This window comes from Collimonas humicola (assembly GCF_018304945.1).
Lineage (GTDB): Bacteria > Pseudomonadota > Gammaproteobacteria > Burkholderiales > Burkholderiaceae_D > Collimonas > Collimonas humicola.
In genome coordinates, this window is record NZ_JAGQEE010000003.1 from 1 (window position 1) to 461,373 (window position 461,373).

Genomic DNA, 461,373 nt, shown 5'->3' on the forward strand with positions numbered 1-461,373 from the left:
TTGCCCCTCACCCGGCTGGCGCGCGCCGGATTTGGGGACCCGACCGAAGGGAGGGCAACGGCTTTGCGGTCGCCTTTTCTTTGCTTACTTTCTTTTGGCCGGGCCGCGCAGGCAAGCAAAAGAAAGTAAGTAGCTGCCGGGCTACCCCCGGCTAGTATCCACGGAGCAGCAACAGTTTTAGCAACCTGCAGGCCGTTCTCAGCATGCCAAGACATGTACTCCGTAGAACGTCAAATGGGGTCAGAGTAATTTTCGCAAAGAACCGCGAAAAAAAACTCTGACCCCATTTGACTGCAATGGCGGATCAGCGACCAGATGTGCTAGGCCGGTTGGTTAGCCGCTCGAGCAACTGCGGTCCGCAACGGACGGCAGAACCAGGCCCCCGCGGCCAGTTGCACCACCAGCCCAATCATCCACGACGCACGATGCGCCACCACCGCATATCCCCCGCCATCATGCGGCCACGCATTCAGCAACAAGCCGAATCCATACTGCACCACAAACGCCCCCGCAAAAATCGCCAAGGTCAAACCGGTACTCACCCGCCCAGCAAGATGCGACGGAAACTCCCGCACCAGCGCCGCATACGACAACACCCCAGACGTCCCGAACACCCCATACATCCCCCACAACAACCAGCCCGGCGCCGGCGCATCAAGCAAGATCAGCAACTGCGCCAGCATGAACAAGAACATCCCCGCCCCCGCAGTGACATGCAAGGAAATCCCCCGCTGCTGCAAACACCGCGCCAGCCAGCCCGAGCCCACCGCCCCCAGCACCATCGCCAAGCCCGCCAGCGCCACGATATTCGCCGCAGCAACCGGCGCCAAACCGCTCACATCCCGCAGATAAGGCCCCGCCCACAAACCCTGCACCCCAAGAAACACCCCCTGGCTCGCCATGACAAACGGTGCAGTACGCCAGAACACCGCACTGCGAAAAATCGCGCCGATATCGCGCAGCTGCGTCCCCAGCGAACTTTCAGGATGCTGCTCATCCTTCTCCGGCACCAGCGTGAACAAGCCCAGCACGATCAGCAAGATCAATCCAGCCACCACCACAAACAGCACGCGCCAGGTAGTCACTCCAAGAGCCCAGGCAATCGGGGTGCCGGTAGCCACCGCCCCCAGGCCGCCAATCGCATAAATGGCGCCGTTCATCAAGGGCAGGTGATCGTGCGGAAACCAGGCCACGATCGCCTTCAGGCCGGCCATCAGGCATGCCGATGTACCAATCCCCAGCAGCAGGCGGCCGACCAGCAGGCTGCCGAAGCCATGCGCATTGGCCGACACCAGCGCGCCGGTCGCCGCCACCAGCAGCAGGCAGGCCAGCACCCGGCGCGGACCGAAGCGGTCCAGCAGCAGCCCTAAGGGCAGCTGGCAGGCTGCAAAGGCAAAGAAGTACAAGCTGGTCAGCAAGCCCAGCTGCGCCGGCGACAGGCCGAGTTCGCTGCTGAGCAGCGGCGCCAGCGGCAAATTGATGCCGCGCGCCAGATAGGAGATGAAATAGCCCGAAGAAAATATCAGGAACACACGGGTAGCGAGTTTCATGGCAGATCACTCATAAGAACAGAATATGTCGATAGTAGAGAGCAAGCCGTGTGAAGGCCAACGAAGTGTTTTATCCTTATATGTGAATGGAATTAACCGATCAACCGAAAACCGCCGCCCAAGCCCCCGCCGCCATGTTTGAACGCCTGCCGCCCACCCAGACCCTGCGCGCCTTTGAAGCCGCAGCCCGCCTCGGCAACTACACCCGCGCCGGCGAGGAACTGAACCTGACCCATAGCGCCATCAGCCACCAGATCCGCGCTCTGGAGCAGCGCACCGGGCGCAAGCTGTTCCAGCGCGAGGGCCGCCAGATGGCGCTGACCGACAGCGGCCGTCTGCTGGCGGGAGAAATACGGCAAGCGCTGACGACGCTTGACCGTGCCCTGCACATAGGCCGCGCTGAAACCGGGCGCGCAGCGCAAGTCTTGCGCGTCAGCGCGCCGCCCTCGTTCGCCAGCGCCTGGCTGGTGCCGCGCCTGGCGGCATTCCACCGGCAGCACCCGCATATCAACATCAGCTTGCGCAGCGCCCACGAACTGAGCGAACTCGATTTCAGCAATGCCGACGTCGCCATCTGGTATGGCCGCGCCGGCCACAAGAATCATCGCTACGAGCGCCTGCTCAAGGAAGTGATTTTTCCGGTCTGCAGCCCAGCCTTCGTCGCCAGCCATCCAGACCTCAGGCCGCAAGACCTGCCGCGCCATCCCTTGCTGCGCTTTGCCCACCATGGCGGCTGGGAACCGTGGTTTGCCGCGGCCGGCATCCAGCACGGCGAACCACAAAGCGGCCCGGTCTACGACGACCCCATGCATCTGCTGGACGCCGCCGCGGCCGATCAAGGCATCGCCCTGGCGCGCAGCTGCCTGGTGCACAACCATCTCGCCAGCGGCCGCCTGGTGCGCCTGTTCGACATCACGGCGCCGGCGCGCGGCAGTTATTTTTCAGTCTCGCCCTTCGATACTACAAAGACAACTACAATTACGGATTTCCAGGACTGGCTAAGCGCCATCCTGATTGAATCAAGCATAAAGGAATAACAAGCGATGCCGACCATTACCACGCTGACGCTATACCCGATAAAATCCTGCGCCGGCATTGCCCTGCAGGCGGCGACGATTACCGCTGCCGGCCTTTGCCATCAGCAAGTGCACGACCGCGAATGGATGGTGGTCGACGGCGCCGGGCAATTCCTGTCGCAACGCAGCCATCCGCGCATGGCGCTGATCGTGCCAGCCTTGCAGGCCGGCAGCATGACCCTGCAAGCGCCAGGCATGGCGCCGCTGGAAATCCCGACCGCGCCGCTGCCAACCGGCTTGGCCCCTGTCATCGCGGTCACCATCTGGGACGACCATCTCAGCGCCCACGACTGCGGCGGCGAGGCCGGCCGCTGGCTTTCGCAATTGCTCGGCCAGCCTTGCCGGCTGGTGCGTTTCGACCCTGCCGTCAAACGGCTGGCGAGCAAGAAATGGACGGACGATGCGGACGTTCCGACCCGCTTCCCCGACGGTTTTCCGATGCTGGTGATTTCACAGGGCTCGCTGGATGACTTGAACCAGAAGCTGCAGGCCCAGGGCCGCGCCGCGGTGCCGATGAACCGCTACCGTCCGAACCTCGTGATCGATGGCGTGGACGCGTTTGAAGAAGATTTTGCCGCGACAATCGAAGCCGGGCCGCTGCGTCTGCAGCTAGTCAAGCCGTGCACGCGCTGCCCGATGCCCGCGGTCGACCAGGCTACCGGCGAGTTCGGCCCCGATCCCATGGATATCCTGCAGACCTATCGCGGCAATCCGCGCGTCGACGGCGCGCCCACCTTTGGCGTCAATGCCATCGTGCAGGACGGCGCCGGTGAAACCCTGCATGTCGGCCAGGAGATCGCGCTTGAACTGGATTTCTGACGCTTATTTTGCCAACCGGCCGTCGCGCCGCTGCCAGATGGCCAGCGGATTGGCATCCTGCACGGCAGCGGGCAACAAGTCTTGCGGCAGGTTCTGGTAGGACACCGGACGCAGGAAACGGTAGATCGCCGCACTGCCGACCGAAGTGCTGCGGCTGTCCGAAGTCGCCGGGAAGGGGCCGCCGTGCACCATTGCATGCGACACTTCAACCCCGGTCGGAAAGCCATTGACCAGGATGCGGCCGGCCTTGCGCTCCAGCAGCGGCAGCAGGCGGCGCGCCAACGCCGCGTCGCCGTTCTCCATTTGCAGGGTGGCAGTGAGTTGCCCTTCCAGCTGCTCGCTGACTTGCAGTAGTTCCGCCTCATCGGCGCATGCCACCAGCAAGGAGACCGGCCCGAATACTTCCGCGCTCAACACCGGATTAGAGAGGAAGGCTGCCGCGCTGGCAGCAAACAAGGCCGGCACCGCCTGGCAGCCCTCCGCAGCGGCTCCCCGCCCGAATTGCCTGACATCGGCCTGCGCCGCCAGCGTCGCTACGCCTTGCTCATAGGCTGCATGAATACCTGTAGTCAGCATGACCGCCGCGCTGCGCTGCGCCAGTTCCTCGCCGGCACGTTGCGCAAAGCGCTCGAAATCGGCGCCAGCCAGGCCGAGCACCAATCCAGGATTGGTGCAAAATTGACCCGCTCCCAGCGTCACCGAATCGGCGAAACCTTTGGCGATGGCTTCGCCGCACGCTGCCAGCGCCGCCGGCAGCAGATAAACCGGATTGATGCTGCTCATTTCGGCATACACCGGGATCGGCTGCGGCCGCGCCGCCGCCACCTGCATCAGGGCCAGCCCGCCCTGGCGCGAGCCGGTGAATCCCACCGCCTGTATGTGCCGATTCTGCACCAGCGCAGTTCCCAACGCATTGCCGCTGCCGGTCAGCAGCGAAAACACGCCTTCCGGCAAATTGCAGATGGCAACCGCCTGTTGCACGGCGCGTCCGACCAGTTCCGAGGTGCCAGGATGCGCCGGATGCGCCTTGACCACCACCGGACAGCCTGCCGCCAGCGCGGCAGCGGTATCGCCGCCCGCCACTGAAAACGCCAAGGGAAAATTGCTGGCGCCGAACACCGCCACCGGACCGACGGCGATATTGCGCAAGCGCAGATCGACGCGCGGCTGCGGCAAGCGCTCAGGCAGGGCTGGATCGATGCGGGCATCGTTCCACGAGCCTTCGCGCAGCACTGCGGCAAACAGCATCAGCTGTCCCACCGTACGGCCGCGTTCGCCTTCCAGGCGGGCGCGCGGCAAGCCGCTTTCCGCCATAGCGCGCAGGATCAGTTCATCGCCGATGCCGAGGATCTGCTGCGCGATCGTTTCCAGAAACCGGGCGCGCGCTTCCTGGCCGGTTTCTCGATAGGCATCGAAAGCGGCTTGCGCCAACGCGCAAGCGCGCTCGACATCCTGCGGCCCGGCGCTATGGAAATCCGGCCCTATCTGTTTGCCCTGGACCGTATCGAAGGCCTGGAATACAGCACCCTGGCTATGGCTCTGGCTGCTGCCGATGATGGATTGTCCGCTGATGGGCATGATTCCTCTTGCGTGATATTTCTTAGTTGTCTATGACTTTGCGCGCAAACAGTTCCAGGTAGTCGATCAGGGCGCTGGCGCCTTTGACCGCTTCCTGCGGATCGCCGTCAGCCACCGAAACCGCCATCTGCATATGGCATTTGGCGCCTTCGACGATGTCGCCTTCGTGCTGGAAGGCATACCAGAAACGCCGGCACTTGATGATCAGCGGCGTCACCGCCGCCACTGCCGACGGATTGCGGCAAGCCGCGTGCACCACGTGATCCAGTTCCTGGTCGGCTTGCATGTAGGCGCCCAGGTCGTCCTTCTTGGCCGCCGCCACCATCCGCTTGGCGCAAGCCAGCAAATCCTTGCGCTGCTGCGGCGTCGCCTTGCGCGCGGCGCTTTGCGCGATCAGCTGGTCCAGCACGCGCCGGGTCTCGATCAGGGTCAGGTGCCCGGCCGCTTCAATATCGCTGACGATCAGGCCGCGCCGCGGCATCTGCTCGATCAGGCCGTTCGAGGTCATGCGCATCAAGGCTTCGCGCAAGGGCGTGCGGCCATGCCCCGTCATCTCCACCAGATCGGCTTCGACGATGGGCGCGCCGGGCGCAATCTGCAAGGTGACGATCAGGTTTTCCAGCGTGTCGTAGGCGATATCCGCCGCCCGCAATTTGGGCGGCGGCAGGCTGCGTTCATTTTTTTTACTGCTGACCATGATGTTTTAGCTATCCCTATTCTGCTTACCCCGTACCGTTTCCCTGCACGGGCAAGATCAAATGATAGCAGTCCAGCCGCCGCCCGCTGCAGATTGAACGCGTAATGAAGGCTTAATGAAGACTTACTGGTCAAGCTTGAACTGGCTCAGGTCGGGACGGGTATCGATGGCATGCTGGATGACGGCGGCGACGCGCGCGCGCTCGGCTCCTGCCAGCGGCTGGCGCGGACGGCGCACGATTTCATTGCCGACGCCGGCCATCGCCTCAATCAGCTTGAGGTTTTGCACCAGCTTGGTCGAGACGTCCAGATGCAGCAGCGGCGTCATCCATTGATACAGCTTGAGCGCTTCTTCATAGCGCTTGGCTTTCATCAGCGTGTACAACGCCACCGTTTCTTTCGGGAAGGCCACTACCACGCCGGCCAGCAAGCCGTCCGCGCCGATAGCCAGCGCTTCGAAGGCCAGGTCGTCGACGCCCATGAACAATTGATAGCGGTTGCCCAGCGCATTGCGCAAGTCCGTGATGCGGCGGATGTTGTCGGTCGATTCCTTGATCGCCACCAGCCATTTGCAATCCGCCAGCTCGACGAAATCCTGCGGTGTCAGGTCGACCCGGTAGGCCACCGGATTGTTGTAGACCATGATCGGCAGCTGCGCGGCGTCGGCGATGGTGCGCAGGTTGTCCTTGGCTTCGCGAGCGTCGGCCACATACAGCACCGACGGCATCACCATCAAGCCCTGCACGCCCAGCTTGGCGGCTTGCTCAGCGAAATGCACCGCATCGCGGGTGCGCAGCTCGGAGACATTGGCTAGCACCGGCACGCGGCCGTTGGCCACCGACAATGCGATTTTCGTGACTTCGAGTTTTTCATCCAGCGACAGCGTGCTGGCTTCGCCCAGCGAGCCGCAGGTGACCAGGCCATGTACCCCGCTGTCGATCTGGAAGGCGTAATGCTTTTCCATCTCGGCGTGGTCGAGATCTTCGTTTTCCTTGAACTTGGTGGTGACGGCGGGGAATACGCCTTCCCATTTTGCTGACGACATGTGCGGCTCCTTGAAAAAAAAGAAACTGGCTGGTGCGGCGGCCAGTGCTGGAAAAGATCGATGAAAGCGATACTAATATCTTGCAAATATATTTGCAATATATTTAAATGAAGCCTCCGCACATGAAAAAGGAAGCAAAAACACGACTCGCAAAAGCCGGCCCGCCGGGGCTGCCAATACTGTGCAGAACTCTGCATGGATCTTGCACAGATCAGTACAAATCCAAGAAAACTATTCAGGAGCGAAGAAAATGAGCTTTACCGTCAAAGCAATTTGCCTGGCCTGCAGTGTGGTATTGAGCGCAGCATCCGCGGCGCAGGAAGTCGTCAAGATCGGTCTGACGAGTCCGCTGACCGGACCACAGGCGCCGGCTGGCAAAGATAATGAAAGCGGCGCCAAAATGGCGGTCGAACAACTCAACAGGAACAAGTTCACGGTCGCCGGCAAAGTGTTGAGCTTCCAGCTGCTGACCGAAGACGACCAGGGCGATCCGAAAGCCGGCGTTGCGGCGGCGCAGAAACTGGTGGACAGCAAGGTCAAGGCGGTGCTCGGTCCCTACAATTCGGGCGTGGCGATCCCGGCCTCCAAGGTGTATAACGATGCCGGCGTGGTGATGGCCACCGTCGGCACCAATCCGCGCATTACGCAGCAGGGTTACGAGCATGTGTTCCGGCTCGATCCCAACGATAGCCAGCTGGGCGGCAACATGGCGGTCTATGCGGCCAGGCAGCTGAAACTGAAAAAGGTGGCGGTCATCGATGACCGCACCGCTTACGGCCAAGGCGTCGCCGATGCCTTCCTGAAAGCGGCCAAAGCCAGCCAGATCGAGATCGTCAGCCGTGAATTCACCAACGACAAGGCGAGCGAATTCAGCGCCATCCTGACCTCGATCAAAGGCAAGCAGGTCGACGCCATCTTCTACGGCGGCTACTTCGCCCAGGCCGCCGCCATGAAGCGCCAGATGAAGCAGCTCGGCCTCGATGTGGTGCTGATGGGCGGCGACGCCATCTGCAATGCGGAAACCGGCAAGCTCGGCGGCGATGCCGTCAACGACAAGGTCTATTGCGTGCAAGGCGGCACCGTATTGGGCGACAAGGCCGATGAGAAGGTCTTCCTGAGCGACTTCCAGAAAACCTACGGCAAGGCGCCGCTGACTTATGCGCCCTATTTCTACGACGGCATGCTGATGATTGCCGAAGCCATGAAAAAGGCCGGCTCCACCGAGCCCGCCAGATTCGGCCCGGTGCTGGCGGCCATGAAGTATTCGGGGGTGGTCGGCGAGTATGAGTTCGACGCCAGCCACGACTTGAAGAACGCACCGGTCACCATCTATCAGTTCAAGGGTGGCGAGCCGGTAGCCGTTCCTGCGCACTGATGTTTTTACGGAATGGCGGGCAGCGCGACTCCGCTGTCCGCCACAAGGGTATGATGCAAGCAACTTCCACCGCCGCGCCGCCAGCATGAGCCACTCCGCCGCCCCGACCGAGACCGCCGCCGACCGCAACCTGCTGGCGGCAGCGCTGGGCAATGTATTTTTCGCCGAAGCGCTGTTCGACGCCTTGCCGGACGTAGTGTTTTTCGTCAAAGGGATGCAGGCCGAATACCTGGTGGTCAATCACACGCTGGTGGCGCGCTGCGGCTTGGCCGACAAGGCCGCCTTGCTGGGACGCACGGCGGGCGACATCTTTCCGCCGGAATTTGCTGCCAGCTACAAGGCACAGGACCAGCGCGTGCTCAGCACCGGGATAGACATCCACGACCAGCTGGAGCTGCATCTCTATCCGAACCGTGCGCCGGGCTGGTGCGTCACGCATAAGATCGTGCTGCGCGACCGCGCAGGCGGCATCGCCGGCATGGCCGGCATTTCACGCGACCTGGCGATGCCCGACAAGAATCATCCGGTGTATAAGCGCGTCGCCGCGGCTGCGCATTTCATCCATGACCACTACGACCAGCCCTTGCAGATCGCCGAACTGGCCAGGCTCGCTGCGCTGTCGGTAGCTCAGCTGGAGCGTTATTTCCAAAGGATTTTTTCCCTGAATCCACGGCAGATGATTATCAAGACCCGGCTGGATGCGGCCTCGGCGCTGCTAGCGGGATCGCAGAGCATCACCGAGATCGCTGCCGCCTGCGGCTATCACGACCACAGCGCATTTACGCGCCAGTTCAAGGCGACGGTGGGGATTACGCCGCGCGCCTACAGGCAGTTGCTGCAAGCGGGATAAGCTATTCCGGGCCGGGATTTTCTTCAACGGCGGCGTTCGCTAAAGTGATCAGGCTGGAAACGCGCGCCGGCGATATCGGCAAGCGCACCGCATCCGGCTGCCAGCCAAACAGGAAGTCGGTGGCGCCGCCGCAGACCCGGCCCTGGCACGGCCCCATGCCGCAGCGCGTATGCAGTTTCGCGCTGCGCCAGCTGGCGTGTCCTTGCAAAGCCCCATAAGCGACATCTTCGCAGCGGCACACCAGGGTTTCCGGCGCACACAGACGGCGCAATTCGGGACGCAAGGAAAATGCGCCCTCCAGGCGCCTGGCGAAAGCCTGCTGACTGCGGCGCTGCGCCAGCCAGCGCCCCTCGGCGGCGCCTGAACCGCCGGCATGGAGGCCGGCGATATGTCCTTCGGCCAGCGCCAGATCGACGCCGCCGACCCCGCTGCCTTCGCCGGCGCAGTACAGGTCTTGCACGCTGGTGCGCTGCTGCGCATCCACCTGCACCGCACCGTCCGCGATGCAGCAACCGAGCGCCTGCGCCAGCTCGGTATTGGGCAACAGGCCGTAGCCGCAAGCCAGGTAGTCGCACTCCACGCTCAGGGTTTTCCCGGCCACCATCATCTGCACCGCGCGCAGCTGTCCTTCGCCCTGCGCTTGCAGCACATAGCTGTCAGCGTGATACGGCACGCCAGCCAGCTGGCTGCGCAATTGCCAGGCCTGGCGCAATTTGGCAGGCGTGCGCGCCAGCTGCAGGGCAAACCCGGCCAGCTTGCGCCGGCTGCTTTGTTCCAGTATGTTCAGCACCTGCGCGCCGTGCTGCCGCAAGGTCGCCGCCACCGCCAGCAGCAGGGGTCCGGAACCGGCCACGACGACGCGCTTGCCATGCACCGGATAAGCGCCTTTGACCAAAGCCTGCAAGCCGCCGGCGCCGGTCACGCCGGGCAGCGTCCAGCCGGGAAACGGCAGCAGCCGTTCACGCGCGCCGGTTGCCAGTATCAGCTTGCGGTAACTCAGCTTGCAAGTCTGCTGCGGGCTTTCCAGCAGCAATTGCATCGCTCCTGCCGCAGCAAGCACGCGGCTGTGCATGTACCACTGCACGTTCGCCATCTGCTGCAATTGATCCCATAATTCTTTAGCTTGCGGATGCGCGCTGTGCTGTGGGCCGCCGCGCCAGATCTGCCCGCCGGCGCGCGGGTTGTCGTCGACCAGCGCCACGGCGGCGCCGCTTTGCGCAGCGCTCCTGGCGGCAGCCAGTCCGGCCGGCCCGGCGCCGACGATCACGATGTCCGACTTCGCGTGCATCATGCGACAGCCTGCGCAGTTTCTATCCGCATGCCGGCGGCGCACTCAGTCTGGCAAGCCAGGCGATGCGCGCGGCCGTCTATGCTGACCCGGCATTCCTGGCAGATGCCCATGCCGCACAGCGGCGCCCGCGGCATGCCGCTGACCGAACGCCGCGTGATGCCTGGCGCAGCGGCCACAGCCAGCGCTGCCGCTACGCTGCAACCGGTGGCGACCTTGACGCTGCTGCCGTTGATGAATATCTCGATGTCGTTTTCAGGCATGTTGCATTCCCAGTTGCCGGAAGCGCGCCGGCAGATAAGGTGTGACCGGAATCTGCGCCGGCCTGCCGGCCATCTGCGCTGCCAGCAGCTGGGCGCTGGCCAGCGAGGTGGTAATCCCCAGGCCCTCATGGCCGGTGGCCAGCCAGACATTCGGCCGCGACGGATGCGGCCCGAGCAGCGGCAAGCCGTCGCTGCTGGCAGCGCGCATGCCGGTCCAGCAGCGCAAGGCATTCAAGCCAGCCAGCGCGGGAACAAAGCTGGCTGCGTGCGCCAGCATGCGCCCCAGGATCGCCGGCTCCACCGCCTTGTCGGCGGCATCGAACTGGCGAGAAGAGCCGATCAGCAATTGCCCGGTCGGGCGCGGCTGCAGATTGAAGGCCACCGAATCGCCGCTGGCTGCGTGCGCGCTTTTGATATAGCCGAGCTCAACCAGCTGGTGGCGGATCAGGCCCGGATAGCGGTCGGTGATGACGATATGGCCTTTTTTCGGCCAGATCGGCAATTCCGGCAGCAGCTGCACCGATGCGCTGCCGTTCGCCACCAGCACCCGGTCGGCATGCAGCTCGCTGCCGTCGGCCAGCAGTACGCCGTGGCTGGTGATTGCCTGCACCTGTCCTTCGCGCACTTGCGCGCCGCGGCGCTGCGCCCGCGCCAGCAGCAGTGCAGCGCTTTTCGGCGGATAGACGATGGCATCGCCGCTGACGCGCAAGCCGCCGCGCAAGCCAGGCCGCAACTGCCGTTCATGCGCGTACAGGGCGGCCGCATCCAGCATCTCGCAGGGGATGCCGTGTGCTCGCAAGATGGTTTGCTTGGTGCGTGCCGCCGCCATTTCTTCATCATCGGCGGCAATCCATAGCGTGCCGCAACCGCTGTATTCATGCGCGGCGGGATCGGCGCCGGCAAGCTGCCGCCACAGCGCCAGCGAATAAGAGGTCAACGCCAGTTCCGCCGGATTGTCGTCCATGACTACCAGGTGCCCCATGCCGGCCGCCGTGGCGCCGCTGCCGATCGCTTCGCGCTCCACCACCGTCACCGCCAGGCCCTCGGCCGCCAGCGCATCGGCGCAGGCGGCGCCGATGATGCCGGCGCCGACGATCAAGACATCGATGCTCAAATAATGCCCCAGGCGAAGGGATCGTCCTGCTGGAAAATGAAACTGCTCTCGGCGTTCACATAGGCCGTGCCGCGGATGGCGGGCAGGATCTGTTCGCCGTGGCGCCGGTAGGATGCTTCGAAGACGCTGCCGATGATGCTTTCCTGGCGCCAGACGTCGCCCTCGGCCAGCTTGCCGTCGGCCGCCAGGCAAGCCAGCTTGGCGCTGGTGCCGGTGCCGCAGGGAGAGCGATCGTAGGCGTTGCCGGGGCAAAGCACGAAATTGCGGCTGTGGTTGCCGGCCTGCCGGGCCGGGCCGAACAGCTCGACGTGATCGATCGCTGCCCCGGCTGCGCCCGTGATACCGGCCAGTTCGAGCGCGGCGCGCACTGCCTGGGCAAAGGCGCTGAGGGCGGCAATGTTCTCCTGCTGCACATCCAGCCCGTGTTCACCGACCAGGAAAAACCAGTTGCCGCCCCAGGCGATGTCGCCGACCACGCGGCCATAGCCGGGCACTTGCAAGACGACATCCTTGCACAAGCGATAGGCGGGGATATTGTGCACGGTGACGCTGGCGTCGGCATGCAGCTCAGTCTCGACCACGCCGACCGGCGTTTCGATCCGATGGCGGCCTGTGCCCAGGCGGCCCAGGTAGGCCAGCGACGCGATCAAGCCGATGGTGCCGTGGCCGCACATGCCGAGATAACCGACATTATTGAAAAAGATGACGCCGGCGGCGCAGGCCGGATCTTGTGGCTGGCACAGCAGCGCGCCGACCAGCACATCGGAGCCGCGCGGCTCGCACACGGTGGCGATACGCAAGCGGTCGTGCTGCGCACGCAGCAGCTGCAGCCGTTCGGACAAAGGCCCGTTGCCAAGATCGGGGCCGCCAGCCAGCACCAGGCGGGTAGGTTCACCGCCGGTGTGGGAATCGAGAATCGAGATTTTTTCCATACCGACAGCGTAGTCGGCGCAGACTGCGCTGTCTTGCTGCCAAGCCTTGGAATAGATGACGAAATCGGCATAGTGCCGATTTCGCGCCTGCTGCGCGCGGCAGCAGGTTCAATGGCGATTAAGGTTGCTTGGCGGCGACCGGAGCGGCCAGCTCAGCCTGCAGGCGCTCGTACTTGGCTTGCAGCTGTTCTTTGGATTCGTGCCAGGCGGGGTCCAGCGGGATGCAGCTGACCGGACAAACCTGCTGGCATTGCGGCTCATTGAAATGGCCGACGCACTCGGTGCACTTGTGCGGGTCGATTTCGTAAATCAGCGGCCCCATGTAGATCGCGCCGTTCGGGCACTCGGGCTCGCAAACGTCGCAATTGATGCAGTCATCAGTGATCAATAAAGCCATTGCACTACTCTTTTAAATCATAAATACGGCGGGGCCGGAAGCTAAGCGGGCGATCCCGTCCTGCTTCGGCCATTTTATTCTCTTTAAGCCCAGGCCGCTCAGGGCTGCTGGGCGTCGAGCTTTTCCTTCAGCCATTTTTCAACGGAAGGAAAGACAAACTTGGAGACATCGCCGCCCAGGGTGGCGATTTCGCGCACGATGGTGCCGGAGATGAACTGGTACTGATCGGACGGCGTCAGGAACAGGGTTTCGACGTCCGGCAGCAGATAGCGGTTCATGCCGGCCATCTGGAACTCGAATTCAAAGTCGGACACCGCGCGCAAGCCGCGCACGATCACATTGGCGTCGTGCTGGCGGACGAAATCCTTGAGCAGGCCGGAAAAGCTTTCCACCTGCACATTGGGGTAGTGGCCAAGCACCTCGTTGGCAATCGACAAACGCTCTTCCAGAGAGAAAAACGGCTTTTTGTTCTTGCTGTCGGCGACGCCGACCACCAGCTTGTCGAACAGCCCGGACGCGCGCCGCACCAAATCTTCATGACCACGCGTGAGCGGATCGAACGTTCCTGGATAAACTGCTGTGACCATCTTGTTCCCCCTCCCAATCAGATCGCGCATTATGCCTGAATTTGCCTCAGGCCAAACTAACTTGCCTTTTTAGCAAATGATAGAACACCATGCCTGCCTTGTCGGCCCGCAACAGCTGCCAGCCGCTTAGCCAGTCAGGCAAGGCATCCTCCGCCAGCACAAACTCCGCTTCCAGGTACAGCAAACCATGCTCGGCCAGCAAACCCTGGCACAGCGGCAGCACCCTTTCCAGCCAGCCCTGCTGGTAGGGCGGGTCCAGGAAAATCAGGTCGTAGCGCCCGGCCTCGGCGCCAGCCTTGCCTAACCATGTCGCCGCATCGCTGCGCAGGACCCGTACCTGGCCCGCGTCCAGCTTGGCCTTGGTCGCCTCCAGCTGGCGCGCTGCCGGGGTGTTGTGCTCGATCATGGTCACTTCCAGCGCGCCGCGGCTGGCCGCCTCGAAACCGAGGGCGCCGGTGCCTGCGAACAGGTCGAGGCAGCGCACCGTAGCCCAGTTACCGTCCAACAGGTGATTCAGCCAGTTGAACAAGGTCTCGCGCACCCGGTCCGGCGTCGGCCGCAAGCCTTCGCATTCCAGCACCGCCAGCGGCGTGCGTTTCCAGGCGCCGCCGATGATCCTGACCTGGCGCGCCAAAGGCGGCTTGATGGCGTGTACCGGCGTTTTCGGCGGTTTTTTGCTGCTTGGTTTTTTCATTAAGTTTAATAAAGATGGGGAAAATTTCCCGGATTTCGTCGATTCTGCGTCGATTTGGCCTCGATTTTGGCGCCTACGGCAGTCAAATTAGAGGCCGGCGGGCAAGACTATCCGTAAATCGATAGCCGACGCTCTGATAGAATGCCGGTGATTGTACCTCTTGTGCGGCAGGCTCCGACAGCCCGCCGCCGCACCCTTTTTCACCGCCCGACAGACCAGGCCTCAGATGTTTAGTTTCTTCAAGAAAAAACCAAAACCCGAAGTTGCGCCTTCGCCGGCAGCAGAACTGCCGCAGGTAAAAGCATCAGAAATTGCTCCGGCCGCGACGGCCGGGATCGCACCGGCGCTTGCGCCAGCCCCTGCCGCCGTAGTTGATGCCGCTGTTGCTTCTGCTGTTGCACCGAGCGAGCCGCCGGCCGCCTCGGCCGCCGAAGCGGAAACCGAGATCGTCTCGGCGCCGGTCGCCGCGGAGCAAAAGCGTTCCTGGCTGTCGCGCCTGAAAAGCGGGCTGTCCAAGACGTCCTCCAACCTGAGCGTCCTGTTCGTCGGCGCCAAGATCGACGACGACTTGTACGAGGAACTGGAATCGGCCCTGCTGGTGTCCGATGCCGGCGTCGACGCCACCCATTTCCTGCTCAATGCCCTGAAAAAGAAGGTCAAGGAAGACAAGCTGACGGAAGCGGCCCAGGTCAAGGCGGCGCTGCGCGCCTTGCTGATCGATTTGCTGTCGCCCTTGCAAAAGCCGCTGGTGCTGGACCAGCATCAGCCGCTGGTGATGATGATCGCCGGCGTCAACGGCGCCGGCAAGACCACCACCATCGGCAAACTGGCCAAGCACCTGCAAGCCCACAAGCAATCGGTGCTGCTGGCGGCCGGCGATACTTTCCGTGCCGCCGCGCGCGAACAGCTGACGATCTGGGGCGAGCGCAACAACGTCACCGTGATCGCCCAGGAATCCGGCGATCCTGCGGCGGTGGCTTTCGACGCCGTGCATTCGGCGCAGGCGCGCGGCACCAATGTGGTCATGGTGGACACTGCCGGTCGCCTGCCGACCCAGTTGCACCTGATGGACGAACTGAAAAAAATCAAGCGCGTCATCGGCAAAGGCATGGCCACCGCGCCGCATGAAATCCTGCTGGTCATCGACGGCAACACCGGCCAGAATGCGCTGGCGCAGGTCAAGGCTTTCGACGATGCGCTAGGCCTGACCGGGCTGGTGATCACCAAGCTGGACGGCACCGCCAAGGGCGGCGTGCTGGCGGCCATCGCCACCACCCGCGCCATCCCGGTGTATTTCATCGGCGTCGGCGAACAGATCGAAGACTTGCAGCCCTTCAATGCCGCCGATTTCGTGGATGCATTGCTTAGTTAGAGAAGTTGTCCCGGTTTTCCATTCAAGCTGTATTGCCATCGCCACTAGCCAACATTTGCAATGATTGAATTCAACCAGGTATCCAAGAAATATGCGCGCGACGTGTTCGCGCTGCGCGATATCACGCTGACGGTCAACAAGGGCGACCTGATTTTCCTGGCCGGCCCGTCCGGCGCCGGCAAAACCACCTTGCTCAACCTGATTGCGGCAATCGAACGTCCCAGCAGCGGCGCCCTGACGGTCAGCGGCGCCAATGTCGGCAAGCTGAAGTCTTCCGGCCTGCCCTACCTGCGGCGCAATCTCGGGCTGATCCTGCAGCAGCAGAAACTGCTGCAGGACCGCAGCGTGCTGGCCAATGTCATGCTGCCCTTGCTGGTCACCGGCGCCACCCGGGCCGAAGCCGAGAAGCGCGCGCAAGCGGCGCTGGACCGGGTCGGCCTGCTGGACAAGGCGGCCGCCGATCCGCTCGCTCTCTCGGGCGGCGAACAGCAGCGGGTATCGATCGCCCGCGCCATCGTCAACCGGCCGCAGATCATCCTGGCTGACGAACCGACCGCCAATCTCGACCGCGACAACGCCAACAAGGTGCTCGATGCGCTCAAGTCCTTCCATGCGGTCGGCGTGACCTGCCTGATTTCCACCCATGACGAGCAGTTCCTCAACAGCGCCAATCGCGTGGTGTTCCTGGACCAGGGCCAGATCGTCGACCACTGGCAAAACTCTGCCGTGCGCAACACTGGAGGTGCGGCATGAAGAGCTGGCTGCGACAACATGTGTTCGCCATCAGCGACGCCTTCATCCATATGTTCAAGGCCCCCGGCGGCTTTGCCCTCAATGTGCTGGTGGTGGCGATTGCGCTGGCCTTGCCGTTCGGCGGCCTGACCCTGATCGAAAACATCCGGCCGGTATCGGAGCAACTGGCGGTGGAGCCGGAAATCAGCATTTTCATGGCGCTGGATGCGGCGCGCGACAAGACCACGGCGCTGGCCAAGCCTATCGACGCCATCCTGCTGCAGCACCACAGCGCGGCCAAGGTGCTGTTCATTCCGCGCGAAGACGCCCTGGTCAGCCTGAAAAACAAGACCGGCATGGACGACGCCCTGACCACCCTGGGCCAGAATCCTCTGCCGGACGCGTATGTGCTGAAGCTGACCGGTTTCCATGATGCCCCCGACGCCGCCCGCATCGATGTCATCGCAGCCGACCTCAAGGCGCTGCCCGGCGTCGATACCGTGCAGGTCGATTCGGAATGGGTCAAGCGGCTGGCCGCCTTGCTCGGCATCCTGCGCCTGGTGCTGCTGTTCCTGGCGGCGACGCTGGCGGTCGTGGTGGTGGCAGTCGTGTTCAATACCGTGCGCCTGCAGGTGCTGACGCAACGCGAGGAAATCGCCGTGGCCAAGCTGGTCGGCGCTACCGACAGCTTTATCCACCGGCCCTTCTATTACACCGGCGCCCTGCTCGGCCTGTGCGCCGGCGGCCTGGCGCTGGCGGCGGTGGCGCTAGGCCTGCAGCCATTGAACCAGGCGATTGCCGAATTCGCCCGCCTGTACGCCTCCGAATTCCGCCTGCTGCCGCTGAACTGGCTGGCCAGCATCGTCCTGCTGGCGCTCAGCGCCGGGCTCGGCCTGACCGGCGCGGTGCTGTCGGTAAGGCGCCACCTGGCGCGGCTCGCCTGAGCAACCATCGTGTTCCATCATCCCTCCGAATTCGTCACCTTCAAGACCAGCCCGCACCTGCCGGGCGTGGAATTGTATTCGGCGCGGCTGGTGGACCACGAATTCGCTCCGCATGTGCACGACGCCTATTCGCTGGGCGCGATCGAAAGCGGGGTCGAGCGTTTCCGCTACAAGGGCGGCCAGCACCTGGCGCCGGCCGGCACGCTGGTGCTGCTCAACCCGGATGAGTTGCATGACGGCCACGCGGAAGTCGCGGCCGGCTGGACTTACCAGATGCTGTATATCGAGCCGCAGATCTTGCACGCAATGACCGGCAGCGAAGCCTATTTCAGCGGCGCCACCGAACACGATCCGGCGCTGGCTGACAGCTTTCGCCTGCTCTTCCGGCGCATGTGGCAGGCGCCGGACGACATCGCCTTCGTCTCGCATTTCACCCAGCTGATCGACGCCGTGACGCAACGCTACGGCAAGAACCTCCGTCCACTGGCGACCGCCACGGCGCATCATCCGCAGCGCATGCTTGCCATGCGGCGCGTGCTCGACTGCATCGAAGCCAATCTCGACCAGACGCTGCACATCGATACCCTGGCGGCGGAAGCCGGCATGTCGGTGTTTCATTTCGTGCGCACTTTCGCCGCCGAATTCCACGCCACCCCGCACCAGTACCTGCAGGCGCGCCGCGCCGCCCGCGCCAAGAGCCTGCTGGCCCTGCGCAGCACGCCGACCGACGCCGCCGCCGCGGTCGGCCTGACCGACCAGAGCCACCTGACGCGCTGGTTCAAGCGTGCCTATGGCGTCACGCCGGCGCAGTACCAACAGCAAATTGGTACAAGACCACTGGCCTGAAGCTTGGCATGATGGGTGCCATCGCTACTCATCCCTCAATTCCCTATGGCCTCACCTCGTTTTACCGTTGCAACCCGCTTGCGCCGTTCGCCATGCTGACCGGACTCTTGTGCGCGCTCGGCGCCGGCCTGATGTGGGGCCTCGTCTTCATTGCACCGCTGCTGCTGCCTGACTACCCCGGGCTGATGCTCTCGTTCGGCCGCTATGTGGCGTTCGGCCTGATCGCGCTGGTGCCGGCCATGCTGCACCGCAAGCGGATCGCCGCCTTGAGCAAGGCTGACTGGCGCGCCGCGCTGAAACTCTCGCTGGTCGGCAACCTGCTGTATTACGCCGCCCTGGCGACGGCGATCCAGCTGGCCGACGCACCGCTGCCGACCATGCTGATCGGCACCTTGCCGGTGGTGATTTCGGTATTTTCCAACTGGTCGCCGGGCCATGCGGCCGAAAGCGTGGCCTGGCGCCGGCTGGCGCCTTCGCTGGTGATCATCTTCATCGGCATCCTGTGCGTGAACGCCGCCGAACTGACGCATATGCAGCAAGCCGGCAGCAGCAACACGCGCTCGATGAGCGACTATCTGCTGGGCTGCCTGATTGCGCTCGGCGGCGTCGCCGCCTGGACCTGGTACCCGATCGTCAATGCCCGCTACCTGCGCGCCAATCCGCACATCAGCCCGTCCACCTGGGCCACCGCCCAAGGCCTGGCGGTGTTGCCGCTGGCATTGACCGGGATGTTCGCCTACGGCGCTTACCAGAAGCTGAGCGGCGGCACGTATGCCTTCCCGTTCGGCCCGCGGCCGCTGCAGTTTGTCGGCTTGATGCTGGTTATCGGCCTGTCGGCTTCCTGGATCGGCACCCTGCTCTGGAACAAGGCCAGCCAGCACCTGCCGACAGCGCTGCTGGCGCAGCTGATCGTCTTCGAAACCTTGTCGGCCCTGCTGTACGCCTTCATTTTCCGTGGCGCGGTGCCTGGCGTGCAAGTGATGGCGGGGATCGTCTTGTTGTGCATAGGCATCGTTTTTGGTGTGCGTACCTTCCAGCATCAGATACCATAGAGGCGGTTTCCTCTTTGCAGCCTGCTGCATAATCTGTTGAAAATTCGCTCTTGAAAATTCGCTCTTGAAAATTCGCTCGTGAAAACTGCCTCTCATCCAGCCGTCCGCGCATTGCTGCTGTGCGCCGGCGCAACGATCTTGCTGTCGGCCTGTTCGCCCAAGTTCAACTGGCGCGAAGTGCGCAGCAAGGATGCGCCTTACAGCGTCTTGCTGCCGACCAAACCCTCGACCTTTGCACGCCCGGTCGACCTCGACGGCACCGTGCTCACCATGACCATGACCGCCTCCAAGGTCGACGACACGGTGTTCGCCGTGGGCAGCGCCAGCGTGCCCGATGCCGCCAAGGCGCAGGCCGCCCTGCTCGCAATGAAAACCGCGCTGGTGAAAAATATCAGCGGCACGGTCCGTTCGGAGAAATCGACCGCCGCCAGCGGCGCGCAAGGGCTGTCGTCCAGCATCGACATCGAAGCAGTCGGCAAGACCCCCGCCGGCAAGGAAGAAATACTGTTCGGGCATTTTGTCAGCAAGGACAAGGAAATCTACCAGGTCATCGTGATGGGTCCGGAAAAACAGGTTTCCCGGGAAAATGTTGATACTTTCATCAGTTCGTTCAAACATAATTAATTTTGCAGTCACTTGCCGGCTCTGTAACCGGTAGTGACAAGCCTGGCGTCCACCGGGACAAACAACTATTCTGTACAATGTCTTTTTTATCAAAAACATTTTTTGAGGTTTTATGTTAGTTACGTTCAAATCCAAGGCATCGTCCGACGTCATCATGTTCGAACACGACGCCAAGCGCATCCTCGATCTGCTGCATAAAGATGTAAAGATCGGCGTGATCACGGCTGCGGAAGGCGCGGCAGCGATTGCCAAGCTGGAAGCGGAAACCTCGGAAAGCCGTGCCCATCCCGCATCCGACAGCGTGCAGCACGACATCGCGGCCCATCACAACGACCAGGGCGACGACAGCGGCCATGAGCCGGTGCAGACGGTAAATTTCGCCAGCCGCATCCATCCTTTGCTGGAAATGCTGCGCGAAGCCCACAAGCACAACAACGACATCATCTGGGGCGTCTGATGCCGCAGGAGCGGCAGCTTACGGCCGACGACGGCACCTCGCTGTTCGTTACCGACTGGCCGCTGGCTCCCGGCGAGCCGGTCGCCGGCAGTATCCTGCTGATGCACGGGCTGGGCGAGCATTCCGGACGCTATGCCCATGTCATACGTTTTTTCAATCGCTGCGGCTTGCTGGTGCGCAGCTACGATCATCGCGGCCACGGCCGTTCCGGCGGCCGCAAGGGCGATGTCGCCGACGACAGCACGCTGCTGCGCGACGCCAAGCTGGTGCTGAACGATTTCAGCCGGCAGCAAGGGCTGATCCATCCCGAGCTGGAAAACACCACCCCTATATTATTCGGCCACAGCATGGGCGGCCTGTTCGCCGCGCGCTTTGCGGTGGCGCAGATGGCTTCCTTGCGCGGCCTGATCCTGTCGTCGCCGGCGCTGGCGCTGCGCATGAGCGGCTTCCAGCACGGCCTGCTCAAGCTGATGTCGGCGATTGCCCCGGGCCTGGCGGCGCCCAACGGCCTGGACGTCAACCATCTGTCGCACGACCTCACGGTGGCCAGGGCCTACCGCCTCGATCCGCTGGTGCATAACAAGATCAGCCCGCGCCTGCTCAACAGCATGCTGCATGCCGGCGCCTTCGCCATCAGCCAGGCGCCGACGCTGGCGCTGCCGACCCTGATGGTGATCGGCGGCGACGACCGCATCATCGACCCGGCAGGCAGCCGCCGCTTTTTCGCCGCTCTGCGCCCTGAGATCGGCACCATGCGCGACTACGAAGGCATGTATCACGAGATTTTCAACGAAATCGGCGCCGAGCGCGTATTCGCCGATGTGCGCCGCTGGCTGGACACACAGCACATGTTGCAGCCGCTGCCTGTCGCCAGTGCGGCGTTGGCAAGCTAATATTTCCTGGCAAGAAAATTATTGCAATGACATTGACGCTGCCGGCTTGCCTCTCCGGTAAGGCAAGCCGCGGCTGCTGTCAAGCCATCCGGTAATTTCAGCATTTTTCCTGCCACAATCGCGACCTAACCGTAGGTTCACGAGCATATCCCCGCTACAATCGCATTGTTACCATCCTGTCTAGCGCCGCCATGATTTCGTTCGGCATTACCGATTTTGGCCTGTTCCTGATGGCCGTCCTGTTACTGAACGCCACTCCCGGCCCGGATACCGCCTATATAGTCGGCCGCAGCCTGGCGCAAGGACGCCGCGCCGGCTTGCTGTCGGCGCTGGGCATCACCGCCGGCTGCTGCATCCACGCCACCTTGTCGGCTTTCGGCCTGACCGCGCTGCTGGCGGCTTCGGCCACAGCGTTCATGGCGGTCAAGCTGGCGGGCGGGGCTTACCTGGTGTATCTCGGGCTGAAGATGCTTTTCAGCAAAAAGCAGGCCGCCAGCGCCAGCCGGCCGCAGCCGGACCTGCGCTCGCACAAGACGATTTTCGTGCAAGCCTTGATCACCAATGTGCTCAATCCCAAGGTGATCTTGTTTTTCCTGTCGTTTTTCCCGCAATTCGTGCAGCACGATTCGCCGCACAAGATCGCCGCTTTTTTATTGCTGGGCGCGGTGTTTTCCGTAGTGACGCTATGCTGGAACAGCGGCACAGCGATGCTGGCCGGGACGCTCAGCCGCCATGCCGGCAGCAATCCCCACGTTAAGCATTGGCTGGAGCGCAGCGTCGGCGCCGCCTTTGTCGCGCTGGGCATGAAACTGGCGCTGAGCCGGAATTAAGCCAACTAGGTGAGCCCCTTGATCTTGCCAGACTGAATTTTTGAAAACCATAACCGTAGCGTAGCCTTGAACAACTTGTGACTTATTCAACCCTCAAAAAAGACTCTCTCGCGTTTAGCCTGCTTGGCGCCGCCCAGGCGATCGCACTGGTGCGCGACGGTGCGGCGCTGCCACAGGCATTGACCCAGGTATTTGCGCAATCGGCAGCGCCGGCGCCGACCCGCGGCGCCATCCAGGATATCGCCTACCGCACCATGCGCGGCATCGGCCGCGCGGAAACCTTGCTGGGCAACCTGGCCAGCCGGCCGCCGGAACCGACCCTGCTGCACTGCCTGCTGTGCGCAGCCCTGTGCCTGCTGGCCGATGTCGACGATCCTGCCTATGAAAATTTCACCGTGGTTAACCAGGCCGTCACCGCAGTTGCCTCGGACCCGCAGATGGCGCACGCCAAAGGCATGGCGAATGCGGTGCTGCGCCGCTTCCTGCGCGAGCGCGAAGCCTTGGTGGCGATCGCCGTCAAGACGCCCTTCGGCTTGTGGAATTATCCGGTGTGGTGGATAGACCGCATGAAAGCCGCCTATCCGGAACAATGGCAAGCCATCCTGACCGCCGGCAACACGGCGCCGCCGCTGACCTTGCGCGTCAACCGCCGCAAGACCTCGGTAGCGGCCTATCTGGAAACCCTGGCCAGCCACGATATCGGCGCGCGCCAGATCGGCGACTACGCCATCCGCCTGGACATGGCCATGCCGGTGGCGCAGATTCCCGGTTTTGAAGACGGCCTGGCGTCAGTGCAGGACGCGGCGGCGCAACTGGCGGCGCCGTTGCTGGATGTGCAAGACGGCATGCGGGTGCTGGACGCCTGCGCCGCTCCCGGCGGCAAAACCTGTCACATCCTGGAAACCGCCGAGGTCGAGCTGACCGCGCTGGACAACAATCCCAAGCGCTTGCAGCGCATCACCCAGAACCTGCAGCGGCTGCAACTGCAGGCCGGCCTGCAGCTGGGCGACGCCAGCCTCGGCAGCGACGGCAAGGACTGGTGGGACGGCAAGCTGTTCGACCGCATCCTGGCCGACGTGCCCTGCACCGCCTCCGGCATCGTGCGGCGCCATCCGGATATCCGCTGGCTGCGGCGCAAGACCGATACCGAGCAGCTGGCAACACTTTCGGCAAAGATTCTGGACAATCTGTGGCAGATGCTGCGGCCGGATGGTAAATTGCTGCTGGTAACATGTTCCGTCTGGCCGCAGGAATCCGAGGCCCAGGCAGCAGCGTTCGCCCAGCGTCACAATGCCCGCAGGCTGCCGGCGCCAGGCCAGCTGTTGCCGCGTGCCGATCATGAACAGGACCATGACGGGCTGTTTTATGCCTTGTTCCAAAAATGATGAAATAGAAAAGCTGTCTGACAGCCGCAACCAGAGCGGCTCAGCTGTGTCCCCTTGTTAATGCACTATTTTTTAGCGGATTTGCTCCGTAACAGATACCAGTGACACGACCATTGCCTCAATTCATAAAATACTGGCTGCTGGCCCTGATGCTAGCTCTGTCTTTTAGCCACGCCTCCAGCTTTGCATCTGAAGGCGTTGAATTGAGCCAGGCCCATATCGAAGCGGACGACAACGGCTACCGGCTCTCAGCGACTTTTTCCTTCGATCTCAACCGTGGCCTTGAAGATGTGATCAATCGCGGCGTCGCCCTGTATTTCACGACCGATGTCGAACTGACCCGGCCGCGCTGGTACTGGTTCGACGAAAAGGCGATCACGGCCACCCAGACCATCCGCCTGCAATACAACGTCATCACGCGCCGCTATAACGTCGCTACCAACGGCAGCCTGCAGCAAAGCTTCAATACACTCGATGACGCCCTGTCCCTGATCCGCCGTCCCAGCCGCTGGCTGATCGCCGACAAAACCGCGCTCAAGAGCGGCGAGGTGTACCGGGTCGCAGTGCGCATGGGGCTGGACCTGGGGCTATTGTCGAAGCCGTTCCAGGTCAATGCGCTGAACAATAGCGACTGGCGTTTTTCTTCCGACTGGAAGAGTTTCAACTACAAGGCAGAATAGCCGTGTCGCGCGCGCTACGTTATTTGCTGGTGGTCGGCGGCGCCATCGTCAGCATCCTGCTGTTCCTGCTGTCCTCCGCTTCTTCCAATTCCGATTTCTTCGACAAGCACTACTCCTGGCTGCTGGGCTTGAACGCGTTGATGGCGGTGGCGCTGTTCGTGCTGGTGTGCCTGCTGCTGGGCCGCCTCTACAGCCGCTACAAGCACGGCAAGTTCGGCTCCCGCCTGACCGCCAAACTGGTCTTCATGTTCGCACTGATCGGCATCTTGCCGGGCGTGGTGATCTATCTGGTGTCGGTGCAGTTTGTTTCGCGCTCGATCGAATCCTGGTTTGACGTGCACGTGGAGTCGGCCTTGCAGTCGGGCCTGAACCTCAGCCATGCCGCGCTGGAGTCGTCGCTCAGCGATCTCAGTTCCAGGGCCCGCATCCTGGCGGCGGACTGGTCGGAGCTGTCGAATTCGGCGCAGGCCACCCAGCTGGGCCGCCTCAACGAAAAGAATCTGGAGGCTTCCATCGTCACCGCCAACGGCCAGGTGATCGCGTCGGTCGGCGGCCATCTGGGAGCCCTGAGGCCGACTCAGCCGACGCCCGCCATGCTGCAGCAGGCCCGCCTGCCGCACGGCTATGCCGCTACCGAGAGCGCTCAGGACAATCCCGACGGCGGCGCCGCGGATGGCGGCGACAACGACCTGCGCCAGCACGTGGTGGTGGCGATCCCGCCGCCGCTACACAGCTCATCCTTGCAGGACGATACTCATTTCCTGCAGATGATCCAGCCGGTGCCGGCCTATCTGGCGACCAACGCCGAGGCGCTCGGCTCGGCCTACAGCGAATACCAGGAGCGTTCGCTTGGCCGTTCCGGGCTGCGCAAGATCTATCTGGTGACCCTGACCCTGACCCTGCTGCTGGCGGTGTTCGGCGCCATCGCCAGCGCCTTCCTGATCGCCACCGACCTGGCCAAGCCCTTGCTGCTGCTGGCGGAAGGCACCAAGGCGGTGGCCGAGGGCAACCTGTCGCCGCGGCCGATCGTCGCTACCTCGGACGAGCTGGGCACCCTGACCCAGTCGTTCAACCTGATGACGCGCCAGCTGTTCGATGCCCGCGCCGCGGTCGAGAAAAACCGCAGCGAGCTGGAAAATGCCAAGGCCTACCTGGAATCGGTGCTGGCCAACATGTCGGCCGGCGTGATGGTGCTGGACGGCGATTTCCGCCTGGTCACCAGCAACCAGTCGGTGGCACGCATCCTGCAGTACGACTTTTCTCCGCACATCGGCCAGCCGCTCAACATCATCGACGGCCTGGCGCACTTTGCGGAAGTCATCACCAATGCCTTTTCCGAACAGAACGCGCAATTCGCCACCGGCAAGATCGGCCCCGAGCTGCTGCACTGGCAGCAGCAGATCGAGATTCCGCGGCGGGTAGACAGCGGCGCGGACAACGACAGCGACGACATCACCCTGCTGGCGCGCGGCTCGCGCCTGCCGGTCGAGAACCGCACCGGCTATGTGGTGGTGTTCGACGATATTTCCGACGTCATCTCCGGCCAGCGCTCGATTGCCTGGGGCGAAGTAGCGCGCCGCCTGGCGCATGAAATCAAGAATCCGCTGACGCCGATCCAGCTGTCGGCGGAACGGCTGCAGATGAAACTGGAAGACAAGCTGATGACCCAGGACGCGGCGATCCTGAAAAAAAGCACCGACACCATCGTCAACCAGGTAGCGGCAATGAAGCGCATGGTGGACGATTTCCGCGACTACGCCAAGACGCCGCCTGCTGTCTTGGGCGAGCTCGACCTGAACGTGCTGGTGGCGGAAATCCTGCACCTGTATCTGGCGGGCGACGAACGCGACATGATCCACGCCTCGCTGGCGCCGGACCTGCCGCTGATCATGGGCGACGCCACCCAGCTGCGGCAAGTGATACACAACCTGCTGCAGAATGCCCAGGACGCCGTCATGGACCGCAGCGGCGATCCGCAGCCGCCGCGCATCGACCTGGTCACCGAGCGCGTCAGCTATCAAAGTTCGGACGGCCTCTCGCGCACCGCGGTGCGGCTCTCGATCACCGATAACGGCGCCGGATTCTCGCCTAAAATACTGGCCAGGGCGTTTGAACCCTACGTCACGTCGAAGCCGCGCGGCACCGGCCTGGGCCTGCCGATGGTGAAAAAAATCATCGACGAACACGGCGGCCGCATCGATCTGCAGAACCGAAGCGATACAAAGGGCGCAAAAATCCTGATTTTGCTGTTAAAGTTAGCCTCAAGTCATGATTCAGCCATAATTTGATATGCAACACCTGCAAATTGGCAGTTGAGTGATATAGCATGTATCCGGACGCGGAAATAAAACAACGAGACATCAACAATTTAACTGGGCTATCTGAACGGTCCATACAGTGGGATTTGATGCAACAGGAAATGGGAAGGCAACCGCATGGCTAATATCCTAGTCGTTGACGACGAAATGGGAATTCGGGAATTGCTCTCGGAAATTTTAGGTGACGAGGGGCATGTAGTAACCGCCGCGGAAAATGCACAACAGGCTCGCGAGTTTCGTCAGGGCGGCGTGCCCGATCTGGTGCTGCTCGATATCTGGATGCCGGACACCGACGGCGTGACGCTGCTCAAGGAATGGCAGCGCGACGGCTTGCTGACCATGCCGGTCATCATGATGTCCGGCCACGCCACCATCGACACAGCGGTAGAAGCGACGCGCATCGGCGCCCTGAATTTCCTGGAAAAACCGATTGCCTTGCAAAAACTGCTGAAAGCGGTCCAGCAGGGGCTGTCGCAAGGCCCGAAGACTGCCCGCGCGCCAACCCTCTATCCGCAGCCGGTCGCCGCCACCAGCGAACTGGGCGACGTGGTCGCCGCTGTGGGCGCCTTTAACAATCCGATCGCGTCCGAAAGCGGACACGCCGCGGCCATGCCATCGGTGGCGGCAGCCTCGGAAAGCCTGTTCTCGACATCGTTCGGCCTGCCCTTGCGCGAAGCGCGCGATGCTTTCGAGCGCGCCTATTTCGAATACCACCTGATTCGCGAAAGCGGCAGCATGACCAGGGTGGCTGAAAAAACCGGACTGGAGCGCACCCACCTGTACCGGAAACTGAAACAACTCGGCGTCGATCCGGGAAAGCTGTCGAAAAAGGGCGGATGACGCTCACCACCCTGGTCAGCGGCAGACCGGCCAGCGCGCGTGAAGCCGCGATCTGGTCTGCCCTGCAGCAAGAACTGGCGCACCACGGCGTTTATCAGAGTACCGCACTGATCCTGGAAGGCCTGGCCGACGGCAAACTGGCGACGGCTCCCTTGCCGCCTGAACTGGAAATCAAACGGATCGCCCCCGGCTGCTTTTGCTGCATTGGCAACCTGACGCTGCGCGTCACTTTGAACCGCCTGCTGCGCAAAACGCCGGCGCGATTGTTCATCAGCATTGCCGACGACACGCACCTGCAGCAAATCCGCGATTTTCTCAGCCAACCGCCTTACGACGCTTATCTTTCCCTGACCCCGGACCTGGTGGTCTGAGCAAAGTCAGCCATGCAACTTGCCCTGCGGCTATACAGCATTTCCTGCCGCCGGCACGCAACTTTCCTCGGGTTTCCTCCTCTAAGTTGTTGCGTATGGCAATCATAAGAATAATTCCAATAGCAGCACGCTATGTACATTCTCTAACAAATCCTATTAGCACTCTGAATTAGAGAGTGCTAATATATTCCCGTCATACGTCTGATCGTTGATCAACCGGCAGCCTGAGCTGGCCGGACAGCAAGGAGAAAGAATGAAGAATCCATCAGTCAGCACCGCATTAATGCCTACCGAGAGCAACGCCCTGGCGCTCGGCTTTTCCGGCACGCTGGGGAACATCGACGCTTATATCTCGGCCGTGAACCGCCTGCCGATGTTGACACATGATGAAGAAATTTCCCTGGCACAACAACTGCGCAACAAAAACGACCTTGGCGCCGCACAAAAGCTGGTGCTTTCACATTTGCGCCTGGTGGTCTCGATCGCCCGCGGCTACCTCGGGTATGGCCTGCCGCACGCCGACCTGATCCAGGAAGGCAATATCGGCCTGATGAAAGCAGTCAAGCGCTTCGACCCGGACCAGGGCGTACGACTGGTGTCGTATGCCATGCACTGGATCAAGGCGGAAATGCATGAATACATCCTGAAAAACTGGCGCCTGGTGAAAGTAGCCACCACCAAGGCGCAGCGCAAGCTGTTTTTCAATCTGCGCAGCCACAAGGAAGGCCTGGACGCGATGACGCCGTCGCAGGTCGAGGCCCTGGCCAAGACCCTCAACGTCAAGCGCGAAGAAGTGATCGAGATGGAAACGCGCCTGACCGGCCGCGATATCGCGCTGGATGCGCCGACCGATGACGACGATGACAAATTTGCACCGATCGCCTATCTGTCGTCGGAATCGCAGGAACCGACCAAGGTGCTGGAAGCGCAGCGCTACGACCGCCTGCAATCGGAAGGCCTCGAATCTGCCCTGGGCAAGCTGGATGAACGCTCGCGGCGCATCGTTGAAGCCCGCTGGCTAGCCAACGACGACGGTTCCGGCGCCACCTTGCATGAGCTGGCCGACGAATTCGGCGTCTCAGCGGAACGCATACGGCAGATTGAAGCAGTGGCCTTGAAGAAAATGAAAGGTTCGCTGGCCGCGTTTACCTGATCCGACCATCGATCTTTCCCCTATGAAGCCCCCTGCACCTTATGGTTCAGGGGGTTTTGTTTTGTATCCCGGTGTTATAATGTTGCCTTTACGCAAACACGACCGGGACTCAAGACGCATGAATTCTCCCGACTCTCTCTACCGTCAGGTCATGGCGGACAATTTCAACGCGCTGGCGCCGGAACTGCAGCAATTCCATAGCTTGACCGGGCGCGTCGAGCTGCCGGGAAGATGCACGGTCAAAGGGCCGCATACCCTGATCGGCCGCTGCTTCGGCCTGCTGTTCTCGCTGCCCAAAGCGACCAGGGAAACCACCTTCCTGTTTGAACTGGACGCCGACAGCCGGCAGGAAACCTGGCGCCGTCATTTCCCCGGCAGGACCATGGCCTCGCGCATGCAAGTCAGCGCCGGCACGCTAGTGGAACGCCTGGGGCCGGTGGACTTGCACTTTACGCTCAACGCCGCCGACGGACGCCTGAACATGACGCTGCTGCGTATCACCTGCTGCGGAATCGCCTGTCCAAAATTTCTGATTCCTGCCGTGCTGGCGGAGGAAACCGGCGCCGGCGGCAGGCTGCATTTCAACGTCGCCGCGAGATTACCGCTGGTAGGCGTGCTGGCGCAATATCACGGCTATCTGGACCTGGCGCAAGCGAGGATCGCGGCGTGAAATCGTACTCGATGCCGAACATCCGATGCCCACGCCTTTAGCAACACCGCCATACAAAAAGAGCAGGACCTCAGCAAAGTGGTCCTGCTCTTTTTACATGCACTGGCGACCAGGTCGCCGTGGATCATTTCAGCAATAATTTCAAATCATGCGCGATCGGCTCCGGCCCCTGGCCATGGCGTATGAACAGACGGATGTGGCCTTCCGGATCGAACACATAGCTGCCGGCGGTGTGGTCCATGCTATAGCTGCCCGGGGTCTTGCCGGGTACTTTCTGATAGAACACGCGGAATTCCTTGGCCACCTTTTCGGTCGCCGCCGCATCGCCGTACAGGCCGACGAAGCTCGGATCGAAGGCCGGCACATACTTCGACAGCAACTCTTGCGTATCGCGCTCCGGATCGACCGTGACAAACAATACCTGCACCCTGCTCGCCAGCGGGCCCATTTGCTTCAGCACATTGGCCATTTCCACCATGGTGGTCGGACAGACGTCGGGGCATTGGGTGTAGCCGAAAAACACCACCACGGCCTTGCCCTTGTAGTCGGCCAGCGTGCGCGGCTTGCCGGTATGGTCGGTGAGGGCGAAATCGCGGGCGTAGCCGAGACCGGTGACGTCGGTATTGTTGAACGCGGTCTTGGCTGGCGACAAGGTCATTTCCTGGCTGTTGCCGGCCGATTTGTCGCCGCAGGCCGCCAGCGACAAAGCCATCAGCAAGCCGGCAAACAGGGAAATGACAGGGGTAATGCGCTTCATGATTGCTTTCAGAATTTGAGGTAGTGATCGACCAGCAGCGCGGCGAACAGCAGCGACAGGTAGATGATCGAATAGGCGAATGTCTTGCGCGCGATCAGATCGGTGTAGCGCCGGTAGATCTGCCATGCGTACCACAAGAAAACCAGCCCGAGCAGCGCCGCGCTGGCCAGATAGATCAGGCCGCTCATGCCGACTGCGAACGGCAGCATGGTGGTGGCGACCAGCGCGATCGTATACAGCCAGATCTGCAGCTGGGTGAATTTCATGCCATGCGTGATGGGCAGCATCGGCAGGCCGGATTTGGCGTAGTCGTCGCGGCGGTACATCGCCAGCGCCCAGAAATGCGGCGGGGTCCAGACAAAGATGATCAGCACCAGGATCCAGGCCTGCATCGGCACGTCGTTGGCGATCGCGGCCCAGCCCAGAGCCGGCGGCATGGCGCCGGCGAGGCCGCCGATGACGATATTCTGCGGCGTCGCCGGTTTCAGGACGATGGTGTAGATGATGGCATAACCGACAAACGTGGCGAAAGTCAGCCACATGGTCAGCGGATTGACGAAGTTGTACAGCACCCACATGCCGCTGCCGCCGATGACTCCGGAAAACACCAGGGTCTGGTTGACCGTGATCTCGCCGCGCGCCATCGGCCGCCGGGCGGTGCGCGCCATGCGTGAATCGATCTCGCGCTCGACCAGGCAGTTGACGGCAAAGGCAGCGCCGGCCAGCAGCCAGATGCCGATCGTGGCCGCCACCAGCCGTTGCCAGTCAGGCAAGCCGGGCGTCGCCAGGAACATGCCTATCACTGCGCAAAACACCGCCAGCTGCGTCACCCGCGGCTTGGTCAGCGCCCAGTACTGGGCAATTCGATTAGGAGGTACGGTCAATGCGGTCATGGATGCGGGTTGAGGCTGTCAACAATTGCTGAATGGCTACCTGCCGCCGAAACGGCATGCCGGCCGGGAGCGAGTCTAGCCTTGTAGTTTAACATGACCAGCAACACCAGCAGCGCCGCCGCCCCGCCGTTGTGCACGACAGCTATCGCCAGCGGCCAGTTAAAGTAAATGGTAGACAAGCCGGTCAACAATTGCAATCCAATAACAATCAGCAGCCAGCGCCCGGTATTTCGCAAGCCGGCGGTGCGCAGCGCTTTCCAGGCCAGCCAGGCGATCACGGCGATCACCACGAAGGCAAAGCTGCGGTGGGTCCAGTGGATCGCCGTCAGCGCCTGGAACGTCAGGAAATCGCCGTCGGCAGTCATGCCCAGGTGGCGCCACAGCGTAAAACCGTTGGCGAAATCCATCTGCGGCACCAACGCGCCGTGGCACAGAGGGAAGTCGGTGCAGGCCAGGGCGGCATAGTTAGTACTCACCCAGCCGCCGAGAGCGATCTGGATCACCAGCAGGACAAGCGCAATCGCGGCCGGCCGGACCAGGCCGGCGCCGCTGGCCGCCACCGGCGCATGGTCGTTCTGGCGCGCGCCCATCCAGGCCATCATCGCCAGCAAGCTCAAGCCGAGCAAGAGATGGGTGGTGACGATCACAGGCTGCAGTTTCTGGGTCACGGTCCAGGCGCCGAAAGCCCCTTGCAGGCAGACGCAGAAAAACAGCAAGGTCGGATACCAGGGCGAAAACTTGGCCAGCCTTTGCGCCGGTTGCCGGCGCGACTTCAGCCAGCGCAGCCAGCTGATCGCCATCAGGGCGATGATCAGCACACCGACGCCCATGGCGAAATAGCGGTGGATCATTTCGATCCAGGCCTTCTTCACCGTCACCGGACCGAACGGCATGGCTTCCTGCGCGGCGCTGATATGCGCGTGCGCCAGCAGCGGGTTGGAATGGCCGTAGCAGCCTGGCCAGTCGGGGCAGCCGAGACCGGAATCGGTCAGCCGGGTAAAGGCGCCGAACATGATCAGGTCGAAAGTCAGGAACAGCGTGACCCACACCAGCTTGCGGTATTTATTGGTGTCGCTGGAAACCCAGACGACGCAGAACGCCAGCACGGCGACCAGCACTCCCATGCTGCCGAGCTGAACTAACATTGGCGCTGTCATTGAAAACCCGTCATGGCTGAATCATCCTATCGCCGAAGCGCGCAGCAGCTTGGACAGATCCTTCTTCACCTTGTTCGGATCGGCATCCTTGGGGAAGCGCATCATCAGGTGACCGAGCGGATCGATCAGGTAGATATGGTCGGCGGCGTTGGTGCCCTCCTCGGCCGGCAGCCAGGCTTTCAGCAGTTCCGGCTTAACCCGCAGCAATCTGGTGCCGTCATATTCGCGCATCACCATCGTCTCCAGAGGCTGCGCATCGGTAATCAGCCAGACCCGTTCGATGCGGTCCATTTCCTTGCCCTGCATCAGGCGCAACTGGCGCATTTCAAACAGCTTGTCCTGGCAAGCCTTCCCACAATCGCTGCCATCGACCTGCACCATCAGCCATTTGCCTTTGTACGATGCCAGCGATTCCGCTGTGCCGTCGAGCGCGGTGCTGCCCAGTTCGGGAATCGGATATGCCCGCGGATCGATCAGCGTGCCGTAATTGGTGCGGCTTTGCGGCTTGATCACGTAATACGTGAAGTAAGAGGCCAGCATCGGCGCCGCGCATACCGCGATCACCGCGAACAGTTTCCAGCGGCCGCTCTGGCGCTGCCTGTCCTGCGCCGGCGGATTAGCCGGACTGTTGAGCGGCTGGCTTGTTGGTATTTTCTGGTCCACGTCTAAATCCTGTCACAACAAAAAAAATGAATGCCATCACCGCCAGCGCATACCATTGGAAGGCGTAGCCGCGGTGCTTTTCTATCCCTAGCGACGGCCTTGGCCAGGTCCGCTGCAAATGATCGCCAACGTCGCTGGTCTGCTCCACCACGAACGGTTGCAGCTTGAATTTGCTGGCCGCGGCGAATTCGCCGATAGTCAGGTTCTGCACAATGGCCCTGGGCTGCAGCGGGCCGGCGTCGCCCAGCTGCATCACATGGCCGAAATCGCGCCTGACCAGCCCTTCTATCTCGATCGTGCCGGCCGGCGTCGGGTAGGACGGCAGCTTGCTGCGGTCGGACGGGTCGCGCGGCAGCCAGCCGCGCGCCACTAGCACGTAATTACCCAACCCCGTACCCAACCCCGCATCCCCCCCCCTGCCCGGGCCGGCCAGCTTGAATGGCATCAGCACGTAGAAGCCGGCCACGCCGTTCAGCGGACGGTTGTCGAGATAGACAGGCCAGGCGCCAATAAATTCACCGCGCAGCGCCAGGCGCCGGTATTCGAGCCGATCGAGGTCCGCCGGGCCGGCGCCAAACTGGAGTACCGGATCGGCCTGTCGTTGCAAGAGCTTGCTTTCAATCAGCTGCTTCTGGTCGCCGCGCCGCGTTTGCCATTGCGCCAGGGCGATGCCGAGCACTACCAGGACGACGGTTGCGATAAAGGGTATCAGGCGGAAACGGAACCTGGGCCTGTAGTCGGGTTTAGAGCCGATTAGCATTACAATATTGCCTTAGTCAACATTTCCCCTGGCAAAAAATGAAAATCGTCGTCGCCATTGCCTTCATCCTGATCATCGGCAGCCTCGCCTCCGCATTGATATTCCTGATGCGCGACAAGGGCAAGAGCAACCGCACTGTGCAGGCACTGACCTGGCGCGTCGGCCTGTCGGTGTGCTTGTTCCTCATGATACTGCTCTTGTACAAGCTGGGTTATATCCAGCCGACCGGCCTGCACTAGGCAACACGCCAAGCCCGTCGTAAAAAAGGCCGCACCGAGGTGTGGCCTTTTTTTATGCATCGCGGGCCGGCGCTGTCCTGCGCGCTGGCCTGGCGCCGGCCTTACAGCCAGTACACCACCACATACAAGCCGAGCCAGACGACGTCGACAAAGTGCCAGTACCAGGCCGCGCCTTCAAACGCGAAGTGGTGATCCGGAGTGAAATGGCCCTTCAGCACGCGGTACAGCACCACCGACAGCATGATCGCGCCGATGGTGACGTGGAAACCGTGGAAACCGGTCAGCAGGAAGAAGGTCGAACCGTAGACGCCGGACGTCAGCTTCAGGTTGAAATCGGTATAGGCCTCGATGTATTCGGCAGCCTGGAAGCCCATGAAGGTGGCGCCCAGCACGATGGTGGCGAACAGCCAGGCCGCGGTCTTGGCGCGATGGCCGGCGCGCAGCGCATGGTGGGAAATCGTCAGCGTCACGCCGGAAGTGAGCAGCAGGAAGGTGTTGATGGTCGGGATCGGAAACGGACCCATGGTGCTGAACGGCTCGATCGTGCCGGCCGGGCCGGCATTGCCCCAGTGCGCGGCGAAATCAGGCCACAGCACCTTGTTGTCCAGGTCGCCCAGCCACGGCATCGAGATGCTGCGGGCATAGAACAGGGCGCCGAAGAAGGCAGCGAAAAACATGACTTCGGAGAAAATGAACCAGCTCATGCTCCAGCGGTAAGAGGTATCGATGCGCGCACTGTACATGCCGCCTTCGGATTCGCGGATGGAATCGCCGAACCATTTGTAGAGCACGACCAGGAACGACAGCAGGCCAAGGCCGCACAGCTCCGGCCCCCAGACAACGCCGTTGACCCATGCCGCGGCGCCGGCCATGGTCGCCAGCAACGCCGTGCCGCCCAGCACCGGCCACTTGGACGGACCGGGAACGAAATAGTAAGGTGCACTGCCTTGTCGAGAACTCATTGCCATCTCCAGATACAAATTTAATTAGTAATTTCAATATTTGCGGTCTTGTGCTGCACTTACTTGGCGACCACCAGCTTGACGATCGTGATCAGTATTCCAATAAAAATCAACACCCCGAGGATAGCGGCGATAACAACATGCACCGGATTCAGCTGCGCCGCATCGCTTTCATAATCTTTCCTCTTGCGCACACCGAAGAACGACCAGAATATCGCTTTCATGGCAGCGCCAAACGAGGCTTTACGGCGACTTGCTTCTTTCAGATCCGACATTCGACACTCCTGCCCGGCCCCGCTGGTTTAACTTGCCGGCTTGTCCGGCTGGCCCGCAATTTCAAAAAACGTGTACGACAGCGTAATCAGCTTCACATCCTTAGGTATAGCAGGATCTATGTAAAACACCACCGGCATTTCCTTCGCCTCGTTCGGGCCCAGGGTCTGCTGGGTGAAGCAGAAACATTCGACTTTCTTGAAGAAAGCCGCCGCCTGCATCGGCGCATAGCTCGGAATCGCCTGGGCATCCATCTTGCGCGCCTGCTTGTTCACCACTTCGTACACCACCGTGGTCATTTCTCCAGGATGCACCTGCAAACTGCTGACAGTCGGCCGGAAGCGCCAAGGCCCCTGCGAATTGCCGTCAAACTCCACCGTAATGGTGCGGCTCTTGTCGACCTGGGTGTTGGCCGGCGCTGCCACCGTGCCATCCTTGGGCGTCAGGTAATTGACGCCGGTGATTTCGCAAATCTTCTTGTACACCGGCACCAGGCCGTAGCCGAAGCCGAACATCATGACGGCAATCACCAGCAGCTTGCCCAGCATCTGCCAGTTCAGTTTCCGCGACTCTTCCTTGGCGCCGCCGTCTTCAGGATTGCTCATCTATTTGAACCACATCATCTTGACGAAGATCGCGATGAAGAAACTCAGGGCAAGCAAGCCCACCAGCAAGCCGGTGCGCAGGTTATTCGGTTTTTTCTGCTGATTCATGTTGGATATCCATGCAGAGCCGGCGGGTGGCATGCGCCCCCGCCGTTTCCATTATTTAAAGACTGGCGGCGTTTCGAAGGTGTGGAAAGGAGCAGGACTTGGAACAGTCCATTCCAGACCTTCAGCGCCTTCCCATGGCTTGTCGGCTGCCTTCTTGCCGCCCTTGATCGATGGAATGATCACGAAGAACAGGAAGTAGACCTGGGTCAGGCCGAAGCCCAGCGCGCCGATCGAAGCCACCATGTTGAAATCGGTGAACTGCGCCGGATAGTCGGCATAGCGACGCGGCATGCCGGCCAGGCCCAGGAAGTGCATAGGGAAGAAAGTGACGTTGAACCAGACCAGCGAATTCCAGAAATGGATCTTGCCGCGGGTTTCGTTGTACATGAAACCGGTCCATTTCGGACCCCAGTAGTAGTAACCGGCGAACAGCGCGAACAGGGAGCCGGCCACCAGCACGTAGTGGAAGTGCGCCACCACGTAGTAGGTGTCCTGCATCTGGATGTCGATCGGCGTCACCGCCAGGATCAGGCCGGTGAAACCGCCCATGGTGAACACGAAGATGAAACCGATCGCGAACAGCATCGGGGTTTCGAAAGTCATCGAACCGCGCCACATGGTGGCGATCCAGTTGAAGATCTTGACGCCGGTAGGGACCGCGATCAGCATGGTTGCATACATGAAGAACAGCTGCGCAGTCACCGGCATGCCGGTGGTGAACATGTGGTGCGCCCAGACGATGAACGAGAGGATCGCGATCGATGCGGTTGCATACACCATCGAGGCATAGCCGAACAGCTGCTTGCGGGCGAAGGCCGGGATGATCTGCGAGACGATGCCGAAGGCCGGCAGAATCATGATGTACACCTCGGGGTGGCCGAAGAACCAGAAGATGTGCTGGTACATCACCGGATCGCCGCCGCCGGCCGCGTTAAAGAAGGAAGTGCCGAAATGGCGGTCGGTCAGGGTCATGGTGATGGCGCCGGCCAGCACAGGCATCACGGCGATCAGCAGGTAGGCGGTGATCAGCCAGGTCCAGCAGAACATCGGCATCTTCATCAGGGTCATGCCAGGCGCGCGCATGTTGAGGATGGTGGTGATGATGTTGATCGAACCCATGATCGACGAAGCGCCCATGATGTGGATCGCGAAAATCGCCATGTCCATGCCAGGGCCCATCTGGGTCGACAGCGGAGCGTACAGGGTCCAGCCGGCCGCGGTGGCGCCGCCAGGCACCAGGAACGAGGTCGCCAGCAGCAGCGCAGCAGGCGGCATCAGCCAGAACGAGAAGTTGTTCATCCGCGCAAACGCCATGTCGGAGGCGCCGATCTGCAGCGGGATCATCCAGTTGGCGAAGCCGACGAAGGCCGGCATGATGGCGCCGAACACCATGATCAGGCCGTGCATGGTGGTCAGCTGGTTGAAGAATTCCGGCTTGAAGAACTGCAGGCCGGGCTGGAACAGCTCGGCGCGGATCAGCAGCGCCAATACCCCGCCCGACAGCAGCATGGTGAACGAGAACCACAGGTACAAGGTGCCGATGTCCTTGTGGTTGGTGGCGAACAGCCAGCGGCGCCAACCGTGCGGGTGGTCGTGCGCGTGGTCGTCGTGAGAATGATCGTGTGCGTGATCGACTGCGGTAGTGCTGCTCATCTCAATCTCCTGTATTTCAGTGGAGGACAGAGTTATTCGTCTCAAGCTTCGCTTGCTGACTCATCAACTCTGCCCCCAAAAGTTTATTTTCGCGCAGCCAGCACTTCTGCCGGTTGGACAATATTTTCTTGTGCCTTGTTGGACCAGTTGTTGCGGGTGTAGGTGATCACCGCGGCAATTTCGGTATCCGACAATACGGCTTTCCAGGCCGGCATCTGCATGGCGCCGTCGACCTTGCCGTTCAACACGACATTGATCTGCGCCGCGCGCGGGCCGTTCACGACCGGGTCGCCGTCGAGCGGCGGGAAGGCGCCAGGGACACCCTTGCCGCTAGCCTGGTGGCAGGCCGCGCAATTGGCGGTGTAGACTTTTTCGCCGCGCTGTTTCAATTCATCGATAGTCCAGGTCTTGCTCGGATCGTCCGCCTGCGCAGCCATTTCCTTTTTCTTGCCGTCGACCCAGGCCTTGTAATCGGCGTCGCTCAGGACGTTGACCACGATAGGCATGAAGGCGTGGTCCTTGCCGCACAGCTCAACGCACTGGCCGCGGTAGACGCCGACCTTCTCGGCCTTGAACCAGGTGTCGCGCACGAAGCCGGGAATCGCATCCTGCTTGACGCCGAACGCCTGGATAGTCCAGGAGTGGATGACGTCGTTGGCGGTGGTGATGATGCGGACCTTCTTGTTGACCGGCACCACCATCGGATTGTCGACTTCGATCAGGTAGTTGTCGTTCTTGACCTTGGTCGAGTCGACTACTTGTTCGTGGGGAGTGGAGAGGTTGGAGAGGAAGGAAATGCCGGCGCCTTCGCCGTTGAGATAGTCATAGCCCCATTTCCATTGCATGCCGGTGACCTTGATGGTGAGGTCGGCGTTGGAGGTATCCTTCATCGCCACCACCGTCTTGGTGGCCGGCAGCGCCATGCCGATGACGATCAGGAAAGGAATCACGGTCCAGGCGATTTCGACGCCGGTGCTTTCATGGAAACTGGCCGACTTGGCGCCCAGCGACTTGCGGTGTTTCAGGATGGAATAGAACATCACCCCGAAAACCGCCAGGAAAATCACCAGGCAGATGATCAGCATCAAATTATGCAGATCGTAGATTTGCTGTGCAATTTCGGTGACTGGCGGTTGAAAGTTCATCCCAAGTACTTTGGGACCACCCGGGCTATCGACCACCGCCCATGAAGGCATTGCTGCCGCCAGGAGCGACGCACCGAGCGTCAACGATGTAAGGCGCTTCGCATATTCCATGATTTCCTCAAAAGCCCAAAATTATAATTTTATCAAGCACCAGGCAATGATCTGCGCTGTATCTCCTGCCTTAACTCTCGCACAAACTCACGCCGCTTCCATTCCGTCAAAAACTGACCTACTTCTACTCGGGTGCCTAGTGCTTCCAGGCCGATGAGGCCCTTCTTTGTCTCCTGCACTGCAATCCGGATGGAACGCAAATCCAGTTTAAATTGTCGAATTTCCTGCGCCTGTATCAGTTCTACAAGCAGATAGCCGTCGTCCAGCATCGCGATATGCTCGCGGTCCGTAGCGTGCCGCGCATAAATCAGGAATGCGACAGCCACCGCCGACATTTCCAGCACCGCGAACAGCAATACGAACCAGGCGCCGCGCAAAGTAAAAGCTATCGCCACGGCCATCGAGGTCGCACAGAGGATTACGTAGAAAAAACCAAGCTGGCGCGGCGCGATAGCGCAATTACGCCTCAAGTCCCATTCTCGCTTAATCATGATGCACCATCGACATCAAGCATGTTGCCTGTACGCACAAGCTAAAACCTTTGAAGTATAAGGGCTAATCGAACTTGTTATCAAGGAGAATCAAATCCTCGGAACCAGCCCCGCAAACACCCCCAAAACCTCGTTTTCAAGCCGCCCGGCCAGCCCCAGACTCACACCCCGCAAGGCCCGCAATAACCGGTTTCAGATAGTCGCTATATGCGAAAACCAGTATATCTGCCAGGGCCGGAACAAGACTCGCGAGGCAAATTGACAACACTTTCCTTTAGACCTTAGCCCCTTGCTGCAACCGCAAAACAATTAGGGTCGGAGTCGATTTTCTGCCGGCCGGCGGCATGACTATCGATTCCATCAAGAAAGGGAGCAGCCTCAAGGCCGCAAGTAGGCGTAACCCTGCGATTGCAGGTCTGCCAGCATCACCACCGCGCCCTTGTCGGCCACGCCGAAACCCGGCAACAGGTCTTTCAGCTCGACTTTCTGCGCTTTCATGGTGTTGATGCAGGCGTTCATTTCCAGGCCGGTTTTTGCCAGCTCGGCGACTTGCGCAATGAAATCCGGGCTGGCTTGGGCGGCATGGAAGGCCCTGAGCGCGGCGCCGTGTATCACCAGCACGATCTTCACCTTGTCCGGGCCGCCCATGCCTTCGAAATGGCTCTGGATATTGCCGAGCACGAAGGCGACCCTGGCCTGCTCGCTCAAGTGATAGACGACCTTGGCTTTATCCACGGCGGCGGCATGCGCCGGCCTTGCGCTCGCCGCCAGCACGGAAGCCGCGCCAATTGATGAAAACATGGTCCACAGGATGCTGCGTCGTTGCATCGTCACTCCCGGTCGGAAAAATGAAACAGGATAAGCCGGCCTTGTCCAAGGCCGGCCAGGCGGTCAACCTTAACTCAAATCCGCCAGCGGGTGATCGTTCTCTGGCCACGGATCGTCGAAAAAGCCGTTGCCCCATTCCCCGCTGACTTCCGCGAGGATGGCCGGCTGCCATTTCGGCTGGCGGTCCTTGTCGATGATCAGGGCCCGTATGCCTTCGGCAAAATCGGTGCGGGCGGCGCAATGCAGCGACACCACATATTCCAGCCGGAACACTTCGGCCAGCGACATGTGCAGCGCGCGCTTTTGCAGTGCATGCGACAGCCAGGCCGAAGCCGGGCTGCCGGCGACCAGGGTGGCGATGCCTTTTTGCAGCCAGCCGTCGTCGGTTTGCAGGCCGACGATGTTTTGCACGACTTCATCCAGCGTCGGCGCGCCGCATAGCTGATGTATCAATTCAAAATGCTGGCGCAACGGTGTCGGCGCGGCGGCGAATGCCGGCTTGGCCTGCTGTTCCGCGGCCAGCAAAACCCGCGTCAGCAGCACATCGTCCTGTTTGCCATCCCACGGCTGGCTCAACAAGCTTGCCAGCAACGCCGGCTTCTGGCCGTGTTCGATCTGATAGTCGGCCAGGCGCGCGAAAACGGCGTCTGCGGCGCCGAAGGAAGCCCCGGTCAAGGCCAGGAACAGGCCGAGCTGGCCCGGCATGCGGTTCAGGAACCAGGTGCCGCCGACATCCGGGTACAAGCCGATCGTGATTTCCGGCATGGCCAGCCGCGATTTCTCGGTCACCACGCGGTGGCTGGCGCCGGCCATCAGGCCGATGCCGCCGCCCATCACGATGCCGTGCGCCCAGGCCAGCATCGGCTTGGGATAAGTATGGATCAGGTAGTCAAGGCGATATTCGCGCTCGAAGAAATCGCAAGCGTAAGTGTTGCTCTTGATGTCCGCGCTCTGGCCGGACGCATGCTGGTCCAGCATGGTGCGGTACAAATCCTGCAAGTCGCCGCCGGCGCAGAACGCCTTCTCGCCGGCCGCCTGCAGCAGCACCATGGCAATCTGCGGATCACCGGCCCAAGCGCGCAATTGCGCATCGAGCAGATCGACCATTTCCAGCGAGATCGCATTCAGGGTCTTTTCAACATTCAGGGTGGCGACGCCGATGCGCTTGCCGTTGGCGGCGACCAGTTCTTCAAACAGCGCCGGCGCGGCAACCTTCACTACATCTTCCATTATTCATTACTCCAGACTGGCGGACGTTTTTGCAGGAAGGCGTTGACGCCTTCCTTTTGATCCTTGGTATCGAACAGATCGAGGAACAGCTCGCGCTCCACCGGCAGCAAGGTGGCCAGCGGATTGGCGCGCGCGCCCTGGATCAATTTCTTGCACGCGCTGACGCTCGACGGACTTTGCCGGGCGACCTGCTCTGCCAGCGCCAGTGCGCGCTGGCGGGCTTCGCCTTTTTTAACCAGCTCTTCCACCAGGCCGATGCGCAATGCGGTGTCGGCGTTGACGCGCTCGCCGCACAGGATCATGCGCTTGGCCCAGCCTTCGCCCACCAGCCAGGGCAGGTTCTGGGTGCCGCCGGCGCAAGGCAGCAAGCCGACCGCCGCTTCCGGTAAGGCCATCTGCGCATGCTCTTCGGCGATGCGCAGATCGCAGGCCAGCGCGCATTCCAGACCGCCGCCCATGGCGTAGCCGTTGATGGCGGCGATCGAGACGCCGCGAAAGGCCGACAAGGTTTCGAATGCTTCGCCGAAGCGGCGCGCCATCTCGCGCGCCATCACTTTGTCGCCATCGGCAAACAGTTTCAGGTCGGCGCCGGCGCAAAAGAATTTCTCGCCTTCGCCGGTCAGCACCAGGCTGTAGATATTGTTGTCGACGTTGAGCGCCTGCACCAGCCGGGTCAGGTCGCGCAAGGCCTCGCCGGTCCAGGTGTTGGCCGGTGGATTGGCCATGGTCACCACGGCCGTGTGGCCGACAATTTCCAGGCGCAGGTTGATGTAGCGATCTTCAGTGTAGGAGCTGCTCATCGGATGTCCTCGTTGGATGCATTGCCCAGCAACTGGCGGGCGATAATCACGCGCATGATTTCGTTGGTGCCTTCCAGGATCTGGTGCACGCGGACGTCGCGGAAATGGCGCTCCAGCGGATACTCGCGGATATAACCATAGCCGCCATGGATCTGCAGCGCTTCATTGCAGATCCGGAAGCCGATATCGGTGGCGAAGCGTTTCGCCATCGCGCAGTAGGTGGTGGCGTTAGGGTCCTTGGCATCCAGCTTGCAGGCGGCCAGGCGCACCATCTGGCGCGCTGCGACCAGCTCGGTCTGCATGTCGGCCAGCTTGAATTGCAGCGCCTGGAAATCCGACAGCGGCCGGTTGAACTGGCGGCGCTCGCTCATGTAGGCATGCGCCGCATCGAGTGCGGCCTGGGCGGTGCCTACCGAACAGGTAGCGATGTTGATGCGGCCGCCATCCAGGCCGCGCATCGCCAGCCGGAAGCCTTCGCCTTCCTGTCCCAGCAGGTGGTCGGCCGGAATCCGCACATTGTCGAAACTGATGGTGCGGGTAGGCTGGCTGTTCCAGCCCATTTTTTCTTCCTTACGGCCGTAGCTGATGCCTGGCGCATCGGCCGGCACCACGAAGGCCGACACCCCATGCGCGCCGCCGGCGCCGGTGCGTGCCATCAGCACCAGCACATCGGTGGAGCCCGCGCCAGAGATAAACGCTTTGGAACCGTTGATGACGTAATGGCCATCGGCCAGCACCGCGCTGGTCTTCAGCGAAGCCGCATCAGAGCCCGAACCCGGTTCGGTCAGGCAGTAGGAGCCAAGCTTCTGCCCGCTCGCCAGCTTGCCGCACCAGGTCTCTTTTACCGCCGGGGTCGCCCAGTTGGCGATCATCCAGCTCACCATGTTGTGGATCGTCAGGTAGGCCGTGGTGGAAGTGCAGCCGCGCGCCAGTTCCTCGAACACGATGGTGGCGTCGAGCCGCGACAAGCCCAGGCCGCCGACTTCTTCCGGCGTATACAAGCCGCAAAAGCCCAGCTCGCCGGCCTTGGCGATGACGTCGACCGGGAAAATCGCCTCGGCGTCCCATTTGGCCGCGTGCGGCGCCAGTTCTCCTGCTGCGAAATCACGCGCGGTTTGCTGGAATGCGCGTTGATCTTCTGATAATTCAAAGTCCATGGTGGTCTGTCTCCAAAACGAATAAGGGGCGATGATTGCTGCTGACGGCAATTTATATCCCAGCAGAATAACAATAATTGACGTTAACGTAAACGTCACCCAAACCGTTCAGGCGAAAAAATGGCGACGGGGAGAATGCCGTCGCCCAACTCACTGCCACTGAAACGCTTGAATCCGGCCTATCCGCCTTGCTTATTTAGGCAGCAGCACGGTATCGATGACGTTGATCACGCCGTTCGACTGATTCACGTCATAGGTGCTGATATTGGCAGCATGGCCGCCATCGTCCACGACGTAGATGTTACGCGGACCGTTCTGCATGAACGTCAGCTTGCCGCCGCTGGCGGTGGCCAGTTCAGCCTTGCCGCCGCCCTTCTTGATTTCGCTTTCCAGCTTGGCGTAACCGTAGCGGCCAGGAACCACGTGGTAAGTCAGGATCTTGGTCAGGGTGGCCTTGTTCTCAGGCTTGACCAGGGTTTCCACCGTACCGGCCGGGAGCTTGGCGAAGGCGGCGTTGGTGGGCGCGAAGACGGTGAACGGCCCCTTGCCCTTGAGCGTATCGACCAGGCCCGCAGCTTTTACTGCCGCCACCAGGGTGGTGTGATCGGCTGAATTGACGGCGTTATCGACGATGTCCTTGCTGGGGTACATGTTTTGCCCGCCCACCATCACGGTGTCTTCTGCATTAGCCGCACCGGCGGCGATCAAAGCGGCGGACAAAGTCAAAGCATAAGTAAGTTTGCGCATGATGATTCCTTCGAATGAGAGTCAGATTTCGGAGCCTGCACAGTCATATACGCAACCGTGCCGAAACTGGATTCGCCGGATTCAAAAAAACATGCAAGATGTGGGGCAACCACCAGATGATGCTGCGCTTGCTGCAGCAATCGAAAGAAAATGAAGTAAGCCGATAGGCCGGATTCTGTTACGACGTCCAGGCTTGCACCCTCGCGTTATGACAGCCATTCCTCTAGGCGCTGGATTGCTCCAGCGCTCCAGCTCTCTACCCGCACGCTCCGCGAGCAACATCAACGCGTGCCTATTTGAGATTGCTCCGAGTGGAGGTTACCGCGTTTCACCGTAACTTAATACGCTCGTCTCTGTGGCCCTATTCCTCGCCTCGCGGCGGACGGCCGTTAACCGTCACCCTGCTCTATGGAGTCCGGACCTTCCTCCCGCCGGCGCCTTGCAGCGCCAGCCAGCGGCTGTCTGGCTTACTTCAGGCGGCATTCTACCGCAATGCGCCGCCAGGCTCGCCGATACTATGCTGATATTTCGCTATTATTTGACTGGAGGCAGCGATTTGCAGCGCACGGCTCAGTCCGGCGATGCCAAATTGGCATGAGACAGGCGCCCCGCGCCTACGTATAGTATCCAGGAATTATTGCAGTGCAAAACCGCAAGCGCAAACGGATAACCGGCGCAGCGGCTTGCCGCGACGTCATTCAAACCTTGCGCAACAGGATAGAACACATGCACATCTGCGTACTCGGCGCCGGCATCATCGGCGTGACCTCCGCCTACCGCCTGCTGGAAGCCGGCCATGAGGTGACCCTGGTCGATGCGGCAGCGCAGCCCGGCAGCCAGACCAGCCTGGGCAACGGCGCGCAGCTAAGCTACTCGTACGTGGCGCCGCTGGCCGATCCCTCGGTGTGGATGCACTGGCCGGAATATCTGTTCAGCGCCGATTCGCCGCTGACCCTGCGGCCGAAAATGGATACGGCGCAGTGGCGCTGGCTGCTCAAATTCCTCGGCGCCTGCAACAGCAAGCGCGTGCGCCAGACCACGATCGACCTGCTGCACCTGTCTTCCTTCAGCCGCGACCAATTGCGGCAGCTGACCACGACCGTCCCGCTGGATTTCCAGCATCGCACCGCCGGCAAGCTGGTGCTGTACAGCGACGCCAAAGGCCTGGAAGGCGCGCGCAGGCAGATCGACTTCCAGGCGCAGCATGGATGCCAGCAAGAGATCATCGACGCCGCGCGCTGCCTGCAGATCGAGCCGGCGCTGGCCAACGCCAGACGCGACTGGGCTGGCGGCGTGTATACCCCGAGCGAAGAAGCCGGCGATTGCGCCACGTTCTGCCAGCAGCTGGTGGCGGCGATGTTGCGGCAGCCCGGCTTCCGCTTCGCCCACTCACAGCGCATCGGCAAACCGGAAATGCGTGCCGCTGCACTGACCGCGGTGCATGCCGGCGCGGAAAGAATCGAGGCTGACGCTTTCGTGCTGGCGCTCGGCGCCGACAGCGCCGGCTTTGCGCGCCAGGCAGGATTTTCGCTGCCGCTGTATCCGCTCAAGGGCTACAGCATCACCGTTCCGCTGAACGACGCCAGCCACCAGGCTGCGGCGCCGCAAGTGTCGATCACCGACCTGTCCAGGAAAATCGTCTACGCGCGGCTCGGCAACCGCCTGCGCGTCGCCGGACGGGTGGAACTGGTCGGCATGGATCGCAGCGTACCCGCCGCCGCCATCGATGAACTGAAGCGCGGCGTCGGCGAACTGTTTCCCGGCTGCGCCGACCTGTCGGATAGTGCGAGCCTGTCGCCATGGACCGGATTCCGGCCGGCGACGCCGAGCGGCGTGCCTATCGTCGGCGCCTCGCCGCTGAAGAACCTGTACCTGAACGTCGGCCACGGCAGCCTCGGCTGGACCCTGGCGCACGGCAGCGCAAGCCTGCTGGCGCAGCTGATCGCCGGCAAGGCTACTGCCATCGACGCCAGTCCCTTTGCATTCAAACCCTAACCCGCGGCCGAGGACAATCATGAAACTCATCACCAACCAGCAAGTCGCCGAACTGATCAACACCAACGATGCAATCGACGCCATGCGCCAGGCCTTCAAGGGCATAGGCCAAGGCGCGCAGCAAGCGCGCATGCGCACCAGCGCCGGTCCCGTCATGATGTCCAGCATGGGCGCCCTGCTGCCCGCCGCCGGCATCGCCGGCTACAAGGTCTACACCACCATCAATGGCAAGTTCCATTTCGTCACCGTGCTGTTCTCCACCGAGGACGGCCGGCCCCTGGCAACGATTGAATCCGACACCATGACGGGCTTGCGTACCGCTGCCGCCACCGCCGTTGCCGCCGACCATCTGGCCAACCAGGATGCCGCCACGCTGGCGGTGATCGGCACCGGCGTCCAAGGCCACTCGCATGTGCCGGCCTTGCTGGCAGTGCGCAAGTTCAAGGAAATCCTGATCGCCGGCCGCAGCGGCCAGCAACAGTTTTCCGAGCAGATCACGTACCAGACCGGCGTGCCGGCGCGTGCTGTCAGCATCGACGAAGCGGCGCAAGCGGGCGATGTGGTGGTGACCGTCACGCGTTCGGCCCAGCCGCTGTTTGCCGGCGATCTGCTGAAGCCCGGCGCTTTCGTGGCCGCCGTCGGCGCCAGCAAAGGCAACCTGCGCGAACTCGACGACCGCGCGATTGCGCGCGCCAACGCGCTGGTAGTGGAATGGAAGCCGCAGGCACAGCAGGAAGCCGGCGACCTGCTGCTATGCCAGCCAGGCACTTTCGCCTGGGAGAACGTATGGGAACTGGGACAGATTGTCGACGGCAGCAGCGGCTACCAACGCCGGCCCGACGACCTGGTGATCTACAAGGCGATCGGCGTCGGCGTCGAAGACATCGCCCTGTCCGGCCTGGTCTACCGGCGCGCATGCGAGCGCTACGGCTGGTAACAAGGCTTATCCTTGCGCGCCTGACGGCATCACTTGCCGCCGCCAGGCCGGCGGTCTAGAATCGGGCTCTCACTGCCGGCGGCGCTGCAAATCGCCGCCGGCAGTCAATGCACGATTACCGACGACCGGCACACATGGAATTCCACTTACTCAGCTTCATGAAGACGGTGCTCTTTGTGCTGGCGGCGCTGTTGCCGATCATGAACCCGCCTGGCGGCGCACCGATTTTCCACTCGCTGACCATCGCCGCCTCCGACGCCACCCGCAATTCGCTGGCGCGGCGGGTCGCCATCAACTCCTTCCTGCTGCTGATAGGCGGCATGTTCATCGGTACCCACGTGCTGGCCTTCTTCGGCTTGTCGCTGCCGGTAGTCAAGGTAGCAGGCGGCCTGCTGGTGGTGGCCACCTCCTGGAAAATGCTGAACTCCGACGAAATGCCGAAAGGCGAAGCCGTGCCGGAATCGCTCTGGACCGAGGAGCTGGCGTCAAAGAAAGCGTTCTACCCGCTGGCTTTTCCGCTGACCGTGGGACCTGGCTCGATCTCAGTCGCCATCACCCTCGGCGCCGGCGTACGCGTACCCAATGTGCCGCTGCCGCTGTCGCTGGTGGCCGCCGTAGTCGGCCTGGCGCTGGCGGCGCTGGCGGTCTACCTGAGCAACCGCTTTGCTGGCGTACTGATCCGGCTGCTGGGCGATACCGGCACCACCGTCATGCAGCGCATGACCTCGTTCATCCTGCTGTGCATCGGCGTGCAGATCCTGTGGGATGGCGTCAGCGGTCTCTTGATGATATGGCAAGCGCATTGATTTAAGCGTGGACAAAGCGGGGGCTGATGATAAGATTATTGCCTCACCAACCCACACGGAGAACACAATGCTCAAGAAAATCATGGTCATTGCAGCAATGTTTGGCATGTTTGGCGCGATATCCGCTTGCAACACGGTAGCGGGCATGGGTAAGGATGTGCAGACCGGCGGTGAAAAGGTGCAGGACGCTGCGCAGGATGCGCAGAAGAAAATGTAATTCCGGGCGGATAGGCATGGGGCGGGCAGTGTTATCAGCCGCTCCTTGCCGGTCCCCATGTCAACAATATCTGCTTGATTAGAGTCGCTCCGTAAGCCCGACTCAGACAAAAAACTTCATCCTGCATTTGGCTACGCCAATCAGCGTCAGACAGACACATCCAATTTTAGAATCGTGCAAGCTAAAGTGCGAGGCCTAAGCCAAGTCCGAACCAGTGAGAATCGAAGCGGCAATGGAATCATTCCCTGGCGCTGCTGGGGAAATAAAGCGCCGATCCACACACTTCAGGAGAATTCATGTTTGACCACGTTAAATTCGGCGTCAGCGACTATGCAGCGAGCAAAGCGTTCTTCCTCAAGGCACTTGAACCGCTCGGCGTAGCTGTTGCCTCGGAGGGACCACCGACCTACGGTGTCGAGCTTATTGCCCCAACGAGTAAGGCTTCATTGTGCCTCTGCCAAACCGAAGAGAAGCCGGCGCGTCTTCACTTGGCGTTCACGGCCGAGAATCGCCAGCAAGTCGAAGCCTTCTATCGCGCGGCCCTGGAGGCGGGTGGCAAAGACAATGGTGCGCCTGGTCTGCGCCCGCACTACCACGCGAACTACTATGCAGCTTTTGTCATTGGTCCGGACGGGCACAACATCGAGGTGGTTTGCCACGAATCCAAAACCTAACTCTTACTTCACGCAATACAAGCAACTTCGGGTACAAAATACGCCTGTAAAAATGCGCCTATTCCGAGCGCCCATAAAAAAACCCGACTTGTCGTCGGGCTCCTTATGCGTGCAAAGAAAACGCTACTCAGCAAAACTTGCTGAAGTCAGGCTTGCGCCGCTCAAAAAATGCCATAAATGCTTCCGCCGCCTCAGGTGCTTTCAGCATGGCGCCGAAATGTTCGATCTCCTGCGCCATCCGCGCTTCCACTTCAGCAGTCTGCGCGCCCTTCATCAAACGCTTGGTGATGCGGATAGACGCTGCCGGCAACGCCACCAGCTTAGCCGCCTGCGCCTGCGCAAACGCCAGCAGTTCTTCCGCCGGCAAGACCTTGTTGACCAGGCCCATGGATGCGGCCTCTTCTGCCGTGAAGGCTTCGCCCAGCAGCAGCTTTTCGGCTGCGCGCTGATAACCTGCAATCTGCGGCAAGATCAGGCTGGAGGCGGCTTCCGGGCACAAACCCAGCTGCGTGAACGGCATCGAGAAACGGGCGTCGTCGGCTGCGTAGACCAGGTCGCAATGCATCAGCAGGGTGGTGCCGATACCGACTGCGGCGCCGGCGACTGCGGCTACCATCGGCTTGCTGGCATGGCTGATCTGCCACAGGAACTGGAACACCGGGCTGTCGGTGCCGGTGGGACGGTTCTTCATGAAATCTTCGAGGTCGTTGCCGGCGCTGAAGATCTGCGGCTTGCCTAAGAACAGGATGGCGCGCACTGCGTTATCTGTCTCTGCGTCTTTCAAGGCGTCGACCATGGTCTGGTACATGGCGGCGGTGATGGCATTCTTCTTTTCGAGACGGTTGAATTCAATCGTCAGGATGCCGTTTTCCTTGCTGGTCAAAATATCCATCTGGTACTCCATTTATCACTACAACACGTTCGATAGAATAGATCGTAAATCGCGGTCTTCCAGTTCGCCACAGACGCGAGAACAAGGCGCATGGCGCGCAGACAGTACGCTAGTACGGCAAGCGCCATGCAACGCGGTCCGCCGCTGACAAACAAACTATTGCGCCTGTGGCGGACTGGAAGACAAAAAAGCCGTGCGAAGGATGGCTGCACGGCTTTTTTGTTTTTTACGATTGCTTGTGACAATCTGCTAATTCAAACGATTACATGCGTTCGAAAATACCCGCAGCGCCCATGCCCGCACCAACGCACATGGTGACCATGCCGTATTTCTGGTTGCGGCGGCGGATGCCGTGGATCGCAGTTGCGGCACGGATGGCGCCGGTTGCGCCCAGCGGATGGCCCAGCGCAATGGCGCCGCCCAGCGGGTTGACCTTGGATGGATCCAGGCCGAGGTCCTGAATCACTGCCAGCGCTTGCGCTGCAAATGCTTCGTTCAGTTCGATCCAGTCCAGCTGGTCCTGGGTCAGGCCGGCCGCGCGCAGCGCTGCCGGGATCGCTTCCTTAGGACCGATGCCCATGATTTCCGGCGGTACGCCGCGTACTGCGAACGAGACGAAACGCGCCAGCGGGGTCAGGTTGTGTTCCTTGAGGATTTTTTCACTGACCAGGATCAGGGCGCCGGCGCCATCCGACATTTGCGAGCTGTTGCCTGCAGTGACCGTGCCTTTGGCGGCAAACACCGCCTTCAGCTTGCCCAGCGTTTCCATGCTCGACTCGGCGCGTGCGCCTTCGTCGCGGTCGACGGTGCGGTTCTTGATGTCGATCTGGCCGGTGGCCAGGTTCGGGAAGCGCTCGATGATGTCGAAGGAAGTAGTTTCATCCTTGAACTCACCAGCCTGCTGGCCGGCGATGGCGCGGCGGTGCGATTCCACCGAAAACGCGTCTTGCGCTTCGCGCGAAACTTTCCATTGCTGAGCGACTTTTTCCGCAGTCAAACCCATGCCGTAGGCCATGCCGACGTTTTCATCCGAGAACGCGTTCATGTTGACCGAAGGATGGAAACCCATCATCGGCACCATCGACATCGATTCGGCGCCGCCGGCGATCATGACATCAGCCTCGCCGACGCGGATGCGGTCGGCAGCCATGGCGATCGCGGTAATGCCGGATGCGCAGTAACGGTTGACAGTAACGCCGCCGATGGTGTTCGGCAGGCCGGCCAGCAGCACGGCGTTACGCGCCATGTTCAGACCTTGCGCGCCCTCAGGGAAGGAACAGCCGATGATGGCGTCCTGCACCAGCTTGGGATCCAGGCCTGGCACTTGCGCCATGGCGGACTGCATGACGCGCACCAGCAGGTCGTCCGGACGGGTGTTCTTGAACATGCCGCGCGGCGCCTTGCCGATTGGCGTACGGGTTGCGGAAACGATATACGCTTCTTGAAGTTGTTTGCTCATTTTAATCTTCCTCGTTAGTTGCGCACTGGTTTTCCGGTCTGCATCATGCCCATGATCCGCTCTTGCGTCTTAGGGTTGTTCAGCAGTTCGACGAACGCTTTGCGCTCCAGGTCCAGCAACCATTGTTCATTCACGATGCTGCCTTCGTTGACTTCGCCGCCGCAAACGATGTTGGCAATCATGTGGCCCAGTTTGTAGTCATGTGCCGAGATGAAGCCGCCGTCGCGCATGTTGACCAGCTGCGCCAGGATGGTGGCGATGCCGTCGCGGCCTACGACTGCGATCTGCGCCTTCAGCGGTGGGCGGTAGCCGGCGTCGAACATGGCGCGTGCCTCAACCTTGGCTACGTGCAGCAGCTCGTAGGCGTTGAACACGATCACGTCATCGGCTTTCAGGTAGCCCATGCTCTTCGCTTGCAGCGCCGATTTCGAGACGTTCGCTGTGGCGGCATTCATGAAGGAAGTCTTCAGGAATTGCAGGATGTCGTTGCCCTTGGCGTCGTTGGCGGCACGTACTGCAGCTTCCTTCAAACCGCCGCCGGCAGGAATCAGGCCAACGCCGACTTCGACCAGGCCGATGTACGATTCGATCGATGCGACACGCTTGGCTGTGTGCAGCGCCAATTCGCAGCCGCCGCCCAGCGCCAGGCCAGCCACTGCGGCAACCACTGGTACGCTGGCGTACTTGAGGCCCATGAAGGCTTGCTGCAACTCGGCGACCATCGGTTCGATCGCCTTGGCGCCGCCCGACATGAACAATGGCAGCATCGATTGCAGGTCGGCGCCGGCAGAGAATGCGCCGCCTTCAGCTGCATCCGCGTGCCACAGCACCAGTCCCTTGTAATTCTTTTCTGCCTCGGCAACCGCTTTGTTCAGACCGGCGATGACGCCAGGTCCGATGACGTGCATCTTGGTCTTGAAGGACAGGACCAGGACGTCGTCGTTCTGATGCCATGCGCGTACCGAGTCGTCCTCGAATACGGTGGTGCCGGCAGTCTTGCCGTCGGCTACGCCCTCGCCCAGCAACGGTGCGCGGAACACCTGGCGCTCGTAGACTGGCAGAGTGGAACGGGCAACGTTGGCTTTCTTCGCCGGCGAGTAGGAACCGTCGGCAGCGTGCACGCCAGTGCGGCCGTCGAATACCCAGGCTGGCAACGGTGCATTGCACAGCGCCTTGCCGGCGTCGATATCTTCCTTGACCCAGCCGGCGATCTGCTTCCAGTCGGCGGCTTGCCAGATTTCGAAAGGACCTACGCTCCAGCCGAAGCCCCAGCGCATGGCGAAATCGATGTCGCGTGCGTTGTCGGCAATCGATTCCATGTGGACGGCGATGTAGTGGAAGCCGTCGCGGAAGATGGACCACAGGAATTGCGCTTGCGGATTGGTCGATTCGCGCAGGGTTTTCATGCGCTTGACCGGATCCTTGTCTTTCAGGATGCGCGCCACCAGTTCGTCGGCCTTGCCGCCGCCGGTCACGTACTCGCCCTTGGCGGCGTCGATGCGCAGGATGTCCTTGCCGACCTTCTTGTAGAAGCCGGCGCCGGCCTTCTGGCCGAGCGCGCCCTGCTCGACCAGCTTGGCCAGCAGCGGCGGCGTTGCGTACACGCCGTAGAAAGGATCGTCCTTCAGGTTGTCCTGCATGGTCTTGATCACATGGCCCATGGTGTCCAGGCCAACCACGTCGGCGGTACGGAAAGTACCGGACTTGGCGCGGCCCAGCTTGGCGCCGGTCAGATCATCCACCACGTCGACTGAGAGGCCGAATTTTTCAGCTTGATGAACCGTCGAGAGGATGCCGAACACGCCCACGCGGTTGGCGATGAAGTTCGGGGTATCTTTAGCGCGGACCACGCCCTTGCCCAGCGTCGTCGCCAGGAAGCCTTCCAGCTGATCGAGGATCTCTGGCTTGGTGGTGGCGGTCGGGATCAGTTCCACCAGGTGCATGTAGCGCGGCGGGTTGAAGAAGTGGACGCCGCAGAAGCGTGCTTTCAATTCAGCGTCGAACCCTTCCGACAATGCGGTGATCGACAGGCCGGAAGTGTTGGATGCGAAAATCGCGTTCGGCGCAATGTGCGGCGCAACCTTCTTGTACAGGTCGTGCTTCCAGTCCATGCGCTCAGCGATGGCTTCGATGATCAGGTCGCAACCGGCCAGCACATCCAGGTTGTCTTCGTAGTTGGCGACTTCGATCAGGGATGCGTCATCCTTGTTGCCCAAAGGCGCAGGGCTGAGCTTCTTCAGGTTTTCGATGGCGCGCAGGACGATACCGTTTTTCGGGCCTTCCTTGGCCGGCAGATCGAACAGCACCACCGGTACCTTGGCGTTCAGGCAATGGGCCGCGATTTGCGCGCCCATCACGCCGGCGCCGAGGACGGCGACTTTTTTAACGATGAAATTCGACACTTGTTTCTCCTTGGTCAGTCTGTTGGGAGTGCAGGCCTGCGCTGAGCGCGCCAGGCCCACCCTACGGCTTATTTAGAACAAATCCGCATCCAGCGCCATCAGGCTGCCCGAACCGGAGCGTGCCTGACGAATCAGCATTGCAGTTTCCGGCAGCAGGCGGGCGAAATAGAAGCGTGCGGTCGCCAGCTTGGAAACGTAGAACTTGTCGCCTGAATCTTGCTTGGCCAAAGCGATCTTTGCCATTTGCGCAAAGAAGTAGGCGTACACCAGGTGGCCAACCACGCGCAGGTAAGGTACTGCTGCTGCGCCGGCTTCGTCCGGATTCTGGAAAGCCTTCATGCCGATTTCCATGGTCAGCTTGCTGACCTTGTCGCCCAGGTCGGCCAGCGGCGTGATGAATTCCGACAGCGCTTCATCGGCGCCGTTTTCTTCGATGAATGCCTGCACCTTGGCGCCGAATTTCTTCAGCTTGGCGCCGTTGTCCATCAACACCTTGCGGCCCAGCAAATCGAGCGACTGGATGGTGTTGGTGCCTTCATAGATCATGTTGATGCGGGCATCGCGCACATACTGCTCCATGCCCCACTCGGCGATGAAGCCGTGGCCGCCGTATACCTGCATGCATTCCGATGTCGCGGTCCAGGCGTTGTCGGTGATGAAAGCCTTGATCACCGGCGTCAGCAGGGCGACTTCATCGGCGCAGTCCTTGCGCACTTGCTCGTCCGGGTGGTTCAGTTCCTTGTCCAGCTGCAGCGCGACGTAAGAACAGAAAGCGCGCGCGCCTTCAGCATATGCTTTTGCGGTCAGCAGCATGCGGCGTACGTCGGGATGGACGATGATCGGATCGGCTGGCCGGTCCGGCGCCTTGATGCCGGACAGGCTGCGCATCTGGATGCGGTCCTTGGCGTACACCAATGCGTTCTGGTAAGCCACTTCCGTCAAACCCAGGCCTTGCATGCCGACGCCAAGGCGGGCAGCGTTCATGAACACGAACATCGCGTTCAAGCCCTTGTGCGGGCTGCCGATGAGCCAGCCGGTAGCGCCGTCCAGGTTCATCTGGCAGGTCGAGTTGCCGTGGATGCCCATCTTTTCTTCGATCGCGCCGCAAGTGATTGGATTGCGCGCGCCCAGCGAACCGTCTGCGTTCGGCAGGAATTTCGGCACCAGGAACAGGGAGATTCCCTTGGAACCTTCCGGTGCGCCTGGCAGGCGCGCCAGCACCAGATGGATGATGTTTTGCGACATGTCGTGCTCGCCGGCCGAGATGAAAATCTTGCTGCCGGTGATGCTGTAGGAACCGTCGGCCTGCGGCTCGGCTTTCGAGCGCAGCATGCCAAGGTCGGTGCCGCAATGCGATTCGGTCAGGCACATGGTGCCGGTCCATTCGCCGGACACCAGCTTAGGCAGGTACAGCGCTTGCTGCTCCGGCGTGCCGTGTGCGTGCAGGCACTCGTAGGCGCCGTGCGACAAGCCCGGGTACATGGTCCAGGCCTGATTGGCCGAATTCATCATTTCGTAGAACGAATTGTTGATCACCAGCGGCAGGCCCTGGCCGCCGAATTCAGGATCGCAGGACAGCGATGGCCAGCCGGCTTCCACATACTGCTTGTAGGCTTCCTTGAAACCCTTTGGCGCGGTAACGGTGTGGGTAGCCTTGTCGTGGTGGCAGCCTTCGCGGTCGCCGGAATGGTTCAGCGGGAACAGTACCTGGGAGGTAAATTTACCGCCCTCTTCCAGCACTTGATTGATGATGTCGGCATCAATCTCGGCATGCTTCGGCAATTGTTTCAGTTCATCTTCTACATGCAGCAACTCGTGCATGACGAATTGCATATCCCGCAGTGGCGCGACGTATTGACCCATGGTGCTCTCCTGATGATTGACTTTATTGGATTGGTCTGGCTGCCGGTTTGGCAGCGATTTTTTGATTCGTTTTTTGATTCTGCGATACCGCCTTGCCGACAGTTGCCGACGGCTGCGCGTTGCGGTAGCTGTCGATCAGGCGGTCAAAGCCTTTTTGCGCGCGCTCCACGCTGCCGGCCTTCTTGAGGAAGCGGGCGTCGTGGTGCAAGCCCAGGATCAGGCCGTACATTTCATACACCAGCTGGTCGGCGTCGGTATCAGCCCGCAGATGGCCGGCCTCGACCGCCTGCAAGGCGCAGCGGTGCAAAGCCAGCTGCCAGGTGCGCACCATGGTCACCAGCTGTTCGCGGATTTCGCCAGGCCGGTCGTCGTACTCGACCGCGCCGCTGATATAGATGCAGCCAGAGGCGATTTCAATCGTCACCTGGCGGATCCAGCGCGCAAACATGCATTCCAGGCGCGGCAAGCCACGTGCTTCCTTGATGCTGGGATAGAACACTTCTTGTTCGAACTGGCGGTGGTACAGCTTCACCACTTCGATCTGCAGGTCTTCACGCGAGCCGAAATGCGCGAACACGCCGGACTTGCTCATGTTCATTTTTTCAGCCAGCAAACCGATGGTCAAGCCTTCGAGGCCGTCGCGGCTGGCCAGCGTGATGGCGACATCCAGAATCGCTGCGCGCGTCATTTCGCCTTTACGCATGAATTTTGGCGGCGTGTCGGTGTGTGCCACGATAGTCCTGTCTCTGCCTGGTTGGCTCTGGTTAGCTTTGGTGTTGAGCGGCGCCTGCTCGCTTTGGCATGATGGTTTTACTCATGCCCGCAAGAATGCGAACGCTCGTACTATTATGCACCAGAATCGAAATGTCAAACAGCGACTTAGAGGGGCGATTCTACCGAGAGCTCCTTCGACTTTGATCGGGAGTTCGTTTGCGCTGCTTGAGTCCGACGCCTGGCGTGTGCCGCAACGCCGCCAGTACGGGGGAAACGCTCCGGGCAGTCCCACGCTACCGGGAAAACTGCACGAAAGCGATGTCAGATCGGCATTGGAAAATCGCCTCAGGATTGTGCTTTATCCAACAAACGGCGGTCGCGCTTGGTGGGCCGGCCCTTGATCGCCATGGTGGGTTCCTTGAAGAATTTCCGATCCTCGGCCACCACGCTGCGTCTAGCCATGCTTTGCTCGGTTTCCCGGTACAGCGTTTGCGCGATCGCAGCCGAGCCGCGGACATCGGCCAGCAGCAATACCTCGACCTCCCAGACGCTGGCGCCGTTGTCGATCGCCAGGGTATCGCCTGCCTTGAGGTTGCGCGCCGGTTTGGTGCGCTCATCGTTCAGCTTCACCTTGCCGTTATCGACCGCATCGCTGGCCAGGGTACGCGTCTTGAAAAACCGCGCCGCCCACAGCCATTTGTCGATCCTGACGATTTCTACTGTTTTGCTCATGCCGTCATGCCTATATCCTGCTTGCGCTCAAACCGGATTGTCGATATCGATGAACTGATGCTGCAGGCCGAAGCGTTCCGCCAGGTGCCGCCCCAGCGCCTGCACGCCGTAGCGCTCGGTGGCGTGGTGCCCCGCCGCCAGGTAGGCCACGCCGCTTTCGCGCGCCAGATGCACGGTCGGCTCGGAAATCTCGCCGCTGATGTAGGCGCTGGCGCCGGCCGCGATAGCATCGCCCAGCATGCCTTGCGCGCCGCCGGTGCACCAAGCCACGCTAGCCAACGGCTGCGCCGGGTCGCCGATCAGCAGCGGCGCGCGCTGCAGGCGGCGTTCGATGACAGCGGCGAGGTCGCCCACGGTCTGCATCTGCGGCGCGGCGGCATGGCCCAGCCAGCCCAGCTGATCGTCGCCGAAGCGGCCATCCGGCACCAGGTCCAGCTGCTGCGCCAACTGCACGTTGTTGCCGAACTGCGGATGGGAATCCAGCGGCAGGTGATAGGCGAACAGGTTGATATCATGTGTTAACAACAACTTCAGCCGTTTATGCTTGCTGCCGATGACGCGCGCATCCTCGCCGCGCCAGAAATAGCCATGGTGCACCAGGATCGCATCGGCGCCTGCCTCCACTGCAGCCTCCAGCAAAGCCTGGCTGGCGGTAACGCCGCTCACCAGGCGCTGAATTTGCCCCCGGCCTTCAACCTGCAAGCCATTGGGACAATAGTCACGGAACTGTATAATGTTTAATGCTTCGGCAAGATACTTTGCCATGTCGATGCGGCTGACTGAATGTTGACTCACGATTTTTGACCCTCTGCTTTTTGACCCTCTACCAAGACTCCACTATGCGACGTTTCTGGCTGTTATTTGCACAAACCGTGACCGTCGGTTTAGCGATCCTGTTCATTGTAACGACCTTGAAGCCGGATTGGCTAACCGGGTCACTGACCAGTTCGCGCCTGCATATCGCCGCCTCCAAGGTACCGCTGCAGGAAGCGGCGCCGGGGACGCTCGCGCCGAGCTCGTACCGCCAGGCCTCGCAGCGGGCGATGCCGTCGGTGGTGAATATCTTCACCAGCAAGGAAGCCAAGGCCGCCAGTCCGGAAGTGCTGGAAGACCCGCTGCTGCGCAAATTCTTCGGCGACCGCGGCGACGATTCGGAGGACAAGCAATCCAGCCTGGGTTCCGGCGTCATCGTCAGTGCGCAAGGCTATATCCTGACCAATAACCACGTGGTCGAATCGGCCGATGAAATCGAAGTGGCGCTGGCCGATGGCCGCACGACTACCGCCAAGGTAGTCGGCACCGATCCGGAAACCGACCTGGCGGTGATCAAGATCGAGCTGCCCAACCTGCCGGCCATCACGCTGGGCCGGGCGGACGAAGCCAGTGTCGGCGATGTCGTGCTGGCGATCGGCAATCCGTTCGGCGTCGGCCAGACCGTGACCATGGGGATTATCTCGGCGCTGGGCCGCAGCCATCTCGGCATCAACCAGTTTGAAAACTTCATCCAGACCGATGCCGCCATCAATCCCGGCAATTCGGGCGGCGCCCTGATCGACACCAACGGCAACCTGCTGGGCATCAACACCGCCATCTATTCGCGCACCGGCGGTTCGCTCGGGATCGGTTTTGCGGTGCCCATGACGACCGCCAAGACCGTGATGGAATCGATCATCAACACCGGCCACATGGTGCGCGGCTATATCGGCGTCGAACCGCAGGACATCACGCCGGAACTGGCGGAAAGCTTCGGCCTGACGCGCAAGACCGGCGCCATCATCGCCGGCGTCATCAAGAGCGGCCCGGCCGACAAGGCCGGCCTGAAGCCGGGCGATATCCTGGTGGCGATCGAAGGCAAGCCGATCACCGACAGCACCGACATGACCAACCTGATCGCCCAGCTGCAGCCGGGCAGCAAGGCGAAACTGACCGTGCTGCGCAAGGCCCAGGAAAGCACGGTGGAAGCCATCATCGGCAAGCGACCGCCGATGAAGCGCGAGGCCGAGTAACCGGGTCGCACTGGCCCGGGCCACGCGCCCAGGCCAAGCAGCATGCCGGCGCACAACGGATAGACAGCGATCCCGATCGGCAGGTTGATCAGCGCTTGCGGTCATCACTGCAAAATGCTGGCTAGGCGATCGAATCGCTGATCTGGTGCGATAATTACCAACTGCCAATTAGCCATATCCATACCCGCGACCACGCCACCCAATAGGCTTCGATAAAAGCAATCGCATAAAGGAAAACTGCAATGCATGTCCGCGACCTGACCCAATACCTTGCCGAACTTTCTGAAAACAACAACCGGGCCTGGTTCGTCATGAACAAGCCGCGCTACGATATCCTGCGCGCGGAATTCCTGGAGCTGGTGACGCGCCTGATCGGCGAGGTCAGCAAATTCGACCCCTCGATTGCCGGCTGCAATCCGAAGAAGGCCTTGTTCCGCATCAACCGGGACATGCGTTTTTCGCATGACAAGAGTCCGTACAAGACCTACTTCTCGGCGTCCATCATCGCCAGCGGCTTGAAGAAACCGAGCCAGGGCGGCGGTCCCTCCTACTATTTCCACATCGATGCCAGCGGCACGCTGCTGGTGGCCGGCGGCGAATACATGCCGCCCGCCGACCGCTTGCGCGCGATCCGCAACCAGGTGGTGGCGGATGCCGGCGGTTTTGGCAAGCTGCTGAAGAACAAGAAGCTGGTGGCGACCTACGGTACCTTGCAATCCGAGGGCAAACTGATCCGCCCGCCGAAGGGATTCGATGCCGATGCGCCGCATATCGAATATATCAAGCTGAAGAATTTCATCGTCTGGAAGGAACAGCCGATCAAGAAGATGCTGTCAGACGCATTGGAGAAAGAACTGCTGAACGGCTTCAAGGATGCCTATCCGCTGGTCAGCTGGCTGCGCCAGATCAAGACGCCGGTTGCCGCTGAATGACGGCCGGAGAGCGGCTGCATGGCCGCTCGCTTGATGGCGATATTGCTTAGACCGTTTCCTCGGCGTCGACCGGCGCCTGGGTCGCCTTGACGAACAAAGGCGCCACCAGCAGGCCGATTTCGTACAGCAGGCACAGGGGCACCGCCAGCAGCATCTGGCTCATGATGTCCGGCGGCGTCACGATGGCGGCCACCACGAAAGCGCCCACGATCACGTAGGGGCGGATGGATTTCAGCTTTTCCAGCGACACCAGGCCCATGCGCACCAGTACGATCACCACGATCGGCACCTCAAACGTCATGCCGAAGGCGATGAACATGGTCATCACGAAATCGAAGTAGTTGTCGATGTCCGGCGTCACCGAAATCGAAGTCGGGGCCACTTTGTTGATGAAGTGGAAAATCACCCCGAACACCAGGTAATAACAGAAGGCCACGCCAGTGATGAACAGGATCGAAGACGACACCACCAGCGGCGCAATCAATTTCTTTTCATGGGCGTACAAACCCGGCGCGATGAAGGCCCACAGCTGGTACAGCACCCATGGCAGGGCGATGACGAAGGCCACCAGCAAGGTCACCTTGACCGGAATCAGGAATGGCGTGATGACGCCGGTGGCAATCATCTTGCTGCCGTGCGGCAGCGCGCTCAGCATAGGCGCCGCCAGGAAGTCGTAGATATTCGCCGACCACGGCATCAGACACAGGAAGATCACGATGATCGCGATCGAGGCCTTCATGATGCGATTGCGCAATTCCACCAGGTGCGAAATGAACGTCTCTTCGACGCCGCTGGTTTTCTGTTCTTCAGTCATGGGGGCGGGTATTTTGCGAACAAGCTATTGTGCGGATATCAGGCGTCGACCGGCGGTTCATATGGTTGACGCATGAGATCATGAAAAAAATGAGCCGGAAGACTTGCCCTGGCTGGCCGGCCGGTATTTCGCCACGCGGGCGGCGCCGGACAGCACGCGCGATTTCTGGCCGCTTTGCTGCTTGTACCAGGCTGGAACAGCGCTGCTGCGCGCCAGCTTTTTCTTGCGAAAACTCTTGGCCTTGATCGCCAGCTGTTCAACCTTGTAGGTTTCCGGCGTCATGCTGGCGCTATCGTCCCAGGCGGCATGGACGTATTTGTTGGCGTCGGAGATGCTGCTGGCAATGCTCTGTTCGATATCGCTGGCGGCTTCCTGCACGTCCTGCTGCATCTTGCGCAGCTCTTCCAGCTCGATTTCGCGGCTGACTTCCGATTTCACTTCGTTGATATAGCGCTGCGCGCGGCCGAACAGCGAACCGGCCATGCGCGCGACGGTCGGCAGCTTTTCAGGGCCGACCACGACCAGAGCGACAACGCCGATCAGAGCAAGTTTAGTGAGGCCAATATCAATCATGGGGAGGAGCGGCAAGCATCAGGCCGGGCCGGCAGCATGGATTTGCGCCGGCGACGGTCATCGCTCAGTTGCCGGACTTGTCCTTTTCTTTGGCCGCCACATCAATCGTTTGTTTGTCAGCGGCGGCTTTTTCTTCCTCGCCCTTGACGCCATCCTTGAAGCCCTTGACGGCCTTGCCGAGGTCGGAGCCCATATTGCCGATTTTTTTGGTGCCAAATACCAACATCACGATAACCAGCACGATCAACCAATGCCAAATACTGAACGAACCCATTTTTTTCTCCTTGCCGGACATCCTGTGCCCGGACCTGCTAAGTCAACACACCGTTAATTACTTACAATCCCGGCAGCATTTTTCGCCGGCGCAAAACCGGTTCAACGCTGCCCGCGCCACGGCTTAGGTCCGCCGATGACGTGCATATGCAAATGGTACACCTCTTGGCCGCCCTCCGGTCCGACGTTGAACAAGGTCTTGAAGCCGCCGCTGGCGTGGCCTTGCGCGTCGAGCTGATAGCCGCAACCTTGCTCTTTTGCAAGGCGCGGCGCCAGGAGCGCCATTTTACCCAGCAAAGCGGTGTGCTGCTCGCCGCAATCGGCAAGCGTTGCGATATGTTGTTTCGGCACAATAAGGAAATGGATAGGCGCCGCCGGATTGATGTCGTTGAAGACGACCAGGTCGTCGTCTTCATAGATCAGCTTGGACGGAATCTGCTTGGCCGCGATTTTGCAAAAAATACAATTTTCCAAATTATCTCCAGATATCAAACAGCCGAAAGGAATCAGGATGCTATAACAAAGTGGCTCGGTGCGGGCCTCAATTCTTGCCTGTATCGGTTTCCTGCGCTTCGTGCTCGCTCAACTTGCGGCTGGCCTTTTCTTCGATCCCCGACAAACCCTCGCGCCGCGCCAGTTCCTGCAGCACATCCTGCGGCGTCAGGTTGAATTGCGCCAGCATGATCATCGAATGGAACCACAGGTCGGCGCATTCATACAAGACATGCGAAACGTCGCCGTCGACGCGCGCATCCTTGGCAGCCATCACGGTTTCGGTGGCTTCCTCGCCGATCTTCTTCAGGATCGCATCGTCGCCCTTGGCAAACAGGCGCGCCACATAGGAGGTAGCCGGATCGCCGCCGTTGGCCGGCTTGCGCGACTCGATGACGGCGGCCAGGCGCTCTAAAGTATCACTCATGATGGCAACCGCCGTCCGTTGTGCTCAATGCTCATTTGTAGATCTCATCCGGTTCTTTCAACACCGGCTCGACCGCTTCCCAGCTCTTGCTGTCGCTTTCATACTTCTGGAAGAAGCAGGAATGGCGGCCGGTGTGGCAAGCGATGTCGCCGGCCTGGGTCACTTTCAGCAACACGACGTCTTCGTCGCAATCGAGACGGATTTCATGCACTTTCTGCACGTGGCCGGACTCCTCGCCCTTGTGCCAGAGTTTCTTGCGCGAGCGGCTCCAGTAGACTGCCTCGCCCAGCGCCACCGTCTTCGCCAGGGCGTCGCGGTTCATCCAGGCGAACATCAGGACATCGTTCGAACCGAGCTCCTGGGCAATCACCGGCACCAGGCCGTGCTCATCCCATCTGACCTTGTTTAACCAACTCACGCTGCTCATGCTAGCCTCATCGGAATCTGCTGTGCCGCCATGAACTGCTTGGCTTCCTGCACAGTATGTTGACCATAGTGGAAAATGCTCGCTGCCAGCACCGCATCGGCACGGCCGATCTTGATGCCGTCGGCAAGGTCCTGCAAGCCGCCGACGCCGCCGGAGGCAATCACCGGTATCGTCACGGCATTGGACACGCTGCTGGTCAAGGCCAGGTCGAAACCAACCTTGGTGCCGTCGCGGTCCATGCTGGTCAGCAGGATTTCGCCCGCGCCCAGCTGTTCCATCTTTTGCGCCCATTCGATCGCATCGAGGCCGGTGGCCTTGCGGCCGCCATGGGTGAACACCTCCCACTTGCCGGGCGCGACCTGCTTGGCGTCGATGGCGACCACGATGCATTGCGAACCGTACTTGGCGGCGGCGTCCGCCACCAGCTGCGGATTGGTCACCGCGGAAGTGTTGATGCCGACCTTGTCGGCGCCGGCGTTCAGCAGACGGCGCACATCTTCCACCACGCGCACGCCGCCGCCTACCGTCAGCGGGATGAAGACCTGCGACGCCACCGCTTCGATGATCGGCAGGATCAGGTCGCGGTTGTCCGAAGATGCCGTGATATCGAGGAAGGTCAGTTCATCGGCGCCCTGCTCATCGTAGCGGCGGGCGATCTCCACCGGATCGCCGGCGTCGCGCAGCTCCAGGAAATTGACGCCCTTGACGACGCGGCCATTGGTCACGTCGAGGCACGGGATGATGCGTTTGGCAAGAGTCATGACTTGTCAGCTGCGGGCTGCTCCGATAAATCTTCGTCCCCGGCATAGTCGCCAAGGTCGTCGCTCAGTTCGTCGGCGCGCTCCTGCGCCGAACGCAGGTCGAGCGTGCCTTCGTAGATCGAACGGCCGCAGATCACCGCCTCGATGCCTTCGTCCTGCACCGCGCACAATGCTTCCACATCGTGGACGTTGTGGACGCCGCCGGAGGCGATCACCGGGATCGTCATGCTTTGCGCCAGCTTGACGGTGGCCTCGATGTTGACGCCGCCCATCATGCCGTCGCGGCCGATGTCGGTGTAGACGATGGAAGCGCAGCCGTAGTCTTCGAATTTCTTGGCGAGGTCAATCACTTCGTGGCCGGACAGCTTGCTCCAGCCGTCGGTCGCGACCTTGCCGTCCTTGGCGTCCAGGCCGACGATGATCTGGCCCGGAAACGCGCTGCAGGCATCATGCAGGAAACCGGGGTTCTTGACCGCGGCGGTGCCGATGATGATGTAGCTCAGGCCGTCGTCGAGATAGCGTTCGATGGTGTCGAGGTCGCGGATGCCCCCGCCCAGCTGCACCGGGATTTCTTCGACGCCGTTGAGCAGGGCGAATTCGCGCACCGCCTTGATGATGGCTTTGACCGCAGGTTCGTTCTTCGGCTTGCCGGCAAAGGCGCCATTCAAGTCCACCAGGTGCAGACGACGGGCGCCCTGCATCAGCCAATGCCGGGCCATCTCGCCCGGATCGTCGGAAAACACAGTGGCTTGGTCCATATCGCCTTGTTTCAGGCGTACGCAGTGACCGTCTTTGAGGTCGATGGCAGGTATCAGCAGCATGGCTACGTTAATTGGTTGAGTTCAGTTAAAAATCAGATCGGATCAGTTGCGGACAGGTTCTTGCAAGGTGTCCCGCAATCGTTTAAACACGCCATTCCACAAAGTTCTTATACAACTGCAAACCGGCGGCGGCGCTCTTCTCCGGATGGAACTGTGTAGCGAAAATATTATCACGGCCGACGGCGCAGCTGAATGCGGCGCCATAAACGGTCTCGCCGAAAGTATGTTCTGCCAGCGCCGGCGCAGCGTAGTAACTATGCACGAAATAAAAATAGTCGTCGTCGGCAATGCCGTTCCAGAGCGGATGAGACTGCGACTGGCGCACCCGGTTCCAGCCCATCTGCGGCACTTTGAAACGCGAGCCGTCATCTTGCAGCTGGCCGTCAAGCTGGAAGCGCACTACCTTCCCCGGCAGCAGGCCGAGGCCGTTGGTCGGGCCTTCCTCGCTGCTGTCGAACAGCATCTGCTCGCCCACGCACACGCCCAGCAAAGGCTTGTTGCGCGAAGCTTCCAGCACGGCTTCCTGGACGCCCGACTCGCGCAGGCAGCGCATGCAGTCCGGCATCGCGCCCTGGCCCGGCAACACCAGCCGGTCGGCAGCCTGGATATCGGCGATGGCGCCGGAGATACGGACATCAGCTTCCGGCGCTACCTGGCGCAGGGCTTGCGCCACCGAGCGCAGGTTGCCCATGCCATAGTCAACCACAACGATTTTGTTCATGATAAAAATTCAAGTCTTGATAAACAAACCTGGTGCGCATCCGCGTTGCGACATCTGCCGGCGTGAAGCCAAGGCCGGCGCAACGATTTGCAAGAACGGCCGCACAGGACGAAAGCGGTGCTTAAGTGATTACATTAGTCGTCAAACAACTACTGATCGCTACAGACTACCCTTGGTCGAAGGAATCGTCCCGGCGGAACGCGCATCCAGCTCAGCGGCCATGCGCAGCGCCCGGCCAAACGCCTTGAAGACGGTTTCGCATTGATGGTGGGCATTCTCGCCGCGCAGGTTGTCGATATGCAAAGACACCAGGGCGTGGTTGACGAAGCCCTGGAAAAATTCGTGGGTCAGGTCGACGTCGAAGCCGCCTATCATCGCGCGCTTGAACGGCACGTGGAATTCGAGTCCGGGACGGCCGGAGAAATCGATGACAACGCGCGACAAGGCTTCATCCAGCGGCACATAGGCATGGCCGTAGCGGCGAATGCCCTTCTTGTCGCCGATCGCCTTGGCGAACGCTTGCCCCAAGGTAATGCCGACGTCCTCCACGGTGTGGTGGGCGTCGATATGCAAGTCGCCGTTGGCTTCGATATCCAGGTCGATCAGGCCATGCCGCGCAATCTGGTCCAGCATATGGTCCAGAAAGGGCACGCCGGTATTCAGTTTTTGCTGGCCGCTGCCATCCAGATTGATGGAGACGCGGATTTGCGTCTCGTTGGTGTTGCGGGTGATCGATGCTGTTCGAGGCGTAGACATGTTGAGCTTGAGACCAATTTACGATGTGGTGACGCACACGGCGCCATGGAGGTAATGCTAAATAGTACAGCTTCTCCGTTATTGAAGCATGGTAGGCGCAGCCTTTTGAGTCGCATCGCCATTTTACCGGCTTTTTCCGGCTTTCCTGTCGAGAGCCGCCTTGATAATCTGTATCAGCGTTGCTTTTCTCGGAATTTCAGGCGCGCGCCCGCTCATCCGGTTTCTTGCCGTCAAGTTGCGCCAGGCGCCGCTCTATCAGTGCGCAGTACTCTGGATTCAGTTCGAACCCGACGAAATTGCGGCCGCAGCGGCGCGCCGCCACCGCCGTGGTGCCGCTGCCCATGAAGGGATCCAGCACCACCCCGCCCGGCGGACAGGACGCCTTGACCATGCGCTCAACGATTTCCAGCGGCTTCTGGGTCGGATGGTCGGCACGCTCGCGGTGTTCGCGGTGCAGGCGCGACACGCTCCAGACATCTTTCGGGTTGTAGCCCAGCTCCAGCCATTTGGCGCCGACAAAGATCGAGCGCGAACGGGCTTTCTTGGTTTCAGCATCGTAGGGGATGCGGATGGCGTCGAGGTCGAAGTGATAATCCTTGGCGCGGGCAAAGAAACCTATCGTGTCGTGCACCGAAGAAAAACGCCGCGTGCCGCCGCCCATCGAAGGCACCCGCCGGTCCCAGACGATTTCATTGATCATGGTCATGCGCTGCTTCAGCATGACGAATATCTCCGGCGAAAAGCGCCAGGTCAGGAAAATGTACAGGCTGCCGTTCGGCTTCAGCTTGGGCAATGCGGCATCGATCCATTCTTCGGTCCAGCGCAGGTAGGCGGCAGTGTCGAGCTTGTCGGAATCGTTGCCGTAATCCTTGCCCAGGCCATACGGCGGATCGGCCAGCAGCAGGTCGACCGAACCGTCGGGGATGCGCTGCAGGCCTTGCATCGCATCTTCGCCGAAGACGCGGTTGAGCCAGTCGCCGCCGGCAATCGTCACGCTGGACACACTGAGCGCGCCGCAGCGAGCCTCATCATTGCTTGCCATCTTCCAGGCGGTATTCCGCCGAGCGCGCATGCGCCTGCAAGCCTTCGCCGTAAGCCAGCTCCGCAGCCACTTTGCCCAGGGCCTGGGCGCCGGCTTCGCTGATGTTGATCATGCTGGAGCGTTTCTGGAAATCGTAGACGCCGAGCGGCGACGAGAAGCGCGCAGTGCGCGAAGTCGGCAGCACGTGGTTCGGTCCGGCGCAATAGTCGCCCAGGGCTTCCGAAGAAAAACGGCCCAGGAACATGGCGCCGGCATGGCGGATGCGGTCGGCCCAGTGCTGCGGATTCTCGGTCGAGATTTCCAGATGCTCGGCGGCGATATGGTTGGCGATTTCGCAGGCTTGTTCCAGGTCGCGCACCTGGATCAGCGCGCCGCGGTCTGTCAGCGATGTGCGGATCACTTCATGCCGCGGCATCAGCGCCAGCTGGCGGTTGATGCTCGCTTCCACCGCGGCGATATAGCCGGCGTCCGGGCACAGCAGGATCGACTGCGCCAGTTCATCATGCTCCGCCTGCGAAAACAGGTCCATCGCAATCCAGTCGGGATCGGTAGTGCCGTCGCAGATCACCAGGATTTCAGAGGGTCCGGCGATCATATCGATGCCGACCGTGCCGAACACGCGGCGCTTGGCGGCCGCCACATAGGCGTTGCCGGGGCCGACGATCTTGTCGACTTGCGGGATGGAGCCGGTGCCGTAGGCCAGCGCCGCCACCGCTTGCGCGCCGCCGATGGTGAAGACGCGGTCGACGCCGGCGATGGCCGCGGCAGCCAGCACCAGCGGATTCTTGACGCCGTCCGGAGTCGGCACCACCATGATGATTTCCTGCACGCCGGCGACCTTGGCTGGGATCGCATTCATCAGCACCGAAGAAGGATAGGCGGCCTTGCCGCCAGGGACGTAGATGCCGACGCGGTCCAGCGGCGTTACTTTTTGCCCGAGCACGGTGCCGTCGGCTTCGGTATAACTGAAGCCATCCGAACCGCATTCACTCTTTTGCCGCAGATGATAGGCGCGCACGCGGTCGGCGGCGGTCTGCAAGGCGCTGCGGCGTTCCGGCGACAGCTGCGCCAGCGCATCCTGCAATTCCTGCTGGCCGATTTCCAGGGCGCTCACGCTGCCGGCGCTGAGGCGGTCGAAACGATTGGTGTATTCCAGCACAGCGGCGTCGCCGCGCGCCTTGACGTCGGCCAGGATGCGCGCCGCGGCCTGGTCGATGGCTTCGTCCTCGCCAGCCTCGAAGGCCAGCACGGCAGTCAGTCGTGCCTGGAAATCCGGCTGCGCCGCGTCGAGTTTTCTGATTGCTATGCTCATGTTGCTGCTTCCGGTTTGCCGCTTACGGGCTTTAATTGGGCTTTATTTGATTGAAGCCTGTTCGAATGCATCCAGGATAGGCTGCAGCCGTTCGCGCTTCAGTTTCAGCGCCGCCTGGTTGACCACCAGGCGCGACGAAATGTCCATGATGTGTTCGACTTCGACCAGATTGTTGGCGCGCAGAGTGCCGCCGGTGCTGACCAGGTCGACGATGGCGTCGGCCAGTCCGACCAGCGGCGCCAGTTCCATCGAACCGTACAGCTTGATGAGGTCGACGTGCATGCCCTTGGCGGCAAAGTGCTCGCGCGCGGTCAGAAGGTATTTGGTGGCCACGCGCAGGCGCGCGCCCTGGCGGATCGCGCTGGCGTAGTCGAAACCGGCCGAGACCGCGACCGACATGCGGCACTTGGCGATTTCCAGGTCGATCGGCTGGTACAGGCCTTCGCCGCCATGCTCCAGCAGCACGTCCTTGCCTGCTACGCCGAAATCGGCGGCGCCGTATTGCACGTAGGTCGGCACGTCGGAAGCGCGCACGATGATCACATTGACCAGCGGATCGTTGGTCGGCAGGATCAGCTTGCGCGAGGTTTCCGGATCTTCAGTGACCTCGATGCCGGCCGCCTTCAGCAGCGGCAGAGTCTCTTCAAAGATGCGGCCCTTGGACAGGGCCAGAGTCAGCTTCTGGCTCATTTGATTCTTTCGATATTGGCGCCGACGGCCGACAGCTTGCGCTCCATCTGGTCGTAGCCGCGATCGAGGTGATACACGCGCTCGATCATGGTCTGGCCCTGCGCCACCAGGCCGGAGATCACCAGCGAAGCAGAAGCGCGCAGGTCGGTCGCCATGACCGGCGCCCCGACCAGATGATCGACGCCCTTGATGATGGCGGTATTGCCTTGCACATCGATGGCGGCGCCGAGGCGGTTCATTTCCTGCACGTGCATGAAACGGTTTTCAAAAATCGTTTCAGTGACGTGGCTAGTGCCGTCGGCGATGCTGTTCAGGGACATGAACTGGGCTTGCATGTCGGTCGGGAAACCCGGGTATTCGGTGGTGCGGAAGCTGACCGCCTTTGGCCGCGCCGCCATCTGCACGCGGATCCAGTCTTCGCCGGAAGTGAGGATCACGCCGGCTTCGCGCAGCTTGTCGAGCACTGCGTCGAGGATGTGGCTGCGGGTGTTTTTCAGCATGACGTCGCCACCGGTGGCCGCCACCGCGCACAGGAAAGTGCCGGTTTCGATGCGGTCGGCAATCACCGAATGCTCGGCGCCGTGCAGCTTGTCGACGCCCTGGATCACCAGGCGGTCGGTGCCGATGCCCTCGATCTTCGCGCCCATCGCCACCAGCAGGTTGGCCAGGTCGCTGACTTCCGGTTCGCGCGCTGCGTTTTCCAGCACGGTTTCGCCATCGGCCAGGGTCGCAGCCATCAGCAGGTTCTCGGTGCCGGTGACGGTGATCATGTCGGTCACGACGCGGGTGCCCTTCAGTTTCTTGGCCTTGGCGTGGATGTAGCCGGCTTCGATGGAAATCTCGGCGCCCATCGCCTGCAAGCCCTTGATGTGCTGGTCGACCGGACGCGAGCCGATGCCGCAGCCGCCCGGCAGCGATACCCGCGCTTCGCCGAAGCGCGCCAGCAGCGGGCCCAGCACCAGGATCGATGCGCGCATGGTTTTCACCATTTCGTAGGGCGCTTCCAGCTTGCTGATGGCGTCGCCCTGCAAGGTCACGAAATGGCCATCCTGCGTTGCTTTCAGGCCCATCTGGCGCAGCAGCTTGAGGATGGTCGAGACGTCGTGCAGGTTCGGCACGTTGCTGAGTTGCAGCTGGTCGGAAGTCAGCAGACCGGCGCACAAGATAGGCAGCGCCGCATTTTTTGCGCCGGAAATAGTGATTTCGCCGGAAAGGCGGTTGCCGCCTTGTATCAATAATTTATCCATTATTACTTCTCTCTCTGCTACACGTTATGCCTGGCCATCCGGACCAGAAATGTTCATCGGGCTGCACCGGCGATGACAAGCCGGCACACAATTAGTCGGTAAATTAAGCGGTGAATCAAGCGGCAAACTCTTCGGGCGTCAGGGTCTTCATCGACAGCGCATGGATCTCTTCGCGCATGCGGTCGCCCAGCGCCGCGTAGACGATCTGGTGGCGCTGTATCGGGCGCTTGCCGGCAAACGCTGCCGATACGATCACTGCCTTGAAATGCTGGCCGTCGCCCTCGACTTCGAGGTGCGAGCACTCAAGGCCGGCGGCGATGTAACTTTTAACGAGATCGGGTGTAGGGAACATGATATTTTCTTACCGGTTAACTGTACGAACTGAATGTAATGAGTTGGCAATGATCTGGTTTAGTGGCGCAGCTTGTAGCCGCGCCTCAGCATCTGCACCGCCACGGTCGACAGCAGCGCCAGCGAGATGCAGATGATCGCCAGGCTGATCAGCGGATTGACGTCGGACTGGCCGAAGAAGCCGTAGCGGAAGCCGTCGATCATGTAGAAGAACGGATTCAGGTGCGACACCGCTTGCCAGAACGGCGGCAACGACTTGATCGAATAAAACACGCCGGCCAGGAAGGTCAGCGGCATGATCAGGAAGTTCTGGAACACCGCCAGCTGATCGAACTTGTCGGCCCAGATGCCGGCGATCAAACCCATGGTGCCCAGGAGCGCCGCGCCGAGGAAGGCGAAAATCACGATCCACCACGGCGCCACGAAAGACAGGTTGCCGAACCAGGCAGTGATCACGAACACGCCGAAACCGACCGCCAGGCCGCGCACCACGGCCGCCAGCACATAGCCGCCATACAACTCCCAGTGCGACAGCGGCGGCAGCAGGACAAACACCAGATTGCCGGTCATTTTCGACTGTGTCAACGATGACGAGGTATTGGCGAAGGCATTTTGCAACACGCTCATCATCACCAGGCCGGGAATCAGGAAAGCGGTGTACTGCACGCCCGGATAGACTTCGACATGGTCTTTCAGCGTGTGGCCGAAAATGAGCAGGTACAGCATGGCGGTCAGGATGGGCGCGCCTATGGTTTGCGTCGCGACTTTCCAGAAGCGCAGCACTTCCTTGTAAAACAGCGTTTGAAAACCGACCATCATTTGCCACCGCCTGCACTATATTCGTCAGCATAGACATTGAAGCCGTTGGCGCTGACCTTGCTATCCATGATCTGCAGGAACAAGTCCTCCAGATCGGCTTGTTGCAGCTGCATGTCTTCGATCACCGCGCCGGACTGCCGCAAAGAGGCCAGGATCGGTTCGACGTCGGCATAGTGGTTGACGCGCAGGGCGAACTTGCCGCCGTCCGCATGCAGCACCAGATGCTGCAAGGGCGCCGGCAGGCTGCCGCTGGCGAGCTGCACGATCAGCTGGGAGCCGGCGATGCGCTTGATCAGCGCCGAGGTAGTGTCGAGCGCGACCACCTGCCCCAGCTTGAGCATGGCGATGCGGTTGCACTGTTCCTGCGCCTCTTCCAGGTAATGCGTGGTCAGGACCACGGTATGGCCTTCGCGGTTCAGGCGCGAAATGAAGCGCCACAAGGTCTGGCGCAGTTCGACGTCGACGCCTGCGGTCGGCTCATCGAGCACGATCACGGGCGGCTTGTGCACCAGCGCCTGCGCCACCAGCACGCGCCGCTTCATGCCGCCGGAGAGCGCGCGCATATTGGTGTCGGCCTTATTGGTGAGGTCGAGGTTTTCCATCACCTCGTCGATCCACTTGTCGTTGTTCTTCAAGCCGTAGTAGCCGGACTGCATGCGCAGGGTTTCGCGCACCGTGAAGAACGGATCGAACACCAGCTCCTGCGGCACCACGCCGAGATTGCGGCGCGCGGCGCGGTAGTCGCTGACGACATCGTGGCCGTGGATGGTGACATTGCCGGAATCGGGACGGTTCAAGCCGGCAATGATGGAAATCAAGGTGGTCTTGCCGGCGCCGTTAGGGCCCAGCAAGCCGAAGAACTCGCCTTCTTCGATGGTCAGTGAAACGCCGCCCAGAGCCTGCAAGGACTGGTAACGCTTCTTGACGTTAGTAATCTGAATCGCCGCCATGGATGCCTGGATACTCTGTGTGGGTGCCGCCGCGTCGCTGCCGCTTGCGTGCCTGGAAACCATGCTTCCAGCCGCTCTGGCGCTCTGCCTGATGGCGTAACCCTTGATTATATTGGATTTTTGCTGCCGAGGCCGGGCAACGACGACAAAGCCGGCGGACTAAGGCCCCGTCAGGGAATAAGGGGAGAGAAAGGATGAAGGATGAGGTCAGTGATGTCGTGTACTGGCAGCAACAACTACTGCCCCAGGCGCCAGCAATTCGGTCACGCCGTACAGGTCGATCAGGCTTTCCAGGTTGGCTGGCAAACTGGAAAAATGCAGGGTAAGGCCTTGATTCAATGCCGCGACTTGCCAGGCCAGCAAGGTTGCGACAGCGGCCGAGTCGACCGCCACCACTTCGCTCAGGTCGATCTCAGTCTCGCCACCGGCGATCGCGCGCAAGCCCTCTTCCAGAGTGACTTTGGCGTTACCGACAGTAAGCGAGTGAGATGGCCTGAACATGGTAATCAATCAATAAAATCTATTTCTATTTACAACTTGGAATTACTTGCCCTGAGCAGCACGGGTTTTGTTCTTGTCCGTCAACACCTTGATCAAGCCGTCGATGCCGGATTTGCCGATTTCCGAGGCAAATGTACCCTTATATGACTCAACGAGCCAGGCGCCCAATACGTTGACATCATAAATCTTCCAGCTGGTGCCGGCCTTTTCCATGCGGTAATTCAGCTGGATAGGCTCGCCGCGCGGCTGGATCACCTGCGAACGGACTTCGACGTCGCTATCGGCCGGATCGTTGCGCATAGGCTTGAAATCGATCTTCTGGTCGCGCACCTGGCGCAGGGCGCCGGAATAGGTATAGATCAGCAGGCTGCGGAACTGCGTGATCAGCTGCTTCTTCTGGTCATCGGTGGCATCGCGCCAGTAACGGCCGGCTGCCAGCGAAGTCATGCGCTCGAAGTCGACGTAAGGAATGATCTTTTCTTCCACCAGCGCCAGGATGTGTTTTTGATCACCCCCCTGGATGCTTTTGTCCGCCTTGGCGGAATCGATCACGTCCTGGCTGATGCGCTTGACCAGGGCGTCAGGCGCTTCTTGTGCTTGCGCCGCTGCGGTGAACAACAGGCTGCCGACAGTCAGCGACAGCGCCAGGTATTTTTTCAGAATTTTCATATTTTCAACAATCTTGGTGGTTGTTAGAGGACGCCTCAAACAGCTGGAAGGTGGGGACTAAGACGCCGAATTCAAGCGCCGGTTCCAGCTGTCGGCAAATCACTCGTCCGATGACTTGGTTTTGGCTGGCTTGTCGCCCTTGTCGCCGCCCTTGTCGCTATTATCATCGTCGTTGCCGCGAATCTGGCTTTGACGACGTTGCGTGTAGGCATCACGCACAAATTCATATTTATCCAATGCAGCATCTTCCAACAGATCGCCGGCATCCAGCAGATTGGCGCGCTTGTCGATCAGACGCACCACTGAGCCGGTATTGCGCCAGCGCACCGGATACTTGTAGGACCAGATGTCGCCATACATATCCACCGGCAAGGCAGCGGTATCGCGAATGTTCGATGGGCCGAACAAAGGCAGCACCAGGTAAGGACCGGATCCTACGCCCCATTTGCCCAGGGTCTGGCCGAAATCCTTGTTGTGTTTCTGCAAACCGGCTTCCGAGCCGATATCCAGCAAACCGCCCAGGCCAAGAGTGGAGTTGACGGCAACCCGCATCACGTCCGACGTACCATCAGCAACGTTTCCCTGCAAGAAACCGTTGACCGAGCTCCAGACGTCGCCCAGGTTGCCGAAGAAATTGTTGACGCCGGTCTGGACAAAGCTTGGCAGCCAGTTCCGGTAAGCGGTTGCGACCGGCTTCAGGGCGACTTTATCGAGCGTGTCGTTGAAGCTGAACATGGCGCGGTTAAAGCCTTCCAGCGGGTCTTGCGGATTGCTGGTGGTGGCGCAGCCGCTCAATGCGGCGATCAGGGCCAGCGAGCCGAAGCGAGTCATTGTTTTCATTGTTCAGTGTCCTTTACATCCGCGGCCTTGCTGTACAGGAACTGACTGATCAGGTTTTCCAGCACAATCGCGGATTGCGTTAATTTAATACGATCGCCGGCAGCCAGGTTCTTGGTGTCGCCACCCGCCTCGATGCCGATATATTGTTCGCCCAGCAAGCCTGCGGTCAGGATCTTGGCCGAACTGTCTTGTGGAAACAGATAGCGCTGATCCATGTTCAGGGTCACTACGGCCTGGAAATTCTTGTCGTCGAAATTGATCGCCGCCACCCGTCCGACCACCACGCCGGCGCTTCTTACAGAAGCGCGCACCTTCAACCCGCCGATATTGTCGAACCGTGTAACTACCGGGTAAGTCTTGTTGAAAGTCGAAGTACTGAGGTTGCCGGCTTTCAGCGCCAGAAACGCCAAAGCCAGGACGCCGACCAGGACAAATATGCCAACCCATACGTCTACTGTTTTTTGTTGCATGATTCATCACCTTAAAAATACCACCTGAGGCGAATAATTCCTCAAGAGAATAGTAACGAGAAGTAAAGCGCCCTGCTGCCCGCTGCAGCAAATGTGACTGCGGCCGAAACCGGCAATCCGGTCGCAAAAAAAACTAATTAAACATCAATGCCGTCAGCAGGAAATCCAGTCCCAGCACCGCCAGCGAAGCGATCACGACAGTGCGCGTGGTTGCCCGTGAAACACCTTCCGGCGTCGGCTTTGCTTCGTATCCCTGCCAGACCGCAACAAACGTCACGGCAATGCCGAACACGATGCTTTTCACCACGCCGTTCGCCACATCCAGCCAGACGTCGACGCCGCCCTGCATCTGCGACCAGAACGCGCCTTCGTCGACGCCGATCAGCTTGACGCCGACCAGGTAGCCGCCATAAATGCCGAGGGCGCTGAACAGCGCCGCCAGCATCGGCATCGCCACCACGCCAGCCCAGAATCGCGGCGCCACTACCCGTTGCAGCGGGTCTACCGCCATCATTTCCATGGCCGACAACTGCTCGCCGGCTTTCATCAAGCCGATTTCAGCGGTCAGCGACGTGCCGGCGCGGCCGGCAAACAGCAGCGCGGTCACCACCGGCCCCAGTTCGCGCACCAGCGACAAGGCCACCAGCAAACCCAGCGCCTGCTCGGAGCCATATTTATTCAGAGTGTAATACCCTTGCAGGCCCAGCACGAAACCGACGAACAAACCGGAAACGCCGATGATCACCAGCGAATAATTGCCGATGAAATGAATCTGGTCGGTAATCAGCCGCGGCCTGCGCCACAAACCCAGCGAAGCCCGCAGGATCGCCAGGAACATGCGGGTGGCGACACCCAGTCCGGTAATCGATTCGCGCACCGTGCGACCGATTGCCGCAAGGGAATTGCTTACAAATTTAATGATGGAAGCCATCAGCCGCGCCCCTTCACGCCCAGATCCTCGGCCAGCGACTTGCCTGGATAGTGGAACGGTACCGGCCCGTCGGGTTCGGCATTGACGAATTGCTTCACATACGGATGCTCCGATGCCTGCATCTCTGCCGGCGTGCCCTGCGCCACGATCTGCCCTTGCGACAGGAAATACACGTAGTCGGCAATCCCGAACGATTCGTGGACGTCATGCGACACCAGGATGCTGGTGGAACCGAGCGCATCGTTGAGCTTGCGGATCAGGTTGGCGGTGACGCCCATCGAAATCGGGTCGAGGCCGGCGAAAGGTTCATCGTACATGATCAGGGAAGGATCCAGCGCAATCGCGCGCGCCAGCGCCACGCGCCGCGCCATGCCGCCGGAAATCTCGGACGGCTTGAGCTGGGCGGCATTGCGCAAACCGACCGCGTTCAGCTTCAGCAGCACCAGCTTGCCCAGCAGGTCTTCCGGCAAATCAGTGTGCTCGCGCAGCGGGAAAGCGACATTGTCAAATGCGGTCAGGTCGGTAAACAAGGCGCCGCTCTGGAACAGCATGCCCATCTTGCGCCGCAGCGCATACAGCCCCGCGGTCGACAAATCGTGCACGGTTTCGCCGTCGACCTTGACGCTGCCGGCCTGCGGGCGCAACTGCCCGCCGATCAGGCGCAGGATAGTGGTCTTGCCGGAGCCCGAGCCGCCCATGACGGCAATCACCTTGCCGCGTGCAAAGTCCATGTTGAGACCCGATAAAATCGACCTCTCACCATAGCCAAACTGCAGATCACGAATTTCGACGATATTTGCCACACTGCTCACCGGATAAATCAAAGGGGCTATTGTAGTGCAAATGCGACAATCGTTCAGGGCCTGGCAATAGTGGCCAGAGCGACATGTGCCTCTATTACAACAGTTTGACTATTGCCTGAATGCATGAACAAAATGCTGCACACAGAAAAAAGAGTATGCCGGTGTTACCCCGGACATACTCTTTTTTTGGTCCCTACTGCAGGGATTAAGCTGCAGTGCATCAAAAATCAGCGCGGCAAGACCGACGCGCCCATAAGGAACTCATCCACTGCGCGCGCGCACTGGCGGCCTTCGCGGATCGCCCACACCACCAGCGACTGGCCGCGGCGCATGTCGCCGGCAGCGAAGACCTTGTCGACCGAGGTCTTGTAGCAGGCATCGCCTTCGGTAGTGGCCTTGGCGTTGCCGCGCGCATCCTTGTCGACGCCGAATGCTTCCAGCACCTGCGCCACCGGCGAGACAAAACCCATCGCCAGGAACACCAGGTCGGCCTTCATCTCGAATTCCGAATTCGGCACTTCCTGCATCTTGCCGTCCTTCCACTCGACACGGGCGGCGATCAGTTTTTCGACCTTGCCGTTCTTGCCTTCCAGGCGCTTGGTCGCCACTGCCCAGTCGCGCTCGCAGCCTTCGTCGTGCGAGGACGAGGTGCGCAGCTTGGTCGGCCAGTAAGGCCAGACCAGCGGCTTGTTTTCCTGTTCCGGCGGTTGCGGCATCAGTTCGAACTGCTGGATCGATGCGGCGCCCTGGCGGTTGGAAGTGCCGACGCAGTCGGAACCGGTATCGCCGCCGCCGATCACCACCACGTGCTTGCCGCCGGCCAGGATCTGGTCCTTGACCTTGTCGCCGGCATTGACCTTGTTTTGCTGGGGCAGGAAATCCATGGCGAAATGCACGCCCTTCAGTTCACGGCCGGGAACCGGCAGGTCGCGCGGCTGCTCGGCGCCGCCGGCAATCACCACCGCATCGAATTCCGCTTTCAGCTCTTCGGGCGAGACGGTCTTCTTGGCCCAGTTGTTAACGTTGGCGGGGAAATCCTTGCCCACCAGCACGCCGGTACGGAAAATCACGCCTTCCGCCTCCATCTGCTCGACCCGGCGGTCGATATGCGATTTCTCCATCTTGAAATCGGGAATGCCGTAACGCAGCAGGCCGCCGACCCGGTCGCTCTTTTCAAACACGGTGACGTCATGGCCGATGCGCGCCAGCTGCTGCGCCGCCGCCAGGCCGGCAGGGCCGGAACCGACCACCGCCACCTTCTTGCCGGTTTTCACCAGCGCCGGCTGCGGCACGATCCAGCCGTTTTCCCAGCCCTTGTCGACGATGAAATGCTCGATCGACTTGATGCCGACCGGGTCGCTGTTGATGCCCAGGGTGCAGGCGCTTTCGCATGGCGCCGGGCAGATGCGGCCGGTGAATTCCGGGAAGTTGTTGGTCGAATGCAGCGTTTCCAGCGCTTCGCTGTAGGCGCCGCGATACACCAGGTCATTCCAGTCCGGGATGATGTTGTTGACCGGGCAGCCGTTGTTGCAGAATGGAATGCCGCAATCCATGCAACGCGCGCCCTGCGTCTTGGCCTCGCTGTCGCTCAGGCTGAGGATGAATTCCTTGTAGTGTTTCTTGCGTGCCTGCGGCGCTTCATAGGTTTCGCCGACCCGCTGAAATTCCATAAATCCTGTTACTTTTCCCATTTTCTTCCGCTTTCTGGCTGCAGGATGCGCCGCGGCAAAATCGGCCGCGGCGTTCCTTATCTTTACTTGGCTAAGTGACGTGTAAGCTGACGATTACGCGGCGACTTTTTCTTTGGCTGGCGTCGCGCTCACGACCGCATTCAACTCGCCCAGCGCCCGCTTGTACTCAGTCGGGAACACCTTGACGAATTTACTGCGCGAAGCAACCCAGTTATCCAGCAAGTTGCGCGCGCGCGTGCTGCCGGTGTACTTGAAGTGGCGTTCGATCAGCCCCTTCAGGATCGCTTCGTCGGCCTGTACTTCGCCGCCGCGCGTGATGCTGTGCCAGATCGCCTTGTCTATCGTCGCTTCCTGCTCGCCCTGGCTCAGCACCGGTTCCAATGTCACCATCGCCATATTGCATTGCGCCGCGAAAGCGCCGTCCGGATCGTAGACATAGGCCAGGCCGCCGGACATGCCGGCGCCGAAGTTACGGCCAGTCTCGCCCAGCACCACCACCGTGCCGCCGGTCATGTATTCGCAGCCATGGTCGCCGGTGCCTTCGACCACCGCGACCGCACCCGAGTTACGCACCGCGAAGCGCTCGCCGGCGACGCCGTTGAGGAAAGCCTCGCCGGCGATCGCACCGTACAGCACCGTGTTGCCGGCGATGATGTTGTCGACCGCGCGGCCGCGGAATTCGGTGTTCGGACGGACGATGATGCGGCCGCCCGACAAGCCCTTGCCGACGTAGTCATTGCCCTCGCCAACCAGGTCCAGCGTCACGCCTTGCGCCAGGAACGCGCCGGCCGACTGGCCTGCGGTGCCTTGCAGCTGGATGTGGATGGTGTCGTCGGGCAGACCCTCGTGGCCGTATTTCTTCGCCACTTCACCGGACAGCATGGCGCCGACGGTACGGTTCAGGTTCTTGATCGGCGAGATGAACGATACCCGCTCGCCCTTGTCCAGCGCCGCCTTCGCTTGCGCGATCAGCTTGTGGTCAAGCGCCTTGGCCAGGCCGTGGTCCTGCTCTTCGGTGTGGTAATACACGCCGCCTTCAGGCAATGCCGGCTGGTAGAAAATCCGGCTGAAATCCAGGCCCTGCGCCTTCCAGTGGGTCAGTGCACGCGATTTGTCGAGCAGGTCGGCGCGGCCGATCAGTTCGTTGAAATCGCGCAGGCCGAGTTGCGCCATGATCTGGCGCACTTCTTCGGCGATGAAGAAGAAGAAGTTGACCACGTGCTCAGGCTTGCCGGAGAACTTGGCGCGCAGCACCGGGTCTTGCGTAGCAACGCCGACCGGGCAAGTGTTCAGGTGGCATTTGCGCATCATGATGCAACCTTCCACCACCAGCGGCGCGGTAGCGAAACCGAACTCATCCGCACCCAGCAAGGCGCCGATGACGACATCGCGGCCGGTCTTCATCTGGCCGTCGGCCTGCACCCGGATACGGTTGCGCAAGCCGTTCAGCACCAGCGTCTGCTGGGTTTCGGCCAGGCCCAGTTCCCAAGGCGTACCGGCATGCTTGATCGAGGACAGCGGCGAAGCGCCGGTGCCGCCGTCATGGCCGGCGATCACGACGTGGTCCGACTTGGCCTTGGCCACGCCTGCGGCCACCGTGCCGACGCCCACTTCCGACACCAGCTTGACCGAAATCGAAGCGCGCGGATTGACGTTCTTCAGATCGTGGATCAGCTGCGCCAGGTCTTCGATCGAATAGATGTCATGATGCGGCGGCGGCGAAATCAAGCCGACGCCCGGCACCGAAAAACGCAGCTTGGCGATGTATTCGGACACCTTGTGGCCCGGCAGCTGGCCGCCCTCGCCCGGCTTCGCGCCTTGCGCCATCTTGATCTGGATCTGGTCGGCGGAAATCAGGTATTCGGCGGTGACGCCGAAACGTCCGGACGCCACCTGCTTGATCCTGGAACGCAGCGAATCGCCGGCCTGCAGCGGGATATCGACTTCAATGCGGTCCTTGCCGATCACCGACGCCAGCGTCTCGCCCTGCTTGATCGGGATGCCCTTGAGTTCCTGGCGATAGCGGTTCTCGTCCTCGCCGCCTTCGCCGGTATTGGACTTGCCGCCGATGCGGTTCATCGCTACCGCCAGCGTGGCATGCGCTTCGGTCGAGATGGAACCGAGCGACATCGCGCCGGTGGCGAAACGCTTGACGATTTCCTTGGCCGGTTCGACTTCATCGAGCGGAATCGCCTTGCTTGGATCGATCTTGAATTCAAACAGGCCGCGCAAGGTCATGTGGCGCTTGGACTGATCGTTGATCAGCTGGGCGTATTCTTTATAGCTGTTGAAGTTGTTGGCGCGGGTCGAATGCTGCAGCTTGGCGATCGCGTCCGGCGTCCACATGTGTTCTTCGCCGCGGATACGGAAGGCATATTCGCCGCCGGCGTCGAGCGCGTTGGCCAGCACCGGATCGTCGCTGAATGCCGCGCGATGCAGGCGCAAGGCTTCTTCCGCCACTTCGAACACGCCGATGCCTTCGACATTCGATGCGGTGCCCTTGAAGTATTTCTGGGTCATCGCCTTGTTGAGGCCGATGGCTTCGAAAATCTGCGCGCCGCAGTACGACATGTACGTCGAAATACCCATCTTCGACATGACTTTCAGCAAGCCCTTGCCGACCGCCTTCTGGAAGTTGTAGATGGCTTTTTCCGGCGACAGCGCGCCCGGCAGGCCATGCGCCAGTTCAGTCAGCGTATCCATCGCCAGGTAGGGATGGATGGCTTCCGCGCCGTAGCCGGCCAGCAGCGCGAAGTGATGCGTCTCGCGCGCCGAACCGGTTTCCACCACCAGCCCGGTCGAGGTGCGCAGGCCCTTGCTCACCAGATGCTGGTGGATTGCCGAAGTGGCCAGCAGGGCCGGAATCGCCACCTGCTCGGCATCGACCTTGCGGTCCGACACGATCAGGATGTTGTGGCCGGACTTGACCGCATCGACCGCCTTGGCGCACAGCGAGGCCAGGCGGGCTTCAATGCCTTCCTTGCCCCACGCAACCGGATAGCAGATATTCAATTCGTACGATTTAAATTTACCCCCGGTGTGCGCGCTGATGTTGCGCAGCTTGGCGATATCGTCGTAGTTGAGGATAGGCTGCGACACTTCCAGCCGCATCGGCGGATTGATGTTGTTGGTGTCCAGCATGTTCGGCTTCGGTCCGATGAAGGACACCAGCGACATCACCATCGCTTCGCGGATCGGATCGATAGGCGGGTTGGTGACTTGCGCGAACAATTGCTTGAAGTAGTGGTACAGGGTCTTGTTCTTGTTGGACATGACCGCCAGCGGCGAGTCGTTGCCCATCGAGCCGATTGCTTCCTCGGCCGCGGCGGCCATCGGCGACATCAGGAACTTGATGTCCTCCTGGGTGTAGCCGAACAGCTGCTGGCGGTCCAGCAACGGGATGGTGGAACCGGATTCGGAAGGCTCCGACTTCAGTTCGTCCAGCTTGACCCGCACCGATTCAATCCATTGCTTGTACGGCTTGGCGTTGGCGAAGGTATCCTTCAATTCCTTGTCGTCGATGATGCGGCCGGCGTCGAGGTCGATCAGGAACATCTTGCCCGGCTGCAGGCGCCATTTCTGGATGATCTTGGATTCCGGGATCGGCAGCACGCCGGATTCGGACGCCATCACCACGAAGTCGTCGTCGGTGACGATGTAGCGCGCCGGACGCAAGCCGTTGCGGTCCAGGGTGCCGCCGATATGGCGGCCGTCGGTGAAGGCCATCGCTGCCGGGCCATCCCATGGCTCCATCATGGCGGCGTGATACTCATAGAAGGCGCGGCGGTTGTCATCCATCGTCGTGTGGTTTTCCCATGCTTCCGGGATCATCATCATCATCGCCTGGGCGATCGGATAGCCGGACATCAGCAACAGTTCGAGCGCGTTGTCGAAGCAGGCGGTGTCGGACTGGCCTTCATAGATCAGCGGGAACAGCTTCTTCAGGTCGTCGCCCAGCACGTGCGATTTCATCACGCCTTCGCGCGCGCGCATCCAGTTGAAGTTGCCCTTGACGGTGTTGATCTCGCCGTTGTGCGCCAGCAGGCGATACGGGTGGGCCAGCGGCCATTCCGGGAAAGTATTGGTGGAAAAGCGCTGGTGCACCAGCGCCAGCGCCGACAGGCAGCGCGGATCCTGCAGGTCCTTGTAATAGACGCCGACCTGGTCGGCCAGCAGCAAGCCCTTGTAGACCACCGTGCGGGCCGACATCGACGGCACGAAGAATTCCTTGCCGTGCAACAGGTTCAAGGCCTGGATCGCATGGCCGGAGGATTTGCGGATCACATACAGCTTGCGCTCCAGCGCATCGGTCACCATGATGTCCGGCCCGCGGCCGATAAAGATCTGGCGGATCACCGGTTCCTTGTCGCGCACGGTGGGCGACATCGGCATCTCGATATCCACCGGCACATCGCGCCAGCCCAGCACGACCTGGCCCTCGGCCAGCACCGCGCGTTCGATTTCCTGTTCGCAGGCGATGCGCGACGCATTCTCTTTCGGCAGGAACACCATGCCGACGCCGAATTCGCCTGGCGGCGGCAAGATCACGCCCAGCTTCGCCATCTCTTCCCGATAGAACTGGTCCGGCACCTGAATCAGGATCCCCGCGCCGTCGCCCATCAGCTTATCCGCCCCGACCGCACCCCGGTGATCGAGATTCTTCAGGATCAGCAAACCCTGCTCAATGACCGAGTGGCTCTTGTTGCCTTTGATGTGTGCAATAAAACCGACGCCGCAGGCATCGTGCTCATTAGCCGGATCGTATAAACCTTGCGCTTGCATAACGTTGCTCCACCACTTTGAGAGTAAGGACATTAAGAATAGTGCAGACGGTTGCAGACTTCAATCACAATAAATGGGGTCAGAGTCAAATTAACTTCATCAATTTTTGCACCAAAATTAAATAGGGACAGAGTCAATTTAGTGCGCTTGATGGCTTCTTGCTCATTTCCGTTATTTTTTTGCTTCCGGAACCGCCGACTCCTCGGGCGACTCAGGCCGCGCCTTGAACGGCCTCCCGCGCCGGGCCGGACGCACTCTCACGGCTCCCTGCTTTTCCAGCTTGGCCTTGAAGATTTCCGACCCCAGCGGCCAGCCCTTATTGGTAGCATCCATCAATTGCTTAGCCTGTTCGGATGTGAGCGCTTGCTCAGCCATTTCCTTATACGCAGCTTCACGATCGAAGGGCGTATTACCCAGGGCCCAATACAGCGCATGATCCGTCACCAACGGATCCGGCTTGATCCCAACATGGTGCAAATAACTCGACCAGGGATACTCGCCGGGCGTAGACGCAATGCCGGCGCGCACCGGATTCTGGTCGATGTAGCAGCTGCACAACATGAAATACCGCTCTGAGTCGATCACGGTAGCCCTGTAGCGTCCTTGCCACAGCGTGCCCATCCGCGCATATTTCTGGTTGAAATAAGGCACGTAATATCGCCCCACCCACTGCATCATCCGCGCCAAGCCCTCCACATCGCTGGGCGTCGCCAGCAAATGGATATGGTTGGTCATCAGCACATAACCGTGGATGGCCACCTTGAACTGCCTGGCCGCATCGCGCAAACGGCCAAGAAAATTCACATAATCTTCGGTTTCGCGAAAAATTGCCTGCCTGTCAACACCCCGTTGTATCAGGTGATGCGGCTGGTTGGGAATGACGAGACGAGGTAAGCGAGCCATGGCAAAAATGAGCAGTTTGAGATGCCTTCATTCTATCCATTAATTCGACTCTGACCCCATTAGTGATTTCTTAATTCGACTCTGACCCCAATTGTTTTCAATTAATTGGGGTCAGAGTCGAATTGTTTGGCTTCGGATTGGAGGATCTGGCTGAAGGCGTCGAAGGCGGGGGAGCTGTAGTCGTGGCGGCGGATCAGGTAGGTTGGGATCTGGCCGGCGGGGCCGATGGGGTAGATGGCGAGGCTTTCGCTGCAATTGTGGAGTTCGAGCACGGAGCGCGGGGCCAGGGCGATGCCGGCGCCAGCGGCGACGCAGGCTAGCATGGCGTGGTAGGAACCGAGTTCGAGGATGCGGTCGGGGCGGCGGCCGGGGATGCTGCCTGAGGCCAGCCAGTTTTCGGCGTGGCGGCGGTAGGCGCAGCCGTTTTCGAAGGCGATCAGGGTGTGGGTCTGCAGGTCGTCCGGGCCGCTGATCGGCGGGTGGCTGCGCGGGGCCAGCAGCACCAGTTCTTCGGCATACAAGAGCAAGGCAGCCAGCAGCGGATCGTCCAATGGTCCGGCGACGAGCGCCGCATCGAGGGTGAAGGCGCGCACGCGGTCGATCAGCTGCTGGGTCGGGCCGGTGCAGAGTTCGAGCTGCACCGCCGGCCATTGCTGGTGGAAGCGCGCCAGCGGCAGCGGCAAGCGGCTGGCGGCGGTGCTTTCCATGGAGCCGATGCGCAAGCGCCCTTGCGGCACGGCCGGCTGCACGGCCTCGCGCGCTTCAACGGCCAGGTTCAGCAGGCGCTCGGCGTAGCCCAGCAGGGTTTCGCCGGCCGGCGTCAGCACCAGACGCTTGTTGTTGCGGGAGAACAGGCTGACACCCAGCGATTGCTCCAGCTGGCGGATGCGGGTGGTGACATTCGATTGCACCCGGTGCAGCTGTTCCGCGGCGCGGGTAATGCCGCCTTCGCGCACCACGGTGCGGAAAATTTCCAGAGACAGGAGATCCATAGATCATCTCATTTAAAGATGGATAACATTTTAATTATTCATTTTTCAGGATGATTATGTCAAGGTAGGATGGATCCACCTGCCGCTGTGCAACATTTCCCTCTAATACATCCGCGCCACGGCAGCCTTTCCCCGGGAGCTTCAGCATGTCCAGCATCAACCTGCATTCCGGCGCGCAGCGCACATCGTTTGCCGCCCAACTCGATATCCGCTATCCGATCGTGCAAGGCCCCATGAATGGCGGCTCGCCGATTGAACTGGTCACGCAAGTCTGCAACGCCGGCGGCCTGGGTTCATTTGCGGCCGCACTGCTGTCGCCGGCGGCGATCATCGAAGCCATCCAGAAAATCCGCACACAGACGGCGCGCCCATTTAACGTCAATTTATTCATCCTGGAACCCAGCCGGCCCGCGGAGGCGGAAATCGCGCTGGCGGAAAAACTGTTGCTGCCGTTCCGGGACGCGCTTGGCCTCGGCCCGGCAGCCAGGCCGCAGAAATTCAGCGAGAACTTCAATGAGCAGCTGGCTGCCCTGCTGGAAGCCGCGCCGCCGGTAGTCAGTTTCACCTTCGGCATTCTTCCCGCAGATGTGGTGGCGCAGTTCAAGGCCAAAGGCTGCAAAGTGATCGGCACCGCCACCACGGTGGCCGAAGCCATCGCCTGGGAGCAGGCCGGCGCCGATTTCGTCTGCCTGCAGGGCGCGGAAGCCGGCGGCCACCGCGCCACTTTCCTCGGCGATATCGAACAATCCAGCGTCGGCTTGATGACTCTGATCCCGCAAGCAGCGGCGGCGGTAAAGCTGCCGCTCATCGCCGCCGGCGGCATCATGGACGGCCGCGGCATCGCCGCCGCCTTGCTGCTCGGCGCCCAGGCGGCGCAGCTCGGCACCGCCTTCCTGGCTTGCCCGGAATCCGGCATCGCGCCGGCCTGGCGTGCCCAGCTGGCCGGCGCGCGCGACGACAGCACGCGCCTGGTCCGCAGCTTTTCGGGACGCCATGCACGCGGCATCGTCAATGCGTATGTGGAGCAGATGGCGTCCCATGAAAGCGCGCTGCCGGCGTATCCTGTACAAAATGCGTTGACCGCCGAAATCCGCCAGGCCGCCGCCAAGCTCAACCGTCCCGAATTCATGTCGCTCTGGGCCGGCCAAGGGGTGGCCATGGCGCGGCCGATGCCGGCGGCGCAACTGGTCGCCGCGCTGGCGGCCGAACTGCAGGCGCCGCACGCCATCAATTACTAGCGCAGGCTGAACTTGAAGCAAGCGCAAATCACTGCAACGGCAGACATCGCGATGAAGATGGAACAGAATCAGGAAGCGTGGCGCGTGGCCCTGGCCGGCGCGCTGGCACTGGCGGTAGCGATGGGCATAGGCCGCTTCGCCTTCACCCCGCTGCTGCCGATGATGCTGCACGATGGCGTGATCGATCTGAGCGCGGGCGGCTGGCTGGCGACTGCAAATTACCTGGGTTATTTTATCGGCGCCCTGCTGTGCATGGCATTGCGCGGCAGCGCCACCCGCTTCATACGGATCGGCCTGGCCGCCACGGTTGTGCTGACCTTGGGCATGGGGCTATTGCAATCGCCTGGCCTGTGGCTGGCGCTGCGCACGCTGGCAGGCATCGCCAGCGCCTGCACCTTTGTGTTCGCCTCCGGCTGGTGTTTGCAGCGCCTGGCGCAACTGCATGCGCCGGCGCTGGGCGGCATTATCTATTGCGGGCCCGGCCTCGGCATCCTGCTGACCGGACTGGCGACCAGCGCGATGGTTTCGCATCACTGGAAGGCTTCCTACGGCTGGCTCAGCTACGCTCTGCTGGCCTTGCTGCTGACGGCAACAGTCTGGCGCACCTTCGCCGGATCTTCATCGACGTTGCACGCGCCTGCAGCGCCCTCCCATGCACTCCCCCCAGCGCAAATCGTGCGGCAGACACGCGGCCTGACGATTGCCTACGCATTGGCGGGATTCGGCTACATCATCACGGCCACTTTCCTGCCGGTGATTGCGCGCCAGGCGTTGCCGGGCTCGCGCTGGCCGGACCTGTTCTGGCCTTTGTTCGGGATCTGCGTTTCGCTGGGCGCCTGGCTGGCGACGCGGCTGCCGATCCATTGGGACAATCGCCTGCTGCTTGCCGCCTGCTATCTGCTGCAGGCATGCGGCATCCTGGCCGGCGTGGCCTCGCCCAGCGTATTTGGCTTTGCGCTCGGCAGCATCCTGCTGGGCATGCCGTTTACCGCGATTACCTTGTTTGCCATGCGCGATGCGCGCCGCCTGCGCGGCGACCAGGCGCGCAGCTTGATGGGCTTGCTGACGGCCACCTACGGCATCGGCCAGATCGTCGGACCGCCGCTGGCGACGCGCCTGGTCCAGGGCAGCGGCAGTTTCACTTCGTCGCTGTGCGTAGCGGCCTTCGCGCTGGTGGCGGGCGCCTGCCTGCTGGGCCAGATGTACCGGGAAAGCCGGCAGCGCGCCTGAGCTATTCGGCGGCGAACTCGGCGGCGGCCTTGGCGGTCCACAGTGCCTTGTTATAAGAGGGGAACGGCGCATCGTAGCTGTCGATCGCGCCATTTTCGCCGACAAAATGCGTCCACCAGCCGGTGGCATCCTGCACCAGCGCGATATCGCCGCTGCGGCAATGCTCCAGGATCTCTTCGCCTTCCGCCAGGGTAACGATGTTGACGCGACGGTGCTTGATGACGGCAACCATGGACGCCTAGCGGAACGCCGGTTCGCTGAAGCTGCGCAGCTTGCGGCTGTGCAGCTGCTCGACGCCCTGGTTGCGCAGCAGTTCCAGCGCCTTGATGCCGATCTTCAAATGCTGGTTGACGCGCTGCTCGTAAAAGCGGTTGGCCATGCCGGGCAACTTGATTTCACCGTGCAGCGGCTTGTCCGAAACACATAGCAAGGTGCCGTAAGGAACACGGAAACGGAAACCGTTGGCGGCCACCGTGGCGCTTTCCATATCCAGCGCAATCGCGCGGCTCTGGTTAAAGCGCAGCAAGGGCTTGCGATGGTCGCGCAACTCCCAGTTGCGGTCGTCGATCGAAGCCACCGTGCCGGTGCGCATGATGCGCTTGAGTTCATAGCCTTCCAGCTGGGTGATGGCGGCCACTGCATCCTGCAGGGCCAGCTGCACCTCGGCCAGCGCCGGCACCGGCACCCACAGCGGCAGGTCGTCGTCCAGCACATGGTCGTCGCGCACGTAAGCATGCGCCAGCACGTAATCGCCCATGCGCTGCGAAGTCGACAAACCGGCGCAGTGGCCGAGCATGATCCAGCCGTGCGGACGCAGGACCGCGACGTGGTCGGTGATGGTCTTGGCGTTCGACGGCCCTACCCCGATATTGATCAGCGTAATGCCGGAGCCGTCCGCGCGCTGCAGATGGTAGGCCGGCATCTGCGGCTGGCGCGCCGGCGCCACGCCGGTCAGCGAGCGGTCGGACGGCAGGTCATCCAGGTTGGCGTTCCAGGTGGTGAGGTCGCCCGGCTCGACAAAAGCCGAGTATTGCTGACGGTAGGCGCGCTGCTCGGGATCGCTGGTAGCTTGCATCAGCTCGCGTCCCATGCGGATGAATTCGTCGATATAGAAGGCGTAATTGGTGAACAGCACATAGCGCTGGAAACGGTCGGGCGAGGTGGCCGTGTAGTGCTTCAGCCGGTGCAGCGAATAGTCGACCCGCGGCGCCGTGAACAGCGCCAGCGGATGCGGATCGCCGGGCAACTCTTCAAAGGTGCCGTTGACGATGCGGTCGTCCATGGTCGCCAGGTTGGGCAGATCGAACACATCGGGCAGCGTGCGCAGGTGATCGGGATCGAGCGTGCCCTCGACGTGGATGCCTTCGGGGAAGGCGAAATGCACCGGGATCGGCATCTCGCTGACGCCGACTTCCAGCGGCACGTCGTGATTGTCGCGCAGCAGCTTGAACTGGCTGACCAGGTAATTGGTGTAGAGCGCAGGCCGGGTCAGCGTGGTTTCATAGACGCCGGGGCCGGAGACGAAACCGAAGGAATGGCGGGTATCGGCGCGGGTGTTGAATTCGGTGGTAACCCGTACAAAGGGATAGCAGGCGCGCACCCGTTCCGGCATCACCTCGCCACTGGCAAAGCGTTTGAAAGCCTGGCGCAGCAAGGCGGTATTGTGTTCGTAGATTTCGCGCGCACGCTCGACGGCGGCGTGGGGATCGGTGAATTGCTCAGTGGGGAACATTGACTCTCCGTTGCAGTAGCTTGGCGTTCAGGCCAGGATATTCTTAACCGGGCCGTACAACCCAATTCTACTGTGATTGGAGAGGAAATGCGCTGAGAGAATGCGCACACAGGATGCGCAGCGGCCTGCCCTATTTCAGCAGATCGTACTTGCCGCCTCTGGCGATGGCGCGCTGATATGCCGGCCGCGCATGGATCCGCTGAAGGAAATCCAGCAGGCGCGGCCGGCTGGCGTCCAGGCCTCCGCGCGACTGCGATGCTTCCAGCGGGAAGCTCATCTGGATATCGGCGGCGCTGAATTCTTCGCCGGCAAACCAGGTTGATTTTCCCAGTTCGCCTTCCAGGAAATCCAGATGCGACTTCAGTTGCGGATCGATGTAGCTGCGCTGCACGCCGTTGGCAATCATGCGCGCCAGCGGCCGCAGCAAGGCTGGCATCGGCGGCTTGCCGAGGCGGCCGAAGATCAGTTTCATCAGCAAGGGCGGCATGGCCGAGCCTTCGGCGTAATGCAGCCAGTAGGTGTAGCGCAGGCGGTCCTTGCTGTCGGCGGCGGGAATCAGGCGTCCGTAACTGTATTTTTGCATCAGGTATTCGATGATCGCGCCCGACTCGGCGATCGTATTGTCGCCATCGGTGATCACCGGCGACTTGCCCAGCGGATGGACGGCCCGCAGTTCGGGCGGCGCCAGCATGGTGTTCGGGTCGCGCTGGTAAGGCTTGATTTCATAGGCCAGCCCCAGCTCTTCGAGCAGCCACAGCACGCGCTGCGAACGGGAGTTGTTGAGATGGTGAACAAGAATCATGGTCGGCAAGTCCGGTCAGGTGAATGGGGCCGCGGCGGCGCATATCGGGAAATAATTGCCGCTAGCGTACCCCATTTGCCGGGAAATATCCCGTCTTCGCGGCTTTTCCCTGCCTGCCCCGCCTGCCGCTATACCCGCGTCGGACTCAGCAAACCCTGGCAGGCCGCGCGCTGGTCATCCGCCGTCGGCAGCTTGGCGCAGACGCCATCGAGCTGGCCGCGCAAGCGCCCCACCGCCGCCTGATGGCTGCCGCCGTTATTCCAGGCCGTGAGCTTTTGCCCGAGACGTTCCAGCACCGAACGATTGCGTTCATAAAACGCATTCTGGGTCCCGCCCAGTTCCTGGAACACGCCGTGCGCCACCTTCTCGATGCGCGCTTCGTCTTGCGGCGCCAGTTCCAGCAGGCCGGACAGATAAGCAACGCCCCATTGCAGGCGTGTGGCCGGGCCCTGGGCCGCCTGATAGGCTTGCTCATACCAATTGATGGCAGCCGCTTTGTCGCCGCGTTTCTTGGCGTTCGAGGCCAGGCTGAGCATGAAATAGTAAGGCGCATGCGAGCGCTTCAGCTCGGCCTTCAGCAAGCTGTCCGAATCGTCCAGCAGGCCGGCATCGCTCAAGGCATGCGCCGCGGTATTGATCACGGATTGACGCTCGAAGGCGTCGGTAGTGGCGCGGTCGGCTTGCGCTACTTTTTGCTTCACCTGTTTCAGCAGCGCCGGCGGCAAGGCGCCGTCAGGATTGTCTATGCGCGCCAGCGATACCTGCGCAGCCAGCGCCGACAGCCGGTCGGTTTTCGACAAGCTTGCATCTGCCGACAGGCGCTGCATGGCCAGGTTGGCTGCCGCCAGCAGCTTGCTGCGCGCCGCCGATTTCGGGTCGCTCGCCAGTTGCACCAGCTCGGCCGGATAGTTGGTCAGGATATCCATGTTCTCGCGGGAGCTGCGCGCATCCGCCAGCGTCTTGTTCAACTGCGCCGCCGCTGCCGTCTTGTCGACCGCCCCCGCCGCGTCCGGTTTTGCCTCTGCCACCAGCGCGCTCAGCGCCAGGCGGTTGGCGATATCGCCGGCCGGGCTGGCCGCCGCCAGCCGCTTCAGGGTCGCCGGCAAGTCTTTGCCATTGACCAGCTGCTGTTCATCGGTGTCCCACGAGTAGTAAGCCAGCAGACGCCATTCATCGGCGCTCAGCTTGCCGCCGGCCAGCGCCGCCTGCAAGGTTTGCCGCACCGGACGGTTGGCGCTGATGCCTAGCGTCAGCGTCTGCAGATAACGGTCCGCATCGACCTCGCCCGGCAGGCGCGTGATTTCGCTGCCGTCCGGCTTGAACAGGATCATGGTCGGATAACCGCGCACCTTGAAACGCTCGCCCAGCTTTTGCGCGCCGGCGCTGTCGCCGTCGATATGCACCGGCACGAAGAAGCGCGAGCGTTCGATAAAGCCCTGGCGGTTAAATATGGTTGCCTTGACCTGGTTGCAGGGCGGACACCAGGTCGCACCCCAGTACAGGAACAAAGGCTTGTTATTGGCCTTGGCGAAGGCGAAAGCGGCGTCGACATCGCCTTCATACCAGTTGATGCCTTCGGCCGCAGCAGCAGCAGCAGCAGCAGTAGCAGAGGCCGCAGGCTTTTGGCCGGCGGCGGGCAGCGCGGACGCCGGCCCGGCTGCGCATATCAGGGTAGCGACAATGGCAGCGGTAGCAGATTGGATGTTCATCGTGTATTTGTATAAATTATTGACACCGAAATTAAGCCGGCCGCGTCTGGCCCTAAGAACCAAAGTGATAATTAAATTCCAGCCATCCCATGCGGCCGTAGGGATTGTAGTTACCGGTAGGATAATACGGCCAGCCGCCGGTATTGTCTTGCTTCACCGAGTTGAACACATTGTTGACGATCAGCGCAATCGAAGCCTGCCGGCTGATCTGGTAGCTGGCGCTCAGGTTGACCAGCGCGAACGGCGAGATGCGGCGGGTCTGGTCGGCGCTCGGCAAGCTGCCGTAGCGCGTCACTTGCACCGTGCTGGTCCACGGACCGCGCAGCCAGGCGACGCTGGCGTTGACCTTGGAACCCCAGTCCGGATTGGTCAGCGAGTTCAGCAGATCCTGGTCGGGATCGCTGGCAAACTGGCGGTAGTGATGGCTCAGCACCTTGGTGTAGTTCGCCTTCAGCAGGAAATCGCCGGCGCCGCCGCCCTTGATGCGCCACTTGCCGCTGAAATCGAGGCCGCTGGTGCGTTCCTGCGCCGCGTTGATCGGATTGACCAGGATGTTCTGGATCGCATTCGGCTGGTAGATCGCCGTGGGCGGATTGCGCACCACCCGCGCCAGCGCATCGACGCAGGTGGGCGAAGTGATGTCCAGCTGGCCGGCGCGGCAATTGGCTTCATTGCGCAGGATGATGTCGGAATCGAGATTGGTCACCAGGTTATCGATCTGGATGCGCCAGAAATCGGCCGAGACATCGAAGTCGGAGCTTGGCGACCACACCACGCCGTAGCTCCATGACTTGCCGTTTTCCGGCTTCAGGTCCTTGCTGCCGGTCTGGATGTAGTTGGCGCCGGGCGAGTAATTATTGTAGTCGCAACCTGCCAGCGGCTGTCCCGCCAGTGCGCAGCGGTAGTAATCGGTGGTGGACGAGTAGTAGCCGCGCGTGGTCGACGAATAGATGTAGTTCATATCCGGCGCGCGAAAGCTGGTAGCGTAGTTGCCGCGGAATAGCAGGGTTTTGGCGGGACGGAACTCCAGCCCGGTGTTATAGGTGAACTTGCCGTCGCTGCGCCCGGCGAAGTCGTACTCGTCGTAGCGTCCGGCGACGGTAGCCACCAGTTGCTTGAGCAGCGGGATATTCAGCTCCGTACCCAGCGCATAGCGCTTGCGCGAACCGCTGGCGCCGGCGGCGTTCGACTGGTTGTAGAAGACGCCCTGGTTGATTTGCGGATCCGGCGTATTGCTGAAGCCCTGGCTGCCGAATTCGGTGACGGCGGCCAGGCGCACCGGTCCGGCCGGCAGATTGAACAGCTCGCCGTTGGCGCTCAGGCTCAAGGTCTGGGTCCAGGATTTATTGCGGCTGATGGATTCGCCGGCAATCGAGTTGAACTCGTCAGGCGTCAGCGGCTGGCTAAGCCGCTTGGGATCGGGCGCGTAGATGGCCACGCCGTCGCTGTCGTAGCCCAGGCGCGGACCGAGGAAAAAGCTATCCACTTTGCTCAGCAGCACCGGCGCGGTCTGGCGGCTGGTGTAGGCGGAAATATTGTAGGCCGCCTCGTAGTTCCAGCTGCTGGTGGCAGGAATATCGCCGCGCACCCCGACAGTCCAGTTGCCGGCGACGTCGTTCCACTTGCGGTTGTAGCGCGTCGCGCCGCCGATCTCTTCCGGCGAAATGCGGCGCGACCAGCTCTCGTTGGCGCCGCTGTTCTGGTTGTAGAAATAGCCGTTGCCGCCGCCTTCCGAAGTCCAGTTCGGGCCGCGCGTATTGTTCTGGGTAGCGTTAAATCCCAGCATCAGGTCGCTAAACACCTCGGTCTTGGGCGTCAGCTGATAAGTCAGGCTGCCGAACAGGTTCTCGCTTTCATTCTGCGTCATGGTGGTCCAGAACGCCGGCTGCGCCTTGCCGCTGCCGCAATACGGGCCTTTTTTCGACTGCACCGGCACCACGCTGTCGTAGAAGAGATTGCCTATCTGGGCGCAGTTATTGGCGCCCGGATCGACATACTTCCCGCTATCGACATTCTGGCGCGACAATATGCGTGTCGGCGCCGTGCCGTCGGAAGAGGCCGACGACATGAAATCGCGCTGCCGGCTCCAGATCGGCTGGGTGCGGCTTAGTTCCACGCCGAAGACGCCGCTCAGGTTGCCGCTGCTGCCGCCGCCGGTGAATTGGATGCGCTGGCTGGAGCCGCCGCCGTGCTGGGCGCCGCCAGCCTTGACGTTGAGGTCGAAGCCCTCGGCGCGCTTTTTGAGGATGACGTTGACCACGCCGGCAATCGCATCGGAACCATATACCGCGGAAGCGCCGCCGTTCAGTATCTCGATGCGGTCGACCAGGGCCGAAGGGATATTCGCCAGGTTGACGAAGTTGACCGCGCCTTCGTACGCCACCGGGTAATCGGCGACGCGCCGGCCGTTGACCAGGATCAGGGTGTGGTTCGGACCGAGGCCGCGCAGGCTGATGGTGTTCGCCGCCGGCGTAAAGGTATTGCCGAAATCGGCGCCCTGCGTCATGCCGGTATTTTGCGTCTGCGCGCTGAGAGCATCGAACACATTGCGATAACCCTGCTTCTCGATATCTTCACCGGTGATCACGGTGACGCTGGTCGGCCCCTCTTTGCTGGCGCGCGGAATGCGCGAACCGGTGACCAATACTTGCTTGCCGTCGCTGCCTGCAGCATCGTCCGCCGCCGGGCCGGGTTGTGTGGTTTGTGCTTGTGCTGACTGATAGGCGTACGGAACGCCATAAGCGATCAATAGCGACAGTGCGGAGCGCACCGGCCAGGTGTTGAATCTGTGCATGCGTATCTATTCCTTCCCCATGTTTTCTTTTGTAAAGAACTGTTGCGTTCTTTAATGGGAAAAGAGAATATAGTATCCACAGAGAAATAAAAACTGATGTATTTACATATCCTTATGCATTACGCAAACAGCGGCGGCGGCAGCCAGGCCGCTAGGCCGAAGGCATTTTCCGGCACAGGAAAAACGCTCATTTCAGGATTTTCCGCGCCGCCGAAATAATCTGCCGCGACAGGTTTTCCATGCGCGGCGACTGCACTTTCCAGGTATGCCAGTACAGCGCCAGTTCCAGCGGCCGGGTCGGCGCCAGATGGACCATGTCATCCTTCTTGCCGGCAGCCTTGAGCAGCAGTTCCGGCACCATGCCGTAGCCCAGGCCGTAGCGGATGGCGTTGAAATGCGAGGCGGCGCCCGGCACATAATGGCAAGGATAGGCGCCCGCCGGCAGCCCCAGTTTGCTGAGCAGGAAGGAAGACTGCAAAGTATCCTTGTGGGTATAGGCCACCACCGGCGCCGTGCGCGCAGCCTTGCGCGTCAGGCCGTCCGGGAACCAGTGGTCGCGAAAGCCAGCCGACGCCACCAGCCAGTAGCGCATCACGCCCAATAGCTCGGCCGAGCAGCCGCGCATCGGTTTCGGTTCGGTGCTGATGCAGCCGATCGCCAGCCCGGTCTCCAGCAGCGAATAGGTATGGTCCTGGTCTTCCACGGTCAGGTCCAGCAGCACGCGCTCGCGTATCAGCACCTCCGACAATGCCGGAAAAAACCAGGTGCCGATGGAATCGGCGTTGAGCGCCAGCACCAGGGTCAGCGGCGCATCCTGCTGCACCGCCAGTTCCGCCGCCAGGTCGGTTTCCAGCAGTTCCGCCCGCTTCAGGTACTGCATCAGGCGCTGCCCCATACGGGTAGCGCGCGCCGGCCGGCTGCGTACGATCAGGGCATTGCCAAGCTGGCTTTCGAGCGCACGCACGCGCTGGGATATGGCTGGCGATGTCAGGTGCAGGCGCAAGGCAGCCTGCTCGAAACTGCCGCTCTCGATCACCGCGCGAAACGCCTCGGTGTGTTTGGGATTGAGGTTCATGCGCGCCATCCTTGCATAAGAAATATTTATGACTACTTAATAATACTTAATTCTGCTAAGTATATCGCCTGCTGCCTTCACAATGACCGCTCTCAAAGTCATTCATCCGCGTTCGCTTTCGATTCGTGCGCCATTTCAACAGGAGCGACCATGCGGCCAGCAGCCGAGCAAGCAACATCGCGACTTCCCCGTCGTCTCAAATTCATCCTCGGTTTCAGCATCGGCCTGATGCTGGCAGCCGGCCTCGCCGGCGGCTACTGGCTGCGCCAGGCCTGGCAGCAGCTGCCTTCGGTTGACCACCTGGCTCGATACAATCCGGCGCTGCCGTTGCGGATCTATTCCAGCGAAGGCATCCTGCTGGCGGAATACGGCGAGGAGCGCCGCGAATTCCTCCCCATTGAAAAAATTCCGCTGGTGATGCGCCAGGCCCTGCTGGCCATCGAGGATGCGCGCTTCTATGAGCACGGCGCAGTCGATTTCACCGGCCTGCTGCGCGCAACGCTGGCCAACCTGAGCAGCGGCCAGCACGGACAGGGCGCCAGCACCATTACCATGCAGGTGGCCCGCGGCTTCTTCCTGACGCGCGAAAAAACGCTGCAGCGCAAGCTGATGGAAATCCTGCTGTCCTATAAGCTGGAACAGCAGTACAGCAAGGACAAGCTGCTGGAGCTGTACATGAACCAGATCTATCTCGGCGAGCGTTCGTACGGCTTCGCGGCGGCGTCCAACATCTATTTCGACAAGCCGCTGGATCAGATCAGCGCGGCCGAAGCGGCGATGCTGGCGGGCTTGCCGAAAGCGCCGTCGGCCTATAACCCGGTCGCCAATCCGCAGCGCGCGGAGACGCGCCAGCACTATATCCTGCAGCGCATGCTGGAACTCGGCTATCTCAAGCCGGATGCATTCCAGCAGGCTATGGAAGAAAAGCTTGCGCTCAACCCCAGCCGCAATCCGTCGGTGCGGGAAGCCGCCTACGCAGTGGAGGAAGCAAGGCAGATGGTGATCCAGCTGTATCAGGAGCGCGCCTACACCATGGGGCTGGATGTCACCACCACCATCCAGATGGAGCCGCAGCTGGCAGCCGACAAGCAGCTGCGCTCGGGCCTGCTGGATGCGCAGGGACGCAGAGGCTATCGCGGTCCGGAGGCGCAGCTGGCCGCAATCGCCAGCGCTGACGTGGTTCGCACAATACACAAACTGCTGCTGCCCTATCCGGACAGCAGCGAAATCCTCGCGGCGCTGGTCACCGCAGTCTCGCCGAAGCTGATCAAGGTCGTCTTGCGCAATGGCGAAGCGCTGCAGATCAGCGCCATCGATCCGCGCATCGCCGGCGGCTGGGCCAAATTGCCGGCCAGCGACAAGCGCAGCATCGTCCCGGGCTCGGTCATCCGCACCTATCGCGACAGCTCCGATCGCTGGCTGCTGAGCCAGACGCCGGAAATGGAAGGAGCGCTGATTTCGGTCGACGCCAGGAACGGCGATATCCTGGCGCTGGCCGGCGGCTTCGACTTTTTCCGCAATCCTTTCGATCACGCCTTGCAAGCGTTCCGCCAGCCCGGCTCCAGCTTCAAGCCTTTTGTCTATTCCGCCGCCCTGGAAAAGGGATATTTCCCGGGCACCATGGTCGACGATACGCAGCGCGTCCTGCTGCCGCAGGAAACCGGCGCCCGCGCCTGGCGGCCGCGCAATTTCGGCAACAACTACGAAGGCTTCATCACCGTCAGGCGCGGCCTGATGCGTTCCAAGAACCTGGTGGCCGTAAGCCTGATGCAAGCCTCGGGCGCCGGCTACGTGCAAGAGTTTGCGACGCAGTTCGGCTTCCTGGCCGAACGCAATCCGGTCTCGCTGCCGCTGGCGCTCGGCGCCGGCGCCGTGACGCCGCTGCAGCTGGCGCAATCCTATGCGGTGTTCGCCAACGGCGGCTATTCGCAGGCGCCGCGGCTGATCAAGGAAATCCGCGACCGCTCCGGCCAGATTCTGTTTGCCGACAGCGCCCGCAAGAATCCGGGCAAAAAAGTCGTCTCCGCGCGCAATGCCTACATCATGGACAGCATGCTGCAGGACGTCGTGAAAGCCGGCACCGGCCGCGGCGCCAAGGTGCTGGCGCGCGGCGATGCCGCCGGCAAGACCGGCACTTCGAACAACGCCTATGACGCCTGGTTCGCCGGTTATTCGTCGGGCGTGGTGTCGGTGGTGTGGCTGGGCTATGATCAGCCTAAATCGCTGGGCAACACCACCGGCGGCGTAGCGGCGCTGCCGATCTGGAGCCGCTACATGCAAGTCGCGGTGAAGGACCGCAGCGAACAGGTACGGGACGAGCCGGCAGGGCTCAGCGTCTACGACGGCGACTATGTCTATTCGGAGTACCTGAAGGGCAGCTGCCTGGCGGACAGCAATCCCTTCATCCACAGCAAGTTCAAGTGCCAGGCTGACGGCAGCGCCGGCCCGGCGCTTGAAAAAGAAGCCTTGAACGCGGCACAGGAACGCGAGCAGATCCTGAAACTGTTTTCTTCCGGAGACTAAGCCATGCTTCTGCATACCATCTATCTGATTGCGATCGTGGCCGAAGCCATGTCCGGCGCCATCATGGGCATGCGGCGCGACATGGACCTGTTCGGCATCTGCGTGGTCGGCACCATCACCGCGCTTGGCGGCGGCACCATCCGCGACGTCTTGCTGGGCAACTATCCGCTGGGCTGGATCGCCCATCCGCAATACCTGCTGTTCACCGTCGGCGCCGCCCTCGTCACCGCCCTGGTGGCGCGCTTCCTGCACCATCTGCGCAACGTGTTCCTGGTGGTCGACGGCCTCGGCCTGGTGGCGTTCAGCGTGATCGGCTGCGACATCGCCCGCGCCAACGGCATGGCGCCAGGCATCGTGATCCTGGCCGGCATGATTACCGGCGTCTTCGGCGGCCTGCTGCGCGATGTCTTGTGCAACCAGATTCCGCTGGTGCTGCAGCGCGAGCTGTACGCCACCATCGCCTTGCTTACCGGCGCCTTGTATGTCGGCCTGCTGTGGCTCGATGTCGATCCGGCGGTTGCGCCGCTGGCCGCCATCGGCAGCGGCTTCCTGTGCCGCCTGCTGGCCATGCGCTTCCACTGGAAGCTGCCGAGTTTCAACGGCAGCGGCATCCGGGGATTCGAGTAGCGCTCCGCTAGTTTCAAGGGATGCGGGACCGCCGCGCGGGCGGCCCCTGTTCCGCGGTTTCCGTCTTAGAACGAATGATGCATGCCGACTGTCGTCACCAGCTGGCTGGCGCTGCCGGAGACACCGGTTGAACCGCCGGCGCCGGTGCCATTCATCACGGCATATCTGGCGTCGCCGCCGGCCCGTTGATAGGCTGCCTGCAGATACAGCTCAGTGCGCTTGGAGAGCGCATGCACATTGCTCAGGCTGAACGTGTTCCAGCGCGCGCCTTCCAGCTTGGACAAGCCGTATCCGAGATTCAAGGTATCGGCCGTCGCATAGTGCCATGCCGCGCCCAGGTCCAGGTTTTTCTGTTTCGGAGAAATTTCTGTCGGCAAGGCGATCTTGGTCTGCGTGTAGATGCCGTTCAGCCGCACGCTGCCCAACGTGTATCCAAGCCCTGCCGCCACCGTGGTCAAGCTGTTGAAGACGGTCGCTGCGCTGCCCAGCTTCAGGCTGCCGAGGAAAGCGCCGGCATAGCCGGCCGGGCGGTCGTTCAGCTTGGAATAAGCCAGGACAGCCCGCAAAGGACCATTCACATAGCTGGCGCCGGCGCTCACGTTGCGGCCCTTGCTGTTATCGCCTGCGACCTCGCCGAAGCCGACCATGCCGCTCATCTGCAGACCGGCGAAGGTCGGCGATGTGTAGCGCACGGCGTTGTCGAACTGGTAGGTGTTGGCCAGGCTGTCCAGATTCCCCGGATGGAACAGATACCAGTTGGTCAGCTGATAGCCGTTGCTGAGCTTGCCGGCGTAATCGAACACGATATCCGGCATATGGCCCATGGTCACGGCGCCGAAATCGCCGGACAGGCCAACCGTGCTCATGCGGTTGAACAGCTTCCCGGCCGATGGCTGGGCCCCGGTGTCGGTATAAAATCCGCTTTCCAGCTGAAAAGTAGCTTTCAGGCCGCCGCCCAGGTCTTCGCTGCCGCGAAAGCCGATGCGGTCGGGCTGCATGGTGCCTTGGTCCAGTCGCACCACAGAACTTCCGCCTAAATTATTGACATAGGCAACGCCGGCGTCCAGGCTGCCGTAAATCGTCACATTGCTTTGCGCAGATGCGCTCGCCGCCAGGCCGCTTGCCGCCAAGGCGATCAATATTTTCTTCATGCTTGTCTCCCCCTTCATCGAATTACCACGGCGTAGCCGTGTCCACCGTCCCCATATGCCCCGCGCTTACGAGATGTGAGCTTGCCGGATCGCCGATATTCGTTTCATATATAAATCAGCGTTCCATAAAAAAGATTGCGCAAAAAAATGCCCGAAGCATACTCGGGCATTCTTTTGCGACTACAGGTCGAGCACCAGGCGCTTTCCTTTGCAGCCGGATACGCACACCATCATCACCTTGTTCGAGGCGCGCTCGCTCTTGCTGAGCACGCCGTCGCGATGCTCGGGCTCGCCTTCCAGCACCCGGGTTTCGCACGAGCCGCAAACGCCTTCGCGGCAGCTGTGCTCAACTTCCAGGCCGGCATCCAGCAAGGCGTCCAGCAGCGATTTCCCGGCCGGCACCGCGACCGTCTTCTTGCTGCGCGCGAGTTCTGCCACGTATTCCCCGCTTTGCACCGCGGCGACATTGTCGGCGGCAGCGAAGCGCTCGATATGCACATTCGGCAAATCCAGCTCGGCGCATATGGATTCGAACGCATTGAGCATCGGCGTCGGTCCGCAGCAATAGAAATGCGCATCCTTCGGCTTGGTTGCCAGATAGGCGCGCAGATCGGACGGTGCGCCTTGTTCGTCGTCGAAATGCGCGTTCACGCCATCCTGCCGCAGCAGCGCCGTGCTGAACGCCGCTTCGCCGCGCGATCTCGCGCAGTACAGCAGTTCGCACGACTTGCCCTCGCTGCGCAGCTGGTTCAGCATGCAAGAGATCGGCGTGATGCCTATGCCGCCGGCAATCAGCACCGAGTGCGCGGCGGACGCGTCCAGAGGAAAATTATTGCGCGGCGCTGAAATCTTCATGTCGGCGCCGACCCGCAGCTGTTCATGCACGTAGCGCGAACCGCCGCGGCTGTTGCGATCGTTGAGCACGCCGACCACATAGCGATGGCGCTCGGCCGCCGCGTTCAGCAGGGAATAGCTGCGCACAATGCCGTTAGCCAGATGCAGGTCGATGTGCGCGCCGGCTTCGAAAGGCGGCAGCGCATTGCCGTCGGCCGCCACCAGCTCCATGCTGAGGATGCCTTTGGCCTCGTAGCGCATCTGCTGCACGCGCACTGTAATCAGTGAGTTGCTCATGCTGTCTGGCTCTCAGCTTTGGCCAGCTGCTCCTTGGCCAGGTTGCGCATATGGCGGCGCAGGCGGACGATGCCCATATCGTGCTGGTACAGCATTTCGTGCTGGTTGGCGTCCGGCTCCATCACTTCCAGCACGACGCGATCCTGCTCCAGCACCGCCCAATGGCGCGCCTCCAGGCGGTTGCGATAGAGGAAACGCCAGGTATCGCGCTGCCATCCGCTCACCTTGCGGCAGCGCCAGTGGAACACCGCGGCGACGTTATCGCTGATTGGGGCATAGCTGCCGATGATGTAGAAGCTGCCGCCGGGTCCGCCGGTTTTCGGATAGGGAATCGCCAGGCGCATCCAGTGAAGATCTGTATCGGCCCATTCCGTCCAGTCGAAATTGACGCCGGTCTGGCCTTCTTTTTCAAATACAAAGCCGATGTCGGTTTCGCGCACGCGGAAGGTTGCCGTGCTGTCGCCCTCTGCCATCGAGTGCGACTGCTTGTGCAAGAAAGTGCCGTGCATCGGATCCATCACGTTGTCGAGCACGTAGCGGTAGCCGCCCTTCCATTCGGTGTAGCACAGGAAGTGGGAATATTCATCACTGGTCAGTTCTTCCGGGAGCTGCAACGGCGGCGGCTGCTCGACATCGGCGCTGGAGTTGTACAGGAAGATCGCACCGCAGGCTTCCTGCACGTGGAAGGAACGGGTCGCTTTCGCGCCTTCGAGCTTGCAGCCAGGACTGCCAGGCACGCTGGTGACAACCCCGTCGAAACGCACTTGCACGCCGTGATAACCGCAAGCGATACGGTCGCCCAGGGCGATCCCCATCGACAATGGCGCGCCGCGATGCGGGCAATGGTCTTCCAGCGCATGCAATTTACCGGACGCTTCGCGCCAGATGACGAATTTCCGCCCCAGGCGGCGCAGCGACACGGGACGCTCGGCGACGAAATCGGAAGGGCAAATCGGATACCACAAATCTTTCAATCCGGCGCTCAGCACCGCTTCAACCGGATCATTGGCTGTCGTTCTCATCACTATTCTCCTGAATGACTCGGTCGGCTTACGCCGCCAGTCTGGCGATTTCTTCTTGATACAAAGTCTCGGTCCAGATGCCGCCGTTGAGCGGGCAACCCGGTCCGGTGCGGTTCAGATGGGCTACCAGCCCCGGCAAGTCGTGGATGCCGGCTGCAAATGCGCGTTCGATGGAATCGCCCAGCAAGTCTTCAAACTGGGTCGGCTGGCGCCGCCGCGCCTGGTGCGGATTGAGATAGACATCCTGTTTTGCATCGTTCATTACTGACCTCCATTTTTTACGCGTTCGCGGATACGCTCACGCACAGGTACAAAATCGCAAGCGGGATAACATTCGGTACGATAGGCGTCCCAAACGCTGCGCTCGAATTCGACATTCGCCAGCAGCATGGTTTCTGGCCGCCCGCTCTCGGTTTTCAATGCTGACATGTGATTGCCTCGCCTCAGGACTTGCCGCGGTCGGTCAGGAATTTGCCGCTTGGTCCTTCGGCATTTTTCTGGCGGCGGGTATTGCCGTCGATGCCGCCGTCGATCGCCCATTCGGCGAACACGGTAGGACCGGGCTCAAAGTCGCGAGCCTGCCAATCCTGGTTGAGCTGGTCTTCGTCGGCGTAGTATTCGATCAGGCCGCCGGCGGGATTGCGGAAATACCAGAAGTAGGCCGATGAGATCGGATGTCGGCCTGGCCCCAGCTGCGTATCCCAGCCCTGGCGCGACATATGCATGCCGCCGCCGAACACTTCGTGGATGTCGCGCACGGTAAACGCGACATGGTTCAGGCCGGCGCGCGCCTCGGGCGGCTGCAGCAGGAAAATATCGTGATGGCCGCCCTCGGCGGCGCAGCGCAGGAAGGCGCCGCGCCCGGGGTAATGATCGGATGGCACGAAGCCGAAATTGTCACAGTAAAAATTTTCGCAAGCCTGCACGTCCTTGACGAAAAACACCACATGACCGACTTCGATAGGCGCGGCGCGTTCGTAGGCCGGGCTGCGCTGGTTGATGCGATGCTTGTGGGACCAGGTATTCATTTCAGCGCACTCGACTTCTATCTCGCGCTTGCGCGTGACCTGGAAGCGTACCGCCAGGCCGTTCGGATCGGTACAGCCGATGCGCTGGCCCTGGTTCACATAGCCGGGCAAGCCGGCAATGCGGCCGGCGAAACGCTCCAGCACTTCAACCGACGATACGCCCCAGACCACTTCGCGCAAGGTCGGGCCGGCTTCTATCGCCGGCGGCAACCCGGGATCGCCGCTATGCTTGACGATCACCCGGCAACCGTTCTGCGTTTCAAACACCAGCGCGCTCTCGCTCTCCAGGACCTGCACCATGCCCCAGTCGGAAAAAAATTTCTTGCACAACGGCAGGTCGTCCGCGCCGTAGGTGATTTCATCTATGCCTAATACATCCATTACCGTGTCTCCTCGCTTTACCTCTTTATTACTGCCGTTCAGCTCGCCCAAGGCAAAGGCTGCTCATTCAGGCCCCAATACATGCTCTTCTGCTCCATGTATTGCAAAATGCCGAGCCGGCCTTTTTCGCGACCCAGGCCGCTGTCGCGCCAGCCGCCGAACGGCGTTGAAATCGACAACTGCTTGTAGGTATTGATCCAGACGTTGCCGGCCTGTACCGCGCGACCGAAGCGCCAGGCTTTCTTGTAGTCGCGAGTCCAGATGCCGGCCGCCAGCGCATACACGCTGTCGTTGGCTTGCTCGATCAAATCCTGTTCGTCATCGAAAGGCATGGCCACCAGCACCGGTCCGAAAATCTCTTCCTGGCAGATGCGCTGCCGATTGCTCAGGCCCTCGATGAGGGTCGGCGAATAATAATTTCCGCGTTCGTACAGCGCCCCTTGCGGCCGGCTGCCGCCGGTGCGGATGCGGCCGCCGTCGGCCACGCCCATCGCCACATACGATTCGATCGAATCGCGATGGCGCGGCGTGATCAGAGGCCCCAGCTGGGTACGTTCGTCGGCCGGATCGCCGACGCGCAGGGCTGCCGCGCCGGCTGCCAGGCGTTCGATGAAAACGTCGTATATGCCGCGGGCGACGAACAGGCGCGAGCCCGCAATGCAAGACTCGCCGGAGGAGCTGAATATCCCGTACAGCACGCCGGCCACCGCATGGGCAAGATCGGCGTCCTCGAACACCATGGTCGGCGACTTGCCTCCCAGTTCCAGCGAAACCGGCATCATCTTGTCGGCGGCGATATGGGCGATGTGCTTGCCGGTGGCGGTGCCGCCGGTGAAGGAGACGCGCCGCACCAGCGGATGCAGGGTGATGGCGTCGCCGATCACCGAGCCCTTGCCCGGCAAGACGCTGATCAATCCCTTCGGCACGCCGGCTTCGTCGCAGATGCGCGCCAGCTCCAGCGCCATCAGCGGCGTCACTTCCGCCGGCTTGACCACCACGGCGTTGCCGGCGGCGAGCGCCGGCGCCATCTTTTGCGCTTCGCTGGCGATCGGCGAGTTCCATGGCGTGATGGCGGCGACCACGCCCATCGGCTCGTACACGCTCATGGTCAGGTTATCGCCGCGCATCGGCGTGATGGTGTCCTCCATGGTTTCGCAGGCTGCGGCAAAAAACTGGAAGGTGCCGGCGGCGCTGGCTACCAGCGCCCGCGTTTCGCTGATCGGCTTGCCGTTGTCCAGGCGCTGGCGCTGCGCCAGGTATTCCGCCTGCTCGCGTATCAGCTGCGCTACGCGATGCAGCACCGCGGCGCGCTCATGCGGCTTGCGCTGGGCCCAGCCGCTGGTGCGGAAAGCATGGTCGGCGCCGCTGATGGCTTCTTCGACGTCGGTCAGGCTGGCGGCACGCAGCCAGGCCACTGCTTCGCCCGTGGCCGGATACAGGCTGGCGTAGCGATCGCCCTGCCCCTGCCGCCAGTTGCCGGCGATGCAGATCGGCAGTGTGTCTGTAGAATTCATGTCACTCCTCAGATTGATAAGGCGTGGGCGCGATTGCCGAGCGCGCGCACCACGCTGAACACCGTCAGGGCCGATGTTTTCGGATTGGCGGCCAGCGGCTTGCCGCGCATGGTCAGCTCGAAGCCGCCGAAGGCGCCCTTGGCTTCCACGTGATGGACGTTTTCCGTGACGCCGGGGTCGGCCAGCAGCCGCACCTGGGTGTGGTCCAGGCCCAGGCCGGCCAGCGACAGGGTAGCGGCGACGTTGGCGTTTTTGGGATACAGGCGCGCAGCTTCGCGCGCCGTGCCTTCAAAGATGACAGTTGCGGTTTGCAGCTTGTCGAGGTCGAACAGACCGTCGGCCGGCGTATCTTTCCAGGCGCCGGGCGGCTTGCGGCCGGTGTAGACCACGGAATCGAGGCCGCCGACCCGCGCCGCCGACAAGGCGTCGATGGCGCCGATCGCGCCGGACAGCAGTTGCACCTGGGTCTTGCCCTCGCGCGCCGCCGCTTCCAGCCGTTCCACCAGGCCCAGTTCGGACAGCGCGCCGATCGACACCACCATGCAGGGAATGCCGCGTTTCAATGCCGGAATGATGTGCTCTTCGATCGCCTTGTGGCCGGCGCATTCGATCAGCAAGTCGGGCCGCTGGCCCTGCTCTTCCAGGCGATTGGCGACCCGCGCGTGCGGCGCCAGCGAAAACACCAGCGGCCGCGCCGTCTCCATGTGCGCCTCGGGCACGATGACGGCATCGAAGGCGACTTCCGGATCGCTCTTCAGCAATTCCATCACGCCCAGGCCGATGGCGCCGCAACCTATCATCGAAACATGCAGCATGTGCTTCTCCTCAGGCTAGCGTTGCAACGGATTGTTCCGCCGCTTTTTCTTCCGGCTTTTCATCATTCACCGGCGGCCCGGCGAATGCCGTCTTGAATTTGCCGATCGACAGCATGTCGATTTCCAGCAGGAACGGTCCTGTTTCAGAGAGCGCCGCGCGCAAGCCGCTTTCAAGGTCGCTCAGCTTGCTGATGCGGACATGGCGCAGCTGCAGCGATTGCGACAGCAGCGCGTAGTCCGGCGTATGCAGCTCGACGTAATGGCGGCGGCCGCCGTATTGCGCATCCTGGATATTCTTGATGACGCCGTAGCTCTGGTCGTTCATCAGCACGATCACCATGTCGGCGCGCTCCTGCACCGCGGTCGCCAGTTCGCCCAGGTTAAGGATGAAGCCGCCGTCTCCCGCCAGGCAGAAAGTCTTCTTGCCGGATGCCGTCACCGCCGCGCCGACCGCGGCGCCTATGCCCATCGCCAGACCCTGGCCGATGCCCCCGCCCAGCGCATGCACGCCTGCCAGCGGATCGAAAATGCGCAGGTAGCGGTTGCCCCAGGTGCTGTTGGAAACGGTGACGTCGCGCACCCAGTTGAAATTGCGCCCGGCCGCTGCTTGCAGCTGCTCGACCAGGGCGCTGTATGGGCCGAGCCCGTCCACCAGGCTGTGCACTGCGCTTTCGCGCGCCTTCTGCAGATCGCCGATCAGACCAGGATCGATCTGCATCGCCTGCAGGCGGTCGGCCAGGCCGTCCAGCGCCAGCGCGGCGTCGCCGCAGACAAAGTAGTCGCTGTTATAGCAGCGCCCTTCCGCAGCCGGATCGGCATCGATGCGATAGCGTGCCTGCGGCAGTTTCAGTTCGTATTTCAGGGTCTCGTTGCCGCGCAGGCGCGAACCGACCACCAGCACCGCGTCGCAAGTCTGGTAGAAATTCTCCACCGGCTTGTGCAGGTTGAAGGCGCCCAGCGAACGCGGATCGTCTTCCGGCACGATGCCGCGGCCCTGGGTCGTGCTGACGATGCCGAAACCGAGATCGAGCAAGCGCTTCACCTGCTTGCTGGCGTGGCGCGCGCCGCCGCCCAGCCACAGCATCGGCCGCGTGGCCTTGAGCAGGCGCGCCGCCAGTTCGTCCAGCGCATGCGCCGATGGCGCGTTGCCCGGTATCGGCAGGGGCCGCAGATCGGACGGCATGGCGATCATGGCGGCCTGGATATCGATGGGAATTTCGACGCTGACCGGCCCCATGGGCGGCGTCAGCGCAGTTTGCACCGCCAGCTTGACAGTGCTGATGGCGGTATCGACGCTGCGCACGCGGAATGCCGCCTTGGAGATCGCCTTGAGCATGCTGAGCTGATCCGGCGCTTCATGGATGTAGGACAGGCTCTGGTCCAGGTAAGGCGTCTCGATCTGGCCGGTCAGGTGCAGCAGAGGAGTACCCGCGGTGAGCGCCTCGACCATGGCGCCGGCGGCGTTGCCGGCAGCGGTGCCGGTGCTGGTCAGGCAGACGCCCAGGCCGCCGGTGGTGCGGGCATAGGCATCGGCCATGTTGGCGCCGCCTGCTTCGCCGCGCGCCATGACGAAGCGGATCTTGCCGCGTTCGCCGAAGGCATCCAGGATAGGCATGTTGTGAATCGAGATCACGCCGAAGGCCGCCTTGACGCTGCACTGTTCAAGGAAAGCTGCGATGGCGCAGCCGACCGTCACTTGTTCTAGGGGTTGAGTCTTTTTAGGCATGGCGGGAAAGTCCTCCTGAAACGTCGATATGACTGCCAGTTGTGTACGAAGAAAGCGGTGTCGCCAGAAACATGATGGCGCGCGCGGCTTCCTGGGGATGGCCGAGACGACCGAGTTGGATATTTTTTTTCTGCGCCAGCGCCTGGGTCCATTGTTCCCACGACATCTCGCGTTCAAGGCGCGCTTCGTAGCGGCGCCGCCACTGGCCGGATTCCACCAGTCCGATCAGGATGCCGTTGACGCGAATGCCGAGCGGGCTGAATTCTGTCGCCAGCGAACGCACCAGGTTATGCACGCCGGCGCGCGCGGCGGAAGTCGCTACCATGTGCGGTTCGGGCTGAAGCGCCAGCAGCGAGTTGACGCAGACCACGGCGGCAGCGCCGTCGGCGCCTGCGCTGCGCTGCAATTGCGGCTGGAAGGCCCGGGTCGGATAGATCACGGAGAAAAACTTGAGACGCAATTCTTCCATCCAGGCTTCGTCGCCGGTATCGGCAAAGGTCGAGACGCGGCCCTGGCCGGCGTTATTGACCAGCATCGATACCGCGCCGAGATTCTTCTCGACAGCGGCGGCGAAGGCTTGCACTTGCTCTTGCGACAGCACGTCGCATACGCCGCAGTATATTTTTGCCTGCGGGAAGCGCAGGCGCAGCATGGCTTCGACCTGCGTCAGGCGCTCCTGGTTGCGGCCGCAGAATGCCACCGCGGCCCCTGCTTCCAGCAGCAGCTCAACGGTCGCCAGGCCGATCCCTGAGGAGCCGCCGGTAACCGCAGCCACCTTGCCTTCAAGTCTCACCATGCTCATGCTGCTCACTCCCGCCACATGTTGACGACCTTGCTGCCCGATTTCTCAGGAGCGTGATCGAGCAAAGCCGACAGCTCGCCGGCGGCGGCGCGCACGCTGCGCACGATTTCACCGAGCTGGTCCGGCTGGATGTGCGGCAGAGGCAGCGTCGCCCCCATCGCGGCGACCACCTTGCCGGAATGATCGCGCACCGGCGCCGCGATGGTCGAGATGCCGGCTTCGAAGAAACCTTCCTGCAGCACATAGCCACGCGCCTTGTCCTGCTGCACCATGTCGAACAGTTCGACCACGGTTTTCGGGGTGTTGCTGGAGAAGCTTTCCAGATGTTCTTCCGGATACAGCTCGCGCAGTTCCGCCAGCGACAGGTCCTCCAGCAGGACACGGCCCAGCACTGTGGCATGGGCCGGCAGGCGGGTGCCGACATTGACTGTACTGACGAATGCGGTCGGCGTCACCGACTTGGCGACATAGACGATGGAGCGGCCGTCGCGCACCACCAGGTTGCAGGGATGGGAAATCTGGTCGCGCAGGCGATCCAGCAGCGGCCGGCCGATCTCCGTCAGTTCCAGCGAAGCCAGGTATTCAAATCCCAGGCGCAGCACAGCCATGCCGAGGCGATAGTCGCGCCCGCCTTCATTGCGTTCGACGAAGCCCATGCGCTCCAGCGTGGTCAGCAGGCGGAACACCGTCGAGCGCGGCACGCTCAGCCGGCGCGCCAATTCCGGCGCCGACAGGCTCTTGTCCTGGCGGCTGAATTCGCACAGCAGGCGCAACCCCCGCTCCAGGCCTGGAACCTGGTATTTATCTTGCATTTCTTCTTCTGGCAGCTCGATTTTATTCATGATGTTTTCTTAAAAGAGTTGATCAAGATGACAACGTATCACTGCGGCTACCGCTTGCGGCTGCTCGACATAGCAGGCGTGGCCGGCGGCCTCTATCAATTGAAACGGCAACTGGAAAGCCTCTGCCAGCGCCCTGCTGTCTTGCGGCGTGGTGACAATGTCGTCGGCGCCGCAATAGACTGCCATAACCGGCACAGCGGCCGGCCCGGCTGTCATGGAAAGATAACGCTGGATATCGTCGCCGCACAGCATGCGCACCGCTTGGGCATAGCCTGCCGGATTCAGCGTTAGCGCATTCCAGCGCACCCAGGCCCGCGCCAGGTCGCCAGCCTGCGGCGACAGCATGCGCTCCGGGCTTTTCTGCGCCATGCCTTGGATACCCGGATCTTCCAGCGCAGCCAGGCGTTGCTGCGCAACCTGCCGGCCGCGGGCACGCTTGTCATCGCTGCCGTAACCTTGCGCCGGGCTGATCAGCAATAATTGCGAGACGCGCCCCGGCTCCTGCGCCACATAGGCTGACGCCATCATTGCACCCAGCGAATGTCCTGCCAGAATGCAGTCGGCGATGCCCATGGCCTGCAAGAACTGCTGCAGGCGGATCGCATAGTCCGCCGCGCTCGGGCTTGCCATCGGCAAAGGCGAGGAAGCGCCGTAGCCCGGCGCATTCCAGGCAATCACCCGCGCATCGCCCGCCAGTTCCAGCGCGCATTGCAGCCATGACGCGGCGCCCGAACCTATGCCGTGCAGCAGCACCACGGTTTTCGCAGCCGTTTCCGCCCCGCAGCTGCGGTAGGAAATCGCGCTGCCGCCGACATCGACGCTGCGCTCCGCAAAGCGCGCATGCAGCAAATCGATGGCGTCCTGCAGGTGGCTGCAGGTGGACGGGATGGCGGTCATGTCAGTCACGCTTGATCTTTGCCAGTGGGTGGTCTGCAGGATAGGTCGGGCGGACCGGCGTTTTGGCGCCCAGCATCACGCACATCAGCGCATCTTCTTCACCGATATTGATTTCTTCGCGATACACGCCGGGCGGAATCGACACCACATCGCGCTCGGTCAGGACGGTTTCATAGCGCTCGCCGTCTTTCTCCAGCACCAGCTTGAGCTTGCCCCGGAGGACGAAAAATACTTCCTCGACGTCCACGTGCAGGTGCGGCGGCCCCTCATGGCCGGCCGGAATGATCATGGTGGAAAAAGTAAAATGCTCGGATGGAATCACGCTGCTGTCGCTGGCCACGCCGGTGCCGCCGGTGCCGATGTAGCGCATTTGCGCGCGGCGGTATTTGGGATCGTGGTCGGCCTGGAATTTCAAGGCGTTCCAGTCGTACTTGCGGCTGGAAAAGCGCGCCACCCGGCTATCCATCCACTGGCCGAAACTGCTGCCCTCGGCCCGGTCCCAGCTGCGCTCGATATTCTGTTGTCCGGATAAATCTGTCATTGGTTTCTCCTTGCGTTAGTGCGTTCTGGTGAGTACTGACTTAGTTCATGACAAAGCCGCCGTTGACGGCCATGACCTGCCCGGTATAGAAGCGGGACAAATCTGACAGGGCAAAAACGACCGCGCCGCAGACGTCTTCCGGCAGCTGCTCGCGCTGGATGGCGCGATGGTCGTGGTACATCTGATGACGCGCCTGCGGCACATATTCAGTCGCTTCCACCAGCGTCAGGCCCGGCGCTATCGCGTTGACGGTGATGTTGTCGGCGCCCAGCTCGCGCGCCAGCGAACGCGTCATGCCGATCACCGCGCTCTTGCTCGCCACGTAAGCCAGCAGGTTGGGCGCGCCCCACAACGGCGTGTCGGAAGCCAGGTTGACGATGCTGCCGCGGCCGCACTGGCGCAGCGCCGCCAGGCAGGCATTGGTCATGAGCCAGGTGCCGCGCACGTTGACGTCCATGACCCTGTCCCACATCGCGATTTCCAGCTGCTCGGTGGTGCGCCCGCCGGAATTGGTCACGGCGGCGTTATTGACCAGGCCGTCGAGTCCGCCAAGCCAGGCTATTGCCTGCCCGCTGCATTGCTCGATGGATTGCGGATCGGCCAGGTCGAGCTTGAATCCAGCCACTTTCAGGCCGCGCTGCTGCAGGCCGGCGAGCGCTTGCTGCAAGCTGTCTTCCAGAATGTCCGCCAGCGCCACGCTGGCGCCGGCTTCCGCTGCGGCGGCCGCAAACGCCAATCCCAGGCCGCGTGCCGCGCCGGTAATCAGAATCCGCCGCCCTGCCAGTAGTTGAATGCTCTGCGTCATATGTGGCCCGTTGTCGTGATATTTATTTGTTTCATATATGAACCAATGATTTATATATGAGTCGTTAAATTGAAATATATCAGATATTTCGCAAAAAGCTAGGGTTTTTCCTTCCTTTTGTCTCTTTTTGATTCTTATATAAGTCGATGATTTATATATGAAATGTTACAAATAGCGCGTCCTGTTCAGGCGCCGGCCTCGGCAGCTGTCCCGAGACAGCCGGAAGCGCTCGACTTTGCCGAGGGGCGCCCATGGATCGCTATGCGCCGATGCCAGACGCAGCAGCGGCGGTCATTTGGAGGTCGCTTCGCTGGCGCAGCCAAAGAATCAGGCCGCATGCGAACACCACCAGCTGGGTGCCGATCAGCAATGCAAATCCGGCAAAAAAACCCGATCCGGCGGTGGCCGACGCTCCCGAGCCCGCGGCGACGGCGCTGATCACGCCTCCCATCAGGGCCGGCATGAATCCCGCTACCAGGCTGCCGGTGCCGTTGACCACGCCGAAGGCGCTGGCGATATGCTCCGGGCGCGAATAATATTGCACGGTGCTGGGTATCGCCGGACTGAGCAGCCCCCAGAAGAAATTGGCGGCAATCAGGCTGTAGGCGGCCCAGTAGGGGCTCGCCACATTGATGGCAAACAGCACCGACAAAGCCACGCCCAGGCTGGCCGCCATGAAGATGAAAGGCACGCGCTTGCGCTCGATCTTGTCGATGATGACGCCGCCCAGCAGCACGGCCAGCACCAGTGCGTACTGCGGCAAGGAGGCAAGCCAGCCCATTTCCTTGATCGAGAAGCCGCGCGCCTCTTTCAGGTAGGCCGGCAGCCAGTTGCTGCTGCCCCACAAATACGCCAGCGCGGCCGACGTCAGGATCGTGACCAGCATCAGGTTACGTGTCTTCAGCGCGCCTTTGATGATCTCGCCCGCCCGCGCCATGGCATCGCCCAGCGAACTCGGCCGCTCCGCATACACCGCCATTTTCGGCATGCGGACAAAAGCCAGCACCAGCGGGATGCCCAGCACGATATTCAGCAGGCCGATCAGGTAGAACGACATTTCCCAATGAAAGCTGAGCAGCATGTAGCCGACGATCGGATAGCCGAGCGCCAGGCCAAGGCCGGTTCCCATGTTGACGAAAGAATTGGGCTTGCCGTTTTCGCGACTTTCAAAATGCGCCTTGATGTAAGACGACGCCAGGGAAAACAAGGGCCCTTCCGCCACCCCGAGCAAGACGCGCGACGCCACCAGGATGCCGTAGCCATGGAAATGCGGCGTCATGAAAGTAACCACGCCCCACATGGCCAGGCCGTAGATGAGGCTGCGGCGGACGCCGAACAAGGCGGCGCAGAACGGCGTCAGGATAAAAGCGGAAATTCCGTAGCCCAGCATGAACGCCGTGGCCAGGAACCCCTGGCTGGCGCGGTCGCCCTTGGCGATGTCTATATGATTCAGAAATGCCGGATCGGTGATCAGCACCGAAATGTTGATCCTGTCCACATACGAGATGGCGACGACGATAAACAAGGTAATCACGCCATACCAGCGGCCGCTATTCGACTTCATAAAATCTCCAATGTTATTGAATTATTTTTTAGTAGCGTCCGCTTGCCTGCACAAGTTAGTCGTCTTTTGTTTCATATATAAAACAATGACTCATATATGGAGCTATTGCCTCAAAATATAGCAGAGAATTTGGGAAATGGAAGGATTTTTTGTTTTGCATGCGATTTACTGTTTTATATGCAAGACAAGTTGATATGCCGGATTGTTCGACGGATCGCCGCCGGACGAGCGGCCCGCAATGCAAAAGGGGATGGGATTGCGCTGCTACGCGTAGCGGGAATTGGAGAGGCGCCGGCAAAGAGAGGAAGACTTGCAAAAACGCAGGCAAACAAAACCCCCGGGAGCCGTGGCTGGCCGGGGGTGTTGCTGATTGTCCCGATTGAACCCTTACAGGATGGATTCCATCAAGGCTTGATTCTGATGATTTCGCTGATGTGGGCTTTGCCGTTCAGCGGCTTGAACACGTGAACCAACGCTGGGAAGCGCGGAGCGTTTGGCGCGACAACCTCCCCGGTGCACAGGAAGCAGTAATTCGTGCCGGCGACGATTTGCGTGGCGAAAGCCGAGGGCACGTAGTTCACCCCGACAAAGCCATCCAGCGCTTCTTTCAGCACTGCTCTTGCTACGCCCGTGATTTCATAGTCAAAGGAGCTCCAGCCACCCGGAAATTCTGTTGTCATGATGTTCACCCTTATGATGACCGCATGTTCGGATGCCCGTCACTGTCGCGGCCTTCCAGCGACAGGCTACAAAAAATCCAGAAACCATGCTGCGCCGCAGCGGCGCCCATCCCGAGAATCCAGCAGCTTGAAAATATTTCCAAAAGGAAATTAGAAGGCTATCCTAGTCGCATGCCCTGAGAAAAAATACTGTTGAAAGTGACAGGTATCGCCGGCGGACCGGGGCGGCAATGCGGGCGACTGAAAAGCTGCCCGGATCAGCGTGCGCTCACACCCATTAACGCAAGCCACAGGCTTATCGCTGCGGCAAATCTCAAATAACGGTTGCAGCAAGCGCCGTCAGCACAACCACCAGCCAGGACGGCCATTTCCAGGCCAGCAGCAGGAAAAACGCCAGCGCCGCAAGGCAGAAATCGGCCGGCCTCAGGATAGCGCCGCTCCAGACCGGGTTGTAGAACGCCGCCAGCAGCAGCCCGACCACCGCCGCGTTGATGCCCGTCAAAGCCCTTCTGGCGCCGGCATGCTGCCGCAGCGCTTCCAGGAACGGCAGCGCGCCGCAGACCAGCAGGAACGATGGAAGAAAAATCGCCGCGACGGCAAGCAGCCCGCCCAGCCAACCGTTGGGCATCCGGGACGATACGCTGCCAAGATAGGCGGCGAAGGTGAATAAAGGCCCGGGCACGGCCTGCACCGCGCCATATCCCGCCAGGAACAGCTCGTTCGAAACCCAGCCCCTGGGCACCACTTCCGCCTGCAGCAGCGGCAGCACCACGTGGCCGCCGCCGAACACCAGCGCCCCCACCCGGAAGAACACATCGACAAGTTCGGCGACATAGCGTCCGGAAGCCTCTGCCAGCAAGGGCAGCGTCGCCAGCAACGCCAGGCAGAGCGCGATGGCCGCAACGCCGGCGCGGCGGCTGATGCGCGAGGCAGGCAGTTTCTCCAGGGAGACCGGCGCCGCCTTCAGAAACAGCACGCCGGCCACGCCTCCCGCCAGGATGACGCCGATCTGGCCGACGGCGTTGGGCAAGGCCACAGCGATGCACGCCGCGACCAGTGCGATAGCGGCCCGTTTCGCATCCGGCGTCAGGCTCCGCGCCATCCCCCACAGCGCCTGCGCCACCACTGCCACGGCGACCACCTTCAATCCATGCAGCCAGCCGCCGGCCAAGGCAGCGTCCCTATGCGCGACAAAGAGACCGAACAGGATGAGCATCAGCGCCGACGGCGCAGTAAATCCCAGCCACGCGGCGAATCCTCCCGCATAGCCGGCCCGGGTCAGGCCCAGCGCAATGCCGACCTGGCTGCTGGCAGGCCCGGGCAGCAGCTGGCACAGCGCCACCAGGTCGGCATAGGCCGACTCGGCCAGCCATTGGCGCCGCTCCACGAACTCCGTCCGGAAATAACCGAGATGCGCGACCGGTCCGCCAAACGATGTCAGGCCCAGCCGCAGAAAGACGAGGAATACCGTTAAGGGGGAATCGGGGGAATCGCGCATTTTCGGAGGGATTGTGATTTTTCTGTCCGCCTGCATCTTAGGCCAAACGCTGCCGCTCAAAGCCGGCGGTCGAGAAGCCTGTTAATCTTCCGGTCTGACATTCCGGCGCCGCCGAATTTTCAAACAGATCAATATCAGCCAACAAGGAATTTTCATGAGCGATCTTTCGATTTTCCCTATCACCAGGAAATGGCCTGCACTGCAACCAGACCGCATCCAGCTGTACTCCCTGCCGACGCCCAACGGCGTCAAGATCTCGATCATGCTGGAAGAAACCGGCCTGCCTTACGAGCCGCATCTGGTCAGCTTCGAAAGCAACGACCAGGCCTCGCCGGAATTCCTGTCGCTCAACCCGAACAACAAGATCCCCGCCATCATCGATCCCGACGGCCCCGGCGGCAAGCCGCTGCCGCTGTTTGAATCGGGCGCGATCCTGCTGTACCTGGCGGACAAGAGCGGCAAGTTCATGCCGGCCGATCCCGCCGGCCGCTACGAAACGATACAGTGGCTGATGTTCCAGATGGGCGGCATCGGACCGATGTTCGGCCAGCTTGGATTTTTCAACAAGTTCGCCGGCAAGGATTACGAAGACAAGCGTCCGCGCGACCGCTACGCGGCGGAATCGAAACGCCTGCTGGCAGTGCTCAACCAGCGCCTGGCGGAACGCAGCTGGATCATGGGCGATGCCTACACCATCGCCGACATCGCTACGTTCCCGTGGATACGCAACCTGATCGGCTTCTACGAAGCCGGCGACCTGGTCGGCATTGCCGATTTTCCGCACGTCACGCGAGCCCTCAACGCTTTCCTCGCACGTCCGGCGGTGATAGCCGGCCTGACGATTCCGAAACGCTCCTGAACGACCGACAAAGGACTGCCGCCGGAACTGCCGTCCGACAGTTCCGGCAGCCACCAGCGTCAGAGACGCTCGATGATCAGGGCGATGCCCTGGCCGCCGCCGATGCACATGGTGATCAGGCCATAGCGCTTGCCGGTGCGGATCAGCTCATACAGGCATTTGACGGCGATGATGGTGCCGCTCGCGCCCAGCGGATGGCCGAGGGCGATGGCGCCGCCGTTGACGTTGGTCAGCGCCGGATCGAGCCCCAATCCTTTGCACACGCCCAGCGACTGCGCGGCGAACGCCTCATTCGATTCGATCACCGCCATGTCGGCCAGGCTCAGGCCGGCGCGTTTCAGGGCCAGCTGGACTGCCGGAATCGGACCGGTGCCCATGATCGTAGGATCGACCCCCGCCACACCGTAGGAAACCACGCGCGCCAGCGGCTTCAGGCCGGCCTGCGCGGCAGCGTCGGCCGCCATCAGGACGCAGGCCGCCGCGCCGTCGTTGATGCCTGAAGCATTGCCGGCGGTGACTGTGCCGCCCTCTTTCTTGAACGCCGGCTTGAGCTTGGCCAGCGATTCCATGCTGGCGTCGGCCTTCGGATATTCGTCGGTATCGAACAGCGCGACGCCCTTGCGCGTCTTGATTTCCACCGGCACGATCTGCGACTTGAAATGGCCGGCCGCGATCGCCGCCGTTGCGCGCTGCTGGCTTTCCAGCGCGAACGCGTCCTGCTCTTCGCGCGAGATGCTGTATTTCTCGGCAACGTTTTCAGCGGTGATGCCCATATGGCCGCCGCCGAAAGGATCGGACAAGGCGCCCACCATCATGTCGATCATCTTGATGTCGCCCATGCGCGCGCCGAAGCGTGCCGCCTGGGTCGCATACAGCGAACGGCTCATGCTTTCCACGCCGCCGCCGACCGCGACATCGGTCTCGCCCAGCTGGATGGCGTTGGCGGCAGTGATGATGGCTTGCAAACCCGAGCCGCACAGGCGGTTCAGCGTCAGCGCCGTCGATTCCTTGCCCATGCCGGCATTCAGGCCGACCACGCGCGATACATACATGTCGCGCGCTTCGGTATGGATGACGTTGCCGAAAATGATCTGGCCGGCCTGCTTCGGATCGACGCCGGCGCGCGCAAACGCTTCCTTGACCGCGACCGCCCCCAGTTCGCCCGGCGCGATATCCTTCAATGCGCCGCCGAATGCCCCGATCGCCGTACGGGCTGCGCCGACGATAACGACTTCTTTTGCCATGCTTATCTCCTTGCTTTAGTAATCTGATGACAAGACCTGCTTGCCGCCTTGCCGGAACGCATATTGATTGGTGACAAATGCATTCCAGGCGCCTTCGGCACTACTTTAGCAGGCATCCGCTTTCCAGTCCTGCCCGGCATGCGGCTTTCCCGGAATGGCTTGAGATATTGGTTGAATTGGCCAGAGAGCGGGTGCGCCCTCCCCGCCGCTGTCAGTCGCTTACAATTTCCACCAATCCGCGCTGCCGCAGCCAGCTCAGCAAACGCCAGGCTTTTTGAAGGTTCATGGATTGGCCGAGCAAGTCGAGCACAGAAGATAGCGCGGCCTTTTGCGACAAGATTTCCAGGCGCGGCAGTATCGCTTCGTTTTCCCAAAACGCCAGCGGCCGCTCCAGGTGCGGGTGCCGCATGGCAGGCCGCAATTCGACTTTGTCGCCCGTGACGCAGGGAAGCGAAACTATCTGCACCAGGTGATGAAAGCGAATCATCTGACTGGTTTGCATATCCAGGCCGGCTTGAATGACCGGTTCGCGGTAGCTGGCCAGCTGATCAATTTCCTGTTGCAGCGCCTCGCTCATGAGCAGGGCTTCGCGATTGCCGGGCGCCGCTGCCATCCCCGGCGTCGAACGCTCCTGCCAGAATGGCTGCTCGCTACACCAGGCCTGCCGGTAATAGGCCGCCGTCCAGAAATGATGGCGGGCACAGGTTTCAATCAAACGCTGCCGGTAAAAATCATGCGCCAGGGTTCGCTGCGCCTCGTTGCCGGCCTGCAGCACAGTGTGAATCGCAATCGCCGCCTGCAATGAAAACCGCATCGCCTTTTCTACTCCGGACGATGATATCGGGTCCAGCGCGAATGCCGCATCGCCAAGTTTCAGACGGCCGTCCTGCCAGCTGTCGACCGCCACATACGGCGTCGCCGCACACATTTGCAGCGGACTGCAAAACGGCTGCCGGGCCGCGCCGGCAAACAAGCTGCTTGCGCCGCAATGATGGCGCAGCCGCGATTCGGGCCGGCCTGGACCGAGCTGGCGTGAAACAAGCGGATCGGATAGCAGCATGATGCGATAACGCCGGTCCGGCAGGCGGGTGCCCCACAGCCAGCCTTGCTCCAGCGCCTCCACCTGGGTGACATGCGCCAATTCGGAAGGGATGTCGCTTTCTGCAATTTCTGCCCACATGGCAGATAAGCGCGGCGCACAGAGCATTTGCCGGGGCTGGCTGTTCCGGCGTCCCTGGGCATCCAGGATCATCCGGGCCTGCACTTGATGGGTGGCGTTTGGCGTTGAGAAAGCCAGCTGCCAGTCTCCCGCGCGGCCGCCGACGCTGTCCAGGCTGGCTGGCTGATGCACTTCGATTCCGCGCGCAATTGCCAGCCGCAGCAAGGCCGCATCGAAGGCCGAACGGTCGACTACCGCGGCGTCGGCATGGGCTACCGTTTCGGCAGTCCTGCTGCGCCAGCTCAGGCGCGTCGGCAAACGGGTCAGGTGGGGCACGTTTTCCAGGGCCTGGTTGGCGTCCAGAAAATCGATGATGTTTTTCACGCCGGGGGTCAGGGCTTCGCCAATCTGGGGGCGCGGCCAGGCAGCGCTGCGTTCGATCAGTACAACGCGATAGCCGAGCTGCTGCAAGCGCAGCGCCGCACACAAGCCGGCCGGGCCGGCGCCGATGATGAACATATCGGCCCGCTGGCTCATGTCACTCCGTGTTTGCGCTGTCGCCGCCGGCAAACCAGGCCGGCGCCAGCTGGCCGAGGCGGCCGTGCGCGCCGATGGTGTAATGCAGCCAGCCGCGGATGTAATCGCAGGCGCTGCGGCCGCGCGCCAGCACTTCATGATGGCAGCCGCCGCCGCACATATAGCGCGCCCAGCAGGAATTGCAGGGCTGCTGCCGGTGTACGTGGCGTTGCTCCAGCCAGACGGTCTGGCGGCCGGCGTCGACGCCGGCGGCAAGATCGCCCATCCTGCCGGCCGCATCGCCGACAAAGCGATGGCAGGCCGAAAGTTCACCTTCGGCGGAAACGCCGAAATAGCCGGCGCCGGCGCCGCAGGGATAAGGACGATGCGTGCCGCGCTGAATTTCACGCAGGGCGTTTTGCATGTTCATGAAAGGGTAACGCTGCCCCAGCATGACATGCTGTTCAAACGCCAGGCCGCAGGCGATCATTCCCTGCAACATGTCTTCCATATCCTCCGGTCCCATTTCCGCCTGTCCGTTGGAGGCGCGCAATAGCGGCGAAAAGCCGACGCTATGGAAATCCATGCCGATAAATAAATCGAGCGTGCGCGGCAGGTTCAGATTGAAGGGCGTGACGGTCACCCGCGCCGATACCTGCATCCGGCGCTGCCGTTCCAGCAGCGGCGCGACACGTTCGATGATCTGGTCGAAAGAGCCTTTGCCGCCTTTGAACGGCCGCAAGCGGTTGTGCTGCTCGGCCGGGCCATCCAGGCTGACGGTCACGGCAAAACCGTGCTCCTCGAAAAAATCGGCATCGTCCGCTTGCAAGAGACTGCCATTGGTCGTGATCGAAAAGCGGCAATCGACTGCGCGTTGCCCGGCCTGTTCCTGCGCGTAGCGGGTGACGGCGCGCAGCGCCTGGCGATTCGCCAGCGGCTCGCCGCCCATGAAGGCCAGGTTGACCTTGGCGCCGGGCGCGGCCTTGGCCAGCAGCAGGTCGACGGCTTGCCTGGCCGTCTCCAGTTCCATGTTCTTTGCTTTGCCGCCAAACTCGCCCTGCTGCGCGTAACAGTAGGTGCATCCCAGATTGCATTTTTGTGCAATCGCCAGAGACAAGGCGTGCACCGGCGGCGCGGCCAGCGGCGTATCGTCAATCAAGGGCGCCAGCTGCAAGCCGCTGCTCGCGATCAAGCCTTGCACGACGGCGTCGTCCATGCCATCCAGCGCGGTCCTGAATTCGGCCGCCAGTGCGGGCGGCAAATGGAATAGACGACTGCCGTTCACCACCAGCAGCTGTGCGCCGTGCGCATCTTCGATCAGATGGGCGTCGCGTTGCCGCGGCCGTGAAGCCTCGACGATACACGCTGCCAGCGCCGGGGCCATGCCGGCCCCCGACGCAGCAGCGGCCAATGCCGCGGGAATCCGGCCGGCATCCTGCAGCGCCGCCTGGTCAAGCTTCATCGGCATCTTTCCCGCGGATGACGAACTGCAGATCCTCTTGCCAGGATTTGAACAAGTCATCGTAGGACCACAGACGGGTATCGACCCGATTATCCGGAATGTAAGTACCGGTGCGTTTCTTTGCAAACCACATATCGCCCTTGGAAAGACCGTCCTGGCCCGGCTCCACGTTCACATAGTCCGGACGCGACGCAGCCCAGTAATAGCAGGCGCATTCGCGATAGTCGTTTTGCCAGGGCGCGCACAAGCCTTGGGTCAGCTCCCCCGGTTGCAGCATGTCGGTATTGATGGCGGCGGTTTCGTCCTCAAAGAAGCGGCGCATGGTCAGGTTGACCTTCAGCGTTTCGGTTTGCGACGTCACCAGCACTTCATCGGTGGCATTGGCGTAGGTGGTGAACTCGCACTCGACCACCTGTCCCTGCAGGTGCATGATGCGGGCAAATGAATTCGACCATTCCATGAACGAGACCGCATTCGGGTTGGCGGCGCTGGCCAGTGTGCCGGACGAGCCGTTCGGCATGACCGGGCCGCTGGTGGCAACCATGGTGCCAACATCCAGGCCGGCAAAACGCAGCAGCCGGCGTGTCGCCAGGTGCTGGAATTTCGGCTCGGCTTCGACCACATAGTTGTTGTTCTCGACCAAGGTAATGCCTTCGAAAGCGCGCCGCCACAGATTCCGGAAATCGAATTCCAGCCCCGGGAAGCAGTTGGAGATCGCGCTGCGCGGCAGCACCGAGGCGGGATTTCCGGCGCCGCGATGATGGATTTGCGCCGTCAGGTTGTTGGCGCGTATCGTCATGTTTTTACCGGACATTTTTGCCTCCGTCTGGATTGGTTTGGCCGAACATCGCATTGCGGGCGGCCTTGATCACCATGTTGATGTGGCGCCGGGTCAGGGTCAGGCTGCGGCCGTCGGCGCCGCGCATCAGGGCCGGCATCTTGCGCAGCCCTTCCGACGTCAGGTCGCCGATTTCCTCAGGCTGGCGCAAAACCTTGGCGAACCATGGCGCGCCGCCGGCGCTCAAGGTGCTGAATACCCGCTCATGCAAGGCGCGCAAGGCGAGATTGTCGACGATGGATGGAGCTGCAATCGGTTCGTAGTACCGTTCGAAATCGGCGCTGTTTTGCCGCACCATGGTGCTGGCCACGTTCAATTGCCCATTGAATGGATTGCCGTTCATCACGGCTGAATTCATCAGGCGCACGGTCTCCAGGGCGCGTAGCACGATTTCGGTTGCGGCGTCGAGCGAAACGCTTTCTTCCGCCACTTCCGGTCCGTACAGGATTTGCTCCATTTCGTCCGACACCACCCGGATCGGCAGCGTGTCGGGAGCGAACGCCGGCGGCCCGGCGCCGATATAGCCGTGCGCCCATAGCTGGCTGCCATCCTTGCGCGTCAAGCCGATGCGCGCCACGCCGTCGCATTCGTCGTCAAGGTAGCCCCAGCTGACCTGGTTGCCGTCCTTGTCGGCGTAGCCGGCGTAGATGCCGGCCGGGTTGGTCAGGGTCGGGCCTGTGCTTTCTGTGTAGTTCAGCCAGTCGCCTTTCTTTTCGTCGTACAGCACCAGGTGTTCGTGATCGATCACCGGATCGTCGTGCAGCTTCAGGTCGTGGTACGATTCGCGCCGTTTCATCCTGGTGCCGTACACAATCCCGGCTGCCGGCGTGTAGCGCAGCCGGATTTCCGGGAATTGCGCGCTCGGCTTGATGAACTGGATATAGCCAAGCGGCAGCTTCTTGCGCGGATGGAAATTTGGGCAGTGGCCTTCCATCGCATGGCGCTGATGGTCTTTCAGGGTATGCAGGCTGGCGTGGATCTTGTCGTCCTTGTTATTGGTGCGGCGGTAGATCTTGATGTTGCCCAGCTCGATATCCCAATGCAGCGCGGTCAGGTCCAGGTTTTCCGCTTGCAGCAGGGCCAGCGTCAGTGGCTGCAGTTCTTCCGGCGATTCGCTGGTGCGCGCATAGACTTCCAGGAAAGGCGCGACCGGGCGGATTTTTTTATTTTCGTCCTTGAAGCGGATGGTTTCCGGCACATAGCAGCGCAGGATTTCGCCGCTCGCCGGATCGACGTCAAAGCTCGGGCGCGGTACGATGCGGCGGTAGTCAAACGGCTGATCGGGATTGACTTCCAGGTCAAACGCTTCCAGCGGCGTCGCTGCGGCCCCCAAGCGTCCGATGGCGATGGGCGGCAGGATGCGGAGTTCTAAGATCGGCATGACGGGCTCCTAAAGTAAGGCGGGATCGATGCTGCCGGACAGGATGCGCTTCGCAATCGCGATCATGCTTTTATCCGCTTCGCGCAAGCTGTGCAGGTAGGCATGCCTGGCCGGGCTGCTGGTCGCCAGCAGGGCTGCAATCAGGCCCTCGGAAGCGGTGAGCAGGTCGAGATGGCCGATCCAGCGGTCGGCTTCCCCGAACGGGCTGTTCAGCGTGTAGGGCATCTGGAATGGCGGACCGGCGAATCCCGCATCGGGATCCGTCGCCGAAACCGGCGACTGCATCAGGATTTCCGAGATGGCGCGCAGGTTGTACATTTCTCCGAACGTGGCATTCACGATCGTGCCGCGCGGCGTGATCAATCCCGCGGCATTCAAGCCGCCGTACAGCGTAAAGCTGTGGATCAGATAGGTCAGCAGCATGCGATAGCGCACATTGTGCAGGGTCGCCCACAGCGCCGATTCCGGATCGGTGATCGCCGTGGCCGGCGTGCCCCCTTGTTCCGGCTCTTCGTCGGTATCGAGCGACACATAGGGGTTGATCGCCACGGGACGCGACGCACTCCATGCCCCGTGGCCGGCCTTGAGCGCAGCGCCGATGTCAGGGTAGGAGCTCGCCCATGCATCAGCCAGGAAATCGTCCGGGCGCGCATCGTTCCACGCTTCCAGGCTGCAGGGTTGATTGTTCTGCGCCGCGCGCATTTCAACGTACACGCGCAAGAACCGCACAAAATGCGATGGTTCCGATCCGTGCGGAGCTTCCCCTTGCTTGGCGATTGCCTTCAAGGCGTTCACCGCATCGTCGCGGCAAGTCACCGGGACCACCAGCACGTCGGGCGTCTTGCCCACGCTCCTGCCTTCGCTGTTGCCGCGGTTGCCGCCCTGGTAGCCACGTCCCCATTCGGCGAAATTGGCCTGGCATGAAAAAGTATCGGGCTGGAATACGTAATCGGGCAAATACAGCGGATCTTCCACCAGCGGAATCAGCGTGTCGAATAATTCCGCGACCTGGTGCGGGTTCGAAGTCTGGGTGGCGACCCGCGCCCTGATTTCATCGCCCAGGGCGCCGCCATTCCAGCCCACGGCCGCTTCCGTGTACACATACTTGGCCAGCGAATCCAGGGTCAGCGGCTGCAGCATGAACGGAAACGGGTAAAACGGCACATCCCACGGGTAATCTTCACGCTCGAAGTGCAGCGGCGCGCCAATCAGCCGCAGCACATTCTGCACCGAGATCAAATGCCCCATCTCTTCCTTGGCGATGCCGAGAATCACCTCTTGCCAGTTGCGCACCATGTCGCGAAACACCGGCGGCACCTGAGGCCCGCCCAGGGAATAGGCCGCGTACAGGTACTGCACCATCAGGCAGTGTTCTATTTCCGCATCGATTGAAAGCAGGTAGGCGACATAGTCGCGTGGCGAGAATTCAAGATTGAGCAAGAATTCGCTGGATCCGTCTTGCGCGGTCAGGGCCCGTGGCGCGGTACGGGGCAACGCCGTCGCTCCGGCGCCAAGATGACGCCGTATTTGTGAAGCTCGCATTGTTTCTCCTCGCATCAACTTCGTTAAGAAAGATAAGGCTTGTGAAGACAAAGGAATACACGTTACTGCCTGGAGTTCCGGCAATGCTGAGACGGCGATACAGTCCGCGACCGCAACGGCGGCGGCTTGCCAAGATGCTTATACGACAGCCAGGCTTGTTCTGAAACATCAAGGTGAAGCAGGATTCAAGCGGGAAGACGGGGCGAGATATTTATTTTTTTCCAACGTTCGCTATGCATATCTGCTGCTCCGCAAACATGAAGTCCGCAGCAAGATTGTTCCTCAATTCATATTTGAACAACTGTCAAAATTGATAGGATTTACGCAAAGCGGTGAGAACAGTCCCGCGGCGCGAAACAGATCGCTGCCGATCCACGCGCGCCGGGCTTTGCGGAATCGTGCCAGCCGGTTGCTGCCTGAGCGCGGCAGCAACGGCTGGATCAACGGGATACGGTCAACTACGCAGGCAAAGGCACTTCACCTCATTGCCGGACGACTTTGACCTGGAAGACGCCAAGCAGGCCGGCGAGCGGCACTTCAGCCGTTGTTTGCCGCGGACTGACGGCAAGGCCGTCGTTGCGCAGGATATCGAGCAGCCTTTCGGCCAGGGGCATCACCATATGCTGTCCCCAGCAGCGTTCGGAGGTGTGGCCGAAAGGAAGGTAGCCGGGCTGCTCGCCGGGGTTGATGCTATCCCATCGTTCGGGACGGAACTCATCGGCGTCGTCCCAGAGTGCAGGGTCGCGGTGGCTGAGAAGCGGCAGGATCAGGACATCGTCGTTGGGACCGATCCGGGAATCGAGGGCGGCGTACTCGGGAGATGCGTTCCTCAAGATGTTCCAGGACGGCGGCAGCAGCCGCAGGGCCTCATACAGGATGTTGCGGTTCGAGGTTTCTTTGTCGAATGGCGATCCGAGCCAGAGCGCGTTGGCGACGAGCGTGGAGATGGTGAAGCAGACTGGGGCGGCTGTGCGGCGATACATTCCCATGGCATAGCGACGGTCGTTGTAGGTCGAGGCGCCGGCGGTGAGTTTCGCGATGGCGGATGCTTCCGGCTGCAGCCTGACCGATGGCGCCGCACCAGCGGCGATGAGCGCCCAAGTCAGCTTGGGCGTCAGCTCCAATATGCGGTCCATGAGAATGCGCAGCCGGTAGGGGTCGCCGCCGAGAACAAGATCGCGCAAGTAAACGTGCCCGACGTGCGGCCATTCTCCGGAAAGATCGACCGTTTCGGATACGGGCTTTTTCAATGCAGCCCGTACATCGCTGCCGATCGCTTGCATCAGTTTTAGAGCGTCGGCGCGGGGAATGGAGCGCCCGTGAAGGGGCTTGAATGTCGGACGCTCGAATTCGGTGGCCGGCCTGGCGCTGAGGATCTGGTGGGTCAATGCGGTCCCGGCGACGCCGACGGTGTTCTCATCCAGCCGGAATACGTCCTCGCCGCGATGATCGCGCAGGAGCGCTTGGAGCCTCGGTGTAAAAACGGTGGCTCGGATGTGTTTGCCAGTACTTGGCATCGATGCTCTCCATGGGACGGAGGCCCGCGTCCGGCGGGCCGTTCAGGGCTTCACCGAACGCGGTTGGAAGCTCCAACCGCATCCCTATGAATCAGGTGATGGCTTGCAGGATCAATACCAGATGTACCAAGCGTATGCCTTCAGGCTTTTTGGGCGGGTCAGCATATTTTTAAGAGTGAAAAGAATTTTCATGAGTAGCACCTTCCTTTGATTGTGGACTGCCTTGTGGGCAGCATGGAATGCTCAAGTAGCATGGGTTTTGCCATCGACGGCATGAGGGACATGTTGCAATCCGGATCATTTCCGCCGTGTGGATGCTATCCCACAATCAAGTCAAATGGATAGTGCAGGCGCTTCAATTATCCCTGACCTGTCACAAAAAACAGACAGGTCTGTTCTTTTAAAAATATTGCCGCATATCATATGTTAAATTATTGCGCCTGCAAGCAAGAGCAATCGCCCTTTTGCGAAAATGACCGCGTAATGCGCGATCAGGCATCGTTGCGAAGCAGTGCATTACGATCCGCGCTCCCTCTGTCACGCGGGCAATGCGATCGCCGAAGCGGCGGTGAGGCGCGAAACTGAACTCCGGGACGACTGTGAGAATGTCAGTTTCTGCGCCGGGAAGATGCGCGGCTGTCAGGCTTGCTGCCCCGACGGCGCCAAGGCTTGCCTGCCCGATGCGCTGTCGAGACTGACCGGGCCGGCGCCGAAGTAGGCGATATTGAGCAAGCCGCCCACCAGCATGATGTTCTTGAGGAAGTGGATCATCTGGTTCTGGTCCGCAAAGTTGTGGTGGAAGAAAATCGCTGTCGCCAACGTGAACAAGGCCATCAGCGGCGCAACCAGGCGCGTGCGGTATCCCAGCAGCAGCAAGGCGCCGCCGCCGGCTTCCATCAGCACCGCGATGGCAAAGCCCAATCCGGCCAACGGCAAGCCGACGCTGGCGATGTAGCCGACGGTAGCATCATAGGAAGCCAGTTTTCCAAGGCCGCTCATGATGAAGGGAGCGCCGATGAGGATACGGCCGATCAAAGGCAGGTATTTGTTGGGTGCGGACATGATGTGCTCCTTAATAAAAATAAAAGCGAAAAATAAAAGCGAAAAATAAAAGCGAAAAATAAAAAATAAAAAATGGAAAAATCAAGCTGCATCGACAAGAACAACTTCGGCATCGTCGATTGCTGCGACGACGATCTTTGAAACATCCTTGGCCGCGATGCCGTCGCGCGCACCGAGACGCATGCCGTTGACCGAAACCGCGCCGCGCGCGACCACCAGGTAGCCGTAGCGGGAAGCGCCGATTTCATACCCGATGGACTGGCCGCGCGTGAGCGTCGCGCCAAGCACGCGTGCGTCCGCTTCGATAGCAATCGCCTCCTTGTCGCCAGGCAGGCCGCTCGCCAGCACTACCCAGCGATTGGCCCGTTCGGCCTTGGGAAAAGGCTTGGTCGCCCAGCGCGGCGCGATGCCGAGGCGACGCGGACGCAGCCAGATCTGGAAAAGCTTCAGCGGCCCGCTGCCTGGATTGGTTTCCGAATGGCGGATGCCGCTGCCCGCGGAAAATGCCTGGACGTTGCCCGCGGCAATCTGTCCGCGTCCGCCGGTCGTGTCCGTGTGTTCGAGCAGACCTTCCCTGACATAGGTCACGATTTCCATGTCGCGGTGACCATGCATAGGAAACCCTGTACCGGGCGCCACTTCGTCGTCGTTCAAGACCACCAGGCTCCCCAACGGCTCGTGGGCCGCATTGTCATGCCCGTGCAGCGCGAAATGGTGCTTGGCCTTCAGCCATGGCAAGTCGCTGCCGGCGAGTGAATCCAGATTTCGAATCTGCAGCATGTCGTTCTCCATGAATCTTCAAGTACGTGCGTTCTAAATTGCTCGGCGCCCATTGCGCCCTGTCGATGAAGGCATCATAGTCCAGCAACAAACCAAGATTAATGGGTTGAAATAGAATGGATATTTGTCGGAAATAGAAAAATAAATGAACATCAGCCAATGGAGGCCGGCATGACACCGATCAATGACCTGAACAATCTTGTCTTTTTTGCCAGGGTCGTCGATGCCGGCAGCTATTCCGCTGCAGCCGAGGCGCTCGGCATGCAGACCTCCAAGCTGAGCCGGCGCGTCAGCGCGCTGGAAGCGGAACTGGGGGTGCGCTTGCTCAACCGCACCACGCGCAAGCTTTCCCTGACCGAGATAGGCAAGACCTTTTATGGCCATTGCGTGGCCTTGATTGCGGAAGCGCAATCGGCAAAGGACGCCGTGCATCAAACGCTATCGTCGCCGCAGGGATTAATACGCATGAGCTGCCCGGTCGGCCTTCTCCAGGGCGGCCTGGCCGACATCCTCGCCAGGTTCCTGGCCGCCGAGCCGCAAGTACGCATCGCGCTCGACGCGACCAATCGCCGCGTCGATGTCGTCGATGAAGGAATAGACATCGCCATCCGTGTTCGGGTGCCGCCGCTGGACGATTCGAACCTCGCCATGCGTGCCTTCGGCCCATCGAAAATGATCCTGGTCGCCAGCCCCAAGCTTGTGCTCCGGCATGGCATGCCTGCGCAACTGGCGGACCTGGCAAAAATGCCTATCGTCGCCATGGGCTACGCCGGCGACAAGGTCATCTGGCGTACTCAAGACAAGGATGGCAATTCCCAAGAACTCGTGCACACGCCGCGCCTGCACACGGACGACCTGCTCACGCTGCGCGCCGCCGCATTGCAAGGCATAGGCGTCGCCTATATGCCCGCGCTGGCGGTAGTGGAAGAAATGGAAGCCGGCACGCTGGTCAGGCTGCTGCCGCAATTGAGCGCGCGCTCGGGCATCATCCACGCCGTATTTCCGTCACGGCGCGGGATGATTCCCGCTGTCAGGGCCCTGCTCGATTTCCTTGCTGCGGAACTGGCAGAGGATTCCTGGCATCCTTTGGCGCTGGAGAGCAGGGAAAAGTAGGCGAGCGGCTCGCGATTGTCCCTCTGGCGGAAACCGGATATGATCGATTCCTCCATCGACTGCGGCGATATTCATTTCCCATGATTCCCCATGCTTGACGGCGTATCGTTTGATCAATTGCGGACCTTCATCACCGCCGTCGACGAGGGCAGTTTCTCCGCTGCCTCGCGCAAACTGTATAGAGCGCAGTCGGTCATCAGCCAAACCATCGGCAATCTTGAAGAACAGATCGGCGTCGAGCTGTTTGACAGGTCCGGCCGCTATCCAAAACTGACGCCCGCTGGCGTCGTCCTGCTTGCCGATGCGCGAAATATCGTGACAAGCGTCGATCTCCTGAAGGCCCGCGCGAAGGGCATAGCGACCGGACTGGAGCCGGAGCTGTCCGTCGTCGTGGATGTCATGTATCCGATTGCCGCGGTGACGCAGGTCGCAAAAGAGTTCAGGCAGCAATACCCCGGCGTCGCGCTGCGCGTCTATGTTGAAGCTTTGGGAGGGGCAGTGCAGCCCGTCCTGGATGAGCGCTGCAGCGTTGGGATCGTAGGTTCGCTGCCGCACATTCCGCCGAACATGGCTTATGAGCGGCTTGCCGGCGTGACTTTTCTCATGGTCTGCGCGAGCGACCATCCCCTGGCTGCATGCAAAGGGAAGATTCCCAAGGATGTATTGGCGAGGCACACGCAAATTGTTTTGACGGACCGCTCTGACCTGTCAACGGGCCGCGAGTTCGGCGTGATGTCGCCTTTGACCTGGCGGCTCGCCGATCTCTTCGCCAAGCACCATTTCCTCTTGAACGGCCTGGGGTGGGGCGGCATGCCGCTGCATATCGTGCGCGACGATATCGAAAATGGCCGCTTGTCCGTATTGCGGATCGAAGATGTGCCTCCCGAGGGATTGATCTTGCAGATGTCCGCCATCTGGCAAACATCCTCGCCTCCCGGTCCTGCCGGGCGCTGGTTCATCGAGCGCTTGAAGCAGATACCTTCCCCGGCAAGCGCAATTCCCGCAAGAAAAGCGCCAGGCAAAAGCCCTTCCAGGCCAAAGCGCTAGCCATCCGCTCTGCATCCATCGCGGACGCCGATGGGCAGTATCGAAAAGCTCTGGCGACAACGATGCACCGTCATTCGGGAAGCCGGATTGTCAATCCCCCACACCTTGTTCCGGCCTGGGATTGACGAGGATCGCCACTGCTCACGATCCATCTGTCCTGCAGATGGATTGCATCTAAATATTCTGTCTATTCAGATGGATTGCCCGGATATATTCTTTCATCAACGCTTCACCTTCAATACGACACGCGGGCGCATCAACGCGATGCACACGAGCTTGTCGAGCTGGCGAGAGGCGCAGCAAATCCGATCATGATGCTGATAGCATGGAGAAGAAGATGACCATTCACACACAGCCCGCGCGATCCGAGCGCGAGGAGCTGCAACAGCAACAACATCAACAACAGCGCAAGGTGGCATTGCGTACGCGCGGACATGCGCACGGCGCCATTACCCGGTTGGCCAGTCCGGGCGATGTCGGCGAACTGATCAAGCCGTTCATATTTCTTGACCATTTCGAAGCCGATGCCGCAGACGCGCCCAAGTTTGGATTCCACCCTCACTCCGGCATCGCGACACTGACGCTGATCTTGTCCGGCCAGGCCTTCTACAAGGAAACGACCGGGCGCGAAGGCATTATCGACACCGGCGGCGTCGAATGGATGCGCGCAAGCAGCGGCGTCTGGCATACCGGCGGACTGCACGGCAAGGAGCGCGGCAAAGGATTTCAGCTGTGGGTGGCGATGCCGCCGGAACTCGAACTGGCCGAACCGCACAGCCAGTATCTCGACGCTTCCGCCTTTGAGACAGTTGGCCCCGCCCGGATCATCATGGGCGAATACGAAGGGCGCAAAAGCATTGTCGCAGCACCGGCAGGTATGACCTACCTCGATGTGCGGCTGAAGGCCGGCGAACGCTGGAGCTTCATTCCTCCCAAAGGCCACAACGTGGCATGGATCGCCGTGCATGAAGGCGGCGTGTCGGCAGCTGAATACATGAGCTCAGGCGAGCTGGCGGTTTTTGAGGAGTCCGAAGGCGGGATCCATTTTGAAGCCGCTTCCGACACCGGCTTCGTTCTCGGCTCCGCCATCAAGCACCCTTACGATCTGGTCACCGGTTACTACTCCGTTCACACCAATGCCGCGGCGCTCTCGCAAGGCGAACGCAATATCGCGCAGATTGGCAGCCGCTTGCACAGCCAGGGCATCCTCAAACAGACAAGATAAGAGTGCGTTGAACGAGCCGCTGACGTCCACACGCTCGCTGCATTTGCGGCGAGCGGCGGCGAACCGTTACGTTCAGAAGACTTGGCCGATTCGGTGAATACCGGGCCCGTAGCCGTCCGGAGCTCGCTGTCGCGGCTCGCATTCTTTTGCGTGAAATTGGACCTTGCATCACAAGCGATTCACCACCTCGATCGCAGGGCCGCAATGGCCACGGCGGCACAGGCTCGCCATTGGGAATATGCAGTCTCTCATCGAGCGGTCGGTGGGGCAATGGCTTTGAGCACTAAGCTATCAAGCGCTGGGCGCACGTGTCGCCCAATGAATTCAAGAAGCGGCCGTAGACTGCCGACATCGGAAACGTCCGGCGCAATATCGAAAACAATGGCGCCGGCTCGTCGGGGCGGCACTTCCTCGCTGGCCGTCAAGGTTTGACCTGCGGGGGCCTCACGCGTCTTCACGTCGACTCGGCACGCCATTCTGCATCGGTGAGTTTCGAGATGAAAAAATCCGCAAGCGCCCTGACCTTTGCCGTTCGAGCCTTGTTGGAGGGGGTAACAAAATACAAGCCGCCTTCCGGCAATCGCCAATCGGTCAAGATGGCCTCGAGCTGACTCTCTCTCAGGAACGGTGCGGCTGCAAACTCAGGCAGTTCGGTGACGGCAATCCCAGCCAGAACCACAGGCAAAAGGGCTTCCAGGCTTGTTCCTCGCAACATCCCGGTTGGGGTGAGCGCGCATTCCTCACCGGTTTTCATGTTGGCGAAGCGCCAGACATCTTGCTTGCCCCGGCTCGTGTACGAAAGGCATTGGTGCGCACCGAGTTCGTGGGGATGCCGGGGATAGCCGTAACGAGACAGATAAGCTGGAGAAGCGACGACAAATCGGCGAACGGGTGCGATCAGTCGTGCCACCAGCGACGAATCTTCCATGATCGCGATGCGCAGAGCCGCGTCAAACCCTTCGCCAATCAAATCGGCATGGGAATCGCCGAGATGCAGCTCGACAGAAATATCCGGATAGAGCTGGAAAAACTCCGGCAGCAGCGGTGCGACCCAGCGAGATCCGAACGACAAGGGAGCCGCCAGCTTGACGAGGCCTCGGGGCCGGCTCGATGCCTCTCGTGCAAAGTCTTCCGCCTCCGACGCGACAGCGAACATTGTTTCCGCTCGTTCTGCCAGCGAATGGCCGTAGTCCGTCAGCGAAAGACGCCGCGAAGTGCGATTGAAAAGTCGTCCCCCCAAGCGTTCCTCAAGGCGTGCAACAGCCCGCGACACCGTGGCGACTGAAACCCCCATTGCAGCCGCTGCCGCGGCGAAGGAGCCTTCCTCGGCGACTTTGGCAAACATGGCAAGACCTTCAAAATCCGGTAGTTTTGACATCTACAAATCTGCAATGATGGTTTTCAATTATTGCTATTTTTAAAAACTCCATGATGCCATAAATTGCTTACGTAGCACCACACCACCCCAATCAAGGAGAAATTCATGTCACGCAAGCTGGAAGGAAAAATTGCCGTTGTCACCGGCGGCACCTCAGGAATCGGTTTGGCCACGGCCAAGCGTTTCGCAATGGAAGGCGCACAGGTCTTCATTACCGGCCGCCGCAAAACGGAACTCGACAAGGCGGTTGCGGCGATCGGGCCGAAGGCCACTGGCATCCAGGCCGATTCCGGCAATTTGAACGATCTCAATCGCCTCTACGAGAGCGTCAAGGGTCAAGCCGGTCACATCGACGTGCTGTTCGTCAACGCCGGCGGCGGCTCCATGCTGCCCCTGGGTTCGATTACCGAAGAACAATACGACGACACGTTCAACCGCAACGTGAAGGGTGTGCTGTTCACTGTTCAGAAGGCACTGCCGCTGCTCGTCGATGGCGCATCGGTGATTCTCACCAGCTCCAACGTGAGCATCAAGGGCACGCCGGCATTCAGCGTCTACGGCGCCTCGAAGGCGGCGGTGCGCAATCTGGCCCGCAGCTGGACACTCGATCTAAAGTCGCGCGGCATCCGCGTCAACGTCGTCAGCCCCGGCCCGATCAAGACGCCTGGCTTGGTTGAACTTGCCGGCCCCGATGCGGAGCAACAACAAGGCTTGCTCGACTACATGGCGACGACAGTTCCGCTCGGACGTGTAGGCGACCCCGAAGAAGTGGCAAGCGTCGCGGCCTTCCTTGCCTCGTCCGAATCGAGCTACATCGCCGGTACGGAGATCTTCGTCGACGGCGGACAAGCACAGGTTTAACGAGACCCCAGGTGGCCGGCGTCATGTTCCTGTTCACGCTTGCGACAGCCGCGTTCTTCCATAGTCATCTCGCCGACCAGAGCCAATTCATCCATTTGGCCGTCGGCCGTAAAGCATTTGCAATCGGCGCGCCATACCTGCCATTGCCCCCCAATTTAAGGAAATTATCATGATTGAAGTTTTTGCATTCACAACGCCAAACAGCGTCAAAGTCCCCATCGCGCTGGAAGAGATGGGGCTCGACTATCGGCTGGTTCCGGTCAATCTGCGCCAAGGCGAGCAGAAAACCGCTGCGTTCAAGGAAATGAATCTCAACGCGAAGGTCCCCGTACTGGTGGACCGCGCCCCCATGTCCGGGGATGGCACGGTGGTGCTCAGCGAATCCGCCGCGATCCTCGTCTACCTCGCGGAGAAGAGCGGGCAACTTTTGCCGGCCGAAGGAGCCCGCCGCGGAAAGGTATTCGAACAGCTTTTCTTTCACGCTTCCGGCTTGAGCCCGGCTTTCCTGCAGGCCTTCCTGGTCTCCATCCAGTCGGCGCCCCAGCCTGAAGCCAAGGAACGCGCCCTTGCAGAAGTCGACCGGGTGCTCAGTGTGCTTGATCGCGTACTGGAACATCACAAGTACATTGCCGGCAACGAATACACCATCGCGGACATCGCCCACTTCGGTTGGATTTGGCGCCACCAGGCAATCGGCGCCTCGCTCGAAAAATTCCCGAGCGTGAAGCGTTGGTATAGCCACGTGTCGACGCGCTCCGCCGTGGTCGCCGCTATTGCCAAGACCCTCGCGCTTGCCCAGTAACACTGGTGACGTGATTCACATCGTCCAGACACACCCGTGCCAGGACATGAGCAGAAAAGAAATTTTCACACTCTGCGGCCAGAAGTGGTCCACAACTTAATTTGAAGGAGAAGTATCATGACAGACCGCATCAGCGAACTGCTGTTTCGCAACCTCCAGGAAGTCTTCGGCGAAGGCGACGCAACGCGCCGTCGCGCAGCGATCGAAGAGCTTTACACCGAAGACTGCATGGTCTACACCCCGATGGGCGCCATTGCCGGGCAAGACGCGCTCGACAAGTTCTCGGGCGACCTGCGCGCGACCCATCCGCATTTCGTATATACACCGCACAGCAAGCCGCAAATTGTCGAAAACGCCGCACGCATCACCTGGGGTTCCGGCCCGCGCGGCGAAGCCCCTGACTACACGGGCTGGGATGTCGTCATCGTTCGCGATGGAAAAATCGCTGCGCTCTACGTCTTTCTCGATACCGCGCCTACGTAATTTTCTGCGGGCGGTGCGCGCGTTGGTCATTAATGAGCAAGGTATCTTCGCGTCTGTCACCACGCGAAGTAACGTGATAGACACCGCCAGCGAGTTCTAATCTGAGAGGCCTGGACGTAATTCATTCAGATTAAAACTTGACATGTGTCATTGCAAGACCTGACCATGGCTTCTCTCTGGCTTCTCTCGAATAGGCTATGAAGCTACCCATTTATTGGGGATTTTCATTTACAAATCAAGTACTTCCACGAGATCGCATCCGATATTAAATTTTGAATACATTCGACATAACCCATTGATTTAGTTGAACTTGGCATTTTGCAATATCGCAGTTTTACCGGATCAAAGGTCCTCGATGCGGTGTATTTTTTGCGGAATACGACGCTCGGGAAAATTTTCCACTCAATATGATTTGGCCGGAGGTGATTGTTTAGCTTGCCCAAGGATTAAACAACCATGACTCAATTTCCGTACGCCCTTCTTCTGTTTTCACCTTCTCATTAATTTGTTCGATTGGAATTTTAATTTCTTCAATTTTTAAAAAATCCTTAAATCTTTGAAGCTATATCAAAGAGTCTTTTTCAAGACTCCCATCAAGCATTTTGAGAGAATCATTTCCGTATTGGTCCCAAATCATAATTGCAATGTCTTCATCAAACAAATTAAGTAATTTGTGGGTTATCCCGTTGTCCTCCCAGCGGTTTTCTTTTGACCACGCTACACGTTCCGCCCAGCCAGGAATCATTTTTTCGCTCCAGTTGGTGACGGTAATTGGTAGGAAAAATTATTCTTCTGGTACATACTTATTTATCATCGCCACGACACCTGTATATAAACTCCCAGATACAAGTCCAAAACACGAAAAAAATATCAATTTGCGCCATGGGTAATGACGCAAGAAATTACCATCAATCCATCTGTGCCAATCATTCGGAAAGATTGGCATATCAAGAAGAAACCAAATAATAGTTGAACACGCCAGACCGCCAATGATATAGCGCCATCTATAGTTTGAAAATTTCCAATGAATTAGAGCCAGTAATGGCCATCCGACAACGGCACTTATAAATGCAACAAAAAAGAATATGGTAAAAATTCCTAACACCTCTGAATAATCCGATGTGTATAGAAAATATGGCAACATTAATCCAAGTGCCACAATTAAACCTCCACACGCTGGCAAGGCAAAAATACGCAATATTAAATTCTTAGTTATCTTCATTGACATACCTGCATGGTCTTTCCGTCAGGACCAGTTGTTTGCATACATTTTGGTTGTACCGGCAACGGCGTTGTTGGCCATTTGTTTGTCGTCACTTCGCTACCAATGGTACTGGTATTTCCTCCCCACACAACGCCAGCCATCCAAACATTCGAATTATTAATAGGGCTACTCCCAGTGCCCCATCCTCGCGTATCTACCGAGAAACCTCCATTACCATCCGGGATGATTTGGCGCACCACAAATCCTGGCTCAAGTGCATGCTCGCCCGGCACCGTCATATTAATGAGGCTGCTTGTACTTGGATCTATGAGATGCGTAACATACCCTAGCTTAAGTTTTCCAATGAAGAGTTCGCTTACGACCCCATTCCCCGCCTCCAGTGACCTAGAATTCGAGCAGCATCCCGATGCGTCGCAAAAAATCTTCGCCGAGCAACTGCGGATGATAGGTATCGTTACCTACCATGTCGTCAGGGTGAATGAATGAGGCGCGACCTATCAAATCCGGTACATTCTTGACTATCGCATACGTTGTAGCGAATGTGACATCGATGATTTCTTTACTCGGTAACGTCAGCCACGCATGCAAGTTGAGTGCTCTCGACGCTGGCCGACCTGCGTCTAGCATTCTTTTCAGCTCATCTATCGGAGTATGAAAAACCGGTTTGTTATTCATCTTCACAAAACCGAGCGTATAGGTTAATGGAACACCGAGCGCTTCTTCCAACGGTTCTCGCAGAAACTCACTAAAAGCGAAACACTGGACGGCGACCGTTTCGGCCTGTAGGTGGCCCATCGCCTTTTGTAGGCATGCCTCAACTTTGCGCATGGACGCCGGTGTCACATAGCGCTTGTCGGTATGATCGACATGCTTATGACGTAGGTTCCAGGCTGTGGTTCTTTGTGCTGCATGGTCAAACTCGGTCCGATATATCATATATTCCTATTGTGGCTAAATTTGCCCATCCCCCAAAAATGTAAAATTAGCCAGTTTAGAAAATTCTACTTTTAAACGCTATCATTTGGTAGGTGGATTACCCCGTCATCAGTTATCGAGACGCAGCCATTACGGTATTCCTTGGTCCCACAAAATTTGCATTGATAAAGTATCCACTGTTGATAACGATTGGATCAAAACCCCCGAGCACAGCCTGCGATTTAATCGTATAACCCTTTTTTACTTTACCTACATATACTTGGGCATATTGATAAGTAGTAGAACCAACATCGCATCGCACCAAATCTTCCACATACTCTATCGGCTGACCTGTATTCGCGGTTTGCGCCTTATTGGCGACTTCGCACTTGCTCAGCACATAACGTTGCGTTTCGCCGTTGTCGAATGTCACAGTCGCCATACCGCGCTTATCGGCTAGCTCCAAATTTACATTCGTATATTTTAGATTGTTCCACCTTGAGTCAATTACACGATAACTGCCACTTAGTCCTGAAAACATCGCAAGACGCTCTTCGTTAGATTGCATTTTCAGCGGTTCAAAGGACGCGCAGCCATTCAACAATGTGAATGATAAAATTCCGGCGATTTTATTCTTCCAGCTCATATTCAAATCCTTTTTAATTAAAACTATTTTCCCTTATCGAATCGGCGCCGCGCCGACCATCTCAGTGATTACGCTAGCTCGTGGCTGGCACCTTCATCGAATTGATCGATGCATGATGCTGAATTGAGGAATTCAGAATGACATGCAAAAAACCGTAGGTAAACAGCGCCGACAACAATATCGCAAAAATGGCTATGCGAATTGTGCGACGCGAACCGGATCTGCTGTTTCGGTCTTGTTCTTCTTTTCGTCGAAGTGCACCATATGAAAATGCATTGACGCCGCGCAGGCCAGTGGGATCGGGTGTATTCATAATGGCAATGTAGACGCTATTTGGGGCTATCGATTTTCATTTTTCGACTTATTTGGATGGGCCGAATGCGTCGGATTTAGCCAACACGCGGCTTGAAGTGTTCAGCGCTGATCCGAAATTTTTGGCGACGGTCCCCCATCAATCCACGCAATTCGCTGATAGCTAGGTCGCTGATTTCATGCATCCGTATAAGCAAGGATGCTCCGACCGGCAAACGACGATGCCGGATTTTACTAATTAATGGTGGAGCAACTTCGAGTGCACGTGATAATGCAGCATCGTTCTTCAGCTTTAATTTTTCAATCAAAGCGTCAAGCAGATGATTTGGATCATATGTGATCTGTTCAGAGAGCTTGTTGCTGTTCGATGCCTGTAGAGTAGCGTTGGTCGTCATTCCGTTTGATTCCTTTGCCTGTTGTTTGATGAGCGCAGAGAATTGAAAAACAACCGCTCTATTTGTTAATCCGCCAAATCCGAAACGATTGCTTTGCCAAACTCCAGAATTCCTTGTGCATTTTTTCCTTGAAAATAGAATGAATTCCGGCCAAGAAAAATAAGGCAAAAAACGAACCATTAAAAATGAAAAACATTCTTACATCACTGCGATGTATTTCCTGATTTTTATAAAAAACCTTATAGAAGGTGATAGCGATCCAACTCAAATCAAGAGCACCTATCGTCCCCAAAAAACGTCCAAGTGCGGTCCCATCACCCCAGCTTTTCGAAGTAACTAACTTCAACCAAAACATTTTCCATTCCCATCTCATTTCTTGCCTACTAGCGGAGGTTGCACCGGACTAACTCCCTATTACCAGCGCCACATACGAGGCGCTGGCATTGATGACACTTAGCCACCGACTAATGAAAAAACTATCGCGGTCGATTCGCATCCTCTTCGTTATGCAAATTATAAACATTGCCTTTTCCATATTGCACTTCTAACTTTACCCGCGCCTCAGCTAGATCTTTTGCAATTACCGTAACGCGTTGACCAGGCACATCCGGATCAGGTAACCAAATTATGGCGTGGTAAAGTTTCTCTTGTGCTTGCATAACCGCTCACCTCATTTGCACGGTGCTAAGCAGATTCCGCTATTGCAGAATTCACCAATCGGACAAGTAACGACCACCACGCTCGACAGCAATAGCCAACAAGTCAATTTTACTTTCATGGGTTTTTAGGTACCCCAGACATGTTGTTGAATATTGCATTGCAATCCAGATCAAAGAATACCTTACCAGTCGTCGGGTTCTGGTAAAAATGCACTTGAAAATTACCAGCAGGACTTTGAAATGTATCGGTTGTATATTTTCCAAAATTAGATTGGATAGCAGGATTAATTAATTGACCAGGACCAAGATTCGGAACTGGTGTCGCACCGTTGATCGCATCTCCCGTCAACTTCCTAGAGGGTATAAATGGCGAATTTGCGGATTCCAGCGTTAATTGATTATCAACTTTCAGGATTTTTATCTTTTTGAACGGATAAAGGCAACAATCGCAAAAACAGAAAAAACAAATGCCATTAATGTTCCATTTAAAAATATGCTCCTCGCATCATTCCACCCAAAAACATAAACACTACGATAGAGAAACACGACCATGTAAGTAATCATTATTTGTATAGCTGCACAACATGTTATCGAAATAAAATATATCGACACAAGGAGTAATAATAGGCGCTTCATTTTTTTATTTGTTTGAGCGAATATAGGCAACAATCGCAAAAATAGAAAAAACAAATGCCATTACAGATCCATATATAAATACTGACCTTACATCTAAAATTGACCATGGATAGTGTCCATCGTAAAAAAATTCTGCTGCTAATGTAATTACCACCTTAATCACAGCACAACACAATATAGACATGATGTATATTTTTATTAGAAAAAAAAGAAGGCGAGCCATCACTTTTTCCCTTCCATATTATTTTTGATGCCATTAATGGCAGCGTTACCAACTTCAGAACCAAATCCTCCAGCCGCAGCGCTTCCAATTGCCGGAAAATTGTTTGATCCGAATAAATTCCATCCAGAAGAGCCTAACCAAGTTCCAGTCGCAGCCCAATTGGATCCATTAATAGTTGGTTTCAAGGAGGAGGTTACGACACCACTAAACCAGTATCCAAGGCCATATCCTGCGGCGGCAGCCGTGCCATTTGCAAAAGCTCCAAAGGCAACACTTTTGTTCTCTCCATTGAAGAAATTATTCATCGCCGTCCCTGCCGCTCCACCAACCGCATTCACCCCAACGTTCCACAAAAGCTTGCCATATGTCCCGGTAAATCCAGTAAGGAAACTTACCCCTACATCTATTGGATTAATCGCCCCACTAGGACTCTGAATATACTGCGCAGTAGCATTGATTCCCGCAGTAATTGCCCCTGCGCCTAACGGCGAAGCCCACGTCCCAGAGCCAAGCGCACCACCTGCGCTAAAAATCGGTACGCCAGAAATATCAAGCAATAAAGAAGGCGCTGCCACCCCCATCCGAAGCAATATTCCGGCTGTAATTGGATCCATCGTTGGTGTGGTTGCGCCGCTACCCCAACCCGGCAAACCATATCGCGCAGTTGTGTTTTCTTGGGCGCTCGGCTGATATAGTCCCAAGCAATTATATGGCGGGGCACATGAAGCAACCTCCTGTTGAGCAAGTTTATTGCGTTGATCAATCATTTGCGTGCCCTGAGTGCAAGCAGCAGCGTTACCCTTTCCACCGTCGCAGGATGCTACTAGTTGATCGAGCTTGTCTTTGTTGGTCTGGTCAAGAACATTCAAGGCAATCACTAGATTGCAAGCCTTGGCGTCGCCCGTATCACACACACTTTGCGCTTGGCTTCTAAGAAGATTCTGTTTTGGTGATAACCAATTGTTCGTCGCCGCGTTCTGCGCAATACTTGCTCCCACGTTGGCATTGAGCGCTGAACCTCCCGTGGCGCCTGCCACCAGCGCACCCACTGCTGTCGACAAGCCAATCACCGTTTGCATCTGACCAGCGTCCAATTTTTCAGGATGAAAGGTCCCGTTCGCGTCATAAGCGCCCGGATACAATTGACGAGTAATTTCTTGCGCAGCGTATTCACCTGCCGCGCCAGCGCCAGCACCTCCCAAGGCACTAGTGCCATTGGCGGCGGCAAGGATACCACCTAGCACGGCATGGGTAAGAACTTGCAGCGTCTGGTTGTCATGGCCAGGTTGCGCGAAATATTCGCCAATTGCCTGTGCCGCATACGGCGCGCTGGCATTGGCTGCAAGCTGACCAATTCCTTCGCCAGCCACGCCGCCAACCAACAATCCCGTTACGACTTTTAAAGCACGGGCGTTATCGCCCGTTGGTCCCCAGCTAGTCGCTGTTGCCTTTGCATCGTTGAATGCCCGTTGCGCGTTGTCACGGTTTTGGGTGGCGAGATCGAGCGCTTGCTGGGCGTTGTCCTTTTGATCTGGCGTACTGTTGTCGAGAGCAGCCTGCGCCTGCGCTAATTTTTCATTGGCGATGTCGAGAGCACCATTCGCTAGATTAGCTTGCTTGGTTGCTACGACAGCCTGATCGTTGGCGATTTGCGCACTGGTCGCAATCACAGTATTAGCGGCGGCCGCCATGGCCTGCTGATTGTTCATCACGTTTTTCAGATCAGGCAAGGGAACAATGGCGGTATTCGCCGTCGCCAGATCGGTATGCGCCCCCAGCCCGGCAGCAGTCGTCATGCTCTGTCCGCCGATCTTGATGTTGCCATCGGTCAGCGTGCCGTACGTAGTGGAGCTGCCACTGCTGCTCTCGAACAACGGGATGCCAGGAGTGACATTCGGATTGCTAGCGCCAGAGCCGGTTTGTGCCGGTGCTTTACCTGAGCTGCTGCCGTCGAGGCTTCCGCTGACGCCACCCGACATGCTCACCGTATCCGCCGAGTAATCCATCTTGTTGGCGATGTTTTCTACCGTGAGGGAATTGGCTGTCAGATCAGACTTGCCGGCATTGGTACTGGCAATCGCGCCGCCCTTCAGGGCCACCGTATCGGCTGTCACATGATAGCCGCCGTTCCCAGCAAACAATCCAGACTGTTGGTTGACCGCATTGCTGCTGCCGTTGGCGGTCGATTGCCCCACGTTGCCCGATGCATCCCACGCCGTGCCGAAGGAAATCTGTACGCGCCCGCCTACGCTGCTTTGTTCATTGTGCTGGGTGGCAGTATCTTGCACCGATGTGATCGCCAGTGCGCCGCCGACATCTGCATTGATCGTATCGGCCTTGACGGTGGCGCCTGTCAACGTTGTATCCCCCTTGGACTTCAAGGTGACGGTGTTGCCGCTCAACTGCGTATTGCTGTTCGTCGTTGCAGTATTGTTGTAGTTGCCGTTTGCCACATTCGCCGTGGCATACGCATACGCGCCGGTGCGCGCACCGACTTCATAACCCACGCCGATTTCTACGCCGGCACTGTGGTTGCTGCCGCTACTGGTAGTCGTACTCTGCCCGGCATCGAGCAGGATATTTCTGGCTGAATCGAGCGTCAATGTCTTACCCGCAGCATCGCCGGCAGCAATATGCGCACCGGTCGCATGGATGTCGCCTTCCGTGCTGGTCAGAGTGACGTTGCCGCCGCCCTGAATGCTGCTGCCCTGGGCCTGACTGTAATTGCTGCGGTCCTGGCTATTGGCCGTCGCAAAACCGACGCCCACTTCAGCTTTGAACAATTCACCGCTCCCGGCTCCGCCCACGGCGGCACTGGCAGCGCTGGCGACTTGATATCCGTTCGATGCCGCTGCCAGGCCTTGCATGGCTTGCAGGCGGCCGTCCGATTTCTTCGCATTCTCCAGATTGTTGCCAAGATCGATCAGCGGCGAGGTGACTCGGGCGAATGCGCCTATTTTCAGGTCGGAGCTGCTCTGGTCGCTATTGCCGGTATTGACGGCTGTGTTGATGTCAATCGATTTGCCGACGATGTTGACGTCCTGAGCTGCCAGCACATTACTGGCTGTTTGCGTGTATTTTTCTCCGGCGCTGAGGCTGACGTTGCCTTGCAAACTGCCGACATTGGAAGCAACCTGGGTGATACTGGTATTGTTGTTTTGGCTCTTGTCGTTACTGTAACCCGCAAAGCGCTCCGTATCCGAAATCACGACCTTGCCGATGGCCTGGCTATTACTCTGGTTCGCGTTCGTCAGCGTATTCTGCCCGCTTTGGATAGTCAGGTTTTTTGCCGCATTGATGCTCAGATCGCTGGTGGCCACCAGATTGGCTGCGGTCAGATTGATGTCGCCGTCTGTCGTCGCCAGCATGGCCTTGCCGCCTGCCGAGAGCGTGGTGCCCGTGACGGTGTCGGTGCTGCCGTTGCCATTGCCTTTGCTGTTAAATACCCCAACCGGCATATTGCCGCGGTTATCCGTGCTCCAGCCCTTGGCGGCATTGGTTTGTCCTTGCGTCTCGAAGCTGTGCGCCACATCCAGGTTGATATTGTCTTTGGCAATCAGCGTGGCATCGCCGCCGGAGCTCATCGCTGCGCCCTGACTCGTGATGCTGCCGCCGGTGGCCAATACCGTCAGGTTCTTACCCGCCGTGAGCGAGCTGACCTGGGCGATGCTGGTCGCATGATCCTGTGTGCCACTGCTACTGTTCGATCCGGCCTGAAACACCACCGGCGTACTCGCTGCCAGCGTGCCGTCGCCTATCGCATCGCCATATTTAGTGCTCTTGCCCAAAAAGCTGGTGCTCGGATTGCCGCTGGCGCTTTGCTGATAGGCGCTCTTGAAGGCCGCGACAGGGTTGAGCGTCAATCCTACCGATAGGCCGCTGGAGCTCGATTGCTGGCTGCTGTGCTCCACGCTGGTGTTCTGCGCGGCGGAGAGATCCACATTCTTACCGATCAATGTGAGATTTTGGCCGGCGCTGATATCCGAGGCCACCACGCTCAAGTCCTGTCCCGCCTGAATCCGCGTATTGCCATTGATCGAGGTAATGCTCGAACCTTGTTGCATGACCGTCGCTACACTCTCCTCGCTACTACCACTGGATTTACCATAGCCGACGCTGGCAACACCAGCCGAGAATCCCGCCGTGAAACCGGATTTTTTCTGCTCGTGGCTGACATCCGTCTGACTGGTATCTTGTACCGACACGATGGCGACCTTGCCGTTGGTGGCCGCCAGCGACACATCGTTGATACCGATGACATTGCTGCCGCGCACCGTCAGATCATTGGCTGCCGTGATGCTCACCTGATTCCCTGCCACGGTGCTGCCCTGGGCCACGTCGCCCGTCATGGTGCGCACGTCATGGCTGCTGCTGCTCGACATAAAGCCTTTGTGGCTGCTCTTGTCCTCCTGGCTGAAATCGTTGTGCAGCATGGCCTCGCCCACGGTCACGTTGCCGGTCGACCCCAGGATGGCATTGCCCTTGCCGTCGGCATTGTTGCCGCCACTGATGGCGCTGGCCGTCACCGTGAGATCTTTCGCCGGTGCGCCTTTGACCAATACCGCATTGCCGAAGGCATCTTGCTGTGCGCCAGCCAGCACCGTCGCGTTGCCGCCGGCCGTTAAAGTACTGCCAACTGCCGCCTGGTTATGCTGGTCAATGACTTGCGAGCCATCCTTGCTGCTGCCGTCGGTATGGTAGCTGCTGCTGTCGGTGGCGTTTTTAATGGTCAGATTCCCACCTGCTGCGACCAGCATGTCCTTGCCTGAGGACAGGTTACTGCCGGTGACAGTAAGATCGCCCCCACTCATCACGCCAAGACTGCCGCCTGCGGCCACTGTGCTACCGACTGCATGGGTGGACTGCATATCGGTATGGGTGTTACCGGCCGGCGTCACATAATGCGATCCCGTCGACACCGTTTCCACATTGATGGCGTTACCGGCGATCAGCGCCGCATTGCCGCCGGCACTGACTTGCGCGCCCTGCAAGGTCAGGTTCTGCCCGGCAGACATGATCAGATTATTCGTCGCAGCAATCGTCCCCACAGCACCGACAGCGGTGATGGCGGACATGTTGTTGCCGAAGTTGGTGATCGCGGTATTCGTCGTCGACTGATCGAGAATATTATTGCCGGCAAACAGACCAACATTGCCACCGGAGATCGTGCCGCCAATATTGCTGATGTCATGATCGGCGGCCAGTGCCAGCTGCTTCGTCGCCGAGTAAGTACCGCCATTGTTGGTAATATCCGTGCCCTTGATACTCACCGAGTCGCCGGCAATCAATGCGCCCGTCGGCGATAAATCCATGTTCTTGGCCAGATACACCTGCGGCACCAGGACCGTTTGCTGGCTGCCGTCCGGCAGGGTCACGATTTGACTGACCAGCCAGACGATGTCGGTGGTCAGCGCCGCCATCTGCGCGTCACTGAGCGCCATACCGGGGACCATATTGAATTGCTTGGCGTACTGCACGCCGCTGGTCATCAACGATTTATATTCATCTTCCGCACTGGCGTAACCATGCAGATAGCGCATGCCGGTCAGGTTGGTGACCTGGTCCGTGACCAGTTTTTCTTCATAGAAGCCGTCACCTAATCTCTTTTGCGTCGCTGCCGGATTGATGTCCAAAAGGTTCAGCATGTAGTCGCTGGAAATGAAATTTCCGTATTGCGTAAAGCGTGGATCGGTTTCGACCAGATATGGCTGATTCGCCTTCGGCTTGATCTGGTACAAGCCATTCGTCGGCAGCACCGTATTGACTGCACCAGCGCGCGCACCGTCCACGACACGCGCAGCACCTGGCGTGGAGGTACTGCCACCGTTGGCGACCGTCGACACGCCACCCACCGCTGCCTGGCTTCCTGCCGGTACACCGCTGATGGTGTTATTGGTGGCCAGGGCCAACGGTGCAATACCGTCACCCAAGCCCAGCGAGGCGGCGCTCTGGCCTACCGGCCGGTTCGATACGCCCACGCTGGTATTGCTGATTTGACCGCCTGTGATCGACACGGCCTGATTACTGGTGATCGTGCCGCCGGCGACGCCGATGTTTTGCGTGATTGGCGTGTTGCTCCAGGATGTCCATTGCACCGGCGTCGAGCCATCCATATTGGCGCTACCGAATCCGCTCTGATTGTTCGAGGTATAGGTGCGCGTCAACTGGGTGGCGGTATTGACGATTTTACTGTTGTTGCTGCCGTCTGCTGAGGCGACGCCGTCAATCGTCAGGTTGCCGCCGGCGGCGATTTGTCCATTGTTATTGTTGAGCTGCGTGCCAACGGCGATATGCATGTCGCCGCCGGAGGTAATCTTGGCCGGCGCACCGGAAGTCGATGCCAGTTGCGTTTCGGTGACGACTTGATGCGCAATGCGCTGCACCTCAACCGGATAGCTGCCGGGGTAATCGGCCTGACTGCGGAAGGTGCCACTCCAGATCGTCGTGTTCGGCGTGGTGTAGTCCTTATCGGTTTCCAGGCGCACGCAATTGGTCGTGCAACCGCCATATTGATTCGAGTAGGTGATCGAGCTGACCGTATTCTGAATCACGTCATTGCTGTGTTCCGACCAGGCATTGCCGTTGGCGACCTTATCCGGATTGGTTTGATTATCCAGACGTGCCGTGACATAAATGGTCTGGGTACCCGCAGTCGGCGCGACACGCGACTGGCCACCGTACAGGATATTAGCTCCACCATTGGGCAAGGGATACGTCAAATCGCTTTGCAGCCATTCAAAGGCGGAATCGGTCGGCGCCAGTTTCACGACCACCTTATAGATCAGGTAGCCATCGGGCGTGACGACCGGTGTGCTGGAGATGATCTGCGACGGATCCAGATAATAGGCATCCTGAATCCGTGTATTGGCATTCTTTAAAGGATTGCCGCCGCCAAACGACGGCGATGGACGCATGGAAGACCACCAGGACGGCATGGTCATGGTCGTGTTGGTATCCGAGATGGTCACCGTGTTGGTCGTCACATTCTGCCGCACGTTGTTGATCTGGTTCGCGGCGACATTCAAGGTGCCATCGGCTTCGATGGTCGACGACATATTATTGATGGTGCCGGTCTGGTTGAACAAGTAGCCATTGGCATCTTTGGCCCCGTTAGCGGCCATGTTCAAATCGCCCAGACTATAGAGCGTCGCGCCATTCTGATTGTTGACCGTGCCCGTCACCCACAGATTGACCTGGTTGACGCCGGCGATGATCGCCGCGGCGCCGTCATTGGTCAACGTCGCGGCATTGGCGGTGACGGTATTGCCGATCAGCGTCCCGGTGTTGGTCAACAGGTTGCTGGTGGTATTGACATTATTGCCCTCGATACGACCCGCGTTCGTGATGTTGCCGGATCCGGCATTGACGGTGGTGGTGCCAGTCGTGGTATCACCCGGATTGCCGGAGGCGATGTCCGCACCGGCCTGGTTGACCACATTGGCGGCGTTGACGGTGATATTTCCCGCTGCGGCCAGCGTTGCCGTGTTGGTTAATGTGCCGGTGGTCGAGAAGGTCAGATTGCGGTTCGCCGTGATCTGGTTGCCAGCATCGTAGGTATAGTTACCCTGCAGGCTGACATTACCGTCGCGGCCGGCGACGATCTTGCCGTCACCGACCAAGGCATTGGCGGTCAGGCTCAAATCGACATCGCTGCCCACCGACCCATTGGTATTCGTCAACGTGCCGGTGGCAATGGTAACCCCGCCGCCACTACCGGCCGGATTCGCAATGGAGCCGCTGCTATTGTCGATACTGGAAGTCGTTAGGGCGACGCTGCCGCCGCTGATGCCGCCGCCGACGTTGGTCAGCGTTGCGCCCGGCTGATTCATTGTCAGCGCGCCGGTTGCGAGCAATTGGCCGGCGGTGTTGTCGACACTGCTTGTTGTATTCAGATTTAACGCGCCGCCGGCGACGATATGACCGCCTTGTGTGTTAGACAGCGTCGGCGTCGCAATCGTAACGTCACCGGCGCCGCCTATCAGGCCAGCGCCGGTCACGCCGGACGGGTCAGCATTGGTAATGCTGCTCGTGCCGGAAATCGTCGTCAGGCCGGTGCCGACATTGATGATCTTGCCGTTCGTGTTGTCGACCGTACTACCCGACACCTGCAGCTGATTCGCGCTGCCCAGCGATTCGATCTTGCCGCCGATGTTGGTCAATGCGCCTTGGGCCGTGGTGAACACGTTGACCATACCCTCCATCGCACCGTTCGTATTGTCCAACGTGCTACCCGATGACACTGATAAATTACCGAGCGCTCCGATGGCGCCAGCGACATTGCTGATGCTGCCGGCGGCTGCCGAAACCGCACCCTTGCCGCTGATGCTACCCGCGTCGTTGGCTAACGCCTGGGCGACATTCACCGCAATCGCGCCTGTGCCGAGATTTTGGATTTTACCGGCAGCGTTGTTGAGCGATTGCGCGTTGACGGTCGCCCCAGCCGTCGCACCTTCGATGGTGCCACCCTGGTTATTGACTTGCCCGGCGGTTGCATTGACGGCCACCGCCGCACCGCCGATATAGCCGCCCTGGCTGTTGTCGATAGTGGACGTACTGGTGACGGACTCGTTGCCCACCGCCGTCAGCTTGCCGCCCTGGTTCACGATGGAACTGGCCGTGATTGTTCCCGCGCCATTGGTGCCCAGCACACCGCCGTTGTTGGACAGCGCCCCGGTTTGGATGGTCAGCGCACCTGTTCCCATATGAGCAACAGAACCGCCGTTGTTATTCAAGGTGGCCGGCGCCAGTGTCAAGTTGCGAGCCAATACGCCGATCATGCCGTTGCTGTTGTCGAGCAGCTGCGACACATTGATCGTGGCCGTGCCGTTGGCATTGTTCTGGATGATTTGACCGCCAGCGTTTTTAAGGTTGCTGGCCTCCAGGTCAATGGTGCCCGCCCCCAGCACGCCGCCGCTGTTGTCGAGGGTGGTCGCCGTCACCGTTGCGCTACTTGGGTTCGTCGTGGATCCGGCCTGGATCTTGCCGCCGCTATTGGTCAGCTGCGAGCCGGCATTGACCGTTAAGGCGCCATTCGATGCCAGGTTGCCGCCGTTGTTATTCAAAGATGCCGCTGTCAAATTGAGCGTCTGTTGCGCGGTGATGCTGCCGCTATTGGTCGCCGCACCAGCTGTGATGCTGGCAGCACCGTTGGTTGCTATTGCCCCCAGCTGATTCGACAGCGCCCCTGTGTGGATATTCAACGTACCGGCGGCGGCCTGGTTGATCGTGCCGCTGTCATTCGTCAGCGAACCGGAGGTGACCGTCAGGTCATTGGCGTTGCTCTGTATCTTGCCTTGCGCGTTATTGAGCAACCCTGTGGCTTGCACCGTCATCGCCGCTGTGCCGCTCTGCGAAATCAAGCCGGATTGGTTGACGATGTCGTGCGCCTGCAGATTGACCTGGCTCGCCGCAATCGTGCCGCCGTTGTCGGTCAGCGTCGATCCCGCAGAGCCGGTGAGAAGGCCGCCGGCCGCCAGGGTGCCGGAGGAATTGTCCAGCGCCTGCGCAGTGGTGACGGAGAGGTTTTGTGCAGCAGAAATCGCGCTGCTGTTGGTCAGCGATCCCGCCGACACATTCACGTTGCCGTTGCCGCCGATGACGCCAGCCGCCGCGTTGGTGAGCTGGCCGCCAGTCGTGATCGTCAAACCGTCGGCATTCAGAGATTTGACGCTGCCCGATGTGTTGTCGATATTGGCGCCGGCCAGAGAGAGGGCGCCGCCGGATTGCAGCGTGCCCTGGTTGTTGGACACATTGCCCGAGGCGTTGATATTTTCTGCGCCTACCGCCGTGATCTTGCCGCCTTGATTGTTCAAGCTCGATGCGGAAATAGCCAGCTGTCCGTTACTGCCGATCACGCCTTGCGCATTGCTGATCGCACCGCTTTGAATGAAGGCGCTGCCCGATCCTGCATGATCGATTTGCCCGCTATTATTGTTGATGCTGCCCGACTGGGTTATCAGATTCTGGGCATTCGTGGTCAGCGATCCTGCGCCATTATTGAACAGGCCGCTGGTCACGATGCGCGTATCGCCCGTACCTGACTGGATCAGCTTGCCGCCGACGTTCGACAGGCTGGCGGAATTGCTGGTCAATTGCGCCGCATTGATGCTGCCTTGATCGTTCGTGATCGCACCAGTGGCGCTGAGAGCGGCACCGCCGCCCGCTTGCAAGCTGCCGCCAGTCTGATCGATGTCCCCGGCGCGGGCAGTGAGCACGATATTACCGACAGCGCTGGTCTGCGCATGGGCCAGGTTCAGACTCGCCCCGTTGATCGCAATATTCGATCCCGCCATATTCTGACCGGTCGCGCTCACGCCGCCGGACGCGATCAGGTTCAAATTGCCGGCTTGTGTGGCGTGGCTGGAAGCGTCGATGCCGGCCCCCAGCACGCCGGTTGAATTGATGCTGCCGGAGAAGAGCGTTAAATCATTTTGTGCGGAGAGGACGCCGCTGTTGCTGATCTGCCCGTCGGAGGACAGCTGTGCAGAAGTCTGTGCGTAGAGCGTGCCGCTGTTGATCAATCCGTCGGTGGCGTTGATGTTGACGTGACCGGTTGCCGTTGTACGGCCTCCCAACGTGACCACGCCTTTGCTGTCGACGTCGATGTCGCCGGCCGTCGCGCTGATGCCGGCATAACTCCTGACGCCAACGCCTGCCTCGGTGCTGATCAGGTGGATACGATTGGCAAACATACCGCCGAGCGCCGAACTGTCAATCGCCACTGCGGGCACGCCGCCCTCGCCAGCGATGACCTGAACGCCCCGATCAGCATAGCCAATCAGATTTGCACCAGCGATCACGTTTAGGCTGGAATTTCCCAGCAGTTGGCCGTTCACCGCCACCGAGCGCGCAAACAGATCCAGCGCATCGAGGTTACTGCCGTTGAGGCCGCCAGGACCGATCTGGATGTCGCCGCGTGTGACCCGGAGCGATTGCAGGCCGCCATCGGGGCCAATCACCGGGGTGCCGGTCGTCAGCGTCGCTCTGCTGGTGTTCAGGAAGGAGGCGGCGCCGCCAGCGCCGCCGACATAGATGCCGTTGGGATTGGCAATCACCACTTCCGCACGCTGGCCAGCGACTTCAATCGTGCCGCTCAGGGTGCTGCGCCCGATTCCGGTCACCTCATTCAAAATAATGTTCGCCGCATGGCCTGGCGTGATATTGGCGTTTCCTGGTACCCAGCCGCCGGTCTGGCTCAGGACGCTCACGGGAGAATTATTAAGTATCACACCGTTGGTCACATTGAACGTCGAAAATTGATTGTGGCTCAGGCCAGTGCTGGAGGGAGTCGCGATATTGACCAGCGGCACGCCATTCGGCGCGCTGGTAACAGTCGGTTTCCGGTTACTTGCCGCATTGGGGTCCGCCGCGATTTGCGCCGACACGAAGGTCACGCCGCCGAACAACGCCGCCACTGCGACGGCCAAATGCGCGAAACGCAGTAGCGGCGAACGGCTCGTCGTGGCTACGTTCCCCAGTTGGCTGCCGCTGCCCTTGGTTTGATTGGAAATATTCTCGGCCACAACGACCAGGGCGTTACGTGTCTTGCTGAAAATGACGCGGAAATTTTGCTTGTTCATCTTACTTTTCCAATGCAGATAATTTGAATCCGTCGCATTTAATATTGATAGGCTAGGCTGAAGCCGACAGCAGGCATGGCGGTATTGAAGCCTTGCGGCTTATAAAGCGCCCAGCTGGAAAACACGTCGTAGGTCAAACCATAAAAACCGCCGCGCAGGCCAAGGGCAGCGCCGGCCAGCTTATTGCCGAGCAAACCAGAATTGCCCGCTCTATCGGCTGTCTGCGGCCAGCCGGCTACGCTAGGACCGTAGACTTGTCCATAGTCGAGGCCGACATAGGCCGATTGGCCGCTATTGGCAATCGGCAGATTCAGTTCGTTGCGCAAGTAAAATCCGCGTTCAGCGGCCAGGGTCAGCTCCCCATCGAAACCGCGCACCGTGTAGCGGTTGCCGATGCTGAATTGATCCGCCAGGATCAGCTGCGAACGCGATGCTTGGCCGTGCAGCGTGCCGATGTAGGTCACCGGCTGTTCGGCGATCTTGAACGGTACGCTCAAGGTGGCATCGATAGTCTGCAGGGTGTAGTGCAGGTTGTTCGTAGTGGGATCTTCCTGGCCATTTCTCCGCAGATAGGTTTGACCATGAAACCAATTGACGCCCCACCTGTTTGCAACAGACAGATCCAGTTGCGCGCTGCCGAAGTAGTGGGTGTGCACCCAGGCCAGCTCAGCGTAAGTGGTATCGCGGTTTTGCAACTGGATTTCGGCGTCATCCACATAGGAATGGCTCCAGCGCTTGCCGACTTTGAATTGCCAGCTGTTCTTTTGCTCCTGGTCACGCTGGAACAGTTGCGAAATTTTGAGTTCCAGGTTGCGTGACTTGCCATGCGAAATAGATGAGTTACTCGCTTGCGCCACCGCTTGATGATAATCGTAGGTGCTGCCAGAGACCGCGAAATTCCAGTATCCGAAAGGGATAGCGTAGTAAATATTATTGCCGGTGGTGCCGCGCTGGCCGGCCTTGCGGTCGGCATCGGTGCTCAGGCCAATGTTGAACATGTCGTTCAAGCCGAGCGGGTTATCCATGGCGAAATTCAATCCGGCTTGCAGCTTGCCGGTTCCCTTGGCGCCGCTGTCGTCCAGCGTGCCGGTCAGCTTCCACAGCTTGCTGCGTTTCACAGAGATCACCACATCGCTTTCGCCAGGTGTGTCTCCAGGCACGATCTGCATGTCCACGTCCTGGCTGGGAACGCGTTTCATCTGTTCCAGCCCTTGCTCCAGGTCGCGCAGATTGAGCAGCTTGCCGGGGCCGGTCGGAAAAGCGGTTTTCCAGGTGCCGTAGAGGCTCGGGTCGCTGAAGCGAATCGCATGGATCACACCGGGGATCAGCGTCAATGTGAGGGTGCCGGCAGCAATGTCTTGTCCAGGAATGCCGACACGCGTGGTGCTGTAGCCGCGCTCTAAAATCCGGTTGGTCAGGCGCTTGACGATCAGGTTCAGGCCGTTTTTTCCAATGCAGGCGCCATCGTAACGACGCAAGTAATCTTGCGCGAATCGGAAATGATCAAACGGCAGATCGCTGGTGCCGACTGCGCGCACCGCGGGCGAGAGTTGCGCAGGCACGTCCAGGACGAATTGATGAATCGTGAAACAAGGAGATTCAGCCGGCAACGCCAGGCTGTCTATTTCTTCCGCTGGCGCAGCACCCTGCAAATTGACGTTCGGCGCCTGCAGCTGGCGCTGCCGCTCTTGCGCTTCGGCCTGGCTGCGGCGACGCTGTTCTTCGCTGTCCGACGTTTGCACAGATTGCGCATGCGCGACGGACATGGCGCCAGCCAATAGCAAAACCGGGCTCATGCTTTTGACATAGCCCAGCAGATTCCCTTTACGAAAGCGTTTCCCCATTTTCACTGCTGCCTTATTTTTCTTGCTATCAGGGAAGCAGTGTAATCAGATACCTAATTGTTAAGGTTTGTCATATTGTTAAATTCATACTGGATTTTGCAATGGTTCACATACCGTAGTTAATCAGCATCGAAAATCCAGGTGCCAACACATGCGATCTGGTATTTATGGAGAGGAGAATTTAGTTGGCGCCATGCCAATGACAAGCTCTCAAACGAGAACTGGCAAAACCGTCGATCGCTTTGCGTTACTTTATGGTTGCCCGCAACAAATTAAGCCTATATGACCTGCAGAAAAATTCCAGCAATAACGCTACTTTAGCAAGCATCCGCGCAATCATCTCAGATAACCCGTTGCGAATGCCCCCCATACATCTGTCGTTTTCGAAAATCGTCTTTACCCCGCATGTCCGCTCCAGAGCAACCAAGGCTCGAATTTCACCGCGCGCACTTTACATTTCTTGCCTTCACTCATGCACCGTCATCCTTTCATAGACAACATCTTAAATTGCCCCGCATTCACGGTCTAAAAAACGAGGCGTCCCTATAATGAGCTCGTGGCAAACCGGCCCAGCGGCCAAGAAAATCTCTGCTTATCTTAAGGAAAACGAATATGAAAATTTTGAAATTTTTTCTGATTTGTATATTGGCCCACATTCAGATGGCTTCCGCGCAGCATAGCAATGATCCTCAAACCAACAACGAATGGAGCTTTGACGAACAAGACGCCGTCCCCGATAACATCCCTCCGCCCGAGGGAATAGCGGATGCAAATCGCCCTGTCGTGGGCGTTAAAAAAGTTCTGGTGGCGGTAGTCAATTGGGAGGGCGAAAATACGTTGGACAAATCGCTCATTGAACGACACACCCTTTCCACGGATCCCGACTCCTTGCGTTCCTACATACTTGCCGCTTCAAAGGGAAAACTGACCCTGGACGGCAGTGTCATTGCCTTCACATCAGGCCCTCGCCCAGAACTATGCAAGAGCGGCAGTCCTATGCCACTCTCGCTAGCAACACAAGAGGGAGCGAAAGCGGCCGCGGCGCAAGGACTTGATCCGGCAAACTTCGATTTTCTGATCAACATAATTAGTTGTGGTGGATACGGCAGCGCGTACGTGCCAGGAAGAATTATCGGGGTGTATGGTCCGACGAAAAGCCCGCATGTGTATAAACATGAGTTCGGCCACAATCTGGGATATCAGCATGGAAAGACTTATGTCCGATGCCAGAAAAGTGGTGATACGGTGACGGCACCGGCCGGATGCACCACAGTCCAATACGGCGATACCGGCGACACCCTATCCGGTGGGGGAACACTCTATCCAGCCTTCAACAGATGGTACTCCGGCTGGCTTGATCCATCTCAAGCCAAGACCATAAACGTCTCCGGACTTTATCATCTCGGCGTACTGGGCGGATCCGAAACCCAGCTTTACCTGATTGAACGTCCCGGTAGTCCGTCCGGAGCATTAAATTACATGTCACTTGAGTATCGTCAACCAACCATCTTTGATAATTTCCCTCCTACCGATAATAGAGTTACCGGCATATGGGTCAGATTTAGCACAAAGGCTTCGAGCAATAGCAACATTATCAACACACAACTCGACAGCACGCCGGAAACATCCTCGGGAGCCGATCCAACATTGCAGCCAGGTCGGACTCTGATCGATGACGAAGCAGGAATCAAAGTCAAAGTGTGCACAACAAATCACACAGGCGCGACATTTGCCGTCGCAGTTCGCGGTGAGACATTGCCCAGTTGCACCCCGACCACCGATCCCGCCAGTACCGCATTACCCTTTTGAACCAACCGAGGTGATGCTGACATCACCCCGGAGCGGGGATAACTTCTGACGGCATTTCTGGAGATGCCCAAACACCTGTTTTGCTTGTGCGAATCCACATCATTACAATTTCTCTGGACGAAAAAAAACCTCCCGGTCCTTTACGGAACCGGGAGGCGTCACTTGAACATTTTTCCTTGATAATCAATCGATTAAAAAAAGAAGAGTTCGATTTATTTTTCAAAAAATCATTGTCCGATTTAGAACGGAATATCGTCATCCATATCCGAGAAATTCGGCGCCGGACGCGAAGCAGGCGCCGGACGGGACGCCGCCGCTGCCGGTGCGCTGCCGGTGTTCTGGCGTGCCGGCGGCGCGCTGTTGTAGCCGCCGTCATCCATGGGCGCGCTGCCGCCCTGGCCTTGGCGGCTGCCGAGCATCTGCATGGTGTCGGCGATGATTTCAGTGGTGTAGCGCTCGGCGCCGTCCTTGTCTTGCCATTTGCGGGTCTGCAGACGGCCTTCGACGTAGATCTGCGAGCCCTTCTTCAGGTACTGGCCGGCGATTTCCGCCAGCTTGCGGTAGAAGGTGATGCGGTGCCACTCGGTTAATTCTTTTTTCTCGCCGCTGTTCTTGTCTTTCCAGCTTTCCGTGGTGGCAACGGCAATGTTGGTGACTGCTTCACCGTTTGGCATGTAGCGCGTTTCCGGGTCGCGGCCGAGATTGCCGACGATGATGACTTTATTGACCGATGCCATGTTTCTCTCCTGATTACGAATATCTTGATAAATGCGTTGAACAATGCCTTGAAATCTATGCTGCCGCTGAAACGGCCGCCTGGCTGCGGCGTGGCAAATTTTTCATGCTGGATGCGATTATAAGCCAGCACAGGGTCGCGACCCCTCCTAAAATGAAGATAGAAGGCGCTCCGGCATGCTGTTTAAGCAAACCGCCAATGGCGCCGCCGGCGAACAGGCCCAGCGCCTGCATGGTGTTATAGACGCCGAGAGCGGCGCCTTTGGCGGCCGGCGGCGCTATGCGCGACACCAGCGACGGCTGGCTGGCCTCCAGTACGTTGAAGGCAATGAAAAAGCCCAGCAGCAGCACAACCAGCCACTGCCAGCGAATAGTTTCCATCGAGAATGTTGCCAGCAAGCCGAGTTGCACTATGAACAACAGGGCCACCGCCGCCACCATCACCTGCTTCATCTTGCCCTGCTTCTCGCCGGCAAACACCGGCGGCAGCATCAGGACGAACGACGCCAGCACCACCGGCAGATAAATCTTCCAGTGCGCAGCCACCGGCAGGTCGGCGTATTTGACCAGCGCCGCCGGCATCACCACGAACATGGCCATCTGCGTCATGTGCAGGGCAAATACGCCATAGTTGAGACGCATCAGTTCGCCGTTGCGCAGGATTTCCGTCCAGGCCACGCGCCTGGCCTTGACCAGCGGCACGCTCGGCACCAGCCACAGCACCACGCCTATGGCCGCCAGCGACAGCACGCCGGTCATGGCGAAGATGCCGCCCATGCCTATCCATTCATACAGCAGCGGCGAAATGATCAGCGACAAGGCGAAGGTCAGGCCGATCGACCCGCCCACCAGGGCCATGGCCTTGGTGCGGTGCTCTTCACGGGTGGAATCGGCGATGAAGGCGGTCACCGCCGCCGAGATCGCACCGGCGCCCTGTATCGCGCGGCCGATGATGACCCAGTAGATATTGCCGGCGGCGGCGGCAATGAAAGATCCCAGCGCAAACAAGATCAGGCCGATGACGATGATTTTCTTGCGGCCGTATTTATCCGAGGCGACGCCGAACGGGATTTGTCCGAACGACTGCGCCAAGCCGTAGATCCCCATCGCCAGGCCGACCAGCGCCGCGCTGTCGCCGCCGGGCAGAGTCTTGGCGTGCACCGAAAAGACCGGCAGGATCAGGAACAGGCCGAGCATGCGCAAGGCAAAGATCGAGGCCAGCGAAGCGCTCGCCTTGACTTCGGCGCGGCTCATGCCGCTGCTGACGTCGCTGTCGGGAAGGGAGGACGGATTATTCATGTTGAGCAATTACCAGAGGACGGCGCTGAGGCGGCGCCAGGACGAAGATCCAAACCCAATATAGTAGCAGGGAATGGAATGGCCACGACCCGTCGGGATTGCCGGATCGCTGATTGCGCCGTGCTGCTTGATGTTTTGCTACGACCTTGCGGGCGGCAAAACACGGCCTCCGCCAGCAATAAACCCGGCGCTAACATTTGCTTACAAATATTAGACAGATCTGTTCAAATATTTCCCAAAAGCATGACCCCTTTTCCCATCTCGATTGGCATAACAAGTAGGACTCCATAAGAGCCAGTACGGTGTTGTTCATCCTCAAGAGGGAAATCCCATGATTTTCACGCAACGATGCATCTCCCTATGCCCTCCATCGCCATCAGCGCGCGGCCAGCTTCGCCCTGCGGCAGCACTCCCCCCTTTCCGGCACAGGCAGCGTTGACGCTGCCGCCGACCCCTTAACGGGCTGACGTCCGTTATCTCCTGCTTCGCCGCCGGCGATGCAGGCTCCAGCGCCGGATCAACCTGTGCAGGGCGGATTGCCTTGCAGGGCTGCGGCATCATTTATAGGTTCGACTCAAGAGGAATAAGCGTATGAATACGAAAAAAACAGCGGAAACAGCAGCGAAAACAGCAGCAAGCTTTGCGATTCCCCGTGCTTCGGCATTGTCGTTAGCGCTGTCACTGGCGTTTGCGTCCTTGTCCGGCCTTGCCCACGCCGCGCCCGAGGATGCCTGGGTCGCCACCAAGACCAAGGCATTCCTGCCGCAAGTACAGGCGAAACAGAAAAGCACGGCAGTCGACGCCGGCAAACAGACACCGGCAGAAGCCGCGGTGCAAATGGCGCAAGGCGAACCGGTGCATGTCACCCTGAGCCTGAACCTGCGTAACGAAGCCAAGCTCGATCAATTCCTGAAGGACCTGCATACGCCAGGCAGCGCGGCCCATCGCAAATTCCTGACGCCGGCCCAGTTCAAGGCTGAATATGCGCCTACGGAAAAAGATGTGGCGACAGTAGTGGCGCACTTGCGCAAGGCCGGCTTTGTGAATATCAAAGTCTCGCCGAATCGCCAACTGGTGTCAGCCTCGGGCACAGCAGCGACCGTACAAGCCGGTTTCCATACTTCGCTGAAACGCTTCCAGCAAGACGGCCGCCCGGTGTTCGCCAATACCGACGCCGCCCAGGTGCCGGCAGCCCTGGGCCATATCGTCGGCTCTGTGCTCGGCCTGCAGAACGTCGAGCTGGCCCATACCAACTTTGTCAGGCAGTCGCAGACACAAGCCGGCGTTGCAATGCAAGCCAAAGCCCGCACCAACGCCACGCCAGTGGCGACTTCGCACAGCCCGGCGGAATTCCCTGGCATCTATAGCGCCGGCAGCACGCCAACCGCGTCGAACACCACCGTCGCCATCATTTCCGAAGGCGACCTGACACAAACCATTGCTGACTTGAACACCTTCACCGACAGCAATAGTTTCGCCACCGTCAACACCAGCGTAGTGCAAACCGGCCCGTCCGGCAGCGATTACAGCGACACTTCCGGCATCGGCGAGTGGAACCTGGACAGCCAGACCATCACCGGCACCAGCGGCGGCGCGGTACAGCAAATGATCTTCTACACATCGCCGGACATGCAGTTCAGCAGCATCACCGCGTCCTACAACCAGGCCGTGTCCGACAACCTGGCCAAGGTCATCAACGTCTCACTGGGCGCTTGCGAAGCTGCGGCCAACAGCGACGGCACGCAGGCGGCGGACGACAACATCTTCAAGCAGGCTGTTGCACAAGGCCAGACCTTCTCCGTATCGACCGGCGATGCAGGCGCCTACAATTGCCAGGTCAGCTCGATTTCCGGCTCGCCTGGCGTGCCGACAAACAAGTCGACCTATGACGTCAGCGAACCGGCCAGCTCGCCCTACGTGATCGCCGTCGGCGGCACCACCCTCTACACCAACGCCGGCGCCTACAGCAGCGAAACCGTGTGGAATGAAGGCTTGCGGACGATCGGCCAGTACGATGCAGCCGGCGACGTCGACAACACCAAGCGCATCTGGGCCACCGGCGGCGGCTACAGCAAATACGAAGCGGCGCCGAGCTATCAGTCCGGCGTGATTGCAGCAGGCAAGACGACCCGCGGCTTGCCGGACATCGCCTTCGACGCTGCCAGCGCCAGCGGCGCCAACCTGGTCATCAACGGCAGCACCACCGACCAGAACGGCTACCTCAACACTGTTGGCGGCACCAGCCTGGCGGCGCCGATCTTCACCGGCGTCTGGGCTCGCCTGCAATCGGCCAATGCCAACGGCCTGGGCTTCCCTGCCGCCAGCTTCTACAAGTACTTCCCGCTGGCAGCCAACGCCTCGCTGCTGCATGACGTGACTTCCGGCACCAACGGCTACAGCAGCTCCTATGGCTACAAGGCCGGCAAGGGCTGGGATGCGGTGACCGGTTTCGGCAGCCTGAACATCGGCAACCTGAATGCCTTCGTTGCCAACACTGCTGATTTTGCGCGTTAATCGTCCGTCGTTTTAGCTAGCGTGTTGTGCAGCGCCGCCACGGCTCCATGTGAGCCGTGGCGGCGACAAGCAGCATCCGCGCCTTCAGCCGGAAGAGGGTTGAATTGATGCTATCGAATCGTCAATCGCTTGGCGTACGTTCGGCATAGACGATATTCATAATTACCCTCCTTTTTCATGTCGACCCTGAGCACGGGAGGGACCGTATCACGGTCGAAGTCATCGCCGGTTTCGACGGGAATGAAAAGATCAAAATAAGCCTGAAATTTTCGCAATACCCGCTTTGACAAGCCATGTGCGGCAAAGAAACTAGCATCTTAAACAGTGGACAGTCCACGCACTCCCCTGCAAAACTTAACAGTTTTCGCAGCCGGAAAACTTCCTTATATTGGCCACTGGAATTTCGCTCGTCGCGGACATCGATGCATTGATCGAGCCTATATCGTTCGCCTGCGCTGCTCAAAACACTAGCCGCGATTTGTCTTGAGTTTTGTTCGGTCCGCCCTATACTTTTTAGCGCGTTGCGCTTTTCGGGCATCCCATCTATCAGATGCATGGCGGGGTGATCACCGCTGCCTGGAATGCAGAGCCACGACATGGGGATCACATGCCAGCCGCAAGCGCGTCCTCCCGAATCTCCCGCTCAAACGGCTGAGGACAGATCGCTTTGGAAGCGCCTATCAATGACTGTTCCAATGGGATTCAGAACCAGACTGTATTGATGCGCCCAGATCCTGGCGATGGCCGCCGAGCGCTTTTTTTGTCCGAGAAATCTTGCAAAGACTCGTCTCTCATCTGGAATTTTCACCGCCATTCGGGCGGCGTTCCTTGCGCCAGGGTTGTACATTGCATTTATTCATTGAGGAGAAGTCCATGTCCTATTTTTCAGAAGAACTTGCTTCCGTCATCAAGGGCAACCTGGAAGCCCAGCTTGCGATCACGGCAGAATTCAAAGGCAAGATCATCAAGCACATCGAAGAATTTTCAAAACTGAATACCGATGCAGCCAAGGCGGCTCTATTGGAATCCGCCACCAACACGAAGGATATATTGCAGACCAGCAACCCTCGGGATTTCTTTCTGATGAATGCGATGCACCTGAAGCACGACATCCAAAACGTCGTCTACTATGGTGCAGAGGCAGCCCGGATTGCCGCCGCAATGCAAATCGAATTCAACAAGGTTGCCGGAGCGAAGGCCGCCGAAGCCAGCCAGAACGGCATCATGCTGCTGACAGAATTGACCAGGAATATGCCCGCCGGCGCCGAAAAATTTTTCGCCGTCCTGACATCTCCAATGGATGCATTCGAAGCGGCAAATGCATTTGCAAAACAGATGAGCAACTGGCCGACGGAAGATGAGCCCGCAGTGGCTTCCGCCCACCAGGCATCCCGGAAAAGGAATGGTCGTCAAGCGGCTGGCACTACCCATTGAACAGGGCAAAACAAGATTCAAAAAAAGCCCGCTGACCTTGTGGCGGCGGGCCAATATTTCCTGGAAAAAAAATTGCTTGCTGCTAGTCTCCCAACTCCTTCTCATCGTTCCAATCGCCGGTGAAAGTCTTTGGATTCATAAGCAATATTGATGGTCAGGACTGGCTGACAGCCAAAGTCGGGCATGGCATCAGCGGCGCCGGCCTTAGCAGCGGCATCGAACTGGAGACGCGCACCGCGCAATTTGACTTCAAAGAAACGCAGCGGCATCGACCATAAAGTGTGCGATAACATTCAACCAAAGATTTCTTTTCCAGAGATACAGAACGGTGAATGCAATACCGCCGAACCCCGCAACCAGAATATGCGACCAGCCCCATGAACCTACGTGGGCCAAGGTAAAAACGACACAAGTAATGATCGCTGCCGCCACCTTGCTTTTTGAAAATTCCTGAATGCGTTCAATTGCGTAGCCGCGAAACAGGATTTCCTCGGAAGCCGCCGCCCTGACAACAGAAATGGCCCGCCACCAGAATGGAGTATTGCCTATTTGCGACACGTTCTCTCCATTCAGCTGCAACCCGAACGCAGGTAAGCCGATATTAATGATAGCGATCAATCCTGCCAGCGTAACCATCCCAAAAACGATAGCAATCGGCAAATCTGTCCATTTTGGCCTGAACAATCCGATCGAAGCGAGCGGCCTCTTCTCGACAAAATGTACATATGCCCAAACCAGAAAAACAATTCCCCACCAGATCAACTCGTGAAAAACCAAATGGGACACGCTTTGAAATTCGTCCATCCATTTTCCGTAGGGCAGGCTTCCGGCAATCAGGACGAACAGTATTCCTGCGGCAAGAACGGCTGCACGCCGCGATTCCAAAATGTTCATCGCCAGTTCCCCTGTATTTGGCAACCATGTTTGTCGATTTCATGGACTCTCAATTAGTCCGCAGTACGCCTTTTCGATGACTTCGCAGCCGACTTGGCGGGCTTCCCTGCAGACTGGGCAGTCTTCTTTTTCACGGGGTTTTCTTTGACATGCCCCCATTCATGGCGAAGCATTTCAATGAAGTGGTCCAGGGCTTTTGTGGTGCGATCGATGTCTTCAGTGCTCAACAGCTCGATGACAAGGCCTTCAAATACGGCTCCACATAATGTGGCGACTGTTTTCGATCGCATCTCGACCGGCAAATAGCCCTCAATAATTTCCAGCCAGCTAAAGCTGGTGTGATCAAGGAATCGCTGATAGACCGCGCGATTCTGGATCGCGATGAAATGCATTTCGTATAACAATCTCAAATACGGAAAATTCGATTTTTTTATCGCCCAGTTCCAAAACAGCTTCATTGGAGAAATCTGCCTGGCGGCAGCGTCTGCGAGCGAGATGCTGGTGAGCGAATTGCGTAACCTTGCCTGGACCGCGATCATCACTTCCATGAGCAAATCTTCCTTCGATTTGAAATGAAAAATAATGAGCCTTGCGCTGGTTCCAATGGCAGCCGAAAGCGGGCGCAATGTGAGATCGGCTACGCCATGTTGAGCGAGATAGTCGATTGTGGCATTGAGTAGTTCGTCTTTTCTGGCATTCATGAAACGGACGTTACATGAAACAGTCGTTTCAGTCAACATTCGATTGAACCTAGCTCAGTCCAGAACATTACTGCTGCACGGGAAAGGGCGTTCGAGCAAAAGCGCTCACGGATGCGGTCAAAAAGGAATATGACTTTCAAGAGTTGAGCGCGGCAACCGCACGGCACAGGCCGCATAAACTTAAAAATCCCGACCCTGATATAGTGTCGCGATGAAATATGGCTGTAATCCGCATGGATATTAGGTCTGCGAGGGATTTTCCTAATATCCATGCGGAATGCATTGATTTAATTACGGGGCATAGTGTTTTGTCATCGAACGAATATGAGATATTTTTTCATCAAATTTTCGTTTCGGCAGCGACCGTGAAGAGCCTCGGCGTCACAACTGCGACCAGGACGCAACATTAGCCTCTTTAAAACTGACGAAGTCGGAAACGACATTTTACAAAGATGATTAGTCGTATGTTGAAAGCGGGATTGGTATATGCATCACAAAGTCTCGCGTAGAAGCTACTGGATCGTTGCTTCAAGCGTCCTCCTGGTAGGATTGGTGGTCATTATCAGCATTGCCGCTGCGTTGGCGCCAAGCCTGTTTCCGACCGATAGCACGGCTATCGCAGATGGGCGCGGTATTGCCGCCGCCGTGATATTTATCGGGAGCTACCTGGCCCTTGCCATAGGCCGGATTCCTGGCCTTACCATCGACCGGGCCGGCATCGCCCTTGTCGGCGCCGGTCTTATGGTTGCATCAGGCGCACTGCCGCTGGAGGATGCCTACAAGGCGGTGGATCTCGATACCATTACGCTGCTGCTCGGCATGATGATTATTGTCACCAGCCTGCGCCTTTCTGGATTTTTTGCAATCGTCAACGGCTGGGGCCGACGACATGCCAGGCGGCCTCTGATACTGCTGGGTGTGATTGTTGCGATCTCCGGCGTTTTTTCCTCATTCCTGGTGAACGACGCGATCTGCCTGGTGTTGACGCCGCTTGTGCTGGAACTGACTGCCGCACTGGGACGCCGGCCAATTCCTTACCTGCTAGCTGTAGCGATGGCGTCGAACGTTGGATCGACCGCGACAATCACGGGTAATCCCCAGAACATCATGATCGGCAGTTTTTCCCATATCCCATACAGCAGTTTCGCCCTTGCACTAGGACCGATTGCGGTGATTGGACTGGTAGCTACTGTGGCGCTGATTGCGCTCTTTCATCGGGATGAGTTCGGCGATGCCGCCAAGCTGGAAGCACCACAGCAAAAGATCCGGGTCAATCGTGTGCTGGTCGTCCGCGCTCTGCTGGCGACGCTGGTCATGATCGCGTTGTTTTTCGCCGGAGTCGTGCCAGCCAAGGCGGCGATCATCATTGGCGGCCTGCTACTTTTGTCCGGGCGGGTGAAGACTCATCGGATCTACGCCGAAATCGACTGGTCATTGCTATTGATGTTTGCCGGATTATTCATCATCGTCGCCGGCGCGCAGCACACGCTTCTCAGTCCAGAAGTAATTGCCGCGGTAGGCCGCTTGCATCTGGATCAGGTTCCCGTACTGAGCGCCCTCACGGCCTTGCTATCCAATTTGGTCAGCAATGTGCCAGCCGTATTGGTGCTGAAACCGTTTGTCGAAGCGCTGAAGGATCACGACAAGGCATGGCTGGTGATCGCGATGGCCTCGACTCTCGCAGGCAATTTCACCGTTCTGGGATCAATAGCAAACCTGATCGTCGTTCAGAAAGCGGCTGCTTCTGGGGTAATAATCACGTTTTGGGATTATTTCAGAATTGGCGCGCCGTTGACGATCGTCACTCTCGCTATCGGGACTCTGTGGTTGTGGTAAGAACCTTGCGGAAACAGAAACGCGGCATGACAACTGGCAAGTTGAATAAAGCCCGCGAATTTTTCAGCGACGGCAGGTTCGATTCCCGCCGTCTCCACCATTGAGTGCCTGACCGCGGCGCTGCCAGCGGCAGTCCGCGGCTTCCGATCGCTACCGCAGAGCGGCGCCACCTTGCGCCAGATACTGCCCCAGGAGGCGGGCAAATTGTCCACCATCAGTACTGATCGAGGTCTGGAAGGTCCCCCCTGCACTGAAGACGATGGCGAAGGTGTGTATGTCGCCGTATTCTTGCGTGTTGCGGAGCATGTAGTCGACACGATTGTCGCGATAGTGCTGATTAGTGCCGCCAGGCGTAGCAGAAGGGATACCCATTGGCGTCTGCCACCACAAGATTGGGAGTCCATTGCTCAAAGCGGTGCGATAGTCCGAGATCCCGCTCTGCGATTGATGGAAGTTCGGTGTGGCGATATTGTTCTCGTCCCAATAGAACGGGCCGCTCCGTCCTGCACATTCCGCTGGAGGCGTTGCGACTTCCATGCAGCCGGCGTCTCGATCGCTGGTCTGGGCAACGATAAAATCGGCCAGGTGCGCTCCGACCACCTGCATTTCAGCGCCCATCGCCGCCGGGGTTGCAGCCCAGAACGAAGGCGGAAATCCGATCAAGGCATTGGGCGCGATCTTCCTGCCCATCTGCACCAGGCACTGGCCGATGCCGGCAGCTGTATTCGGTAGCCCGCTGCATTCGGCCTGGCTGTTTACGACTGCGGGCAACTGCGTCGGATCATGCCCCGGCGCTTGCGCCCATACATATCCCCAGAAATCCGGCTCCAGATTGATCAATGCAGGCGCATTGAGCGCAGCAATGCGTTGATACATCAGCCGGACCTGCCCCCAGTAGTTGTTCATGAACGTCGCATTGGCGATTCCGCTCAAGTTGCCATCGCCGTTCTGCGCCATCTGATAGAGCGTGAACATCGGGGTCGCGCCATAGGCTTGAATGGCCTGCGCGGTATATGTGATGTACGCGCCATCGGGACTGTTCCAAGTAGGCCACGCGCCAGCACCGACGCCCACCAGATAAGTGTCGACAATATCCGGGCGAACGCTCTGGCTTTTCATATCCGCCAATGAATTGCCCGCCCCAAGTCCCACCAGCACCCTGGAAGGTTTGCCGAGCTTGGCCACTAAAGCGGTAGTCGCTGCGGCGACTGGTGTGCCGCCACCTGTGCCGACTGGCGTGCTGCCGCCTGTACCGACTGGCGTACTGCCGCCTGTGCCGACCGGCGTGCTGCCGCCTGTACCGACTGGGGTGCCGCCGCCTGTGCCGACTGGGGTGCCGCCGCCTGTGCCGACTGGGGTGCCGCCGCCTGTGCCGACTGGGGTGCTGCCGCCTGTGCCAACTGGGGTGCTGCCGCCTGTGCCAACTGGGGTGCCGCCGCCTGTGCCGACTGGGGTGCTGCCGCCTGTGCCGATTGGCGTGCTGCCGCCGGTACCACCTGACGTGCTGCCGCCTTGATTGCCATCGCTTCCGCCACCGCAGCCAAAAAGGAAGAATATGAGCAATGGCGCAGCAACATGTCGAAGGGAAAATCTAATCATCTAAAACTCCGTGAAATTGAAGGGAAACCAATCGCCGCACGCGCCGCTTAAGCTGATGCCCGAGACCTGGCGGCGATCCGGATCAAGTTTCGACATGACACGCATCGTGATGCCGCAACCGATAAAACAGCTTTGCCGAGGGCTTCGCCGCTGGCATTGATAGCTAAAAACGTGTCATCGTATTGCTTGACATGATCGTCATTAGCTTCCACGCACACTGCAGGAACCATGCCTGCATTTACGGCAAAGTCAGATCCCCGAGTAACTTCATTTGTCTTTGACATCGCCCGCGCTACCTTCCTGCATAGAAAACTCAGCAGATAACGCCGGCGTGGAAATCAAATCATTTAATCCAGCCTGTTCTACCGCAGAAATCATTGCTCGATAATCTTCTCTACTGTCCCGGTACAGCAATACAACTGAAAACCCCGTATCCGTTGGATCGTTCGACGCAAGGACGATAGCTTCGGCTCCAGCCGCACAGAGTCGCGAAGCAATTGCCTGTGCGCGTTGCTCGAACGCGAATACAGCGCCTACATATCGATGCCTGCCGACCGGCGCTTCCAGGCTGCAAGCGGATTTTGCCAATGCGACCAGTGTCTTCGCCGATTCAGACGTGACAATTTCTGGTGTGCGTGGAGTCGCGGCCTGATTGCTTACTGCACTTGAATTTGTCGTCTCTATTCGATATTCATTGCCATCAAGGCGTACCAATCTCAGCCCTCGTTCCCGAAGTGCCTTTTGGAACTGAAAAAAAATCTCATCTGGTGAAAGCGGATCGGTTGAAGCAAGATTAACTGTTCCTCGCACTTCCGGAGCCAAACGAATCGAACGGCCTGAATATTGACTGACTAGACGCGCGGCATCAGACAATCCGAAATCCCGCCAGATAACATAAAACCGATTTTCACAACGCACCGCAGTTGCATGCGAAAACAGCAGAAGCCAGAACAGACACGCGACGATCTTTTTAATTCTTGATATCTGAAACATATTCCCTGGCAATCATCGCGGTTTTCTCATATGTGCTTTCTACGGAAAAAATTCCAATAGGCAGTTGACTGTCGCCAGATATCAGCAAACTACGTAACGACAATCGGAACCTCACATCAAAGCAGCGATCTGCGCTGCGCTCAAAGCCCCGCGATAGATACGGAACTCGTCCACCAAGCCGTTTAAGTATGGGTCGCTGGCATACTGAGAGCGCCCGATCCAGTTCTGGCTCGTGCTGCCCAGGCGGAACGGCGCCAGGACCATCGCGGGATTGCTGCCTACCGGGTTGCCGTCCATGTACAAGGTTCCTGTTTTGCCCGACAGCGTAACGGCGACGTGGACCCATTGCCCGACCGGCAATGCCGTGTTGCTGTCGATGCCTTGCTCGCCGCTGCCGCCGTTGACGGTCATCGCAAACCGCGGGAAGCCGCTGTTGCTGCGGGCCGCAAGCATCATGTAATGTCCGGTGCCGGAACCGAAATCGAACACGCGCGCCCACGTGCCGGCGGCATTCAAGAACACCCATGCCGCGACCGTGAAATCGGCCACATCGCTCACAATATCGGCAGGCAGGCTGACGTAGCCGTTACTGCCGTTCAGCGACACCGCGCCACCCTTCTTGCCGCTAGCCCAGCTGGCGCCGTTAGCCAGCGTCCCGGCATGCCCCTTGCCGCTGGAATCAGCGGCTGTGGTGCCGCTGCCGTCATCGAACGCCAGGTGGGCCAGCAATTGCAACGCCGTGATCGCGATGATCTCGTTCGAGGCGGCGCTGGTTCCAGATGGCGTCTGCGCGGTGACGACATAGTAATAAGTGCCTGCAGCGAGTCCGCTATCTGTGTAAGTCAGCAAATCGCTGATGCCGGTGGCGATGGTTGTGTAAGGTCCTCCGGCGACCGTGCTGCGTTTGACGCTGTAGCTGCTTGCATACGCGCTGCCCCACCACGACAGCTGCACCTGTCCCTGGCTCGCAATGGCAGTCAGGCCGCTCGGCGCCGCGCCGCTTGCAATCGGGTCGCGCGTGCAGGTCAGCGTGCCGTAGCCCAGCTGATCGTAGCCACCGCTGTTCGGCCCGTAATTGCCGCCGCCGCCCTCCGGCTGAACCTGAGCTGCGAATTTCCGGGAATAGGGCGCAGCCAATCCCTTGCGGTTGACGTAATGGTTATAGACCAGCGCCCATCCAGGCCGCGCGGCGCCTTGGCTGCCGGTCGACAAGGCAGTCTGGTTGACGTGGTCGACGTTGTTGTAAGTGACGTACGGCACCGTATAAAACGTGCTGCCGGATTCGATCAGGTTGGCTTTGGCGACGTATTCAGCGCCGGCAAGAAAGCGGTTATTGTCGTAACCGTACAGGTCAACTCCCTGGTTCCAGGCCATCTCGCAGATCGGCCCCATCAATGCGATGCCCAAGGTGTTGTGTCCCTGGTCGCGGCCGGTTTCCTGCCACTGCCCCAGATAACCGGGATGCATGTAGTAGACAGCCTGCGAAACGGCGCCATTGCCCGCGCCGCTCTTGAAATAATCGACCGCTTCGTTAAACATGGCGCGGTCGTCGCACAACACGCCGATAGCCATGATCGAAGCCATATTGCATAAATCCCAGTTGGCCCAGTAGTGAGTCACTTCGGTGCCGTTATGGCGAATCAGGAAATCATGGTTGATGGGGTAAAAGACGGTCCGCATCATCTTCTGGAAACTGGCAAGATCGGCGGCTGCCCAGCCGCTGTAGGAACGCATGATTTCGGCCGCATTGGCAAATTCGTAGCCGTAGATGCCGGCGGCCAGGTCGACATTCGAATTGCCGCCCAATAGCGTCAACGTCGACGACCAGGCATTCAGGATTGCCACTGCCTTCTTCGCATAGAGATCATCGCCAGCAATTTTCCAGCGTAGTGCGCAAGCATAGGCGGCAGCAATGTCGTTATAAAGAAGCGGGTAGTTCTCGGCATGCACGCCGTCGCTGCCGCGATAAATCGCCGCCTGCGGACGAGGTGTGTAGTTCAGGCTGGCATGGCTGTTAGCGACCAGGACATTCCAACCATCGATCCACGGCGACGCCTTTGTTTTCACCTTTTGGCTCATGCGGTCAAAATCAGCTTGCGTATGCAGCAAGCCAGGATGCACAAACGTGTTGTTCGCGGGAGGAGGCGTCGTTTCCGGTGGTGTGGTTTCCGGTGGTGTGGTTTCCGGCGGTGTTGATGCTGGCGGTGTTGATGCCGGCGTCGATGCTGGTGTTGGAGTCGACGTTGAAGTCGGTGTCGACGCAGGTGTCGGCGTCAGCGCCGGAGTGACAGCCGTGGCAGGCGAACCAGCACTGGTGCTCGCGGACGCCATATCGCCGCTGCCGCAGCCGGCCAGGAACAAAGCGCCAAGACTGGACATGAAATTGCGACGCGTCATGCCATTGGCATGACGCTCATCGCTAATGATGTTGCTTGCATCAAGAAGTGTTGGTGGAAATTTGTCGCTATCATCGATCCCTGGCTTACTCACGCTCTGACCTTTTCATATATCTTGGAAATCACATTGGAAGTTGAATGTCTATCTGGCCGCGATATGTAATCTGTTGAAGTTTCGCGGCTCGTTTTCCGTCATATCCAGGCGGTTATGCAGGTACGACAAAACAGACGTTCTGTTTTGATTTCAATGACGTCGACATATTGTTCGACGCGACACTCAATCATGCGATCTCTTTTTCGCAAATACTGTGCCAACGACGAATAGCGCATTCAAAGGCAGCAACTGGTGTTAGCGCTACCAAAATTTGTCAGTATTTTCGATTTTTGTCAAAATTTGTTCGCCCAAAATTGGCCGCCAGGCCTCATGAAATATCACTTGGCGAGTTTTTAGAGAATCGTATCTACGAATCCGATAACCAATTTTCTATCCGCGATATCCACTTCGATATTGTTCTTTTTTTTGATCGCTTACACGGTAATGGACGTCCGAGAAAAGGCACTGACGGATGCGGATAAGAAGGGCTAGCGGAGTCGCCGACCATCGACAACGCCTTTAATTTTTTATTACAGCTCGTCACATCGTTGACTATGTAAAAAAGGGAAGCCCGATTGAGCAGGCGTTAATAAACGAATTTGAGCGTGATCCCGACCTTAAAGCGTTATGCGACATAGGAGATAAAGGAAAACATTACTGTCAAAACTACCAGCTAGACATCTGGCAACAAAAATCTACAATCACATTCGCGCACCACACAATGCGCCATTTCAATCAATGGCCCTCTGCAACCAACGACTAGTCTGTAGCTACCTTTCGTCATCCTACTGATGTCGTCTGTTTTTACAACAACGACTCCTTGGAGAAGCCATGCCTACCGTCGCAGAACAATTTTCAGCCGCTGCCAAAGCCAATTTCGAAGCTAATCTGGCCCTGTTCTCCGATTTCACGACCAAGGCAATTGCTGGTGTGGAAAAACTGATCGCCCTCAACCTGAACACCACCAAAGCCTCATTGGAAGATTCGACCGCCATTACTCAGAAGTTGTTTGCGGCGAAAGATCCACATGAATTTTTCTCGCTAAGCGCAGCCCTGGCCCAGCCGAACACTGAAAAAGCTTTCGCTTACGGTCGTCATTTCGCTAGCATCGCCTCCAGTACACAGGCTGAACTGACCAAGTCGGCAGAAGCGCAAGTTGCAGAAACCAAACGTAAAGTCATTGAATTCGTTGACCAGGCAGCGAAAAATGTGCCGTCAGGCGCAGAAGGCGCAGTTGCGCTCGTCAAATCCGCGATCGGCAGCGCAAACGCCGGTTAGAACAGTTGGCCCAGAACACCAAGCAAGCAGTTGAAACCATCGAGAGCGATGTCAACAACGCCGTCGATCAACTGTCGCAAGCCGCCACTAAGAGTAGCACCGCTCATTCGAGCAAGAAGTAAACCACCAAATCACAAGGAGGAAATGGACAATGACTAATCAAAGCAAAAACTGGCACGCATGGTTGAACACTATGCCACCGGGCCCACACGAATTGCATGTCGCCGGCGATGTTTTGGTCGGTAACCCAGGGATAAAAGCTGTGGTAACCATGAAGGAACCGCAAGGGATCAATCCTGCGATCCTCCTGCTGGATCTTCACCTCGTTCAAGAACCCGGAATGTGGCCGCAAGTATTGACATGGGTGCCCGCCAAATACAACCGTGTCATGCCGCCAAACTCAAAAAATATTGAGGCGGTTGAGATCTACGAGAAGGGTGAGAAGATCGCCTCCATAGATCACGTTTCCATCATTTCGTAAGCAAGGGACAGTCGTTCGTTCAACCAGACCTTCAAATGCAGGGTACGCTTTTAGCTTACCCTGCTGTTTCAGGCAAATTGGTCAAGCCTCATAGTTCACGGCGTGGAATGAGACTGAAGACCCGCACCAACTCTACTTCTCATCAAAAAAAATCCTATGTAACCGCACCATGAATAAATTCACGACTTAAACGGCAGCATGCGTCGCAACGTCGTATCGCGCACGAAATAGTGATGAAACAGGCCCGCCACAGCGTGCAAGCCTATCAGGTAGTAGCCTATGGCTGCACAAGTTTCATGCACGTCTTTTATTTGTGACGCCAATTCTTTGTCTTGACTGAGTAGCGCGGGCAGATGCGCGCCGAAAAAGGGAATCGGCTTACCGGCAGCGCTCAGCGTCAGCCAACCGAGTATAGGCATACCTATCATCAAAGCGTACAGTGCCACATGCATGGCTCCGGCAAATAACATTTGCCAACGCGGTGGCGGCGGTTGAATCGGCGGCGTCGCACTGGAAAATCGCACCACCAACCGTAATGTGGCAACGGCCAGAACCGTCAGGCCAAGCATGTAATGCCACATCATCATGCCATTACGGCCATCGCTACCTTTGGGGAAAATGCCGCGCAACTCCATGGTTGCGTATACAGCAACAAGCAGTAGCAAGGTCATCCAGTGAAGTCCTATGGCGAGCGAACTATATTTTTCGGCACCGCTATTGTGTTTTACGTACATGGCAGGACGACTCCATTCCAGTTAAATGCATGCTGTTCAATATGATCTGGGAAACGGCAGAATTTATTCGCTTCCCCAGACCATATACCAGCCCAAAATTAGGGTTGACTTAGGCGCGTAGGTCGGTGCGCGTCCAAGGTTGTGTTATCGCTTATTTCGGAAAAATCAATCTATTTACCTGTTGATTTGCATCCAAAACTGCCCCCCTGCGGGTCAGATTTCAGTGCAATCCAACAGGATTGACCGACAAGGTTGCAAAAAAGGGGCGGAGTATCACTATCCGGCCCCGCCTTTACTTGGTTTTAATTCAACCGATCCAGCGTTGATTCGTGATGCGCTGATGCGACACGTACGATGAGCTAAGGTGCAACTTGCAACAACTCGGAATTCACAGCGCCGGGCCTTGTCCCCGTCAATGTTGACAGGTGTTGCTCCCTACTCATTGTGCTTTAATTCATTAGCGGGGCCGGTTGCGCATCTTCAAGCTGTTAAAGGAGGAGATCATCTACGGCAAAAGGATAACGATCCCGTTGTACGTCTATGCATATACCCAATATGTTTAACCACCATCGGAGGTAAATCATGGCTTGGACCGGCACAGTAGCTGCTAATGCACAAAATGGACAACCAACAAACGTAACCTACAATCCTGGGGATGTAATTACGATTGTTGCATCGGGATGGGCCGGCTACGGTCCGCAACCCAACTGGGGACCACAAGGAGACAAGACTCACCCGAATCAAGGCTTGATCTGTGGAGACGCATACTGTGGCGCGCTGGTGATGAAAATAGGATCGAGTGGTTACATTCCGGTGAACACAGGATTGTTCCGCTGGACCGCACCGGCGAATACCCAAGGCTTGATTACATTCGTCTATAACGATGTCCCGAATACCTACGGTAACAACTCCGGTTCGTTTACCGTCAGTGTCGGCAAAGATGAATCCTGACACAGCCCTCTAGCTGCGGTGCGATAAGCAGGCCCTCATTGCTGAGGGCCTTTACGTCAACAAGAACAAATTAATCACGACTCATCAAGAAAGTGGTTCGCACTGCCCGACCACACGACATCCGGAATGCCAGCAACCTAGGTAGAGGCCGACCTGTTTGACACACCTTATAGATATACATAGCAATATTTTGTAATCTCTATTTCCTATTCTTTCATTTCTATTGGTGTATTGAGCGCAGCGAGCCTGGTGTTGGCCACATCCCTATAGTACGGCGACAATTTGCAGCCGTGCACACCTCCACGCAAACGACCGCAATTTATCTGAAGCGCAAGAAAATGCCAGTCTCAAATATTGCGTTGGATATGCCTGAAATATTAGACACGCTTGAACTATTTCCCCTCCGCCACCGACAACAGCCGCGCAAACATTGGCCATGCAAGACAGGCCCAATAAACTTAAAAATCCCGACCCTGATATAGTGTCAGGTTGATCCGTTTGATATGGCATCGCCGCACAGGGCTGACGCCGGGCTATTCGCCCCGCCAGCGAGACGAGCAAGCCTTTCAGGCGTGGAAATTGCAATTCCAATAAGCCAACACGGCCTTAAACTTACGCTGAAAGCTGTAGATGGATAAAAATCGGGAAGAGATCCGCATTCGGGGTGCACGTACGCACAACCTCAAGAACATCAATCTGGACTTACCACGCAACAAACTGATCGTGATCACCGGCTTGTCGGGTTCCGGCAAGTCGTCGCTGGCGTTCGACACCTTGTACGCTGAAGGCCAGCGCCGCTATGTCGAATCGCTGTCGTCTTATGCGCGCCAGTTCCTGCAGCTGATGGAAAAGCCGGATGTCGACCTGATCGAAGGCTTGTCGCCGGCGATTTCCATCGAGCAGAAAGCCACCTCGCACAATCCGCGCTCCACTGTCGGCACCGTGACCGAGATCCACGATTACCTGCGCCTGCTGTATGCGCGCGTCGGCACGCCGTATTGCCCGGACCACCCGGAAAAGCCGCTGGCGGCGCAATCGGTGTCGCAAATGGTGGATGCGGTGCTGGCCATGCCGGAAGACACCAAGCTGATGATCCTGGCGCCGGTGGTGGCCAACCGCAAGGGCGAGCATGCCGACCTGTTTGAGCAGATGCAGGCGCAGGGCTTTGTGCGCTTCCGCATCCAGAGCGGCACCGGTGCCGCCAAGATTTATGAAGTCGACGACCTGCCCAAGCTGAAGAAGACCGAGAAGCACACCATCGACGTCGTGATCGACCGCCTGAAAGTCAAGGCCGACGTCAAGCAGCGCCTGGCGGAAAGTTTCGAGACCGCGCTGCGGCTGGCGGAAGGCCGCGCGATCGCGCTGGAAATGGATAGCGGCGCCGAGCACGTGTACTCCAACAAGTTCGCCTGCCCGATCTGCGGCTATTCGCTGCAGGAACTGGAACCGCGCCTGTTCTCCTTCAACAATCCGATGGGCGCCTGCCCGGAATGCGACGGCCTGGGCCATATCGAATTTTTCGATCCCAAGCGCATCGTCGCCTTCCCTAACCTGTCGCTGGCCAGCGGCGCGGTCAAGGGCTGGGACCGGCGCAACCAGTTCTATTTCCAGATGCTGACCAGCATCGCGGCGCACTACGAATTCGATATCGACATGCCGTTTGAAAAACTGCCGGAAAAAGCCCAGCAGGCGGTGCTGTACGGCTCCGGCAAGGAAACCATTCCGTTCAGCTATGTCAACGAGCGCGGCCGCACGGTGATCAAGGAACACACCTTTGAAGGCGTGGTCAACAACCTGCAGCGGCGCTACCGTGAAACCGATTCGATGGCGGTCAAGGAAGAGCTGGCCAAGTTCATCAACGAAAAAGAATGCCCGTCCTGCCATGGCGCGCGGCTGCGCGTCGAAGCGCGCTTCGTCAAGGTCGGCAGCGGCAAGCAGGAACGCGCCATTTATGAAATCGCGGCGACGCCGCTGCGCGAAACCTTGTCGTTCTTTGAAAAGCTGAAGCTGACCGGCGCCAAGAAGGAAATCGCCGACCGCATCATCAAGGAAATCGTTTCGCGCCTGACCTTCCTCAACAATGTCGGCCTCGATTACCTGTCGCTGGAACGCAGCGCCGACACCTTGTCCGGCGGCGAAGCCCAGCGTATCCGCCTGGCTTCGCAGATCGGTTCCGGCCTGACCGGCGTCATGTATGTGCTCGACGAGCCGTCGATCGGCTTGCACCAGCGCGACAACGACCGCCTGATCGAAACCTTGCGCCACCTGCGCGACATCGGCAACAGCGTGCTGGTGGTCGAGCATGACGAAGATGCGATCCGCACTGCCGACTATGTGGTCGACATGGGCCTGGGCGCCGGTGTGCATGGCGGCGAAGTGATCGCCGAAGGCACGCTGGAGCAGATCCTCAAGAACAAGAAATCGTTGACCGCCAAATACCTGAACGGCACCTTGAAAATCGCCGTGCCGGAAAAACGCACCCCGGCCGATCCCGACCGCCAGTTCATCATTACCGGCGCTACCGGCAACAACCTGAAGAACGTCACGATGAACTTGCCGGTCGGCCTGCTGACCTGCGTCACCGGCGTTTCCGGTTCCGGCAAGTCGACGCTGGTCAACGATACCCTGTACCACGCCGCCGCGCGCCACCTTTACGGCTCGCAAGCGGAACCGGCGGCGCATGAATCGATCGGCGGGCTGGAGCATTTCGACAAGGTGATCTCGGTCGACCAGGCGCCTATCGGCCGTACGCCGCGCTCCAATCCGGCGACCTATACCGGCTTGTTCACGCCGATCCGCGACCTGTTCTCGACCGTGCCGATGGCCAAGGAACGCGGCTACAATGCCGGCCGTTTCTCGTTCAACGTCAAGGGCGGCCGCTGCGAAGCTTGCCAGGGCGACGGCGTGATCAAGGTGGAAATGCACTTCCTGCCGGATGTCTACGTGCCGTGCGACGTCTGCCACGGCAAGCGCTACAACCGCGAGACGCTCGAAGTGCATTACAAGGGCAAGAGCATCACCGAAGTGCTGGGCATGACGGTGGAAGAAGCCTATGAATTCTTCAAGCCGGTGCCGGTGATCGCGCGCAAGCTGCATACGCTGCTGGATGTCGGCCTGGGCTACATCCGCCTCGGCCAGAGCGCCACCACGCTGTCGGGCGGCGAGGCGCAGCGCGTCAAGCTGTCGCTGGAACTGTCCAAGCGCGATACCGGCCGCACCCTGTATATCCTGGATGAGCCGACCACCGGCTTGCACTTCCACGACATCGACCTACTATTAAAAGTGATCCACCGCCTGCGCAACCAGGGCAATACCGTGGTCATCATCGAGCACAACCTGGATGTGATCAAGACCGCGGACTGGCTGATCGACCTCGGCCCGGAAGGCGGCGCCGGCGGCGGCCGCATCATCGCTACCGGTACGCCGGAGCAAGTGGCGGCGAATCCGGCCAGCGTCACCGGCAAATACCTGGGACCGTTGCTGGAAAAACCAAAGAAAAAATAAAACAAGTACTTCCGGCCCGTGAAGCCGGGAGTGCAATAACGAGATAACGATGTCTACCAACACCACCCCGGCGCTGTCCGCAGCGCAGATAGTCGCTTTCGAAAAAGATGGTTTCTTGATTTTGCCGCGCCTGGTCGCGGCCGCCGATTGCGAACTGATGGCGGCCACCACCAACGCCCACCTGGCGCAGGCAGTGGCGCCGCTGGAATACGAATCGGAGGTCGGCTATGCCGGCGCGCCGAAGTCGCTCGACAGCGTCGGCGGCCGCACCGCGCGCCGCCTGCGCAATGCTTACCAGCGCGACGACAGCTATCGGGCCTGGGCCCGCAATCCGCAGCTGGTGGCGATGCTGGAACTGCTGCTGGGCGAAGCGGTCTGCCTGACCTTGTCGCACCACAATTGCGTGATGACCAAGCATCCGCACTTCGGCACCGCGACCGGCTGGCATCGCGATATCCGCTACTGGTCGTTCCCGCGCAACGAGCTGATTTCAGTATGGCTGGCGCTGGATAGCGAGAATGCGAACAATGGCGGACTGCGCTTCATTCCAGGCTCCCACCGGCTCGACATCAAACCCGAGCAGATGGACGAGCTCGATTTCCTGCGCCCGGAAGTGGCCGCGAACCAGGCCCTGTTCACGCAGGGGAAATCGGTTGAACTGCAGCAGGGCGACGTGGTGTTTTTCCACAGCGGCCTGTTCCACGCCGCCGGCCGCAACAATACTGAAACCGTCAAGGAATCGGTGGTGTTCGCCTATCACGGCAAAAGCAATCCGCCCGTACCCGGCAGCCGTTCCGCCGCCTCGGAAGATATCCTGCTAAGAAGCTAATCACACTTCGGGATATATCAGCATGCAGCGTATAGCCATCATAGGCGGCGGCACCGCGGGCGCCGCCAGCGCGCTGTTCCTGGCGCGCGCCGGCCACCAGGTCACGCTGTTCGAGCGTGTGGCGCAACCGAGCGCAGTCGGCGCCGGCATCCTGCTGCAGCCGACCGGCATGCATGTGCTGGACAGGCTCGGCCTGCTGGAGCCTATCCTGGCGCACGGCGCCCGCAACGACCGCCTGTTCGGCACCACGGCCGGCGGCCGCACCGTGCTGGACGTGCGCTATCGTCATCACGATGCGCAGTCGTTCGGCCTCGGCCTGCATCGCGGCGCTTTGTTCTCCGTATTGTGGGAAGCGCTGAAGACGGTCGCCATCAAGGTCTGCAGCGGCATCAACATCTCCCGCATAGAGCAGCGCGGCGGCCGGGCCCTGCTGTTTTCACGCGATGCGGCGCCTGGCAGCGCCGAGACCGCGGCCGGTGAATTCGACTGCGCCGTGATTGCCGACGGCACCCGCTCGGATTTGCGGGCGGCGCTGGCGATTCCGCAAAAAGTGACGCCCTATCCCTGGGGCGCATTGTGGGCGCTGGTGCCGGACGACGGCCTGACCCAGGGCGGCTTGCGCCAGTGGTTCCGCCATGCGCAGCAAATGCTGGGATTGATGCCGACCGGATTTGCCTACCAGGAAATGACGCAGCCTATCCTCAGCATGTTCTGGAGCCTGCGCGCGGATCGCTTGCCGCACTGGCAGGAAGAGGGCCTGGCGGCATGGAAGAAAACCGTGCTGGCGCTGGCGCCGGTAGCATCGGTCCTGGAACATATACAAAAGCCGGATCAACTCACCTTTGCGCGCTACGCCGATGTGCAGATGCGCCATTGGCACGACGGCCGGGTGGTTTGCATCGGCGACTGCGCCCATGCCACCAGTCCGCAACTGGGACAAGGCGCCAACCTGGCGCTGGTCGATGCCATGACGCTGGCGCAGTGTTTTGCCGAGCGTTCCGCGGTAGAGCCGGCGCTGGCGCTGTACTCGCAGCGGCGGCGCCCCCATCTGCGCTACTACCAGGGCGCCAGCAAGCTGCTGACGCCGTTCTTCCAGTCCGACTCGCGCATCGCCAGCACCTTGCGCGATATCGCTCTCGGCCCGGTCTGCCGCCTGCCGATTGCGCGCCAGCAGATGGCGCTGACGCTCAGCGGCAGCAAGACCGGCTGGCTCTATGGCCGGCTGCGGCAAAAAAAATAGTTCGGCGCTGCTCAGGCCTTGTGCAGATGGCGGGCCCGCACAATCGTCTCCGATTTGCGTTTTTTCAGCCAGATGGCGATGCCGGTAATCGTAAACAACAGCGGCAGCAAGCCCAGGAAAGCGACCAGTATCTTGCCCGGCAAACCCAGCAGCTGGCCCGTGTGCAAACCGTACTGGACGCCGATGAAAGCGTCGCCGGCCGAGCCTTTGAGCGGATCGAGCGAACGCAGCGCCTGGCCGTCGACGGCGTCGACAAAGACCCGCACGCTGCCGCCGTCCTGGATGTCGTCCTGCCTGAGCATGCGGATCTGATACAGGCCGTGCTTATCGTCGCGCGCAATGCGCACCGGGGTCGCCAGCGGCATGCTGGCCTGGGCCGAGGCCAGCGCCTGCTGCCAGCTGATCTGCGGCTTGCCTTCATGCGCCGAGGACTGCGGCGGCTTGGTCAGGGGCGACAAGCTGGAAACCATGGGCCGCGCCACATCCGGCAGATTCATCACGGCGCCGGTAAACGCGGTTATCACCAGCAGTACGCCGGCCACCAGGCCGACCGAGCGGTGCAAGTCGTACATCAGGCGGAAAGCGCCGGCGCCGCGCTTGACCGACAGCGCCTTGCGCCAGCCGCTGCGGTGCTTGGGCCAGGCAAGCGCGAAACCGATCAGCAGCGTCGCCAGCCACAGCAGGCCGAGGCTGCCGGAGATGATGGCGCCAGGCTTGTCCAGCAGCAGGTAGCGATGCAGGCGGAACAAGAAGGGCATCAGGTTGTGGGGCGCCAGGCTGACTGCCTTGGTATTGCGCTCGCCAACCACCGAGGCAGTGACAGGATCGATGAACACGGTGTCGACTGCCAGCGCCTCACCCTCATGGCGCGCGCGCAGCCTTGCCTGCAGCGGCGCGTCGGCATCCGCCTCCATCGCGAAGAAAGCTAAGCGTGCCTGCGGATAATCATGTGCGACCTTGGCCGCCAGCGCATCGATGGGCTGGTGCGGGCCGCTTGCGGCGAGGTGGTAGAACTGCGGATTGAGCCAGGCGTCGATTTCATCGTTGAACGCCAGCGCGGCGCCGGTCAGGCCCGCCATGACGATGAACAGGGACAGCAGCAAGCCGCTGTAGCGGTGCAGTTTGACCAACCAGTGACGTAGCGCCTTTTTCACAATCCCACACCTGCTCTTAAAAGATGGGTATTGTAAAGGTCGATTGAATGAGAATGGGTATTATTTAATATTTTTTACAAAGGCGATCAACAAGCTGACGCCTTCGTTGTCACGCAGGAAATATCGACTCTTGAGCTCCGCCCTTAGAGCCGCACGGGATTGTTTCAAAGATCTTCATCGCTGTGCTGGCTGGCGCTGGTCCACGCTTGCAGCAAACGCCCCTCGGCACGCGAAATCGCCTCGGCGGCGCCGCGCAAGACAACAATGTCTCCTGCCTGCAGCACCGCCTCTGGCGTAATGGCGATGCCGCTGCGGCCGCGCCGCAAGGCGGTGATCTCCGCCCCCATTTCCGGCAGCCCCAGCCAGGCCAGGCTGCGGCCGATGGCCCTGGCGCCCTCCGGCAGCGCCACTGTATGCAGGCGCACCTGCAAATGATCCTCGGCATCGGGAGCGTCGTCGACGCCATGGAAGAACCCGCGCAGGGCGGCATAGCGCTCGTCGCGCGAGGCCTGCACCCGGTGCACGACGCGCCGCAGCGGCACGCCCAGCATGACCAGCGCATGCGAAGCCAGCATCAGGCTGCCTTCCATGGCTTCCGGCACCACTTCGGTGGCGCCGGCGGCGCGCAGCTTGTCGAGATCGGTGTCGTCATAGCTGCGTACGATCACCGGCAGGCTCGGCGCCAGTTCGCTGACGTGGTGCAATACTTTCAAGGCTGAGGGCGTGCTGGCATAGGTGATGACCAGGGCGGCGGCGCGGTGTACCCCGGCCGCCACCAGGCTTTCGCGGCGCGAAGCATCGCCGTAGGAAACGTGGGCGCCGGCGGCGCGCGCATCGCGCACCCGGTCCGGATCCAGGTCGAGGGCGTGATAGCCGATGCCTTCCTCTTCCAGCAACTTGGCCAGGCTCTGGCCGCTGCGGCCAAAGCCGGCGATGATCACATGCTTCTTGGTCGACATGGTGCGGGTGGCGATCTGCGTCAGCGCCAGCGACTGCATCATCCATTCATTGGCCGACAGCTTCATGACGATGGCGTCCGACTTGGCCAGGATGAAAGGCGCAGCCAGCATCGACAGCACCATCGACGCCAGGATCAGTTGCACCAGCAAGGGATCGACCAGCTGCAGGCCGCCAGCCTGGTTCAGCAGCACGAAGCCGAATTCGCCGGCCTGCGCCAACGCCAGCCCGGTGCGCAGGGCCACTCCGGTGGAGGAGCGGAAGATCTTGGCGAGGCCGGCGATCAGGGCGAACTTGAGGAACACCGGGCCGGCCAGCAGCAGCAACACCAGCCACCAGTGCTCGAACACCAGGCGCAGGTTGAGCAGCATGCCGATAGTGATAAAGAACAAACCCAGCAAGACGTCGCGGAAGGATTTGATGTCTTCTTCCACCTGGTGCTTGTATTCGGTTTCCGAGATCAACATGCCGGCGATGAAGGCGCCCAGCGCCAGCGACAGGCCGGCGCGCTCGGTAATCCAGGCCGCGGCCAGGGTGATCAGCAGCAGGTTCAGCATGAACAGTTCCTGCGAGCGGCGCCGCACCACGATCTGGAACCAGCGCCGCATCAGCTTCTGGCCGAAGAACAGTAGCAGGGCCAGCACCAGCACCGCCTTGCCGCTGGCCCAGGCCAGCGTCGCCAGCAGGTTGCCGCTGTGCTCGGCCAGCGCCGGCACCACGATCAGCAGGGGCACCAGCGCCAGGTCCTGGAACAGCAGGATGCCGATGATGCGGCGTCCATGCTCGCTCTCCAGCTCCATCCGTTCCGTCAGCAGCTTGGAGACGATGGCGGTGGACGACATGGTCAGCGCGCCGCCCAGGGCGAACGCCGCCTGCCAGCTGATATTGGTGTATTGCGGCAGGATCAGCGCCATCATCGAGCTGAACAGCATGGTGGCGGCTATGGTCAGCAGCACCTGCGCCATGCCGAGGCCAAACACGATGTGGCGCATCGCCGTCAGTTTCGGCAGGGAAAATTCGAGGCCGATCGAAAACATCAGGAACACCACGCCGAATTCCGCCAGTGCGTGGGTGGTGGCGTTGTCTTCGGCAAAACCGAGCGCATGCGGGCCGATCAAGATCCCCACCATCAGATAGCCCAGCATGGGCGGCAGGTGGAAACTGCGGAACGCCACCACACCCAATACCGCCGAGCCCAGCAGCAAAATTGTCAGTTCAAGTCCGGAAAGCATGCGCGCCTAAAAATTAGATTAACTCAATACCAACATTATGTTGCAGCAACGCCAAATGCGGATAGGCTGAACACAGATTAATTGAAGCGGATCGGGACTGGCAAGTTTTTTGCTTTGGGATTTCGTTTATACTTTCGGGATGACTCTACCCGATGCCCCAAATTCGCCCAAAACCTTGTCCGCATCCTTCGATGCCGGACGTGCGCTGAAACTTGCCCGCAGCACCCTGCAAATCGAAGCCGATGCCATCAATGCATTGAAAAACCGGATTTCCGACTCCTCCGACGACCCCTTCGCCAAGGCGATCGCCTTGCTGCTCGGCTGCAGCGGCCGGGTGGTGGTCTCCGGCATAGGAAAATCCGGCCATATCGCGCGCAAGATCGCCGCCACGTTGTCGTCCACCGGCACGCCTGCCCTGTTCATCCATCCGGCCGAAGCGGCCCATGGCGACCTCGGCATGGTGACCGAACACGATGCCTTCATCGCCATCTCCAATTCCGGCGAAACCGCCGAGCTGATGGCGATCGTCCCCATCATCAAACGCATGGGCGCGACCCTGATCGCCATGACAGGCAAGCCGGAGTCGGCGCTGGCGCAACTCGCCAATGTGCACCTGGACGTTGCAGTAGCCCAGGAAGCCTGTCCCTTGAACCTGGCGCCGACCGCCAGCACGACCGCCACCCTGGCCATGGGCGACGCCCTGGCGGTGGCGCTGCTGGACGCGCGCGGCTTCCGCGAAGAAGATTTTGCCCGCTCGCATCCTGGCGGCGCGCTGGGACGGCGCCTGCTGACCCACGTGCGCGACGTCATGCGCAGCGGCGAGGCGATTCCGGCGGTGACGGCGGATGTCTCGCTGTCGGTGGCGCTGCTGGAAATCACGCGCAAGGGCATTGCCATGACAGCCGTGGTGGATGAGAATTTCCATGCGGTCGGCGTGTTTACCGACGGCGACCTGCGGCGCCTGATCGAGCAGGTGCAGGATTTCACCAAGCTCACGATTGCCGACGTCATGCACGCCAATCCGCACACCATCAGCGCCGATCAGCTGGCGGTCGACGCGGTGCAGATGATGGAGCAGTACCGCATCAACCAGCTGCTGGTGACCGACGCCGGCGGCAAGCTGGTCGGCGCATTGCATATCCATGACCTGACCCGCGCCAAGGTGATCTGATGACGGCCACAGTAGGGCGCAGCGGCGCCGACGTCACTGCCGATACGCCGGGCGTCGCTACGCCGGGCGTCGCTGCGCTGAGCGCTGATGCGAGAGCACGCGCTGCGCGGGTACGCCTGATGATTTTCGATGTCGACGGCATCCTGACCGATGGCGGCCTGCTGTACGGCGCCGACGGCGAACAGCTGAAGCGCTTCAATGCGCTGGACGGCCACGGCATCAAGCAATTGCAGCAAAGCGGCGTCGCCACCGCCATCATCAGCGCACGGCAGTCGGCCATCGTCAGCCGCCGCGCCGGCGACCTCGGCATCGCCCATGTGCAGCAAGGCGTGCACGACAAGTACGCGGCGTTCATCAAGCTGCTGGAACAGTTGCAGCTGAGCGCCGCCGATTGCGGCTTCATCGGCGACGATGTGATCGACCTGCCTATCCTGTCGCAGGCCGGTTTTGCAGTCAGCGTGCCGAACGGCCATCGCGATGTCCGCTCACGCGTGCATTACGTGACGCAAGCAAGCGGCGGCCACGGCGCCGCCCGCGAAATCTGCGACCTGATCATGCAAGTGCAGAATACCTATGACGCCACGCTGGCGGCCTATCTGCGCAGCAACCCGCCAGGCACGACTCAGGCATGAAAAATCTCCGCACCACTTACCGCTTTCGCTTCATGCTGCTGCTGGTATTGTTCATCCTGCTGGCCTTGGGCAGCTTCTGGCTGCAGCAGGTCATGCACAAGAATACCGAAGACCTGCTGCCGAAGCCGGCGCGCACCCAGCCGGATTACTATGTCGAGCATTTCAACTATGTGCAGATGGCGCCGAACGGCCAGCCGCGCTACAACATCTCGGGCGACCTGCTGACCCACAATCCGGTCAACGATTCCTTCGATGTGCGAAAGCCGGTGATCCACAGCCTGGACAAGGAAAAGCCGCCGATGAACCTGGTCGCCAACCGCGCCGTGATCGAAGACAACAACAGCAAGGTGCATCTGTACGAGAATGTCAACGCCGACCGGCCAAAGACGCCGCTGGCCGACAACTTCCATCTGAAATCCGAATACCTGCTGCTGCTACCCGACGACGACATCATGGAGTCCGACAAGCCGGTGGAAATCACCCTGGGATTGTCGACCTTGAACGGCACCGGCATGCATTTCAATAACTCCACACGCGAACTGAAGATGTTCAGCAAGGTGCACGGCGTCTTGCGCAACGCGCCGCGTGCGGCAGCGAAATAAGCGGATCAGCAAGACAAATTATGTGTAGGCCTCTATCCATTACCCAGGATTTTTCATGAAACGAATATTTTTTCTCTCTCTGCTGCTGCTTGGCGCCATCGGCGTCGCTCGCGCGGAAAAAGCCGATTCCGAGAAGCCGACCCTGATCGACTCCGACACCCTCACCTATGACGACGTCAAGCAGGTCAACGTCGCGACCGGCAATGTAGTCCTGACACGCGGCACGCTGATCATGAAAGCCGACCGCGTGGTGGTGACCACCGATCCGTCCGGCTACCAGTTCGCCACCTTGTATGCGGACCCGGGCAAGCTGGCCACTTTCAAGCAGAAGCGCGACGGCGGCCCGGACCTGTGGATCGACGGCCACGCCGAACGCATCGAATACGACGGCAAGACCGAGATCACCAAGCTGTTTTCCAAGGCCCAGATGCGCCGCCTGCAAGGCGACAAGCCGACCGATGAAGTGAACGGCGAGTTCATTTCCTACGACAGCCGCACTGAATTCTATTCCGTCAACAACACTGTCAACGGCGTCAGCCAGCCTGGCGCCGGCCGCATCCGCGCCGTCATCCAGCCGCGGCCAAAGGCGGCGCCATGAGCGCCCCTAGCACGCTGATCGCCAAGGGCCTGCAAAAAAGCTATGGCGCGCGCCAGGTGGTGCATGACGTCTCGCTCGAAGTGCGCTGCGGCGAAGTGGTCGGCTTGCTGGGTCCGAACGGCGCCGGCAAGACCACCTCGTTCTACATGATCGTCGGCCTGGTGCCTTCGGACGGCGGCGAGATCGATCTGGACGGCGTCGATATTTCACGCCTGCCTATCCATCGCCGCGCGGTCCTGGGCCTGTCCTACCTGCCGCAGGAAGCATCGGTATTCCGCAAGCTGACAGTGGAAGACAATATCCGCGCCGTGCTGGAACTGCAGCGTCCCAACGGCAAGGCGCTCGGCAAGGCCGAAATCGATGAGCAGCTGCACAAGCTGCTGCACGAGCTGCAAATTGAAAAGCTGCGCGAGAGCCAGGCCCTGTCGCTTTCGGGCGGCGAACGGCGGCGCGTCGAGATCGCCCGCGCGCTCGCCACCAATCCGCGCTTCGTGCTGCTGGATGAACCGTTCGCCGGGATCGACCCGATCGCCGTGATCGAGATCCAGCGCATCGTCCGCTTCCTCAAGGAACGCGGCATCGGCGTCCTGATCACCGATCACAATGTGCGCGAAACGCTGGGCATCTGCGACCGCGCCTACATCATCAACCAGGGCAGCGTGCTGGCCAGCGGCAGTCCGGACGACATCATCGCCGACGAGTCGGTACGGCGGGTCTACCTGGGTGAGCATTTCCGCATGTAGTTTCGCTGATGCGGGAACGATGTAATTGCAGACAGATTAATCCGCCGCGCCAGCGCGGCACTTAGACTCCGTACAACAAATAACAGAAGTGAATTGTCCGCACGGAAGCCATGAAACAATCACTCCAGCTACGCACCTCTCAACATCTTGCGCTGACTCCTCAGCTGCAGCAGTCGATCCGACTGCTGCAGCTTTCCACGCTTGAGTTGCATCAGGAACTGGAACAGATCCTGTCGGACAACCCGATGCTGGAACGGGTCGACGATCCGCTTGATAATTCAGTGCGGCTGCTGGCGGACGGCGCCATCAGCGGCACTGCGTCGACCATGGAGGCGCCGGCCGGCGACAGCGAGGTCAGCAGTTCGCCGACCGAGAGCGAAGCCAGTGCCGAAGCCCCGGCACCTGAAAGCAGCACCGACAACGCCGAAAGCGAATGGAGTTTCGACGACATCTCGCGCAGCGCGAAAACCTCGGACGATGAAGATGCCCGGCCGCAGCTGGAGGCGCATGAAACGACGCTGCGCGAACATCTGCTGCAGCAGATGCGCGAAGCCATGCACGACTTGCGCGACCGCGCGCTGGTCGAGCTGATGATCGATGCGCTGGACGATAACGGCTACCTGGAAGAGTCGCTGGAAGAAATCCTCGAGCGCCTGCCGGCCGAGCTGGAGATCGCCGTCGAAGAATTGTCGATGGCGCTGAAAATGGTGCAAAGCTTCGATCCGGCCGGCGTCGGCGCGCGCAACGCGCCGGAATGCCTGGCCTTGCAGATCAAGCGCTTTGTCAAAGTGCCATTCGTCACGCGCCGCCTGGCATTGGCGATTGTGCAAGATCACCTGGCGCTGTTTGCGCAGCGCGATTTCAATAAAATCAAGAAAGCCCTGGATTGCGACGACGAGGACCTGCGCGAAGCGCAAGCCGTCATCAAGCAGTGCAACCCCCACCCCGGCGCGCCGTTCGCCGCCAACGCTTCCGACTATGTGGTGCCGGACGTGATCGTCAGGCGCAGCAAGCAAGGCTGGCAGGTGATGCTGAACAATGACGTCATGCCAAGACTCAGGGTCAATGTCCTGTATGCCAACATCCTGAAGCAGAGCAAGGGCGATGGCGCACTCACTTCGCAGCTGCAGGAAGCCAAGTGGCTGATCAAGAATATGCGGCAGCGCTTCGACACCATTTTGCGCGTCGCACAAGCGATCGTCGAACGCCAGCGGAACTTCTTCTCCCATGGCGCGGTCGCCATGCGCCCGCTTGTGTTGCGCGAAATAGCTGATACACTGGGTCTACACGAGAGTACTATTTCACGTGTGACCACTCAGAAATACATGCTCACTCCCCACGGGATGTTTGAACTGAAGTATTTCTTCGGCAGCCATGTTGCTACTGAGGCAGGTGGAGAGGCTTCCTCAACAGCAATCAGGGCACTCATTAAGCAACTCATAGGAGCGGAAGATTCAAGAAACCCTTTCTCTGACAGCAAGATTGCCGATATGCTTGCGGAACAAGGTATGGTGGTAGCCCGCCGCACCGTCGCAAAATATCGCGAAGCACTAAAAATTCCGTCTGTTAATCTGCGCAAGGCCTTGTAGTTTTTTCTGGTTTGATTGTTAAGCTTACCCTTGCTATGTTCGGACATTACGGCTGTTTGTTATTTAGCGACTCTTGCCAGAACAGTCCCAGTCTCTTGTAGATTGTTCGCCTAAAGATTCAACGCAGTCTGTTCAGAACCGCCAGCAATATTCTTGATAGGAGCGCTGTATGAACTTCACCATCAGTGGGCATCACCTCGAGGTAACCCCTGCCATTCGCGAATATGTACAAAGCAAACTAGAGCGTATCAAACGCCACTTCGACCAGGTCATCGATATCAACGTGATCCTGAGCATCGACAAACTCACTGAAAAAGAAAAACGCCAGAAAGCGGACATCACGCTGCGCGTAAAGGGAAAAGATCTGCATGCCGAAAGCATTGCCCACGATCTTTATGCCGCCATTGATACACTGATCGACAAGCTCGATCGCCAGGTCATCAAGTATAAGGACAAGATGCAGGATCACCAGCACGATGCAATCAAGCATCTGCCGGAAGAACTCCCCGCCACGACCTGAACGGCCGCCAATCCGGGCGCTGCAGCTGACTAGCTGGCGCCGATAGAATGAACAAGGGCGCAGTTAATGCGCCCTTTGTTATTTTCAGACCGTTTTAGAAGTAAATCGTATTGTTATTTTTGCATCGCGCCTATTTGAGAGCGCCGAACACCTTGCCGATGATCGCGCTGCCGGCGCCGACCGGATCCTGGCGTATCGCTTTCTCTTCTTCACCGATGACGGTGTACAAGCCGTCCAGTGCACGTTGCGTGACATAGCCTTCCACCGTCGACTGCTGCGCCGGCACCATGCCGGTCTTGCCGACCTGCCCCATGATCGCGTTATATTGCGCCGACAAGCCGTTGCGGTCGGTCACGCCTTTGACGATGGGCAGGAATTTCTGGCCCAGCTGCGCCGATGTCTTTTGCTTGAAGAAATCGGTCACGGAGGTGTCGCCGCCGGTCAGGATATTCTTGGCATCGGTCACCGACATCGACTTGACCGCATTCAGCAGCAAAGGCTTGGCCATCGGCACAGCCGCTTCGGCAGCGTGGTTCATCGACACCACCAGATCGTCCAGCTTCTGGCCCTGGTCGGTCATGCGCAGGAGAGGCATGGCTTTATCGAGCACGCTGGGCAAGCCGATCTTGACCTTGTCGTTGTTCAGGAAACCATTTTCGACGCCTAGCTTGGCCACCGCCACATCCGCGCCTTTTTGCAGGGCGGCTTTGAGGCCGCTGCTGGCATCCTGGTTGCTGAGGTCGCCCAGCGACAGGGCAAGCGCCGCGGACGCTGTTGCCGCCAGGCTCAGTGTGATTGCTGTTTGAAATAGAGGCCGCATGATGATCCTTGAAGAAGTTAAATGGATAAGCCAAAGTCTAACCTAATTTATTGCAAACAAATCAAGAAAGAAAAATGTCTGCCGGGCAGCGCCTACAGATGCCCTTCATCCACCAGGAACAGGCGCCGGTGCTCGCGGATTGCATACCGGTCGGTCATGCCGGCGATATAGTCGGCAATCGCGCGCGCCTGCTGCTGTTCCGATTCCCGCTGATCGAGCTGATAGTCGGGCGGCAGCAAGGATGGCTCGGCGCTGAAGCAGGCATACAGCTCGGCGACGATGCGGCGGGCCTTGGCCGTCATGCGGTTAACCAGGTAGTGGCGATACAGGTTTTCGCGCAGGAAGCGTTTCAGCAAAGCAGCCTGCTGCGCCATGCCGTCGGAGAAGGTAATCAGCGGCGGCGCATTGCGGACATCGTCAACGGTCTGCAGCCTGGCATCCAGGATGCGCTGCTGCGAGGTCTGGATCAGGTCGGTGATCAAGGCATTGATCATGCGCCGGATGGTCTCGTTGATCGCCCTGCGCCCGCCCAGGCCCGGGAACAACTGCTCGACCTGGCGGCTGTGCTGCGCATAGAAATCGATCTGGTTCATCTGCTCCAGGGTCAGCAGGCCGGAGCGCAAGCCATCGTCGATATCGTGATTGTTGTAGGCGATCTCATCGGCCAGGTTGGCCACCTGCGCTTCCAGCGTCGGCTGCTTGCGCTGGATGAAACGCTGGCCGATATCGCCCAGTTTCCTGGCGTTGGCCAGCGAACAATGCTTGAGGATGCCCTCGCGCGTCTCGAACATCAGGTTCAAGCCGTCAAACGCGCCGTAGCGCTGCTCCAGCTTGTCGACCACCCGCAGGCTCTGCAGATTGTGTTCGAAGCCGCCATGGGCCTCCATGCAGTCATTCAAGGCATCCTGGCCGGCATGGCCGAACGGCGTATGGCCGAGATCGTGGGCCAGCGAGATGGCTTCCACCAGATCTTCGTTCAATTGCAGGCTGCGGGCGATCGAGCGGGCGATTTGCGCCACCTCGATGCTGTGTGTCAGGCGCGTGCGGAACAGGTCGCCTTCGTGGTTGACGAACACCTGGGTCTTGTATTCCAGCCGGCGGAAGGCGGTGCAATGGATGATGCGGTCGCGGTCGCGCTGGAATTCAGTGCGCGAACCGGGCGACTCCTCTTCAAACAAACGTCCTCGCGATTGCGCAGAATGTGCGGCATAGGGAGCGAGAGACGTTTCGTGGCTCATTGCGGCAGGTCTCCGGAGGCAAGCTGCTGAAGCGTCGCCAGCAGCGCCTCTTGCGGCGCGGTGGCGATCAGGTGGCTGCCGAGCGGTTTCATCAGGATGAACTTGATCTGGCCATCTTCGTTTTTCTTGTCGATCTGCATCAGCTCCAGCCAGCGCTGGGCGCCGAGGTTGGGCGCCTCGGTCGGCAGGCCGGCGGCGCGCACCAGCGCGCACACGCGTTCCTTGTCGATGGCTGTGACATGGCCAAGCCGATGCGACAAGTCAGCCGCCATCACCATGCCGCAGCCGACCGCTTCGCCGTGCAGCCACTTGCCGTAGCCGAGGCCCGACTCGATCGCGTGGCCGAAGGTATGGCCGAAATTCAGGATGGCGCGCAAGCCGCCTTCGCGTTCATCCTGTCGCACCACGTCGGCTTTCAGCTCGCAGGAACGGCGGATCGCGTAGGCCAGCGCAGCGTTATCGCGCGCCATCAGCTTATCGATATTGTTTTCTATCCATTTGAAAAATTCGGCGTCGATCACGGCGCCGTACTTGATCACCTCGGCGAGACCGGCGGACAACTCGCGCTCCGGCAAGGTATGCAAGGTCATGGTATCGGCGATCACCGCCTGCGGCTGGTAAAAGGCGCCGATCATGTTCTTGCCGAGCGGATGGTTGATGCCGGTCTTGCCGCCAACGGAGGAATCGACCTGCGCCAGCAAGGTGGTCGGAATCTGCACGAAGGGCACGCCGCGCATGTAGGCGGAAGCCGCAAAACCGGTGAGATCGCCGATCACGCCGCCGCCGAGGGCGATCAGGGTGGTCTTGCGGTCGCATTTTGCGCTCAGCAGGCGATCGAAGATCTGCATCAGGCTGGCCCAGTTCTTTTCTTCCTCGCCGTCCGGCAGCACGATTTCCAGCACGCTCTTGCCGGCGTCGCGCAGCGTCTGGCTGACGCGCTCGAGATACAGCGGCGCGACGACGGTGTTGGTCACAACGACCGCCTGCTTGCCGGCAATCAGGCGAGCGATGCGCTCGCGGTCAGCCAGCAGGGATGGCCCGATCTCGATCGGATAGCTGCGCTCGCCCAGTTCTACCTGGAGCGTGATGGCCGGCGCGGGCGCCGAAGGTGTGGACTGCTGGTTCATAAAAAGACTTGGTGATTGAAAAGGTAGATTGCTATTTTGGCCGGGATTGCCGTCGCCTGCTGGCGGCGCCTGTCCGGACTCTTGCACAAGGTCGTCAGCCTGCACATCGAGCTGGCTCAAAATGCTGTGTACCAGGAATTGTACGTTAGGTCGGCCGGTATCGATGACTATGTCGGCAACTTCACGGTAATACGGCTCGCGCTGGCGCGACAGCTCTTCCAGCCGGCGGCGCGGATCCGCGGTTTGCAGCAGGGGGCGGTTCTTGTCGCGGCTGGTGCGCTGGAGGATGTTGTGGATGCTGGCACGCAGGTAGATAACAGTGCCGCGGGTTTTCAGGTATTCGCGATTTTCGGCACGCATGATGGCGCCGCCGCCGGTCGCCAGCACGATGCCGCTGCGGGCGCTCAGGTCACGGATTACTTCGGTCTCGCGCTGACGGAAGCTCTCTTCCCCTTCGATTTCGAAAATCAAAGGAATCGAGACGCCGGTGCGTGCCTCGATTTCGTGGTCGGAATCAATGAAAAGCTTGTTGAGTTTTCTTGCCAGGGCGCGGCCAACCGTAGTCTTGCCCGCGCCCATCAGGCCTACCAGAAAGATATTGCCTGTGTACCTTACCATTTCACTGCTCGACCTTTTGCTCATGTGCGGACACCGGCATCAAGCCGGTGTCCCTGCGCAATTGGATCAGTGCGCAGCGATGCGGTCGATGACAACTTTCGGTGTCAGGAAAATCAATAATTCAGTTCGTTTGTTAGTAACTGCGGAGTTCTTGAAAAGATAACCCAGAACCGGAATATCTCCAAGTAGTGGTATTTTACTAACGGCATTGCTCACTGTTTGCGTATATATGCCGCCAATTACGACCGTTCCGCCATTTTCAACCTGGACCTGGGTCTGGACATGCTTGGTATTAATGGCTACGCCGCCAGGAACAATATCACCAACGCTATCGTTGGTGACATCCACCGTCAGTATAACGTTGCCGTCCGGCGTAATTTGCGGTGTAACTTCCAGCTTCAAGTTGGCTTTCTTGAATTCAACCGAAGTGGCGCCGCTGCTGGTAGCATTTTGATAAGGGATTTCGACCCCTTGCTCAATCAATGCTTTTTGCTGGTCAGCGGTAACTACACGCGGGCTGGAAATGATCTTTCCCTGGCCATCGGCTTCCAATGCCGACAATTCTAGGCTGATGAATTTCGATGCCGCGGAATTGAACAAGGTCAATGCAACTGAGCCTGCAGTGCCGGTCGCGGGAGCCGCAGGCAAATTCACCGAATTGCCGCTTGAGCCAGGAACGATGCCATTAATCGGAGCGACCTGGCTGCCGCCGGAATTCACATTGCGGCTGTTAAAGCCAAAACCAAGCTTGACGCCCAGATTGCGGCTGAAGCCGTCATTCGCTTCAACCATGCGCGCTTCGATCAAAACCTGCCTCGATGCGATATCCACTTTTTGCACCAGATTGCGGATGTTTTGCAATATCGTCGGCGTATCGGTCACGAACAACTGGTTGGTGCGCGGATCGATCACGGCGCTGCCGCGCGACGACAAAATGCTGTTTTTCTTACCGCCGCCACCGCCACCGCCGCCGCCGGCGTCGTCAATACCAAAGATCTTCTTGAAGGCATCGGCTTTTTGATAGTTCAACTGGAACGACTCGGTGCGCAACGGCTCCAGCTCGGCAATCTGCGAGCGCTGTTCGAGTTCCAGCTTCTCTTTCGTCAGCAGCTCGTCCTTCGGCGCGATCCAGATGACCGTGCCGTTCTTGCGCATGTCCAGGCCCTTGGCCTGCATCACGATATCCAAAGCCTGGTCCCAAGGTACGTCTTTCAGTCGCAGGGTGAGATTGCCGCCGACGGTATCGCTGGTAATGATATTCAAACCGGTAAAATCGGCAATCACTTGCAGCACCGAACGTACTTCGACGTTCTGGAAATTCAGGGACAGCTTGTCGCCGCGATAGCCCTGGGTGCCTTGCGCCAGCTTGTTCGGGTCTTCCTTGAGCGGCTTGACTTCAATCACCAGCTGGCTATCGCTTTGATAGGCGCTTTGCTCCCACAGCCCTTTCGGCTCGATGATCATGCGCACATTCTCACCCTGGGTCACAGTGCTGATAGTCTTGACCGGCGTGCCGAAATCGCCCACATCCAGCTTGCGGCGCAGGACATCGGGCAAGCTGGTCTTGAGGAAATCAACCACAATCGTCTGACCTTGCTGACGGACATCGACGCCGACCTGCGCGTTCGGCAAGTCGATCACAACCCGGCCTTCACCGGCAGTGCCGCGGCGGAAATCGATATCGCGCAGCGCAGGTTTGCCATTCAACAAAGGCGCGGCGGCGGCAGGCCCGGCGACGCTTGCCGTCCTGGCTGCCGGCTGCACCGGCATGCCGGCGGCATTCACCGGAGACGCCAGGCTGCCGGAACCGTCGATCGTGACGATCAGCGCATTGCCGTCCATCGCCGTGGCATAGGACAATGTCCGCTTCAGGTTGAACACCAGGCGCGAGCGGTCGTCAGCTTGCGCCAGCAAGACGTTGCGGACATCGCCCAGGCTGATGTCTTGCGAGGTCTTGCCGGTGGCGTTGCCGACGCCGACAAAGTCGAAGGCGATCCGTGCCGGGCTGAGGATGGAAAACGCCGTCGGCTGGCTGCTCAGCGGCCGCTTGAAACTGATCTTGACGATCACGTTGGCGCCTTGCTGGTTGGCGCTAATCGACGTGATGGCGTTGTCTTCGGCCGCCGTCGCTGCGGCGCTGAACCCGACCATGCAGATCAACGCTCCCAGCAGCAATGCCTTCTGTCGAATCCTGCTCAGCCGACTCACGCCCAGGCTAACTAATTTTTTTCCTGCTGCAATCATTTTGTGCTCTCCTGCAACGCTAACTTGGCTTCGCGCTCGACCCATTCGCCGGACGCATCTTGTACGATTTCTTTCAGATTTACTTCGGATTCAGTGATGCTGGTGACCATGCCGAAATTCTGCCCGATGTAGTTGCCCACCTTGGCTTGAAACACGGTTTTGTCGACTTGCAGCAAGACATAGCTCAATCCCACCTTCTGCAAGATCCCAACCATCTTGATGGTATCCAGAGGATAGTTTTCCAGCGTTTCACGGCGGCGGTCCATATTCGGCTTCAGGCCGTTTGACTTGCCCTGCAGCTTGGCCAGCGCCACCAGCAGCTTGTTAGGATTGTAGGGATCGATGCTGCTTGCGCCGCCATATACGAAGGGAATGAATTTCTTAGGTTCAGTCAGCTTCGGAATCCCCACCTTGGTGTGACTCTTGACGTCGGCCATCCAGTCCTTCAGTTCCTGCACGCCGCTATCGCCGCAACCTGACAATGTTGAGATGAATACGACAAAAAATGTCACTCGGGTCAGACGCCCAATGCGAAAAAACGTCATTTTTGACCTTTCTGTTTAGCTGAATCGGCGGCCTTGCGCTGCTCCGCCACCTCGTCCTTATCCAGATAACGGAAGGTCTTGGCAATCGCATCCAGGCTCAACGTACCGTCCTTGCCGGTCACCAGATTCATGTTGTTCAAGGTCACGATGCGCGGCAGGTTGGCGATATCGCTGGCGAATGAACCGACGTCATGGTAGTTGCCGGCAACCTTGATGTTGATCGGCAGTTCAGCGTAGTAATCTTTCACCACCACCTGGCCAGGCTTGAACAGCTCGAACTGCAAGCCGCGTCCCAGGCCAGCCTGGTTGATATCGGACAGCAGCGCATCCATTTCCGCCTTGCTCGGCAGTTGCTTCTCCAGGGTCGCCACGTATTCAGCCACTTGCAGTTTCTGTTTCTGCAAGGCTTCCAGGTTGATGGCTTGCTGGATCTTCGACTTGTATTGCTCTTTCAGCTGGACTTCCTGTTGCTCGCCGGCGTTGAGTGCGTCCTGCTGATCGCTCCAGTAAAAAAACCAGCCGACCACCAGCACCACCAGAAATACGCCCACGCCCGACAAAATGCGCGGCACGATCGGCCACTGGCCGGGGTGGCGGCCATTCAATCCGCGAAACTGCGCACTTAGCGAGGCGCTCAAATTATTCATATCCGTCATTGCGCGTCTCTCATTTCAAGGTTGCGGCTGGAGCGCCGGTGCCGGCCACCGCAGCAACTGCATTTTTCGGGGTCGCTGCGCCATCTTTCGCATCCTTGTCAGACGGCCGTTTGATCCCGACATTGACCGTAAACGCGAAGACATGCTTGCTGTCGCGCCCGCTTCCGCCAATATTTGTTGCCCGGATTTCAACCAGGTCAGGACGCTCCAGCCAGGCTGAGTTATTGCTCAAATTACGCAACAGCTCCGACACCCGTTCGTTCGACTGCGCATAGCCATTCAATGCCACCCGCTGGCCTTCCTGCTTGAGGGAGTTCAGATAAACCCCTTCCGGCACCTGCTTGACCAGTTCGTCCATCAGATAGACAGGCTGGTTGCGGTCGCTCTGCAAGTCTTCAACGGCTTGCTGGCGTGCCTTCAAGGCATCGATTTCCTGCTTAAGCGTGGCGACTTCCTTGATTTCACCGTCTAGCCGGGTGTTTTCGGCAGTGATGAAGCGGTTGCGTTCGGTCTGGTTAGCGATCTGGTTGGCGAAAAAAGCGCCGACCAGCAGCACCGTAATCAAGCCGATCACGGCGGACAGCGCCAGCAAGGCGAAATAAGCGTTCTTGCGCTGCTTACGCTTGGCTTCGCGGTGCGGTAATAAATTAATTTTGATCATCAGCCAAATCTCCGCATGGCCAGGCCGCAAGCAACCAGATAGGACGGCGCATCCATGCGCAATTGTTTTTCACGTACGTTAGGCCCCAGTTGCATGCCGGTAAACGGGCTCACCACCGAGGTGGAAATCTTGGCGCGCCCTGCCACCACCTCGACCAGGCCGGGGATAGTGGCGCAACCGCCAGCCAGGAACAGCTGGTCGAGCCGGGTATACGGTGTCGAAGTAAAGAAGAACTGGATCGCACGCGTGACTTCCAGCGCAGCGCTTTCCAGGAAGGGATTGAGGACTTCCTGCTCGTAACCCTCAGGCAGGTCGCCATTGCGTTTCTTGGTATCAGCCTCCTCGTACGACAGGCCGTAAGCGCGCACGATGTCCTGGGTCAGCTGATTGCCGCCAAACGGCTGTTCACGCTCGTAGATCAGCTGGCCGTCCAGCAGCGCCGAGACATGCGTGGTCTGGGTGCCGATCTGGAACAGGCCGACGATCTGGCCCTGTCCGGCTTTCGGCAACTGCCCGATGATACGGTTGATGGCCGCGCGCGCCGCATACGATTCGATATCCATCACGGTCGGCTTGAGGCCTGCGGCTTCCGCCACCGCTACCCGATCCTCGACCTTTTCCTTGCGGGTCGCCGCCAGCAGGACTTCGACATCGTCCGGCGAATGCTGGGCCGGCCCGATCACGTCGAAATCGAGACTGACTTCGTCCAGTGCAAACGGAATATATTGGCTCGCCTCGGATTCAACCTGCATCTCCAGCTCTTCTTCCAGCATGCCGCTGGCTAGAATGATTTTCTTGGTGATGACAGATGCCGGCGGCATGCCCAGGGCTACCAGCTTGGTGCTGGAGCCGCTTTTCTTCCACAGCCGGCGGATGACTTCCGTGACTTGCTCGATATTTTCAATATTGCCATCCACCACCGCTCCCCGCGGCAGTGGTTCAGAGGCGTAGCGGTCAAGACGCAGTTGATCCTTGCCGGTTTCCGACAATTCGACCAATCTGACACCTGACGTGCTGATATCGATCCCCACCAGCGGCGGGTTCTTTTTACCGATCAGCGATCCTAGATCTAATGCCAAGAGCATTTCTCCCGAGTATGTATTATTTGGGGAACATTCTGCCTGCAAGGCGGTCGCATTAGCGGAATACCGTCTCGAAGTTAGGAAAAACCTGTAAAACAGGGCTTACAGCAATGTTAAATTTTATAAGGTGAAATCGTAGCAATAAGAGGGCACTGCTGTAAAGAAATTTTCCTGAGGGCAATTGTTTAACTGTTACGGAATATTGCTTCACAGCGACTCCATTCATACTATTTTGGTTTTGTCCGACAATTTCTGTCTGAATTTCGCAACGTAATTTGCGCTCAAGCAAGAACGCATGATGCAGAGCAAGTTTTGAGCCATGGGCGTGTTGTCACTCTCGCCAGCGGATGAATTGACTCAGCACAACTTGACATTCCCTTATCAGACGCATGCGCTGTGCCGCTATAATGCGTGGCATCATCTTTCATAAAAACGCATCGCATGACGCCTCCAGATACAGCCAGCGACACCCCTCAAAATCCTCCTGCGCGCCGCCGCATGCCGCTCGTGCTGCGCCTGGTGCTTGGTGTTTTCGGGCTGATTGCCGGCCTGGTCGCGATCGGCTGCCTGACTTTTTTCCTGATGCTGGCGATGGCCTATCCGAATCTGCCGGAACTGGATTCGCTGACTGATTACAAACCCAAGATTCCATTGCGTATTTTTTCAGCGGACGGCGTGCTGATCGGCGAATTCGGAGAAGAACGGCGCAGCCTGGTGCACATCAACGAAATTCCGGACGTCATGAAGAAGGCCGTGCTGGCGATCGAGGACGACCGCTTCTACCAGCATGGCGGCGTCGATTACCAGGGCATCCTGCGCGCCAGCTTTTCCAACATGACTGGCGGCGGCGGCGGCGCCAGCACCATCACCCAGCAGGTCGCCCGGAATTTTTTCCTGACCAGCAACGAGCCGACCTTCTTCCAGAAGGCCTCGCGCAAATTCCTGTATGAAATTCCGCTGGCCTGGAAAATTGAACGCAACCTGACCAAAGACCAGATCCTCGAGGTGTACATGAACCAGATTTATCTGGGGCAGCGCGCCTACGGCTTCGCCTCGGCGGCGCAAATCTATTTCGGCAAGCGGCTGCAGGACATCACCACCGCCGAGGCGGCGATGCTGGCCGGCCTGCCCAAGGCGCCGTCGGCCAACAATCCGGTTGTCAATCCGAAGCGGGCAACGGTGCGCCAGCAATACATCCTGCTGCGCATGCTGCAGCTCGGCTACATCACGGAAGCACAGTACGAACAGGCCAAGAACGAAACCCTGCATATCAAGACCGGCGCCAGCGAATTCGGCATCCATGCCGAATTCGTGTCGGAAATGGCGCGCCAGCTGGTCTATGAGCAGTTCAAGGAAAACACCTACACGCGCGGCCTCAACGTCTTCACCACCATCACCAAGGCCGACCAGGATGCGGCCTATATCGCCCTGCGGCGTGGCGTCATGGATTACGAGAAGCGGCGCGGCTATCGCGGCCCCGAGGGTTTCATGGAAATCCCGGACACCACCAAGGAAGCCGCCGAAGATGCGATCGAAGTGGAACTGGCCGACCATCCGGACAGCGATGAAATCGTCGCCGCCGTGGTGCTGGAGGCAACACCCAAGCTGGTGCGCGCGGTGCTGTCTTCCGGCCAGGAAATCAGCATCAGCGGCGCCGGCCTCAGCATCGCCACCAACCTGCTGAGCGACAAGGCGCCGCCGCAGCGCAAGGTCAAGCGCGGCGCCATTATCCGCGTCATGCTGGAAGGGAAAAACTGGAGCATCACCCAGATGCCTGCGGTGGAATCGGCCTTCATCGCCGCCGACACCAAGGATGGCGCCATCCGCGCCCTGATCGGCGGCTTCGATTTCAACCGCAACAAATTCAATCACGTGACCCAGGCCTGGCGCCAGCCGGGATCGTCCTTCAAGCCCTTCATCTATTCAGCCTCGCTGGAAAAAGGCCTGTCGCCGGCCACCGTCATCAACGACGCGCCGCTGACCTATGGCGGCGGCCAGACCGGCGGCCAGATCTGGCAACCCAAGAACTACGGCAACAAGTATGAAGGGCCGATGAGCATGCGCAAGGCCCTGACCAAGTCGAAAAACGTGGTCTCGGTACGCATTCTTGACAAGATCGGTGCCAAGTATGGGCAGGAGTATGTGACGCGTTTTGGCTTTGATGCTGACAAAAATCCGCCATACCTGACCCTGGCCCTGGGTGCCGGCGCGGTGACGCCGCTGCAAATGGTCGGCGGCTACGCCGTCTTTGCCAACGGCGGCTACAAAGTCAGCCCTTATATCATCAGCAAGATCACTGACGCCAACGGCAATGTGTTGTCGCAAGTGCACCCCGACACTGCCGGCAACGAAGCCAATCGCATCATCGATCCGCGCAATGCCTATCTGATGGACAGCATGATGCGCGACGTGGTCCGCTACGGTACCGCCGCCAAGGCGATGTCGCTCAACCGCACCGACCTGGCCGGCAAGACCGGCACCACCAATGACTCGCTGGATGCCTGGTTTGCCGGTTACCAGCCGTCGCTGGTAGCAGTCGGCTGGATGGGCTACGACCAGCCGCGCAGCCTGGGCGACAAGGAAACCGGCGGCGGCCTGGCGCTGCCGATCTGGATCAGTTTCATGCAGCAGGCCTTGAAAGGCGTACCGACGGAAGACCGCGTAGTGCCGGATGGCCTGATCCATTCCGGCGGCGAATACTATTACGCGGAATACCCGCCGGGAGTCGCCACCCAAAATCTGGGCGGCGGCACCACCGCGCCGACGGAAGAAGAAAAAGCCCGGGACGAGGTCAAGAACGAGTTGTTCTGACAGAAAGCGTCAGGCGGGCGCGATTGCCCGCCTTGGCAGCTTTAATTTGAATACAGGTCCAGCAAGCGCCGGGTGTAGATCTCTATATTCTCCGGCGAGCTGGCATCCAGCGCGCGCAACAAGGTCTGCGCATTGCGCCGGTAATCCTCCAGCTGCGCATCATGCGTGGCAAACGCCCGCAATACTGCCTGCCCGCCTTGGTAGGAATCGAATTCCGGATAGTAATAGCCGTAATCCTTGATGAATTCCGAGTTGTGGATCAGCGGATAGCCGCCGTACAGGGCTTCGTAGTACAGGTAATTCTGGCCGTTTTCCCAATGATGGGAAATGATGCAGTCGCCAAAATTGGCCATGAATTCATACACCGCAAAGCGTCCTTCAAATGAAGCCAGGCCATGGTTAACCACATCCAGCGAGCGGGCGAAATGCGAAAACTTGAGATGTTCTTTCAGGTGCAAGGTATTGCAAACCCGCAGATATTCCAGGAAGCCCGGTTGCGCGCGGTACGCTTCCTCGCAGGCCAGCATCGGCAGCAGCGAGGTTTTCACCATGCAGACATTCGGCTCGAAACTGCAGACCCGCCAGCGCGGCTTGCCCGGCTGGTAGCCATAGCTGAGATGCGCCGGCAGTGTGGCGATGCCCTTGGCGAAAAACAGCGGCGTCCACAGATGCGGCACGATATGCACCGGCGCACGCGCCATCAGGCCGAAATAATCCTTGCAGCTGCGCTCGTACTCCGGCAGGGTCCACACGGCGTCGTAGGGCTTGTCGCTGCACAGGCCGCCGTGCGGCTTGTTGAACATGGCGCGCTCGATATCGATCACATAGTCGTTGCCGACCCGCATCCAGGCGTAACGGCCGCCGCGCTCGCGGAACTGGCGCACCCACTCTTCGCTCAGCTGGGCGCTCATTTCCACAACCACATCCAGGGTATTCATGGCCTCTTCCAGGCCGATCATCGCTATCCCCAGGTCGCCCAGCATCATGGCGTCGCTGACCTGTTCGGTGGAGCCATCCAGCACCAGCACCGCCTGCTCGACCGCGGGCGACTGATTGAATAGCTGCACCAGGAAGGCGCAGTTCTGGAAAATCCCGTTTTCCCATATCGATTGCTGCCCCGATCGCACATACAGGGTGACGCCTACGCGTAGTTTACGTTGCGGAAGAGGAGCGCTCATGGCTTGCCCTCCACGCTGAATTGAAGTCTTTTCACAAATGCATCCACGTTATCAGGGTGTGCGGGGTCGAGCTTGCGCAGATAGGCTGCGCCGGCTTTCTTATAGTCGTCCCAGAATTCCGGCTCCTGGCGCCAGGCGTCTAGCATGGCCTGGCCGCCGATGCTGGCTTCGAAATGCGGATAGTAGATGCCGATGCCGTCGGCCGCCAGATACTCCGAATTGTGGATCAGCGGATAGCCGCCGTACAAGGCGTCGTAGTAGAGATAATTCAAGCCGCATTCCCACTGGTGCGACACCACCGCATTCATCTTGTGCTGCGCCATGCATTCGACAAACGCCACGCGCGGCTCGTAAGAAGCCTTGTGGTCGCGGGTCAGGTCGAGATTGATGGCGAAGCGGTTAAAAGTTGGATGCTCTTTCATCTGCACCGTATTCATCACCATCATCATGCTCACCGAGCGCTGGTCCAGGCGGTAGGCCTGTTCGCATACCAGCATCGGAATGAAACCGCTTTTGACGACGGAAATATTCGGCTCGAAAATAGCCGCGCGCCAGCCCGGCCGGTCGGCGCCGCTGCTGGGCTGATAGCCGAACTGATGGCCATCCTTTTCAACTGCGTCGATCTGCTTCTGGATAAACAGCGGCGACCAGATGTGCGGCACCGCAATCACCGGCACCCGCGACACCGTGCGCAGCAGCGGTCCGCTGGCCTTCATGTGATGCGGCAGGGTCCAGATTTCATGCCACGGCGTACCGTTGAAAATCTGGCCGCTGGGACCGTCGAACATCGGCGCCTCGGCATTGTCGGCATAAGTATGGCCGACGAAAAACGTGATGATCTTGACGCCCAGGGCACGCACATGGTGCAGCCATGGCAGCGGCAGCTGCGCGCCCATCTCGATGACCACGTCCAGCTCGTGGGTGACATCGGCTGGCCTCACCAGCGGAGCGTTAAGACCTTCCAGTCCCATATCCGCCGGCATGTGGTCAAGGTCGCCGCCGTTCAGCAGGAACACCTTGCCGACCTGTGGACTCTGCTGCAGCAGCATCACCAGGAACGCCAGGTTCTGATTGAGGCCATTCGACCAGAGCTGCGCTCCCTGGACGACGAAGACGGAAACGCCTACATTGATTTTTTTCATGGATGGGGAAAAATTAAGAACCGTTTCAGATCACGCGATCGGCTGTTCAAGCAATGCTGTCAACAGCCGTTCATATTCTGCTGTCACCTCAGGGCAGCCCGGCAGGTAACGTCCAAGCAGCTGCCGCTGGCGCGCCTGATACTCCTGCCAGCCCTGGTCGTGCGCAGTCAACACGTCGAGCAGCTGGCGGCAGCCGTTCTGCACGCTGTTGCCCTCATAGTAGTAGCCGAGATCGCTGCACATGTAAGCGTTATGCACCAGCGGATAACCTTGCCAGCAAACGTCGAAGTAAAAATAATTCAGGGCGTTTTCGATCTGGTGGGAAATCACCACATCGGTCATCTCGCTCAGGAATTGCGGGGTGTCGTAACGCCCAAGGAACACCGCCTTGTGCTGGCGCACGATATCCAGCTGGTTCATCACCGCGATGAATTCCTTGCTTTCGCGCGCCAGCCGCTCGGCATTGGTTACCTGCAGGATCTCGATATCTTGCGGCCGCTGCCGATAGGCTTCTTCCGCGATGAAAGCCGGATACATGCAGAATTTCACGATATCGTTATTCGGCTCCATCACGGTTAAGCGCTTGGCGCCGGCGGCACGCGGGCGGTATTCGCCGTGGTTTTCAAATCCCTGGCTGCGCTGGTCGACGAAGATCGGATCCCAGACGAACGGCGCCACCTGCGCCGGCCGGCGGCGCAAAGTTTCGAAGTAGGACTGGCTGTTGGTGGCGACCTGCGGCACCATCCAGATGGCATCGTAGCGCTGGTTGACGAACAGGTCGTAGCCCCATAGCGGCCGGTTGAACAGGATCGATTGCATCACGTGCACGTATTCGAAACCGCAACAGTAAGATATCAGGCGGCATCCTTGCGTCTTCAGGTAAGCAGTCTGGTCGGCGCTGACCTGACCGCCGAGTTCAATCAGCACATCCAGGTTATCCTTGGCCTGCTCGAAGGCCACCGTCGGCCAGCGCGCCTGGTCCCAAGGCAAGGCCGCAGTGATGGCGATCGCCGTCGTGTTCACCAGGTGCACCGAGGTCACGCTGGGGCAATGCTTTAATGCTTCGGCCAGATACACGGCATTCTGCTTGATGCCGTTGTTCCACAGGGATTCGTTTTCCTGGTGCAAGCCGATGGTGATGCCGATCCGCACAGTGCGAGGTGAATGGTTCATAGCGTTGATTCAAATAAAAAATCGTACGAAGTAAGCAAGGGCGTCACTCAGGGGCGTCACTTACGCGCCGGCACCGACATTTTTGTCTGCTCGGTCCAGTTGTACTGCACGTAGCGCCGGATGATCAGGCAGCCCGGCGGCGAATCCACCAGCGATACAGAACCGCCTGGTTCGGTAGGCGACACATACACCGTGAAGGTCGGCAGCAATGGCGTGGCGCTGTACCCTTTCAGTTCTGTCTCGGCAATGCTCTTGCATGAGTAGGGCGCAATCGAAATACGTTCGGCAGAGACAGAACAGGCACCGCCATCCTGCGGTACCGCCGTGATCGACACTGCCGCCGAAGCACCGGCATATTCGATGCCGGTAAGCGAAAAGAACGGCCCCTTGTCAGGATGGGCGCGATCCCAGTCGACCAGCACATCATGGGCGCCGGTGCCTGTGATGGCCAATGCCGACAGGCGGTTGATCGCCGGCTGGCACTGTTTGACGCCGACGCTGCGGGCGGCTTCCGCCAGCAGGTTTTTCGGTCCGGCGGCAGCGGCCTTGTTGCCCGGCAGGTCGGCGCGCATTTGCCCATGTGCGGCTGGCGTCATCCCCAGAACGATGCAAAGCAACGCCAGCCAGGGCTGCCGGCATACGGTGTTTAAACGTGTTGAATTACTTAATCTGCTTGTTGCAAAAATATCTGGTGCATGCGTCATCAGCTAAATCCATTTGTAATGAGTCGGGCGCCGAATCCGGCATCCGAAGTGACAGGCGCGGCGGTCTCCGGCTCGACAGCGGGCTTGGCATCAGGAACAGCCGGCACCGCAGGGTCGCTGGCGGGATCGGCAACCGGGGTTGCCGGCGCTTCCATGGCCGGCTGCTCTGGCGCCGGCACGGTTGCCGCCGGTACTACCACAGGCCCAAGGTCAGGAGCGCCAGCGGCAGGCGCCGGTTCAACGACTGCCGCCGCGGGGGCTGCCGGCTCAGGCAACACCTGCGGCACGGCTGGCTGTTCTGGTATCGGTGCAATTGCCGCCGGCACCGCTGCAGGCTCGACGTCAGGCGCGCCGGGCGGAGGCACCGGTTCCGTGGCGGGGGCCGCAGGGGCTGCCGGTGCCGGCAATATCGGCGGCATGGGCGGCTCCATGGCAGGCAGCACAGGCGCCGGCGCCGGTGTTATAGCAGCTGGCTCGACCGCCGGAGTGGAAATTGCCGGCATCGGCTGTACCGGCGTTGCGGCCGAATCTGCCGCCGGGGCGGCCGGCGCAACAGGAGTCGGCGGCGGTGTTGCAGGAGTGCCGGCCTTGGCGGCCGCGGCAGCTTGCTCACGCGTCGTCATGGCGACCACGGCCTTCTCGCACTCCTCTTCGCTGTCGCACGGGATGATGAAGGTTTTCCCTTCCCACCAGCCGCGCAACACGTAGGTGCCGTTTTCAGTTCTCCTGCCTTTGCCGTCGCGCAGCATCTCCTGGTATTGCGGGTGCGCCGGCGGAAACGTCATGATCCCGTAGCCCAGCTGGCGGCCGCGATGCCATTCTCCGTTATAAGTTGAGCCGTCGGCGAAACTGGCCTTGCCTTCGCCCTCCGGCAGGGACTCAATGAACATGCCGTCAAAACGGTTGCCCGGTTCTTCAACGCCGGTCGTATGGCCGCGCAGCTTTCCCCGCACCATGGTGCCGGTCAGTTCCGCCACCTGCTTGGTGTTGTTCAGCCAGCGCACGGTTCCCGGACCTTGCGCCAGATCGTTTTCGCAAGGCCCGCTCCAGCGCACCGTGATCTCGCCGCCAATCGGTTCCGGGCTCCATACCTTGCATCCATTGCTGGTGTCGGCGGCCCAGTGCCTGGTGGCTTCAGGCTGGACACCATTTATCCGCTCGCCCTGGCTGGCGGCGCCAGCTACGGCGGGCGGAGTGGCTGCCTGCGCCGGTCCGATCGCGGCCAGCCATACGCCCGTCAAAAAGACAACAGCCGCCCCTTGCTTCATGAAAGACGGCGATCGATGAACGCCCGTCCCGCCGCAGGCAAAGCTACAATCGCTTGGTTGTTGCGAATCCCGGGTTATTGTCGTGTTCATAGGTGGCTATCGATAGTTGAGCAGCGTTAAACAACTCTCCTTGACCCAGTTCTTCCAGCCCCTGAGCAAGCCATGGCACAGCCGGCAAACGAGCGTAACAAAACAACATGGTATTGTCCGTATCTTACGACAAATGCCCCCTGAGAAATCCCTTGCCCGGCCCCGCCGGCAAGAAAAAATTTACAGCACTATCGGCACCCCTCCCTGGGAGCTGATCATAGTCGACAATGCGGCAAAAAACTCAGAACCGTCGCGCGTATTGAGCCAGACGCCGCCTTTCTGCCTGTAGTGGAAACCGCCGGATTTGGCGGCTATCCACATTTCTTGCATCGGCGCCTGGCTGTTGACGATAATCTTGCTGCCATTATCGATAAATTCGATCTCCAACACATTGCCGCTGCGTTTGCACTCTACATCGAGGTCAGTATCGTCGGCGGCCCGCTCCAGCGCCATTTCGATCTTGCCTAGAGCCGACTCTGCCGCCGCCAGGAATTCTGATTCTGTCATGCTACACTCCAATCCGTTTCGTTAAACTGTGATTCTAATCCGTGAAGCCCATTTTCGATTTGTCGCGTACTACCATGATGGCGCTGATCGCCATTCCGCTTACCTTGACGGCATGCGGCCAAAAAGGCCCGCTGTTCATGCCGGCAGCGCTGCCGCCGCCGATCGTCAGAACGGCGCCGGCACAACCAAACGTTACTCCAAAGACAACTCCTGCGCCTGACGCTCCTGCACCGCAGGAAACGCCGGATACGCCAACCGCGCCGGCCGCCAAATAAACAGTCTCCATGTCGTATTTTTCATATAAAAATGACATCCTGCACGCTGAAAACGTCGCCCTGGACGCTATTGCGCAGCAATTTGGCTCCCCGACCTATGTCTACTCCAAGGCTGCGCTGACGGCGAATTTCTCCGCCTACGCGGATGCCTGCAGACAGCATAGCCCGGCGCCGGACAGCAGCCTGATCTGCTATTCAGTGAAATCCAACTCCAACCTGGCGGTGCTGCAGCTGCTGAGTCGCCTCGGTTCCGGTTTCGATATCGTCTCGGGTGGCGAATTATTGCGCGTAATTGCGGCTGGCGGTGATCCTCGCAAAGTAATTTTCTCCGGCGTCGGCAAGTCGCGCGAAGAAATGCGCCTGGCGCTGTCGCATGACATCCTGTGTTTCAACGTCGAGTCGATTCCGGAACTGCACCGCCTGAATGAAGCGGCAGCGGCCATGGGCAAGCGCGCCGCCATTTCGCTGCGCGTCAATCCCAACGTCGATGCCAAGACCCATCCCTACATTTCCACCGGCCTCAAGGAAAACAAGTTCGGCGTGGCCTACGAGGACGCGCTCGCCTGCTACCGTACTGCCGCCGTCCTGCCGCATATCGAAGTGGCCGGGATCGACTGCCATATCGGCTCGCAGCTGCTGGACGATGCACCGTTGCTGGAAGCGCTCGACAAGCTGATCGACCTGGTCGACCAACTGGCCAGCGAAGGCATCCACCTGCATCACCTGGATATCGGCGGCGGCATAGGCATCACTTACGACGATGAAAAGCCGGTCGCCATCGGCAGCTATCTGGGGCGCCTGTTTGCCCGCATCGATGCCTGGCGCCAGGACAAATACCAGGGCGCGCCGATCAAGGTGCTGTTTGAGCCGGGCCGCTCGATTGTCGGCAACGCCGGCATCCTGCTGACCGAAATCCAGTACCTGAAGCATTCCGAGGCCAAGAATTTCGCCATCGTCGACGCCGCCATGAACGACCTGATGCGGCCGGCCATGTACGAAGCCTGGCACGGCGTGCAGACCGTGGCCCGGCGCAACAGCGCGGAGCAGGTGTATGACGTGGTCGGGCCGGTATGCGAATCGGGCGACTGGCTGGCGCGCTCGCGGCCGCTGGCGGTTGAAGCCGGCGACTTGCTGGCGCTGATGTCGGCCGGCGCCTACGGCATGACCATGTCCTCCAACTACAATACGCGCGGCCGTGCGGCGGAAGTGATGGTCGACGGCGAGCAAGTGCATCTGATACGGCAGCGCGAAAATCCGGCCGATCTGTTTGCGCTGGAATCGTTGCTGGCCTGACCGTGCGTACCGCCAACGACGGGACGGCGTTGCGCAGGCTGGCGCTTGCCGTCATCGCCTCCTGCTTTCTGCTGCCGCCGGCCCACGCCAACCATCCGCTGGTGACCGACGACACCAATACCCAGGACAAGGGCCACCAGCAGCTTGAGCTGAACACCGACTGGCTGCGCCAGAACGACGTGCACACGCATGTCGCCAACTTTACCTACAGCTATGGCTTGCTGAAAAACCTCGACATCTATGTCAATCCACCGGCAACGCTGTCGCAGCCGTCGGGCATCAATGACATTGCCGTGGGGGTGAAATGGCGGCTGCTGGAGCGCGGCGACTTCAGCCTTGGGGTAAAGCCGGAAATAACGTTTCCAAGCGGCGATCCCAACCGTGGCCTGGGGCGCGGCGCCGCCAGCATGTCGCTGACGCTGATCAGCAGCTATCAAAGCGGCGACTGGGCTTTCAGCGGCAACCTGGCCGCGTATTACAACCGCTTTCGCCTGGCCAGCGACCAGCAGGCCAACCGCACCATGCAGTGGCGCTTGTCAGGCTATGCCTTATATGAACTCAATCCCAAGTGGAGCCTGGTGCTCGATGGCGGCATCCTCAGCAATACCGAACGCGCCAGCGATACCAGCGGCGACCAGCATGCAAGCAGCAATCCAGGCTATATCCTGACCGGGACCGTGTATTCGCCGACGCCGAATCTCGACCTCGACCTGGGACTGAAATTCGGCATCGGCTGCGGCCCTTGCGCGGCCCAGACCCATCGTCAGGTTGGCGTCGGCGTTACCTGGCGTTTCTGAACCGCCGCTGGCGATTTGGCGGCGCCGGCGCTGCGATTGCGCCAGGCAAAATACACACGCACCAGCAGCAGCGCGGCGACGATAGCGCCGAACAGGATCGGCTTTTCAAAATTGTGCTTGCCGGCGCGCATCCACCAGAAATGCAGGATCCCCAGCATCGCAATCGCATACAGGCTGCGATGCAGCCACTGCCAGCGCTTGCCGCCGAGGCGGCGGATCATGCCGTTGGTGCTGGTCAGCGCCAGCGGCAGCAGCAGCACGAAGGCGATGAAGCCGACCGTGATGAACGGCCGCTTGACGACATCCTTGAGCATCTCGCCAAGGTCGAAGAAATGATCGAACCAGAGGAAGGTCGTGAAGTGCAGGCTGGCGTAGAAAAAGGCAAACAAACCCAGCATGCGGCGCAGCTTGATCAGCCAGTTCCAGCCGCTGAAGCGCCGCAATGGCGTCACCGCCAGCGTGATGCAAAGAAAATAGAGCGTCCAGTCGCCGCTGCTGCGGGTGATGAATTCGATCGGATTGGCGCCTAGCCCGCCGGTGAAGCCGGACACCAGCAAGCGCAGCGCGGGCAGCAAAGCCAGCACGAACAGCAAGGCCTTGATGAATGTGAATTGCCTGGGAGCGGGATTGAACATAAGCAGCGTCCCGGCCTTAAAAGTACTTCTTCAGGTCCATGCCCGAATACAGCGAAGCGACCTCGTTATAGCCGTTGAACATCAGCGTCTTGCGCTTCTTCGCGAAGAAACCGTCTTCGCCGATGCGGCGCTCGGAGGCTTGCGACCAGCGCGGATGATCGACGTCCGGATTCACGTTCGAATAAAATCCATACTCGCGCGCCGCGGCGATATTCCATGCGGTCCTCGGCTGGTCTTTGAGGAAGCGGATCTTGACGATGGACTTGGCCGACTTGAAACCGTATTTCCACGGCAGCGCCATGCGTACCGGCGCCCCGCTCTGGTTCGGCAAGACCTGGCCGTACATGCCGAAGGTGAGCAAGGCCAGCGGATGCATGGCTTCATCCATGCGCAAACCTTCCACATAGGGCCACTCCAGCACAGGAGCACGCAAACCCGGCATCTGGCGGTTATCGGCCAGCGTCGTGAATTCAACATATCTGGCGTTGGCGGTCGGCTCGACTTTCCTGATCAACGCCGACAGGGAATAACCGATCCATGGGATCACCATCGACCAGCCTTCGACGCAACGCAGCCGGTAGACGCGCTCTTCCAGCGGCGCCAGCTTCAGCAGGCTGTCGATATCCAGCGTCAACGGCTTCTTGACCTCGCCTTCTATCGCGATCGTCCAGGGCCGTATTTTCAGGCTGCCGGCGTTTTGGGCCGGATCGGATTTGTCGGTGCCGAATTCGTAGAAATTATTGTAGGTGGTGGCATCTTTGTAAGACGTTGCCTTGTCCATGACGACATACGCCGGATTCGGTTTCGCCGCCAGCTTCTGGCCGTCGCCGGTCTGCGCCCAGGCTTCGCCGCCGCTCAACTGCAGCAGCGACCCCGCGCCGGCGGCGCCTACGGCAATCTGCTTGATAAAGCTGCGGCGCGATTCGAATATTTCCCGCGGCGTGATTTCGGAAGCAAACGGCAGGTCGATTCCATTGGGGCGGCGATATAGCGGCATGTGATGCTCCTGCAAGGTAAAGATTTAGCTTAGTCAGATAAGTTGACGATTCCTTACAGAGGCGCAGGAAAAACGCTTATCCGGTAATTTGGATGTGGTCGTGCAGCTCCGCCAGCCGGGAAATGATTGTCGCCTGCCGGGGCAGTTGCGCTTCCACCTGCTCCGGCTGCAAGGCGAATACCTGCATGCCGGCAGCAACGCCGGCTTGCACGCCCGGCAGGCTATCTTCGACTACGGCACAGCGGGAAGGGTCGACACCCATGATCCTGGCGGCATGCAGGAACAAGTCCGGCGCCGGCTTCCAGGAGCCGACCTCGTATGCGCTGAAGATACGGCCTTCGAAATAAGACCACAGGCCGGTGACGCTGAGCGACACCTTGATCTGGTGCAAAGGACCGTTGGAGGCCATGCAGAACGGCACTTTCAGCGATTGCACCAGTTCCAGCGCGCCTTCGATCGGCTGCAGGCGCTGGTGCAGCACCGGAGCGATGCGATCGCGCAAGACCATGGTGAAATCGGCCGGCAGGGAACGGCCGAACATCTGTTCCAGCTCGGCCACGCAATCGGCCATGCGGCCGCCCTTGAAGCGCGCCAGCGCCACCTCGGCCGACAGCTGCATGCCGAGTTCGGCCAGATAGTCCACCATCACATCGGTTGCCACAGTTTCACTGTCGACCAGGGTGCCGTCGCAATCGAAAATCACCAGCTCTACCGGCGCATTGCTTGAATCTGTTGCTGGCTTCGTCATCCGATCACAGCTCTCCGTAAGAATGCAGTCCGGACAGGAACATGTTCACGCCGAGGAAAGCAAAAGTGGTCACCAGCAGACCGATCAGCGCCCACCAGGCTGCAATGTGGCCGCGCAGCCCCTTCATCAGGCGCATGTGCAGCCAGGCGGCGTAATTCAGCCAGACGATCAGCGCCCAGGTTTCTTTCGGATCCCAGGACCAGTAGCCGCCCCATGCTTCCGCCGCCCACAGGGCGCCGAGGATGGTGGCGATGGTGAAGAAGGTGAAGCCGACAGCAATCGCCTTGTACATGACATCGTCGAGCACTTCCAGCGCCGGCAGGCGGTCTACCAGGTAGCCATGCGATTTCAGCAGGTAAGCCACCGCCACCATCGCCGACAGCGCGAAAGTGCCGTAGCCGATGAAATTGGCCGGCACATGGATTTTCATCCACCAGCTTTGCAGCGCCGGCACCAGCGGCTGGATCTCCGCCGCATCGCGCGACACCATGTACCATAGCAGGAAGCCGACGGCGGCCGAGATCACCAGCAAGACAAAGGCGCCCAGCTGGCGGGTGCGGTAATGCTGTTCGTAGTAGAGGTAGAACAGGGCCGTGATCAGGCTGAACAGGATGAACACTTCGTACAGGTTGGAAATCGGGATGTGGCCGATATCGGCGCCGATCAGGTAAGACTCATACCAGCGCACCAGCATGCCGGTAAAGCCCATCACCACCGCCGCCCAGCACAGCTTGGAGCCGATCGACGCGCCGAAGTCGGAACGCGTGACCAGGCCGCCCCAGAAGAACAGGGTCGAGAGGAAAAACAGGGTGCTCATCCACAGGATCGCCGATTGGCTGGAGAGCATGTATTTGAGGAAGAACTTCTGGTTGGCCATGTCGAGCACGCCGCCGTACATGGCGATGGCCGACAGCGCCAGCACCGCCAGCAGGGTCATCAGCCAGCGCACCGATTTCCAGTGCCAGCCGAGCCAGGAAAAAGTCGGGCCGGCCAGCAGCAGCACGCCCTTCTCGTAGTAATCCATATGGCTGCCGTAGCGGTTCAGGGCGAACAGCGAGGCAGCCACCAGCGCGACGGCAAACAGCCAGTCGACCACAGACAGGCGCTTGAAAAAGCTGCCAGGCGGGGAATAAGTTTGCGTCAGTTCCATCATTTTCTCCATATCGTCCCGCTCTTGCGTGGAAAATCCCAAAATCGCAGCGGAACGTCCATCTTTTTATCTGCAGTGCAGCGCCATCATCGGCAAGGCAGCTAGGCCTTCGGCTGCGCTTCCGCCTGCATCAGTTGTGTTTTCAACACTTCAAATTCTTTTTCAAAATCCAGCGTCTTGCGCTGCGAACTCAGGGCCATCAGCGCGTGCGACCGGCCTTCTGCATCCTTGTCCGGACGTATCCACACCCACAGCCTGCGCTCGCGCACGTACAGCATCGAGAATACGCCCAGCACCAGCAGCAGACAGCCGAAATAGACAACTTTCTTACCTGGCGAGCGGGTGACCTGGAATACCGATGCCTTGATTTCGTCAAAGCCGGTCATCTGCAGATACACAGGTGCATTATAGAAGCTTGCATCCGACAGCGCATTGGTGCTCAGCTGCAGGAAACGCGCATGCTTGTCATCGGCCGTCATTTCCTTCAAGCCGTCTTTCTCGCGCGCAACCTGCCACAGATCCCACATGCTGCCGTTGAGGATCTTCATGAAGATATCCGCGGCCTTTTCCTGCTCCTGCTGCGGCACCTGCTCCAGGAACCTGGAAATGGCCATGTAGCCGGCTTCCTTGCCGTCGCCGGCGAACAAGGACAAGCCGCGCAATGCCGACTGCTCCAGCTGCACGCGCAGGGTGGCGATGCCGTCACGGCTCTCCGGGATCGCACGCTGCGCATAGCGATGGGCGGCAGCCGCGCGCAGCTCCGGACTCATCAGGGCGGCGCGCAAGCGCATCCACTCCTGCAGGCTGTCTTCGTCATCGGCCGGCATCCGCAGGTAGCGGAACGGTTCGTCCGGCGCGTCGCGTACGCCAGCCAGGAAGACATAGGCATCATCGACCTTGATCGACTGCATGTAGTTGCTGAATTCACGCGCCTGGCCAGTCTTGTCGCGCAGCTTGTATTGCACGCTCGGGCCGACATTCCGCAAATCCTTCTTGACAGCGCTTTTTGCCGCATTGCCAAGATGACTGCTCAGATCGTCGCTCAAGCGCTGGTTGAGGCTCTTGGACTTGGTCACGGCGCGCAGGTCGTCACCCGACTGAGCCATATTCTCCACGTTAAACGGGCGGAAACCAGACCATTCAATCGTATAGTCGTTATTACCGTGGTTCTCTAACGCAGGGTTGGCCAGGGCTGTAGTGCCGTTGACCTCGCCGCTGACCGGGAAAGTGGCCGCGGCCGCCCCCGTCATCGGATAAGCCGTCAGCCTGAGCTTGCTGCCGCCGTCTTCGAAGCTGGACTGGTACACCGCGATGCCTTTGTAGATCAGGGGCTGGTTGACCCTGATGGTGGCCGGGAAAGTATGGCCGTCGGCATTGTCCTTGATCACCACTTCGCTGGCGAACAGCTTGGGCATGCCGGTGCTGTAGAAATCGATGATGAACTTCTTCAGCTGGATGGTGAACGGCAGGTCCTGGATCATCACGCCATCCTTTTGCGGGATGATCGCGGTGCTGCTGGCGGAACCTTCCGGTATCAGGGTATTGCCGCGGAAAGTCGGATTGCCCAATCCGAGCCGGTGTTCCGCCGGGATTTCCGCGATGACGCCATTGCCGTTGAACGGCGTCTTGCCGTAGATCCATTGCTGCGCGCGGATCGGCAGGTCCGAATCGAGCAAACCGCCGATGCAGATAATCACGATGGCGCTGTGGGCAAAGATATAGCCCCATTTATTGGCGGCGCCTTGCTTGGCTGTGATCAGGGTAGCGTTGTCCTTGGCCACCAGCTTGGTCTTGTAGCCCTTGGCGGCGATGCGCGCCGCCAGTTGCTGGGTCAGCAGCGCCGGTGCGGTCGCCGAAGTCCACTCGGCCTTGTGATGGAAGTTGCGCAGTGATTGCTCACGCACGTTTTCACGCCAGCTACGCATGTCTTTCAGCATTTTCGGCGCATTGCGGGCGATACACAGCGAGGTCGAGATCACCAGGAAAGTCATGATCAGCAGGAACCACCAAGACGAATACACCGCGTACAAACCCAGCTTGCCGAACACTTCGAACCAAAAGGGGCCAAACTGATTGACGTAGTTCGGCATCGGCTCGTTTTGCTTGAGCACTGTGCCGATCACCGAAGCGACGGCAATAATTGTCAGCAAGCTGATGGCAAAGCGCATCGATGACAATAATTCAACTGCGTCCGCCAGCCAGCGGCGGCTGGTCTTCAGCTGTATCCCGGCGGTGCTGATATCGTTACTTGCGTTCTCGTTGTTGCTTGTGCTCATAGCCTGTTTGTCTTTTTGAAAAGAAAAAGGGGTGGCCTAGGCCACCCCTGAATGCATTTTTATTATTATTTTATTACTTCAGGCCGGCGATATAATCGGCAACCGCTTTGATTTCATCGTCAGACATGCGCTTGGCGATGGTCGTCATCATCGGTCCGTTCTTGCGCGCGCCGCTGCGGAAATTGGTCAGCTCGGCCACTGTATAATCCTGGTGCTGGCCGCCGATGCGCGGGAACTGGGCCGGAATGCCGGCGCCGTTCGGGCTGTGGCAGCCTGCGCAGGCCGGCACGCTCTTTTCAGCGATGCCGCCGCGATAGATCTTTTTGCCCAAGGCCAGCGTATCCTTGTCCTTGGCAGCGCCCGGCTTGGCCGGTTGCGCATTCAGGTAGGCGGCGATGTTTTTCATTTCATCGTCGGTCAGCAGCTTGGCCAGCGGCGACATGATCGGATTATTGCGGTCGGCGCCCTGGAAATTGGTCAGTTGCTTATGGATGTATGCATCATGCTGGCCGCCCAGTTTCGGGTTGGCGCTGATGGTCGATGCGCCGGCGGCGCCGTGGCATGAAATACAAGCGGTGATGTTGCGGGCCGGGTCGCCATTCGTATAGAGTGCTTCGCCTTTGGCTGGATCGGCTTTGGCAGGCGCCGCTTTTGGTTCGTCCGCTGCATGGGCGGCGGTAGAAAGCGCGACAACTGCAATGAAGAAAGCTTTCACTACTGAAAAAAACGCACGGTTCATTCTTTACGCCCTGACTTGATTTTAGAATTCCGCCCTGATGGGTACCTTGCTGGGACAACCCCAGCCAACTCAATCGATTGCCCGACTCCCAAAAACCACCTTCACGTACATCAATCACGCTAAGCGAAACAGCAGTACATAACCCCTTATTGTACAATAGCTTTCCGGCATTTTTGCCTCCCCTTACCGCATTTTCTGCTCATTCCATGTCCCTACTTTGGCAAGCCCGCTTCTTTACCACGGTCAATCATCTTCGTGACTTGCCAACCTTGCAAGTCCCCGAGATCGCTTTTGCCGGCCGTTCCAACGCCGGCAAGTCGACCGCCATCAATCTTTTATGCAACCAGAAGAAGCTGGCTTTTGCGTCCAAGACGCCCGGCCGCACCCAGCACATCAATTATTTTTCCATAGGCGGCGCCCACGTCGGCCAGCACCGCAAGGATGAAACCAAGATCGACGAGATCCGCGCCCTGCTGGTCGACTTGCCCGGTTACGGCTATGCCGAGGTGTCCGGTTCCGCCAAGCTGCACTGGCAGCAATTGCTGGGCGACTATGTGCGCCGCCGCGAGCAGCTGGCCGCGCTGGTGCTGATCGTCGACTCGCGCCGCCCCTTCACCGAACTCGACGTCCAGATGGTTGAATGGTTTGCGCCTACCGGCAAGCCCATCCATTGCATCTTGAGCAAGTCGGATAAACTTAACCGCAACGACGCCACCAACGCCTTGCGTCAGGCGCGCACCTTCCTGGCAAGCTATGTTAACGAGAACAATGAACAGCTGCCGTTCACCGTGCAATTGTTTTCAGCGCTGAACCGCAATGGCCTGGAAGAAGCGAACGACAAGATCGTAGAACTGGCCGGCCTGAATAACCTGGCCGAAGACGGGAATGATTCTGATGATGCAGCGGGCGAGGCAGACAGCTCTGTTTAGTCTGCGCGCTAAACATAAAAAAGCCCTGGAGAAAGGGGAATATCTCCAGGGCACAATGCCTTATCACCAAAAGCGATACGGCCCCGCTCAGGGAGGGAAGCGGGAGGCGAATGATGCACCTATTGCTAGGAGCTGGCAGGGGCCGAAAAAGTTCACGATTTTTTTTAATTTCGACGAAAATATTAGCGATGCCTCTATGCAAGGGCCCAACTTATTCCCCAACGGGACCTAGGCTCGCTTCCCACTCACTCGATATGTCAGAAACCGCTATGTCACATACTCATAAAACCGCCCAGTTCCCCGCCATCCGCATGCGCCGCATGCGTAAAGATGCGTTTTCGCGCGCCATGATGCGGGAAAACGTCATCACCACCGCGGACCTGATTTATCCGGTCTTCATTCTGGACGGCAAAAATCAGCGCGAGAAAATCAATTCAATGCCGGGTGTTGAACGGCTGTCAATTGACTTGCTGTTAAATGTGGCGGAAGAGTGCGTAGCGCTGGGCATACCGGTCATGGCTTTGTTCCCGGTGATCAATCCGTCCCTGAAAACACCGGACGGCATCGAAGCCACCAATCCGCAAGGGCTGATCCCGCGCGCGGTGCGCGAGCTGAAACAGCGCTTTCCTGAACTCGGCATCCTCACCGACGTCGCGCTGGATCCCTACACCAGCCACGGCCAGGACGGCGTGCTGAATGCGGACGGCTATGTCTTGAACGACGAAACCTGCGCGATCCTGGTCAAGCAGGCGCTGACCCAGGCCGAAGCCGGCGTCGACATCGTGGCACCGTCCGACATGATGGACGGCCGCATCGGCGCAGTGCGCAATGCGCTGGAAGCACACCATCATATCTACACCCGCATCATGGCTTATTCGGCCAAGTATGCATCAGCCTTCTACGGTCCGTTCCGCGATGCCGTCGGCTCATCCGCAACGCTGGGCAAGAGCAACAAGAACACCTACCAGATGGATCCGGCCAACAGCAACGAAGCCTTGCATGAAGTCGCGCTGGACCTGGCGGAAGGCGCCGACATGGTGATGGTCAAGCCTGGCATGCCTTACCTGGATATCGTGCGCCGCGTGAAAGATGAATTCAAGGTGCCGACCTTTGCCTACCAGGTCAGCGGCGAATACGCGATGATCAAGGCCGCCGCGCAGAATGGCTGGCTGGATCACGACAAAACCATGATGGAAGCCATGCTGGCGTTCAAGCGCGCTGGCGCGGATGGGGTGCTGACTTACTTCGCACTGGATATTGCGCGCCACCTGAAAAAAGGCTGAGCGCAAGCGCACGTGATCGTCAGGCTGCTCAGCTGGCGATCGTGCGCATTGCTGGCGGCGCACGCCATGCCTTCAAATAATAAGCAGCGCCGGCAGGGCGACGAGGAGAGCGGCATGCAAGAGAAAGTAATCACCCTGGCGACGCCAGTGTTCTTTCTGCTGATCTTCATCGAGCTGCTTGTCGGCCTGTGGCGCGGACGCAATACCTATCGCCTCAACGACGCCATCAACAGCATCAGCCTCGGCGTCCTCAGCCAGGTTTCGGGCGTCTTCATGCAGGTGCTGCGGATAGGCATCTACGCCTGGCTAGCCAGCCATATCGCATTGTTCAAGCTGCCGGCCGACAGTCTCTGGGTCTGGCTCTCCGGCCTGCTGCTGTACGATCTCTGTTACTACTGGCGGCACCGCTGCGGCCACGAAGTCAACGTCTTGTGGGCCGCGCACGTGGTGCATCATCAGAGCGAGGACTACAATCTTTCCACCGCATTGCGCCAGACCAGCAGCGGACCGATCCTGGGCTGGATTTTCTATGCGCCGATGGCGCTGCTGGGCTATCCGGCGGAAGTATTTGCGGCGCTGGCGCTGATCGATCTGCTGTACCAGTTCTGGGTCCATACGCAGCAGATCGGCAAGCTGGGCTGGCTGGACCGGGTATTTGTGACACCGTCGAATCACCGTGTGCATCATGGCGTCAACGACATCTATCTGGACAAGAATTACGGCGGCATCCTGATCCTGTGGGACCGCTTGTTCGGCAGCTTCATTGAGGAACGCGAACAGGAGCTGGTGGTGTATGGGACACGCAGTCCGCTGCGCAGCTGGAATCCCTTGTGGGCTAACGTTGAAGTGTATAAGACGCTGTGGCTGGATGCCTGGCGCACGCGGCTCTGGCGCGACAAGCTGCACATCTGGCTCGCCGCGCCGGGCTGGCGTCCCGCCGATGTCGCCGCAAACTGGCCCAGTGTGCCGTTCGATATCGCCCGGCCGCTGTATCATCCGCAACTAAGTCGCGCCGCGCAGGTCTATTGCCTGCTGCAGTTCGCCATCCTGCTGCTGGTGACCACCCATTTCCTGGCGGCGCAGGTAGCCATGCCATGGCTTGCCGGACTGGGCTATGCCGCCTGGCTGACGGCGGGACTGTGGATAGTCGGCGGCCTGATGGAAATGCGGCCGCGCTACATCGCGCTGGAAGCAGTGCGCCTGGGCGCCACCAGCCTCGGCGTGTGGCTTGCCAGGGCATGGTTCGGCGCGGTATCCCTGACACCGCTTATGCTGAGCGCCATCATCCTGTTATCGCTAGCTTCGATGATTGCGCTCTGGCCCATATTTAAACGCTCATCGACAATGCATGGACATCTTTCTCATCAGTGACAGCCAGGTCAGCCAAAGCCAGGAAATCCCGGACGCCGTACCGCTCAAGGGTTTTCTCTGGATCGACGCCACCCACGAAGAAGTAGCCGCCGATCCCGAAGCCTGGCGCAGCGCCATCGAGCGCGCCACGGGTGTGCAGATCTACGATCCGCACATGACCGACACGCTCAATCCGAATCATCCTTCGTATTTCGATTCAACCCAGGATTACGGCATGGTGGTGTTCCGCAAACTGATGCTGAACGGCGCGGCAGGCAACGGCAATTCCCAGGCGCAGGCAGGCAGCGGGGACAAGCTTGCGGCAGCACCGGCAGCACCGGCAGCAGCAATCGACGAAGGCAGCAAACGCAAGATTCCAGCAGCCCTGAGCAAGCTGGCTACCCAGCCGGTAACCTTCCTGATCATGGATCATGCCCTGGTCACCGTCCACGAACGCTACAGCCGCACCATCGACGCCACGCGCACGCGCCTGCTGGAGCTGTGCAGCAAGACCGAGAAAACGCCGCATGCGATACGCCTGCCGGCCTCGCCGGAGGATTTGCTGCTGCGCCTGATCAACGCCATGGTCGACCAGTACCTGGACCTGCGTCAGCCGCTGACCACGCAGCTGGACCGCTGGCAGCGCGCCCTGCGGGATCCGCGCCGGCCATTCAAGGACTGGATGGCGCTGCTGGACGCGCGCATCGAATTGCGCAAGCTGGAAAACCTGTGCGAAGAACAGCACGACGCCATGCAAGAGCTGCGCGACTACTTCGTCGACATCGACGACGGCATCGAAATCAGCCGCGCCAAGGACTTGCTGCTGGTACGCATCAACGACGTCATGGAACATATTACGCGGGTCTTGAATCACGCGCGCCGGCTGGAATCGTCGATCGAATCGGCGGTGCAAATCCATTTTTCCGCGGTCGCCCATCGCACCAACGAAATCATGCGCACGCTGACTGTGATCACCGCATTGTTCATGCCGCTGACCTTGATCACAGGGATCTTCGGCATGAATTTCGAAGTAATGCCCTTGCTGAAAAACGCGGTCGGATTCTGGTTGACGATGGGCAGCATGGCCTTGGTCGTGGTGGCCATGCTGGTGTTCTTCCAGCGCCGGCGCTACCTGGAAAGCCAGGCGCTGGACCGCCGCTGAACAGGCATCAGCCGAGCCCCCAATGAAAAACCCCGCCTGAACTTAGGCGGGGCTTTTTTTCCATCTCGCCGTTCACGCCGGCGACCGCGAAATCAATCGCGATTAGGTTGCGGCGTCAGGCGCAGATAAGGACGAATCGCCTTGAAGCCCTTGGGGAATTTCTGCTTGAGCACCTCGGGATCCTGCAGCGATGGAACGATCACCACATCCTCGCCATCTTTCCAGTTGCCGGGCGTGGCCACCGAATAATTGTCGGTCAGCTGCAAGGAGTCGATGACACGCAGGATTTCGTCGAAATTGCGGCCGGTACTGGCGGGATAGGTGATGGTCAAGCGCACTTTCTTGTCCGGATCGATCACAAACAATGAACGCACGGTAGCAGTTGCGCTGGCATTCGGATGGATCAGGTCGTACAGTTCCGAGACCTTGCGGTCAGCGTCCGCAATGATCGGAAAACCCACCACGGTGTTTTGCGTTTCGTTGATATCCTTGATCCATTCCTGATGCTTGTCGACAGGGTCGACAGACAGCGCGATCACTTTGACGCCGCGCTCTTCAAACTGGGATTTCAGTTTGGAAGTCAGGCCGAGTTCGGTAGTGCAGACCGGCGTGAAGTCGGCCGGATGTGAAAACAGCACTACCCATGAAGCGCCGGCCCAATCATAGAAATTGATCTTGCCGAGCGAAGAATCTTGTTCAAAATCCGGGGCGGCGTCGCCAAGGCGTAAAGTCATTTCGGTCTCCTTTAAATTGCGCGGGTTTAGCAGCTTGCGTAGAACTAAAACTATAGCGTTGCGAATGCCATAGCCTAAAGAATTTTATCGACTAACTACATAACCATGGGTTGGAAGCAAACCGTCAGGGCATGCCGGCGGAAGCCGCCGTGACCATTGTACTCTTCCAGGATGAACGTATTTTTAATGAGGCTTCTTAAGTTGGTCGCCTTGGGAGATCATTTTTACGTATTCAAAACTGCCAGCGATTGCAGGAATTTATCGGCATTCTGATAGCCGATCACGCGGCCGTGCGGCGCCTCCTGGCCCTTGCCGTCAAACAAGATGATGCCCGGCGGCCCGAACAGATTGAAGCGCTTGAGCATCGCCTTGTCGTCCGCATTGTTGGCCGTGACGTCGATCTGCAGCAAAACCATCTGGCCAAATTGCGTTTGCACGCGTGGATCGGTGAACGTAAATTTTTCCATCTCCTTGCACGACACGCACCAGTCGGCGTAGAAATCCAGCAAGGCCGCCTTGCCGTTGGTCTGCGCCAGCGCCGCGTCCAGTTCCGCCACCGATTTCACTCGGACGAACTGGATGTAGCTACTTTCCTGTTTTCCCCCGAGCTGCGCCAGCGGCGCCAGAGGATCGCGCCCGCCGCTGAGACCGCCCACCATTTGCATCACGCCGCAGACCATGAAGAGCACGCCGAAGGCTTTGGCGAACCAGGCTGTGGATGATTTATCCCACAGCAGATAAGCGCCGTAGCCGATGCCCAGGGCTGCCCAGCACAGCATCTGCGCCAATGCCGGAATGACTGGTGACACCATCCACACTGCGGTCCCCAGCATCAGTACGCCAAAGAAACGCTTGATCGATTCCATCCACGCACCGGCGCGTGGCAACAACGAGCCTGCAGAAATTCCGATTAACAGCAAAGGTACGCCCATGCCGATTGCCATCACGAATAATGTGCTCCCGCCAAGCACAATATCGCGGGTCTGGCTTATGTATACCAGAGCTCCTGCCAATGGCGGGGCGACACATGGACCTACAATTAACGCGGAGAGCGCACCCATAATGAATACGCCGATTAACTTGCCGGCAGATTGCTGGCCGGATGCCTGTGAAAATTTTGTCTGAAGTGCTGCCGGCAACTGCAACTCATAAAATCCAAACATTGACAACGACATGACGATCATCAACAGGGCAAATACCGACAACACCCAGGGATTTTGCAGTGCGGCGGCCAGTCCATGACCTGCCAAGCCAGCGGCGACACCGAGGGCAGCGTAGACCAATGCCATACCAAATACATAAGTTGCCGAAAGCAAGAACCCACGTCGACGACTTACCTGAGCTCCTTCCCCAAGGATGATGGTGGACAGAATGGGCATCATTGGATAAGAACACGGTGCCAAGGAAAGACCAAGACCCAAGACAAAGAAGAGGGGCAGGATCAATAGAAATTTTCCACTTTTGAGTGACGATTCTATGCGGCCGTTTTCCGAGTCAGGCGCAGCCGATTGCGCAGCACTGGCCGTCGCCTGAGTAGCGTTGACAGCCGGACTGGCATTGCTGGCCGCCGGCGCTTGCGGCGTATCCATCGCCGCATTGGCGCCTTTGGCGATGCCGATGGCGCTCAGCAAGCCACCGCCGCTGCTGCCGCCGGTGGTCGACAGGCTGATGCGAGAATCCATGGGAGGATAGCAAAGGCCCTTGTCAGCGCAGCCCTGACCTGTGGAAATCAGCGTGAAGCTGCCGTTGGCGTCGACCGGCAGGCGGATCGTGACACTGTGGTGATAGGTTTCGACATTCTTGTTGAAGGTCTGGTCGAACTTGACCTTGCCGGCGGGAATCTGCGGTTCGCCTAGGGTGGCGCCCTCAGCCTTGAAGTGGAAGCGCTCGCGGTACATATAATAGCCGTCGGCGATGGCGTAGGTCACCTCGGCGGTCTTGGCGTCGGCCATGCGGGCGGAAAACTTGAACGCCACTTCCGGCGCCAGGTAATCGTCTTCGTCGGCATGCGCCAGGGTAAAGGCGAATAGCATGGCGAACAGCACTGACAATTGCTTGAGAGACTTAAACATTCACGTCCTTTTGGGTTTCTGCGGTAATCCAGTCCAGGTAAGCCGGCAAGCCGGCCACAATCGGTAAGGCAATCATTTCCGGCACGGCATACGGATGCACAGCCCTGATCGCGCTTTCCAGCTCCGCGTAACGATGCGCCACGGTCTTGATCAGCAAGGTCGTTTCGACTGCTTGTTCGACCTGGCCTTGCCAGCGATACACGGATTGCACCGCCGGCAGGATATTGACACAGGCCGCCAGCTTGCGTTCCACCAGCTGCTGCGCCAAGGCTTGCGCGCTGGCAAGATCGGGCAAGCTGGTGAGTATAAGCAAGGCTTCTGACATAGTCGAACTCTTTGATCTATCCTTACAGCACACGCCATGCGCGCCACATGATTGCGCAGCAAGCGCGCAGAATGCAAAAAAGCCAGGCTAGGCCTGGCTTTTGATTTTAACGCAGCTTGGATACTTAAGCTTAGTCAGCTGTCGGTACTTCAGCGTCGTCGCTGATTTCCGGACGGTCCATCAGTTCGATGTAAGCCATAGGCGCGTTATCGCCAACGCGGAAACCCATTTTCAGGATGCGCAGGTAGCCGCCGTTACGGTTAGCGTAGCGTGGGCCCAATTCAGCGAACAGCTTCAGGACCATTTCACGGTCGCGCAGGCGAGCAAATGCCAGGCGCTTGTTAGCCAGGGTGTCGGTTTTGCCCAGTGTCAGGATCGGTTCGATCACGCGACGCAGTTCTTTTGCCTTTGGCAATGTGGTCTTGATTGCTTCGTGACGCAGCAGCGAAACAGTCATGTTGCGCAACATAGCCAGACGGTGGGAAGAAGTACGATTTAATTTACGGAGGCCGTGACGGTGACGCATGGTAATTCCTTTCAGTTTTTGAGTTTACATCCAGCTCTTCGATCGACTTCGGCATTGCCTGGTCGCGGGCCGGTTGAGATTAATGCAACAATGGATACTTCGGGCTTAAAACAAGCCCAGGGGCGTGATTCTATCCCACCCCCGGGCTAACAACAAATATTACTTTTCCAGGCCGGCAGGCGGCCAGTTTTCCAGCTTCATGCCCAGTGTCAAACCACGGGATGCCAGGACTTCCTTGATTTCATTCAAGGACTTGCGGCCCAGGTTTGGCGTCTTCAGCAGTTCATTTTCGCTACGCTGGATCAGATCGCCAATGTAGTAGATGTTTTCTGCTTTCAGGCAGTTGGCCGAACGTACTGTCAGTTCCAGGTCATCGACCGGACGCAACAGGATAGGATCAACTTGCGGTGCGCGGGATGGTGCTTCAGCAGCAGCTTCAGTGCCTTCCAGTGCCGCGAACACGTTCAGCTGGTCGACCAGCACGCGTGCCGATTGGCGGATCGCTTCTTCCGGAGTGATCACGCCATTGGTTTCAATGTTGATGACCAGCTTGTCCAGATCGGTACGCTGTTCCACACGCGCCGATTCAACAGCGTAGGAAACGCGGCGCACTGGCGAGAACGATGCGTCCAAGATGATGCGGCCGATGGTCTTGTTGGCATCTTCAGTCAGGCGGCGAACGTTGCCCGGCACATAGCCACGGCCTTTTTCAACCTTGATCTGCATGTCGAGCGCGCCACCGGCAGTCAGGTGGGCAATCACGTGCTCTGGATTGACCAGTTCAACGTCATGCGGCAGATCGATGTCGGAAGCCAGCACAGCGCCTTCGCCATCTTTTTTCAATGTCAGTGTTACTTCGTCGCGGTTATGCAGCTTGAACACGACGCCCTTCAGGTTCAACAGGATATCGACTACGTCTTCCTGCACGCCGTCGAGTGACGAATATTCATGAACCACGCCGGCGATGGTCACTTCAGTCGGCGCATAGCCAACCATCGATGACAGCAGGACGCGGCGCAGTGCGTTGCCCAGCGTGTGGCCGTAGCCGCGTTCAAACGGTTCCATCACGACCTTAGCGTGGCCGGCACCCAGTGCTTCTACTTCGATAATACGTGGCTTCAACAAGCTGTTTTGCATGAAATGTCCTCTTCAATACCCTCGGCTCGTTACACCGATAAGGCTGATGGCATTAAGGGCGCCGCCAACAATCACTAGGATAGTCAGAGGCACCCTGATGAAACGACCGCGCCTGGAACCAGGCACAGTCGAAAAACTAAAATTAACGCGAATACAGTTCGACGATCAGCGATTCGTTGACGTCGTTAGCAATTTCGTTGCGGTCTGGCAGGGACTTGAAAGTACCTTCCATTTTCTTCGCATCTACCGAAACCCACGATGGCATGCCGCCTTGTTCGGCCAGTTGCAGCGCTTCAACGATACGCACTTGCTTCTTGGCTTTTTCACGAACAGCGATCACGTCGCCGGTCTTGACTTGGTACGAAGCGATATTGACAACGTTGCCGTTGACGGTGAATGCTTTGTGCGAAACCAGCTGACGGCTTTCAGCGCGGGTCGAACCGAAACCCATGCGATAGACGACGTTGTCCAGACGCGCTTCCAGCAAACGCAGCAGTGTTTCGCCGGTGTTGCCCTTGCGACGGTCAGCTTCAGCGAAATAACGACGGAACTGACGTTCCAGAATGCCGTACATACGCTTGACCTTTTGCTTTTCGCGCAATTGGTTACCGTAGTCGGAGGTACGTGCACCAGATGTGCGGCCATGTTGACCTGGCTTGGAATCCAGCTTGCACTTGGAATCCAGCGAGCGGCGTGCGCTCTTCAGGAACAGGTCCGTACCTTCACGGCGGGAAAGTTTTGCTTTAGGTCCGATATAACGTGCCACGATGCTTCCTTTTAAAAATATGACGCCGGGGCATTACTGCCTTTTGCGGCCAGAATCTGAGTGAACAACCGCCGGCCTGGCGCTAGTCTGATTTACCTTCAACCAGACAGTGGGCTTAAGAACAAAACCCGCCAAGGTCATTGGCGGGTCACTTGCATACGCTATTGCCAGGCAATAACGAAAATCTGTACAGATTAGATACGACGACGCTTTGGTGGGCGGCAACCGTTATGCGGTACTGGAGTAACGTCTTGAATCTGGGTGATCTTGATACCCAGGTTGTTCAACGCACGAACAGCGGACTCACGACCAGGACCTGGGCCCTTGATACGCACTTCCAGGTTCTTTACGCCACATTCCACAGCCACTTTACCAGCGGCTTCGGCTGCAACCTGCGCTGCAAATGGAGTCGACTTGCGGGAGCCTTTAAAGCCAGCGCCACCAGATGTCGCCCACGACAACGCGTTACCTTGACGATCGGTAATCGTGATGATGGTGTTGTTGAAAGACGCGTGGATGTGCGCGATGCCTTCAGCAACGTTCTTTTTAACTTTTTTACGCACACGTGCTGCTGCGGCGTTATTTGGGGACTTTGCCATAATAATTTCCTAGAATCCGACTACCTAAAAACAATCAGTTGCCACGAAACCGTGGCAGCTTAATTATTTCTTCAGCGATTGAGCGGCTTTGCGCGGGCCCTTGCGGGTACGTGCATTGGTACGAGTACGTTGGCCACGGCAAGGCAAGCCCTTGCGATGACGCATACCACGATAGCAACCCAGATCCATCAAACGCTTGATGTTCATCGACAGTTCACGACGCAGGTCACCTTCGACGACGAATTTTGCAATTTCGTCGCGCAGCTTTTCCAGCTCGTTATCGTCGAGATCTTTGATCTTCTTCGTAGTCAAAATACCCGTGCTTTCGCAAATTTCTTTTGCGCGTGGGCGGCCAACACCGTAGATGGCTGTCAAGCCGATAACGGTGTGCTGATGATTGGGGATGTTTACCCCTGCAATACGTGCCATTCGTTATTCCTCGATCAATAACGTTAATTAACCTTGGCGCTGTTTATGGCGCGGCTCTGTACAAATGACGCGAACCACGCCTTTGCGCTTAATGATCTTACAGTTGCGGCAGATGCGCTTGACTGATGCGAGCACTTTCATTTTCGTCTTCTTTCTATACTAAAAGTTACTTGGTACGGAACACAATCCGTGCCCGGCTTAAATCATAAGGTGTCAATTCTACTGTCACCTTATCTCCTGGGAGGATGCGAATATAGTTCATGCGCATCTTGCCAGAAATATGACCGAGGACGATATGTCCGTTTTCCAACTTGACTCTAAATGTTGCATTGGGGAGATTCTCAAGAATCTCGCCTTGCATCTGGATAACGTCGTCTTTTGCCATTCGGTCTACTGGTTCCTTTGGTCGTTCGCTGCAACACTTAGCGTGTCGAAACGCCGCCCTTGAAATTTGCCTTACGAAGCAGCGAATCATATTGCTGCGACATCACGTAATTCTGTACTTGCGCCATGAAATCCATGGTGACCACTACGATAATCAACAGCGATGTACCACCAAAATAAAACGGTACTTTCCAGCGGGCGATCAGAAATTCCGGAACCAAACACACAACCGTAATATAAACCGCGCCAACCAGTGTCAAACGCATCAGGATCTTGTCGATATAACGTGCTGTCTGCTCGCCCGGACGAATCCCTGGTACAAACGCTCCGCTCTTCTTCAGGTTGTCAGCTGTTTCTTTGCTGTTAAATACCAACGCCGTATAGAAAAAGCAGAAGAACACAATCGCTATCGCATACAGCAGAGCATGAATCGGCTCGCCTGGCGCCAGTGAAGCCGCCATATCCTTGAGGAAATTGACTACCGGATTGGTTGAATCACCCGAAGTAAACCAACTCGTGATTGTCGCAGGAAACAAGATGATCGAGGAAGCGAAGATTGGAGGAATTACACCAGCCATGTTCAGCTTCAGCGGCAAATGACTGCTTTGACCGCCATAAATCTTGTTGCCCACTTGGCGTTTCGCATAATTCACCAGAATCTTGCGTTGGCCACGTTCGATAAATACCACCAGATATGTTACGCCGGCCGCGATCAAACAAATCAAAATCGCCGACACGGGACTCATCGAACCGGTACTTACCTGACCGAACAAACCACCGATCGCATTTGGCAAGCCAGCTGCAATACCCGCAAAGATGATGATCGAGATGCCGTTACCGAGACCACGCTCAGTAATCTGCTCGCCCAACCACATCAAAAACATCGTTCCTGTTACCAGCGTCACAACCGTAGTGAAGCGGAAAGCCAGGCCGGCATCCAGCACCAGGCCAGGTTGCGATTCCAGCGCTACGGCAATCCCCAGAGCCTGAAACGTCGCCAGCAACAGCGTACCGTAACGGGTGTACTGGGTAATCTTGCGACGACCGGATTCGCCCTCTTTCTTCAACGCTTCCAGCTGAGGCGACACAATCGACATCAATTGCATCACGATCGATGCCGAGATATACGGCATGATGCCCAGCGCGAACACGGTGAACCGCGACAACGCACCACCAGAGAACATGTTGAACATGCCCAGAATACCGCCCTGGTGCTGCTTGAACAATTGCGCCAACTGCGATGGATCAATTCCTGGTACAGGAATGTGAGCACCAATACGATATACAACCAATGCAGCAAGCAAGAACCACAGACGGCCCCATGGGAAGCCGCTCGCAGCACTCTTTGCAAGTTGGGGTGAAGTCGCCACTTATTGCTCCATTGCTACGAGTTAGAACGACAAATTAAGCAACCGATCCGCCGGCCGCTTCAATCGCAGCTTTTGCACCCTTGGTAGCGATCAAGCCCTTGAGCGTAACTTTCTTGGTGACTTCGCCCGACAGGATGACGCGTACCACGCGTGCCAGCTCGCCGATCACGCCAGCTTGCTTCAACACCAGGATATCTACTTCAGTTACTGGCAGGTTTTCCAGGTCCGACAAGCGAACTTCTGCTTTGTACGGCGTTGCCATCGACTTGAAGCCGCGTTTTGGCAAACGACGTTGCAAAGGCATCTGACCACCTTCGAAACCTACTTTGTGGAAACCGCCCGAACGCGATTTTTGACCCTTGTGACCGCGGCCGGCTGTCTTACCCAGGCCCGAGCCGATACCACGACCAACGCGACGCTTGTAGTGCTTGGCGCCATCTGCAGGTTGAATAGTATTCAATTCCATAATTTGCTCCGTTCGCAAGCCTAAGCTTACGACACCACTTTCACAAGATAGGACACTTTATTGATCATGCCGCGCACAGCTGGCGTGTCTTGTAATTCGGAAATCGAATTGACACGACGCAGGCCCAGGCCGCGAACTGTTGCGCGATGAGTTTCGCGCGTGCCGATCAAACCCTTGACCAGTTGTACTTTTACAGTCTTTGTCATTTTGATCACCTTAGCCCAGAATTTCTTCAACGGACTTACCACGCTTGGCGGCGATTTCCGATGGAGTGTTCATTTTTGACAAGCCGTTCAAAGTAGCACGAACCATGTTGTACGGATTGGTGGAACCTGTGGACTTGGCCACAACGTTCGTCACACCCAGTACTTCAAAAATTGCGCGCATTGGACCGCCGGCAATAACACCAGTACCGTCTTTCGCTGGCAGCATCAAAACCGATGACGCGCCGTGCTTGCCGGAAATAGCGTGTTGCAGAGTACCGTTCTTGAGCGTTACCTTGATCATCTTGCGACGGGCTTCTTCCATAGCCTTCTGCACAGCAACCGGCACTTCTTTCGATTTGCCCTTGCCCATGCCGATACGGCCATCGCCATCACCAACAACAGCCAATGCTGCGAAACCCATGATACGACCACCCTTGACCACTTTGGTCACACGGTTGACCGCGATCATTTTTTCGCGCATGCCATCATCCGGCTTATCGCTTTGCATTTTTGATTGCATTTTTGCCATGACGATTCTTCCTTAGAACTTCAGACCAGCTTCACGGGCGGCATCTGCCAGCACCTTGACGCGGCCGTGGTAACGGAAACCGGAGCGATCAAACGCAACTTCGGTAACTCCAGCTTTCAGTGCCTTCTCGGCAACGCGCTTGCCAACCAGAGATGCAGCTGCTGCATTGCCGCCTGCACCGGACTTACCGGCCAGTTCTGCACGTACTTCAGCTTCCAGTGTGGAGGCCGAAGCCAGCACTTTAGCGTCAGGGCCGATGATGCTGGCGTAAATGTGCAAGTTGGTACGATGCACTGCCAGGCGGTTCACCTTTAACTCTGCGATCTTGGCACGCGTTTGGCGTGAACGGCGCAGACGTGATTGTTTCTTATCCATCGTCAACCCCTATTACTTCTTCTTGGTTTCTTTAAGGACTACCACTTCGTCCGAGTAACGAACGCCCTTGCCCTTATAAGGCTCAGGTTCGCGGTAAGCACGAACTTCTGCAGCAACCTGGCCAACACGTTGCTTGTCGATACCCTTGATCAGGATTTCGGTCTGCGTCGGTGTTGCCACGGTGACGCCTTCTGGCATCTGATGAACAACAGGATGCGAAAAACCGAGCGACAGGTTCAACTTGTCACCTTGAGCTTGCGCACGAAAACCCACGCCAACCAGGTTCAGCTTCTTTTCGAAGCCCTTGGTTACGCCGTTGACCATGTTGTTGACCAGAGCACGCAGTGTGCCGGACATCGCATTGGCTTCGCGGCTGTCGTCAGCGGCCGCGAAATTCAGCGTGCCGTTGTTGTTTTCGATTTTTACCAGGCCATTCAAAGCCTGGGAAAGCGAGCCCAATGGGCCCTTGACTGTGATCTGCGCTGCTGTAATGGTCGCTTCCGCGCCAGTCGGCAGTGCAATCGGCATTTTACCTACACGTGACATATTGCACTCCTTAGGCGACGTAGCAAATAACTTCGCCACCGACACCGGTTGCGCGCGCTTTGCGGTCCGTCATGACACCAGCAGGTGTCGAAATAATTGCCACACCTAAGCCGTTCATCACGTTAGGGATGTCATCTTTGCCCTTGTAGATCCGCAGCCCTGGACGGGATACGCGATCAAGACGTTCGATAACAGGACGGCCGGCGTAATACTTCAAACCGATTTTGAGTTCCGCTTTGCCGCCTTCTTCTGCGACAGCGAAATCTTCAATGTAACCCTCGTCCTTGAGGACGTTGGCAATCGCAATCTTGACCTTCGACGATGGCATTGCCACGGTTGTCTTGTGAACTACTTGCGCATTGCGGATACGGGTCAGCATATCGGCGATAGGATCGCTCATACTCATTGCATATTCTCCTATTACCAGCTTGCTTTAGTCATACCCGGAATTTCGCCACGCATGGCGATTTCACGGAGCTTAATACGGCCCAGACCGAACTTGCGGAAAGTGCCACGTGGACGACCAGTCAGGGAGCAACGATTACGTTGACGGGTCGGAGCCGAGTTACGTGGCAGCGCTTGCAATTTCAAGCGAGCTTCGTAGCGCTCTTCTTCCGACTTCGATTGGTCATCAATGATTGCCTTTAACTCGGCACGCTTACCGGCGTATTTCTTTACCAGGTCAGCGCGCTTTTGTTCACGGTTAATCAGTGCCAGTTTTGCCATGGCAACCTCAGTTTCTGAACGGAAATTTAAATGCGGCGAGAAGCGATTTTGCTTCGTCGTCGGTCTTTGCAGTCGTCGTGATACTGATATTCATACCACGCAACACATCAATCTTGTCGTATTCAATTTCGGGGAAAATGATCTGCTCTTTCACGCCGATATTGTAGTTACCACGACCGTCAAATGCACGACCGGAGACGCCACGGAAGTCACGAACGCGCGGCAGCGCGACTGTGATCAGGCGATCCAGAAACTCGTACATATGAGCGCCACGCAATGTAACCATGCAACCGATTGGATAGCCTTCGCGGATCTTGAAGCCCGCGATAGCTTTCCGTGCCTTGGTCACGACTGGCTTCTGACCTGCAATCTTGGTCAAATCGCCAACAGCGTGTTCAATGATTTTCTTGTCCGCAATCGCTTCCGACAGACCCATGTTCAGGGTGATCTTCAGGATGCGCGGCACTTCCATTACGGACTTGTAAGCGTATTTCGCTGTCAGGTCGGTAACGACTTTATCTTTATAGAATTCTTGGAGACGGGCCATGATCTCTTAAACCTTAACAACTTCGCCGCTGGACTTGAAAACGCGGACTTTCTTGCCGTCCACATCTTTAAAACCAACGCGATCTGCCTTGCCAGTTGCAGCGTTGAACAACGCAACATTTGACACGTGAATTGGCATCAGCTTGTCAATGATGCCACCAGTTACACCAGTCATCGGGTTTGGCTTGGTCGCTTTTTTAGCGACGTTGACACCCTCTACGACGACGTGATTAGCATCAACGCGTTGCTTTACAACACCGCGCTTGCCCTTGTCTTTACCAGTCAGGACGATTACTTCGTCGCTTTTCCGAATCTTATCCATCTCGACTCCTTACAGCACTTCAGGCGCGAGCGACACAATCTTCATGAAGCGCTCAGTGCGCAGTTCACGAGTGACTGGTCCAAAAATACGCGTACCAATTGGCTCAAGCTTCGCGTTCAGCAACACTGCTGCATTGCCATCGAACTTGACCAACGAACCATCTTGACGGCGAACACCCTTAGCGGTCCGCACGACAACGGCGTTATAGATCTCGCCCTTTTTGACGCGACCACGTGGCGCTGCCACTTTGACGGTAACCTTGATCACATCACCAATGCTGGCATAGCGACGCTTGGAACCACCCAGAACTTTGATACACATGACTTCGCGTGCACCAGTGTTGTCGGCTACTTCGAGCCGGCTTTCCGTTTGAATCATAATATTTTCTTTCCCAACTTAACTCGCTGCCGCACGATGCGGATTTACGGTCAGTCTTGGTCCTGTCAGGGCAACTCTGCTGAGCGCACTGCTTAGGTGGACGACTTCCAAAACTTCTTGCTAGAACAAAAATGTACTGCGGGGTGGTGCTATTTTTTCTTGCCCGCTCTTGTTGGAAGCCAACAGGAGCGAAGCCAAGCATTATTACATCAAAATGCTTGGCTCGCAACCATTACTTACAGGACTTGTGCCACTTGTACCACACGTGTCACGCTCCAAGCTTTAGTCTTGGAGATTGGACGTCCTTCTTGGATCTCGACAACGTCGCCTTCCTTGGCCTGGTTGGTTTCGTCATGTGCATGGTACTTGTTGGTACGCACGATGATTTTGCCATACAGAGGATGCTTGACGTGGCGTTCGATCAGGACGGTAACAGTCTTGTCCATTTTATCGGACACTACTTTACCAACCAGCGTGCGCTTGAGCGCTTGTTTCACTTGATCGTTCATTACAGGGCGCCCTTCGAATTGATCACGGTCTTGACCCGTGCTATATCGCGACGAACTTTCTTCAATTGCGACGTATTGCTCAATTGCTGAGTTGCGATTTGCATGCGGAGGCTAAATTGTGCCTTCAGCAATTCGTTCAGCTCTTTCGTCAAGGCCGCTTGATCTTTGTCGCGGAGTTCAGATGCTTTCATGTTTAACTCCAATTATTGGCCAATTTGACGCACGACGAACGTGGTCAACAGTGGCAATTTAGCTGCAGCCAAACGGAATGCCTCGCGCGCCAGTGTTTCATCGACGCCATCCATCTCGTACAGCATTTTACCTGGCTGGATTTCAGCCACGTAGTACTCGGGATTACCCTTACCGTTACCCATACGGACTTCGGCAGGCTTTTGCGAAATTGGCTTATCCGGGAAAATACGAATCCAGATACGACCACCCCGTTTGATATGACGGGTCATTGCGCGACGAGCTGCTTCAATCTGACGCGCGGTGATACGACCGCGGCCAACCGCTTTCAAGCCAAATTCGCCGAACGACACGGCAGTGCCGCGCGAATGCGAAATGCCTTTGTTGCGGCCTTTTTGCTCTTTACGATATTTTCTGCGTGCTGGTTGCAGCATGATTATTCTCCTGCTTTCTCAGCCGGTGCAGCAACAGCAGCAACACCTTCAGCAGCACCATCCGGCTTCTTGGCACGGGCCGGACGCGCAGCTGGCGCACCTGGACCTGCCGTTGTAGTTTTAGCACGTGGACGACCGGCTGGCTTGCCATCATCGCGACGTGGACCACGGCGTTTCTTGTCATCGTCGTTAGGGACGTCGATTACCGGCGCATCGCCGTTAGCCAGACGATCGCCCTTGTAAACCCAGACTTTGATGCCGATAATGCCGTACGTGGTTTCAGCTTCGCCGAAACCGTAGTCGATGTCAGCGCGCAGTGTGTGAAGCGGTACGCGACCTTCGCGGTACCATTCGGTACGTGCGATTTCGATACCGTTCAGACGACCGGACGACATGATCTTGATCCCTTGCGCGCCCAGACGCATTGCGTTCTGCATCGCACGTTTCATCGCGCGGCGGAACATGATGCGTTTTTCGAGCTGTTGCGCGATCGAGTCAGCGATCAGTTGTGCGTCGATTTCAGGCTTACGAATTTCTTCGATATTAACGTGAACCGGCACACCCATCAGCTTAGTCAGCGCGGACTTCAGTACTTCGATGTCCTCGCCTTTTTTACCAATAACAACACCAGGGCGCGAGCTGTAAATCGTGATGCGTGCATTCTTTGCAGGACGCTCGATAACAACGCGGCCGACCGATGCGTTCTTCAGTTTTTTCTTGAGGAAAGCGCGAACTTTCAGATCTTCGCCGAGCATTTGGGCAAAATTGCTATTGCCTGCATACCAGCGGGATCCCCAGTTACGTGTAACCGCAAGGCGAAAACCGGTTGGATGAATCTTCTGTCCCATCGTGACTCCTTAGTTTCCGACAGTCACGTAAATGTGACAGGATTGCTTCGAGATACGATCGCCACGGCCTTTAGCACGCGCTGTGAAGCGCTTGAGGACCGAACCTTTTTCCACGTAAATCGTCGTAACTTTCAGCTCGTCGATGTCGGCACCGTCATTGTGTTCTGCGTTCGCAATTGCGGACTCCAGAACACGCTTGATGATGGCTGCACCTTTCTTAGGGCTGAAAGTCAGGATGTTTAGCGCGTGATCAATTTTTTTGCCGCGAATCAGGTCGGCGACCAGACGGCCCTTTTGGGCCGACAGGCGCACGCCGCGGAGGGTAGCTTTAGTTTCCATCATCGGACCTTATTTCTTAGCCTTCTTATCAGCAGCATGACCCTTGAACGTACGGGTCAGCGCGAATTCGCCGAGCTTGTGACCAACCATGTTCTCGGACACATATACCGGGACGTGTTGCTTGCCGTTATGCACGGCAATCGTCAGACCGATAAAATCCGGCATGATGGTCGAGCGACGGGACCAAGTCTTGATTGGCTTCTTGTCTTTGACTGCTTGCGCAGTTTCAACTTTTTTCACCAGGTGGGCGTCGCAGAACGGCCCTTTTTTCAATGAACGTGTCATGTTTTATCCCTTATTTCTTGCCGCGGCGCGAGACGATCATGGAAGTAGTACGCTTGTTGCTGCGTGTCTTCTTACCCTTAGTCTGTTGACCCCATGGCGAAACTGGATGACGACCAGCTGCAGTCTTACCTTCACCACCACCGTGAGGATGGTCGACCGGGTTCATGACCACACCGCGAACGGTAGGACGAACACCGCGCCAACGCATCGCACCCGCTTTACCGATCTTGCGCAGGCTGTGTTCGGCATTGCCGACTTCACCTACGGTAGCACGGCATTCGATGTGCACGCGGCGAACTTCACCGGAGCGCAAACGAATCTGAGCGTAAGTACCTTCACGAGCCATCAGCACGACGCCGGCGCCGGCGGTACGGGCCATTTGGGCACCCTTACCTGGCAGCATTTCGACGCAATGCAGAATCGTACCAACCGGAATGTTACGGATTGGCAGGCAGTTGCCGGATTTGATCGGTGCTTCCGAGCCGCTCATTACCTGGTCGCCTACAGCCATGCCTTTAGTGGCGATGATGTAGTGACGCTCGCCGTCGGCGTAGCACAACAGGGCGATATTCGCGGTGCGGTTTGGATCGTATTCGATACGTTCCACTTTCGCAGGAATGCCATCCTTGGTGCGCTTGAAGTCGATCAGGCGGTAATGCTGCTTATGACCACCGCCGATGTGGCGAGTAGTGATATGGCCGTTGTTGTTACGGCCGGCTGTTTTCGATTTCTTCTCAACCAGGGCTGCGAATGGACGGCCTTTATACAGGTCGGGATTAACGACCTTGACCATGCCACGGCGGCCCGGCGAGGTTGGTTTAACTTTAACGAGTGCCATTATTTAGCCTCCTCGGTGAAGTTGATCTCTTGACCCGGCTTCAAGCATACGAATGCACGACGGGTGTGGTTGCGGCGACCCATGGTCTTGCCGCTACGCTTTTGCTTACCCTGGCGATTGGCAACTTGTACCGATTCAACCTGAACTTTGAAGAGCAGCTCGACAGCAGCCTTGACTTCCAGCTTGGTAGCGTCTGGTGCGATACGGAAAACGACTTGCTCGTTCTTCTCCGCAACCATCGTTGCCTTTTCGGAAATCACTGGCGCCAGCAACACTTTCATCAAGCGTTCTTCGCTATGTTTAATTGCGTTCATGCCAGCATCTCCTCAATCTTCGCCAAAGCCAGCTTGGTGATCAGGATCTTCTTGTAGAACACAAGCGATACTGGATCAGCGTGACGTGGCTCACATACCAGGAAGCCTGGCAGGTTGCGCGACGCCAACAACAGGTTTTCTTCCAGGTTGTCGGTAATCACCAACACGGAATCCAGACCCATGGTCTTCAGCTTTTGTGACAGCAGCTTGGTCTTTGGCGCTTCGACCGAGAAATTCTCGACGACCGACAGGCGACCTTCGCGTGCCAACTGCGACAGAATCGAGCAGAGACCTGCGCGATACATCTTCTTGTTTACTTTGTGGGTGAAGTTCTCATCCGGCGAGTTCGGGAAAATCCGACCACCGCCGCGCCACAGTGGCGAGGACGACATACCGGCACGAGCGCGGCCAGTACCCTTTTGGCGCCATGGCTTCTTAGTCGTGTGATGCACTTCTTCACGGTCTTTTTGCTTACGGTTACCGCTACGAGCGTTAGCCTGGTAAGCAACTACGACCTGGTGAATCAGAGCTTCGTTGTAGTCGCGGCCGAAAATGGTATCCGGAGCAGCAACGTTCGAAGCAGCTTGACCTTGGTCATTCAGGAGCTTGAGTTCCATGAATTAGGCTCCCTTCTTAGCTTTGATTTTGATCGCAGGGCTGACCACGACTTGGCCGTTCTTTGCACCTGGAACCGCGCCCTTGACCAGCAGCAGTTGGCGCTCAGCGTCAACACGTGCGATCTCGAGGTTTTGCGTGGTTACAGTAACGTCACCCATGTGACCGGTCATGCGCTTACCAGGGAAAACGCGACCTGGATCCTGCGCCATACCGATGGAACCTGGAACATTATGCGAACGGGAGTTACCGTGGGTAGCACGACCGGACGAGAAGTTGTGACGCTTGATGGTACCAGCGTAACCCTTACCGATCGAGACACCTTGAACGTCAACCTTTTGACCGACTTCGAACAGGCTAGCAGCGATAACTTCGCCGGCCTTCAGCTCGGAAGCCTTGGTTGAATCAATGCGGAATTCTCTGAGGATGGTACCAGCCTCGACGCCAGCTTTGGCGTAGTGACCGGCGGCGGCTTTAGTCACGCGTGAAGCGCGACGCGAACCGAATGCAACTTGAACAGCGGTATAACCGTCTGTTTCAGGCGTTTTGATTTGGGTCACGCGGTTGTTCGACACGTCCAACACGGTTACTGGGATTGAATCCCCATCTTCCGTGAAGATGCGCATCATGCCAACCTTGCGACCAACAAGGCCTAAGCTCATTGTTTTTCTCCATTCCCGCCTACGATTGGGCAGGGCTGATGTTTGTACAACTAAAATAAGCACGACTGCAAAGACGAAATCCGCCGGCAATCGCACCGAAGCCGATCAGTATAACCGCGTAAATTTTTATTTGCAAGACCATCTTTGTCGTGGTATGTCAAACATTCAGCGGTTAAGGCTGATTTACAACACCCGAAAAAACTGGGGGCAGACCATTCGCCACGCTGCCGCGGCTCCTGAAGTCTGCCCCACAATTATTGCGAATTTATTACTGCAGCTTGATTTCCACGTCCACGCCGGCTGGCAGGTCCAGCTTCATCAACGCATCGACAGTCTTGTCGGTTGGGTCAACGATGTCCATCAGACGCTGGTGGGTACGGATTTCGAACTGATCGCGCGAAGTCTTGTTGACGTGCGGCGAACGCAATACGTCAAAACGCTGGATACGTGTCGGCAGTGGTACTGGACCCTTGACGACGGCGCCGGTGCGCTTGGCTGTATCAACGATTTCCTGAGCCGACTGGTCGATCAGTTTGTAGTCGAAAGCCTTCAGGCGGATGCGGATTTTTTGGTTAGGAGCTGACATGATTTTCCTTAAAAGAACGAACCGTGGATGACAGCCACCCACGGTATATGAGTACATTGACAAGCCGCCGGAGCGGCCTGCCTATTGCCTTGCAACTTTGCTATTACGCGTCAGGCAGGATCTTGGCAACAACGCCTGCACCAACAGTACGGCCACCTTCGCGGATCGCGAAACGCAGACCTTCTTCCATCGCGATCGGGTTGATCAGCATCACTGTGATCGACACGTTATCGCCTGGCATGACCATTTCTTTGTCTTTCGGCAACTCGATCGAACCAGTCACGTCCGTCGTACGGAAGTAGAACTGTGGACGGTAGTTGTTGAAGAACGGCGTGTGACGGCCGCCTTCGTCTTTCGACAGAACATAGATCTCGCCTGTGAAATGCTTGTGTGGCTTGATCGAACCTGGCTTGGCCAACACTTGGCCCCGCTCCACGTCTTCACGCTTGGTGCCGCGCAGCAGCACGCCTACGTTGTCGCCGGCTTGACCTTGGTCCAGCAGCTTGCGGAACATTTCAACGCCAGTACATGTGGTGTCTTGTGTATCGCGGATACCCACGATTTGCAGCGCTTCGCCAACCTTGACGATACCGCGCTCAACACGACCGGTCACAACCGTACCGCGGCCGGAGATCGAGAACACGTCTTCCACTGGCAGCAGGAAGGCGCCATCAACAGCACGTTCCGGTGTCGGGATGTAAGTGTCCAGTGCTTCCGCCAGAGCCATGATGGCTTGCTCGCCCAATGGGCCAGTGTCGCCTTCCAGGGCCAGCTTCGCCGAACCCTTGATGATCGGCAGGTCGTCGCCTGGGAATTCGTACTTGGTCAACAGCTCGCGCACTTCCATTTCGACCAGCTCGAGCAACTCTTCGTCGTCGACCATGTCGGCCTTGTTCAGGAACACGATGATGTATGGCACACCAACTTGACGCGACAGCAGGATGTGTTCGCGAGTCTGTGGCATCGGGCCGTCAGCTGCGGAGCACACCAGGATCGCGCCGTCCATCTGAGCCGCGCCAGTGATCATGTTCTTCACATAGTCAGCATGGCCTGGGCAGTCAACGTGAGCGTAGTGGCGGTTTGCAGTTTCGTATTCAACGTGAGCAGTGTTGATCGTGATGCCGCGCGCTTTTTCTTCCGGCGCTGCGTCAATCTGATCGTACGCTTTGGCTTCGCCGCCAAACTTCTTCGACAATACTGTCGCGATCGCTGCTGTCAGCGTGGTCTTGCCGTGGTCGACGTGGCCGATAGTGCCGACGTTGACGTGCGGCTTGGTCCGCTCGAATTTACCTTTTGCCATTTTATTCTTCCTTCAAAAAGAACGATGTCGTTAAACAATGAGTGAAACATTTCAGCCCTTGCCCGCTCGTGGCGGACAAGGGTTACTTGCTTGATTACTTGGCTTTGGACGTTACGATTGCATCGATAACGTTCTTCGGCGCTTCGGAGTAATGCTTGAATTCCATCGAGTAGGTTGCACGGCCTTGTGTAGCCGAACGCAACGAAGTCGAGTAACCGAACATTTCCGACAGAGGTACTTCGGCCTTGATGATCTTGCCGCCACCGCCGGCGATTTCATCCATGCCTTGCACCATGCCGCGACGCGACGACAGATCGCCCATCACGGTACCAGCGTAGTCTTCCGGAGTTTCGACTTCAACAGCCATCATTGGCTCCAGAATAACCGGGCTGGCTTTACGGCAGCCGTCCTTGAACGCCATCGAAGCGGCCATGCGGAACGCATTTTCGTTCGAGTCAACGTCATGGTAAGAACCGAAGAACAGGGTTACCTTGACGTCTACCACTGGGTAGCCGGCCAGGACACCGGTGTTCAATGTTTCGCGGACACCCTTTTCAACTGCAGGGATGTATTCGCGTGGAACGGTACCGCCCTTGATCGCGTCGACGAACTCAAAGCCCTTGCCTGGTTCTTGCGGTTCGATCTTCAGAACCACGTGACCGTATTGACCACGACCACCGGATTGCTTGACGAATTTGCCTTCGATTTCTTCGCAAGTCTTGCGGATGGTTTCGCGATACGCAACCTGTGGCTTACCGACAGTCGCTTCAACGTTGAATTCACGCTTCATGCGATCGACGATAATATCCAGATGCAACTCGCCCATACCGGCGATGATGGTCTGGCCCGACTCTTCGTCTGTGCGGACACGGAACGAAGGATCTTCTTGCGCCAGACGGTTCAGCGCCAGGCCCATTTTTTCCTGGTCAGCCTTGGTCTTAGGCTCGACTGCCTGCGAAATCACCGGCTCCGGGAACACCATGCGTTCCAGGATGATGAATGCGCTGGTGTCGCACAATGTATCGCCAGTAGTCGTATCTTTCATCCCGATCAGCGCAGCGATGTCGCCAGCCAGGATTTCCTTGATTTCTTCGCGCTGGTTGGCGTGCATCTGCACGATACGGCCGATACGCTCTTTCTTGCCCTTGATCGAGTTCAACACGGTGTCGCCCGAGTTCAAAGTACCCGAGTAGCAGCGCATGAAGCAGATCTGACCAACGAACGGATCGGTTGCGATCTTGAACGCCAAGCCGGAGAACTTTTCAGTGTCTTCCGCTTTACGCGAGATCGGCGCATCATCTTCGTCCAGGCCAGGAACCGGCGGCACGTCCAGCGGCGACGGCAGGTAGTCGACCACGCCGTCCAGCATGGCTTGCACGCCCTTGTTCTTGAACGCCGTGCCGCACATCATCGGCACTATTTCGCTGGCGAGGGTACGCTGACGGATCGCAGCCTTGATTTCGGCTTCAGTCAAGTCACCTTCTTCCAGGTACTTGTTCATCAGATCTTCCGATGCTTCAGCAGCGGCTTCGACCATGTTTTCGCGCCACTTGGCAGCATCCGCAGCCAGTTCGGCCGGAATGTCGCGGTAGTCGAAAGTCATGCCCTGGGTATCGTCGTGCCAGTAGATCGCCTTCATCTTGACCAGGTCGATCACGCCTTCGAACTTGTCTTCAGCGCCGATAGGTACTTGCATAGGTACAGGGTTAGCCTTCAGGCGAGCGCGCATCTGCTCGAAAACCTTGAAGAAGTTCGCGCCGGTACGGTCCATCTTGTTGACGAATGCCAGACGTGGAACCTTGTACTTGTTAGCTTGACGCCACACTGTTTCCGACTGCGGCTGCACGCCGCCGACTGCACAGTAAACCATGCAGGCGCCGTCCAGAACACGCATCGAGCGTTCAACTTCAATCGTGAAGTCAACGTGGCCCGGTGTGTCGATGATGTTGATGTGGTGAGGCTGGAAATTACCCGCCATGCCCTTCCAGAAACAGGTGGTCGCAGCGGAAGTGATCGTGATGCCACGCTCTTGTTCCTGCTCCATCCAGTCCATGGTGGCCGCGCCATCATGCACTTCACCGATTTTGTGATTCACACCGGTATAAAACAGAACGCGTTCTGTAGTCGTGGTTTTACCTGCATCGATGTGAGCGGAGATACCGATATTGCGATAGCGCTCAATGGGGGTCTTGCGAGCCATGATTTAATCCTAAGTCTTTTAATGCACGAAACCGAGCGCCATTTTTGATAAAAATATGCGCTCGGCTCGAACAAATTTCAGATGCGGACAGCGGCTCGAATCAGGGAGCCGGCTGCCCAGTCTATTAGAAGCGGAAGTGCGAGAACGCCTTGTTCGCTTCTGCCATACGGTGAACTTCGTCACGCTTTTTCATTGCGCCGCCGCGGCCTTCTGCGGCTTCCATCAATTCGCCGCCCAGGCGTTGCGGCATCGATTTTTCGCTGCGCTTGTTGGCTGCTTCACGCAACCAGCGCATCGACAACGCCATACGACGGACAGGACGGACTTCAACTGGCACCTGGTAGTTTGCACCACCAACGCGACGCGACTTGACTTCAACCAATGGTTTGGCGTTGCTGATAGCAAGGGCAAACACTTCCAGCGGATCTTTGCCGGATTTGGCTTGAATGTGCTCGAAGGCACCGTAAATGATGTTTTCTGCGACCGATTTCTTACCGGACAACATCAGGACGTTGACGAACTTCGCAACATCAACATTACCGAATTTCGGATCCGGCAGAATCTCCCGCTTGGGAACTTCACGACGACGTGGCATTTCGATTCCTTTCAATCTTCAGTTGAGCGACAGATCTTTTGTATCTGCACACTCGCGGACAGCCATCATAGCTACCCACTTACTCGGCCCATTGGGGACCGACACTTATTCGTTCGGCTTACGCCTGGCGAAAACTATTATTTCTTTGCAGCCTTGGCACGCTTTGCACCGTACTTCGAACGTGCTTGCTTACGATCCTTGACGCCCTGGGTATCCAGTGCACCGCGAACCATGTGGTAACGCACACCCGGCAAGTCTTTTACACGGCCGCCGCGCAACAGCACGACACTATGTTCTTGCAGGTTATGGCCTTCACCGCCGATGTACGAAATGACTTCGAAACCGTTGGTCAGGCGAACTTTGGCAACTTTACGCAAAGCCGAGTTAGGCTTCTTTGGAGTTGTCGTATAAACGCGGGTGCAAACGCCGCGTTTTTGCGGGCTGTTTTCCAGCGCTGGTGATTTGCTCTTTACGACCGCAGAAACGCGCGGCTGGCGAATCAATTGATTGATGGTTGGCATCGTTATATATCCAACAAAATTACGACGTTAATAACAACAATCCCGAAATCGGTTGTCCGGGATTGGACAGATACTTGCGCAAGGAATCGTGCGAATCGCACAACACCTGCGCACAATTCGATTCAGCAGTAGAGGAGGAACGCGCTATAAGAAAGCGGAAGCAGACCAAAGAACGTTCGGCCCATAGAGCCTACAATCGAGAACCCGCGAGTATATCCCTATGATGCCTCGCAGTCAACCGCTGTCTGTGATGGCCGCTCCGTAAACGCAACAGTCCGGCGAGCAGGATTGTTGCCATATCGACCATTTCACCAACGCCGCGCCCGGCTATATCTCATATGGCGCGATACCCGGCGCCAGCTTTGCGGGATAATGGGATTCGACTATCCTCTGCCGCCATGATGCTTGCCTTGTTTCGCCGCAAAAACCTGTTCGTGCTGGTTACTTACCTGGCCTTGTCCCTAGTCCCCTTCGTACCCTTGCTGTTCGGGCAGACGGTAGATCATCCTGCCCGCATCGTTGCCACCGAAATGGCGCTGTGGCTGGTGATCTGGTCGATTTTCAAGCGCCCCGCCCGGTTTCACTGGCTGTTGATCCCGGCCTTTCTTGCGCTGCCGACCGAACTCTACCTGCGCAAGTTCTACGGCCAGGGAATCTCCACCCATCATCTGGGCATCATTGCCGAAACCAGTCCCGGCGAAGCGCTGGAGTTCCTGGGCGACAAAATCTGGTGGCTAGCGCTGATCCTTGCGCTGGTCGTGTTGTGGTGGGCACTCAGCTGGCTGGCGGCCAGCCGTACCCGCGACCTGGATCTGGAAGGGCCTTCGCGCTGGTTCGGTTGGTTAGTACTTGCTGTCGGCCTATGCCTCTGGTTATATGGACAAGAGATTGGAGTTCAGCCAGCACCCGGCAGTGCCGAACGAAGCAGCCTGGCGGCCAGCCCAGGCCTGCACTTCGGCAAGCTGCCGAGCTGGGCGGCGACGCCGCTGGAAGCGGAGCCGGTCAGCCGCACCTGGCCCTTCGGCCTGGCGGTGCGCGGCTACGATTTCTGGAAAGAACGGGAATACCTGGACGACCTCGAACACAAGAACAGCCAGTTCCATTTCGGCGCGCATCAGGCCAGCCATCAGGACACGCCGCAAATCATGGTCATGGTGATCGGCGAATCGTCGCGCTACGACCGCTGGGGCCTGAACGGCTATCAGCGCGACACCAATCCCCTGCTCGGCAAGGAAAGCAACCTGGTCAGTTTTTCAGATGTGATTACGTCGGTGTCGGCTACCCGGCTGTCAGTGCCGGTGATGGTCTCGCGCAAGCCGGCCACCGAGAGCCTGAAGGCCGGCTTTGCCGAAAAATCGTTCATCACCGGCTATAAGGAAGCCGGTTTCAAAACCTACTGGATCTCGAATCAGATGTCCTACGGCAAGTTCGATACGCCGGTGTCGGTCTTCGCCAACGAGGCGGACGTGGTGCAGTTTCTGAATCTGGGCGGCTTTACCGACGCATCGAATCTGGATGCGATCCTATTGCCGCAACTGCAAAAAGCCATGGCCGACCCGGCGCCGAAAAAACTGATTGTACTGCACACGCTCGGCAATCATTGGAATTACAGCCACCGCTATCCGCAAGAATTCGATAAATGGCGGCCTTCCTTGTTCGGCATCGAGCATCCGGCCTATACCAACCTGGCTAACAAGCCGGCGCTGAGCAATAGCTACGACAACTCGATCCGCTATGTCGACTGGTTCCTGGCCCAGGTCATCGGCCAGCTGCGGGATTCCAGGCAATTGAGCGCAATGATGTATTTTTCAGACCACGGCCAGACCTTGTACGACGGCAGCTGCAAGATCGCCTTCCACGGCCACAATACTCAGTTCGAATTCCATATCCCCGCGCTGATGTGGTATTCCGACATTTATAAGCAATCCTATCCCGACAAGGTCGACCAGCTGCAACGTCACAAGCGCGCACGCATGACGACTGAAAACGTCTTCCATTCGCTGCTCGACCTGGCCGACATCCGATATCCGGACGAGCATCTGGATTGGAGTTTCCTGAGCAGCAAGCTGCGTCCGCACAAGCGCTACGTCGACAGCTACGGCTGGACCGATTACGACAACTCCACTTTCAAAGGCGATTGCCGGGAAGTGATCGACAACGGCAAGCCCATGCGCCAGCAAAAGGATTGAAGGCATCGCCGGCCGGCGTTACGGCTGGCTGATCTTGCAGGCATAAAAAAACGGCAGCGGATTTTCATCCACTGCCGTTTTGTCTTGCAGATTCGCTGCAGCGTATTACGCTTCGCCGCTCTCTTGCGCACCCAGCTCTTCAGCTGCGCGTGCTTCCGCAGCCGCCAGGCGTGCTGCCTGTTCGGATTGCAGCAGCGCGGTGCGCTCTTCCGCTTCCCAGCTGTCTTTTTCCTTGCGTGCACGATGGAACGCGAGACCGGTGCCGGCTGGAATCAGACGACCGACGATAACGTTTTCCTTCAGGCCGCGCAGCGTGTCTTTCTTGCCCATGATTGCGGCTTCGGTCAACACGCGGGTGGTTTCCTGGAACGATGCGGCCGAAATAAACGAATCGGTCGACAGCGATGCCTTGGTAATACCCAGCAGTACGTTTTCGTAGGTTGCAGGAATCTTGCCCGCTGCAATCACGCGATCGTTTTCGTCCAGCAGTTCCGAACGCTCGACCTGCTCGCCGGTGATGTAAGACGCATCGCCGGCATCAACGATCTGAACGCGGCGCAACATCTGGCGCACGATCACTTCGATGTGCTTGTCGTTGATCTTCACGCCTTGCAAGCGATACACGTCCTGGACTTCGTCGACGATGTAACGCGCCAGCGCTTCGATACCCAACAGGCGCAGGATGTCTTGCGGATCGGCTGGGCCGTCGACAATCATTTCACCCTTGTTCACGACCTGGCCGTCATGCACCAGCACTTGCTTGTCCTTGGTAATCAGGAACTCGTGCTTGTTGCCGTCCATGTCCGTGATTTCCAGACGCTGCTTACCCTTGGTTTCCTTACCGAACGCCACAGTACCCGTGACTTCAGCCAGCATACCTGCATCCTTCGGCGAACGTGCTTCGAACAGCTCGGCAACGCGCGGCAGACCCCCGGTAATATCGCGTGTCTTTTGCGATTCAGTCGGGATACGCGCCAGCACTTCACCAACGTGCACTTGCTGACCGTCTTTCACGGTAATCAGCGCGCCCACCTGGAAGCCGATCGTCACTGCGTGTTCAGTACCGGCGATCTTGACTTCTTCGCCTTGCTCGTTCAACAGCTTGACCTGCGGACGAACAGTCTTGGTAACCGAACCGCGACGCTTCGCATCGATAACCACCAGAGTCGACAGGCCGGTGACTTCATCGATCTGACGGGCCACGGTCGAACCTTCTTCGACGTTCTCGAAGCGGACGGTACCGGTGTACTCGGTAATGATCGGACGGGTCAGCGGATCCCATGTCGCCAGTGCTGTACCAGCCTTGATGGTCAAGCCATCCTTGACGATCAGGGTTGCACCGTAAGGTACTTTATGACGCTCACGCTCACGGCCATGGTCGTCGGTGATCAGGACTTCGCCGGAACGGGAAATCACGATCAGCTCGCCCTTGCCGTTAGTCACGTAACGCATGGTCGCCGTGAAGCGGACCGTGCCGTTGGACTTGGCTTCAACACTGGATGCCACTGCCGAACGCGACGCCGCACCACCGATGTGGAAGGTACGCATGGTCAGCTGTGTACCAGGCTCACCGATCGACTGCGCAGCAACCACACCGACTGCTTCACCGTTGTTGACCAGCGTGCCGCGGCCCAGGTCGCGACCGTAACATTGCGCGCACAGGCCGTAGCGCGTGTCGCAAGTCAGCGGCGTGCGGACCTTGACTTCATCGATGCCGAGGCGTTCGATTTCTTCGACTGCATCTTCGTCCAGCAAAGTACCGGATTCATACAGGGTGCCCTGGGTTTCCGGATTGACGATATCGTTGGCCGCAACACGGCCGAGGATACGGTCGCGCAGCGCTTCGATCACTTCACCGCCTTCAACCATTGCCTTCATCGAGGCGCCGTTGGAGGTGCCGCAATCATCTTCGATCACGACCAGATCCTGGGTCACGTCAACCAGACGACGCGTCAGGTAACCCGAGTTCGCTGTCTTCAGCGCGGTATCGGCCAGACCTTTACGTGCACCGTGGGTCGAAATGAAGTACTGCAAAACGTTCAGACCTTCGCGGAAGTTCGCGGTGATCGGCGTTTCGATAATCGAACCATCCGGTTTCGCCATCAGGCCGCGCATACCGGCCAGCTGACGGATCTGTGCTGCGGAACCGCGTGCACCGGAGTCGGCCATCATGTAAATCGCGTTGAACGATTCCTGGGTGCCCTTGGTGCCGTCGCGGCGGACCACGTCTTCTACCTTGAGCTGCTCCATCATGGCCTTGCCGACGTCGTCGCCGGCCTTGCCCCAGATATCCACAACCTTGTTGTAGCGTTCGCCGGCAGTCACCAGACCGGACGAATACTGCTGTTCGATCTGCTTCACTTCTTGTTCCGCGGTCGCGATGATGGTTGCCTTTTGCGGCGGTACCAGCATGTCGTCCACGCAGATCGAGATACCGGCGCGAGTCGCCAGGCGGAAACCGGACTGCATCAGCTGGTCGGCAAACACCACCGTCGCGCGCAGGCCGCACTTACGGAACGATGTGTTGATCAGCTTCGAGATTTCCTTCTTCTTCAACGCGCGGTTCAGCACGGTGAACGGCAGGCCCTTAGGCAGGATTTCCGACAGGATCGCACGGCCGACAGTCGTTTCGTAACGCTTGATGGTCTTGACGAATTCGCCAGTCACCGCATCCTTCGGATACTCGGTGATACGCACGGTAATGCGGGTTGTCAGCTCGACTTCCTTGTTGTCGTAGGCACGGATGGCTTCCGACACGTCAGGGAACATCATGCCTTCGCCCTTGCCGTTGATTTGCTCACGGGTGGCGTAGTACAGACCCAGCACGATATCCTGCGACGGTACGATCGACGGCTCGCCGTTCGATGGGAACAGGATGTTGTTGGAAGCCAGCATCAAAGTGCGCGCTTCCATCTGTGCTTCGATCGACAGTGGAACGTGGACCGCCATCTGGTCGCCGTCAAAGTCGGCGTTGAATGCGGCGCAGACCAGCGGGTGCAATTGGATTGCCTTGCCTTCGATCAGGACCGGCTCGAACGCCTGGATGCCCAGACGGTGCAAGGTAGGCGCACGGTTCAGCATGACCGGATGTTCACGGATCACGTCTTCCAGGATGTCCCACACCACGGAAGTCTGGTTTTCAACTTCCTTCTTGGCTGCCTTGATCGTGCTGGCGATGCCCATCACTTCCAGCTTGTGGAAAATGAATGGCTTGAACAGTTCCAGGGCCATCAGTTTCGGCAAGCCGCACTGATGCAGTTTCAGTTGTGGACCCACCACGATCACCGAACGGCCGGAATAGTCGACGCGCTTACCCAGCAAGTTCTGACGGAAACGGCCGCCCTTACCCTTGATCATTTCTGCCAGGGATTTCAGCGGACGCTTGTTGGCGCCAGTCATTGCCTTGCCGCGACGGCCGTTGTCCAGCAGCGAGTCAACCGCTTCCTGCAGCATCCGCTTTTCGTTGCGGGTGATGATTTCCGGCGCGCGCAATTCCATCAGGCGCTTCAGACGGTTGTTACGGTTGATGACGCGGCGATACAGGTCGTTCAGGTCGGAGGTCGCGAAACGGCCGCCATCCAGCGGCACCAGCGGACGCAGCTCAGGCGGCAGCACTGGCAACACTTCCATGATCATCCAGTCAGGCTTGATGCCCGAACGCTGGAACGCTTCCAGCACCTTCAGGCGCTTGGCGTATTTCTTGATCTTGGCTTCGGACTTCGACTCTTTCAACTCCTGACGCAGAGTCTCTGCATCGCGGTCGATATCGATCGCGCGCAGCAGCTCACGGATGCCTTCGGCGCCCATGAATGCGGTGAAATCGTCGCCGTACTCTTCGTACTTGGCGGCGTAGTCGTCTTCCGACATGATCTGGCACCGCTTCAGCGGCGTCATGCCTGGATCGGTGATGACGTAGGCTTCAAAATACAATACGCGTTCGATATCCCGCAGGGTCATGTCAAGGACCATGCCCAGACGCGACGGCAGCGATTTCAGGAACCAGATATGCGCAGTCGGCGAGGCCAGCTCAATGTGGCCCATGCGCTCGCGACGCACTTTTGCCAATGTGACTTCAACGCCGCACTTTTCGCAGATCACACCGCGATGCTTCAGACGCTTGTACTTGCCGCAGAGGCATTCGTAGTCTTTAATCGGGCCAAAAATCTTGGCGCAGAACAGACCGTCGCGCTCTGGCTTGAAGGTACGGTAGTTGATGGTTTCAGGCTTTTTTACTTCGCCATAAGACCACGAACGAATTTTTTCGGGCGACGCCAGACCAATCTTGATCGAGTCGAACTGTTCATTTTGCTGAACTTGCTTGAATAAATCGAGCAGTGCTTTCATGTATCACTCCAGTTGGCGTGAAGAAACTAAGATTCTTTACTATTGCTGCGTAGGGCGGGCAACGCTGCCCGCCCTACTGCTCTGTACTGCACCAGTACGACGGATTACTCGCGGTCGAGGTCCATGTCGATACCCAGCGAGCGGATTTCTTTCAACAACACGTTGAAGGATTCCGGCATGCCTGCATCGATCACATGGTCACCCTTGACCAGGTTTTCATACACCTTGGTACGACCGTTCACGTCATCCGACTTCACTGTCAGCATTTCCTGCAGCACGTACGATGCACCGTAAGCTTCCAATGCCCAAACTTCCATCTCACCGAAACGCTGGCCGCCGAACTGTGCTTTACCGCCCAGTGGCTGCTGTGTAACCAGCGAGTAAGGACCGGTGGAACGTGCATGCATCTTGTCGTCGACCAGATGGTGCAGTTTCAGGTAATGCATGTAGCCGACCGTGACGTTACGCTCGAAGGCTTCGCCGGTACGGCCGTCATACATCGTGACCTGGTTCTTCGAAGGCGTCATGCCTAGCTGCTTGGCGATGGCGTCCGGATAAGCCAGGTCCAGCATGCGACGAATTTCTTCTTCGTGCGCACCGTCGAACACTGGTGTCGCGAACGGCACACCTTGCTTCAGGTTGTCTGCCAGATGGAAGATTTCCTCGTCGCTCATCGCGTCCAGATCTTCTGTCTTGCCCGATTCGTTGTAGATCGTGTTCAGGAACTTGCGCAGCTCGGCAATCTTGGCTTGCGCCTTCAGCATTTCGCCGATACGCAGGCCCAGACCCTTGGCAGCCCAGCCCAGATGGACTTCCAGAACCTGACCGATGTTCATACGCGATGGCACGCCCAGCGGGTTCAGCACGATGTCTGCCGGCGTACCGTCGGCCATGTGCGGCATGTCTTCAATCGGCAGGATGCGAGAAACCACACCCTTGTTACCGTGGCGGCCCGCCATCTTGTCGCCTGGTTGCAGGCGGCGTTTGACAGCCAGGTAAACCTTGACCATCTTTTGTACGCCAGGCTGCAGCTCGTCGCCCTGAGTCAGCTTCTTGCGCTTTTCTTCAAATGCCAGATCGAACTGGTGACGCTTCTCGGCGATCGACTCCTTGATCGCTTCCAACGCTACCGCTGCATCGTCGTCCGCCGGGCGGATATCGAACCAGTGGTATTTGTCCAGGTCTGCCAGGTATTCCTTGGTCAGCTTGCTGCCCTTGGCCAGCTTCTTAGGACCGCCGTTGACAACCTTGCCGATCAACATGCGTTCCAGACGCTCGAAGGCATCGCCTTCAACAATCCGCAACTGGTCGTTCAAGTCCAGGCGATAGCGCTGCAGTTCATCGTCGATGATCTGCTGTGCGCGCTTGTCGCGCTGGATGCCTTCGCGGGTAAACACTTGCACATCGATCACGGTGCCGACCATGCCTGAAGGCACGCGCAGCGATGTATCTTTAACGTCAGAAGCTTTTTCACCGAAGATCGCGCGCAGCAGCTTTTCTTCCGGTGTCAGCTGGGTTTCGCCCTTAGGCGTCACCTTACCGACCAGCGTATCGCCGGCTTCAACTTCAGCGCCGATGTAGACGATGCCGGATTCATCCAGACGCGCCAGCTGGTTTTCAGCCAGGTTGGAGATGTCGCGGGTGATTTCTTCAGCGCCCAGCTTGGTGTCGCGTGCAACGACCGACAACTCTTCGATATGGATCGAGGTGTAGCGGTCGTCAGCCACGACTTTTTCGGAGATCAGGATCGAATCTTCGAAGTTGTAGCCGTTCCATGGCATAAACGCCACCAGCATGTTCTGACCCAGGGCCAGTTCGCCCAGATCGGTCGATGCGCCATCGGCGATCACGTCGTGCTTGGCGACGCGGTCGCCAACCTGCACGATTGGCCGCTGGTTGATGTTGGTGTTCTGGTTCGAACGTGTGTACTTGATCAGGTTGTAGATATCGACACCGACTTCGCCGGCAGTCGCTTCTTCGTCATTCACGCGAATCACGACACGACCTGCATCGACGTAATCAACGATACCGCCACGCAGTGCCTGCACGGTGGTACCCGAGTCAACTGCCACGGTACGTTCAATGCCGGTACCGACCAATGCCTTCTCTGGACGCAGGCAAGGAACTGCCTGACGCTGCATGTTGGCGCCCATCAATGCACGGTTCGCGTCATCGTGTTCGAGGAACGGGATCAGCGAAGCAGCAACCGAAACCACCTGGCCTGGCGCCACGTCCATGTACTGGACGCGTTCTGGCGACACCAGGATGGTTTCGCCGGCTTCACGCGCAGAAACCAGCTCATCCGACAACTTCATCGACTTGTCGATGGTCGCATTCGCCTGGGCGATGATGTAGCGGCCTTCTTCAATCGCCGACAGATAGTCGATCTGGTCGGTCACCTTGCTGTCTTCAACCTTGCGGTACGGTGTCTCGAGGAAACCGTATTCGTTCAGGCGAGCATACAAAGCCAGCGAGTTGATCAGACCAATGTTCGGGCCTTCCGGTGTTTCGATCGGGCAGACGCGGCCATAGTGGGTCGGATGCACGTCGCGGACTTCAAAGCCAGCGCGCTCACGGGTCAGACCGCCCGGTCCAAGTGCCGATACGCGGCGCTTGTGGGTGATTTCCGACAGCGGATTGGTCTGGTCCATAAACTGCGACAACTGCGACGAACCGAAGAATTCACGGATAGCAGCCGAGATCGGCTTGGAATTGATCAGGTCATGCGGCATCAGGTTGTCCGCTTCGGCTTGGCCGAGGCGTTCCTTGACAGCGCGCTCGACACGCACCAGGCCGGCGCGGAACTGGTTCTCAGCCAGTTCGCCGACGCAACGCACGCGACGGTTGCCCAAGTGATCGATATCGTCCACTTCGCCGCGGCCGTTACGCAATTCCACCAGGATTTTGATCACGGCCAGCACGTCGTCGTTCGACAGCGTCATGGCGCCGGTCAGTTCATCGCGGCCGATGCGGCGGTTGAACTTCATGCGGCCGACAGCCGACAGATCGTAACGATCAGCGTTGTAGAACAGACCGTTGAACAGCGCCTCGACCGAGTCTTCGGTTGGCGGTTCGCCTGGACGCATCATGCGATAGATCGCGACGCGGGCAGCCATCTGGTCGTTGGTATCATCGCTGCGCAGAGTTTGCGAGATGTAGCTACCTTGGTCCAGGTCGTTGGTGTACAGGGTCTGGATGTCGCCGATGTCAGCTTCACGCAGCTTGGCCAGCAATTCTTCGGTCAACTCGTCGTTGGCGTTGGCGACAACTTCGCCAGTGTCGCCGTCAACGATGTTGCGCGCCAGGACGCGGCCCAGCAGGTAGTCTTCCGGTACCGAGATATGCTTGATGCCCGCAGCTTCCACGTCGCGCACGTGCTTGGAATTGATGCGCTTGTCTTTCGCGACCAGGACCTTGCCCGCTTTATCGGTGATGTCGAAACGCGCAACTTCACCACGCAGGCGTTCCGCCACGAATTCCATCTCGGCGCCTTCGTTACGCAACGCGAAGTTGTCGAATACGAAGAAGTTGGCCAGGATCTGCTCGACCGACATGCCGATCGCTTTCAGCAGGATCGTGACAGGCATCTTGCGGCGGCGGTCGACGCGGAAGAACAGGATGTCTTTCGGGTCAAACTCAAAGTCCAGCCATGAACCGCGGTAAGGAATGATACGGGCCGAGAACAGCAGTTTGCCGGACGAGTGCGTCTTGCCGCGGTCATGTTCAAAGAACACGCCTGGCGAACGATGCAGCTGCGATACGATAACGCGTTCAGTCCCGTTGATGACGAACGAACCGGTAGTCGTCATGAGCGGCAATTCGCCCATGTAGACTTCCTGTTCTTTCATTTCCTTGACGACCGGCTTGGTCGGCGATTCCTTGTCCAGGATCACCAGACGCACCTTGGCGCGCAATGGCGACGCGAAGGTCAGGCCACGCTGTTGGCATTCCTTGACGTCGAACGGCGGATCGCCGAGCACGTACGACAGGAATTCGAGACGCGCAAAACCATTGTGCGAAACGATAGGGAAAATAGAGGTGAAAGCCGATTGCAGGCCCTCATTCTTACGTTGAGACGGTACTTTGTCTTGTTGCAGGAAGCCAAGATACGACTCGAGCTGGGTCGCCAGCAGGAACGGAACGTGGTGAACGTTAGCGCGTTTCGCAAAAGATTTACGAATACGCTTCTTCTCAGTAAATGAGTAGTGCATTGAACACTCCGTGAGTGACAGGAAGGATAGAGAATTCAGGATTCGCTGGATATTTTGGTGAAACTAGACAAAACTAATGGACTAGCTACACTGTCTTAACCAACAATTCCTCAAGTCTCAGCCCTTCGAGCTTGATGGCAACGGACGCTTAATAAAACAACAAGCGCTAAACAAAATCAAAAACGACAAAGGAGCCAAAGCCGAACCCTCCTTTTCGAGAGTTCTGCACTTTGACTCCAGCGCAATAAATGCGCTCTAAAAAGCTGAAATTACTTGATTTCAGCTTCTGCGCCGGCCTCAACCAATTTCTTGGCTGCTGCATCAGCGTCGGCTTTCGAAACGCCTTCTTTAACTGCCTTCGGTGCGCCGTCAACCAGGTCTTTAGCTTCTTTCAAGCCCAGACCGGTGATTTCGCGGACAGCCTTAATCACGCCAACCTTGTTCGCGCCGATGCCCTTGAGCATGACGGTGAACTCGGTTTGCTCTTCAGCAGCAGCAGCAGCGCCGCCGCCGGAGCCGCCAGCAACTGCAACAGCAGCTGCGGAAACGCCGAACTTCTCTTCGAATGCCTTAACCAGGTCATTCAATTCCATAACAGTCAGACCATCGATCTGGGTCAGGAATGCATCTTTATCAAAAGCCATGTGAAACTCCTAATTTTTTACAGTAATAACATCTGATTGGTTTTAACGCCAAGAAAGCGCCATGAAACGGCAATTAAGCAGCTTCGGCTTCTTTCTTTGCTGCCAGAGCAGCCAAACCACGCACAAATCCAGCGATCGGCATCTGCATCATGCCCACAACTTGGGCCAGCAGAACTTCGCGACTTGGAATGTTTGCCAACGCTTGCACAGCTGCTTTATCAAGCGGCTTGCCAGCGAAGTTACCTGCCTTGACAACCAGTTTGTCGTTGGTTTTTGCAAAGTCGTTGATGACTTTTGCAGCAGCAACGGCATCCTCGGAGATCGAATAGATCAACGGGCCGGTCATTTGCGAGGCGAGGTCGGCAAACGCGGTACCTTCAACGGCGCGACGTGCCAGTGTATTTTTCAATACACGCAGGTACACACCCTGGGTACGCGCATTAGCGCGCAGTTGGGTCAAGTGACCAACCTGGATGCCACGATATTCGGCCACAACGATAGTCTGTGCATTTGCAACTTTTGCAGAGACTTCGGCGACTACGGCCTTTTTGTCATTCAGATTGAGACTCAAGATCAACCTCCAAAAATGATGCTCGGACAATACACAGCCGCAGATGGCTGCTTACCTTACATCGGTTCGAACACGGCGTCCGAAGTTAGGAGTTCAGAACTTGCGCATGACTCGGAGTGAACCAACACGCAGCGATGAGACTACAAAACTTGTTCGGGTACACCATCTGCGTTGGGTTGCTTGCGCGATTTAACTTTGTGCCGCAATTTAAAAGCAGTTGCGACACGCCGCCCAACGGTCTTTGATTGCCTGGACCTGCATCGTTACCGCCAATACAGGTCCAGCCCAAAGATTCGCCCGCCGGCTTTCGCCAACAGGACTTAATTCAATGCAGCTTAAGCAGCCAGAGTCGATTGATCGACACGGACGCCAGCGCCCATGGTCGAAGACATCGAGATCTTGCGCAGGTATACACCCTTGCTGGTGGCTGGCTTTGCTTTGCTCAATGCGTCGATCAGTGCCAACAAGTTGGACTTCAGTTCTGCATCGCTAAACGATTTACGGCCGATGGTTGCGTGAACGATACCGGCTTTGTCGGTACGGTATTGCACTTGACCGGCTTTTGCGTTCTTGACGGCAGTAGCGACGTCAGGCGTGACAGTACCGACCTTCGGATTAGGCATCAAACCGCGTGGGCCCAGGATTTGACCCAGGGTACCAACGATACGCATGGTGTCTGGCGAAGCGATCACGATATCGAAAGGCATGTTGCCGGCTTTGATTTGCTCAGCCAGGTCTTCCATGCCAACGATGTCGGCGCCGGCAGCTTTAGCTTGCTCGGCTTTTTCGCCGGAAGCAAATACTGCAACGCGAACGGTCTTGCCGGTGCCGGCTGGCAGCACGACGGAACCGCGAACCACTTGGTCCGATTTCTTTGCATCAACGCCCAATTGGACGGATACGTCGATCGATTCGTTGAATTTTGCAGTTGCGCATTCCTTGATCAGTGCAACAGCGCTGTCGAATGGATATGCCTTGGTGCGATCAACTTTAGCTTTGATCGCTTTTGCGCGTTTAGTTAACTTAGCCATTACAGACCCTCCACCGTGATGCCCATCGAACGAGCAGAACCAGCGATAGTACGAACGCCGGCTTCCAGATCAGCACCAGTCAAATCGGGCTTCTTCAAGGTAGCGATTTCTTCTGCTTGCTTACGGGTGATCGAACCGACTTTGTCGGTATGCGGCTTAGCCGAACCCTTGGTGATGCCAGCAGCCTTCTTGATCAGGATCGTTGCCGGAGGCGTCTTCATCACGAATGTGAAGGACTTGTCAGCGAACGCGGTGATCACGACTGGAATTGGCAGGCCCGGCTCAACACCCTGGGTCTGGGCATTGAATGCCTTACAGAATTCCATGATGTTCAGACCGCGCTGACCCAGTGCTGGACCAATCGGTGGGGATGGGTTTGCTTTACCAGCTGGGACTTGCAGCTTGATAAAACCAATGATTTTCTTTGCCATGATGGCTCCTACGTTAAGTGAGTATTAGCGCCTTTTTGATCCGCCGGTTGAACCGGAGAATTTAATAGGGCTCCTCTTACTGCATCGGATTTCGTGGACTTTCGCCCATGACGCTCCGAACGGCGTTTATTCTTAGACTCGCTTGAACCAGCTTAGACTTTTTCGACCTTGTCGAATTCCAGTTCAACCGGCGTAGCGCGGCCGAAAATGGTGACGGTCACGCGTACGCGCGATTTCTCGTAATTCACTTCTTCGACGTTGCCGTTGAAGTCGGTGAAAGCACCTTCCTTGATACGCACCAGCTCGCCGACTTCGTACAGAACCTTAGGCCGTGGCTTCTCGATGCCGTCTTGCATCTGCTGCATGATCTTGTCGACTTCATGCTGCGGAATCGGGGTAGGCTTGTTCGACTTGCCGCCGATGAAACCTGTCACTTTGTTGGTGTTCTTTACCAGATGCCAGGTTTCGTCCGTCATTTCCATCTCGACCAGGACATAGCCCGGGAAGAAACGACGTTCGGTAACGGCTTTCTGGCCATTCTTGACTTCAATTACTTCTTCAGTCGGCACCAGGATCTGGCCGAACTGCTCTTGCATTCCAGCGCGGTCAATGCGCTCGGTAAGCGCGCGTTGCACGCTCTTTTCCATACCGGAATAAGCATGCACCACATACCAGCGCTTTTTGCCCGCTGGCGCCGAAGGCGTTACAGCAGGCGGCGTTGCTTGCGCATCGTTTTGTGTGCTATCGCTCATTATTGTTTCCAACCCAATATCACGTCGTACAACAAGACTTCGAGGATCTTATCGATGCCCCACAGGAAAATCGCCATCACCAGCACAAATGCGAAAACAATGGCAGTAATCTGCATCGCTTCCTTGCGGGTCGGCCAGACCACCTTTTTTGTCTCACGCACTGCTTCTTTGGCGAAACCAAGGAATTCACGGCCCTGGGTCGAAGTCCATGCCAGCGCGACTGCCGCCACCAAACCGGCAACCAGTGCACCAGCGCGCACCAGACCAGACTGGCCCGACAAAAAATAAAAGCCGACAACGCCGGCGACGACAGCCAAAACTGCCAGTATTACTTTGAGCTTGCTGCCGGATTCGCCGACAGTTTGCACAGGGTGGTTAGACATACGCGGTTTACTTTCAGTACCCTACACCTGAATCGGTGGCAGGGGCGGAGGGCATCGAACCCCCAACCTCCGGTTTTGGAGACCGGCGCTCTGCCAATTGAGCTACACCCCTACGCTTAAAACACTTCGCTGACCAGCCGCTTGGCAACTTCTTGTACTGATCAGACATCAACGCCGCGAGACGGGCCTTCCCGGGTCGCGGCGATTACTGCTATTTCAATTACGCGTCAGGCAGGATCTTGGCAACAACGCCTGCACCAACAGTACGGCCACCTTCGCGGATCGCGAAACGCAGACCTTCTTCCATCGCGATCGGATTGATCAGCATCACTGTGATCGACACGTTATCGCCTGGCATGACCATTTCTTTGTCTTTCGGCAATTCGATCGAACCAGTCACGTCCGTCGTACGGAAGTAGAACTGTGGACGATAGTTGTTGAAGAAAGGCGTGTGACGGCCGCCTTCGTCTTTCGACAGAACATAGATCTCGCCTGTGAAATGCTTGTGTGGCTTGATCGAACCTGGCTTGGCCAACACTTGGCCCCGCTCCACGTCTTCACGCTTGGTGCCGCGCAGCAGCACGCCTACGTTGTCGCCGGCTTGACCTTGGTCCAGCAGCTTGCGGAACATTTCAACGCCAGTACATGTGGTGTCTTGCGTATCGCGGATACCCACGATTTGCAGCGCTTCGCCAACCTTGACGATACCGCGCTCAACACGACCGGTCACAACCGTACCGCGGCCGGAGATCGAGAACACGTCTTCCACTGGCAGCAGGAAGGCGCCGTCAACAGCACGTTCCGGTGTCGGGATGTAAGTGTCCAGTGCTTCCGCCAGAGCCATGATGGCTTGCTCGCCCAATGGGCCAGTGTCGCCTTCCAGGGCCAGCTTCGCCGAACCCTTGATGATCGGCAGGTCGTCGCCTGGGAATTCGTACTTGGTCAACAGCTCGCGCACTTCCATTTCGACCAGCTCGAGCAACTCTTCGTCGTCGACCATGTCGGCCTTGTTCAGGAACACGATGATGTATGGCACGCCAACCTGACGCGACAACAGGATGTGTTCGCGTGTCTGTGGCATCGGGCCGTCAGCTGCGGAGCACACCAGGATCGCGCCGTCCATCTGGGCCGCGCCAGTGATCATGTTCTTCACATAGTCAGCATGGCCTGGGCAGTCAACGTGAGCGTAGTGGCGGTTTGCAGTTTCGTATTCAACGTGAGCGGTGTTGATCGTGATGCCGCGCGCTTTTTCTTCCGGCGCTGCGTCAATCTGATCGTACGCTTTGGCTTCGCCGCCAAACTTCTTCGACAATACTGTCGCGATCGCTGCTGTCAGCGTGGTCTTGCCGTGGTCGACGTGGCCGATAGTGCCGACGTTGACGTGCGGCTTGGTCCGCTCAAACTTGCCTTTTGCCATCTTAGACTCCTAAAGATTTGATGAGAATGTTCAGGCCAGCGCCCGACCGTCTTACAGATTGAAAACTCGAATTGAAAACCCGAATCAATAGTGACATCCAACTTTTACGGCGCCAGTGCCGGCGCCGCAAATAAAACCGAGATACTAAATCTGGTGCCCTTGACGTGGATCGAACACGTGGCCTCTCCCTTACCAAGGGAGTGCTCTACCACTGAGCTACAAGGGCTATGCTGTATGCGTGCTTCGATTATTAACAACACGCCCAACTTAATGTTCTTGCTTTTTTTGCTGCTTTTGCAAAATCTACTGGAGCGGGTGAAGGGAATCGAACCCTCGTCATAAGCTTGGAAGGCTTCAGCTCTACCATTGAGCTACACCCGCGAGATCATTTCAATTCAGCTCACTTCACTTCTACCGCCGCAATATCTTTACAGCTGCTGCTTTTACTTCTTCCCAAAATGGTGGAGAGGGCTGGATTCGAACCAGCGTACTCGTAAGAGGGCAGATTTACAGTCTGCTGCCATTAACCACTCGGCCACCTCTCCGCAGGGAACCCCAGATTATAGTAAAGCACCCTCTGAGTGTCAACTGTGGAAATCGATTTCTTCTAAATATTTCTTAGTTTTTTCAATTTCCCCGTCGCAATGCCATCGGGCCTGGCCGGAATCGGGAAAAAGCGTAAAAACACTTCACCGGCCAAGGCGCGAGATAATATCAGAAACGCGTCTCGCGTGCAGCTCTTAAAAATCCATCGAGGATTGGGGTGCAATCAAGCAACTGCGGACCGCCGGCCCGGTGGAACTCCGGATGCCATTGCAAACCCATGACAAAAGCTGCCTTGCGGTAACGAATTGCTTCGACGATATTGTCGCTGCCGGAAATCGCTTCCACCGTCAGGTCGCGCCCCAGATCGCGCACCGCCTGGTGATGGATGGAATTGACCACCCATTCGTTCTGCTCGCTGCCGTGCGTATTGAACAAGGTTGCCAGAGAGGAACCCGGCGGAAACTGGATCGCATGGTGCAGCCGGTCGTACTCATCGTTCACATGCTTGATCGAGGTCGGCACATCGGTGGCAATGTCCTGATACAGGGTGCCGCCAAAGGCTACATTGATTAATTGACAACCGCGGCAAATCCCCAGCACCGGCTTGCCCGCTTCGATGAATTCATGCAGCAGCTCCAGCTCGTACATGTCGCGCACGCGGTCGCCGCCCCATTCCGGCCGGGTGGCCGCCTGGGCGTAGCTTTGCGGCGAAACGTCGGCGCCGCCCTGCAGCACCAGGCCGTCCAGGTGCTTGGCGTAATCGCGCAAGCGGATCGAGCTGGGATGGACCAGACCGTTGGTGTTGACGGTAGGAATCATGAACACCAGCACATTGCGCGACATGACCCACTGCGCGATCGACTCTTCCAGGTATTGCAGGGTGCGCCCGCGCAGGCCCTTGGCGCCCTCTTCCGGATGGAAGATGCGCGCCGAGATGCCGATCTTCAGGGTCCGCTGCATCATGCGGCGGCCAGCCTTGTCCGACAGCGCGCGGAAACGCGCGGCGATCAGCTTCCAGGTTTGCGGCCAGGGAGGGGAGTCGTCACCGCCCGGGCCGGCAGCCCTGAAAACGGCGCCAGGATGCGGCTGGGCTGCAGCCGGTTCTGGCTGAGCAGCGGCAGGTTGCGGCTGAGGAGACTCCTTTGCGGCTGGCGCGACAGGCGCGGCCGGGCTCGTTTGAGACGCTGCAGCTGGCAGGGGTTCGAACGTTCCCTCTGGAACGGAATTGGCTGGATCGCTGGGCGGATCGCTCGGTTTGGTGTCGGACATATTTATTAGGAATTGTCAGAAGTAAAAATGTTTGCGAAAGTACTGCTAGCATGTGGCTGCGAATAAAACCGTGCAGCACTTTGTCACGCCGATCAAAAAACTATTTGCCAAAGTATAGGCTCGATTAGCCTGTGAGCATGGTTTTCATGATCGGTTCAGCCAGAATCGGCGGTTTGCCGAATATTTCCCTTTTTGATTTGCTTAAATACCCAGCCTTGCCGACATGTCCAAACCACCGCAAATCCTGATCCTGTACGCGCATCCGACGCCGCACCATTCACGCGTCAACCGCCGCCTGGCGCAGGCCGCCGCCAAGATGCCGAACGTCAAAGTACACGACCTCTACGAGCTCTTTCCCGATTTCCATATCCCGGTACGGCGCGAGCAGGCGCTGCTGCACGAAGCGGACCTGATCGTGTTCCAGCATCCGGTGCAGTGGTACAGCATGCCGGCACTGCTGAAACAATGGCTCGATTCGGTCTTCACCCCCGGCTGGGCTTACGGCCCCGGCGGCACCGCCTTGCACGGCAAGGATTTCTGGCTGGTCGCCACCCTGGGCGGCTCGGAGCGCTCCTATCAGCCGGAGGGCCACAACCAGCGGCCGTTCTCCGCCTTCCTGCCGCCCTTCCAGCAGACCGCCGAGCTGTGCGGCATGCGCTGGCTCCCGCCGCATCTGCTGTTCGGCGCCCACCAGGTCAACCAGCAAACCCTGGCGGCCTACATAGATACCTACAAGAAGCGCCTGTCGCACTATCCCAACTGGCCCGAACTGCTGGCAGCCAGCACAACCGAGCCATTAACCAGTATCTAAGCGGTACCTGAACCTCATGGAACAAAGTCTCTTATTCAATGCCTTGATCTACCTGGCGGCAGCGGTCGCTGCAGTGCCGATCGCCAAGCGCCTCGGCCTGGGCGCGGTGCTGGGCTACCTGCTGGCCGGCATGGCGATCGGCCCCTGGGGCCTGCGCCTGATCGACAATGTCGAAGACATCCTGCACTTCTCCGAATTCGGCGTGGTGCTGCTGCTATTCATGATCGGCCTGGAGCTCGAACCGAAACGCCTGTGGTCGCTGCGGCGCTCGATTTTCGGCTGGGGCACGGCGCAAGTGATGGCGGTGTCGCTGGCGCTGTTCAGCGCTGCGGCAGCGGTCGGCGTCGACTGGAAAACCGCTCTGATCGCCGCGCTCGGCATGTCGCTCTCGTCCACCGCGATCGCGCTTGCTACCATCAACGAACGCAAGCTGACCGGCACGCCGGCCGGCCGCGCCGGCTTTGCCATCCTGCTGTTCCAGGATATCGCAGCGATCCCCATGATCGCCATCGTGCCGCTGCTCGGCGTCGCTGCCGCACATGGCAGCGGCGAAGGCTGGATCGGCGGCCTGAAAGTGCTGGCGGTGATCGCCACCTTGATCGTCGGCGGCCGCTACCTGGTGCGGCCGCTGATGCGCATGATCGCCCGCACCGGGCTGCGCGAAATCTTTACCGCCTTCGCACTATTGCTGGTGATCGCCATCGGCCTGCTGATGGAGTCGGTCGGCATGTCGATGGCCCTGGGCAGCTTCCTGGCCGGCGTCCTGCTGGCGGATTCGGAATACCGGCATGCGCTGGAAACCGACCTGGAGCCGTTCAAGGGTCTGCTGCTGGGACTATTCTTCATCGCCGTCGGCATGTCGGTCGACTTCGGCCTGCTGCTGAGCCATCCCTGGCTGATCCTGGGCCTGGTGGCCGGCTTCCTGGCGATCAAGCTGGCGGTGCTGTACCTGCTCAGCAAAGTATTCCAGATCGCCCGCGCCCAGCAATTCCTGTTTGCCGCACTGCTGTCGCAAGGCGGCGAATTCGCCTTCGTGGTGTTTGGCGCAGCCGCCACCGCCCGCGTCTTTTCCGAGGAAACCTCCTCCATCCTGGTGGTGGTGGTGGCCTTGTCGATGGTGACCACGCCGCTGTTGCTGGTGCTGTACGACAAAGTCATCGCCCCCTATTTCCTGAAGGCGCAAAAACGGCCGGACGACGACATCGACGACAACGAAAACCCGGTCATCATCGCCGGCTTCGGCCGCTTCGGCCAGATCATCGGCCGCCTGCTGCACGCCAACAAGATAGGCTTGACCGTGCTCGATCACGACCCGGACCAGATCGACCTGCTGCGCAAATTCGGCTTCAAGGTGTTCTACGGCGACGCCACCCGCATCGACCTGATGCATGCCGCCGGCATCGCCAAGGCGCGCCTGCTGGTGGTGGCGCTGGACGATATCGAAGGCAGCCTGAAGCTGGTGGCGGCGGTGCGCCATGAATTTCCCGACCTGCAGATCATCGCCCGCGCCCGCAACGTCACCCATTATTTCGACCTGATGGACCTGGGCGTGACCGTGATCGAGCGCGAAACCTTCGAATCGGCGCTGCTGCTGGGCCGCGAAGCCTTGCGCAGGCTCGGCTTCGGCGCCTACCGGGCGCGCCAGGCGGCGATGAAATTCCGCGCCCACAACCTGCAAACCCTGCACGATATGTATCCGCACCAGAAAGACCAGCAGCAGATCGTCTCGATTGCCAAGCAGGCGCGCGAAGAACTGGAAGAAATGTTTGCGCATGACCGCATCCTGCGCGAGGATATGCCCGCCAGCGGCTGGGACGATGAAGTCGTGCCGCTAGATGAGACTACACAGGAATCTAAATAAATGATCACGATCTATCACAATCCGCGCTGCTCGAAATCGCGCGAAGCCTTGGCCATAGCTGAGCAGTTCAGCAATGAACACAAACTCAAGCTGGAAATCGTCGACTACCAGAAGACGCCGCTAACGCTAGCGCAGCTGAAGGATCTGCACTGGACCCTGGGCGGCCCGGTCAGCGCCATGCTGCGCGACAATGAACCGGAATACGCAGCGCTCGGCCTGGCGCAAGCCGACGATGCCGCCTTGCTGGAGGCACTGGCGGCGCATCCGAAACTGCTGCAGCGGCCTATCGTGGTTTACCGCAAGCGTGCCGTGATTGCACGGCCGCCGCAGCTGCTCAACGAATTTTTCGGGAATTGAACCTAGGGTGGGCACGGATGCGCGCCCTACAGTATCCGCACCAGCAGGAAGATCACGGTCGACAGCAGGACGGTCGAGGCGAACGGCAGTGAGAAATTCTTGCCGAACAAGGTGAAGCGCACATCACCGGGCAGGCGGCCGAGGCCGAGTTTTTCCAGCCAGGGCAAGGCGCTGGAAAACACAATCACGGCAACGAAAATCACCAGCATCCAGCGGATCATGTTGCGCTTTCAAGGAACAAAGTCATGGGGCTACAGGCGATGGCTGCGGTCATGGCGGCTGAAACGCTCGGGCAATTCAGCGCCGACGCCTACCGCCAGCACCTTGAACAGCTCGCCCATTTCGGCCGGCGACACCAGTTTCTGCAAGGCGTTGGCCTGCGGCAGATACTGTAAGGCATTCTCGGGCGGCGTGCGCAGCAGCAGCTGGCCGATGCCCGCCTCCAGCAAAAAGGAAGCCTGGCTGGTGTAACCCAGCAGATCCAGGCCGGAATCCAGCGCAGCCCTTGCCATGGCGGTGAAATCGACGTGAGCGGTCACATCCTGCAAACCCGGCAGATAAAAAGGGTCGGGATGGGCGTGATGGCGGTAATGGCACATCAGCGTGCCCTGGTCGCGCTGCTGCAGATAGTATTCCGCCGCCGGGAAGCCGTAGTCGAAGAACAGGGCGACCGCGCCCTGCCCGGCTTTCAGCATGGCTGCCAGCGAATGCATGAAGCCGATGGCGACCGGGTGCACTTCAGTCAGGTGGCCGGGAGCCAGCGTATCGGCATCGGGAATCTGCGCGATCAGCGCCGGATCGGCCGGGCGGTCGATGTAGACAAATTGTTCATTTTCGTCGCTCAGGCCGACGCCGCGCTGCTGCCAGCCCTGCCCGCGTTCGCCCAGCACCACCAGTTCGACCGGCATCGCATCAAGCACCTCGTTGCCGAGCACCACGCCGGAAAATGCCTCCGGCAAGCGATCCAGCCACTGCACTTGCGAGAAATCGCGCAGCTTCAGCTGCTGGCGGGCACGCAGTTCGGCCGACAGTTCGACGATGTAATAGGCTTGCAGCGGCCGCTCTGCGTCGCCGTGGGCGGCGAGTTCCGTCAGGATATCGAAAGCCAGCTGGCCGCTGCCGGCGCCGAATTCGAGGATTTGCGGCTGCAGCGCCGGGGAAGCAGCGCGCAACTCTGTTGCCAATTGCGCCAAAGTTGCGCCAAAAAGCGGCGTAATCTCGGGCGCGGTTGTAAAATCACCGTCTTTGCCCAATTTTTCTGCACCGCCGCTGTAATAACCGAGGTCCGGCGCATACAGCAGCAGTTCCATGTAACGTGCGAACGAAATCCAGCCCTGCTGCAGGCGGATTTCGGTGGCGATCAGATTGTGTAACAGGCGCGATGCGCGCTGTGCTTCGACCGAAGCTTCAGGTAATTGCAGTTGCATGGCGCTATTGTAGGAGATAACGCGCGCGCTCAGCGCAAAACCAGTCCGGTTCGACCAAAAGTAGTCCATTAGTAAATCACCAAGCCAGTTTGCCATTATGCCAACCAGAAACGCTCCAGACCACGCCGTAGCCCTGATCACCGACGCCGCCAGCGCGGTCGGCCGCGCCATTGCGCTGGCGCTGGCGCGGCAGGGCTGGCGGCTGGCGCTGCATCATCAGAAAGAGCAGGCGCCGGCGGCGCTCACGGCGCTGCTGCAGGAGTGCGAGGCGCTGGGCGTCAAGGCGGCGGCCGTGCGCTGCCGCCTTGATGATGAAAAAGACATCGCCGCCTTGCTGCCGGCAGTCGCCGCGGCGCTGGGCGCGGTCCGTTGCCTGGTCAACAACGCCAGCCATATCGAGCACGATACCGCGGCGGCGTTTTCGCCGGCCGGCCTGGCGCGCCACATGCAAGCCAACCTGGCGGCGCCGCTGCAGCTGGCGCAGGAACTGCATGCAGCCACACTCAAACGCCCGGGTGCGCAGGCGGTGGTGATCAACCTGCTGGACCAGAAGCTGTTCAATCCGCAGCCGGATTTTTTATCCTATACTTTGTCCAAAGCCGCGCTGCACAGCGCCACCACCTTGCTGGCGCAGGCCTTTGCGCCGCAAGTGCGGGTGGCCGGCATCGCACCGGCGCTGCCGGCGGCCGGCTCTGCCATCGACTCTGCCGCTTTAGAAGATATCGCGGCGACAGTCTGTTTTGTCGCCGCTTCCTCCGCCATTACCGGCAGCACGCTGCTGGTCGATGGCGGCCGACATTTGCATCCTCACTCACGGGACAAGAGCGCCGCCACGGGCCCGCTGTTCCAACCTCACTGAAAAAGCCATGCTCTCCGCACTCATCCATCCCGACCTTAGCGATTGCCGTCGCCTGTTTCTGCGCGACTACGAAGTGCAGATCAATATCGGCGTCTACGAATCTGAAAAACAAGGCACGCAGCGCGCGCTGATCAACGTCGACCTGTTCGTGCCGCTGGCTTTGTCGACGCCGACCAAAGACCATGTGGATGACGTGCTGGACTACAATTTCATGCGCAATACCGTGGCCAAGCGCATGGCCCAGGGCCATATCCATCTGCAGGAAACCCTGTGCGACGACCTGGTCAACGCACTGCTGCTGCATCCGCGCGTGCGCGCAGTGCGGGTATCCTCGGAAAAACCGGACGCCTATCCCGACTGCCGTTCAGTCGGCGTCGAAGTATTCCGCATCAAGCCGAAAGCCTGAGCCCCGCAGCGCAAAGCAACGCAGAACCGCCATGAATCATCTATTGAAGCAGGAAGTCCTTATGCAAGACCAAACATCCGCAGCAAGCCAGCCGTCCTTGCCGGCGCACGACGCCGCCAGCGCGCCCAGCCACAAGAGCGCTGAAAAGATCGCTCACGAAAACAACAAGCTGCACAAGCGCCTGTGCCGCCAGGTCGGCCAGGCGATAGGCGATTTCAACATGATCGAAGACGGCGACAAGGTGATGGTCTGCCTCTCCGGCGGCAAGGATAGCTACGCCCTGCTGGACATCCTGATGACGCTGCGCGAACGGGCGCCGATCAATTTTGAAATCGTTGCCGTCAACCTCGACCAGAAGCAGCCGAACTTCCCCGACCATATCCTGCCGGCCTACCTCGACAAGCTGGGGGTCGCCTATCACATCGAAAACCAGGATACCTACAGCATCGTCAAGCGCCTGATCCCGGAAGGCAAAACCACCTGCTCGCTGTGCTCGCGCCTGCGGCGCGGCATCCTGTACCGCGTCGCCAGCGAGCTGGGCGCGACCAAGGTCGCTCTCGGCCATCACCGCGACGACATCATGGAAACCTTTTTCCTCAACATGTTCTTCGGCGGCAAACTGAAGAGCATGCCGGCCAAGCTGCAGTCGGACGACGGCAAGCAGATCGTGATCCGGCCGCTGGCCTACGTCAAGGAAGCCGACCTGATCCGCTACGCCGAGGTCAAGCAGTTTCCGATCATTCCTTGCGACCTGTGCGGCAGCCAGGAAAACCTGCAGCGCAAGCAGATCAAGGGCATGCTGCGCGAATGGGAAAAGAAATTTCCTGGCCGGGTCGACAATGTTTTTGCTTCATTGTCGACGGTGGCCCCGTCGCACCTGATGGACCGCAACCTGTTCGGCTTCACCGGCCTGAAAGCCAGCGGCATCGCCGACCCCAACGGCGACATCGCGTTCGACGACGATCCTTGTTCGACGCCCACCGGCGCCACGGTCTCCAGCATCATTCCGCTGCAGGCAGTCGTGCAGTCAGGTGCACAGTTGGGCGCACGGTTGGACGCGCAGTTGGACGCGCAGTTGGACGCGGGGTTGGACGCGCAGTTGGACGCGGGGTTGGACGATTAAGCAACAGTATTGCATTCACCGCCAGAGCTATATAATCAAAGCGGACGAGCGGCGCAGGCAGCTATTTCGTCGCCGCTTCGTCTGCAACCCATCAGGAGAAGCTCAATGGCAGGGTCCTACGTACTCAAGAAGTCTGTGGATGGACAGTTTTATTTCCTGCTCTACTCCGACAACGGCGAAGTCGTGCTCAACAGCGAGATGTATGTCGCCAAGGCATCCGCCGAAAACGGCATCGCCTCGGTACAGATCAACAGCACCCAGGACGATCGCTATAGCCGCAACCAGGCTTCCAACGGCCGGTTCTATTTCAACCTGAAGGCCGCCAATCACCAGGTCATCGGCAGCAGCCAGATGTACAGCACCACCAGCGCGCGCGACGCCGGTATCCACGCCGTCAAGAAAAACGGCCCCAACACCAATATCAAAGACGAAGCCTGAAGCTGTAGCCAGCGGCGCCAGAAACGTTCCGGAACGCCTTGCCGGGCCAGCCTGGCCGGCCTGCGCGCGGGTAAATTGCAAGCATTTGTAATGCCTGTATTCATTCCACACGGCAAAACGTTCTAATACGCGGGATCTTTATTTTGGAGACATAAATGAACCGCCGTCGTTTTCAACGTTATCTGGTATTGTCCGCCGTCGCAGCCGCAACGGCGTCGCTGGCCGGCTGCGTGGTCGAACCGCCGCGCACCCGCGTCGAATACCGCGAAATCAAGGTAGTACAGGCGCCGCCGGCGCCGCTGGTGGAAGTGGTGCCGCCTGCGCCCTACCCCGATTCCTACTGGATCGGCGGCCACTGGAAGTGGGAGGGCAACCGCTACGTCTGGAACAACGGCCATTGGGAGCAGTCGCGCCCGAACATGGTTTTCCAGCACGCTTACTGGAGCAATGACGGCGGCCAATGGAATTTCCATCCTGGCCGCTGGGTGCAGATCAACAATACCTACAGTACCGCTCCGATCGTGATCAACGTCGCGCCGCCGCCGCCGCGGGTGGAAATCATGACGCCGGCGCCTAGCCCCGACCACGTCTGGATCGGCGGATACTGGCGCTGGAACAATGGCCGCCACGACTGGGTCAACGGCCACTGGGAAGCGCGCCGCGACGGTTATTTCTGGGCGCCCGGCCACTGGGTCCGCAACGGCAACGGCTGGGCCTTCTCGGGCGGTTTCTGGCAGCACTATTAATCCGCCTCGCCAGTAAAAGCGCAAACCCCGCATCGCCCCAATGCCCTCCGGTCCTGGGGCGATGTGGTTTCCAGCCAACCGTCCGTCCCGGCTTCAGCGGATTGCCATGCAATCCGCACCTGCGCTGATTCCGGCAGCATCGGCCGTGCTAAAATTTCCCACCTTTTCTTTCTATATTGACTATGAACGTTGTCATTCTCGCTGCCGGCATGGGCAAGCGCATGCAGTCCGCACTCCCCAAGGTACTGCATCCCCTGGCGGGCCAGCCGTTGCTGTCGCATGTGATTGCCGCGGCGCGCGCCTTGTCGCCAACCACTCTGTGCGTCATCTACGGTCATGGCGGCGATGCCGTGCCGCGCTCGCTGGCGGCTGCCGACCTGGTTTTTGCCAAGCAGGAGCCGCAGCTCGGCACCGGCCATGCGGTGGCGCAAGCAGCCGCACACCTGGATGACAAGGTGCCGACGCTGGTGCTGTATGGCGATGTACCGCTGATCGCCAGCGCTACGCTGCAACGGCTGATCGACAGCGCCGGCGCCGACAAGCTGGCCGTGCTGACCGTCGATATGGAAGATCCCACCGGCTACGGCCGCATCGTCCGCGCGCAAGGCAAGATTGTCAGCATCGTCGAGCAAAAGGACGCCACGCCGGAACAGCGCGCCATCCGCGAATGCAACACCGGCATCATGGTGGCGCCGACCGTGCAGCTGAAAAAATGGCTGGCCGGCCTCTCCAACAATAACGCCCAGGGCGAATACTATCTGACCGACATCGTCGCCAGCGCCGTCGCCGACGGCACCACGGTGGTTTCGGCGCAGCCCGATGCGGTCGCGGAAACTCTGGGTGTGAACAGCAAAGTGCAGCTGGCCGAACTGGAGCGCATCCACCAGCGCAATATCGCCAACCGCCTGCTGGAACAGGGCGTTACCCTGCTCGATCCGGCGCGGCTGGATGTGCGCGGCGCACTCAGCTGCGGCCGCGACGTCAGCATCGATATCGGCTGCATCTTCGAGGGCGATGTCGTCATCGAAGACGGCGCCGTGATCGGCGCCCATTGCGTCATCAAGAATGCCCGCATCGGCCGCGACGCCAACATCAAGCCGTTCTGCCATATCGAAGACGCCGTGGTCGGCGCCGCTTCGCAGATCGGCCCGTATGCGCGCCTGCGTCCGGGCACGGAATTGGGCGAAGACGTCCACATCGGCAATTTCGTCGAAGTCAAGAACAGCCAAGTCGCCGCGCACAGCAAGGCCAATCACCTGGCCTATGTCGGCGATGCCACGGTGGGCTCGCGCGTCAACATCGGCGCCGGCACCATCACCTGCAACTACGACGGCGCCAACAAATTCCGCACCATCATCGAAGACGACGCCTTCATCGGCAGCGACAGCCAGCTGGTGGCGCCGGTGCGCGTCGGCAAGGGCGCCACGCTCGGCGCCGGCACCACGCTGACCAAGGATGCGCCGGAAGGCAAGCTGACCGTTTCGCGTTCGCGCCAGGTCACCATCGACAGCTGGCAGCGGCCGGTGAAGATCAAGAAGTAAAACAAAAACCGCAGTAGACCGGCAATCCATGGATAGTCCCGGCTACGGCCGGCGCTATCCATTTTTTTACACCGACAGCCGGGTCTCGAACTTGCTGCGGTGGATAGAGAAATAAGTGCGCACGTTGCGCACATTCTTTTGCGCGGCAAACAGCTGGTGCGCCAGCGCATGGTAGGCCGCCATGTCCGCCACTTGCACCACCAGCACGAAATCCGGCCCGGGCGAGACCCGGTAGCATTGCAGCAGCATCGGCTCGGCCGCCACCAGCGCTTCAAATTCCACCAGCCGCTCATCGGCCTGGTTGTCGAGCGTAACTTCGACGATCGCGGTCAGCCCGGCGCCGACCTTGTCCGGCGCCACGATCGCCACCTGCCGCAGGATGATGCCGGCATCGGTCAGGCGCTTGACGCGCCGCAAGCACGTCGGCGCCGAGGCGTGCACCAGCTGCGCCAACTGATGATTGGTTTGCGCGGCATCGGCCTGCAAGGCATTCAGAATCCGCTTGTCCAGCTCGTCGAGGGTGATTTCCATATCGCAATATGCAATTTATAAGATAAATACAAATATATATGAAATATTATTTCATTGTTTTTATACGATGAAATAATTCATGAAATTATCAATCATATAGATACATTATTTCATAAGAGCTCGCCTAAGATACCCATATTCTTGAATTTCACCTTCAATGAGGAAAAGACCATGTGCGGTATCGTCGCAGCAGTTGCTCAAATTAATGTCACCCCCATCCTGCTGGAAGGGCTGAAACGGCTCGAGTACCGCGGCTACGATTCCTGCGGCGTCGCCTTGCATATCGATGGCAAACTGCAGCGTTCGCGCAGCACATCGCGCGTGGCCGACCTCGAAAGCCAGATGGAAAAGGCCCAGTTGTCCGGCTTTACCGGCATCGCCCACACCCGCTGGGCCACCCACGGCGCGCCGGCAACCCACAACGCCCATCCGCATTTTTCGCGCGACCGCATCGCCCTGGTCCACAACGGCATCATCGAAAACCACGACGAACTGCGCGCCGAACTGCAAGCGGCCGGTTACCAGTTTGAAAGCCAGACCGACACCGAAGTCATCGCCCACCTGGTCGACCACATGTACAGCGGCGACCTGTTCGCCACCGTGCAGCAAGCAGTAAAGCGCCTGACCGGCGCCTATGCGATTGCCGTGTTCTGCGTCGATGAACCGCACCGTGTGGTCGCCGCGCGCCAGGGTTCGCCGCTGATCGTCGGCGTCGGCCAGGGCCAGAACTTCGTCGCCTCCGACGCCATGGCGCTGGCCGGCACCACCGACCAGATCATCTACCTGGAAGAAGGCGACGTGGTCGACCTGCAACTGCAGCGCGTCTGGATCGTCGACGCCGCCGGCAAGGCGGTCGAGCGCGAAGTGAAAACCGTGCATGCCTACAGCAGCGCAGTCGAGCTCGGCCCCTACCAGCACTACATGCAAAAGGAAATTTTCGAACAGCCGCGGGCGATCGCCGACACCCTCGAAGGCGTCACCGGCATCATGCCGGAACTGTTCGGCGACGGCGCCTTCAATGTCTTCAAGCAGATCGACTCGGTCCTGATCCTGGCCTGCGGCACCAGCTACTACGCCGGCCTGACAGCAAAATACTGGATCGAATCGGTCGCCAAGATCCCGGTCAACGTCGAGATCGCCAGCGAATACCGCTACCGCGACAGCGTGCCGAATCCGAACTCGCTGGTAGTGACCATCTCGCAAAGCGGTGAAACCGCCGACACCCTGGCCGCGCTCAAGCACGCGCGTTCACTCGGCATGCTGCACACGCTGACCATCTGCAACGTCGCCACCAGCGCCATGGTGCGCGAATGCGCGCTGGCCTACATCACCCGCGCCGGCGTCGAAGTCGGCGTCGCCTCGACCAAAGCCTTCACCACCCAGCTGGCCGCGCTGTTCCTGCTGACCCTGGCGCTGGCGCAAAGCAAGGGCCGCCTCAGCGACGAAGAAGAGGCCGCCCACCTGAAAGCCATGCGCCACCTGCCTGCCGCGCTGCAAAGCGTGCTGGCGCTGGAACCGCATATCGTGGCCTGGGCCGAAGCCTTCGCCCGCAAGGAAAACGCCCTGTTCCTGGGCCGCGGCATCCACTACCCGATTGCCCTGGAAGGCGCCTTGAAACTCAAGGAAATCACCTACATCCACGCCGAAGCCTACGCCGCCGGCGAACTCAAGCACGGCCCGCTGGCGCTGGTGACGGAGGAGATGCCGGTGGTGACCGTGGCGCCTAACGATGCGCTGATCGAAAAGCTGAAATCGAACATGCAGGAAGTACGCGCGCGCGGCGGCCAGCTCTATGTGTTCGCCGATGCCGATTCGCACATCAAGTCGAGCGAAGGCGTGCATGTGATCCGGCTGCCGGAGAACTATGGCTTGCTGTCACCGATTCTGCATGTGGTGCCGTTGCAGCTGCTGTCATATCACACGGCGCTGGCGCGCGGGACGGACGTGGATAAGCCGCGGAATTTGGCTAAGTCGGTGACTGTTGAATAGGCTATCTTCACTGACGTAATCTTTGATAATGACTAATAAAGTCTGTCACGCGACAATAAAGTCTGTCACGAGGGGCTACAAATCCGTGACAGACCAAAATGACTGAAATTGTCCGTAAATTGGGAGGACAGATATTAGTGGAATGGATAACTGCGCAGGTATGCGTTGCGCACGAGCGGAAATTCCCTCCGCAATTAACTCCTCCGGCGCCCAATGTCCCCACTGTTTGAAGTGAAACGGCACATTGGCCTCATGGCATTGGTCCCTGAGACTTTCCGGCTAGGCTGGATTCATGGATCTGGAATCGGGTCCGCTTTCCCCGCCAGCAATGACCCAATTAATCCCTGCCACAGACGACCCCGGCGTTTGCAAATACGGCTGCAGATTCATATGCCCCAAAAGCGGTTCCGCTGACACAAAGCGTACCACCACATCGTGCTCTAGCAAATGGTCAATTCGCTTGTCGAGCCAAAGTTGATTTTCTGTGCTGGTGCCGAGCCAAATATTGTGCGGCCACTTGCCGCTCCACGGCACCAGCTTTCGAACGTGGCGGATCCGCTTTGTGAGGAGCAACCAATCCAGATTGGGCGTAGCCTCAATAAGCGCCCAAAGCCGCTCTCGCGCGTCGTTGAGGTCAGTGCGATCCTCAAATACGTCAGCCATAGAGGCGCAAAACACGCGTCGCCGCTCGCCGGCCAGCGCCGCCTCTTTGTCCCACTTTAACGGCTCGCGCCAATGGGCGTCCGTGAAGAAGCGCCTCGGTGCCTCTTTACCCCACAGGTCGTTCATGCCCACGCGTTTGGCCCAGGTTTCGGCATAACAGTGCTTGCATGCCGGCGATATGCGTACGCATCCCCACCACGGATTGAAAGTGTGATGAGTCCATTCGATTTTGCTGTTGGCGCCCATTTTCTATTCCCCACGTTCACGAATGCTGTATAAGCACACAGTATATCGACTGTGGATTAGTTCGCAATTCTATTCATCGAGATTGACATCCTGCCTACCGATGGCCTGCATGCATTGCAGAAAAAAAACGAATGAAAAACTGCCACGGCTGAGTTTGTTGGCGATCCCAGCGTATGTCTCGATCACTCCAATTTCCTTCAACTTCGAAACGAGGTCGCCATACGACAAGCCAGAGCGGGTCAGCTCCGACCTGAGGATGTTTGCTGCCTTGTCGTTCCAATGATTAGGTTGCACAGTGATGCCGATTGCCCAAATATTGTAATTATCATATATGATAACAATGTATCGATCCAAGGTGGTGCGCATTTTATTCGATCCCTGTTTCGTGACCGCAAGCACTGGCATGAAGGGCCTTGTGACCATATTGGAGCTTTCGGGCGGCAATGGCAGTCCGTCACCAGCTTGATTTCCAGGACCATTGAGTTCAAATCCGCTCTATCACATATCACTACTAAATATTCAGATGTTCTATTCGAGAAAACTCAACCGAGAAACTGGCCAGGTCGAAGTGTGGGAATGTGAGTGGTCCAATCCTGGTACAGGAATGGCGAAGAAGGAATTCCTCCACAAGTTGGGCAATGAGGATGACCTGTCGCCTGAAGCTGGCCAAGAGAAGTACTCCGCGGCGTCTGCTATCTGCTGGGCTCCCGGCAGAACCATTGGAAACATTGCTGTTAGCTCGGAAGAGGTATTTGGACATTTCGAGGGAAAAGCCGGCGCCGATGCGCTCTTGCCCTGCCATATAGTTCCTTGCGGAAAATTTCGCAACGGTGCCAAGCGCTGGTATTGCAAAACCCACCAAATTCATTGGGGCACCAATGCTGATATTGCGGCACTCCCCGAAACTGGAGAAGTGCTTTGTAGCAATCACGCTATGCAAATGAGTTATGTCGTTGATCCTCTTCAGGTGGAGTTCAACGACTATGAGGAAATTGGGGTCTGGTGTTCTCTGCCGCCGGCCCTATCAAGCCGTCCCATCGTCAAGCGCCCGCCTAAGATACACGTGCATAAACGCTTTACCGGCAAGGAAAGAAAGGAGCTCGATCAAGACTATGATGCCATCGTGTGTTCCTATAATCAGGATGCCGGCTTATTCGCTAACACCGACATTACATTGATCCAGGTTACTCCACCTGCCGCTTTTGAATTTGTTCGATCCCTCGAATCTGGAGCCCACACTGATTGCGTCACGTGCAAAAAGTGCGGCTACCCGCACCTAGATTTAGGGAGTTTTGCTCGACATCCTCATTCCAAACATTTCTGTGGAAATTGCGGAAACGATAGCGTCATCAGTTCAGGCAAGATCGTCTCAACCCCTCTTAAGCCGCTGCACGATCAGTTCAACAACAGTAATACGTATGTAACGCCTGACCGGGCTCTCAACCTTGACGAGTTTGAAGGTAAGCATTTCGAACTGTGGCCAACTACTCCAGCCGTTTTATGGACGGCCAACCGACCGCAAGAACAAGGGATACACGTTCATGTATTCGAAGGTGACGGCATTCGCCGAATCGTCGATGATACATTCGGAGAAGTTATATATCGAAGAAATAAGTTAAATCGTAAAATTCTTTGGCAAAACATGACGGACAACACGATCTATTGATCGTCTCCTTCCAAAAGGCTACGCGCCAACCCAATCTGGATCAGATAGAGTCGAATTCAGTCCATTGTGTTGGCGATCATCTGAGCCAGAAGCAGCTGTCGGTTGAGCTCCTGTCCGTGATAAATCACCGTGCCAAACGTATCATCGATCATTCGCCTGCCATTAACACTCAGATGGACATGGATGCCCCTCTCTTGTGGGCGTTGAGCCGTCCATACTATTGCCGGAGTTGAGGCCCAAAGCGCAAAAGTCGCTCCGGGGTGTTCGTCAATGTTGAGCACCTTGGCGACGTCAACGTATTGCCACGCTGCGCTAAATGCATCGTGAAGCGGTTTCAGTGGTGTAGATGTCATCGGCACAGGCGTCCACGTGTGATCTCGCCCGCAATTCCCACACAGATGTTTGCGATGCGATCTACGAGCAAAGTCACCGAGGTCCAGATGAGGAAACCGGCAGTGGGTGCACTGCACACATCCCATAGGTGTTCCGTTTTCTAGGGATAGTACAAACTCTTTTGCAGCTGGTGGCGTCACATGCACAGTATCGATACCAGTGTTTGGGAACAATGCCATCGGGGGGGCAAATTGAAGTGCCAGAGCATCAAAGTCTTGATCAACGATCTTTGGTCCATTAGGGACGTCACGTAGGTGCACATGAATTTTGGGTCGCCGCTGAGGCGGCTCGCCATTGCTAGTGAATGCAGCAGGAAGAGAGCACCAGATACCTACTTCGGCATAGTCGTGCAGGTAAATACGCGGTGGATTAACCACATAGGACATAGGCGAACCGTGTTGCGCGCAACGCATAGCTCCATCACGATCAGATGCTGCCCTGTCTGCGACGCGCCCCCAGTGAGATTGGTGTGTACGGCACCACCAACGGTCAGTGCCATTCTGCCAGCGCCCGGCAGGTACTATTTCGCAGTTGAGAAGAGCATCGTCACCTTTAAGCCCGGGAAAGGCACCAATCACGTCGTGATTAAATACGGCGATGTTGCCCAAGGTTCTACCGTAGGACCAGCAAATTGCTTCCATAGTGTTCATCGGGCCAACCATAACTGGTTGCTCAATAGTCAGGAATCGTCGATTGCGCTTCATTGGAGGATTACTGGTTAGATCCCAGTCATATCCCCAGAGTTGGATTGTTCCATCGTCAGCTTCTACTCGCTCGACTTCCATGCCTCCCCCCGACTCTTCATTATTATTTGTCTAGTTATCGTACTTGAAGCCGATATTCTTCGCACGACATACAGAAATCGCGTTCAGCGGTAGCAGCGCTCCAATTTCTTCTGCCGTGAGTGTATTACGTTCCATGCCGCCGCAAATATTGTATGGAATTCGGGAGCCATGAGTTTCAACTTGCTTAGAGAAATGCTCTTCTTCGGCACAGTTACTGCAAAGTGCGCAAGACATCGCTTCCCCGTCTTAGTCCGACGTGGTTAAAATTTGGGGCAGTACATTTACAGGCCATTTTGGGCTGTCGCTTGTCATAGATCTAAGCATTCCTTCAGCGATGCAGAAGGCAGTGTCATGTCGCCCTTGGTCGGGTTAAAAATTCCTCTGACACTTAGTTCGCGAAGCAATTTTGTCTTCCGAGCATTCCATAGACCCGGATTCGATTGGAGTGCCCTAGCAATTAACCAATCTTCCAAGAAATCCACCGCTGGCATTTTGCCACCTTTCTGAACGGGCGATCTACCCCGTCCTTGTAGCGTAACCGCCGGCACAAAGTATAGTGCGGGACGTCCTCGCTTATATTCATCCAATATTTCATTGTAAAGCTGTAAGTGGGATCCGTTTGTCGACTCCTTTAAGACGGATTGTCTCTCAGCCTTACCTACATACCAAGGCACCACCCGTGCGGAGCCGGAGGATTTGACACCGAACACGTAACATCCTGGCCCACTTAGCAGGCTTGCTCCGAAGGGATCCTCCAGCGCGGTGGCCTTAAGTTTTTTTATATGGTCAGCCTTTATGATGGTTCGTGTTGGGAAGTAATACGGACCAAGAACCTCAAATTTCATGTTATCTCCCTCAATCTTATTATTATGGCGACGTTCGGCGGAATTATGTCATCGCTCGGCAGTGCTGCAAAATTCAGCTCCAGAAAGTCTGCAGTAGACTGTTGGGATGCGTTTTAATGTGCTGGTAGTGGCCAATTTTCAATCCCTTGATCCGACTCGACTCTTTCAATTCAGCACTGAGCATGACTTTTGGCGACACGAAGAAAGTAATTTAGATCTTGGCGAGGCCAGTGTCAGGGGGTGGGCTATCAGCCCGATCTTATTGTTGGTCGAAATGAAAGACAATTCCATCTGAAAGCCTTCGCGCACGGCAACTTCTTGCAGATGGTGCCATTTATGCATTGTGATTGACAATATAGCTCGCTCGTTCATAGAGTTCGTCGAATGTAATGATTTCGGGCCAGGCGGTGTTGCGACGATACAGTTCGAACGAGCGATATTGCTCGGCGTTCACCCCATGCTCCCCCATAAACTCGCCCAGGCTGCCAATTACCAAAAATGAGCGGGGCTGGAAGTTGAGCGCCTCCTCGCCCGTCGGAGCCCCGTTTTCATCCTTGCCGATGAATTTATTGCCAATTTGCTCGACAGCTCCCTGCACGGTCCCTTGTACCTGCGCCACTGCTCCCACGAGCTCCGACGACGGAGCCCAGCACCCTGCCCGATACGGTTTGTTCGACAGCAGTTTGGTGGTATGGATTTTGATCTCCACAAAGCAGAGACTCGAAATCAAGCCGCGCGTCTTCATCAACGCATCCGCCCGTTTCCCGTGCGAGGTTACCGAGTGTCCTTGGACGACGTTTTCCAATTTTTTGTCATCGAGCGAGGACAGGAAAAGATAGCCGAGCCCGTAGCCGAAAAACCAGGTGTTCTTTTCAAAGAATTTCTGCCACAAAGCTTCGCCAGTACGTTCCTTTATTTCTTCAGCATGGGCGAAGTATTCAGGTTCATTCAACAGGCGTGCATACGCCGCCAGCTGCTCTCGGCGATAGGCTATGGCGACAATGTCTTCCTTAGTGATTTTCGTGCGAAGCACCTCAGCAAGAATGTCCGGATTGTCAGTGAGCAGCTTGGCGGCTTGGCGTTCCGAGAGGATGAATTTCCGAAGCTCCTCGTCTGTTATGTTGACCTCATGATCATGATGAAAAACGTATTCCTGAATGTGCTTGGCAAACTCCAGGAATTTGGCGATCTCATCGCCGATCAAAGCGAAATTTGATTTGTGTGGCACCCCGGAGGCTTCTGTATAAGCCTGGAGATTCAGCACACTGACAGAGCGCGAATCCTCAAAGAACGTCGCCTTGACTATGCGCTTTCCTCCCTCCTTTTGCCGCAGCACGAGTTCGTCCTTGACTGTCGCAAAAATCAATTCATTCGACGCATTGAAGGCCTTCGTCGCGATTCTGACCTTTCGTTCCTTGTCGAAAAATCCCGGCAAACTCTTGCTCATGTAGGTCTTATCAGGGCGTTTGTTGAAATCGTAATCTGAGTCTTCCATCGATTTTCCTGTATGTCGATGCGTTTCCACCGCCTTGGGCCGCATTGTCAGCACATTTGTAATAAAAAGCGGCAGGCGGGCGTCTTATCCAGAGCCGTGCTTCAATCAACGTATTTGTACCATGAGCAGCAAACACGCAGACATCGCTCCAGCAACTTCGACGCTTTTCTCGATAAAGCCTTCGACCACGTTCAAGCAGCGTATACACCTATGCGGTAGTTCTGCCTTTCTTCGTTATGGTTGCCATGCCGTGATTGTGCCATCGCAAAATTAGATTAGTTGCCTTTATGTACTAGTTGCTTTTATGTATATACTCTCAATATACATAGGAGGCCTAATGTCATTGTGCCGGTCGAAACGTGCGAATCCCACCTCCAGCGGTTATTGCGTACTGGGTGTGCATTGCCTTGGGGTTCGTTTATGAGCGACGAAGCCTTTGGTTCCCCTCTGTCCGTTTCCCTTACGAAATCAGCCAATTCGCCCCTCCTGGATCTGTCCAGACAACAACGTAACCTCCTACTGTTGCGGCCCGTGTTCCAGCTCGAGCGTGACAAAATGCGACTCGGGGACGAAGGGAGTACTGAGCACACTCTCTTCCAAGGAGTAGATACTCATTATCTGGCACTTTCGGCGCTGGACCTGATGATGGAAGCGACTACCATTTCCAGTGGAAGCACGTCGACTGAGGTGCTCATGCAGTTAGCTGAGGTGGCCATGCAGATGAAGCCGTCGCTGTCCGCTTCCCAAAGCCGGCGTGTCGCGGAGGTAGTACTCGATGCATTAGACAACAAAGCCAACAATCACCGCGAGTTCAGTTTCGACTACTTTGATGCACCGACTTGCAGCACCAAGAGCGTCCGCTTTCGCTTGGTGAGATTCGAACCAGACTCGGAAGACGTGTACCGATACCGGCCCACGGCAGAAGGCTACCTCGTATATCTCGGCATGCTAGACCTGTCGCCAGAGGATTCCCAAGAGCTGATGGAGAAGATGCTGGACCTCCTGGTTCAGCGCGGCCGCTTCGAGGCGGCTCTGGAAATCGCCCGACGAGCCCGCAAGCTCTCCATCGAATATCGTCAGCTCATCCGGGACAGGCTCTATCAGGCCTATCGCGCTCCTGGGAGCGTCAACTGGAGCCGAGACATGTCAGGCCGCCTCGACGCGGCGAGGGTGCACGTACGCCAGCGTCAAGCGGAGGACACGCGGATGGAGGAGGCTGTCGGCGAAGCGCTGATCGAAGCTGACGAGGTACGCACCCGCCAGAGCCTCATTCAACTAAGGGAAACGCTGCAGAGCGCCAGCCTGCTTCGTTTGCAACTCGTCACTGACATTACCGAGTCAAACGAGCGATTTATCGCAGCCCAGCGAGCAGTTTTCCGCGCTCGGAAACCTACAGGACTGCCAGACCTCGAGCCGCAGCTCCTGCCACAGTTAGTGAATCTACTCATCCAGACCCTGGCCACCGAAGGCGACACCTTCGTCAGCGCACTGTATCCCCCGGTGTGGCCGAAGGTATATGACCTCAACTCAGTGTTTACAGTGCTCCTAGAGCAGCGCGCAGAAGATGCTGTGCCGGAAGAGGACGATGGCGAATTGACGGAGTTCGTACCAATGACGGACCAGTTCCCCAAGGAGCTTGTTCAACAAGCCAACGAATGGCTCGGATCGAAGTTCGCGATGGGAGTGCCCCTACGGGTTGACCAAATTCTGGAAGCCGCCGAAGACGCGGGATTGAATCGCCCGCTGCGTCGATGTCTATTGCTCATTCTGTTCCGTAGCTTTGCACAGTCGGAAAACGAATTCAAGGATGTACTTGCTCAACTGACCGGTACAGAGTTCATGCTGGACATCGCACAAGGGGATAACTTGGAATTCGTCCAACAGGGAGAAAAACAATGAACACGCCTGAACCAACAGTTCGCAATGCCGCGCGCCTGACGTACAAGGCGCTCCACACTTCGCTATCTCCCATCAACGATAGCGAGTACCGGGAACTGCTGGCCCTGTATCGTGCGGACCCAATGTTCTACCGGCACGTCCAAGACGTCGCGCTAGGCATGGAACTCAATATTCTGGACGCGAGTGAGCAACGTGGCCTCATCGTTGTTCCTGCGTCGCGCGAAAGCAAGTTTGCCGTTCGGTTGACCGACATTCGTAGCGGTATGAACCTGGACCAGAAGGCCTCTCTGGTTTTGGCACACGTGGCAGTCGCGGCGGTCTTCTTCCCGACCACCGATGGCCTGGACGACGACAACTACTCCCCGCCCCCAGCCTCGGTTGGGACGTGCCGCGACACTCTCTATGCCCTGTCGCGGCGACTCAAAGAGACCTCCGACTTGCCCTCGGACATCCCGCCGGAGCTGACGCCGGGCTGGGAGGCCATCTCGGCGATGCCGGTCGCCATTCCCGCCGGTCAGCGCGCTTCGGTGGCGTCAGTGGTCGGCGTGGTCAAGCTGGCCTTGAACCAGATGGCCCAAAACGGGTTAGTCAGGCTGGACCGGGAGGCCGATGAAGATACCGCGGTCACCTACACGGCGACGCACCGACTTCGCGTGCAGCTGCGCGAACTTGCGCTGCGACGACTCTACGAGATGGCGCAGCTGGCTGTGACGCTGCGTAAGGTGGGCTGACATGCAGAAGATTTCACGCATCCATTTGGCCAACTGCGGCTTCCGAACAGCATGGTACGAGGCGGTTACCTTCAATCTCACTGAACCTGGCACGGGCCTTCCGACCGATACCATCATCAATCTCGAAAACGGCGGCGGCAAGACAACGCTGATTGGCCTGGTATTCTCGTGCTTCGAAACATCGCAGGAGCGGTTTCTCAAGCACATTCAGAGCAAGCACAGCAGCTTCTCCCAATATTTTACCCACGACGGTGTACCTGGGTTCATCGTCATCGAATGGCTGATGCCCGCTCGGTCCGTAGGTGGGCATCCGTACAAGCTGGTTACAGGCCAGGTCGTCTCCGTGCGAAACACGACGGAGACGGAGGTCGACCGAATGTTCTTCAGCTTCGAGGAGCGTGCCGACCTTCGATTGGAAGATATCCCAGCGCCTGGACTGTCAGGCGCATCGGCCACCTCGATGAACGAATTTTCTCGCTGGATTCATGACAACCAGAAGAAGCACTCCGGCAACGTCTTCATAAGTCACAACCGCCAGGCCGAATGGCAGCGGCACCTGAAGGATGAGCGACTCATTGACCTCGACATGCTGCGCATGCAGGTCAATTTCTCGGCTCAGGAGGGTGGCTTCGACACCGGCTTCCTTGATTTCAAGACCGAGAGCGAGTTCCTGCGTAAATTCCTTTTCCTGACCAGTGACACTGGCAAGGCTGAAGAAGCCCGAAGGTCCGTGGTGTCCGTCTGTGAACTCCACCGCCGCAAACCGCAGTTGCAGCGGCGCCGCGACCATCTCAAGAAGTTCCGCATCTCGTTGACTACATTCGCCGATGCTGCCCGCCATTACATGGAGGCAGTGAGCACACAGCGGACCATGCTTATTCATGGTGCTCAGCTTGTTCAATCACTACAGGCTCGTGCCGTCAACCATCGAAAGACGCAAGCGGTGGAGGCGACCTTCGAGAAGGAGCAGCGCAACCAGGCTAGCGTTGCCGCTAAGAACGCGGCGCTGTTCGCAATCGAGTGGATAACTGGAACCTGGGTCTGGCACCAGAAGCGCGTCGCCCAGACGAAGAAACTTAAAGACGATACCGACACGTTAGTATTAGGCCTGGAGACGCGGTCGAAGCTGCTGAAGGCGGCGCGACTGCAGCAAGAAATCCTGAGCATGGACGAGCGCATCAAGGAACTTGATGCGCTCGCTGAAGCCGAAAGGGCTGAGCTGAAACCGGCCCGGGACCATGTGGAAATCCAGGGTGCTCTGCTCCGGCGAGCACTGTTCATCGAGGAAAGTCGCCTGAAGGATGCGCTGGCCACGCTGGATGATAGATCGAAGCAGCGCGAGCAACGTAAAACGGCGCTTCGCAGCCAGAAAGTGAAGGCGGATGCCGACGAACTTCGCCTGACGCGCGAGCAAACTGGATTGCAGACGACAGAGAATCTGCGAAATGCTCGACGTCTGGTGCTGGAGCGGGATGGGGTGTTCGTCAACACCGATGAATCAGCAGATGGGGCTATCGTGCGACACGAAGCTGCGTCCAGATCCCACCACCACGAACGAGATCTTCATCTAGCGACAAGGGATGCTGCTCGTACTCAGGCAAGGCAACATCGGATCGACGCGAACGAAGAGCGCGTCAAAGGAGCCAGCATAGGTCAACAGGCCAAAGGGCTGCAGACCTACATTGCGAAAGGGGAAGCGGAGCTGGAGCGGCTTGGTCAGCTTCCTGCCCTTTTGGGAGCTGTTGAGACCGACCGTGTTGATCCTCAGTCGCCAGCCCTGCTGCCGCGCCTTCAGGATGTCATCGCTGACTCCAACTGGCAGAAGTCGTTGTCCGACGTGCGACTGGCCGAATTACGTGCTACGCGTCAGGCCATTGAAGACACCGGCGTCGCCGGCTACAGCCACGATGTCGCACTCGTTGTGCAGGGGCTTCACGCTGTCGGCGTACGCTCGGCAATACCCTTTAACGAATACATTGCCCGCGCGGTCGATGACGCCACTAAGGCGCAAGCGCTCATACTGAGCGACCCGGCGCGGTACTCCGGTGTATGCGTCGCGCAGGCTGAATTCGCCAAGGTCGCTGAGATGTCGTGGATTGCCCGCAAACCGAGTCGCCCTGTAATGGTCTCCGTCGCGGCACTCGATACGGCTACGGTACCCGAGGACCGTCTGGTCGTCCCGCCGGAAGATGCATCAGCATTCAATATTGTGGCTGCAACCCGCTTAGCCGAGAGTTTGGATAGTCGGCTGCAAGAAGAAGATCAGCGGCGCGCCGCCTACGAGCTGCGATATACGCAGGCGATCAAGGCGGTTCAAGAACTCGAAACCTTCACAGGCGCCTACGGCAATGGGCAACTGGCCGAAGCTGCGGTGAAACAGGCAACGCTAGAGGGAGATGCCTCCGCTGCACGGAGCCGCGCAGCAAATCTCGAGGCTGAAGCTGCATCTCTCGATACTCAGGCTGAACAACATGACAAGACCGCGGCAGAGGCAGAATCGCGGCGCTCAGAGTCTGTTCAAGCGACGCAGGCGGCCCGCCAGTTCCAGACTGAACACGAATCCGGCCGTGAGGGGTGTCTGGCGCGCCTCGCTGAAATAAGCCTTGAGTTAACGGAGACGCAAGAGCGCAAGGTCGAGATCGACTCCGCGTCAGAAAAGCTTCAAGAGGTACATGATGCCGACCAAACACAACGGGCCGACGCTAACGCGGAGCTGCGCCAGGTTGGTGAAGAGCGCGGGCGCATCGCTTACTACAACAGGGAGTACCCGGCGCAAGAGCGGCTCCAGCAACATCCGCGTCCCTTGACGACGCTGCGCCAGCTCTACGAGGACGCCCAGGCGAATTACCTGACGGAAGAAAAGGCCCGTCTGGGCTCCTTAAGTGAGCGTATTCAAGGCGTGAAGGAACAGCGACTCGGCAAGACCAAGGAGTTCACACGCGACTTCAGTGGGGTGAACATGGCTGACCTAAAGCCTTATCTTTCCCTGAACCATGAAGCGGAACTGTCTAAAACGGAGTGGCAGCTTGTCGAAGCTCGCAAGGAACAGGTGGAGGCATCCGGGAAGCATCAATCCCTCAGTACCGAATCCCGCACGTGGCATGCCTCGAACAAGCAAAGCATCGGCACGGCCACCTCTGAGTTCGAGCGATATACTGCTGAAGAGCTTGGCCTACTTCTCGAGGACTTGAAACAAAAGATTGACAAGGAAAACGACCGCATGCGTGTCGCTACCGAGGAGGCCAATCGTGCATCCAGTCGTGCCCAGGAAAAACTTCGTGAGGCCGAGTCAGACGAACAGAATGAATCCATCCTTCGTAGCGGAATGGGGCTTCCAGACCAGCCCGACCCGGCTCTCATCGCGGCCGAGATTGGCGCATTGATGGGAGAGACTCCCGAGGTCCCGGATCCGACATCTGTGCTCCTGGAGCTCAACTCAGGCAAGCAGGTGAGTGCGCTGCTCGCCGAGTATAACGGTAAGAATGCTGGAGTTTCCAAGCTGCAGACGGGTGCGCGTACTTCGTTCGATGAGCTTAAGAGTGCTGCAGGCGACCCTACTTTCCGGGAGGTAGACCCCGATGTCGCGTTGCAAATGCTGCAGAACGACTTCACGGCAGCGTGCACAGACGCGTCGCGGTTGCTTGAGCATCTCGATGACCGCATCTCCACAACCGAGTCAACGCTGACGGGTATGCAGGCTGACTTTGATACCTGCGTGGAAGAGGTTCTGGGCGTGGTGCGGGGAGCCATTAACACGTTGAACAAGGCTTGCAGTCAAGAAAAATGCATTCCGGTAACCGCTCCATACGTTGGTGGCAAGCAAGTATTGAAGATGCGAGCAAACTTTGCCGCGGTTACGCTGGACATGCGCCGCGCGGCTATGCGTAACTACCTCGACGTGCTGGCGGACACTCTCGCAATCCCTGCCAAGGGCACGGACCTCATTGCGGACGCTGTTGCTCGTATCTATGGCAAGCCGCTCGGACTGCACGTGCTGAAGATGTCGATAGAAGAGTCCGAGCAGTACGTTCCCGTTGAGAAGATTTCCAACTCCGGTGGCGAAGGCGTAGTGATGGCCATGTTCCTCTATCTGGTCATCAATCAGTTGCGTGCTGAGAACCACGCCCAGGTGCAGAGGAACGCAGGCGGACCGCTCATCCTTGACAACCCGTTCGCCAAAGCCACGACCGCCGCGCTGTGGCGCGCGCAGAGGTTGCTGGCCTCTGCTATGAACGTACAACTCATCTTCGCGACTGCACTTCAGGATTTCAACTCCATCGGGGAGTTCCAGCGTTTCATTCGTCTGCGCAAGGCCGGTCAGAATACGAAAACCAAGCGATGGCACCTCGAGGTGGCCAATCTGCAATTAAACGAAGCCGCCGATGAGGCAGCTGCGTGAAGGAGTTTCTCGAAATGCTGCGGCGAGGAACGCGTAAGCGAGTAATGCTGACGGAGCTTCGCCAGCACTTCTTCTCCTTATACCCAGACGTCCAGAACAGCCCTGACCGGGGCGCCCTCCTACTGGAAGCCCTGCGTCAGCTAGAGGCTGCAGGCGCGCTGTCGCTCCCGGCGGCGGCAAGCTGGGAGAAGATCGGCGTTCCTCCACTTCCGCAATGGGTGCTATTGACGCGCGAACCCAAGGCAGTTTCGAGCAGAGATCTTCGCGGCGTCACCTGGGCACCTGAACTCGGGTTCTGGCCAGACTTGCGGCCGGGTCAACTTGAGGCAATGCTACCCATCAACGAGTTTCTGCTCCGCCGCCGCGGTAGTCTCATGGTCGTTCCCATCAAGGAGCGATCGCTCGAAATCTACGGTGACGAGAAACGGCTCGATGGCATGTGCACTGGTGACAGCCTGTTCGGCGGGCGTCTGCAGTTGAGCACTCTCGGATGCTTCCGAGTGCCGCAGCCTCTTCCCTACCGAATGGCTGACGCTCCCGGCAAGCCTGTGCTCGTGGTCGAGAATCACAACAGCTTCTGGAGCTTCGGCGAATGGAACCAGCAAGCCAGATGCTATTCGGCCATCGTGTACGGTTCCGGCGAGGCATTTCGGCTAACCGGTCGTGCACTCCAGCAGGTGCTGTATCAAGTGGCTGGCAGTGGCGCTGAGTACCTGGGAGATCTCGATCCGAAGGGGGTTCGTATTCCCGACGAGTTCAACCGTTCGGCAGAAGCCGGCTCGCCGCAAGTTCGTCCAGCGCTGATCTTTTATCAGTGGCTTTTGACACACGGCGTGCGACGTCACCGGCCCGAATGCGCTTCCTTCGAGTCTGACAGCGTGGCTGAATGGTTCGGCGCGGAATTGGCTGCACAGGTAGTCGAACTCTGGCAGAGCGAACATTGGATCCCCCAGGAGTCATTAGGCTTCGAACAACTGTCGGTGGGAGTGCTGTGATCTTTTCAACGCGTGACAGACTATATTCTCTAACCGCAATCCAAAGTGCTTCTTTAAGAGGGGTGTGACAGACGTTAGAGAGATATACTCAGAGGAAATATCTTAACAAATATAAGCCTTTTCAGCCACCGACCGCGACAGACTTTATTAGTCATTATCATCTTCGAGCTGCTCTGGTAGCAGGATGCTCTGCGTGCGATCCATTCCCTGAACAAAGCGTTTCATCGAAACCTCGGTCAAATATGCAATATCGATTTGACGCTTGCATCGAAAAGTAGCTGACTAGCTCGCTGTGTTTGCACACAGTCTCGACCGATAGCAGATTTCTTCTTCCCGTTAGCTTGAGAGCCAATCACTCAGTCTTTACTGCGTTGGGGGCTCTTTTTACTGCAAAACAAATGATGAAGTAAAATGGCTTTTTCTTAGAAAAACATGAATTTTACTCATTTATCATGCTTGATCGCATTCATTTATCCATCGTGCAAGAGGTGGAAAAGCAAGGTTCGCTGACCGCGGCTGCCGGCGTACTGCACGTGACGCAGTCGGCTTTAAGCCACAGCATGAAGAAGCTGGAGCAGCAGCTGGGCACCGACATCTGGCTGCGCGAAGGCCGCAGCCTGCGCCTGACCCAGGCCGGGCAATACCTGCTGGCCGTGGCCAACCGGGTGCTGCCGCAGTTGGCATTGGCGGAAGAACGCCTACGCCAGTTCGCTCAGGGCGAGCGTGGCGCGCTGCGCATTGGCATGGAGTGCCACCCTTGTTACCAGTGGTTGCTGAAGGTGGTGTCGCCTTACCTGGCGGCGTGGCCGGATGTGGACGTGGACGTGAAGCAGAAATTCCAGTTTGGCGGCATCGGCGCCTTGTTCGGGTATGAAATCGACTTGCTGGTCACACCCGATCCGCTGGACAAGCCCGGCCTGGTGTTCGAGCCGGTGTTCGACTACGAGCAAGTGTTGGTCGTGGCTGGCAGCCACAAGCTCGCCAAGGAAGAGTACGTCAAGCCCAAACAGTTGACCAACGAGGTACTCGTGACTTACCCAGTGCCGCTGGATCGTCTTGATATCTACACCATGTTCCTCACGCCAGCCGGCATCACGCCCAAGCGCCATAAAGCCATCGAGACCACCGACATCATGTTGCAGATGGTCGCCAGCGGACGCGGCGTGGCAGCGCTGCCGCGCTGGCTGGTGCAGGAATACGCGGACACGATGGATGTGGTTCCGGTTCGGCTCGGCAAGAACGGCATTGCCAAGAACATCTACCTGGGTGCGCGCGAGGCTGATGTGAGCATCGATTATCTGCGGGCTTTCATCGAACAGGCGAAGAGGCCCGTCGTCGCTTGATCCGTCCTGGTGACAAGCTCTATGAATATTACTCATAAAACCATGAAAACATATCCATTTTCATGAGGCCAAACCGCGGGCGATAATGCTGGGTTACATAGTCCGGCGAGGGCGGGCGCATTTCATGGAGAGTTCTCATGGCATCCACAACCGAACGCAAGCCGCTGGCCTTGCCCGGCGGGCACAAGAAGGTGCTGCTGCATTCCTGCTGCGCTCCCTGTTCGGGCGAAGTGATGGAAGCCATTCAGGCGTCCGGCATCGACTTCGCGATCTTCTTTTACAACCCCAACATCCATCCGCTGAAGGAATACGAACTGCGCAAGCAGGAAAACATCCGCTTTGCTGAAGAATTTGGCATTCCCTTCATCGATGCCGATTATGATCGCGACAATTGGTTTGAACGCGCCAAAGGCATGGAAAATGAACCGGAGCGCGGTATCCGCTGCACCATGTGCTTCGACATGCGTTTCGAGCGCACGGCGCTGTATGCCCATGAACATGGTTTCCCGGTTATCACCAGCTCGCTGGGTATCTCGCGCTGGAAGAACATGCAGCAGATTAACGATTGCGGCGTGCGTGCAGCTTCGCACTATCCGGACATGCTTTACTGGGAATACAACTGGCGCAAAGGCGGCGGGTCGGCGCGCATGATCGAGATCAGCAAGCGCGAGAACTTCTATCAACAGGAATATTGCGGTTGCGTCTACTCTTTGCGCGACACCAATCGGCACCGCCTGGAAAGCGGTCGTGAACGCATCCAGCTGGGCGTGAAGTTTTACGGCGATGAAGATGCTGCGGCCGAAGACTGAGTTTCGGCCATGTCTTCAGGAAACGCCTGCGTAGTCGAGATGGATTTGCTACCCGCGCAGCCTCCGGAAATCATTCAGCGGGTCAAAATTACGCGCTACAGCATTGCACGTCGCTATGGGCGTGTCCGTACTGCGAGCTCCCGCGCTGAGATGGAGGCAGGCCCGCAGCTGCCCCTCTTCTATGCCGCCAGCCTGCTGCTGGCTATCATCGCCGTCGTTGCTCGGTACCGTCGCCAAGAGGCCGCGGCAACGACGCCCCTCTGATTTACAAGGTATCGAGCTGTCTTGAGTAAATTAAAACAGGCGCTGAACGAAAGACGCTTCGTCTGCGTGCTAGAGGTCGTGCCTCAACAGTCCCCTGCGCGCTTGGTCGCGCTTGAGCAAATCGTGCGACGCGGGCACCTGGCAGGCTGGCCGTTACTGCCAGCCTTCGCCGATCGTGTCGGCCCGCATTCGGACTTGAGCCCCTTGGAAGGCGCCGGGGCATTCGGGGATCCAGCCTCATCCTTGCTGCACTTTTCAGGCAAGGATCGCGAGCGCGCAGACTTGCTGCTCCAGATGGAGTCGATGAAGGCTCGTGGCCTGGAGCAATTGTTGCTGCTCAGTGGCGATCGCTTGCCAGGCCACCATCCTGATCAGGCGCCAGTGCGCTATCTGGAGTCGGTGCCCGCGCTGCAGATCGCCCGTGAGCACTGCCCCGACTGGCTGTTGGGCGCCGCATTGAACCCGTTCAAGTACCGCGAAGAAGAAGGCGGCGCACAATATCTGAAGGGGCAGAAAAAACTTCTGGCCGGCGCTGATTTCTTTACCCTGCAACTAGGTTTCGACGCCGCCAAACATATTGAAGCCCAGACCTGGATGCGCACTCAGGTACGAATGAAACCCATGCTGGCCTGTGTGACGCGCCTGAGCGACAAGCGCGCGGCCGTTCTGCAGGCCGTGCCCGGCATCGTCATCACCGAATCCATGCGCGAGCTGCTGGGCAGGGAGCAGCAGGTATCCCAGGCCTACGCCAGCGCACGAAGCCTCGAGCGCATGGCCCTGCAGATAGTGGGCCTGCAATTGATGGGCTATGCCGGCGTTCATGTGTGCGGGGTGCATACGCTGGACGAACTGCTGTCGCTGGAGCATGCGATCGCTGAGCAGCGGGACAGCATGACCTCACTGACCGATTGGATCGAACGATGGCATGCAAGTTGGCAGATGCCTGGGGCGCCCCAGGTATGCTTCGTCCCCGCAATCGGCGCCTGGGAAATGGGGCAATCCGATGTCGCCGCCACGCCCCGGGAGCGCCTGCGATACGCGCTGCTCTCTATGGTACATGGCCAGCTCTTCAGTCGCACGGGATGGTTCAGCAGAGCTTTGGGCTGGAGCATGAGGCGCCCGATCTGGAAGGTCGGCGTGGCTGCGGATGCGCTACATGCTGTCGAACGGACGGTCAAACGGCCGCTGGTCGGCTGTGATACCTGCGGCAGCTGCCGCTTGCAGGAGACCCTCTACGTGTGCCCCGAGACATGCCCTAAAGGCCTGGCGAACGGCCCCTGTGGCGGCACCCGGCTCAACCGTTGCGAATTTGCCGACCGCGAGTGCGTGCACAGTGTCAAATACCGGATTGCCAAATCTGCCAATCAGTTACCTGTGCTGGCGCAGACCTTGATTCCTTGCATCGAAGCGGGCAACAGGCACCGCAGTTCCTGGCCTGAATGGTTCGAGCCGGAAGATTCGACGCCAGGGCGCTGAATCGAACCTCAGAGCATGATAGCCGGCCAGGTAGCAATGGGCCCCGCCGGGTAGCCCGGACTGATAAATAAGGCCGTCGGCAAACCAAGGGTGATCGCCATCCCGTCCCACTTAGATAGTGCCACTTCGGCTCCGGCGCCAGGAGCATTCGGGGAGATGGCAAGGCTCTCGATTGATTGCGGCGTAAAAGAGGGCCGCGGAGGTCAACGCTCAAACCGGACTATGCGCGGCGAGGTTGCAGTATTGTCCTTTGTAATACAGCAATGGCTGCGTAGCAGCAGCTTCTTGCAGGTTTAATGCTTTCACTTCACCAATCACGATCAGGTGATCGCCTGCGGCGTGTTCGGCATGAATTTCGCAATCAAGCCAGTGCAGGCTGCCGACAATGATCGGATTCCCCAGCGGCGATTCCTGCCATTCGATTCCGAGCCACTTGTCCGTGCCTCGCCGAGCGAATTGGTTGGAAATCCTGGCTTGCTCATCTGACAGGATATTCACTGCGAATCGACCTGCCTGGCGAATTTTTGGATAGCTGGCCGAACTGGTCATTACGCTAAATGACACCAGCGGCGGACTCATCGACACGCTATGGAACGACTGGCAGGTGAAGCCAATCGGCTCGCCATCCATGTGTGACGTAATCACCGTGATACCGGATGCGTAGTGCCCCAGCGCTTCGCGAAAGCGCAATGGCTCGATAGCAGAACTGGAAAGTGGCATAGTAGGTACTAAATACTGAGTGCAGCTCGAAAGTGTTAAGGAAGGCCTGAAGTAGTCCGGTAGTTTTGGCTGACTTCAGCCCTGGCCAATGTTGAAAGCGAGCCATCGATCAAAGCCGGCCAAATCGCCCACGCCATTCTCCGCGTTTGGCCGTCGCGAGCAGCTCACGACGGCCATGTCCCGCCTCAGAATTAGTTCGAGAGTTCTCTGCGGACGATTTCTGCACCGGCACTTAAAGCATTTAGCTTGCCTCTTGCCACTCGACGGGATAAGGGGGCCATGCCACAGTTGGTGCAAGGATAGAGCTTGTCGGCATCGACAAACTGAAGTGCTTTTCTTAGGGTATTGGCCACTTCCTCGGGTGTTTCAACGGTGTCGTTTGCCACATCGATGGCCCCTACCATCACTTTTTTACCTCGAATGAGTTCAATCAGATCCATTGGAACATGAGAGTTGTGACATTCCAGTGAGACGATATCGATACTGGATTTTTGCAGCTTGGGAAAAGCTTCTTCATACTGTCGCCACTCTGACCCCAGCGTCTTTTTCCAATCAGTATTGGCTTTGATTCCATAGCCATAGCAAATATGGACAGCAGTTTCACACTTCAGTCCTTCAATGGCCCTTTCTAATGTGGCCACACCCCAATCATTCACCTCGTCAAAGAACACATTGAATGCGGGCTCATCAAATTGGATGATATCGACACCAGCAGCCTCCAACTCGCGGGCTTCTTGATTGAGGATTTTGGCGAATTCCCAAGCCAGTTTTTCGCGACTTTTATAATGGCTGTCATAAAGCGTATCGATCATCGTCATGGGCCCCGGCAAAGCCCATTTGATGGGCTGCTTGGTTTGCTGGCGTAAGAACTTGGCATCTTCAACAAAGACCGGCTTTTGGCGAGCAACAGCACCAACGACCGTCGGTACGCTCGCATCATAGCGATCACGAATTCTGACGGTCTCACGCTTCTCGAAATCAACGCCGCTGAGGTGTTCAATAAACGTAGTAACAAAATGCTGGCGCGATTGTTCGCCATCACTGACGATATCAATACCTGCGTGTTGCTGTTCCTGCAGTGACAAACGCAAAGCATCTTGTTTGCCCTCGATCAATCCCTCATCTTGCAATTTCCAAGGTGACCAAAGTGTCTCGGGTTGTGCAAGCCAAGAGGGTTTCGGCAAGCTGCCGGCAGTTGATGTGGGTAACAATTTTTTCACAGTAGATGACCTTATGTTTTTGATTCTTCAAAGAGCGCAATTAACGGACCACTGCTCAAGACTAGCTTGGTATGGTTTGATAAAGTTCTCCTCAACAAACCTTCCCTGCTCAATCGCCAGCCGGCTACGCTCTTCCCGATCATAGACAATGCGAGTTAATGAATAATCCTGGTGCTTCAAACTTGGTCGATAGGATTTTCCTGCTGGAGAATTCGCGTTGTAAATTTCAGGCCGGTAAATCTTTTGGAAGGTATCCATCGTGCTGATGGTGCTGATAAGCTCAAGATTGGTGTAATCACCCAGCAAATCACCAGCAAAATAAAAAGCCAAGGGCGCGGCGCTATTCGGAGGCATGAAGTAGCGAACCTTCAGCCCCATTTTTTTGAAATATTCGTCAGTTAAAGAATATTCATCTTGCTGGTATTCAACGCCCAATATAGGATGCCGATTTTCAGTCCGATGATAAGTCTTGCTACTCGAAACACTCAGACATATCACGGGCGGCTTATTGAAATGATCTTTGTAAGTGTCTGAATTCACGAAGCACTTGAACAGCTTTCCATGCAGGCTTCCAAAATTATCTGGCGTGCTGAATTCGGGCTGATTCTTGGAGTGCTCCAGCAACAGCACGCTAAAGTCATAATCTCGCACGTAAGAGGAAAAATTATTCCCTACGATGCCATCAATGCGTTCGTTGGTTTTTCGATCAACAATATTCGTCTTCAATATTTCAATCAAAGGAAGGGCATTGCCACTGCTTTCACCATCAATATTCATCTCAACGGAAATGATTTCAAGTTTGACGGTATAGCGATCGCCATTGGGATTATCCCAATGCGCCAAGGCATTGAAACGATTGTCAATCATCCTGAAGGTGTTGCACAAGTTCTCTTGGCGACTCTCTCCCCTCGCCAAATTAGCAAAGTTGGTTGTGATACGCGTATTGTCTGAAGGACGATAGTCTTCATCGAAACAAATGCTCTTGATGGCAAATGTGAACTCTTTACTCATTGTGATCTGGCGCCCTAATTTCTGAGATAAAACCTGCGGTTATTTCTTGCTTTTTTCAGTACTTGCCAGCGTTTTTGTCTGGTTTTTTGATTCAGCAGTCTTGACATCGTCGAGAGCGGAGACGAATTTTATGCTGCGCCATCGATGAATAAAAATGATTTGATCTCATAGAATCATTAGCTATGCTCATAATTCAATGTGCGGTCGACTGCAGAAATCTCTGTCCCGCAGGATTCTCTGAATCTCCTGGCTGTCGTGAAGGCCGCTTCATTCAAGAGCAGCTATCTTCATCTTCAAGTGTGGCCTATCTCCAAGACGGTTACGTGTCAGTGGCAACAAACAGAAGCGACGGCTATGTTTTCTCGACAGTGAAATGTCACAACTAATGCTTGAAAATATGGTGTTACTTCAAAGTGCTCTCGGTCTGATTAGGTCGTGTCAGATTTCTCTCGGACACTCACGGTGTTCTGCTTGGAGTGCTTAGGCAGCCCGCTTAGCCTGCGCGGTATGGAAGTTGTTGCTGCTGTGGAGGTTACAGATCGAGTTCGTCGACGCGCAGCGCTATATAACCGACGACGATACCAACGCCCGCTGCGCATTGATCATCCGGTGTGAGTAATGCGAGAACCTCTAAACAATCATCCCGCATATAAGGGGGCTGAACGTTCAGCCTTGGGCGCTGAAGGTTCAGAGAATATTTTTCAATTTGGCGACATTTTTCTTCGTCGGCAGGGCCCCCATGCATTGTCGGACGTCCGCTTATTGCCCTCAATGGTCATGCTCCGCGCCGTCAGTGTCAGGTCAATTAGACGCGATCTGCGCGCGATCCAATATTGCGTGCAACAAGACATTGCAACCAGCCTCGAGATGCTCTGGCTTGGCATCTTCGATTTCGTTATGGCTGATCCCGTCTTTGCAAGGCACAAAGATCATGCCAGAGGCTGCCAACCGGGCGACATAGATTGCATCGTGACCAGCGCCGGAGACCACGTCCATCGTGGAATAACCAAGCTCGGAGGCCGCTTGCCGCACGGCAGCAACGCAATCTGGATGAAATGGGCAGGGAGGATAATGTGATACGCGCTTAATCTTGATCTCAAGTCCGGTTTCTTTACGCAGTTTCTCGATAAACGACAACATCTCGTCGTGCATTTTATTTAGCAAAACTTCGCTGACATTGCGCAAATCGACGCTGAACTTGACCTGCCCTGGAATCACATTGCGGCTGTTCGGAAAATTCTCGATGAAGCCTACAGTGCCGCGTCCGTAGGGCGGATAACGATGCGCAATATTTACTGTTTCCTGCATGATCTTTATAGCTGCTTGCAAAGCATCCTTGCGCAGTGGCATCGGGGTCGGGCCTGCGTGCGCCTCCATCCCCGTGACTTCGCAGTCGTACCAGGAAAGGCCAAGCACCGCAGGAACCACACCGATCACTTTACCGGCATTTTCCAATACTGGCCCTTGTTCGATATGCGCTTCGAAATAAGCCCCAACCGGATGTTGCCCTGGTTGCTCGTCGCCGATATAGCCAATACGCTCAAGTTCGTCATGTACACTCTTGCCTTCAGTATCCCTGGCCGCGTACGCATGTTCCAAAGTGAAAGCGCCACAGAACACGCCTGAGCCCATCATCACGGGAACAAAGCGCGATCCCTCTTCATTGGTCCAAATCGCGACTTCAATCGCCGCCTGTGTTTGGATGTTTTTTTCATTCAGTGTACGAACTACCTCCAGAGCCGCCAGCACACCATAATTGCCATCGAATTTTCCACCTGTGGGCTGAGTGTCGATATGACTACCTGACATGATCGGCGGCAACGTCTTGTTGAGACCGTCCCGCCGCATGAACACGTTTCCGATTTTGTCGATGGTGATATGCAAACCGGCTTCCCTGCCCCACGAAATGACCAAGTCGCGGCCTTGTTTGTCCAGATCGGTCAAAGCCAGACGTTTAACGCCGCCTTTTGCTGTCGCCCCGATCTCGGCGAGTGCCAGTAGGGAGTACCACAGGCGCTCACCGTTTATTGTCAATGTGTCGGTATCCATTCTTTGCAATCCCATCTTTTAACTTCATCTACGCAGGCGTTGTGCCTGCTATTTATGTATTAAATGCACGTCATCACGGAAAAGGGATCGAGATAGACCTCTTGGCCAGTCAACCCAAGGCATCCAACATCGGCGAAAATGGCGGGCGATCCACATGACGTCCCGCACCTCTTACGGCGCGCAACTCACCGTGGCGAAACACCAATTTTCCCGCGCTGAGCGTGTGACTAGGGATGCCGCGAACGGTGCGTCCTTCCAGCACGTTGAAGCCACCTTTGGCAAATTGCGTCTCGGCAGAAATAGTGCGCACTCCTTGCGGATCCCACACCACGATATCTGCATCTGAGCCCACCGCAATGGCGCCTTTGCGCGGGAACATATTAAAAATCTGCGCCGCATTGCTTGACGTCACACGGACGAATTCCGAGGGCGTCAATTTTCCTGCGTTCACTCCAGCGTCCCAGATCACGGCCATCCGGTCTTCGATACCGCCACAGCCGTTCGGAATCTTGGTGAAGTCATCGCGTCCGTTCGCTTTCTGTTCTTCGCAAAAAGTGCAGTGATCAGTTGCGGTCGTATGCAAATCGCCGGTTTGCAAACCTTGCCAAAGTGCCGCCTGATGTTGCCTGGAGCGAAACGGCGGACTCATCACATGCGCGGCTGCGAAATTAAAATCAGCATTGCAATACACGCTGTCGTCAACCACCAAGTGGCCGGCCAGTGCTTCGCCAAATACCCGCTGACCTTTGGAGCGTGCTCGAGCAATTGCTTCCAGCGAGTCGGCACAAGAAACGTGCACAATATAAATGGGTGTGTTGAGTACATTCGCAATGGCGATTGCGCGGTTGACGGCCTCGCCTTCAACCACCGGCGGACGCGACAATGGATGTGCCTCCGGACCAGTCCTCCCTTGTTTCAGCAGCGCCTGTTGCAACTGAAAAACCAGTTCGCCGTTCTCCGCATGTACCGTCGGCATCGCCCCCAGTTCCAATGAACGGGCGAAACTCTTCACCAACAGTTCATCGTTCGCCATGATCGCGTTCTTGTAGGCCATGAAATGCTTAAAGCTATTGACGCCATGATCCCGGACCAGGATTCCCATGTCGGCGTATACCGACTCGTCCCACCACGTGACCGCGACGTGGAAAGTGTAGTCGCATGCCGACTTCTCGGCCCAGCCGCGCCAGGTCTGATACGCCTCCATCAAGGATTGCCGTGGATTAGGTATGACGAAATCCATGATCGTGGTCGTGCCACCGGCCAGGCCCGCAGCCGTGCCGGTAAAAAAATCATCGGCAGTGACTGTCCCCATGAAAGGTAACTGCATGTGAGTGTGCGGATCAATACCACCTGGCAGCACATACTGACCGCCGGCATCAATCACTTCCGTACCAGGCGGGATGTCGAGATTTTCGCCGATAGCGACGATCTTTCCGTCCTTGCACAGAACGTCTGCGCGAAACTCACTGTCTGCGTTAACCACAGTACCGCCGCAAATTACGATGGACATGATATTTTTCCTCAACGCTGACGCACAGGAACAACCGGAAAAGACTCCTGCTTCCTGACCATCAACACACCATAGACAAGAGCAGAAATGGCAACACCCACAAACCAGGCGTAGGTGTAAATTATCTTGAAACCATTCGGGATATCCGGAAAAGACACCGGGAAAGCCGCATTCAAAAATCCCGGAATATTCGGCAGCACACCAAGAACACAAGCGATAATCGCGGCCGTATTCCAGCCGTTGCCGTATGAATATTTTCCGTTGTGCTTATAGAGTTCATCGACATCCAGTTGCGTTTTTCGGATCAAATAGTAATCAACAATAAGAACGCCGGCGATCGGACCTAGCAGTGCGGAATAGCCGATCAACCAAGTGAAAATGTAACCTTGGGAGCTTTCCAGTATTTTCCACGGCATCATCGCGATCGCAATGAAGGCTGTCAGATAGCCGCCGGCCTTGTAGGAAATATGCTTTGGGCTGAGCGATGAAAAATCATAAGCCGGGCCAACCAGATTCGCGGCCAGATTCACGCTAGCGGTGTCAATCAAGAGAACAATCAGAGCAATCAGCACAGCAGCACCGGTCATGCGACTGGCCAGGTCGACTGGGTCCCATATCGCCTCGCCATAGAGAACAACTGTAGCCGACGTCACGACCACAGCCAGCATTGCCAGGAGACCCATTGGCACAGGCAAGCCAACCGCCTGCCCAATCACCTGATCCCGCTGCGTTTTGGCAAAACGGGTGAAATCCGGGATATTCAATGCCAAGGTGGCCCAGAACCCGACCATTGCAGTGAGCGACGGCCAGAAGACCGCCCAGAACTGCCCGGCTTTTTTCCCTCCGGCTACGAATTGCGACGGTTGTTCAAGCATTGGGCCGAAACCGCCAGCCTTGTTGTATACCCAGCCAAGCAGGACAAAGCAGATCACGATCTTGATCGGCGCGGTATAAGTTTCCAACTTGCGAATCGACTCAATACCATGCACGATGTACCAGAATTGAATGGCCCAGAACCCGACAAAGCACGCAAATTGCGCAGCATTGATGCCTAGTCCGGCGATCTTGTCGCCGCCGAGAGAATGACCGAGCAACACACCGATCAAGGTATAGATCATCATGCCGCCAAACCAAGTCTGAATCCCGTACCAGCCGCAGGCGACAATCGCGCGCAACAAAGCTGGCAAACGTGCACCAGCGGTGCCGAACGAAGAACGTGCAAGCACGGCATAAGGAATGCCATATTTCGTGCCGGCATGGCCAATCAATAACATTGGCAACAACACTATGACATTAGCCAGAAACACCGTCGCCACAGCCTGCTTCCACGACATACCGCCCTCAATCAGGCTGGCAGCAAGTGTGTAGGCAGGAATACACATCACCATGCCGATCCACAGCGCAGCAAAGTGATACCAGCGCCAGGTACGTTGACTGGCCTTGGTCGGCGCCAGGTCTTCATTCCAGAGTCCATTGCTATCTGATAAATCTTGATTCACAGTTTTTATCTCCATAATGATGATGAAAATTGTTTTTGTGAATTTGCAATTTTTTTCAACATTTAGCAATTGGACGCGTCTTAAAAAAATATCCGAGTAAAACCATGCCGCTATATCTATTGCAATATGCAAAAAATATCCCGCATTTTTAAGAAGCATCAAGTTGGCTCACTGACTCGCCACTGGCCTGCTCCCCAACATGAGCTTCATAACGCAGTAGGGGCCGATTCGCAAAAGAACGGACGATGAAGAAGCGACTTGCTAAAGAACAGATCATTGAATTTTTGAAGGAAGCCAATACCGCTTTATCGATAAAGGAGCTGTGCCGCAAGCACGTCTTCTCGGAGACATCGTATTAATCATGCTTGCCGGGGGGCGGCGTTTCGGTTGCCGGCGGACTCATACCTTGTTGCAACGAGAAGGCTGGGCCATCAATGTCAAACGCGTCTACAGGCTTTATTGCAAAGCTGGCTAAGCGGTAAGAAAGCGTCGCTGCATACAGATCATATTTACGCAACTCGGTAAGGCAACCCAGAACGCGTAAATCGAAATTTTTAGTCGACGGTTTCGTGAAGAATTCCTCAATGATCAATGGTTCTCGACGCTGAACGAGGTGGCCGCTTTCATTGAAATGTGGCGACAGGATTTCCACCGGCGTCAGCGCTCGCGCAGACTGTTTCCTGAACACCGGCATGATTCAGCGGTGCGTTTTAACTATTGCATGTATCGGCGACGCATGCTTGCCCAGCGAGCGACCGATATCGCTTAGCGACTGGCCATCTTTGCGTCTCTACCACAACAACAAATCAGACAATTGACTCTTGAGTCATTCGCTTTTTATGCAATTCACATGTGACCAGGACCCTAAGCGCTGCGTGCAATTAGTGAAAAATTTCGAGCTGAACATCATTGTTCGCATCGTTCGCTTTCATTTTCTCGAATGTGTTTCGACCAAAAATAACACGTCGAAAAACGCACTTGATGAACAATGACATTGCTTAACATTTCATGACTTTTGCTCGATAAAAATATTTGCAAACAATAGTGAAATCGAGACTTGTCTTATCGCTAATTTGATTTGACTGTGGAATTATCTGCTGGCATATCTAGTGAGAAATAATTTGAGAAAAAAAAGAGATTAATCATTTTTGAAATTCGATGAAGAGCCGTGAAATGCACACGGCGTTAGCAAAAATTCTTCTCGTTATTCGGCACAATTTCCGTCCCCACTGCGGTGCCACGCAGAAAAACAAAACAAAGCAGGTCCCTCACGATGAGCCTTTCCCGTCATATTCTTTTCGGCAAACTCGATACCACGCTTTTTAAGGCGGTCGAATCTGCAACCGCCTTTTGCAAGCTGCGCGGCAATCCCTATGTCGAGTTGGTGCATTGGCTGAACCAGTTGCATCAACTTCCCGATGGCGATTGGCAGCGGGTACTGCGGCATTTTCAAATTGATGCCGCGACGTTGGACCGAGACTTGGCATCTGCCTTGGCGGCGCTGCCAGCGGGGGCGACTTCCATCAGCGATTTTTCTCATCATATCGAAACCGCGATTGAACGCGCATGGGTGACAGCCACTTTACTGGCGGGTGACTATCGCATCCGTGGTGCATGGTTGCTGTGCGCGCTGATTGAAACACCGGAATTGCGACGCGTACTGCTGGGTATCTCTCCTGCGTTTTCCAAAATCCCGTCGCAAGACCTTGCCGACCTTCTACCTGCAATTGTGCTTGAATCGCCAGAAAATCACGAATCATCACACGATGGTTCCGGTTTGTCTGCCGCCGTGCCGGGGGAAGCTAGTCGCGCAATGGCGAACCCGGTGTCGGATAAATCGCCGCTGGCGCAGTATTGCACCGACCTGACAGAAAGCGCCCGTACCGGCCGCATTGACCCGGTTATCGGTCGCGAGCATGAAATTCGCACCATGGTCGACATTTTGCTGCGCAGGCGTCAAAACAATCCCTTGCTTACCGGGGAAGCCGGCGTCGGTAAAACGGCCGTCGTCGAGGGCCTGGCGATTGCGATTGCCAAACAGGAAGTGCCTCCTGCATTGCGCGAAGTCCGTCTACTGAGCCTGGATGTCGGCGCATTGCTGGCCGGCGCTAGCATGAAGGGTGAATTCGAGTCGCGCCTAAAGGGATTGCTTGAAGAAGCGACACGCTCCCCGGCGCCGGTCATTTTGTTCATTGATGAAATTCACACCTTGATTGGCGCCGGCGGGCAAGCCGGTACCGGCGATGCGGCGAATCTGTTGAAGCCGGCCCTGGCGCGCGGCACGCTGCGCACGGTCGGCGCCACCACATGGAGCGAATACAAACGCCATATCGAAAAGGACCCGGCGTTGACGCGTCGCTTCCAGGTGCTGCAAGTGATGGAGCCAGAAGAAGTCGCAGCAATCAACATGGTGCGCGGACTGGTCAGCACTTTTACCGAGCACCATAAGGTCTGGATTATGGACGATGCGGTACGCGCTGCCGTCACCTTGTCCCACCGCTACATACCTGCGAGTCAGTTGCCGGATAAAGCGATTAGTCTGCTCGATACCGCGTGCGCGCGGGTAGCCATGTCGTTGCATACTCCGCCTGCGCGCGTGGAATATCTTCGTCAAGGTCTGGCAGCGGCACAACTTGAACGAGAACTGATTGTTCGTGAAGCCAGCGTCGGCCATGCCAACACGCAGCGCCTGTCAGAGGTTGAAGTTTGGCTGTCTACTCTTCAACAAGAACTATCCGAACTCGAAGCGCGCTGGCATGAAGAGAGGGCGCTCGTCGAAGAAATCATTCATAAACGCAGCGCACTGCTTGCTGCACAAGATGCAGCCGAGGATAAGAACGATAGCGCATCGCTTCCGACACTATCGGAGCTGAGTGAGTTGGAAATGAAACTTACGGCACTACAGCAAGATACGCCGCTTATCACCCCGCATGTCGGTGAAGCCGTCGTTGCTGCGATTGTGTCGGATTGGACCGGAATACCCCTGGGTAGAATGGTCAAGGACGAAATCAGCGCGGTGCTGGAGTTACCCCAGACACTAGAGCAGCGCGTCATTGGGCAGCCGCACGCGCTGGCAATGTTGGGTGAGCGCATTTTGACTTCCAAGGCACGTCTCACTGACCCGAATAAGCCGGTCGGTGTATTCCTGCTGGTCGGACCTTCCGGTGTCGGTAAGACCGAAACGGCACTGGCACTGGCTGAGACGCTCTACGGCGGCGAACAGAATCTCATCACCGTGAATATGAGTGAGTATCAGGAAGCGCACACGGTCTCCACGCTGAAAGGCTCACCGCCGGGGTATGTCGGCTATGGCGAGGGAGGAGTATTGACTGAAGCCGTACGTCGTCGGCCCTACAGCGTTGTATTGCTCGACGAAATCGAAAAAGCCCATCCCGATGTACATGAAATGTTCTTTCAAGTCTTCGACAAAGGCTGGATGGCGGATGGAGAAGGAAAATTCATCGATTTCAAAAACACAGTCATTCTTTTAACCAGCAACTCCGGTTCGGAATTGATTTCTGCTTTGTGTGAGGACCCGGACACGGCGCCTACCGCGGAGGTGCTTGCGACAGCCTTGCAACCTGAGCTGCGCAAAGTCTTTCCCGCAGCCTTCCTAGGCCGTCTCGCTGTGGTGCCATATTTGCCGCTGGACGACGCATCTCTCGTTCGCATTGTTCGACTGCATCTGGATAAAGTCATTGCGCGCATGCGCACACAACACCACGTTGTTCTGGAAATCAGCGACGCGGTGGTTGCGCACATCGTTGACCAATGCGGTACTTCCGAATCCGGCGCACGGTTGCTGGTCAGTTTCATTGAACAGCGCATTTTGCCCAAGCTGTCGCGGCTCTGGTTTGCCTCGTTGGAAGAAAACCGCAATACACATCGCAGCATTACCCGTATTCATCTCGACTTTGCCCCCCAGCACGCAGATGGAGGGCTTCGCTACGAGACCAGTTACGACTAAGCCCATCACCACAATCGCATCATCGCCCCACCTTACTTGAAGGGAGTTTTTATGAGCAGCAGCAATAATTCGCAAAAATTCATCGCCCGCAATCGCGCGCCCCGCGTACAGATTGAATACGACGTTGAAATCTACGGCGCCGAAAAGAAAATCGAACTGCCATTTGTCATGGGCGTACTGGCCGATTTATCAGGCAAGCCGGTCGCGCCGCTGCCAGCGGTTGCAGATCGCAAATTTCTTGAAATCGATATCGACAATTTCGATGAGCGCATGAAAGCGATTGCCCCACGCGTCGCTTTCTCGGTGCCGAATACTTTGTCTGGCGACGGACATCTGATGGTCGACATCACCTTCGAGAGCATGGACGATTTCTCGCCGGCGGCAGTCGCCAGCAAAGTCGATGCGCTGAACCAGCTGCTGCAAGCGCGCACACAGCTCTCCAATCTGCAAACCTACATGGACGGCAAGTCCGGTGCGGAAGGCCTGGTCAACAAGCTGTTGCAAGACCCCGCCTTGATGCAGGCACTGGCTGCGACACCCAAGCCGAATGGTGCCGACACTGCAACCAAGCTGAACTAAGAGAGAAAGAACATCATGAGCGTCCAAAAAACGAATGCTGCCAGCGCAACTGCGAAATCAACTGCCGTCCAATTCGCTACTCCCGATGAATTCTCGGCCTTACTTGACCGAGAATTCAAGCCAAAAACCGACCAGGCGCGCGGCGCGGTCGAAGCTGCCGTGCGTACCCTGGCGCAGCAAGCGCTGGCCAATACGCAAACCATCAGCGACGACGCCTATTCGGCTATCGAATCTGTCATCGCTGAGATTGACCGTAAGTTGTCCGAGCAAATCAATCTGATTCTGCACAAAGAAGAATTCCAGCAACTGGAGTCGGCCTGGCGTGGCCTGAGTCACTTGGTCACCAATACGGAAACGGATGAGCAACTTAAAATCCGCGTGATGGATGTCTCCAAGGACGAATTGCGCCGCACCATGCGCCGTCATAAGGGCATTGCGTGGGACCAAAGCCCAGTCTTCAAGCGCATCTACGAAGAAGAGTTTGGCCAACTCGGTGGTGAGCCATACGGCTGCCTGGTTGCCGATTACTATTTCGACCACACACCGCCTGACGTGGAACTGCTGAGCGCGATTGCCAAAATCTCCGCGGCGGCACACGCTCCGTTCATTGCGGGCGGCTCGCCATCTTCTTTGCAAATGGAAAGTTGGCAGGAATTGGCCAACCCACGCGATTTGGCCAAGATTACCTCGAATCTGGAACACGCCGCCTGGAATTCGTTGCGCGATACCGACGACGCTCGCTACATCGGCCTGGCCATGCCGCGCTTCCTGTCGCGCCTGCCGTATGGCGCAAAGACCAACCCGGTTGACGAATTCAATTTTGAAGAGCAAACCGACGGCGCCGACCACAAGAAGTACATCTGGAGCAATGCTGCCTACGCGATGGCGGTCAATATCAACCGCAGCTTCAAGAACTACGGCTGGTGCACCATGATTCGCGGCGTCGAATCCGGCGGTACTGTCGAAAACCTGCCATGCCATACCTTCCCGACAGATGACGGTGGTATCGACATGAAATGTCCGACAGAAATCGCCATTTCCGACCGTCGCGAAGCCGAGTTGGCGCGCGCCGGCTATATCCCGCTGGTGCATCGCAAGAACACCGACCATGCAACCTTCATCGGCGCCCAGTCTCTGCAAAAGCCGCAGGAATATCACGATGCCGATGCAACGGCCAACGCCAATCTGTCGGCGCGCCTGCCGTACCTGTTTGCGAGCTCACGCTTTGCGCACTACCTGAAATGCATCGTGCGCGACAAAATCGGCGCCTTCAAGGAGCGCGAAGATATGCAGCGCTGGTTGAATGAATGGATTATGCATTACGTCGATGCTGACCCAGCTAATTCTTCTCAAGAAACCAAAGCCAAGCGTCCGTTGGCTGCGGCCGAAGTTGTGGTGGAAGAAATCGAAGGCAACCCTGGCTTCTACAGCGCGAAGTTCTTCCTGCGTCCTCATTTCCAACTGGAAGGTTTGACTGTTTCGCTGCGACTCGTCGCCAAGCTGCCGTCCATTAAGCAAGCTGCTTGATGAAACATGAGGCGTTGTAATCGTCGCCTCATGTTGCGGCTGTAGTTTTATCAAAGGGTGGTTGCAGTCGGCAGAAGGAACATGAATACCGCAAGTTCATCTGCTTTTTTAGGTAGTACCTTTTCAACGTTAATAGAAGGAATATGACTATGGCACAAGATATTTTTATCAAAATCGCTGGCATCGAAGGTGAATCTGGCGACGACAAGCACAAGAACGAAATCGAAGTCAGCAACTGGAGCTGGGAAATTCGCCAGGATACCAATATGCATTCCGGCAGCGGCGGCGGCGCAGGCAAGGCGACAGTCGAAGACCTGACATTCGAGCATTTCGTTGACCGCTCCAGCCCTAACCTGATGAAGTACTGCCTGAGTGGCAAGCACATCGATACCGCAGTGCTCGTGGTGCGTAAAGCCGGCGGCAATCCGTTGGAATACCTGAAACTGACCATGAGTGATGTCATCGTGACGATGGTCAAGCCTTCAGGCAGCAGCAAGGACGAGCGGATTTCCGAACACGTACGCCTGTCGTTCGCCAAAGTCATGCAAGAGTACATGGTGCAGAACGCGCAAGGCGGTAGCGGCGGTGCAGTGACCGCCAGCTACGACATCAAGGCCAACAAAGAAGGCTAACTGCAGCTGTATTACCCCGTCTGGGACTGGGTACGCCTGTGTGCGTATCCGGTCCCAGTATTTAGTTAGACCAGAGTTGTCCTCGAGAATGACCAGATAATTTCATGAACTCTCTTCGAACACATTTCCGTCGCTGGTGTCTTGCAGTTCTGTCGAGCCTGATGCTCCAGCTGCTCGTCATTCCGGCGATTGGTCAGGCCCAGGTGGTCAAGGAGCCGACCAAACTCGACATCACGATTCACGCCGCCGACAACGTCAATCCGACTGACCAGGGACAAGCCGCGCCTATCATGGTGCGCGTCTATGAATTGAAGTCGGACGAGGCATTCAAGCAAGCCGATTTTTTTACGTTACAGAATACCGACAAAGCCGTGCTAGGCGCCGACATGCTGGTCAAGGACGAATTCATCCTACGACCCGGCGACAGTAAAACCATTCGCCGTGCATCCTACGCCGACACCGCCGTCATCGGTGTGCTGGCCGCGTATCGCGATTTACCCAATGCCACCTGGCGCGAAGTCTACAAACTGTCCGACGCTCCGGAAGCCGCCTGGTATCGCAGCATATTACCTTCGCCCAAGGCCAAGCTGAATATTGAGCTGCGAACCAAAGACATCAACATCACCGAGATCAAGTAGAAAGCGCGCATTTCATGAGCTGGCATAACAAAGTCATCTGGACCGAAGGGTTGTTCCTACGGCCCCAACTCTTTCAGCAGCAAGAGCGCTATCTGGAAAGCTACGCGCATTTGCGCGCGGCGTCATCGACCCCGTTCTACTGGGGGTTTCATCGTTATGCCATTGACATTGGCTCACTCTCGCTTGGCAAACTGGTGATTTCCAGCGCCGCTGGCGTTTTTACCGATGGCACCCCGTTCCAGATGCCGGCACAAACGCCGCCACCTCCGCCGTTGACCATTCAACCGGAACACATTGACCAGCTGATTTACCTGGCAGTGCCGATTCGCACGCCGAATGCTGAAGAAGCTACTTTCGATGAAGGTAGTGGCGGGTCGCTGGCGCGCTACGCAGTAATAGATGAAGAACTGCGCGATGCCAACTCGATTGGCCAGGGTCCCAAGCTGGTGCAGCTGGCACAGTTGCGCTTGCGTCTGCTGCCGCACAAGGAATTGACGGACGCCTGGATTGGACTGCCGATTGCCAAGGTCACCGCGCTGCATTCGGATGGCAGCGCCGAACTGGACTTCAATCTGATTCCGCCGGTGACGGGTATTGGCACGAATACACTATTGTCCAGTTGGGTGACAAAAATCCAAGGCTTGACCCATCTGCGCGGGAACACGCTGGCATCGCGCCTGACCGGCGCCGACGGTAAGGCGTCGGACGCCGCCGAGGTCTCCGATTATCTACTCCTGCAAATCCTCAACCGCTACGAGCCATTGCTCAACCATATGCTTACGGTGCAGGAAACTTCACCCGAAGCCCTATATACATTGTTGTGCAGCTTCGGAGGCGAACTGTCGACGTTTGTGCGGACCACCACCCGTCGTCCAAAGAAGTGGCCGGCTTACCAGCACGTCAATCCCTACGTCACCTTCAAGGATTTGACCGACGACGTGCATGCGATGCTGAACGAAGTGCTAGTGCGCAGTGCGCAACGCATCGACTTCGAAGTCCGGCCACACGGCATGCGTCTGGCGTCGATTGACCCGGCCACACTGCAAAGTTTCGGCAACGTCGTGCTCGCGGTCGCTGCGCAGATGCCACCGGATTTGCTGGTCACGCAGTTCGCCGCGCAAAGCAAGGTCGGTCCATCCGACCGCCTGCCGGAGCTGATTCGCTCGCATCTGCCCGGCATCAGCATGTCGCCATTGCCAGTGCCGCCGCGACAAATTCCATTTAACGCTGGTTTCGTCTATTACGAGCTCGGCAATAGCGGCCCGATGTGGGAACACATTCTCAAGCACGGTGGCCTGGCGATGCATATCGCCGGCGATTTCCCTGGATTACGCCTGGAACTATGGGGCGTGCGGGAAAAATAACCGCAGCATACCGTCGCGAAATGAACAAACAGCTAAAGGATGACCGAACATGACTTCCCCATTTGACAAATTCTCCAGCCGCACGCTCAGCGTGAGCAGTTCCGTGATTCCGGTGCTCATGGGAGAGCCGGCATTAGTGGCGGTATCGATGATCGGCACAGAGGGCGTGGACAGTCTATTCGACTATCAGGTCATCCTGAAGACTCCAGATGCCTTAAACCACCTGATTAGCCAGACTGCGGACTTCAAGACACAGGAATGGCTGGGGCAGGAAATGTCGGTGCAAATCCAATTGGAGGGCAGCGGCAGTTTCGTTGCCGGACAAATGGGTATGAGCGGGATGGGCAATGTCGGCGCTGGCGTACGCGAAATCAACGGTATCATTGACGATGCCAGGTTCTTGCGTGTAGAGGGGCGATACGCGTTCTATGAAGTTCGGCTAAAGCCTTGGCTGGCTATGGCCACCCTTATCACCGACTGCACGATTTTTCAGGACAAGACGGTCAAGGAAGTCATCGATGAATCGCTGTCCGGCCTGAACTATTCGATTGAATGGCGTTTAATCGACACCTATCCAAAGCGCGACTACACCACCCAGTTCAACGAAAGCACTTTTCATTTTGTAAGCCGGTTGTGCGAAACATGGGGAATTTCCTATTTCTTTGAGCATAGCGAGGGCAAACACCGTCTCATTTTTACCGACTACATGGGCGGTTATCGGCCCAATGCCAGTGAAGCGTATCAAACGGTCCTGTTTCACACGCCGAACGCCAAGATTGACGAAGAGTATATCCACGCCTTCGTCCCGGCAAATAAGCTCGCATCCGGTATTTTTACGACCAGGGATTTTGATTACACCAGACCGCGCGCTGACCTGACCGTCACCCAGGAAGACCCAATTAAGGATGCCGGCCACAATCAGCACGAAGTGTATGAGTGGCACAAACCAAGCAGCGGACATAGCCATTACGTACAACCCAAAGCCGGCCCGAACCAGGCGACCAATGTGCCGTTGGATGAGGGCCAATTCCTGGCCCGTATTCGCATGGAGCAGCTGCATTGCAAGGCTTATCGTGCCTACGGCAGTGGTCATCTCAAGGGCATGCAGCCAGGCCACAGTTTCAAGCTCAGCGGTCACCCGCGCAACACCGCCAATATTGACTACCTGATTCTCAGCACCAAGCTGACCATCCGGGAAGTCGCCCAAGAAACCCAAAGCCCGGGTAATCCGAACGCGCAACGCCACGAAGTGGAAGTCGATTTTGATGTCTATCCATTGCGCGGCGCCGGAGGTTACCGTCCCGCCAGCAAGACACCGGTGCCGAAGATGTACGGCGTGGAATCCGCCATCGTAGTGGGTCCAGAAAATCAGGACCTTTGGACTGACGATCTGGGGCGTATCAAGATACAGTTTCACTGGGACCGCTTGGGGAAAAACGACCAGAACAGCTGCTGCTGGGTCCGCGTTTCTTCGCCATGGGCGGGTAATCAGCTGGGTGGCGTGCATATCCCGCGTATGGGACAGGAAGTTCTCATCGGCTTCATCAGCGGCAATCCGGATTTGCCAATCTGCACGGGCCGCGTCCATAACCAGAGCAATTTACCACCATGGCAGCTACCTAGCCAGCAAGCGTTGTCAGGCTTTCGGTCCAGGGAGCTCACGCCGGGCGGGGGTAACGCTGCAGGAGGGAGAAGCAACCACCTGGTGATGGACGATAGTGAGGGCAAGATTCAGGCGCAGCTGAAATCGGACCACCTGCACAGTCAGCTGAGTTTAGGGTACATCACCCGTATTGAGGATAATCAGGGTCGCAAGGATCCGCGCGGGGAAGGATTTTCTCTCGAAACAGAAGGGGCTGGTGCGATACGCAGCAGTAAAGGTTTGTTGCTGTCCACGGATGGCCGTGCTAAGGCAATAGGCGGCACCTTAAGCCGTGACGAATTGGTGGTATGCCTGGAGCATGCCTTGGCGATTGCGAAGGACCTCGGTAAGGCCGCAGTTGATTGCCAGGGTGGCCAGCGCGACCTGCAACCGCAGCGAGATTTAAGTCAAGCAGTTGATGCCATGGGACATGGTACCAATGATGAAGTCGACGCCAAAGGCAAAGCCATCGGTGGTCAAGCCATCATCGCCATCAGCGGCGCTGCCGGCATTGCCAGCGCGACCCCCAAAGACCATACCCAGTACGCTGGGCAGAATATCGACACCATCGCCGAACGCAATCAGCAGCATTACGCTGAGCAGTCGATTATGCACAGCGCCGGCCAGGACATCGAACAATACGCGCGCCATGGCGAGGTCCGCACGATTGCCAATCAGGGAAAAATTATCCAACAGGCGCAGAACAATAATATCGAATTGACTGCGGAAAAGCTCTTCACTGTGACATCAACTAAGGACGGCATTGTGCTCCACGCAAAGTCCAACATCACATTGGCGTTGGCAGATGGCACCTATATGAAATTGGAAGGCGGTGGCGTCACCTTTGGCATGAGCGGTCAGTTTGTAGTGAAGTCAGGCGGCCGTTCGTTTGTCGGACCGGCCGGCGTTGCAATCGACATGCCGCAGTTCAATCGCGTCGATCTGGCACAGCAGTTGCAGACACATTACACAGGCAACCGAGGGTTGAATGCGCCGGTCCATGATTATGAAATCACCCATGCCGCCGGCAATATAGTTTCCAACAAAACCGGTAATGATGCGCTGTCAGCGCTGGCGAAGAAAAAACCATTCGGTATTTTCCGGCAATAAAAATTGATACAGGCCTTGCAGCCGGTTTGGGGAAAGGCCATCCAATGATGCAAGCACAATGTGGCGATCTGAAACAGATGGCGTTGCCTAGGATTGTTCGGAGTAATCAGGAGCTTCAAGCGGTCGGACTTGCCGACATCGTGATAGCAGCCCTTCGAAATAGTTCCGGTTTCGACTGGGATTCGTGTTGCTCAAATAGGAGGCGGAAGATGCAAAATTATTTTTCTATTTATTCTCTTTTTATTTAGGAGTGATGACCATAAAACGTAGAAAAATTCTCTGTATTGGCTTGGCATTCGGCGCGTTGGCTTTGCAGGGATGCACCACACCGTTAACCAGTGCTCTTCATAAAGACGCGAACTACTCTGAAAGTGCAGATGCCATTTATATTTCACAGGACAAGAAAACGCTGCTTACGCCACCTTAAATTCACAGGCCGCCGCATGACCCATTCATCAAAAACATTGACCTGCGCAGCCATGCTTCTCGCCGGCGTTCTACTCAGTGCCTGCGCCTTGCACAGAACCTCCGGCAGCGAACCGCCTTACAGCGGGCCGGTGGCACAGCCGCAGGTGGCGTACCGGATAGACGAACAACGCTTTTTTGAGATTGTGCCGCTGCGGGCGGAAGCCTGTTCCAGTGCCGATCTGTATTACACGGATACCGCTCACAATATCCGCAGTCGGGTTTCCTATTTTATGGCCGGTTATAACCTGCGTACCGACTTCATCATCGACGCGGCCAACGACCAGTATCTCGTCGCACCGATTGTGCGCGGCAATATCGATTGCGAATCAGGTGGCAATGGGTGCAGTGGATCACGGTTGCCGTACTCGACGGATGGGGGGAGGACTTGGAAGGCGGTTGAAACGCGGTTTAACAATGGGCCAATTCGTCTAATTAATTCAAATTTTTATATAGAAACCAACGATGAGGCAGAGACTTTGGATATTTCTAAAGATGGTCAAGGCTGGAAGGATTGGCGACGTGGAATGATACGTAACATGGGTATTTCCAATCCCCAAAGAAGGCCTATCGATAGCAAATTTCACTGCACTCCAAATGGAAGGGAATGAAGCATGAGCAACGATCTCAGTCATATTCCAGTGGTCAAACATGATTACGGCCTGTCGCAGTGGTGCGAAGGGAAATGTACCGGCATCGCACAGGATATAGCAGTACGGACCCATACGTTTGACGTTGGGTCGTTAATGCCCGGTACAGTTATCTTTGTGCATGGCGTGAATAGCCAGGGAGAATGGTACAAGGATGCGGCTGCGCAATTTGCTGCTGGATTAAAAGTGCGTCTGGGTAGAACCGACTTAGAGGAACTTGTTCCTGATCCGGTGGATAAACACCGCTTCATGCGAAAGAAAGATGGTGTTCACTACCATTCCCCCGTCATTCCGTTCTACTGGGGCTACAGCGTCGCCCACGAGAACCTCTACAAAGTCCTGATCGACCATGACGTGCACCCTGCCCGCGATGAGCCTGACAGTGGCTTTCTCGACCGTTTCGGTAATTACCTGGGGGACGATTTTGCCTGGGCCGGCGGCCCATTCCAGAACGGCACGAACAATCTGCTGCAATTCTGGAAAGGCGGCTTCCAGCGTAAGATCCTCGGCGGGCTAGTCGATCTGAAGGATAGCGGCCCGCTGGGGCGGCAACTCAATGATTGCCCGGACCGGATGTACTTCGTCCACGCCGCGCGCCGGCTGGCGCATCTGGTCGACACCATCCGCACCGATGTGGTCAATGAGCCGATCAACATCGTCGCCCACAGCCAGGGCACGATGATTGCCTTGTGCGCGATGCTGTACCTCAAGACCCGCGGACCCGATACGCTGATCCTCAACAGCGCGCCGTTGGCCTTCGACACCAAGTTTCTCACCGACTACCGCGCCGCCAACGACGCTGCTTACGCCACCTTAAATTCACAGGCCACCGCATGACCCACTCATCAAAAACATTGACCTGCGCAGCCATGCTTCTCGCCGGCGTTCTACTCAGTGCCTGCGCCTTGCACAGAACCTCCGGCAGCGAACCGCCTTACAGCGGGCCGGTGGCACAGCCGCAGGTGGCGTACCGGATAGACGAACAACGCTTTTTTGAGATTGTGCCGCTGCGGGCGGAAGCCTGTTCCAGTGCCGATCTGTATTACACGGATACCGCTCACAATATCCGCAGTCGGGTTTCCTATTTTATGGCCGGTTATAACCTGCGTACCGACTTCATCATCGACGCCGCCAACGACCAGTATCTCGTCGCACCGATTGTGCGCGGCAATATCGACTGTGAATCAGGTGGCAATGGATGCAGCGGATCACGGTTGCCGTACTCGACGGATGGGGGGAGAACTTGGAAGGCCGCATCACCGGTAATCATCGGGAAGAATGACCTCTATTTGACGGAGGGTACCGTGTTCTACTCCGGGCAAAAAGCCAAACTATCAGAGTTATCTAGCGGTGACGATGCCTGGAAACAGTACTACCTTGCCGGAAAAAATGTATTGCCACCGTTACGGCGCCCACCTATCGACACCAAATTTCACTGCACGTCAAATGGAAAGGAATAAGCAATGAGCGCCGATCTCAGCCACATTCCCGTAGTTAAACATGATTACGGCTTATCGCAGTGGTGCGAAGGGAAATGCACCGGCATCGCACCCAATATAGCGGTACGGCCCCATACGTTTGACATAGGTTCGCTGATGCCCGGTACAGTTATCTTTGTGCATGGCGTGAATAGCCAGGGAGAGTGGTACAAAGATGCGTCGGATCAGTTTTCAGAAGGATTGAAGAAACGACTGGGTAGAACCGATTTAATGGGCTCAACTTATAACAAACATACCAAGCGATTTACTGGATTAGACGACAACGGCGATCGTGCGCGCTCCCCCATCATCCCCTTCTACTGGGGCTACAGCGTCGCCCACGAGAACCTCTACAAAGTCATGATCGACCATGACGTGCGCCCTGCCCGCGATGAGCCTGACAGTGGCTTTCTCGACCGTTTCGGTAACTATCTGGGTGACGACTTTGCCTGGGGCGGCGGCCCGTTCCAGAACGGCACGAACAATCTGCTGCAATTCTGGAAAGGCGGCTTCCAGCGTAAGATCCTCGGCGGACTAGTCGATCTGAAGGATAGCGGCCCGCTGGGGCGGCAACTCAATGATTGCCCGGACCGGATGTACTTCGTCCACGCCGCGCGCCGGCTGGCGCATCTGGTCGACACTATCCGCACCGATGTAGTCAATGAGCCGATCAACATCGTCGCCCACAGCCAGGGCACGATGATTGCCTTGTGCGCGATGCTGTACCTCAAGACCCGCGGACCCGATACGCTGATACTCAACAGTTCGCCACTGGCCTTCGACAGCAAGTTTCTGACCGATTACTTCGCCGCCAAAGACGGCCTGGCCAGCATCCAGAGCGAAGCGGCGCGGCTGGCCACGTTTCAGCACATTGCCGGGCTGCTCAAGGCCTCCGGCGAGGCTGTCAAAGAATCGATTCCCAAGGCGCCGCGCACCAATACCGTCAAACTGGGAGAGACGGCAATCCATTTCCGCCACGCCCCCGACCATCCCCAATGGCAGCCGCAGATCGGCAGCATGGCGATCAACCGGCAGGGCCAGTACTGGTGGCAGGATCCACTGCGCAGCCGCGACAATCGCGGCAAGCTGTTTGTCAACTTCAATCCCGGCGACCGTCTGATCGGGGTATCGCCGATCGGCGGCGTGGGCTGGCGCGGGATTCCCTCGACCTATCTGGACAACAATAAAAACCTGTTGGGCGAGAATATCTATCAGCGCATCTTCGCGCGCGCCAGCAAGGCGCCCGACAATCCGCCGGTGGGTTCCCGCACAGATTACCGGCAGCATTTCTTTTACGAAAAGACCGTCATTGATCAGGTGCAGAGCGACTATGGCGCGCGCAATGCAGAAGGCCGGGAAGAGCCGCTGCGCTGGACCGACAGTTACGGCAGCCCGATCAACACCGTCAACCAGCAAATGCAGACCTGGGACGGTAAGGTTGCCGGCCAGTTCTGGACCCAGGCGGAAGACAAGATGTTGCTCGTGATTCCAGTCCAGAGCACGCCGGACTGGACCGACTATGTCTACGTGAATGCGCCGCTGGTGCCGGAACCGGCCGAACTGGGCACCGATTTCGACCAGCCGAAGCTGCCCTTCAGCGGGGTTGGACTGGACGGCAATGGCGACGACTACAACGACAATGGCGAGCAGGCGGAAGATTTCGCCATCTATAAACGCCACGCCACACTACGCAACGGCGAGACGGTGGAGCAGCAACAAGCGCGCTTCCGGAAAGAGGGACAAACGCTGGTCGACCCGACCAATCATGGAACGATATTGCGATACGCCGGCGAAAATGGTTTTCCGGTAGAGCGAGTACTCAGCTATGACCTGACCGTAGGCCAGGGCTATGCCTTCGGCGACGAACAATACTGGAAATATCTGCTGGACCTGGCGGACTGGAAGATCAGCGATCCGTATTACCAGAATGGCGACTTGTCGCGGGAGCCAACCACGCCACCGCTGGGCCTCGATACCCGGACGCTGACCGAATATATCAAGCCGGCCACTTACGGCAACGGCGGCGCATGATGCGTCGGTCCTATTTTTGATGAAAGAAGCAAGCATGACACAACGCCATAAATATGCCTTGTCTGCGCCGGCGGACATCGCTCCAGATGTGCTGCAGGTGTTCGGACTGGGGCTGTGCATAGAACAGCGGTGCGCAGACGTCTTGTGGCAGCAGCTGGAGTCCGGCGACGGACGCTATCTTGCCGCGCCGCCAGAGGATGCGACATCGTCCTTGGCGGCATTGCGCCAGTTGCGTGAGTTGGGCAGCGCCGCCGTTTTACGCAGTAGCTTGCACTACTGGGATGCAAGCGCTAAAAAAGTCCAGGAGTTTGTAGAGAACTATGCAATTCCGACGTTGCTGATGTTGCCCGCCATGCAGCGCGAATCGCCGGACGCAAGCGGCTGGGGTGCAAAATACGCGGAGGATGTACTGCGCGCTTTGCGACGCCGCGGTCACATGGCCTTTCATGACTTGAACGTTGTGAAACTGCGCATGCAGACTAGCAACGATCTGTCATGGCAACTGCTGTTTGAGCAGTTCGACCAGGCAGCAGATTTGAACAGCCTGCTGCTGTTTGCAGAAGACGGCTACGCTATCCGCGAACAGACCGGCGGCTGGGAGAATGCGCAGAAAGAATCTGCGGACGCTATTTTGGCGCGTAAAAAACGCGCGACAGATTTGACTGACATTTGTGCATCGCTATTGCTGGCCCGGCCGATCGCCGCCGACTGGTTGCGCGAACTGGCGCCGCATGTGCGCGATGCCAGCCAGATCACCACTTTCGAAAATGGCCGGCAAGGACGCACAGCGCATGGTTTTGATAAATGGGACAGCCACTTTGCCCGCACCTGGCTAGAGAGCGGCAAAGGCATTCCGTTTACGCCGACCGAGACCGTCCAGCGTCCGTGGTCAAGCGAACAAGTGGCGCAATACGATGCCATGCCGACCTTGGCCTGGGTCTATCGGCCGCAGCTGGCATCCTATCTGGATCAAAACGGCCAACGCTTGCCTATGGCGGCACGTACGGCTGTGTTGCAGACAGCATTGCAAGCAGCAATTGAAGGCCCCTTGCAAGGTAAAGCGCCGACACGCATCTTTTATGACACTGGCGTTGGCGAGGCAAGCCAGGACCGTTTGATGCCGGTCGTTCAAGCACTCACGACCCTGTTACCGGAGTTCGAGCTGTTCCATCCCCAACGCGGCTACAACCTGGGCCAGCGCCTGGGAGATATGGGAGCGGCGAGCGCCTTCGCCGGCGTCGGCCTGGCGACATTAGCAGCTTGGGAAAGCGGCGGCACCGCACTGGTCATCAATCTGCGCCGCAACAACGGGGCGACGGTATTGGCTGTCAAACCGCCGGGTGCCGCCTATCGTCAGCAATTTGCCAAGCGCCCCTATGCAACTGCGTAGGCGCTACAGGCAGGCCACGCGCCATGGCTGCGCGGCGATGTCACTTTGATTCATCACCTTTTAAGGAGTCAGCATGTCTAAAGATATTATTCTGGTCGGCGATAAAACCAGCGATAACGGTACCGTTATCAGCGGTTCAGATACTGACGCCATCAACGGACGCTCCATCGCCCGCAAAGGGGATCTGGTCGATTGCCCGGGACATGACATCAATCCGATCGTCGAAGGCGATTCTTCCATGCTGCTGGACGGCCGGCCAGTTGCTCTGGCAGGACACCGCACCCAATGCGGTTGCATTTTGATCGGTAGCGGCAATGGCAGCGTCGGCTAAACCGTGGCAAACATACTTCTCTCCCCCTATTTTTAGTTGAATGCTATGCCTATACCAAATGTTAGCGCAGCTCCTGACGATGATGCACCATCCGATATCGGTCAATCGAAGCGCGTCGGCACAAGCCCGGAAAAGCCGAATCTCAACAACCCTACCGATCCGTTGGCGGGCCTGGACATCGACAACATAGTCAGCAGTGCGATGGAACCAACCGAAGAAATTCACCACCGATTCGTAAAAATCCAGGCTGCTCGCAATCCCCTGCTGGAAGCAGCAAAACCATTATTGCTGGCGTTGGCGCAATTGCCTAGGCAGGTATTTCCGCATCCGAACCAGGTGACTGTCTTCCGCAAGCTGCTGGAACATGAGGTCATCACGTTTACCAACTTATGTAACCGGGCAAACATCAAGCGCGAACATACGATAGCGGCCAGCTATGCCTTGTGCAGCGCTTTGGATGAATTTGCTAATCACACAGATTGGGGCGGTGGCAAGGATGGCGGTGCTGGAGTTTGGTCAACCCAGATGCTGGCTTCACAGTTCCATAGCGATACGCAGGGTGGTAAAAAAGTATTCCTGTTGATTGGTCGTCTGATGGCCAATCCTACAGAACATATCCATTTACTGGAGGTCATGTTTCGTATTCTAGCGCTGGGTGTGGAAGGACAATATAGTACTCAGCCCAATGGCCGGCGCGATGTCGATACGATCCGAGCCCATATTTATGCGGCGCTGTCGAAAGCACGCGAGCCGGTTCCGCTGGCCTTGTCGCCCCACTGGAAAGGCGAAGCGGCAGGTAAGCTCGGCTTGTTACGCAGTGTCCCTGTCTGGGTGACCGCTTCGGTGCTGACATTGGCTGCGTTTGGTCTCTTCTCTTGGTACAAATATCAATTACTCACGCACAGCAATGCGTTGGAGGAGCAAATCAATGCCATTGGCAAGATGGCGCCACCTCCTGCGCCGATTTCTCCTCCCTTACGTCTGGCGGAACTGCTCAAGAACGAAATCGCCAGCGGCCAGGTGAAGGTGGATGAAAACGCCAAGCATAGCGCCGTGACTTTCAAGGGGGACGATATGTTCGTACCTGGGCATGCCAAGGTGTCTCCTAAAATCCTGCCACTGCTGGATAAGGTAGCGGACCAGATTGCCAAGGTCTCCGGACCGGTGCAGGTGATTGGTCATACCGACAATATCCCCATCAAGACCGCCAAGTTCCCGAACAATCAGATGCTCTCCGAAGAACGCGCGGCCAGTGTGGCAGATGCCTTACAGGTCCGCGGCGTTTCAGTTTCGCGCCTGAATATCAGCGGCAAGGGGGATACGGAACCGGTTGTGGGAAATGCGACGCCTGCGCAGCGCGCGCAGAACCGTCGTGTCGAAATTATCGTCAGGCAGTCCGATGGCAGTGCTTCCAAAACGACCATTGGGGTCTCATCTCCTGTCGCTGTACCTGCTGCCCGCTGAGCTGACAAATTACTATGAAAAAATTTACCGATTTCATCTTTTCACGCCAGATGCTGGCGTTTCTGCTCCTCGTACTGCTCGCCGCGGCGATTTGGTTTTTGGGACCGTTGTTTGCTTTTGGCGGCATGCGTCCATTGGCGACCGTGGGGATGCGCGTCACTGTCCTGATTTTGACCTTGGCGCTCATCTTGACGCTGCTTCTCAAAAAACCTTTGCATATCATCGGTGTGGCTTGCCTGTGCCTGCTGATATGGCACGCCGGCCCCTTGCTGGCCATCGGTTCGATGCAGCCGCTGGTTACCGTCTTTGAGCGAACAGTCGTCATCGCCGTCATCCTGTTTATCTACGCGGTCTATGGCCTGTTCCACTTGTATCAAATGATGCGCACCGATGAAAGCCTGCGCGATTCGTTGTTTCGCTTAAAGACAGAGAATCAGAGTCAGGCCGATAAGGATGCCAAGGAAGCTCTAAAGTCAGTCAACAGTAAAATCGGCCGCGCTATGCTGCAGTTGAAGACCATGCGCGCCAACGGCGGAAGCTGGCGGCGTCTTGTGGAGGGTAAGCGCTATCTGTACGAATTGCCGTGGTACATGATTATCGGCAATCCTGGCGCCGGCAAGACCACGGCGGTACTCAATTCTGGCTTGAAATTTCCGTTGACGGAACATTCCAGCGCGGCGCAGGCCAGCAAAGCCGGCACTACGAATTGCGACTGGTGGTTGACCAATGAGGCGGTATTGATTGATACGGCCGGGCGTTATGTCTCGCAGGATGTCAACCAGCAACCCGACGCAGCTGAATGGCATGGCTTTTTGGCCGTATTGCGTAAGCAACGGAGCCGTGCACCGATTAATGGCGCGATTCTGACTATCGATGCCCAGGAGTTATTGGACCCGACTGCGGCCAACCGGGAAAGGCTGGCCACCGACCTGCGCGCGCGTCTGGCAGAACTGCGTAGCGAGTTGGGAATACGTTTCCCCGTCTACGTGACAATTACCAAGATGGATTTGCTAGAAGGTTTTAACGAGTACTTCCAGTCATTGACTTCGGAAGGTCGTGCGCAGATTTGGGGCTTTACGCTGCCGTATCTAGACCCGTCCAAACCGGCTCCGCAAAGCAAGAACGAGGCTGGCGACAGCCCCTTGCTATTGCAAGTGCGCGCGGAATTGAGTGCGCTGACAGAACGCCTGGACGACGGTGTGAGTACGCGCGTTCAAGAAGAGTTCGATGCCGGACGCCGGCGTTTGCTCTATGCCTTGCCGCAAGAATTTGAAGGCCTTTCGAAGATGCTGGCGCAGATGATAGGGGCCATCTTCCTTGACTCCCGTTTCGACGCGACGGAATTGCACCACAACTTGCGCGGCATCTATTTTACAAGTGCCGCACAATCGGAAGACGTTATCCCAGGCAATCGTCTGACGTTCATGGAGCGTGTCTATTTGGCATTGGGATTGCGTCAAATTCAAGATACGAATCCATCGGATGACAACAATGCCAACCGAACGCAACTCATCGGCACCAGACTGAGCGGTAACCGCAGTTACTTCCTGACCGATTTGTTTACCCGCCTGATTGTTCCGGAAGCGCATCTGGTTCGTCCCAATTTGCGCTGGGAATTTCGCTTTAGGGTGTTGCGCTTGATTGGACATGCCGTGTCCATCGTTCTCTTCCTGGCCTTGGCCAGTGCGCTATCGCTATCGTTTGCCAATAACGAGCAATACCTGAAGTCGGTAACGGAAAAAAAGGACATGCTCAAAACGCTGGTCACCAATCTGTTCGCCAAGTCCGGCGAAGAACGATTGAAATATGTGCCGGATGCGCTGACCACGGCACAAGATATGCCTTTGCATCGCGGCCTTGATGTCAGCGACCCTGCGATGAGCTATCGCTATGGCCTATATACCGGCAGTACCATTCTGGCCGCGGCGGATACCACCTACAACCATTTGGAAGATACCTTGCTGCTGCCACAAATCGTACACCGCATGGAAGTGGTATTGCGTGCGGCGATTGACGCTAAGGATGCCAAGACGGCTTACAACACCTTGCGTGTCTACTTGCTCATTAATGACAAGAGCCACTATAACGCCACAGATGTAAAAACATGGGTGCTGCAAGATTGGGAAGCATCGGATAGCGCATCGGTATTTGGCGGACGGGCGTCGATGATTGGTCATATCAACCACTTATTCTCGGAAGACCGAGTAGTGCAATCGTCGTTCGTCAAGAACGAAGCGCTGGTACAGGATGCCCGGAATTTCTTGAATGTCGATACGTCGACCCAGCGCTTGTATGAACGCGCCAAGCAAGCCATGTCGTCTGAATCGCCGGAAGACTTTACGCTGACGCGTGCGGTGGGTCCTCAGGCCGGCACGGTGTTCACCCGTTTTTCGGGCAAACCGCTGGACAAGGGAATTCCGGGACTATTTACCTATGACGGCTACTTCAAGCTGTTCGACAAGCGTCTGCCGGAATTCGTCAAACTAGCCAAGCAAGACGATGCCTGGGTCATGGGAAATTACATCTCAACGCAAAAAAAAACGCTGGACGACGTCGCCAACGCATTGGGTGACGATGGCCTGACGGAAGATATTCGTCGTCAGTATCTGACCGAGTATGCCAATCAGTGGAGTGACTTTTTGGAGGATATCCGCACTGTCACCGGCAGCAACCTGACGTTCGATCTGACCGTATTGCGCGCTTTCGCTTCGCCCGATTCGCCGCTTTCGCGCTTGGCTCGTGCCGCAGCACGCGAGACGTCGCTTTCCAAGCCGCTGATAGCCAAATCGAACGAAGATAAAGGTTTTTTCGACAAGGCCACCGATAAGCTGGACCAACAAGCCAGCAAGGTCTCGAAAAGCCTCAATGTTCGACCGCAGGAACGGATGGAGCGAGAACTGGTCGATAGCCGTTTTGCTGCACTGCGTGAAGTCGTGACCGGTCAGGCGGACGACACCGCCGCTCCTGCGGCAGGCGTCGGCAAGCCCGGCCTGGAAAATATTGCCGGCTTGCTCAATGAGTACTATACCGTGCTGGTTGTAGCTGATACCGCTTTGGGCACGAATAGCCTACCGCCTGGTGCCGCCGATGCTGGCATGAAGTTGAAACTGGAAGCCGGTAAATTGCCTGCACCGTTCAAGGCGGTCCTGACGGCACTGGCCGACAGCGGCACCGACAAAGTGGCGCAAGGTGCTTCGGCAATTCTCAGCACACAAGCCCAAACGCAGTTGGACCGAATTGTCGGGGCGTTGAAATATCAGGTGAGCGATCCGTGCAAACAGAGCATCGAAGGCCGCTACCCGTTTGCTGATAGCACACAGGAAGTCAGCATTGAAGATTTCACCCGTATTTTTGCCGCCGGTGGCGCGGCCGATGATTTCTTTCAGAAGCAGTTATTACCCTTTGTCGATACCAGTAGTCGTCCATGGCGTTACAAGAATCCTGAGACAGCCAATCAAATGGCGTCTTCCGATGCGTTGGCCAGCTCCGCTGCATCGGGCGTACCGGCAACCGGCGTGGGTGCAGCATCCGGCCCGACCCTGATGGGCGAATTGTTGAAACTGCTGGCCAAGCAAGGGCCGAATCCCGATGCATTTGCGCGTATGAATACCATCCGGGATGTTTTTTTCAGAGAACCGGGTAGCAAGAAAATGGCCTGGAAGATGGACATCAAGGCCACCGATGTCGACCCAACCATCACCGAGTTGATTATCGATATCGATGGCCAGACGCAGCGTTATTCACATGGTCCTGTACAAACCTTGGCCATAAACTGGCCGGGTCCACGCGGTGGCGCCAGTGCGGAATTGACCGCCACGCCGCGCATCAGTGCCGCTACTTCGTCCATTATCACCAGCGGGCCATGGGCGTTGATGCGTCTGATTGAGCGCACCAAGCTAGTCAATACGGCCACAGCAGGCCGCGTTATCGCCAATTTCAGTCTGGATGGACGTAAGGCTGTTCTGGATATCAATACAGGCAGCAGCCTGGCTAGTCCATTGACGACGGATTTATTGAAATCCTTTCAGTGCCCGGGAGCGCGGTAATGGCAATGTGGCTACCGGGATTTCTGCGTGAATCAACGGTCAGTAACCCGACGTTATGGGGAAAGATGCCGAGCCGCGGCGATTTCATCCGGCATAACGTCAAGCATGCGCAGAGTGAAGCACTACAGGCTTGGATAGACCGGCATCTGCAAGCCGCACGACCTGTTATCGAGGCACCGGCGCCGCAATTGAAAACGGTGGCAGCCAAACGCAAGCGCATCGAAGATGCGAAATGGAGTCACCTGACGCCTATCGACTTGGTCGACCCACGCGAAATTATGCCGAAACCGCCGATGCCAATTATCCAAGTGTCTCCGCAAAGCAAAATGGCACCGCCCGCGGCCGGCCATGCCGGTTTGCCGTGGTGTTTTGTGCTGCCACCGGGCAGTTTTCCTTTTGCGGCAAAAGAGCACGTAATCGGTGTCTGGATGGCGTCGTCGGACAAAATTGGGCGTATTTATCCACTGGTCATGATGCAAACGGCATCGCCGCGCTGGATTAAACAATACTTCAAGGACTATTCCCTGCAGCCCTGTGACTGGTTGTTCGCCGCCGCCCGCGCGATGGCTCACGCGGTGTACGCAGAAGAAACGGAACTGGACCGCCCCGAACATCAGCAAAATTCGCAAAAGCAACCAGACCGCCTTACTGCGCTGGTGGCGCAACTGGAACAACTGTGGGCGTTGTATCAACCAGGTTGGCGAGGTTTGTTTGGAAATTTTAAAAAGGCGCCGGAACAGGAAAATATTCAGCGCTTCATTCCATCTCCACACAGAGAAGACCCTATACATCGTTTGCACGGGGTGCGGTACTTGCCGTGGGCAGATTGGCCGCAGCGCTTGACGGGTGGTGGTGAGCTTGATGCAGAACAACGTGCCGCCTTCTGGCAGCAGGATTTGCAAGGGCGGTTTGTGGGAGCCGCCGAGCGTATGCGGGACGTGGTTTAACTTGGCAGGTAATTGATGATTCCTTTTAAACGCAATTTGCATCTGCGCGTTTTGCACCAGCATGGCATGACGGTGCAAGCCACGCTCATTTTTACTGCAGACACGGTGCTGGGCGAAAAGCAATTCGCCGATTATGTGCCAGAAACGGAGCGCAGATGGTTGAATGACCTGCGATGCACCGTGTGCTGGCGTACCTTCGGCGCCGCAGCAGGTGGATGGTGGCTAGAATGTAATAGTCAGCGCTGGGCGTGTTCCGTCAACGATGTGCCGTTGCACTATCAGCAGAGTCTGCCTTTGCATGCAGGAGACCGGATTGAGCTGGGAATGTTGCATCTGGAGGTCGGCGAAGCCAATAGGTCGGAAGTTGGCCAACATACTGCTCCCCAGTCGACCACCCAAGAAATGACAAACGTCGCAACACTTGCAGAAACAATACCGTTGCCCAAGTTGGGGAACGACGATGCTGCTGCGTCACTGACCAGTTTGATACGTGGCAAACATGATTCACTGGAGCCGGTGACCAGCGCGAATCTCTTCGATATCGTTCCAGAAGCTCTCGGAACGGATTTTGGGAGGGAAAAAACACCGCATTCCACGGTTCCTGTTCTTAGCGACCAAGATATTATCAATGGCAAGCACCTTGATGCTGCTTATATTGCGCAGACCAAATCCAACGTAGTCAACTTGGAAGCACCGGCAGCGCCTCCTTTTGCATTCTCATCTGACGTCCTTGCTGACGAGGAGAATCATGGCGATGAAGACGCGATGGTTGACCAAGGTGTCCATAGCAATATCATGGAAGAGCTTGGCAAAGATTATATTCGGGCAGTTCAAGACCCGGCATCGCTGCATGCACAGCTCAATATGCAATCAATGCCTGAACTCACCGACTCCCTTCTCAGAACACCGACCGAGCTGGCTGCCCATATTCCGCAGCATGTTTCGATTGAAGATTTAGTGTCGGGAGAGCTGGGAATAGAGAATTTGTTTCAGCAATTCGGCACGCAAGAGTGGCAGTTGCCTTCTTCGGCGCCAGACAATGACGTATTGAATCTATTCGCGCAGGGCCTCGCGATACCGAAACAACGTTCAAATTTGCCTTCCCTGACACGTCGTGAGCATCATGCTTTTAGTCCTGATAGTTCCTATTGGGCTGCCACCAACTCCAGGCAGGATGCAGAAAAGCAGGTTTTACCAACGAAGGACTCTGACCCGATATGACCACACACGCCTCAAATGGCAATGCATCCGACCACGATCACGGCAGCGCGCTCAATAGCTGGCTGCAGCAAGATTCGTTGGTGAGTGTTTTAGTGCGCTTAGAAAACGACATCCGTTCGGCGCCAACTGACCTTGGACTGCGCTGGGGGCTGTTTCAAACATTATGTCTGTTAGGCCAGTGGGAGCGCGCGCTCAAGCAATTGCAGGTCTGCGCCAAGCTGGACGCCGAACTGGTGTCGACCGCACAGGTCATGCGCGACCTGATTCGTAGCGAAATGCTGCGGACTGCCGTTTTCGCGGGGAAAAAGCAGCCAGGTCATATGGTGGGCAGCCCACCGGGATGGATGTTGCGTTTGCTGGATGCCTTGTCCGCCGCGGGGAACGGTGACGTCAATGCGGCCGATATGGCCCGTGAGGAAGCATTGTCGGCCGCACCGGAAGTCGCCGGCGAGAGCAATCTCGGCGCATTCACCTGGATAACGGAGAGCGATTCGCGCCTCGGTCCGGTGTGCGAAATGGTTGTCGCCGGCATGTACCGTTGGTGCCCGTTCAGTGAAATCACCACCCTCAACATTGCACCGCCGCACAGCCTGCTCGACCTCATCTGGACCCGCGCCGAGGTCAGCCTGCGTGATGGTTCCGCATTGAAAGCCTATCTACCGGTGCGCTATCCGGGCTCCGAGGTGGCAGACGACGCCATCCGTCTTGCACGCGAAACACGTTGGCGGGAAGAAGGAAAAACCGGTGTTTTTGGCCTTGGCCAGAAAACCTGGATGACTGACGCCGGCGATGTGGGGCTACTCGATTTGCGAGTTATCACTTTTGCACAAAATCCTTAGCCGCGGAACACGGATACATCATGGAAAAAGCAGCCTGGCGTCACCCAGTCTCGGATGATAAATCCAACGACAAGCAAAATGCCCCGCGACATCCGAATGCGCATCTGCTGCCGACGCTGTTCGACCGTCTGCGCGACGACGAACCGTTACGCAGCTCTGAAGCACCGGGGGAATATACGGTCACGCGCACGCAATTGCGCCAAATCATCCAGCGAGACCTGGCTTTCCTGTTGAACACGGTGAACATGGAGGATTTGCTGGACCGCGACCACCATGCGGAAGCTGCGGCTTCGACCATCAATTACGGTGTGCCGCCGCTGGCCGGCAGCTATCTCTCCGAACATAAATGGGCAGACATCGAACAGCGTCTGCGTCGTGCGATTTTCGACTTCGAGCCACGCCTGATGCAGGAAACCCTGCAAATCGTGCCGCTGATGAAAGAAGGCGCGGAACGGCAATACAACGTGCTGTTGTTCGAAATCCGCGGGGCGATTCGCATGGACCCTTATCCGATGACGTTCATGGTGCAAAGCTCGGTCGATTTGGAGACCAATCGCATGTCCATAAACGAGAAGTAAAAGCCGGGCTTGTTCCGGCGACGAAGCACACAATTTATTCTTTAGGCAAAATAGCATGGACCCACTCCTTCTCGATTACTACAACCGTGAACTCATTTACATGCGCGAACTGGCGGGCGAATTCGCGGAGCAGCATCCGAAGATCGCCAAGCGACTGGGGATGCACGGTATCGAAGTAGCCGACCCGTATGTGGAGCGCCTAATCGAGTCGTTCTGTTTCATGTCGGCCCGCATGCAAATCAAGCTGGATGCGGAATTTCCTCGCTTTACACAGCGTTTACTGGAAGTAATTTACCCCAACTACATTTGCCCGACGCCGTCGATGGCGGTGGCGCAATTGCATCCGAATTCGAAGGAAGGCGACTTGCGGCGGGGCTTCAAAGTGCCGCGGCAGACGGCATTTCACGCCAAAATCCCGCAAGGAGAAAAAACAGCCTGCGAGTTTCGCAGCAGCGCCGATGTCATGCTGTGGCCGATTGAAATTGTCGCTGCGCGGTTGACCAGTGCGCCTCCGGATATTCCTTCCATGGATAGGCATTTGCCGGCGCATCTTCAGGTGCAGGGCGCGCTGCGACTGACCTTGCGTATCGGTGGCGAGCTGAATTTTTCCGATTTGCAGGGACTGGACCGATTGCCCATCTATCTCTGCGGCGAAGAAGGCATGGCCTCGCATTTATTCGAGCTATTGCACACCTCAGCGGTGGCGACTTTTATTTGTGCACCGGGTGCGATAGGCAGCAATCCACATGTCGTAGTCAAAGATGCCCTGGTGCACGAGGGATTGCAGCCTAACCAAAGCCTGTTGCCACTGGCTTGGAACACCTTTCATGGGCATAACCTGCTGCACGAATATTTCTCCTGCCCGAGCCGTTTCTATTTCTTCGCGTTGACGCAATTGGCGCCTGGCTTGGCACGGATACATGGCAAAGATGCGGAAATCGTGATTCTTCTGTCTAAGCCGCCGGGGGCACTGAGCAATCATGTCGATGCACAGCAGTTCGCCTTGCACTGCACGCCGGTCATTAACCTGTTCCCGAAGCGCACCGACCGGGTCGAACTGAACTCGGCGCAGGCGGAATTCCATTTGGTGCCGGACCGCGCGCGGCCGATGGATTTTGAGGTATTTTCGGTGCAGGAAATCAGTGCCCAGGCGGACAAAAATGCCGAGGCGATGACATTTCGTCCGTTGTTCCAGACCTTGAACCAGGATGAAGGCAACTTCGGGCGCTATTTCTCGATGCGCCGCGAACGCCGCTTGACCTCTTCCACGGCGCGCAAATACGGGACGCGTACCCCGTACACCGGTACGGAAGTGTTTATTTCTTTGGTCGACCAAAACGAAGCACCGTATGCGGATAATCTGTCGCATTTGGCGGTCAATGCGTTGCTGACCAACCGTGACCTACCCGGATTGGTGCCGCGCAATGGCCAATCCGATTTGCGCGTGGCCGATTCACTACCTGTCGCCAGTGTCGGTTTGATTCGCCCGCCCAGTACGCCGCAAGCGCCTTTTGCCGAACGCGAAATGGCCTGGCGTCTGATTCGGCAACTGGGCTTCAATTATCTGCCATTGACCGATATGAGCGGTCGTGAGGGCGGGCAGGCGCTGCGCGACATGTTGCGATTATTTGTCACTGGCGAGGATTCAGCGCAAATGCGGCAGGTGCAGAGCCTGATTGGCTCCGACGTGGAGCCGGTGACCCGCCGTCTGCCCGGTAAAGGTCCGCTGGTGTATGGCCGTGGAGTCGCTTGCAAGCTGACGGTGGACGAAGCCGGTTTCTCCGGAACCAGTCCGTACCTGTTCGGCTTGATACTGGAACATTGGCTGGCGCGTCACGTATCGATTAATGTGTTCACGCAAACCGAATTGCATTCGATGCAGCGCGGCATGGTGGCACGTTGGCCGGTGCGCATGGGTGGCCGAGGAGTGGTCTGATGCTGACGATGGATTCCGATGATCAGGCCGTTGCTACAGGTCTGTCCGCGCATGGCGAGGCGACTAACGAGGCAAGTTTGAGAGCGGTCGATGTGGCGACCTGGCGTTATCGCCTGATAGACGCTGCCGCCCATCCCTGGAGATACGGCTTTGTGAGCTTGCTGCGGGTGACGGCCGCGCGTCATCCCCACTTACCGCCAATCGGTCGGGCTAGCTTGCCGAGACAAGAGCCGTTTCGGCTAGGCCAGCAACCGTCAATGACCTTCTCCCCGCGGGAAATTGCGGCAATTGACCCACATGCTAAGCATCCTCAGATTCGCTTGTTCGGATTAGGCATGTTAGGGCCGAATGGCCCCTTGCCGATTCACTTTACGGAAATTGCCAAAGACCGGCTGGACAACCGGCATGATGCGACCCTGGTCAATTTCCTGGACACGTTTCACCACCGCTACATGACGCACATGTATCGCGCCTGGTCGCAAGCGCAGGCGGCAGCGGGTCTGGACCGTGCCGATGACGAGCAATTCTCACGGTATGTCAGCCGATTGGCTGGGAACGACCCGGTGAATATCCAGTCGTCGCCACTGCCGCCCCATGCGCGCATGGCAGCATCCGCCCATCTGGTGCGCGAGGCCCGGAACCCCGATGGCTTGGCGACAACCCTGGCGCATTTCTTCGGCGTGCCGGTACAGATTGAAGAGCATGTATTGCACTGGATTAATGTCTCACAGGACGAGCACACCTTGCTGGGACGGGCCTCGGTGGCCAGCGTGATGAGCGAGGGAGCGCTGCTGGGCGAAGCGGTGCCGGACCGCCAGCATAAATTCCGTATCGTCATCGGCCCATTGTCGTTGGCGCAATATCTGCATCTGACACCGCAAGGACGCGACCTGCCGCTACTGGTCGAATGGGTCAGGGCATTCGTCGGATTCGAATACGAATGGGAAGTCGAACTCAAGGTCGCTGCCACGGCGGCTACACCGGCCCGTATTGGTGGCGAGGAAAAATTGGGATGGGCGACCTGGTTAGGTGACAGCGACGCATCGCAGGCCGCCACGACCGGGATGGTCTTTGAGCCGGAACACTACATGCGTCAACAACCACAGCGGACCAAGGTCCGCCAAGGAACACAACAATGTTGAATAAACTCACGCAAACACTACACAATCTGATGGGCACGGCTACGCCCGAATGGCTGGCGCCGCTGTCGGACAGCGAGCCGTGTGGCCCAAATTTGGAGTATGACCCGGAATATATGCTGTTAATGGCAAAGGCAGCGCCGAGGAACGATGCTCAATATGGTAATTTTGTGGATACGCCGGAAGGGCCGAACTGGGCTGATATCGAGCGCGATTGCCAGCGCTTGTTGTTGCGTTCCCGCGATATTACTTTGCTGGTATTGCTGCTGCGGTCCCGTACACGCAGTGCGCAAGCGGCCGGGTTGCAGGAAGGCTTGACCAGGCTGGTTGGATTTTTGGAACACTATCCTGAGCATATTCATCCGCAGTTGCTGATTGAGGGGGAGCGGGACTTTGCGATGCGCGCCAATGCACTCTCTGCCCTGGCCGACCCTGAAGGGTTGCTTTCGGATATCCGAGATATCACCTTGTCCAAAAGCTCGGCGATACGCTTACAGGTGCGTGACGTAGAGCGCGCCTTTGCGTCCCCACGTCATCCTGATGCGCTGTCGGTTGAGGCGGTACAACGTCAATTGGCGGATTTGCGCCATGCCCGCAATCCTGCATTGCAAGACTTGTCAGAGGCATCGGTGCTTATCGGGCGTTTGCAGCTGTGGTGTCAAAGCGATTTGCAAGATTATGTCCCAGACCTGGCGCCTCTCGTACGCCTGCTCGGATTGTTCGCATCGAAGTCGGGCATGGCCATGGCAAAGCCGGTGGAATCACCGACGCCGGACGCCAAGGTGAATAAGGCGGTCCAAGAACTCCGCATGGCAGAAGTTAAGCCATCCGCCCCTTCTCAAGGCAGTCTTCGCGCATATCTGAATGCCATTAGCGACCAAAGGAAACCATCAATGACCCCGACAGATATGTCCAATCACACCATCAATGGACGACAGGCGGCCTTGCAAACCATACAGGAAGCGCGTGAATGGTTCGAGCTGGTTGAGCCCAGCAGTCCTGTTGCCATCCTGCTGCGCCAGGCGGAAAAAATGGTGGGGAAGCGATTTTCTGAAGTGGCGCAATCGATTCCGCCGGATTTGCTGGCGCGCTGGGAACAGGAGTGATGGGTTCACCGCCCGTGCGAACAGGAGCGGGTAGCCGGCAGATTTTATTGTTCGCTATCAATGACCACGAACAATAATGTCTGTCGAAATATCCGCCGCTTCCTGGAACCGAGACCTTCTCGTTAGCACGACTTGCGATGGAAGACCCGACATCATGACAATGAATTCCCGCCTCGGCCAAACGGTCTTGTCGGGCAATCATCGTCAGCTACGAGGCGGCGAAACAATCGCCTCCACCGAGCGCCCCACCGAGAGAATATGGTGGTCGGCATTTTGGATACCTGCAATCATGAGCCCGACCGGCGCGTCACCCGCCTGGTGGCAGGGTATCGAGAGCGCGCAGCCGTCGAACAGGTTGACCACCGATGGATTGCGCAGCATGCGTCCGTTGATGCGATAGTAGCTCTCATCGTCCTTGATCACGTCAGCGATGGGTGGCGCGATATCAGGTGTTGTCGGCATCAGCATCGCGTCATAGCCAGCCGCGGCTTGATTTATCGAGCGGATGAATTCGCGCCGAAGCGCCAGAAGTTGAACATAGTCTGGCGCGCTGATGGTTTCGCCGGTTTTGATGCGAGCAAGGACGCGTGGATCGTATTTGTCTGCGCCGTCTTTAATATATTTGCGATGCCAGGCGTAAGCCTCCGACGCCGTGATCATGCCGCGTGGATTGATGTTCGGCGCCTGCGCAAATTCGATCATCGGTAACTCGACAATGGTCGCTCCCGCCGCTGACAACCGTGACAAGGCAGACTCGAATGCGCGCGCGACAGGTTCGGACAAATCATTCTGAAAGTAAGTCTTTGGCACAGCGAATCGCAGTCCGCGCAATGCCGGCGCGTGGGGTGCCCGCACAGCCTCAGCCGTGAGCACGGCATCGAGCAATGCGCAGTCGGCAACACTCCAGGCGATCGGACCTACCGAATCCAAGGTAGTCGATAGCGGCATGACGCCTTCGCGCGGTACACGACTTTGCGTCGGCTTGAATCCAACCAAGCCGTTGAGCGCGGCAGGAATGCGCAGCGACCCGCCGGTATCCGTTCCAATAGCGCCGGCAGCCATGCCGTCAGCCACCGATATGCCGCCGCCCGATGTCGAGCCGCCGGGAATACGGCCGGTAGCACGGTCATAAGCATTCTTCGGAGTACCGTAGTGCGGATTGATGCCCAGCCCCGTGTAGGCGAACTCGACGGTATTGGTGCGCCCGATGATGACTGCGCCGGCCTTACGCAATCTGGCCACTACGGTCGAATCGACCAGCGCGGGGGGCTGGCCGACCAGAACCGTGGAACCTCCCAGGGTAGTTTGTCCGGCCTCGTCGAGCAGATCTTTGATTGAAACAGGTATGCCGGCAATCGGGGAGGCGACAATGCCACGACGACGCTGCGCATCGATCTCGCTCGCAGCTGCACGAGCCTTTTCGGCGTAGACGGTCATGAAGGCGCGTGAGCCTTCTCCATTGGGATCGCTGATGGCGGCAAGTGCTTCTTCAACCAATTGGCGGCTGCTCAAGGAGCCGGCAGCGAGCCGGCGAGACATTTCCGTCATTGAAATGTGTCCCATGGCAGTGCTGGCGGTCGTTCGCGCAAAAGCCCCTGGCGCTATTGCGCCAACTCCCGCAAGGGCTGCGTACTTGCCGGTTTTCTGCAGGAAATTACGTCGCTGAATATCCATTTGTCTCCCCCTTTAAATTTATTGGACGAGGTTTTCGTGGCCCCGCTCTTTGTTCATAAGCAAACGCCATGCCATTTGCACATAAATTGATAAGTGCATGAAAATACGATTTTTTATCGTTGCGCAAGCCAATACAAGAAACAAAATGGATGTAAATCCGCACGGCAGGAAAGGAAAATTCCGGGAAACGCGACTGGATATGAATTGGCCCTCATGCAATTTCACCGCCCGTCAGCGCTGGAGGTTTCTGGCCGTGCAAAGCCCCCTATGCATGAACGCCCCAAGCAAGGGAAACTCACTATGCTACCCCGCACTGTTCCACCACCCTGGCAAGGACATAGTGCCCGGAAAGCCGATCAGCCGGTGTGATGCGCGCAATCCACAGAATACTTGGTCCTGCGGATTTTCTGTGCGCCAACCGGCATAGTTGTTTTGATCGTAACGTTAGTTTGAAAGTTTGATCAGGTTCACTGCAGGTAATGGGCCGCCCGGAAACTGTTGCAGCTTGCCGCCTACCGCCAAGGTACCTAAATCAATGCTGGCAAATCCCAATCGGTCTATCAGCTGTTCGACCATGGATTTGGCTGCGGCATCATCGCCCGATAAAAATACGATGCGCTTGCCGCCAGCTTGCTTCGGATCGCTGGCCAACACTGCGGCAAGCAAGGTATTGAATGATTTCACTAGTCTGGCTCCGGGCAACATATCGCTTACTACCTCGCTGGAATTACGCCCGCCGAGTTCGGCCAGTTGAAATCCGGGTTGAACCACCGGATTGGTCGCGTCGATAACGATGCGGCCTTCCCAGGATGGCAAATCGGCCAGCGCCGACGGTAGTTGCGCCCAGTTCACGCTCAACACCACAATATCGGCCGCAGCCGCATCACGAACACTGCCTGCGCGGGCATTAGGGCCTAGCAGGGCAACCACATCAGCGAGCGATTCAGGGCCGCGACTGTTGCTGAGCGTGACTTTCAGACCGGCGCGGACGACCTGCTTTGCCATCGCCTGACCGATAGCGCCGGCGCCGATGATGCCGATATGCTGGATACCTTCTTTGTTAGCTTGTGCGTTGTTCGACATGATGATTCCTTTCATTCGTTGTCGTAGTTATGACCGATAAACGTAGCCCGCAAAGACGCGCGAGCTCTTGCATTGCGTGGATGACTATTGCGTGCCGGTTCAGACTGTGCGCGGCGTGATTTTCGACGCCTTGCGGGCGTCAAGACTGAATGCACCCGGGCCGAAAGTCATGAATTGAAGCAGGCCGCCTGCCATTGCAATGTTCTTGAGCAGATTGAACAACTGATTCTGGTCGCCGATTGCGTGATGGAACACCAGGCCGGTGACCACAGAAAATACGGCCAGCATCAAGGCTGTGATTCGCGTCTGAAAACCGAACGCCAGCAACAGGCCGCCACCGATTTCGACTGCTACGGCAACTGCGAATCCCAAGGTCGGGAACGGCAACCCCATGGCGCCGATGTAACCTATCGTCATGGCGGGAGCGGCAATCTTGCCGGCGCCGCTGACGAGGAAAATCGCCGCCATCATGAGTCGGCCAATGAAGGGAAAAGAGGGTGAGGTGTTAGTTGCGTTTTGCATGTCAGCTCCTGATGAAATAGAAAATTGATGAAAAAATAAATTACTGAAAATTGCTCTGGCGCCTGCTGCCGTGCTGTCAAGTTGCGGGATAACTTCTTGAAACTACAAACTGCGATTTGCTTCCAGTTGCTCTCTGATGCGTTCGATCTCGGTTTCGCCGCGTTCCAGCGCATAACCATCCGTGTGAACCGAGTAATAACCCAGCACCAGATCGTGGGGATGCTTGACGGCGGAACCCAAAACAAATTCGGTATCACCTTCTGCGAAAAAATCCAGGGCGGCTGTCGATTCTTCGAATACGGCGAGTTCGTTCTGTAACTCCATGCCTGCCGCATGCAGCTTGCCTGCATAGGGAGCGACCCAGCCGACCGTGTGCCCGGTAGGCGGCTGATAGCGCCAGCGCTGTCCGTTTTTCAGTACGACATGCAGATAATTGATGGATGCACGAGTTGCGATGGCGCTCGTCGCTTTCCCGTAGCGACCGAGAATGACGCGGGCTGGACCATGGGTTTGTACCTGTTCGGGCGCCAGATACTGGCTGTGTGCGACGCCGTTTTCGTCCTCCGGCGGCAATGCAATCCACAGTTGAAAGCCTCGCACGCGCTCGCCTTCGGCAGCACCGCCGGCATGCCAGACTCCGCCGCCGGCGTTCATCCATTCGACGCTGCCGGGCGAGAGGGTGCCGCTTTTACCCGTCGTATCCTGGTAATCCATATTGCCGGAAATGACGACAGTGACGGTTGCGATGCCGGAATGCGGGTGCATGCCCGCGAGGGGCTTGCCGGTGGGACGAATATCAAAGTCGTCTAAGAAAACAAAAGGCTTGATTTTTTCACCGATGCCTGACGGGCTCGCAAGGCGCGTAAACCATTCCTGACGCTTCCCTTTTGTGCGATAAACGATTTGACGTGTTTGCGACGTTGCTTGCTCAGTCAGAGCAGTATTGTCGGTAACAATTGTGTACATGATTAGTACTCCTTGATGAGTGAAATGTTTCCATAGAGACATTAGTTTTAATTCTCAACAATGTGCCGCCTTTTGCCTGTAACGCGTTGGTCATGGATATTTGAGATGTCCTGAACCAATGACTGCATGGTAGGCACTAGACTGATATCGCGGAAGCCTATATATTTCGATGGAATCAATCGTCTGGAGCGATACATGTTAGATGCAATGTCCATGGACCAGCTGCGCACGTTTATTGCCGCAGCAGACGAAGGAAGCTTCTCCGCGGCGGGACGCAAACTGCGGCGCGCGCAATCGGTTGTCAGCCAGACGCTGGCAAATCTTGAGCAGCAAATCGGATTCCCGCTATTTGAAAGAACCGGCCGTTATCCGCAATTGACGGAGGCCGGAAAGGTACTGCTGGCGGATGCCCGTGCTGCAGCTGACAGCATGGATGGATTCAAGGCGAGGGCACGTACGCTGGCGGAAGGTCTTGAACCTGAATTATCCGTAGCTGTGGATGTGATGTACCCCATCGCAGCGCTCACTGAAGCGGTACGCGCCTTTCATGCCGCCTTTCCCATCACGCCGCTGAGGCTGTATGTGGAGGCGCTTGGAGCAGTAGTCCAACCGGTTCTGGATGGCCGCAGCCGTATCGGCATCATCGGCTCTTTGCCGGAAGTGCCAAGCAATTGCGAATCCGAGTATCTATTGAGTGTTCCTGCAATTGCAGTGGCGTCTCCCGCGCATGCGCTCGCAAGCCTGGGCGGCATGATTCCCCGCGCCACAGCCGCCGCTCATGTGCAACTGGTGTTGACGGATCGCTCCAATCTCACGGAGGGTCGTAATTTTGGTGTCATGTCGCCGCTGGTATGGCGACTTGCCGACTTGGGCGCCAAGCATGCCTTTTTACGTGCGGGCCTGGGCTGGGGCATCATGCCGCGACACATGATCGAAGAAGACATCGCGCGCGGCACACTCGTGACGATTGAATTGGAGGCCCATCCTTCGATTGGCTCAGCCTTTTCCATGCATGCCATATACCGTAAGGATATGCCGCCCGGCCCTGCAGGAAGGTGGTTTGTAGGACAGTTGAAAAGAATCAATTAGCTACCGGCTCGCCAGATACAAATCCTGGCCGCACAGCGCATGGCACGGGGCAGAAGCCCCAACCGCCGCTCGCTACGCCCTTCTTCACACAACATCTCGCAGACTAACTTGGCTTAAGCAAGTTGGTCATTTGACATATTCCCCTGTCAAATGGGGGGCAAGAATCGGCAGCAAAATATCTCGTTGACATCAATAGGAAAGAAAAATACTATCATTCCCTATCGCAATATGTAGTTTTACTACTTTATTGCTTTACTGCATCCTGCTGCGCGCGTTCGAATTGTTTCTGATCAGAACAGAATTTGGCAGCGTCATCCAGGTGCAGTTCGTAACAACATGCGTTTGGCAACGCAAGGTCCAGTCCGTCAAGCGCGCATCACCGCCGCACCCGTATTGCTCACAGTTTCTTGTGAATTTTTTTGCATAAAAATGATATTCAAAGCCGCTTTGGCCGGAACGGCAGCCTGAGTCAGCTGACTGCCGGAGGTAATGAGGCGGGTCCTTTTTAACTAGAAAAGCAATATTGCAGGAGACAAACATGAATCGACGTATTACATTGACCGTCGTCGCTGCCTCTCTGATGGCGGCTTTCCTGACCGTGCCGCAGGCATTTGCCAGCGGCGCCGCACCGGGCGGTCCGGGCCTTGGGTCCAGCTGGGCGCCCGCGCAGAAGTCCTTGCTCGGCACCTCGGCCAGCAATACATCGCGGGTCTACTTTACCGGGTACCGCAGCATTATCACGGAGGTCTTCTACCCGACCCTGGATAATCCGAATAACGTCGATCTGCAGTTCCTGGTCGGCGACACGGCAAAAACCTTTGTCGACGAAGAAAAAGTGCAAGCGGCCTATACCGCGACGCGAGCGGACAAACGGTCCATGACCTGGACTGCAAGCACGGCCAATAGCGGCCACAACTGGCAACTGAGCAAAACCATTTTTGTCGACCCGACTCGCAATACCTTGATCCAGCGCACGACATTCACTGCGCTCAACGGCAAGAACGTCAGCAATTTCAATCTCTACCTCCTCCACAATCCCTCGATGAATGACGCGGGTTCGGGCGATACCGCAAAAACCCTTGTATCGGGCGGGCGCACCTTGCTTGTCGCCTCGAAATCGTCGCGCGCTTCTGCAATCGGCGTATCCCTGCCCTGGCAGAATGTCGCCGGCACCACCATGGCCTCGGTCGGCTTTGTCGGCGTCAACGACGGCTGGACCGACTTGCTTGGCGGTGCGTCCGACAAGACCATGGATTACACCTACGACACGGCATCGAATGGCAATGTGGCGCAGATGGGCTGGATCAACTTTGGCGGCAGCACTGCAACCAGCATCTCGTTCGACGTCGCCGTCGGTTTTGGCGCTACCGAAACAGAGGCGATGAACACGGCCAACGCAACGCTGGCGGACAACATCTCCACGCTGGGGACGACCTACGATAACGAATGGCATGCTTATAACAACACCCTGAGCACACAGGGCGGCACAGCGGACGATCAATACTATCTTGCTGCGATGTCGCTCAAGTCGATACAAGACAAATCGAATGGCGCGATGATTGCCGGCATGGGCACGCCGTGGGGAGAGACCGCGGACGACACCGTCAATACGGGTGGTTATCACCTCGTATGGGCGCGCGATCTTTTCAAGTTCGCCAATTCGCTCATTACGGCGGGCGATACGGCGTCGGCATCGTCCGCCGTCGGCTTCCTGTTCAATGTACAGCAGCAGGCGAGCGGGCGTTTTCCTCAGAATTCGCAAATCAATGGCACGCCATACTGGAACGGAACCCAGATGGATGAGCAGGCAATGCCCATCCTGCTTGCTTATCGCCTTGGTCCGGCTGTCTACAATCCGATCTGGCCGAAGATCAAGTTGGCGGCCGACTATATCGTTGCCAACGGTCCTTGGACGCAACAGGAACGCTGGGAAGAAACCTCTGGTTATTCGCCATCGACCATCGCCGCGGAAATTGCCGGGCTGGTGGCGGCGGCCAAGATAGCCATCGCGAATAACGACAGCACCAGCGCAGCAACATATCTGCGCACCGCTGACTATTGGCAGCAGAATGTCGCGGGATGGACCTTTACCAATACGGGCCCGCTCGGCAACGGCAAGTACTACATCCGGATCAATCCGACCGGGAAGAGCGGCACAGGCAGCGGCCCGCAGATCTACAATCCAGCCAGCGGCCCGGATGCCGCATCGATATATACGATAGGAAATGGCGGCGGCTCGCACGATCAACGCAAGATAATCGACGGCGGCTTTCTCGAACTGGTGCGCATGGGGATCAAGAGTCCGAACGACAGCACCATCGTCTCGACCATCCCGGTGTATGACGGCGCCATCAAGCAAACCGTGAGCGGGAAAGGCGATGCATGGTTCCGCTATAACTTCGACGGCTATGGGGAACAAAACGACGGCGCCAACTACAATGGCTCCTCTGGAAGAGGGCGACTGTGGCCGATCTTTACCGCTGAACGCGGGATGTACGAGATTGCAAAAAGCGGCCTCGGCAGCAGCGGCAGCACTTTCTTGAGCGCAGTGAAGGCATTTTCCACGCCTGAAGGCTTCGTCTCGGAACAGGTCTGGAATAACACGGCGTCGGTCACGCCCGGCATCGATGGCGGCTGGCAAGCGACGACACCCGCTCCGTATGTGCCGGGAAGCCCGACCAAATCAATTGCACCTCTGAGTTGGGCCATGGGCGAGTACATCAACCTGCTGGCATCGATCAATGCCAGCAGTGTCATCGATATTCCTCAACCTGTTTGCGCACGTTACAACAACTGCGCAATTGCCCCCTCAGCCGGTCAGGTACAGGCGGCTGTGAACGTGACGGCCAATACATTCCCCGGGCAGTGGGTATACGTGACCGGCAGCGTGCCCGAACTGGGATCATGGAACACCGATCTGGGCACGCCCGTGGATCCGGCCAGCTACCCGGCCTGGACAAACAAGGTCAACCTGCCTGCAAGTTCCGGAATCGCCTACAAGTACTATCGCAAGAATAGCGATGGTTCGGTCACGTGGGAGAACCTGCCAAATAACGGTAACCGTGCGCTGAATACGCCAGCCTCCGGAACCGTTACCTTGTCTGACAAGGTGAGCTGGTAATGCTGCAGGCAACCCACCGTGAAAGTCGCGCCGCATCGCGGCAGGGTCGCCTCCGGATAGCTCTCGCGGCATCGAAAAACGCGCCCCGGCTCCCTCAGCGAGACGCATGAACGCGCTTGGCGCCGCGCAGCGCTCCTGCCATCAGGAGTCGGGTAGCGTCAAAGTACAAGAAAGGAAATCATGCTTGCCAAAGCCCTGTCCCTCAAAGCCTTGATCCTGTTCGTCACCGCTCTGGCCGTCGTGTATATAGTCGTGATCCAACGCGCGGACAACAGTCGCGAAGCAGTGCTCCCCGCCGTTGGCGCCGCTTATTCAACGCCGCAGGCGATCCCGTCCGCATCGGGTTCCCCTGATTGCGCCGCCAATACATTGGCAAGTCCGTTTGGGCAAACCCCGGCGCACTGCAGCAGTGGGAGCCGCGCCTCGGCTCCGCCGGCCAAGCAAGCAGCCAACACCAGCGCCGCCGCCGCCATCGGCAAAACTCTTCATGCACTAGAGCCATGCAATACGCCACGCCGCAATGGGACCGAAGCGCCGGCCGATTGCAGCAATTCTGCCTCGGCGGAAGCCGGCATGGTCAGCCAGCTTGAAGAACTGACCAGGCGAGGCAACTCGCAAGCGCGCGTTGAGTTGAGCATGCAGCTCCAACGCCAAGAGCAACGCTCCGGCCGCCAGATCTTGAATGAGGCCGACGTCGCCCAGGATCCGCAATTGCAACGAGCAGTTGCGCTGCTTGCTGAGGCAGTCGCGGCAGGGAATGCCGACGCGCAAAAAGTCAGGGACTCCATGGGAGATAGCGCCAAGCTTCTGCATACCGGACGCTGACTGGTCGAGCAGCCCGCAGGGACCGAGCTAGCAGAAACTACCTTCTTTACCTCACATGCATCTACAGGCGACACGGGTTGGCGCTTCAAAACAATGGGAAAATGTTTCCGCAAGTCATCATTGTGTAATAAATAACTGTTATTTTTTGCAAGCTGCCAGGGCGACATTCTGGTTTGCAAGTCGACGGCGCTGCCCGGAGAAAATCTGTGCCGCGCCACGGTGAAAGCAACAGTCATCCCCTGTTTTATTAACCGCTGGACCTTATAGAAACATGAAGGAGAAAAGATCAATGAAAAAATTCCTGGTTTCCCTTTGCCTGCTGACTCAGGCAATGTACGCCATGGCCGATGGCCAATCGGATTGCGACGCCGCCGCAGGCAGCTATATCTCCGGCACTGTCAATGCCAAACCGACATTTGCCGACGGCAAGGCGCTCCAGGGCGTCAAGCTCTCGCATACGCATATCCGCGTAAAAGCAGACCAGGACGGCATGACTTATGACGTCGCCATGGACAACGTCTACGCCGCGGATTACCAAAAAAATTCGACTTCGATACCGAAGTCGCTGGCGGCGTTCAAGATAGGCGACCAGGTGGAAATGTGCGGCCAGCTGTATAGCAGCGGCTACGGCATCCACTGGGTCCACGACAACTGCAACGTCACGCCGGACCAGGCCCATCCAAACGGATTCGTCAAGAAACTGCTGGACGACGGCAGCGAAGGCGACAACCTGGAAGCCAGCGAAGCTTATTGCTATTTGTGGAATTAAGCGCCGCTTGTTTGATGCCTGATGTTTGACACCTGATGCCGGTTACTCTGCGCCGGCATCGGACCTATAGCGAACCGCCTCCCTACGTTTTCCCGATGTCGTGAGCCCGACCATCCGTTATTCGCTGCTGCTCGCAGTAGCCGGCGCATGCCTTGGAATGTATCTGTCGATGACAGAGGGTTCCGGGGAAAAACTGAGCGTAAAAACCGCAAGCCAGGACTCCGTTTCCAGCCCATCTCCCCGCAGCGGCGAATTGATATCGCCGTTTGCGCCGGGAACGGCAAACCAGGAAAATGCCCTCGCCGCCCCGGCCCTTCCGCCTGCCGCTGTGTATGCGCGCAACGGCCGCCAGGTCGACCTGGGCGGGCTTACGGCGCAAGAGTACATTTCAAAATGGAATAGCCTGGCACGGGCCGGCGACAAAGACGCGGCCTACAATGTCTACCAGGCGGCAGCGGTATGCGCCAATAACGACGAACCCGCCCCCCCATACGATAGCGCCGCCGAGCTCGAGCAATTTCTGGATCAGCGAAAAAAATTGCTGGCATTATGCGCCGGCGTCAATTCGGCGCAACTGCAGGAACGCCTCTCCTTCCTGGCCTTGGCCGCGCGCGCGGGAAAAGTAGAGGCGCAAATCGATTACTTCATGGAAGGGCCGTATGGCCGTGACACCGACCTGGCGAAAAGCGCGGACGACCCCGTCGTACAACAGTGGAAAACCGAAGCCGTCACGGAACTGAAATCTGCCGCCGGACAAGGAGAGCCATTTGCCCTGGCACTGCTGGCGCAAGTGTATAGCGCAGGAGAACTGCTGTCGCGCGATGCAAAGCTGTCCCTCGCCTACAAGGTAGCCGAGGCAGATGCGAGAAATAGCGCCTTGTCGGAAGAACAGCTCAGGCGCAATGCCGGCGCGCAAATGTCTGACGCGGATTTTGCCAGCGCCCTGCAAACAGGCAAGCAAATCGCAGCCGCCTGCTGCAAGAAAAATCGCCCCTCGTCGCAAGAGTAGATGGATTCCTGATCTGGCGCAGCTTCGCGCCAAGCCCCTGAGCCGCCATGGTTTCGCCTCGGTTGTTTCAGCCTAACCTGTTTCGCAGAAAATCCAAAAATATTTGTCAGGTTCAAGTCCTTTCCTGGCAATGGATCGCCAGGATTCAGATTGTGCCGGCGATCCTCATTGTTCCCCGACGATCTCAATCTCGATGCGCCGATTGGGCTGCAGGCATCGCACCAGCTGCGGCGTCAATTTCTGTCCTGGACATTGGACGACGGGCCTGGCTTTGCCGGCGCCATATGCCCGAACCAGATGAGCATCCAAACCCTTTTGCAATAAATAGTTGCGAATCGTATCGGCCCTCGCTTGCGACAATGCGAGATTTGCCTCTTCAGAACCAATCCGGTCTGTGTACCCTGTCACAACGACAGACGACAACCTGATTGCGTCCTGCTTGAGACGGTCTGCCAGATCGTCGAGTTTGCCTCGTCCTGCAGGATCCAGGTTGCTGAGGTCCGATTCGCCAAATGCAAACAGTCCGTCTGCGCCGAATTCTATGCGGCGCTTCGAGGGTTTTTCTGGCGCCTGCACCATGGGCGCGTCTTTGACTTGAGGCGGATTGATATACCCTTCGCATTCAGGATTTTTCCAATGGGTGGACGTAGCGCGGTTATTCTCATCGAACTTCACCTTGAATTGACAGGTAACGTACTCGCTGTCCTTACCCGTATAGAAATTGAATACGTAGTCCCACTCACGCACATTGAAGATTCCCTCGCTGAAATGCGGATTACCGAGCTCCAGGCGAACCTGGTCTTTGCTCAAGCCCGGCGTTATCCGCTTTACGTGGTCTGGGCCGACAAAATCCCCAGTCTTCAGGTAGGAGCTGTCGAGTGCCGGAAAATTCACTTCGCTGGCGTCGGCTGCGGTTGCGGTTGTGGCCGCGGTTGCGCAGAGACTCGTGCAATAAAGCATGCTTATGCATAAAGCCCGACAGAGGATGCTGGAAGAATGTCGCATAAATTTGTCCTGAAAAAATGTAAATCGGAAGATTTGCACTGCGCTCCGACAGTCACAGAGGCTTACAGAAACAGCCGTCCGTGACTGTCTTGCCTTCAATTGATAATTCCAGACACGGCAACCCGCGCAGCCACGCCGCCTGCGGTCGTCCCGGAGACGCCGCCGCTGAGACTCCAGCGACCGTTCTCCGCGGTGCGGCGCAGCGACACGCCAATCGCATTCTGGTTTTGGTAATACCCATATCCCGCGGCATAGGTGATCTTGCCTGCCACATACGGGGCGCTTTCCATCGACATGGCTGCCGCAGTGCCCGCATAGGCCTTCTTGGCAACGTCGTTGATATTGTTCTGCAACTGCATCGCCAAGCCGTTTGCGTATTGATTAGCCTGCTGTACCGCGCCGTTGAGCTGGGAAACATTGACTGCGTCTGTAGCGGCAGTACCGGCTTCGACGTTATGTATCGCCACCGGGCTGCCCGCGCCGTTGCCCATCGTGACGCTGCTGTAGTTGCTTGAACCGTCAGTGTTGGTGTCGTAATGCACTCCTCCCGACTGTACGGCCTGCAATTGGCGCACATTGACGGCATCCGTCGCCTGCGTTCCACCCGCAACATTGGTGATCTGACGTTCGTTGCCGGCGCTGCCGACCGAAACCGCGCCTTGCGCCGACGACACCGCCGTATTGGAGAAGGATTCCTTTGCACCATTCAATCCGGCACGATCCGCTGTCGAAGCGGCGCCGATGGCTACGCCGTTGCTGGCAGTCACGCTGGTGCCGGCGCCGATGGCGACCGAATTTGCGCCAGAGGCGACAGTGTTCTTGCCCAGGGCAATGGCATCGGCTCCGGTTGCACCGTCATTGTTGACGTTGCCGCCGCCGCTCGAATTGACGCTGTAATATTTTGGCTGCGCAGCGGCCACTACAGTAGTCAGGTTGCTGATAGCGCTGTTGGTGGCAAATAGCTGGCTGCCATTCACGGCATCGGTGCTGGCCGAAGTCAGCTGACCGGCGGCGACATTCTGGATCTGCCGCTCATTTCCTGCAGAACCGACGCTTACCGTGCCCGCCGGCGCACTGCCGGCGAAGGCATATGCGGTTCCGCGGATGGTGGTGCCGGCGGTTGCCACTGCTGCTGTTGTCGCCGAGGCGCTGCCGATCGCCACGCTATTGCCGGTACTGGCTACCGCCCCTTGACCTAGCGCCGTGCTGTTGGCTGCCGTCGCCTGCGCGCCTTGGCCGAGCGCAGTCGTGTTAGCCTGGCTGGCCACGGTTCCTTGACCTGCTGCGGTCGAGTTTTGGCCGGTTGCTATTGCGTTGGTGCCCATGCCCAGCGAGTTGCTTCCTGCCGCGCCGACAGAACCGGTAAACGTCTTCCCTTCGCTGGAAGCAATCGGAAACTGGTCCGCGTTGACGATGGTTGTCAAGTTATTGATTGCTGTGCCCAGGCCGTTTGCCACCGAGTAAAGCTGGGAACCATTGATGGCATCGGTTGAAGTTGCCGTGATCCGCCCCGCCGCCACGTTGGTGATTTGACGCTCCGTTCCAACTGCCCCCACCGATACGGTGGAAGCCGGTGTGGCCCCGGCAAAGCCGCCATAGGTCGTGCCATTAACGATGCTGCTGGCGGTAGGATTGGCAGCCGCTGCCGCACTGCTGTTGCCCAGCACCACAGAACCGTTCAGCCCTGCAGCTACCGTCACATTGCTACCCAACACAAAGGTATTGTTCGAGGCAATGCTGTTGTTATTGCCCACCGAAAAACTGCCTGTGCCGGTAATGGTGGTCGGATCTCCGATCGCTACGCTGCTGGCGCCGCTGACGACATTGCCGGCGCCTATGCTGATGCTGTTGGCGCCCGATGCCTGCGCGCCATTGCCGACGGCAATCGACGATCCGCCCGACGCTGCAGCCAAATTGCCGATAGCGACATCGTTCGCCGCCGCGGCCGAGGATCCGACGCCAGCCGCCAGGGCATCCACCCCGGTGGCGCCGTTGTTATTGTAGTTGCCGCCTTGGGTGCCGCCGTCGTTGACGCTGTAGTAGTGTGTTTTACCCGCGGCAATCGCCAGGTTGGTTGCGTTCAGCTGGCTGCCGTTGACCGCATCGGTGCTGGTGGTGCTCAACTGTCCGGCTGCCACATTGGTGATCGTCCGCTCGTTGCCGGCACTGCCAACGCTCACCGTACTGGCCGGCGCAGTGCCGGCAAAAGCGTAGGTGGTGCCGTTGATGGTAGCACCGGTGGTGGCTACTGCTGCAGCTGTCGTACTGCCAGTCCCCAAGGCTACCGCGCCGGCGTTGGCGGCTGTTGCACCGTGACCCAACGCCATTGCATCGGCGGCAGTGGCATTCGCGGTTGGCCCCACTGCCACGCTGTCGGTACCGGTGGCGGCGCTATCGGCCAGCGTCGAGTCAGCATGGAAATACTTGATGCCGCCGCCATTGTTGATATTGGTGATCGCCGTGGTATTGGCGGTCACCTGCTGGTTGGTTGCAAACAATTGCGAACCGTTCACCGCATCGGTGCTGGTCCCGCTCAGCTGGCCCGCCGCCACATTGGTCACCTGACGTGGAGAGCCGGCGCTGCCGACGCTCACAACGCCGGTCGGCGCGCCGCCGGCAAAGGTATAGGCCGTGCCGCCAATCGTCGCACCAGCGGTCGGCACCGCAGCCGCTGCCACCGTGCTGCCCTGGCCCAGCGCCACATTGCTGCCGGCCGTGCCAGCCGCGATGCTGGCCCCCTGGCCCAGTACCGTCGCATTGGCATTGCCGTTGTCGGTGGACTGGTTGCCCAGCACTGTCGATGCCGCGCCCGTTGCCGTCGCGCCGAAGCCGCCGGCACTGGCATTGGCGCCGCTCGACACCGGCTGCACCGCCGTCACGCTATTGTCCGAGACAAAAGGACCCACCTTGCCGCTGGTAACCGCATACAGCTGCGAACCATTGACGGCATCGGTGCTGGTCGCGTTCAGGGCCGCCGGCGCCAGGTTGGTGATCGTCACCGGCGCGCCCGCACCGGCGCCGCCGGTGGCGCCCAGGGTGATCTTGCTGCCGCCTGCCGCATCGTACTTGACCGCGATATTGGCCGTGTTGTCGATATTCGTATTCAGCGCCGTCAATGCCCCGGCAACCGTCGTCTGCGCCGTCGGACCAGTCACGGCGCCGGTCGCGCTGACGCTGTTGATCGGCTGGCTGAAACCAGTGATGTTGCCTGTGGCAGGGTCATAGGCCGCGCCGCCGCCTAGCGTGCTCGCCGTCGTGGCGCCCAGGTTGTTGACGCCCGTGACGACCGAGTTCAGCTGCGAACCATTGATCGCATCGGTGCTGGTGGCCGAAATCACGCCGGCGGCCACATTCTGGATCTGACGCTCAGTACCCGCAGCCCCCACCGAAACAACGCCGTTGGTCGAAGCCCCCGCTTCCACGCCTGCGGCGGTACCGCCAAATTGGGCTGTCGTGCCGGTGTGCGGCGCCGCTGTGCTTGAATGCGAACCCAAAGCGACATCGTTAGTGTTGTTGGCTACGGCAGTATCGCCCAGCGCTACCCCACCCGCCGCTGCCGCAGTGCTGGCGTTGCCCAGCGCCACCGAGCCCTGGCCGGTCGCCGTGTTGGCATTGCCGAGCGCTATCGCACCCTGGCCGTTGGAAGTATTGTTGGCGCCCAGCGCCACGGCGCCGGTGCCGGTGGCTGAGTTTGGATCGCCGATGGCTACCGCGCCATTGCCGCTGGCCGTGTTACCGACACCAATCGATACCGCCTTGCCGCCGGTTGCAGTGGCCGTCTGGCCGATGGCGATGGCGCCGGCGGAATTGGCGATCGCTCCGGTCCCTTGCGCAATCGAATTGCCGCCTGTCGCTTGCGCGCCATTGCCTAGCGCGATGTCGTTGGCGGTCGCCGGTGTGCCGCTGACGCCTGCCACCGCATTCAGACCTTGCGCAATCGAATCATTGCCGAAAGCATTGGCGGCAGGCCCGACAGCAATCGCATCGGTGCCCGTCGGCGAACTATCCGCCAGGACCGAGTTGGCGTGGAAATACTTGATGCCGCCGCCATTGTTGATGTTGTTGATGGCTGTATTGGTGGCAAACAGCTGCGAACCGTTCACCGCATCGGTGCTGGTCCCGCTCAGCTGGCCCGCCGCCACATTGGTTACCTGACGTGCCGATCCTGCGCTGCCGACACTCACCACGCCGGTCGGCGCAGCGCCGGCAAAGGTATAGGCCGTGCCGCCAATCGTTGCACCAGCGGTCGGCACCGCAGCCGCCGCCACCGTGCTGCCCTGGCCCAGCGCCACATTGCTGCCGGCCGTGCCAGCCGCGATGCTGGCGCCCTGGCCCAGTACCGTCGCATTGGCGTTGCCGTTGTCGGTGGACTGGTTGCCCAGCACTGTCGACGCCGCACCCGTTGCCGTTGCACCGAAACCGCCGGCGCTGGCATTGGCGCCGCTCGACACCGGCTGCACTGCGGTCACGCTGTTGTCCGATACAAAAGGACCCGCCTTGCCGTTGGTGATATTCGCCACATTCTGGTTGGTGCCGAACAGCTGCGAACCATTCACCGCATCGGTGCTGGTTGCATTCAAGGCCGCCGGCGCCAGGTTGGTGATCGTCACCGGCGCGCCTGCACCGGCGCCGCCGGTGGCGCCCAAGGTAATCTTGCTGCCTCCCGCCGCATCGTACTTGACCGCGATATTGGCCGTGTTGTCGACGTTGGCATTCAGTGCCGTCAACGCCCCCGCAACCGTGGTCTGCGCCGTCGGCCCGGTCACGGCGCCGGTAGCGCTGACACTGTTGATCGGCTGGCTGAAGCCAGCAACATTGCCGGTCGCTGAATTATAGGCAGCGCCGCCGCCCAGCGTGCTCGCTGTCGTCGTACCCAGGTTATTGATGCCGGTGATAACCGTATTCAGCTGCGAGCCGTTGATGGCATCGGTGCTGGCCGCTGAAATCACCCCTGCGGCAACGTTCTGGATTTGGCGCTCGGCGCCCGCCGCGCCAACCGACACCACGCCATTGGCCGAAGCCGCTGCTTCCACGCCGGCAGCCGTTCCGCCATATTGCGCGGTAGTGCCGGTATGCGGCGCCGCTGTAGTCGAACCCGCTCCTAGCGCCACATCATTAGCATTGCTGGCTTTTGAATTGGCGCCGATCGCCACGCCGTTACCCAGCGCCGCATCGGCGGTATCTCCGAGTGCAATACCGCCGGCGGCCGCAGCGGTCGATGCGTTGCCCAGGGCGATAGAGCCCTGTCCAGTTGCGCTGTTGGAATTGCCGACGGCAATCGCTCCTTGTCCGTTCGAGGTGTTATCGGCGCCGACTGTCACCGCACCGGTCCCGATCGCGCTGTTGGGATCGCCGATCGCCACCGCGCCGTTGCCGTTGGCGACCTGGCCCTCGCCCAGCGCAACCGCGCCGGTGCCGCCGTTTACCCGCGAGTTGTGGCCGCCGGCGATGGAGCCTGCGCCGGCCCCGGCCGCGACGGTATTGCTGTCGCCAAAAGCGACGGTGGATGCAGCCTGCGCCTTCGATGCGTTGCCGATCACCGTGGCGTTCGCCGCAGCAGCGTTCGATAGCAAACCGATGGCGATAGCGTTAGCTTGCGCAGCGCTCGACTGTCCGCCTAGCGCAATGGAATTGTTACCGGCTGCATTGGCGCCTGCGGTGGCGTCGCCGCCGATCGCTACGGAAGCCACGCCGGAAGCACGCACCGCTGCTGCCGCCGTGGCGCCGCCGACGCCCAGCGAGGTGGAGTAGTTTCCTGTGGCCTGCGCCAGCGTACCAACCGCGGTGGACTGCGCACCCGAAGCTGTCGCTACCGTACCCAACGCCGTACCCCAGGTGCCCGTTGCCGACGAGGCCACTCCGAATGCCGCACCGCCTTGCCCGGTCGCCGTAGCGCCATTGCCGACGGCGGTCGCTTCGAACGTGGAAGCAGCGCCGCCCGGCATGGCCGTACCGGGGCTGCCGCTGGCATTGGCGTTCACGCCGATAGCCACGGGAGAACCGCCGCCGCCCGTAACCGTGGCCTGAGCGCCTTGTCCGATGGCGATGGCTGAGCCGCCGACACCTGCAGCGTTGGCGTTAAAGCCGATGGCGACCGTGCCCACCGCCGACGAGACTGCACTGTGGCCGAGCGCCACGGCGTTGGTGCCCGCTGCAGCGGATTGGATGCCAATGGCGAGAGCGCCGTCGCCGCTGGAAGTCACATCGGTGCCGATGCCGATGGACGATGCGCCGGTGGCCCCTGTCCCAACCGCGGAGCGCGCGCCCAGGTATAAGGAATTGACGCCCGCCGCGTACGCCTGAAAGCCCACGGCGATGGCATTCAACGCCGCGCCGTGAGAGGCGTACCCCACCGCGAGCGCGCCGCCCGTATCCGCAGCAGCAGTGGCCCCCAGCGCCGTCGCTCCGACGCCGCTGGCAGTGGCCCCGAAGCCCACGCAAGAGGCAGTGCTGTTGTATGAGTTGTACGGTGCTGGCGTGCAATTCACCGACTGCGCCTGCACCGGAGATACCCAGCCGATCCAGCCGGACGCCAGCAACGCCGCGAATACCGAGGAACTCAGGCTTCGCGGCGATAGGCGGCGAACTCCTCCTTGCCCACCACCGCGACGGCACGCGGCGATCTCCGAAGCGACCACAAACTGGTTCAGCGCGGGGCTCCAGACTTTGCTGTGAATCTTGTTCATAACTTCTCCTTTGCGTAGGGAATACGGGGAAACGGAAACAGGCTCGAAATGCAGGCGCGCACGGCCCCTGAGCACGAGGCCGCGCATTTATCCTCAGCCTTATCGGCCTTTCACCACCAACCACAATGGCTTTGCATAACTCAGGTTTGCAAAAGATAAAAATGCTTGGGCGCGAATTATTTCTGGCAGCCAGCCACAGTGCGTCCCCGCTGAAAATCAGCCGGGACACCCGGAAAACATGCGTAATCTGTATCTGAAAAACAGGTGCCGGCTGCTTATCTCAGCGTGGATGAGATAAGCAGCTTCGACCGATGCGAGCTTGATTCATCCGTCGCTTGGCGGAGGGAAAACCCTATCGCCAGGCCGGCAATTCAAGTCGGAAAAATGCGCTATTTTGAAACAGTCATTAGAAAAAAACATTGAACGTTCCTCCCCGGTTATCTCGATTTCGATACGTCAATTTGGTTGCGAGAATTGCACTGATGATGTTTTAAGGCTGTCACTGGACTGGTCAGCAGGAATTTTCCTCAGCTGCTTTTAGTTGTTACCCTCAGTGTCCCTATTCATCATCCATACAGCGTCCATAAACCGAGAAAAAATCGTGAATTGAGATGGCGTTTTGGCATCATTAACAATAGTTAACAATTAATGACATAACGTATGGTGCGCCAGGCGAACGCGGAGGCTCCCTGTGAGCTGAGAATCAAAATTGAATGAGAGTCCTGCAGGAAGTATTTGATGGCGGTTCTATTTTTCATCGATGACAGCACGGTTATTTCTTGCGGCTGTTATCGATTTTTCACGTGGGGTGAAGGACTGACTGAAGGGTTATTACAGATGGACGCTCGCAGTCGGATTTGGCTGAGCAATCTTTGCAAGTATCTGTTGTCGTTCTTCAAACGTCAGCATGCTATGCGCCACCTCTCGTACAAGTCTGTAACGAAATTGAAAATGGCCCGGTTCCGCCTTTTCCTCAATTAAGCCTGAAGCGATCAGCGTCTTAATTAGTTGCCGGCATTTGCCGGCACTGAGCGATTCCACTTCGGCCAAAACATGCAGCCAAAACTGGAAACCTATGCACGCAGCATGGCACAGCACCTGACGCACCTCTCCAAGCATGTCGATCCTCTCCATCAAGAGGTTGTGCAATGGCTTTGGACAGGTGAAGTGGGCGTCAGGATTGGGATTTTGCAGCAAGCTTTCAAGAAATAACGGGATGCCGTCAGCCATTTTAAGCAGGTGGCATCGCCATGCCGGAGAGGCTTCAACAAACTGAGGAAACTGCAGCGCCAAATTGCTTGCCTCAGCCATATCGAGCGGCTTTAAATCCATCAAAACGCCGGGATTCAGAAAGGAGCCTGGTGTTTTAAGATGCCTCCTTCCCGTGATTATTAAAAATAATCCTAGAGAATTTCCTTTCTCTCTGAGCCAGGCGATAAAGTCGAGCGAAATTCTATCTGCCCATTGAGTATCTTCAAGTACAAGTATGGTGAGAGAACCTTCGCGATTTTTTTTCAGGCTGCCGACAATCATCGAAAACAGCTTATCGCGCTCAAAGATTGAATAGCCGCGAGCATTTTCTTTATCCTGATTCAGGAGACTGGCCAACAAGGTTAATGCGTTGTGATCTGTGGAGGCGGTTTCGGAAAGCGCACTGCCTGATGAAAAGCCGATATTCTCGGTGGATTCAGCGTCTTCCAAGATATCCGCCTTCGAGCGGAGCAGCGCAAGGATAGGATGCAACGGAGACAGCAAATTTCCGATGTGGAAACGAACGCAGTACGCATTGTGGGACTGCGTTTTTTTTGCGCCAAGGAATTCCCGTATCAAGCGGGACTTGCCGACCCCCGCTTCTCCGGTTATTTGTACGCATGCTCCGCCGTCAACAGTAGCCTTTGTCCACGCCCAGCCTAGCGTGTGAAGTTCATCGACGCGCCCTACGAAAGCAGAACAATTCGGCTGGAAGGAAGCGAACGACTCGCCATAGGATTCTCGCAGCGCATGTAGCTCGAACGCTTTATGGGGCGCGTCATTGACGGACTTCATGTCGAACAGCGATGCAATTCCATGCCGCGTCTCTTCTGACACAAGAAGCGCGCCCATCGGCGCAGACTCTGCCAGATTACGCGCAATCGTGGTGCACTCCCCGAGTATGTCCGGCAAGGTATACCCTGGCCCCGTCATCATGACGTCGGCATGCACTGCGCTCCGGATGCCGACATGACAGAACTCTTCCGCGATGAATTGGCGAATGGATAGTCCCGCAGCCAAAGACCATTCCGTTATAAATTCGTTTGCAACCGGAAAACCAAAATAGGCAATAACAACGGAATTCGATTGTTGCCGAAAGGTGCCGCCGTATTTCGACAGCAACCCGCGCAGCCGCACAATGACCGCGGCACTTATGCGAAGCCATGTCTCCTGGTCGCATTGAACAAGCGGGAACAGCTGAACATAGAGCGTGGAAACCAATCGATACTCCCGCCTGCTTGCAGGTTTTTCTAAAGCGGGATTCGACTTTGCTGCTTGAATTGCTGCCGGCAATTGATAGGCGGATTTAGCGAACAGCGAAGTGAGCTCTTTTGGGGGAGAAGCCCCAAGGTGCAGCTGGGTCATATTGCAGTACGAACTGTATATTTTTCGGGCTGCAACCGGATTGCCTATCTCAATGTACATGCGTATCAGGTGGGAATGCGCCAATTCATTCAGAAAATCTACCGAAATGAGCTGTCGGCATCGCCGTTCCATCTCGTCGAATTCGCCTGCATTTGCACGCAAAACGATGGCATGCTCAAGCAGCGAAATATTTTTTTGCTCGTATTGTGTTCTTCTAAGCTGCAGCCAATTGGCCAGCCTCTCGCCGGCGGGAAAAACCCCATCCAGCAGCGGACCTCGGTAAAGTCCCAGACGACGATCGGTTAATTTGATGCAGTCGATTTTTTCCCAGTTCTCGAATTCGTCCGCATCGACCAGAAAGCGCTCTTTTGCAAGATGGATAACGCTGCGATCCACATAGACCAGCGATTTTTCCAGCTTGGCCTGCGCGAACGCTTGCTGCAAATTGAACAACGCGCGGCGCAAGTTGGCCTTGGCATCATGCGCATTCGATTCTGGCCACAACAAATCAGCAAGTGATTCACGAGTATGGGCTCTAGGTTCCAGCGCAAGGTATGCCAGCAGGACGGCGAGCTTTGTGTATGCGAGTTTTATTTTTTGGCCGGATTCAGCATTGAAAAATTCAAACCTGCCTAACAAATTCAAACGCGCGCTGAACATATGCATATTTTCCAAACAGGCGTTGTCATGTCCGCGGGGAGCATGCTAGCTGTCAAGCTCAGGTGTCTGACGACAGCAGATCATCTCCCGCTTGAACCGGTCCATAACAGGCGAGAACTATGCCCCGCCGAGGCGCCGACTTGACGACTTGGCCACAACCTTGTTTGGCAACGTTCTGATTGCCTGGAAATCAGCAAATATTGTGCCAACAGGTAACAATCGAAAATTGATGTTAGCGCTAACAGTTTTTGTCAGTTTTTTTTGCTGTTCGGCCAAATTTTGTCCATTACCCGGACTTGCCGTCAGTCTGTTCGTTTGCATGAAATCTGACTCGCTCGGTTTGACCAGCTCGCGAGCGCCGGCTTGACATGCCGTTCCTCATTATCGGAACCGATGCAGGCCGGCGTTTTTGTTACAGGGAGCGTCAAGGTCGGTCCGTCGGGCCAGCACTATTTGTTAGACGAACGCATACCGCCCTGAACCGGGCAGGCGCCGGACTACCACATCAAATCGTCCGGGATCTGGAAAGCCGCATACGGATCGTCCGCATCGATCTCGGTGCTGGCCTTGTTCACCCGCACGACCAGCGAGGCATCGCGCTCCGCGATCTTGTCGGCGATGATCCTGGGCACCAGATCCCTGGCGCCGCCCTGGCAGACGATCACCAGACGCCCCGCTATCAAGTGCGCCTGGACCGCAGCCGACACGTACAGCCGTTCGATCTTGTTGTCGTGGGTGAAGTTGTAGGCGATGTCGCCGCCGCCCGCGCTTTGGCGGTTTTTCTGCACCATCTGGGCGATTTGCGCCGCGATCGCCTTTTGGGCGGCGGCCGCGTCGCGCTGGGCATTAAGTTCGCGGGCGCGCTCGGCATTCTTGCGCTGCGCTTCGAGCGCCGCCAGGCGCGTTTCATCGACGCTGACCGTGCCGCTCCGGCGCTCAGCCTTCTTCTGCTTGTTCTTGTCCTGGTTGACGAGTTTGACTTTAGTCTTGTCGACCAGGCCGGCTTTCAAAAATTGCTCTTGCAAAGAGGCCATATGTGCTGCTCCGTAAATAGGGACGCCGGGCCGGCCCAGACAGTGGCGCCGGCCAGTGGAAAGTCGCTAGCATAGCAAATATCGACTCCGCAGACCCGCGGTCGCGGCCTCGCTGCCCCTCTTGACGATCATAAAACCAAAATTGCCAGAGGCTGCCGGGAATACAGGAACGCCCATTTGTTTTCCCTTTGTCTTTTACTCAGGCGGCCGCCAGCTTCTCGTTCAGGTACGGCATGATATTTCGCATCGCACGCGCGACATAATCTTCCTTCTCTCCCACCGGGGCGACATAGTGAAGCGCGCTTTCCGCCGCCTCGGTCCCCTCCAGGCGGGCGATGATCCAGGCGGCAAGGTAAGGCGACGCCAGGCACCCGCCCGCGGTGGCGACGTTACCCCTGGCAAAGAAAGGCTGGTTCAGCACGTCCACGCCAGCTTCCTCGACCCAGGGCTTGGTCGTCAGGTCGGTACAGGCCGGAACGCCATCCAGCAACCCAAGCCTGGCCAGCACCAGCGTGCCGGAGCATTGCGCGCCCAGCAATTGCTTAGCCGGATCGAGTTGCAGCTGCGCCATCAGTTCCGTGTCAGCGACAATTTCCCGCGTCAGCATGCCGCTGCCGACAATGACCGCATCGGCAGCGCTTGCTTCGCGCAGGGATGCTTGCGCTTCGAGCACCACCCCGTTCATCGACCGCACTCGCGCCGCCGGGCTGGCGATCGACACGCGCCAGCCTGGCTTCTTGATGCGATTGAGGACGCCGAGCGCGATAAGGGAGTCGAGTTCGTTGAAGCCTTCGAAGGTGAGGATAGCGATGTGCATGGTGTCGTTCCTATGTGAACCGGATTGCGTCGGGTCATTCTATGACTGAAAATCGGTACGATCAAATCTTCGGCCTGACTCGCTGCCGCGCCTGAATCCAGGTGCGGGTCCGCCGGCATCGGGCGGCACGATCAGCGCTGCCCCAGTTTGCGCGCCAGCCTGGGCATGGTCGCCGCAAATCCCAGCCCTTCCGCTGTCCGGCAAATCTTTTGCAGAGCGCTCACCTGCGCGTGGCTGCGTTCCTGCAGGCAGCCGGCCGCGCTGCCGATCAAGCGCACGTGATGGTCGACCCAGATGCAGGGCTCGGCTTGCGCCAAGTGCTCCATTTGCTGCGCGTACCGCCTGGCCTCGCCGTAGTCGCCGCTCATCAGGCTGGTTTCAGCAGCGGCGACATAGAAGCGGAACGCGTTGTGAGCAAGGCAGCCGTGCGCAAGCTGGTCCTCGCCCTTTTGCAAGGCGTTCCGGCGCATGCCCGGATCTTCAGCAATGAGCGCCAGGCTGCCCCATATCCAGGGACCGATATAACGCTGCAAGCGCAGGCGCTCGACCAATTCGGCGGCTTCCAGGATGCAGGCTTGCGCCAGCGCCTGATCGTCGCGCCAGAAAGCGACCCGCGCCAGGCCTTCCAGCAGGATGGCTTCAAAGCGGCTGGCGCCGATGCTGCGGGCAATCTCGAGCGCGGTCGACAACTCCTCCCTGGCGCTTTCATCCGCCGCGGTCGCCACCAGCACCCAGGCGGCAGTCAGCCGTGAAAAAATCTCTGCGCGGCGGTTGCCGACGGTGCGGCCATGCCGCACCGATTCCATGGCATCCTGCAGCGCCAATGCCGGCTGTCCCAGATAGATGAGAGTCGAGCCGCGCGCGCTGCGGCTGGGCGCGACAACGTTCATCAAATCATTTCTTTCGCACAGCCGCACGCAGCGGTCGAACACATCGTGCGCGGTCTGCATCCGCCCTTCGGCGTAGTAGGAATCTCCGATGCCGCTCAGCGCGTTGGCCTGGCTTTCCAGGTTTTCGCTGATGCGCGAAAAATGCAAAGCTTCCTGATGATGGTCGCGGCATCGCATATAGTCGCCGCGCGGGAAAAAGATGTTGCCCTGCAGGTGGAACAAGCGCGCCAGCGCATCGTCGGCTTGCGCACTCCTGGCAAGCGGCAGCATCGCCTGCAGCAGGCGCTCTTCTTCATCCAGGCTATCGAGCGTATTCAACACCGGCGCCAGCCCCAAGGCCGCTTCTATTTTTTCATCGGGATGTTCAGCGAGCTGCATGGCGCGCTGGAAGTATTGCTGCGACGACGTGGTTTTGCCGATGCCGGCGGCGGCGCGCGCGCGCAGCAGGGCCAGCTCGAAACTGACCGCTGCCTGCCCGGCAAAGGCATCGCACAGCTGCGCCAGTTCCATGGCGTCGTCATACTGGTAGCTGCGCAGCTTGTCGCGCGCGGCGTTCAACAGCGCCTCGAAGGCGGCGGGATCCTGCGCGCGCACCAGGTGCTTGGCATACAAGGTGGGATCGGACTGGCGTAGCGGGTCCGCCACGCGCCGATGATAACTGTTGCGCAGAGCGAGCGGCATGGCATCGTAGATGCAATGCATCACCAGGTCGTGCACGAACATATAGCAGCCGGGCTCGACTTCCTTGATCAGGTTCTGGCAAGCCGTGTGCGCGGGTTGATAATCCGCTTGCTCCAGCGCCGCCCGCAATGCGGACAATTCAAACCGGTTGCCGATCACCGACGCCATCGACAAGGCGCGCCGGTGTTCCGGCTCCAGCCTGTCGAGGCGCGCCTGTATCAAATGCTTGAGGCTCTCAGGCACCGTACCCGCCGGGTTGGACAGCAGCTGAGTCAGGTACAGCGGATTGCCTTGCGCTTGCTCTACGCAATGCGCGCGATAGCCGGGATCGACGTCGGCGAATTGCTCCGCCAGCAAGGCAGCTTCACGCGCACGCATGGGGGCGACATCGAGCAAGCTCAAAGGATTGGAGAAACGCGGCCGCAATGCGCTCTCCAGCGGATCGCCTTCAATGCGGGAGGTCAGCACCCAGAGGATGGGCGCGTCATCCGTCAGCGCCAGCAAACTGCCCAGGGCGGCGAACAGGTGGGCGTCGCCCCAGTGCAAATCTTCCAGGCAAATCAGCAAAGGCTGTTGCAGCGCCAGGCGTACTAGCAGCAACTGCATCGCCCGCAGCGAGCCCTGTATCCGCGCTTCATTGCTCATGGCGGCATATACTGCCGCATCCTGCCTGCATGGCATTGCTCCCGCCAGCACCTGCAGGAAAATATTCGCTTCCGCCGGCAGCTTCCAGCGCGCCAGCGCCGCCTGCAAGACCGCATCCTGGGCGACGCCGGCCGCGGCAGCGGGCAAGCCAAGCAGGCTGCGCACCAGTTGCCGCAGCGGGGCATACGAACTTTCCATGCCGAAGTCCATCACTTCGCCCTGGTGGCAGGAAAACCCGCTTTGCCGGGCTATCTCGGAAAAAGCCATCACCAGGCTCGTCTTGCCGACTCCCGCCATGCCGCGGACATATACCACGTGCCCATTCTGGCATTCCTGCGTAGCTTCGACCACGCCCTTGAATTGAAGGATTTCTATGGTGCGCCCGGTCAAGCCGTTTTGCAGGCCGCCGTCCTGGGGACGCGTGCGCAGGCATTTGCGGTAAGGTGCGAATTCATCTTCGGCGGGTGCGAAATCGAAACGCGCAGCCAGTTGCACGACCAAGCTGCGCGCCACATAAACCGGTGCATTCCCGCAGTCGCCATTGGCCTGGCCCTTGAGTTCCTTGCCGTATTGCGCAGGCACTGCCGGGTCGCCAGGCCAGCGCACCAGCCGCAGCCAGATGGCGTGGCCGGGACGGACAAAATCGCTGCTCAAGGCAAAGGCGCAAAGCAGGCAGCGTTCGCTGTCGCTGCGATAGGCATGCGGGAAACCGAAATGCACGATCACCGGATTTTCCTGGCCGCCACCTACGGCATCAATAACGCCGCCGAACTGCCGGATAAGTTGCGCCAGCTCATCGCGCATTGCCGAGGAGCCGCCGGTCGACGCTAGCGTTTCCGGACGCAGTTCAAAACGCAACTCCAGCACATAACGGATGACGTCGCCAGGATATTCCTGCATCAGGTCCGGAGCCGGGTTCTGCCTTAACGCTGCGGCATGCTGCGCCTCCATTTCCGCTTGCACTGCATTTTCCGCGTACGCGATCGGCGGCGGCGCCGAGGCCAGATCCGGTGCCCCGGCCCTGACCGCCAGCTTAGCCAGGTCGACTCCGAATATGGTCGCCAGATGGCGCGCCGTCCGATACAGCACCGGTTTTCCTGTTTCCGCGCGCTTGATGGAGGCAATCGAAACACACAGTTGTTTGGTAAAACACAACTCCGCCAGCGCTTCCTGGCTGATGCCGCGCTCTTTGCGCATCCCTTTCAGCAGGCCGGCATCGAGCACGATGCGGCCGTCGGAAATCGCAGACGCTGCGCCCGGCGCAGCCAGCAGCGATGCGTAGCTCATGGCCGCACAGGCATCTTGGCAATCTGCAGCGAGCGTTCCGGCATAACGACCTTTCCTGTGACGAAAGTACAAGTGGAAAATCGGGCCGCCCTGGCCGCCCAACAAAGGATTCCTGATACCGAACTGATACCGAACTGATCCTGCAATGCACTTTCGCAGACCCCGGCGCGCTCCCATACTTGATTCAACAAGACGCGAACAAGGCTGGCTCCCAGCATGCGGCGTCGAAGTCGATTATACGGTCAAGCAGATGGCGACCGCATGTCCTGCTTGCAAAAGCGTCTTGAAAAAAGGCAGCGTCCGACTGCCGAAACCGGCAACACGCTCAGGGAAAACCAGTGGAGTCCAGAAACCACTTTAAATAACGGGGGCAATTTCCAAAGAGCCTGATCAATCGCTGTCAAATACCTGTCAAACGGAGAATCATATGAACACTACTGTCGCCGCATCCGAACTGTCTGCAGATGAAGTCAAGGTCGCCTATGAACGCCTTCAGGTTCAAGGTACGGTTAGCAATTTCACACAACTTCCGATGATCATCAAAAGCTCCGACCTGTCCTGGGGCAAATGGATGCAATCGCCGGTCGATGTCCCTAGCTTCAGCACCAGCCGCTTTGCTTCGCAAGGGCGGGACAGCTCGCCATCGGGCACGGAAGGCACTGCAACTTGGCATATCGGCAATGCCGTGATCACGATCCATTTCGGCTGCCCGCTCAGAGGGAGCAACAGCCAGAGCATCAGCTGCACGCCAGCCGGGGCATTTAAAGTCTCGTGCGAAGGAACCGGCGGCGACGTGAATGCCTGCTCATTCCAGATTAAACCATAGCTGGCGCGCCTGCTTTAGCAGCAGGCCGTTTTTTACCCATCCCCGCAAATGCGCATTTGCGGGGATGTCGTAGCATCCGTTCCGGCGGCAGCGGCAGGCTGATGTAATATCGACAGCCTGGGTTTATTCGCCGTTTCACCGTTTTGCCATTTCGCATAGTGCTGGAGCAAACTCGTGGCCCCCAACATATTCGATCCGATAGTATTCATCCTGGACGGCAGCCCGTTCCCGCTCCCCGACGCCAGAACCAATCCTTACCTGTATAACCATCAAGGCCATCCTCAGCACCTGCGCGATCCGAAAGGGGTTTTGATCGAGATGGCTGCGGAAAATCCGGATCTGGAGCGAGGAACCCGCTACACGAATATCTCGCACAGGGAAAAACCCGTTCCCGACGCCTCCTACAGCGTCACCTTGTTCGACTTCAAGACGAAGGAAGTCCATTACGAAGCCTTGCGGGCGACGCCAGAGACTGCGCGCGCCTTTGGCATGACCTTGCTGAGAAACGGCGAATGCGTCCGCTTTGAATATGAAGGCCTGGTCTGCTCGAAATATACCTATGGGAAATGGGCCGGGCACCAGTCCCCCTACCTGGAAGCCGCGCGGCGGCGCGAGCTGCTGACCTGCAATCCCACCGACCTGGAGTTCCACGATTTCCCCCACGTCTTTTTTTCCCAGGACAGCCATCCGCTGGTCATCAGCGTCGCGCGCTGGCGTCCTTACGTGAATGAAATTTCATTGGCCGATCTTTGGCTTGCCCCGGGCGACGCCATCGTGCTGCCGCCCAAGGTGTTCCCATCGCCGCCCCGCCCCGGCGCTTCTTATGCCGAAGCGAAGAGAAAAATCGTCGACCTGCACGGCAATAGAAACTCCGCATTCGCATGCTGGTCCGATCCCGCCAAGCCGACGCTGCTCACTGAAACCATCCTGGCCAACGCCGCCCTGATGGCGTCGGCCGCGGCAGCGCCGCATTACCACGAAGAAGTGACGCCTACCAGGCATGCCACGCCTGCGGCATAGCGGCGCAGCCGCCCGCCGTCCGGGAGAGAGCAGCCGCCGTATAAAGTATAAATTCAGGCTTGCTTCAAGCCTTGCCGCTTGCCCTGTCGATCACCGCCAGAAGGTCCGCCAGCGACTTCTTGCACGCCGCGGCATCCGGGCGGCTCGCGCGCAACGCGGCCAGGGCAGCGTCAATCGCTTTGTCGACGACATGCCAGTCGGCGGCGGCACGCGGCTTCAAACCGGCCTCGGCTTCATCCCACGAGGTTTCCAGATCCTTGATGCGCTTCTTTGCCGCCGCAAGATCGCCCTTTTCCACCAGCGTGGCAGTGTCCTGAGCGATCAGCCGGAACGGCGACAGATCGCCTAACTTCGAGGGAGTCGCAGCTTCGGCGGAAGCAATGGCCGACACATAGGGCAGGAAATTTCCTGCGCCCAGCAGCGCGATCGCCAGCATCGCATCAAAAGCCCGTGACATTTTTCGTTTGTGCATTTTTTCACCTTATCGGTAGTTTGTTTGAAGAATTGGTCATGCTGATTCTGCATACGAGCGCAGCTATGACGGCGAGGAAAACCAGGCTGGTGAGCACCGTTCCCCAGCCGAGCCCGCCATAGCTGCGCGACTGCGCCAGCAGGTCGCCCAGCGAGGCGCCCAGGGGGCGGGTGAGAATGTAGGCAAGCCAGAAAGTCAGAACGGGGCTGGCGCCCAGGCGGTAAGCCAGCGCGGCGACGCCTATCAACGATCCGAATACCAGCACGCCCAGCCTGAAACCCAAACCGAGCGCCTCCGTTGCGAGATCGCCGGCCGCCGTGCCCAAGGCAAATGTCAGCAGGATCGCAGCCCAATAGAAAAGCTCGCGCTTCCGGCTGACGATGGTCAGGATCGACAGGGTCCTCTCCTGCTGGTACCAGATAGCGAAGAGCGCCGCCAGCATCAAGCTGAAAACAGCGGTGCTGAGATAAAGACTGATGCCCAGGCCGTCGGTCAGCGCGTCGGTTATCTGCGTGCCGACCACGCTCAGCAAGACGACCGCGAGCCAATAAATCCAGGGCACATAACGGCTTTTCCGCAATTGCAACGCCAGCGCCATGATCAGCATGGCAGCCGTAATCGCTCCGGTAACGGCGGCGCCAAATCCGACGTGGACCGCAAGGTAGTCGGCGCCTGTTTCGCCGACCGTCGTCGACAGGATCTTGATCAGCCAGAAAACCACGCCGATCTGTGGAACCTTGTTGAGCATGACGGCGCCGCTCCCTGCCGGGAGACCAGCCGCGTTACGCTGCGCGGCGTTTTCGATAGAAGCGTTTAATGTTTGCATGCCTGTGCCTCGCTCAGAAGATTCTTGTTGATGCGGCATATTCTGATGTCGCTTCCTTAGGAGTCACTTAGAGATGCACAGGAAAAATCGGGCAGTGTGCGGTTGCGTACCGAGATAGCGAACGCGCCCTCAAAGGCGCCATTCGTCCTGCCGTCCGCTGCTGAAAATATCAGGCAATACTTAGCGCAAACTTAGTCCTCCGATTCTGTTGTTGCTCAACAGCAGCCTGCTTTGATTGTAATCACCCAGTAACAAAACAAGCCGATATTTGCGCCGTTCCAACGACGCTATCTCACCACTGGCGCCGCTGTGAGCAGGCTATCGGGATATAAAAAAAACCAACCCGTAGGTGTCGTCTGAAAACCAGAAAATGCGATGAATGACATGTGCTTTTTTGATTACGACACTTGCCTTGACTGATACCCAATAAGAAAAGGCATCTGATGCGCCTTCTGCAAAAGAGAAGGCTCCCATCGAAATAAACGGCTCGGATTTTGTCGTTGTGCATGGAAGCAGCCGCCACAACAATCTTCGAGAGGATATCCATCTTTTTTCTACATAAAATGAAACCCATAAATTTGCGTCACACCATATTGGCGGTCTCGATTGCCCATCTGTTTCCTGCCATAGCCCTTGCTGCCGGCGCCATCGATGGCAAGGTGCAGGAAGATGCTGCTGCCAAACGGCCGCTGGCCGGAGTCCTGGTCACCATTCGCGAAACCGGAGCCAGCGCCAGCACCGGCAAAGACGGTCAATTTTCCTTTCACGATGTCGCCCCGGGTTCCTACACGCTGGCGCTGCAGGTAGCGGACCAGGCAGCGATCGACCGCAAGATCACGGTTGCCGATCAAGAGACCTTGCGCCCGGAGATCCTGCTCGAGCCGAGCGCCAGCGCGGCCCAGCAAATCACGGTGCTGGCGCAATTTGCGCCGGCCGCGATTGCACGCGCCGCGCAGCAAGAGGCGCCGAATCTGGTGAATATCACGACTTCTGCGGAAATGAAGAAACTGCCGGACGTGAATACCGGCGAAGCCGTGCGGCGGCTGCCGGGCGTATCGCTGGAGACCGATGAGGGCGAGGGCCGCTACGTCAATATCCGCGGCCTGGATGCCGATCTGAACAGCACGACTTTTGGCGGCGTGCGCCTGCCGCCAACCAATAACGCCTCGCCGTTTGGCGGCTACCGCGCCGTCACGTTCGACTCGATCCCGATCGGCCTGGTCGGCGCCATCGCCGTGACCAAATCCAACCTGCCGGAACAGGATGCCGAAGCGCTCGGCGGCACTATCGAGATCACGCCGAAAACCGCCCCCGCCAACGGCCGTCCGTTCTTGCAGGGAAATGTCGGATTCGGCCGCGAAGAGCTGCGCGGCACCAACATCACGGACATTTCGATTTCCGGCGGCGGCCGCTTCGGCGGATCGACCCCAGCCGATTCCAACATCGTCGCCTACCGCGACCGGCCATTCTCGTTTGTCGGCACGCTCGCCTACTACGAAGACAAGCGCGGCTTCGACGACGTCGAGCCGGCTTATCTTGATAGCGCCAGCTTTCCGCACAACGCGTACTCCGCCATCGACCAGCGCGTTTATCAATTGCATCGCCGCCGCCATGGCTACGGCATCGACCTCGGCTATCGCCCTGACGCGGACAACAGCTACTATTTCCGCGCATTCGACGCCGGTCATACCGAGTCTTACCTGAGCGATCACCTGACCATTACCCCGGACGGCAATCCGGTCGCGCTTGGCAACGGCCAGTACAGCGATACCCTGAATGCCAACGGTGCACTGGTCAAGAAGCTGCGCGATGAACAGGAGACTATCCGCGACCAGGTTTTTGTCCTGGGCGGAAAAAACAAATTCGATGGCCGTACCCTGGACTATCGCGTTGCCTTCACCAAAGGCTCCTACGACAAACCGTACGACTACAATTCGTCCTATACCTATGCGCCGGCCAACGGCGCAAATTCAGATGCGAATATTCTCTACAGCCTTGGCGGCAAGGACTCCACGCCCAAGTATGCGATTTCAGGCACGGCCGCCAATGACTATGCCAATCCGGCAAACTACACCCTGAGCAGTTTCCGCAACAGCACGGCATCCAACTACGACAAGGAAACCTCGTTCGCCAGCAATCTCGATTCGCCCGTGTCCTGGGGCGGCTTTGACGACGAATCCTTCAAGGTGGGCGGCAGCGTCCGGCTGCGCAAAAAGCTGACGACATCGCCGCAATACTCTTACCAGAATTTGCCGGCGATCCCGCTGACGGCTGCCGCCGGCGGACCCAACGTCGTTTACTACGACGGTCAATACCAGAACGGCCCTGCCATCACACCCGGCTATCTCCAGGGACAGCTAGGCTCCGGAACGCAGCAGCCTGGCGACGTGATTTCGACCGCCCAGCAATTCCTCAGCGCCAAGGAAGACGTCTATGCGGCGTATGGCCAGTACCAATACCGGCAAGGCGCCTTCGGCCTGGTCGGTGGCGTGCGTTATGAGGCGACCCGCGATCACTCCGATGCGCTGTCGACGTCCAACAATGGCGCCGATCCGGCGCCTGTGAGCGGATCGCGCCACTATGCGAATTTCTTCCCCAGCCTGCAGGTGAAATATGAATTGCAGCCGGACCTGCAAGTCCGCGCCGCCTACTCCTCGACGATCGCACGTCCCGGCTTCAATCAGGTCAATCCGTCGCTGTCGGTGGACACAGGCGCCGGCATCATTGCGCGCGGCAATCCCGACCTCAAGCCGGCGACCGCGAACAGCTTCGATCTGAGCATTGAAAAATACCTGCCTGACGCCGGCATCCTGTCCTTCGGCCTGTTCGACAAGGAAATCAAGGACTACATCGTGCCGTCCGTATCGACCCAGGTGGTCTCCAACGATGCGATTTTTGCCGGCATCACCGGACCGGTCAGGGTCGCCAGCTATAGCAATGCCGGCAAATCCTATGCGCGCGGCTTTGAATTCAATTACGAACAGCGCTTCAAGAAATTGCCCGGCATCCTGAGCGGCCTGGGCGCCGGCATCAACTGGACATACGTCAATTCCCGTTTTGAAATCCGGCCCGGCGAATATTCAAGCTTGCCGTCATCTTCTAAAAATACCGCCAATGCGACCATCTTCTATGAGCGCAACGGAGTCAACCTGCGCCTGGCCGGCTACTATGTTTCGCGGGATTTGTTTGCGATCCAAGGCACCGGCATCGACGTATATAACTCATCGCGCTTCTCCATGGATTTCGGCGGCACGGTTGCGATCGACAAGAATCTGGCGGTCTATTTCAATGCCAAGAACCTGCTCGATACGCCGCACCGCTTTGAAGAAGGCAGCAGCGACCGCGTGATCCAGCGCGAGTTTTACGGCAAGACCTTCCAGCTCGGCTTGAACTTCAACTACTAATGCCGCCGCCATCCTCGTTCCAGTCCGGCGCCGCCCGCGGCACGGGCTGGAACGCGGAGGCGGCAGGAAACGGCCCTGCTGCAGGTTTATAGGGATGCAAACGCATCACATCCGCTTCACATTCAGATGGACTCTTCTACTAAAGGCAAGAAAATGCAAAAGACAAAAGCAGCTCCGGTATTCACCGCACTGATGGCCGTCACGCTTCTTGGCGCCTGGCACTACACGCCGTCGCTATCCCTGATGACACCGGCAGCGGCCGCTACCGTTTCGGCATTGGGCGATCTGTCGCCGTTTCGCCAGATTGCCGAGGATACGGCGGCCTTGATCGGCAAGGGAGACCTGGCGGCGGCCAAGACCAGGATCAAGGATCTCGAAACCACCTGGGACGAAGCCGAAGCCGGTTTGAAACCGCGTTCGGCTGAAGACTGGCGCTTCGTCGACAAGGCCATCGACCGCGCCTTGGCGGCCTTGCGCGCCAGCCGTCCCGAGCCAGCGCTCTGCAAGCAAACCGTCGACGAGCTGCTGGTCATCATCGACAAGCAGAGCGGCAAGCCATGATGTAAAGCGAAGCGCAGCACACGCCTGAGCGGCTGCCCTGCATGCCGCTCAGGCGATTGCCGCATAAGAACCGCAGCCGTCCGGCCATGGCGTCAATACTTCAAAACCATCGGCGGTCACCGCCACCATGTGCTCCCATTGCGCCGACAAGGAATGATCCCGCGTGACCACCGTCCAGCCGTCGTCCAGCTCCCGGGTTTCGCGCTTGCCGGCATTGAGCATCGGTTCGATGGTGAACACCATGCCTGGCTTCAAGCGTAGTCCTTCACCCCGGTTGCCGTAATGCAGCACCTGCAGGTCTTCGTGGTAGACCTGGCCGATGCCATGGCCGCAATATTCCCGCACGACGCTGAAGCGCTCCCGCTGCGCCACGCTCTGGATGGCGTGGCCGACGTCGCCCAGCGTTGCGCCGGGGCGCACCTGCAGGATGCCAGCCCGCATCGCCTCGTAGGTGGTGTCGACCAGCCGGCGCGCCAGCGCGCTGGGTTCGCCGACATAGTACATGCGGCTGGTATCGCCGAACCAGCCATCGGCGATGACCGCCACGTCGATGTTGACGATGTCGCCATCCTTCAAGACCTCCTGCTCTGACGGGATGCCGTGGCAGATCACGTCGTTGACGGAGATGCACACCGTTTTCGGGAAGCCGTGGTAGCCGACATTGGCAGGTATCACCTTTTGCACCTGGACGATGTAGTCATGGCACAGGCGATCCAGCTGGTCCGTGGAGACGCCCGGTTTTACATGTTCCGCGATCATCAGCAATACATCGGCAGCCAGGCCGCCGGCGATACGCAGCTTGGCGATGTCCGCCGCCGACTTGATCTGGCCCGGCCGGCTCATCGCAAGGCCTTTCGTGCCGGCTTCGGCGCCGCAGGCGGAGGCGCAAGCTCCTGCGTAAAGAACGCCAGGCTCTGGTCGCCCGCCTGCCTGGCGCGCATCAGCAACTGGCAGATATCGCCATGGCAAAGGTCCGGATGCAGTTCGGACAGCATGCCGATGCGCATCCAGTGTTCGGCCTGGGCGTTGATGGAACGGCTCAGCGCATCGCTCGCGCTGCGCAGGTTGTCGTGCATTAGATCGGAGATTTTGACGATGCCCATGGTGATTTTCCCAATATACGCTTTATATACAAAACATATATTAGCATATCCGCCTCGATAGCGAATCCATGGAGGATTTCATCCGGCCACGGCGGCGCGGCATGTCCGTCGCCTGCCGGGGGGTTCGCCGAATTGCTAAAAAAATCTTTAAAAGTGGCCCCTTTTTCAATCTCGGATGGCAATATCAGTAGGGTCGCATACCAAGCCGACACACTCCATACTGCATCCGAAACAAAACTGAGGACACTAATGGCAACAAAATCCCCCCTGACCTGTCTCTGGGTCACGCTGCTGGCGGCCGGCGTCGCGTCGGCGGCGCTCGCTGCCCCTGCGGCCGCGCCGGCAGCGGCGGCCAGTTCCGCCTCCGGCTACAACCAGCCGCCCAAGAACATCCTCGATGTCATGCGCGCGCCATCGCCGCCAGTTCCGGTGCTGAGCCCGACGCATGAGCGCATGCTGCTGGTGTCCTGGCAGGACTATCCGTCGATTGCGCGGGTCGCAACGCCCTTCCTGCGCCTGGCCGGGGTGCGCGTCGAGCCCAGGAACCATAGCAAGCACGATACCCCGGGCGGCTACGGCATCACTCCCTGCGCCAGCAGCTTTGAGCTGGTGCATATCCCGGACGGCGCACAGACGCGCATCGCGCTGCCGGCGGACGCCTGCCCCGGCCGGCCGCTGTGGAGCGCCGACGGCAAACGCTTCGCTTTCGAAAACATCACCGCCGATTCGGTTGATCTGTGGATTGGCGACGCCGGCACCGGCGCGGTCAGGCGCGTGCCGGGCGCGCGCTTGAATCCGATGCTGGAAGACGAGCTGCAATGGATGCCTGACCAGAAGACGCTGCTGGTCAAGCTGGTTCCCGCGCGCATGGGTCCGCCGCCGCCGGAACCGCTGATCCCTGCCGGCCCCAGCATCCAGGAATCGGGCGGCGGCAAAGGACAGAGCAGCACTTATGAAAACCGCGATACGCTGGGCAGCCAGCACGACGAGGATCTGTTCGACTACTACGCCGCCGCGCAGCTGGCGCTGGTCGACGCCGGCAGCCTGGCCGTCACGCCAATCGGCGCCGTCGGCCGTTACGAAACTGTAGAAGCCGCGCCGGATGGCCGGCATGTGCTGGTCAGCGCGATCCGCAAGCCGTATTCCTACGTCACCACCTTCGACCGCTTTCCGCATGAAGTGGAAGTCTGGGATCTCGCCAAGCGCCCGAACATCGCGATGCACCGCATCGCCTCGCTGCCGCTGGCGGACCGGGTCCCGATCGGCGGCGTTGCGCTCGGACCGCGCGATTTTTCCTGGCGCGCGACCGAGCCTGCGACGTTGCTCTGGGCCGAAGCGCTCGACGGCGGCGACTGGAAGGCCAAGGTGCCGGCACGCGACAAGCTGATGCTGTCCAAGGCGCCGTTCGATGCCGCGCCGCTGGAGGTCGCCCGCACAGAACAGCGCTATGCCGGCATCTCCTGGAGCGAGCAGGCGGATCTTGCATTGCTGACCGAATACGATCGCAACCGCCACTGGCGGCGCAGTTTCCTGGTCAATGTCGACGATGCCGAGCAGAAGCCGCGCTTGCTGTGGGATTTGTCGACCGATGAAAAATATGCCAATCCAGGCAGCCCGGTCAAACGCCAGCTGCCCAACGGCGCCACGGTGCTGCGCCAGGACGGCGACGCCATCTTCCTCAGCGGCGTCGGCGCATCGCCGGACGGCGACCGTCCCTTCCTCGACAAGCTCGACCTGAAGACGCTGAAATCGGAACGCCTGTTCCGCAGCGACAAGAGCTCCTACGAGCAGTTCCTGGGCTTCGCCGGAGCGGGTGCGCAAAACTTCCTGACCTGGCGCCAGTCGGTGATGGATCCGCCTAATGCGTTCATCCGCACTATCGGTGCGCCGCTTGATGCTGCCGCCGGAGAAGCTGTCTTTGCTTCGAGCAGCGCCGCCATTACCCGCATCCCGGATCCGACGCCGGTGGTGCGCGAGATCAAGAAGCGGCTGGTGAAATACAAGCGCGCCGACGGCCTGGATCTGTCGTTCACCTTGTACACCCCGCCCGGCTACCAGGAAGGCCAGCGCGTGCCGACCATCCTGTATGCCTATCCGCTCGACTACGCCGATGCGTCCAAGGCAGGCCAGACCACCGGCTCGCAGGAAACCTTCACGCGCCTGCGCCAGTACCGTTTGCTGCTGCTGGCCGGCTACGCCATCATCGACAACGCCGCCTTCCCTATCGTCGGCGATCCGAAGAAAGCCTACGACACCTATATGGAGCAGCTGGTGGCCGACGCCAAGGGCGCGGTTGACGAAGCGGTGCGGCTGGGAGTCGCCGATCCGGAGCGCATCGGCGTCACCGGCCACAGCCACGGCGCGCTGATGACCGCCAACCTGCTGGCCCATTCGGACATGTTCCGGGCCGGCGTCGCCACCAGCGGTTCCTACAACAAGACGCTGACGCCGTTCGGCTTCCAGAATGAGCAACGCTCGGTATGGGAAACGCAGGATGTATACCTGAAGGTTTCGCCATTCTTCTATGCCGACAAGATGAAGACGCCGATTCTGATCGTACATGGCGCGGACGACGCCAATCCGGGCACCACGCCGCTGCAGGCCAGCAAGCTGTATGAGGCGATCCGCGGCAATGGCGGCACCACGCGCCTGGTGATGCTGCCGCATGAACCGCACTGGTATGCAGCGATGGAATCGAACGAGCAGCTGGTATATGAAATGCTGCGCTGGTTCGACACCTATGTGAAGAATGCGCCGCCGCGCGCACCGGCGGTAGCTGCCGCGGCGCCTTAGCAATACTGGCGGCGCCGGGACGGGGAACTGGAAGCCTTGTACCGCCAGGCTCCTCCCGCCCTGCCGCCGGGATTTTGCGTCACGAGCGCCAACCGATGCCGGTTGGCGCTTTTTTACGCCTGCCGATATCCCCGGCTAAACCGATGCACGGCTCAGAGAGCCGTTGCCGGCAGCGGCGCCGCTGCCGTGCCGAGGCTGCGCTGCAGGCGCCATAGCAGCAGCAAGGCCGCCAGCGAGGTGCCGACCAGCACATAGCCCAGCACATCGAAGTGCTGCAGCTTGCCGTCCGCGCCGAGCGTGACGATGTGGCCGGCGACCACCGAAGCGATGCCGCCCGACAGCTGCTGGATGGAGGCGCTGATGGCGCTGAACGAGCCGCGCTGGGTCGCGCTCGGCACCGACGACACCAGCGCCTGGTAAGGAATCATGCGCGAGAAGATGCCGACGAACAGAATCGCATTGACGACAATCAGGCCCGCCAGGGAGGTCGGCCCGAGATGGGTATAGATCAGCACCATGGTAATCGACAGCGCGGTGCCCAGCGTGAACACCTTGAATTTGCCGAAGGCATCCGCGGCCTTGCCGATCAAGGGACCGATAAAGATGGTGCATAACCCTGTGACCAGATAGACCGTCGGCAGGTCGTGCAGGTTGATGCCAAGGTTGTTGACGGCATAAGCGCTGCCGAAAGGCATTAGCATGAAGCCGCCGGTGGTCAGCAGCGAGGTGGTGGCAAAGGCCATCAGGTAGCGCCGCTCGGTCAGCGTATGGAACAGATGCATCCACGGGCTGTGTTCCTGCGGCAGCCCCAGATGCGCGGCGACAGGCTGCATGCGCCACGCCACGAACAGGCCGCCTAGCACGCCGAGGCCGGCCATCGCCAGGAACGGCACATGCCAGTTCCAGCGGTTGGACAGGTACAGGCCGATCGGAATGCCCAGCACCTGGCTGGCGGCGAAGGCCGTCTGGATCAGGCCCATCACGCGCCCGCGCATCTGCGGCGGGAACAGGTCGGTCGAGATGGCCAGCACGATCGAGCCGATGACGCCGCCGAACAGCCCGGTGACGATGCGCGCCAGCAGCAGCATCTCAAAGCTTTGCGCCAGCCCGCACCACAGTGTGCCGACGATGAAGCCGGCATAAAAGAACAACAGGATCTTCTTGCGGTCGAAGCGGTCGGCGAAGCCGGCAGTCAGCAGCCCGGAGATGCCGGCGCTGAAAGCATAGGCGGAAACCACCAGCCCGAACTGCTTCGGCTCGATGGCCAGCGCCGGCATGATCATGGCGCCCAGCGGCGACATCAGCATGAAATCGAGGATGACGGCGAACTGCAGGAACGCCAGCATGGCGACGACAAATTTCTGGTAGCGGGAGAACTGCGTAGACGGAGTAGAGGATATTGGGTTCATGCCACTGGAGACGTTTCACAGGAAGGAATATTGTGGCGGCACGAAAATATTCTTGCAAAGTCATCCGGGATGCAAAAAAACAAATCCCCGGAACGCCGCTCATCGGAGGATGGCGTTTTTGCAAGGCCGGCGGTAGCGGCCGAAACCAGCCGCCGGCCAAGTACGTTTTATAGATGATCGCTGAGGAAAGTCAAGGAATTGCCATGCGCTTCCGCCGCCGCGCGCTGGTTGTAGCTGGAACGGTGCGAGCAGTTGAAGCCGTGTTCCGCGCCCGGGTAGACGTGCACCTCGACGTCGTCATTGTCCTCGAAACGCTCGGCGATGGTCTGCACGGCGTCCAGCGGAATGTGGCTGTCGGCGGCGCCGAAGTGCATCAGCAGCGGCACGGCGATCTCGTCGGCGCGCTGCAGCTGGTTCTGGATGCCGCCGCCGTAGTACGCAATGGCGGCATCCACCAGGCCGTTGGCCGCGGTGTTATACGCGAGCATGCCGCCGAAGCAATAGCCGATGACCGCCAGCTTGCCTTCCAGGCCGGGCTGCGCCTTGAGGGCGGCGACGGTCAATGCGATGTCCCCCTGCGCCTTGGCGACGTCGGTGGCTTTCATCAGTTCGACCGCGCGTTTCCAGCCGGCGTCGTCATAAGTCAGTTCGATGCGCTTGCCGTTGCGCCAGAACAGGTCCGGCGCCAGCACCATGTAGCCGTCGGCGGCATATTGCTCGGCAACCGAGCGGATGTGTTCGTTGACGCCGAAGATTTCCTGCAGCAGCACGATGCCCGGGCCCTTGCCGGTGTGCGGGATGGCCAGGTAGGCGCCGAAAGTGCCGTCGGCGGCCTCGATGTCTATCCATTTGGTGGTAACGCTCATGGTGATTCCTATCTGCATGAAGAATGAATGTCGGGATATTGCGGGAGAGGTAACTTGCGGCGGCGGCAATCATCGGCCTCCAGGCAAACGCCGGCGCCGGAGCAAGCCTATGCCCGAATAGCATGCTACCAGAAGCCGGCGATCGCAGTCGGGGGCCTAGTCCGATCCCATCCAGCCGTTATGCCGGATCCAGGTCTCAAACAAGGCTGGCCACGCATGCACCAGGCTGCCCTGCGGCCCCAGGCCCCAGCCATGGCCGCCTTCCTGGAAAACATGCATTTCCGCCGGAATCCGCGCCGCCTTGAGCGCATTGAACATCAGCAGGCTGTTCTGGATCGGCGAAATCGGATCATCGGCAGCCTGCGCCAGGAAAGTGGCGGGCATCCCGGCGCCGACATGCCGCTCTACCGAAAATGCTTCGCTCTCGGCCGGGTCCGGATGCTTGCCGATGATTTCACGGCGCGAATGCGTATTGTCATAGGGCGGCATGAAGCTCAGCACCGGATAGATCAGGCCGACGAAGTCGGGCCGCGCGGAAAGCTGGTCAGCCACGTCGCTTGCCGCATAACGCGGCGCGTCCGGTTCGGCGGCGGTGGTTCCGGCCAGGTGGCCGCCGGCGGAAAATCCCAAGACGCCGATGCGCCTGGCGTCCAGGCCGTACTTCGCTGCCGAAGCCCGGATCAGGCGCATGGCCCGCTGCCCGTCCTGGAACGGCGCGAGCTTGCTCCAGCCCTCGCCGGGCAGGCGATAGACCAGCTCGAATACGGTGATGCCCAATGCTTGCAGCCAGCGCGCCGCCGGGATGTTTTCCGTGCCGCGCTCGATATGCGCATAGCCGCCGCCGGCGATCACCAGCATGGCGCTGCCGTTGGGGCGCTGCGGGCGATATGCGACCATGCGCGGGCGCGAGATATTGGTTAGCGATCCTTTGACATTGATCCGCTCCGGTCCTTGCGGCCCGCTGCCATCTGGCGGCTTGTCGCCGGGCCACAGAGGAATCTCCGTATCTTCGCCAGACAGAGCGGCAGCGTACAGCTGCCGTGGGCCGGCCAGCGCCGATGCGCCAAGAATGCCGATTCCTAACAGGGTGCGTCGCTTCATGGTGTCCATTTCAAGAATTCCGCCGGGGCAGTCAAGGTTTGCCGCAGGCGCGGACATATCCCGGACGGGATTGCCTGGCCTTGACGGATGCCAGAAGCATAGCCGCGAATCCTGAATTCTGTGCGGATGCATGAACGTTCGTTACAGCAGTGTTGAGAACGCAACTCGCCGCCTCAACAGCGCCGGTTGCATCAAGTCCGCCTGCTCCGGTTCTCTCGAAGCTTTGCGCTGCAGCGCATATTCTCATCTGAAAATATTCGTTACCTTTTGAAAAGCAAAGATACATATTGTCGCCTTGTTCAAATTCCGTTGCACCGCTCATGCGGCTGCCGACGGCGTCCCGGCATGCCGGGATTTTTTTCACCTGACTTATCACTCAATACGCTGCCATGAAACTCACACGACTCGCTGCCATGATCAGCGCCCTCCTTTCAAGCCAGGCGGCCTTTGCCCAGGTCGCCGATGAAATCGCTGTCCGGCAAAAAGCCGGCGTTGCAGCCATCGACCAGGTGATTGTCACCGGCTCCAACATCCGCGGCGCCGCCGCTGCCGGCGCCGCCTCCGTGCAAGTCATCACCGCCAAGCAGATCCAGGCCAGCGGCAAGACCAATCTGCCGGATGTGCTGCGCGCCATTTCCGCCAACAGCGGCAACAGCTTCAATGAGCAATACACGGGCAGCTTCTCCGCCGGCACCGCGGGCGTTTCGCTGCGCGGGCTGGGACAGAAAAACACACTGATCCTGCTGGACGGGAAACGCCTGGCGAACTATGCCACCGCGCAGGATCTGCAAGACACCTTTGTCGATATCAACTCCCTGCCGCTGGCGGCGGTGGAACGCATCGAAGTACTGAAGGACGGCGCCTCCGCGGTCTACGGCTCGGATGCGGTGGCCGGCGTGGTCAACATCATCCTCAAGAAAAGCTATCAGGGCATCGAAACCGGCGGCAGCCTGGGAAAGTCCGGCAGCGGCACCGGGCAGAACGAGCGCACCTACAATATCCTGGCCGGTAAAGGCGATCTGGATAAAGACGGCTATAACGTGTACTTCTCGCTGGACGGCCAACAGCGCCAGGAGCTGCGCGCCAGCGATGTCAACTACCTGAGCAACGCCGATTTCCGCGGCCAGCCTGGCGGGCGCCTGGGCTGGACCCCGACCAACTACTACAACAACGATCCGAGGCAGGGCTTCGCCAACGCCGTCGGCCCGGTGCAACGCGTGCCGTGGGGCGCCATCACACCCGGCAAGCAAGGCGATGTGTGGGCCTACAATCCGGCCCGGTACGACACGCTGATGCCGGCAATCGAGCGTTATCACGCGCTGCTGCATGGCTCGCTGCAGATCAACGACCATGTGCAAGCCTACAGCGAACTGCTGTACAGCCGCAGCTCGGCCAGCTTCGTATTCGGCGGGCCGCTGGCTATCAGCAGCAACCTGCGGGCATGGAACAACGCCAGCCAGACCCTGGTGCCGGTGGACACTACGCTGCCGGCGGGGAATCCGGCCAATCCTTATGGCAAGGGGACGCCGGTCAATACCAACCTGTGGGATGTAGGGGCGCGCAGCAAGACCGACGTCAGCCAGTTCAGCCGCGCCATGCTCGGCTTCAAGGGCAGCCTTGACGGCAAGTGGGACTGGGACGTATCGGCGCTGCACTCGGAAAGCCGCTTGCAGGAAACCGTGGGCAACTTCGGCAACCGTTATGCCTTCCAGCAGCTGCTGGCGAACGGCGGCTACAACCTGGCGGCGACCGGCAATCCGGCCAGCGCCGTCAATGCCTTGCGGCTGGAGACCTTGCGTCCGGCCGTGTCCAGGCTGAGTTCGCTCGATGCGACCATCACCGGCTCGCTGCTGGCCCTGCCCGCCGGCGATCTCGGCTTTGCCGCCGGCGCCCAGTTCCGCAAGGAATCGATCGCTTCCGACACCTCCAGCGCGGTCCTCTCCGGCACGGAATTGCGCCCGGCCATCGACATCATCAACGGCTCGCGCAACGTCACGGCAGCTTATGCAGAGTTCAAGATTCCCGTGCTGAAGACGCTGGAAGCCAATCTCGCCGGCCGCGTCGATCATTACAGCGATTTCGGCACGGCATTCTCGCCCAAGCTCAGCCTGCGCTTCCAGCCGACCGACTGGCTGCTGTTGCGCAGCACTGCCTCGCGCGGCTTCCGCGCGCCGTCGCTGCCTGAGATCACCAGCAGCAACGCGATCAGCTACGGCTCGGCGATCGATCCGCGCGATCCGGTCACGCCCGGCAAGAGCGTCGGCTACACCGGCGTCTACCAGGCCAATCCCAGGCTGCAGCCGGAACGTTCCAAGAACCTCGATTTCGGCGTAGTGCTGTCCCCCGCCAGGAACACCAGCCTGTCGCTCGACTACTATCATATCGAGCAGACCGGCATCATCGGCCCGGACGACGCCAGCTATATCCTGCTCAATGAAGCGCAATTTCCGGGGCGGGTCACGCGCGACGCCCAAGGCAAGCTGCTGACCATCAGCAACCAGTACCAGAACCAGAGCAGCCGCGTCACCTCCGGCCTGGATGTCGATGTGCGGCAGGTGATCCCGACGGCAAGCGCCGGCAAGTTCACCGTACACGGCGGCTGGACCTACCTGATCAATTTCCGCCAGCCGCGCGTGGCCGGCCAGCCAGCCATCGACGGCAGCGGCGTCAACACCTTCGGCGCGCTGCCAAAATGGCGCGGCGTCACTGAGCTCAGCTGGGATTACCGCAATGTTTCCAGCACCCTGAGCTGGTACTACACCGGCGGCTACAAGATCGACCAGAACAGCCTGCAGGACGATTTTCCGGCCGCCGTCGCCCATAACAGCACCTTCGACTGGACCTTGAGCTACAAGGGCATCCGCGACCTGACGCTCAGGCTGGGCGTGCAGAACCTGTTCAACCAGAAACCCTCATGGGATCCAAGCAGTCCGTATTTCGACATCACGCAGGGCGATCCGCGCGGACGCTTCTTTACCGTCGGCGCTAATTATAAGTTCTTGTGATTGACATGCCAGACCTGCCGCAGTCCTTGCGGTCTGCCTGAAAACCCTGGCGCTCCCGCGGCATCGCTGCCGCGGGAGCCCCTCGCCTCAGGCACTACCCTCCCTCAAGATCAAGCCGGCATCCGCAAACTCTTCCAGTATCTCCGCCACCCGCGTGGTCGCCACGGCCGTGGCCGCCTCCGCAGCCTGGTGGCCGTGGAAAGGCTTCTTGCGCGCACTGACCCACTTCAGCACCCGCCGCGCATCAGGCCTCAGCACGCTGCGCTCCTGCGTGCGGCCGGACTGGATCACAAGCACATCGTCCTTGCCGCCGCGGCCCGCGTCGACACGGCACGCGACCTGGGGATTGCGCTCAAATGAAGCGGTCAGCGTCCCGCCCCAGTCGGCCAGCAAATCGTCGGCGGACAGCTGCGCCACCGCCTCGCCGGCGGCATCGATCAGGTGCTGCAGGCGCTGCCGCTTTTGTTCATGGTCCGCGGTGGAACCGAGGCCGAAGGCCAGCTCGCGGCCGGCGTCATGCTTCAGCATCAGGTCCCTGATTTCATCCATCAGCAAATCGGTCCAGGAAGGCGGATTGATGGTGAACAGCAGCGAGAGAGAAGGCTCGTGGTTGAGGGTGCAGTGCCAGTAGCCCGGATGCAGGTACACCAGGGTGCCGGGCCGGGCCTCGAAACGCCGGCAGCCGGGCGGCATGCGGGTCGGGAAAGGCTGGCGCGCATAGCGTTTCATGTGTTCGTCAACCGCGGCGCCGGCCGACCAGCCGACATGCGGATTGACCAGGTGCTTGTTTTCAGCGACGCACCATTGCTTGCTGCCGATCAGCTGGATATTGATGGTGACGTTCGGATCGAAATGAAAGCCCGAACCGGTGCCTTTTGAAATGAAGGCTTCGAAATACACATCGTCCTGGCGCAGGCCGAGGTCGCGCTCCAGCTTGCGCGCGATCGGTTCCAGCGCCGGTACATGGTCTTCGACCTTGCTCAGGTACAGCGTGTAGCCGCTTTCATAGAATGCCGGAAGCTGCCGTGCGCTGGCGTTGATCAGCGGGTTTTTGGTGTCGCGCGGGGCCCAGGCATCGGCCTCGCCGCGCCAGGCTTCCAGCAGCGCATCGATGCTGGCCAGCTCGGGGATGGCGGCGATTTCGGCAAAGCGCTGCGGCGAACCGTGGCCGACATAGGGTTTCTTTTGCCAGTAGCGCGCCATGAAAGCATCCAGCGTCAGCGGATGGACCAGATCAGCCATTCCCAGCTTTTTCATCATCACTCCCGTCGATTCAGAGACCGGCCCCGAGCCTGACTGCTTTGCATAAACACTAGGCTTAATATTTCCAAATTGCAATATAACGGGAGCAGCTACTGTCAAATTTGACAGTAGCTGCAGATTGGCGCTATCCGCGGCATGGCTTTCCGATAGAATAAATTTCCGCAAAGAAATTAAAACACGCTGGCCACACCGGCCCGCTGCCAGCGGCAATCGCTCTTCCACGGCCTCGCGCCTCGTTCAGATAAGGATCTCAAGATGTTTATCGACGCTATCAAACATTCCCAGTACGGCCTGTTGACCCGGGCCATTTTCGGCCAGATCGCCACCATCACGCTGCATGACCACAGCCAGGCCACCGAAGCGGCATTGCTCAGCCTGATCCGCACGCTGGCGCAGGCGGCCAAGGCATCGCCGGCCAAGGCCGGCCTGGTGGCGGCCTTCGATCCCAACTTGTGGGGCGGCTGGCGCGACCGTGATATTCCGGTATCGCGCACGGTGCTGAACAACTCGCCCAAGCTGCGCGACAGCGGCGGCGACGTCCTGCTTTACCTGAAAGCAGACAACGCCGCAGCCGCCGCCCAGCTGATGGAAAGCGTGCGCCCCGGGCTGGAAGCGCTGGCGGCGCAGATCGAAATCCTGGCGGTCGGCAAACGGCCCGACGGCAAGGTGATGGGCGGCCGCTACCTGGACGGCATCACCAATCCCAACGATCCGGTCAGCCTGGCCGCCGACATCCTGGCCGACGGCGAATTCCAAGGCGCCTGCTACGGCTTCACGCAGAAATTCCTGTTCGAGTGGAGCAGCATCGGCGACATGCTGCCTGACGCCCAGGACGCCATGCTGGGCCGCGACCCGGCCGGCGCCATCCTGCCGCAACACGACCACAACGCGCACATCCGCCGCGTGCATGTACTCGACAGCAACGGCGACAACCTCAAGCTGCTGCGCCAGGCTTTGCCGTTCGGCGAACATGCGGGCAGCGCCGCGCGCGAGAAAGGCTTGATGTTCGTCGCCTTCTGCAATGCCCAGCCGCGCTTCGAAACCATCATCAAGCACATGATGGGCGAGCTGCCGGAGCGGCCGGCGGACCGCCTGATGAGCGTGGTGCAGGGCGTCGCCGGCAGCTACTGGTATGTGCCGAACGCGCAGGAACTGAACGTGCCGGCGGCCGGCATCGACAATGTCCAGGAAGAGCCGCACTGGCAGGTGCGCAGCAAGAACGGCTACCTGTTCTACAACGGCCAGGACTACCTGCACCAGATGAGCGAAGGCAAGTACCTTGCCGGCGATCCGCCCAGCCCGCGCCTGCTGACCTTGCTGGGACGCGCGTTTTCACACTGGAACGACGGCTGGCTCAAGCGCACCCCCTTCCCGCGCCTGCCGCATCTGTCGGCATTGGTGAACGAGGCGGAAGCGCCGTCGCTGACTTCTTCAGTAGCGCTGCGCAAGGCGCTGGCCAATCACAAGACGCTGGCCGGCCTGCTGTCCAGCCCGCAGTCCGATATCGCCCGCAACAACGGCTTGCTGCGCATCTATCCGGAAGAATTGCTGGTGGGCGTGATTCCCGATTTCACCCTCGGCCGCGGCAAGGAAGTGGTGCCCTACCTGAACCAGGATGAAACCGTGGCGGCCTGGCTCAAGGGCCAGCTGAACGAATGGTCGGCCATGGGCCACGTGGTGCCGCATTACCAGAAACTGGTGACGCTGGGACTGGGCGGCCTGATCGCCGAGCTGAAGCGGCAGATGGAAGCGACCGCGCTGCTGCAGCAAGACAATCCCGGCGACAGCGCTTTGAAAGAGCGGCTGGAATTCTATGTTTCAGCCGCGCTGTCGCTGGAAGGCGTGCAGGAATACCTGGGCAACTGGGCCACCCTGGCCGAAACCGCCGCCAACGCCGCGCAGCGCTCCGGCACCGAGGAAAACGCCGCCAATATGCGCGCCGTCGCCGCCCGCCTGCGCCGCCTGCGCACTGAGCCGCCGCTCAGTTTCCTGGATGGCGTGCAGCTGGTGTTTTCCTTCCATTGCTGCCTGCACCTGGTGGGCGAACTGACCTCGCTGGGACGGCTGGACCAGATCCTGTGGCCCTTGCTGGAACGCGACAACATCGCTCCCGAGCGGGCGCAGGAAATCGTCGACTGCCTGTGGCTGAAGATCGGCGAGAATGCCTTCGTCAACCGCGGCCTGGTGACCGACTATGTCAACTACGGCACCACTGCCGTCTGCGGCTACGGCGGCAATTTCCCGCAGGGCGGCGGCATCAACCAATGGGTGCAGCAGATCACCGTCGGCGGCTATGTCGCCAATGACGACGCCACCCCGACCGGCGGCGTCAATCCAGTCACCATGCTGTGCCTGAAGGCAGCGCGGCGCATCCCGGTCAACGCCCCGACGCTGTCGCTGCGCGTGTACGACGGCATTCCCGACGAGATCATGGACGAGGCCGCCAAATGCCTGCTGGCCGGCGGCGCCCATCCGATCCTGTACCAGGACGACCGCCTGTGCAAAGCACTGCATGACTCAGGCAGCAAGGTGACGCTGCGCTGGTCGCGCGACTATGCGGCGGACGGCTGCTACGAGCCGATGCTGGCCGGCGCCACCGGTTTTTCCTTCAACAATGTGACGCCGATGACAGCGCTGGAGCAAACCCTGAACCAGGGCGCCTGCTACGGCGAGGCCGGTCCGGTCTACCTGCGCGGGCTGAAGCAGACCTTTCGCTCGCCGCCGGCGGCCGAGATCACCAGCTTCAAGATGCTGCAAGAGATCTTCCTGCAGCAGCTGGAGTGGATCACGATCCAGAGCTACAACGTGATCCTGGGCGGCTTCGGCAACCTGGCCGGCATCTGCCCCAGCCCGCTGCTGTCGGCGCTGATCGAAGGCTGCGCCGAATCCGGGCGCGACCTGACTGCCGGCGGCGCCCGCTTCAACATGATCGCGCCGCTCTGCGTCGGCGTCTCCAACACCATCGATTCGCTGTATGCGATCCAGAAGCTGGTGTTCGATCCCGCCACCGCCCTCACCACCTTGCCGGAACTGGTCGACTGCCTGATCAACGACTGGGGCTTCAACATGATCGAGCCCTATCAAAGCCAGCTGCTGGGTCCGGCCGATGCCGCAGAACGCGGCCGCCGCTACCAGGAATTGCGCAACGCGGCGCTGGCGCTGCCCAAGTGGGGCAGCGGCGACGCCGAGGTCGACGCCCTGGGCGCCTGGGTGATGGAGCACACCGTGCGTATCTGCGTCGATGTCATACGCAAGCCGCATCCGGCATTGCAGCCGGTGCTGGACGGCATCGCCAGCACTTACGGCAGCGCCGAGTTCGTGATCACCCCCGGCATCGGCACCTTCGAAGGCTATGTCGGCGACGGCCTGCCCTGCGGCGCCTCGGCCGACGGCCGCCGCAACGGCATGCCGATCGCCTCCGACCTGTCGCCGGCGCCGGCGCCGCAAGACTTGCCGCCGGCGCCAGCCTTCCGCAACATCTACCAGGCGCTGAAAAGCTGGCGCGTCGATGCCATCGAATATGGCCTGTCGAACGCCTCGCCGGTGGACATGAACATCGAGGAGGATTTTCCGCTGCAGCAGCTGCAGCGTTTTGTGAAAGCTTACGCGCGCGGCGAAACCGGCTCCAACCTGATCACCCTCACCTGCGCCGACCTGGCCACCTACCAGGCGGCAGTGAACGATCCTGAGCGCTACAACCTGGTGCGGGTGCGCATGGGCGGCTGGACCGAGTTCTATGCCACCATGTTTCCGATGCACCAGGAACAGCATCAGCGCAGGCAGTATTTCACGCCCGGAGAGTAGCCGGCGGCGCCAGGCGGCCGCGCCGTACAGCCGGCCGCCCCTGCCGTGCGCTTGCTTCGATACGCGCCGAAGCATCGGACAAATCCAGGCAGGTATATTGTCCTCCAGCCCCTTCCTGGAGAACAGCAATGACAAAGAACCCTGGCGCAGTCAATTTTCGCGCCGGCGACGGCCAGCCGGCGCGCAAGATACTGGCGGCGACCAGCATCAGCTACGCCATCGTGCTGCTCGACGCGTCGATCGTCAATATCGGCCTGGAACAGATCGGCGCCACGCTCGACAGCGGCGTCAGCGGGCTGCAATGGATCGTCAACGCCTACACCCTGAGCTTCGCCAGCTTTCTCATGACCGGCGGCACGCTGGGCGACCGCCTCGGCGCAAGAAACATCTACCTGGCTGGCCTCATGTTGTTCACGCTGGCGTCGGCGCTGTGCGGCTTCGCTCCCAACCTGGGTACGCTGGCCTTGGCGCGGGCGCTGCAGGGCTTAGGCAGCGCCATGCTGGTGCCCTGCTCGCTGGCGCTGATCAACCAGGCTTATCCCGATCCGGCCCGGCGCGCCGCGGCGATCGGCATGTGGATGGGCTGCGGCGGCATCGCCATGGCTTCCGGTCCGCTGCTGGGCGGCCTGCTGATCCACGGCTTCGGCTGGCGCAGCATCTTTTTCGTCAACCTGCCGCTCGGCCTGGCCGGCATCTGGCTCACCTGGCCGCTGCCGCGCGACCGGGCGCCGGGTACGCGCCACTTCGATATTGCCGGCCAGCTGACGGCTATCATTGCGCTCGGCAGCCTGATCGCGCTGCTGATCGAAGCGCCGGCGCTGGGCTGGGGCTCGCTTCCCATCGTCGCCGGCGCCGTCGTCTGCGGCATGGCAAGCCTGCTGTTCATCAGGATTGAAACACGGCAGCCGCAGCCCATGCTGCCGCTATCGCTCTTTCGCAACGGGCTGTTCGCCGCCTCCGCGCTGGTCTCCATGGCCTCCGCCCTGGTCTTTTACGGCATGCTGTTCGCTTTCAGCATCTATTATCAGAGAGTGTTAGGCTACGCGCCGCTGCAGGCTGGCCTGGCGTTCCTGCCGATGACTGTCATGGTGGCGACCGGCGGCCTGGTTTCCGGCCGCCTAGCGCGGTTATTCGGCGCGCGCGCATCGATGTGCGCGGCGTTCTGCCTGTATGCCATCGGCGCCGCCGGCATGCTCCTGCCCGAGCCGGGCTCGCCCTATTGGTTCGCTGTGCTGCCGATGCTCGCGATCGGCCTGGCTTCCGGTTTCATCTCGCCTGCCGCTACGGCGCCGGCCATGGGCACCGTCGAGAAAAGCCGCGCAGGCATAGCGGCAGCCGTGCTGAATTCAGCGCGGCAAACCGGCGCGGCATTGGGGGTGGCGATTTTCGGCGCGCTGCTGGCGACGCTGCAGCCGTTCGCGCAGGCGCTGCACATCGTGCTTGGAATGGTCGTTGCCATCTCGCTGGCAGCCGCGTTGCTATGGTGGTTTTCCACCAGGCCTTCAGCATGCTTGCAGCGCGTTCAAGCGCGATCGAAAAACGCGGCGCTGCGATGAGTGTGATTGCCCGATGATCGATGCAGCTGCCGGAAGCCGGACCAGCCTGCGCTTCCGGCATGCATCTGTAGCGTCGTTCATCCAGCGTCAGGCGGACGACGATTTGCTGCTGGCATCAAGCGGTATTGCCAACCGCGATGAAACTGAAATTGCGGTCGGTATACTTGCCGTTGGCGTCGCCCGTCTGCACGGTGGCGCCGCCGCCCGACAGCGACGGGAAGATCACGTTGTCCAAGGTGCTCTGGCCGGTGCCGTAGCCCCATTGCGCGCCGGTGATGGCGGGATTGCTGGTGAACTGGTTCTTGAACAGAATCGAATAATTGCCGGTGCTTTCACGCTTCACGCTGAAACCGCCCGAGCTGCTGACGATCGTGCCATCTTTTTCAATACTGCCCCACAATAGAAGTTGTGCCATCGCTGTTACTCCTTCGATATAAGTAGTTTTACCATTGATTGAAAAACAGATTTACAGCACCGGCGCCGGTATGAACATTCATCCTGGCGCTGCTTGCAGCGTTGATATTTTGCGTCCCTGGGCCGGTCTGTTCAGACTAGTCTTCTCTCTTCATATCCGCAGCTGTGAATAGTGACAGGTGAAAAAGCAGCAAGGCCCGCAATACGGTTGCGGCCAAGATCGAGAAGAACATGCGCCTCGAATGAAACGCGGATTTTTATTGGCTGCGACACATTTCCTTATGCGCTTTCAGCAGTTAGATAGTTGAAATGAATCTATCCCGGAAAGCCCGATTCCGCTGCCGCCGGCGGCAAATCAGACGCCGCGGAACAGCGGCTGACGGCGCTGGCTGAACGCTTCCAGTCCCTCGCTGAAATCGGCGCTGGCGCAAGCTCGGCGCCGCAGTTCCGCGATCTGTTCCATTGCCTGCACCGGCAGCGGCTGCATGTCTTCCATGATGCGCAACTGCTCCTTCACTGCACGCACCGCCAGCGGCGCCTTGGCGGCGATGCCGTGCGCCATTTCCAGCGCCGTCGCTTGCAGCATGGTGCTGTCGGCCATGCGGTTGATGACGCCGAACTGGAGCGCGCGCTCGGCCGTCAGCGGCAGCGCGCAAAAGAACATCTCCTTGAGCACATGGATAGGCAGGTTGTGGAAAAAGCGCAGCAGCCCGCTGGTGGTGTAAGGCAGGCCGATATTGGCCGGCGTCATGGAAAAGCGCGCGCTGCGGTCCGCCACTACCAGGTCGCAGCTCATCGCCAGGTCGACCGCGCCGCCCCACACCGATCCCGACACCATGGCGATCACGACTCCCGGATAAGCGCGTATCGCGCGCAAGACGCGCTCCAGCGGCTTGCCGTAGGCGACAGGATCGCGGTCCAGCGCCAGTTCGCTGAGATCGTGGCCGGCGCTCCAGACGTCGTCCCCGATGCCGCTGCCGAGCAGCAGCACTGGCACGCGCCGTTCTGCGAGTTCTGCCAGGCGTTGTTCCAGCGCCTCCAGCAGCTCGGCGCTGAGCGCATGGCGGCGCGCCGGATTGCTGAAGAGGACATGGCCGATCCGCTCTTCGATGATGCGGCTGGTGACCGTGGCTGCGTTGTCTGTCGGATTCATTGCGCCGCCTCTTCCGCCGGCTCCGATGCTGGCGCCGGCACCGCCTCCTGATGCGCCGCCTTGGAGGCCAGCAACGCATCGATCGCAGCCTGCGGGAAGCCGGCTTCCCGCAGCACCTCCACGGTGTGCTGGCCGAGGCCGGGAGGCGGCCGCCGGCCGGCCGCAGGGCCAGCATCGGCGGCGTAACTTTTCACCGGCGTCACCACCTGCCGCAGCTCGCCCAGGGTTGGATGCTGTGCGCTTTCTACCAGCCGGCAATGCAATACCTGCGGATCGGCGAACACCTCGGCCAGGGTATTGATCGGCCCGGCCGGCAAGCCGGCGGCGACGAACTGCTCGCTCCATTCGCGCTTGCTGCGCGTCTTCAGGCGCGCTTCCAGCAAGACCTTCAACTCTTCGCGATGGGCGACCCGCAATTCGTTGCTGGCGAAGCGCGGATCGTCCGGCAGCGCCGGCAGTTCCAGCAGCTGGCACAGGCGCAGCCACATGTCGGCGGTGATCGGCGCCAGGTTGAGCGGGCCGTCAGCGGTCTCGAAGACGCCGTAGGGCGCGATCACGGAATGGGCATTGCCGGTGCGCTGCGGGATTTCACCCAGGCTGAGATAGCGCTGGCCGTGCACGCTCAGCAAGCCGACCAGGCTGGCCAGCAGCGAGCTGCCGACATGCTGGCCGCGTCCTGTGCGCTGCCGTTCCAGCAGCGCCGCCAGGATCGCCATGGCCAGCCACATGCCGGAGCTCATGTCGCCGATGGCGGTGCCGGTGCGGGTGGGGTCGCCGTCGGCAAAACCGGTCAGGCTCATCATGCCGGAATAGCCCTGGGCGATCTGGTCGAAACCGGGCCAGCCGCTGAGCGGACCGTCGGCGCCAAAGGCGTTGATGCTGCCCATCACCAGCCGCGGGTTGCGCGCGCTCAGCGCCTCGTAGCCAAGCCCCATGGCAGCCATGGTGCCCGGCTTGAAATTCTCGATGACGACATCGGCGCCGTCGATCAGTTGCTGCAGCGCCGCCATCCCCTGCGCATTGCGCAGGTCGAGGCAGATGCCGCGCTTGTTGGCGTTGCAGGACAAATAGTAAGTGCTGACGCCGCGGTCGAACGGCCCCCAGCCGCGGCTCATGTCGCCGCACGGCCCCGACTCCACCTTGATCACGTCGGCCCCCATGTCGGCCAGCGCCATGGAACAGAATGGCCCTGACAGCGCGCGGCTGAGGTCGACGATCTTGATACCTTGTAGTGCTTGCATCTGTTTCTCCAGTCGATGAGTGACAGCTATTGCGGCAGCTGCTGGTCGCGGGTTTCCACCGCAAACGGCAGGATCAGCAGGCCAAGCACGAAAGCCGCCGCGGTCCAGGCCACCGGCAGGCCGAGCGAGCCCTGCCACTGGATCGCCGCCGCCAGCAGGAAGTTGACGCCGGCGCCGAGGAAGCGGCCGATGGAAGCGTTGAAAGCGAACGCGGTAGCCCGTATCCGGGTTGGATACTGTTCCGGCAGCCACAGCGAAAAGATCGCAAAATTGCCGCCGAAGAAGCCCAGGAACAGCAAGGACACCATGAACAGCTTGAGGCCGTCCGCCAGGTAGAACACCCAGCCGAAGGCGAACACGATGGAGAGCGCCATGCCGGCGAAATAGATGCCCAGCGCCGTCCTGCGGCCCAGCCGCTCGGCCAGCCAGGGCGCCGCCAGGCAGCCGAGTATGGTGGCGAACGACAGGATCGCCGCGCCTATCGAGGCCAGGTGCACGGAGCCGATATGATCGATGCCGGCGCGCGTCGCCAGTGTGACGACCGCGCTGGCTTCGTACACCGAGCCGGCCCACAAGCCGATCACCGCCACGCCGACCAGCGAAGCGCTGGTGATGGTGCGGCGGCGGAAGGCCGGCGCAAACAGCTCGCGGAAAGAACTGCGCACCACGGTGGCGCTGGCGGCCAGCTTGTTATGCGCATCCTTGCGCCACTGGCCCGGCTCTTTCACCCGCAGCACCGTGAAGATCGCCAGCAAGGCCGGCGCCAGGCCGCACAGGAACATGGCGCGCCAGCCGTAGGCAGCGCCTATGGTGTAGTTGAGCCAGGCGGCGATGAAGAAGCCGACGTAGTAGCCGGTCTGCAGATAACCGGCGCCCATCTTGCGCCTGTCCTCCGGCCAGCTTTCGGCGACATAGGTGCCGGCCAGCGCCCACTCGCCGCCGACGCCGATGCCGGCGATCAGGCGGAACGCCGCGAGCTCCCAGACGTTGTGGGCAAACGCGGCGGCGCCGGTGAATACCGAATAGATCAGGATGCTGGCGGCGAGCGTCTTGACGCGGCCGAAGCGGTCGGCCAGCGGCCCCCAGATAAAAGACAAACCCCAGCCGATCAGGAACAGCGCGAACAGGATAGAGCCGTACATGCCGAGATTGCCAGGGGTGGCGGCGATGCCCGAGGCCGGCAGCAGCTCGGTCAGCGCCGGGATCAGCACCAGCGCATAGATCACCGAATCGACGCCGTCCAGCACCCACCCTGAATATACCGCCCAGAAGCCGCCGATCTGCTCGCGGCTGAGGGGCGTGCGCCGCGGCTTGACGCCGGGCGCGGTTAATCCGATTGCCTTGTCCATGCTTGTCTCCTTGTCGGCCTGTGGCGGCCGTGGTGGTGCAGCTACGGCTGGTCGCCGTGCCCGCTTGTTTTGTGGGACAAGTATAGAAACACAGTCAATAATTTAAAAATATGTTATTCCGCTTGCTCCATAGGATTAACGTATAGGATGACGCTATAAGATCAACAGGCTGGAGGAGCTGGACATGGATTTGCGCCAATTGCGGTATTTCGTCAAAGTGGTTGAATGCGGCAACGTCACGCACGCCAGCGAGGCGCTGCATATCGCCCAGCCGGCGGTCAGCCAGCAGATGCGCAACCTGGAGCGCGACCTCGGCATGCAGTTATTGGAACGCAGCGTGCATGGCGTAGCGCCGACCGCCGCCGGCCTCACCCTTTACCGCCACGCGACCGGGCTGCTGCGGCAGGCCGACGGCACGCGCGAACTGCTGCGCCAGGATGCCGAATTCCCGCAAGGGAAAGTCTCGGTGGGCATGCCGTCCAGCACCTCGCGGGTGCTGGCGATCCCGCTGGCGCGCATGGTGCGAGAACGCTTTCCCGGCATCGTGCTGGAATTGATCGAGGCGCCCAGCGCCGACCTCGGAGGCCTGATCGGCGGCGGCCGGGTCGAGCTGGCGGTGGTGGCCGATGCGGCCGAAACGCGCGGCGTGGCGGCGCAGCGGCTGATCAGCGAAGCCTTGCACCTGATCGCCTGGCCGGATTTTCCGCTGCCGGAGGCGCCGGTGCAGCTGGCCGATTTGGCGCGCATGCCGCTGATCCTGCCGAGCGCGCCGAACTCGATCCGCAGCCGCGTCGACTGGGCCTTGAGCGAGGCGGGCCTGGCGTCCGAAGTGCGCTTCGAGGCCAGTTCCACCGCGCTGCTGTTCGCCGCAGTCATCGCCCGCCTGGGCGTCACCATCCTGCCCTGGTCGGCCGCCCACGTCGAACTGGATGAGCACAAGCTGAAGCTGGCCGCGGTCGATCACCGGCTGTTTTCGCGCGAGCTGTCGCTGTGCTGGCATGATTCCGAACTGCTCAGCAACGCCGTGCAAAAGGTCAAGGCTATCATCGTGGAATTGTTTGCCGTACTGGGGCAGCGGCGCGAGTGGCTGGCATCCAAGAACCGCGCTTGAACTCGCCGGCGATCGATTTTGTGCACGGGAGTACTCCGCGTTGCGGAAAAAACTGGAGCATGGCTGCAGCCCTGCCTGGCTCCAGGTAAGCCTCACCTCACTTTGGCGGCCGTCGCCTCGATTTCCACCAGCGCGCCGGGCGGAGCAAGGCCAGCAATCTGGACCACTGCTCGCACTGGCTTGTTCGGTTGTTCCTTAGTCGCAAAGAATTTGCTATAACCGGCCTGGAAGCCGGCGAAATCGGCTTGCTGCTTGTTGCGCGGATCAGCCACCAGATACACTCTCAGCTGAATCACGTCCGCCATGGCAAGGCCTTGCCTGGCCAAGGCAGCTTCAACGCGGCGCAGCACCGATACTGTTTGCGTCTCAGTATCGCCGTAAGCCTCCAACGAACCTTGCGCAGCATCTTTGTTGCTCACCTCGGGCAACATGCCGCTCAGATAGACGGTACTGGCATTCGGCGGCACAAGCACTGCCTGCAACACCGGAAAATCAGAATTGGGCAATTGGACGCGTTCAATTGCCGGTGCAGCGGTGCTCAACAAACCTAGCGCCCGCAAACTGGCCTTGGCAATTTCCACGCGCTTTGCCAGTGCGCTAGGTAAGGCCGGCGGCGGGGTATCCTGAACGACATCGATGTTCAATGCAAAACTATAGATTTTTCCGGCTTGCTCAAGCCACCCCACAAACCAGCCGACACCAGGGTCATCTTTGCTGGCCCAGCCGGTTTTTCCATGGAGTACCCAATCACTGCCCTCTTCCAGCTTGGTGATATCGCGCACCGCAGCTTGCACGGCTGCCGGGTAAGGGAGTTGTCCTTGCGCCAGGCGCGCCAGGAAGGCTGTTTGTTCGACTGCGCTGATTTTCAGCGGCCCTTCCAGCCAAAAACTATCTACCGACTTGCCGATATCGGCGTTGCCGTAATTGAGCATGGCAATATTTTTTTGCATGCGCTCCAAGCCTATGCGCCGCGCAAGCAACTGGTAAGCGTTAACGTTGGAAGTCGCCATGGCTTCCCGCAAGCCCATGTCATGCTCCCAGGATTTCAAGAATTTCGGTTTGCCGTCGTGGTGATAAAACACTTCATCAACGCTACTGACCGCGCCGCTGGACAAACCTATGAGGCTATTGGGTATTTTGAAGGTCGACGCCGGGATGAAGCGGGTTTCTGCACGCTGTTGATCGTAACCGGTGAGCCGCTGTGTGCTTGGATCGTAAAGAACGAAAGTGCCATTTACTTTGGCTTTGTTGAATATTTCAGCAACGGCAGGACTTGCTTGAAAATCAAGCGCCCAGGTCGGGATGACAACCAGCATGGCGAGCAGAAAAATAACGCGGTGTAGTGACATGATTTCCTTTATGAGGCGTTCATTTATGGAGATTCCAATGCTCGCTTGCGAGCAAGGCGGCGTTAGCAATCCCAACACTGCCGCTTTGCGGTCTCATCATTTCGCCGGCAACGCACGGAATTGCAAAAAGAATAATAAGCGCCGCGCCAAGTTACTCGCAACCGAGAACAATTTTGGCCTGACTATAGAAAATCTTATGGCAGATCGATTTACTTTGGAAAACACCGGCGACAAACCGGTCACCACTCTTGCGTCGGCTTATGTGGAATACAAATCCTATCTCTCTCCTGATTGCCATTGCCAGGGCAATATCAAAAATGCAAGCATTGCGCTTTAGCGAGCAGGGATTGCCGATTGCAATGTCATTAATCGTCTGGCCAAGGTGTGCTAGCCCAGCCGGGCATTGCCATTTTTTGGCATTGACAAGGGCAGCGGTGTGGCGCGGGTTGAAATGGTCGCGCCGAGGGGATCGTCCCGCATCGAGGCAACGGGCGATTCTTGCGCAGCCATTGCATTGATAGAGTTGGCGGAGGCAGGCGCATCGCTTTCCGTCTCTTTAAAAAAATACAGCGCGGCCTGCATACCGCGCCCGGCGCCTACTCGAAATCCGTCGCCGCCACGAACACCGCCAGCAAGGCTTCCAGGCCTTGCAAGTCCTGCGGCCGGAAACGGTTCAGGCTGGGGCTGTCGATGTCGAACACGCCGTACAGCTTGCCATCCTTGATCACCGGGATCACGATCTCGGCATTCGATGCCGCATCGCAGGCGATGTGTCCGGGAAAGGCGTGCACATCCGGCACCAGCACCGATGCGCGGCTGACGGCGGCAGCGCCGCAGACCCCGCGGCCGAACTGGATGCGCGCGCAAGCGACCTTGCCCTGGAACGGCCCGACCAGCAATTCCTGCGCGTCGCCATGGCTGCTCGCCGCGCCGCGCGGCCGCACCCAGTAAAACCCGACCCAGTTCAGATCGGCGACAGTCTGGTAGACCAAGGCGGAGAACTGCGCCGCATTGGAGTTCTGGTCGCGTTCCCCGTCGAGGATGCTGGCGGCCTGGCGCGCCAGCAGTGCGTAATCGACGTCGATCTCTGCAGTAGTGGAAGTGAACATGGATATCCTGGAAAAGTGTGCTGCAAGTTTACATGCAAACGGACATTTTCTTTTGCGGCGGCACAAACGCAAAGCTTGCATCGGACAACTCCCCTGCTGATGCGCCCGGCGCCATCACGGTCCGCCTTTCTCATTCCGGGCCAGGGAATCGGCAGCTCCTTGCCGCGCGAAACTGCACAGTACTGTCCGTTCATGCCGCCGCCGCACTTTTCTGCGAAAATGCCGCTCGGCTTAGGCCCAGCTGCAAAAATACGGAATTTGCTGCAGCTCTCAAAGACACTCATGCGTAAGGTTGTAAATGTTGAAATATTTGTTTGTGCTTTCCTGCGCGCTCGGCCTGAGCGTATCCCATGCCACCGATATCAGCGGCGCCGGCTCGACGGCAGCAGCTCCGCTCTACCTCAAATGGGACGCCGCCTATAACAAGAAAACCGGCAACAAGCTGGCCTACGAACTGATCGGCTCCTCCGCCGGCATCAAGAAAATCAAAGAAGGAACAACCGATTTCGGCGCCAGCGACGCACCGATGTCGATGGCCGATTTGAAGAAATTCAACTTGCTGGATTTTCCTACCGTGATCTCGGGCGTAGTGCCGATCATTAACCTGCCAGGCATCAAGGACGGCGAGCTGCGCCTGAGCGCGGAGGCAATCACGGGCATCTATCTCGGCAAGATAGACAAATGGAACGACGCCGTCATCGCCAGGGACAATCCGAAACTGACGCTGCCCAGCTTGCACATCGTGCCGCTGGCGCGCGCCGACGGCTCCGGCACCACCTACACCCTGACCGACTATTTCAGCGCCGTCAGCCCGGAATGGAAGCAGCAGTACGGTCGCAATTTCAGCATCGCGTGGCAGGCCGACATCAAGGCCCTGAAGGGCAGCAACGACCTGGTCGCCGCCTTGAAAAAGACGCCGGGCGCGATCGGCTACGCCGAGTTTGCCTATGTCATCGAAAACAATCTCAACTATGCCCAGATGAAAAACCGCGACGGCCAGTATGTGCGTCCGGACGCCAATTCCTTCAACAGCGCGCTGGCCAACAGCAACTGGAAAAACACCGGCAATTTTGAAGAAATGCTGACCGACAAGCCGGGCTCCGGCAGCTGGCCGATCACCGGCGCCACCTATGTCTATGTCCCCCGCGTGACCAGCAAGCCGGAACAGACCAAGGCTGTGATCCAGTTCTTTACCTGGGCCTTCATGGAAGGCGACACGCTGGCCAGCAGCCTGGATTATGTACGGCTGCCGGACAATGTGCAGGCGCGGGTGGTGCATGAAATGGCCAACGTGGTCGACACCAAGGGCAAGCAGCTGTCCATGCCGGTGTTCCTGAAATAGCCCGGCCCATTGTCCGCCTGAACAGCTAACGGCTGCGGCCGGCAGCCGCCAGGATCGGGCCGGCGATTTCCTCGCGATGCGACGCCAGCGACAGGTGGCTGGAATCCCAGCAGCCAAGCTGAAGGCGATCAGGGAAAAGCCGATGACGCCAAATTCAAACCGGCTCCAGCATGCCGAATACCGACACCAGCGCCAGCACTGCCATGCCGAGGCAGATTTCCATCAGCGTGGAACGCCGGAGCGCGTCGATGGCGGCTGGCGCAGCGCTCTTCATGCGCGGCACGAATACATAGCGGTTCAGGATTGCCAGCGCCACCATCGCCGCCGTCAGCAGGATTTTCAGCGACAGCAGCAGCTGGTAAGGCGAGGACCAGTCGGTCGGCCAGCGGCCCAGCACCAGCATGGTGTTGATGGCGCCGCTAAGCAGGACGCCGGCGACGGCGGCATGGCCGGCGCTGGAGAAGCGCCGCAGGGTAAGGCTGGCATCGCCGCCGGCGACAGGATCGGCCAGCAGCCGCAGGCACAGCAGGACCGGCAGCAGCGAGCCGAGCCAGGCGCCGCCGCACAGCAGATGCGCAGCATGATTGACGCCGTGCAGGAAGCCGCGCAAGCCCTGGTCCATGGCGGCATGTCCGCTCAGCGCCAGGCTGGCGAGCAGGACGCCGGCGCTGATGGCGACGCCGCGCAGCCGGCCTGGCTGCCGCAGCATGCCGACCGCCAGCAGCAGCAAAGCCAGCAGCACGCGGAACAGCCAGGTCTGGCCGATAGCGGTGGACAGCAGTTTCCACAGCACAGCCGGATCGACGGCGGCTTGCCAGCTGCCGACGATCTCGCCGGCTTGCAGGGGCAGGCCGGCCAGTGCCGTCAGCAGCGCCGCCATGCGCGCTGCCAACATCAGGCGGCGATCGATCTGCACGCGCAGCCCGGGCGCCGCGATTTTCCACAGGAAGACGCTGCTGCCGAAGACCAGCATCAGCGCCAGGTAATGCAGCAGCCTGTTGCCTGCGACTACAGCGTCCAGCGTCATCCAGGACGGACCGTAAAACTGTAGCTGCCCTTGCTCTTGTGGCCGTCGCGCGAGAGCGCATGCCACGTCACCGTATAGACGCCGGCCGCCAGGCGGCTGCCGAGCGGGACCAGCAAGACCATGTTGCTGTCCGGCGCCAGCGTGGCGGCGCCGGTGGCGACGCTTTTGCCGCCGGCGTCGCTCACAGCCGCGCCGCTGAATGCAAGCTCAAGCGCTTCGGAAAATTCCAGCCTCAGCGAGGTCGGCGCAGCGGCAACGACGGTATCGTGCGCCGGCACTTCGGCTTTCAGGTGGGCGTGCGCAAAGACGCTCTCCGCCATGGAAAAACTGAGGAGCGCTGCGATGGCAACGGTCTTGCACGCGGAAGAAATAACTGACATACACCACATCCTTGAAATAAAACATGAAAGGCGTCCGGCTAACCGCACACATCGACGATCGCCGAACCAGCCGGGATATCCACGCATGATGCCAGTAACAGGATCTTTCCGCTGCCGCGCCCGGCAACGGCGCCAATCGAATGTTAACAAGCCCTAGAGCAAACCCGGCAGAGAAGCCCTGAGCGTTGCCGCCGCCCGGCACTTGCATTCCAGTTTGCGGAAGGTGTTTTCCATCGGCCCCGCCTTGCAGGTGCGACGTCTGCGCGCCAGCCGCTGACTTGCTGAAGCGGCGGGATCGGCGGCAGGCAGTGCTACTCAAATGGAAGGCGGTGAGATAAAATTCTGCATCCCTTTCTATCTGGACCGCCATGCCGACGCGCCGAAAATTCCTGCAAAAAAGTTTATTCCTGGGCGCCGCCGGGCTGTTTTCCGGCGAACTGGCCATCGCCAAGTCGGCTGTCAACGGCGGCGCTGCCGAAGCCGCGGCCGGCATGCAGGCCACCATGGATCCGCCGCCGGACATCTTCGACGCCCAGCTGGTAGACATGGATTTCTGGCTCAAGCCGCGCGTGCTGGAAGTTTCGCGCCCGGCCAGCGGCGAGTACGCCAAGCTGCTGTACTGGAAAGACGGCGAAGTGCAGGATTCCGCCTATCAGCAGCTGTGCCATCTGCTGCGCGACGTGCAAGCCAAGAAAACCGAAGCGATCGACCCCAAGCTGCTGGAAACGCTGTGGGGCACGCAGGCCTTCATCGCCCGCTACGGCATGGTGCAGCCGCTGGAAATCCTGTCGGGATACCGCACCCCGGCGACCAACCAGGGCCTGATCGAAAGCGGCGTGCCGGCGGCGCGCAAGTCCTTGCATCTGGAGGGGCGTGCAGCCGACATCCGCCTGGCGCAGCTGGAGCCTGACGTCCTGGGCGGCCTGATCCGCAGCTTCCGCCAGGGCGGCGTCGGCTTTTACTACCGGCCGGGCAAGCGCGACGGCTGGATCCATGCCGATACCGGCCTGCAGCGGACCTGGAAGGGCTGATCGCTGCAAGCCGGAGAATATGCGCGGCGCGCGGCAGCAGGAATTCCCGAATCGGCGTAGGCTGGCAATCGTGCCGCTGTCCGAAAGGAGAATCGTCATGGCCGACGCCCATCATTCACTGACCTTGCAACTGCTGGAATGGATCGCGCAGGGTAAGCATCCCTACTCTGAAACCATCGATGTGTGGAAAACTTCCTGCCCGCGCTTCATGATCTGGGAAGACGCCTGCGCCGACGGCCTGGTCGATTCGCGGCCCGGCAGGGACGGCGTGGTGTCGCTTACCGCCAAGGGCGCGCAGCTGCTGTCGTGACGCACTCCGGCTTAACCCGCCGGCATGCGCTGGTGGAAGAAGGCTTGCTGGAACGTCATCTTTATTGCAAAAAGCCGCCGCGCCATGCATCCCGCCTGGCCCAATGCGGCCACGATTTCCGTCCGGCGCCGCCGACGCTGCCAGCCGGGCAACTAAAAAAACCGCGGATTTGCCGCTTCCAGGATTGCCGCAGCGGCCGCTCGTAGTATATAAAGATGGCACCCTGATTCCATCTTGCGGCGAGGCTGAATGTGAATGCATCCTGTTTTAGTCCGGTTCCCTGTCAATTGCAATACCAGCGCGGCGACCAGCTCATGCCGCGCCATCGCCACGATGCCAGCTACCTGGCGCTGGTCCTCTCGGGCCGCTACGAAGAGGCCGGCGATCGCGGCCGCTTCCTGGTCGGCGCCGGCGACATCGTGGTGCACGGCGCCTTTGAGGCGCACCTGAACCGCTATATTTCCGCCAGCTCCCTGATATTGAATATTCCCTTGCACACCTGGCAGGAACCGGCGGCGCCGCGGATGCAGATCGCCGATCCGGACAGCGCTGCGCGGCTGGCCGAGCGCGACCCGCGCGAAGCGGTCGCATTCGTGCTCTCCAATATGCGCGCCGCGCCCCTGCCCATGGCCGACTGGCCGGACCAGCTGGCCGCCGACCTGGCGCAGGATCCGCACCTGCGCCTGCAAAGCTGGGCGCAACAACGCGGCCTGGCCGACGCCACCGTTTCGCGCGGCTTCCGCAAGGTATTCGGCATCAGCCCTTCCGCCTATCGCGCCCAGTTGCGCGGACGACTGGCCTGGCGCCGCATCGTCGCCGGCGAACAGTCCCTGCCCGAGATCGCCATCGACTGCGGTTTTGCCGACCAGTCGCACATGACCCGCACGGTATGCGCCGTCACCGGACGCTCGCCAGGCGCCTGGCGCAACGAGGTCAAATAGATACAAGACAATTTCCGCGCCGCTGCGGCATCATCCGGCCATGAAACCAAAAACTTCTCCGATGGGACAGGCCCGCCGCCGCCACGCCAGCATCAATGCCTTGATGCTGGCCTGCGCCGTGGCTTCAGCGACCTGCACAAGCGCTCTGCAAGCCGCAGAGAATCTGGCCACCCAGCCTGCCGCCTCCGGCGCGCAGCAGGCAGCAGACGCCGCCAGGACGCTAACGGCCTACCGCAGCGCTGCCGGCGGCGCCGCCTGGCGCGGCAAGGCGACCTTGCAGGCGGTCTATGCCTATAGCGGCAACGATCTCAGCGGCACGGTGACATCCATCAGCGACGCCCGCCGCGGCTTCTTCATCGATGCCTTCGATACCGACCCGACCAGCGGCGCCAGCGGTTACGACGGCCAGTTGCCCTGGATGCGCGACCAATCCGGCGCGGTGACGCCGGAGCAAGGCGGCGACCGTATCCAGCTGGCGGTCAACGAAGCTTATCGAAACGCCAACAAGTGGTGGCTGCCGGATCATGGCGGCGCCGCCATCAGCAGCCTTGGCAGCAGGCAGGATGGCGAACGTAATTACACCGTGCTGAAGATCGTCCCCAAGGGCGGCAAGCCGTTCGAGGCGTGGTTCGACCAGCAATCGCATTTGCTGGCCAAGGTCGTCGAAGCGCAGCTGTTCCTCACCACCACCATCCGCTATGCCGACTATCGCGCGGTCGACGGCGTCATGCTTGCCGGCAGCATCAAGAGCGACAGCGGCGGCCCGCCGGAACTGCAGACGCTGACGCAAGCCCGTTTCCTGCCGGCGCGGCCGGCCAGCGCCTATGCGCCGCCGTCCTGGTCGCGCAGCAACCTGAGCCTGCCGGGCGGCAGCACCACGATTCCGTTCGAACTGCTCAACAACCATGTCTACGCCAAGGTCTTCATCAACGGCAAGGGCCCGTTCCGCTTCATCTTCGACACCGGCGGCCACAACATCCTGACGCCGGCGACTGCCGCGGCGCTGGGCCTCAAGCCCAAGGGCGATGCGCAATCAGGCGGCGCCGGCGAAAAGACGGTCAGCACCGGCTATGTCAAGGTCGACAAGATACAGGTCGGCGCCATGACCATGAGCGACACGCCAGCCTTCGTGCTCAATTTCAGTTCGGCCAAAACCGAGGGCTTCGACGAAGACGGCATGATCGGCTTTGAGGTGTTCCGCCGCTTCGTCACCACCTTCGACTACGGCGCGCAAACCCTGACCCTGACCGATCCCGCCAGCTTCTCGCCGGCCGAGGCCGGCAGGCCGGTGCCGTTCAAGTTTTACGACCACAGCGTGCAGGTCACGGGCACGGTCGACGGCGTCCCCGGCCGCTTCAATATCGACACCGGCTCGCGTTCCGAAATCACCCTGACCAAACCCTTCGTCGATAAAAACAAATGGCGCGAAAGCCATCCGCACGGCGCGCTGGCGATAGACGGCTGGGGCGTGGGCGGGCCGTCGCACTCGTATGTGGTGCGCGGCAGCGAACTGACGCTGGGCGATGTACGGCAGGAGAACGTCATCAACAGCCTGGCGCTGCAGGACAAGGGCGCATTTTCCGACACTAACTACGATGGCAATGTCGGCAGCGGCTTCATGAAGCGTTTCGCCGTCACCTTCGACTACGGCAACCGGATCATGTACCTCAAGCCGCGCGCCGCCCCGGTTGCAGACAGCGGCGTGTTCGACCGTGCCGGCATGTGGATCAATGCCGGCGACCAGGCCTTCGACGTGGTCGACGTCACCCCGGGCGGACCGGCGGCAGCGGCCGGCCTGCTGGTCGGCGACCGCATCGTCGCGGTCGACGGCGCGGCAGTGGCCTCTGCCCAGCTGCCCACCTTCCGCAAGCGCCTGCGCACCGAACCGGCCGGCAGCACGGTCAAGATCTCAGTCTTGTCCGGCACGGAAAAGCGCGAACTGCAGATCACCCTGCGCGACCAGCTGTAAGCCAGCCTGCAGCGCCACTGCTTCTCGCCGGCGGCAATTGGCGCTACAGTGTCGCTTTGGCATGCCGGCAAAGGAGCAGGAGATGGAATGGATTGACGAGCAGGCGGCGATCGACTGGAGCGCCTTGTCACAGCTTTACCGGATCGCGCCGCTGGGTGAAAAGGACCCGGCCGAGTTGCAGCTGGCTTTTTCCAACAGCCGCTACAAATGTTTTGTCTTTGAGCATGGCCAGCTCGTCGGCGTCGGCCGGGCGCTGGCCGACGGTGTCGACTGTTCCTATATCTGCGACGTCGCGGTGCATCCCGATTTCCAGGGAACGGGCCTGGGCAAGGCCATCATCACCCGGCTGCGCGATTTCTCCGCCGGCCACAAGAAGATCATCCTGTACGCGGTTCCCGGCAAAGAAGGCTTCTACAAAAAACTGGGATTCAAGCGCATGAACACCGCCATGGCGATATTCAGGAACCAGGAAAGCGCGCTCAAGACCGGGCTGTTGAATGAGTCCTGAGATGAACCCTGCTGAGAAATTTTTCCCGGGACGCACATGATTCGATGGGCAATAATAGGCAGCGGCGGCATCGCCGAACGCTTCGCCGCTGATTTTCAATACGTACAGGGCGCCCGGCTGGCCGGCGTGTTCTCGCGCCGGCTGGCATCGGCGCAGGAATTTGCCGCGCGTTTCCAGCTGCCGCACAGCTACGCCAGCCTGGATGCATTGCTGGCGGCGGATATCGACGCCGTGTACATCGCCACTCCGCACATGGAGCATGCCTCTTACGCGATCGCCTGCCTGCAAGCCGGGCTGGCGGTGCTGTCGGAAAAGCCGGCGGCGCCCAACCTGCAGCAGCTGGAATCGGTGCTGGCGGTGGCCGAACGGCAGCAAGTGCTGTTCATGGAAGCGATGAAGCCGGCCTTCTATCCGCTCTACCGGCAGATCAAGACCCTGCTGGGCGACGGTGCGATCGGCGAGGTCAATTTTGTCGATGCCGGTTTCTCTTACCTGTTCCACGACCGCGCGCATAAGGTGTTCGATCCGGCGCAGGCCGGCGGCAGCCTGCTGGACGTGGGAATCTATCCAGCCTTCCTGGCCTGCGACCTGCTCGGCCCGCCATCCCGGGTCAAGGCGCTGCTGGATATCGGCGCCAGCGGCGTCGACGAAACGGCGGTGCTCAGTACCCGCCATGCGCGCGGCATGGCCAGCCTGTTTTCCGGCATGCGCAGCGCCAGCGACGGCCGCGCGCTGATCGGCGGCAGCCAGGGACATCTGCTGATCGAAGGCAAATGGTGGAATCCCTCCAGGGCGCTGCTGGTGCGAGAATCCGGCGCCAGCGAGAAACTGTCGGCCGCGTACCTGGGCGACGGCCTGTGCCATGAAGCCCAGCATTTCACCAATCTGCTGCGCGATAAAAAAATACGCAGCGAGATCATGAGCTTTGAGCTGTCGCGCGCCATGATCGCGACACTGGACATGGCGCGCGCGGATGCCGGCTTGCGCTTTCCATTCGAGTAGTACCCGATCGCAACATCAACTCAATCGTCAGTTGCGTATCACGCCCATTATCGCGCCGATTATCACGCCAATGACATAGGGATTAACAGCAGCGCATGAACGCCGTCGCGGCGCATTGGCGTATGATGAAACTCCCCCTTTTCCAGGCGCCTGGCCTGGAGCCCGATAGACAAACAAGGAGTTTGACATGCTGACAAGCGCACGCAACGAATTCGCCGGCAAGGTCACAGCCATTCACGCCGGCGCGGTGAACGATGAAGTCGAGATCACGCTCGCCGGCGGCGACCGCATCGTGGCCGTGATCACCCGCGAAAGCACCAAGTACCTGGACCTGAAGACCGGCTCGGAAGCGCTGGCGCTGGTCAAGGCGCCGTGGATCATCTTGTCGACGCCGGACGCCGGCATCAAGTTTTCCACCCGCAACCGCCTGGAAGGCACCGTCAAGACGGTCAAGCCGGGGGCGGTGAATACCGAAGTGGAAGTCAGCCTCAAGGGCGGCCAGACGCTGGCTGCCATCATCACCCAGGAAAGTGCGCAAAACCTGGGCCTGGCGGCCGGCAAGGCGGTGGTCGCGATTTTCAAGGCATCCCATGTGATCGTCGGCGTCAAGGCCTGACCAGGCAGGAATCCGACAAAAGCGCGGCAGCCGGGCAAGACCCGGCTGCCTTCATGTTTCAGCGGTTCAGGGTTTTGTCTTGGCGGATGACTTCATCGGCATTCCTGTGCGCCAGGCTGCGCTCGATCAGGCAGTACTTCCTGGCGTTTTCTCTTGCGACCGCCACTTTCTGGCTGTCGGCCTGCAGCGAACAATCCAGCAATATCGATTTTTTCCATTCCACGAAATCGTCGGTCAGCTTTTGCCTGTCGGCACCGCTCAATGCCTGCGCGGCGGCCTGATGCGCATCGGCTACGGCCTTGTTCTGCACCTCCAGTTCTGCAGCCAGGCAGGCCGACTTCGACTCGTCGCTGCCGGCAGCGGCATAACAGGCTTTGAAACGGCTGGAGAAATCATGGCCGGCCGGCGCCGCGCCCGATAGCGCCGGCATCAGGATCAGTGCTGCAATTATGGCAAGGAGATGGCATTTCATGGCGGCGTCCGCGCGGCTTGAAAATCCAAGGATAGCAGCAATGACGGCCTCTCATGCGAGAGACAATGCACGGCGGCTAATTGCCTGCCGGCGCGGGCAGCGCGGTTCGCATTTCCGGGTTGGCCGGCAATTCCACCGAAGTCCGGCTTTCGCCCAGCACTTTGGTCTGCACCAGCTGGCCGCAACGCAAGGCGACCGAATTGCTGCTCACTTTTTCCAGCAGCAGGTCGCCGTCGAAACGTTGCGCTTCGCTGACCGTGAGCGAACCGCGCCGCTCATTGTTGAAGACGGCGATGCCGGCTTGGCGGTAGCCGCCCATCTCGACGCTGATCAGGCGCCATGAATCCAGGCGCTGCATGGAACAATCGCTATCAGTGCGGGCAGCGGCGGCGCTGACAGGCGCAGCCGCCCCGGAAACGACGGCTTCTGAAGCCGCGGCTGCGCCGCTGGCCGGCAGCAGCGCTATCGGCGCTTGCGAGGACGTAGCGGGCACGGTCAGCCACACCAGCAGTGCGATGAACGCACAGCCGGCCACGCCCAGCCCTATCGCCACTTTCTTTTCATTCATGCTCTGGTCCGCAACTTGTCGCCGATGTTGCCGATCCGGCGGCGCCGCTCAAGGCACGACGCCGGATCGGCCAGCTCCTACTTTACCAGCGCAGCACCGGCGGCCGCGTCAGGCCTTGCTGGCCTTCCGTGTAGCCCACCAGCGACTGCATGAAGTTGCTGTCGCCGCCCAGCGTGATCTTCAGGTCGTACCAGCCGTTGGTGGTGCTGAACTGGATGGTCGTGCTCCGCTTCGGCGCCACCGTGACGGTCTGGCTGCTGACGCTGCCTGCGGTGATCCGGTCCAGCAGCGTAAATACCGCGGTGTTGCTGGTGCCGCTATTGTCGAACAGGATGGCGACGCTCTGGCCGGCGCCGTTGTTGGTCAGCTGCACCTGCGGTTGCGGCTGGCCCTGCCATGCGGTGGCGCTGAGATAGCCCTTGAAGCGGCGGTAGAACTGGTTCGGCGCCAGCATTTCCAGGTCGTAGTAGCCGTTGCCGTAGCTGATCACATGCCAGTAGTCGCGCGACGTGGCGTTGGCCGCCATGGTGTACATCCACGGGTTGTCGGTGCGGTAGTTGTCCAGGTTGATCTGCAGCGGCGCCGGCTTGCTGCCGCCGTTGCTCCAGTTGGTCCAGATCTGCTTGTTGGCCAGGTCTTGCGTCAGCCAGCCGTTCAACTGGTAAGGCTGCACGCGCAGGGCCTTCTGCCCGGCTTCATACGGCGGCATGACCGTGCTGGCTGCCGGCGGCACCGGTTTCGGCAGGCTTTGCTGGCCGGCGGCCTGGGTTGCCAGCGCGGCGGTATTCGGCAGCACCGGGAAGGCGGCATTGCTGGTGGTGAAATCGAAACAGGAAGTCAGGTCGCCGCAGATGTCGCGCCGCCACTGGCTGATGTTGGGACAGGTGACGCCGGTCCATTTTTCCAGGAACTGGATAGTCGAGGTGTGATCGAATACCTCGCTGGCGACCCAGCCGCCGCGGCTCCACGGCGAACAGACGATGGTCGGTACGCGCGAGCCGAGGCCGATCGGCACGCCGCTGACGAATTCGTTGGCGGTGCCGGCCGGCGGCGTCGGCGTGGTGACATGATCGTAGAAGCCGCCATTTTCATCGTAGGTATAGATGAAAGCGGTCTTGGCCCACACCGCCGGATTCGAGGCGAGCGCCTGCAGGAACTGGTTGACGTAATCGACGCCGACGTTCGGCGAGCCGCTCGGATGTTCCGACTTGGCCGCCGGAGCGACGATCCAGGACACCGCCGGCAAGGTGTTGTTGGTGACATCGTTCTGGAAGTCCGCCAGCACCCGGGTCTGCACGCCGTTGATATACAGCGGCGAATTGGTCGGCAGGTTCTGGAACTGCTTGAACCAGGCCAGCGCGTTGTCGTCGTAGTTGTCGACTTCCTGGTAGGTGCGCCAGCTGATGCCGGCCGCCTGCAGCGCTTCCGGATAGGTCTGCCAGGTCAGCGAGCCGTAGGTAAAGCCGTTGGTGGTGGCGGGGCCGCCGTTCAGTCCCTGCGGATCGATGGTGCCGCTCATCAGGTACAGGCGGTTCGGATTGGTCGAGGTGCGCGCCGAGCAGAAATAGTTGTCGCACAGGGTGAAGGCATCGGCCAGCGCATAGTGGTACGGCAGGTCGCTGCGCGTCATGTAGGTATGCGCATTCATGCCCTTGTTGGGAATCCACTTGTCGCTGCGGCCCTTGTTCCAGGCAGCGGTGCCGGTATTCAAATCGTGCGGCACATCCGACAGCCACTGCGCCGAGGAAGTGCTGGAATTGAGGCGCCAAGGCGTGTACAGGGCGCCGGTGCTGTCGGCCTGGCTGAAGACGTTGCGGGACGTGCCCTGGATGGTGGCGGCGTGATCGTCGTTGAAACCGCGCGCGCCCTTGATGGTGCCGAAGTAATGGTCGAAGGAGCGGTTCTCCTGGCAAAAGATGACGACGTGCCCGATCGAACCCAGCGTGCCGCTGACGGCAGGCGCCGCCAGCGCCTGCTGGACAGCCGGCGGCAACATGGTCGCCCCCATCGCTGCCATAGAACCTTTGAGAAATTTTCTACGACTTGAGTGCGCCATGTCATTTCCATATAGAAAGAAAAGCCCGACTCTATAGCCGCTGTATGACCGGCGCATGACCGCCAAGTTACCTGTCGATGACGCTTGGCGAAGCAGGAAAAATCCTGGATGCGCACTGGAAATCGCAGCATCGCGCGCTTGACGCGGCCGGCATTCGCGACGCAAAAGCCGGCCGCGTTTTTCCACCGGCGTGTTAGCGCAACCATGATGGATGCGCCAGCCGGTGCGCGGCCAGATCTTGCCGACGTTCCGCGCCCATCAAGTGAATTTGATTGTTTCTTGACTCATGATTCTGCCCCGATTAATGTGGAAGAAAGCCCGGATCATCATTGTCGGTATGACACCAGCAGGATCACGGATACGCGAGCAAAAACGGATTTGAAGATGCAAAAGCGGAAACCCGGGCAAGTGCAGCGGCCGGCGCAGCGCACTCCTGAGCGCCGATTGCCGAATCACTCAAATCAACCGCATGAGAGTCGCAGCCGCGCGGGGAAATCTCCGATTTAAGCAAGCCTTAAGCAAAGCCAAGTAGAATTACCCGAAATGAACGCTTGCCTCCTATGCCAGTCGAATTGCATAGCAAGCCGGCCCTGGCCCGCAGGCGGCCATTATTGATAGCAAGGGCAGCAATATTATTGTTATTACTGTTTCCCGCCGCTCACGTGAGTACGAACATCGAACTGAAGGTTATATGCGCCTAAAAAATAGTCTGCTTTGTATCTTGTTGGCAATCTCGACCGCAGCCCACGCGCTGGAGTCGGGCCCGCCGCCGGTCCTGACGCCGTTGCAGCAGCAAGCGCAGGCCGCCCACCTGAGCGCGCAGTTCCTGACCCGCTTCCACTATAAGCCGGTGAAACTGGACGACGCGCTGGCGGAAAAAATCATCAACCGCTATGTCAAATCGCTGGATCCGGAAAAATTCTTTTTCATCCAGTCGGACATCGACCAGTTCACAGCCCAGACCAGCAAGCTCGACGATGCCATCTATAAAGAGGATCTGAGCATCCCTTTCAGCATTTTCAACCTGTATCAGCAACGCATCGTCGATCGCCTGACCTATGCGCGTGAACTGCTGAAGCAGGGTTTCGATTTCAGCCAGAAGGAAGAGTACGCCTTCGTGCGCGACAAGGAACCATGGCCGAAAACCGAGGCCGAGAGCCGCGACCTGTGGCGCAAGCGGGTCAAGAACGACTGGCTGCGCCTGAAACTGGCCGGCAAGAAGGATCCGGCGATACGCGACACGCTCAGTAAGCGCTACGAAAATTCGCTGGCGCGCGCCTACAAGTACAAGAGCGATGACGTGTTCCAGATCTTCATGAACGCTTACGCGACATCGATCGAACCGCATACCGATTATCTCGGCACCACCGCGGCGGCGGATTTCGACATCGCCATGAAGCTGTCGCTGGTCGGCATCGGAGCCGTGCTGCAGGAGCGCGATGAGTACACCACCATCCGCGAGCTGGTGCCGGGCGGTCCGGCGCAGCTGTCCGGCAAGATCGCTGTCGGCGACCGCATCGTCGGCGTGGCGCAAGGCGCCCAGGGCGCCATGACCGAAGTGGTCGGCATGCGCATCGACGACGTCGTCAAGCTGATCCGCGGCGCTAAGGATACCGTGGTGAAGCTCGACATCCTGCCGGCCGATGCCGGTCCGGACGCCAAGCACAAGCTGCTGAGCCTGGTGCGCAACAAGATCAGCCTGGAACAGCAGGCCGCCAAGAAAACCATCCTCTCGGTAAAGAATGGCGACAGCACCCGCAAGGTCGGCGTGATCACCCTGCCGGCGTTCTATGAAGATTTCGATGCGCGCGGCAAGGGCGACAAGAACTACCGCAGCGCCAGCCGCGACGTGGCGGCGCTGCTGAACGAGCTGAAGAAGGAAAAGGTCGACAGCGTGCTGGTCGACCTGCGCAACAACGGCGGCGGCTCGCTGACTGAAGCGGTGGACCTGACCGGGCTGTTTGTCGGCAAGGGACCGATCGTGCAGCAGCGCAATGCACGCGGCGAAGTCAATGTCGAAGCCGACGACCGCACCACGCCGGTGTGGAGCGGCCCGCTGGCAGTGCTGATCAACCGCGGTTCGGCCTCCGCCTCGGAAATTTTTGCGGCGGCGATCCAGGACTACGGACGCGGCGTCATCATCGGTGAAGGCAGCTTCGGCAAAGGCACCGTGCAAACCATGGTCAACCTCGACCAGCTGGCGCACAACGACAAGCCGAAGTTCGGCGAACTGAAGATGACCATCGCCCAGTTCTTCCGCATCAACGGCGGCACCACGCAGCTGCGCGGCGTCACGCCGGACGTCAGCCTGCCGGGTTTCTCGGATACCGAGAATTTCGGCGAATCGAGCTACGACAACGCGCTGCCATGGTCGGAAGTCAAGGCGGCAGACTATGCCAAGCTGGGCGACATCAAGGACCTGGCCCCGCAGCTCAAGATCCGGCATGACGCCCGGGTCGAGAAAGACAAGGACTACCAGCGCTTCGTGGAAGACGTGACTGAGGTCAACACTCAGCGCAAGAAGCGCTCCATCTCTCTCAATGAAGCCGACCGCCGCGCCGAAATGGCGCAGCAGGAAGCCCGCCTGCAAGCCCGCGCCAAGGATAGCGCCAGCGATGCCGCCAAAGGCAAGGACGCCGATGTCGTCGATGCCGATGCCAAGGACGACGGCCTGCAAGCGAATGAGCGCAGCCTGAGCGCCGAACTGGCGGCCGAGAAAAAGGCCAAGAGCGCGAAGGACGTGTTGCTGAACGAAGCGGCGCATATCCTTAGCGACGCCTCGGATCTGCAGAAGAACAATCCGAAATTCGCGGTGCAGCCGGTGGCAGCCGTGCCGGCAAAATGATGTATCCAGAAACGCCGCGGCGCTGAAGCAGGCGTCCCCGGCGCCGCTGAAAAGACAGGCAGATGCCTGTCTTTTTTTTCGCCTGGCAAGAAGCCGGAAGATGCGGATCTCAGTTTCTGTCGTGGCCCGCTGAAGCGCCGCCGAGCTGGTCCGCCTCGGCGGTTTCATATGACAAGGTTCGCCGTTGTATCGCATTCAGTATCGCCAGGCTGTAGGCGCCGGCTTCCAGCCGCAAATCCCTGGCGTGGGCAATCTCCTGGTACAGCGCCTCGATCTCCCCAACGGCGCGCCGGTTGCGCGGCTCGCTGTCGAACACAGATTGCCCTTGCTGCAGCAGGCGGTTGTCTTCCAGCCACTCGTGGATCACGGTCTGCGCCAGCGCCGCCGTCAGGACCTTGTCGGCGAAGACGCGGGCATCGCTGCTTCCTTCGGCCCCAGCGGCATCGCCAAAAGCGCTGATGGCTTGCAATCCGACCACCAGCACCCGCAACGCCGGATTGAACAGGCGCAGGGCTTCGATGCGCTGGATCAGGTTCTCGCGGCGCTTGAGGTCGCCGCCGCGCGAACCGACCGGCACCAGCAGCACATCGGTCGCCACCAGCGCCGAATCGGCATTCCAGGAATCGCTGCCGTCGGTGTCGATGACGATGTCCTGGAAGTGGCTGCGATAATAGGAAAGCGGATTTTCCAGTTCCGACGGCAAGCCCTCCATGCCGCGCACGGCCAGCTTGATCCTGGCGTCGGCGGCGGCGCGGCGCTCGCCCCAGTGCAAGGAATACTTGAGCGAAGTGGCATCGATCAGCAGGACCTTGCGATGCTGCCGTGCGCAGAAGGTCGCCAGGTTGGCAGCCAGGATGGCGCGTTTGGTGCTGTCGTCTTCGCTGAAAATAGTGATGATCATATTTCCTCCTATGCGTTAGGGCCTGCTGACCTATGATTTGGGAGATGCGATGCGCATTCTGAAGTGCGATGCGCTACGCATAGCGGCACGTGCATGGATCGCTGTGACAGAATCAGTGTAGTTGGAGGCGTATAAAGATGTCGTAAAAAAACGGCGTCCTGGCATAAACGTCCGCTAAAAATATCGCCCTGGAAGGCCCCTGCAAAAGCTGCCGCAAGCGTGCTAGGATCGACCTTCACCGACAAATATGGATTCAGGCCAGATATAAAAATGATCACCATCAGCAGCTACTCGGATGCCTATCGCGACGGCGTCGCCAACCTGATCCTGCCGATCCAGCAACAGGAATTCGGCCTCGCCATCAGCTTGCAGGACCAGCCGGACCTGCTCGACATCCCGAATTTTTATCAAAGCGGCCATGGCAATTTCTGGCTGGCGCTGGCGGCAGACGAGGTGGTGGGCAGCATCTCGCTGCGCGACATCGGCAACCGCCAGGGCGCGCTGCGCAAGATGTTCGTGCAGGCGCCGTTCCGCGGCCGCGAGCACCAGGTCGCGCAGCGCTTGCTGCAGACATTGGTCGACTGGTCGCGGGAACAGGGATTGCAGGAAGTATTTCTCGGCACGACAGCAGCCTTCCTGGCGGCGCATCGCTTCTATGAAAAGAACGGCTTCATCGAGATTGCGCCGGCGGATCTGCCGCCGGCGTTCCCGCGCATGGCGCTGGACACCAGATTCTACCGGCTCAGCCTGTAACGACGAGGGCCTAGCCTAGCCGCTCCACCAGGAAATCGACAAAGGTGCGCAGCTTGGCGGTCGGCCGCGAATCGCGGGTGCGCACCAGATGGATAGGCCGGGCCGGCAGGCTCCACTTCGGCAATAGCTGCACCAGCTGGCCCGAAGCGATGGCGGCGTCCAGCAGCACGTCGGCTTGCACCACCACGCCGATGCCGTTCAGCGCCGCGGTCAACAGCGCCTGGCCGTTATTGCTGACAAAGGAACCGCGCACCGGCACCTCCTCAAGCTGCTCGCCCTGGGTAAAACGCCAGGAGTGATCCTTCCCCCATGACATGAAGCCCAGGCAATTGTGCCCGGCCAGCTCGGCTGGATGCCGCGGCTTGCCGTGGCGTTTCAGGTAGGCCGGGCTGGCCGCCGCAAACATGCGCGACGAGCGCAGCGGACGGGCGATCAGGTTGGCGCCATCCACCGCGCCGGAGCGCAGCGCCACTTCAAACCCCTCTTCCACCATATCCACCACGCGGTCGTTCAAGACCAGCTCCACCTGCACTTCCGGATACAGCGTCATGTATTCGCCGATCAAGGGCACCAGCCGGTGCGCGCCATAAGTCACCGGCGCAGTCATGCGCAGCTTGCCGCGCGGGACGGCGCGCAAGGCTTCGGCGACGTGATCCGCGGCCTGCACGCTGCTCAGCACGTCGCGGCAGCGCTCCACATACACGCTGCCGATTTCGGTCAGGCTGTGGCGGCGCGTAGTGCGGTCCAGCAGGCGGGCGCCGAGATGCGTCTCCAGCGCCCGCACGTGATTGGCGACCATGGTGGTCGACAGCGAAAACTCTTCCGCCGCCGCGGCGAAGCTGCCTTTTTCCACCACGCGGACGAATACGGCCATGCTGGTCAATCTATCCATTCGGAAGCCTGAGTGTTGAGTGTTGAAAGTATTGGCCAGTTTATCAAACATGGCGCCGGAGTGAGAATGGCCACATCTAGCCACGATATGGAGAAGAAAATGAAGCCACACAGCCTTTTGCGCAGTCTCGCCTTGTCGACAGCCTTGCTGGGCGCCTTGTCTTGCGCAGCGCAGCCTGCGCGTGCCGCCGGCGCCGCAAAGACCTTGCCGGCCCTGAGCCTGCCGGCGGACTGGTATCCGGAGAGCCTGGCGACCGGAGCGGACGGCGCCTTCTACGTAGGCAGCTGGCGCCAAGGCGCGGTGGCGCGGGTGCGGCCGGATGGCAGCGCGCCGGAAATCCTGGTGACGCCCGGCTCCAACGGCCTCGCCAATGGCCAGGGCGTGCTGGTCGATACAGCGCATCAGCTGCTGTGGGTCTGCTCGGGCAACTGGGGCTACACCAGCGTGCCGTCCACGCCAAGCGCACTGAAAAGCTATGACCTCGCCAGCGGTGCGCCGCGCGCCAGCTATGCCATGCCGGACAAAGGCTATTGCAACGACCTGGCGCAGGACAGCCATGGCACGCTGTACGTCACCGATTCCTTCCATCCGCGCGTATTGCGCCTGCAGCCGGGAGCGGCCGAATTGACAGTCTGGAAGGAAGATCCGGGCATGGGCGCCGGCAGCGACGGCCTCTACCTGAACGGCATCGCGCTGGACGGCGACCGCCGCCTGTACGTCAGCCTGGTGGCTGCAGTACCGTATGTACTGCGCGTAGATGTCGAAGATAACGGCGCAGCCGGCGCGGTGAGCCGCATCGAGATGCCGCGCGTGCTGAAGAACGCCGACGCCATCCGCATCTACGCTCCCGGCCGCATGGCGATCTTCGAGAGCAATGCCTTCGGCAAGACCGGCCCTTACGGCGGCCAGATCAGCATCGCTAAAATAGACGGCGGCAGCGCGGCGCTGGACACCATCGTCAGCGGACTGAACGATCCCTCATCCGGGGTCATCGTCGGCAACCGCGTGTACTTCATCGAATCCAAGTATGGCCTGCTGTTCCAGCACAAGGAGCATCCGGAAGAAATCCCGACGGACGTGCCGTTCGACCTGCAATCGCGCGAGTTGCCGAGATAATTTATTTTTTCCGCGAGCGCTGCCTGCGGACTGCCGTCAAGCTGCCTTGGTAGTCCGCCACTTGCTGCCTCAGCCAGGCCAGCAGCAGCAACAGCTTGGGCGACTGATGGCTGCGCACCGGCCAGACCAGGAAATAGCGCGATGGGTGCGGCGCTTCGATATCGGTGAGCCGGACCAGCTGCCGCCGCTCGATCATGGCGTGGGCGATCGAGCGCCGCGTCAGCGCAATGCCGTAACCCAGCCTGGCGGCTTCCAGCATCATGCTCGAATCGGTGAACTCCAGCGCCGCCCGCGGACGCAAGTGCTCGCAACCGGCCGCCGCCAGCCACACCGGCCAGCTTTCGCTGGCGTGCAGCAGCGGCAGCTGCATGAGCTGATCCGGCGCGATGGCCAGGTCGCCGCCGTTGAAGCCCGGCGCGGCGACCACCAGCAAGCTGTCGTCCATCAAGGGTTCGCAATGCAGGTCCGGCCACTGGCCATGGCCGAAGCGGATCGCACAATCGGGCAGCTCGTTTTCAAAGTCCGCGAACGCCATGCTCGCCGCCAGGCTGATCTGCAGCTCCGGATGGGCTGCGATGAAATCGTGCAGGCGCGGCAGCAGCCAGAAGGTGCCGAAGGACGGCACCACCGAAATCGTCAGCCGGCTGTCGCGCGGCCGGCGCTGGATTTTCTCGGTGGCGCCGGCGATCTCGGCCAGCGCCTGGCGCACCTGGTAGGCATAGATGCGCCCTTCTTCCGTCAGCGTCAGGGCGCGGCCTGCGCGCGTCACCAGCGCCAGGCCGATGTAATCCTCCAGCGCCTTGACCTGATGGCTGACGGCGCTGTGCGTGACGTGCAGCTCTTCGGCGGCATCGACCACTTTCCCCAGGCGGGCGAGGGCTTCAAATGCGCGCAATGCGGGCAGGGGCGGCAGTTTCACCGTGAATTTCTTTCGCAAAAAGTGTGAAAAAGAAGCGCTATACAACCGCCTGGGCGGATTTGATAATGCATTGCCTGCCCGACAAGGTCCGGTCGCGGCACTTCCATCAACCACCAGGAATGAGAAACCCCATGATACTCAATGAAATCCAAACCATGCTGAAAGATTATTTCGACGTGCTGCAAACCCAGGACCTGGGCAAGTTCGACCAGGTGTTCCATCCCGGCTGCGTCTTGTACTCGGCGCAGGACGGCGCCGTCACCGTGCGTCCCTTCCAGGAATACCGCAAGATGGTGCAGGGCCGCGAATCGCCGCAGGCACGCGGCTTTGCACGCCTGGACGAAATCATGATGGTCGATGTGATGTCGCCGGAAATGGCGATGGTCAAGGTGCGCCTGCGGCTGTTCGACAACATCATGGTCGACTACCTCAACCTGCTCAAGGTGGAAGGCAGGTGGACCATCGTCGCCAAGCTGTTCCATCGGGCGGAAACGCTCGCAGCCTGAGGCGCAGCTTCAGGTTGAACCTCAGGTGATCGGCGCCGGATTGAACAGGGTCAGGGCATTGTGCAGCTTGTGATGTTCGGCCCAGGTCTGCTTGCGGCCGCTGGCGACGTCCAGCATCAGGCGGAACAATTCCCAGCCGACCTCTTCGATGCTCGCTTCGCCGCTGGCGATGCGGCCGGCGTTGACATCCATCAGGTCGTGCCAGCGCCGCGCCAGGTCGTTGCGCGTGGCTACCTTGATCACCGGCACCGCGGCCAGGCCGTAGGGCGTGCCGCGCCCGGTGGTAAACACATGCAGGTTCATGCCGGCGGCCAGCTGCAAGGTGCCGCAGACGAAATCGCTGGCTGGGGTAGCGGCGTAGATCAACCCTTTTTGCCTGACCTTGTCGCCGGGAGAGAGCACGCCGGAAATGGCGCTGCTGCCGGATTTGACGATGGAGCCCATGGCTTTTTCGACGATATTCGCGAGGCCGCCTTTTTTATTGCCAGGCGTGGTGTTGGCGCTGCGGTCGACGCCGCCGCGGGTCAGGTAATCGTCGTACCAGGCCATCTCGTGGATCATCGCCGCCGCAATCTCTGGATTTGCTGCGCGCGCGGTGAGCTGGTCGATGCCGTCGCGCACCTCGGTGGTTTCAGAAAACATCACGGTGGCGCCGGCCCGCACCAGCAGATCGGTGGCATAGCCTACCGCCGGATTGGCGGTGACGCCGGAAAAGGCATCGCTGCCGCCGCACTGCACGCCCACCGTCAGTTCCGACGCCGGACAGGTTTCGCGGCGGCGCCCGTTCAATTCGTTCAATTGTTCTTCCGCGGTCGCCATGATGGAAACAATCATCGACTCGAAACCGACATGCTCCGCATCCTGCAGGCACACCACGCGCAGGCCGTCCTCCTTGCCGCCGGTGTTCTGGATCGGGATCGCCCCTTGCGGAAACAAGCGGCCGGGCTGCAGCTTTTCGCAGCCCAGGCTGACCACCATGGCCTGGCCGCCGAAGTTCGGATTCATGCTGATGTTGCGCAAGGTGCGGATCGGGATCTCGGCGCCCGGCGCATCGATCGCCACGCCGCAGCCGTAGGTGTGCTCAAGGCCGATGACGTCGTCCACATTGGGATACCTGGGCAGCAGCTCGGCCTTGATGCGCTTGACCGCGTGTTCCACCACGCCCGACACGCATTGCACCGTGGTGCTGATCGCCAGGATGTTGCGAGTGCCGACCGTGCCGTCGGCGTTGCGGTAGCCTTCGAAGGTGTAGCCATCCAGCGGCGCGGCCGCGGCCGGCACCCGGGTGGCGATCGGCAGGTTGGTCAGCTCACGCGCCGGCGGCATCCGCACCAGCGATTCTTCTATCCAGCTGCCTTGGGGAATGGCGCGCTGCGCATAGCCGATGGCGACGCCGTAACGGATGATGGCCTCGCCTTCGGCCAGGTCGCGCAACGCCAGCTTGTGCCCTTGCGGCACCTTGTCGCGCAGCGCCAGGCCGCAGGGAAATACAGTCCCCGCCGGCAGGCCGCCGTCGTTCGCCACGATGGCGACGTTGTCCTCGTCCTGCATGCGGATATATAAAGGCGCGCCGGCGGCGGCTGCGCTTGCGGTTGTGGCGTTCATCGTGTTTCCACTCCAGATAATTTCTTGTAGGGCGGCTCCGCATCGTCGAGCGGCTTGAGCACCACCCGCTTGATATCCTTGACGATCACCAGGTAGCTGATCACCGCCAGCAAGGCATTGGCGCCGACGTACACCAGCGCCCATTCGAAGTTGCCGGTTTCCTTGATGATATAGCCGATCACGATGGGCGCCGTGATGCCGGCGATATTGCCGAATGTATTGAACAGGCTACCGGTGAGGCCGATGATCTCTTTCGGCGAGGTATCCGCCACCACCGCCCAGCCCAGCGCGCCGACACCCTTGCCGAAGAATGCCAGGGCCATGATGCCGACCACCATCCACTGGGTATCGACGTAGTTGCACAAGACCATAGTGGTCGACAGCAGCAGGCCGGCGACGATGGGAATCTTGCGCGCCCATGTCAGCGAAAAGCCGCGCTTGATCAGGCGGTCCGAGATGACGCCGCCCAGCACGCCGCCGAGAAAGCCGCAGATCGCCGGCAGCGAAGCCACCATGCCTGCTTTCAGGATCGACATGCCGCGCTCCTGCACCAGATAGATCGGGAACCAGGTCAGGAAAAAATAGGTGATGGTATTGATGCAGTACTGGCCCAGGTAGACGCCGGCCAGCATGCGGTTGCCCAGCAGCTGCTTGAGATGGCCGAGCTTGACGCCGCGATTGACCTGGCCGCCCTTGCCTGCCTCCAGGCCCTGGTCCATATCGACCAGGCCGCCGCCGTCGCGGATGTGCGCCAATTCGGGCTGGGTCATGCGCGGATGGCCTTTCGGGCTATGCATGGCGCGCATCCAGATCATGCTCAGCAGCATGCCGCCGACGCCCATGACGACGAAGGTTTCCGACCAGCCGTAAGCGTGGGTGATCCATGCCATCAAGGGTGCGAACAGCACCGTGGCGAAATATTGGGCAGAGTTGAAAATCGCCGATGCAGTGCCGCGCTCGGTAGTAGGAAACCAGGCGGCGACAATGCGGCCGTTGGCGGGGAAAGATGGCGCTTCAGCCAGTCCCACCATGAAGCGCAGCATGAACAATGCCGGCACCGCCCAGGCGGCGCCGAGAAAATGCACGCCGCCCTGCAGCAAGGTGAACAGCGACCAGATAAAGATGCTGGCGGCATACACCCGCTTGGAACCGTAGCGATCCAGCAGCCAGCCGCCAGGCAACTGCCCCAGCACGTAGGCCCAGCTGAAGGCCGAGAAAATGAAACCCATGGTGACGGCGTCGAAACCCAGCTCGCTCTTCATGGCCGTGCCGGCAATCGACAGGATTGCGCGGTCGGCGTAGTTGAAAGTGGTTACTGCAAACAACATGAACAAGATCATGTAGCGCACATTGCCGCGCCGGCCCTGCACCGGTGCCGGTGCACCCGCTTTATCGATATTCAAAACGTCTCCTGTTGCTGCCAGCGTCTGCGCTGGCGGTGGAATAGCTGCCAAGCACTATTTTTATTGTTATTTATCCTAAACCGATGTTATGTTATCAGTCATCCTACAACTAGTTTCGTAGTATAATCAGCGCAAATCGATTTAGCAACCGGAATTACCAACCCGCGGCCACTTACCCATGAATACACCGCTCAATCCCCAGCCCGCCCCCGGCGCACCGCGCAAGAAGCATCGCAACCTGGCGCAGAGCGTGGTCGCCAGCATTGCCGACAGCATTCGCGACGGCAGCAGCAAACCCGGGGACAAATTGCCGACTGAATCGGAACTGATGCGCACCCAGGGCGTCAGCCGCACGGTCATCCGCGAAGCGATTTCGCACCTGCAAGCGTCCGGACTGGTAGAGACGCGGCACGGTATCGGCACATTCGTATTAGCTGCCAGCAACACCAGCAATTTCGACATCGACCCGGAAACCGTGATCACCATGCGCGACATCCTGGCGATCCTGGAACTGCGCATCAGCCTCGAAGCGGAAGCGGCGGGACTGGCGGCGGCGCGCCGCAATGAAGAGCAGCTGGCGCAGATGCGGCTGGCGCTGGACGCCTTCCAGAAGAGCGCCCACGAGCGCGGCGATTCGGTCGCAGCCGATGTCCAGTTCCACCTGCATATTGCGCAAGCCACCGGCAACCGTTACTTCGTCGATATCCTGAGCCACCTCGGCACCACCATCATTCCGCGCACCCGCATCAACTCGGCGCGGCTGGCGCATGACGACCCGGCCGCCTATCTTGACCGCGTGCACCGCGAGCACGAAGACATCTACAACGCCATCGTACGCCAGGACGCCGAGAGCGCGCGCGCCGCCATGCGCACCCACCTGAGCAACAGCCGCGAGCGCTTGCGCAAGGTGCAGGACAGCATGGGATCCGCGCCGTAATACAAGCAGCCTGCCGCCGGGCATTCCGGCGGCAGGCTCACATCGCCCGCGCTGATCCTGCCGGCGCGGCGCACGCACTGCCCATCCCCGCGATCCCGCACCTTCGACCCCGCCGGCGCCCTTCAAACCCTCCTTCCCGATGAAACCGGCAACAATTCGGACTTGCGCGCCGCAATTCTTTGTTGTACGATGACTGATAACTTAAGTCGAAATGCCGAAACCGTTGCTGTCGCCAGGCATTCCGTTATCAACCGCAGCACTACACATTGCCAAGACCATGACTCCTCAAGAACTCAAGCAAATACTTTCCTCCGGCCTGCTGTCCTTCCCGATCACCGACTTCGATGCGCAAGGCGACTTCCGTCCGGGCACCTATGCCGAACGGCTGGAATGGCTGGCGCCCTACGGTGCGAGCGCCTTGTTCGTGGCGGGCGGCACCGGCGAATTCTTTTCGCTGACGACTTCCGAGTATTCCGATGTAGTGCGGCTGGCAGTGGAAACCTGCCGCGGCAAAGTGCCTATCCTGGCCGGCGCCGGCGGCCCGACCCGCACCGCCATCGCCTTCGCGCAAGAAGCCGAACGCCTCGGCGCGCAAGGCATCCTGCTGATGCCGCACTACCTGACCGAAGCCTCGCAGGACGGCTTGCTGGCGCATGTGGAAGCGGTCTGCAAATCGGTCAAGTTCGGCGTAGTGGTCTACAACCGCGGCATCTGCCGCCTGAATGCCGATTCGATGGAACTGCTGGCGGCGCGCTGCCCGAACCTGATCGGCTTCAAGGACGGCATCGGCGACATCGAACTGATGGTCTCGATCCGCCGCCGCCTGGGCGACCGCCTGACCTACCTGGGCGGCCTGCCAACCGCGGAACTGTTTGCCGCGCCCTACAAGGCGCTGGGCGTGCCGGTCTATTCGTCAGCGGTATTCAACTTCATGCCCAAGCTGGCGATCGACTTCTACACCGCCGTCAAGAACGACGACCACGCCACCACCGGCCGCCTGCTCGACAACTTCTTCCTGCCCTACCTGGCGATCCGCAACAAGAAAGCCGGCTACGCCGTCAGCATCGTCAAGGCCGGCGCCACCATAGTCGGCCACGACGGCGGCCCGGTACGCACACCGCTGATCGACCTTAATGCGGAAGAACGCGAACAGCTGAAAGCGCTGATCCTGGCGCAAGGACCGCAGTAATTATCAGGATTAGCAACGGCAACGCAGTTCGCTAGAAATTTGTACGGCGAAATGCGGGGCTGTTGTTTTTGACGTTGTAGTTGCTTTTGAACTTGCCGTTGTTTTTGACGTTGCCGTTGCTTTTGAAGTTGGTTTTGAATTCCGCATTGAGACGTTGCCAAATCCGGCGCGTGTCAGCCGGGAATTGTGGGAGGACATGTTTGAGCCGAAGGCGAGTTGGTCCTCCCACCCGGCTGATACGCGCCGGATTTGGGGACCCGACCGAAGGGAGGGCAACGGCTTTGCGGTCGCCTTCTTTTTGGTTACTTTTTCTTGGCGAAGCAAGAAAAAGTGACTAGCTGCCGGGCTACCCCCGGCAAGCGTCCACGGAGCAGTAACTGTGTTATCAAGCACAGACCGTTCTTAGCTTGCCGCCGCACTCGCTCCGTAGTCCGTTAAATGGGGTCAGAGTAATTTTCGGCGATAAGGCCGCCGAAAAAAAACTCTGACCCCATTTAACTACGCTGTCGGTGGCGCACATAATCGAATTGAGGAAAATACATGAATATCACTGGTGAAATGCTCATCGGCCAAACTGCGGTACGCGGCACAGAAGGCAGCCTGCGCGCCATCAATCCCGCCACCAACGAAACCATCGCCCCCGACTTCGGCGCCGGCAGCACAGCAGAAGTAGACCGCGCCTGCAAACTTGCCCGGCAAGCCTTCGACGCCTACCGCGAAACCACCCCCGAACAACGCGCCCAGTTCCTCGAAGAAATCGCCACCGGCATCCTCGCCCTCGGCCCGCAACTGATCGAACGCGCCAGCCAGGAATCCGGCCTCCCCACCGCCCGCCTCGAAGGCGAACGCGGCCGCACCGTCGGCCAGCTGCGCCTGTTCGCCAAAGTCATCCGCGACGGCCACTACCTCAGCGCCACCCTCGATTCGGCACTGCCGGAACGCACACCCCCACGCTCCGACCTGCGCCTGCGCAAGATCGCCATCGGCCCCGTCGCCGTGTTCGGCGCCAGCAACTTCCCGCTGGCGTTCTCGGTCGCCGGCGGCGACACCGCCGCAGCGCTCGCCGCCGGCTGCCCGGTCGTGGTCAAGACCCACAACGCCCATCCCGGCACTTCCGAACTGGTCGGCCGCGTCATCCAGCAAGCCGTCGCCGCCTGCAAGCTGCCGGAAGGCGTGTTCTCCCTGATCATCGGCAGCGGCAACGAAGTCGGCCAGGCCCTGGTCAGCCATGCCGCCATCAAAGCCGTGGGCTTTACCGGCTCACGCCAGGGCGGCCTGGCGCTGATGCGCGCCGCCGCTCAGCGGCGCGAACCGATCCCGGTGTATGCCGAAATGAGCAGCATCAATCCCATGTTCCTGCTGCCGCATGCGCTAGCCGCGCGCGCAACCCAAATCGGCGGCGCCTTCGTCGACTCCCTGACCATGGGCGTCGGCCAGTTCTGCACCAACCCAGGCCTGGTGATCGGCCTGGCGGGCGAGCATCTGGCGCAGTTCCAGGAAGCCGCAAGCAACGCGCTGAAAGCCAAGGCCGCCGGCACCATGCTGACCCCCGGCATCCACAGCGCCTACGTCGCCGGCATCGAACGCATGCAGGCAGCCGACGGCGTCGACGCCGTCGGACGCGGCATGGCCGCTAGCGCGCCCTGTGCGGCACAAGCTGCCCTGTTCGCCACCGACGCCGCCACCTTCCTCGCCAGCGAACAGCTGGAAGATGAAATCTTCGGCCCCAGTTCGCTGATCGTCGCCTGCAAGGATGAAGAAGAGATGCGCGCAGTAGCGGAGCATCTGGCCGGCCAGCTGACAGCCACCCTGCAACTGGACGCCGCCGACCACGCGCTGGCCAGGACGCTGCTGTCGACGCTGGAACGCAAGGCCGGCCGCATCCTGGTCAACGGCTATCCGACCGGCGTCGAAGTTTCGTATGCGATGGTGCACGGCGGCCCGTTTCCGGCCACTTCCGACAGCCGCAGCACCTCGGTCGGCGCCAGCGCCATCGAGCGCTTCCTGCGGCCGGTGTGCTACCAGGACTTGCCGGGTGCGTTGCTGCCGGCGGCGCTGCAGGACGGCAATCCGCTTGGCTTGACGCGGCTGGTGGATGGCGCCTTGCTTAAGGCCTAAAGAAAATGGCAATCAAGGGTTGGCGCCCTTGATTGCCATCTGATTCCAACCCAGTAATACACATCGTCCGCAGCAACCCGCTGCCGCGTGCCCGCTCTTCTCACTGCGGATCAAACGGCCCGGTCACGGTAAACAGGCCGCCCTGGAATTTCCGTATCGGATCGTCCGCCGCCGGCATCGGCTGCGCTTCGATGGCGGCGCGGAACTGTTCTGAACTGTCGCGCGCGACAAAGCCCAGATGCGCGGCGCAGCGGTTATTCCACCAGCTGCCGGCATTGTCGGAGACGCCGTACACCACTGTGTGGCCGACGTCCGGCGTGAACAAGGCGCAGCGCAGCAGCTCGGTCAGGTCGTCATAGCTCAGCCAGCTGGCCAGCGAACGCCGTTCCTTGGCTTGCGGAAAAGAATAGCCGATGCGGATGCTGACGGTTTCAATGCCGTAGCGGTCGAAGTGCAGCTGCGCCATGTCTTCGCCGTAGGATTTGGACAAGCCGTAATAACCGTCGGGACGCCGCAGGTCGTGGGCATCGATGACCTGGTCCTGGCGGTAGAAGCCGGTGACGTGGTTGGAGCTGGCGAAGACGACGCGTTTGACGCCATGGCGGCGCGCCGCTTCGTAGACATGGAATACGCCCTTGATGTTGGCTTCCAGGATTTCTTCGAAGGGCCGCTCCACCGACACTCCGCCGAAATGGACGATGGCGTCGCAGCCCGCCACCAGCGCATCGACGGCAGCGCGGTCGGCCAGGTTGCAAGGCCGGACTTCTTCATGCGCGGTGGCGCTGCCCTCCAGCGCCGCGGCCAGGTCGGAAACCCGGACAACGTCGGCAAACGCCGCCATGCGCGGCCGCAGCATCCGGCCCAGGCCGCCGCCCGCGCCCGTGAGTAACAAGCGGCCGTATTTCACGCCGTCCCCTGTCTTGTGTTCTGTATCGCTCATATTGCCGGATGCCCCGTGTCGATGTGATTGCGAAGGATGCGTTGATGACAGCCTTATTCTCTCGCAAGAATTGTTATTGTGCCCCGCGCCATTGTCATACGTTGTCCTACAACTATGGCGATTATGTACGCGGCCACACCGCCTTGTCAAACTCTTGGTCTATAAGAATAAAATCCAGATCCGCCATATCAGGCGCTGAAACATATGTTGTATGATAACAGATAATTAAACCCAAAATACCAACCAACAGGAGACTTAGATGTTCAAGAAACTGATGTTCTTATGCAGTGCGATGATTTGCTCTATCGTGATCGCGCAGGGAGCAGCCGCTGCTCCGGCGAACGATGAGCAAATGGTGGCGGACGTTGTCGAACGGCTGCGGGCGGCGATGAACCATCCGGGCGATGGCGGCGCGCTAAAGCCGCTTGTGATGGATGAGCTCAGCTACGGCCACTCGAACGGCAAGGTGCAGGACAAGGCCGAATTCATCGAGGCGCTGGTCAGCGGCGCATCCAACTTCGTCAGCATCGCCCTGTCCGACCAGAGCATCAGGATCGTCCAGGATACCGCGGTGGTGCGGCATACCTTCGTTGCCGTCACCAACGACTCGGGCAAGCCCGGCAACGTGGCGTTGAAAATCCTGATGGTCTGGAAAAAGCACGACGGTCATTGGCGCTTGCTGGCGCGGCAGGCGGTGCGCTTCAACGCATAAGCGGCGCACGCGAACGGCCGTGACTGGCCGTTCTGGCTGCTTGGACAGCCCCAATTAACGTGGCTGTTGCTGGGTGGCGCAGTGAATGCCGCCACCGCCCGCCGCAATGGCGTCTATATTCAGCTGCAACACTTCACGCGAGGGAAACAGATCGCGCAAAATATCGTAGGTGTTGCGGTCGGATCTGGCGTCGCCAAACTCAGGCACCATGACGGCGCGGTTGCACACATAAAAATTGATGTAGCCTGCGGCAAACTCCTTGTTTTCATATTTGCTGCGCACGGTGGCAGGCCCCGGCAGCGTGACGACACGCAGTTTCCGCCCCTTGCTGTCAGTGGCTTTCGCCAATATCTCCCGATGCCGCCTGGTGACTGCATGCTCCGGTGAAGAGGGATCGGGCTCATAGCCCGCAACCACCACGCCCGGACCGGCAAAGCGCGCATAAAAATCGGTATGGCCGTCGGTGATATCCCGGCCTGCGATCCCGGGCAGCCATATGATTTTATCCAGGCCGAGCAAGCGCATCAGCTCCGCCTCGCACTGCGCCTTGCTGACGCCAGGATTGCGGTTGCGGTTGAGGACGCAGCTCTCCGTGATAATTGCTGTGCCCTCGCCGTCGACCTCAATGCCGCCGCCCTCCAGCACCAGCTTGGTATTCACTTGCCGGGCGCCGGCATGCTCGCCGACGAAGCCGGCGACCAGCGCATCGCGTTCGTAATCCTGTTTTTCTCCCCAGCCGTTGAAATTGAAATCGACAGCCGCGACCTTTCCTTGGCTATTCTTGACGAATACGGGGCCGGTATCACGCATCCACAGGTCATCGATAGGATGGACGATCAGCTTGATCGCCGTACCGCATTTGCGGGCGGCGACCTCATAGTCTTCCTCCCGCACCAGCATGTTGACCGGCTCAAAAGCCGAAATGGCGCGGGCGATTGTCGCCAGGTTGTCCTGCGCACCGGCTTGCAGGCGCTTGCCCCAGATTTCTTCATCAGGCCCAAAAGCCATCCATGTTGCGGCATGCGGCTCGCCCTCGTCCGGCATGCGCCAGCCGTCTCTGGGCGCGGCCAGGACTGGACCGTTCATGCCGCCGAACAGGCTTGCCAGCAGTATCGCGCCGGATCTGCGCAGCCCTTGCTCCAATACCTCGCGCCGTGTCGTCATTCTGAATTTCCTCTCTGTGCGGGTGCTGCCTGTTTTCACGCATTCATGCGAGCGGTTCTTGCTGCGTAGTGCAATGAATCCCGCCCCCGCCTGCAGCAATCGGATCGATATTCAACTGTACTATGGCACGCCCGGGAAACAATTCCATATAACGGGCCTTGGCATTGGCGTCGGCTGCTGCGTCACCAAACTCCGGCATGATCAATGCCCCGTTTGCGAGGTAAAAATTGATATAGCCGGGCGCAAAATTCTTGCCCGCGAACTCTGGCCGGATGCGGCCGGGCGCCTCTATCGCGACCACTTGCAACGGCTTGCCGCTTGCATCCGTAGCGGCGCGCAAAATTTGCAGATGACGCGTGGTCACGGCGTTGTCGTAGGAACCGGGATCCGGTTCAAAACCTGCCACCACGACACCGGGCCGCGCAAATCGCGCATAGAAATCGGTATGGCCGTCGGTAATATCCTTGCCGGCGATTCCCGGCAGCCAGATGACTTTACGGATGCCTAGCAGCGCGTTCAGCTCTGCTTCGCAATCCGCCTTGCTCAGGCCGGGATTGCGATTCGGATTCAGCACGCAGCTTTCAGTGATGATGGCGGTGCCTTTACCGTCCACTTCGATGCCGCCGCCTTCCAGCACCAGCCTGGTCGACAGCATCCTTACGCCTGCCTGCTGCGTCACAAACCCCGCCACTTTGCCATCGTTGGCATAGACCTGCCGCCTGCCCCAGCCATTGAAATTGAAGTTGACGCCCGCTTTTTCGCCATTCTGATGCATGACAAATACCGGCCCGGTGTCGCGTATCCACAGATCGTCCAATTCCGCAACGAACAGTTGCACCCGCGGGTCAAGCTTCTGCCGGGTGGTCGCCAGATCGCGTTGATTGACCAGCATGTTGAGCGGCTCGAATTGCACGATAGCGTTGGCGATGCGCGCCAGGGCGTCTTGCACCGGCCCGATCTGCCTGGGCTCCCAGATGGCGTCGGATGCCACGAATGCCATCCAGGTCGCCTTGTGCGGCTCGCCCTCGTCGCGCATGGTCCAGCCGGAGGCCGGCAAAGCTTGCCCGCCGTTGCCCGGACTGCGATTGCCTTCCGGCCGGCTGGCATCGCTGCTGCCGCCCGGCCGGCCCGCCGGGGCCGTGCCGCCGTCGCCGCCGCCGCAGGCGGTCAGCAAACCTCCAAGCAACAGGGCGCCGCCGCCGACACTACATTTTTGCAAAAAAACGCGACGAGAACACATGACTATTTTTTCCTTTATAGATATTTCCAAGGCGATGTGCAGTGCCGGACCAGCGACCATAAGGCGGTGATTCATTCGGGACCGGCATGCACTGCGGGAATGGGTTTTGGCCATCCGCAATGAAATCCGGGGCCATTATGGCGCTTACGGCACTTGAGGAATATTGATGTATATTGGTGCAATTAATCAGGTTTTCTCATATGTCAGTCAATCGCATTCCATCATTGAAACTTCTGGCGGGCTTTGAAGCAGCTGCCCGCCTCGGCAACTTTTCGCGTGCGGCCGATGAGCTGTGCGTGTCGCAATCCGCCGTCAGCCATCAGATCCAGCTGCTGGAAGAACAAATCGGCCAGCCGCTGTTCCATCGGGTCGGACGCGGCGTGGAATTGAATGTGGCCGGAGAGGTTTTATTACAGAGCGTACAACGCTCATTTGGCACTTTGCACAGCGGCCTGACCCGCATCGCCACCTATCTCGACCCGGGGCTGGTAGTGCTGGTTTGTCCCGCGCCCTTGCTGCATGGCTGGCTGCAGCCGCGGATAGAGCTCCTGCAAGACCGGATTCCCGGGCTGTTTCCCTTGTTCTCGACAGACGAAACTGCCCGCTTCATTGACGAAATCGATGTCGACATCACCATCGGCAACCGCCCTATCCAGCAGCCAGGCCTATTGGAAGTACCTTTTTTACGGGATGAATGGGTAGTTGTGGGCAACGCCGAACTGGCCGCCAAGCTAAGCGGCGTCCCCTTGGAGCAGCATCATCTGCATACCGGCCTGGTCTGCCTGGAGGAAAGCCTGACCGACGATGCGACTGCAGGGATTTTCCGTCATCAGCTGGCGGCGTTCCGGAAACAGGCGATCTACGACGACGTCCGCCTATTGCTGGATGCGGTGCTGCGCAATCGCGGCATCGCCTGCCTGCCTTACCTGCTGGCGTACGACAGCCTGGCTCACGGACAGATCGCCATCCTGCCCGGCTATCCGCGCCTGCCCGGCACTACCTGGTGGTTATCGCGGGTCGCAGGCCAGCCGCGTTCGGACATGGTGGCGGATATATGCGATTACCTGCTGGTCGATGCCGGCGGCAAGTGAGGCGCCGTCAGAATTAGGGGCCATCCGCCGCGAACAATTCCATCTCGCGCGCAAACCGGAAGCAAGTGCAGGAAATCAGGGCCGCCGCGCAAGCAGATGAGACAGCCGTTGAAGACCCGCCTGTAAGCGTCCACGGTCCTTGATGCTGCCCAAAGAGATCCGAATTGCATTCACCGATCCGCTGCCAGTTGCGAATGCCTCCGCCGGCGTGACTGCAATGCCCTCGCTGTCGGCTGCACGCGCAAGCTGTGAGGAGTTCCAATACGCCGGCAACTCGAGCCATACATGCAGGCCGTCACCGGCGCCGCGGTATCGCCCCGCCAGAATATCCTGAGCCATCCAGTGGCGCAGGCGCGCCTCGCTGCGTACGCCTTCCATCAATCCGTCAGCCGAACCGTCGAGGATCCACTGAGTGGCCAGTGCGGCCGTCAGGGGAGCGACCATCAACGCAAATGATCTTAGCGCGGCCAGGAAACGTTCGCGTTCGTGCGGGGCGCGTATTAGCACGAAGGCGACACGCAAGCCGGGCGTCAGGCATTTCGACAAGGTTGAGATGTAGTACACCTGTTCCGGGGCAAACGTTGCAATAGGCGGCGGCGGGGCATCGGCAAGGAGCCAGTAGGGATCGTCCTCGACGATGCGTACATTGCAGCGCTTCGCGATGCTGGCAAGCTCCTTGCGCCGGCGTTCCGGAATGGTGATGGCGGTCGGGTTCTGTAATGTCGGATTGAGGTAGACCAGCCCAGGCTTGTGCTGGCGGCACGCTTCCTCAAGCATCCCAGGCACCATCCCGTGCCTGTCCGCTTCCACCGCAATGATGCGCCGGCCGAATTGGGTCGCAGCGGCACGCAAGCCGGGATAACTCATTGGTTCTGCCAGGATGACATCGCCAGGCTCTGTCAGCGCAAGGATCAATGCGGCGATCGCCGCTTGCGCACCCGGACAGACAACAACCTGTCGAGAGTCCAGATGTCCAAACATCGGTCCGAGCCATTTGGCTCCAGCCTCACGGTCGGAGTCGCTTCCCCCAGCCAAGTGGTAAGTCATCAGCAATTCATTATCTGCCCTCATCAGTACTTGAGACAAACCTTGTTTCAACATGTCGTCGAAGTCCACGCCATCCGGCGGTGGCGGGGTATTCATGCTCAGGTCGAGGACCGAGGTCAGTTCGATTTTCGGCGCCGCGACATAAGTGCCTCGAGCGCCGCGGCCCTCCAACAAGTTGCGGCGCCTGGCTTCGTCGTATGCGCGCGTGATCGTCGTCAGGTCGACGTCCAGCTGTGCTGCCAACAGGCGCTGCGGAGGTAGACGGTCCCCCGGTTTCAGCGATCCCTCTGCCACCGCCGCCTGCAACGCATCCGCAATCTGCAAAAAACGTGGCCCGCCATGCACGGCCAATCGCGGCGACCAGATCGGCAAACTTTCATCTTGTATGTTTTTCAACTGGGACATTTTGTCTCAATGTATGGAAATTGCTTTTAAGTAGTATGCATCAGGACGTGCAGCAACATCATCCTTGCATGGCAGTCGTTGACGTTTCCCTCTATCGTCTGCATTCGGCAAATCACTCCGCCGGATGCCATGCTTATTTCATAGGTAGATGTAATGAAAGATTCAAGCAGGATGCCTGAGGGGACGGCTTGAACAAAAAATGAAGCTGCTGAAGCAGCGTTTTAAGGCAGTGCCCCTCACAACAGATAGTGTCAAGTAATAGCCTGGAAATACTCAAAATGATCGATTGGATTCCTATAGTCTTCGTTACGTTCAAGGTTCTCGTGCTCGGCACGGGCATGTTCTTCGCCATCAAGTGGCATTACGATCAAGGGAAGAAGGGGAAGGAGAAGCGCGCGGTGCTGCGCGCGAGCGGCAAGGTGGCCGCAGTCTTCATGCTATCGCTCCTGGGCCTGGGGCTCGTCACCTTTGTCCTTGCCAGGATGCTCGGTTTGGACTTGACCTTCCCATGACGGCAAAGAATAGTCAGCCGATATCCAGCGATGCGGCAGCAATTCCCCGATGCGGCTATTGGGCGGCGCCGGCAGGCGAGTCCGGGTGAATCGCCACGAATCTGCCAGACACTCGCTTGCCGTTTAAAATGCTGTCAAATTTAGATGACCGCTTCTGGCCGTTCTCTGACTCATGACACCGTCAATTCTCGATGCCATTCAAGTACGACATAGGCGCCGTCCTCAGACTCGCCCACGCCTACTTCGCGCCAGTCATTCCTGAGATAGAAAGACAATGCACGTTGATTTTTCTGAACACATTTGAGTCGCCAAGGGACCGGTAACCAATGCTGCAGCGACGACAGCAACACGCGGCCAATGCCCTTGTTCTGGAAATCGGAACGAACGTAGAGGTGATGGATGAACGAGTCCGCAACGTACACGGATACGAAACCAACCACTTCTCCGTCACTTGAAGATGCAACGAAGACGAGCTCTCCCTCAGACGCTTTAGCGAAGTCTGAGACACGCGCCAGTTCAGGCAACCATTCAGCATTTTCAATGTTCGTCCGAAAGATTTCTTGCACCGCATGAGAATCGAATGGTGTCGCAGCACGTACTTTAAACATTGTTGTAATCTCTGATAGATACTGTCATCCGTTGCTCACAGTCCGGTATTGGCCGTGTTGAGCCGGTCACGACAGGCCGACTTCGCCCCTCAGCGGAAGTCGGAGTTTCTCGAAATCGGACATTCAGTTGTAATGATAATCACGTACGCTCGAAAACGCGCTCATGTCTGTTGCGCCTATTTTCACGCAGCGGTGAAACGGGCTTTGCACCACGCGTCGATTTCTTCGTCGGTGTATCCAAGTAATGCGCTTTCCATTCGTTCAAGTGTTTCGTTCCATTTGTATGATGAATTCCGAAATGAGCGCTTTAGCAAAATCATCGCTGGAATCCGCCATGCTTCCTGTGTCATCGCAAAAAACACATACTTTATTGGAGCGTTCTTCCCCAACTGCGGGAGATGATCGAGCCCTTCAATAACAATTTCCTCGCGAATAAATCGCCCCTCTTGAACATAAGGAGCAAATGAATCCTCGGGGATAAAACCTTCGTCTGGCAACTCCGAAATGAAGGCGTAGAACATTGCTAGCGGCTTCGCGCCAGACACCATCAACTCTAACTCACGGTTTGTGTGGTTCACAGCCTTAAGATCAATCAAAGAATTGTCCTCCGCATACCAATTGATTTTTTACTTCTCAAATAAACCTACAGTAAACATTTAACGAGTAATTGAGCTGAGGTGATTTGCCAATATCGGCGTTCGAGTTAAGTCTCTGGCGAGGCATTCTGTCCCTAGTTTTTCATCCTGACAATGCTTTCTCCCGCGAACTGGCTGACCGCTTTCGGATAAATTCGTGATCGGCCGCTCCCGGCCGGATTGAATCAGTCGCGACAAGCCGATTTCGCCCCCTATCGGCCGGTCAATCAATTCCGAAGCGGTCATTTGACGCGCAAGCTCCCCCGCGGCTCCGCCGGAGCGAAGCTGCGGAAGGGGCGTCGGCTGGAGCGCCTTATTGAACTGCAGCTACTCTGCGGTAGTCGGGTCGATTACCGAGACGACTTCGGAGACCCTGTTTGCAGGAAACCCTCCTTGCTCGGCATGTTCCCGAACCAGCTCTTCATTCGCCGCGATGTAAACACAGTAGATCTTGTCGCCAGTCACATAGCTTTGGAGCCATTGAATCTGTGGCCCCAACTTGCTTAGGACGCCGCACGACTTCTGCGAAATGGCTCGGAGTTCTTGCTGTGATAACTTCCCGGCTCCGGGAATATCACGCTCGATAACGTACTTTGGCATAGCACTCTCCTCATGATGATTTCCGAGCGAGCACCACGCTCGTCGGCACCATTAGTCACTCACGTCGTGACACCCGATAGTTATACACCACATTGATCGGTCGGCATTATTGAAATTATCAGAACATGCCGATGCGCAATAACTGTTTGGTCCATCGTGAAATTTTTGCCTCAAATGCCGCGCGCGTCCAAAGGCGCTTTTTTTGACTCGGTGGCCGCTCCCGGGCGGAAGCAGCCTTTCCAGTAGGACATCACCGGTCAAAAACCATCACAGCCGCTTCTCGCAATCTGACATCCCAATAATTTCCCACCTCCTCTTTTCCGTTTTCGCTACGGACAATTTCGGACGGAAGCTACCATATGAATCGGATGCAAATAGAGAACTTTTGGCAGCAAGCAATTCGTCAGTCAAACTTCCGGCTCATCCGTCGCGAACAACTCGAGCTCGCGCGCAAACCAGAAACAGGCGTAGGAAGTCAAGGCGGCGCCGATAGCCAATACATATGCCAGCCGCTTGCCATGCCAGAGACTGCCCAGCCATTGATTGAAAGCGGCGATCAGCCGGCCTGAAGTGCCGCCGTACATTTCCATGTCGCGCACATAGGCCTTCGATTCACCCGCAGCATAGGCGACCCCGTCCACCACTTGATAGCCGAGTCCGTGGTTGCCGCCGTCGGCCGCATAGTAGTAGACCAGGCCGGCGCTCAGCAAGCCGGCCAGCAAGACCAGCACGCTGGCGCGATAAAGGTAACGCTGCAGTTTCGCGTTCTTGCTGTCCATGTTTTCCACGCTATCAACGATCTATTGAGAATTTCATAAAGCGCGACAAAACCGCAATCTGGTTTTCGTCGCGCTTGACACACGCAGCTAACTGGAGTGGGAGTGAAGTTCCGCGATAAAGCGCCGCGAAAGTTCACTCCCACTCCGCATGACTCTCTCCATTTTCCATGACAATGTCATGAATAATGAAACTCTCATTAGTCTATCTTGGTACTGCGAAACGGAAACGCCTGCTGTCGGATAAAGCCATCCGGCATGTAATCCCCCACCACGCCGTACTTCTCAGGAAACGCCTTCTTGGCCTTGACTGCGGTGCCGAGGAAATAATCGATGAAGGCGAAGTGCGCGGCATAGTTCTTATCGATCGCTTCGTCTTCCGAGGAATGGTGCCAGTGATGGAAATCCGGGGTGACGAAGATGTAGCGCAGCGGACCCCATGGCAGGTGCACGTTGGAGTGGTTGAACACGGCCTGGAAGCCGACGATGATGATGTAGGCGTTGACCACCGACTTGTCGAAGCCGAGCACGAACAGCGGGCCCAGCACCAGCACGCGGGTGCAGATCAGTTCCAGGATGTGCTGGCGCGAGCCGGCCAGCCAGTCCATGGTCTTGACGCTGTGGTGGACCGAGTGGAAGCGCCACAGCAAAGGCACTTCGTGATAGGCGCGGTGGGCGCCGTATTCCATCAAGTCCGCCACCAGCATGCACAGCAGCAGCTGCGGGATGAAGCTGATGGCGGCCACGGTGTTCTGGAAATCGGCGTGCACCATCCAGCCGAACACGCGGTGGATCATGACGTTGACCACCAGCAGCGCCAGGCCGATGATGAAATGGTTGACGGCGAAATGCACCAGGTCGGTCTGCCACTCGAAACGGAAGACGGCTTGCTTGCGATAGAGCGGAAACATCTTTTCGATCAGCACGAAGATCAGGGTCGAGCCGAGCAGGTCGATGATGAACCAGTCAAGGCCGATATACGGCGTGTGATCGGGAAATTCGCCGACCGCGACCTTGGAGCCGCCCCAGGCTACCGCAGCCAGCACCATCAGCAGCGCGGAAAAATTCAGCGAGCGCTGGCGGCCGAACAGGATGTTGGCCAGCGACAGCACGCCGGCGACCAGCAGCGCGCCGAACAGGATCTGGCGCATCAGGCTGACCGAATACACATGGCGCAGCTCGGGCGTGGTCAGGTATTGCGGGTAATGGAAGGCCAGCACGCCGAGCAGGCTGAGGAAGCCCAGGCTGAGCGCAATCACGCTGGTGATCAGGCCGGTGCCGGGCTGCAGCTCGCCGCTCTGCTGCAGGATGCTGGCGGTGTCTTCCACCATGGCGGTGGTCAGGCTGCCGATTTTTGAAGACTTGGCGCGGGCCGCGGAGTTCGACGTCGGATCCTGTTCAGGCATGTGCGTCTCGATATAAAAATGGAAAGAAGAAGGAGTATAGCAACGGCCCTGGGGTTGTCAGTGGCCAAATCACAACACCCGGGATAAATATCGCGCCTGCCTTGGGGGATAGACAGCGGAGGAAGCCGATGCGCGCATGTCGGCTCATGCGGAAAGCCGGATCGGCCCGGCCACAGGCCGATCCGGCTGCGGGCGATCAGCCCGGTACTTTGCCTTCCACGCCTTGCACGTAGAACTTGATGCCATGCAGGAAGCCATCGTCGGCGACGGCATCCTTGGCGACCTGCTCCTTGCCGGTATTGTCGACCACAGGGCCTTTCCAGATCGGCGCGCTGCCGTCGACGATGGCTTTCTTGCGCTCCGCCACCAGCGCCTTGACGTCGGCCGGCAGGTCGGCATTGAAGGCGCCGAGGTCGATGCCGTCGTCTTTCAGGCCGATCCAGCTGGTGCTGGTTTTCCAGCTGCCGTCCAGCACTTCGCCGACGCGCTTGGTGTAGTACACGCCCCAGTTGATCATCGATGCCGCCTGATGCGCTTTCGGGCCGAAGCTGGTCATGTCGCTATCCCAGCCGAAGGCGGCCACGCCTTTTTCCTGGGCGGTCTGGACCACGGCGGCGGAATCGGTGTTCTGCATCAGCACGTCGACGCCCTGGCCGATCAGCGTGGTGGCGGCCTCACGTTCCTTGCCCGGATCGAACCACTTGTTGACCCACACCACGCGGGTGGTGGCTTTCGGATTGACCGAGCGCGCGCCGATGGTGAAGGCGTCGATGTTGCGGATCACTTCAGGAATCGGCACCGAAGCCACCACACCCAGCTTGCCCGACTTGCTGATCTTGCCCGCCACCACGCCGGCCAGGTAAGCGCCTTCATAGGTGCGGACATCGTATTGCGCCAGGTTGTCGGCGGTCTTGAAGCCGGTGGCGTGCTCGAATTTGACGTCAGGGAATTCCTTGGCCACTTTCAGCATCGCTTCCATATAGCCGAAGCTGGTGCCGAAGATCAGCTTGTTGCCGTCCACTGCCAGCTGGCGGAACACGCGCTCTGCATCGGCGGCCGATTCCGGTACGTTCTCGACGAAGCTGGTCTTGACCTTGTCGCCGAATTTCTCGTCGACCGCCTTGCGCCCCTTGTCATGGGCAAAAGTCCAGCCGGCGTCGCCGACCGGGCCGATATACACGAACGCCACTTTCAGCGGCTCGGCCTTGGCTGGCGCCGGCGCGGATGACGGTGCGGCAGCAGGCGCCGCCGCTTCCTCTTTCTTGCCGCAGCCGATGAGCGTGGCGGCGGTCAGTGCGGCCAGCATGGCCAGCGATGCCCTGCGTGATATCTTCATTACTTATCTCCCTCTGTGTTGATGGTTGGTCGGCCTGCTATCTAATTTGCTTTGTTCAGCTCGCGTCCGGCTTGAACGGCTTGCCCAGCGACGCAGGCATGTTGAGCCGGATCCAGTCGGGGTTGCGCGAGATCAGCGCCAGCACCACGATGGTCGCCACGTACGGCGCCATCGACAATACCTGCGACGGAATATTCACTCCCATGCCTTGCAGGTAAAACTGCAGGATCGTGACGCCGCCGAACAGCAGCGCGCCGAGCAGCACCCGCAGCGGCCGCCAGGTGGCGAAGGCGGTCAGCGCCAGCGCGATCCAGCCGCGGCCGGACACCAGGCCCTCGACCCACATCGGCGTATACACCAACGATAAATAAGCGCCGGCCAGGCCGCAGCAGGCGCCGCCGAACAGCAAAGCGGCGAAGCGTATCCAGCGCACCGGGTAGCCCAGCGCATGCGCCGATTCCGGCGATTCGCCGATGGCGCGCAGGATCAGGCCGGCGCGGGTGCGATAGATGAACCAGGCGATGACGCCGCACAGCAGCAGCGCCAGGTAGCTCATCCAGTGCTGCTGGAACAGGGCTGGGCCGAGGAAAGGAATATCCTTCAAAAATGGAATGCCGCGCGCCTGCGCCGGCAAGCCCAGCCCGACCAGGCTCTGGCCGAGGAAGGCCGACAATCCGGCGCCGAAGATCGACAAGGCCAGCCCGGTCGCCACCTGGTTGGTGGCCAGTACCAGCGCCAGCCAGGAAAACAGCGTCGCCATGAGAACGCCGCTGAGAGCGCCGGCGAGGAAACCGAGCATCGGATTATGGGTGGTGTAGCCGACCGCGAAGCCGGCGATGGCGGCCACCAGCATCATGCCCTCCGCGCCGAGGTTGAGGACGCCGGCGCGTTCGTTGATCAGCAGGCCGAGCGCCGCCAGCAGCAAGGGCGTGCCGGCGTTGATCGAAGCTGCGATCAGTGAGGCGAATTGTTCCATGTCAGATCCTCACTTTCCGGCGCAGGCGGTAATTGATCAGGGTATCGCTGGCCAGCAGCAAAAACAGCAGCATGCCCTGGAACACGCCGGTGATGGCCGACGGCAGGCCCAGCCGCGACTGCGCCAGTTCGCCGCCCAGGTAGAGCAGCGACATCACCAGCCCGCCCAGCACAGCGCCGACCGGATGCAAACGGCCGATGAAAGCGACGATGATGGCGGCAAAGCCGTAGCCCGGCGACACCGAAGGCAGCAGCTGGCCGATCGGCCCGGCGATTTCAAAAGCGCCGGCCAGGCCGGCAAAGCCGCCGGAGATCAGCAGCGATGTCCACAGGGCGCTGCGGCTGGAAAAGCCGGCATAGCGCGCCGCATGCGGCGCAACGCCGCCGACCATCAGCGAAAAGCCGCGGAAGCTGCGCGTCATGAACACTGTCATCAGCACCGCCAGCACCAGCGTGACGGCGAAACCGATATGCAGGCGCGTGCCGCTTAACAGCATCGGCAGCATGAATTCACCGGAAAACACTTTCGATTGCGGGAAGTTCATGCCGTTGGGATCTTTCAGCGGACCGTTCACCGCATACATCAGCAGCAGCTGGGCGACATAGGTCAGCATCAGCGACACTAGGATTTCATTGGCGTTGAAACGATCGCGCAGCAGCGCCGTGATGCTGGCCCAGAAGGCGCCGCCGGCGATGCCGGCGAGGACCATCAGCAACAGGCCGAGGCTGCCCGGAATCGCATGGCCAGGCACATCGAGGAACACCAGCATGGCGCCGGAAAACAGCGCGCCGACGGTGAACTGGCCTTCGGCGCCGATGTTCCAGATATTGGCGCGGAAGCACACCGCCAGGCCCAGCGCACAAAGTATCAGCGGCACCGATTTCAGCAGCAGCTCGCTGATGGCGCGCTTGCCGTTGAAGGGATCGATCAGAAATACTTTGAGGCCAGCGAGCGGATCCTTGCCCAGCGCGATGAACAATAGCGCGCCCAGCAGCATGGTCAGCACGATCGCGATCAGCGGCGAGCAGTAGGTCATGGCGCGCGAAGGCGTGCCGCGCAGTTCCAGCTTCCAGGGCCACAGATTATGCATGGGCGGCCTCCGCTGCATCCTGCCACAGGCCGCTCATCCACAGGCCGACCTGCTCGCGCGTGGCTTGTTCGATGGCGATGGAGGGCGACAGCCGGCCCTTGGCGATCACGTGCAGGCGATCGCACAGCGCGAACAGCTCGTCGAGTTCTTCGGAAATGATCAGCACTGCGCAGCCTTCCTGTTTCAAAGCGAGGATTTCGGCATGGATCTGGGCAGCAGCGCCGACGTCCACGCCCCAGGTCGGCTGGGCGACGATGAAGACGCCCGGCTTGCGCTCCAGCTCGCGGCCGACGATGAATTTTTGCAGGTTACCGCCGGACAGGCTCTTGGCCAGCGCACCCGGGCCGCTGGCCTTGACCTTGAAGCGTTCGATGATGGAAGCCGCGCTCTTGCGCGCATAGGCAAAATCGATCATGCCGCGCTTGACGTAGGGCGGCTTCTGGTGCGACAGCAGCATGTTGGCCGCCAGGTCCAGGGTCGGCACGGCGCCGCGCCCGAGCCGCTCTTCCGGCACCAAGCCGAGTCCGAGCGCGCGGCGCGAATTGGGCGCCAGCTGTCCGGCGGCACTGCCGGCCAGCATCACCATATTGGGCGCAGCGCGCTGGTCTTCGCCGGAGAGCGCCGCCAGCAATTCTTGCTGGCCGTTGCCGGAAACGCCGGCGATGCCGACGATTTCACCGGCGCGCACCTCGCATTCGATATCCTTGAGTTCAGTGGCGAACAGATGCGCCTTCGGCAGGCACAGGCGGTTGATGTGCAGCTTGCGCTCGCTGCGCATGGAATCCGGATTGCGTTCGCGCTGCAGGCGCACCAGCTCGTCGCCGATCATCATGCGCGACAGGCCGGCGCTGGTTTCCTGGCGCGGATCGCAGATGCCCGTTACCCTGCCGCCGCGCATCACGGTGGCGCTGTGGCAAAGGGCGCGGATCTCATCGAGCTTGTGGCTGATGTAGAGGATGCTGCAGCCTTCGGCGGCCAGCTTGCGCAGGGTGACGAACAGCTTGTCGACCGCCTGCGGCGTCAGCACCGAGGTCGGCTCATCCAGGATCAGCAGTTGCGGATTGGTCAGCAGCGCGCGGACGATTTCGACGCGCTGGCGCTCGCCCACCGAAAGGGTATGCACATGGCGGTGCGGCTCCAGCTCCAGCCCGTACTTGTCGCCGGTCTGGCGGATCTGCGCCACCAGCTCCGGCATGCTGACATCGGAGGCCAGGCCGAGCGCAATGTTTTCCGCGACGGTGAGGGTATCGAACAGGGAGAAATGCTGGAACACCATGGCGATGCCGAGCTGGCGCGCGATGTGCGGATTGGCGATGTGCGCCGGTGCGCCGTTCCAGAAAATCTCGCCGGCATCCGGCTTGACCGTGCCGAAAATGATTTTCATCAGGGTCGACTTGCCGGCGCCGTTCTCGCCCAGCACGGCATGGATTTCGCCGGGCGCGACCGAGAGATTGATATCGTCGTTGGCCAGCACGCCCGGATAGGCTTTGCGGATATGGGCGATCTGCAGACGCGGTATGGTTGAAGTCACTTCTTCTGCCTGTGTCAATGAAAGACCGTTGCAAAATGAATCCAGCACGATTGCGCTTGCCGGTCCCGGCGCACCGGACCGCGAAGCAAGCAACATGCTACATCACTCAGCTGCTTATCGGCAGATTGCATTGCAATCTTTTGCCGACATGAAGCAACTGCAAAAGCAAACTGCATGCCAGTCTGCCGCCGCCTGCTTCAGGCGCGCCTGGCGCGATTCCTGCGTAAGCCAGCCGGGCCCGCCCCATGCCTGGCGGCGCCGATTTGCGGTAGCATGACAGCAGACTGGTAACCACAAAATGAAAACAGAGCGCATGAAAAAAAAGTCCGGCGACACTGCAACCAGGCCCGCCTCGACGCGGGGCAGCGGCGTGGTGGATCAGAAAATCTACGATTCGGTGCTGAAGGCGGTCATGAGCCAGCGCCTGCCGCCGGGCACCAAGCTGACCGAAGCCAGCCTGTGCGAACTGTTCGCGGTCAGCCGCACCATCGTGCGCAAGGCCATCCAGCGCCTGGCGCACGACCATATCCTGGAATTGCGGCCGAACCGCGGCGCCATCATTGCGCAGCCGACGCCGCAGGAAACACGCGAGATCTTCGCGGCGCGGCGCGCCATCGAAGCCATCATCGTGCCGCTGGCGGCGCAGCATGCAACGCGCGCCCAGATCGCCCGGCTGCGCCAAATCGTCAAAGAAGAACATGCGTCCTTTCATAGCGGCGACCACGCCAAGTGGATACGCCTCGGCGGCGAATTCCACATCCTGTTATCCGAGACAGCCGGCAATCCGGTACTGACCCGCTTCCTGCGCGAACTGGTCTCGCGCTGCTCGCTCATCATTGCCCTGTACCAGGCACCCAACAAGACTGCCTGCCCCAACCACGAACATGAACACCTGATCGACGCCATCGCCGCCGGCGAGGTCGAAGCGGCGATCCGCATGATGGACCAGCATCTGCTCGACATCGAACAGGCCCTGCGCCTGAGCGACGACGAACACGAAGTCAACCTGGCTGACATACTCGATCTCGCATGAATGCGAGCGCGCTTGCCGGGATGCCAGGGCTATCTTAGGGCACATTCGCGCCTCGGCCAGCTGTCATAAAGTGTATACAAGTTATTTCAAAATGTCGCCATTTTGGCGCGCCGGCGCGCACTAATCCGGTTCCTGCAACACACCCGCCAGCCCTGTTTTGGCGCGCCCCTCCCCAATAGAAGGCGTTATTTTTTGCCGGATGCGGCGGCTTGCGCGACAGCCGGCCTTGTCACTCCTGCAAGCTACCCGCGCTCGAACCGGACCTGTCCATATGTATACAATATATTTTCGATACAAATCGTAATACCGTTTTCTCCATTCTTCCTGCCGGGAAAAATTCTGGCACGGTCTTTGCGTTGAGTGAATCCGTTCTGGTCCGGCACGCGCACTTTCAAACGCCGGCCTGCACGCGGCAGACATAACTAAAACAAGCAAATCCGGTTTATCAACGTCGATCACTGAGGGATGGAAAATGGGAAAAAAAGCGAGGGCACGCGCCCGCCTGCGTTGCGCAGGGAAGATGGTGCTGACATTGGGAGTCGCCTTGCCGCTCGGCGCGGCGCTGGCGCAGACGGCAGGCGCCGCGGCATCCGCAGCCGCCGGCCCGGCGGCGCAGGACGGCCCTTCACTGCAGCTGGAAACCATGACCGTGACCGCGCAGCGCAAGGTCGAAAAAATCAAGGACGTGCCGATCTCGGTGACCCTGCTCAAAGGCGAGACCCTCGACGTGCTCAACTCCGGCGGCCAGGATATCCGCGTGCTGGCGGCCAAGGTGCCGAGCCTGAATATCGAATCGTCGAACGGCCGCACCTTTCCGCGCTTCTATATCCGCGGCTACGGCAATACCGATTTCTCCACCTTCGCCTCGCAGCCGGTGTCCCTGATATTCGATGACGTGGTGCAGGAAAACGCTGCCCTCAAAGGCTTCCCGATGTTCGACCTGGCCGGTGTCGAAGTGCTGCGCGGCCCGCAGGGCACGCTGTTCGGCCGCAACACGCCGGCCGGCGTGGTCAAGTTCGATTCGGCCAAGCCCAGCCTGGACAAGGTCTCCGGCTACTACAGCGTCTCCGACGGCACCCACAATACCGCCAACGTCGAAGCAGCGGTCAACGTGCCTTTGAGCGACCAATGGGCGATGCGCTTCTCGACGCTGGTCGAGCATCGCGACAACTGGGTCAAGAATGACGGCGGCGGCACGCCCAACCTCGAAGGCTACGACGAACGCGCCGGCCGCCTGCAATTCCTGTACAAGCCGGACGGCACTTTCAACGCCCTGTTCAACATCCACGCGCGCGCCACCACCGGCAGCGCCCGTTTGTTCCGCGCCAATGTCCTGGAGAAAGGCTCGGACGGCTTCGTCGCCGGCTTCAGTCCTTCGCAGGTCACCTTCAACGGCTTGAACACGCAGTACCTGCATACCGCCGGCGGCAGCGCCCGGCTGAGCTGGAACCTGGACCAGGTCAAGCTGTACTCGATCACCGGTTATGAAACCATCTCCAGCTATTTCAGCCGCGGCGACATCGACGGCGGCACGCCGACCGGCCCCGGCTTCATTCCGTTCCAGGTGCAGACCGGCGGCGGCGTGGCCGACCACAAGCAGTTTTCGCAGGAATTCCGGGTCGAGTCGAAAAACGAAGGACCGCTCAACTGGCAGAGCGGCTTGTACTACTTCTACGAAGATGTCGCGGGCAACAGTTCCAACTTCGACAGCGCCACCCAGCTGCAAACCAGCTACCTGCAAAACCGCCAGAAAAACACCGCGTACGCGGCGTTCGGCTCGCTCACCTATGACGTCAACGACAGGCTGAAGCTGCGCGGCGGCTTGCGCTATACCGAGGACAAGAAGGATTTCTCCAATGAAGTCGCCAACAACGTGACGTTTACCGGTCCAGGCTCGATCAGCGAAAACAAATCGAAGGTGAGCTGGGATCTCAGCGCCAACTATGCCTTGACCAAGGACGTCAGCACTTATGCGCGGGTAGCCACCGGCTTCCGCGCGCCGAGCATTGCAGCGCCGTCGTCCTCGGTGCCGATCACGGTAGCCAACGCGGAAACCATCACCTCCTATGAAGCGGGGATCAAGGCCGACCTCTTCAACCGCCGCGCCCGCGCCAACTTCAGCATCTACAGTTTCGACGTCAAGAACCAGCAGCTGACGGCGGTCGGCGGCAACTCCAACTCGATCATGCTGGTGAACGCGGCAAAGACAGTGGGGCGCGGCGCAGAGTTGGACCTGGAGGCGAACCTGAGCGAGCGCCTGCGCGTCACCGTAGGCGGCAGCTACAACTACACGCAGATCCGCGATCCGAACCTGCTGGTGGCCGGCTGCGCATCCTGCACCGTGCTCAACACCCAGGTGCGGCCGGGCTTGTATTCGATCGACGGCAATCCCTTGCCGCAAGCGCCGAAATGGATCGCCAACGTGACGGCGCGCTACGGCATCCCGATGGGCAACAACGATGAACTGTTCTTCTATACCGACTGGGCCTACCGCAGCAAGATCAATTTTTTCCTGTACAACTCGACCGAGTTCACCGGCAAGCCCTTGCTGGAAGGGGGCTTGCGCGTGGGCTACAAGTGGGATGGCGACAAATATGAAATCGCTGCGTTCGCCCGCAATATCACCAACAAGATCGTGGCGGTCGGCGGCATCGATTTCGACAACCGGACCGCGTTCATCAACGAACCGCGCATGTTCGGCGTGCAGTTCCGTTCCAATTTTTAGATACGGCGGCAAGCAAGTCTTGGAAGGCATGTCAGAGCACCTCGTCATCCCCGCAGTTTTTACTCTGATACTCTGATTTTTATATAAGGCGGATTATGAAAGCGAAGTTCATGCAGCGCCAGCTGCTGTCGGCCCTGTTCATGCTGGGCGTTGCCGTAACGGCGCAGGCCGAAGGCAAGCGCAAGGTGATCATCGACGACGACATCGGCGGCCCGCGCGCGGCGCAGCTGATGGCGATCCAGTCGCCGGATGTGGAAGTGCTGGGCATCACGATTGTCAGCGGCTCGACCTGGCGCGACGAAAATATCGCGCATGCGCTGCGCACCCTGGAAGTCATCGGCCGCAGCGATATCCCGGTGATTCCCGGTTCGGCTTTTCCATTGCTGAACACGCAGGAAGCCACGCGCCGCTGGGAATCCCTGTACGGCAAGCTGGTGTACAAGGGCGCCTGGACGGATGAGAAATGGCCGGACGGCACCATCCAGAGCCAGCCCAATTACCACGCCCACGATTTCGTTCCGCAGCTGCCGGAAGGCATGCCGCATACCAAGCCGTCGGCTGAAATCGCCGCCAATTTCATGATCAGGAAAGTCCATGAGTTTCCGGGTGAGGTGACCATCCTGGCGACCGGGCCGATGACCAATGTGGCGCTGGCGATCAGCCTCGATCCCAGTTTTGCCGCCACCGCCAAGGAAATCGTCTACATGGGCGGCAGCCTGAATCCGCACCAGATGCTGCCATCCAAGTCTGCCGAACAGTTTGCGCGCGAGTACGTCAACACGCCGCGCCTGGAATTCAATTTTCGCTGGGATCCGGAAGCGGCCAAGATTGCCTTGCGCGCGCCATGGAAACATATCGTGATGGTGCCGGTCGATCCGTCGACCGCTACCGAGCTGAGCGCCAGGCTGCTGAACGACATGACCAGGTCCGGCACGCCGCTGGCGCAAATGGTGAAGAAGGTGACCGAGACCGGCTTCCCGCTTTGGGATGAACTGGCCACCGCGGTCTGGCTGGACCCGACGCTGATCAGCAAATCCGACCAGCTGTATGTCAGCATCGACACCGACTTCGGCGCCGGCTACGGCAATACCTTGTCCTGGCCGGCAGCGTACGCGCCGCCCGGCCTGATTGCGCAGGTGAGCACGGTGGTGCGCGAAGTCAATGTAGCGGCATTTGAAAAGATGATGATCAGGCTGATGAACCTGCCGACGCCGCCGGCGCCGCAGCCCTAGGAGCCTGAACGCATGCAGCTCGCCGGACGCAGGCCGCGCCCGGCAAGCCGATCCGCTGTTATTGCGAGGTCTTGTCGGAAGGATAAAGCAGGGAGTCGCGCAGCAGGTAACCCATGGGCATGCCCATGTTGATCTTCTTCGATCCGTGCGGCTGGGTGAACCAGAAACTGTAGATCTTCTGGAAATCGCCCTCGTTGATCATGCGCACCATCTCCTTGTCGACCAGCTGCTTGAAGGCCGGATCGTCCTTGCGGAACATCAGGGAATACTGCTCGATCGAGAGCGGGTCGCCCAGCACGGTGAAGTCGGACGGCGTCTTGGCGGTGGCGCGCAGGCTGTACAGCAGCACGTCGTCCATGGCGTAGGCATCGGCCTTGCCCTGCTCGACGAAGCTGAACGATTCGGCATCGTCCTTCGCTTCCACCACCTTGATGTTGAGCGAGCGCACATTGCTGCGGTCGTTGACCAAGTCGATGGTGGTGGTGCTCTTGGTGATGACGATGGTCTTGCCGCGCAGGTCGGACCAGTTCTTGATGTCGCTGCCCTTCTTCACGATCATGCGCACGCTGGAAAAGAAGTTCGGCACGGTGAAGCCGACGCGGGTGCGGCGCTCGGCGTTATTGGTGGTAGAGCCGCATTCCATGTCGGCCTTGCCGTCGATGATGCTGGAAAAGCGGGTGGTCGAATCGACCGGCACATAAGCTACCTTGAGGTTCGGCAGCTTCAGTTCGCGCTTCACCGCATCGGCGATCTTCAGGCACATGTCGATCGAATAACCGACGATCTGCTTGTTTTCATCGGTGAAGGAAAACGGTGCGGTTTCGCGATAGGCGAAGGTGATGGTCTGGCTGTCGCGGATCTTGCTAAGGGTGTCGCCGGCACTGGCGGCCAGTGGTGTCAGGATACATAAGAAGGTCAAACCATGCTTGATCACACCACGCATACAGAAAACTCCGATAGGTCGCAAACGGCCGCCGCCGGCATGACCGGCAGCGGCCGAACAATTGATTGAGGGGGTTCATTTCCTCGCGACAATATATCAGTACTTGATGCGCTTGCGGTGGCTGTTACAAATTGGATACATGATTTTACATACGATTTTTACAAGCGCGTTTTACATGTGATCAAAGCGCCAATTGCGGCCGCCGCTTGTGCTGCCGCGCCTTACGACCTGGCGGAATAGAAACGATAGATTGCCTGGTAAGGCACGCGCGTCTGCTGGCCCAGCCGGGCCTGATCGCAGCCGTCCGCCGGCGCCGCGCCGCCCAGGGTCTGCAGGCGCTGGATGCTTTGCGTGCGGCTGAAGACACCGCTGCCGGAAGTGGATTTGGCATTCAGCAGCAACCACGCGATGGCGTCCGCATCCGGCGCCTTGCTCTGCGCCTGGACGGCGCCGACCACCTTGCTGCCGTCATTCGATTCCCAGGTCGGGCCGGCATAGTGCTTGCCGATCTTGTTGTCGTGCTGGTCATACAGCTCGGCTTGCGGCGCCACGAAATGCCATTCGAACTTCGATGCGTCCGCGGCCGCTGCCGCACATTGGTAGATTTGCACGCCGGTGGCCTTTGCCTCCAGCGTCAGCACCTGGGTCGACGCGACCTGCAGGTTGTCCGGCACCGCGATCGGCGCCAGCGCCGGGGTGCTCGCGCAGCCTGCAAGAAACGGCGCGCAGCCTGCCAGCACCGCAGCGCTTAATACTTTTTTCAACATGTTGTTTTCTCCGCAATAAGGTTGGCACAGGCACATAATTGCCTGAAAGCATCCGCATTGTAAGCGCTGGAGCCTTACTCCGCTGGCGCGGCCGGAGCCCTGGCCTTGAACCACGCCGCGGTAGCCGCATCGGCCGGAAAAAAGGATTCGATCCGCAATTCATGTACGGTGACGTCATGCGGCGTGCCCATGGTGGCGATCGAGGTGAACAGGTTAAGCTCGACGCCGTCCTTGCGGATCGTCATCGGCAGGAAAGGCAGCACCCGCGTATCGAGGTTGGGCATCTGCGTCGCCGCCTTGATGCCCGGTAGCGCTACCAGCTGCTCCAGCAGCGCGGTGGCTTCGCTGCCGGGGCCGTCGCTCATGGCTTCGCGCTGGATCCAGTGCAGCAGGTCGGCGCTGACATCCTGCCAGTTGAGCAGATGCTTGCGGATCGCCTGCGGGTCCAGCATCAGCTTGAGGACGTTGACGCCTTCGCGCGGCAGCGGCTGCGTGTCCGGCATGTCGAGCAGCCAGCGGATCATCATGGCGGCGGGGCCGTTGCTCATCACCAGGTTCCATAGCCGGTCCACCACCAGCGCCGGATACGGCGCATGCTGCGCCAGCATGAAATCGAGCGCCTGCTTGACCGCGGCCAGTTCGGGATCGGACAATTTGCGCTCCTGGTAGGCCGGCGCGAAACCCGCCGCCAGCAGCATCACGTTGCGCTGGCGCAGCGGGATGTCGAGCGCCGTGCCCAGCTTCAGGATCAGCTCCCGGCTCGGCTGCGAGCGGCCGCTCTCCAGGAAGCTGATATGGCGCTGCGAGATATGGCTTTCGGCCGACAGCCGCAGCTGGCTATAGCCGCGCTTGTCGCGCCAGTAGCGCAAGGCTGCGGCAAAGTCGTTGAAGTAGCGGTGCCGCGCGCCTTGTTCAGCGCCTTGCTTTACACCCGCGCTGCTGTCCGGCTCCGCCACCATTTGTGATGCACCCATGAGCTGTCTCCGAAGAATTATGCGCAGTGTAGCGCGCTATCCGCGGCTATGCCGGCACCGTCATCGCATCCAGGAAGCCGGTGACGCTGCGGATGCGGCCGTCGGCTGCCACCACGGCGATGTCGGTGCCGTAGGCCACCGGCTCGGCGCCGTCGGCGCCCAGGGTCCAGGAAAAGCGCACGACATCGTTGTGGCCGTCCTGCTTGCCGTGCAGGCGGAAGCGCAGGCCGGCGAACTGCTGCTGCACCGCGCCTATCATGGCATCGAGGCCATCGTGGCCGGCGCTGCGCACCATCGGATCGAGATACACCGCATCCGGCGTGAACACGTTGGCGATCAGGGCGCGGCGGCGCACCGCATCGGCTTCGCTCCAGGCCGCGATGTAGCGGCTGGCGATGGCATTGGCTTGATCGGCGATGGTTGCAGTGTGGTTGATGTCAGTCATGATCGTGCTCCTTCAAGGTGTGCTGGTTTAGGAAGAATGCGTTGTCGTTGTCGACAGAAACATTCTCCGCCCGCCGGGGAGCACGGTCGATTACCTCCCAGGTAATCAAAGCAAGGAATGCCGGCTAGGGCTGGGGCTGGAGCAGCGTCCCGGCGGCCAGCGGCTTCATGACGCCCGCCATGGAAAACAGCCCCAGCTGCGCCGGCCCCGGGCCGGGCGTCTTCAGCAGCGCGGTGAGGGGCGCATCGCCGGCGCCTTGCCGCGCCGTGAAATGGCGGCCGCCATCGCTGCTGAACAACAGCGCGCCGCCCACGCCGCCCGCCACCAGCTGCTGCGCGGACAGCAGGGCGACATCGGTCAGCGACTGCGTGGTGCCGGAAGCCACCGCCTGCCAGCTCTTGCCGTCGTCATTGCTGCGGACGATGTGGCCGCGCATGCCCACCGCCACCACGCTGCTCTGGCCATTGTCGGAAAACGCCAGCGCGCTCCACAGCGAGCCCTTGGCGCCGCTGTCGATCACGTCCCAATGCTTGCCGCCGTCTTCCGAGCGGAATACCGTGCCGGCTTCCGCCATGATCAATAAAGCGCCGCCGGGCGTGGCGAGGATGCGGTACAGGTGGCGGTCGGCGGCGTCGCCGCTGGCCAGTTTCAGCTCGCTCCAGCTGGCGCCGCCGTCGCTGGTGCTCAAGGCCATGCCGAACAGACCCACCGCGATGCCGTTGCTGGCGTCGCCGAACCAGATCGACAGGATCGGCTGTTCCTGGCCGTACTGCTGGCGCAGCAGTTGCCAGTTTTCGCCGCCGTCGGTGGTTTTCAGGACCACCCCGTCATGGCCGGCGGCCCAGCCTGTATTGCGGTCGATAAAGCACACCGTGGTCAGCATGGCGCGGGTCGGCACGCTGCGCGCCTGGCGGTATGTGCTGCCATCGTCGGACAGCAGGATGACGCCGTGCTCGCCCACCGCGACAATCCTGCTGCCCGCTCCCGCGCCGGCGGTGGCGGCAGCCAGCAAGGGGCCGCTGCTCGCCTGCGGGCGGATTTGGGCGGGCCGCCTGGTCGGCCAGTCGGATGCGGCCTGGCCTGCGGCGCGCGTACTCGGGCAGAGCACCGCCAGTGTCAATAAGCCGGCCGTCAGGAAGCCGCCGAAACGGGCTGTCTTTCGATATGAAACGATTGACGCTGGAAACATGGATATCCTCAATGAGCCGCATAAGACGGTGTGCGCAGCATGCCGGCGCGGCGCGGGAACAGGCTCTCCAGCACCACGGCGAAGGCCGGCAGCAAGGTCACCGCCATCACCATGTTGACCAGGAACATGAAGGTCAGCAGCTTGCCCATGTCAGCCTGGAACTGCAGCGGCGAGAACGACCAGGTGGCGACCCCGATCGACAGCGTCAACGCGGTAAACACCGTCGCCACGCCGGTCTCGTGCAAGGTGCGTTCGAGCGCGCTGCTGATGTCGAGGCCGGCGCCCAGGTGCAGCTGCAGGCGGTTGTAGATATAGAAGGCATAGTCGACGCCGATGCCGGTGGCCAGCACCATCACCGGCAAGGTCGCTACCGTCAGGCCGATATTCAGGTCCTTCATGAACCAGTAGCCGAGCCAGGTGGCGACCGTCAAGGGCAGGCAGCAAGCCAGCATCGCGCGCCAGTCGCGATAGGCCAGCAACACCAGCAGCAGGATGGCGCCATAGACGTACAGCATCATCGGCAGCTCGCTGCGCTCCAGCACCTCGTTGGTGGCGGCCTGGACGCCCGCGTTGCCGCTGGCCAGCCGGATCTTCACCCCGCTCAACTGATTGGCGCGGCGCAATTCCTCGACCGCGGCGACCACGCCCTTGATGGTGACGGCCTTGTGATCGCTCAGGTACAGGTTGACGCCCTGAGCCCGGCAATCGGATGATGAGAAGCCGTGCAGCTGGTTGTTGGCGCTGCCGAACTGCGAGCCGAGGCCGCGGGCGTCGCGGGTGATGGTGTTCATTTTCGGATTGCCTTCGTTGAGGCCGGCATTGACGCCCTTCAGCACGTCGGCCACTGAGCGCACCGACAGCACGCCGGGCACGCTGCTCATCTGCTGCGCAAAGTCATCCATGAACAGCTGGGCATCGGGGCGGGCGCAGGCGTCCAGCTGCCCCGCCGGCGCCACTTCAAACACGACAGTCAGCCAATCCAGCCCGACGTCGAAGCGCGCCGTGATGTCGGCGGCATCGCGGTTGAAGCGCGCCTCCGGCCGCAGCTCGGCGGCCCCGGCCTGCAGGCTGCCGACATGGCGGCCCTGGCTTTGCCAGACCGCGACGCCGAACAATGCTGTCCCCAGCGCCACCACGATCCAGGCGTTGCGCGGCCGCGCCACCAGCTCCAGGCCGCTGAGCCAGCGGCTATGCTGCTCGCGGCGGCCGATGGCGCACTGCGCGTATTCGCGCGAAAAACTGAAATAGGAAGCGGCCAGCGGCAGCATCACCAGGTTGGTGACGATCTTGTAGCCCACCCCTATCGATGCCGCGATGGCCAGCTCGCGTATCATCGGAATCGGAATCAGGGTCAGCGTGATGAAGCTGATGAAGGCCGTCACCAGCGCCAGCGTGCCGGGTATCAGCAGGCCGGTGAAACTGTGACGCGCCGCCAGTTCGGTACTCTTGCCGTCGGCGATTTCACGGACGATGTAATTGATCTGCTGCACGCCATGCGAGACGCCGATGGCGAAAACAAGAAAAGGCACCAGGATGGCCAGCGGATCGAGGCCGAAGCCGAGCAGCCGCAAAGTGCCGAACTGCCACACCAGCGAACTGAGCGAGCACGCCAGCGGCAGCAAGGTCAGGCGCAGCGAGCGGCAGTACCAGTACACCGACAGGCCGGTCAGCAGCAAGGCGATGCCGAAGAACAGCATGACCTTGCTGGCCTCTTCGCCGATATCGCCGATGGCCTTGGCGAAGCCGATGATCTGGATTTCCACATCGGCATTTTCAAACTGCCTGCGCACCTTGTTTTCCAGCAGCTGGTTGAAGCTGCGGTAGTCCAGCGGCTGGCCAGTCTGCGGATCGCTGTCCTGCAGTTCGGCCAGCACCATGGCGCTGCTCTGGTCGCGCGACACCAGGTTGCCTAGATAGCCGCCGGCGGCGACCCGCTCGCGGATGTCGGCGATCACCTGCGGATTGAGCTTGTCCGGGATGATCTCGCCGCCGGTGATCGGCAGCGCCTTGAAGCCCTCTTCCGTGATTTCGGTGAAGAAGACGTTGGGAGTCCAGAGCGATGTAACGCTGCTGCGGTCGACGCCCTGCAGATAGTTGACGGCCTCGGTCACGCCCAGCAGCTGGCGCAGCACCGGCGGATTCCAGATCGTGCCGTGACGCGCATGCACCACCACGATCAGGCGGTTGGCGCCGAACAGCGCCTCGCGGTACTGGTTGAAGGTCTTGATGTATTCGTGCTGTTGCGGCAAGGTCTTTTCAAACCCGGCCGACATGCGCAAACCTAGCGCCAGCACCGCCATGCACGCGGTGAACGCGGCAAAGGCCAGCAGCACCGGCAGGCGCCGCCGAAACAGCGCCGACTCCAGCCGGCCCACCATGCGCAGCAGCCGGCTGTCCTGCGGAAGATGTTGCGTTGAACCACTCATGCTTGCATCCAATCCCTGGTCAGAACGAAGTCGTGAAACTGAAAGTAGCGAAGTCGCGGTCGCGCATCAGGTTGGACTGGCCGCCGCCGTAATTGTGGGTGTAGTCGACCCGCATCTTGGTGGCCGGCTTGGTTTTGAAATCCACGGTAAGGCCGACCACCACAGCGCCCGCCCCCTCGACGAAACCTGGCAAGGCGCTGGCCGACACGCCGGACATGCCATACGACAGCGACAGGTCCGGCGCATAGGATGCCTGGCCGCCGAACGCGGCCGGATAGTTGACCGCGATCTGCGCCACCAGGCCGCTGGACAGCCTGGTCGGCACCCGGTAATCGGAGGCGACCGAATACGGGATGCCCCGGTTGAGATCGAGATCCGGATAGTAAGCCGCCGCCAGCTCGGAAGTGAACGAACCCTCGGTCGCGCCCAGCGCCCGCAGCAGGCCGCCGAAGCTGCCGCCCGGGGTGAAGATATTCAGGGCGGTCAGGTGGAACTGGTATTTCTTCTGGTCGACGGCGCCGCGGCAGACGTAGCCGGTGGGGCGGTAGTTGGCCGGGTTGAGGTCGGCGTTGCAGTAGTACGGATTGGCCGGATTGGCGACGATGGTCGGATCGATGGGAATGCTTTCCTTCGGCCGGAAAGACAGTTCCGTGCCGAACGCCCAGTCGCCGGCGCGGGTGTTGTAGGAAACGCCGAACAGGTTGCGGTCTTCAGCATAGTCCAGATAGATATCCTGCCAGCCGAAGGGATTGGCGGTGGCGCCCTGGTTGACGCGGATGCTGGCGAAAGGGATCTTGTCGTGATAGCGCACGTAGTACAAGGCCAGCTCGTCGCCGCTGTCGGGAAAGGTGTAGCGCGTGGACAGGCCGAACTGCCCGCTGTTCCTGGGATTGTGATCGATGCCGCGCGGGATCACGCTGCCGCTGTGGACCAGCGGGCCAAACAGCGGATTGAGATTGGGATCGGCCAGCTCGCCCGCAGTCAGCCGGCGGTTGAATGGCAGGCCGGTACTGGGATTGATGCCGATGATGCGGGTGCCGGTATCGCCCACCGTGCCCGGCGGCGCCGGCGGCAGGCCGAGCGGACCGGTGACGGAATTGACCAGCGAGGTCGGCAGGAAGGCGCCGCTGGAGCCGCGTCCGACGATGTCGCTGGTGGAAAAGAAGGTGCCGACCGGATCGAATTCATAGCCGTTCCAGCGGGTCTGGTAATAGCCCTCCACGCTCAGCCCTTTCGCCACTTCGGCGTTAAGCGAGAGTATCGGCGCCGGCCGGAATATTTCCTTGAGCTGGACGCCCGGACTGTGCGCGCGCCGGACATCGATGGAGTTGATCGAATTGATCCCGCCAGGGATGAAAATGTCCTCTCCCCAGCTGATCACCTGGTTGCCGACCCGCACCCGCACCGGATGCCGGTCGATTTCGAATTCTTTGTTGACGTAGGCATCCAGCAGGCGGATGTCGTGCACCGCATGGCTGCGCGCATCGGGTTCCAGATCGGCGTAGCTGGTGCGGTCGGCGGCAAAATCATAGGACCAGGCGGCGCGCATCAGGCCGCTCCAGCCATCCGGCGCCTTGAGGTACAGGTCGTGCACGCCGCGCAGGGCGGCAGAAAATACCTGCCCGCTTTTATAGTTGAGGTTGCCATTGTCCTGGTTGAGCCGGGTCAGGTCGTAGGACTGGTTGAAATTGAGCGGATCGCGGCGCGCGATGTCGACCTGGCCGCTGCTGGCGCAGCCGCCGTTGTCCTGGCCGATGAAGCTGCAGTTGGGGCTGGACGTGCGTACGCCGACGCCGAAGGAAACCGAAGAATCGAAACTGCCGCTCAAGCCGTTGCCGAGATCAAACTGCTCCGCCCTGGCCGCATGGCTGAACACCGTCGAACTGCCCCAAACCAACGCCACCGCCATGCCAGGCCGGAAACTGCACAAGCGGCCCTTCTTCCTGTTCGCCATCTTCTTCATTCCTGTCTCTCCCCGGGATCCGGATCAACCGCGCGATTTTTATTGGCGGCGGCCAGCCGTTCGGCTGCCGCCATGGCTGTCAGCGAGTGGCGAAACGGCGCAGGCCGTCAGGCTCGAACATCGATTCCTTGACCCGCCCGTCGCGGCCGGCCAGCCAATCGGACTGCTTTTGCCCGGCCGGGATCCGTTCGGCGATATAGCGCCCCAGCGCCAGGTCATGGCTGGCATACGCTTCCTGCACGCAGGCCGGCAGCTCGGTCGCCATCACCACCCCGCTCTCCATCACGCGCTGGACCTTGCCCTGGCCGTCGTACAGGTCCTGCACCAGGATCTGCCAGGAATCTTCATCCAGGTAAAAGGTCCGCTTGGGGAAGGTATGGCGCGCGCCCTGCTTGACGGTGGCTTCGATCTCCCACACGCGGTGGGTTTCGTAGCGCGCCAGGTCGCGGCTGAGGAAGGCCGGCTGCACGACGTCGCCGATCTTGGCCTGCACCGAATTGAGCTTGTTCCAGTTGTAAGGAACGATCATTTCCTTCTTGCCGACCAGCTTGTAGTCGTAGCGGTCCAGCGGGCCGTTGTACATGGTGTACTGGTCGATGGTTTCCAGGTTTTCATCGTTGAGGATGGGAGCGTCGTAGGAATAGGTCGGCGCCCGCCGCACCCGGCGCTGGCTGGCGAAGTACAGCCAGATGTCGTTCGGCTTGCCGATATACGCGTGCGACAAGGTGACGTCGCCGGCAAACTGGGCCGGTGCGATATACGGGCTGAGGTAGAGCGACTCGACCCCTTTGGCGCCGGCGATGTTGTTGTTCTTCGGTTCCGACAGCGGGAACATGATGTAGTCCTCCTGCACCAGCGGCTGGCCGATGTCGCTGCCGCCTTTCGGCGGCACTACCGTGGAGTAGGCCCAGGTCAGGCCCTCGCCCTGGTAGCGCATCTTGAAGTTCCACATGGCTTCGACGCCGCTGGCCGGCATCGGGAACGGATAGCCGGCGGTCTTGGCTTCCGCCAGTTCGTAGCCGTTGGCCGCCAGCTTGGCGAAACCGGCATTTTCCTTGCTGCGCTGGTAAACCACTTCCGGATAGCCGCAGGAACGGTGCGTCGGATAGACATCCACACGATAGCCCTTGATGCTCTTGATCAGCTGCACCTGGCCGGGCGACAGCCTGGCGGCATATTTATCGACATTGGCGGCATTGATCGAGTACAGCGCCTTGTCGCCGGCGTAGGGATCCGGCCGCGGCTGGCCGGCCTTGTAGCCGCCTTGCGGATTGACGTCGCCGCCGCTCCAGGCGGGGATCACGCCATCCTTGCTGCCGGCTTTTTCGGCGCCTATCGGCGTCAGCTCGGCGCCCAGTTTCGAAGCCTGCTGCGCCCATGCCAGCGGCGCCAGCAGGCAGGCGATGGACAGCATCAGCAGCGAAGCTTTCGGTTTGATCGGGTGCATTTTCATTTTTATATCTCCTCGCAGGTCAAAGCACAAAAGTTTAGAAAGCGCAGTTCACTTACTTGACGGCGGCGCGGCTCGCGGCAGGGGCAAAGGCGATTGCCGCCAGCGGAATGCCCAACAGCACCACGGCTCCCAGCGCCATGCCGAAGCGCTCGGCGCCGAGGGCGCTCAACAGCCAGCCGGCCGCAGTGGTGCCGAACGCCACGCCGGCCAGCGTCACCACCACAGTGCGCGACACCAGCGAGCCGTCGCTGTCGATCTCGGACAGCAGGCCGGTAAGGAAGGGAGTCAGCGCGTAGAAGCCGATATTCAGCAGCAGCTGACTGCTGAAATAAGCGGCGCCGCTGCGGGCCGAAAAGAACCACATCACCGAGGCCATCATCAGCAGCAGCGCCGCCACGATAATCATGCGCCGATGCTGGCCGCTGCCGCGCCAGGAAGACGCGATGCAGCCGAGGAAACCCAGAAAGGAAGAAATCGACAACAGGACGCCGATGGTCGAGATTGCCAGTCCGGCATGCTGCCCGGCCAGCTCGGTCACCGCCCACTGGCCGGCCTGCACGCCATAGACCAGGATGGTGAGCAGCCAGACGGCGCCGATGCGCAGCCACGGCAGGGCGCCGGCGGATGTCTTTTTTACGGCGCGGCCGTCATGGACGATGGCGCGGCCGGCTTGCAGCAGCACCGGCGCGGCGCACAGCGCCAGCATGGCCAGCGCCAGGAACAGCCACTGCGCCGCCCAGCGCTCCGGCAGGTAGGAAATGCCGATCAGCAGGGCGCCGTTGACCAGCCCGGCCGCCAGCACGATCACGCCCCAGATGCGCTCGGCGGACGGCTGGTTGGCGACCCTGGCTGCCACCAGCATGAACAGCATCCCTTCGAACACGCCGGCCATGCCGCGCGTTATGCCGACTGCCTGCGCCGTCGCCAGCAGCGCACTGGCGGCCTGCATCGCCACCGTCCCCAGCATGCCGATCCAGGCAAAGCGGCTGGCATGGCGTGCCACCAGGTGCGGCAGCAGCATGCAGCTGAGCGCCATGCCCAGCATTTCAAAGCCGGTCATCATGGTGGCCTGGCCTTCGTCCAGGCCGAAGCGCAGCATCAGGGCGGCAACGATGAAAGGCGTCAGGATAGTACCGTTGATGGCTACCGCATAGACGATCGCCAGGCGCAGCATTTCGCGCCGCCCCGGCGCTGCCGGCGACAGCGCCTTGCCGGCGGCGGCATGCACGGATGGAGCCGTAGCTTGAACAGAAGCGGGCGCTGCGCTTGAAGCCATGTCGTCATCTCCCTTGGACGGGTGTTTTATATTGGTACGGCGGGATCGTGCATCCTGCGTCGGCGGCCATCCGTCTGTCGCGGAATTCGGCCTCCTTGGTTTTCCGGCGTTTCCTTCCGACTGCTACCAGCGCACCACCTGGCTGGTCAGGCCGCGCTCTTCCAGATAGCGCTTGCGGCCGGCCTGGCCCTTCTTTTCAAACCAGTTGATGATCTTGCCGATCCGGTTCGGAAACAGCATCGCCAGCCTGACCAGCATGGCGTCGGACATTTTCGGGTAACGCTCATAGCGCGGATCGCGCAGCATCCGCAGCATCTCGTCCGCCACGTGCGAGGGGCTTTGCGGCGGATCGATGAAGTTGAGCGCGCTGCCGCCGGTCAAGGCTTCATGCCGCAGCTGCGCGGTATCCACCGAAGATGGCAGGATGCCGCCGACCTTGATGCCCTTCTTTTCAAAATCCACCGCAATCGACAAGGTGGCGCCGCGCAATCCGAACTTGCTGGCACTGTACAACGGACTCTCCGGCATCGGCAAGACGCCGCCCAGCGAAATCGTGTTGATGATGCGCGGATCGGGCGCGAGTTTCAGCAGCGGCACCATGATGCGCGACAGCAGCAGCGGCGTGATCAGGTTGATCTGCAAATCGCTTTCGATGTGGTCAAGCGCATACTCGTCGAAACGGTCGGTGCGCACCACGGCGGCGTTGTTGAGCAGGATATCCAGGTGGCCGAACTGTTGCTCGACCTGCTGGCGGATCTGTTCCAGCAGATCGCGCCGGCAGAGGTCGCCGGCGATCAGCAGCGGCTTGCCCTTGAGGCCGGCGGCCAGCTCGTCGAGGCCGGCCCGATTCAGGTCGCACAGGACCAGCCGCAGGCCGGCATCGTCCAAGCGCCTGGCGATCTCGCGGCCGATGCCGCCGGCGGCGCCGGTCAGCAGGGCGACCCTTCCGGCAAACTCCGGACCGAGCTTCATGCCGCCTCCTTCAGCGCATTTTTCTGGCGCTGCGGCGCTTGTTCCGGCTGCGGCTTGAGCATCTGCGCGTAATCGCCATCCCGCAATGCCGGCCAGCCGATGCGCTTGTGCAGTTTCTTCAGGTAGCGCTTGAGCGCATGCACTTCCAGGTAGACGGTATGGCGCTGCGACTTGATGAACTTGATGCCGCCGGAAAGATCGGGGTCGTCATGCGCGATCAATTCATCGAAGGCGCGCACTCGCTCCGGCCCGGCGCCTTCGGTGAACTGATCGCGCAGATAGCTGGCGATCAGGTGCGCCTGCGCATCGAACAACTTGAAGGCGCTGGAGTTGGTTTCGATATAGCCGATGCCGAACAGGTTGCGGTGCGCGCGGTTGAACACCGACAGATACATCTGCGGCCGTCCGCCCTGCCATTCGAAATAGCTGCCGGCGTAAGGCGCGCTCCATTTATAGCCGGTAGCGTACAGCACCAGGTCGAGCTGCTCGCGGCTGCCATCCTTGAACACCACCTCGTCGCCATCGTAGCGTTCGACATCCGGCCGCACGGCGATATTGCCATGCTGCAGATGATGCAGCAGCTGGGTATTCATCAGCGGATGGCTTTCAAACAGCTTGTGGTCCGGCTTCGGCAGGCCGAAGCGGGTGAGGTCGCCGGTGATCATCTTGAGAATGCCGCTGAATACCGGACGCTCCATCCACATCGGCAGCTGCGGCCCCTTCTCGGCAAACTCGTCGGACGGCACGCCGAACAGGTGCTTGGGGATGAAGTGATAGCCGCGCCGCATGCTGATGAATGCGCTATCGGCATAGGTGGCGGCATCGCAGGAAATGTCGGCGCCGGAATTACCCGCGCCGACCACCATCACGCGCTTGCCCTTGAATTCCTCGCCGCGCTTGTAGCTGACGGAATGGCGGATCTCGCCGTTGAACTGGCCCTTGATTTCCGGCAGGCTGGGATCCCAGTTGCAGCCGGTGGCGCAGATCACCGCGCCATAGCGGCGCTGCTCGCCGTTCTCCAGCGTCACTTGCCAGCGGCCGTCGGCCAGCTTGTCTATGCTGCGCACCGATATACCGAAGCGGATGTTGTCGTACAGGCCAAAGGCGCGCGCGAACGATCTTACATAGCTGACAATCTGCTGGTTGGTTGGATAGTCGGGATAGTCTTTCGGCATCGGGAAGCCGGCGTAGCCGGACTGGTCGCGCGATGAAATGAAATGGGCCGACTCATACATCGGGCTGCCCGGGTTGTTCATGTCCCAGATGCCGCCGACATCGCTATGGCGCTCGAACTGCTCGTAGCTGACGCCCTGCCGCTTCAGCGCGCGGGCGGCACTGAGCCCGCCGGGACCGCCGCCGATGATGCACACTGCTGCGTTATTGCCGGAAACGGATGAAGCACTCATAGACTCTCTCCTGGACACAAGCTGCTGTTTGAATTCTTTGCGTGCCTCAAATGTATCCAAGTCCCGGGCGTGGAGTGAGGGCCGAAACGGACGGCGGGAGGGTCTTAAACGGACAGAATATTGTCCGGCGCATGCATGAGCACTGGACAGCCAGCGATCATGTGATCACAATGAAAAGCATGAAACCGACCGCCAAACCGGAACGCCTCGACCCGCGCTATTCGACCGCATCGATCAATCCGCTGACGCCGCGCTACCTGTCGATCGTGGCGCACGAACGCGGCTACGACAGCGACTCGCTGTGCCGCGGCCTCGGCTTCAGCGTCGACGACCTCAACCAGCCCAACTTCAAGATTTCCTATCGCCAGGGCAGCATGATGATACGCCGCGGCCAGAAGCTGATCGGCGACACCGGGCTGGGGCTGGCTGTGGGCAGCCGGCAGACGCTGGTGTCGTGGGGATTGGTGGGCTTCGGCATGATGACCTGCGCCACCTTGGGCGAAGCCAGCGAAATGGGGATCCATTATCAGAAAGGCGCCGGTTCGCTGATCCATATCGCCATGGAGCTGCAGGGCCAGCAGGTGGCGATCCTGGCCGATCCGCAGTTCTACGATCCGGATATCGAAATGTTCCTGATCGAAGAAGCGTTCTCCAGCATGGTCAACATCGTGCGCCACCTGGCCGGCCCGCAGTTCACGCCAAGCGCGGTCGAACTGGTGTACCAGCCGCCGCCGCATGCGGCCATCTACGATACGATTTTCCGCTGTCCGGTACGCTTCGGCTGCTCGCGCAACCGCCTGATCACCGACGTCAACTGGATGAATTATCCACTGCCGACCTACGACGCGCTGGTAGCCAAGACGGCCATTAAACTGATCGAAGAGAACCTGGCGGTGGAACAGGAAAAGGTCGATCTGTCGACCACCATCGAACGCGCGATCCGCGACAACCTGAAGGATTTGCCGACTTTGCAAAGCATCGCCTCCACCTTGAATATCGGCGAACGGACCTTGCGGCGACGCCTGAACGACGCCGGCTTCTCCTATCAAAGCCTGCTGGAATCGGTGCGCAAATCGCGGGCGCTGGAACTGCTGTCGCACTCAAAATTCTCGGTCGCCGACGTCGCTGCCGAGACCGGTTTCAAGGACGTACGCAATTTCCGCCGCGCGTTCAAGCGCTGGACCGGCGTGGCGCCGACCGAGATCCGGGAGTAATATCGCAGACTCATGATTAAAGAAAAACAACATGACTGATTCCTTTTCCTTGTGCCTCGCCGGCGTGCTGCTGAGTGCGTCTCTTGCCGCTTCTGCCGCGCCTGTCGCCGCAACCGCCGCAACAGCCGCAGCGGCCTACGGCCAGGAACTGCAAGGCTTCGCCTATCCCCACGAAATAAAGCATTTCGCTTTTGAATCGCAAGGCGAGCATTTGCAGATGGCTTATATGGACGTGGCCGCTGCAGGCGTCGCCAACGGCCGTACCGTGGTGCTGCTGCATGGGAAGAATTTTTGCGGCGCGACCTGGGACCAGACCATCACCGCCTTGAGTGCGGCCGGCTACCGCGTCATCGCGCCGGACCAGGTCGGCTTTTGCGCTTCCAGCAAACCCGAGCATTATCAATACACGTTCCAACAGCTGGCCATCAACACCCATGCGCTGCTGGAACACCTGGATATCCACAAGGCGGCTGTCATCGGCCACTCCACCGGCGGCATGCTGGCCACGCGCTACGCATTGCTGTATCCAGGCCAGGTGACGCAGCTGGCGATGGTCAATCCGATCGGCCTGGAAGACTGGAAAGCGCTGGGGGTGCCGCACCGCTCGGTGGACCAGTGGTATCAGCGGGAATTGAAATTCAAGGCGGACGATCTGCGCAAGTATGAACTCAACACCTATTACGCCGGCCGCTGGAAGCCGGAGTACGAGCGCTGGGTAGACATGCTGGCCGGCCTCTACCAGGGCCCCGGCCGCAGTCTGGTGGCGTGGAACTCGGCGTTGATCTATGACATGATCTTTACCCAGCCGGTGGTCTATGAATTCAAGGATCTCAAGGTGCCTACCCTGCTGCTGATAGGCGATGCCGATACGACTGCGATCGGCAGCGATATCGCGCCGCCGGAGGTGAAGGCAAGAATCGGAAAATACAATGTGCTCGGCAAGCAGGCCGCCAAGATGATTCCGCAATCCACCCTGATCGAATTCGCCGGCCTGGGCCACGCGCCGCAAATGGAAAAGCCGGATGAATTTCACAAAGCCTTGCTGGACTGGCTGGCGAAGCAATAATCAGCCAGCCCCGTGGCCGGAGCATATCCGGCATCACTGGCGCCTGGTCGCCGCAGCTTGTGCGAACATGGCCTTGATCTCGACCAGTTGCGGCGCCAGCCCTGGCGTCGTGACGTAGGCTGATTGTCCCGGCAGACGCAGACCATCCGCCAGGACACGCTGCTTAAGATCGAAATTGACGGTGATCGCGGTGCCGTCGCCGAAGCTTGAACGCTGCAGCGCCCGGTCCGGCGACAGCACCTTGAAATCAGTCATCGGCTGCGTCATCAGGCGCTGGTGCAAGGGCCGGAATACTTTGTCGTAGGCGGCGATGAACGGCAGGTCGCGCGCCAGCACCGCATCGCTCAGGTGGTACAAGGGCGGCACCATGTATAACAGCTGCTGCAGGGCGCTCGCTTCGCTCCGGCCGGAAAACTTCAGAGTGCCGTATTCCCAGTGGTGGGTAGCAACCACGCTATCGTGCAGCGCGATCTGGTAGAGCGGCAGGCGAAATTCCGGCGCCCGGACATAGCGTGCGATTTCCGCCTTCAGCGGCACCGGCTTGAAGTACATGTCGGGTGCTTCGGGCGGCCAGTAGCCGCCGCGATAGTAGGGAGAAGCCTTGTCCTTCATGGACGGATCCATCCAGGCAAACGGCTGCGTCAGCATGCCGTGGGCAAAGGCGATCTGCGGCGCGTACTGGGAAAGCCCGCCTTCGCTGCCGGTTACCAGGCCCAGCTCTTTGGCGGCATACGACAGGCGCCGCCGACGCGCCTCGGCGTCCTGTTCCTGGCTGGTTTCACGGCCGGGCGTGTAGTCGTCATAGTCGGGGCCGGCCGCATCGACATCGAGGAAGTAACTGTTCAGCCCGGCCGTTCGTGCCACGGCTGCCATGCGCTGCCGCGCGTAGGACTCCACTGCGCGCGCGCTGACGTACACGCCGCGTGCGGCAAAGCCGGTCACCAGTTTGCCGTCGCGGTCGCGATATCCAGCTGCCGCCAGCGTATCGCCCATCTGTGCGGTGGCCCAGGTGCTGGCCTGGTCGGAACGATGGGCGCTGCCGTAACTGTCATACACCCCGACCAGGTAGCCAGCTGCTTCAGCAGCGCGCACCGCCTCGGGATGCCACAGGGCGTCGCGCCAGTCGTCGGCGCCGAGCCAGGCGCGCGCCAGGCCGGCTTGCCGCAGGGCGTCGATAGTGTCAAGCGACAAGCCGCCGCCCCAGCGCGCGGGCGGCGCCAGCGTGCCGCCGAATGCAGCAACCAGCGCGCTGCGTGCCGACTGCGCCCAGGCGGCGTCGGCGGCCGGATCATGCTTGCCCGGCAAAGGCGCTACCGGGGTTGCCGCCAGCACTTTCTGCAAGCCTTCGTTGAGGGCGCGGATCAGCACGGTCTGCAGCCATTTCTCGACATGGCCGCCAGCGCCGGCGGCGCTCTTGAAAGCCGCATCGAAGCTGCCGCGGGTGTCGCCGTCGAAGCTCCGCCACAGTCGTCCGGCAAGATGGGCCTGGTCATCCTTGTGCTGCTGGAACAGGCGGATGAAAGCCGGCCACTGCTGAATATCCCCGGCTTTCAAGAGACCTGCTCCCCACAGATAGATATGCGGCGCGCCCGCCAGCTTGGCGGTGTTCGGCAATGCCGCGATCTTGCCGGCCAGCGACAGGAACTTGCCGCTCGCCTGCAACCAGCTGCGATAAGCACGGGCGCCGGCCAAAGGATCTTCAGGGCCGACCACAAAGCGCACCGTATAGGCGGCGCCCGGGGCCAGCCGCGTGAACTCGTGCGAGAAGCCGGGCAAAGTCCGGCTCTGCGCCTGGCGCATGCTGAACTGCGTGTTGAACGGGGTTTCGGCTATCCAGGTGACGGAGCGGCCGGCGCGCAATTCGGTCCAGAACGGCATGGACAGAAGTTCATTCACCTCGCCCTTGGTTTCGTAACGCTGCTGCAGCCAGGCCATCCAGCCCGGATCGTCCGACGGCACATAGCTGCCTTCGCCGAAGGGTAAGGCATAAGCCTCGATCTCCTGCGGCGCAGCCGTCTGCGGCCAGTCCAGGATGGCCGGCTGCCCGGAGGTGAGCGACAGGCGCAGCGCGCCATTGTCGATATCGGCAACCACCGTCAGGTGATGGGCAGCGGAATCGATGCGCCAGCGATGGTCAGCCTGCATGCTGACCTTGCCTGCGGGAAATGCCGCAGCAGCCAGCGGCGTCGCTGCTGCGCCATGCGGCTCAATTGATATCGCCAGCGTAGCCGGATCGACGATGAAGCGGCCAAACGGCGCAGCCAGCGAGATCGCCTGCCGTTCGGCCGAGAGGGCAATGGATGAAGCCAGGAAAAGGCATATGGCCGCCAGCAAGCAGGGCAAGGACTGGCTATACGGCAGGCGCCGATACAACGAGGGATTTTTCATCAAGGTCAAATCATGTCAACTGGGGAAACCAAGTATCAATGCATTACATTATTTGATTGTCAAAAGAATGTAAGAATACAGCGGCCATGCCGAAGATTTAATTTCCTTTGCCCTGCAGCGGCCCTCCCAGCCGATGTATCGTCCGTACCGTCAGGCCGCCGCGCGCTTCGGCGCGGATCACGGAAATGTCTGTCCACAAGGATTCGGCGTCGCTTCGGTGCGGCCATTGCAGCTGCTCCGGCTTATTGGCGCGCCGCCACCACACCATGTTGAAATCCGGCCGGTGCAGCAACATCTGTTCCACCCACGGTACCGGACAGGCAGTCTCATGTTCCGGCAAGCGCAGCTTGACGACGCCGCTTTCGCGGTTGATCCAGTTGAGCGCGCTGCTGCCCTGCAGCGCCAGCGGCTGGCGCCAGGTTGCGCCGCCCGAGCTGATACTGAGCTGATATACGCCAGGCGGCAAGGGCTCGCCCAGTTCCTTGCTTTCCAGCCTGAACTCGTCGTCGGCCTGATAGCTGGCCGGCGCTTCCGTCAGCAGCGCTTCGCCGCCGGGCATGAGCAAGGAGACGCGCAAGTCGCGGCGGCTGCTCTTGCCGCTCAGCTGGATCCGATAGATACGGTTGAGGGGGATGTCGCGCTGGACCAGCGCCAGGATCGGACTGTCCAGCCAGGACGGTACGGCAACCGGGATATCGTTGCCGCACTGGCGCGAAATCAGCGCGCCCAGGCCGGCTTTCCAGGCGGCGCGCTGGGTCTCGCTGTTGAGCCTCGGCCAGCGCGCTATCAATTGCAGCCATGCGGCTGGCGCATTGTCGCTCAGCAAAGCGTGATAGACCGGTTCCAGCAGCGTGTCCGGCAGCTCGGCGCGCGCCGCGCCGGCGCTCAGACACAGCAGCAGGCCCAGTACGGCCAGGCCTGTCCTCATACCGGCCTTTCCAGGCGATAACCCACGCCGCGCACGGTTTCGATAGGAACGCCAGGAAGTTTCTGGCGCAGCTGCAAGATATGGGTATCGACCGTGCGGGTCGACGGAAAGTGCTGGTAGCCCCAGACCTGGTTGAGCAGTTCGTCGCGCGTGAAGACGCGGCCGGCCATGCGCACCAGCATTGCCAGCAGCGCGAACTCGGTGTGGGTCAAGCTGACTTCCCGCTGCTGCCACAGAACGACATGGCGCGCCGGGAACAATTGCAGGCCGCCCGATTCCAGCAGGCCTTCGCCCAGCGGCCGCAGCTGGGCCCGGATCCGCGCCAGCAATTCGACATGGGAAAACGGCTTGCTGAGGTAATCGCGGGCGCCGGCTTCCAGTCCGGCGACACGGTCGCACACGGCAATCCGCGCCGTCAGGACAATGACCGGCAAGGCCTTCTGCGCCAGCCATTGCGGCAGGAAACGCAGGCTGTCGCCATCGGTCAGCTGACGGTCCAGGATCACCAGGTCAGCCTGGTGCCAGCGGGCGGCAACGGTAGCGGCATCGCACAGCCAGACGCAGGTGAAACCCTGTTGTTGCAGAAATTGCTGCAAACCTGCGCCCAGGGCAGGATCATCTTCGATCAGCAGCAGCGATGCGTTAGGATTATGACTCACACGGCAACTCCAAAGTGAATGTGGTGGGAGGACCGTTCAGGCGGATTCTTCCCTTGAGCCGCTTCATTACGCGGTGGACGATGGCCAGGCCGAGCCCCATGCCGGGACCGGACAGGTCGCTGCGCTGCAAGCGCGCGAGCCGGTATTCTGCCAGCACGCCGCCGTCGCTCACACTCAGGCGCAGGCAGCCTTTGCTCCAGCTGGCGCAGAGACGCACCGGCGCCGCGCCGTAACGATAGGCATTGTCCAGCACGTTATCCAGGCACAGGTTGATCCAGTACAGCGGCAACGCCAGCCGCCGATCCTGCCCCATGCAGAACTGCAAGCCCTGGCGCTGCCCGGCGACCGCATCCAGCCATTCGCTCAGCAACACCCAGGTGGGCGCCTCCAGGATCCCGCGCTCGTCGTCGGCATTGAGATAATGACGGCTGGCGTTGGCCAGCTGGCGCATGCGCTGCACACCGTCGGCAAGCCTGCCGAAGCCGGTTTGCGCACGCTCCGGCAGGGCATCGAAATCGTGGCGGAATGCTTCGACGATATTGCCCAGGTTAGCTATCGGCGTCCGCAATTCGTGGGTCAGCATCTGCAGGATGAATTGCTCGCGCTGGCGCCTCCGGCGGCGTTGCCACCACATGTTGCCCGGCGCGAAAACGATCATCGCTGCAGCCGCCATCAAGATCCAGACCTGCCATTTGTCGATCGCGGAAACGCTGTTGGCGCACATGGTTCCCAGCATCAGGTCGCAGCGCTGGCCGGCCGCCTGCAGCTGCAGGCCGGCCTGGCGCGCCAGCGGCTGCCATACCTGGGCGTCATAGCGCCGCCATACCTGATCGTGCTCCCACCACAGCACATTGCGTTGCAACAGCCAGCGCTGGCCGCCGACCACCGCATCGAGGTTGTCGTCCGACAGGCGGCCGAGGCCGGCAAAGGCGTCGAGGCGTTCGCGCACGTGCAGATAGCGCTGCAACATGGGCGCCGCTTGCGGATGGCGGGTCAGGTAATGCCAGGCGTAGCTGCCGCCCAGCGGATGGATCGGCGCGTGGCCGGCGAACCAGCTCTCCGGCAAGGTGGCCCGGTCGCACAGCGCCTGCTCGAATTCGCGCGTTGCCGCCGGCACGCCTTCGAGCGTGCCGCTGCATTGCCGGCGAAAACGGTAGATCTGGGACAAGACCGGCAGCGCAAAGCGGCCGAAGGCGGGATACAGCGAGGCTGGCTGGATCAGGGCTGCATTGAGCTGCTGCAGCTCAAGGAGTGCCAGCTGGCCGCTAGGGGCAGCGTGTTCGAGCGATGCGGTAAAGCGATCCAGCGCTTGCTCGACGGCAGCAAGCGCAACAGGGGACAGCAGCGCGGTCAGCAGGAAGATCGCAAGCTGCATGCGGCGCCCACTAAGGCGCATGCCGGTTCTACTGTCCCCGCTAATCAAATTTCCTCCATTGCCGATAGCGCAACTCAGCTATCGTTCTGCTTCGCCTTTCCCATCTGCCACAACAGGAAACTGTAGATATCCGCAGACAGCGCATAACGCTGCGTGGCGGTGCTGCCTATGCCATGGCCGGCCTGCATGTCGAGCCGCAGCAGGACCGGCTTGCCGCTGCTGGTGGCGGCCTGCAGGCGCGCCGCGGTCTTGGCGCTGTGCCAGACATCGACCCGCGGATCGTTCATCCCGTGCACCAGCATGACTGCGGGATAAGCGGTATTGTCCTTGATATTATGATAAGTACTCATTTCCAGCAAGGCTGGAAATTCCGCCGGATTGCGGGCGCTGCCGAATTCGGAAATATTGGTGATGCCGTTGGCGCTGTCTTCGGCGCGTACGGTGTCCATGATTCCGACGTTGAAAATAGCGGCCGCAAACAGCTCCGGCGCGCTGGTCACGGTGCGGCCGACGAAGATGCCGCCGGCGCTGGTGCCCATCACGCCCAGCGTCTTGGGCGTGGCGTAGCCTTCGGCGATCAGGTACCTAGCGCAGGCGATGCCGTCTTTCCAGGTATTCGGCTTGGTGGCCTTGAAGCCGGCCCGGTACCAGTCGTCGCCGTAGACGCCGCTGCCGCGCACATTGGCATACGCCAGCACGCCGCCGCGCTCGATCCAGGCCATGCTGGCGGGCGAGAAGTAGGCGGTCTGCGAAAAGCCGTAAGCGGCATAGCCGTCCAGCAGGGTCGGATTGCTGCCGTCGCGCTTCAGCCCTTTTTTGTACAGCAGGGTCATCGGGATCATGGCGCCATCGTAGCCAGGCACCTTGACGTCGACCACTTCCACTTGCGGCAGACTGGGCATGGGCGGATTGACGCGCAGGCCGGGGTCGCTGGAAACCTTGCCCTTCAACAGCAGGGTGCGCGGCAATTCGGTCCAGCCGTTCAGGGTATAGAGCACATCGCTGTAGGCATGGGCCGGATCGTTCTGCAGGCTGGCCGCGCCCTTGAACGGCGCCGGGATGCTCTGGCCTTTGACATCGCCGGCGGCATAGCGGCGCAGCACGATAGCAGTGCCTTCGCGGATTTCCGCGATCAGGGCGTCACGCGTCAGCGCAAATTTTTCCAGCACGGCGTCGGCAGGCGCGGCGGCGACTTCGCGCGCCAGCTTCAGCTCGGGATGGCGCAGGTCGAGCTTGAGCACGCGGTTGCGCGGCGCCCCGGCGTGAGTCAGCAGATATAAGTCATTGCCCTTGAGGTCGACATCGGTGATCTTGTCGTCGAAGCTGGAGATTTTTTTCCACGCTACCGTCGGCTTGTTCAGATCGGCGACATCGGCGACGAACAGATAGCCCTCGGGCAGGGTCGTGTCGGTGGTGCGCGCAATCATCCAGCGGCTGCCCGGATTGAAGATGATGGTGCCGACGTCAAGACGCGCCAGACCGAGACCGCTGGTAACGGTCGGACCGAACACCGGCTTGGCTTGCGCTTCCGCATCGCCGACTTTCAGCCACATGACCTTGCTGTCGAGGTAGGTTTCGGAATCGGCATCGCCCGGCTTCAGCGCCTTGAGCTGGTTGTAGGTGAACGACTTGCTGTCCGGCAGCCAGCCGATCAAGGCTTCGTGCACGCGCGGAATCGGCTCGCCCACTGTTTTCCCGCTCTGCACGTCGAGGATGTACAGCGAAGCGTCTTCCGAACCGCCGGCGGACACGCCGTAGGCGACATGCTTGCCGTCCCAGGCCGGCACGAAGTAGTTGATCGCATGCGGCACGCCCGTGCGCCGGGCTTCCAGTTCAGGATCGACCAGCACCCGTTCCGCGCCCTGCAGGCCGTCGCGCGTCATCAGCTTGAACTGCTTTTCGCCGCGGCCGCGCTTCAGGTAGTAGATGTGATCGCCGGCCATGCGCGTCACCGAGCGGATGTCGTCGCCGGTGGCGGCCGAAATCTCGGCGATGCGCTGTTCCATCAGGCTGCGCAGCCCGATGCGGTCGAGTTCCTTGCGGGCGCTGTCGCCCTGCTCTTTCAGCCAGGACTGGACCTTGGGATCTTTGACATTTTCGAAATAGCGGTAAGGATCTTTTACCGTGACGCCATGCAAGACGTCGCTGACGTCCTGCACCGGCGCGGCCGTGACGGCGTGCGCGGCGCCGGGAGCGGCCAGGGTTGCGGCAGCCATCAGCAGCGCAGTCGCTGACAGCAAGGGAAATTTGAAGGAATGCTTAATCAATGGCATGGAAAATCCTGCGTGAGTTAATCAAAACAACGTCAAAGTAGAGCTTCTTCTTGTAAAAAAATGCCTATTTCTTGCCGAACGGGGTGATGCCCCATTGCGACAACATCCACGCCATCTCGAAGGATCTCTCCTTGATGGCGTCATAACGTCCCGAGGCGCCGCCGTGGCCGGCGCCCATGTTCACTTTCAGCAGCAGGGGGTTGCGATCGGTTTTCATGGCGCGCAGCTTGGCGGTGTACTTGGCCGGTTCCCAGTACATGACCTGGCTGTCGTTGAGGCCGGTAGTGACCAGCATCGCCGGGTAATCCTTGCGCGCGATATTGTCGTAGGGCGAATAGCTGCGCATATAGTCGTAGGCGGCCTTCTCGTTGGGGTTGCCCCACTCCAGGTATTCGCCGGTGGTCAGCGGCAGGCTGGCGTCCATCATGGTGTTCATGACGTCGACGAACGGCACCGCCGCGTGCACCGCATGGAACAGCTCGGGACGCATGTTGACGACCGCGCCCATCAGCAGGCCGCCGGCGCTGCCGCCCTCGATGATCAGTTTCTGCGGGCTGGTCCAGCCCTGCCCTATCAGGTATTCGGCGCTGTCGATGAAATCGCTGAAGGTATTCTTCTTGTTCATCAGCATGCCGTCGTCATGCCAATGCTCGCCCATGTCGTTGCCGCCGCGGATATGCGCTTCGGCGAACACCACGCCGCGATCGAGCAGGCTGACGCGGCTGTTGGAGAAGGTCGCCTCGGCTGGAATGCCGTAGGAACCGTAGCCGTACAACAGCAAGGGCGCCGAGCCGTCCAGCTTGATGTCCTTTTTTGCGACGGTCCAGAGCGGCACCTTGACGCCATCGCGCGCCGTCGCCCACAGCCGGCTGGTTTCGTACAGCGCCGGATCGTAGCCCGGCACTTCCTGCTGCTTGAGCAGCTGCCGCTTGCCGCTCGCCATGTCGACATCGAACACCGTCGGCGGCGTCACCGGCGACTCGTACATCAGGCGATACTGGTGCGAGGTGAATTCCGGCGTGCCGCCCGCGTGCGAGGTGTAGACCGCTTCATCGAACTGTACGGTTTTCCAGCTGCGGCTGGCGAAATCGTAGATGCGCGAGCGCTCCTGCGCATCGGACTTTTCGCTGACTACCAGGAAATCCTGGAACAGCTCGATCGCTTCCAGCAAGACCTGGGGATCGTGCGCGATCAGTTCTTTCCAGTGAGCCTGGTCCGGAGTCGCCAGCGGCGCCGTCACCAGGCGGAAATTCTTGGCGTCCTTGTTGGTCAGGATGAACAGCTCGCCGTCGCGGTGGTCGACATGGTAGCGATGGCCGGTTTCGCGCCCCAGCACCGAACGGAAGCTGCCTTGCGGCTGGTCCGCCGCCAGCAGGCTGACTTCGGTGGTGTCGGTGCTTTGCGCTTCGAGTTCGATGAACTTGCGGTCGCTGCTGTTGCCAACGTCGATATTGAATTGTTCCACCGTTTCGCGATAGACCTCGGCCGGCTTGCTGCCCAGCTTGAGGCGCAGCAGCAGGTCGGAACGCTTGGTGGTGGCGTCTTCCTGCACCAGGAACAAGGTCTGGCTGTCGGCCGCCCAGGCCACGCTGGTGACGCGCTGGACGCTATCGGCCAGCAGCTTGCCGCTGCTCAGGTCCTTGACGTGCAGCTGGTACTGGCGATAACCGGTGGTGTCGGTCGAGTAAGCCAGGTAGCGGTCGTCGGGACTGACGGCGAAGCTTTCGACCTGGAAGAATTTCTTACCCTTGGCCAGCTGGTTTTCATCCAGCAGCACTTCTTCCGGCGCTGCGGCGTCGTAGGCAAAATCGGCGTCTGCCTTGGCCAGGCGGCGGCAGATGATCGGATACTGCTGGCCGGCTTCAGTGCGGCTGTAATAGTAGAACT

General features: G+C 59.3%; 406 protein-coding genes, 4 tRNA genes, 1 other RNA gene and 3 pseudogenes (1 of these 414 only partly in view). 148 read left to right on the forward strand and 266 right to left on the reverse strand.

Annotated features, from left to right (window positions below; translation table 11 throughout):
* Positions 1-320 precede the first annotated feature (320 nt).
* Entirely contained in the window at positions 321-1,550 is a 1,230-nt protein-coding gene (locus tag KHU30_RS11540) for an MFS transporter (protein ID WP_211442819.1), read from the reverse strand.
* A gap of 86 nt (positions 1,551-1,636) precedes the next feature.
* Between KHU30_RS11540 and gcvA (KHU30_RS11545) the strand changes: the two genes are divergently transcribed.
* Together gcvA (KHU30_RS11545) and KHU30_RS11550 are read left to right on the forward strand one after the other, a co-directional pair.
* On the forward strand, positions 1,637-2,587 hold the full coding sequence (gene gcvA / locus KHU30_RS11545) for a transcriptional regulator GcvA (RefSeq protein WP_211442820.1): 951 nt from the start codon (positions 1,637-1,639) through the stop codon (positions 2,585-2,587).
* Positions 2,588-2,593: 6 nt separating this feature from the next.
* On the forward strand, positions 2,594-3,445 hold the full coding sequence (locus KHU30_RS11550) for an MOSC domain-containing protein (protein WP_211442821.1): 852 nt from the start codon (positions 2,594-2,596) through the stop codon (positions 3,443-3,445).
* Positions 3,446-3,448: 3 nt separating this feature from the next.
* On the opposite strand, the gene KHU30_RS11555 is transcribed toward KHU30_RS11550, so the two are convergent.
* The 3 genes from KHU30_RS11555 to KHU30_RS11565 all read right to left on the reverse strand — a co-directional run bounded on the left by KHU30_RS11555 (position 3,449) and on the right by KHU30_RS11565 (position 6,764).
* Positions 3,449-5,023 carry an aldehyde dehydrogenase (NADP(+)) gene (locus KHU30_RS11555; protein WP_211442822.1) on the reverse strand — a complete coding sequence of 525 codons (1,575 nt, stop codon included), beginning with the start codon at positions 5,021-5,023 and terminating at the stop codon, positions 3,449-3,451.
* A 22-nt stretch (positions 5,024-5,045) separates the two neighbouring features.
* Positions 5,046-5,720: a GntR family transcriptional regulator gene (locus KHU30_RS11560; RefSeq protein WP_211442823.1), complete on the reverse strand. Its 675-nt coding sequence runs from the start codon at positions 5,718-5,720 to the stop codon at positions 5,046-5,048.
* A gap of 123 nt (positions 5,721-5,843) precedes the next feature.
* A complete protein-coding gene (locus tag KHU30_RS11565) occupies positions 5,844-6,764 on the reverse strand; it encodes a dihydrodipicolinate synthase family protein (protein WP_211442824.1) in 921 nt (306 codons plus the stop codon).
* A gap of 250 nt (positions 6,765-7,014) precedes the next feature.
* Here KHU30_RS11565 and KHU30_RS11570 point away from each other — a divergent pair, with 250 nt between their 5' ends.
* Together KHU30_RS11570 and KHU30_RS11575 are read left to right on the forward strand one after the other, a co-directional pair.
* Entirely contained in the window at positions 7,015-8,139 is a 1,125-nt protein-coding gene (locus KHU30_RS11570; RefSeq protein ID WP_211442825.1) for a branched-chain amino acid ABC transporter substrate-binding protein, read from the forward strand.
* Positions 8,140-8,224: 85 nt separating this feature from the next.
* Entirely contained in the window at positions 8,225-8,989 is a 765-nt protein-coding gene (locus KHU30_RS11575; protein ID WP_211442826.1) for an AraC family transcriptional regulator, read from the forward strand.
* A gap of 1 nt (position 8,990) precedes the next feature.
* On the opposite strand, the gene KHU30_RS11580 is transcribed toward KHU30_RS11575, so the two are convergent.
* The 7 genes from KHU30_RS11580 to rsmD form a co-directional block, all read right to left on the reverse strand.
* Positions 8,991-10,280 (reverse strand): NAD(P)/FAD-dependent oxidoreductase, encoded by a 1,290-nt coding sequence (locus KHU30_RS11580; RefSeq protein WP_230427346.1) that lies wholly within the window; start codon positions 10,278-10,280, stop codon positions 8,991-8,993.
* Positions 10,277-10,540 (reverse strand): 2Fe-2S iron-sulfur cluster-binding protein, encoded by a 264-nt coding sequence (locus KHU30_RS11585; protein WP_211442827.1) that lies wholly within the window; start codon positions 10,538-10,540, stop codon positions 10,277-10,279. The genes KHU30_RS11580 and KHU30_RS11585 overlap by 4 nt, the downstream gene beginning before the upstream one ends.
* A complete protein-coding gene (locus tag KHU30_RS11590; RefSeq protein WP_211442828.1) occupies positions 10,533-11,654 on the reverse strand; it encodes an NAD(P)/FAD-dependent oxidoreductase in 1,122 nt (373 codons plus the stop codon). Before KHU30_RS11590 ends, KHU30_RS11585 begins: the two co-directional genes overlap by 8 nt.
* Complete coding sequence (locus KHU30_RS11595) at positions 11,651-12,586, reverse strand: 4-hydroxyproline epimerase (protein ID WP_211442829.1); 936 nt, start codon at positions 12,584-12,586, stop codon at positions 11,651-11,653. Before KHU30_RS11595 ends, KHU30_RS11590 begins: the two co-directional genes overlap by 4 nt.
* Before the next feature lie 118 nt (positions 12,587-12,704).
* Positions 12,705-12,983, reverse strand: a complete 279-nt coding sequence (locus KHU30_RS11600; protein ID WP_211442830.1) for a YfhL family 4Fe-4S dicluster ferredoxin — start codon at positions 12,981-12,983, stop codon at positions 12,705-12,707.
* 98 nt (positions 12,984-13,081) lie between these two features.
* Positions 13,082-13,570 carry a pantetheine-phosphate adenylyltransferase gene (gene coaD, locus KHU30_RS11605; RefSeq protein WP_038485166.1) on the reverse strand — a complete coding sequence of 163 codons (489 nt, stop codon included), beginning with the start codon at positions 13,568-13,570 and terminating at the stop codon, positions 13,082-13,084.
* Between the two features lie 46 nt (positions 13,571-13,616).
* Positions 13,617-14,264 (reverse strand): 16S rRNA (guanine(966)-N(2))-methyltransferase RsmD, encoded by a 648-nt coding sequence (rsmD, locus tag KHU30_RS11610; RefSeq protein WP_211442831.1) that lies wholly within the window; start codon positions 14,262-14,264, stop codon positions 13,617-13,619.
* 226 nt (positions 14,265-14,490) lie between these two features.
* Here rsmD and ftsY point away from each other — a divergent pair, with 226 nt between their 5' ends.
* From ftsY to KHU30_RS11690, 16 genes are all read left to right on the forward strand, one after another.
* Entirely contained in the window at positions 14,491-15,636 is a 1,146-nt protein-coding gene (ftsY, locus tag KHU30_RS11615) for a signal recognition particle-docking protein FtsY (protein ID WP_211442832.1), read from the forward strand.
* A 60-nt stretch (positions 15,637-15,696) separates the two neighbouring features.
* Positions 15,697-16,389 (forward strand): cell division ATP-binding protein FtsE, encoded by a 693-nt coding sequence (locus tag KHU30_RS11620; protein WP_211442833.1) that lies wholly within the window; start codon positions 15,697-15,699, stop codon positions 16,387-16,389.
* Positions 16,386-17,312 (forward strand): permease-like cell division protein FtsX, encoded by a 927-nt coding sequence (gene ftsX, locus KHU30_RS11625; protein ID WP_211442834.1) that lies wholly within the window; start codon positions 16,386-16,388, stop codon positions 17,310-17,312. The genes KHU30_RS11620 and ftsX overlap by 4 nt, the downstream gene beginning before the upstream one ends.
* A 9-nt stretch (positions 17,313-17,321) precedes the next feature.
* On the forward strand, positions 17,322-18,158 hold the full coding sequence (locus KHU30_RS11630) for an AraC family transcriptional regulator (protein WP_211442835.1): 837 nt from the start codon (positions 17,322-17,324) through the stop codon (positions 18,156-18,158).
* Between the two features lie 92 nt (positions 18,159-18,250).
* Complete coding sequence (locus KHU30_RS11635; protein WP_211443219.1) at positions 18,251-19,210, forward strand: DMT family transporter; 960 nt, start codon at positions 18,251-18,253, stop codon at positions 19,208-19,210.
* A gap of 78 nt (positions 19,211-19,288) precedes the next feature.
* The gene (locus tag KHU30_RS11640; RefSeq protein ID WP_329956673.1) at positions 19,289-19,834 is read left to right on the forward strand and encodes a hypothetical protein; all 546 of its coding nucleotides are present in this window, start codon (positions 19,289-19,291) and stop codon (positions 19,832-19,834) included.
* A gap of 112 nt (positions 19,835-19,946) precedes the next feature.
* Entirely contained in the window at positions 19,947-20,291 is a 345-nt protein-coding gene (locus KHU30_RS11645) for a DUF1840 domain-containing protein (protein ID WP_211442836.1), read from the forward strand.
* Complete coding sequence (locus KHU30_RS11650; protein ID WP_211442837.1) at positions 20,291-21,184, forward strand: alpha/beta hydrolase; 894 nt, start codon at positions 20,291-20,293, stop codon at positions 21,182-21,184. The genes KHU30_RS11645 and KHU30_RS11650 overlap by 1 nt, the downstream gene beginning before the upstream one ends.
* Positions 21,185-21,375: 191 nt before the next feature.
* Complete coding sequence (locus KHU30_RS11655) at positions 21,376-22,014, forward strand: LysE family translocator (protein WP_211442838.1); 639 nt, start codon at positions 21,376-21,378, stop codon at positions 22,012-22,014.
* 77 nt (positions 22,015-22,091) lie between these two features.
* Positions 22,092-23,399 (forward strand): 16S rRNA (cytosine(967)-C(5))-methyltransferase RsmB, encoded by a 1,308-nt coding sequence (gene rsmB, locus KHU30_RS11660; protein ID WP_211442839.1) that lies wholly within the window; start codon positions 22,092-22,094, stop codon positions 23,397-23,399.
* A gap of 203 nt (positions 23,400-23,602) precedes the next feature.
* On the forward strand, positions 23,603-24,079 hold the full coding sequence (locus KHU30_RS11665) for a DUF4390 domain-containing protein (protein WP_407928063.1): 477 nt from the start codon (positions 23,603-23,605) through the stop codon (positions 24,077-24,079).
* A gap of 2 nt (positions 24,080-24,081) precedes the next feature.
* Entirely contained in the window at positions 24,082-26,367 is a 2,286-nt protein-coding gene (locus KHU30_RS11670) for a sensor histidine kinase (RefSeq protein ID WP_211442840.1), read from the forward strand.
* 147 nt (positions 26,368-26,514) lie between these two features.
* Positions 26,515-27,237: a response regulator gene (locus tag KHU30_RS11675; protein ID WP_211442841.1), complete on the forward strand. Its 723-nt coding sequence runs from the start codon at positions 26,515-26,517 to the stop codon at positions 27,235-27,237.
* Complete coding sequence (locus tag KHU30_RS11680) at positions 27,234-27,608, forward strand: GTPase (RefSeq protein WP_211442842.1); 375 nt, start codon at positions 27,234-27,236, stop codon at positions 27,606-27,608. The genes KHU30_RS11675 and KHU30_RS11680 overlap by 4 nt, the downstream gene beginning before the upstream one ends.
* Positions 27,609-27,861: 253 nt before the next feature.
* On the forward strand, positions 27,862-28,761 hold the full coding sequence (gene rpoH / locus KHU30_RS11685) for an RNA polymerase sigma factor RpoH (protein WP_211442843.1): 900 nt from the start codon (positions 27,862-27,864) through the stop codon (positions 28,759-28,761).
* A gap of 118 nt (positions 28,762-28,879) precedes the next feature.
* Positions 28,880-29,431, forward strand: coding sequence for a DUF4166 domain-containing protein (locus KHU30_RS11690; protein ID WP_211442844.1), 552 nt, complete (start codon positions 28,880-28,882; stop codon positions 29,429-29,431).
* A gap of 124 nt (positions 29,432-29,555) precedes the next feature.
* Here KHU30_RS11690 and KHU30_RS11695 read toward each other — a convergent pair whose 3' ends face one another.
* From KHU30_RS11695 to KHU30_RS11715, 5 genes are read right to left on the reverse strand one after another with little or no spacing between them, the layout of a single operon-like run.
* Positions 29,556-30,188 carry an SCO family protein gene (locus tag KHU30_RS11695; RefSeq protein ID WP_211442845.1) on the reverse strand — a complete coding sequence of 211 codons (633 nt, stop codon included), beginning with the start codon at positions 30,186-30,188 and terminating at the stop codon, positions 29,556-29,558.
* A gap of 8 nt (positions 30,189-30,196) precedes the next feature.
* The gene (cyoE, locus tag KHU30_RS11700) at positions 30,197-31,081 is read right to left on the reverse strand and encodes a heme o synthase (protein ID WP_211442846.1); all 885 of its coding nucleotides are present in this window, start codon (positions 31,079-31,081) and stop codon (positions 30,197-30,199) included.
* Positions 31,078-32,238: a COX15/CtaA family protein gene (locus KHU30_RS11705; RefSeq protein ID WP_211442847.1), complete on the reverse strand. Its 1,161-nt coding sequence runs from the start codon at positions 32,236-32,238 to the stop codon at positions 31,078-31,080. The genes cyoE and KHU30_RS11705 overlap by 4 nt, the downstream gene beginning before the upstream one ends.
* 21 nt (positions 32,239-32,259) lie before the next feature.
* Complete coding sequence (locus KHU30_RS11710) at positions 32,260-32,901, reverse strand: SCO family protein (protein WP_329956674.1); 642 nt, start codon at positions 32,899-32,901, stop codon at positions 32,260-32,262.
* Positions 32,855-33,661 (reverse strand): SURF1 family protein, encoded by an 807-nt coding sequence (locus tag KHU30_RS11715; RefSeq protein ID WP_211442848.1) that lies wholly within the window; start codon positions 33,659-33,661, stop codon positions 32,855-32,857. Before KHU30_RS11715 ends, KHU30_RS11710 begins: the two co-directional genes overlap by 47 nt.
* Positions 33,662-33,699: 38 nt before the next feature.
* Between KHU30_RS11715 and KHU30_RS11720 the strand changes: the two genes are divergently transcribed.
* Positions 33,700-33,900, forward strand: coding sequence for a twin transmembrane helix small protein (locus KHU30_RS11720; RefSeq protein ID WP_061936749.1), 201 nt, complete (start codon positions 33,700-33,702; stop codon positions 33,898-33,900).
* A gap of 101 nt (positions 33,901-34,001) precedes the next feature.
* On the opposite strand, the gene KHU30_RS11725 is transcribed toward KHU30_RS11720, so the two are convergent.
* The 12 genes from KHU30_RS11725 to rnpB all read right to left on the reverse strand — a co-directional run bounded on the left by KHU30_RS11725 (position 34,002) and on the right by rnpB (position 44,484).
* Positions 34,002-34,868 carry a cytochrome c oxidase subunit 3 gene (locus tag KHU30_RS11725; RefSeq protein WP_407928064.1) on the reverse strand — a complete coding sequence of 289 codons (867 nt, stop codon included), beginning with the start codon at positions 34,866-34,868 and terminating at the stop codon, positions 34,002-34,004.
* Positions 34,869-34,921: 53 nt separating this feature from the next.
* Entirely contained in the window at positions 34,922-35,137 is a 216-nt protein-coding gene (locus KHU30_RS11730) for a DUF2970 domain-containing protein (protein WP_098495257.1), read from the reverse strand.
* Positions 35,138-35,164: 27 nt separating this feature from the next.
* Complete coding sequence (locus tag KHU30_RS11735) at positions 35,165-35,740, reverse strand: cytochrome c oxidase assembly protein (protein WP_211442850.1); 576 nt, start codon at positions 35,738-35,740, stop codon at positions 35,165-35,167.
* A gap of 159 nt (positions 35,741-35,899) precedes the next feature.
* On the reverse strand, positions 35,900-37,501 hold the full coding sequence (ctaD, locus tag KHU30_RS11740; protein WP_211442851.1) for a cytochrome c oxidase subunit I: 1,602 nt from the start codon (positions 37,499-37,501) through the stop codon (positions 35,900-35,902).
* 83 nt (positions 37,502-37,584) lie between these two features.
* Positions 37,585-38,757, reverse strand: coding sequence for a cytochrome c oxidase subunit II (coxB, locus tag KHU30_RS11745; protein ID WP_211442852.1), 1,173 nt, complete (start codon positions 38,755-38,757; stop codon positions 37,585-37,587).
* A gap of 32 nt (positions 38,758-38,789) precedes the next feature.
* Positions 38,790-39,248, reverse strand: coding sequence for a DUF2244 domain-containing protein (locus KHU30_RS11750; RefSeq protein ID WP_211442853.1), 459 nt, complete (start codon positions 39,246-39,248; stop codon positions 38,790-38,792).
* A gap of 378 nt (positions 39,249-39,626) precedes the next feature.
* Positions 39,627-40,076: a DsrE family protein gene (locus tag KHU30_RS11755; RefSeq protein WP_211442854.1), complete on the reverse strand. Its 450-nt coding sequence runs from the start codon at positions 40,074-40,076 to the stop codon at positions 39,627-39,629.
* A gap of 69 nt (positions 40,077-40,145) precedes the next feature.
* Entirely contained in the window at positions 40,146-41,306 is a 1,161-nt protein-coding gene (locus tag KHU30_RS11760; RefSeq protein ID WP_211442855.1) for an enoyl-CoA hydratase/isomerase family protein, read from the reverse strand.
* The gene (locus KHU30_RS11765) at positions 41,306-42,106 is read right to left on the reverse strand and encodes an enoyl-CoA hydratase (RefSeq protein ID WP_211442856.1); all 801 of its coding nucleotides are present in this window, start codon (positions 42,104-42,106) and stop codon (positions 41,306-41,308) included. Before KHU30_RS11765 ends, KHU30_RS11760 begins: the two co-directional genes overlap by 1 nt.
* A complete protein-coding gene (locus KHU30_RS11770) occupies positions 42,103-43,263 on the reverse strand; it encodes an acyl-CoA dehydrogenase family protein (protein WP_211442857.1) in 1,161 nt (386 codons plus the stop codon). Before KHU30_RS11770 ends, KHU30_RS11765 begins: the two co-directional genes overlap by 4 nt.
* Before the next feature lie 192 nt (positions 43,264-43,455).
* Positions 43,456-44,010: a fasciclin domain-containing protein gene (locus tag KHU30_RS11775; RefSeq protein WP_211442858.1), complete on the reverse strand. Its 555-nt coding sequence runs from the start codon at positions 44,008-44,010 to the stop codon at positions 43,456-43,458.
* 148 nt (positions 44,011-44,158) lie between these two features.
* An RNA gene (gene rnpB / locus KHU30_RS11780) (RNase P RNA component class A) lies at positions 44,159-44,484 on the reverse strand.
* Between the two features lie 252 nt (positions 44,485-44,736).
* Here rnpB and KHU30_RS11785 point away from each other — a divergent pair.
* The 5 genes from KHU30_RS11785 to KHU30_RS11805 all read left to right on the forward strand — a co-directional run bounded on the left by KHU30_RS11785 (position 44,737) and on the right by KHU30_RS11805 (position 48,639).
* Positions 44,737-46,005, forward strand: a complete 1,269-nt coding sequence (locus KHU30_RS11785; RefSeq protein WP_211443222.1) for a D-amino acid dehydrogenase — start codon at positions 44,737-44,739, stop codon at positions 46,003-46,005.
* Positions 46,006-46,024: 19 nt separating this feature from the next.
* A complete protein-coding gene (locus KHU30_RS11790; protein WP_211442859.1) occupies positions 46,025-46,942 on the forward strand; it encodes an ornithine cyclodeaminase family protein in 918 nt (305 codons plus the stop codon).
* A gap of 134 nt (positions 46,943-47,076) precedes the next feature.
* Positions 47,077-47,748 carry a MarC family protein gene (locus KHU30_RS11795; protein ID WP_230427347.1) on the forward strand — a complete coding sequence of 224 codons (672 nt, stop codon included), beginning with the start codon at positions 47,077-47,079 and terminating at the stop codon, positions 47,746-47,748.
* Positions 47,749-47,815: 67 nt separating this feature from the next.
* Positions 47,816-47,965 carry an entericidin A/B family lipoprotein gene (locus tag KHU30_RS11800; RefSeq protein WP_211442860.1) on the forward strand — a complete coding sequence of 50 codons (150 nt, stop codon included), beginning with the start codon at positions 47,816-47,818 and terminating at the stop codon, positions 47,963-47,965.
* 296 nt (positions 47,966-48,261) lie between these two features.
* A complete protein-coding gene (locus KHU30_RS11805; RefSeq protein WP_211442861.1) occupies positions 48,262-48,639 on the forward strand; it encodes a VOC family protein in 378 nt (125 codons plus the stop codon).
* A gap of 127 nt (positions 48,640-48,766) precedes the next feature.
* On the opposite strand, the gene KHU30_RS11810 is transcribed toward KHU30_RS11805, so the two are convergent.
* The 7 genes from KHU30_RS11810 to KHU30_RS11840 all read right to left on the reverse strand — a co-directional run bounded on the left by KHU30_RS11810 (position 48,767) and on the right by KHU30_RS11840 (position 57,496).
* On the reverse strand, positions 48,767-49,531 hold the full coding sequence (locus KHU30_RS11810; protein ID WP_211442862.1) for an enoyl-CoA hydratase: 765 nt from the start codon (positions 49,529-49,531) through the stop codon (positions 48,767-48,769).
* Positions 49,532-49,793: 262 nt separating this feature from the next.
* Positions 49,794-50,990 (reverse strand): acetyl-CoA C-acyltransferase, encoded by a 1,197-nt coding sequence (locus KHU30_RS11815; protein WP_211442863.1) that lies wholly within the window; start codon positions 50,988-50,990, stop codon positions 49,794-49,796.
* A 14-nt stretch (positions 50,991-51,004) separates the two neighbouring features.
* Positions 51,005-53,392, reverse strand: coding sequence for a 3-hydroxyacyl-CoA dehydrogenase/enoyl-CoA hydratase family protein (locus KHU30_RS11820; protein ID WP_211442864.1), 2,388 nt, complete (start codon positions 53,390-53,392; stop codon positions 51,005-51,007).
* A gap of 72 nt (positions 53,393-53,464) precedes the next feature.
* Positions 53,465-55,255 (reverse strand): acyl-CoA dehydrogenase C-terminal domain-containing protein, encoded by a 1,791-nt coding sequence (locus KHU30_RS11825; RefSeq protein WP_211442865.1) that lies wholly within the window; start codon positions 55,253-55,255, stop codon positions 53,465-53,467.
* A gap of 22 nt (positions 55,256-55,277) precedes the next feature.
* Positions 55,278-55,958: a TetR/AcrR family transcriptional regulator gene (locus tag KHU30_RS11830; RefSeq protein ID WP_211443224.1), complete on the reverse strand. Its 681-nt coding sequence runs from the start codon at positions 55,956-55,958 to the stop codon at positions 55,278-55,280.
* Positions 55,959-56,314: 356 nt separating this feature from the next.
* Positions 56,315-56,701: an RNA-binding S4 domain-containing protein gene (locus KHU30_RS11835; protein ID WP_211442866.1), complete on the reverse strand. Its 387-nt coding sequence runs from the start codon at positions 56,699-56,701 to the stop codon at positions 56,315-56,317.
* Positions 56,702-56,728: 27 nt separating this feature from the next.
* The gene (locus tag KHU30_RS11840; protein WP_211442867.1) at positions 56,729-57,496 is read right to left on the reverse strand and encodes a Nif3-like dinuclear metal center hexameric protein; all 768 of its coding nucleotides are present in this window, start codon (positions 57,494-57,496) and stop codon (positions 56,729-56,731) included.
* Positions 57,497-57,540: 44 nt separating this feature from the next.
* Here KHU30_RS11840 and KHU30_RS11845 point away from each other — a divergent pair, with 44 nt between their 5' ends.
* Together KHU30_RS11845 and KHU30_RS11850 are read left to right on the forward strand one after the other, a co-directional pair.
* The gene (locus KHU30_RS11845) at positions 57,541-58,707 is read left to right on the forward strand and encodes a Do family serine endopeptidase (RefSeq protein WP_211442868.1); all 1,167 of its coding nucleotides are present in this window, start codon (positions 57,541-57,543) and stop codon (positions 58,705-58,707) included.
* A gap of 242 nt (positions 58,708-58,949) precedes the next feature.
* Positions 58,950-59,639, forward strand: coding sequence for a DUF2461 domain-containing protein (locus KHU30_RS11850; protein ID WP_211442869.1), 690 nt, complete (start codon positions 58,950-58,952; stop codon positions 59,637-59,639).
* 46 nt (positions 59,640-59,685) lie between these two features.
* Here the strand turns inward: KHU30_RS11850 and tatC are convergent, their stop codons facing one another.
* From tatC to KHU30_RS11985, 27 genes are all read right to left on the reverse strand, one after another.
* Positions 59,686-60,453, reverse strand: a complete 768-nt coding sequence (gene tatC / locus KHU30_RS11855; RefSeq protein WP_211442870.1) for a twin-arginine translocase subunit TatC — start codon at positions 60,451-60,453, stop codon at positions 59,686-59,688.
* Between the two features lie 78 nt (positions 60,454-60,531).
* Positions 60,532-61,026, reverse strand: a complete 495-nt coding sequence (tatB, locus tag KHU30_RS11860; protein WP_211442871.1) for a Sec-independent protein translocase protein TatB — start codon at positions 61,024-61,026, stop codon at positions 60,532-60,534.
* A 64-nt stretch (positions 61,027-61,090) separates the two neighbouring features.
* Positions 61,091-61,300 carry a Sec-independent protein translocase subunit TatA gene (gene tatA, locus KHU30_RS11865; RefSeq protein WP_098497497.1) on the reverse strand — a complete coding sequence of 70 codons (210 nt, stop codon included), beginning with the start codon at positions 61,298-61,300 and terminating at the stop codon, positions 61,091-61,093.
* Between the two features lie 101 nt (positions 61,301-61,401).
* Positions 61,402-61,773, reverse strand: coding sequence for a histidine triad nucleotide-binding protein (locus KHU30_RS11870; protein ID WP_211442872.1), 372 nt, complete (start codon positions 61,771-61,773; stop codon positions 61,402-61,404).
* Positions 61,774-61,840: 67 nt separating this feature from the next.
* Complete coding sequence (locus KHU30_RS11875) at positions 61,841-62,218, reverse strand: phosphoribosyl-ATP diphosphatase (RefSeq protein ID WP_211442873.1); 378 nt, start codon at positions 62,216-62,218, stop codon at positions 61,841-61,843.
* 31 nt (positions 62,219-62,249) lie between these two features.
* Positions 62,250-62,645: a phosphoribosyl-AMP cyclohydrolase gene (gene hisI, locus KHU30_RS11880; protein ID WP_038485021.1), complete on the reverse strand. Its 396-nt coding sequence runs from the start codon at positions 62,643-62,645 to the stop codon at positions 62,250-62,252.
* Positions 62,642-63,406, reverse strand: coding sequence for an imidazole glycerol phosphate synthase subunit HisF (gene hisF, locus KHU30_RS11885; protein ID WP_062111780.1), 765 nt, complete (start codon positions 63,404-63,406; stop codon positions 62,642-62,644). Before hisF ends, hisI begins: the two co-directional genes overlap by 4 nt.
* Positions 63,403-64,227, reverse strand: coding sequence for a 1-(5-phosphoribosyl)-5-[(5-phosphoribosylamino)methylideneamino]imidazole-4-carboxamide isomerase (gene hisA, locus KHU30_RS11890; protein ID WP_211442874.1), 825 nt, complete (start codon positions 64,225-64,227; stop codon positions 63,403-63,405). Before hisA ends, hisF begins: the two co-directional genes overlap by 4 nt.
* Positions 64,228-64,309: 82 nt before the next feature.
* Positions 64,310-64,948 carry an imidazole glycerol phosphate synthase subunit HisH gene (gene hisH, locus KHU30_RS11895; RefSeq protein ID WP_211442875.1) on the reverse strand — a complete coding sequence of 213 codons (639 nt, stop codon included), beginning with the start codon at positions 64,946-64,948 and terminating at the stop codon, positions 64,310-64,312.
* A 159-nt stretch (positions 64,949-65,107) separates the two neighbouring features.
* A complete protein-coding gene (gene hisB / locus KHU30_RS11900; protein WP_211442876.1) occupies positions 65,108-65,704 on the reverse strand; it encodes an imidazoleglycerol-phosphate dehydratase HisB in 597 nt (198 codons plus the stop codon).
* A gap of 196 nt (positions 65,705-65,900) precedes the next feature.
* A complete protein-coding gene (locus KHU30_RS11905; RefSeq protein ID WP_407928065.1) occupies positions 65,901-66,746 on the reverse strand; it encodes a DNA-methyltransferase in 846 nt (281 codons plus the stop codon).
* Entirely contained in the window at positions 66,733-68,058 is a 1,326-nt protein-coding gene (hisD, locus tag KHU30_RS11910; RefSeq protein WP_211442877.1) for a histidinol dehydrogenase, read from the reverse strand. The genes KHU30_RS11905 and hisD overlap by 14 nt, the downstream gene beginning before the upstream one ends.
* A 42-nt stretch (positions 68,059-68,100) precedes the next feature.
* Positions 68,101-68,748, reverse strand: coding sequence for an ATP phosphoribosyltransferase (gene hisG, locus KHU30_RS11915; RefSeq protein WP_211442878.1), 648 nt, complete (start codon positions 68,746-68,748; stop codon positions 68,101-68,103).
* The gene (gene murA, locus KHU30_RS11920) at positions 68,745-69,995 is read right to left on the reverse strand and encodes a UDP-N-acetylglucosamine 1-carboxyvinyltransferase (protein WP_211442879.1); all 1,251 of its coding nucleotides are present in this window, start codon (positions 69,993-69,995) and stop codon (positions 68,745-68,747) included. The genes hisG and murA overlap by 4 nt, the downstream gene beginning before the upstream one ends.
* Positions 69,996-70,110: 115 nt before the next feature.
* Positions 70,111-70,347 (reverse strand): BolA family protein, encoded by a 237-nt coding sequence (locus tag KHU30_RS11925; RefSeq protein WP_061936609.1) that lies wholly within the window; start codon positions 70,345-70,347, stop codon positions 70,111-70,113.
* A 59-nt stretch (positions 70,348-70,406) separates the two neighbouring features.
* Entirely contained in the window at positions 70,407-71,162 is a 756-nt protein-coding gene (locus tag KHU30_RS11930) for an ABC transporter permease (protein ID WP_211443226.1), read from the reverse strand.
* Positions 71,162-72,115 carry an ABC transporter ATP-binding protein gene (locus KHU30_RS11935; protein ID WP_211443227.1) on the reverse strand — a complete coding sequence of 318 codons (954 nt, stop codon included), beginning with the start codon at positions 72,113-72,115 and terminating at the stop codon, positions 71,162-71,164. The genes KHU30_RS11930 and KHU30_RS11935 overlap by 1 nt, the downstream gene beginning before the upstream one ends.
* 207 nt (positions 72,116-72,322) lie before the next feature.
* Positions 72,323-72,616: an STAS domain-containing protein gene (locus KHU30_RS11940; protein ID WP_098495220.1), complete on the reverse strand. Its 294-nt coding sequence runs from the start codon at positions 72,614-72,616 to the stop codon at positions 72,323-72,325.
* Between the two features lie 42 nt (positions 72,617-72,658).
* Positions 72,659-73,285, reverse strand: coding sequence for an MlaC/ttg2D family ABC transporter substrate-binding protein (locus KHU30_RS11945; protein ID WP_211442880.1), 627 nt, complete (start codon positions 73,283-73,285; stop codon positions 72,659-72,661).
* 99 nt (positions 73,286-73,384) lie between these two features.
* A complete protein-coding gene (locus KHU30_RS11950) occupies positions 73,385-74,125 on the reverse strand; it encodes an MlaA family lipoprotein (protein ID WP_211442881.1) in 741 nt (246 codons plus the stop codon).
* Positions 74,122-74,595 (reverse strand): outer membrane lipid asymmetry maintenance protein MlaD, encoded by a 474-nt coding sequence (mlaD, locus tag KHU30_RS11955; protein ID WP_211442882.1) that lies wholly within the window; start codon positions 74,593-74,595, stop codon positions 74,122-74,124. The genes KHU30_RS11950 and mlaD overlap by 4 nt, the downstream gene beginning before the upstream one ends.
* Before the next feature lie 133 nt (positions 74,596-74,728).
* Positions 74,729-75,526: a lipid asymmetry maintenance ABC transporter permease subunit MlaE gene (gene mlaE, locus KHU30_RS11960; protein WP_211442883.1), complete on the reverse strand. Its 798-nt coding sequence runs from the start codon at positions 75,524-75,526 to the stop codon at positions 74,729-74,731.
* Positions 75,526-76,329 carry an ABC transporter ATP-binding protein gene (locus KHU30_RS11965; RefSeq protein ID WP_211442884.1) on the reverse strand — a complete coding sequence of 268 codons (804 nt, stop codon included), beginning with the start codon at positions 76,327-76,329 and terminating at the stop codon, positions 75,526-75,528. The genes mlaE and KHU30_RS11965 overlap by 1 nt, the downstream gene beginning before the upstream one ends.
* 227 nt (positions 76,330-76,556) lie before the next feature.
* The gene (locus tag KHU30_RS11970) at positions 76,557-78,020 is read right to left on the reverse strand and encodes a glutamate synthase subunit beta (RefSeq protein WP_211442885.1); all 1,464 of its coding nucleotides are present in this window, start codon (positions 78,018-78,020) and stop codon (positions 76,557-76,559) included.
* A 93-nt stretch (positions 78,021-78,113) separates the two neighbouring features.
* Positions 78,114-82,802: a glutamate synthase-related protein gene (locus KHU30_RS11975; RefSeq protein WP_211443228.1), complete on the reverse strand. Its 4,689-nt coding sequence runs from the start codon at positions 82,800-82,802 to the stop codon at positions 78,114-78,116.
* Between the two features lie 171 nt (positions 82,803-82,973).
* Entirely contained in the window at positions 82,974-83,705 is a 732-nt protein-coding gene (locus tag KHU30_RS11980) for a transposase (protein WP_211442886.1), read from the reverse strand.
* A 101-nt stretch (positions 83,706-83,806) separates the two neighbouring features.
* Positions 83,807-84,697, reverse strand: coding sequence for a LysR substrate-binding domain-containing protein (locus tag KHU30_RS11985; RefSeq protein ID WP_211442887.1), 891 nt, complete (start codon positions 84,695-84,697; stop codon positions 83,807-83,809).
* A 146-nt stretch (positions 84,698-84,843) separates the two neighbouring features.
* Between KHU30_RS11985 and KHU30_RS11990 the strand changes: the two genes are divergently transcribed.
* Both KHU30_RS11990 and KHU30_RS11995 read left to right on the forward strand, forming a co-directional pair.
* Positions 84,844-85,935 carry an NAD(P)H-dependent flavin oxidoreductase gene (locus tag KHU30_RS11990; protein WP_211442888.1) on the forward strand — a complete coding sequence of 364 codons (1,092 nt, stop codon included), beginning with the start codon at positions 84,844-84,846 and terminating at the stop codon, positions 85,933-85,935.
* Between the two features lie 51 nt (positions 85,936-85,986).
* Positions 85,987-87,165 (forward strand): YbfB/YjiJ family MFS transporter, encoded by a 1,179-nt coding sequence (locus tag KHU30_RS11995; protein ID WP_407928077.1) that lies wholly within the window; start codon positions 85,987-85,989, stop codon positions 87,163-87,165.
* Position 87,166: 1 nt separating this feature from the next.
* Here the strand turns inward: KHU30_RS11995 and KHU30_RS12000 are convergent, their stop codons facing one another.
* From KHU30_RS12000 to KHU30_RS12025, 6 genes are all read right to left on the reverse strand, one after another.
* Positions 87,167-87,397, reverse strand: a complete 231-nt coding sequence (locus KHU30_RS12000; RefSeq protein ID WP_211442889.1) for a hypothetical protein — start codon at positions 87,395-87,397, stop codon at positions 87,167-87,169.
* Between the two features lie 6 nt (positions 87,398-87,403).
* Positions 87,404-88,897, reverse strand: a complete 1,494-nt coding sequence (locus tag KHU30_RS12005; RefSeq protein WP_211442890.1) for an AMP nucleosidase — start codon at positions 88,895-88,897, stop codon at positions 87,404-87,406.
* 130 nt (positions 88,898-89,027) lie between these two features.
* Positions 89,028-89,699 carry a glutathione S-transferase gene (locus KHU30_RS12010; RefSeq protein ID WP_211442891.1) on the reverse strand — a complete coding sequence of 224 codons (672 nt, stop codon included), beginning with the start codon at positions 89,697-89,699 and terminating at the stop codon, positions 89,028-89,030.
* Between the two features lie 128 nt (positions 89,700-89,827).
* Positions 89,828-91,339, reverse strand: coding sequence for a thioredoxin family protein (locus tag KHU30_RS12015; protein ID WP_456236967.1), 1,512 nt, complete (start codon positions 91,337-91,339; stop codon positions 89,828-89,830).
* Between the two features lie 121 nt (positions 91,340-91,460).
* A complete protein-coding gene (locus KHU30_RS12020) occupies positions 91,461-94,202 on the reverse strand; it encodes a TonB-dependent receptor domain-containing protein (protein WP_211442892.1) in 2,742 nt (913 codons plus the stop codon).
* A gap of 187 nt (positions 94,203-94,389) precedes the next feature.
* Positions 94,390-95,277: an HTH-type transcriptional regulator ArgP gene (locus KHU30_RS12025; RefSeq protein WP_211442893.1), complete on the reverse strand. Its 888-nt coding sequence runs from the start codon at positions 95,275-95,277 to the stop codon at positions 94,390-94,392.
* Between the two features lie 150 nt (positions 95,278-95,427).
* On the opposite strand from KHU30_RS12025, the gene KHU30_RS12030 reads away from it, so the two are divergent.
* Together KHU30_RS12030 and KHU30_RS12035 are read left to right on the forward strand one after the other, a co-directional pair.
* On the forward strand, positions 95,428-97,800 hold the full coding sequence (locus tag KHU30_RS12030) for a penicillin-binding protein 1A (protein ID WP_211442894.1): 2,373 nt from the start codon (positions 95,428-95,430) through the stop codon (positions 97,798-97,800).
* 9 nt (positions 97,801-97,809) lie between these two features.
* Complete coding sequence (locus tag KHU30_RS12035) at positions 97,810-98,427, forward strand: trimeric intracellular cation channel family protein (RefSeq protein WP_211443231.1); 618 nt, start codon at positions 97,810-97,812, stop codon at positions 98,425-98,427.
* A 65-nt stretch (positions 98,428-98,492) separates the two neighbouring features.
* Here the strand turns inward: KHU30_RS12035 and KHU30_RS12040 are convergent, their stop codons facing one another.
* The 17 genes from KHU30_RS12040 to chrA form a co-directional block, all read right to left on the reverse strand.
* Positions 98,493-99,578 (reverse strand): porin, encoded by a 1,086-nt coding sequence (locus KHU30_RS12040; RefSeq protein WP_211442895.1) that lies wholly within the window; start codon positions 99,576-99,578, stop codon positions 98,493-98,495.
* Positions 99,579-99,758: 180 nt separating this feature from the next.
* The gene (locus KHU30_RS12045; protein ID WP_211442896.1) at positions 99,759-100,709 is read right to left on the reverse strand and encodes a PDR/VanB family oxidoreductase; all 951 of its coding nucleotides are present in this window, start codon (positions 100,707-100,709) and stop codon (positions 99,759-99,761) included.
* Complete coding sequence (locus KHU30_RS12050; RefSeq protein ID WP_211442897.1) at positions 100,706-101,731, reverse strand: aromatic ring-hydroxylating oxygenase subunit alpha; 1,026 nt, start codon at positions 101,729-101,731, stop codon at positions 100,706-100,708. The genes KHU30_RS12045 and KHU30_RS12050 overlap by 4 nt, the downstream gene beginning before the upstream one ends.
* 28 nt (positions 101,732-101,759) lie before the next feature.
* Entirely contained in the window at positions 101,760-101,993 is a 234-nt protein-coding gene (locus KHU30_RS12055) for a recombinase-like helix-turn-helix domain-containing protein (protein ID WP_211442898.1), read from the reverse strand.
* The gene (locus tag KHU30_RS12060; RefSeq protein WP_211443266.1) at positions 101,993-102,160 is read right to left on the reverse strand and encodes a hypothetical protein; all 168 of its coding nucleotides are present in this window, start codon (positions 102,158-102,160) and stop codon (positions 101,993-101,995) included. The genes KHU30_RS12055 and KHU30_RS12060 overlap by 1 nt, the downstream gene beginning before the upstream one ends.
* Before the next feature lie 14 nt (positions 102,161-102,174).
* Complete coding sequence (locus KHU30_RS12065; protein ID WP_211442899.1) at positions 102,175-103,140, reverse strand: VOC family protein; 966 nt, start codon at positions 103,138-103,140, stop codon at positions 102,175-102,177.
* Positions 103,141-103,178: 38 nt separating this feature from the next.
* Positions 103,179-104,654: an aldehyde dehydrogenase gene (locus KHU30_RS12070; RefSeq protein ID WP_211442900.1), complete on the reverse strand. Its 1,476-nt coding sequence runs from the start codon at positions 104,652-104,654 to the stop codon at positions 103,179-103,181.
* An 8-nt stretch (positions 104,655-104,662) separates the two neighbouring features.
* Positions 104,663-105,469 carry an aspartate dehydrogenase gene (locus tag KHU30_RS12075; RefSeq protein ID WP_211442901.1) on the reverse strand — a complete coding sequence of 269 codons (807 nt, stop codon included), beginning with the start codon at positions 105,467-105,469 and terminating at the stop codon, positions 104,663-104,665.
* Between the two features lie 10 nt (positions 105,470-105,479).
* Positions 105,480-107,195 (reverse strand): thiamine pyrophosphate-binding protein, encoded by a 1,716-nt coding sequence (locus tag KHU30_RS12080; RefSeq protein WP_211442902.1) that lies wholly within the window; start codon positions 107,193-107,195, stop codon positions 105,480-105,482.
* Entirely contained in the window at positions 107,188-107,997 is an 810-nt protein-coding gene (locus tag KHU30_RS12085; RefSeq protein WP_211442903.1) for an SDR family oxidoreductase, read from the reverse strand. The genes KHU30_RS12080 and KHU30_RS12085 overlap by 8 nt, the downstream gene beginning before the upstream one ends.
* 5 nt (positions 107,998-108,002) lie before the next feature.
* Positions 108,003-108,839, reverse strand: coding sequence for an IclR family transcriptional regulator (locus tag KHU30_RS12090; RefSeq protein ID WP_211442904.1), 837 nt, complete (start codon positions 108,837-108,839; stop codon positions 108,003-108,005).
* Positions 108,840-108,848: 9 nt separating this feature from the next.
* Positions 108,849-109,736: an alpha/beta fold hydrolase gene (locus tag KHU30_RS12095; RefSeq protein WP_211443232.1), complete on the reverse strand. Its 888-nt coding sequence runs from the start codon at positions 109,734-109,736 to the stop codon at positions 108,849-108,851.
* A gap of 1 nt (position 109,737) precedes the next feature.
* Positions 109,738-110,277 carry a cupin domain-containing protein gene (locus KHU30_RS12100; protein WP_211442905.1) on the reverse strand — a complete coding sequence of 180 codons (540 nt, stop codon included), beginning with the start codon at positions 110,275-110,277 and terminating at the stop codon, positions 109,738-109,740.
* A 40-nt stretch (positions 110,278-110,317) separates the two neighbouring features.
* Positions 110,318-111,082 carry an SDR family oxidoreductase gene (locus KHU30_RS12105; protein ID WP_211442906.1) on the reverse strand — a complete coding sequence of 255 codons (765 nt, stop codon included), beginning with the start codon at positions 111,080-111,082 and terminating at the stop codon, positions 110,318-110,320.
* Positions 111,083-111,341: 259 nt separating this feature from the next.
* Positions 111,342-112,646, reverse strand: coding sequence for an MFS transporter (locus KHU30_RS12110; RefSeq protein ID WP_211442907.1), 1,305 nt, complete (start codon positions 112,644-112,646; stop codon positions 111,342-111,344).
* A 404-nt stretch (positions 112,647-113,050) separates the two neighbouring features.
* The gene (locus KHU30_RS12115) at positions 113,051-113,326 is read right to left on the reverse strand and encodes a hypothetical protein (RefSeq protein ID WP_211442908.1); all 276 of its coding nucleotides are present in this window, start codon (positions 113,324-113,326) and stop codon (positions 113,051-113,053) included.
* 313 nt (positions 113,327-113,639) lie between these two features.
* Entirely contained in the window at positions 113,640-114,824 is a 1,185-nt protein-coding gene (chrA, locus tag KHU30_RS12120) for a chromate efflux transporter (RefSeq protein WP_211442909.1), read from the reverse strand.
* Between the two features lie 154 nt (positions 114,825-114,978).
* Here chrA and KHU30_RS12125 point away from each other — a divergent pair, with 154 nt between their 5' ends.
* The gene (locus tag KHU30_RS12125) at positions 114,979-115,683 is read left to right on the forward strand and encodes a glutathione S-transferase N-terminal domain-containing protein (RefSeq protein WP_211442910.1); all 705 of its coding nucleotides are present in this window, start codon (positions 114,979-114,981) and stop codon (positions 115,681-115,683) included.
* A 59-nt stretch (positions 115,684-115,742) separates the two neighbouring features.
* On the opposite strand, the gene KHU30_RS12130 is transcribed toward KHU30_RS12125, so the two are convergent.
* The 10 genes from KHU30_RS12130 to KHU30_RS12170 all read right to left on the reverse strand — a co-directional run bounded on the left by KHU30_RS12130 (position 115,743) and on the right by KHU30_RS12170 (position 127,184).
* Entirely contained in the window at positions 115,743-116,927 is a 1,185-nt protein-coding gene (locus tag KHU30_RS12130; RefSeq protein ID WP_211442911.1) for an acetyl-CoA C-acyltransferase family protein, read from the reverse strand.
* Positions 116,928-117,138: 211 nt separating this feature from the next.
* On the reverse strand, positions 117,139-118,623 hold the full coding sequence (qhpG, locus tag KHU30_RS12135; RefSeq protein ID WP_211442912.1) for a flavin-dependent monooxygenase QhpG: 1,485 nt from the start codon (positions 118,621-118,623) through the stop codon (positions 117,139-117,141).
* A gap of 1 nt (position 118,624) precedes the next feature.
* A complete protein-coding gene (locus KHU30_RS12140; RefSeq protein WP_230427349.1) occupies positions 118,625-120,070 on the reverse strand; it encodes a radical SAM/SPASM domain-containing protein in 1,446 nt (481 codons plus the stop codon).
* Positions 120,054-120,878, reverse strand: a complete 825-nt coding sequence (locus tag KHU30_RS12145; RefSeq protein ID WP_211442913.1) for a LodA/GoxA family CTQ-dependent oxidase — start codon at positions 120,876-120,878, stop codon at positions 120,054-120,056. Before KHU30_RS12145 ends, KHU30_RS12140 begins: the two co-directional genes overlap by 17 nt.
* A complete protein-coding gene (locus tag KHU30_RS12150; protein ID WP_211442914.1) occupies positions 120,868-122,283 on the reverse strand; it encodes a hypothetical protein in 1,416 nt (471 codons plus the stop codon). The genes KHU30_RS12145 and KHU30_RS12150 overlap by 11 nt, the downstream gene beginning before the upstream one ends.
* A 9-nt stretch (positions 122,284-122,292) precedes the next feature.
* Positions 122,293-123,825, reverse strand: coding sequence for a ferritin-like domain-containing protein (locus KHU30_RS12155; RefSeq protein ID WP_211442915.1), 1,533 nt, complete (start codon positions 123,823-123,825; stop codon positions 122,293-122,295).
* Between the two features lie 482 nt (positions 123,826-124,307).
* Complete coding sequence (locus KHU30_RS12160) at positions 124,308-125,342, reverse strand: cytochrome P450 (RefSeq protein WP_211442916.1); 1,035 nt, start codon at positions 125,340-125,342, stop codon at positions 124,308-124,310.
* A 111-nt stretch (positions 125,343-125,453) separates the two neighbouring features.
* Positions 125,454-125,534, reverse strand: a complete 81-nt coding sequence (locus KHU30_RS25735) for a tryptorubin family RiPP precursor (protein WP_407928078.1) — start codon at positions 125,532-125,534, stop codon at positions 125,454-125,456.
* Positions 125,535-125,981: 447 nt separating this feature from the next.
* A complete protein-coding gene (locus KHU30_RS12165; RefSeq protein ID WP_211442917.1) occupies positions 125,982-126,404 on the reverse strand; it encodes a DoxX family protein in 423 nt (140 codons plus the stop codon).
* An 81-nt stretch (positions 126,405-126,485) separates the two neighbouring features.
* On the reverse strand, positions 126,486-127,184 hold the full coding sequence (locus KHU30_RS12170; RefSeq protein WP_211443234.1) for a pirin family protein: 699 nt from the start codon (positions 127,182-127,184) through the stop codon (positions 126,486-126,488).
* Between the two features lie 171 nt (positions 127,185-127,355).
* On the opposite strand from KHU30_RS12170, the gene KHU30_RS12175 reads away from it, so the two are divergent.
* The 3 genes from KHU30_RS12175 to KHU30_RS12185 all read left to right on the forward strand — a co-directional run bounded on the left by KHU30_RS12175 (position 127,356) and on the right by KHU30_RS12185 (position 130,569).
* Complete coding sequence (locus KHU30_RS12175; RefSeq protein ID WP_211442918.1) at positions 127,356-128,297, forward strand: LysR substrate-binding domain-containing protein; 942 nt, start codon at positions 127,356-127,358, stop codon at positions 128,295-128,297.
* A 90-nt stretch (positions 128,298-128,387) separates the two neighbouring features.
* Entirely contained in the window at positions 128,388-129,344 is a 957-nt protein-coding gene (locus tag KHU30_RS12180; RefSeq protein ID WP_211442919.1) for a LysR family transcriptional regulator, read from the forward strand.
* 325 nt (positions 129,345-129,669) lie between these two features.
* Positions 129,670-130,569, forward strand: coding sequence for a pirin family protein (locus tag KHU30_RS12185; protein ID WP_230427350.1), 900 nt, complete (start codon positions 129,670-129,672; stop codon positions 130,567-130,569).
* 454 nt (positions 130,570-131,023) lie between these two features.
* On the opposite strand, the gene KHU30_RS12190 is transcribed toward KHU30_RS12185, so the two are convergent.
* Positions 131,024-131,947, reverse strand: coding sequence for a LysR family transcriptional regulator (locus KHU30_RS12190; protein ID WP_211442920.1), 924 nt, complete (start codon positions 131,945-131,947; stop codon positions 131,024-131,026).
* 105 nt (positions 131,948-132,052) lie between these two features.
* Between KHU30_RS12190 and KHU30_RS12195 the strand changes: the two genes are divergently transcribed.
* The 3 genes from KHU30_RS12195 to KHU30_RS12205 all read left to right on the forward strand — a co-directional run bounded on the left by KHU30_RS12195 (position 132,053) and on the right by KHU30_RS12205 (position 134,093).
* Positions 132,053-132,808, forward strand: coding sequence for an SDR family oxidoreductase (locus tag KHU30_RS12195; RefSeq protein ID WP_211442921.1), 756 nt, complete (start codon positions 132,053-132,055; stop codon positions 132,806-132,808).
* 169 nt (positions 132,809-132,977) lie between these two features.
* The gene (locus tag KHU30_RS12200) at positions 132,978-133,610 is read left to right on the forward strand and encodes a glutathione S-transferase family protein (protein ID WP_211442922.1); all 633 of its coding nucleotides are present in this window, start codon (positions 132,978-132,980) and stop codon (positions 133,608-133,610) included.
* 117 nt (positions 133,611-133,727) lie between these two features.
* Positions 133,728-134,093 carry a nuclear transport factor 2 family protein gene (locus KHU30_RS12205; protein ID WP_211442923.1) on the forward strand — a complete coding sequence of 122 codons (366 nt, stop codon included), beginning with the start codon at positions 133,728-133,730 and terminating at the stop codon, positions 134,091-134,093.
* A 562-nt stretch (positions 134,094-134,655) separates the two neighbouring features.
* Here KHU30_RS12205 and KHU30_RS12210 read toward each other — a convergent pair.
* From KHU30_RS12210 to KHU30_RS12245, 8 genes are all read right to left on the reverse strand, one after another.
* Positions 134,656-134,838, reverse strand: a complete 183-nt coding sequence (locus KHU30_RS12210) for a hypothetical protein (protein ID WP_211442924.1) — start codon at positions 134,836-134,838, stop codon at positions 134,656-134,658.
* 39 nt (positions 134,839-134,877) lie between these two features.
* Entirely contained in the window at positions 134,878-135,315 is a 438-nt protein-coding gene (locus KHU30_RS12215) for a hypothetical protein (protein WP_211442925.1), read from the reverse strand.
* Between the two features lie 387 nt (positions 135,316-135,702).
* Complete coding sequence (locus KHU30_RS12220) at positions 135,703-136,254, reverse strand: hypothetical protein (RefSeq protein ID WP_211442926.1); 552 nt, start codon at positions 136,252-136,254, stop codon at positions 135,703-135,705.
* Positions 136,255-136,366: 112 nt separating this feature from the next.
* Entirely contained in the window at positions 136,367-136,879 is a 513-nt protein-coding gene (locus tag KHU30_RS12225; RefSeq protein ID WP_211442927.1) for a hypothetical protein, read from the reverse strand.
* Positions 136,880-137,268: 389 nt separating this feature from the next.
* Positions 137,269-137,586, reverse strand: coding sequence for a hypothetical protein (locus tag KHU30_RS12230; protein WP_211442928.1), 318 nt, complete (start codon positions 137,584-137,586; stop codon positions 137,269-137,271).
* A 58-nt stretch (positions 137,587-137,644) separates the two neighbouring features.
* Entirely contained in the window at positions 137,645-137,941 is a 297-nt protein-coding gene (locus KHU30_RS12235; protein WP_211442929.1) for a hypothetical protein, read from the reverse strand.
* A gap of 1,162 nt (positions 137,942-139,103) precedes the next feature.
* A complete protein-coding gene (locus KHU30_RS12240; protein WP_211442930.1) occupies positions 139,104-150,683 on the reverse strand; it encodes a hemagglutinin repeat-containing protein in 11,580 nt (3,859 codons plus the stop codon).
* A gap of 38 nt (positions 150,684-150,721) precedes the next feature.
* Complete coding sequence (locus KHU30_RS12245; protein ID WP_211442931.1) at positions 150,722-152,527, reverse strand: ShlB/FhaC/HecB family hemolysin secretion/activation protein; 1,806 nt, start codon at positions 152,525-152,527, stop codon at positions 150,722-150,724.
* Positions 152,528-153,139: 612 nt separating this feature from the next.
* Between KHU30_RS12245 and KHU30_RS12250 the strand changes: the two genes are divergently transcribed.
* Positions 153,140-154,336 (forward strand): hypothetical protein, encoded by a 1,197-nt coding sequence (locus KHU30_RS12250; protein WP_211442932.1) that lies wholly within the window; start codon positions 153,140-153,142, stop codon positions 154,334-154,336.
* A 239-nt stretch (positions 154,337-154,575) separates the two neighbouring features.
* Here KHU30_RS12250 and ssb read toward each other — a convergent pair whose 3' ends face one another.
* On the reverse strand, positions 154,576-155,073 hold the full coding sequence (ssb, locus tag KHU30_RS12255) for a single-stranded DNA-binding protein (RefSeq protein ID WP_211442933.1): 498 nt from the start codon (positions 155,071-155,073) through the stop codon (positions 154,576-154,578).
* A gap of 55 nt (positions 155,074-155,128) precedes the next feature.
* Positions 155,129-156,325: an MFS transporter gene (locus tag KHU30_RS12260; protein ID WP_211443236.1), complete on the reverse strand. Its 1,197-nt coding sequence runs from the start codon at positions 156,323-156,325 to the stop codon at positions 155,129-155,131.
* Positions 156,326-156,961: 636 nt separating this feature from the next.
* Here KHU30_RS12260 and KHU30_RS12265 point away from each other — a divergent pair.
* Positions 156,962-158,884, forward strand: coding sequence for a S53 family peptidase (locus KHU30_RS12265; RefSeq protein WP_211442934.1), 1,923 nt, complete (start codon positions 156,962-156,964; stop codon positions 158,882-158,884).
* 774 nt (positions 158,885-159,658) lie between these two features.
* Positions 159,659-160,318, forward strand: coding sequence for a TIGR01841 family phasin (gene phaP, locus KHU30_RS12270; RefSeq protein ID WP_211442935.1), 660 nt, complete (start codon positions 159,659-159,661; stop codon positions 160,316-160,318).
* Positions 160,319-160,567: 249 nt separating this feature from the next.
* Here the strand turns inward: phaP and KHU30_RS12275 are convergent, their stop codons facing one another.
* Entirely contained in the window at positions 160,568-161,212 is a 645-nt protein-coding gene (locus KHU30_RS12275; RefSeq protein WP_211442936.1) for a CPBP family intramembrane glutamic endopeptidase, read from the reverse strand.
* 53 nt (positions 161,213-161,265) lie between these two features.
* Positions 161,266-161,913 carry a TetR/AcrR family transcriptional regulator gene (locus KHU30_RS12280; RefSeq protein ID WP_211442937.1) on the reverse strand — a complete coding sequence of 216 codons (648 nt, stop codon included), beginning with the start codon at positions 161,911-161,913 and terminating at the stop codon, positions 161,266-161,268.
* Positions 161,914-162,399: 486 nt separating this feature from the next.
* Here KHU30_RS12280 and KHU30_RS12285 point away from each other — a divergent pair, with 486 nt between their 5' ends.
* On the forward strand, positions 162,400-163,749 hold the full coding sequence (locus KHU30_RS12285; RefSeq protein WP_211442938.1) for an anion transporter: 1,350 nt from the start codon (positions 162,400-162,402) through the stop codon (positions 163,747-163,749).
* A 150-nt stretch (positions 163,750-163,899) separates the two neighbouring features.
* On the opposite strand, the gene KHU30_RS12290 is transcribed toward KHU30_RS12285, so the two are convergent.
* On the reverse strand, positions 163,900-164,934 hold the full coding sequence (locus KHU30_RS12290) for a hypothetical protein (protein WP_230427352.1): 1,035 nt from the start codon (positions 164,932-164,934) through the stop codon (positions 163,900-163,902).
* Here KHU30_RS12290 and KHU30_RS12295 point away from each other — a divergent pair.
* On the forward strand, positions 164,927-165,265 hold the full coding sequence (locus KHU30_RS12295) for a hypothetical protein (protein ID WP_211443267.1): 339 nt from the start codon (positions 164,927-164,929) through the stop codon (positions 165,263-165,265). The two genes, KHU30_RS12290 and KHU30_RS12295, sit on opposite strands and share 8 nt — an antisense overlap.
* Positions 165,262-165,399: a hypothetical protein gene (locus KHU30_RS12300; protein ID WP_211443268.1), complete on the forward strand. Its 138-nt coding sequence runs from the start codon at positions 165,262-165,264 to the stop codon at positions 165,397-165,399. Before KHU30_RS12295 ends, KHU30_RS12300 begins: the two co-directional genes overlap by 4 nt.
* Before the next feature lie 216 nt (positions 165,400-165,615).
* On the opposite strand, the gene KHU30_RS12305 is transcribed toward KHU30_RS12300, so the two are convergent.
* Both KHU30_RS12305 and KHU30_RS12310 read right to left on the reverse strand, forming a co-directional pair.
* Positions 165,616-166,341: a hypothetical protein gene (locus KHU30_RS12305; RefSeq protein ID WP_211442939.1), complete on the reverse strand. Its 726-nt coding sequence runs from the start codon at positions 166,339-166,341 to the stop codon at positions 165,616-165,618.
* A gap of 111 nt (positions 166,342-166,452) precedes the next feature.
* A complete protein-coding gene (locus KHU30_RS12310) occupies positions 166,453-168,420 on the reverse strand; it encodes a LamG-like jellyroll fold domain-containing protein (protein ID WP_230427374.1) in 1,968 nt (655 codons plus the stop codon).
* 46 nt (positions 168,421-168,466) lie between these two features.
* Here KHU30_RS12310 and KHU30_RS25190 point away from each other — a divergent pair, with 46 nt between their 5' ends.
* From KHU30_RS25190 to KHU30_RS12320, 3 genes and pseudogenes are all read left to right on the forward strand, one after another.
* Complete coding sequence (locus tag KHU30_RS25190) at positions 168,467-168,751, forward strand: hypothetical protein (protein WP_230427390.1); 285 nt, start codon at positions 168,467-168,469, stop codon at positions 168,749-168,751.
* A gap of 911 nt (positions 168,752-169,662) precedes the next feature.
* Positions 169,663-170,231, forward strand: a pseudogene (locus KHU30_RS12315) (phasin family protein).
* A gap of 29 nt (positions 170,232-170,260) precedes the next feature.
* The gene (locus KHU30_RS12320) at positions 170,261-170,590 is read left to right on the forward strand and encodes a hypothetical protein (RefSeq protein ID WP_211442940.1); all 330 of its coding nucleotides are present in this window, start codon (positions 170,261-170,263) and stop codon (positions 170,588-170,590) included.
* A gap of 179 nt (positions 170,591-170,769) precedes the next feature.
* Here KHU30_RS12320 and KHU30_RS12325 read toward each other — a convergent pair whose 3' ends face one another.
* Positions 170,770-171,324 (reverse strand): cytochrome b, encoded by a 555-nt coding sequence (locus KHU30_RS12325; protein WP_211442941.1) that lies wholly within the window; start codon positions 171,322-171,324, stop codon positions 170,770-170,772.
* 582 nt (positions 171,325-171,906) lie between these two features.
* Here KHU30_RS12325 and KHU30_RS12330 point away from each other — a divergent pair.
* From KHU30_RS12330 to KHU30_RS12345, 4 genes are all read left to right on the forward strand, one after another.
* Positions 171,907-172,275 (forward strand): LecA/PA-IL family lectin, encoded by a 369-nt coding sequence (locus KHU30_RS12330; protein ID WP_211442942.1) that lies wholly within the window; start codon positions 171,907-171,909, stop codon positions 172,273-172,275.
* A gap of 630 nt (positions 172,276-172,905) precedes the next feature.
* Complete coding sequence (gene uvrA / locus KHU30_RS12335) at positions 172,906-175,779, forward strand: excinuclease ABC subunit UvrA (RefSeq protein ID WP_211442943.1); 2,874 nt, start codon at positions 172,906-172,908, stop codon at positions 175,777-175,779.
* A 49-nt stretch (positions 175,780-175,828) separates the two neighbouring features.
* A complete protein-coding gene (locus KHU30_RS12340) occupies positions 175,829-176,608 on the forward strand; it encodes a phytanoyl-CoA dioxygenase family protein (protein ID WP_211442944.1) in 780 nt (259 codons plus the stop codon).
* Positions 176,609-176,630: 22 nt separating this feature from the next.
* Positions 176,631-177,848, forward strand: coding sequence for an FAD-dependent oxidoreductase (locus KHU30_RS12345; protein WP_211442945.1), 1,218 nt, complete (start codon positions 176,631-176,633; stop codon positions 177,846-177,848).
* An 11-nt stretch (positions 177,849-177,859) separates the two neighbouring features.
* Here the strand turns inward: KHU30_RS12345 and KHU30_RS12350 are convergent, their stop codons facing one another.
* A complete protein-coding gene (locus KHU30_RS12350; protein ID WP_211442946.1) occupies positions 177,860-179,002 on the reverse strand; it encodes a PepSY-associated TM helix domain-containing protein in 1,143 nt (380 codons plus the stop codon).
* A gap of 164 nt (positions 179,003-179,166) precedes the next feature.
* Entirely contained in the window at positions 179,167-181,191 is a 2,025-nt protein-coding gene (locus KHU30_RS12355; RefSeq protein ID WP_211442947.1) for a cation:proton antiporter domain-containing protein, read from the reverse strand.
* A 139-nt stretch (positions 181,192-181,330) separates the two neighbouring features.
* On the opposite strand from KHU30_RS12355, the gene KHU30_RS12360 reads away from it, so the two are divergent.
* The 7 genes from KHU30_RS12360 (at position 181,331) to hpf (ending at position 187,046) form a co-directional block, all read left to right on the forward strand.
* A complete protein-coding gene (locus KHU30_RS12360) occupies positions 181,331-182,362 on the forward strand; it encodes a KpsF/GutQ family sugar-phosphate isomerase (protein ID WP_211442948.1) in 1,032 nt (343 codons plus the stop codon).
* 119 nt (positions 182,363-182,481) lie between these two features.
* Complete coding sequence (locus KHU30_RS12365; RefSeq protein WP_230411585.1) at positions 182,482-182,994, forward strand: KdsC family phosphatase; 513 nt, start codon at positions 182,482-182,484, stop codon at positions 182,992-182,994.
* Positions 182,991-183,596 (forward strand): LPS export ABC transporter periplasmic protein LptC, encoded by a 606-nt coding sequence (lptC, locus tag KHU30_RS12370; RefSeq protein ID WP_211442949.1) that lies wholly within the window; start codon positions 182,991-182,993, stop codon positions 183,594-183,596. Before KHU30_RS12365 ends, lptC begins: the two co-directional genes overlap by 4 nt.
* A gap of 55 nt (positions 183,597-183,651) precedes the next feature.
* Positions 183,652-184,194, forward strand: a complete 543-nt coding sequence (lptA, locus tag KHU30_RS12375) for a lipopolysaccharide transport periplasmic protein LptA (protein WP_211442950.1) — start codon at positions 183,652-183,654, stop codon at positions 184,192-184,194.
* The gene (gene lptB, locus KHU30_RS12380) at positions 184,191-184,937 is read left to right on the forward strand and encodes an LPS export ABC transporter ATP-binding protein (protein ID WP_098495112.1); all 747 of its coding nucleotides are present in this window, start codon (positions 184,191-184,193) and stop codon (positions 184,935-184,937) included. The genes lptA and lptB overlap by 4 nt, the downstream gene beginning before the upstream one ends.
* A gap of 110 nt (positions 184,938-185,047) precedes the next feature.
* Positions 185,048-186,526, forward strand: coding sequence for an RNA polymerase factor sigma-54 (locus KHU30_RS12385; RefSeq protein ID WP_211442951.1), 1,479 nt, complete (start codon positions 185,048-185,050; stop codon positions 186,524-186,526).
* Positions 186,527-186,695: 169 nt separating this feature from the next.
* Positions 186,696-187,046 carry a ribosome hibernation-promoting factor, HPF/YfiA family gene (gene hpf, locus KHU30_RS12390; protein ID WP_211442952.1) on the forward strand — a complete coding sequence of 117 codons (351 nt, stop codon included), beginning with the start codon at positions 186,696-186,698 and terminating at the stop codon, positions 187,044-187,046.
* A gap of 130 nt (positions 187,047-187,176) precedes the next feature.
* On the opposite strand, the gene KHU30_RS12395 is transcribed toward hpf, so the two are convergent.
* The 8 genes from KHU30_RS12395 to KHU30_RS12430 form a co-directional block, all read right to left on the reverse strand.
* Complete coding sequence (locus KHU30_RS12395; RefSeq protein ID WP_211442953.1) at positions 187,177-187,866, reverse strand: DUF4197 domain-containing protein; 690 nt, start codon at positions 187,864-187,866, stop codon at positions 187,177-187,179.
* A 92-nt stretch (positions 187,867-187,958) separates the two neighbouring features.
* Positions 187,959-189,104: a deoxyguanosinetriphosphate triphosphohydrolase gene (locus tag KHU30_RS12400; RefSeq protein ID WP_211442954.1), complete on the reverse strand. Its 1,146-nt coding sequence runs from the start codon at positions 189,102-189,104 to the stop codon at positions 187,959-187,961.
* A complete protein-coding gene (aroKB, locus tag KHU30_RS12405; RefSeq protein WP_211442955.1) occupies positions 189,101-190,849 on the reverse strand; it encodes a bifunctional shikimate kinase/3-dehydroquinate synthase AroKB in 1,749 nt (582 codons plus the stop codon). Before aroKB ends, KHU30_RS12400 begins: the two co-directional genes overlap by 4 nt.
* A 66-nt stretch (positions 190,850-190,915) precedes the next feature.
* Positions 190,916-193,093: a type IV pilus secretin PilQ gene (locus KHU30_RS12410; protein ID WP_230427353.1), complete on the reverse strand. Its 2,178-nt coding sequence runs from the start codon at positions 193,091-193,093 to the stop codon at positions 190,916-190,918.
* Positions 193,090-193,638, reverse strand: a complete 549-nt coding sequence (locus KHU30_RS12415; protein WP_211442957.1) for a pilus assembly protein PilP — start codon at positions 193,636-193,638, stop codon at positions 193,090-193,092. The genes KHU30_RS12410 and KHU30_RS12415 overlap by 4 nt, the downstream gene beginning before the upstream one ends.
* Positions 193,635-194,294 (reverse strand): type IV pilus inner membrane component PilO, encoded by a 660-nt coding sequence (locus tag KHU30_RS12420; RefSeq protein ID WP_211442958.1) that lies wholly within the window; start codon positions 194,292-194,294, stop codon positions 193,635-193,637. Before KHU30_RS12420 ends, KHU30_RS12415 begins: the two co-directional genes overlap by 4 nt.
* 10 nt (positions 194,295-194,304) lie before the next feature.
* On the reverse strand, positions 194,305-194,955 hold the full coding sequence (locus KHU30_RS12425) for a PilN domain-containing protein (RefSeq protein ID WP_211442959.1): 651 nt from the start codon (positions 194,953-194,955) through the stop codon (positions 194,305-194,307).
* Positions 194,955-196,034 carry a pilus assembly protein PilM gene (locus KHU30_RS12430; protein WP_230411577.1) on the reverse strand — a complete coding sequence of 360 codons (1,080 nt, stop codon included), beginning with the start codon at positions 196,032-196,034 and terminating at the stop codon, positions 194,955-194,957. Before KHU30_RS12430 ends, KHU30_RS12425 begins: the two co-directional genes overlap by 1 nt.
* A gap of 444 nt (positions 196,035-196,478) precedes the next feature.
* Between KHU30_RS12430 and KHU30_RS12435 the strand changes: the two genes are divergently transcribed.
* Positions 196,479-198,848, forward strand: a complete 2,370-nt coding sequence (locus tag KHU30_RS12435; RefSeq protein WP_407928067.1) for a penicillin-binding protein 1A — start codon at positions 196,479-196,481, stop codon at positions 198,846-198,848.
* A 41-nt stretch (positions 198,849-198,889) separates the two neighbouring features.
* Here KHU30_RS12435 and KHU30_RS12440 read toward each other — a convergent pair whose 3' ends face one another.
* The 6 genes from KHU30_RS12440 to cyaY form a co-directional block, all read right to left on the reverse strand.
* The gene (locus KHU30_RS12440) at positions 198,890-200,026 is read right to left on the reverse strand and encodes a DUF2827 domain-containing protein (RefSeq protein ID WP_211442960.1); all 1,137 of its coding nucleotides are present in this window, start codon (positions 200,024-200,026) and stop codon (positions 198,890-198,892) included.
* The gene (locus KHU30_RS12445; protein ID WP_211442961.1) at positions 200,023-201,168 is read right to left on the reverse strand and encodes a DUF2827 domain-containing protein; all 1,146 of its coding nucleotides are present in this window, start codon (positions 201,166-201,168) and stop codon (positions 200,023-200,025) included. The genes KHU30_RS12440 and KHU30_RS12445 overlap by 4 nt, the downstream gene beginning before the upstream one ends.
* 30 nt (positions 201,169-201,198) lie before the next feature.
* A complete protein-coding gene (locus KHU30_RS12450; RefSeq protein ID WP_211442962.1) occupies positions 201,199-202,341 on the reverse strand; it encodes a DUF2827 domain-containing protein in 1,143 nt (380 codons plus the stop codon).
* 56 nt (positions 202,342-202,397) lie between these two features.
* Complete coding sequence (locus tag KHU30_RS12455; RefSeq protein WP_230411576.1) at positions 202,398-202,937, reverse strand: hypothetical protein; 540 nt, start codon at positions 202,935-202,937, stop codon at positions 202,398-202,400.
* A 107-nt stretch (positions 202,938-203,044) separates the two neighbouring features.
* On the reverse strand, positions 203,045-204,313 hold the full coding sequence (locus KHU30_RS25390; protein ID WP_211442964.1) for an MORN repeat-containing protein: 1,269 nt from the start codon (positions 204,311-204,313) through the stop codon (positions 203,045-203,047).
* Between the two features lie 270 nt (positions 204,314-204,583).
* The gene (gene cyaY / locus KHU30_RS12465; protein ID WP_211442965.1) at positions 204,584-204,910 is read right to left on the reverse strand and encodes an iron donor protein CyaY; all 327 of its coding nucleotides are present in this window, start codon (positions 204,908-204,910) and stop codon (positions 204,584-204,586) included.
* A 41-nt stretch (positions 204,911-204,951) separates the two neighbouring features.
* On the opposite strand from cyaY, the gene lptM reads away from it, so the two are divergent.
* From lptM to KHU30_RS12480, 3 genes are read left to right on the forward strand one after another with little or no spacing between them, the layout of a single operon-like run.
* On the forward strand, positions 204,952-205,185 hold the full coding sequence (gene lptM / locus KHU30_RS12470; protein WP_329956675.1) for an LPS translocon maturation chaperone LptM: 234 nt from the start codon (positions 204,952-204,954) through the stop codon (positions 205,183-205,185).
* 9 nt (positions 205,186-205,194) lie between these two features.
* On the forward strand, positions 205,195-206,478 hold the full coding sequence (gene lysA / locus KHU30_RS12475; protein ID WP_211442966.1) for a diaminopimelate decarboxylase: 1,284 nt from the start codon (positions 205,195-205,197) through the stop codon (positions 206,476-206,478).
* A 2-nt stretch (positions 206,479-206,480) separates the two neighbouring features.
* A complete protein-coding gene (locus KHU30_RS12480; protein WP_329956676.1) occupies positions 206,481-207,275 on the forward strand; it encodes a transporter in 795 nt (264 codons plus the stop codon).
* Here KHU30_RS12480 and KHU30_RS12485 read toward each other — a convergent pair.
* From KHU30_RS12485 to KHU30_RS12510, 6 genes are all read right to left on the reverse strand, one after another.
* Positions 207,242-207,910 carry a protein-methionine-sulfoxide reductase heme-binding subunit MsrQ gene (locus KHU30_RS12485; protein WP_211442967.1) on the reverse strand — a complete coding sequence of 223 codons (669 nt, stop codon included), beginning with the start codon at positions 207,908-207,910 and terminating at the stop codon, positions 207,242-207,244. The genes KHU30_RS12480 and KHU30_RS12485 overlap by 34 nt on opposite strands.
* Positions 207,911-207,926: 16 nt before the next feature.
* Complete coding sequence (msrP, locus tag KHU30_RS12490) at positions 207,927-208,907, reverse strand: protein-methionine-sulfoxide reductase catalytic subunit MsrP (protein ID WP_211442968.1); 981 nt, start codon at positions 208,905-208,907, stop codon at positions 207,927-207,929.
* Positions 208,908-208,983: 76 nt separating this feature from the next.
* Positions 208,984-209,655, reverse strand: coding sequence for an HAD family hydrolase (locus tag KHU30_RS12495; protein ID WP_211442969.1), 672 nt, complete (start codon positions 209,653-209,655; stop codon positions 208,984-208,986).
* A 4-nt stretch (positions 209,656-209,659) separates the two neighbouring features.
* Complete coding sequence (gene ccsB / locus KHU30_RS12500; protein ID WP_211443242.1) at positions 209,660-210,805, reverse strand: c-type cytochrome biogenesis protein CcsB; 1,146 nt, start codon at positions 210,803-210,805, stop codon at positions 209,660-209,662.
* A gap of 101 nt (positions 210,806-210,906) precedes the next feature.
* Positions 210,907-213,081, reverse strand: coding sequence for a cytochrome c biogenesis protein ResB (locus tag KHU30_RS12505; protein ID WP_211442970.1), 2,175 nt, complete (start codon positions 213,079-213,081; stop codon positions 210,907-210,909).
* Positions 213,082-213,154: 73 nt separating this feature from the next.
* Positions 213,155-213,820: a c-type cytochrome gene (locus KHU30_RS12510; protein WP_211442971.1), complete on the reverse strand. Its 666-nt coding sequence runs from the start codon at positions 213,818-213,820 to the stop codon at positions 213,155-213,157.
* 206 nt (positions 213,821-214,026) lie between these two features.
* On the opposite strand from KHU30_RS12510, the gene yihA reads away from it, so the two are divergent.
* From yihA to KHU30_RS12530, 4 genes are all read left to right on the forward strand, one after another.
* Positions 214,027-214,749 carry a ribosome biogenesis GTP-binding protein YihA/YsxC gene (yihA, locus tag KHU30_RS12515; protein ID WP_211442972.1) on the forward strand — a complete coding sequence of 241 codons (723 nt, stop codon included), beginning with the start codon at positions 214,027-214,029 and terminating at the stop codon, positions 214,747-214,749.
* 269 nt (positions 214,750-215,018) lie between these two features.
* Positions 215,019-216,032 carry a porphobilinogen synthase gene (gene hemB, locus KHU30_RS12520; protein ID WP_211442973.1) on the forward strand — a complete coding sequence of 338 codons (1,014 nt, stop codon included), beginning with the start codon at positions 215,019-215,021 and terminating at the stop codon, positions 216,030-216,032.
* Positions 216,033-216,098: 66 nt separating this feature from the next.
* Positions 216,099-217,403, forward strand: a complete 1,305-nt coding sequence (locus tag KHU30_RS12525; protein WP_230427354.1) for a sterol desaturase family protein — start codon at positions 216,099-216,101, stop codon at positions 217,401-217,403.
* Positions 217,381-218,544 carry a magnesium transporter CorA family protein gene (locus KHU30_RS12530; protein ID WP_211442974.1) on the forward strand — a complete coding sequence of 388 codons (1,164 nt, stop codon included), beginning with the start codon at positions 217,381-217,383 and terminating at the stop codon, positions 218,542-218,544. The genes KHU30_RS12525 and KHU30_RS12530 overlap by 23 nt, the downstream gene beginning before the upstream one ends.
* A gap of 92 nt (positions 218,545-218,636) precedes the next feature.
* Here the strand turns inward: KHU30_RS12530 and KHU30_RS12535 are convergent, their stop codons facing one another.
* From KHU30_RS12535 to rpsL, 36 genes are all read right to left on the reverse strand, one after another.
* Complete coding sequence (locus tag KHU30_RS12535) at positions 218,637-219,278, reverse strand: peroxiredoxin (RefSeq protein ID WP_211442975.1); 642 nt, start codon at positions 219,276-219,278, stop codon at positions 218,637-218,639.
* Between the two features lie 224 nt (positions 219,279-219,502).
* On the reverse strand, positions 219,503-221,350 hold the full coding sequence (gene dsbD / locus KHU30_RS12540) for a protein-disulfide reductase DsbD (RefSeq protein ID WP_211442976.1): 1,848 nt from the start codon (positions 221,348-221,350) through the stop codon (positions 219,503-219,505).
* Positions 221,343-221,675, reverse strand: coding sequence for a divalent-cation tolerance protein CutA (gene cutA / locus KHU30_RS12545; protein ID WP_211442977.1), 333 nt, complete (start codon positions 221,673-221,675; stop codon positions 221,343-221,345). Before cutA ends, dsbD begins: the two co-directional genes overlap by 8 nt.
* A gap of 130 nt (positions 221,676-221,805) precedes the next feature.
* Positions 221,806-222,201 (reverse strand): 50S ribosomal protein L17, encoded by a 396-nt coding sequence (gene rplQ, locus KHU30_RS12550; protein ID WP_038484690.1) that lies wholly within the window; start codon positions 222,199-222,201, stop codon positions 221,806-221,808.
* 159 nt (positions 222,202-222,360) lie between these two features.
* Positions 222,361-223,338, reverse strand: coding sequence for a DNA-directed RNA polymerase subunit alpha (locus KHU30_RS12555; protein ID WP_061532025.1), 978 nt, complete (start codon positions 223,336-223,338; stop codon positions 222,361-222,363).
* 142 nt (positions 223,339-223,480) lie between these two features.
* Positions 223,481-224,104 carry a 30S ribosomal protein S4 gene (gene rpsD, locus KHU30_RS12560; RefSeq protein WP_061936397.1) on the reverse strand — a complete coding sequence of 208 codons (624 nt, stop codon included), beginning with the start codon at positions 224,102-224,104 and terminating at the stop codon, positions 223,481-223,483.
* 194 nt (positions 224,105-224,298) lie between these two features.
* Positions 224,299-224,703 (reverse strand): 30S ribosomal protein S11, encoded by a 405-nt coding sequence (rpsK, locus tag KHU30_RS12565; RefSeq protein ID WP_014004417.1) that lies wholly within the window; start codon positions 224,701-224,703, stop codon positions 224,299-224,301.
* A 63-nt stretch (positions 224,704-224,766) separates the two neighbouring features.
* A complete protein-coding gene (gene rpsM, locus KHU30_RS12570) occupies positions 224,767-225,132 on the reverse strand; it encodes a 30S ribosomal protein S13 (RefSeq protein ID WP_061536897.1) in 366 nt (121 codons plus the stop codon).
* 27 nt (positions 225,133-225,159) lie between these two features.
* Positions 225,160-225,273 carry a 50S ribosomal protein L36 gene (rpmJ, locus tag KHU30_RS12575; RefSeq protein ID WP_014004415.1) on the reverse strand — a complete coding sequence of 38 codons (114 nt, stop codon included), beginning with the start codon at positions 225,271-225,273 and terminating at the stop codon, positions 225,160-225,162.
* 25 nt (positions 225,274-225,298) lie between these two features.
* On the reverse strand, positions 225,299-225,517 hold the full coding sequence (gene infA, locus KHU30_RS12580; RefSeq protein WP_014004414.1) for a translation initiation factor IF-1: 219 nt from the start codon (positions 225,515-225,517) through the stop codon (positions 225,299-225,301).
* Between the two features lie 37 nt (positions 225,518-225,554).
* Positions 225,555-226,886, reverse strand: a complete 1,332-nt coding sequence (gene secY, locus KHU30_RS12585; RefSeq protein WP_211442978.1) for a preprotein translocase subunit SecY — start codon at positions 226,884-226,886, stop codon at positions 225,555-225,557.
* Between the two features lie 34 nt (positions 226,887-226,920).
* Complete coding sequence (gene rplO / locus KHU30_RS12590) at positions 226,921-227,352, reverse strand: 50S ribosomal protein L15 (RefSeq protein ID WP_211442979.1); 432 nt, start codon at positions 227,350-227,352, stop codon at positions 226,921-226,923.
* Between the two features lie 26 nt (positions 227,353-227,378).
* Positions 227,379-227,558 (reverse strand): 50S ribosomal protein L30, encoded by a 180-nt coding sequence (gene rpmD, locus KHU30_RS12595; protein ID WP_211442980.1) that lies wholly within the window; start codon positions 227,556-227,558, stop codon positions 227,379-227,381.
* A gap of 10 nt (positions 227,559-227,568) precedes the next feature.
* Positions 227,569-228,087, reverse strand: a complete 519-nt coding sequence (gene rpsE, locus KHU30_RS12600) for a 30S ribosomal protein S5 (protein WP_014004410.1) — start codon at positions 228,085-228,087, stop codon at positions 227,569-227,571.
* A gap of 12 nt (positions 228,088-228,099) precedes the next feature.
* Positions 228,100-228,462, reverse strand: coding sequence for a 50S ribosomal protein L18 (gene rplR / locus KHU30_RS12605; RefSeq protein WP_061936391.1), 363 nt, complete (start codon positions 228,460-228,462; stop codon positions 228,100-228,102).
* Between the two features lie 12 nt (positions 228,463-228,474).
* Complete coding sequence (gene rplF, locus KHU30_RS12610) at positions 228,475-229,008, reverse strand: 50S ribosomal protein L6 (RefSeq protein ID WP_211442981.1); 534 nt, start codon at positions 229,006-229,008, stop codon at positions 228,475-228,477.
* 10 nt (positions 229,009-229,018) lie between these two features.
* A complete protein-coding gene (gene rpsH / locus KHU30_RS12615; RefSeq protein ID WP_014004407.1) occupies positions 229,019-229,414 on the reverse strand; it encodes a 30S ribosomal protein S8 in 396 nt (131 codons plus the stop codon).
* A gap of 14 nt (positions 229,415-229,428) precedes the next feature.
* Entirely contained in the window at positions 229,429-229,734 is a 306-nt protein-coding gene (gene rpsN / locus KHU30_RS12620; RefSeq protein WP_014004406.1) for a 30S ribosomal protein S14, read from the reverse strand.
* Between the two features lie 7 nt (positions 229,735-229,741).
* Positions 229,742-230,281, reverse strand: coding sequence for a 50S ribosomal protein L5 (gene rplE, locus KHU30_RS12625; RefSeq protein ID WP_038484668.1), 540 nt, complete (start codon positions 230,279-230,281; stop codon positions 229,742-229,744).
* A 6-nt stretch (positions 230,282-230,287) separates the two neighbouring features.
* The gene (gene rplX, locus KHU30_RS12630) at positions 230,288-230,602 is read right to left on the reverse strand and encodes a 50S ribosomal protein L24 (protein ID WP_014004404.1); all 315 of its coding nucleotides are present in this window, start codon (positions 230,600-230,602) and stop codon (positions 230,288-230,290) included.
* Between the two features lie 9 nt (positions 230,603-230,611).
* Positions 230,612-230,980, reverse strand: coding sequence for a 50S ribosomal protein L14 (gene rplN, locus KHU30_RS12635; RefSeq protein WP_014004403.1), 369 nt, complete (start codon positions 230,978-230,980; stop codon positions 230,612-230,614).
* Positions 230,981-231,216: 236 nt separating this feature from the next.
* Positions 231,217-231,489 carry a 30S ribosomal protein S17 gene (gene rpsQ, locus KHU30_RS12640; RefSeq protein WP_014004402.1) on the reverse strand — a complete coding sequence of 91 codons (273 nt, stop codon included), beginning with the start codon at positions 231,487-231,489 and terminating at the stop codon, positions 231,217-231,219.
* Positions 231,489-231,680: a 50S ribosomal protein L29 gene (gene rpmC / locus KHU30_RS12645; protein ID WP_014004401.1), complete on the reverse strand. Its 192-nt coding sequence runs from the start codon at positions 231,678-231,680 to the stop codon at positions 231,489-231,491. The genes rpsQ and rpmC overlap by 1 nt, the downstream gene beginning before the upstream one ends.
* A gap of 12 nt (positions 231,681-231,692) precedes the next feature.
* Positions 231,693-232,112, reverse strand: a complete 420-nt coding sequence (gene rplP, locus KHU30_RS12650; protein WP_061936379.1) for a 50S ribosomal protein L16 — start codon at positions 232,110-232,112, stop codon at positions 231,693-231,695.
* 2 nt (positions 232,113-232,114) lie between these two features.
* Positions 232,115-232,960: a 30S ribosomal protein S3 gene (rpsC, locus tag KHU30_RS12655; RefSeq protein WP_211442982.1), complete on the reverse strand. Its 846-nt coding sequence runs from the start codon at positions 232,958-232,960 to the stop codon at positions 232,115-232,117.
* Between the two features lie 9 nt (positions 232,961-232,969).
* Entirely contained in the window at positions 232,970-233,302 is a 333-nt protein-coding gene (gene rplV, locus KHU30_RS12660; protein WP_172656933.1) for a 50S ribosomal protein L22, read from the reverse strand.
* A 6-nt stretch (positions 233,303-233,308) separates the two neighbouring features.
* Positions 233,309-233,584, reverse strand: coding sequence for a 30S ribosomal protein S19 (gene rpsS, locus KHU30_RS12665; RefSeq protein ID WP_014004397.1), 276 nt, complete (start codon positions 233,582-233,584; stop codon positions 233,309-233,311).
* A 10-nt stretch (positions 233,585-233,594) separates the two neighbouring features.
* Positions 233,595-234,422 carry a 50S ribosomal protein L2 gene (rplB, locus tag KHU30_RS12670; RefSeq protein WP_038484661.1) on the reverse strand — a complete coding sequence of 276 codons (828 nt, stop codon included), beginning with the start codon at positions 234,420-234,422 and terminating at the stop codon, positions 233,595-233,597.
* Positions 234,422-234,736: a 50S ribosomal protein L23 gene (gene rplW / locus KHU30_RS12675; RefSeq protein WP_061936375.1), complete on the reverse strand. Its 315-nt coding sequence runs from the start codon at positions 234,734-234,736 to the stop codon at positions 234,422-234,424. Before rplW ends, rplB begins: the two co-directional genes overlap by 1 nt.
* Positions 234,733-235,353: a 50S ribosomal protein L4 gene (gene rplD / locus KHU30_RS12680; RefSeq protein ID WP_014004394.1), complete on the reverse strand. Its 621-nt coding sequence runs from the start codon at positions 235,351-235,353 to the stop codon at positions 234,733-234,735. Before rplD ends, rplW begins: the two co-directional genes overlap by 4 nt.
* 3 nt (positions 235,354-235,356) lie before the next feature.
* Positions 235,357-236,013: a 50S ribosomal protein L3 gene (rplC, locus tag KHU30_RS12685; RefSeq protein WP_061532012.1), complete on the reverse strand. Its 657-nt coding sequence runs from the start codon at positions 236,011-236,013 to the stop codon at positions 235,357-235,359.
* Between the two features lie 268 nt (positions 236,014-236,281).
* A complete protein-coding gene (gene rpsJ, locus KHU30_RS12690; protein ID WP_038484649.1) occupies positions 236,282-236,599 on the reverse strand; it encodes a 30S ribosomal protein S10 in 318 nt (105 codons plus the stop codon).
* 103 nt (positions 236,600-236,702) lie between these two features.
* Positions 236,703-237,899: an elongation factor Tu gene (gene tuf / locus KHU30_RS12695; RefSeq protein ID WP_061532011.1), complete on the reverse strand. Its 1,197-nt coding sequence runs from the start codon at positions 237,897-237,899 to the stop codon at positions 236,703-236,705.
* Between the two features lie 94 nt (positions 237,900-237,993).
* On the reverse strand, positions 237,994-240,099 hold the full coding sequence (gene fusA / locus KHU30_RS12700) for an elongation factor G (RefSeq protein ID WP_211442983.1): 2,106 nt from the start codon (positions 240,097-240,099) through the stop codon (positions 237,994-237,996).
* Positions 240,100-240,223: 124 nt separating this feature from the next.
* Positions 240,224-240,694, reverse strand: a complete 471-nt coding sequence (gene rpsG, locus KHU30_RS12705) for a 30S ribosomal protein S7 (RefSeq protein ID WP_061532009.1) — start codon at positions 240,692-240,694, stop codon at positions 240,224-240,226.
* Positions 240,695-240,831: 137 nt separating this feature from the next.
* Positions 240,832-241,215 (reverse strand): 30S ribosomal protein S12, encoded by a 384-nt coding sequence (gene rpsL / locus KHU30_RS12710; RefSeq protein WP_014004389.1) that lies wholly within the window; start codon positions 241,213-241,215, stop codon positions 240,832-240,834.
* Between the two features lie 401 nt (positions 241,216-241,616).
* Here rpsL and KHU30_RS12715 point away from each other — a divergent pair, with 401 nt between their 5' ends.
* The gene (locus KHU30_RS12715) at positions 241,617-243,404 is read left to right on the forward strand and encodes a phosphoethanolamine transferase (protein WP_211443244.1); all 1,788 of its coding nucleotides are present in this window, start codon (positions 241,617-241,619) and stop codon (positions 243,402-243,404) included.
* Positions 243,405-243,509: 105 nt separating this feature from the next.
* On the opposite strand, the gene rpoC is transcribed toward KHU30_RS12715, so the two are convergent.
* The 14 genes from rpoC to KHU30_RS12785 all read right to left on the reverse strand — a co-directional run bounded on the left by rpoC (position 243,510) and on the right by KHU30_RS12785 (position 259,003).
* A complete protein-coding gene (gene rpoC / locus KHU30_RS12720) occupies positions 243,510-247,748 on the reverse strand; it encodes a DNA-directed RNA polymerase subunit beta' (RefSeq protein ID WP_211442984.1) in 4,239 nt (1,412 codons plus the stop codon).
* A gap of 104 nt (positions 247,749-247,852) precedes the next feature.
* Entirely contained in the window at positions 247,853-251,959 is a 4,107-nt protein-coding gene (gene rpoB / locus KHU30_RS12725; RefSeq protein ID WP_211442985.1) for a DNA-directed RNA polymerase subunit beta, read from the reverse strand.
* A gap of 269 nt (positions 251,960-252,228) precedes the next feature.
* Complete coding sequence (gene rplL, locus KHU30_RS12730) at positions 252,229-252,603, reverse strand: 50S ribosomal protein L7/L12 (RefSeq protein WP_211442986.1); 375 nt, start codon at positions 252,601-252,603, stop codon at positions 252,229-252,231.
* 73 nt (positions 252,604-252,676) lie between these two features.
* Complete coding sequence (gene rplJ / locus KHU30_RS12735) at positions 252,677-253,174, reverse strand: 50S ribosomal protein L10 (protein WP_211442987.1); 498 nt, start codon at positions 253,172-253,174, stop codon at positions 252,677-252,679.
* Between the two features lie 335 nt (positions 253,175-253,509).
* Complete coding sequence (gene rplA, locus KHU30_RS12740; RefSeq protein ID WP_211442988.1) at positions 253,510-254,205, reverse strand: 50S ribosomal protein L1; 696 nt, start codon at positions 254,203-254,205, stop codon at positions 253,510-253,512.
* Positions 254,205-254,636: a 50S ribosomal protein L11 gene (gene rplK / locus KHU30_RS12745; protein ID WP_038484621.1), complete on the reverse strand. Its 432-nt coding sequence runs from the start codon at positions 254,634-254,636 to the stop codon at positions 254,205-254,207. The genes rplA and rplK overlap by 1 nt, the downstream gene beginning before the upstream one ends.
* Before the next feature lie 152 nt (positions 254,637-254,788).
* The gene (gene nusG / locus KHU30_RS12750) at positions 254,789-255,388 is read right to left on the reverse strand and encodes a transcription termination/antitermination protein NusG (protein ID WP_061936347.1); all 600 of its coding nucleotides are present in this window, start codon (positions 255,386-255,388) and stop codon (positions 254,789-254,791) included.
* Positions 255,388-255,771 carry a preprotein translocase subunit SecE gene (secE, locus tag KHU30_RS12755; RefSeq protein ID WP_098495071.1) on the reverse strand — a complete coding sequence of 128 codons (384 nt, stop codon included), beginning with the start codon at positions 255,769-255,771 and terminating at the stop codon, positions 255,388-255,390. The genes nusG and secE overlap by 1 nt, the downstream gene beginning before the upstream one ends.
* Before the next feature lie 36 nt (positions 255,772-255,807).
* Positions 255,808-255,883 (reverse strand) — tRNA-Trp (locus KHU30_RS12760).
* A gap of 108 nt (positions 255,884-255,991) precedes the next feature.
* On the reverse strand, positions 255,992-257,188 hold the full coding sequence (gene tuf, locus KHU30_RS12765; RefSeq protein WP_061532011.1) for an elongation factor Tu: 1,197 nt from the start codon (positions 257,186-257,188) through the stop codon (positions 255,992-255,994).
* A 151-nt stretch (positions 257,189-257,339) separates the two neighbouring features.
* A tRNA-Thr gene (locus KHU30_RS12770) sits at positions 257,340-257,414 on the reverse strand.
* Between the two features lie 81 nt (positions 257,415-257,495).
* Positions 257,496-257,569, reverse strand: a tRNA-Gly gene (locus KHU30_RS12775).
* A 78-nt stretch (positions 257,570-257,647) separates the two neighbouring features.
* A tRNA-Tyr gene (locus KHU30_RS12780) sits at positions 257,648-257,733 on the reverse strand.
* A 169-nt stretch (positions 257,734-257,902) separates the two neighbouring features.
* Positions 257,903-259,003, reverse strand: coding sequence for a gamma-glutamyl-gamma-aminobutyrate hydrolase family protein (locus KHU30_RS12785; RefSeq protein WP_211442989.1), 1,101 nt, complete (start codon positions 259,001-259,003; stop codon positions 257,903-257,905).
* Between the two features lie 223 nt (positions 259,004-259,226).
* Here KHU30_RS12785 and kefF point away from each other — a divergent pair, with 223 nt between their 5' ends.
* The 3 genes from kefF to arsC are packed head-to-tail and all read left to right on the forward strand — an operon-like array spanning position 259,227 to position 262,032.
* The gene (gene kefF / locus KHU30_RS12790) at positions 259,227-259,814 is read left to right on the forward strand and encodes a glutathione-regulated potassium-efflux system oxidoreductase KefF (protein WP_211442990.1); all 588 of its coding nucleotides are present in this window, start codon (positions 259,227-259,229) and stop codon (positions 259,812-259,814) included.
* Positions 259,815-259,830: 16 nt separating this feature from the next.
* Positions 259,831-261,675 (forward strand): glutathione-regulated potassium-efflux system protein KefC, encoded by a 1,845-nt coding sequence (gene kefC, locus KHU30_RS12795; RefSeq protein ID WP_211442991.1) that lies wholly within the window; start codon positions 259,831-259,833, stop codon positions 261,673-261,675.
* A complete protein-coding gene (arsC, locus tag KHU30_RS12800; protein ID WP_211442992.1) occupies positions 261,676-262,032 on the forward strand; it encodes an arsenate reductase (glutaredoxin) in 357 nt (118 codons plus the stop codon).
* A gap of 26 nt (positions 262,033-262,058) precedes the next feature.
* On the opposite strand, the gene KHU30_RS12805 is transcribed toward arsC, so the two are convergent.
* The gene (locus KHU30_RS12805; RefSeq protein ID WP_061936327.1) at positions 262,059-262,253 is read right to left on the reverse strand and encodes a DUF2905 domain-containing protein; all 195 of its coding nucleotides are present in this window, start codon (positions 262,251-262,253) and stop codon (positions 262,059-262,061) included.
* Between the two features lie 30 nt (positions 262,254-262,283).
* Positions 262,284-263,459, reverse strand: coding sequence for a class I SAM-dependent methyltransferase (locus KHU30_RS12810; RefSeq protein WP_211442993.1), 1,176 nt, complete (start codon positions 263,457-263,459; stop codon positions 262,284-262,286).
* A gap of 97 nt (positions 263,460-263,556) precedes the next feature.
* On the opposite strand from KHU30_RS12810, the gene KHU30_RS12815 reads away from it, so the two are divergent.
* From KHU30_RS12815 to glmU, 6 genes are all read left to right on the forward strand, one after another.
* Positions 263,557-264,318, forward strand: a complete 762-nt coding sequence (locus KHU30_RS12815) for an SDR family NAD(P)-dependent oxidoreductase (protein ID WP_211442994.1) — start codon at positions 263,557-263,559, stop codon at positions 264,316-264,318.
* A 7-nt stretch (positions 264,319-264,325) separates the two neighbouring features.
* A complete protein-coding gene (locus KHU30_RS12820) occupies positions 264,326-264,724 on the forward strand; it encodes a dihydroneopterin aldolase (RefSeq protein WP_211442995.1) in 399 nt (132 codons plus the stop codon).
* 61 nt (positions 264,725-264,785) lie between these two features.
* Positions 264,786-265,847, forward strand: a complete 1,062-nt coding sequence (gene ttcA, locus KHU30_RS12825; RefSeq protein ID WP_230427355.1) for a tRNA 2-thiocytidine(32) synthetase TtcA — start codon at positions 264,786-264,788, stop codon at positions 265,845-265,847.
* Positions 265,848-265,952: 105 nt separating this feature from the next.
* Positions 265,953-266,285, forward strand: a complete 333-nt coding sequence (locus KHU30_RS12830; protein ID WP_211442996.1) for a YegP family protein — start codon at positions 265,953-265,955, stop codon at positions 266,283-266,285.
* Between the two features lie 155 nt (positions 266,286-266,440).
* On the forward strand, positions 266,441-267,031 hold the full coding sequence (locus tag KHU30_RS12835; RefSeq protein WP_211442997.1) for a YXWGXW repeat-containing protein: 591 nt from the start codon (positions 266,441-266,443) through the stop codon (positions 267,029-267,031).
* Between the two features lie 182 nt (positions 267,032-267,213).
* On the forward strand, positions 267,214-268,572 hold the full coding sequence (gene glmU / locus KHU30_RS12840) for a bifunctional UDP-N-acetylglucosamine diphosphorylase/glucosamine-1-phosphate N-acetyltransferase GlmU (protein ID WP_211442998.1): 1,359 nt from the start codon (positions 267,214-267,216) through the stop codon (positions 268,570-268,572).
* A gap of 66 nt (positions 268,573-268,638) precedes the next feature.
* On the opposite strand, the gene KHU30_RS12845 is transcribed toward glmU, so the two are convergent.
* Positions 268,639-269,103, reverse strand: coding sequence for an Lrp/AsnC family transcriptional regulator (locus KHU30_RS12845; RefSeq protein ID WP_211442999.1), 465 nt, complete (start codon positions 269,101-269,103; stop codon positions 268,639-268,641).
* A gap of 171 nt (positions 269,104-269,274) precedes the next feature.
* Between KHU30_RS12845 and glmS the strand changes: the two genes are divergently transcribed.
* Positions 269,275-271,092: a glutamine--fructose-6-phosphate transaminase (isomerizing) gene (gene glmS, locus KHU30_RS12850; protein WP_211443000.1), complete on the forward strand. Its 1,818-nt coding sequence runs from the start codon at positions 269,275-269,277 to the stop codon at positions 271,090-271,092.
* Positions 271,093-271,167: 75 nt separating this feature from the next.
* On the opposite strand, the pseudogene KHU30_RS12855 reads toward glmS, so the two are convergent.
* Positions 271,168-272,001 (reverse strand): annotated as a pseudogene (locus KHU30_RS12855) (DUF5131 family protein).
* Positions 272,002-272,070: 69 nt separating this feature from the next.
* On the reverse strand, positions 272,071-272,367 hold the full coding sequence (locus tag KHU30_RS12860) for a DUF6471 domain-containing protein (protein WP_230427356.1): 297 nt from the start codon (positions 272,365-272,367) through the stop codon (positions 272,071-272,073).
* Positions 272,368-272,605: 238 nt separating this feature from the next.
* Between KHU30_RS12860 and KHU30_RS12865 the strand changes: the two genes are divergently transcribed.
* Positions 272,606-273,667, forward strand: coding sequence for a hypothetical protein (locus KHU30_RS12865; RefSeq protein WP_211443001.1), 1,062 nt, complete (start codon positions 272,606-272,608; stop codon positions 273,665-273,667).
* 56 nt (positions 273,668-273,723) lie between these two features.
* Here the strand turns inward: KHU30_RS12865 and KHU30_RS12870 are convergent, their stop codons facing one another.
* The 3 genes from KHU30_RS12870 to KHU30_RS12880 form a co-directional block, all read right to left on the reverse strand.
* Positions 273,724-274,845 (reverse strand): hypothetical protein, encoded by a 1,122-nt coding sequence (locus tag KHU30_RS12870; protein ID WP_211443002.1) that lies wholly within the window; start codon positions 274,843-274,845, stop codon positions 273,724-273,726.
* A 308-nt stretch (positions 274,846-275,153) separates the two neighbouring features.
* Entirely contained in the window at positions 275,154-275,690 is a 537-nt protein-coding gene (locus KHU30_RS12875; RefSeq protein WP_211443003.1) for a hypothetical protein, read from the reverse strand.
* 334 nt (positions 275,691-276,024) lie between these two features.
* On the reverse strand, positions 276,025-277,185 hold the full coding sequence (locus KHU30_RS12880; protein ID WP_211443004.1) for a Shedu immune nuclease family protein: 1,161 nt from the start codon (positions 277,183-277,185) through the stop codon (positions 276,025-276,027).
* 420 nt (positions 277,186-277,605) lie between these two features.
* On the opposite strand from KHU30_RS12880, the gene KHU30_RS12885 reads away from it, so the two are divergent.
* The 5 genes from KHU30_RS12885 to KHU30_RS12905 all read left to right on the forward strand — a co-directional run bounded on the left by KHU30_RS12885 (position 277,606) and on the right by KHU30_RS12905 (position 286,552).
* Positions 277,606-279,084, forward strand: coding sequence for a hypothetical protein (locus tag KHU30_RS12885; RefSeq protein ID WP_230427357.1), 1,479 nt, complete (start codon positions 277,606-277,608; stop codon positions 279,082-279,084).
* Positions 279,081-279,815: a hypothetical protein gene (locus KHU30_RS12890; protein WP_211443005.1), complete on the forward strand. Its 735-nt coding sequence runs from the start codon at positions 279,081-279,083 to the stop codon at positions 279,813-279,815. The genes KHU30_RS12885 and KHU30_RS12890 overlap by 4 nt, the downstream gene beginning before the upstream one ends.
* A gap of 1 nt (position 279,816) precedes the next feature.
* Positions 279,817-284,214 carry a coiled-coil domain-containing protein gene (locus KHU30_RS12895; protein ID WP_211443006.1) on the forward strand — a complete coding sequence of 1,466 codons (4,398 nt, stop codon included), beginning with the start codon at positions 279,817-279,819 and terminating at the stop codon, positions 284,212-284,214.
* Complete coding sequence (locus KHU30_RS12900) at positions 284,211-285,209, forward strand: Wadjet anti-phage system protein JetD domain-containing protein (RefSeq protein WP_329956677.1); 999 nt, start codon at positions 284,211-284,213, stop codon at positions 285,207-285,209. The genes KHU30_RS12895 and KHU30_RS12900 overlap by 4 nt, the downstream gene beginning before the upstream one ends.
* A gap of 452 nt (positions 285,210-285,661) precedes the next feature.
* A complete protein-coding gene (locus KHU30_RS12905; protein WP_092416609.1) occupies positions 285,662-286,552 on the forward strand; it encodes a LysR family transcriptional regulator in 891 nt (296 codons plus the stop codon).
* 28 nt (positions 286,553-286,580) lie between these two features.
* Here the strand turns inward: KHU30_RS12905 and KHU30_RS12910 are convergent, their stop codons facing one another.
* The gene (locus KHU30_RS12910; RefSeq protein ID WP_211443269.1) at positions 286,581-286,796 is read right to left on the reverse strand and encodes a hypothetical protein; all 216 of its coding nucleotides are present in this window, start codon (positions 286,794-286,796) and stop codon (positions 286,581-286,583) included.
* Between KHU30_RS12910 and KHU30_RS12915 the strand changes: the two genes are divergently transcribed.
* Genes KHU30_RS12915 through KHU30_RS12925 form a run of 3 tightly spaced genes read left to right on the forward strand, consistent with a single transcriptional unit; the run spans position 286,690 to position 289,101 of the window.
* Positions 286,690-287,361 (forward strand): epoxyqueuosine reductase QueH, encoded by a 672-nt coding sequence (locus tag KHU30_RS12915; RefSeq protein WP_211443007.1) that lies wholly within the window; start codon positions 286,690-286,692, stop codon positions 287,359-287,361. The genes KHU30_RS12910 and KHU30_RS12915 overlap by 107 nt on opposite strands.
* A 9-nt stretch (positions 287,362-287,370) precedes the next feature.
* Positions 287,371-287,625 carry a hypothetical protein gene (locus tag KHU30_RS12920; RefSeq protein WP_211443008.1) on the forward strand — a complete coding sequence of 85 codons (255 nt, stop codon included), beginning with the start codon at positions 287,371-287,373 and terminating at the stop codon, positions 287,623-287,625.
* 21 nt (positions 287,626-287,646) lie between these two features.
* Positions 287,647-289,101, forward strand: coding sequence for a methylenetetrahydrofolate reductase C-terminal domain-containing protein (locus KHU30_RS12925; RefSeq protein ID WP_211443009.1), 1,455 nt, complete (start codon positions 287,647-287,649; stop codon positions 289,099-289,101).
* 210 nt (positions 289,102-289,311) lie between these two features.
* Here the strand turns inward: KHU30_RS12925 and KHU30_RS12930 are convergent, their stop codons facing one another.
* From KHU30_RS12930 to KHU30_RS12955, 6 genes are all read right to left on the reverse strand, one after another.
* Entirely contained in the window at positions 289,312-289,821 is a 510-nt protein-coding gene (locus KHU30_RS12930; protein ID WP_211443010.1) for a flavin reductase family protein, read from the reverse strand.
* A 191-nt stretch (positions 289,822-290,012) separates the two neighbouring features.
* Positions 290,013-291,041, reverse strand: a complete 1,029-nt coding sequence (locus KHU30_RS12935) for a methionine synthase (protein ID WP_211443011.1) — start codon at positions 291,039-291,041, stop codon at positions 290,013-290,015.
* Positions 291,042-291,068: 27 nt separating this feature from the next.
* Positions 291,069-292,052 (reverse strand): DUF1852 domain-containing protein, encoded by a 984-nt coding sequence (locus KHU30_RS12940; RefSeq protein ID WP_211443012.1) that lies wholly within the window; start codon positions 292,050-292,052, stop codon positions 291,069-291,071.
* An 801-nt stretch (positions 292,053-292,853) separates the two neighbouring features.
* The gene (locus KHU30_RS12945) at positions 292,854-294,101 is read right to left on the reverse strand and encodes a Zn-dependent hydrolase (protein ID WP_211443013.1); all 1,248 of its coding nucleotides are present in this window, start codon (positions 294,099-294,101) and stop codon (positions 292,854-292,856) included.
* A 109-nt stretch (positions 294,102-294,210) separates the two neighbouring features.
* Positions 294,211-295,611, reverse strand: coding sequence for a dihydropyrimidinase (gene hydA / locus KHU30_RS12950; protein ID WP_211443014.1), 1,401 nt, complete (start codon positions 295,609-295,611; stop codon positions 294,211-294,213).
* A gap of 11 nt (positions 295,612-295,622) precedes the next feature.
* Positions 295,623-297,125 (reverse strand): NCS1 family nucleobase:cation symporter-1, encoded by a 1,503-nt coding sequence (locus KHU30_RS12955; RefSeq protein WP_230427381.1) that lies wholly within the window; start codon positions 297,123-297,125, stop codon positions 295,623-295,625.
* Between the two features lie 346 nt (positions 297,126-297,471).
* Between KHU30_RS12955 and KHU30_RS25205 the strand changes: the two genes are divergently transcribed.
* The 23 genes from KHU30_RS25205 (at position 297,472) to KHU30_RS13070 (ending at position 328,190) form a co-directional block, all read left to right on the forward strand.
* Positions 297,472-297,585, forward strand: a complete 114-nt coding sequence (locus KHU30_RS25205; protein ID WP_407928081.1) for an IS3 family transposase — start codon at positions 297,472-297,474, stop codon at positions 297,583-297,585.
* 798 nt (positions 297,586-298,383) lie between these two features.
* Positions 298,384-301,077: a type VI secretion system ATPase TssH gene (gene tssH, locus KHU30_RS12965; protein ID WP_211443016.1), complete on the forward strand. Its 2,694-nt coding sequence runs from the start codon at positions 298,384-298,386 to the stop codon at positions 301,075-301,077.
* A gap of 51 nt (positions 301,078-301,128) precedes the next feature.
* Positions 301,129-301,656 (forward strand): type VI secretion system contractile sheath small subunit, encoded by a 528-nt coding sequence (gene tssB / locus KHU30_RS12970; protein ID WP_211443017.1) that lies wholly within the window; start codon positions 301,129-301,131, stop codon positions 301,654-301,656.
* A 15-nt stretch (positions 301,657-301,671) separates the two neighbouring features.
* Entirely contained in the window at positions 301,672-303,183 is a 1,512-nt protein-coding gene (gene tssC / locus KHU30_RS12975; RefSeq protein ID WP_211443018.1) for a type VI secretion system contractile sheath large subunit, read from the forward strand.
* Between the two features lie 149 nt (positions 303,184-303,332).
* Positions 303,333-303,815: an Hcp family type VI secretion system effector gene (locus KHU30_RS12980; protein ID WP_211443019.1), complete on the forward strand. Its 483-nt coding sequence runs from the start codon at positions 303,333-303,335 to the stop codon at positions 303,813-303,815.
* A gap of 161 nt (positions 303,816-303,976) precedes the next feature.
* Positions 303,977-304,453, forward strand: coding sequence for a type VI secretion system lipoprotein TssJ (gene tssJ, locus KHU30_RS12985; protein ID WP_230427358.1), 477 nt, complete (start codon positions 303,977-303,979; stop codon positions 304,451-304,453).
* Between the two features lie 14 nt (positions 304,454-304,467).
* Positions 304,468-305,817: a type VI secretion system baseplate subunit TssK gene (tssK, locus tag KHU30_RS12990; RefSeq protein WP_211443021.1), complete on the forward strand. Its 1,350-nt coding sequence runs from the start codon at positions 304,468-304,470 to the stop codon at positions 305,815-305,817.
* Positions 305,818-305,866: 49 nt separating this feature from the next.
* On the forward strand, positions 305,867-308,569 hold the full coding sequence (locus KHU30_RS12995; protein ID WP_211443022.1) for a type VI secretion system Vgr family protein: 2,703 nt from the start codon (positions 305,867-305,869) through the stop codon (positions 308,567-308,569).
* 443 nt (positions 308,570-309,012) lie between these two features.
* Complete coding sequence (locus KHU30_RS13000; RefSeq protein ID WP_211443023.1) at positions 309,013-309,645, forward strand: T6SS immunity protein Tli3 family protein; 633 nt, start codon at positions 309,013-309,015, stop codon at positions 309,643-309,645.
* A gap of 3 nt (positions 309,646-309,648) precedes the next feature.
* Positions 309,649-310,521, forward strand: coding sequence for a T6SS effector phospholipase Tle3 domain-containing protein (locus tag KHU30_RS13005; protein ID WP_211443024.1), 873 nt, complete (start codon positions 309,649-309,651; stop codon positions 310,519-310,521).
* Positions 310,518-311,144 carry a T6SS immunity protein Tli3 family protein gene (locus KHU30_RS13010; RefSeq protein WP_211443025.1) on the forward strand — a complete coding sequence of 209 codons (627 nt, stop codon included), beginning with the start codon at positions 310,518-310,520 and terminating at the stop codon, positions 311,142-311,144. The genes KHU30_RS13005 and KHU30_RS13010 overlap by 4 nt, the downstream gene beginning before the upstream one ends.
* A gap of 135 nt (positions 311,145-311,279) precedes the next feature.
* On the forward strand, positions 311,280-313,193 hold the full coding sequence (locus tag KHU30_RS13015; RefSeq protein ID WP_456236966.1) for a T6SS effector phospholipase Tle3 domain-containing protein: 1,914 nt from the start codon (positions 311,280-311,282) through the stop codon (positions 313,191-313,193).
* 211 nt (positions 313,194-313,404) lie between these two features.
* Entirely contained in the window at positions 313,405-314,583 is a 1,179-nt protein-coding gene (locus tag KHU30_RS13020; protein WP_211443027.1) for a DUF2875 family protein, read from the forward strand.
* A gap of 73 nt (positions 314,584-314,656) precedes the next feature.
* A complete protein-coding gene (locus KHU30_RS13025; protein WP_211443028.1) occupies positions 314,657-314,914 on the forward strand; it encodes a PAAR domain-containing protein in 258 nt (85 codons plus the stop codon).
* A 45-nt stretch (positions 314,915-314,959) separates the two neighbouring features.
* Positions 314,960-316,378, forward strand: a complete 1,419-nt coding sequence (tssL, locus tag KHU30_RS13030) for a type VI secretion system protein TssL, long form (protein ID WP_211443029.1) — start codon at positions 314,960-314,962, stop codon at positions 316,376-316,378.
* Positions 316,379-316,392: 14 nt separating this feature from the next.
* On the forward strand, positions 316,393-320,424 hold the full coding sequence (tssM, locus tag KHU30_RS13035) for a type VI secretion system membrane subunit TssM (protein WP_211443030.1): 4,032 nt from the start codon (positions 316,393-316,395) through the stop codon (positions 320,422-320,424).
* A complete protein-coding gene (locus KHU30_RS13040) occupies positions 320,424-321,371 on the forward strand; it encodes a TagF domain-containing protein (RefSeq protein WP_211443031.1) in 948 nt (315 codons plus the stop codon). The genes tssM and KHU30_RS13040 overlap by 1 nt, the downstream gene beginning before the upstream one ends.
* A gap of 15 nt (positions 321,372-321,386) precedes the next feature.
* Positions 321,387-322,592, forward strand: a complete 1,206-nt coding sequence (locus KHU30_RS13045; protein WP_211443032.1) for a TagK domain-containing protein — start codon at positions 321,387-321,389, stop codon at positions 322,590-322,592.
* The gene (locus KHU30_RS13050; protein ID WP_211443033.1) at positions 322,589-323,431 is read left to right on the forward strand and encodes a type VI secretion system accessory protein TagJ; all 843 of its coding nucleotides are present in this window, start codon (positions 322,589-322,591) and stop codon (positions 323,429-323,431) included. Before KHU30_RS13045 ends, KHU30_RS13050 begins: the two co-directional genes overlap by 4 nt.
* A 20-nt stretch (positions 323,432-323,451) precedes the next feature.
* The gene (gene tssE / locus KHU30_RS13055; protein ID WP_211443034.1) at positions 323,452-324,009 is read left to right on the forward strand and encodes a type VI secretion system baseplate subunit TssE; all 558 of its coding nucleotides are present in this window, start codon (positions 323,452-323,454) and stop codon (positions 324,007-324,009) included.
* A 55-nt stretch (positions 324,010-324,064) separates the two neighbouring features.
* Complete coding sequence (tssF, locus tag KHU30_RS13060; protein ID WP_211443035.1) at positions 324,065-325,945, forward strand: type VI secretion system baseplate subunit TssF; 1,881 nt, start codon at positions 324,065-324,067, stop codon at positions 325,943-325,945.
* Positions 325,945-327,087 carry a type VI secretion system baseplate subunit TssG gene (gene tssG, locus KHU30_RS13065; protein ID WP_407928070.1) on the forward strand — a complete coding sequence of 381 codons (1,143 nt, stop codon included), beginning with the start codon at positions 325,945-325,947 and terminating at the stop codon, positions 327,085-327,087. The genes tssF and tssG overlap by 1 nt, the downstream gene beginning before the upstream one ends.
* On the forward strand, positions 327,081-328,190 hold the full coding sequence (locus tag KHU30_RS13070) for a type VI secretion system protein TssA (protein ID WP_211443036.1): 1,110 nt from the start codon (positions 327,081-327,083) through the stop codon (positions 328,188-328,190). Before tssG ends, KHU30_RS13070 begins: the two co-directional genes overlap by 7 nt.
* 204 nt (positions 328,191-328,394) lie before the next feature.
* Here KHU30_RS13070 and KHU30_RS13075 read toward each other — a convergent pair whose 3' ends face one another.
* The 4 genes from KHU30_RS13075 to KHU30_RS13090 form a co-directional block, all read right to left on the reverse strand.
* Positions 328,395-329,753 carry an amidase gene (locus tag KHU30_RS13075; RefSeq protein ID WP_230427382.1) on the reverse strand — a complete coding sequence of 453 codons (1,359 nt, stop codon included), beginning with the start codon at positions 329,751-329,753 and terminating at the stop codon, positions 328,395-328,397.
* A 555-nt stretch (positions 329,754-330,308) separates the two neighbouring features.
* The gene (locus tag KHU30_RS13080) at positions 330,309-330,947 is read right to left on the reverse strand and encodes an NADPH-dependent F420 reductase (RefSeq protein WP_211443038.1); all 639 of its coding nucleotides are present in this window, start codon (positions 330,945-330,947) and stop codon (positions 330,309-330,311) included.
* A 99-nt stretch (positions 330,948-331,046) separates the two neighbouring features.
* Positions 331,047-331,469 (reverse strand): DoxX family protein, encoded by a 423-nt coding sequence (locus KHU30_RS13085; protein ID WP_211443039.1) that lies wholly within the window; start codon positions 331,467-331,469, stop codon positions 331,047-331,049.
* Between the two features lie 102 nt (positions 331,470-331,571).
* Positions 331,572-332,435: a pirin family protein gene (locus KHU30_RS13090; protein WP_211443040.1), complete on the reverse strand. Its 864-nt coding sequence runs from the start codon at positions 332,433-332,435 to the stop codon at positions 331,572-331,574.
* Between the two features lie 195 nt (positions 332,436-332,630).
* Here KHU30_RS13090 and KHU30_RS13095 point away from each other — a divergent pair, with 195 nt between their 5' ends.
* The 5 genes from KHU30_RS13095 (at position 332,631) to KHU30_RS13115 (ending at position 339,248) form a co-directional block, all read left to right on the forward strand.
* Positions 332,631-333,524, forward strand: a complete 894-nt coding sequence (locus KHU30_RS13095; RefSeq protein ID WP_211443041.1) for a LysR family transcriptional regulator — start codon at positions 332,631-332,633, stop codon at positions 333,522-333,524.
* A 538-nt stretch (positions 333,525-334,062) separates the two neighbouring features.
* Positions 334,063-336,645, forward strand: a complete 2,583-nt coding sequence (locus KHU30_RS13100) for a glycoside hydrolase family 15 protein (protein WP_211443042.1) — start codon at positions 334,063-334,065, stop codon at positions 336,643-336,645.
* 180 nt (positions 336,646-336,825) lie between these two features.
* Positions 336,826-337,470 (forward strand): hypothetical protein, encoded by a 645-nt coding sequence (locus tag KHU30_RS13105; protein WP_211443043.1) that lies wholly within the window; start codon positions 336,826-336,828, stop codon positions 337,468-337,470.
* Positions 337,471-337,759: 289 nt separating this feature from the next.
* The gene (locus tag KHU30_RS13110) at positions 337,760-338,239 is read left to right on the forward strand and encodes a hypothetical protein (RefSeq protein WP_230411285.1); all 480 of its coding nucleotides are present in this window, start codon (positions 337,760-337,762) and stop codon (positions 338,237-338,239) included.
* Positions 338,240-338,339: 100 nt separating this feature from the next.
* A complete protein-coding gene (locus KHU30_RS13115; RefSeq protein WP_211443045.1) occupies positions 338,340-339,248 on the forward strand; it encodes a hypothetical protein in 909 nt (302 codons plus the stop codon).
* 165 nt (positions 339,249-339,413) lie between these two features.
* Here KHU30_RS13115 and KHU30_RS13120 read toward each other — a convergent pair whose 3' ends face one another.
* The 6 genes from KHU30_RS13120 to KHU30_RS13145 all read right to left on the reverse strand — a co-directional run bounded on the left by KHU30_RS13120 (position 339,414) and on the right by KHU30_RS13145 (position 355,569).
* Positions 339,414-340,253: an OmpA family protein gene (locus KHU30_RS13120; protein ID WP_211443046.1), complete on the reverse strand. Its 840-nt coding sequence runs from the start codon at positions 340,251-340,253 to the stop codon at positions 339,414-339,416.
* 95 nt (positions 340,254-340,348) lie between these two features.
* Positions 340,349-346,939, reverse strand: coding sequence for an ESPR-type extended signal peptide-containing protein (locus KHU30_RS13125; RefSeq protein WP_211443047.1), 6,591 nt, complete (start codon positions 346,937-346,939; stop codon positions 340,349-340,351).
* A gap of 831 nt (positions 346,940-347,770) precedes the next feature.
* On the reverse strand, positions 347,771-350,215 hold the full coding sequence (locus KHU30_RS13130) for an AAA family ATPase (protein WP_211443048.1): 2,445 nt from the start codon (positions 350,213-350,215) through the stop codon (positions 347,771-347,773).
* Between the two features lie 497 nt (positions 350,216-350,712).
* The gene (locus tag KHU30_RS13135) at positions 350,713-351,249 is read right to left on the reverse strand and encodes a DUF2058 domain-containing protein (protein ID WP_211443049.1); all 537 of its coding nucleotides are present in this window, start codon (positions 351,247-351,249) and stop codon (positions 350,713-350,715) included.
* Between the two features lie 199 nt (positions 351,250-351,448).
* Positions 351,449-352,066, reverse strand: coding sequence for a DJ-1/PfpI family protein (locus tag KHU30_RS13140; protein ID WP_211443050.1), 618 nt, complete (start codon positions 352,064-352,066; stop codon positions 351,449-351,451).
* Between the two features lie 131 nt (positions 352,067-352,197).
* Positions 352,198-355,569, reverse strand: coding sequence for a helix-turn-helix domain-containing protein (locus KHU30_RS13145; RefSeq protein WP_211443051.1), 3,372 nt, complete (start codon positions 355,567-355,569; stop codon positions 352,198-352,200).
* 427 nt (positions 355,570-355,996) lie between these two features.
* Between KHU30_RS13145 and KHU30_RS13150 the strand changes: the two genes are divergently transcribed.
* Both KHU30_RS13150 and KHU30_RS13155 read left to right on the forward strand, forming a co-directional pair.
* Positions 355,997-356,395: an aegerolysin family protein gene (locus KHU30_RS13150; RefSeq protein ID WP_211443052.1), complete on the forward strand. Its 399-nt coding sequence runs from the start codon at positions 355,997-355,999 to the stop codon at positions 356,393-356,395.
* Between the two features lie 174 nt (positions 356,396-356,569).
* The gene (locus KHU30_RS13155; RefSeq protein ID WP_329956678.1) at positions 356,570-357,415 is read left to right on the forward strand and encodes a hypothetical protein; all 846 of its coding nucleotides are present in this window, start codon (positions 356,570-356,572) and stop codon (positions 357,413-357,415) included.
* A gap of 64 nt (positions 357,416-357,479) precedes the next feature.
* Here the strand turns inward: KHU30_RS13155 and KHU30_RS13160 are convergent, their stop codons facing one another.
* Entirely contained in the window at positions 357,480-357,887 is a 408-nt protein-coding gene (locus KHU30_RS13160; RefSeq protein ID WP_211443053.1) for a histidine kinase, read from the reverse strand.
* A 4-nt stretch (positions 357,888-357,891) separates the two neighbouring features.
* Positions 357,892-358,635 carry a COG4705 family protein gene (locus tag KHU30_RS13165; RefSeq protein ID WP_211443251.1) on the reverse strand — a complete coding sequence of 248 codons (744 nt, stop codon included), beginning with the start codon at positions 358,633-358,635 and terminating at the stop codon, positions 357,892-357,894.
* Positions 358,636-359,276: 641 nt separating this feature from the next.
* Between KHU30_RS13165 and KHU30_RS13170 the strand changes: the two genes are divergently transcribed.
* Both KHU30_RS13170 and KHU30_RS13175 read left to right on the forward strand, forming a co-directional pair.
* The gene (locus KHU30_RS13170) at positions 359,277-362,117 is read left to right on the forward strand and encodes a TonB-dependent receptor (protein ID WP_211443054.1); all 2,841 of its coding nucleotides are present in this window, start codon (positions 359,277-359,279) and stop codon (positions 362,115-362,117) included.
* 153 nt (positions 362,118-362,270) lie between these two features.
* A complete protein-coding gene (locus tag KHU30_RS13175; RefSeq protein WP_211443055.1) occupies positions 362,271-362,678 on the forward strand; it encodes a histidine kinase in 408 nt (135 codons plus the stop codon).
* A gap of 48 nt (positions 362,679-362,726) precedes the next feature.
* On the opposite strand, the gene map is transcribed toward KHU30_RS13175, so the two are convergent.
* On the reverse strand, positions 362,727-363,521 hold the full coding sequence (gene map / locus KHU30_RS13180) for a type I methionyl aminopeptidase (RefSeq protein WP_211443056.1): 795 nt from the start codon (positions 363,519-363,521) through the stop codon (positions 362,727-362,729).
* Complete coding sequence (locus KHU30_RS13185; RefSeq protein ID WP_211443057.1) at positions 363,518-363,781, reverse strand: ParD-like family protein; 264 nt, start codon at positions 363,779-363,781, stop codon at positions 363,518-363,520. The genes map and KHU30_RS13185 overlap by 4 nt, the downstream gene beginning before the upstream one ends.
* A gap of 249 nt (positions 363,782-364,030) precedes the next feature.
* Here KHU30_RS13185 and KHU30_RS13190 point away from each other — a divergent pair, with 249 nt between their 5' ends.
* Positions 364,031-366,574 (forward strand): S9 family peptidase, encoded by a 2,544-nt coding sequence (locus KHU30_RS13190; RefSeq protein ID WP_211443058.1) that lies wholly within the window; start codon positions 364,031-364,033, stop codon positions 366,572-366,574.
* 152 nt (positions 366,575-366,726) lie between these two features.
* On the opposite strand, the gene KHU30_RS13195 is transcribed toward KHU30_RS13190, so the two are convergent.
* The 4 genes from KHU30_RS13195 to KHU30_RS13210 all read right to left on the reverse strand — a co-directional run bounded on the left by KHU30_RS13195 (position 366,727) and on the right by KHU30_RS13210 (position 370,272).
* Positions 366,727-367,983 (reverse strand): MFS transporter, encoded by a 1,257-nt coding sequence (locus tag KHU30_RS13195; protein WP_211443059.1) that lies wholly within the window; start codon positions 367,981-367,983, stop codon positions 366,727-366,729.
* Between the two features lie 167 nt (positions 367,984-368,150).
* Positions 368,151-368,849: a dienelactone hydrolase family protein gene (locus tag KHU30_RS13200; protein WP_211443060.1), complete on the reverse strand. Its 699-nt coding sequence runs from the start codon at positions 368,847-368,849 to the stop codon at positions 368,151-368,153.
* Positions 368,850-369,005: 156 nt separating this feature from the next.
* Positions 369,006-369,959, reverse strand: coding sequence for an alpha/beta hydrolase (locus KHU30_RS13205; protein WP_211443061.1), 954 nt, complete (start codon positions 369,957-369,959; stop codon positions 369,006-369,008).
* A 22-nt stretch (positions 369,960-369,981) separates the two neighbouring features.
* Positions 369,982-370,272: a hypothetical protein gene (locus KHU30_RS13210; protein ID WP_211443062.1), complete on the reverse strand. Its 291-nt coding sequence runs from the start codon at positions 370,270-370,272 to the stop codon at positions 369,982-369,984.
* 67 nt (positions 370,273-370,339) lie between these two features.
* On the opposite strand from KHU30_RS13210, the gene KHU30_RS13215 reads away from it, so the two are divergent.
* Positions 370,340-372,955 carry a TonB-dependent receptor gene (locus tag KHU30_RS13215; protein ID WP_230427359.1) on the forward strand — a complete coding sequence of 872 codons (2,616 nt, stop codon included), beginning with the start codon at positions 370,340-370,342 and terminating at the stop codon, positions 372,953-372,955.
* An 87-nt stretch (positions 372,956-373,042) separates the two neighbouring features.
* Here the strand turns inward: KHU30_RS13215 and KHU30_RS13220 are convergent, their stop codons facing one another.
* On the reverse strand, positions 373,043-374,197 hold the full coding sequence (locus KHU30_RS13220) for a JmjC domain-containing protein (RefSeq protein ID WP_211443063.1): 1,155 nt from the start codon (positions 374,195-374,197) through the stop codon (positions 373,043-373,045).
* Positions 374,198-374,473: 276 nt separating this feature from the next.
* Here KHU30_RS13220 and KHU30_RS13225 point away from each other — a divergent pair, with 276 nt between their 5' ends.
* Both KHU30_RS13225 and KHU30_RS13230 read left to right on the forward strand, forming a co-directional pair.
* The gene (locus tag KHU30_RS13225; RefSeq protein WP_211443064.1) at positions 374,474-378,022 is read left to right on the forward strand and encodes a pyruvate formate lyase family protein; all 3,549 of its coding nucleotides are present in this window, start codon (positions 374,474-374,476) and stop codon (positions 378,020-378,022) included.
* Positions 378,023-378,150: 128 nt separating this feature from the next.
* Entirely contained in the window at positions 378,151-379,578 is a 1,428-nt protein-coding gene (locus KHU30_RS13230; RefSeq protein ID WP_211443065.1) for an MFS transporter, read from the forward strand.
* Between the two features lie 115 nt (positions 379,579-379,693).
* On the opposite strand, the gene KHU30_RS13235 is transcribed toward KHU30_RS13230, so the two are convergent.
* From KHU30_RS13235 to KHU30_RS13250, 4 genes are all read right to left on the reverse strand, one after another.
* Complete coding sequence (locus tag KHU30_RS13235; RefSeq protein ID WP_230411288.1) at positions 379,694-379,993, reverse strand: hypothetical protein; 300 nt, start codon at positions 379,991-379,993, stop codon at positions 379,694-379,696.
* A 354-nt stretch (positions 379,994-380,347) separates the two neighbouring features.
* The gene (scpB, locus tag KHU30_RS13240; RefSeq protein ID WP_211443066.1) at positions 380,348-381,145 is read right to left on the reverse strand and encodes a methylmalonyl-CoA decarboxylase; all 798 of its coding nucleotides are present in this window, start codon (positions 381,143-381,145) and stop codon (positions 380,348-380,350) included.
* Positions 381,142-382,386: a CaiB/BaiF CoA transferase family protein gene (locus KHU30_RS13245; protein ID WP_211443067.1), complete on the reverse strand. Its 1,245-nt coding sequence runs from the start codon at positions 382,384-382,386 to the stop codon at positions 381,142-381,144. Before KHU30_RS13245 ends, scpB begins: the two co-directional genes overlap by 4 nt.
* Before the next feature lie 26 nt (positions 382,387-382,412).
* Positions 382,413-383,735, reverse strand: coding sequence for an MFS transporter (locus tag KHU30_RS13250; RefSeq protein ID WP_211443068.1), 1,323 nt, complete (start codon positions 383,733-383,735; stop codon positions 382,413-382,415).
* 184 nt (positions 383,736-383,919) lie between these two features.
* On the opposite strand from KHU30_RS13250, the gene KHU30_RS13255 reads away from it, so the two are divergent.
* Positions 383,920-384,846, forward strand: a complete 927-nt coding sequence (locus tag KHU30_RS13255; protein ID WP_211443069.1) for a LysR substrate-binding domain-containing protein — start codon at positions 383,920-383,922, stop codon at positions 384,844-384,846.
* A 92-nt stretch (positions 384,847-384,938) separates the two neighbouring features.
* On the opposite strand, the gene KHU30_RS25740 is transcribed toward KHU30_RS13255, so the two are convergent.
* The gene (locus KHU30_RS25740; protein WP_407928082.1) at positions 384,939-385,331 is read right to left on the reverse strand and encodes a RidA family protein; all 393 of its coding nucleotides are present in this window, start codon (positions 385,329-385,331) and stop codon (positions 384,939-384,941) included.
* 54 nt (positions 385,332-385,385) lie between these two features.
* A pseudogene (gene blaOXA / locus KHU30_RS25745) lies at positions 385,386-386,195 on the reverse strand (class D beta-lactamase); the annotation flags it as partial.
* Between the two features lie 25 nt (positions 386,196-386,220).
* Between blaOXA and KHU30_RS13265 the strand changes: the two are divergent.
* Complete coding sequence (locus KHU30_RS13265) at positions 386,221-386,532, forward strand: hypothetical protein (RefSeq protein ID WP_211443071.1); 312 nt, start codon at positions 386,221-386,223, stop codon at positions 386,530-386,532.
* Positions 386,533-386,582: 50 nt separating this feature from the next.
* Here the strand turns inward: KHU30_RS13265 and KHU30_RS13270 are convergent, their stop codons facing one another.
* Entirely contained in the window at positions 386,583-386,777 is a 195-nt protein-coding gene (locus tag KHU30_RS13270; RefSeq protein ID WP_211443072.1) for a hypothetical protein, read from the reverse strand.
* 14 nt (positions 386,778-386,791) lie between these two features.
* Entirely contained in the window at positions 386,792-387,304 is a 513-nt protein-coding gene (locus tag KHU30_RS13275) for a GAF domain-containing protein (protein WP_211443073.1), read from the reverse strand.
* Positions 387,305-387,602: 298 nt separating this feature from the next.
* Here KHU30_RS13275 and pstS point away from each other — a divergent pair, with 298 nt between their 5' ends.
* Positions 387,603-388,646: a phosphate ABC transporter substrate-binding protein PstS gene (gene pstS, locus KHU30_RS13280; RefSeq protein WP_211443074.1), complete on the forward strand. Its 1,044-nt coding sequence runs from the start codon at positions 387,603-387,605 to the stop codon at positions 388,644-388,646.
* Between the two features lie 154 nt (positions 388,647-388,800).
* Here pstS and copD read toward each other — a convergent pair whose 3' ends face one another.
* Positions 388,801-389,673 (reverse strand): copper homeostasis membrane protein CopD, encoded by an 873-nt coding sequence (copD, locus tag KHU30_RS13285; RefSeq protein ID WP_211443075.1) that lies wholly within the window; start codon positions 389,671-389,673, stop codon positions 388,801-388,803.
* Positions 389,670-390,053, reverse strand: a complete 384-nt coding sequence (copC, locus tag KHU30_RS13290; RefSeq protein ID WP_211443076.1) for a copper homeostasis periplasmic binding protein CopC — start codon at positions 390,051-390,053, stop codon at positions 389,670-389,672. The genes copD and copC overlap by 4 nt, the downstream gene beginning before the upstream one ends.
* A gap of 368 nt (positions 390,054-390,421) precedes the next feature.
* Between copC and KHU30_RS13295 the strand changes: the two genes are divergently transcribed.
* The 7 genes from KHU30_RS13295 (at position 390,422) to KHU30_RS13325 (ending at position 396,430) form a co-directional block, all read left to right on the forward strand.
* Positions 390,422-391,084 (forward strand): YcbK family protein, encoded by a 663-nt coding sequence (locus KHU30_RS13295; RefSeq protein ID WP_211443077.1) that lies wholly within the window; start codon positions 390,422-390,424, stop codon positions 391,082-391,084.
* 97 nt (positions 391,085-391,181) lie between these two features.
* A complete protein-coding gene (locus tag KHU30_RS13300) occupies positions 391,182-391,394 on the forward strand; it encodes a hypothetical protein (protein ID WP_211443078.1) in 213 nt (70 codons plus the stop codon).
* Between the two features lie 314 nt (positions 391,395-391,708).
* Positions 391,709-392,335 carry a helix-turn-helix domain-containing protein gene (locus KHU30_RS13305; protein ID WP_211443079.1) on the forward strand — a complete coding sequence of 209 codons (627 nt, stop codon included), beginning with the start codon at positions 391,709-391,711 and terminating at the stop codon, positions 392,333-392,335.
* A gap of 40 nt (positions 392,336-392,375) precedes the next feature.
* Positions 392,376-394,304: an aspartyl protease family protein gene (locus tag KHU30_RS13310; protein WP_211443080.1), complete on the forward strand. Its 1,929-nt coding sequence runs from the start codon at positions 392,376-392,378 to the stop codon at positions 394,302-394,304.
* Positions 394,305-394,386: 82 nt separating this feature from the next.
* Positions 394,387-394,812, forward strand: a complete 426-nt coding sequence (locus tag KHU30_RS13315) for a GNAT family N-acetyltransferase (protein WP_211443081.1) — start codon at positions 394,387-394,389, stop codon at positions 394,810-394,812.
* A gap of 36 nt (positions 394,813-394,848) precedes the next feature.
* On the forward strand, positions 394,849-395,814 hold the full coding sequence (locus KHU30_RS13320; RefSeq protein ID WP_211443082.1) for a Gfo/Idh/MocA family protein: 966 nt from the start codon (positions 394,849-394,851) through the stop codon (positions 395,812-395,814).
* Positions 395,815-396,001: 187 nt separating this feature from the next.
* A complete protein-coding gene (locus tag KHU30_RS13325) occupies positions 396,002-396,430 on the forward strand; it encodes a TOBE domain-containing protein (protein ID WP_211443083.1) in 429 nt (142 codons plus the stop codon).
* Between the two features lie 58 nt (positions 396,431-396,488).
* Here KHU30_RS13325 and KHU30_RS13330 read toward each other — a convergent pair whose 3' ends face one another.
* From KHU30_RS13330 to KHU30_RS13340, 3 genes are all read right to left on the reverse strand, one after another.
* Positions 396,489-396,902 (reverse strand): hypothetical protein, encoded by a 414-nt coding sequence (locus KHU30_RS13330; RefSeq protein WP_211443084.1) that lies wholly within the window; start codon positions 396,900-396,902, stop codon positions 396,489-396,491.
* A 76-nt stretch (positions 396,903-396,978) separates the two neighbouring features.
* Entirely contained in the window at positions 396,979-397,470 is a 492-nt protein-coding gene (locus tag KHU30_RS13335) for a hypothetical protein (protein ID WP_211443085.1), read from the reverse strand.
* Between the two features lie 82 nt (positions 397,471-397,552).
* A complete protein-coding gene (locus tag KHU30_RS13340) occupies positions 397,553-399,583 on the reverse strand; it encodes a phosphocholine-specific phospholipase C (RefSeq protein ID WP_329956679.1) in 2,031 nt (676 codons plus the stop codon).
* 667 nt (positions 399,584-400,250) lie between these two features.
* Here KHU30_RS13340 and KHU30_RS13345 point away from each other — a divergent pair.
* Positions 400,251-402,371 (forward strand): carboxy terminal-processing peptidase, encoded by a 2,121-nt coding sequence (locus KHU30_RS13345; protein WP_413541689.1) that lies wholly within the window; start codon positions 400,251-400,253, stop codon positions 402,369-402,371.
* Between the two features lie 109 nt (positions 402,372-402,480).
* Here the strand turns inward: KHU30_RS13345 and KHU30_RS13350 are convergent, their stop codons facing one another.
* On the reverse strand, positions 402,481-403,272 hold the full coding sequence (locus KHU30_RS13350) for a hypothetical protein (RefSeq protein ID WP_211443088.1): 792 nt from the start codon (positions 403,270-403,272) through the stop codon (positions 402,481-402,483).
* A gap of 270 nt (positions 403,273-403,542) precedes the next feature.
* Between KHU30_RS13350 and KHU30_RS13355 the strand changes: the two genes are divergently transcribed.
* A complete protein-coding gene (locus KHU30_RS13355) occupies positions 403,543-404,025 on the forward strand; it encodes a GNAT family N-acetyltransferase (protein WP_211443089.1) in 483 nt (160 codons plus the stop codon).
* 10 nt (positions 404,026-404,035) lie between these two features.
* On the opposite strand, the gene KHU30_RS13360 is transcribed toward KHU30_RS13355, so the two are convergent.
* Entirely contained in the window at positions 404,036-404,917 is an 882-nt protein-coding gene (locus tag KHU30_RS13360) for a LysR family transcriptional regulator (protein ID WP_211443090.1), read from the reverse strand.
* Positions 404,918-405,016: 99 nt separating this feature from the next.
* Between KHU30_RS13360 and KHU30_RS13365 the strand changes: the two genes are divergently transcribed.
* Positions 405,017-406,033, forward strand: coding sequence for an SMP-30/gluconolactonase/LRE family protein (locus tag KHU30_RS13365; RefSeq protein WP_230427361.1), 1,017 nt, complete (start codon positions 405,017-405,019; stop codon positions 406,031-406,033).
* Position 406,034: 1 nt separating this feature from the next.
* On the opposite strand, the gene gcvA (KHU30_RS13370) is transcribed toward KHU30_RS13365, so the two are convergent.
* A complete protein-coding gene (gcvA, locus tag KHU30_RS13370) occupies positions 406,035-406,952 on the reverse strand; it encodes a transcriptional regulator GcvA (RefSeq protein ID WP_211443091.1) in 918 nt (305 codons plus the stop codon).
* 131 nt (positions 406,953-407,083) lie between these two features.
* Here gcvA (KHU30_RS13370) and KHU30_RS13375 point away from each other — a divergent pair, with 131 nt between their 5' ends.
* Positions 407,084-407,458, forward strand: a complete 375-nt coding sequence (locus KHU30_RS13375) for a nuclear transport factor 2 family protein (RefSeq protein WP_211443092.1) — start codon at positions 407,084-407,086, stop codon at positions 407,456-407,458.
* A 21-nt stretch (positions 407,459-407,479) separates the two neighbouring features.
* Here the strand turns inward: KHU30_RS13375 and garD are convergent, their stop codons facing one another.
* Positions 407,480-409,063, reverse strand: coding sequence for a galactarate dehydratase (gene garD, locus KHU30_RS13380; RefSeq protein WP_211443093.1), 1,584 nt, complete (start codon positions 409,061-409,063; stop codon positions 407,480-407,482).
* Positions 409,060-410,403 (reverse strand): MFS transporter, encoded by a 1,344-nt coding sequence (locus tag KHU30_RS13385; protein WP_211443255.1) that lies wholly within the window; start codon positions 410,401-410,403, stop codon positions 409,060-409,062. The genes garD and KHU30_RS13385 overlap by 4 nt, the downstream gene beginning before the upstream one ends.
* Before the next feature lie 241 nt (positions 410,404-410,644).
* Between KHU30_RS13385 and KHU30_RS13390 the strand changes: the two genes are divergently transcribed.
* From KHU30_RS13390 to KHU30_RS13400, 3 genes are all read left to right on the forward strand, one after another.
* Positions 410,645-411,403, forward strand: a complete 759-nt coding sequence (locus KHU30_RS13390; RefSeq protein ID WP_211443094.1) for a FadR/GntR family transcriptional regulator — start codon at positions 410,645-410,647, stop codon at positions 411,401-411,403.
* Between the two features lie 277 nt (positions 411,404-411,680).
* The gene (gene kdgD / locus KHU30_RS13395) at positions 411,681-412,592 is read left to right on the forward strand and encodes a 5-dehydro-4-deoxyglucarate dehydratase (RefSeq protein ID WP_211443095.1); all 912 of its coding nucleotides are present in this window, start codon (positions 411,681-411,683) and stop codon (positions 412,590-412,592) included.
* Between the two features lie 540 nt (positions 412,593-413,132).
* Positions 413,133-414,710, forward strand: coding sequence for an aldehyde dehydrogenase (NADP(+)) (locus KHU30_RS13400; protein ID WP_211443096.1), 1,578 nt, complete (start codon positions 413,133-413,135; stop codon positions 414,708-414,710).
* A gap of 100 nt (positions 414,711-414,810) precedes the next feature.
* Here the strand turns inward: KHU30_RS13400 and KHU30_RS13405 are convergent, their stop codons facing one another.
* Positions 414,811-415,650 carry an NAD-dependent epimerase/dehydratase family protein gene (locus KHU30_RS13405; RefSeq protein ID WP_211443097.1) on the reverse strand — a complete coding sequence of 280 codons (840 nt, stop codon included), beginning with the start codon at positions 415,648-415,650 and terminating at the stop codon, positions 414,811-414,813.
* A gap of 259 nt (positions 415,651-415,909) precedes the next feature.
* Between KHU30_RS13405 and KHU30_RS13410 the strand changes: the two genes are divergently transcribed.
* Positions 415,910-416,362, forward strand: a complete 453-nt coding sequence (locus KHU30_RS13410; protein ID WP_211443098.1) for a nuclear transport factor 2 family protein — start codon at positions 415,910-415,912, stop codon at positions 416,360-416,362.
* A 54-nt stretch (positions 416,363-416,416) separates the two neighbouring features.
* Here KHU30_RS13410 and KHU30_RS13415 read toward each other — a convergent pair whose 3' ends face one another.
* Both KHU30_RS13415 and KHU30_RS13420 read right to left on the reverse strand, forming a co-directional pair.
* Complete coding sequence (locus KHU30_RS13415; RefSeq protein ID WP_211443099.1) at positions 416,417-417,526, reverse strand: agmatine deiminase family protein; 1,110 nt, start codon at positions 417,524-417,526, stop codon at positions 416,417-416,419.
* Positions 417,527-417,569: 43 nt separating this feature from the next.
* Positions 417,570-418,745, reverse strand: coding sequence for an agmatine deiminase family protein (locus tag KHU30_RS13420; RefSeq protein WP_407928073.1), 1,176 nt, complete (start codon positions 418,743-418,745; stop codon positions 417,570-417,572).
* A 221-nt stretch (positions 418,746-418,966) separates the two neighbouring features.
* On the opposite strand from KHU30_RS13420, the gene KHU30_RS13425 reads away from it, so the two are divergent.
* Positions 418,967-419,857: a LysR family transcriptional regulator gene (locus tag KHU30_RS13425; protein WP_211443101.1), complete on the forward strand. Its 891-nt coding sequence runs from the start codon at positions 418,967-418,969 to the stop codon at positions 419,855-419,857.
* Positions 419,858-419,932: 75 nt separating this feature from the next.
* On the opposite strand, the gene KHU30_RS13430 is transcribed toward KHU30_RS13425, so the two are convergent.
* Positions 419,933-421,309, reverse strand: a complete 1,377-nt coding sequence (locus KHU30_RS13430; protein ID WP_211443102.1) for an aminotransferase-like domain-containing protein — start codon at positions 421,307-421,309, stop codon at positions 419,933-419,935.
* Between the two features lie 278 nt (positions 421,310-421,587).
* Here KHU30_RS13430 and KHU30_RS13435 point away from each other — a divergent pair, with 278 nt between their 5' ends.
* A complete protein-coding gene (locus tag KHU30_RS13435) occupies positions 421,588-421,821 on the forward strand; it encodes a hypothetical protein (RefSeq protein WP_211443103.1) in 234 nt (77 codons plus the stop codon).
* A gap of 170 nt (positions 421,822-421,991) precedes the next feature.
* Here KHU30_RS13435 and KHU30_RS13440 read toward each other — a convergent pair whose 3' ends face one another.
* From KHU30_RS13440 to KHU30_RS13480, 9 genes are all read right to left on the reverse strand, one after another.
* The gene (locus KHU30_RS13440) at positions 421,992-422,429 is read right to left on the reverse strand and encodes a GNAT family N-acetyltransferase (RefSeq protein ID WP_211443104.1); all 438 of its coding nucleotides are present in this window, start codon (positions 422,427-422,429) and stop codon (positions 421,992-421,994) included.
* 182 nt (positions 422,430-422,611) lie between these two features.
* Entirely contained in the window at positions 422,612-423,025 is a 414-nt protein-coding gene (locus tag KHU30_RS13445; RefSeq protein WP_211443105.1) for a hypothetical protein, read from the reverse strand.
* A gap of 366 nt (positions 423,026-423,391) precedes the next feature.
* A complete protein-coding gene (locus KHU30_RS13450) occupies positions 423,392-423,664 on the reverse strand; it encodes a DUF4242 domain-containing protein (RefSeq protein ID WP_211443106.1) in 273 nt (90 codons plus the stop codon).
* 407 nt (positions 423,665-424,071) lie between these two features.
* A complete protein-coding gene (locus KHU30_RS13455) occupies positions 424,072-424,443 on the reverse strand; it encodes a hypothetical protein (protein WP_211443107.1) in 372 nt (123 codons plus the stop codon).
* A 197-nt stretch (positions 424,444-424,640) separates the two neighbouring features.
* On the reverse strand, positions 424,641-425,771 hold the full coding sequence (locus KHU30_RS13460; RefSeq protein WP_230411319.1) for a sterol desaturase family protein: 1,131 nt from the start codon (positions 425,769-425,771) through the stop codon (positions 424,641-424,643).
* A gap of 271 nt (positions 425,772-426,042) precedes the next feature.
* Positions 426,043-427,182, reverse strand: coding sequence for a BMP family ABC transporter substrate-binding protein (locus KHU30_RS13465; RefSeq protein ID WP_211443109.1), 1,140 nt, complete (start codon positions 427,180-427,182; stop codon positions 426,043-426,045).
* A 55-nt stretch (positions 427,183-427,237) separates the two neighbouring features.
* Positions 427,238-428,158 (reverse strand): ABC transporter permease, encoded by a 921-nt coding sequence (locus tag KHU30_RS13470; RefSeq protein WP_211443110.1) that lies wholly within the window; start codon positions 428,156-428,158, stop codon positions 427,238-427,240.
* A gap of 1 nt (position 428,159) precedes the next feature.
* A complete protein-coding gene (locus KHU30_RS13475; protein WP_230427362.1) occupies positions 428,160-429,248 on the reverse strand; it encodes an ABC transporter permease in 1,089 nt (362 codons plus the stop codon).
* Positions 429,241-430,779, reverse strand: coding sequence for an ABC transporter ATP-binding protein (locus KHU30_RS13480; protein ID WP_211443112.1), 1,539 nt, complete (start codon positions 430,777-430,779; stop codon positions 429,241-429,243). Before KHU30_RS13480 ends, KHU30_RS13475 begins: the two co-directional genes overlap by 8 nt.
* 313 nt (positions 430,780-431,092) lie before the next feature.
* Here KHU30_RS13480 and KHU30_RS13485 point away from each other — a divergent pair, with 313 nt between their 5' ends.
* From KHU30_RS13485 to KHU30_RS13495, 3 genes are all read left to right on the forward strand, one after another.
* Entirely contained in the window at positions 431,093-431,812 is a 720-nt protein-coding gene (locus tag KHU30_RS13485) for a GntR family transcriptional regulator (protein WP_211443113.1), read from the forward strand.
* A gap of 472 nt (positions 431,813-432,284) precedes the next feature.
* Positions 432,285-434,537, forward strand: coding sequence for a TonB-dependent receptor (locus KHU30_RS13490; RefSeq protein WP_230427363.1), 2,253 nt, complete (start codon positions 432,285-432,287; stop codon positions 434,535-434,537).
* A 95-nt stretch (positions 434,538-434,632) separates the two neighbouring features.
* Entirely contained in the window at positions 434,633-435,769 is a 1,137-nt protein-coding gene (locus KHU30_RS13495; protein ID WP_230427364.1) for a nucleoside hydrolase, read from the forward strand.
* A gap of 58 nt (positions 435,770-435,827) precedes the next feature.
* On the opposite strand, the gene KHU30_RS13500 is transcribed toward KHU30_RS13495, so the two are convergent.
* The 11 genes from KHU30_RS13500 to KHU30_RS13550 all read right to left on the reverse strand — a co-directional run bounded on the left by KHU30_RS13500 (position 435,828) and on the right by KHU30_RS13550 (position 449,583).
* Entirely contained in the window at positions 435,828-436,712 is an 885-nt protein-coding gene (locus tag KHU30_RS13500) for an amino acid ABC transporter substrate-binding protein (RefSeq protein WP_230411292.1), read from the reverse strand.
* 221 nt (positions 436,713-436,933) lie between these two features.
* On the reverse strand, positions 436,934-437,479 hold the full coding sequence (locus tag KHU30_RS13505; protein WP_211443114.1) for a DUF3455 domain-containing protein: 546 nt from the start codon (positions 437,477-437,479) through the stop codon (positions 436,934-436,936).
* A gap of 74 nt (positions 437,480-437,553) precedes the next feature.
* A complete protein-coding gene (locus KHU30_RS13510) occupies positions 437,554-438,453 on the reverse strand; it encodes a helix-turn-helix domain-containing protein (RefSeq protein ID WP_211443115.1) in 900 nt (299 codons plus the stop codon).
* A 46-nt stretch (positions 438,454-438,499) separates the two neighbouring features.
* Complete coding sequence (locus KHU30_RS13515; protein ID WP_211443116.1) at positions 438,500-438,898, reverse strand: nuclear transport factor 2 family protein; 399 nt, start codon at positions 438,896-438,898, stop codon at positions 438,500-438,502.
* 124 nt (positions 438,899-439,022) lie between these two features.
* Positions 439,023-440,087 (reverse strand): WD40/YVTN/BNR-like repeat-containing protein, encoded by a 1,065-nt coding sequence (locus tag KHU30_RS13520; RefSeq protein ID WP_211443117.1) that lies wholly within the window; start codon positions 440,085-440,087, stop codon positions 439,023-439,025.
* An 8-nt stretch (positions 440,088-440,095) separates the two neighbouring features.
* On the reverse strand, positions 440,096-442,513 hold the full coding sequence (locus KHU30_RS13525; protein ID WP_211443118.1) for an efflux RND transporter permease subunit: 2,418 nt from the start codon (positions 442,511-442,513) through the stop codon (positions 440,096-440,098).
* 19 nt (positions 442,514-442,532) lie between these two features.
* Positions 442,533-444,467, reverse strand: a complete 1,935-nt coding sequence (locus KHU30_RS13530; protein WP_230427365.1) for a DUF1302 domain-containing protein — start codon at positions 444,465-444,467, stop codon at positions 442,533-442,535.
* 88 nt (positions 444,468-444,555) lie between these two features.
* On the reverse strand, positions 444,556-445,929 hold the full coding sequence (locus KHU30_RS13535; protein WP_230411293.1) for a DUF1329 domain-containing protein: 1,374 nt from the start codon (positions 445,927-445,929) through the stop codon (positions 444,556-444,558).
* A 52-nt stretch (positions 445,930-445,981) separates the two neighbouring features.
* Complete coding sequence (locus tag KHU30_RS13540) at positions 445,982-447,205, reverse strand: MFS transporter (RefSeq protein WP_211443120.1); 1,224 nt, start codon at positions 447,203-447,205, stop codon at positions 445,982-445,984.
* 123 nt (positions 447,206-447,328) lie between these two features.
* Positions 447,329-448,177 carry an SDR family NAD(P)-dependent oxidoreductase gene (locus tag KHU30_RS13545; protein WP_211443121.1) on the reverse strand — a complete coding sequence of 283 codons (849 nt, stop codon included), beginning with the start codon at positions 448,175-448,177 and terminating at the stop codon, positions 447,329-447,331.
* The gene (locus KHU30_RS13550) at positions 448,174-449,583 is read right to left on the reverse strand and encodes a flavin-containing monooxygenase (protein ID WP_211443122.1); all 1,410 of its coding nucleotides are present in this window, start codon (positions 449,581-449,583) and stop codon (positions 448,174-448,176) included. Before KHU30_RS13550 ends, KHU30_RS13545 begins: the two co-directional genes overlap by 4 nt.
* A gap of 179 nt (positions 449,584-449,762) precedes the next feature.
* On the opposite strand from KHU30_RS13550, the gene KHU30_RS13555 reads away from it, so the two are divergent.
* Both KHU30_RS13555 and KHU30_RS13560 read left to right on the forward strand, forming a co-directional pair.
* On the forward strand, positions 449,763-450,797 hold the full coding sequence (locus tag KHU30_RS13555) for an AraC family transcriptional regulator (protein ID WP_211443123.1): 1,035 nt from the start codon (positions 449,763-449,765) through the stop codon (positions 450,795-450,797).
* A gap of 31 nt (positions 450,798-450,828) precedes the next feature.
* Positions 450,829-451,863 (forward strand): alpha/beta fold hydrolase, encoded by a 1,035-nt coding sequence (locus KHU30_RS13560; RefSeq protein WP_211443124.1) that lies wholly within the window; start codon positions 450,829-450,831, stop codon positions 451,861-451,863.
* Between the two features lie 33 nt (positions 451,864-451,896).
* Here KHU30_RS13560 and KHU30_RS13565 read toward each other — a convergent pair whose 3' ends face one another.
* The 6 genes from KHU30_RS13565 to KHU30_RS13590 all read right to left on the reverse strand — a co-directional run.
* On the reverse strand, positions 451,897-454,251 hold the full coding sequence (locus KHU30_RS13565) for a glycoside hydrolase (RefSeq protein WP_211443125.1): 2,355 nt from the start codon (positions 454,249-454,251) through the stop codon (positions 451,897-451,899).
* Between the two features lie 97 nt (positions 454,252-454,348).
* The gene (locus KHU30_RS13570) at positions 454,349-455,179 is read right to left on the reverse strand and encodes a DUF2861 family protein (protein ID WP_211443126.1); all 831 of its coding nucleotides are present in this window, start codon (positions 455,177-455,179) and stop codon (positions 454,349-454,351) included.
* On the reverse strand, positions 455,176-455,838 hold the full coding sequence (locus tag KHU30_RS13575) for a response regulator transcription factor (protein WP_211443127.1): 663 nt from the start codon (positions 455,836-455,838) through the stop codon (positions 455,176-455,178). Before KHU30_RS13575 ends, KHU30_RS13570 begins: the two co-directional genes overlap by 4 nt.
* Complete coding sequence (locus KHU30_RS13580) at positions 455,828-457,213, reverse strand: ATP-binding protein (RefSeq protein WP_211443128.1); 1,386 nt, start codon at positions 457,211-457,213, stop codon at positions 455,828-455,830. Before KHU30_RS13580 ends, KHU30_RS13575 begins: the two co-directional genes overlap by 11 nt.
* A 74-nt stretch (positions 457,214-457,287) precedes the next feature.
* Entirely contained in the window at positions 457,288-459,486 is a 2,199-nt protein-coding gene (locus tag KHU30_RS13585) for a prolyl oligopeptidase family serine peptidase (protein ID WP_211443129.1), read from the reverse strand.
* Between the two features lie 64 nt (positions 459,487-459,550).
* A protein-coding gene (locus tag KHU30_RS13590; protein WP_211443130.1) for a S9 family peptidase crosses the window boundary here: on the reverse strand, positions 459,551-461,373 show its 3' portion. Its footprint extends 274 nt past the window's final position; only the last 1,823 of its 2,097 coding nucleotides appear in the window; its start codon lies off the right edge, out of view; it ends in the stop codon at positions 459,551-459,553.

What these genes read in the sequence shown, in the direction of transcription:
- rplO (WP_211442979.1), bottom strand. Translation starts at nt 227,352, where the DNA reads ATGGAATTGAATACTATTCAACCTGCAGATGGCGCCAAGCACTACAAG.
- KHU30_RS13360 (WP_211443090.1), bottom strand. Translation starts at nt 404,917, where the DNA reads ATGGATAGATTGACCAGCATGGCCGTATTCGTCCGCGTGGTGGAAAAA.
- hpf (WP_211442952.1), top strand. Translation starts at nt 186,696, where the DNA reads ATGAACTTCACCATCAGTGGGCATCACCTCGAGGTAACCCCTGCCATT.
- rsmD (WP_211442831.1), bottom strand. Translation starts at nt 14,264, where the DNA reads ATGAAAAAACCAAGCAGCAAAAAACCGCCGAAAACGCCGGTACACGCC.
- KHU30_RS12200 (WP_211442922.1), top strand. Translation starts at nt 132,978, where the DNA reads ATGATTGAAGTTTTTGCATTCACAACGCCAAACAGCGTCAAAGTCCCC.
- KHU30_RS12190 (WP_211442920.1), bottom strand. Translation starts at nt 131,947, where the DNA reads ATGTCAAAACTACCGGATTTTGAAGGTCTTGCCATGTTTGCCAAAGTC.
- KHU30_RS13265 (WP_211443071.1), top strand. Translation starts at nt 386,221, where the DNA reads ATGGAGATTCCAATGCTCGCTTGCGAGCAAGGCGGCGTTAGCAATCCC.
- KHU30_RS12890 (WP_211443005.1), top strand. Translation starts at nt 279,081, where the DNA reads ATGAACACGCCTGAACCAACAGTTCGCAATGCCGCGCGCCTGACGTAC.
- KHU30_RS12170 (WP_211443234.1), bottom strand. Translation starts at nt 127,184, where the DNA reads ATGCTGCAGATTCGAAATCTGGATTCACTCGCCGGCAGCGACTTGCCA.
- msrP (WP_211442968.1), bottom strand. Translation starts at nt 208,907, where the DNA reads ATGCCGCTATATCGCCGCCCCAATGGAATCGACCTGCCGTTTGCTTCC.
- rplV (WP_172656933.1), bottom strand. Translation starts at nt 233,302, where the DNA reads ATGATGGAAACTAAAGCTACCCTCCGCGGCGTGCGCCTGTCGGCCCAA.
- tssK (WP_211443021.1), top strand. Translation starts at nt 304,468, where the DNA reads ATGAGCTGGCATAACAAAGTCATCTGGACCGAAGGGTTGTTCCTACGG.
- KHU30_RS12100 (WP_211442905.1), bottom strand. Translation starts at nt 110,277, where the DNA reads ATGACAGATTTATCCGGACAACAGAATATCGAGCGCAGCTGGGACCGG.
- KHU30_RS13510 (WP_211443115.1), bottom strand. Translation starts at nt 438,453, where the DNA reads ATGGGTGCATCACAAATGGTGGCGGAGCCGGACAGCAGCGCGGGTGTA.
- KHU30_RS12845 (WP_211442999.1), bottom strand. Translation starts at nt 269,103, where the DNA reads ATGGAAATCACCCTCGACGAGCTGGACAAGCGGATTCTGAATGCCTTG.
- KHU30_RS12115 (WP_211442908.1), bottom strand. Translation starts at nt 113,326, where the DNA reads ATGACAACAGAATTTCCGGGTGGCTGGAGCTCCTTTGACTATGAAATC.
- mlaE (WP_211442883.1), bottom strand. Translation starts at nt 75,526, where the DNA reads ATGGCTTCCATCATTAAATTTGTAAGCAATTCCCTTGCGGCAATCGGT.
- kefC (WP_211442991.1), top strand. Translation starts at nt 259,831, where the DNA reads ATGGAACAAAGTCTCTTATTCAATGCCTTGATCTACCTGGCGGCAGCG.
- KHU30_RS12435 (WP_407928067.1), top strand. Translation starts at nt 196,479, where the DNA reads ATGACGCCTCCAGATACAGCCAGCGACACCCCTCAAAATCCTCCTGCG.
- secE (WP_098495071.1), bottom strand. Translation starts at nt 255,771, where the DNA reads ATGTCTAACCACCCTGTGCAAACTGTCGGCGAATCCGGCAGCAAGCTC.
- KHU30_RS12805 (WP_061936327.1), bottom strand. Translation starts at nt 262,253, where the DNA reads ATGATCCGCTGGATGCTGGTGATTTTCGTTGCCGTGATTGTGTTTTCC.
- KHU30_RS11705 (WP_211442847.1), bottom strand. Translation starts at nt 32,238, where the DNA reads ATGACAGCGCCAATGTTAGTTCAGCTCGGCAGCATGGGAGTGCTGGTC.
- KHU30_RS25390 (WP_211442964.1), bottom strand. Translation starts at nt 204,313, where the DNA reads ATGAAGCAAGGGGCGGCTGTTGTCTTTTTGACGGGCGTATGGCTGGCC.
- hisB (WP_211442876.1), bottom strand. Translation starts at nt 65,704, where the DNA reads ATGTCTACGCCTCGAACAGCATCGATCACCCGCAACACCAACGAGACG.
- KHU30_RS12205 (WP_211442923.1), top strand. Translation starts at nt 133,728, where the DNA reads ATGACAGACCGCATCAGCGAACTGCTGTTTCGCAACCTCCAGGAAGTC.
- KHU30_RS11650 (WP_211442837.1), top strand. Translation starts at nt 20,291, where the DNA reads ATGCCGCAGGAGCGGCAGCTTACGGCCGACGACGGCACCTCGCTGTTC.
- KHU30_RS12155 (WP_211442915.1), bottom strand. Translation starts at nt 123,825, where the DNA reads ATGCGAGCTTCACAAATACGGCGTCATCTTGGCGCCGGAGCGACGGCG.
- KHU30_RS12415 (WP_211442957.1), bottom strand. Translation starts at nt 193,638, where the DNA reads ATGACGTTTTTTCGCATTGGGCGTCTGACCCGAGTGACATTTTTTGTC.
- KHU30_RS13100 (WP_211443042.1), top strand. Translation starts at nt 334,063, where the DNA reads ATGAATCGACGTATTACATTGACCGTCGTCGCTGCCTCTCTGATGGCG.
- rpsS (WP_014004397.1), bottom strand. Translation starts at nt 233,584, where the DNA reads ATGACACGTTCATTGAAAAAAGGGCCGTTCTGCGACGCCCACCTGGTG.
- garD (WP_211443093.1), bottom strand. Translation starts at nt 409,063, where the DNA reads ATGAACGCCACAACCGCAAGCGCAGCCGCCGCCGGCGCGCCTTTATAT.
- KHU30_RS13350 (WP_211443088.1), bottom strand. Translation starts at nt 403,272, where the DNA reads ATGATCATCACTATTTTCAGCGAAGACGACAGCACCAAACGCGCCATC.
- KHU30_RS11555 (WP_211442822.1), bottom strand. Translation starts at nt 5,023, where the DNA reads ATGCCCATCAGCGGACAATCCATCATCGGCAGCAGCCAGAGCCATAGC.
- KHU30_RS13165 (WP_211443251.1), bottom strand. Translation starts at nt 358,635, where the DNA reads ATGCTCAACAAGGTTCCACAGATCGGCGTGGTTTTCTGGCTGATCAAG.
- KHU30_RS11945 (WP_211442880.1), bottom strand. Translation starts at nt 73,285, where the DNA reads ATGAAAATTCTGAAAAAATACCTGGCGCTGTCGCTGACTGTCGGCAGC.
- KHU30_RS11995 (WP_407928077.1), top strand. Translation starts at nt 85,987, where the DNA reads ATGAAGATGGAACAGAATCAGGAAGCGTGGCGCGTGGCCCTGGCCGGC.
- rplD (WP_014004394.1), bottom strand. Translation starts at nt 235,353, where the DNA reads ATGGAACTCAAGCTCCTGAATGACCAAGGTCAAGCTGCTTCGAACGTT.
- scpB (WP_211443066.1), bottom strand. Translation starts at nt 381,145, where the DNA reads ATGAATCCGACAGACAACGCAGCCACGGTCACCAGCCGCATCATCGAA.
- nusG (WP_061936347.1), bottom strand. Translation starts at nt 255,388, where the DNA reads ATGAGCGATAGCACACAAAACGATGCGCAAGCAACGCCGCCTGCTGTA.
- KHU30_RS13585 (WP_211443129.1), bottom strand. Translation starts at nt 459,486, where the DNA reads ATGCCATTGATTAAGCATTCCTTCAAATTTCCCTTGCTGTCAGCGACT.
- copC (WP_211443076.1), bottom strand. Translation starts at nt 390,053, where the DNA reads ATGTCAGTTATTTCTTCCGCGTGCAAGACCGTTGCCATCGCAGCGCTC.
- KHU30_RS11935 (WP_211443227.1), bottom strand. Translation starts at nt 72,115, where the DNA reads ATGGCGGCGATTCAGATTACTAACGTCAAGAAGCGTTACCAGTCCTTG.
- KHU30_RS12090 (WP_211442904.1), bottom strand. Translation starts at nt 108,839, where the DNA reads ATGAATAAAATCGAGCTGCCAGAAGAAGAAATGCAAGATAAATACCAG.
- ssb (WP_211442933.1), bottom strand. Translation starts at nt 155,073, where the DNA reads ATGGCATCGGTCAATAAAGTCATCATCGTCGGCAATCTCGGCCGCGAC.
- tssB (WP_211443017.1), top strand. Translation starts at nt 301,129, where the DNA reads ATGAGCAGCAGCAATAATTCGCAAAAATTCATCGCCCGCAATCGCGCG.
- KHU30_RS13580 (WP_211443128.1), bottom strand. Translation starts at nt 457,213, where the DNA reads ATGCAGCTTGCGATCTTCCTGCTGACCGCGCTGCTGTCCCCTGTTGCG.
- KHU30_RS11575 (WP_211442826.1), top strand. Translation starts at nt 8,225, where the DNA reads ATGAGCCACTCCGCCGCCCCGACCGAGACCGCCGCCGACCGCAACCTG.
- mlaD (WP_211442882.1), bottom strand. Translation starts at nt 74,595, where the DNA reads ATGCAACAAAAAACAGTAGACGTATGGGTTGGCATATTTGTCCTGGTC.
- KHU30_RS12875 (WP_211443003.1), bottom strand. Translation starts at nt 275,690, where the DNA reads ATGAAATTTGAGGTTCTTGGTCCGTATTACTTCCCAACACGAACCATC.
- KHU30_RS13385 (WP_211443255.1), bottom strand. Translation starts at nt 410,403, where the DNA reads ATGATCTTGTTCATGTTGTTTGCAGTAACCACTTTCAACTACGCCGAC.
- KHU30_RS13415 (WP_211443099.1), bottom strand. Translation starts at nt 417,526, where the DNA reads ATGACGACACGGCGCGAGGTATTGGAGCAAGGGCTGCGCAGATCCGGC.
- rpsH (WP_014004407.1), bottom strand. Translation starts at nt 229,414, where the DNA reads ATGAGTATGAGCGATCCTATCGCCGATATGCTGACCCGTATCCGCAAT.
- KHU30_RS13120 (WP_211443046.1), bottom strand. Translation starts at nt 340,253, where the DNA reads ATGCGACATTCTTCCAGCATCCTCTGTCGGGCTTTATGCATAAGCATG.
- KHU30_RS12455 (WP_230411576.1), bottom strand. Translation starts at nt 202,937, where the DNA reads ATGACGCCAGCCGCACATGGGCAAATGCGCGCCGACCTGCCGGGCAAC.
- cyaY (WP_211442965.1), bottom strand. Translation starts at nt 204,910, where the DNA reads ATGACAGAATCAGAATTCCTGGCGGCGGCAGAGTCGGCTCTAGGCAAG.
- KHU30_RS12160 (WP_211442916.1), bottom strand. Translation starts at nt 125,342, where the DNA reads ATGCCAAGTACTGGCAAACACATCCGAGCCACCGTTTTTACACCGAGG.
- KHU30_RS11905 (WP_407928065.1), bottom strand. Translation starts at nt 66,746, where the DNA reads ATGGCAAGCAATGATGAGGCTCGCTGCGGCGCGCTCAGTGTGTCCAGC.
- ftsX (WP_211442834.1), top strand. Translation starts at nt 16,386, where the DNA reads ATGAAGAGCTGGCTGCGACAACATGTGTTCGCCATCAGCGACGCCTTC.
- gcvA (WP_211442820.1), top strand. Translation starts at nt 1,637, where the DNA reads ATGGAATTAACCGATCAACCGAAAACCGCCGCCCAAGCCCCCGCCGCC.
- copD (WP_211443075.1), bottom strand. Translation starts at nt 389,673, where the DNA reads ATGACGCTGGACGCTGTAGTCGCAGGCAACAGGCTGCTGCATTACCTG.
- KHU30_RS12275 (WP_211442936.1), bottom strand. Translation starts at nt 161,212, where the DNA reads ATGAACATTTTGGAATCGCGGCGTGCAGCCGTTCTTGCCGCAGGAATA.
- KHU30_RS13270 (WP_211443072.1), bottom strand. Translation starts at nt 386,777, where the DNA reads ATGCAGGCCGCGCTGTATTTTTTTAAAGAGACGGAAAGCGATGCGCCT.
- cyoE (WP_211442846.1), bottom strand. Translation starts at nt 31,081, where the DNA reads ATGACCGCATTGACCGTACCTCCTAATCGAATTGCCCAGTACTGGGCG.
- KHU30_RS12385 (WP_211442951.1), top strand. Translation starts at nt 185,048, where the DNA reads ATGAAACAATCACTCCAGCTACGCACCTCTCAACATCTTGCGCTGACT.
- KHU30_RS12525 (WP_230427354.1), top strand. Translation starts at nt 216,099, where the DNA reads ATGCCTTCAAATAATAAGCAGCGCCGGCAGGGCGACGAGGAGAGCGGC.
- hisA (WP_211442874.1), bottom strand. Translation starts at nt 64,227, where the DNA reads ATGCTGCTGATACCTGCCATCGACCTCAAAGACGGTCACTGCGTACGC.
- KHU30_RS11595 (WP_211442829.1), bottom strand. Translation starts at nt 12,586, where the DNA reads ATGGAAAAAATCTCGATTCTCGATTCCCACACCGGCGGTGAACCTACC.
- KHU30_RS12870 (WP_211443002.1), bottom strand. Translation starts at nt 274,845, where the DNA reads ATGGAAGTCGAGCGAGTAGAAGCTGACGATGGAACAATCCAACTCTGG.
- KHU30_RS13455 (WP_211443107.1), bottom strand. Translation starts at nt 424,443, where the DNA reads ATGGACAGCAAGAACGCGAAACTGCAGCGTTACCTTTATCGCGCCAGC.
- KHU30_RS13545 (WP_211443121.1), bottom strand. Translation starts at nt 448,177, where the DNA reads ATGAAGCTCGGTCCGGAGTTTGCCGGAAGGGTCGCCCTGCTGACCGGC.
- KHU30_RS13080 (WP_211443038.1), bottom strand. Translation starts at nt 330,947, where the DNA reads ATGTCGAACAACGCACAAGCTAACAAAGAAGGTATCCAGCATATCGGC.
- KHU30_RS12025 (WP_211442893.1), bottom strand. Translation starts at nt 95,277, where the DNA reads ATGAACCTCAATCCCAAACACACCGAGGCGTTTCGCGCGGTGATCGAG.
- KHU30_RS12210 (WP_211442924.1), bottom strand. Translation starts at nt 134,838, where the DNA reads ATGATTCCTGGCTGGGCGGAACGTGTAGCGTGGTCAAAAGAAAACCGC.
- KHU30_RS11750 (WP_211442853.1), bottom strand. Translation starts at nt 39,248, where the DNA reads ATGATTAAGCGAGAATGGGACTTGAGGCGTAATTGCGCTATCGCGCCG.
- KHU30_RS13175 (WP_211443055.1), top strand. Translation starts at nt 362,271, where the DNA reads ATGCAAAAGACAAAAGCAGCTCCGGTATTCACCGCACTGATGGCCGTC.
- hemB (WP_211442973.1), top strand. Translation starts at nt 215,019, where the DNA reads ATGTCACATACTCATAAAACCGCCCAGTTCCCCGCCATCCGCATGCGC.
- uvrA (WP_211442943.1), top strand. Translation starts at nt 172,906, where the DNA reads ATGGATAAAAATCGGGAAGAGATCCGCATTCGGGGTGCACGTACGCAC.
- KHU30_RS11580 (WP_230427346.1), bottom strand. Translation starts at nt 10,280, where the DNA reads ATGATGCACGCGAAGTCGGACATCGTGATCGTCGGCGCCGGGCCGGCC.
- KHU30_RS12110 (WP_211442907.1), bottom strand. Translation starts at nt 112,646, where the DNA reads ATGAAGTCGAATAGCGGCCGCTGGTATGGCGTGATTACCTTGTTTATC.
- KHU30_RS12075 (WP_211442901.1), bottom strand. Translation starts at nt 105,469, where the DNA reads ATGCTGCATGTTTCGATGATAGGTTGCGGCGCCATCGGCCTGGGCGTG.
- map (WP_211443056.1), bottom strand. Translation starts at nt 363,521, where the DNA reads ATGAGCCGGCCGGGCCAGATCAAGTCGGCGGCGGACATCGCCAAGCTG.
- KHU30_RS13330 (WP_211443084.1), bottom strand. Translation starts at nt 396,902, where the DNA reads ATGAAATGCCATCTCCTTGCCATAATTGCAGCACTGATCCTGATGCCG.
- KHU30_RS11845 (WP_211442868.1), top strand. Translation starts at nt 57,541, where the DNA reads ATGCGACGTTTCTGGCTGTTATTTGCACAAACCGTGACCGTCGGTTTA.
- KHU30_RS13305 (WP_211443079.1), top strand. Translation starts at nt 391,709, where the DNA reads ATGCCGCGCCATCGCCACGATGCCAGCTACCTGGCGCTGGTCCTCTCG.
- KHU30_RS11655 (WP_211442838.1), top strand. Translation starts at nt 21,376, where the DNA reads ATGATTTCGTTCGGCATTACCGATTTTGGCCTGTTCCTGATGGCCGTC.
- KHU30_RS12065 (WP_211442899.1), bottom strand. Translation starts at nt 103,140, where the DNA reads ATGGATGTATTAGGCATAGATGAAATCACCTACGGCGCGGACGACCTG.
- rplE (WP_038484668.1), bottom strand. Translation starts at nt 230,281, where the DNA reads ATGGCCCGTCTCCAAGAATTCTATAAAGATAAAGTCGTTACCGACCTG.
- KHU30_RS11990 (WP_211442888.1), top strand. Translation starts at nt 84,844, where the DNA reads ATGTCCAGCATCAACCTGCATTCCGGCGCGCAGCGCACATCGTTTGCC.
- KHU30_RS13460 (WP_230411319.1), bottom strand. Translation starts at nt 425,771, where the DNA reads ATGGTGGAAGACACCGCCAGCATCCTGCAGCAGAGCGGCGAGCTGCAG.
- tatB (WP_211442871.1), bottom strand. Translation starts at nt 61,026, where the DNA reads ATGATTGATATTGGCCTCACTAAACTTGCTCTGATCGGCGTTGTCGCT.
- tssM (WP_211443030.1), top strand. Translation starts at nt 316,393, where the DNA reads ATGAAAAAATTTACCGATTTCATCTTTTCACGCCAGATGCTGGCGTTT.
- KHU30_RS12285 (WP_211442938.1), top strand. Translation starts at nt 162,400, where the DNA reads ATGCATCACAAAGTCTCGCGTAGAAGCTACTGGATCGTTGCTTCAAGC.
- KHU30_RS13015 (WP_456236966.1), top strand. Translation starts at nt 311,280, where the DNA reads ATGCCCGGTACAGTTATCTTTGTGCATGGCGTGAATAGCCAGGGAGAG.
- coxB (WP_211442852.1), bottom strand. Translation starts at nt 38,757, where the DNA reads ATGGAATATGCGAAGCGCCTTACATCGTTGACGCTCGGTGCGTCGCTC.
- KHU30_RS11925 (WP_061936609.1), bottom strand. Translation starts at nt 70,347, where the DNA reads ATGTTCCCTACACCCGATCTCGTTAAAAGTTACATCGCCGCCGGCCTT.
- KHU30_RS11770 (WP_211442857.1), bottom strand. Translation starts at nt 43,263, where the DNA reads ATGGACTTTGAATTATCAGAAGATCAACGCGCATTCCAGCAAACCGCG.
- ccsB (WP_211443242.1), bottom strand. Translation starts at nt 210,805, where the DNA reads ATGGAACTGACGCAAACTTATTCCCCGCCTGGCAGCTTTTTCAAGCGC.
- KHU30_RS12910 (WP_211443269.1), bottom strand. Translation starts at nt 286,796, where the DNA reads ATGGCTTCCATCACTTCGCCCGAACAGGGAGCGCAGCAGGAATGCAGC.
- KHU30_RS13230 (WP_211443065.1), top strand. Translation starts at nt 378,151, where the DNA reads ATGACAAAGAACCCTGGCGCAGTCAATTTTCGCGCCGGCGACGGCCAG.
- KHU30_RS12930 (WP_211443010.1), bottom strand. Translation starts at nt 289,821, where the DNA reads ATGCCACTTTCCAGTTCTGCTATCGAGCCATTGCGCTTTCGCGAAGCG.
- KHU30_RS11850 (WP_211442869.1), top strand. Translation starts at nt 58,950, where the DNA reads ATGCATGTCCGCGACCTGACCCAATACCTTGCCGAACTTTCTGAAAAC.
- rplX (WP_014004404.1), bottom strand. Translation starts at nt 230,602, where the DNA reads ATGGATAAGATTCGGAAAAGCGACGAAGTAATCGTCCTGACTGGTAAA.
- KHU30_RS12785 (WP_211442989.1), bottom strand. Translation starts at nt 259,003, where the DNA reads ATGTCCGACACCAAACCGAGCGATCCGCCCAGCGATCCAGCCAATTCC.
- hisI (WP_038485021.1), bottom strand. Translation starts at nt 62,645, where the DNA reads ATGAGCAGCGTGAGTTGGTTAAACAAGGTCAGATGGGATGAGCACGGC.
- KHU30_RS13210 (WP_211443062.1), bottom strand. Translation starts at nt 370,272, where the DNA reads ATGAGCGGTGCAACGGAATTTGAACAAGGCGACAATATGTATCTTTGC.
- KHU30_RS13440 (WP_211443104.1), bottom strand. Translation starts at nt 422,429, where the DNA reads ATGTTTAAAGTACGTGCTGCGACACCATTCGATTCTCATGCGGTGCAA.
- KHU30_RS12860 (WP_230427356.1), bottom strand. Translation starts at nt 272,367, where the DNA reads ATGCGCACCACCTTGGATCGATACATTGTTATCATATATGATAATTAC.
- KHU30_RS12325 (WP_211442941.1), bottom strand. Translation starts at nt 171,324, where the DNA reads ATGTACGTAAAACACAATAGCGGTGCCGAAAAATATAGTTCGCTCGCC.
- KHU30_RS13150 (WP_211443052.1), top strand. Translation starts at nt 355,997, where the DNA reads ATGAACACTACTGTCGCCGCATCCGAACTGTCTGCAGATGAAGTCAAG.
- KHU30_RS13470 (WP_211443110.1), bottom strand. Translation starts at nt 428,158, where the DNA reads ATGGAACAATTCGCCTCACTGATCGCAGCTTCGATCAACGCCGGCACG.
- KHU30_RS12245 (WP_211442931.1), bottom strand. Translation starts at nt 152,527, where the DNA reads ATGGGGAAACGCTTTCGTAAAGGGAATCTGCTGGGCTATGTCAAAAGC.
- qhpG (WP_211442912.1), bottom strand. Translation starts at nt 118,623, where the DNA reads ATGAGCCAGCGGGCCGATATGTTCATCATCGGCGCCGGCCCGGCCGGC.
- KHU30_RS13430 (WP_211443102.1), bottom strand. Translation starts at nt 421,309, where the DNA reads ATGTCCCAGTTGAAAAACATACAAGATGAAAGTTTGCCGATCTGGTCG.
- KHU30_RS11675 (WP_211442841.1), top strand. Translation starts at nt 26,515, where the DNA reads ATGGCTAATATCCTAGTCGTTGACGACGAAATGGGAATTCGGGAATTG.
- KHU30_RS13450 (WP_211443106.1), bottom strand. Translation starts at nt 423,664, where the DNA reads ATGCCAAAGTACGTTATCGAGCGTGATATTCCCGGAGCCGGGAAGTTA.
- KHU30_RS13495 (WP_230427364.1), top strand. Translation starts at nt 434,633, where the DNA reads ATGAAAGCGAAGTTCATGCAGCGCCAGCTGCTGTCGGCCCTGTTCATG.
- KHU30_RS11720 (WP_061936749.1), top strand. Translation starts at nt 33,700, where the DNA reads ATGAAAATCGTCGTCGCCATTGCCTTCATCCTGATCATCGGCAGCCTC.
- aroKB (WP_211442955.1), bottom strand. Translation starts at nt 190,849, where the DNA reads ATGGTAAGGTACACAGGCAATATCTTTCTGGTAGGCCTGATGGGCGCG.
- KHU30_RS12070 (WP_211442900.1), bottom strand. Translation starts at nt 104,654, where the DNA reads ATGAATTCTACAGACACACTGCCGATCTGCATCGCCGGCAACTGGCGG.
- KHU30_RS12125 (WP_211442910.1), top strand. Translation starts at nt 114,979, where the DNA reads ATGAGCGATCTTTCGATTTTCCCTATCACCAGGAAATGGCCTGCACTG.
- KHU30_RS13410 (WP_211443098.1), top strand. Translation starts at nt 415,910, where the DNA reads ATGTTCAAGAAACTGATGTTCTTATGCAGTGCGATGATTTGCTCTATC.
- rplW (WP_061936375.1), bottom strand. Translation starts at nt 234,736, where the DNA reads ATGAACGCAATTAAACATAGCGAAGAACGCTTGATGAAAGTGTTGCTG.
- chrA (WP_211442909.1), bottom strand. Translation starts at nt 114,824, where the DNA reads ATGCGCGATTCCCCCGATTCCCCCTTAACGGTATTCCTCGTCTTTCTG.
- rpsL (WP_014004389.1), bottom strand. Translation starts at nt 241,215, where the DNA reads ATGCCAACCATCAATCAATTGATTCGCCAGCCGCGCGTTTCTGCGGTC.
- KHU30_RS12175 (WP_211442918.1), top strand. Translation starts at nt 127,356, where the DNA reads ATGACACCGATCAATGACCTGAACAATCTTGTCTTTTTTGCCAGGGTC.
- KHU30_RS13205 (WP_211443061.1), bottom strand. Translation starts at nt 369,959, where the DNA reads ATGGACACCATGAAGCGACGCACCCTGTTAGGAATCGGCATTCTTGGC.
- glmU (WP_211442998.1), top strand. Translation starts at nt 267,214, where the DNA reads ATGAACGTTGTCATTCTCGCTGCCGGCATGGGCAAGCGCATGCAGTCC.
- KHU30_RS11550 (WP_211442821.1), top strand. Translation starts at nt 2,594, where the DNA reads ATGCCGACCATTACCACGCTGACGCTATACCCGATAAAATCCTGCGCC.
- pstS (WP_211443074.1), top strand. Translation starts at nt 387,603, where the DNA reads ATGTTGAAATATTTGTTTGTGCTTTCCTGCGCGCTCGGCCTGAGCGTA.
- KHU30_RS11715 (WP_211442848.1), bottom strand. Translation starts at nt 33,661, where the DNA reads ATGCTAATCGGCTCTAAACCCGACTACAGGCCCAGGTTCCGTTTCCGC.
- kefF (WP_211442990.1), top strand. Translation starts at nt 259,227, where the DNA reads ATGTCCAAACCACCGCAAATCCTGATCCTGTACGCGCATCCGACGCCG.
- KHU30_RS13140 (WP_211443050.1), bottom strand. Translation starts at nt 352,066, where the DNA reads ATGCACATCGCTATCCTCACCTTCGAAGGCTTCAACGAACTCGACTCC.
- lysA (WP_211442966.1), top strand. Translation starts at nt 205,195, where the DNA reads ATGTCGTATTTTTCATATAAAAATGACATCCTGCACGCTGAAAACGTC.
- KHU30_RS11930 (WP_211443226.1), bottom strand. Translation starts at nt 71,162, where the DNA reads ATGGTCGGTTTTCAAACGCTGTTTTACAAGGAAGTGCTGCGCTTCTGG.
- KHU30_RS11620 (WP_211442833.1), top strand. Translation starts at nt 15,697, where the DNA reads ATGATTGAATTCAACCAGGTATCCAAGAAATATGCGCGCGACGTGTTC.
- KHU30_RS12820 (WP_211442995.1), top strand. Translation starts at nt 264,326, where the DNA reads ATGCTCTCCGCACTCATCCATCCCGACCTTAGCGATTGCCGTCGCCTG.
- KHU30_RS12150 (WP_211442914.1), bottom strand. Translation starts at nt 122,283, where the DNA reads ATGCCGATCTTAGAACTCCGCATCCTGCCGCCCATCGCCATCGGACGC.
- KHU30_RS12810 (WP_211442993.1), bottom strand. Translation starts at nt 263,459, where the DNA reads ATGCAACTGCAATTACCTGAAGCTTCGGTCGAAGCACAGCGCGCATCG.
- KHU30_RS11805 (WP_211442861.1), top strand. Translation starts at nt 48,262, where the DNA reads ATGTTTGACCACGTTAAATTCGGCGTCAGCGACTATGCAGCGAGCAAA.
- yihA (WP_211442972.1), top strand. Translation starts at nt 214,027, where the DNA reads ATGTCCCTACTTTGGCAAGCCCGCTTCTTTACCACGGTCAATCATCTT.
- rpsJ (WP_038484649.1), bottom strand. Translation starts at nt 236,599, where the DNA reads ATGTCAGCTCCTAACCAAAAAATCCGCATCCGCCTGAAGGCTTTCGAC.
- KHU30_RS12420 (WP_211442958.1), bottom strand. Translation starts at nt 194,294, where the DNA reads ATGACGGATATGAATAATTTGAGCGCCTCGCTAAGTGCGCAGTTTCGC.
- KHU30_RS13250 (WP_211443068.1), bottom strand. Translation starts at nt 383,735, where the DNA reads ATGGACAAGGCAATCGGATTAACCGCGCCCGGCGTCAAGCCGCGGCGC.
- KHU30_RS12885 (WP_230427357.1), top strand. Translation starts at nt 277,606, where the DNA reads ATGAGCGACGAAGCCTTTGGTTCCCCTCTGTCCGTTTCCCTTACGAAA.
- kdgD (WP_211443095.1), top strand. Translation starts at nt 411,681, where the DNA reads ATGACTCCTCAAGAACTCAAGCAAATACTTTCCTCCGGCCTGCTGTCC.
- KHU30_RS12240 (WP_211442930.1), bottom strand. Translation starts at nt 150,683, where the DNA reads ATGAACAAGCAAAATTTCCGCGTCATTTTCAGCAAGACACGTAACGCC.
- KHU30_RS13220 (WP_211443063.1), bottom strand. Translation starts at nt 374,197, where the DNA reads ATGGCTGATCTGGTCCATCCGCTGACGCTGGATGCTTTCATGGCGCGC.
- KHU30_RS13085 (WP_211443039.1), bottom strand. Translation starts at nt 331,469, where the DNA reads ATGCAAAACGCAACTAACACCTCACCCTCTTTTCCCTTCATTGGCCGA.
- KHU30_RS12330 (WP_211442942.1), top strand. Translation starts at nt 171,907, where the DNA reads ATGGCTTGGACCGGCACAGTAGCTGCTAATGCACAAAATGGACAACCA.
- KHU30_RS12045 (WP_211442896.1), bottom strand. Translation starts at nt 100,709, where the DNA reads ATGAGCAACTCACTGATTACAGTGCGCGTGCAGCAGATGCGCTACGAG.
- KHU30_RS11565 (WP_211442824.1), bottom strand. Translation starts at nt 6,764, where the DNA reads ATGTCGTCAGCAAAATGGGAAGGCGTATTCCCCGCCGTCACCACCAAG.
- KHU30_RS13340 (WP_329956679.1), bottom strand. Translation starts at nt 399,583, where the DNA reads ATGCGCCGGTCATACAGCGGCTATAGAGTCGGGCTTTTCTTTCTATAT.
- KHU30_RS12130 (WP_211442911.1), bottom strand. Translation starts at nt 116,927, where the DNA reads ATGGCAAAAGAAGTCGTTATCGTCGGCGCAGCCCGTACGGCGATCGGG.
- KHU30_RS13195 (WP_211443059.1), bottom strand. Translation starts at nt 367,983, where the DNA reads ATGAACCCAATATCCTCTACTCCGTCTACGCAGTTCTCCCGCTACCAG.
- KHU30_RS13485 (WP_211443113.1), top strand. Translation starts at nt 431,093, where the DNA reads ATGAAAAAAAAGTCCGGCGACACTGCAACCAGGCCCGCCTCGACGCGG.
- rplL (WP_211442986.1), bottom strand. Translation starts at nt 252,603, where the DNA reads ATGGCTTTTGATAAAGATGCATTCCTGACCCAGATCGATGGTCTGACT.
- arsC (WP_211442992.1), top strand. Translation starts at nt 261,676, where the DNA reads ATGATCACGATCTATCACAATCCGCGCTGCTCGAAATCGCGCGAAGCC.
- KHU30_RS12230 (WP_211442928.1), bottom strand. Translation starts at nt 137,586, where the DNA reads ATGACGACCAACGCTACTCTACAGGCATCGAACAGCAACAAGCTCTCT.
- KHU30_RS11795 (WP_230427347.1), top strand. Translation starts at nt 47,077, where the DNA reads ATGGAATTCCACTTACTCAGCTTCATGAAGACGGTGCTCTTTGTGCTG.
- KHU30_RS12010 (WP_211442891.1), bottom strand. Translation starts at nt 89,699, where the DNA reads ATGATTCTTGTTCACCATCTCAACAACTCCCGTTCGCAGCGCGTGCTG.
- KHU30_RS12265 (WP_211442934.1), top strand. Translation starts at nt 156,962, where the DNA reads ATGAATACGAAAAAAACAGCGGAAACAGCAGCGAAAACAGCAGCAAGC.
- KHU30_RS13320 (WP_211443082.1), top strand. Translation starts at nt 394,849, where the DNA reads ATGATTCGATGGGCAATAATAGGCAGCGGCGGCATCGCCGAACGCTTC.
- KHU30_RS12915 (WP_211443007.1), top strand. Translation starts at nt 286,690, where the DNA reads ATGGCATCCACAACCGAACGCAAGCCGCTGGCCTTGCCCGGCGGGCAC.
- KHU30_RS12535 (WP_211442975.1), bottom strand. Translation starts at nt 219,278, where the DNA reads ATGACTTTACGCCTTGGCGACGCCGCCCCGGATTTTGAACAAGATTCT.
- hisD (WP_211442877.1), bottom strand. Translation starts at nt 68,058, where the DNA reads ATGAGCATAGCAATCAGAAAACTCGACGCGGCGCAGCCGGATTTCCAG.
- KHU30_RS13335 (WP_211443085.1), bottom strand. Translation starts at nt 397,470, where the DNA reads ATGAATGAAAAGAAAGTGGCGATAGGGCTGGGCGTGGCCGGCTGTGCG.
- KHU30_RS13005 (WP_211443024.1), top strand. Translation starts at nt 309,649, where the DNA reads ATGAGCAACGATCTCAGTCATATTCCAGTGGTCAAACATGATTACGGC.
- rplQ (WP_038484690.1), bottom strand. Translation starts at nt 222,201, where the DNA reads ATGCGTCACCGTCACGGCCTCCGTAAATTAAATCGTACTTCTTCCCAC.
- KHU30_RS11760 (WP_211442855.1), bottom strand. Translation starts at nt 41,306, where the DNA reads ATGGAAGATGTAGTGAAGGTTGCCGCGCCGGCGCTGTTTGAAGAACTG.
- KHU30_RS12555 (WP_061532025.1), bottom strand. Translation starts at nt 223,338, where the DNA reads ATGCAAAACAGCTTGTTGAAGCCACGTATTATCGAAGTAGAAGCACTG.
- KHU30_RS13550 (WP_211443122.1), bottom strand. Translation starts at nt 449,583, where the DNA reads ATGAGTGCTTCATCCGTTTCCGGCAATAACGCAGCAGTGTGCATCATC.
- KHU30_RS11755 (WP_211442854.1), bottom strand. Translation starts at nt 40,076, where the DNA reads ATGCAACGACGCAGCATCCTGTGGACCATGTTTTCATCAATTGGCGCG.
- KHU30_RS12085 (WP_211442903.1), bottom strand. Translation starts at nt 107,997, where the DNA reads ATGAGCATGGTGAGACTTGAAGGCAAGGTGGCTGCGGTTACCGGCGGC.
- rpmJ (WP_014004415.1), bottom strand. Translation starts at nt 225,273, where the DNA reads ATGAAAGTGCTCGCATCAGTCAAGCGCATCTGCCGCAACTGTAAGATC.
- KHU30_RS13215 (WP_230427359.1), top strand. Translation starts at nt 370,340, where the DNA reads ATGAAACTCACACGACTCGCTGCCATGATCAGCGCCCTCCTTTCAAGC.
- dsbD (WP_211442976.1), bottom strand. Translation starts at nt 221,350, where the DNA reads ATGTTTAAGTCTCTCAAGCAATTGTCAGTGCTGTTCGCCATGCTATTC.
- KHU30_RS13070 (WP_211443036.1), top strand. Translation starts at nt 327,081, where the DNA reads ATGTTGAATAAACTCACGCAAACACTACACAATCTGATGGGCACGGCT.
- fusA (WP_211442983.1), bottom strand. Translation starts at nt 240,099, where the DNA reads ATGGCTCGCAAGACCCCCATTGAGCGCTATCGCAATATCGGTATCTCC.
- KHU30_RS11785 (WP_211443222.1), top strand. Translation starts at nt 44,737, where the DNA reads ATGCACATCTGCGTACTCGGCGCCGGCATCATCGGCGTGACCTCCGCC.
- KHU30_RS11985 (WP_211442887.1), bottom strand. Translation starts at nt 84,697, where the DNA reads ATGGATCTCCTGTCTCTGGAAATTTTCCGCACCGTGGTGCGCGAAGGC.
- KHU30_RS11975 (WP_211443228.1), bottom strand. Translation starts at nt 82,802, where the DNA reads ATGCAAGCGCAAGGTTTATACGATCCGGCTAATGAGCACGATGCCTGC.
- lptA (WP_211442950.1), top strand. Translation starts at nt 183,652, where the DNA reads ATGAAACGAATATTTTTTCTCTCTCTGCTGCTGCTTGGCGCCATCGGC.
- KHU30_RS11600 (WP_211442830.1), bottom strand. Translation starts at nt 12,983, where the DNA reads ATGGCTTTATTGATCACTGATGACTGCATCAATTGCGACGTTTGCGAG.
- lptC (WP_211442949.1), top strand. Translation starts at nt 182,991, where the DNA reads ATGAAAAATCTCCGCACCACTTACCGCTTTCGCTTCATGCTGCTGCTG.
- rpoB (WP_211442985.1), bottom strand. Translation starts at nt 251,959, where the DNA reads ATGCACTACTCATTTACTGAGAAGAAGCGTATTCGTAAATCTTTTGCG.
- KHU30_RS12355 (WP_211442947.1), bottom strand. Translation starts at nt 181,191, where the DNA reads ATGCTTTCCGGACTTGAACTGACAATTTTGCTGCTGGGCTCGGCGGTA.
- KHU30_RS13025 (WP_211443028.1), top strand. Translation starts at nt 314,657, where the DNA reads ATGTCTAAAGATATTATTCTGGTCGGCGATAAAACCAGCGATAACGGT.
- KHU30_RS11690 (WP_211442844.1), top strand. Translation starts at nt 28,880, where the DNA reads ATGAATTCTCCCGACTCTCTCTACCGTCAGGTCATGGCGGACAATTTC.
- KHU30_RS11980 (WP_211442886.1), bottom strand. Translation starts at nt 83,705, where the DNA reads ATGGCTCGCTTACCTCGTCTCGTCATTCCCAACCAGCCGCATCACCTG.
- tssF (WP_211443035.1), top strand. Translation starts at nt 324,065, where the DNA reads ATGGACCCACTCCTTCTCGATTACTACAACCGTGAACTCATTTACATG.
- KHU30_RS13295 (WP_211443077.1), top strand. Translation starts at nt 390,422, where the DNA reads ATGCCGACGCGCCGAAAATTCCTGCAAAAAAGTTTATTCCTGGGCGCC.
- ftsY (WP_211442832.1), top strand. Translation starts at nt 14,491, where the DNA reads ATGTTTAGTTTCTTCAAGAAAAAACCAAAACCCGAAGTTGCGCCTTCG.
- KHU30_RS13475 (WP_230427362.1), bottom strand. Translation starts at nt 429,248, where the DNA reads ATGCATAATCTGTGGCCCTGGAAGCTGGAACTGCGCGGCACGCCTTCG.
- tssH (WP_211443016.1), top strand. Translation starts at nt 298,384, where the DNA reads ATGAGCCTTTCCCGTCATATTCTTTTCGGCAAACTCGATACCACGCTT.
- tssG (WP_407928070.1), top strand. Translation starts at nt 325,945, where the DNA reads ATGCTGACGATGGATTCCGATGATCAGGCCGTTGCTACAGGTCTGTCC.
- KHU30_RS12050 (WP_211442897.1), bottom strand. Translation starts at nt 101,731, where the DNA reads ATGAGAACGACAGCCAATGATCCGGTTGAAGCGGTGCTGAGCGCCGGA.
- rpsQ (WP_014004402.1), bottom strand. Translation starts at nt 231,489, where the DNA reads ATGAACGATCAAGTGAAACAAGCGCTCAAGCGCACGCTGGTTGGTAAA.
- KHU30_RS12060 (WP_211443266.1), bottom strand. Translation starts at nt 102,160, where the DNA reads ATGTCAGCATTGAAAACCGAGAGCGGGCGGCCAGAAACCATGCTGCTG.
- ttcA (WP_230427355.1), top strand. Translation starts at nt 264,786, where the DNA reads ATGCAAGACCAAACATCCGCAGCAAGCCAGCCGTCCTTGCCGGCGCAC.
- KHU30_RS11735 (WP_211442850.1), bottom strand. Translation starts at nt 35,740, where the DNA reads ATGAGCAATCCTGAAGACGGCGGCGCCAAGGAAGAGTCGCGGAAACTG.
- KHU30_RS13315 (WP_211443081.1), top strand. Translation starts at nt 394,387, where the DNA reads ATGGAATGGATTGACGAGCAGGCGGCGATCGACTGGAGCGCCTTGTCA.
- rpsN (WP_014004406.1), bottom strand. Translation starts at nt 229,734, where the DNA reads ATGGCAAAACTGGCACTGATTAACCGTGAACAAAAGCGCGCTGACCTG.
- KHU30_RS12140 (WP_230427349.1), bottom strand. Translation starts at nt 120,070, where the DNA reads ATGCCGATGAAGCTTGACCAGGCGGCGCTGCAGGATGCCGGCCGGATT.
- tatC (WP_211442870.1), bottom strand. Translation starts at nt 60,453, where the DNA reads ATGACTGAAGAACAGAAAACCAGCGGCGTCGAAGAGACGTTCATTTCG.
- KHU30_RS12165 (WP_211442917.1), bottom strand. Translation starts at nt 126,404, where the DNA reads ATGTCCGCACCCAACAAATACCTGCCTTTGATCGGCCGTATCCTCATC.
- KHU30_RS12310 (WP_230427374.1), bottom strand. Translation starts at nt 168,420, where the DNA reads ATGAGCCAAAAGGTGAAAACAAAGGCGTCGCCGTGGATCGATGGTTGG.
- KHU30_RS13555 (WP_211443123.1), top strand. Translation starts at nt 449,763, where the DNA reads ATGAAACCGACCGCCAAACCGGAACGCCTCGACCCGCGCTATTCGACC.
- KHU30_RS11560 (WP_211442823.1), bottom strand. Translation starts at nt 5,720, where the DNA reads ATGGTCAGCAGTAAAAAAAATGAACGCAGCCTGCCGCCGCCCAAATTG.
- KHU30_RS13075 (WP_230427382.1), bottom strand. Translation starts at nt 329,753, where the DNA reads ATGGGACACATTTCAATGACGGAAATGTCTCGCCGGCTCGCTGCCGGC.
- KHU30_RS12215 (WP_211442925.1), bottom strand. Translation starts at nt 135,315, where the DNA reads ATGAAGATAACTAAGAATTTAATATTGCGTATTTTTGCCTTGCCAGCG.
- KHU30_RS13255 (WP_211443069.1), top strand. Translation starts at nt 383,920, where the DNA reads ATGGATTTGCGCCAATTGCGGTATTTCGTCAAAGTGGTTGAATGCGGC.
- KHU30_RS12450 (WP_211442962.1), bottom strand. Translation starts at nt 202,341, where the DNA reads ATGAACCATTCACCTCGCACTGTGCGGATCGGCATCACCATCGGCTTG.
- rpmD (WP_211442980.1), bottom strand. Translation starts at nt 227,558, where the DNA reads ATGACAAAGACTGTAAAAGTACAACTGGTCAAGGGTTTGATCGGCACG.
- KHU30_RS12485 (WP_211442967.1), bottom strand. Translation starts at nt 207,910, where the DNA reads ATGTTCAATCCCGCTCCCAGGCAATTCACATTCATCAAGGCCTTGCTG.
- KHU30_RS13050 (WP_211443033.1), top strand. Translation starts at nt 322,589, where the DNA reads ATGACCACACACGCCTCAAATGGCAATGCATCCGACCACGATCACGGC.
- KHU30_RS11970 (WP_211442885.1), bottom strand. Translation starts at nt 78,020, where the DNA reads ATGGGAAAAGTAACAGGATTTATGGAATTTCAGCGGGTCGGCGAAACC.
- KHU30_RS11830 (WP_211443224.1), bottom strand. Translation starts at nt 55,958, where the DNA reads ATGCGTAAAGGCGAAATGACGCGCGCAGCGATTCTGGATGTCGCCATC.
- rplA (WP_211442988.1), bottom strand. Translation starts at nt 254,205, where the DNA reads ATGGCTAAGTTAACTAAACGCGCAAAAGCGATCAAAGCTAAAGTTGAT.
- KHU30_RS13275 (WP_211443073.1), bottom strand. Translation starts at nt 387,304, where the DNA reads ATGTTCACTTCCACTACTGCAGAGATCGACGTCGATTACGCACTGCTG.
- KHU30_RS12395 (WP_211442953.1), bottom strand. Translation starts at nt 187,866, where the DNA reads ATGCGGCCTCTATTTCAAACAGCAATCACACTGAGCCTGGCGGCAACA.
- KHU30_RS13040 (WP_211443031.1), top strand. Translation starts at nt 320,424, where the DNA reads ATGGCAATGTGGCTACCGGGATTTCTGCGTGAATCAACGGTCAGTAAC.
- KHU30_RS13355 (WP_211443089.1), top strand. Translation starts at nt 403,543, where the DNA reads ATGATCACCATCAGCAGCTACTCGGATGCCTATCGCGACGGCGTCGCC.
- rplC (WP_061532012.1), bottom strand. Translation starts at nt 236,013, where the DNA reads ATGAGCTTAGGCCTTGTTGGTCGCAAGGTTGGCATGATGCGCATCTTC.
- KHU30_RS11835 (WP_211442866.1), bottom strand. Translation starts at nt 56,701, where the DNA reads ATGAGCAAAACAGTAGAAATCGTCAGGATCGACAAATGGCTGTGGGCG.
- rplB (WP_038484661.1), bottom strand. Translation starts at nt 234,422, where the DNA reads ATGGCACTCGTTAAAGTTAAACCAACCTCGCCGGGCCGCCGTGGCATG.
- KHU30_RS13130 (WP_211443048.1), bottom strand. Translation starts at nt 350,215, where the DNA reads ATGTTCAGCGCGCGTTTGAATTTGTTAGGCAGGTTTGAATTTTTCAAT.
- KHU30_RS13560 (WP_211443124.1), top strand. Translation starts at nt 450,829, where the DNA reads ATGACTGATTCCTTTTCCTTGTGCCTCGCCGGCGTGCTGCTGAGTGCG.
- KHU30_RS12225 (WP_211442927.1), bottom strand. Translation starts at nt 136,879, where the DNA reads ATGAGCTGGAAGAATAAAATCGCCGGAATTTTATCATTCACATTGTTG.
- KHU30_RS25735 (WP_407928078.1), bottom strand. Translation starts at nt 125,534, where the DNA reads ATGAAAATTCTTTTCACTCTTAAAAATATGCTGACCCGCCCAAAAAGC.
- KHU30_RS12895 (WP_211443006.1), top strand. Translation starts at nt 279,817, where the DNA reads ATGCAGAAGATTTCACGCATCCATTTGGCCAACTGCGGCTTCCGAACA.
- KHU30_RS13200 (WP_211443060.1), bottom strand. Translation starts at nt 368,849, where the DNA reads ATGAGCGTTACCACCAAATGGATAGACATCGAGGCCGCCGACGGCACT.
- KHU30_RS12830 (WP_211442996.1), top strand. Translation starts at nt 265,953, where the DNA reads ATGGCAGGGTCCTACGTACTCAAGAAGTCTGTGGATGGACAGTTTTAT.
- KHU30_RS13000 (WP_211443023.1), top strand. Translation starts at nt 309,013, where the DNA reads ATGACCCATTCATCAAAAACATTGACCTGCGCAGCCATGCTTCTCGCC.
- KHU30_RS12305 (WP_211442939.1), bottom strand. Translation starts at nt 166,341, where the DNA reads ATGTTTCAGATATCAAGAATTAAAAAGATCGTCGCGTGTCTGTTCTGG.
- hisH (WP_211442875.1), bottom strand. Translation starts at nt 64,948, where the DNA reads ATGAACAAAATCGTTGTGGTTGACTATGGCATGGGCAACCTGCGCTCG.
- glmS (WP_211443000.1), top strand. Translation starts at nt 269,275, where the DNA reads ATGTGCGGTATCGTCGCAGCAGTTGCTCAAATTAATGTCACCCCCATC.
- KHU30_RS11540 (WP_211442819.1), bottom strand. Translation starts at nt 1,550, where the DNA reads ATGAAACTCGCTACCCGTGTGTTCCTGATATTTTCTTCGGGCTATTTC.
- KHU30_RS11790 (WP_211442859.1), top strand. Translation starts at nt 46,025, where the DNA reads ATGAAACTCATCACCAACCAGCAAGTCGCCGAACTGATCAACACCAAC.
- KHU30_RS12145 (WP_211442913.1), bottom strand. Translation starts at nt 120,878, where the DNA reads ATGTCCGGTAAAAACATGACGATACGCGCCAACAACCTGACGGCGCAA.
- KHU30_RS12080 (WP_211442902.1), bottom strand. Translation starts at nt 107,195, where the DNA reads ATGCCTAAAAAGACTCAACCCCTAGAACAAGTGACGGTCGGCTGCGCC.
- rpsK (WP_014004417.1), bottom strand. Translation starts at nt 224,703, where the DNA reads ATGGCAAAGTCCCCAAATAACGCCGCAGCAGCACGTGTGCGTAAAAAA.
- KHU30_RS13105 (WP_211443043.1), top strand. Translation starts at nt 336,826, where the DNA reads ATGCTTGCCAAAGCCCTGTCCCTCAAAGCCTTGATCCTGTTCGTCACC.
- KHU30_RS13400 (WP_211443096.1), top strand. Translation starts at nt 413,133, where the DNA reads ATGAATATCACTGGTGAAATGCTCATCGGCCAAACTGCGGTACGCGGC.
- KHU30_RS12320 (WP_211442940.1), top strand. Translation starts at nt 170,261, where the DNA reads ATGACTAATCAAAGCAAAAACTGGCACGCATGGTTGAACACTATGCCA.
- KHU30_RS12180 (WP_211442919.1), top strand. Translation starts at nt 128,388, where the DNA reads ATGCTTGACGGCGTATCGTTTGATCAATTGCGGACCTTCATCACCGCC.
- rplR (WP_061936391.1), bottom strand. Translation starts at nt 228,462, where the DNA reads ATGGATAAGAAACAATCACGTCTGCGCCGTTCACGCCAAACGCGTGCC.
- rplF (WP_211442981.1), bottom strand. Translation starts at nt 229,008, where the DNA reads ATGTCACGTGTAGGTAAAATGCCGATTGCACTGCCGACTGGCGCGGAA.
- KHU30_RS12235 (WP_211442929.1), bottom strand. Translation starts at nt 137,941, where the DNA reads ATGTTTTGGTTGAAGTTAGTTACTTCGAAAAGCTGGGGTGATGGGACC.
- KHU30_RS13095 (WP_211443041.1), top strand. Translation starts at nt 332,631, where the DNA reads ATGTTAGATGCAATGTCCATGGACCAGCTGCGCACGTTTATTGCCGCA.
- KHU30_RS13160 (WP_211443053.1), bottom strand. Translation starts at nt 357,887, where the DNA reads ATGCACAAACGAAAAATGTCACGGGCTTTTGATGCGATGCTGGCGATC.
- KHU30_RS11730 (WP_098495257.1), bottom strand. Translation starts at nt 35,137, where the DNA reads ATGTCGGATCTGAAAGAAGCAAGTCGCCGTAAAGCCTCGTTTGGCGCT.
- KHU30_RS13300 (WP_211443078.1), top strand. Translation starts at nt 391,182, where the DNA reads ATGGCCGACGCCCATCATTCACTGACCTTGCAACTGCTGGAATGGATC.
- KHU30_RS13490 (WP_230427363.1), top strand. Translation starts at nt 432,285, where the DNA reads ATGGGAAAAAAAGCGAGGGCACGCGCCCGCCTGCGTTGCGCAGGGAAG.
- KHU30_RS12920 (WP_211443008.1), top strand. Translation starts at nt 287,371, where the DNA reads ATGTCTTCAGGAAACGCCTGCGTAGTCGAGATGGATTTGCTACCCGCG.
- KHU30_RS12040 (WP_211442895.1), bottom strand. Translation starts at nt 99,578, where the DNA reads ATGAAGAAAATATTGATCGCCTTGGCGGCAAGCGGCCTGGCGGCGAGC.
- KHU30_RS13310 (WP_211443080.1), top strand. Translation starts at nt 392,376, where the DNA reads ATGAAACCAAAAACTTCTCCGATGGGACAGGCCCGCCGCCGCCACGCC.
- KHU30_RS11585 (WP_211442827.1), bottom strand. Translation starts at nt 10,540, where the DNA reads ATGCCTGAAAACGACATCGAGATATTCATCAACGGCAGCAGCGTCAAG.
- KHU30_RS12000 (WP_211442889.1), bottom strand. Translation starts at nt 87,397, where the DNA reads ATGGTTGCCGTCATCAAGCACCGTCGCGTCAACATCGTTACCCTGGCG.
- KHU30_RS12220 (WP_211442926.1), bottom strand. Translation starts at nt 136,254, where the DNA reads ATGATATATCGGACCGAGTTTGACCATGCAGCACAAAGAACCACAGCC.
- KHU30_RS11810 (WP_211442862.1), bottom strand. Translation starts at nt 49,531, where the DNA reads ATGGATATTTTGACCAGCAAGGAAAACGGCATCCTGACGATTGAATTC.
- KHU30_RS12195 (WP_211442921.1), top strand. Translation starts at nt 132,053, where the DNA reads ATGTCACGCAAGCTGGAAGGAAAAATTGCCGTTGTCACCGGCGGCACC.
- KHU30_RS13365 (WP_230427361.1), top strand. Translation starts at nt 405,017, where the DNA reads ATGAAGCCACACAGCCTTTTGCGCAGTCTCGCCTTGTCGACAGCCTTG.
- KHU30_RS12250 (WP_211442932.1), top strand. Translation starts at nt 153,140, where the DNA reads ATGAAAATTTTGAAATTTTTTCTGATTTGTATATTGGCCCACATTCAG.
- tssE (WP_211443034.1), top strand. Translation starts at nt 323,452, where the DNA reads ATGGAAAAAGCAGCCTGGCGTCACCCAGTCTCGGATGATAAATCCAAC.
- KHU30_RS11725 (WP_407928064.1), bottom strand. Translation starts at nt 34,868, where the DNA reads ATGGCAATGAGTTCTCGACAAGGCAGTGCACCTTACTATTTCGTTCCC.
- KHU30_RS12530 (WP_211442974.1), top strand. Translation starts at nt 217,381, where the DNA reads ATGGACATCTTTCTCATCAGTGACAGCCAGGTCAGCCAAAGCCAGGAA.
- KHU30_RS13465 (WP_211443109.1), bottom strand. Translation starts at nt 427,182, where the DNA reads ATGAAGATATCACGCAGGGCATCGCTGGCCATGCTGGCCGCACTGACC.
- KHU30_RS12440 (WP_211442960.1), bottom strand. Translation starts at nt 200,026, where the DNA reads ATGAGCGCTCCTCTTCCGCAACGTAAACTACGCGTAGGCGTCACCCTG.
- KHU30_RS13010 (WP_211443025.1), top strand. Translation starts at nt 310,518, where the DNA reads ATGACCCACTCATCAAAAACATTGACCTGCGCAGCCATGCTTCTCGCC.
- hisG (WP_211442878.1), bottom strand. Translation starts at nt 68,748, where the DNA reads ATGAGCCAGAAGCTGACTCTGGCCCTGTCCAAGGGCCGCATCTTTGAA.
- KHU30_RS13425 (WP_211443101.1), top strand. Translation starts at nt 418,967, where the DNA reads ATGTCAGTCAATCGCATTCCATCATTGAAACTTCTGGCGGGCTTTGAA.
- KHU30_RS11635 (WP_211443219.1), top strand. Translation starts at nt 18,251, where the DNA reads ATGCTGACCGGACTCTTGTGCGCGCTCGGCGCCGGCCTGATGTGGGGC.
- murA (WP_211442879.1), bottom strand. Translation starts at nt 69,995, where the DNA reads ATGGATAAATTATTGATACAAGGCGGCAACCGCCTTTCCGGCGAAATC.
- KHU30_RS12505 (WP_211442970.1), bottom strand. Translation starts at nt 213,081, where the DNA reads ATGAGCACAAGCAACAACGAGAACGCAAGTAACGATATCAGCACCGCC.
- KHU30_RS12940 (WP_211443012.1), bottom strand. Translation starts at nt 292,052, where the DNA reads ATGAGTAAAGAGTTCACATTTGCCATCAAGAGCATTTGTTTCGATGAA.
- KHU30_RS12865 (WP_211443001.1), top strand. Translation starts at nt 272,606, where the DNA reads ATGGCGAAGAAGGAATTCCTCCACAAGTTGGGCAATGAGGATGACCTG.
- KHU30_RS12995 (WP_211443022.1), top strand. Translation starts at nt 305,867, where the DNA reads ATGACTTCCCCATTTGACAAATTCTCCAGCCGCACGCTCAGCGTGAGC.
- KHU30_RS12410 (WP_230427353.1), bottom strand. Translation starts at nt 193,093, where the DNA reads ATGATTGCAGCAGGAAAAAAATTAGTTAGCCTGGGCGTGAGTCGGCTG.
- KHU30_RS12340 (WP_211442944.1), top strand. Translation starts at nt 175,829, where the DNA reads ATGTCTACCAACACCACCCCGGCGCTGTCCGCAGCGCAGATAGTCGCT.
- KHU30_RS13110 (WP_230411285.1), top strand. Translation starts at nt 337,760, where the DNA reads ATGAAAAAATTCCTGGTTTCCCTTTGCCTGCTGACTCAGGCAATGTAC.
- KHU30_RS11695 (WP_211442845.1), bottom strand. Translation starts at nt 30,188, where the DNA reads ATGAAGCGCATTACCCCTGTCATTTCCCTGTTTGCCGGCTTGCTGATG.
- KHU30_RS12955 (WP_230427381.1), bottom strand. Translation starts at nt 297,125, where the DNA reads ATGGAGATAAAAACTGTGAATCAAGATTTATCAGATAGCAATGGACTC.
- KHU30_RS12880 (WP_211443004.1), bottom strand. Translation starts at nt 277,185, where the DNA reads ATGGAAGACTCAGATTACGATTTCAACAAACGCCCTGATAAGACCTAC.
- KHU30_RS11765 (WP_211442856.1), bottom strand. Translation starts at nt 42,106, where the DNA reads ATGAGCAGCTCCTACACTGAAGATCGCTACATCAACCTGCGCCTGGAA.
- KHU30_RS13570 (WP_211443126.1), bottom strand. Translation starts at nt 455,179, where the DNA reads ATGAGGACAGGCCTGGCCGTACTGGGCCTGCTGCTGTGTCTGAGCGCC.
- KHU30_RS13225 (WP_211443064.1), top strand. Translation starts at nt 374,474, where the DNA reads ATGTTTATCGACGCTATCAAACATTCCCAGTACGGCCTGTTGACCCGG.
- tssJ (WP_230427358.1), top strand. Translation starts at nt 303,977, where the DNA reads ATGCTCCAGCTGCTCGTCATTCCGGCGATTGGTCAGGCCCAGGTGGTC.
- hisF (WP_062111780.1), bottom strand. Translation starts at nt 63,406, where the DNA reads ATGACTCTTGCCAAACGCATCATCCCGTGCCTCGACGTGACCAATGGC.
- KHU30_RS13435 (WP_211443103.1), top strand. Translation starts at nt 421,588, where the DNA reads ATGATCGATTGGATTCCTATAGTCTTCGTTACGTTCAAGGTTCTCGTG.
- KHU30_RS13405 (WP_211443097.1), bottom strand. Translation starts at nt 415,650, where the DNA reads ATGAGCGATACAGAACACAAGACAGGGGACGGCGTGAAATACGGCCGC.
- KHU30_RS12185 (WP_230427350.1), top strand. Translation starts at nt 129,670, where the DNA reads ATGGAGAAGAAGATGACCATTCACACACAGCCCGCGCGATCCGAGCGC.
- rpsG (WP_061532009.1), bottom strand. Translation starts at nt 240,694, where the DNA reads ATGCCACGTCGTCGTGAAGTTCCCAAGCGGGAGATTCTGCCGGATCCG.
- KHU30_RS13520 (WP_211443117.1), bottom strand. Translation starts at nt 440,087, where the DNA reads ATGTTTCCAGCGTCAATCGTTTCATATCGAAAGACAGCCCGTTTCGGC.
- KHU30_RS12020 (WP_211442892.1), bottom strand. Translation starts at nt 94,202, where the DNA reads ATGCACAGATTCAACACCTGGCCGGTGCGCTCCGCACTGTCGCTATTG.
- KHU30_RS13245 (WP_211443067.1), bottom strand. Translation starts at nt 382,386, where the DNA reads ATGCAAGCACTACAAGGTATCAAGATCGTCGACCTCAGCCGCGCGCTG.
- KHU30_RS12815 (WP_211442994.1), top strand. Translation starts at nt 263,557, where the DNA reads ATGCCAACCAGAAACGCTCCAGACCACGCCGTAGCCCTGATCACCGAC.
- tatA (WP_098497497.1), bottom strand. Translation starts at nt 61,300, where the DNA reads ATGGGTTCGTTCAGTATTTGGCATTGGTTGATCGTGCTGGTTATCGTG.
- KHU30_RS12360 (WP_211442948.1), top strand. Translation starts at nt 181,331, where the DNA reads ATGACTCTACCCGATGCCCCAAATTCGCCCAAAACCTTGTCCGCATCC.
- KHU30_RS11680 (WP_211442842.1), top strand. Translation starts at nt 27,234, where the DNA reads ATGACGCTCACCACCCTGGTCAGCGGCAGACCGGCCAGCGCGCGTGAA.
- KHU30_RS13375 (WP_211443092.1), top strand. Translation starts at nt 407,084, where the DNA reads ATGATACTCAATGAAATCCAAACCATGCTGAAAGATTATTTCGACGTG.
- KHU30_RS12365 (WP_230411585.1), top strand. Translation starts at nt 182,482, where the DNA reads ATGATTTTCGATGTCGACGGCATCCTGACCGATGGCGGCCTGCTGTAC.
- KHU30_RS11800 (WP_211442860.1), top strand. Translation starts at nt 47,816, where the DNA reads ATGCTCAAGAAAATCATGGTCATTGCAGCAATGTTTGGCATGTTTGGC.
- infA (WP_014004414.1), bottom strand. Translation starts at nt 225,517, where the DNA reads ATGGCAAAAGACGACGTTATCCAGATGCAAGGCGAGATTCTTGAGAAT.
- rpsC (WP_211442982.1), bottom strand. Translation starts at nt 232,960, where the DNA reads ATGGGACAGAAGATTCATCCAACCGGTTTTCGCCTTGCGGTTACACGT.
- KHU30_RS13525 (WP_211443118.1), bottom strand. Translation starts at nt 442,513, where the DNA reads ATGAGTGGTTCAACGCAACATCTTCCGCAGGACAGCCGGCTGCTGCGC.
- KHU30_RS13170 (WP_211443054.1), top strand. Translation starts at nt 359,277, where the DNA reads ATGAAACCCATAAATTTGCGTCACACCATATTGGCGGTCTCGATTGCC.
- rplP (WP_061936379.1), bottom strand. Translation starts at nt 232,112, where the DNA reads ATGCTGCAACCAGCACGCAGAAAATATCGTAAAGAGCAAAAAGGCCGC.
- KHU30_RS11570 (WP_211442825.1), top strand. Translation starts at nt 7,015, where the DNA reads ATGAGCTTTACCGTCAAAGCAATTTGCCTGGCCTGCAGTGTGGTATTG.
- lptB (WP_098495112.1), top strand. Translation starts at nt 184,191, where the DNA reads ATGAGCGCCCCTAGCACGCTGATCGCCAAGGGCCTGCAAAAAAGCTAT.
- KHU30_RS12280 (WP_211442937.1), bottom strand. Translation starts at nt 161,913, where the DNA reads ATGAATGCCAGAAAAGACGAACTACTCAATGCCACAATCGACTATCTC.
- KHU30_RS12005 (WP_211442890.1), bottom strand. Translation starts at nt 88,897, where the DNA reads ATGTTCCCCACTGAGCAATTCACCGATCCCCACGCCGCCGTCGAGCGT.
- coaD (WP_038485166.1), bottom strand. Translation starts at nt 13,570, where the DNA reads ATGGTCACAGCAGTTTATCCAGGAACGTTCGATCCGCTCACGCGTGGT.
- KHU30_RS13145 (WP_211443051.1), bottom strand. Translation starts at nt 355,569, where the DNA reads ATGAGCTACGCATCGCTGCTGGCTGCGCCGGGCGCAGCGTCTGCGATT.
- KHU30_RS12835 (WP_211442997.1), top strand. Translation starts at nt 266,441, where the DNA reads ATGAACCGCCGTCGTTTTCAACGTTATCTGGTATTGTCCGCCGTCGCA.
- KHU30_RS12055 (WP_211442898.1), bottom strand. Translation starts at nt 101,993, where the DNA reads ATGAACGATGCAAAACAGGATGTCTATCTCAATCCGCACCAGGCGCGG.
- KHU30_RS13390 (WP_211443094.1), top strand. Translation starts at nt 410,645, where the DNA reads ATGAATACACCGCTCAATCCCCAGCCCGCCCCCGGCGCACCGCGCAAG.
- KHU30_RS11940 (WP_098495220.1), bottom strand. Translation starts at nt 72,616, where the DNA reads ATGTTCAGGCCATCTCACTCGCTTACTGTCGGTAACGCCAAAGTCACT.
- KHU30_RS13500 (WP_230411292.1), bottom strand. Translation starts at nt 436,712, where the DNA reads ATGCGTGGTGTGATCAAGCATGGTTTGACCTTCTTATGTATCCTGACA.
- rplK (WP_038484621.1), bottom strand. Translation starts at nt 254,636, where the DNA reads ATGGCAAAGAAAATCATTGGTTTTATCAAGCTGCAAGTCCCAGCTGGT.
- hydA (WP_211443014.1), bottom strand. Translation starts at nt 295,611, where the DNA reads ATGTCCATCGTAATTTGCGGCGGTACTGTGGTTAACGCAGACAGTGAG.
- KHU30_RS11645 (WP_211442836.1), top strand. Translation starts at nt 19,947, where the DNA reads ATGTTAGTTACGTTCAAATCCAAGGCATCGTCCGACGTCATCATGTTC.
- KHU30_RS13325 (WP_211443083.1), top strand. Translation starts at nt 396,002, where the DNA reads ATGCTGACAAGCGCACGCAACGAATTCGCCGGCAAGGTCACAGCCATT.
- rpsM (WP_061536897.1), bottom strand. Translation starts at nt 225,132, where the DNA reads ATGGCACGTATTGCAGGGGTAAACATCCCCAATCATCAGCACACCGTT.
- KHU30_RS11775 (WP_211442858.1), bottom strand. Translation starts at nt 44,010, where the DNA reads ATGCGCAAACTTACTTATGCTTTGACTTTGTCCGCCGCTTTGATCGCC.
- KHU30_RS12095 (WP_211443232.1), bottom strand. Translation starts at nt 109,736, where the DNA reads ATGACCGCCATCCCGTCCACCTGCAGCCACCTGCAGGACGCCATCGAT.
- rpsE (WP_014004410.1), bottom strand. Translation starts at nt 228,087, where the DNA reads ATGGCAAAAATGCAATCAAAAATGCAAAGCGATAAGCCGGATGATGGC.
- KHU30_RS12715 (WP_211443244.1), top strand. Translation starts at nt 241,617, where the DNA reads ATGCTTGCCTTGTTTCGCCGCAAAAACCTGTTCGTGCTGGTTACTTAC.
- KHU30_RS12400 (WP_211442954.1), bottom strand. Translation starts at nt 189,104, where the DNA reads ATGAGCCACGAAACGTCTCTCGCTCCCTATGCCGCACATTCTGCGCAA.
- KHU30_RS12345 (WP_211442945.1), top strand. Translation starts at nt 176,631, where the DNA reads ATGCAGCGTATAGCCATCATAGGCGGCGGCACCGCGGGCGCCGCCAGC.
- ctaD (WP_211442851.1), bottom strand. Translation starts at nt 37,501, where the DNA reads ATGAGCAGCACTACCGCAGTCGATCACGCACACGATCATTCTCACGAC.
- KHU30_RS13565 (WP_211443125.1), bottom strand. Translation starts at nt 454,251, where the DNA reads ATGAAAAATCCCTCGTTGTATCGGCGCCTGCCGTATAGCCAGTCCTTG.
- KHU30_RS13185 (WP_211443057.1), bottom strand. Translation starts at nt 363,781, where the DNA reads ATGGGCATCGTCAAAATCTCCGATCTAATGCACGACAACCTGCGCAGC.
- KHU30_RS13505 (WP_211443114.1), bottom strand. Translation starts at nt 437,479, where the DNA reads ATGTTGAAAAAAGTATTAAGCGCTGCGGTGCTGGCAGGCTGCGCGCCG.
- tssL (WP_211443029.1), top strand. Translation starts at nt 314,960, where the DNA reads ATGCCTATACCAAATGTTAGCGCAGCTCCTGACGATGATGCACCATCC.
- rplN (WP_014004403.1), bottom strand. Translation starts at nt 230,980, where the DNA reads ATGATTCAAACGGAAAGCCGGCTCGAAGTAGCCGACAACACTGGTGCA.
- KHU30_RS13190 (WP_211443058.1), top strand. Translation starts at nt 364,031, where the DNA reads ATGGCAACAAAATCCCCCCTGACCTGTCTCTGGGTCACGCTGCTGGCG.
- rpmC (WP_014004401.1), bottom strand. Translation starts at nt 231,680, where the DNA reads ATGAAAGCATCTGAACTCCGCGACAAAGATCAAGCGGCCTTGACGAAA.
- KHU30_RS12945 (WP_211443013.1), bottom strand. Translation starts at nt 294,101, where the DNA reads ATGGATACCGACACATTGACAATAAACGGTGAGCGCCTGTGGTACTCC.
- KHU30_RS13125 (WP_211443047.1), bottom strand. Translation starts at nt 346,939, where the DNA reads ATGAACAAGATTCACAGCAAAGTCTGGAGCCCCGCGCTGAACCAGTTT.
- KHU30_RS13090 (WP_211443040.1), bottom strand. Translation starts at nt 332,435, where the DNA reads ATGTACACAATTGTTACCGACAATACTGCTCTGACTGAGCAAGCAACG.
- KHU30_RS12445 (WP_211442961.1), bottom strand. Translation starts at nt 201,168, where the DNA reads ATGAAAAAAATCAATGTAGGCGTTTCCGTCTTCGTCGTCCAGGGAGCG.
- KHU30_RS13540 (WP_211443120.1), bottom strand. Translation starts at nt 447,205, where the DNA reads ATGGCTTCAAGCGCAGCGCCCGCTTCTGTTCAAGCTACGGCTCCATCC.
- KHU30_RS25205 (WP_407928081.1), top strand. Translation starts at nt 297,472, where the DNA reads ATGCTTGCCGGGGGGCGGCGTTTCGGTTGCCGGCGGACTCATACCTTG.
- rpoH (WP_211442843.1), top strand. Translation starts at nt 27,862, where the DNA reads ATGAAGAATCCATCAGTCAGCACCGCATTAATGCCTACCGAGAGCAAC.
- KHU30_RS11875 (WP_211442873.1), bottom strand. Translation starts at nt 62,218, where the DNA reads ATGAGTGATACTTTAGAGCGCCTGGCCGCCGTCATCGAGTCGCGCAAG.
- cutA (WP_211442977.1), bottom strand. Translation starts at nt 221,675, where the DNA reads ATGTCAGAAGCCTTGCTTATACTCACCAGCTTGCCCGATCTTGCCAGC.
- KHU30_RS12495 (WP_211442969.1), bottom strand. Translation starts at nt 209,655, where the DNA reads ATGACGAAGCCAGCAACAGATTCAAGCAATGCGCCGGTAGAGCTGGTG.
- KHU30_RS12510 (WP_211442971.1), bottom strand. Translation starts at nt 213,820, where the DNA reads ATGAACCGTGCGTTTTTTTCAGTAGTGAAAGCTTTCTTCATTGCAGTT.
- KHU30_RS13135 (WP_211443049.1), bottom strand. Translation starts at nt 351,249, where the DNA reads ATGGCCTCTTTGCAAGAGCAATTTTTGAAAGCCGGCCTGGTCGACAAG.
- KHU30_RS12105 (WP_211442906.1), bottom strand. Translation starts at nt 111,082, where the DNA reads ATGACGCAGAGCATTCAACTACTGGCAGGGCGGCGGATTCTGATTACC.
- KHU30_RS12425 (WP_211442959.1), bottom strand. Translation starts at nt 194,955, where the DNA reads ATGATCAAAATTAATTTATTACCGCACCGCGAAGCCAAGCGTAAGCAG.
- KHU30_RS13235 (WP_230411288.1), bottom strand. Translation starts at nt 379,993, where the DNA reads ATGGCACAACTTCTATTGTGGGGCAGTATTGAAAAAGATGGCACGATC.
- KHU30_RS12030 (WP_211442894.1), top strand. Translation starts at nt 95,428, where the DNA reads ATGCGGCCAGCAGCCGAGCAAGCAACATCGCGACTTCCCCGTCGTCTC.
- tuf (WP_061532011.1), bottom strand. Translation starts at nt 257,188, where the DNA reads ATGGCAAAAGGCAAGTTTGAGCGGACCAAGCCGCACGTCAACGTCGGC.
- KHU30_RS13535 (WP_230411293.1), bottom strand. Translation starts at nt 445,929, where the DNA reads ATGAAAATGCACCCGATCAAACCGAAAGCTTCGCTGCTGATGCTGTCC.
- KHU30_RS13045 (WP_211443032.1), top strand. Translation starts at nt 321,387, where the DNA reads ATGATTCCTTTTAAACGCAATTTGCATCTGCGCGTTTTGCACCAGCAT.
- KHU30_RS11950 (WP_211442881.1), bottom strand. Translation starts at nt 74,125, where the DNA reads ATGAAAACAATGACTCGCTTCGGCTCGCTGGCCCTGATCGCCGCATTG.
- KHU30_RS12260 (WP_211443236.1), bottom strand. Translation starts at nt 156,325, where the DNA reads ATGAGCCGCGCCGAAGTCAAGGCGAGCGCTTCGCTGGCCTCGATCTTT.
- KHU30_RS13515 (WP_211443116.1), bottom strand. Translation starts at nt 438,898, where the DNA reads ATGACTGACATCAACCACACTGCAACCATCGCCGATCAAGCCAATGCC.
- KHU30_RS11825 (WP_211442865.1), bottom strand. Translation starts at nt 55,255, where the DNA reads ATGGGTCAATACGTCGCGCCACTGCGGGATATGCAATTCGTCATGCAC.
- rpoC (WP_211442984.1), bottom strand. Translation starts at nt 247,748, where the DNA reads ATGAAAGCACTGCTCGATTTATTCAAGCAAGTTCAGCAAAATGAACAG.
- KHU30_RS12980 (WP_211443019.1), top strand. Translation starts at nt 303,333, where the DNA reads ATGGCACAAGATATTTTTATCAAAATCGCTGGCATCGAAGGTGAATCT.
- KHU30_RS12905 (WP_092416609.1), top strand. Translation starts at nt 285,662, where the DNA reads ATGCTTGATCGCATTCATTTATCCATCGTGCAAGAGGTGGAAAAGCAA.
- tssC (WP_211443018.1), top strand. Translation starts at nt 301,672, where the DNA reads ATGAGCGTCCAAAAAACGAATGCTGCCAGCGCAACTGCGAAATCAACT.
- tuf (WP_061532011.1), bottom strand. Translation starts at nt 237,899, where the DNA reads ATGGCAAAAGGTAAATTCGAGCGGACCAAGCCGCACGTCAACGTCGGC.
- KHU30_RS11815 (WP_211442863.1), bottom strand. Translation starts at nt 50,990, where the DNA reads ATGAGCAAACAACTTCAAGAAGCGTATATCGTTTCCGCAACCCGTACG.
- KHU30_RS13530 (WP_230427365.1), bottom strand. Translation starts at nt 444,467, where the DNA reads ATGGCGAACAGGAAGAAGGGCCGCTTGTGCAGTTTCCGGCCTGGCATG.